Source organism: Streptomyces sp. NRRL B-1347 (genome assembly GCF_000720325.1).
Lineage (GTDB): Bacteria > Actinomycetota > Actinomycetes > Streptomycetales > Streptomycetaceae > Streptomyces.
This window is the reverse complement of the sequence record NZ_JOJM01000003.1, coordinates 230,687-622,790: the sequence shown is the minus strand read 5'-3', so window position 1 is coordinate 622,790 and position 392,104 is coordinate 230,687. Positions and strand designations below refer to the sequence as shown.

329 protein-coding genes, 1 tRNA gene, 17 pseudogenes and 2 riboswitches (1 of these 349 only partly in view) are annotated in these 392,104 nt (G+C 72.4%); of the genes and pseudogenes, 170 read left to right on the top strand and 177 right to left on the bottom strand.

Annotated features, from left to right (window positions below; genetic code table 11):
* Nucleotides 1-336 (bottom strand): SPFH domain-containing protein (locus IG74_RS0105365; protein WP_030670364.1); only part of this gene is annotated, 336 nt, incomplete at its 3' end.
* Nucleotides 337-435: 99 nt separating this feature from the next.
* Nucleotides 436-1,296 carry a hypothetical protein gene (locus tag IG74_RS0105360; RefSeq protein WP_051854560.1) on the bottom strand — a complete coding sequence of 287 codons (861 nt, stop codon included), beginning with the start codon at nt 1,294-1,296 and terminating at the stop codon, nt 436-438.
* Between the two features lie 120 nt (nt 1,297-1,416).
* Here IG74_RS0105360 and IG74_RS0105355 point away from each other — a divergent pair, with 120 nt between their 5' ends.
* Nucleotides 1,417-2,145 carry a class I SAM-dependent methyltransferase gene (locus IG74_RS0105355; protein ID WP_030670360.1) on the top strand — a complete coding sequence of 243 codons (729 nt, stop codon included), beginning with the start codon at nt 1,417-1,419 and terminating at the stop codon, nt 2,143-2,145.
* 16 nt (nt 2,146-2,161) lie between these two features.
* Here IG74_RS0105355 and IG74_RS0105350 read toward each other — a convergent pair whose 3' ends face one another.
* Nucleotides 2,162-3,112 (bottom strand): GlxA family transcriptional regulator, encoded by a 951-nt coding sequence (locus tag IG74_RS0105350; RefSeq protein WP_030670358.1) that lies wholly within the window; start codon nt 3,110-3,112, stop codon nt 2,162-2,164.
* Between the two features lie 233 nt (nt 3,113-3,345).
* Here IG74_RS0105350 and IG74_RS0105345 point away from each other — a divergent pair, with 233 nt between their 5' ends.
* Together IG74_RS0105345 and IG74_RS0105340 are read left to right on the top strand one after the other, a co-directional pair.
* Nucleotides 3,346-3,999: a DJ-1/PfpI family protein gene (locus IG74_RS0105345; RefSeq protein ID WP_030670356.1), complete on the top strand. Its 654-nt coding sequence runs from the start codon at nt 3,346-3,348 to the stop codon at nt 3,997-3,999.
* A gap of 51 nt (nt 4,000-4,050) precedes the next feature.
* On the top strand, nt 4,051-4,581 hold the full coding sequence (locus tag IG74_RS0105340; RefSeq protein WP_030670354.1) for a hypothetical protein: 531 nt from the start codon (nt 4,051-4,053) through the stop codon (nt 4,579-4,581).
* 9 nt (nt 4,582-4,590) lie between these two features.
* Here IG74_RS0105340 and IG74_RS0105335 read toward each other — a convergent pair whose 3' ends face one another.
* From IG74_RS0105335 to IG74_RS0105325, 3 genes are all read right to left on the bottom strand, one after another.
* Nucleotides 4,591-5,622 (bottom strand): hydroxyacid dehydrogenase, encoded by a 1,032-nt coding sequence (locus IG74_RS0105335; RefSeq protein WP_030670351.1) that lies wholly within the window; start codon nt 5,620-5,622, stop codon nt 4,591-4,593.
* Between the two features lie 71 nt (nt 5,623-5,693).
* Complete coding sequence (locus IG74_RS0105330; RefSeq protein ID WP_420709856.1) at nt 5,694-6,737, bottom strand: sensor histidine kinase; 1,044 nt, start codon at nt 6,735-6,737, stop codon at nt 5,694-5,696.
* Nucleotides 6,738-6,826: 89 nt separating this feature from the next.
* Complete coding sequence (locus IG74_RS0105325; RefSeq protein WP_030670345.1) at nt 6,827-7,504, bottom strand: response regulator; 678 nt, start codon at nt 7,502-7,504, stop codon at nt 6,827-6,829.
* Nucleotides 7,505-7,751: 247 nt separating this feature from the next.
* Here IG74_RS0105325 and IG74_RS0105320 point away from each other — a divergent pair, with 247 nt between their 5' ends.
* The 3 genes from IG74_RS0105320 to IG74_RS0105310 all read left to right on the top strand — a co-directional run bounded on the left by IG74_RS0105320 (nt 7,752) and on the right by IG74_RS0105310 (nt 12,330).
* Nucleotides 7,752-8,966 carry a DUF418 domain-containing protein gene (locus tag IG74_RS0105320; protein WP_030670344.1) on the top strand — a complete coding sequence of 405 codons (1,215 nt, stop codon included), beginning with the start codon at nt 7,752-7,754 and terminating at the stop codon, nt 8,964-8,966.
* A gap of 231 nt (nt 8,967-9,197) precedes the next feature.
* Entirely contained in the window at nt 9,198-11,339 is a 2,142-nt protein-coding gene (locus IG74_RS0105315) for a glycosyltransferase family 4 protein (protein WP_051854559.1), read from the top strand.
* 76 nt (nt 11,340-11,415) lie between these two features.
* Entirely contained in the window at nt 11,416-12,330 is a 915-nt protein-coding gene (locus tag IG74_RS0105310; protein WP_030670340.1) for a hypothetical protein, read from the top strand.
* Between the two features lie 44 nt (nt 12,331-12,374).
* On the opposite strand, the gene IG74_RS0105305 is transcribed toward IG74_RS0105310, so the two are convergent.
* The 4 genes from IG74_RS0105305 to IG74_RS0105285 all read right to left on the bottom strand — a co-directional run bounded on the left by IG74_RS0105305 (nt 12,375) and on the right by IG74_RS0105285 (nt 15,503).
* Nucleotides 12,375-13,058 carry a DUF6766 family protein gene (locus tag IG74_RS0105305; protein ID WP_030670338.1) on the bottom strand — a complete coding sequence of 228 codons (684 nt, stop codon included), beginning with the start codon at nt 13,056-13,058 and terminating at the stop codon, nt 12,375-12,377.
* Nucleotides 13,059-13,141: 83 nt separating this feature from the next.
* Nucleotides 13,142-13,546 (bottom strand): hypothetical protein, encoded by a 405-nt coding sequence (locus IG74_RS0105295; protein ID WP_030670335.1) that lies wholly within the window; start codon nt 13,544-13,546, stop codon nt 13,142-13,144.
* Nucleotides 13,547-13,766: 220 nt separating this feature from the next.
* Nucleotides 13,767-14,099, bottom strand: a complete 333-nt coding sequence (locus IG74_RS0105290) for an STAS domain-containing protein (RefSeq protein ID WP_030670332.1) — start codon at nt 14,097-14,099, stop codon at nt 13,767-13,769.
* Between the two features lie 621 nt (nt 14,100-14,720).
* On the bottom strand, nt 14,721-15,503 hold the full coding sequence (locus IG74_RS0105285; RefSeq protein ID WP_030670329.1) for a dioxygenase: 783 nt from the start codon (nt 15,501-15,503) through the stop codon (nt 14,721-14,723).
* A gap of 146 nt (nt 15,504-15,649) precedes the next feature.
* Here IG74_RS0105285 and IG74_RS0105280 point away from each other — a divergent pair, with 146 nt between their 5' ends.
* Complete coding sequence (locus IG74_RS0105280; protein ID WP_030670326.1) at nt 15,650-16,108, top strand: MarR family winged helix-turn-helix transcriptional regulator; 459 nt, start codon at nt 15,650-15,652, stop codon at nt 16,106-16,108.
* Between the two features lie 51 nt (nt 16,109-16,159).
* Here the strand turns inward: IG74_RS0105280 and IG74_RS0105275 are convergent, their stop codons facing one another.
* The gene (locus tag IG74_RS0105275; RefSeq protein WP_030670323.1) at nt 16,160-16,891 is read right to left on the bottom strand and encodes an MgtC/SapB family protein; all 732 of its coding nucleotides are present in this window, start codon (nt 16,889-16,891) and stop codon (nt 16,160-16,162) included.
* Nucleotides 16,892-17,249: 358 nt separating this feature from the next.
* On the opposite strand from IG74_RS0105275, the gene IG74_RS0105270 reads away from it, so the two are divergent.
* Together IG74_RS0105270 and IG74_RS0105265 are read left to right on the top strand one after the other, a co-directional pair.
* Nucleotides 17,250-19,004, top strand: a complete 1,755-nt coding sequence (locus IG74_RS0105270) for an ABC transporter permease (RefSeq protein WP_030670321.1) — start codon at nt 17,250-17,252, stop codon at nt 19,002-19,004.
* 56 nt (nt 19,005-19,060) lie between these two features.
* Nucleotides 19,061-20,446: a nitrate/sulfonate/bicarbonate ABC transporter ATP-binding protein gene (locus IG74_RS0105265; protein ID WP_037824386.1), complete on the top strand. Its 1,386-nt coding sequence runs from the start codon at nt 19,061-19,063 to the stop codon at nt 20,444-20,446.
* A 68-nt stretch (nt 20,447-20,514) separates the two neighbouring features.
* Here IG74_RS0105265 and IG74_RS0105260 read toward each other — a convergent pair whose 3' ends face one another.
* On the bottom strand, nt 20,515-21,153 hold the full coding sequence (locus IG74_RS0105260; protein WP_030670316.1) for an NAD(P)-dependent oxidoreductase: 639 nt from the start codon (nt 21,151-21,153) through the stop codon (nt 20,515-20,517).
* 68 nt (nt 21,154-21,221) lie between these two features.
* Nucleotides 21,222-22,214 carry an EamA family transporter gene (locus tag IG74_RS0105255; RefSeq protein ID WP_030670314.1) on the bottom strand — a complete coding sequence of 331 codons (993 nt, stop codon included), beginning with the start codon at nt 22,212-22,214 and terminating at the stop codon, nt 21,222-21,224.
* Between the two features lie 78 nt (nt 22,215-22,292).
* Here IG74_RS0105255 and IG74_RS0105250 point away from each other — a divergent pair, with 78 nt between their 5' ends.
* The gene (locus IG74_RS0105250; protein ID WP_030670311.1) at nt 22,293-23,192 is read left to right on the top strand and encodes a LysR family transcriptional regulator; all 900 of its coding nucleotides are present in this window, start codon (nt 22,293-22,295) and stop codon (nt 23,190-23,192) included.
* Nucleotides 23,193-23,199: 7 nt separating this feature from the next.
* Here IG74_RS0105250 and IG74_RS0105245 read toward each other — a convergent pair whose 3' ends face one another.
* On the bottom strand, nt 23,200-23,631 hold the full coding sequence (locus tag IG74_RS0105245; protein WP_030670307.1) for an ArsR/SmtB family transcription factor: 432 nt from the start codon (nt 23,629-23,631) through the stop codon (nt 23,200-23,202).
* A 152-nt stretch (nt 23,632-23,783) separates the two neighbouring features.
* Between IG74_RS0105245 and IG74_RS45575 the strand changes: the two are divergent.
* Both IG74_RS45575 and IG74_RS0105235 read left to right on the top strand, forming a co-directional pair.
* Nucleotides 23,784-24,793 (top strand): annotated as a pseudogene (locus IG74_RS45575) (ABC transporter permease); the annotation flags it as partial.
* A 102-nt stretch (nt 24,794-24,895) separates the two neighbouring features.
* Nucleotides 24,896-25,387, top strand: a complete 492-nt coding sequence (locus tag IG74_RS0105235; RefSeq protein WP_051854558.1) for a PPOX class F420-dependent oxidoreductase — start codon at nt 24,896-24,898, stop codon at nt 25,385-25,387.
* Here IG74_RS0105235 and IG74_RS0105230 read toward each other — a convergent pair.
* Nucleotides 25,371-26,072, bottom strand: coding sequence for an NAD(P)-dependent oxidoreductase (locus tag IG74_RS0105230; protein ID WP_030670301.1), 702 nt, complete (start codon nt 26,070-26,072; stop codon nt 25,371-25,373). The genes IG74_RS0105235 and IG74_RS0105230 overlap by 17 nt on opposite strands.
* Before the next feature lie 116 nt (nt 26,073-26,188).
* Here IG74_RS0105230 and IG74_RS0105225 point away from each other — a divergent pair, with 116 nt between their 5' ends.
* A complete protein-coding gene (locus IG74_RS0105225) occupies nt 26,189-26,935 on the top strand; it encodes a TetR/AcrR family transcriptional regulator (RefSeq protein WP_051854557.1) in 747 nt (248 codons plus the stop codon).
* A gap of 10 nt (nt 26,936-26,945) precedes the next feature.
* On the opposite strand, the gene IG74_RS0105220 is transcribed toward IG74_RS0105225, so the two are convergent.
* Nucleotides 26,946-27,971, bottom strand: coding sequence for a LacI family DNA-binding transcriptional regulator (locus IG74_RS0105220; RefSeq protein ID WP_030670293.1), 1,026 nt, complete (start codon nt 27,969-27,971; stop codon nt 26,946-26,948).
* Nucleotides 27,972-28,259: 288 nt separating this feature from the next.
* Here IG74_RS0105220 and IG74_RS0105215 point away from each other — a divergent pair, with 288 nt between their 5' ends.
* The 7 genes and pseudogenes from IG74_RS0105215 (at nt 28,260) to pulA (ending at nt 38,410) form a co-directional block, all read left to right on the top strand.
* Nucleotides 28,260-29,531 (top strand): extracellular solute-binding protein, encoded by a 1,272-nt coding sequence (locus IG74_RS0105215; RefSeq protein WP_030670290.1) that lies wholly within the window; start codon nt 28,260-28,262, stop codon nt 29,529-29,531.
* A 2-nt stretch (nt 29,532-29,533) separates the two neighbouring features.
* Complete coding sequence (locus tag IG74_RS0105210) at nt 29,534-30,544, top strand: carbohydrate ABC transporter permease (protein WP_030670287.1); 1,011 nt, start codon at nt 29,534-29,536, stop codon at nt 30,542-30,544.
* A 2-nt stretch (nt 30,545-30,546) separates the two neighbouring features.
* Nucleotides 30,547-31,395 carry a sugar ABC transporter permease gene (locus IG74_RS0105205; protein WP_030670284.1) on the top strand — a complete coding sequence of 283 codons (849 nt, stop codon included), beginning with the start codon at nt 30,547-30,549 and terminating at the stop codon, nt 31,393-31,395.
* Nucleotides 31,396-31,432: 37 nt separating this feature from the next.
* Nucleotides 31,433-33,088 carry an alpha-amylase family glycosyl hydrolase gene (locus IG74_RS0105200; protein ID WP_030670281.1) on the top strand — a complete coding sequence of 552 codons (1,656 nt, stop codon included), beginning with the start codon at nt 31,433-31,435 and terminating at the stop codon, nt 33,086-33,088.
* Nucleotides 33,076-34,158 carry a LacI family DNA-binding transcriptional regulator gene (locus tag IG74_RS0105195; RefSeq protein ID WP_030670276.1) on the top strand — a complete coding sequence of 361 codons (1,083 nt, stop codon included), beginning with the start codon at nt 33,076-33,078 and terminating at the stop codon, nt 34,156-34,158. The genes IG74_RS0105200 and IG74_RS0105195 overlap by 13 nt, the downstream gene beginning before the upstream one ends.
* Nucleotides 34,159-34,283: 125 nt before the next feature.
* Nucleotides 34,284-35,687: pseudogene (locus tag IG74_RS0105190) on the top strand (alpha-amylase); the annotation flags it as partial.
* A complete protein-coding gene (gene pulA / locus IG74_RS0105185; protein ID WP_324607486.1) occupies nt 35,684-38,410 on the top strand; it encodes a pullulanase-type alpha-1,6-glucosidase in 2,727 nt (908 codons plus the stop codon). The pseudogene IG74_RS0105190 and the gene pulA, both read left to right, overlap by 4 nt.
* Here the strand turns inward: pulA and IG74_RS0105180 are convergent.
* On the bottom strand, nt 38,354-39,301 hold the full coding sequence (locus tag IG74_RS0105180) for a dihydrodipicolinate synthase family protein (protein ID WP_051854555.1): 948 nt from the start codon (nt 39,299-39,301) through the stop codon (nt 38,354-38,356). The genes pulA and IG74_RS0105180 overlap by 57 nt on opposite strands.
* A gap of 25 nt (nt 39,302-39,326) precedes the next feature.
* On the bottom strand, nt 39,327-40,646 hold the full coding sequence (locus tag IG74_RS0105175) for an aminotransferase class I/II-fold pyridoxal phosphate-dependent enzyme (protein ID WP_030670266.1): 1,320 nt from the start codon (nt 40,644-40,646) through the stop codon (nt 39,327-39,329).
* A 302-nt stretch (nt 40,647-40,948) separates the two neighbouring features.
* On the opposite strand from IG74_RS0105175, the gene IG74_RS0105170 reads away from it, so the two are divergent.
* Nucleotides 40,949-41,206, top strand: a complete 258-nt coding sequence (locus tag IG74_RS0105170; protein WP_030670263.1) for a LuxR C-terminal-related transcriptional regulator — start codon at nt 40,949-40,951, stop codon at nt 41,204-41,206.
* Here IG74_RS0105170 and IG74_RS0105165 read toward each other — a convergent pair.
* Both IG74_RS0105165 and IG74_RS0105160 read right to left on the bottom strand, forming a co-directional pair.
* Complete coding sequence (locus tag IG74_RS0105165) at nt 41,134-42,603, bottom strand: flavin-containing monooxygenase (RefSeq protein ID WP_030670260.1); 1,470 nt, start codon at nt 42,601-42,603, stop codon at nt 41,134-41,136. The genes IG74_RS0105170 and IG74_RS0105165 overlap by 73 nt on opposite strands.
* A gap of 36 nt (nt 42,604-42,639) precedes the next feature.
* Entirely contained in the window at nt 42,640-43,239 is a 600-nt protein-coding gene (locus tag IG74_RS0105160; RefSeq protein ID WP_030670256.1) for a TetR/AcrR family transcriptional regulator, read from the bottom strand.
* A gap of 108 nt (nt 43,240-43,347) precedes the next feature.
* Here IG74_RS0105160 and IG74_RS0105155 point away from each other — a divergent pair, with 108 nt between their 5' ends.
* The 3 genes from IG74_RS0105155 (at nt 43,348) to IG74_RS0105145 (ending at nt 46,036) form a co-directional block, all read left to right on the top strand.
* Nucleotides 43,348-43,773, top strand: a complete 426-nt coding sequence (locus IG74_RS0105155; RefSeq protein ID WP_030670253.1) for a nuclear transport factor 2 family protein — start codon at nt 43,348-43,350, stop codon at nt 43,771-43,773.
* A 112-nt stretch (nt 43,774-43,885) separates the two neighbouring features.
* Nucleotides 43,886-45,259 (top strand): MBL fold metallo-hydrolase, encoded by a 1,374-nt coding sequence (locus IG74_RS0105150; RefSeq protein ID WP_030670251.1) that lies wholly within the window; start codon nt 43,886-43,888, stop codon nt 45,257-45,259.
* A 21-nt stretch (nt 45,260-45,280) separates the two neighbouring features.
* Nucleotides 45,281-46,036 (top strand): sulfite exporter TauE/SafE family protein, encoded by a 756-nt coding sequence (locus IG74_RS0105145; RefSeq protein WP_030670249.1) that lies wholly within the window; start codon nt 45,281-45,283, stop codon nt 46,034-46,036.
* A gap of 119 nt (nt 46,037-46,155) precedes the next feature.
* Here the strand turns inward: IG74_RS0105145 and IG74_RS0105140 are convergent, their stop codons facing one another.
* From IG74_RS0105140 to IG74_RS0105110, 8 genes and pseudogenes are all read right to left on the bottom strand, one after another.
* Complete coding sequence (locus tag IG74_RS0105140; RefSeq protein ID WP_051854554.1) at nt 46,156-46,611, bottom strand: protein-tyrosine phosphatase family protein; 456 nt, start codon at nt 46,609-46,611, stop codon at nt 46,156-46,158.
* Nucleotides 46,612-47,041: 430 nt separating this feature from the next.
* Nucleotides 47,042-48,271 (bottom strand): multiple monosaccharide ABC transporter permease, encoded by a 1,230-nt coding sequence (gene mmsB, locus IG74_RS0105135; protein WP_030670243.1) that lies wholly within the window; start codon nt 48,269-48,271, stop codon nt 47,042-47,044.
* The gene (locus tag IG74_RS0105130; RefSeq protein WP_420709855.1) at nt 48,268-49,389 is read right to left on the bottom strand and encodes an ATP-binding cassette domain-containing protein; all 1,122 of its coding nucleotides are present in this window, start codon (nt 49,387-49,389) and stop codon (nt 48,268-48,270) included. Before IG74_RS0105130 ends, mmsB begins: the two co-directional genes overlap by 4 nt.
* A gap of 27 nt (nt 49,390-49,416) precedes the next feature.
* Nucleotides 49,417-49,815, bottom strand: a pseudogene (locus IG74_RS54640) (ATP-binding cassette domain-containing protein); the annotation flags it as partial.
* Nucleotides 49,816-49,871: 56 nt separating this feature from the next.
* Nucleotides 49,872-50,981, bottom strand: coding sequence for a multiple monosaccharide ABC transporter substrate-binding protein (chvE, locus tag IG74_RS0105125; RefSeq protein WP_030670238.1), 1,110 nt, complete (start codon nt 50,979-50,981; stop codon nt 49,872-49,874).
* Nucleotides 50,982-50,984: 3 nt separating this feature from the next.
* Nucleotides 50,985-51,962, bottom strand: a complete 978-nt coding sequence (locus IG74_RS0105120) for a hypothetical protein (RefSeq protein ID WP_030670235.1) — start codon at nt 51,960-51,962, stop codon at nt 50,985-50,987.
* A 130-nt stretch (nt 51,963-52,092) separates the two neighbouring features.
* Nucleotides 52,093-53,127, bottom strand: coding sequence for a zinc-dependent alcohol dehydrogenase (locus tag IG74_RS0105115; protein WP_030670233.1), 1,035 nt, complete (start codon nt 53,125-53,127; stop codon nt 52,093-52,095).
* Complete coding sequence (locus tag IG74_RS0105110) at nt 53,124-54,278, bottom strand: mandelate racemase/muconate lactonizing enzyme family protein (protein ID WP_030670231.1); 1,155 nt, start codon at nt 54,276-54,278, stop codon at nt 53,124-53,126. Before IG74_RS0105110 ends, IG74_RS0105115 begins: the two co-directional genes overlap by 4 nt.
* Before the next feature lie 226 nt (nt 54,279-54,504).
* On the opposite strand from IG74_RS0105110, the gene IG74_RS0105105 reads away from it, so the two are divergent.
* Together IG74_RS0105105 and IG74_RS0105100 are read left to right on the top strand one after the other, a co-directional pair.
* On the top strand, nt 54,505-55,275 hold the full coding sequence (locus IG74_RS0105105) for an IclR family transcriptional regulator (protein WP_030670229.1): 771 nt from the start codon (nt 54,505-54,507) through the stop codon (nt 55,273-55,275).
* Nucleotides 55,272-56,132, top strand: a complete 861-nt coding sequence (locus IG74_RS0105100) for an SMP-30/gluconolactonase/LRE family protein (protein ID WP_030670226.1) — start codon at nt 55,272-55,274, stop codon at nt 56,130-56,132. Before IG74_RS0105105 ends, IG74_RS0105100 begins: the two co-directional genes overlap by 4 nt.
* Here the strand turns inward: IG74_RS0105100 and IG74_RS0105095 are convergent.
* Nucleotides 56,129-56,569, bottom strand: coding sequence for a MarR family winged helix-turn-helix transcriptional regulator (locus IG74_RS0105095; protein ID WP_030670224.1), 441 nt, complete (start codon nt 56,567-56,569; stop codon nt 56,129-56,131). The two genes, IG74_RS0105100 and IG74_RS0105095, sit on opposite strands and share 4 nt — an antisense overlap.
* A gap of 112 nt (nt 56,570-56,681) precedes the next feature.
* Between IG74_RS0105095 and IG74_RS0105090 the strand changes: the two genes are divergently transcribed.
* On the top strand, nt 56,682-58,181 hold the full coding sequence (locus tag IG74_RS0105090) for an MFS transporter (protein ID WP_030670222.1): 1,500 nt from the start codon (nt 56,682-56,684) through the stop codon (nt 58,179-58,181).
* Nucleotides 58,182-58,188: 7 nt separating this feature from the next.
* Here IG74_RS0105090 and IG74_RS0105085 read toward each other — a convergent pair whose 3' ends face one another.
* The 9 genes from IG74_RS0105085 to IG74_RS0105045 all read right to left on the bottom strand — a co-directional run bounded on the left by IG74_RS0105085 (nt 58,189) and on the right by IG74_RS0105045 (nt 69,548).
* The gene (locus IG74_RS0105085; RefSeq protein WP_107058871.1) at nt 58,189-59,007 is read right to left on the bottom strand and encodes a thioesterase II family protein; all 819 of its coding nucleotides are present in this window, start codon (nt 59,005-59,007) and stop codon (nt 58,189-58,191) included.
* Between the two features lie 212 nt (nt 59,008-59,219).
* The gene (locus IG74_RS0105080) at nt 59,220-59,765 is read right to left on the bottom strand and encodes a PadR family transcriptional regulator (RefSeq protein WP_051854552.1); all 546 of its coding nucleotides are present in this window, start codon (nt 59,763-59,765) and stop codon (nt 59,220-59,222) included.
* A gap of 77 nt (nt 59,766-59,842) precedes the next feature.
* On the bottom strand, nt 59,843-60,859 hold the full coding sequence (locus tag IG74_RS0105075; protein ID WP_030670216.1) for a DUF5954 family protein: 1,017 nt from the start codon (nt 60,857-60,859) through the stop codon (nt 59,843-59,845).
* 164 nt (nt 60,860-61,023) lie between these two features.
* A complete protein-coding gene (locus IG74_RS0105070; RefSeq protein ID WP_030670213.1) occupies nt 61,024-62,886 on the bottom strand; it encodes a protein-arginine deiminase family protein in 1,863 nt (620 codons plus the stop codon).
* Between the two features lie 215 nt (nt 62,887-63,101).
* Nucleotides 63,102-63,854, bottom strand: coding sequence for a class I SAM-dependent methyltransferase (locus IG74_RS0105065; RefSeq protein WP_030670211.1), 753 nt, complete (start codon nt 63,852-63,854; stop codon nt 63,102-63,104).
* A gap of 170 nt (nt 63,855-64,024) precedes the next feature.
* A complete protein-coding gene (locus tag IG74_RS0105060; RefSeq protein WP_051854551.1) occupies nt 64,025-65,320 on the bottom strand; it encodes a cation:proton antiporter in 1,296 nt (431 codons plus the stop codon).
* A gap of 60 nt (nt 65,321-65,380) precedes the next feature.
* Nucleotides 65,381-66,808: a cytochrome P450 gene (locus IG74_RS0105055; protein ID WP_030670205.1), complete on the bottom strand. Its 1,428-nt coding sequence runs from the start codon at nt 66,806-66,808 to the stop codon at nt 65,381-65,383.
* The gene (locus IG74_RS0105050) at nt 66,805-67,941 is read right to left on the bottom strand and encodes an alpha-hydroxy acid oxidase (RefSeq protein ID WP_051854550.1); all 1,137 of its coding nucleotides are present in this window, start codon (nt 67,939-67,941) and stop codon (nt 66,805-66,807) included. Before IG74_RS0105050 ends, IG74_RS0105055 begins: the two co-directional genes overlap by 4 nt.
* The gene (locus tag IG74_RS0105045) at nt 67,941-69,548 is read right to left on the bottom strand and encodes an NAD(P)-binding domain-containing protein (RefSeq protein WP_234334215.1); all 1,608 of its coding nucleotides are present in this window, start codon (nt 69,546-69,548) and stop codon (nt 67,941-67,943) included. Before IG74_RS0105045 ends, IG74_RS0105050 begins: the two co-directional genes overlap by 1 nt.
* A gap of 277 nt (nt 69,549-69,825) precedes the next feature.
* Here IG74_RS0105045 and IG74_RS0105040 point away from each other — a divergent pair, with 277 nt between their 5' ends.
* Nucleotides 69,826-71,418, top strand: a complete 1,593-nt coding sequence (locus IG74_RS0105040; protein WP_107058870.1) for a class I adenylate-forming enzyme family protein — start codon at nt 69,826-69,828, stop codon at nt 71,416-71,418.
* A 22-nt stretch (nt 71,419-71,440) separates the two neighbouring features.
* Here IG74_RS0105040 and IG74_RS0105035 read toward each other — a convergent pair whose 3' ends face one another.
* Complete coding sequence (locus IG74_RS0105035; RefSeq protein ID WP_420709854.1) at nt 71,441-72,442, bottom strand: GlxA family transcriptional regulator; 1,002 nt, start codon at nt 72,440-72,442, stop codon at nt 71,441-71,443.
* 203 nt (nt 72,443-72,645) lie between these two features.
* Here IG74_RS0105035 and IG74_RS0105030 point away from each other — a divergent pair, with 203 nt between their 5' ends.
* The 3 genes from IG74_RS0105030 (at nt 72,646) to IG74_RS0105020 (ending at nt 76,834) form a co-directional block, all read left to right on the top strand.
* Nucleotides 72,646-73,524 carry an NAD(P)-dependent oxidoreductase gene (locus tag IG74_RS0105030; RefSeq protein WP_030670191.1) on the top strand — a complete coding sequence of 293 codons (879 nt, stop codon included), beginning with the start codon at nt 72,646-72,648 and terminating at the stop codon, nt 73,522-73,524.
* Nucleotides 73,525-74,052: 528 nt separating this feature from the next.
* Nucleotides 74,053-76,275 (top strand): MMPL family transporter, encoded by a 2,223-nt coding sequence (locus IG74_RS0105025; RefSeq protein ID WP_030670189.1) that lies wholly within the window; start codon nt 74,053-74,055, stop codon nt 76,273-76,275.
* Nucleotides 76,276-76,462: 187 nt separating this feature from the next.
* Nucleotides 76,463-76,834, top strand: a complete 372-nt coding sequence (locus IG74_RS0105020) for a hypothetical protein (protein ID WP_030670187.1) — start codon at nt 76,463-76,465, stop codon at nt 76,832-76,834.
* Nucleotides 76,835-76,845: 11 nt separating this feature from the next.
* Here IG74_RS0105020 and IG74_RS0105015 read toward each other — a convergent pair whose 3' ends face one another.
* Nucleotides 76,846-77,580: a class I SAM-dependent methyltransferase gene (locus IG74_RS0105015; RefSeq protein ID WP_030670185.1), complete on the bottom strand. Its 735-nt coding sequence runs from the start codon at nt 77,578-77,580 to the stop codon at nt 76,846-76,848.
* A 76-nt stretch (nt 77,581-77,656) separates the two neighbouring features.
* On the bottom strand, nt 77,657-78,109 hold the full coding sequence (locus IG74_RS51930; RefSeq protein WP_051854548.1) for a DUF6082 family protein: 453 nt from the start codon (nt 78,107-78,109) through the stop codon (nt 77,657-77,659).
* Nucleotides 78,110-78,601: 492 nt separating this feature from the next.
* On the opposite strand from IG74_RS51930, the gene IG74_RS0105005 reads away from it, so the two are divergent.
* From IG74_RS0105005 to IG74_RS0104995, 3 genes are all read left to right on the top strand, one after another.
* Nucleotides 78,602-80,878, top strand: a complete 2,277-nt coding sequence (locus IG74_RS0105005; protein ID WP_051854547.1) for a PEP/pyruvate-binding domain-containing protein — start codon at nt 78,602-78,604, stop codon at nt 80,876-80,878.
* On the top strand, nt 80,875-81,792 hold the full coding sequence (locus IG74_RS0105000) for a hypothetical protein (protein ID WP_030670177.1): 918 nt from the start codon (nt 80,875-80,877) through the stop codon (nt 81,790-81,792). The genes IG74_RS0105005 and IG74_RS0105000 overlap by 4 nt, the downstream gene beginning before the upstream one ends.
* A 199-nt stretch (nt 81,793-81,991) precedes the next feature.
* On the top strand, nt 81,992-82,756 hold the full coding sequence (locus tag IG74_RS0104995) for a fused DSP-PTPase phosphatase/NAD kinase-like protein (RefSeq protein WP_078868579.1): 765 nt from the start codon (nt 81,992-81,994) through the stop codon (nt 82,754-82,756).
* On the opposite strand, the gene IG74_RS0104990 is transcribed toward IG74_RS0104995, so the two are convergent.
* On the bottom strand, nt 82,740-84,023 hold the full coding sequence (locus tag IG74_RS0104990; protein ID WP_051854546.1) for a tyrosine-protein phosphatase: 1,284 nt from the start codon (nt 84,021-84,023) through the stop codon (nt 82,740-82,742). The two genes, IG74_RS0104995 and IG74_RS0104990, sit on opposite strands and share 17 nt — an antisense overlap.
* 164 nt (nt 84,024-84,187) lie before the next feature.
* Complete coding sequence (locus IG74_RS0104985; protein ID WP_037824380.1) at nt 84,188-84,985, bottom strand: arylamine N-acetyltransferase family protein; 798 nt, start codon at nt 84,983-84,985, stop codon at nt 84,188-84,190.
* A 369-nt stretch (nt 84,986-85,354) separates the two neighbouring features.
* On the opposite strand from IG74_RS0104985, the gene IG74_RS0104980 reads away from it, so the two are divergent.
* Nucleotides 85,355-86,593 carry an epoxide hydrolase family protein gene (locus tag IG74_RS0104980; RefSeq protein WP_078868578.1) on the top strand — a complete coding sequence of 413 codons (1,239 nt, stop codon included), beginning with the start codon at nt 85,355-85,357 and terminating at the stop codon, nt 86,591-86,593.
* Nucleotides 86,590-87,672 carry a hypothetical protein gene (locus IG74_RS0104975; RefSeq protein WP_063761210.1) on the top strand — a complete coding sequence of 361 codons (1,083 nt, stop codon included), beginning with the start codon at nt 86,590-86,592 and terminating at the stop codon, nt 87,670-87,672. Before IG74_RS0104980 ends, IG74_RS0104975 begins: the two co-directional genes overlap by 4 nt.
* 40 nt (nt 87,673-87,712) lie before the next feature.
* Here the strand turns inward: IG74_RS0104975 and IG74_RS0104970 are convergent, their stop codons facing one another.
* Entirely contained in the window at nt 87,713-88,267 is a 555-nt protein-coding gene (locus tag IG74_RS0104970; RefSeq protein WP_030670159.1) for a TetR/AcrR family transcriptional regulator, read from the bottom strand.
* A gap of 101 nt (nt 88,268-88,368) precedes the next feature.
* Between IG74_RS0104970 and IG74_RS0104965 the strand changes: the two genes are divergently transcribed.
* A complete protein-coding gene (locus tag IG74_RS0104965; protein WP_030670156.1) occupies nt 88,369-88,827 on the top strand; it encodes a nuclear transport factor 2 family protein in 459 nt (152 codons plus the stop codon).
* A 21-nt stretch (nt 88,828-88,848) separates the two neighbouring features.
* Here IG74_RS0104965 and IG74_RS0104960 read toward each other — a convergent pair whose 3' ends face one another.
* Entirely contained in the window at nt 88,849-89,871 is a 1,023-nt protein-coding gene (locus IG74_RS0104960; protein WP_234334214.1) for an NAD(P)-dependent oxidoreductase, read from the bottom strand.
* A gap of 166 nt (nt 89,872-90,037) precedes the next feature.
* Here IG74_RS0104960 and IG74_RS0104955 point away from each other — a divergent pair, with 166 nt between their 5' ends.
* Both IG74_RS0104955 and IG74_RS0104950 read left to right on the top strand, forming a co-directional pair.
* A complete protein-coding gene (locus IG74_RS0104955) occupies nt 90,038-90,958 on the top strand; it encodes an ABC transporter substrate-binding protein (protein WP_030670152.1) in 921 nt (306 codons plus the stop codon).
* Nucleotides 90,952-91,986, top strand: coding sequence for a LacI family DNA-binding transcriptional regulator (locus tag IG74_RS0104950; RefSeq protein WP_030670138.1), 1,035 nt, complete (start codon nt 90,952-90,954; stop codon nt 91,984-91,986). Before IG74_RS0104955 ends, IG74_RS0104950 begins: the two co-directional genes overlap by 7 nt.
* 28 nt (nt 91,987-92,014) lie before the next feature.
* Here IG74_RS0104950 and IG74_RS0104945 read toward each other — a convergent pair whose 3' ends face one another.
* From IG74_RS0104945 to IG74_RS0104930, 4 genes are all read right to left on the bottom strand, one after another.
* Entirely contained in the window at nt 92,015-93,004 is a 990-nt protein-coding gene (locus IG74_RS0104945; protein ID WP_030670135.1) for an ABC transporter substrate-binding protein, read from the bottom strand.
* Between the two features lie 115 nt (nt 93,005-93,119).
* Nucleotides 93,120-93,890, bottom strand: a complete 771-nt coding sequence (locus IG74_RS0104940; RefSeq protein ID WP_030670133.1) for an amino acid ABC transporter ATP-binding protein — start codon at nt 93,888-93,890, stop codon at nt 93,120-93,122.
* The gene (locus tag IG74_RS0104935) at nt 93,887-94,867 is read right to left on the bottom strand and encodes an amino acid ABC transporter permease (protein WP_051854545.1); all 981 of its coding nucleotides are present in this window, start codon (nt 94,865-94,867) and stop codon (nt 93,887-93,889) included. Before IG74_RS0104935 ends, IG74_RS0104940 begins: the two co-directional genes overlap by 4 nt.
* Nucleotides 94,864-96,015: an LLM class flavin-dependent oxidoreductase gene (locus tag IG74_RS0104930; RefSeq protein WP_030670129.1), complete on the bottom strand. Its 1,152-nt coding sequence runs from the start codon at nt 96,013-96,015 to the stop codon at nt 94,864-94,866. The genes IG74_RS0104935 and IG74_RS0104930 overlap by 4 nt, the downstream gene beginning before the upstream one ends.
* Nucleotides 96,016-96,445: 430 nt before the next feature.
* Here IG74_RS0104930 and IG74_RS0104925 point away from each other — a divergent pair, with 430 nt between their 5' ends.
* The 3 genes from IG74_RS0104925 to IG74_RS0104915 all read left to right on the top strand — a co-directional run bounded on the left by IG74_RS0104925 (nt 96,446) and on the right by IG74_RS0104915 (nt 99,083).
* Nucleotides 96,446-97,438 carry a GlxA family transcriptional regulator gene (locus IG74_RS0104925; RefSeq protein WP_030670127.1) on the top strand — a complete coding sequence of 331 codons (993 nt, stop codon included), beginning with the start codon at nt 96,446-96,448 and terminating at the stop codon, nt 97,436-97,438.
* A gap of 114 nt (nt 97,439-97,552) precedes the next feature.
* Nucleotides 97,553-98,176, top strand: a complete 624-nt coding sequence (locus IG74_RS0104920) for a cysteine hydrolase family protein (protein WP_030670125.1) — start codon at nt 97,553-97,555, stop codon at nt 98,174-98,176.
* A gap of 88 nt (nt 98,177-98,264) precedes the next feature.
* A complete protein-coding gene (locus IG74_RS0104915) occupies nt 98,265-99,083 on the top strand; it encodes an alpha/beta fold hydrolase (protein ID WP_051854544.1) in 819 nt (272 codons plus the stop codon).
* On the opposite strand, the gene IG74_RS0104910 is transcribed toward IG74_RS0104915, so the two are convergent.
* The 3 genes from IG74_RS0104910 to IG74_RS0104900 form a co-directional block, all read right to left on the bottom strand.
* On the bottom strand, nt 99,084-99,569 hold the full coding sequence (locus IG74_RS0104910; protein WP_030670121.1) for an NUDIX domain-containing protein: 486 nt from the start codon (nt 99,567-99,569) through the stop codon (nt 99,084-99,086).
* Nucleotides 99,570-99,793: 224 nt separating this feature from the next.
* Nucleotides 99,794-101,167 (bottom strand): SLC13 family permease, encoded by a 1,374-nt coding sequence (locus IG74_RS0104905; RefSeq protein WP_030670119.1) that lies wholly within the window; start codon nt 101,165-101,167, stop codon nt 99,794-99,796.
* A 330-nt stretch (nt 101,168-101,497) separates the two neighbouring features.
* The gene (locus IG74_RS0104900) at nt 101,498-102,256 is read right to left on the bottom strand and encodes an IclR family transcriptional regulator (protein ID WP_030670116.1); all 759 of its coding nucleotides are present in this window, start codon (nt 102,254-102,256) and stop codon (nt 101,498-101,500) included.
* A gap of 201 nt (nt 102,257-102,457) precedes the next feature.
* Between IG74_RS0104900 and IG74_RS0104895 the strand changes: the two genes are divergently transcribed.
* Both IG74_RS0104895 and IG74_RS0104890 read left to right on the top strand, forming a co-directional pair.
* Nucleotides 102,458-103,624, top strand: coding sequence for a pyridoxal-phosphate-dependent aminotransferase family protein (locus IG74_RS0104895; protein ID WP_030670113.1), 1,167 nt, complete (start codon nt 102,458-102,460; stop codon nt 103,622-103,624).
* 118 nt (nt 103,625-103,742) lie between these two features.
* The gene (locus IG74_RS0104890) at nt 103,743-106,664 is read left to right on the top strand and encodes an FAD-binding and (Fe-S)-binding domain-containing protein (RefSeq protein ID WP_030670110.1); all 2,922 of its coding nucleotides are present in this window, start codon (nt 103,743-103,745) and stop codon (nt 106,662-106,664) included.
* Between the two features lie 18 nt (nt 106,665-106,682).
* Here the strand turns inward: IG74_RS0104890 and IG74_RS0104885 are convergent, their stop codons facing one another.
* The 4 genes from IG74_RS0104885 to IG74_RS0104870 all read right to left on the bottom strand — a co-directional run bounded on the left by IG74_RS0104885 (nt 106,683) and on the right by IG74_RS0104870 (nt 111,675).
* The gene (locus IG74_RS0104885; RefSeq protein ID WP_030670107.1) at nt 106,683-107,864 is read right to left on the bottom strand and encodes a trypsin-like serine protease; all 1,182 of its coding nucleotides are present in this window, start codon (nt 107,862-107,864) and stop codon (nt 106,683-106,685) included.
* Nucleotides 107,865-108,005: 141 nt separating this feature from the next.
* The gene (locus IG74_RS0104880; RefSeq protein WP_030670104.1) at nt 108,006-108,884 is read right to left on the bottom strand and encodes a bifunctional 5,10-methylenetetrahydrofolate dehydrogenase/5,10-methenyltetrahydrofolate cyclohydrolase; all 879 of its coding nucleotides are present in this window, start codon (nt 108,882-108,884) and stop codon (nt 108,006-108,008) included.
* A 21-nt stretch (nt 108,885-108,905) separates the two neighbouring features.
* Nucleotides 108,906-108,992, bottom strand: a riboswitch (ZMP/ZTP riboswitch).
* A gap of 72 nt (nt 108,993-109,064) precedes the next feature.
* Nucleotides 109,065-109,649: a TetR/AcrR family transcriptional regulator gene (locus tag IG74_RS0104875; RefSeq protein ID WP_078868577.1), complete on the bottom strand. Its 585-nt coding sequence runs from the start codon at nt 109,647-109,649 to the stop codon at nt 109,065-109,067.
* Nucleotides 109,650-109,818: 169 nt separating this feature from the next.
* Nucleotides 109,819-111,675, bottom strand: coding sequence for a trypsin-like serine peptidase (locus IG74_RS0104870; RefSeq protein WP_234334213.1), 1,857 nt, complete (start codon nt 111,673-111,675; stop codon nt 109,819-109,821).
* Between the two features lie 208 nt (nt 111,676-111,883).
* On the opposite strand from IG74_RS0104870, the gene IG74_RS0104865 reads away from it, so the two are divergent.
* Nucleotides 111,884-112,372: a hypothetical protein gene (locus tag IG74_RS0104865; RefSeq protein ID WP_158857458.1), complete on the top strand. Its 489-nt coding sequence runs from the start codon at nt 111,884-111,886 to the stop codon at nt 112,370-112,372.
* A 132-nt stretch (nt 112,373-112,504) separates the two neighbouring features.
* On the opposite strand, the gene IG74_RS0104860 is transcribed toward IG74_RS0104865, so the two are convergent.
* Nucleotides 112,505-112,933, bottom strand: coding sequence for a nuclear transport factor 2 family protein (locus tag IG74_RS0104860; protein WP_030670093.1), 429 nt, complete (start codon nt 112,931-112,933; stop codon nt 112,505-112,507).
* 269 nt (nt 112,934-113,202) lie between these two features.
* On the opposite strand from IG74_RS0104860, the gene IG74_RS0104855 reads away from it, so the two are divergent.
* The 3 genes from IG74_RS0104855 to IG74_RS0104845 all read left to right on the top strand — a co-directional run bounded on the left by IG74_RS0104855 (nt 113,203) and on the right by IG74_RS0104845 (nt 115,917).
* A complete protein-coding gene (locus tag IG74_RS0104855; protein WP_030670090.1) occupies nt 113,203-114,099 on the top strand; it encodes an alpha/beta hydrolase in 897 nt (298 codons plus the stop codon).
* Nucleotides 114,100-114,141: 42 nt separating this feature from the next.
* Nucleotides 114,142-114,540, top strand: coding sequence for a cupin domain-containing protein (locus IG74_RS0104850; protein ID WP_030670086.1), 399 nt, complete (start codon nt 114,142-114,144; stop codon nt 114,538-114,540).
* Between the two features lie 129 nt (nt 114,541-114,669).
* The gene (locus IG74_RS0104845) at nt 114,670-115,917 is read left to right on the top strand and encodes an MFS transporter (protein ID WP_051854541.1); all 1,248 of its coding nucleotides are present in this window, start codon (nt 114,670-114,672) and stop codon (nt 115,915-115,917) included.
* A 43-nt stretch (nt 115,918-115,960) separates the two neighbouring features.
* Here IG74_RS0104845 and IG74_RS0104840 read toward each other — a convergent pair.
* Nucleotides 115,961-116,497, bottom strand: a pseudogene (locus tag IG74_RS0104840) (AIM24 family protein); the annotation flags it as partial.
* A gap of 230 nt (nt 116,498-116,727) precedes the next feature.
* Between IG74_RS0104840 and IG74_RS0104835 the strand changes: the two are divergent.
* Together IG74_RS0104835 and IG74_RS49135 are read left to right on the top strand one after the other, a co-directional pair.
* Nucleotides 116,728-117,438 carry a DUF2637 domain-containing protein gene (locus tag IG74_RS0104835; protein ID WP_051854540.1) on the top strand — a complete coding sequence of 237 codons (711 nt, stop codon included), beginning with the start codon at nt 116,728-116,730 and terminating at the stop codon, nt 117,436-117,438.
* Between the two features lie 75 nt (nt 117,439-117,513).
* Nucleotides 117,514-117,678: pseudogene (locus IG74_RS49135) on the top strand (pirin family protein); the annotation flags it as partial.
* Between the two features lie 837 nt (nt 117,679-118,515).
* On the opposite strand, the gene IG74_RS51925 reads toward IG74_RS49135, so the two are convergent.
* The 3 genes from IG74_RS51925 to IG74_RS0104805 all read right to left on the bottom strand — a co-directional run bounded on the left by IG74_RS51925 (nt 118,516) and on the right by IG74_RS0104805 (nt 121,486).
* Complete coding sequence (locus IG74_RS51925) at nt 118,516-118,941, bottom strand: hypothetical protein (protein WP_158857456.1); 426 nt, start codon at nt 118,939-118,941, stop codon at nt 118,516-118,518.
* Between the two features lie 662 nt (nt 118,942-119,603).
* Entirely contained in the window at nt 119,604-120,773 is a 1,170-nt protein-coding gene (locus IG74_RS0104810; RefSeq protein ID WP_051854539.1) for a sensor histidine kinase, read from the bottom strand.
* Complete coding sequence (locus IG74_RS0104805; protein ID WP_324607485.1) at nt 120,770-121,486, bottom strand: response regulator transcription factor; 717 nt, start codon at nt 121,484-121,486, stop codon at nt 120,770-120,772. Before IG74_RS0104805 ends, IG74_RS0104810 begins: the two co-directional genes overlap by 4 nt.
* A 263-nt stretch (nt 121,487-121,749) precedes the next feature.
* Between IG74_RS0104805 and IG74_RS51920 the strand changes: the two genes are divergently transcribed.
* Nucleotides 121,750-122,073 (top strand): hypothetical protein, encoded by a 324-nt coding sequence (locus IG74_RS51920; protein WP_030670065.1) that lies wholly within the window; start codon nt 121,750-121,752, stop codon nt 122,071-122,073.
* A 62-nt stretch (nt 122,074-122,135) separates the two neighbouring features.
* Here IG74_RS51920 and IG74_RS53200 read toward each other — a convergent pair.
* The 3 genes and pseudogenes from IG74_RS53200 to IG74_RS0104775 form a co-directional block, all read right to left on the bottom strand.
* Nucleotides 122,136-122,249: pseudogene (locus tag IG74_RS53200) on the bottom strand (IS5/IS1182 family transposase); the annotation flags it as partial.
* 148 nt (nt 122,250-122,397) lie between these two features.
* Nucleotides 122,398-123,876, bottom strand: a pseudogene (locus IG74_RS49125) (non-canonical purine NTP pyrophosphatase); the annotation flags it as partial.
* Nucleotides 123,877-124,398: 522 nt separating this feature from the next.
* Nucleotides 124,399-125,769 carry a hypothetical protein gene (locus IG74_RS0104775; RefSeq protein ID WP_051854538.1) on the bottom strand — a complete coding sequence of 457 codons (1,371 nt, stop codon included), beginning with the start codon at nt 125,767-125,769 and terminating at the stop codon, nt 124,399-124,401.
* 117 nt (nt 125,770-125,886) lie between these two features.
* Here IG74_RS0104775 and IG74_RS0104770 point away from each other — a divergent pair, with 117 nt between their 5' ends.
* Nucleotides 125,887-127,278 carry a cytochrome P450 gene (locus tag IG74_RS0104770; protein ID WP_030670052.1) on the top strand — a complete coding sequence of 464 codons (1,392 nt, stop codon included), beginning with the start codon at nt 125,887-125,889 and terminating at the stop codon, nt 127,276-127,278.
* A gap of 40 nt (nt 127,279-127,318) precedes the next feature.
* Here the strand turns inward: IG74_RS0104770 and IG74_RS0104765 are convergent, their stop codons facing one another.
* The 5 genes from IG74_RS0104765 to IG74_RS0104740 form a co-directional block, all read right to left on the bottom strand.
* Nucleotides 127,319-128,284 (bottom strand): GlxA family transcriptional regulator, encoded by a 966-nt coding sequence (locus tag IG74_RS0104765; protein ID WP_030670049.1) that lies wholly within the window; start codon nt 128,282-128,284, stop codon nt 127,319-127,321.
* A gap of 116 nt (nt 128,285-128,400) precedes the next feature.
* Nucleotides 128,401-129,324: a DUF6415 family natural product biosynthesis protein gene (locus IG74_RS50820; protein ID WP_158857452.1), complete on the bottom strand. Its 924-nt coding sequence runs from the start codon at nt 129,322-129,324 to the stop codon at nt 128,401-128,403.
* A gap of 761 nt (nt 129,325-130,085) precedes the next feature.
* Complete coding sequence (locus IG74_RS0104755; protein WP_030670043.1) at nt 130,086-130,379, bottom strand: hypothetical protein; 294 nt, start codon at nt 130,377-130,379, stop codon at nt 130,086-130,088.
* 432 nt (nt 130,380-130,811) lie between these two features.
* Nucleotides 130,812-131,024, bottom strand: coding sequence for a hypothetical protein (locus IG74_RS51915; protein WP_158857450.1), 213 nt, complete (start codon nt 131,022-131,024; stop codon nt 130,812-130,814).
* Nucleotides 131,025-131,283: 259 nt separating this feature from the next.
* Entirely contained in the window at nt 131,284-132,564 is a 1,281-nt protein-coding gene (locus tag IG74_RS0104740; protein ID WP_051854536.1) for a hypothetical protein, read from the bottom strand.
* An 873-nt stretch (nt 132,565-133,437) separates the two neighbouring features.
* Between IG74_RS0104740 and IG74_RS0104735 the strand changes: the two genes are divergently transcribed.
* Complete coding sequence (locus IG74_RS0104735) at nt 133,438-133,851, top strand: hypothetical protein (protein WP_030670031.1); 414 nt, start codon at nt 133,438-133,440, stop codon at nt 133,849-133,851.
* Nucleotides 133,852-133,964: 113 nt separating this feature from the next.
* Here the strand turns inward: IG74_RS0104735 and IG74_RS51910 are convergent, their stop codons facing one another.
* Nucleotides 133,965-134,102: a hypothetical protein gene (locus tag IG74_RS51910; RefSeq protein ID WP_158857448.1), complete on the bottom strand. Its 138-nt coding sequence runs from the start codon at nt 134,100-134,102 to the stop codon at nt 133,965-133,967.
* Nucleotides 134,103-134,874: 772 nt separating this feature from the next.
* On the opposite strand from IG74_RS51910, the pseudogene IG74_RS54145 reads away from it, so the two are divergent.
* Nucleotides 134,875-135,018, top strand: a pseudogene (locus tag IG74_RS54145) (LuxR C-terminal-related transcriptional regulator); the annotation flags it as partial.
* Nucleotides 135,019-135,102: 84 nt separating this feature from the next.
* Complete coding sequence (locus tag IG74_RS54635) at nt 135,103-135,393, top strand: transposase (protein ID WP_420709853.1); 291 nt, start codon at nt 135,103-135,105, stop codon at nt 135,391-135,393.
* An 898-nt stretch (nt 135,394-136,291) separates the two neighbouring features.
* On the opposite strand, the gene IG74_RS0104725 is transcribed toward IG74_RS54635, so the two are convergent.
* Nucleotides 136,292-136,699 carry a peptidase inhibitor family I36 protein gene (locus tag IG74_RS0104725; RefSeq protein WP_030670028.1) on the bottom strand — a complete coding sequence of 136 codons (408 nt, stop codon included), beginning with the start codon at nt 136,697-136,699 and terminating at the stop codon, nt 136,292-136,294.
* Between the two features lie 33 nt (nt 136,700-136,732).
* Nucleotides 136,733-137,221, bottom strand: coding sequence for a hypothetical protein (locus tag IG74_RS0104720; RefSeq protein ID WP_037824374.1), 489 nt, complete (start codon nt 137,219-137,221; stop codon nt 136,733-136,735).
* Nucleotides 137,222-138,128: 907 nt separating this feature from the next.
* Here IG74_RS0104720 and IG74_RS0104715 point away from each other — a divergent pair.
* The 3 genes from IG74_RS0104715 to IG74_RS0104705 all read left to right on the top strand — a co-directional run bounded on the left by IG74_RS0104715 (nt 138,129) and on the right by IG74_RS0104705 (nt 140,790).
* Nucleotides 138,129-139,148 (top strand): DUF5655 domain-containing protein, encoded by a 1,020-nt coding sequence (locus IG74_RS0104715; protein WP_234334212.1) that lies wholly within the window; start codon nt 138,129-138,131, stop codon nt 139,146-139,148.
* Nucleotides 139,149-139,787: 639 nt separating this feature from the next.
* Nucleotides 139,788-140,462 (top strand): response regulator transcription factor, encoded by a 675-nt coding sequence (locus IG74_RS0104710; RefSeq protein WP_051854535.1) that lies wholly within the window; start codon nt 139,788-139,790, stop codon nt 140,460-140,462.
* Nucleotides 140,463-140,580: 118 nt separating this feature from the next.
* Nucleotides 140,581-140,790 carry a hypothetical protein gene (locus tag IG74_RS0104705; RefSeq protein ID WP_030670014.1) on the top strand — a complete coding sequence of 70 codons (210 nt, stop codon included), beginning with the start codon at nt 140,581-140,583 and terminating at the stop codon, nt 140,788-140,790.
* 22 nt (nt 140,791-140,812) lie between these two features.
* On the opposite strand, the gene IG74_RS0104700 is transcribed toward IG74_RS0104705, so the two are convergent.
* The 4 genes from IG74_RS0104700 to IG74_RS0104680 all read right to left on the bottom strand — a co-directional run bounded on the left by IG74_RS0104700 (nt 140,813) and on the right by IG74_RS0104680 (nt 145,668).
* A complete protein-coding gene (locus tag IG74_RS0104700; protein WP_030670011.1) occupies nt 140,813-142,111 on the bottom strand; it encodes a glycosyltransferase in 1,299 nt (432 codons plus the stop codon).
* Between the two features lies 1 nt (nt 142,112).
* Entirely contained in the window at nt 142,113-144,239 is a 2,127-nt protein-coding gene (locus tag IG74_RS0104695; RefSeq protein WP_030670008.1) for an ABC transporter transmembrane domain-containing protein, read from the bottom strand.
* Between the two features lie 112 nt (nt 144,240-144,351).
* Nucleotides 144,352-145,421 (bottom strand): IS630 family transposase gene (locus IG74_RS54630; RefSeq protein ID WP_420709852.1). Its coding sequence is split into 2 segments (ribosomal slippage): nt 144,352-144,935 and nt 144,935-145,421, totalling 1,071 coding nucleotides; the frame shifts between segments, so codons are not numbered across the junction.
* A gap of 52 nt (nt 145,422-145,473) precedes the next feature.
* Nucleotides 145,474-145,668, bottom strand: a complete 195-nt coding sequence (locus IG74_RS0104680; RefSeq protein ID WP_030669999.1) for a sublancin family glycopeptide — start codon at nt 145,666-145,668, stop codon at nt 145,474-145,476.
* Between the two features lie 226 nt (nt 145,669-145,894).
* On the opposite strand from IG74_RS0104680, the gene IG74_RS0104675 reads away from it, so the two are divergent.
* A complete protein-coding gene (locus IG74_RS0104675) occupies nt 145,895-146,869 on the top strand; it encodes a GlxA family transcriptional regulator (RefSeq protein ID WP_030669996.1) in 975 nt (324 codons plus the stop codon).
* A 576-nt stretch (nt 146,870-147,445) separates the two neighbouring features.
* Here IG74_RS0104675 and IG74_RS47695 read toward each other — a convergent pair.
* Entirely contained in the window at nt 147,446-148,663 is a 1,218-nt protein-coding gene (locus IG74_RS47695) for an MFS transporter (protein WP_234334211.1), read from the bottom strand.
* A gap of 187 nt (nt 148,664-148,850) precedes the next feature.
* Between IG74_RS47695 and IG74_RS0104665 the strand changes: the two genes are divergently transcribed.
* The 3 genes from IG74_RS0104665 to IG74_RS0104655 are packed head-to-tail and all read left to right on the top strand — an operon-like array spanning nt 148,851 to nt 151,940.
* Nucleotides 148,851-150,167 carry a cytochrome P450 gene (locus IG74_RS0104665; RefSeq protein ID WP_051854534.1) on the top strand — a complete coding sequence of 439 codons (1,317 nt, stop codon included), beginning with the start codon at nt 148,851-148,853 and terminating at the stop codon, nt 150,165-150,167.
* Nucleotides 150,164-150,880 carry an HAD family hydrolase gene (locus IG74_RS0104660; protein ID WP_051854533.1) on the top strand — a complete coding sequence of 239 codons (717 nt, stop codon included), beginning with the start codon at nt 150,164-150,166 and terminating at the stop codon, nt 150,878-150,880. The genes IG74_RS0104665 and IG74_RS0104660 overlap by 4 nt, the downstream gene beginning before the upstream one ends.
* Nucleotide 150,881: 1 nt before the next feature.
* On the top strand, nt 150,882-151,940 hold the full coding sequence (locus tag IG74_RS0104655; RefSeq protein WP_078868570.1) for a LacI family DNA-binding transcriptional regulator: 1,059 nt from the start codon (nt 150,882-150,884) through the stop codon (nt 151,938-151,940).
* Between the two features lie 12 nt (nt 151,941-151,952).
* On the opposite strand, the gene IG74_RS47690 is transcribed toward IG74_RS0104655, so the two are convergent.
* A complete protein-coding gene (locus IG74_RS47690; protein WP_051854531.1) occupies nt 151,953-152,978 on the bottom strand; it encodes a LuxR C-terminal-related transcriptional regulator in 1,026 nt (341 codons plus the stop codon).
* Nucleotides 152,979-153,152: 174 nt separating this feature from the next.
* Here IG74_RS47690 and IG74_RS0104645 point away from each other — a divergent pair, with 174 nt between their 5' ends.
* The 3 genes from IG74_RS0104645 to IG74_RS0104635 all read left to right on the top strand — a co-directional run bounded on the left by IG74_RS0104645 (nt 153,153) and on the right by IG74_RS0104635 (nt 155,452).
* The gene (locus IG74_RS0104645; RefSeq protein WP_234334209.1) at nt 153,153-154,127 is read left to right on the top strand and encodes a nucleoside hydrolase; all 975 of its coding nucleotides are present in this window, start codon (nt 153,153-153,155) and stop codon (nt 154,125-154,127) included.
* 342 nt (nt 154,128-154,469) lie between these two features.
* Complete coding sequence (locus tag IG74_RS0104640) at nt 154,470-155,054, top strand: hypothetical protein (RefSeq protein ID WP_030669970.1); 585 nt, start codon at nt 154,470-154,472, stop codon at nt 155,052-155,054.
* 26 nt (nt 155,055-155,080) lie between these two features.
* Complete coding sequence (locus tag IG74_RS0104635) at nt 155,081-155,452, top strand: hypothetical protein (RefSeq protein WP_030669967.1); 372 nt, start codon at nt 155,081-155,083, stop codon at nt 155,450-155,452.
* 694 nt (nt 155,453-156,146) lie between these two features.
* Here IG74_RS0104635 and IG74_RS45560 read toward each other — a convergent pair.
* The 4 genes and pseudogenes from IG74_RS45560 to IG74_RS53185 form a co-directional block, all read right to left on the bottom strand.
* Nucleotides 156,147-156,644: pseudogene (locus IG74_RS45560) on the bottom strand (transposase); the annotation flags it as partial.
* A 22-nt stretch (nt 156,645-156,666) separates the two neighbouring features.
* A pseudogene (locus tag IG74_RS49105) lies at nt 156,667-157,156 on the bottom strand (IS110 family transposase); the annotation flags it as partial.
* A gap of 734 nt (nt 157,157-157,890) precedes the next feature.
* On the bottom strand, nt 157,891-158,517 hold the full coding sequence (locus IG74_RS52695; RefSeq protein WP_199818779.1) for a hypothetical protein: 627 nt from the start codon (nt 158,515-158,517) through the stop codon (nt 157,891-157,893).
* A gap of 20 nt (nt 158,518-158,537) precedes the next feature.
* Nucleotides 158,538-158,996 carry a hypothetical protein gene (locus tag IG74_RS53185; RefSeq protein WP_234334208.1) on the bottom strand — a complete coding sequence of 153 codons (459 nt, stop codon included), beginning with the start codon at nt 158,994-158,996 and terminating at the stop codon, nt 158,538-158,540.
* A gap of 345 nt (nt 158,997-159,341) precedes the next feature.
* On the opposite strand from IG74_RS53185, the gene IG74_RS45550 reads away from it, so the two are divergent.
* Entirely contained in the window at nt 159,342-159,908 is a 567-nt protein-coding gene (locus tag IG74_RS45550) for a phosphotransferase (RefSeq protein WP_051854529.1), read from the top strand.
* Nucleotides 159,909-160,096: 188 nt separating this feature from the next.
* On the opposite strand, the gene IG74_RS0104595 is transcribed toward IG74_RS45550, so the two are convergent.
* The 4 genes and pseudogenes from IG74_RS0104595 to IG74_RS54625 all read right to left on the bottom strand — a co-directional run bounded on the left by IG74_RS0104595 (nt 160,097) and on the right by IG74_RS54625 (nt 163,564).
* The gene (locus IG74_RS0104595) at nt 160,097-160,336 is read right to left on the bottom strand and encodes a hypothetical protein (RefSeq protein WP_030669958.1); all 240 of its coding nucleotides are present in this window, start codon (nt 160,334-160,336) and stop codon (nt 160,097-160,099) included.
* 227 nt (nt 160,337-160,563) lie between these two features.
* Nucleotides 160,564-161,900, bottom strand: a pseudogene (locus tag IG74_RS45545) (amino acid permease).
* 134 nt (nt 161,901-162,034) lie between these two features.
* Nucleotides 162,035-162,859, bottom strand: coding sequence for a hypothetical protein (locus IG74_RS0104585; RefSeq protein ID WP_234334207.1), 825 nt, complete (start codon nt 162,857-162,859; stop codon nt 162,035-162,037).
* A gap of 435 nt (nt 162,860-163,294) precedes the next feature.
* A complete protein-coding gene (locus IG74_RS54625) occupies nt 163,295-163,564 on the bottom strand; it encodes a winged helix-turn-helix transcriptional regulator (protein ID WP_158857442.1) in 270 nt (89 codons plus the stop codon).
* A 1,014-nt stretch (nt 163,565-164,578) separates the two neighbouring features.
* Here IG74_RS54625 and IG74_RS47680 point away from each other — a divergent pair.
* From IG74_RS47680 to IG74_RS49085, 12 genes are all read left to right on the top strand, one after another.
* Nucleotides 164,579-165,475 carry a winged helix-turn-helix transcriptional regulator gene (locus tag IG74_RS47680; protein ID WP_051854528.1) on the top strand — a complete coding sequence of 299 codons (897 nt, stop codon included), beginning with the start codon at nt 164,579-164,581 and terminating at the stop codon, nt 165,473-165,475.
* A gap of 28 nt (nt 165,476-165,503) precedes the next feature.
* A complete protein-coding gene (locus tag IG74_RS0104575; RefSeq protein ID WP_030669948.1) occupies nt 165,504-166,718 on the top strand; it encodes a cytochrome P450 in 1,215 nt (404 codons plus the stop codon).
* Between the two features lie 544 nt (nt 166,719-167,262).
* Nucleotides 167,263-167,625, top strand: coding sequence for a hypothetical protein (locus tag IG74_RS49095; protein ID WP_199818778.1), 363 nt, complete (start codon nt 167,263-167,265; stop codon nt 167,623-167,625).
* 1,223 nt (nt 167,626-168,848) lie between these two features.
* Complete coding sequence (locus tag IG74_RS0104560; RefSeq protein WP_158857440.1) at nt 168,849-169,409, top strand: SAF domain-containing protein; 561 nt, start codon at nt 168,849-168,851, stop codon at nt 169,407-169,409.
* Nucleotides 169,406-170,251 carry a hypothetical protein gene (locus tag IG74_RS0104555; RefSeq protein ID WP_051854526.1) on the top strand — a complete coding sequence of 282 codons (846 nt, stop codon included), beginning with the start codon at nt 169,406-169,408 and terminating at the stop codon, nt 170,249-170,251. Before IG74_RS0104560 ends, IG74_RS0104555 begins: the two co-directional genes overlap by 4 nt.
* A 155-nt stretch (nt 170,252-170,406) precedes the next feature.
* The gene (locus tag IG74_RS0104550; protein WP_234334206.1) at nt 170,407-171,717 is read left to right on the top strand and encodes a CpaF family protein; all 1,311 of its coding nucleotides are present in this window, start codon (nt 170,407-170,409) and stop codon (nt 171,715-171,717) included.
* Entirely contained in the window at nt 171,714-172,607 is an 894-nt protein-coding gene (locus tag IG74_RS0104545; protein WP_030669933.1) for a type II secretion system F family protein, read from the top strand. Before IG74_RS0104550 ends, IG74_RS0104545 begins: the two co-directional genes overlap by 4 nt.
* The gene (locus IG74_RS0104540) at nt 172,604-173,500 is read left to right on the top strand and encodes a type II secretion system F family protein (protein WP_199818777.1); all 897 of its coding nucleotides are present in this window, start codon (nt 172,604-172,606) and stop codon (nt 173,498-173,500) included. Before IG74_RS0104545 ends, IG74_RS0104540 begins: the two co-directional genes overlap by 4 nt.
* Nucleotides 173,501-173,672: 172 nt before the next feature.
* Complete coding sequence (locus IG74_RS0104535; protein ID WP_267885540.1) at nt 173,673-174,122, top strand: TadE family protein; 450 nt, start codon at nt 173,673-173,675, stop codon at nt 174,120-174,122.
* Nucleotides 174,119-174,565: a TadE/TadG family type IV pilus assembly protein gene (locus IG74_RS0104530; RefSeq protein ID WP_030669925.1), complete on the top strand. Its 447-nt coding sequence runs from the start codon at nt 174,119-174,121 to the stop codon at nt 174,563-174,565. Before IG74_RS0104535 ends, IG74_RS0104530 begins: the two co-directional genes overlap by 4 nt.
* Nucleotides 174,562-175,002, top strand: coding sequence for a pilus assembly protein TadG-related protein (locus IG74_RS0104525; RefSeq protein WP_037824371.1), 441 nt, complete (start codon nt 174,562-174,564; stop codon nt 175,000-175,002). The genes IG74_RS0104530 and IG74_RS0104525 overlap by 4 nt, the downstream gene beginning before the upstream one ends.
* A gap of 12 nt (nt 175,003-175,014) precedes the next feature.
* A complete protein-coding gene (locus IG74_RS49085; protein ID WP_078868567.1) occupies nt 175,015-177,729 on the top strand; it encodes a BTAD domain-containing putative transcriptional regulator in 2,715 nt (904 codons plus the stop codon).
* A gap of 89 nt (nt 177,730-177,818) precedes the next feature.
* Here the strand turns inward: IG74_RS49085 and IG74_RS50810 are convergent, their stop codons facing one another.
* The 4 genes and pseudogenes from IG74_RS50810 to IG74_RS0104505 all read right to left on the bottom strand — a co-directional run bounded on the left by IG74_RS50810 (nt 177,819) and on the right by IG74_RS0104505 (nt 180,414).
* A complete protein-coding gene (locus IG74_RS50810; protein ID WP_078868566.1) occupies nt 177,819-178,073 on the bottom strand; it encodes a WD40 repeat domain-containing protein in 255 nt (84 codons plus the stop codon).
* A 119-nt stretch (nt 178,074-178,192) separates the two neighbouring features.
* Nucleotides 178,193-178,441: pseudogene (locus tag IG74_RS50805) on the bottom strand (transposase); the annotation flags it as partial.
* Between the two features lie 60 nt (nt 178,442-178,501).
* The gene (locus IG74_RS0104510; RefSeq protein WP_030669916.1) at nt 178,502-178,834 is read right to left on the bottom strand and encodes an ASCH domain-containing protein; all 333 of its coding nucleotides are present in this window, start codon (nt 178,832-178,834) and stop codon (nt 178,502-178,504) included.
* 11 nt (nt 178,835-178,845) lie between these two features.
* Nucleotides 178,846-180,414: an XRE family transcriptional regulator gene (locus IG74_RS0104505; RefSeq protein WP_234334205.1), complete on the bottom strand. Its 1,569-nt coding sequence runs from the start codon at nt 180,412-180,414 to the stop codon at nt 178,846-178,848.
* A gap of 399 nt (nt 180,415-180,813) precedes the next feature.
* On the opposite strand from IG74_RS0104505, the gene IG74_RS0104495 reads away from it, so the two are divergent.
* The 15 genes from IG74_RS0104495 to IG74_RS0104420 all read left to right on the top strand — a co-directional run bounded on the left by IG74_RS0104495 (nt 180,814) and on the right by IG74_RS0104420 (nt 193,609).
* Nucleotides 180,814-181,608: an aspartyl/asparaginyl beta-hydroxylase domain-containing protein gene (locus IG74_RS0104495; protein WP_234334204.1), complete on the top strand. Its 795-nt coding sequence runs from the start codon at nt 180,814-180,816 to the stop codon at nt 181,606-181,608.
* A 47-nt stretch (nt 181,609-181,655) separates the two neighbouring features.
* On the top strand, nt 181,656-182,558 hold the full coding sequence (locus IG74_RS0104490; protein ID WP_030669905.1) for a nucleotidyltransferase domain-containing protein: 903 nt from the start codon (nt 181,656-181,658) through the stop codon (nt 182,556-182,558).
* Nucleotides 182,555-183,127 carry an LOG family protein gene (locus tag IG74_RS47660; protein ID WP_063761209.1) on the top strand — a complete coding sequence of 191 codons (573 nt, stop codon included), beginning with the start codon at nt 182,555-182,557 and terminating at the stop codon, nt 183,125-183,127. The genes IG74_RS0104490 and IG74_RS47660 overlap by 4 nt, the downstream gene beginning before the upstream one ends.
* The gene (locus IG74_RS0104480) at nt 183,124-183,672 is read left to right on the top strand and encodes an orotate phosphoribosyltransferase (RefSeq protein ID WP_030669900.1); all 549 of its coding nucleotides are present in this window, start codon (nt 183,124-183,126) and stop codon (nt 183,670-183,672) included. The genes IG74_RS47660 and IG74_RS0104480 overlap by 4 nt, the downstream gene beginning before the upstream one ends.
* A complete protein-coding gene (locus IG74_RS0104475) occupies nt 183,669-184,355 on the top strand; it encodes an HAD family hydrolase (protein WP_234334203.1) in 687 nt (228 codons plus the stop codon). Before IG74_RS0104480 ends, IG74_RS0104475 begins: the two co-directional genes overlap by 4 nt.
* Before the next feature lie 225 nt (nt 184,356-184,580).
* Nucleotides 184,581-187,238 (top strand): alanine--tRNA ligase, encoded by a 2,658-nt coding sequence (alaS, locus tag IG74_RS0104470; protein ID WP_030669894.1) that lies wholly within the window; start codon nt 184,581-184,583, stop codon nt 187,236-187,238.
* A 609-nt stretch (nt 187,239-187,847) separates the two neighbouring features.
* Complete coding sequence (locus IG74_RS0104465; RefSeq protein WP_051854521.1) at nt 187,848-188,588, top strand: hypothetical protein; 741 nt, start codon at nt 187,848-187,850, stop codon at nt 188,586-188,588.
* A 425-nt stretch (nt 188,589-189,013) separates the two neighbouring features.
* Nucleotides 189,014-189,418 (top strand): hypothetical protein, encoded by a 405-nt coding sequence (locus IG74_RS51900; protein WP_158857438.1) that lies wholly within the window; start codon nt 189,014-189,016, stop codon nt 189,416-189,418.
* Between the two features lie 513 nt (nt 189,419-189,931).
* The gene (locus IG74_RS0104450; protein WP_030669882.1) at nt 189,932-190,312 is read left to right on the top strand and encodes a hypothetical protein; all 381 of its coding nucleotides are present in this window, start codon (nt 189,932-189,934) and stop codon (nt 190,310-190,312) included.
* 120 nt (nt 190,313-190,432) lie between these two features.
* Complete coding sequence (locus IG74_RS0104445) at nt 190,433-190,708, top strand: hypothetical protein (protein ID WP_158857436.1); 276 nt, start codon at nt 190,433-190,435, stop codon at nt 190,706-190,708.
* Between the two features lie 161 nt (nt 190,709-190,869).
* On the top strand, nt 190,870-191,544 hold the full coding sequence (locus IG74_RS52690) for a DUF7178 family protein (RefSeq protein ID WP_199818775.1): 675 nt from the start codon (nt 190,870-190,872) through the stop codon (nt 191,542-191,544).
* Nucleotides 191,545-191,738: 194 nt separating this feature from the next.
* Nucleotides 191,739-192,281, top strand: coding sequence for a hypothetical protein (locus IG74_RS0104435; RefSeq protein ID WP_158857434.1), 543 nt, complete (start codon nt 191,739-191,741; stop codon nt 192,279-192,281).
* Between the two features lie 181 nt (nt 192,282-192,462).
* Nucleotides 192,463-192,537, top strand: a tRNA-Ile gene (locus IG74_RS0104430).
* A gap of 305 nt (nt 192,538-192,842) precedes the next feature.
* The gene (locus tag IG74_RS0104425; protein ID WP_030669870.1) at nt 192,843-193,091 is read left to right on the top strand and encodes a hypothetical protein; all 249 of its coding nucleotides are present in this window, start codon (nt 192,843-192,845) and stop codon (nt 193,089-193,091) included.
* A complete protein-coding gene (locus IG74_RS0104420) occupies nt 193,088-193,609 on the top strand; it encodes a hypothetical protein (protein WP_158857432.1) in 522 nt (173 codons plus the stop codon). Before IG74_RS0104425 ends, IG74_RS0104420 begins: the two co-directional genes overlap by 4 nt.
* 7 nt (nt 193,610-193,616) lie before the next feature.
* Here IG74_RS0104420 and IG74_RS0104415 read toward each other — a convergent pair whose 3' ends face one another.
* The 8 genes from IG74_RS0104415 to IG74_RS45525 form a co-directional block, all read right to left on the bottom strand.
* The gene (locus IG74_RS0104415) at nt 193,617-194,537 is read right to left on the bottom strand and encodes an NlpC/P60 family protein (protein ID WP_030669865.1); all 921 of its coding nucleotides are present in this window, start codon (nt 194,535-194,537) and stop codon (nt 193,617-193,619) included.
* Between the two features lie 7 nt (nt 194,538-194,544).
* Complete coding sequence (locus IG74_RS0104410) at nt 194,545-195,594, bottom strand: replication-relaxation family protein (RefSeq protein WP_030669862.1); 1,050 nt, start codon at nt 195,592-195,594, stop codon at nt 194,545-194,547.
* A 40-nt stretch (nt 195,595-195,634) separates the two neighbouring features.
* Nucleotides 195,635-198,076, bottom strand: a complete 2,442-nt coding sequence (locus IG74_RS0104405) for a type IV secretory system conjugative DNA transfer family protein (RefSeq protein ID WP_199818774.1) — start codon at nt 198,074-198,076, stop codon at nt 195,635-195,637.
* A gap of 44 nt (nt 198,077-198,120) precedes the next feature.
* Complete coding sequence (locus tag IG74_RS0104400) at nt 198,121-199,944, bottom strand: VirB4 family type IV secretion system protein (protein ID WP_199818773.1); 1,824 nt, start codon at nt 199,942-199,944, stop codon at nt 198,121-198,123.
* Between the two features lie 88 nt (nt 199,945-200,032).
* Entirely contained in the window at nt 200,033-201,163 is a 1,131-nt protein-coding gene (locus IG74_RS0104395; RefSeq protein ID WP_063761208.1) for a PrgI family protein, read from the bottom strand.
* Between the two features lie 6 nt (nt 201,164-201,169).
* Nucleotides 201,170-202,942 carry a hypothetical protein gene (locus IG74_RS45530; protein ID WP_158857430.1) on the bottom strand — a complete coding sequence of 591 codons (1,773 nt, stop codon included), beginning with the start codon at nt 202,940-202,942 and terminating at the stop codon, nt 201,170-201,172.
* Nucleotides 202,939-203,232 carry a pilin gene (locus IG74_RS0104385; protein ID WP_107058863.1) on the bottom strand — a complete coding sequence of 98 codons (294 nt, stop codon included), beginning with the start codon at nt 203,230-203,232 and terminating at the stop codon, nt 202,939-202,941. The genes IG74_RS45530 and IG74_RS0104385 overlap by 4 nt, the downstream gene beginning before the upstream one ends.
* A 142-nt stretch (nt 203,233-203,374) precedes the next feature.
* Nucleotides 203,375-204,277 (bottom strand): hypothetical protein, encoded by a 903-nt coding sequence (locus tag IG74_RS45525; RefSeq protein WP_051854518.1) that lies wholly within the window; start codon nt 204,275-204,277, stop codon nt 203,375-203,377.
* Nucleotides 204,278-204,710: 433 nt separating this feature from the next.
* On the opposite strand from IG74_RS45525, the gene IG74_RS51895 reads away from it, so the two are divergent.
* The 3 genes from IG74_RS51895 to IG74_RS47655 are packed head-to-tail and all read left to right on the top strand — an operon-like array spanning nt 204,711 to nt 206,918.
* A complete protein-coding gene (locus IG74_RS51895; protein ID WP_158857428.1) occupies nt 204,711-205,367 on the top strand; it encodes a hypothetical protein in 657 nt (218 codons plus the stop codon).
* Nucleotides 205,367-205,576 (top strand): helix-turn-helix transcriptional regulator, encoded by a 210-nt coding sequence (locus IG74_RS0104365; RefSeq protein ID WP_030669836.1) that lies wholly within the window; start codon nt 205,367-205,369, stop codon nt 205,574-205,576. Before IG74_RS51895 ends, IG74_RS0104365 begins: the two co-directional genes overlap by 1 nt.
* 37 nt (nt 205,577-205,613) lie before the next feature.
* Nucleotides 205,614-206,918, top strand: coding sequence for a tyrosine-type recombinase/integrase (locus IG74_RS47655; protein ID WP_078868564.1), 1,305 nt, complete (start codon nt 205,614-205,616; stop codon nt 206,916-206,918).
* A 182-nt stretch (nt 206,919-207,100) separates the two neighbouring features.
* Here the strand turns inward: IG74_RS47655 and IG74_RS51890 are convergent.
* The 3 genes and pseudogenes from IG74_RS51890 to IG74_RS0104345 all read right to left on the bottom strand — a co-directional run.
* Nucleotides 207,101-207,256: pseudogene (locus IG74_RS51890) on the bottom strand (AIM24 family protein); the annotation flags it as partial.
* A 155-nt stretch (nt 207,257-207,411) separates the two neighbouring features.
* Nucleotides 207,412-208,320: a glycoside hydrolase family 16 protein gene (locus IG74_RS0104350; protein WP_030669831.1), complete on the bottom strand. Its 909-nt coding sequence runs from the start codon at nt 208,318-208,320 to the stop codon at nt 207,412-207,414.
* Between the two features lie 202 nt (nt 208,321-208,522).
* Nucleotides 208,523-210,022: an FG-GAP repeat protein gene (locus IG74_RS0104345; RefSeq protein WP_030669829.1), complete on the bottom strand. Its 1,500-nt coding sequence runs from the start codon at nt 210,020-210,022 to the stop codon at nt 208,523-208,525.
* A 250-nt stretch (nt 210,023-210,272) separates the two neighbouring features.
* Here IG74_RS0104345 and prcB point away from each other — a divergent pair, with 250 nt between their 5' ends.
* The gene (gene prcB, locus IG74_RS0104340; protein WP_030669826.1) at nt 210,273-211,118 is read left to right on the top strand and encodes a proteasome subunit beta; all 846 of its coding nucleotides are present in this window, start codon (nt 210,273-210,275) and stop codon (nt 211,116-211,118) included.
* 131 nt (nt 211,119-211,249) lie between these two features.
* A complete protein-coding gene (locus IG74_RS0104335; protein ID WP_030669823.1) occupies nt 211,250-211,894 on the top strand; it encodes a dihydrofolate reductase family protein in 645 nt (214 codons plus the stop codon).
* Nucleotides 211,895-211,912: 18 nt separating this feature from the next.
* Here IG74_RS0104335 and IG74_RS0104330 read toward each other — a convergent pair whose 3' ends face one another.
* Nucleotides 211,913-212,269: a MerR family transcriptional regulator gene (locus tag IG74_RS0104330; RefSeq protein WP_030669820.1), complete on the bottom strand. Its 357-nt coding sequence runs from the start codon at nt 212,267-212,269 to the stop codon at nt 211,913-211,915.
* Nucleotides 212,270-212,437: 168 nt separating this feature from the next.
* On the opposite strand from IG74_RS0104330, the gene IG74_RS0104325 reads away from it, so the two are divergent.
* On the top strand, nt 212,438-213,214 hold the full coding sequence (locus tag IG74_RS0104325) for a thioesterase II family protein (protein WP_037824368.1): 777 nt from the start codon (nt 212,438-212,440) through the stop codon (nt 213,212-213,214).
* Here the strand turns inward: IG74_RS0104325 and IG74_RS0104320 are convergent.
* Complete coding sequence (locus IG74_RS0104320; RefSeq protein ID WP_030669813.1) at nt 213,204-213,620, bottom strand: VOC family protein; 417 nt, start codon at nt 213,618-213,620, stop codon at nt 213,204-213,206. The two genes, IG74_RS0104325 and IG74_RS0104320, sit on opposite strands and share 11 nt — an antisense overlap.
* A gap of 82 nt (nt 213,621-213,702) precedes the next feature.
* Here IG74_RS0104320 and IG74_RS0104315 point away from each other — a divergent pair, with 82 nt between their 5' ends.
* On the top strand, nt 213,703-214,311 hold the full coding sequence (locus IG74_RS0104315) for a TetR/AcrR family transcriptional regulator (protein ID WP_030669812.1): 609 nt from the start codon (nt 213,703-213,705) through the stop codon (nt 214,309-214,311).
* Here IG74_RS0104315 and IG74_RS0104310 read toward each other — a convergent pair.
* Entirely contained in the window at nt 214,308-215,330 is a 1,023-nt protein-coding gene (locus tag IG74_RS0104310) for a proline racemase family protein (RefSeq protein WP_030669809.1), read from the bottom strand. The genes IG74_RS0104315 and IG74_RS0104310 overlap by 4 nt on opposite strands.
* Nucleotides 215,331-215,557: 227 nt before the next feature.
* Here IG74_RS0104310 and IG74_RS0104305 point away from each other — a divergent pair, with 227 nt between their 5' ends.
* Nucleotides 215,558-218,290, top strand: coding sequence for a glycosyl hydrolase family 65 protein (locus tag IG74_RS0104305; protein WP_030669804.1), 2,733 nt, complete (start codon nt 215,558-215,560; stop codon nt 218,288-218,290).
* A 359-nt stretch (nt 218,291-218,649) separates the two neighbouring features.
* Here IG74_RS0104305 and IG74_RS51885 read toward each other — a convergent pair whose 3' ends face one another.
* Complete coding sequence (locus tag IG74_RS51885; RefSeq protein WP_158857426.1) at nt 218,650-218,811, bottom strand: hypothetical protein; 162 nt, start codon at nt 218,809-218,811, stop codon at nt 218,650-218,652.
* A 128-nt stretch (nt 218,812-218,939) separates the two neighbouring features.
* Here IG74_RS51885 and IG74_RS45520 point away from each other — a divergent pair, with 128 nt between their 5' ends.
* From IG74_RS45520 to IG74_RS0104285, 3 genes are all read left to right on the top strand, one after another.
* A complete protein-coding gene (locus IG74_RS45520) occupies nt 218,940-220,211 on the top strand; it encodes a DUF11 domain-containing protein (RefSeq protein WP_078868561.1) in 1,272 nt (423 codons plus the stop codon).
* On the top strand, nt 220,211-222,292 hold the full coding sequence (locus tag IG74_RS0104290) for a DUF11 domain-containing protein (protein ID WP_051854516.1): 2,082 nt from the start codon (nt 220,211-220,213) through the stop codon (nt 222,290-222,292). Before IG74_RS45520 ends, IG74_RS0104290 begins: the two co-directional genes overlap by 1 nt.
* An 84-nt stretch (nt 222,293-222,376) precedes the next feature.
* Nucleotides 222,377-224,494 carry a DUF11 domain-containing protein gene (locus IG74_RS0104285; RefSeq protein WP_030669797.1) on the top strand — a complete coding sequence of 706 codons (2,118 nt, stop codon included), beginning with the start codon at nt 222,377-222,379 and terminating at the stop codon, nt 224,492-224,494.
* A 91-nt stretch (nt 224,495-224,585) separates the two neighbouring features.
* Here the strand turns inward: IG74_RS0104285 and IG74_RS0104280 are convergent, their stop codons facing one another.
* From IG74_RS0104280 to IG74_RS0104270, 3 genes are all read right to left on the bottom strand, one after another.
* Nucleotides 224,586-225,866, bottom strand: a complete 1,281-nt coding sequence (locus IG74_RS0104280) for a CynX/NimT family MFS transporter (protein WP_063761207.1) — start codon at nt 225,864-225,866, stop codon at nt 224,586-224,588.
* A 26-nt stretch (nt 225,867-225,892) separates the two neighbouring features.
* A complete protein-coding gene (locus IG74_RS0104275) occupies nt 225,893-226,654 on the bottom strand; it encodes a FadR/GntR family transcriptional regulator (protein WP_030669791.1) in 762 nt (253 codons plus the stop codon).
* Between the two features lie 85 nt (nt 226,655-226,739).
* Nucleotides 226,740-226,961, bottom strand: a complete 222-nt coding sequence (locus tag IG74_RS0104270) for a hypothetical protein (protein WP_030669789.1) — start codon at nt 226,959-226,961, stop codon at nt 226,740-226,742.
* A gap of 132 nt (nt 226,962-227,093) precedes the next feature.
* On the opposite strand from IG74_RS0104270, the gene IG74_RS0104265 reads away from it, so the two are divergent.
* The gene (locus IG74_RS0104265) at nt 227,094-230,057 is read left to right on the top strand and encodes an NACHT domain-containing protein (RefSeq protein ID WP_051854515.1); all 2,964 of its coding nucleotides are present in this window, start codon (nt 227,094-227,096) and stop codon (nt 230,055-230,057) included.
* 271 nt (nt 230,058-230,328) lie between these two features.
* Here the strand turns inward: IG74_RS0104265 and IG74_RS0104255 are convergent, their stop codons facing one another.
* On the bottom strand, nt 230,329-231,726 hold the full coding sequence (locus IG74_RS0104255) for an amino acid permease (protein WP_030669783.1): 1,398 nt from the start codon (nt 231,724-231,726) through the stop codon (nt 230,329-230,331).
* 122 nt (nt 231,727-231,848) lie between these two features.
* Nucleotides 231,849-232,502: a cysteine hydrolase family protein gene (locus tag IG74_RS0104250; protein ID WP_234334202.1), complete on the bottom strand. Its 654-nt coding sequence runs from the start codon at nt 232,500-232,502 to the stop codon at nt 231,849-231,851.
* A 135-nt stretch (nt 232,503-232,637) separates the two neighbouring features.
* Between IG74_RS0104250 and IG74_RS0104245 the strand changes: the two genes are divergently transcribed.
* From IG74_RS0104245 to IG74_RS0104225, 5 genes are all read left to right on the top strand, one after another.
* On the top strand, nt 232,638-232,970 hold the full coding sequence (locus tag IG74_RS0104245) for a hypothetical protein (RefSeq protein ID WP_030669778.1): 333 nt from the start codon (nt 232,638-232,640) through the stop codon (nt 232,968-232,970).
* Between the two features lie 214 nt (nt 232,971-233,184).
* A complete protein-coding gene (locus tag IG74_RS54375; protein ID WP_158857424.1) occupies nt 233,185-233,892 on the top strand; it encodes a hypothetical protein in 708 nt (235 codons plus the stop codon).
* A 209-nt stretch (nt 233,893-234,101) separates the two neighbouring features.
* Entirely contained in the window at nt 234,102-234,764 is a 663-nt protein-coding gene (locus IG74_RS0104235; protein ID WP_030669772.1) for a CatB-related O-acetyltransferase, read from the top strand.
* A 104-nt stretch (nt 234,765-234,868) separates the two neighbouring features.
* A complete protein-coding gene (locus IG74_RS0104230) occupies nt 234,869-235,579 on the top strand; it encodes a helix-turn-helix transcriptional regulator (protein WP_030669769.1) in 711 nt (236 codons plus the stop codon).
* The gene (locus IG74_RS0104225; RefSeq protein WP_030669764.1) at nt 235,576-236,541 is read left to right on the top strand and encodes a pyridoxal-phosphate dependent enzyme; all 966 of its coding nucleotides are present in this window, start codon (nt 235,576-235,578) and stop codon (nt 236,539-236,541) included. Before IG74_RS0104230 ends, IG74_RS0104225 begins: the two co-directional genes overlap by 4 nt.
* A gap of 43 nt (nt 236,542-236,584) precedes the next feature.
* Here the strand turns inward: IG74_RS0104225 and IG74_RS0104220 are convergent, their stop codons facing one another.
* Both IG74_RS0104220 and IG74_RS0104215 read right to left on the bottom strand, forming a co-directional pair.
* Nucleotides 236,585-237,481, bottom strand: a complete 897-nt coding sequence (locus IG74_RS0104220) for a LysR family transcriptional regulator (protein ID WP_030669761.1) — start codon at nt 237,479-237,481, stop codon at nt 236,585-236,587.
* A gap of 113 nt (nt 237,482-237,594) precedes the next feature.
* Nucleotides 237,595-238,956: an FAD-dependent oxidoreductase gene (locus tag IG74_RS0104215; RefSeq protein WP_030669758.1), complete on the bottom strand. Its 1,362-nt coding sequence runs from the start codon at nt 238,954-238,956 to the stop codon at nt 237,595-237,597.
* A 180-nt stretch (nt 238,957-239,136) separates the two neighbouring features.
* Here IG74_RS0104215 and IG74_RS0104210 point away from each other — a divergent pair, with 180 nt between their 5' ends.
* Together IG74_RS0104210 and pstS are read left to right on the top strand one after the other, a co-directional pair.
* Entirely contained in the window at nt 239,137-239,502 is a 366-nt protein-coding gene (locus IG74_RS0104210) for an ArsR/SmtB family transcription factor (RefSeq protein WP_030669754.1), read from the top strand.
* A 181-nt stretch (nt 239,503-239,683) separates the two neighbouring features.
* Nucleotides 239,684-240,826 (top strand): phosphate ABC transporter substrate-binding protein PstS, encoded by a 1,143-nt coding sequence (gene pstS, locus IG74_RS0104205; protein ID WP_030669751.1) that lies wholly within the window; start codon nt 239,684-239,686, stop codon nt 240,824-240,826.
* A gap of 3 nt (nt 240,827-240,829) precedes the next feature.
* Here the strand turns inward: pstS and IG74_RS0104200 are convergent, their stop codons facing one another.
* The 4 genes from IG74_RS0104200 to IG74_RS0104185 form a co-directional block, all read right to left on the bottom strand.
* On the bottom strand, nt 240,830-241,279 hold the full coding sequence (locus tag IG74_RS0104200) for a sulfite exporter TauE/SafE family protein (RefSeq protein ID WP_234334201.1): 450 nt from the start codon (nt 241,277-241,279) through the stop codon (nt 240,830-240,832).
* 132 nt (nt 241,280-241,411) lie between these two features.
* The gene (locus IG74_RS0104195) at nt 241,412-242,473 is read right to left on the bottom strand and encodes an ArsO family NAD(P)H-dependent flavin-containing monooxygenase (protein WP_030669745.1); all 1,062 of its coding nucleotides are present in this window, start codon (nt 242,471-242,473) and stop codon (nt 241,412-241,414) included.
* The gene (gene arsB / locus IG74_RS0104190) at nt 242,470-243,561 is read right to left on the bottom strand and encodes an ACR3 family arsenite efflux transporter (protein ID WP_030669742.1); all 1,092 of its coding nucleotides are present in this window, start codon (nt 243,559-243,561) and stop codon (nt 242,470-242,472) included. Before arsB ends, IG74_RS0104195 begins: the two co-directional genes overlap by 4 nt.
* On the bottom strand, nt 243,558-243,866 hold the full coding sequence (locus IG74_RS0104185; protein WP_030669738.1) for an ArsR/SmtB family transcription factor: 309 nt from the start codon (nt 243,864-243,866) through the stop codon (nt 243,558-243,560). Before IG74_RS0104185 ends, arsB begins: the two co-directional genes overlap by 4 nt.
* Before the next feature lie 90 nt (nt 243,867-243,956).
* Here IG74_RS0104185 and IG74_RS0104180 point away from each other — a divergent pair, with 90 nt between their 5' ends.
* Both IG74_RS0104180 and IG74_RS54620 read left to right on the top strand, forming a co-directional pair.
* On the top strand, nt 243,957-244,370 hold the full coding sequence (locus tag IG74_RS0104180) for an arsenate reductase ArsC (protein ID WP_030669735.1): 414 nt from the start codon (nt 243,957-243,959) through the stop codon (nt 244,368-244,370).
* 217 nt (nt 244,371-244,587) lie between these two features.
* Nucleotides 244,588-245,163, top strand: a pseudogene (locus IG74_RS54620) (alpha/beta fold hydrolase); the annotation flags it as partial.
* A 152-nt stretch (nt 245,164-245,315) separates the two neighbouring features.
* On the opposite strand, the gene IG74_RS49075 reads toward IG74_RS54620, so the two are convergent.
* Entirely contained in the window at nt 245,316-245,705 is a 390-nt protein-coding gene (locus tag IG74_RS49075; protein ID WP_078868560.1) for an ArsR/SmtB family transcription factor, read from the bottom strand.
* 363 nt (nt 245,706-246,068) lie between these two features.
* On the opposite strand from IG74_RS49075, the gene IG74_RS0104170 reads away from it, so the two are divergent.
* Genes IG74_RS0104170 through IG74_RS0104160 form a run of 3 tightly spaced genes read left to right on the top strand, consistent with a single transcriptional unit; the run spans nt 246,069 to nt 248,465 of the window.
* Complete coding sequence (locus IG74_RS0104170; protein WP_030669728.1) at nt 246,069-247,145, top strand: alkene reductase; 1,077 nt, start codon at nt 246,069-246,071, stop codon at nt 247,143-247,145.
* A 54-nt stretch (nt 247,146-247,199) separates the two neighbouring features.
* Nucleotides 247,200-248,123 (top strand): zinc-binding dehydrogenase, encoded by a 924-nt coding sequence (locus tag IG74_RS0104165; protein WP_030669725.1) that lies wholly within the window; start codon nt 247,200-247,202, stop codon nt 248,121-248,123.
* Nucleotides 248,124-248,174: 51 nt separating this feature from the next.
* A complete protein-coding gene (locus IG74_RS0104160; protein WP_030669722.1) occupies nt 248,175-248,465 on the top strand; it encodes a hypothetical protein in 291 nt (96 codons plus the stop codon).
* 211 nt (nt 248,466-248,676) lie between these two features.
* On the opposite strand, the gene IG74_RS0104155 is transcribed toward IG74_RS0104160, so the two are convergent.
* The 3 genes from IG74_RS0104155 to IG74_RS0104145 form a co-directional block, all read right to left on the bottom strand.
* Entirely contained in the window at nt 248,677-248,946 is a 270-nt protein-coding gene (locus IG74_RS0104155; protein WP_030669719.1) for a hypothetical protein, read from the bottom strand.
* Nucleotides 248,947-248,955: 9 nt separating this feature from the next.
* A riboswitch (cyclic di-AMP (ydaO/yuaA leader) is annotated at nt 248,956-249,141 on the bottom strand.
* A 416-nt stretch (nt 249,142-249,557) separates the two neighbouring features.
* A complete protein-coding gene (locus IG74_RS0104150; protein WP_030669716.1) occupies nt 249,558-250,106 on the bottom strand; it encodes a DUF1062 domain-containing protein in 549 nt (182 codons plus the stop codon).
* Nucleotides 250,107-250,400: 294 nt separating this feature from the next.
* Nucleotides 250,401-251,387 (bottom strand): ArsR/SmtB family transcription factor, encoded by a 987-nt coding sequence (locus IG74_RS0104145; protein ID WP_030669712.1) that lies wholly within the window; start codon nt 251,385-251,387, stop codon nt 250,401-250,403.
* Nucleotides 251,388-251,442: 55 nt separating this feature from the next.
* Between IG74_RS0104145 and IG74_RS0104140 the strand changes: the two genes are divergently transcribed.
* Entirely contained in the window at nt 251,443-252,735 is a 1,293-nt protein-coding gene (locus IG74_RS0104140; RefSeq protein WP_051854574.1) for an MFS transporter, read from the top strand.
* A gap of 112 nt (nt 252,736-252,847) precedes the next feature.
* Here IG74_RS0104140 and IG74_RS0104135 read toward each other — a convergent pair whose 3' ends face one another.
* Nucleotides 252,848-253,198 carry a hypothetical protein gene (locus IG74_RS0104135; RefSeq protein ID WP_030669706.1) on the bottom strand — a complete coding sequence of 117 codons (351 nt, stop codon included), beginning with the start codon at nt 253,196-253,198 and terminating at the stop codon, nt 252,848-252,850.
* 355 nt (nt 253,199-253,553) lie between these two features.
* On the opposite strand from IG74_RS0104135, the pseudogene IG74_RS0104130 reads away from it, so the two are divergent.
* From IG74_RS0104130 to IG74_RS0104120, 3 genes and pseudogenes are all read left to right on the top strand, one after another.
* Nucleotides 253,554-255,827 (top strand): annotated as a pseudogene (locus tag IG74_RS0104130) (MMPL family transporter); the annotation flags it as partial.
* A gap of 202 nt (nt 255,828-256,029) precedes the next feature.
* Nucleotides 256,030-257,301 carry a sensor histidine kinase gene (locus IG74_RS0104125; protein WP_030669702.1) on the top strand — a complete coding sequence of 424 codons (1,272 nt, stop codon included), beginning with the start codon at nt 256,030-256,032 and terminating at the stop codon, nt 257,299-257,301.
* Entirely contained in the window at nt 257,298-257,993 is a 696-nt protein-coding gene (locus IG74_RS0104120) for a response regulator transcription factor (RefSeq protein ID WP_030669700.1), read from the top strand. Before IG74_RS0104125 ends, IG74_RS0104120 begins: the two co-directional genes overlap by 4 nt.
* A gap of 40 nt (nt 257,994-258,033) precedes the next feature.
* On the opposite strand, the gene IG74_RS0104115 is transcribed toward IG74_RS0104120, so the two are convergent.
* From IG74_RS0104115 to IG74_RS0104095, 5 genes are all read right to left on the bottom strand, one after another.
* A complete protein-coding gene (locus tag IG74_RS0104115) occupies nt 258,034-259,257 on the bottom strand; it encodes an FAD-dependent monooxygenase (RefSeq protein ID WP_030669699.1) in 1,224 nt (407 codons plus the stop codon).
* On the bottom strand, nt 259,254-260,648 hold the full coding sequence (locus IG74_RS0104110; protein WP_030669697.1) for an MFS transporter: 1,395 nt from the start codon (nt 260,646-260,648) through the stop codon (nt 259,254-259,256). Before IG74_RS0104110 ends, IG74_RS0104115 begins: the two co-directional genes overlap by 4 nt.
* 181 nt (nt 260,649-260,829) lie before the next feature.
* Complete coding sequence (locus IG74_RS0104105) at nt 260,830-261,495, bottom strand: DsbA family protein (RefSeq protein WP_030669695.1); 666 nt, start codon at nt 261,493-261,495, stop codon at nt 260,830-260,832.
* A gap of 60 nt (nt 261,496-261,555) precedes the next feature.
* On the bottom strand, nt 261,556-262,203 hold the full coding sequence (locus IG74_RS0104100) for a DUF3105 domain-containing protein (protein WP_030669693.1): 648 nt from the start codon (nt 262,201-262,203) through the stop codon (nt 261,556-261,558).
* 146 nt (nt 262,204-262,349) lie between these two features.
* Nucleotides 262,350-262,787 carry a hypothetical protein gene (locus IG74_RS0104095; protein WP_158857422.1) on the bottom strand — a complete coding sequence of 146 codons (438 nt, stop codon included), beginning with the start codon at nt 262,785-262,787 and terminating at the stop codon, nt 262,350-262,352.
* A gap of 129 nt (nt 262,788-262,916) precedes the next feature.
* Between IG74_RS0104095 and IG74_RS0104090 the strand changes: the two genes are divergently transcribed.
* The 5 genes from IG74_RS0104090 (at nt 262,917) to IG74_RS0104070 (ending at nt 268,408) form a co-directional block, all read left to right on the top strand.
* A complete protein-coding gene (locus tag IG74_RS0104090; protein WP_234334221.1) occupies nt 262,917-263,402 on the top strand; it encodes a flavodoxin family protein in 486 nt (161 codons plus the stop codon).
* Between the two features lie 192 nt (nt 263,403-263,594).
* Entirely contained in the window at nt 263,595-264,923 is a 1,329-nt protein-coding gene (locus IG74_RS0104085; RefSeq protein ID WP_030669687.1) for a hemolysin family protein, read from the top strand.
* Nucleotides 264,920-265,951 (top strand): hemolysin family protein, encoded by a 1,032-nt coding sequence (locus IG74_RS0104080; protein ID WP_030669685.1) that lies wholly within the window; start codon nt 264,920-264,922, stop codon nt 265,949-265,951. The genes IG74_RS0104085 and IG74_RS0104080 overlap by 4 nt, the downstream gene beginning before the upstream one ends.
* A 199-nt stretch (nt 265,952-266,150) precedes the next feature.
* Nucleotides 266,151-267,254, top strand: a complete 1,104-nt coding sequence (locus tag IG74_RS0104075) for an acyltransferase family protein (protein ID WP_051854573.1) — start codon at nt 266,151-266,153, stop codon at nt 267,252-267,254.
* A gap of 32 nt (nt 267,255-267,286) precedes the next feature.
* Nucleotides 267,287-268,408: an ABC transporter substrate-binding protein gene (locus IG74_RS0104070; RefSeq protein WP_030669679.1), complete on the top strand. Its 1,122-nt coding sequence runs from the start codon at nt 267,287-267,289 to the stop codon at nt 268,406-268,408.
* Between the two features lie 18 nt (nt 268,409-268,426).
* On the opposite strand, the gene IG74_RS0104065 is transcribed toward IG74_RS0104070, so the two are convergent.
* Nucleotides 268,427-268,837, bottom strand: a complete 411-nt coding sequence (locus tag IG74_RS0104065) for a MarR family winged helix-turn-helix transcriptional regulator (protein ID WP_030669677.1) — start codon at nt 268,835-268,837, stop codon at nt 268,427-268,429.
* On the opposite strand from IG74_RS0104065, the gene IG74_RS0104060 reads away from it, so the two are divergent.
* Complete coding sequence (locus tag IG74_RS0104060; RefSeq protein WP_234334199.1) at nt 268,818-269,210, top strand: nuclear transport factor 2 family protein; 393 nt, start codon at nt 268,818-268,820, stop codon at nt 269,208-269,210. The genes IG74_RS0104065 and IG74_RS0104060 overlap by 20 nt on opposite strands.
* Before the next feature lie 31 nt (nt 269,211-269,241).
* On the opposite strand, the gene IG74_RS0104055 is transcribed toward IG74_RS0104060, so the two are convergent.
* Nucleotides 269,242-270,285 (bottom strand): hemopexin repeat-containing protein, encoded by a 1,044-nt coding sequence (locus tag IG74_RS0104055; RefSeq protein ID WP_030669674.1) that lies wholly within the window; start codon nt 270,283-270,285, stop codon nt 269,242-269,244.
* Between the two features lie 319 nt (nt 270,286-270,604).
* Between IG74_RS0104055 and IG74_RS0104050 the strand changes: the two genes are divergently transcribed.
* Nucleotides 270,605-271,000, top strand: coding sequence for a VOC family protein (locus IG74_RS0104050; protein WP_030669671.1), 396 nt, complete (start codon nt 270,605-270,607; stop codon nt 270,998-271,000).
* Nucleotides 271,001-271,157: 157 nt separating this feature from the next.
* Here IG74_RS0104050 and IG74_RS0104045 read toward each other — a convergent pair whose 3' ends face one another.
* A complete protein-coding gene (locus tag IG74_RS0104045; protein WP_030669668.1) occupies nt 271,158-271,661 on the bottom strand; it encodes a dihydrofolate reductase in 504 nt (167 codons plus the stop codon).
* Nucleotides 271,658-272,455, bottom strand: coding sequence for a thymidylate synthase (locus IG74_RS0104040; RefSeq protein WP_030669665.1), 798 nt, complete (start codon nt 272,453-272,455; stop codon nt 271,658-271,660). Before IG74_RS0104040 ends, IG74_RS0104045 begins: the two co-directional genes overlap by 4 nt.
* A 149-nt stretch (nt 272,456-272,604) precedes the next feature.
* Between IG74_RS0104040 and IG74_RS0104035 the strand changes: the two genes are divergently transcribed.
* Nucleotides 272,605-273,009, top strand: coding sequence for a DUF2255 family protein (locus IG74_RS0104035; protein WP_051854514.1), 405 nt, complete (start codon nt 272,605-272,607; stop codon nt 273,007-273,009).
* Here IG74_RS0104035 and IG74_RS0104030 read toward each other — a convergent pair.
* Nucleotides 272,947-275,769 carry a helix-turn-helix transcriptional regulator gene (locus tag IG74_RS0104030; protein WP_030669657.1) on the bottom strand — a complete coding sequence of 941 codons (2,823 nt, stop codon included), beginning with the start codon at nt 275,767-275,769 and terminating at the stop codon, nt 272,947-272,949. The two genes, IG74_RS0104035 and IG74_RS0104030, sit on opposite strands and share 63 nt — an antisense overlap.
* Nucleotides 275,770-276,040: 271 nt before the next feature.
* Between IG74_RS0104030 and IG74_RS0104025 the strand changes: the two genes are divergently transcribed.
* The 3 genes from IG74_RS0104025 to IG74_RS0104015 are packed head-to-tail and all read left to right on the top strand — an operon-like array spanning nt 276,041 to nt 279,154.
* A complete protein-coding gene (locus tag IG74_RS0104025; RefSeq protein ID WP_037824365.1) occupies nt 276,041-277,330 on the top strand; it encodes an MFS transporter in 1,290 nt (429 codons plus the stop codon).
* Between the two features lie 3 nt (nt 277,331-277,333).
* Entirely contained in the window at nt 277,334-278,671 is a 1,338-nt protein-coding gene (locus IG74_RS0104020) for a carotenoid oxygenase family protein (protein ID WP_030669651.1), read from the top strand.
* 39 nt (nt 278,672-278,710) lie between these two features.
* Nucleotides 278,711-279,154: an SRPBCC family protein gene (locus IG74_RS0104015; protein WP_030669648.1), complete on the top strand. Its 444-nt coding sequence runs from the start codon at nt 278,711-278,713 to the stop codon at nt 279,152-279,154.
* Nucleotides 279,155-279,290: 136 nt separating this feature from the next.
* On the opposite strand, the gene IG74_RS0104010 is transcribed toward IG74_RS0104015, so the two are convergent.
* Together IG74_RS0104010 and IG74_RS0104005 are read right to left on the bottom strand one after the other, a co-directional pair.
* Nucleotides 279,291-280,748 carry a glycoside hydrolase family 16 protein gene (locus tag IG74_RS0104010; protein ID WP_030669644.1) on the bottom strand — a complete coding sequence of 486 codons (1,458 nt, stop codon included), beginning with the start codon at nt 280,746-280,748 and terminating at the stop codon, nt 279,291-279,293.
* 220 nt (nt 280,749-280,968) lie between these two features.
* Nucleotides 280,969-281,556 (bottom strand): TetR/AcrR family transcriptional regulator, encoded by a 588-nt coding sequence (locus tag IG74_RS0104005; RefSeq protein WP_030669642.1) that lies wholly within the window; start codon nt 281,554-281,556, stop codon nt 280,969-280,971.
* 169 nt (nt 281,557-281,725) lie between these two features.
* On the opposite strand from IG74_RS0104005, the gene IG74_RS0104000 reads away from it, so the two are divergent.
* The gene (locus IG74_RS0104000) at nt 281,726-282,007 is read left to right on the top strand and encodes a peptidylprolyl isomerase (RefSeq protein ID WP_030669639.1); all 282 of its coding nucleotides are present in this window, start codon (nt 281,726-281,728) and stop codon (nt 282,005-282,007) included.
* Between the two features lie 249 nt (nt 282,008-282,256).
* Here IG74_RS0104000 and IG74_RS0103995 read toward each other — a convergent pair whose 3' ends face one another.
* Together IG74_RS0103995 and IG74_RS0103990 are read right to left on the bottom strand one after the other, a co-directional pair.
* Nucleotides 282,257-283,363, bottom strand: coding sequence for a sensor histidine kinase (locus tag IG74_RS0103995; RefSeq protein WP_030669638.1), 1,107 nt, complete (start codon nt 283,361-283,363; stop codon nt 282,257-282,259).
* Nucleotides 283,356-284,051 (bottom strand): response regulator transcription factor, encoded by a 696-nt coding sequence (locus tag IG74_RS0103990; protein WP_030669637.1) that lies wholly within the window; start codon nt 284,049-284,051, stop codon nt 283,356-283,358. The genes IG74_RS0103995 and IG74_RS0103990 overlap by 8 nt, the downstream gene beginning before the upstream one ends.
* An 86-nt stretch (nt 284,052-284,137) precedes the next feature.
* Here IG74_RS0103990 and IG74_RS0103985 point away from each other — a divergent pair, with 86 nt between their 5' ends.
* Together IG74_RS0103985 and IG74_RS0103980 are read left to right on the top strand one after the other, a co-directional pair.
* On the top strand, nt 284,138-284,848 hold the full coding sequence (locus IG74_RS0103985; RefSeq protein WP_078868557.1) for a M15 family metallopeptidase: 711 nt from the start codon (nt 284,138-284,140) through the stop codon (nt 284,846-284,848).
* Nucleotides 284,849-285,024: 176 nt separating this feature from the next.
* Nucleotides 285,025-286,020, top strand: a complete 996-nt coding sequence (locus IG74_RS0103980; RefSeq protein WP_030669633.1) for an endonuclease/exonuclease/phosphatase family protein — start codon at nt 285,025-285,027, stop codon at nt 286,018-286,020.
* 46 nt (nt 286,021-286,066) lie between these two features.
* Here IG74_RS0103980 and IG74_RS0103975 read toward each other — a convergent pair whose 3' ends face one another.
* Nucleotides 286,067-286,603, bottom strand: a complete 537-nt coding sequence (locus IG74_RS0103975) for a diguanylate cyclase (protein ID WP_234334220.1) — start codon at nt 286,601-286,603, stop codon at nt 286,067-286,069.
* 266 nt (nt 286,604-286,869) lie between these two features.
* Between IG74_RS0103975 and IG74_RS0103970 the strand changes: the two genes are divergently transcribed.
* Nucleotides 286,870-287,538, top strand: coding sequence for a GNAT family N-acetyltransferase (locus tag IG74_RS0103970; protein ID WP_158857420.1), 669 nt, complete (start codon nt 286,870-286,872; stop codon nt 287,536-287,538).
* A 59-nt stretch (nt 287,539-287,597) separates the two neighbouring features.
* Here IG74_RS0103970 and IG74_RS0103965 read toward each other — a convergent pair whose 3' ends face one another.
* The 7 genes from IG74_RS0103965 to IG74_RS0103935 all read right to left on the bottom strand — a co-directional run bounded on the left by IG74_RS0103965 (nt 287,598) and on the right by IG74_RS0103935 (nt 294,910).
* Nucleotides 287,598-288,320, bottom strand: coding sequence for a GntR family transcriptional regulator (locus tag IG74_RS0103965; RefSeq protein WP_051854512.1), 723 nt, complete (start codon nt 288,318-288,320; stop codon nt 287,598-287,600).
* 137 nt (nt 288,321-288,457) lie between these two features.
* A complete protein-coding gene (locus IG74_RS0103960) occupies nt 288,458-289,840 on the bottom strand; it encodes an aldehyde dehydrogenase family protein (RefSeq protein ID WP_030669621.1) in 1,383 nt (460 codons plus the stop codon).
* Nucleotides 289,837-290,841 (bottom strand): proline racemase family protein, encoded by a 1,005-nt coding sequence (locus tag IG74_RS0103955; RefSeq protein ID WP_030669618.1) that lies wholly within the window; start codon nt 290,839-290,841, stop codon nt 289,837-289,839. Before IG74_RS0103955 ends, IG74_RS0103960 begins: the two co-directional genes overlap by 4 nt.
* 18 nt (nt 290,842-290,859) lie before the next feature.
* A complete protein-coding gene (locus tag IG74_RS0103950) occupies nt 290,860-291,783 on the bottom strand; it encodes a dihydrodipicolinate synthase family protein (protein ID WP_030669615.1) in 924 nt (307 codons plus the stop codon).
* A 119-nt stretch (nt 291,784-291,902) separates the two neighbouring features.
* Nucleotides 291,903-293,423, bottom strand: a complete 1,521-nt coding sequence (locus IG74_RS0103945) for an NAD(P)/FAD-dependent oxidoreductase (RefSeq protein WP_030669611.1) — start codon at nt 293,421-293,423, stop codon at nt 291,903-291,905.
* Nucleotides 293,404-293,724, bottom strand: a complete 321-nt coding sequence (locus IG74_RS0103940) for a (2Fe-2S)-binding protein (RefSeq protein WP_030669609.1) — start codon at nt 293,722-293,724, stop codon at nt 293,404-293,406. The genes IG74_RS0103945 and IG74_RS0103940 overlap by 20 nt, the downstream gene beginning before the upstream one ends.
* On the bottom strand, nt 293,714-294,910 hold the full coding sequence (locus IG74_RS0103935) for an NAD(P)/FAD-dependent oxidoreductase (RefSeq protein ID WP_030669607.1): 1,197 nt from the start codon (nt 294,908-294,910) through the stop codon (nt 293,714-293,716). The genes IG74_RS0103940 and IG74_RS0103935 overlap by 11 nt, the downstream gene beginning before the upstream one ends.
* Nucleotides 294,911-295,067: 157 nt before the next feature.
* On the opposite strand from IG74_RS0103935, the gene IG74_RS0103930 reads away from it, so the two are divergent.
* Both IG74_RS0103930 and IG74_RS0103925 read left to right on the top strand, forming a co-directional pair.
* Complete coding sequence (locus tag IG74_RS0103930; RefSeq protein WP_030669605.1) at nt 295,068-295,727, top strand: class I SAM-dependent methyltransferase; 660 nt, start codon at nt 295,068-295,070, stop codon at nt 295,725-295,727.
* 73 nt (nt 295,728-295,800) lie between these two features.
* Entirely contained in the window at nt 295,801-296,268 is a 468-nt protein-coding gene (locus tag IG74_RS0103925; RefSeq protein WP_234334197.1) for a hypothetical protein, read from the top strand.
* A 52-nt stretch (nt 296,269-296,320) separates the two neighbouring features.
* Here IG74_RS0103925 and IG74_RS0103920 read toward each other — a convergent pair whose 3' ends face one another.
* Nucleotides 296,321-297,667, bottom strand: coding sequence for an aminopeptidase P family protein (locus IG74_RS0103920; protein ID WP_030669602.1), 1,347 nt, complete (start codon nt 297,665-297,667; stop codon nt 296,321-296,323).
* Nucleotides 297,668-297,995: 328 nt separating this feature from the next.
* Here IG74_RS0103920 and IG74_RS0103915 point away from each other — a divergent pair, with 328 nt between their 5' ends.
* Nucleotides 297,996-300,320, top strand: a complete 2,325-nt coding sequence (locus tag IG74_RS0103915; RefSeq protein ID WP_030669600.1) for a collagenase — start codon at nt 297,996-297,998, stop codon at nt 300,318-300,320.
* Between the two features lie 8 nt (nt 300,321-300,328).
* On the opposite strand, the gene IG74_RS0103910 is transcribed toward IG74_RS0103915, so the two are convergent.
* On the bottom strand, nt 300,329-300,907 hold the full coding sequence (locus IG74_RS0103910; protein ID WP_051854571.1) for a hypothetical protein: 579 nt from the start codon (nt 300,905-300,907) through the stop codon (nt 300,329-300,331).
* A gap of 233 nt (nt 300,908-301,140) precedes the next feature.
* On the opposite strand from IG74_RS0103910, the gene IG74_RS0103905 reads away from it, so the two are divergent.
* Nucleotides 301,141-301,689: a hypothetical protein gene (locus IG74_RS0103905; protein ID WP_030669594.1), complete on the top strand. Its 549-nt coding sequence runs from the start codon at nt 301,141-301,143 to the stop codon at nt 301,687-301,689.
* Here IG74_RS0103905 and IG74_RS0103900 read toward each other — a convergent pair whose 3' ends face one another.
* Complete coding sequence (locus IG74_RS0103900) at nt 301,690-304,209, bottom strand: hypothetical protein (protein WP_030669591.1); 2,520 nt, start codon at nt 304,207-304,209, stop codon at nt 301,690-301,692. It abuts the gene before it with no gap.
* Nucleotides 304,210-304,452: 243 nt separating this feature from the next.
* Here IG74_RS0103900 and IG74_RS49070 point away from each other — a divergent pair, with 243 nt between their 5' ends.
* From IG74_RS49070 to IG74_RS0103880, 3 genes and pseudogenes are all read left to right on the top strand, one after another.
* A complete protein-coding gene (locus IG74_RS49070; RefSeq protein WP_107058859.1) occupies nt 304,453-306,294 on the top strand; it encodes a sensor histidine kinase in 1,842 nt (613 codons plus the stop codon).
* A 282-nt stretch (nt 306,295-306,576) separates the two neighbouring features.
* Nucleotides 306,577-306,813: pseudogene (locus IG74_RS54615) on the top strand (SDR family NAD(P)-dependent oxidoreductase); the annotation flags it as partial.
* A gap of 244 nt (nt 306,814-307,057) precedes the next feature.
* Nucleotides 307,058-307,582, top strand: coding sequence for a VOC family protein (locus IG74_RS0103880; protein WP_030669582.1), 525 nt, complete (start codon nt 307,058-307,060; stop codon nt 307,580-307,582).
* Between the two features lie 25 nt (nt 307,583-307,607).
* Here the strand turns inward: IG74_RS0103880 and IG74_RS0103875 are convergent, their stop codons facing one another.
* Nucleotides 307,608-308,192, bottom strand: a complete 585-nt coding sequence (locus IG74_RS0103875) for a TetR/AcrR family transcriptional regulator (RefSeq protein WP_030669579.1) — start codon at nt 308,190-308,192, stop codon at nt 307,608-307,610.
* A gap of 107 nt (nt 308,193-308,299) precedes the next feature.
* On the opposite strand from IG74_RS0103875, the gene IG74_RS0103870 reads away from it, so the two are divergent.
* Complete coding sequence (locus IG74_RS0103870) at nt 308,300-309,145, top strand: class I SAM-dependent methyltransferase (protein WP_030669576.1); 846 nt, start codon at nt 308,300-308,302, stop codon at nt 309,143-309,145.
* Between the two features lie 313 nt (nt 309,146-309,458).
* Here IG74_RS0103870 and IG74_RS0103865 read toward each other — a convergent pair whose 3' ends face one another.
* The 4 genes from IG74_RS0103865 to IG74_RS0103845 form a co-directional block, all read right to left on the bottom strand.
* The gene (locus tag IG74_RS0103865) at nt 309,459-310,496 is read right to left on the bottom strand and encodes an aldo/keto reductase (protein ID WP_030669573.1); all 1,038 of its coding nucleotides are present in this window, start codon (nt 310,494-310,496) and stop codon (nt 309,459-309,461) included.
* A 181-nt stretch (nt 310,497-310,677) separates the two neighbouring features.
* Complete coding sequence (locus IG74_RS0103855; RefSeq protein ID WP_030669569.1) at nt 310,678-311,349, bottom strand: response regulator; 672 nt, start codon at nt 311,347-311,349, stop codon at nt 310,678-310,680.
* Entirely contained in the window at nt 311,346-312,635 is a 1,290-nt protein-coding gene (locus IG74_RS0103850; protein WP_063761206.1) for a sensor histidine kinase, read from the bottom strand. The genes IG74_RS0103855 and IG74_RS0103850 overlap by 4 nt, the downstream gene beginning before the upstream one ends.
* Nucleotides 312,636-312,801: 166 nt before the next feature.
* Nucleotides 312,802-313,401 carry a TetR/AcrR family transcriptional regulator gene (locus IG74_RS0103845; RefSeq protein ID WP_199818771.1) on the bottom strand — a complete coding sequence of 200 codons (600 nt, stop codon included), beginning with the start codon at nt 313,399-313,401 and terminating at the stop codon, nt 312,802-312,804.
* A gap of 50 nt (nt 313,402-313,451) precedes the next feature.
* Here IG74_RS0103845 and IG74_RS0103840 point away from each other — a divergent pair, with 50 nt between their 5' ends.
* From IG74_RS0103840 to IG74_RS0103820, 4 genes are all read left to right on the top strand, one after another.
* Nucleotides 313,452-314,003 (top strand): GNAT family N-acetyltransferase, encoded by a 552-nt coding sequence (locus IG74_RS0103840; RefSeq protein WP_030669560.1) that lies wholly within the window; start codon nt 313,452-313,454, stop codon nt 314,001-314,003.
* A gap of 233 nt (nt 314,004-314,236) precedes the next feature.
* Nucleotides 314,237-315,031 (top strand): STAS domain-containing protein, encoded by a 795-nt coding sequence (locus IG74_RS47645; RefSeq protein WP_051854511.1) that lies wholly within the window; start codon nt 314,237-314,239, stop codon nt 315,029-315,031.
* 164 nt (nt 315,032-315,195) lie between these two features.
* Nucleotides 315,196-316,251: a methyltransferase gene (locus IG74_RS0103825; protein ID WP_078868587.1), complete on the top strand. Its 1,056-nt coding sequence runs from the start codon at nt 315,196-315,198 to the stop codon at nt 316,249-316,251.
* A 99-nt stretch (nt 316,252-316,350) separates the two neighbouring features.
* Nucleotides 316,351-317,034 (top strand): response regulator, encoded by a 684-nt coding sequence (locus tag IG74_RS0103820; protein ID WP_030669554.1) that lies wholly within the window; start codon nt 316,351-316,353, stop codon nt 317,032-317,034.
* Nucleotide 317,035: 1 nt separating this feature from the next.
* Here the strand turns inward: IG74_RS0103820 and IG74_RS0103815 are convergent, their stop codons facing one another.
* Nucleotides 317,036-318,184, bottom strand: coding sequence for an alkaline phosphatase PhoX (locus tag IG74_RS0103815; protein ID WP_030669552.1), 1,149 nt, complete (start codon nt 318,182-318,184; stop codon nt 317,036-317,038).
* 221 nt (nt 318,185-318,405) lie between these two features.
* On the opposite strand from IG74_RS0103815, the gene IG74_RS0103810 reads away from it, so the two are divergent.
* Both IG74_RS0103810 and IG74_RS0103805 read left to right on the top strand, forming a co-directional pair.
* Nucleotides 318,406-318,756: an MmcQ/YjbR family DNA-binding protein gene (locus IG74_RS0103810; RefSeq protein WP_030669550.1), complete on the top strand. Its 351-nt coding sequence runs from the start codon at nt 318,406-318,408 to the stop codon at nt 318,754-318,756.
* A gap of 111 nt (nt 318,757-318,867) precedes the next feature.
* A complete protein-coding gene (locus tag IG74_RS0103805) occupies nt 318,868-319,572 on the top strand; it encodes a DUF1326 domain-containing protein (RefSeq protein WP_078868553.1) in 705 nt (234 codons plus the stop codon).
* 19 nt (nt 319,573-319,591) lie between these two features.
* On the opposite strand, the gene IG74_RS54140 is transcribed toward IG74_RS0103805, so the two are convergent.
* A complete protein-coding gene (locus IG74_RS54140) occupies nt 319,592-320,518 on the bottom strand; it encodes a HAMP domain-containing sensor histidine kinase (RefSeq protein WP_267885539.1) in 927 nt (308 codons plus the stop codon).
* On the opposite strand from IG74_RS54140, the gene IG74_RS50775 reads away from it, so the two are divergent.
* Nucleotides 320,511-321,047 carry an FtsX-like permease family protein gene (locus IG74_RS50775; protein ID WP_199818782.1) on the top strand — a complete coding sequence of 179 codons (537 nt, stop codon included), beginning with the start codon at nt 320,511-320,513 and terminating at the stop codon, nt 321,045-321,047. The genes IG74_RS54140 and IG74_RS50775 overlap by 8 nt on opposite strands.
* A gap of 1 nt (nt 321,048) precedes the next feature.
* A complete protein-coding gene (locus IG74_RS0103790) occupies nt 321,049-321,693 on the top strand; it encodes an ABC transporter ATP-binding protein (protein WP_030669539.1) in 645 nt (214 codons plus the stop codon).
* A 94-nt stretch (nt 321,694-321,787) separates the two neighbouring features.
* On the opposite strand, the gene IG74_RS0103785 is transcribed toward IG74_RS0103790, so the two are convergent.
* The 5 genes from IG74_RS0103785 to IG74_RS0103765 all read right to left on the bottom strand — a co-directional run bounded on the left by IG74_RS0103785 (nt 321,788) and on the right by IG74_RS0103765 (nt 327,218).
* A complete protein-coding gene (locus tag IG74_RS0103785; RefSeq protein WP_030669537.1) occupies nt 321,788-323,377 on the bottom strand; it encodes an alkaline phosphatase D family protein in 1,590 nt (529 codons plus the stop codon).
* On the bottom strand, nt 323,377-323,958 hold the full coding sequence (locus tag IG74_RS0103780; protein ID WP_030669535.1) for a hypothetical protein: 582 nt from the start codon (nt 323,956-323,958) through the stop codon (nt 323,377-323,379). Before IG74_RS0103780 ends, IG74_RS0103785 begins: the two co-directional genes overlap by 1 nt.
* Before the next feature lie 130 nt (nt 323,959-324,088).
* Complete coding sequence (locus IG74_RS0103775) at nt 324,089-325,567, bottom strand: helix-turn-helix domain-containing protein (protein WP_051854508.1); 1,479 nt, start codon at nt 325,565-325,567, stop codon at nt 324,089-324,091.
* On the bottom strand, nt 325,564-326,370 hold the full coding sequence (locus IG74_RS0103770) for an SAM-dependent methyltransferase (RefSeq protein WP_030669531.1): 807 nt from the start codon (nt 326,368-326,370) through the stop codon (nt 325,564-325,566). The genes IG74_RS0103775 and IG74_RS0103770 overlap by 4 nt, the downstream gene beginning before the upstream one ends.
* A complete protein-coding gene (locus IG74_RS0103765; RefSeq protein ID WP_030669529.1) occupies nt 326,367-327,218 on the bottom strand; it encodes a helix-turn-helix domain-containing protein in 852 nt (283 codons plus the stop codon). The genes IG74_RS0103770 and IG74_RS0103765 overlap by 4 nt, the downstream gene beginning before the upstream one ends.
* A gap of 161 nt (nt 327,219-327,379) precedes the next feature.
* On the opposite strand from IG74_RS0103765, the gene IG74_RS0103760 reads away from it, so the two are divergent.
* Entirely contained in the window at nt 327,380-329,362 is a 1,983-nt protein-coding gene (locus tag IG74_RS0103760) for a helix-turn-helix domain-containing protein (RefSeq protein ID WP_030669525.1), read from the top strand.
* Between the two features lie 52 nt (nt 329,363-329,414).
* Here IG74_RS0103760 and IG74_RS0103755 read toward each other — a convergent pair whose 3' ends face one another.
* Nucleotides 329,415-329,915, bottom strand: a complete 501-nt coding sequence (locus tag IG74_RS0103755) for a cupin domain-containing protein (RefSeq protein ID WP_030669522.1) — start codon at nt 329,913-329,915, stop codon at nt 329,415-329,417.
* 80 nt (nt 329,916-329,995) lie between these two features.
* On the opposite strand from IG74_RS0103755, the gene IG74_RS0103750 reads away from it, so the two are divergent.
* Both IG74_RS0103750 and IG74_RS0103745 read left to right on the top strand, forming a co-directional pair.
* Complete coding sequence (locus IG74_RS0103750; protein WP_030669519.1) at nt 329,996-330,847, top strand: LysR family transcriptional regulator; 852 nt, start codon at nt 329,996-329,998, stop codon at nt 330,845-330,847.
* Between the two features lie 126 nt (nt 330,848-330,973).
* Nucleotides 330,974-334,312: a S8 family peptidase gene (locus IG74_RS0103745; protein WP_158857414.1), complete on the top strand. Its 3,339-nt coding sequence runs from the start codon at nt 330,974-330,976 to the stop codon at nt 334,310-334,312.
* Nucleotides 334,313-334,351: 39 nt separating this feature from the next.
* On the opposite strand, the gene IG74_RS0103740 is transcribed toward IG74_RS0103745, so the two are convergent.
* The 8 genes and pseudogenes from IG74_RS0103740 to IG74_RS53155 form a co-directional block, all read right to left on the bottom strand.
* On the bottom strand, nt 334,352-335,236 hold the full coding sequence (locus tag IG74_RS0103740) for a 3-hydroxyacyl-CoA dehydrogenase family protein (RefSeq protein ID WP_030669514.1): 885 nt from the start codon (nt 335,234-335,236) through the stop codon (nt 334,352-334,354).
* Between the two features lie 29 nt (nt 335,237-335,265).
* Nucleotides 335,266-336,363, bottom strand: a complete 1,098-nt coding sequence (locus tag IG74_RS0103735) for an HAD-IIIC family phosphatase (protein WP_078868550.1) — start codon at nt 336,361-336,363, stop codon at nt 335,266-335,268.
* Entirely contained in the window at nt 336,360-337,529 is a 1,170-nt protein-coding gene (locus IG74_RS0103730) for an acyl-CoA dehydrogenase family protein (protein WP_234334196.1), read from the bottom strand. Before IG74_RS0103730 ends, IG74_RS0103735 begins: the two co-directional genes overlap by 4 nt.
* Complete coding sequence (locus tag IG74_RS0103725) at nt 337,526-337,810, bottom strand: acyl carrier protein (RefSeq protein WP_030669506.1); 285 nt, start codon at nt 337,808-337,810, stop codon at nt 337,526-337,528. The genes IG74_RS0103730 and IG74_RS0103725 overlap by 4 nt, the downstream gene beginning before the upstream one ends.
* Nucleotides 337,811-337,825: 15 nt before the next feature.
* Nucleotides 337,826-338,821, bottom strand: coding sequence for a 3-oxoacyl-ACP synthase III family protein (locus tag IG74_RS0103720; RefSeq protein WP_030669503.1), 996 nt, complete (start codon nt 338,819-338,821; stop codon nt 337,826-337,828).
* Nucleotides 338,822-338,830: 9 nt separating this feature from the next.
* On the bottom strand, nt 338,831-345,934 hold the full coding sequence (locus IG74_RS47640) for a non-ribosomal peptide synthetase (protein ID WP_051854506.1): 7,104 nt from the start codon (nt 345,932-345,934) through the stop codon (nt 338,831-338,833).
* 10 nt (nt 345,935-345,944) lie between these two features.
* Nucleotides 345,945-356,333, bottom strand: a complete 10,389-nt coding sequence (locus IG74_RS45495; RefSeq protein ID WP_051854505.1) for a non-ribosomal peptide synthetase — start codon at nt 356,331-356,333, stop codon at nt 345,945-345,947.
* Between the two features lie 111 nt (nt 356,334-356,444).
* Nucleotides 356,445-360,759 (bottom strand): annotated as a pseudogene (locus IG74_RS53155) (amino acid adenylation domain-containing protein); the annotation flags it as partial.
* A gap of 864 nt (nt 360,760-361,623) precedes the next feature.
* On the opposite strand from IG74_RS53155, the gene IG74_RS0103705 reads away from it, so the two are divergent.
* From IG74_RS0103705 to IG74_RS0103685, 5 genes are all read left to right on the top strand, one after another.
* The gene (locus IG74_RS0103705; protein ID WP_030669495.1) at nt 361,624-362,133 is read left to right on the top strand and encodes a cupin domain-containing protein; all 510 of its coding nucleotides are present in this window, start codon (nt 361,624-361,626) and stop codon (nt 362,131-362,133) included.
* A gap of 130 nt (nt 362,134-362,263) precedes the next feature.
* A complete protein-coding gene (locus IG74_RS0103700) occupies nt 362,264-362,692 on the top strand; it encodes a pyridoxamine 5'-phosphate oxidase family protein (RefSeq protein WP_030669493.1) in 429 nt (142 codons plus the stop codon).
* A gap of 290 nt (nt 362,693-362,982) precedes the next feature.
* On the top strand, nt 362,983-364,839 hold the full coding sequence (locus tag IG74_RS0103695; RefSeq protein WP_107058876.1) for a protein-arginine deiminase domain-containing protein: 1,857 nt from the start codon (nt 362,983-362,985) through the stop codon (nt 364,837-364,839).
* 187 nt (nt 364,840-365,026) lie between these two features.
* Nucleotides 365,027-365,692 (top strand): ClpP family protease, encoded by a 666-nt coding sequence (locus tag IG74_RS0103690; RefSeq protein ID WP_037824359.1) that lies wholly within the window; start codon nt 365,027-365,029, stop codon nt 365,690-365,692.
* 2 nt (nt 365,693-365,694) lie between these two features.
* Nucleotides 365,695-366,303 (top strand): ClpP family protease, encoded by a 609-nt coding sequence (locus IG74_RS0103685; protein WP_030669485.1) that lies wholly within the window; start codon nt 365,695-365,697, stop codon nt 366,301-366,303.
* A 33-nt stretch (nt 366,304-366,336) separates the two neighbouring features.
* Here IG74_RS0103685 and IG74_RS49035 read toward each other — a convergent pair whose 3' ends face one another.
* Nucleotides 366,337-366,897, bottom strand: coding sequence for a helix-turn-helix domain-containing protein (locus IG74_RS49035; RefSeq protein ID WP_078868549.1), 561 nt, complete (start codon nt 366,895-366,897; stop codon nt 366,337-366,339).
* Nucleotides 366,898-367,362: 465 nt separating this feature from the next.
* On the opposite strand from IG74_RS49035, the gene IG74_RS0103675 reads away from it, so the two are divergent.
* Both IG74_RS0103675 and secD read left to right on the top strand, forming a co-directional pair.
* Complete coding sequence (locus tag IG74_RS0103675) at nt 367,363-367,791, top strand: hypothetical protein (protein ID WP_030669479.1); 429 nt, start codon at nt 367,363-367,365, stop codon at nt 367,789-367,791.
* A 73-nt stretch (nt 367,792-367,864) separates the two neighbouring features.
* A complete protein-coding gene (gene secD, locus IG74_RS0103670) occupies nt 367,865-370,228 on the top strand; it encodes a protein translocase subunit SecD (RefSeq protein ID WP_030669475.1) in 2,364 nt (787 codons plus the stop codon).
* A 45-nt stretch (nt 370,229-370,273) separates the two neighbouring features.
* Here secD and IG74_RS0103665 read toward each other — a convergent pair whose 3' ends face one another.
* Together IG74_RS0103665 and IG74_RS0103660 are read right to left on the bottom strand one after the other, a co-directional pair.
* The gene (locus IG74_RS0103665) at nt 370,274-371,482 is read right to left on the bottom strand and encodes a M20 metallopeptidase family protein (RefSeq protein ID WP_030669471.1); all 1,209 of its coding nucleotides are present in this window, start codon (nt 371,480-371,482) and stop codon (nt 370,274-370,276) included.
* A gap of 116 nt (nt 371,483-371,598) precedes the next feature.
* Nucleotides 371,599-372,924 carry a M64 family metallopeptidase gene (locus tag IG74_RS0103660; RefSeq protein ID WP_030669468.1) on the bottom strand — a complete coding sequence of 442 codons (1,326 nt, stop codon included), beginning with the start codon at nt 372,922-372,924 and terminating at the stop codon, nt 371,599-371,601.
* 236 nt (nt 372,925-373,160) lie between these two features.
* Between IG74_RS0103660 and IG74_RS0103655 the strand changes: the two genes are divergently transcribed.
* The 3 genes from IG74_RS0103655 to IG74_RS0103645 all read left to right on the top strand — a co-directional run bounded on the left by IG74_RS0103655 (nt 373,161) and on the right by IG74_RS0103645 (nt 375,707).
* Nucleotides 373,161-374,552, top strand: coding sequence for a helix-turn-helix domain-containing protein (locus IG74_RS0103655; RefSeq protein WP_030669466.1), 1,392 nt, complete (start codon nt 373,161-373,163; stop codon nt 374,550-374,552).
* 31 nt (nt 374,553-374,583) lie between these two features.
* Nucleotides 374,584-375,162, top strand: a complete 579-nt coding sequence (locus tag IG74_RS0103650; RefSeq protein WP_078868548.1) for a GNAT family N-acetyltransferase — start codon at nt 374,584-374,586, stop codon at nt 375,160-375,162.
* Nucleotides 375,163-375,299: 137 nt separating this feature from the next.
* Nucleotides 375,300-375,707, top strand: a complete 408-nt coding sequence (locus tag IG74_RS0103645) for a hypothetical protein (RefSeq protein WP_234334195.1) — start codon at nt 375,300-375,302, stop codon at nt 375,705-375,707.
* Here IG74_RS0103645 and IG74_RS0103640 read toward each other — a convergent pair.
* The 4 genes from IG74_RS0103640 to IG74_RS0103625 all read right to left on the bottom strand — a co-directional run bounded on the left by IG74_RS0103640 (nt 375,702) and on the right by IG74_RS0103625 (nt 382,866).
* Entirely contained in the window at nt 375,702-377,684 is a 1,983-nt protein-coding gene (locus IG74_RS0103640) for an aminotransferase class I/II-fold pyridoxal phosphate-dependent enzyme (RefSeq protein ID WP_030669458.1), read from the bottom strand. The two genes, IG74_RS0103645 and IG74_RS0103640, sit on opposite strands and share 6 nt — an antisense overlap.
* 1 nt (nt 377,685) lies before the next feature.
* Nucleotides 377,686-378,642 (bottom strand): NAD-dependent epimerase/dehydratase family protein, encoded by a 957-nt coding sequence (locus tag IG74_RS0103635; protein ID WP_037824353.1) that lies wholly within the window; start codon nt 378,640-378,642, stop codon nt 377,686-377,688.
* Nucleotides 378,643-378,691: 49 nt separating this feature from the next.
* A complete protein-coding gene (locus IG74_RS0103630; protein WP_234334194.1) occupies nt 378,692-381,448 on the bottom strand; it encodes a non-ribosomal peptide synthetase in 2,757 nt (918 codons plus the stop codon).
* Nucleotides 381,449-381,705: 257 nt separating this feature from the next.
* Complete coding sequence (locus tag IG74_RS0103625; RefSeq protein ID WP_030669450.1) at nt 381,706-382,866, bottom strand: ATP-grasp domain-containing protein; 1,161 nt, start codon at nt 382,864-382,866, stop codon at nt 381,706-381,708.
* 539 nt (nt 382,867-383,405) lie between these two features.
* Between IG74_RS0103625 and IG74_RS0103620 the strand changes: the two genes are divergently transcribed.
* On the top strand, nt 383,406-384,401 hold the full coding sequence (locus tag IG74_RS0103620) for a cation diffusion facilitator family transporter (protein ID WP_030669447.1): 996 nt from the start codon (nt 383,406-383,408) through the stop codon (nt 384,399-384,401).
* A gap of 51 nt (nt 384,402-384,452) precedes the next feature.
* Here the strand turns inward: IG74_RS0103620 and IG74_RS0103615 are convergent, their stop codons facing one another.
* From IG74_RS0103615 to IG74_RS0103605, 3 genes are all read right to left on the bottom strand, one after another.
* Nucleotides 384,453-385,076, bottom strand: a complete 624-nt coding sequence (locus IG74_RS0103615; protein WP_030669443.1) for a histidine phosphatase family protein — start codon at nt 385,074-385,076, stop codon at nt 384,453-384,455.
* Nucleotides 385,073-385,489: a tautomerase family protein gene (locus tag IG74_RS0103610; RefSeq protein ID WP_030669440.1), complete on the bottom strand. Its 417-nt coding sequence runs from the start codon at nt 385,487-385,489 to the stop codon at nt 385,073-385,075. The genes IG74_RS0103615 and IG74_RS0103610 overlap by 4 nt, the downstream gene beginning before the upstream one ends.
* 137 nt (nt 385,490-385,626) lie before the next feature.
* Complete coding sequence (locus tag IG74_RS0103605) at nt 385,627-386,256, bottom strand: LysE family transporter (RefSeq protein WP_030669437.1); 630 nt, start codon at nt 386,254-386,256, stop codon at nt 385,627-385,629.
* A 613-nt stretch (nt 386,257-386,869) separates the two neighbouring features.
* Between IG74_RS0103605 and IG74_RS0103600 the strand changes: the two genes are divergently transcribed.
* The 4 genes in view from IG74_RS0103600 to IG74_RS0103585 are tightly spaced (at most 25 nt apart) and all read left to right on the top strand, a layout consistent with a single transcriptional unit that may run on beyond the window.
* Nucleotides 386,870-388,174 (top strand): ABC transporter substrate-binding protein, encoded by a 1,305-nt coding sequence (locus IG74_RS0103600; RefSeq protein ID WP_051854501.1) that lies wholly within the window; start codon nt 386,870-386,872, stop codon nt 388,172-388,174.
* On the top strand, nt 388,171-389,154 hold the full coding sequence (locus IG74_RS0103595; protein ID WP_030669431.1) for a carbohydrate ABC transporter permease: 984 nt from the start codon (nt 388,171-388,173) through the stop codon (nt 389,152-389,154). The genes IG74_RS0103600 and IG74_RS0103595 overlap by 4 nt, the downstream gene beginning before the upstream one ends.
* 9 nt (nt 389,155-389,163) lie before the next feature.
* Entirely contained in the window at nt 389,164-389,976 is an 813-nt protein-coding gene (locus IG74_RS0103590; RefSeq protein WP_030669428.1) for a carbohydrate ABC transporter permease, read from the top strand.
* Nucleotides 389,977-390,001: 25 nt separating this feature from the next.
* Nucleotides 390,002-392,104, top strand: partial view of a glycoside hydrolase family 38 C-terminal domain-containing protein gene (locus IG74_RS0103585; protein WP_030669426.1) — the 5' portion only. It continues 1,062 nt past the right edge of the window; only the first 2,103 of its 3,165 coding nucleotides appear in the window; it begins with the start codon at nt 390,002-390,004; its stop codon lies beyond the right edge, outside the window.

The window sequence follows — 392,104 nt, the reverse complement described above, 5'->3', positions numbered from 1 at the left end:
GCGGTTGGAGAGCAGGTCGTCCAGGTCGCTCTTGCCGATGATGGAGCGCAGCACCTTGAAGTAGACGACCGCGTCGACGCGGACCGTGACGTTGTCCCGGGTGATGCCCTCCTGGGCGGGCACCGGCATCGTCACGATCTGCATGTTGACCTTGCGCATCCGGTCGACGCCCGGCACGACCATCGTGAACCCCGGCGGCCGCGCCTCGCCGTGCAGCCGCCCGAGGCGGAACACGACACCGCGCTCGTACTGCTTGACGACACGGGCCGCCGACGCCGCGTACAGCAGACAGGCGGACACCGTGGCCACGCCCGCCGCGAGCAGTTCCTCCAGCATGACGACCCCCTGTCGCTCCGAGCCGCCCGAGCCGTCCGTGAACGCTGAATTGTCCGTGATTTAACGATACGCCCCGATGTGGGCCTGGGGCGAGGGCCCTCACGCCGCCCGGGGCCGGGACTCGTACAGGCAGGTGTAGTAGCGGCCCGCCGCTTCGAAGCCCGTGGGATCGGCGCCCGCGGCGGTGACGCGGTCCACGGCGTCGCGCTGCTCGGCGGGGTCGGTGAACAGGCGCTGCGGATACAGGCGGTCCGGGTCCGTCGTGGTGGCCAGGCCGTGCGCGGCGAGGCTCTCGGCGATGCGGTCGTAGGGGACCGTGCGCAGCACGAACGCGCTGACCCACAGGGGGAGCCGGACGTGTTCCAGGAGCGCGTCGAAGGTGCGGTACGACACGTACCCGATGCCTCCGGTGACGGTGATCAGGCCGACGCGGCCCATCGCGCGGGCGAGGCCGTGACTGGGCGGTACCCGCTCCAGGTTCTCCGCGAACGCCTCGTCGAGCAGGCCGACGGCCAGGGCGTAGGCCGTGGCCCGGGCCGCCGTGTCGACGCCGATGATCCGCACCGCGTCCGGGCGGCGCCGCTCGGCGTAGAACTCCTTGTCGCGGTCGAGGAGTTCGCCGGGCGTGAGCCGGTCCGCCGCCTCGTCGGTGTAGTGCGCGTACAGCTCGTCGAGCGTGACGTCGTGGTTGAGCAGCGCCGCGTTGATGCCGTACGAGCAGCACAGGTCGAGGACCGTGACGCGCTCGCCGTCCGCGCCGGGCGGGCCGCTGAGTTCCCGCTCGGCGAGCGTGCGGCGGAAGACGCCCTGGGCGTGCTGCGGGATCTCGTAGGCGAAGGGGGCGAGGCGGCGGAAATACGCCCGCGGGTCGGGGCGGTCGTAGATGTCGTCGAACCGGGTCTTGCCCGCCATCTCGGTCATCGCCGGGCCGTTGCCGTCGGGCGTCCTGCGTGCGCACATGGGGATACCTCCGGGGCGTGAGTTGGGGTGTGCGGCAGTTGAAGCTCTACCCGACGCGTTTCCCGGCCCGGTAGACCGCGCGGCGGTTCCCGGCCAGGACCGACTCATTAGGCTGTGCCGGTGTTCACCTCCCAGGGCCCCTCACTTCGCGAACTGGCCGTGCAGGCGCTGTCCTCCACCGAGCACGGCTACGACCTGCTGGCTCCCAAGTTCGACCGCACGCCGTTCCGCACGCCCGACCGCATCCTGGACGCGACCGCTGCGGCCTTGCGTCCACTTGGCCCGTTCCCAGCGGGTCTCGACGTGTGCTGCGGCACCGGGGCGGGCGTGGAGACCCTGCTGCCGCTGTGCCGGGAGCGGGTCACCGGCGTCGACTTCAGTGCCGGGATGCTGACCGAGGCGCGGGCGGCGGTCGCCGCGCCCGGGCCGGGTCCGGTGGTGGACTGGGTGCGGGCCGACGCCCGCGCGCTGCCGTTCGCCGGCGCCTTCGACGTGGCCGTCAGTTTCGGGGCGTTCGGCCACTTCGTGCCGTCCGAGCGGCCCGGGCTCTTCGCCCAGGTGCACCGGGCGCTGCGCCCCGGCGGCCTGTTCGCCTTTCCCCTCGGCGCACCACAGCCACTCACATCACCATGGTACTGGGCCATGCTCGGCTTCGACTCGGCGATGCGGGTGCGCAACGCACTGCTGCGGCCCCCCTTCGTCATGTACTACCGCACGTTTCCGCTGGCCGGGGTGCGGGCCGACCTGGAGCGTGCCGGGTTCGCGGTACGCCTTCTCCCGCTGGCGGAGTTCGGGCGCAGGGACGACGGCAGCCCGCACTGGCGCCTGGTGGTCGCGCGCAAGGAGTGAGCCCCCGCCCCGGGGCCTAGACCCGGGCCCCGAACGCCCGTCGGTACGCCTGCGGGCTGACCCCCGCGACCCGCTTGAAGCGGTCGCGGAACGCCGTCGGCGAGCCGAAGCCGACCTGCGCGGCGATGCGCTCCACCGGGTGGGCGGTGGTCTCCAGGAGGTGCTGGGCCCGGCGCACCCGCGCCCGGTGCAGCCACTGGAGCGGCGTCGTGCCGGTCTGCTCGCGGAAACGGCGCAGCAGGGTGCGGCTGCTCAGGCCCGCGTGCGCGGCGATGTCGTCGAGGGTCAGCTCGCGGGCCGCGTTCTCGTCGAGCCAGCCGAGCAGCGGTTCGAGGGCCTGGCCGCAGGGGTTCGCCGGGGGCTGGTTGACGATGAACTGGGCCTGGCCGCCCTCGCGTTCCAGCGGCATCACGGACGCGCGCGCGGCGTCGGCGGCGACCGCCGAGCCGTAGTCGCGGCGGATCATGTGCAGACACAGGTCCATCCCGGCGGCCGCGCCCGCGGAGGTGAGGATCTGGCCGTTGTCCACGTACAGGACGTCCGGGTCGACGTCGACGTCCGGGTAGGCCGCCGCGAGCTGGGCCGCCGCGTACCAGTGCGTCGTGGCCCGAAGGCCCTTGAGCAGCCCGGCCTGCGCGAGCACGAACGTGCCGACGCAGACCGAGGCGATCCGCGTGCCCGCGGCGGCCGCCGCGCGCAGCGCGTCGAGGACGTCGTCGCGCACCGGCGCCACCGGGTCGTGCACGCCCGGCACGATCACGGTGTCGGCGTCGGCGAGCGCGCCCAGGTCGTAGGGGGCCCGCAGCGCGAAGGCGCCGCCCGCGTCGACCTCCTCCTCGGCCGCGCACACCCGCACCCGGTAGGCCGACCGCTCGCCGGGCAGCCGGGTGCGGGCGAAGGCGTCGATGGGCATCGCCAGGTCGGAGGGGATGACGTCGTCCAGGGCGAGGACCGCGACCGTGTGCATGGCGGCAACGTACGACACCACCGGCTTCCCGCCAACCCCGGCCGCCGCACGCCGACGGCCGCGCTGCGGGCCCGCCCCCGCCCCGCGCACCGCCCCGGACCTCGGCACTCCACCGCCGAGGGGCCGATGGCGATATCCCGTTGACAGCTGTCATTCCAGCCACTGTTGAGATCGAACCCGCCCTGGCTAGCCTCGGCGGTGCCCGAGCCCCTCAGCACGGAACGGAACCCCGCATGCGCGTGCAGGCAGTACTCTTCGACGGCTTCGACCCGCTGGACGTCCTCGGCCCGCTGGAGGTCCTGTACGCGGGCGGCCACGCCACCGACGGCGCGCTCACCGTGGAGCTGGTCTCGGCGGAAGGGCCCCGTGACGTCCCCAGCGGTCTGGAGCCGATCAGCCTCAAGGCCACGGCGAGGCTCGATCCGGCCCGCGCGGACCTGGTGCTGCTCCCGGGCGCGGCCGGGGCGACCGAGCAGCGCGACCCCGACGACGACAGCATCCCCGCCCGTCTCGGGCGCACGCTGCGCACCGAGCTGCCCGGGCTCCTCGGCGAGGCGCTCGCCCGCCCCGGCGTGACCGTGGCCAGTGTCTGCGGCGGCTCGCTGCTCCTGGCCCTGGCCGGGCTCATCGAGGGCCGCCCCGCCACCGGGCACCACGCCGCCCTTGACGGCATGGCCGGGCTCGGCGTGCGGACCGTCCGGGCCCGCGTCGTCGACGACGGCGACCTGGTCACGGGCGGAGGCGTCACCTCGGGCCTCGACCTCGGCCTGTACCTGCTGGAGCGCGGCTTCGGGCCGCGCGTCGCCCACGCTGTCGAAGAGCTCTTCGCGTACGAGCGCCGCGGCGTCGTCTGGAGCGAGAGCGGCACCGAGCCCGTCGCGATCTGAGCAGCCAGACACCCTTCCCGCCGCCCTACCGAAGGCCTCCGAGAGCCCCTGATGTCGAAACTCTTCCTCACCCTGCACGTGCTCGCCGCGATCGTCGCCGTGGGCCCCGTCACCGTCGCCGCCAGCATGTTCCCCAAGGTCCTGCGCGAGGCCCTGGCCGCGCCCGACGACGCGCGGCCCGTCACCACGCTGCGCACGCTGCACCGCATCAGCCGCGTCTACGGCGGCCTCGGCATCGCCGTGGTGGCCTTCGGCTTCGCGACCGCGAGCAGCATGGACGTCCTGGCGAGCCCGTGGCTGATCACATCGATCGGCCTCACCTTCCTGGCCGCCCTGATCCTGCTGCTGCTCGTCCTGCCCCGGCAGGAGACGGCCCTCGCGGCGGTGGCCGGGCCGGAGTCACCCGACGGGGACGCGCGGGCCGCGGACGGCACGGCCACCGGGCCCGAGGGGGCGGTCGCGGTGCGGCCGGACGCGCGGACGAGCGCTCAACTCGCCATGTACACCGGCGTCTTCAACGTCCTCTGGGCGACCGTCACCATCTTGATGATCGTCCGGCCGGGCTCCACGACGGGCGCCTGAGCGGGCGCCTCAGGCAAGGAGCCGGGCCCGCCGGGCGGACACGGCGTGGGCGAAGCCGTCGCCCGCCGCCCAGCGGGCCACCTCGCTCACGGCGAGGTCGGTCAGGCGCCGCCACTCGTTGCCCTGCGACCCGGCGAGATGCGGGGTGAGCAGCACGTTCTCGCAGTCCCACAAGGGGTGCCCGGGCGGCAGCACGTCGGGGTCCGTGACGTCGAGCACGGCCCGGATCCGCCCCGCCGTCACGGCCTCGGTGAGCGCCTCCTGGTCGAGGACGGCACCGCGCGCGGTGTTGATGAGCACCGCGTCCTGACGCATGGCGGCGATCAGGTCCCGGCCGACGAGCCCGCGCGTCTCGGGCAGCAGGGGCGTGTGCACGCTCACGACGTCGCTCTGGGCGAAGAGCTCCCGCAGCCCGACGCCCCGCGCGCCGAGGGCGGCCGCCTGCGCCGCGTCGACGTACGGATCGTGCAGCAGGACCCGCAGGTCGTACGGCCGCAGCAGGTCAATGACGCGGCGGCCGACGTGCGAGGCGGACAGGACGCCCACGGTGCGGCCGTGGTTGCCGATCGTGCGGGGCGTGCGCATCGGGTCGTCGGGGCGGCGCGCGGCGGTGAACGCGCGGGCGCGCTCCAGGACCCGCTTGCCCGCGAGCAGAATCATCGCGACCGTGTACTCCGCCACCGGAAGGGCGTTGGCGGCGGCCGCCGACGACACCTCCACGCCGCGCTGCCAGCACGCGTCCGTGACGTGGCCCCGGACGGAGCCCGCCGTGTGCACGACGGCCCGCAGGCCCGGGGCGGCGGCGAGCGCGGCCGCGTCGAGCGGCGGGCAGCCCCAGCCGGTGACGAGCACCTCGACCCGGCCGAGCACGGCCCGGGCCGCCGCCGTGCCGAAGTCGTCGAGCAGCGGCGGATGCACGAGGTCGCACACCGCGTCGAGCGCGGCGAGCGCCTGGTCGTCGAGGACGGCAGCGGCGGCGTCGCGCGCCATGGCGAGCGCGACGACGGGCCGGGCGGCGGGGCGGGGCTGCGACGTGGTCATGGTGCTTCAGGTATACGGGGTGCGGCGCGCGCGGCACAGGAGGCACCCGGACAGCTTCCGGCGCGGCGGGTTCAGGCGCCCGGGTTCGGGACGCCGAGCCTGACCCGGTAGCCGCCGTCGGCCGTGGGGCCCGCCTGGAAGGTGCCGTGCAGCAGCTCCGCGCGCTCGCGCAGGCCGACGAGGCCCTGCTGGGAGCCGGGCAGGGGCAGCGAAGGACGCGTGGGCGGGCTGTTGGTGACCGTGACGCCGAACTCCTCGCCGTCGTCCCACAGGTGGACGCCGGCGCGGGCGCCCGGCGCGTGCTTGCGCACGTTGGTGAGCGCCTCCTGCACGGTGCGGTACAGGGCGCGCTGCGCGGGCGTCGCGATGTCCGGCGGCAGCGCCCCGGTCAGCTCCGCCTCGATGCCGCTGGAGGCGACCAGGGTCCGCAGGTCGGCGAGGGTGGGCTGCGGCGTCAGCTCGGTGGCGCGGCCGCCGGACGCGCGCAGCAGCGTGACCATGTGCCGCAGCTCGTCGAGGGTGTTGACGCTCAGGGAGCGGATCGTGCGGGCCGCGTCCCGCGAGTCGGCGTCCTTGGCGGCGACCTGCCAGGCGCCCGCCCGTACCGCGATCAGCGACACCTGGTGCGAGACGACGTCGTGCATCTCGCGGGCCAGCTGCGCCCGCTCCCGGGCGAGCACGGCCTGCGCGTGCAGCGCCCGTTCGTGCTCGCGCGCCTCCTCGATCTCGGCCAGGCGCCGCGAGAGGTCCCGGCGGGCCTGGGTGAGCTGGCCGAGCAGCACGGGGGCGGCCGCGGTCGTCAGCGTGTAGACGAAGTAGATCAGGGTCCAGGTCTGGTCGTCGGAGGTGAGCGAACCCGGTGGCCACGGGAAGGCGGAGGCGGCCGCCGACAGGATCGCGCACGCCGCGAGGAGCCTGCGGTCCCGGGTCCGGTCGGCCAGCGTGAACAGGGCGGCGAACGGCGGCACCGTCAGCTCGACCACCACGCTGGCCGGCAGCGTGAGCAGGACGACGGCGAGCGGGAACCGCCGTCGCAGCAGCAGCGCGGCGCAGGCCACCGACGCCGCGGTCAGGGCCCCCGGGGTCTCGTCGTAGAAGTCGGTGGTGAAGGCCAGGTCGATCACCGCGCAGACGAGGATGACCAGGTCGACGACGTACGGGGGGAGACGGCGCGGCCACGGGGCGGCACCGGCCGCCCGCTCGCTCACCGCGGCTCCTCCGTCCGGCCCGCCGTGTCCAGGAGCCCGGCGCGCTCGGCGAGCAGCGCCGCCTGGACGCGGCTGGTGACGCGGAGCTTGGTGAGGATGGCGCTCACGTGGTCCTTGACGGTGCCCGCGCTGAGGTGCAGGCGGGTGCCGATGTCGGCGTTGGTCAGGCCCTCGGCGATGAGGACGAGGACGTCGCGCTCGCGGCCCGTGAGGCGCTCCACACGGGTCCGGTCCGCGCCGGACGCGGCGCCGCCGCCGGGACCCGGGTGGGCGCGCAGCATGGACCGCGACGCCTTGGGTGACATCACCACGCCGCCCGCGGCGAGGGTGCGCACCAGCTGCGCGAGCTGGTCGGGCTCGGTGTCCTTGAGCAGGAACCCGGCCGCCCCGGAGCGCAGCGCGGTGACGATGTACTCGTCGGTGTCGAAGGTGGTCAGCATCGCCACCACCGGGGCGTCGGGAAGGGACCGCAGCTCCCGCAGGACGGTGAGGCCGTCGACGTCCGGCATGCGGATGTCGAGCAGCACGACGTCGGGGCGCTCGCGCCGCACGGTGTCCACGGCGTCGCCCCCGGCGGCCGTCGCGACGACGTGCAGGTCGTCGGCCGCGTTGAGGATGAGTTCGAAACCGGACCGCACCAGGGCCTCGTCGTCGACCACCACTACCCGGATCACGCTGTCCCGCCTCGCCGTCGTCGTCGTCCCGCGCCGGCCTCCCGGCCGTCCGCGAGGGGGACCGCCCTCGTGATCGTCCCCGTACGACTCTAGGCGGCGGTGCCGACGGCGCACGGGGGCGGTCCCGTACGGCAGCCACCCGGCGTGGGGGTTCCAGCCGTTCGGGGGGAGGGGCGGGCCGGGCGGCGGAGCGGCGCCGGACGACTGCCGGATACTGCGCGCGGAGCCCGCCGCCAAGGCTGGCGGCATGACTCAGAACGCAGTGGCCACGGCGCAGGCACCGGCCGCGGCGCCGGTGGCCGACGCGCGGTCGACCGGCCGCCTCATAGGCGTCGACCTCGCCCGCGGTCTCGCCGTCTTCGGCATGTACGCGGCCCACGTGGGGCCCGACCCCGCGACGGCGGGCGGCGTGCGGGGGTTCGTGATGGAGCTGGCGCACGGCCGGTCGTCCGCCCTCTTCGCGTTCCTCGCGGGCTTCTCCGTCGTCCTGATGACGGGGCGCAGGGTGCCGAAGACCGGCCGCGCGGGCCGCCAGGCCGTGGCGAAGGTCGCGCTCCGCGCCGTCGTGCTGCTCGCCCTCGGCACCGCGCTCACCATGAGCGGCACACCGGTCGAGGTGATCCTCGCCTTCTACGGCCTGTACTTCCTGCTGGTCCTGCCGCTGTACCGGCTCTCGGCGCGGACGCTCGCCGAGATCGCCGTGGTGGCGGCGCTCGTGCTGCCCCAGCTGCTGTACTTCGTCGCGCGCGCGGTGTACTACGACGGCGCCCTCGGCGGCGGCTCCACGGGCGCCCTGGCCTGGCCCCGCACCGCGGACGGCCTGGTCTCGCTGCTCTTCACCGGCTCCTACCCGGCCCTGTCCTGGCTGCCGTTCGTCATCGCGGGCATGGCGGTGGCGCGCCTCGACCTGGCGGACACCGCCGTGCGGATCCGCCTCGCCGTCACCGGCGCGGGCCTGGCCGTGCTCGGCTACGGCGGGTCCTGGCTCGCGCTGCACCACCTGCCCGGCGTCGCGCAGGCCCTGAGCCGGGCGGGCTTCCCCTCCGGCGGGACGGGCACGGCCTGGTGGTCCGACGTCGCGGGCTGGCCCGAGGAGGACACCTGGGGCTGGCTGTTCGTCGCGGCACCGCACAGCGAGACGACCCTGTCGGTCGTGGCGAACACCGGCGTGGCCGTCGCCGTGCTCGCCTGCTGCCTGCTCGCCGTCGACGCGCTGCCGCGCTTCCGGCGCCTGGCCGGGCCCGTGATCGCGGTCGGCAGCATGTCGCTGACCGCGTACGTCCTGCACATCGTCGCCATCCGCTTCCTCGGCGGGGACGGGCTGCCGCAGTCGACACTGGTGCTCCTCGCCTTCGTCGCGGGCGTCACCGCGTTCGCCGCGCTGTGGACGCGGTTCTTCCGGCGCGGCCCGCTGGAGGCACTGCTCCAGCGTGCGACCAGAGTCGCGGACCGCGTGCGCTGATGGTCCCAGCGACCCCCGCCGAACGGCGGGGGGCGCTCCCGCCGTTCGGCGCCCCGGTTTCAGCCCCCGGCGGGACGCCTCCCGACCCGTACGACGGGGAGGGTGTATGAGCCACGGACATCTCGGACGACACCGCACCTAAAGGCCACACGTGATCTAGACGTCAGAGCGCACCCAAGCGCCCGCCGCACCGCTGCCCCCCTCCTCTCGAAGCCCACGGGACACCCCCTCATGAAGATCACCTTCCTGCTCTACAACGCGTACGGCATCGGCGGCACCATCCGCGCGACGGCGAACCTCGCCACCGCGCTCGCCGAGCGCCACGAGGTCGAGGTCGTCTCGTACTACCGCACCGCCGAACGGCCGAGCCTGCCGTTCGGCCCCGGCGTCACCCTGCGCCCCCTGGTCGACCTGCGTCCGGGCTCCCGGCACTACGACGGGCGCGACCCGGCCCAGCGCGCGTCCGGCACCGTGTGCCCGCACGACCTGATGTACAAGGGCAAGACGCCGCCCAGCGCGCTCGGCGAGACGCGGCTCGCCGACCACCTGCGCCGCAGCGACGCGGACGTCGTCATCGCGACCCGCCCCTACCTGGTGTGCTTCCTCGCCGAGCACGGCCGCGCCGACCAGCTGCGCATCGGCCAGGAGCACGTCACCCACGACTTCCACAGCACGGGCCTGCGCCGCGCCCAGGACGCCGCGATCCCGCGGCTCGACGCGTTCGTGACCGTCTCGCACGGCGACGAGCGCGCCTACCGCGCGGCCCTGCCCGACGTCGCCACGCGCCTCACCCACATCCCGAACTGCTGCCCCGCCCCCGAGGCCGAGGCCTCGTCCGGCGACACCAGGACGGTCGTCGCGGCGGGCCGCCTGGTGCCCGTCAAGCGCTACGACCGCCTGGTCGGCGCGTTTGCCAAGGTCGCCGCCCAGCACCCGGACTGGACCCTGCGGATCTACGGGCAGGGCCGGGAGAAGGAGAAGCTGCGCCGCCGGATCGACGAACTCGGCCTGCACGACCACGTGTTCCTGATGGACGCGCGCACGTCCATCGACACGGAGTGGGCCAAGGGCGCCATCGCCGCCGTCTCCAGCGCCACCGAGTCCTTCGGCATGACGATCGTGGAGGCCATGCGCCTGGGCGTGCCGGTGGTCAGCACGGACTGCGACTTCGGGCCGCGCGAGATCATCACGCACGGCGAGGACGGGCTGCTCGTCCCGGCGGACGGCCCGGACAGCGCCGTCGAGGAGGGCATCGCCGACGCGCTCTGCCGCCTCATCGAGAACGACGCCGAGCGCTTCCGCCTGGCCCAGGCCGCGATCCGCTCGGCGCGCCGCTTCCTGCCGGACCACACGGCCGCCCAGTACGAGGCGCTGATCGACGACCTGAGGCCCGGCGCGGCGGCCGCCCGCCGCTCGCGCACCCGCCCCGCGCGCACGGCACCCGGCCGCACGCCCCGCCAGCGCTTGGGCGCCCTCGCGGAGCGCCTCGGCGTCGCCGCCTGGCTCGGCAAGGCGCTGCCGCCCGTCTCCGTCGGCTGCCGCGTGGCCGCCGACGGCTCGCTCTACTTCCTCGTACCGGTGTCCGAACTCACCCACGGGGACTGGCAGTTGGTGCTCAGGCCACGCGCGGGCACGGAGGACGACACGGTGCGGCTCCCGTTCAAGGTCACCGCCGCCGACACCGACCCGTACGTCAAGCTCCTGCTCCACCGCAGCGGCCGCCCCATGGCCGAGGGCTACTGGAACGTCCACCTCCAGCAGGGCCGCAAGGGCCGCGTCCGGCGGGCGCGGGCGGGGCTCGTGGAGACCGGCAGGCTGCTCGCGCCCACGGTGCCCCCGCACCCCTCAGGCGCGGGCTTCGCCACCGCCGTGCCGTACCGCACCCAGGACGGCAACCTCTCCCTGCGCACCTGGAGCAGGGCGGCCCACGCCGAGCTGGAGTCGCTCGCCGTCGGCGAGGAGGCGATCACCGTGACCGGCACGGTGCACGGCGCGGCGGCGCGCGGCCACCACTACCGCCTCATGGCACGGCTGCGCGGCGGCGACGCCACCTTCGAGGCCCGCTGCCACGTCGACGAGGCGGGCTGCTTCACCGCCGAGATCCCGCTGTCGGGCCCGGCCGGGCAGCACCCGGGCGGCGAGGCGATCTGGGACCTGGGCCTCGAACCGTACGACGAGCAGGGTGACGCCGTCCGGCTCGCGCGGCTGCGCGGCGACGTCATCGAGCGGCGCCGCACCGACGTCTTCCCGAGCGCCCGCCCCGCCACCGCCGACGGCGTCATCGAGCTGCGCCCGTATCTGACCGCCCACAACGACCTGGCCCTGAAGGCGGCGCCGAACCCCGTGGCGCCCGCGCAGGAGGCCGTCGTATGATCGTCGGCGTACCGCATCGCATGGCGGCCTCCTTGACGCATCGGCCCTGACGGGCCTTGAAGAGTGAGGTTGGCGCATGTCCGCGCTCCAGGTACGCCCCTTCCACCGCGACGACCGCGATCAGCTCACGGAGCTGGTGAACGCCCATGTGGCCGCCGTCGTGCCCGGTGTCTCCGTCTCCGTGAACACCGTCGTCGGCCAGCTGACGCGCAGGCCCGACGAGTTCATCACCGACCCGTGGGTCGCCGAGCGCGTGACGCTCGTCGCCGAGCAGCGGTCGTTCGTCGTGGCCGCCGCGCACCTGCTGCGCTACCGCGCCGACGCCGAGGTCGGCCCGGACTTCCGGGACGCGGGCGTCGTCGACTGGTTCGTGTCGCACCCGCCCGCGTCCTTCTGGCCGGACGCGGACGCCGCCGCCGACCTGCTGATGAGCGCCTGCCTCGCCCGCCTTGCCCGCTGGGGCGTGCGCGTGCGGGAGGCCGACGGCGCCCTGCCCGCCCCTGCCGTGTACGGCCTGCCCCGGGCCTGGCCGCACGTCCGCGCCGTCTACGAGCGCGCCGGGTTCCGGCACACCGGCGACACCGAGGTCGTCCTCATCGCCGCGGTGCCCGACCTGCCGACGCCCCCGGCCCCGGTGGCGGGCCTGGCCGTCCGCCGCTCCCTCGGCGAGTGCGGCACCCGGCTCACCGCCCACCTGGACGGCCGCGACCTCGGCTTCATCGAGGTCGACACCGCGCTCGGCCGCCCCGAACGCCAGGCTCGCAACGGCTCCCTCGCGGACGTCGGCAACCTCCACGCCGAGCCCGGTCACGGCGTGGACGGCCTGCCCGCCTGGCTCCTCGGCGAGGCCGCCCGCTGGCTGCGCCTGGCCGGCGCCGACCGCCTCCTTGCCTACGAGTCGGCCGACGACACCCGGGCCCTCGCGCTCCTGAAGGACCTGGGCTTCACGGAACTGGTCCGCACGGACCGCGGCTGGCGGCACCAGGGCTAGGGGCTGTCCGGGAGATCGGCCGCACCCGGCCCGGCGGACGGGGCTCAGCCCTCGACGCCGGTCGACGTGTGGGCCGATCCCACCGGCTTGGACTCCGGTGAGCCGCGCTGGCGCAGATAGACGGAGAAGATCGCCATCGACCCCACGGCGAGCAGCTCGGACTGCCAGTTCTGCAGGGTGCGGTCCCAGAAGTCGGCGGCCGTCAGATACGCCGACCAGCTGATCGGGGCCTGGAGCTCCCGCAGGTGCTCCTCGTTGTACGCGGCCATGCCCGTGACGGACTGCGCCAGCCAGGAGAGCAGGAACAGCGTGCACATCACCATGCCGAGGGACCGGGAGTACCACGCCTGGCGGACGCCGCCGACGGACGCCCAGCGGGGCGAGTCCGCCTTCGCGTACCGGCCCGCCTTCTGCTCCCGGTCCGTCTCCGGGCCCGCCTTGTCCAGCTCCTTGGACTCGGGCGAGCCGTGCTGGAGCAGCCACACCGTGCCGAAGATGTAGAGGAAGAACTGGAGGTACTCGGACTGCCAGTTCTCCGTCACGTCCACCGCGAAGTCGGAGGTGAGCAGATAGCCGCCGAAGCCCACCGGGTGCAGCTCCTCGGCGACGAGCCGGTTGTTGAGCTCGGCGCGCCCGGCGACGGCCTGCCCCGCCAGGGCGAGCAGGAACCCGGCCCCGAACGCCAGCGACAGGCCGTTGTTGCGCAGGAACCGCAGCAGCCGCTTCACCGCTGCGTCAGCCCCAGCACCGTGCAGTAGGCGAGCCCGCCGAGCACCACCACCAGATACAGCGTGAACAAGGTCCGCACCCGTCAACCGCCCTTGACCAGACACCGATACGGCCTCTCCGCGCGCGGCACGCAGCCGGCGGCCGTGACCTTCCAGCCGCCCGGGAACGAGGAGAGGAACAGCGTGTCGCGCTCGGCCACGACCCGCGCCTGACCGCCGTACACGTCGACGGTCCGCACCGGGCCCGCCGCCGGAAGGCCCGCCTCCGGCAGGGCCCGCGCACACGGCTGCTCGGCCGACTGCTCCAGTTCGTCGCGGGTCCCGGGGGCGAGGGCCGCGCAGCCGCGCTCCGGGTCCGAGGTGCGCAGGCTCGCCGTGAACCGGGCCGCCGCCGCGGCCGCCGCGTCCTCGCGCGCGGCGAGCGAGCCACAGCCCGCGAGCGTGCTGAGCAGCACCCCCGTGAGCACCACCGCGCCGCTGCCACGCACCAGATCTGCTCCCCTTCGCGCCACTCCGCGAGCCGCCTCGTGGGCCGTCGATTCCCGAGCCGCCTCCCGGGACGCGGGTGCGAGCACTCCGACGATGCCGTACGCGGTCACGGCGTGTGGGTGCCGGACCTCCGACACGCACGGGTGCGCCCGATCGGCCGCGGCTGCGCCGGTCGGGCCTCACCGCCTCCCGCGACGGCGAGGACCTCCGGCGGCGCCGTCACGCGTCGGTCAGGCGCAGGGTCTCGATGTCGTCCCAGCCGCGTGCGGTGAGCCGTTCCCGCAGCCTCAGTTCGGGGGTCGCGCACACGACCAGGCACTGGGGCGGGCTCAGCTGGCGGCTGAGGGCGACGAGGATTTCGAGGGCGCTGTTGGCGAAGTAGCGGACCCCGGTGAGGTCGAGCGTGATCTCCTGCGAGTCCTTGCTCTGCTCGGTGAGGGCCACGGCCAGGGGAGCTCGATGGGCGCTGACGACCTCGCCGAAGAGGCGGACGCCCGCGAGAGTGCCCGAAGGCATCATGAGGAGAAGGTCGTCGGCGAAGTAGCCACGCATGATGAGTCCTGGATGTCGAGCACCCCGCGGGGGAGGCGGCAAGGAGGGGAGGCCTTGGCGGGCGATCCCTCGCGCGGTGCCAAAGGTGCGGGTGCAGAGTCCCGCTGGACACAGCCGTTGGCGGAGGGGGCCTTGCTCCAGGCCCGAGAGATCGCCGGAGGGCTGTCGCCGCGCTGACGGCGACAGACATTCCACGGACTGCTCGCAGCGTACTCCCGCACGTCCCCGCGGGGCAGGGAGACAATGAAGCAGAGCGGCCGCACGCGCCTGCCTCGCGCGTGCGGCCCGCCCTCCTCGACCACCGCCCCGCGTGCGGGAGAACGCGCGGCGACGGGAGCGATCCGCCGGACGGCACGGGCGCTGCGCTGCGGCGTCACCGGCGTAGTGAGCGAGTGTCCCCTGCGCCGATCGCTACACCCTGGTGTGCGATACGCCTCTTGACGCAGTCACCCGCACGGGTCGGACGAGCCCGCGCACGGTGTGCGTCGAGGCCCGCCGGTCGCGGGGCACACGCGGGACGGCCCCTCGTGCGGCAGGGTGCGGGCGCGAAGGGGGTGGGTAGGGCCCGGACGTTCCGGCGCCACCGCGCTACCGCACCGTACGGAGGCGTGGCTTCCGTCCTCAGCCGAACTGGACCGAGCGCTTGGAGAGGCCGAGCCAGGTGCCCTCGATGACGCTGCGCTGCGTGCGCAGTTCGTCCGCCGCCGTGCCGAGCGTGACCGCCAGCGGTACGAAGTGCTCCTCGCGGGGGTGGGCGTAGCGGGCGCCGGGCGCCTTGTGCGCGAAGTCGAGGAGGGCGTCCACGTCCCCGGCCGCCAGGGTGCGCCTACCCCAGTCGTCGAACTCGGCCAGGACGGCGGGCACCTGGTTGTCGGGGTTGATGGCCCGGAGGTTGTGCGTGAAGTGCCCGCTGCCGACGATCAGTACGCCCTCGTCGCGCAGCGGCGCGAGCTTGCGCCCGATCTCCATCAGCCGCTGCGGGTCCAGGGTCGGCAGGCTCACCTGGAGCACCGGCACGTCGGCGTCCGGGTACATCTCCCGCAGCGGTACGTACGCGCCGTGGTCGAGGCCCCGGTCGGGCAGGTCGGCGACCGGGGTGCCGGGGCCGCGCAGCAGCTTGCGGACCTTCTCGGCGAGCTCGGGGGCGCCCGGGGCGGCGTACTGAACGCCGTAGTAGTGCTCGGGGAAGCCCCAGAAGTCGTAGACGAGCGGCACGGTGGTGGTCGCGCCGAGGGCGAGCGGGGCCTCCTCCCAGTGCGCGGAGACCATCAGGATCGCCGTCGGCCGGGGCAGCTCGGCGCCCCAGCGGGCCAGCTCGCCCGGCCAGACGGGGTCCTCGGCGAGGGTGGGGGCGCCGTGGCTCAGGAAGAGGGACGGCATGCGCTCCGGGGCTGCGGTGGTCATGGTCGGCTCCTTGCGGTGCGGCGATGTGGTGGTGCGCGGGTGCGGCGGTGCGCCGGTGCGGTGGGGCGCCCGGCGGGTTCAAATTTGAACCACCTTTCGACCGTACTCGATGGTTCGAATTTGAACAACAGGCGTAGGGTGGTGCCATGCCCAAGACCCACTGGCTCGACGACGACGAGATGGCCGCCTGGCAGGCCTTCCTGACCGCGGGCGCGCTGCTCAACCGGCGCATCGAGGAGCAGCTCAAGGACGAGTCCGGCCTGTCCCACCTCCAGTACGAGGTGCTGGTGCGGCTCTCCGCCGCTGACGGCGGTGAGCTACGCATGACCGAGCTCGCCGCGGTGGTCCTCACGAGCAAGAGCGGGCTCACCTACCAGGTCACCCAGCTGGAGAAGGCGGGCCTGGTGCGCCGCCGCTCCTGCGCCGACGACGTGCGCGGCGTCTACGCCGTCCTCACCGACGAGGGCCGCCGCCGGCTTGAGGCGGCCGCCCCCGGCCATGTCGGCGTGGTGCGCGGCCACCTCATCGACGTCCTCACGCCCGGCCAGCTCGCCGCCCTGAAGGAGGGCCTCGGCGAGGTCGCGCGGCGCCTCGGCGCGGCGTGAGGTCGGAGCCGGTGAGCGGCTGAACCCGGAGGCGCGGCCCCGGGGGTGCGGTCAGGCCGCCGACCGCTCGGCGCGCGCCTGGTCGTCCTGGTCGGTCAGGTGCCAGTGGAGGTCGCGGACGCCGGGCTCCAGGGAGAGCCGGGTCACGAGCTGCTCCATGTCCGCGCCGGGTGCGCCGTCGAGGGTGACGGCGGCTTCGAGCGCGGTGGTCCCGCCGTCCTCGCCGCGCCGGATGCGCAGCCCGGCCAGGCGCGGGTCGGCGCTGCTCAGGAGCTGGATGAGCAGTGCGCGGACGTGTGCCTCCGCGCGGCGGTCGCAGGTGACGTGGAAGGTGACCTGCGTGGTGGTGTCGGCGCTCGCCTGCGGGGCCCGGTCGATGAGGCGGCTGGTGGGCCGCAGGACCAGGTGGACGCCGATGACCGCGAACGCGCCGAGCAGTGCGAGCGCGAGCCGCCCGGAGGCGGCGAGGACGCCCACCGCGGCCGAACACCACAGCGTGGCCGCCGTGTTGAGGCCGCTGATCGAGGCGCCCTCGCGCATGATGACGCCGCCGCCGAGGAAGCCGACGCCCGAGACGACGTACGAGGCGACGCGGGTGGGGCTGGTGGGGTCGGCCATCGCCTCGCTGTAGAGCACGAAGAGGGTGGCGCCCGCGGCGACGAGCGCGTTGGTGCGCAGGCCCGCCATGCGGGCGCGCCACTGGCGCTCCACCCCGATGAGGGCGCCGCAGCCGACGCCTGTGCCCAGGCGGAGGGCGAAGTCGAACGTGGTCAGGGCCTGCATGGCGGCACCTCCCGGTGGCGCGGTCGGACGGGGACGCCCCATGGTTGCATAGTTGCGCAACTATGCACAGAGGATTCCGGTCGCGCCTGCCGCTCGACCCGCTTATTTGCGTATCGACGCAAAGAAGCGCACACTTCCCCTGGCCCCCCACGGCCCCTGTCCGGCACATCACCGAAGGAGGCAGCCATGGGCGCAGACCCTCCCAGTAGCGGCCGCTGCCTCGACGGCGGCTTCTGATCCCCGCCAGTCAATTCGCTTACGCACGCCGGGCATCGCCCCGCACCCCGCACGGCCCGCCGCACTCCGCGGTCGCGGCCCGGGGTCCGCTGTGCCCACAGTGTGGTCGGAGGTTCTTGTGATGTCGTTCCGGACCAGCGGCAGCGCGTCCCGCGCCCCGCTCGCATCCCGGTTCGCGGGGCGCGTGTCCCGCATGACGTGGGTGGACGCGGTGGTAGCCGCGGCCGTCCTGGTGCTGCTCTACCTCGTCCTCAAGGTCGGTCAGGGCACCACCGTCCGCTTCTCGACCGAGCAGTCGGTCACGGTGGACACCGATCCCGCGCGGCTGCCGTACGACGCGGCGCGCTCGCTCCTGCGCATGTTCGCCGCGCTCGCCGCCTCGACCGTCTTCACCTTCGCGTACGCCTACGCGGCGGCCAAGAGCCGCCGTCTCGAACGGATCCTGATCCCGGCCCTCGACATCCTCCAGTCCGTGCCCGTGCTCGGCTTCCTGACGGTCGCGGTGACCGGGTTCCTCGCCCTGTTCCCGGGCTCGATGCTCGGCCTGGAGTGCGCGTCGATCTTCGCGATCTTCACCTCGCAGGCCTGGAACATGACGTTCGGCTTCTATCAGTCCCTCACCTCGCTGCCGCGTGAACTCGACGAGCTGTCCCGGTCGTTCCGCTTCACCAAGTGGATGCGGTTCTGGAAGGTCGAGGTGCCGGCCGGGATGATCGGCCTGGTCTGGAACGGCATGATGAGCTTCGGCGGCGGCTGGTTCTTCCTCGTCGCGTCGGAGGCCATCAGCGTCAACAACAAGGAGTACGCGCTGCCGGGCGTCGGCTCCTACGCCGGAGCGGCCGTCACCGACGGCGACCTCGGCAAGGTCGGCTGGGCCATCCTCACCATGGCCGTCATGGTCATCGGCGTGAACTTCCTGTTCTGGCGGCCGCTGACCGCCTGGGCGGAGAAGTTCAGGAACGAGCAGTCCGAGGCGAGCGAGGTGCAGCGCTCGGCCGTGCTCGACTTCCTGCGCCGCTCCCACTGGCCGCGGCTGCTCGGGTCGCTGCTGCGCCCGGCGGGCCGCGCCCTGGGCCGGGCCGCCCGTGTCCTCGGCACCGACGACAGGCCGCTGTCCTTCGACCCGGCGCGGCGGCGCACCGGCGACATCGCCTTCGCCGTCGTCGCGGGCGGCCTCGTCGTCTGGGGCCTCGTCGATCTCGGCGGCTATCTGCACGACCGCACCGGACTCGGCGTGTTCGGCGAGCCGCTGCTGCTGGGCCTCGTCACGTTCGTCCGCGTCGTGGTGCTGGTCGCCGTCGCGACCGTGATCTGGGTGCCCATCGGCGTGTGGATCGGCTTCTCGCCGCGCCTGACCCGGATCGCCCAGCCCGTCGTACAGGTCCTCGCGTCCTTCCCCGCCAACTTCCTGTTCCCGCTCGCCGTCTGGTTCTTCCTGCGGACGGGCCTGTCCATCGACGTCGGCGGCATCCTCCTGATGGCGCTCGGCGCCCAGTGGTACATCCTCTTCAACACCATCGCCGGAGCCATGTCGATCCCGAGCGACCTGCGCGAGGCCATGGACGACCTCGGCGTACGGGGCTGGCAGCGCTGGCGGCGGCTGATCCTGCCGGGCGTCTTCCCGGCGTACGTCACCGGCGGCATCACCGCGTCCGGCGGCGCCTGGAACGCCTCGATCGTCTCCGAGGTCGTCACCTTCGGCGGCACCACACTGACCGCCACAGGGCTCGGCGCGTACATCGCCCGCGCCACCGCCGACGGCGACTTCCCGCGGCTGCTCGCGGGCGTCGCCGTGATGAGCCTGTACGTCGTGGGGCTCAACCGGCTGCTGTGGCGCCGCCTCTACCGCGTCGCCGAAAGCCGCTACTCCCTCTGACCGCCCACCGGTCCCCGCAGACTTCCCCGCCCGCCTGGAGAACTGGAGCCTCCCTCATGGCACTCAAGGCCCTTCGCGCCCTGCGCACCCCGACCGCCCGCCCCGCGGCCACGCCCCCGCGCGCCGCCGACGGCGACGTCCTGCTCGAAGCCACCGGCCTGACCAAGTCCTACGCGGGCGCCGACGGGGAGCTGCCCGTGCTCGCGGGCATCGACCTGAAGATCCGCGCGGGGGAGATCGTCGCGCTGCTCGGCAGGTCGGGCTCGGGCAAGTCCACCCTGCTGCGCTGCCTCGCCGGACTCGTCCCGGCGAGCTCGGGCTCCATCGCCTACCGCGGCGAGCCGCTGACCGGCGCCAACCCGGGCACGGCCATGGTCTTCCAGACCTTCGCGCTGCTGCCGTGGCTGACGGTGCAGCAGAACGTGGAACTCGGCCTGGAGGCGCGCGGCGTGCCCGCCGACGAACGGGCCCGCGCCGCCGTGCAGGCCATCGACCTGATCGGCCTGGACGGTTTCGAGTCGGCGTACCCCAAGGAGCTGTCCGGCGGCATGCGGCAGCGCGTCGGCTTCGCCCGCGCCCTCGTCGTCGAGCCGGACGTGCTGATGATGGACGAGCCGTTCTCCGCGCTCGACGTGCTGACCGCGGAGAACCTGCGCGGCGAGCTGATGGAGCTGTGGGAGTCCGGCCAGTTCCCGACCCGGGCCGTGGTCCTGGTGACCCACAACATCGAGGAGGCCGTCCTGATGGCCGACCGCGTGGTCGTCCTCGGCTCGCGCCCCTACGGCACGATCCGCGAGACCATCGAGGTCGGCCTGGAGCGCCCGCGCGACCGCAACGCGCCCGCCTTCGACGAGCTGATCGACCGCGTCTACCGGGTCATGACCGGACGCCCCCGCGAAACCCGCCTGCCCGGCCGCGCGGGGGCGGCGGAGCCGGACCGGCGCACCGTCGCCAACACCCCGCTGCCCACGGCCACCGTCGACGGCCTGTCCGGCCTCGCGGAGACGGTCGCCCACCGGGGCGGCGGCTGCGACCTCGCCGACCTCGCCGACGACCTCGGCCTGGACGTCGACGACCTGCTCCCGCAGGTCGACGCGCTCGACCTGCTCGGCTTCGCCCACATCGACGGCGACGACCTCGTGCTCACCGAGGAGGGCGCCGCGTTCGCCGGGGCCGACGTGCAGACGTCCAAGCGGCTGTTCGCCCGTGCCGCCCTGGAGGTCCCGCTGGTGAAGCTGGTCGCCAACAGCCTGCGCCAGCGCCCCGACGGCACCGTCCGCGCCGGGTACTTCCGCGACCTGCTCGCCCACCACTTCACGAGCGAGCAGGTCGAACGGCAGCTGGAGACGGCCACCGACTGGGGCCGGTACGCGGAGCTGTACGCCTATGCCGCGGGCTCCGAGGAGTACCAACTCGACGAGGCGTACGAGAGCGCCCCCTAGGGGCGCGGGGAACCGCGTGACCAGCCACGACGGACCCGCAGGCGAGAGCGGCGCAGCCGGTGCAGCACTCAGACGGCGGCGACCGTGATGTGGCGCTCCGGGCCTGGTGACTCCAGCTCGTCGACCACCGCCACCGCCAGGTCCTCCGCGCTGATCCACGAGCGGCCGTCGGCGCCGGTGAGCAGGGTGTCGGTGCCGCGCCGGTAGCGGCCCGTGCGGTCGCCGGGTTCGAGCAGGGCCGGCGGGCTCAGATAGACCCAGTCGCCGCCGCCGTGCGCCTCGCAGGTCCGCAGCTGGGCCACCCCCGCGGCAGCGACGGCCGTCACCGCCGCAGGCACGTACGCGGGGTCGTCGGCGACCAGCAGGCCCGCTCGGCCCGGGCTGCGCAGCGCGCCCGCGCCCCCGACCACCAGGACCCGGATCCCGAGGCGCGCGGCGCTGTCGAGGACCGTACGCGTGGCCCCGACCAGGAACTCCTGGTCGACCGGCACGGTCCGCAGGGCCACCACGACCGCGTCCGCCGCGGAGCCCGCGAGGGCCGCGCGCAGGGCGTCCGGATCGCCGGCGTCGACGCCGACCGGCGTCACGTCCGGGGCGTCGCCCGCGGGCCTGCGGGACAGGGCGAGCAGGTGGTGGCCGCGGGCACCGGCCTCGGCGATCACCCGGCTCCCGACCATCCCGCCGGCGCCGAGCACGGCGATCCTCATGCCTGTCTTCGTCGAACCGGCCCTCTGCGTCGTCTCCGTCGTGCCCGGGGCCGTCCGTACCGAGGTGTTCATCGCGTCCGCTCTCCTTGCGTCAGTTCTTCTCGTACGTGGTCTTGAGGTGTCGGGCCACCGCGGCGCGGCCCTGCCGCGCGGCGGCGCCGTGGCCGTGGGGGACTGAGCTGTGCGGCGAGCAGGGCCGCCAGGGCGAGGACGAAGCCGAGGCTCTGCGGCAGGTTCAGGGACTCGCCGAGCGCGATGCCGGCGACGGTGGCGACCAGCGGCGAGAGGAGCACCAGCGGCGCGGACGCGCCGACCGGCAGCTTGCCGATGCCGCGGAACCAGAGCGCGAAGGAGATCAGCCCGCCCATGCTGCCGAGCCACAGGTAGCCCGCGACGGCCCCGCCGTCGATGCCGTGCGGCGCCCCCTCGGCCAGGAGCGTGAGCGGGAGCAACAGCAGCCCGCCCGCCGTCAGTTGCCAGCCCGCCAGGGTCAGCGGGCCCGCCCCCGCCGGGCGGCCCCAGCGCTTGGTGAGGACGATCCCGCCCGCCATGCCCGCCGTACCGCCGAGGACGGCGAGGACGCCGACGGCGTCCAGACGGGCCTGCGGACCGAGCACGACGAGTCCGACACCGAGCACGCCGATGACGCCCCAGGCCCACTGCCAGGCCGTCGGCCGGTCGCGGAGCACCACGATGGAGAGACCGGCGACCAGCAGCGGCTGGGTGGCGCCGAGCGTGGCGGCGACGCCGCCGGGGAGCCGCTCGGCCGCCAGGAACAACAGGGGGAACAGGGCGCCGATGTTGAGCGCGCCGAGGACGGCGGACTTCCACCACCAGTCCCCGCGCGGCAGGACGCGGGTGATCGCCAGGGCGAGCAGCCCGGCGGGCAGGGCGCGCATCAGTCCGGCGAACAGCGGCTGCCCGGGCGGCAGCAGTTCTGTGGTCACCGCGTACGTGGTGCCCCAGGAAGCGGGGGCGAGCGCGGTCAGCGCGACGGTCGCCACTCGTGGCGCGGAAGGGGCCCGCGAGGGACCCGGTGACCGCTCGGTCGATAGGGGCATGCGAGGAGTCTCTGCCGTACCGGACCATGGCTCCAAAGCATGGTTGTCATCGCAGCTATGAACAATCACCATGATCGGATGGATCTCCAGCAGCTGCGGTACGTCGTCGCCGTCGCCGAAACCCGCAACTTCACGCGCGCGGCGGAGCGCTGCTCCGTGGTGCAGTCGTCCCTCAGCCATCGGATCGCCGCCCTGGAGCGGGAGCTCGGCGTCAAGCTGTTCGCACGGTCCAGCCGCCGCACCGAGCTGACCAGCGCGGGCGAGGCGTTCCTCGGCGGCGCGCGCGAGTGCCTGGCCGCCGCGGACCGGGCGGCCGCCGACGCCGCCGCGGCGTCGGGCGTGGTGCGCGGCAGGCTCGCCGTCGGCGTGATCGTGACCACGGCGGCCGTCGACGTGGCGGAGCTGCTCCAGCGCTACCGCGCCCGGCACCCGGACGTCCGGGTCTTCCTGCGGGGCGGCCGCAGCGACGACCTGACGGCCGCGGTCCGCGACGGCGGCCTGGACATCGCCTTCCTGGGCCTGCCGGAGGGCGACCTGCCCTCCGGCGTGGAGTCCGTCGTCCTCGACCGCGACGAGCACGTGCTCGTGGTGCCCGCCGGGCACCGGCTCGCGGGCGCCGGCCGGGTCACGCTCGCCGAGATCGCGGGGGAGACGTTCGTGGACTTCGCGGCCGGGTCGCCCGCCCGGGCCCAGTCCGATCAGGCCTTCGCCGCGGCGGGCCTGGTCCGCGACGTGGCGTACGAGGCCCAGGTCGCCCTGATGACCGGCCTGATCGCGCGCGGCCTGGGAGTGGCGCTGCTGCCGTCGGCGTTCATCGGGCCGCCGGCCGCCGCCGATCCCGCCCTGGCCCTCGTCCCGGTGGCCGACGGGCCGCGGCGCGTGGAGTACCTGGTGTGGAGCCGGTTCAACCCGAGCCCGGCCACCCGGGCCCTGCTCGACGTCCTCGGCGTCAGGGGGCAGCGGGCGGCGGCCTCCTGACCCGACGTCAGTGCTCGGTCGCCGGGTGGCGGCGCGCGGCCCGGCCCGCCCGGGCCCGCGGCGCGCGAGCGGGCACGTGCTCGACGGCCGCCTCCGCGACCGCCTCTGCGCTGTCTGCGGGGGCCGCCCCGGTCCGCCCCGCGGCAGGCTGTGCCACCAGGGCCGCCTCTTCGAGGAGGCCGCGCACGTCCGTGGCCCGGTAGTAGATCCGGGTGCCCTCGCGGCGCGGCACCACGAGCCCGGCCGCCCGCAGCTTCGCCAGGTGCTGGGAGGTGGCGGCCACGTGCGCGCCGAGCAGCTCAGCGAGGGCGCTGACCGGCAGCTCCTGCTGGCTGAGCGCCCACAGCAGGCGGTAGCGGGAGGGGTCGGCCACGGCCTTGAGCACCGCCACGGCCCGGTCCGCGGCCGCCGCGTCCCACGACTGTCCTTGCGCATCCATGCAAGTAGAGTACTTCGACTTCTGGAGTGGTGGGCGGCCACGGGTGAGGACTCCCGGCCATGGGCGGGGCGCCGGCGCCGCCTGCCGCAAGCACACCGAAAGCCCTTTCACACAGAAGGTCCAGGCCGAGCGGGGGGAGTGCGGGGTCGCCCGCGCTCGGCACCAATCTGCTCACGGTCTCGCCGGGCCAGTCCTTCGCGGGCGGCACCGCCCATCTGCCGGACGAGGCCGTGGGAATGATCGGCAACATCGACGGCGTCGCGTCGGTGTCCGCCGTCGGCAAGACCGACGCGAAGGTGTACCGCAACGACCGCGTCCCCAAGGAGGAGACCGGCGGCCTCAACGTGTACGCGGCCCGCACCGACCTGCCCCGGGCCGCGGGCGCCGAACTCGTCGACGGCCGCTGGCTGAACGCCGCCAGCGCCCGCTACCCGGCCGTCGTCCTCGGCCTCAAGGCCGCCGAGCAGCTCGGCGTCTTCACGGCGGGGGCCGACACCCGGGTGTGGCTCGGCGGCCGGTGGTTCACCGTGGTGGGCCTCCTCGCGCCCAACGAGCTGGTGCCGGACCTGGACTCGGCCGCCCTGGTCGGCTGGTCGGCAGCCGAGGCGGAGCTCGGCTTCGACGGCCACCCCACGACCGTGTACACCCGGGCCGAGGACTCCGCCGTCACCGACGTGCAGTCCGTCCTCGGCGCCACCGCCAACCCGGAGAACCCCAGCGAGACCAACGTCTCCCGGCCCTCCGACGCCCTGGCGGCCAAGGAGGCCACCGACGACGCGCTCAGCGGGCTGCTGCTCGGCCTCGGCGCGGTCGCGCTGCTCGTCGGCGGCGTCGGCGTCGCGAACACCATGGTCATCTCGGTCCTGGAGCGCCGCTCCGAGATCGGACTGCGCCGCTCCCTCGGCGCGACCCGCGGCCAGGTCCGCACCCAGTTCCTGTGCGAGCCCTGCTGTTGTCCGCGCTCGGCGGGCTCGGCGGCGTCCTCCTCGGCATCGCCGTCACCTCGGGGTACGCCGCCTACCAGGGCTGGCCGTCGGTGGTGCCGGTGTGGGCGATGGCGGGCGGCGTCGGCGCGACCCTCGTCATCGGCGGCCTCGCCGGGTTCTACCCGGCGGTGCGCGCCGCCCGGCTGCCGCCCACGGAGGCCCTCGCCACCGCCTGACCCCGGGCCGCGGTGTCCCCGCCCCGTCCACCTCCCCCGCGGGCGGCGGGGACACCGCTCCGGCGTCCCCTGGACAGCGGCCCGCCGGCCTACGCTCGCCGTATGGCAGAGCACTTGGCGACCACCGGCGACGACGCCCTGTACGAACTCCTCGCGCGCCAGCGCATCGGCACGCTCGTGACGCTCAAGCGCGACGGCCGCCCCCAGCTGTCGAACGTCGGCTACGCCTACGACGCCGAGGCGCGGCTGATTCGCCTCATGGTCACCTACGACCGCGCCAAGACGCGCAATCTGCGCCGCGACCCGCGCGCGAGCTTCTTCGTGACCAGCCCCAACGGCTACGCGTACATGGTCGCCGAGGGCACGGCCGAGCTGACGCCCCTCACCACGGACCCGCACGACGCGGTGGCCGACGAACTCACCGTGGTCTTCCGGGGGTTCCAGGGCGAGCACCCCGACTGGGAGCGGTTCCGCGCGGTGATGGTCGCCGAACGCCGCCTGGTGGTCCGGCTTCCGGTCACGCGCGTGTACGGGGCGGCGGGCCGCCGTCTCGCGGGGCCGCCGCCGGACCAGCGGGTCAGTACCCGACCGTGAACCGGCGCTGCACGAAGCGCGGCAGCTCGGCCTCGTCGACGAGCGCGACGGCGGCGTCCTCCACCGAGATGCGGCTGCGCCCCTCGGCGTCGAGCACCGGCTGGTCGCCGCCGACCCGGAACCTGCCCGTGCGCTCGCCGGGGGCGATCTCCTCCGCCGGGCTGAAGTAGGTCCACAGGCGGTTCGAGAGGCGCAGCACGTCCAGCGCGTCGCGGTGGCCGCGCACCGCCGCCGCGTACGCGCGCGGCAGGCCGAGACCGTCGAGGGTCTCGTGCAGCAGCGCGTCGGAGTCGGCCCGTACGACCCCGGGGGCGATCTCTAGACTGCCCGCGCCGCCGATGACGATGAGGCGGGTGCGCGGATGGCTCTCCAGGGCCTTGAGCAGGGCCCGCGCGGCCGTGGCGTACAGCGTCGGCTCCGCGATCGAGCGGCGCACGGTCTCCTCGAAGTCCGCGGCCGCGTTGCCGGGCTGGAACCCGCTGACGAGGACGTCGAGGCCGGGCAGGACGCCCGCGACGCTGTCCGCGTCGAGGACGTCGACGCTGCGCCACTCGACGCCCTCCCGCCGCTCCGTGACCCGGGCGGCGTCGCGGCTGAACGCGGTGACCCGGTGCCCCCGCTCGACGGCCTCGGTCACGACCCGGCCGCCGATGGTGCCCGTGGCCCCGATGACTCCGATGTGCATGGCTCTCCCCTTCGCCTCGCTGCCGTGCCCCGAACCGGATCTGCACGGCGTGCGGTGACTATACGGCGTGAAGTTTCCGCACGGCAATCAGAATCAGCGCGCTGTACAGTGACGCCGTGGGAGTCAGGGAGAACACGGGAAGCGCAGGCGGCGCGGGCGGCACCAGGGGGCGCCGGGAGCGGCTGCGCGCCGAGACGACGGCGGAGATCAAGCAGGTCGCGCTCGGCCTGATGGCCTCGGGCGGCCCCGACGCCATCACGCTGCGGGCCATCGCCCGCGAGATGGGCATGACGGCCAACGCCATCTACGGCTATTTCGCCACCCGGGACGACCTGGTCACCACGCTCGTCAGCGATGTGTACACCGCGCTCGCCGACGCCGTGGACGCCGCCTGGGAGGGCGCGGCGGGACAGGGCGCGGCCGCGCGGATCCAGGCGTGGGCGGCCGCCTTCCGCGCCTGGGCCCTCGGCAACCCCGAGGGCTTCCGGCTCGTCTACGGCGACCCGGTGCCCGGCTACCGCGCCCCCGCCGGGGGCGCCGCGCCCGAGGCCGCGCACCGCGTCTGCACCGGCCTCGCCGCCCTCGCCGCGGAGGCCTGGCCGCAGGCCGAACCCCTGTACGCGGACGGGGACTTCGCCTGGTCCGACTTCGACCCGGGGCTCCTGGACAAGGTCCGCCCGGCCTTCCCCGACCTGCCGCCCGCCGGAGTGGCGCTCGCGCTGCGCGTCTGGGGCCATCTGCACGGCCTGGTGTCACTGGAGGTCTACGGCCACCTGCGCGGCCAGACGACGAGCCCCGACAAGCTCTTCCGCGCGGAACTGGCCCAGCTCGTACGGGCGTTGGGCGTCGCGGAAGCGGGCTGAGACCCGGGCCTCAGGCCCGGCCGCGCCCCGACGCCGTCGAGCCGCGCACCACGAGCTCCGGCATGAACACGAACTCGCTGTGCGGGGCGGGCGTGCCGCCGACCTCCTCCAGGAGGGTGCGCACCGCCGCCTGGCCCATGGCCTGCACGGGCTGGCGGACCGTGGTCAGCGGCGGGTCGGTGAAGGCGATGAGCGGGGAGTCGTCGAAGCCGACCACGGAGATGTCGCGGGGCACGTCCAGGCCCTGCTGCCGGGCGGCGCGGATCGCGCCGAGTGCCATCATGTCGCTGGCGCAGACGATGCCCGTGCAGCCGCGCGCGATCAGCGCGGTCGCCGCGGCCTGGCCGCCCTCCAGGGTGTAGAGGGAGTGCTCGACCAGCGCGTCGGCCTCCTCTGCGGTGAGGCCGAACCGCTCGCCCATGCCGAGCCGGAAGCCCTCGATCTTGCGGACGACGGGCACGAACCGCCGGGGCCCGACCGCGAGGCCGACACGGGTGTGGCCGAGCGAGGCCAGGTGCCGCACGGCGAGCTGCGTCGCCGCCCGGTCGTCCGTGGACACGAAGGGCGCGTCGACCTGGGGGGAGAAGCCGTTGACCAGGACGTGCGGGACGCCCTTGGCGCGCAGCGCCGCGTACCGCTCCGTGTCCGCGGTGGTGTCGGCGTGCAGCCCGGAGACGTAGATGATCCCCGCGACGCCGCGGTCCACCAGCATCTCGGTCAGCTCGTCCTCCGTGGAGCCGCCGGGGGTCTGGGTGGCGAGCACCGGTGTGTAGCCCTGGCGGGTCAGGGCCTGCCCGATGACCTGGGCGAGCGCGGGGAAGATCGGGTTGTCCAGCTCGGGCGTGATCAGGCCGACCAGGCCCGCGCTGCCGCGGCGGCGCAGCCGGACGGGCCGTTCGTAGCCGAGCACGTCGAGCGCGGCGAGGACGGCTTCGCGGGTGGCCGCGGCCACACCGGGCTTGCCGTTGAGTACCCGGCTGACGGTGGCTTCGCTGACCCCTGCTTGAGCTGCGATGTCGACGAGCCGCGCGGTCATGCACGGGACTGTACCCGGCGGAGCATGTCTTGCCCACCGCTTGCGCAAGCTTGCGGCAAGGCCTGACGTGCCCGGATCGCAACCCCCAGGACACGCGGCGGTAACGATCGTCATCTCTTGCAGAAAATCGCCGCAAGGTCTTTCGAGACGTTTTCAAGCCTGTTACGTTCCTGCCAACCCGGCGCCGCGTCGAGTGCGGCCGGCAGGAGGCGCCCCTTTCGTCTCCCCTCGTTCCGGGTCATCCCGGGATCATCCCGGGTCATTCCTGGTCCAGTTGAAGGAGTTCACATGCGGCGTGGCATAGCGGCCACCGCAGTGGTCGCCGCCCTGACGATGACAGCGGCGGCGTGCGGCGGAGACGACGGCGACAGCGGGAAGAAGAGCGGCGGCAAGCTGTCCGGCACCGTCACGTTCTGGGACACCTCGAACGACGCCGAGAAGGCCACGTACGAGAAGCTCGCCAAGGGCTTCGAGGACCTGCACCCCGGGGTGAAGGTCAACTACGTGAACGTGCCGTTCGGCGAGGCCAACGCCAAGTTCAAGAACGCCGCGGGCGGCAACTCCGGCGCCCCGGACGTGATGCGCACCGAGGTCGCCTGGGTCGCCGACTTCGCCAACCTCGGCTACCTGGCCCCGCTGGAGGGCACCGCCGCGCTCGACAAGCCGGACGACTACCTGCCGCAGGCCGCCGCCAGCACCAAGTTCAAGGGCAAGACCTACGCGGCCCCGCAGACCATCGACACCCTCGCGCTCTTCTACAACAAGAAGATGCTCAAGGACGCGGGCGTGGAGGTCCCCAAGACCTTCGACGACGTGGAGTCCGCCGCCAAGAAGATCAAGTCGAAGTCCGGCAGGACAGGCCTCTACCTGCGCGGCGACGACCCGTACTTCTACCTGCCGTACCTCTACGGCGAGGGCGGTGACCTCCTGGACACCAAGAAGAAGGAGATCACCGTCGACGACGCCGAGGGCGCCAAGGCCTTCGAGGTGATGAAGGGCCTCGTCGACTCCAAGGCAGCCGTGACCGACGCGAGCGACGGCTACAACAACCAGCTCAACGCCTTCAAGGACGGCGACGTCGCCATGGCCCTCGACGGCCCCTGGTCCATCGAGGGCGCCCTCCAGGGCAAGCAGTTCAAGGGCGACAAGGCCAACCTCGGCGTCGCCCCGGTGCCCGGCGGCAGCGCGCGCCAGGCCTCGCCGCAGGGCGGCTGGAACCTCGCCGCGTACGCGGGCTCCAAGAACCTCGACGCCTCCTACGAGTTCATCAAGTACATGAGCTCGGCGAAGGTGCAGCAGCAGACCACCGAGAAGCTCAGCCTGCTGCCGACCCGCACCTCCGTGTACGACGTCAAGTCCGTCAAGGACAACCAGATGGTGCAGTTCTTCAAGCCCGCCGTCGACAAGTCGGTCCAGCGCCCCTGGATCCCCGAGGCCAACTCGCTGTTCGAGCCCATCCGTCTGGAGATGCAGAAGGTGCTCAGCGGCAAGTCCTCGCCCGAGGACGGCGCCAAGGGCATCGGCGACGCCTACCGCAAGCTCCTCAAGGACTACAAGTAACGATGGCTGTCGAGAGCGGCCCCCGGGTCGCCCCGGCCGCGGACGCCCGGCGCGTCCGCGGCCGCGGGCCCCGCGCGGGGCAGAAGCCCGGACGCCTGCGCAGGGCGCTGAGCACGTACTGGTACGCCTGGGCCATGGTCGCCCCCGTGGTGGTCGTGATCGGCGTCATCGTCGGCTACCCCCTGGTGCGCGGCATGTACCTGTCGACGACCAACGCCAACGAGGCGAACGTCGAGCGCACCATCGGCGTCAACCACATCCCGGCGACCTACGAATCCGTCGGCCTGGACAACTACAAGGCGATCCTCGACGACGGCGTCTTCTGGGACCGGCTGACCTGGACCGTGGTGTGGACGGTGTCCTGCGTCGCGCTGTCGTTCGTCCTCGGCCTGGTCCTCGCGAACATGCTCAACCGCAAGCTCAAGGGCCGCTCCTTCTACCGGATGGCGCTGATCCTGCCCTGGGCGGTGCCCGCCTTCGTCTCCGTCTTCACCTGGCGGCTGCTCTTCAACGAGAAGAAGGGCCTGCTCAACGCGATCCTCGAAGGCGGCGGCTTCGACGCGATCCCCTGGCTGAACGACCCCACCTGGGCGAAGCTCTCGGTGATCGCCGTGAACGTCTGGCTCGGCGTGCCGTTCATGCTCGTCGCCATGCTCGGCGGGCTCCAGTCCATCCCCGGCGAGCTGTACGAGGCCGCCGAGATGGACGGCGCGAGCCCCTGGCAGCGCTTCCGTTACGTCACCCTGCCCGGCCTCAGGTCCGTGGCCACCACCGTGGTCCTGATCAGCGCCATCTGGACCTTCAACATGTTCCCGGTGATCTTCCTGCTCACCCGGGGCGGTCCGGGGGACGCCACCGAGATCCTGGTGACGTACGCCTACCGCCTGTCGTTCGTCGTCAGCCCCCGCGACTTCGCCGGGTCGGCGGCCTGGGGCGTGCTCATCCTGCTGCTCCTTTCGCTCTTCGCGGTGGTCTACCGCCGCGCGCTCCGCAAGCAAGGAGAGGTGTGGTGACCATGAGCAACAGCAAGCCGCGGCCGCGCGGCGAGCGCGGCCCGCTCGCCTCCGTCGCGCTGCACGCCACCCTGCTGATCGCCAGCGCCATCGCGGTGCTCCCGCCGCTGTGGCTGCTCGTCACCTCGTTCAAACCGCAGAGCGAGGCGTTCTCGACGGACCTGGTGAAGAACTTCACCTTCAGCAACTACGACCACGTCCTGAACGACACCAAGTTCCTCGACTGGGTCGGCAACTCCCTGTTCGTCGTCGGCCTGACCACGGTCATCGGCGTGTTCATCGCCGCGACCACCGGGTACGCGGTCAGCCGGTTCAAGTTCCCCGGCATGCGGCCCCTGATGTGGCTGCTGCTCATCACCCAGATGTTCCCGGTCGCGGTGCTCATCGTGCCGCTGTACAACCTGCTCGCGAGCCTGGAGCTGCTCAACCAGCCCATGGGCCTGGTCCTCACGTACCTGACCATCGCGGTGCCGTTCAGCGCCTGGATGATGAAGGGGTACTTCGACACCATCCCGGTGGAGATCGACGAGGCGGGGCGCGTCGACGGGCTCAACCCGTTCGGCACCTTCTGGCGGCTCATCCTGCCGCTCGCCAAGCCCGGCCTCGCCGTCACCGGCTTCTACAGCTTCATCACGGGGTGGGCCGAGGTCGCCTACGCCTCCGCGTTCATGACCGGCGAGGAGAACCTCACCCTCGCGGGCGGCCTGCAGACCTTCGTCAACCAGTACACCAGCGACTGGGGTTCGCTGACGGCCGCCGCCGTGATCGTGGCCGTGCCCGCCGCGGTCATCTTCGGCCTCGTCCAGCGCCACCTCGTCTCCGGTCTCACCGCCGGCGCGACGAAGTCCTGACACCCCCCAGCACCCGCCACCACTCCTCAGGGAAGACATGACCCAGCATCTCGCTGCCCCCGCCGCCGACCACGCCTCCGGTACGCGTACGGACTGGTGGCGCGAAGCGGTGATCTACCAGGTCTATCCGCGCAGCTTCGCCGACGGCGACGGCGACGGCATGGGCGACCTCGCGGGCGTCCGCGCCCGGCTGCCGTACCTGCGGGACCTCGGGGTCGACGCCGTCTGGCTCAGCCCGTTCTACGCCTCGCCGCAGGCCGACGCGGGCTACGACGTCGCCGACTACCGGGCCATCGACCCCATGTTCGGCACCCTGCACGACGCCGACGCCGTGATCCGCGAGGCGCACGGGCTCGGCCTGCGCATCATCGTCGACCTGGTGCCGAACCACTCCTCCGACCGGCACGACTGGTTCCGGCGCGCCCTCGCGGAGGGCCCGGGCTCCCCGCTCAGGGAGCGCTACCACTTCAGGCCCGGCAAGGGCGCCGACGGCGAACTGCCGCCCAACGACTGGGAGTCCATCTTCGGCGGGCCCGCCTGGACCCGCACCGACGACGGCGAGTGGTACCTCCACCTGTTCGCGCCCGAGCAGCCCGACTTCAACTGGGACCACGCGGCCGTCCGCGACGAGTTCCGCTCCATCCTGCGCTTCTGGCTCGACATGGGCGTCGACGGCTTCCGCGTCGACGTCGCCCACGGCCTGGTCAAGGCCGCGGGCCTGCCCGACATCGGCCGCCGCGACCAGCTGAAGCTGCTCGGCAACGACAGCATGCCGTTCTTCGACCAGGACGGCGTGCACGAGATCTACCGCAGCTGGCGGCAGGTCCTCGCCGAGTACGCGGGCGAGAAGGTCCTGGTCGCCGAGGCCTGGACGCCGACCGTGGAGCGCACCGCCCTGTACGTGCGCCCCGACGAGATGCACCAGGCCTTCAACTTCCAGTACCTGGGCACCCACTGGGACGCCGCCGAGCTGCGGGCCGTCATCGACTCCTCGCTGGCCGCGATGCGGCCCGTCGGCGCCCCGGCCACCTGGGTCCTGTCCAACCACGACGTCACCCGGCACGCCACCCGGTTCGCCAACCCGCCGGGCCTCGGCACCCAGCTGCGCACCCCCGGCGACCGCGCGCTCGGCCTGCGCCGCGCCCGCGCCGCCACCCTCCTGATGCTGGCCCTGCCGGGCTCCGCCTACCTCTACCAGGGCGAGGAGCTCGGCCTCCCCGACGTCACCGACCTGCCCGACGAGGCGCGCCAGGACCCGTCGTTCCACCGCGCGCAGGGCCAGGACGGCTTCCGCGACGGCTGCCGGGTGCCCCTGCCGTGGACCAAGGACGGCTCGTCGTACGGCTTCGGCGCGGGCGGCAGCTGGCTGCCGCAGCCCGAGGGCTGGGGCGAGCTGAGCGTCCAGGCGCAGACCGGGGACCCGGCGTCGACCCTGGAGCTGTACCGCGAGGCCCTGCGGGTGCGCCGCGGCCGTCCCGAGCTCGGCGCGGGCGACGCCCTGACCTGGCTGGAGGCCCCCGAGGGCGTGCTCGCGTTCCGGCGCGAGGGGTTCGTGTGCACCGCCAACACCACGGGCGCCGCCGTACGCCTGCCCGCGCCCGGCCGGGCCCTGCTCGCCAGCGCGGACGTGGAGACGGCGGGCGACGACGTGGTCGAGCTGCCCGCCGACACCACCGTCTGGTGGGCGGTGTGACGACCTCCCCGCCGCGGGGCGCCGAGCGGAGTCCGCGCGACTTCGACCGCGGCGCCCCGCGGCTCGCGGACATCGCCGCGCAGGCCGAGGTCAGCGAGGCCACCGCGAGCCGCGTGCTCAACGGCAAGGCGGGCGTGGCCGCGGCGACCCGGCGGCGCGTGCTCGCCGCCCTCGACGTCCTCGGCTACGAGCGGCCCGTGCGCCTCAAACGCCGCAGCGCGGGCCTGGTGGGCCTGGTCATCCCCGAGCTGACCAACCCGATCTTCCCGGCGTTCGCGCAGGTCGTCGAGCAGGTGCTCGCCGGGCACGGCTACACGCCCATGCTCTGCACCCAGCTGCCGGGCGGCGCCACCGAGGACGAGCTGGTCGAACAGCTGGAGGCGCGCGGCGTCAGCGGCATCGTCTTCCTCTCGGGGCTGCACGCCGACACCACGGCCGACCCCGGGCGCTACCTCGAACTGGCGGGCCGCGGGGTGCCGTTCGTGCTCATCAACGGCTACAACCCGCACGTCCCCGTCTCCTTCGTCTCGCCCGACGACCGGGCCGCCATGCGGATGGCGGTGCGCCATCTGGCAGAGCTCGGGCACGAGCGGATCGGCCTCGCCGTCGGACCGAGCCGTTACGTGCCCTCGCGCCGCAAGGCGGAGGGCTTCACGGCGGCGCTGCACGAACACTTCGGCCTGGCGCAGGGGGAGGCCGAACTGCTCGTGCGGAACACGCTGTTCACCGTCGAGGGCGGCCACGCGGCGGCCAGCGCGCTCCTGGACGCGGGCTGCACCGCGGTGGTCTGCGGCAGCGACATGATGGCGCTCGGCGCGGTGCGCGCCGCCCGCCAGCGGGGGCTCACGGTGCCCGGTGACGTGTCGGTGGTGGGCTTCGACGACTCGCCGCTCATCGCCTTCACGGACCCGCCGCTGACCACGGTGCGGCAGCCGGTGCAGGCGATGGCGTCGGCGGCCGTCGGCGCCCTCCTGGAGGAGATCGACGGAAACCCGGTGCAGCGCACGGAGTTCGTCTTCCAGCCCGAGCTGGTCGTGCGCGGCTCCACGGCGGCCGTGCGCCGCGGCTGAGGGATTTCCGCCCGGTGACGGGAGTGTGTCCGAAGGGTTGACCGGGGTTGTTGAGCGCCGTACGGTCACGGCGCAAACGGTGTTGCAAGTTTTCTGCAACAACCTTCAACCCCCCAGGAGGACCCGTGACATCCCCGAGCAGCGGCGCGCGCCGCGGACGGCCACGCACCGCGACCCTGGCCCTCCTCGCGGCCGTCGGCGGCAGCGTGGTGGGCGCCGCCCCGCAGGCGCAGGCGGCCCCGCCCGGCGGCAAGGACGTCACCGCGGTGCTCTTCGAGTGGAAGTTCGACGCGGTGGCCAAGGAGTGCACGACCCGGCTCGGCCCCGACGGCTACGGCTACGTCCAGGTGTCGCCGCCGCAGGAGCACATCCAGGGCGCGCAGTGGTGGACCTCGTACCAGCCCGTCAGCTACCGGATCGCCGGGCGCCTCGGGGACCGCGCCGCCTTCAAGAAGATGGTCGACACCTGCCACGGTGCGGGCGTCAAGGTGGTCGTGGACACCGTCATCAACCACATGGCGGCCGGGAACGGCACGGGCACCGGCGGCTCGCCGTACACGAAGTACGACTACCCGGGCGTCTACTCGCGCCCCGACTTCGACAACTGCACCGCGCAGATCACCAACTACCAGGACCGCTTCAACGTCCAGGAGTGCGAGCTCGTCGGCCTCGCCGACCTGGACACCGGCGAGGACCATGTACGCGGCCGTGTCGCCGCGTACATGAACGACCTGCTCTCCCTCGGCGTGGACGGCTTCCGCGTGGACGCGGCCAAGCACATGGCCGCCGCCGACCTGAAGGACATCAAGTCGCGGCTCAGCGACCCGAACGCGTACTGGAAGCAGGAGGCCATCCACGGCGCGGGCGAGGCCGTCTCGCCGGACGAGTACCTGGGCAACGGCGACGTCCAGGAGTTCCGCTACGCCCGTGACCTCAAGCGCGTGTTCCAGAACGAGAAGCTCGCCTATCTGAAGAACTACGGCGAGGGCTGGGCCTACCTGCCCTCCGGCAAGGCAGCCGTGTTCGTCGCCAACCACGACACCGAGCGCGGCGGCGACACCCTCAGCTACAAGGACGGCGCCGACCACACCCTGGCGCACGTGTTCATGCTCGCCTGGCCCTACGGATCGCCGGACGTCCACTCCGGCTACGAGTTCACCGACCGCGACGCGGGCCCGCCGAACGGCGGCCGGGTGGACGCCTGTTACCGCGACGGCTGGAAGTGCCAGCACGCCTGGCCCGAGGTCCGGAGCATGGTCAAGCTGCGCAACACCGCCCGGGGCACGGGCGTGACCCACTGGTGGGACAACGGCGACGACGCCATCGCCTTCGGCCGCGGCGACAAGGCCTACGTCGTCGTCAACCACGAGGGGGCGGAGGTGAACCGCACCTTCCAGACCTCGCTGCCCGCGGGCGGCTACTGCGACGTGCAGAGCGGCCGGAGCGTCACCGTCGACGGCTCGGGCCGGTTCACGGCCGCCGTCGCGCCGAACACCGCCCTCGCCCTGCACACGGGGGCGCGGAAGTGCTGACCTCCCGCTCCCTGCCTTCCCGCTCCCTGGCCTCCTGCTCCCTGGCCTCCCGTGCCTCGCTGACCGCCGCCGTGGCGCTCGCTCTGCTCGCGACCGCCGTGCCCCTGGCCCCCGGCGCGGCGGCGGCACCCGGCGGCACGGACCTCGACCTCACGACGTCGAAGGCGCAGTGGATAGACCGTTCTACCGTCGCGTGGGACATACCCGGCCAGGACGCCGAAGTCCGGTACGCCCGCGACGGCGGCCTCACCACGGACGGCGACGACGTGCGCGGCCAGGCCCACCGGATCCGCCTCGCCCGCGTCCCCGGGGGCCTGACCGACGCCCAACGGGCCGCGTACCCGCACCTGAAGGGCTACGCCGCCTTCCGCGTCGACCCGCGCGACCGGGACCGCGTGCGCACGGCCCTCACCGGACAGCTCGCCGCCGTCCAGCGCGCCGCCGACGGCACCGCGCGCGCCGCGACCGGCGTGCAGACCCAGGGCGTCCTCGACGACCTCTACAGCCGTACGGCCACCAAGGCCGACCTCGGCCCGGTCTTCCGGCACGGCCGCCCCCGGCTCGCCGTGTGGGCGCCCACCGCCCAGGACGTGCGCCTCGACATCGGCGGCCGCAGCGTCCCGATGCGCCGCGACGCGGCCTCCGGCGTGTGGTCGGCCGCCGGGCCCAAGAGCTGGACGGGCAAGCCGTACCGGTACGCCGTGAAGGTCTGGGCGCCCAGCGTCCGCAAGGTGGTCACCAACAAGGTCACCGACCCGTACGCGACCGCCCTCACCGCCGACTCCCGGCGCTCCCTGGCCGTCGATCTGAACGACCCGGAACTCGCGCCCCGGGGCTGGCAGGACCTGCGCAAGCCGGCCGCGGTCCCGCTGCGCTCCGCGCGCATCCAGGAGCTGCACGTCCGGGACTTCTCCCTCGCGGACCGCACGGCCAAGTACCCGGGCCAGTACCGGGCGTTCACCGACACCCGCTCCGCCGGGATGCGGCACCTGCGCGAGCTTGCCCGGGCCGGGACGTCGTACGTCCACCTGCTGCCCGCCTTCGACTTCGGCACGGTCCCCGAGCGCCGCGCCGACCAGGCGCGTCCCGACTGCGACCTGCCCGCCGCCGCCCCCGACTCCGAGGAACAGCAGCGGTGCGTGGCGCGGACGGCCGCGCGGGACGGCTACAACTGGGGCTACGACCCGGTGCACTACACGGTGCCCGAGGGGAGCTACGCCAGCGACCCCGAAGGCACCCGGCGCACGGTCGAGTTCCGCGAGATGGTGCAGGGCCTCAACCGCGCGGGCCTGCGCACGGTGATGGACGTCGTCTACAACCACACCGTGGCCAGTGGCCAGGCCGACAAGTCCGTGCTCGACAAGATCGTGCCCGGCTACTATCAGCGGCTGCTCGCCGACGGCATCGTCGCCACGTCCACCTGCTGCGCCAACACCGCGCCCGAGAACGCCATGATGGGCAAGCTCGTCGTCGACTCCGTCGTCACCTGGGCCCGCGCGTACAAGGTCGACGGCTTCCGCTTCGACCTCATGGGCCACCACCCCAAGGCCAACGTCCTCGCCGTGCGCAAGGCCCTGGACGCGCTGACACCGGCGAAGGACGGCGTCGACGGCAAGAAGGTCATCCTCTACGGCGAGGGCTGGAACTTCGGCGAGGTCGCCGACGACGCCCGCTTCGTCCAGGCCACGCAGAAGAACATGGCGGGCACGGGCATCGCCACGTTCTCCGACCGGGCCCGCGACGCGGTGCGCGGCGGCGGCCCCTTCGACGCGGACCCGCGCGTGCAGGGCTTCGCGAGCGGGCTGTACACCGACCCCAACTCCTCGCCCGCCAACGGCGACCGCGCCGCGCAGAAGGCCCGTCTGCTGCACTACCAGGACCTCATCAAGGTCGGCCTCACCGGCAATCTGGCGGCGTACTCCTTCACCGACTCCTCGGGCCGCGCCGTCAAGGGCGCGGACGTCGACTACAACGGCGCCCCCGCGGGCTACGCGGCCGCCCCCGGCGACGCGCTGGCCTACGCCGACGCCCACGACAACGAGACGCTGTACGACGCCCTCGCCTTCAAGCTCCCGCCGTCCACGAAGGCCGCCGACCGGGCCCGCGCGCAGGTCCTCGCGATGGCCACGGCCACGCTCGCGCAGGGCCCCGAACTCTCCCAGGCGGGCAGCGACCTGTTGCGGTCCAAGTCCCTCGACCGTAACTCCTACGACAGCGGCGACTGGTTCAACGCCCTCCACTGGGACTGCCGCGACGGCAACGGCTTCGGCCGCGGCCTGCCCCCGGCCGCCGACAACAAGGACAAGTGGCCCTACGCGAAGCCGCTCCTGGCCGACCGGGCCCTGGCGCCCGGCTGCGCGGAGATCAGCGGTGCCTCGGCCGCCTACCGCGACCTGCTGCGGCTGCGCACCGCGGAGCCCGTGTTCTCCCTCGCCACGAGCGAGCGGGTCCAGGCGGAGCTGGCCTTCCCGCTGTCCGGCACGGCGGACGAGACACCCGGCGTGATCACCATGCGCCTCGGTGACCTGGTGGTGGTCTTCAACGCGACGCCGCAGGAGCAGACGCAGCGCGTCACCGGGCTCAAGGGCGCCGCGTACGCCCTGCACCCCGTGCAGGCGCGCGGAGCGGACGCGGTGGTCAAGTCGGCCACGTACGCGCGGAGTTCAGGCACCTTCCGGGTTCCGGCCCGCACGGTCGCGGTCTTCCGGCGCGGCGTCTGACGGCAGCAGGTCCAGGCCGTCGAGGACGGCGACCAGCCGGTCGCGGTCCTCGGCGGCGAGACCGCGCAGCGGCCTCGGCAGGTTCGGCTCGGACACCAGGCCCAGATGGGCGGCCGCGGCCGACATGACGCGCAGGCCGCCGTGGCGCCGGAACAGCTCCCACAGCGGTTCGAGGCGCTCGGAGCGGGCCGTGGCCCCGGCCGCGTCCCCCTGCCGGGCCGCCCGGGTGAGGGCCAGGGCGGTTTCGGGGAACAGGCCGCCGAGCACCGAGTACCACACGTCGCAGCCCGCGGTCAGGCCGGTGGCCGCCGACCAGTCGCCGCTGACGCCGACCGAGACCGTGTCCGGGACGAGCGAGCGCAGCGCGGCCACGCGCTGCCGGGCGGCGGCCGGATCGCCGGGCACCGGCGGGATCTTGATGGCGGCGACGTTCGGCAACCGCGCGATGCGGCCGTGGAGCTCGTCGCTGAAGTCCACATGGGTGGTGCGCGGGTTGTCGTACACCACCAGCGGCACGGACAGCTCCCGCGTCACGTCCTCGTAGAGCCCGAACACCTCGTCGTCGGTGAGCGGCTGGTACGTCATCGGGGCGAGCAGCACCGCGGCCGCGCCCGCCTTCTGGGCGTCCTCGGCGAGCGCCAGGACCTGCGCGGTGCGCAGGGCGCCGATCCCGACGAGGACCGGGGTGCCCTCGGCCGCCCCGACGGCGGCGCGCGCGGCACGGGCGCGCTCCTCGCGGGACAGGTAGGCGTAGCCGCCGGTGGAGCCGAGCGCGCCGATCGAGTCCACTCCGGCGGCGGCGAGGCGCCCGACGAGCCGGACGTAGGCCCGCTCGTCGATGCCCGACTCGTCGGTGGGGGTCAGGGGGAAGGCGCTGAGGCCGGTGAACATGGCGGGACGTCCCTTCGGTGGCGGGTCAGACGGCGTGCGGGTGGTCGAGGACGGCGGCGAGATCGGCGGCGAAGCGGCGGGCGCGGGGCTCGGTGAGCGTGGCGGTGGTGACCCGCAGCGCCTGCCGGTCGGTCGGACCGGCGGCGAACAGGTCACCGGGGCGCACCGCCCAGCCGCGGCGGGCGAGCGCGTCGACGACGGGCCGGGCCCGCTGGTCCAGGTCCACCCAGACGTTCAGGCCGTCGGGCCGGTGGGCGGCGGGGACGCGGACGCCGTGCGCGGCCAGCTCCCGGACCAGGAGCGCACCGCGCTCGGCGTAGGCGCGGCGCGCCCGGTCGTGCAGGGCCCGTACGTCCGGGTCGCGGAGGAGTTCGCGGGTGGTGTGCTGGAGCAGCAGGCTCACCCACATCGTGCCCCCGCTCAGCCGGGTCTCCAGGCGCCGGGCGGTCTCCCCGTCGGCGGCGACCAGGGCCAGGCGCAGGTCGGGGCCGAGGAACTTCGACACCGAGCGCACCAGCGCCCACGTGCCCGTGCCCGTCGGGGTGACGCGGTGGTACGGCATGGCGGAGACGGCCGAGAAGTGGTCGTCCTCGACGACCAGGACCCCGGGGTGTCCGGCCAGGACGGCGCGCAGTTCGGCGGCCCGCCCGACGGTGAGGCTCGCGCCGGTCGGGTTGTGGGCGCGCGGCGTGCACACCACCGCGCGGGCCCCGGACTCCAGGGCGGCGCGCAGCGCCTCCGGGCGCATCCCGGCGTGGTCGACGGCGACCGGTGCGGTGCGGTAGCCGTTCAGGCGCAGCGTGCCGATGCTCGCGAGGAAGCACGGGTCCTCGACGGCCACGGCGTCGCCGCGCGTGAGGTAGGCGTTGAGGAGGCGCTCCGTGGCGTCCGCCGCGCCGTTCGTCACCAGGACCCGGAACGGGCGGTCGGGCAGGTCGTCGGCGTACCGCGCGGTCGCCCACTCCACGAGGCCCGGGTCGACGGCAGGCGTGCCGTACAGCGGCTGCCGGTAGCCGCCGCGCAGGGCCGCCGCGAGCACGTCGGGCAGCAGCTCGGGATCGGGGTTGCCGCTGGCCAGGTCGGTGAGGCCGGTGCCGAGGCCGGAGCCCTCGCGGGCCAGTTGCGGCGGCCGGGCCACCATGGTCCCGCCGCGGCCGTGGGTCTCGGCCACCCCGGCGACCACCAGCTGCCGGTACGCCGCCGCCACCGTGTTCCGGTTCACGCCGAGGTCGGCCGCGAGGCCCCGCACCGGCGGCAGCGGGTCCGCCGCCCTCAGCTCCCCGGCCGCGATCAGGTCCCGCACGCTGTCCGCGATCTCCATGGCCGTCGCCCCATGGATCGGCACAGCCACCACCTCCACAGCTCGGCCAGGCTTTGTCCTGTGCCAAACATAGGATTGTCCTATGTCAAACGCAATGGGGTAGTGGCCGAGTGGAGGGCCTGCGCGGCGCGGAGCGCGGCGAGACCACCGAGGACGAGGGACTCGACCAGGTCCCCGGCCGCGGCCGGGGACCGCTTGCGGGGGCGGGTTCACGGCGTTGACCACGCTGTCCGCGGTGAGTTCACCGCGGGAGCTCCACGCCCGGGGCGGCGCAGCAGGGCGCGGTCCGAAGCGGGCAGCAGCCGCCACGCGTACGGGCCGACGGTGTGCGCCGTCTGCTGGAGCACGCGGCGTCCGAGCCGGGGGTCGTCGCCCGCGGGACGCCCACCGCCGAGATCGCCTCAGGACTCTGCGTCTCCGCGCACACGGTCCGCGACCACCTCAAGTCCCTCTTCGCCAAGACTCGCGTCTCCAGCCGGGGCGAACTGGTCGCGCGCCTGTTCACCGAGCACTACTGGCCCGCCCTGCCGGAGCCCGTCGAGGACCAGCGGGCCGCGGCGGGGCGGCGGGTCAGGGTGCGGTAACGGGCGGCCCGGTACGGCCAGTTGTTGGTGATCTTCCCGGCGTCGGTCTTGTACCAGCTGTCACAGCCCGCCTGCCACACGGTCTCGCCCAGGGCCTCCTGGACGCGGCGCTGGAAGGCGTCGTAGGCCCGCGCCGACACCTCCAGCTCGGTTCGGCCGTCGCGGTCGAGCGCGGCCAGCGAGTCGAGGACGTAGCGGACCTGGGCCTCGATCATGAGGACCACGGAGTTGTTGCCGAGGTTGGTGTTCGGGCCGTACAGGAGGAAGAGGTTGGGGAAGCCGGGCACGGTCATGCCGAGGAAGGCGGCCGCCCCGTCCGCCCACGCCTCCTCGCGCAGCAGCCGTCCGTCACGGCCGGTGACGGTGACGGGGGCCAGGAACTCGGTGGCGGTGAAGCCCGTGCCGTGGATGAGCGTGTCGAGCGCGTGCTCGGTGCCGTCGGCGGTGACGACGCCGCGCGGGGTGATCCGGGTGATCTTCTCGGTGATCAGCTCGACGTTGTCGCGCGCGAGCGCCGGAAGGTAGTCGTCCGAGATGAGCACGCGCTTGCAGCCGAGCGGGAAGTCCGGCGTGAGCTTGGCCCGCAGCACCGGATCCGGCACCTGCGTGCGCAGTTGACGGCGGCAGAGGTACTCGACGGCCTTGCCGAGCCGCCCGCCCCGCACGGCCGAGTACAGCACGGTGTCGCAGAAGGCGAACCAGCCGCCGCGGAAGGCGAGGCGGCCCGGCGCCGTGCGGAACAGGGCCTGGTGGACGGGCCCGTAGCGGTAGTCCCACTTGGGCATGACCCAGTTCGCCGAGCGCTGGAACACGCGCAGGGTCCGCACCCGAGGGGCGATGCGCGGGATGAACTGCACCGCGCTCGGGCCGGTCCCGATCACCCCGACGGTCTCGCCCGTCAGGTCGTGCCCGTGGTCCCAGCGGGCCGAGTGGAACGCGGTGCCCGCGAAGTCCTCGCGGCCGGGAACGTCGGGGAACCGGGGCCGGTTCAGCTGGCCCACGGCCGTCACCAGGACCCGGGCGTGGTGCACCCGGCCCGCGGCGGTGCGCAGCTCCCAGCGCCGGCCGGACTCGTCGTACGAGGCCGCGACGATCTCCGTGCCGAAGCGGAGCCGCGGCCGCACCCCGTGGGCGTCGGCGCACTCGTGCAGATAGCGCAGCAACTCCGGTTGCAGGGGGTAGGCGCGGCTCCAGTCCTCGCGGGGCGCGAAGGAGTACGAGTACAGGTGCGAGGGCACGTCGCAGCCCGCGCCCGGATAGGTGTTGTCCCGCCAGACCCCGCCGAGGTCATCGGCCTTCTCGTACACGGTGAACGAGGTGACACCGGCCTGGTTCAGCCGGATGGCCATGCAGAGCCCGGCGAACCCGGCCCCGATGACGGCGACTTGATCAGTCATCCCACTTCCTTCCGCTTCCCCCCGGCCGCTGCCCTCCTAGGGTGACGGATCCGCGGCGCCGAGGACACGGAGGACCGTCGTGCGCAGCGCGGCCCCGGCCTCGGCGCTCGGCACGCGCCCCGCGGCGACCTCGTCGCCCGCGGCGTGGCCGAGGGCGACCGTCATGGCCACGAGCCAGCGCGGCGCGAGGCCGGGGGTGAACTCGCCCGCCGCCTGGCCCCGTTCGACGAGCCGGACGAGCCGCTCGGTGACGGGCTCGTGCCGGGCGCCGTCGCGCTCCGCCGGGCCCGCGGCCGAAGGCGCGTGGAGCAGCCACGCGTTGTCCTCGAACGACGACCAGGAGGCGTCGAGGAACCTCAACAGCGCCTGAGCGGCGGGCCCTTCGTCGAGCGCGGCGGCGTCCATGGCGGCGACCGCGTCCTCGGTGATCCGGTCGACGGCGGCCGTGAGGAGGTCGTCGCGGGAGGAGAAGTGGGCGTAGACGGTCTGCCGGGTCACTCCCGCCGCCTCGGCGACGGCCGCCATGCCCGCGTCCGGCCGCTGCCGCAGCAGGCGCACCGCCGCGTCCAGGACGGCGGCCCTGCTGCGCTCGGCGTCGGCCCGGCGGCGCCGGGGCGGTTCCGTGGAAGGCGTCATCTCTTACAGCCTTGTCCAAGTTGTCGATCGCTCATATCTTACAGAGGTGTCAGAGATCGTAGCTCGACGGAGCTGCCGCCCGTCACCCGTGCGCCGGATCGGAGCGTCATGAAGCCACTGGCCGACACCACCCCCGAGCGGTTCATCGCGGACTTCTTCACCTCCCTCACCGAGTCCACGGTCCGGGGCGACGCGCCGGAGTCCGTCATGGACCGCCACTACACGCCGGACGTCGTGCAGATCAGCGACGGCGTGCGCATCGACCGCGACCGCCTCCTCGCCCATCTGCGCCCCGTGCGCAAGAACGTGGTCGGCTGGCGGTTCGACGTGCACGAGGCCGTCGCGGACGGCGGCCGCGTCGCCGCCCGGCTCACCATCCACGCCCGGACCCGCAAGGGCGGCGCCTCCGTCACCGAGGTGCACCTCTTCGGCGAGTTCACCGAGGACGGCCGCATGCGCAGATCGCACCAGCTCACCCGGTCCCTGTCCACGGAGGGGCCCGTCGGGGACCCGGCCGGAGCGGGACGGCCCTGACCGCCGATCGCGCACGAGGGGGGCGAAAGAACCGCGCCAACCTGCGGGACGGGTGGAATTGAAAATACCCCCCAGGGTATACGGCCGATACCGTCCGTCGGGAGGAGCCGCCGTGTTCGCCGTCGACACCCTGGAGTTCCCGGTCCTGGGCAACCACAGCTATCTGGCGTCGGGCCCCCGCGCGGCCGTCGCGATCGACCCGCCGCGTGACATCGACCAGGTCATCGCGGCGGCGGCACGCCGCGGCGTGCGGATCGCGTACGTCGCGGAGACCCACGTCCACAACGACTATGTGAGCGGCGGCCTGGAGCTGGCCCGCGTCACCGGCGCCCGCTATCTGATTCCGGCCGGGGCCGCCGTGTCGTTCCCGCACACGCCCGTCGCCGACGGCGACACCGTCACCGTCGACGAGGACCTCGTGCTGCGGGCCCTCGCCACCCCCGGCCACACCCCGCACCACACGGCGTACGTCCTGGCAGAGGGCGGCCGCGCGGTGGCGGCGTTCACCGGCGGCTCGCTCCTGATCGGCGCGGTGGGGCGGCCCGACCTCGTCGAGCCGCGGCTCACCGAGCCCTTGGCCCGCGCCCAGCACGCGTCCGCGCACCGGCTCGCGGACGCGCTCGACGACGCGGTGCGGCTGCTGCCCACCCACGGCTTCGGCAGCTTCTGCGCCTCGGGCCCCGGCGCGGACGAGGAGACCACCGTCGGCGCCGAACGGGCGGGCAACGCCGCGCTGACCAAGGGCGTGGACGCGTTCGTCGCCGAACTGCTCGCCGGGCTCGACGACGTGCCCGCGTACTACGCGCACATGGGCCCGGTCAACGCCGCAGGACCCGCGCCCGTCGACCTGACCCCGCCCGCACCCGCGACCGCCGCCCGCATCGCCGCGCGCCTCGCCGCGGGGGAGTGGGTGGTGGACCTGCGCCACCGCGCGGCCTTCGCCGCCGGGCACGTGCCCGGGTCCGTCAACGTCGAGGCCGACGGCAAGCTCGCCACGTATCTGGCGTGGCTGCTGCCGTGGCGGCGGCCCGTCACCCTGCTCGCCGCATCGGCGGGGCAACTCGCCCACGCCCAGCGCGAGCTGGTGCGCGTCGGCATCGACCGCCCGGCCGCCGCCGCGACCGGCGACCCGCGCGCCTGGGTGGGGCCCGGCGAGCGGCTCGCGACCAGCGCGTGCGCCACCTTCGCGGAGCTCGCCGCGGTCCGCGCCGGGCGCGGCGACGTGGTCGTGCTCGATGTGCGCCGCGCCGTCGAGCGCCGCGAAGGACAGGTGGCGGGCTCCGTGCACATCCCCGTCCACGAACTGCGCGACCGCGTCCGCGAGGTGCCGGAAGGCCTGGTGTGGGTGCACTGCGCCGGCGGGACGCGCGCGGCGATCGGGGCCTCGCTCCTGGACGCCGCCGGGCGGGACGTGGTCGTCGTCGACGACAGCTTCGCCGCCGCGGGGGAGGCGGGCCTCGGCCTCCGTCGGCCCGCCTCCCCCTGACCCGGCCGCCGGGACCCGCCGATGAGCGCGCTCGTCCTCGCCCTGACCGCGGGAGCCGTGGTCGGCCTTGCGCTCGGCGCCCTGGGCGGCGGCGGAAGCGTCCTCGCGGTCCCCGCCCTGATCTATCTGCTCGGCTTCACCCCGGCCGCCGCGACGACCGCGAGCCTGCTGATCGTCGCCGTCACCTCGGCGAGCGCCCTGTACGCCCACGCCCGCGCGGGCCACGTCCGCTGGCGCGCGGGGGCCCTGTTCGCCGGTGCGGGCATCCCGCCCGCCGCCGCCGCGGGCGTGGCGGCGGGGCGCCTTCCGCAGCCGGTGCTGACCGCCGCGTTCGCCGCCGTCGCCGCCCTGGCCGCGCTGCGGATGCTGCGCCCCGGGCGGGCCGAGGCCCGGGGTACGGGTGCGGTGCGACCGGGCCGGGCGGCCGGCGCCGGGGCCGCCCTGGGGGCGCTGACCGGGCTGCTCGGGGTGGGCGGCGGGTTCCTCGTGGTGCCCGCCCTGGTCACCGTCCTCGCCTTCGGGATGCGGGCCGCGACCGGGACCAGCCTGCTCGTCATCGCCGCCAACTCCCTTGCCTCGCTGGCCACGCGGGGCAGCACCACGGCGGGGCTCGACTGGTCGGTGATCGCGCCGTTCACCGGCGCCGCCGTCCTCGGCGCCTGGGACGGCAAACGCCTCGCGGCCCGGCTCTCGGGCCCCCGCCTGCGGCACGCCTTCGCCTGCGTGCTGCTCGCGGTGGCGGCCGGGATGCTCGTCGACGTCGCGGTACGACGATGAGCGCGGCACGAGGCACACGGCCGCGCCGGGAACGCCCGCACCCGCGGGAACTTGCCCGGCATCCCCGTGGAAACGGCCCGCAGGCGCGGCGAGTTCACCACGGGCAGATCGCAGCCCGGTCAGGCGGTGCCGCCGGACCCGCTTCCGAAGGCGCGGACGAAGCGGCGCTGCCACGGGGTCTCCACCGCGCGGCGGTGGTAGTGCGCGCGGACGTACCCGACGGCCTCGGCGGCGGGCACGCCGTCGAGCACGGCCAGACACGCGAGCGCCGTGCCGGTCCTGCCGACACCGCCGCCACAGGCGACCTCGACGCGCTCGGTCGCGGCCCGCGCCCACACCTCGCCGAGCAGCCGCCGCGCCTCCTCGCGGTCCGCGGGCAGCCGGAAGTCGGGCCAGCGCAGCCAGCGCGCGTCCCACGCGACCGGGGGCGCGGGCTTGCCCAGGAGATAGACGCCGAACACCGGTTGGGGACCTTCGGGCAGGGGTCGGCGAAGGCCGCGCCCGCGCACCAACCGCCCGGAGGGCAACCGGAGCACCCCGGTATGCGTCTCGTTCCACGTCTCAGCCACGCGCATCACGGTACCCGTACCACGTGGAGCAGGTACCGCCTGTGAGCTAGCCGATAATCATCAGGTTCTAACGGAATCTTGACTTCAGGAGGGCATAGTGCAAGGCATGACAACCATGGTTCCTGTCTGCCCGTATTGCGGGCGGGTCGAGTGCATCTGCCCGGCGGTGGGCGGCGGTCCCGTCGCGGTGGCCGCGGTGGGCGTGACCGCGTTTCTTTCGGTTCCCTCGGTGGCCGGGACGTCCGCCGCCGTGCGCAGGAGGTCGACGGCCGCGCCGCCGCCGTCGTAAGGAGAGGCCTGAGGTGAGCCCGTTTCCGGCGGCGCGCTCGCCTCAGTCCACGGGAAGCGGTGCCAGGGCACCGAGTTGAGCACCTCACCGGAGTGCGGGAGCCCGGAGGGGACCACGGTTGGCACGGAGCGCGGGCGACGGTGTGCGCTAGCGACCGGCCCTGCGCTTGTTCCAGACGTCGAAGCCGACGGCGGCCAGCAGCACCAGACCCTTGATGACCTGCTGGTAGTCGGTGCCGATGTTGACCAGCGACATGCCGTTGTTGAGCACGCCGAGCACCAGGCCGCCGATCACGGCGCCCATGACCGTGCCGACGCCGCCGCTCATCGACGCGCCGCCGATGAACGCGGCGGCGATCGCCTCCAGTTCGAAGTTCAGCCCCGCCTGCGGCGTGCCCGCGTTGAGGCGCGCGGCGTACACACAGCCCGCGAGCGCCGCGAGCACCCCCATGTTCACGAAGATGAGGAAGGTGACGCGCTGGTCCCGCACGCCGGACAGCTTCGCCGCCGCCTTGTTGCCGCCGAGCGCGTACACGTGCCGTCCGACGACCGCGTGGCGCATCACATAGCCCAGGGCGATCAGCAGCCCGCACATGACGAGCAGCACCACGGGCACGCCGTGGAAGCTGGCGAGCGTCAGCGTGAACGCGGCCACCGCCGCCGCCGTCGCCACGCACTTGGCCACCCACAGACCGGTCGGCATCACGTCGAGCCCGTACGCCAACTGCCGCTTGCGGCCCCGCCCTTCGCGAAGCAGCAGGAAAGCGATCGTCGCGGCCCCGATCACCAGGGTCGGGTTGTGGTACTGCGTGTACGGGCCCATCTCCGGGATGAACCCCTTGGCGAGGTTCTGGAATCCGTCGGGGAACGGCGAAAGCGACTGGCCCTCCAGGACGATCTGGGTGAGCCCGCGGAACAGCAGCATCCCGGCCAGCGTCACGATGAACGACGGGATGCCGACGTACGCGACGAAGAAGCCCTGCCACGCGCCCGCGACCGCGCCGATGACCAGCGAGAGCACGAGCGCGAGGACCCACGGCAGCTCGTGCTCGACCATCATCACCGCCGACACGGCGCCGACGAAGGCCGCCAGGGAACCGACGGACAGGTCGATGTGGCCCGCGATGATGACGATCATCATGCCGATGGCCAGGATGAGGATGTAGCCGTTCTGCTGGATCAGGTTCGAGACGTTGCTCGGCAGCAACAGCGTGCCGTCGGACCAGATCTGGAACAGGACGACGAGGACCGCCAGGGCGACGAGCATGCCGTACTGGCGCACGTTGGCCCGCATCAGCTCGACGAGCAGCGCGCCCGTCGACCGCCGGACGCCCGGCGCGTCGGATGCGTCCTGCGGCGGTGTGGTCGTGGTGGTCATGACGGGCCCTCGGCTTCCGTTCCGGGTCGGGTGGCACCGCGGCTGCGGTGCGCGGTCATGTGGCGCATCAGGACCTCCTGCGTCGCCTGCGCCCGGGGGATCTCGCCGGTCACCCGGCCCTCGGCCATCGTGTAGATCCGGTCGCACATCCCGAGCAGCTCCGGCAGTTCGGAGGAGATGAGGAGAACGGCCTTGCCCCGGGCGGCGAGCCGGTCGACGACGGAGTGGATCTCGTACTTGGCGCCGACGTCGACGCCCCGCGTCGGCTCGTCGAGGATCAGCACCTCGGGGTCGGCGTGGATCCACCTGCTCAGGACGACCTTCTGCTGGTTGCCGCCGGAGAGCCGCCCCACCTGCTCGAAGACGGTGGGGGCCTTGATGTGCAGCGACGCCCGGTAGCCCTCGGCGACGGACCGCTCGTGGTGGGCGTCCACGAAACCGCCGAGGACGCCGCGGCGGCGCATGCCCGCGAGGGAGGCCAGGGAGATGTTGCGGTGGATGGTGTCGATGAGGTTCAGGCCGTAGCGCTTGCGGTCCTCGGTGACGTACGCGAGGCCCGCCTCGATGGCCGCGGACACCGTCCGCGCGGCCACCTCGCGGCCGCCGACCGCCACGGTCCCGGTGACGTACCGGCCGTAGGAGCGTCCGAAGACGGACATGGCGAGTTCGGTGCGGCCCGCGCCCATCAGGCCCGCGAGGCCGACGACCTCACCGCGCCGCACGGTCAGGGACACGTCGTCGACGACGGTGCGCCGGTGGTCGACGGGGTGCCGCACCGTCCAGCCGCGCACCTCCAGGGCCAGGTCCCGCGGGCCGTCGTAGGGCGTGCGGTCGGGGAAGCGCCGGTCGAGGTCGCGGCCGACCATGCCGCGGATGACGCGGTCCTCGGACAGGCACGGCTCGGCGCCCGGGGCCGGGCGCACCGCGAGCGTCGCGACGGAGCGCCCGTCGCGCAGGATCGTCACGGTGTCGGCGACGCGCCGGATCTCGTTCAGCTTGTGGGAGATGACGATGACGGCGACCCCCTGCGTGCGCAGGCCGAGGACGAGGTCGAGCAGCTTGGCGCTGTCCTCGTCGTTGAGCGCGGCCGTGGGCTCGTCGAGGATGAGCAGCTTCACGTCCTTCGCCAGGGCCTTGGCGATCTCCACGAGCTGCTGCTTGCCGACGCCGAGCTCGGCGACCGGCGTCTGCGGCCGCTCGTCGAGGCCGACCCGTGCCAGCAGCCGGTGCGCGGCGCGCAGGGTGTCGTCCCAGTCGACGAATCCGCCGCGCCGGGTGCGCTCGTTGCCGAGGAAGACGTTCTCGGCGATCGACAAGTGCGGGACGAGCGCCAGTTCCTGATGGATGATCACGACGCCGTGCCGCTCGCCGTCGCGGATGTCTTTGAAGGCCACGCGCTCGCCGTCGAGGCGGATCTCGCCGCCGTGGTCGCCGTGTCCGTGCACGCCGCTGAGGATCTTCATCAGGGTCGACTTGCCCGCGCCGTTCTCGCCGCAGACCGCGTGGATCTCCCCGGCGCGCACGGTCAGGTTCACCCCCGCGAGCGCCCTGACCCCGGCGAAGTCCTTGGTGATCCCGCGCATCTCCAGGACGGGGCGGGTCACCTGAGCTGTCCCGCCGTGAAGTACCCCTCGTCCACGAGGAGCCGGGTGTTGGACCGGTCGACGCTGACCGGGTCGAGGAGGTACGCGGGCACGGTCTTGACGCCGTTGTCGTAGTCGGTGGTGTTGTTGACCGCGACCTTCTTGTCGTTGAGGAGCGCGTCGCCCATCGCCACCGTCCGCGCGGCCAGCGCGCGGGTGTCCTTGAACACGGTCTGCGTCTGCTCGCCGCGGATGATGGACTTCACCGACGCCAGCTCCGCGTCCTGCCCGGTGACGACCGGCAGCGGGTGGCCCTCGGTGCCGTAGCCCGCGCTCTTCAGGGCGGAGATGACGCCGATGGAGATCCCGTCGTACGGCGAGAGCACCGCGTCGAGGCGGGCCGAGCCGTAGTTCTTGCTGAGGAGGTCGTCCATGCGCTTCTGCGCGGTGCCGCCGTCCCAGCGCAGCGTGGTGGCCTGGGCAAGGCGCGTCTGCTCGCTGCGCACGACGAGCTCGCCGCTGTCGAAGTACGGCCGGAGCACCTTCATGGCGCCGTTCCAGAAGTACTTGGTGTTGTTGTCGTCGGGCGAGCCCGCGAACAGCTCGATGCTGTGCGTGTCACCGCCCTTGCCGGGCCTGCCGAGCCGCAGCTTCCCGACGATGTACCGGGCCTGGAGGCGGCCGACGCGCTCGTTGTCGAAGGACGCGTAGTAGTCGACGTTCCCCGTGCCGAGGATGAGGCGGTCGTACGAGATCACGGGGATGCCCGCGTCGTGGGCGCGCCGCAGGACCTCGGTGAGGGCCGAGCCGTCGACGGCGGCGACCACCAGGAGCGCGCGCCCCTTGGTGATCATGTTCTCGAGCTGGGCGATCTGGTTCTCGACCTTGTTGTCGCCGTACTGGAGGTCGGTCTTGTACCCGGCCTTCTCGAACTGCTCGGCCATGTTCGCGCCGTCGGCTATCCAGCGCTCGGAGGCCTTGGTGGGCATGGCGAGGCCGACGGTGGCGCCCTTGCCGGTGTCCGGCTCGTAGCGGCTGCCGCCCCTGGCCTCCTGGCCGCAGGCGGCGAGGGAGGCGCCGAGCAGTCCGGCGGCGAGGAGGGCCGCGGCCGGGGTGCGGATGCGCATGGGTCAGTTCCCTTCCGGGGCGGGGAAGCGCTCCAGGTCGCCCGGGAGTCGCGCGCCGAGCGGCGAGCGGCCGCCGTCCGCGCCGTGCCGGGCCAGGAGGTCGAGGACGAGCCGCCCGCGCCGGACGCGCTCGCGGGCGGTGGCGAGGGCGTGCTCGCGCAGCTGGGCGCCGTACGGGTAGATGCCGGGCGACCTGCTCAGACCGAACTTCACGTACAGCGGGGCGCCGCGCCGGATCAGCTCGGCGACCTCGTACATGCGGACGTAGCCGCCGAGGTCGTCGGGCGCCTCCACGTACATGTCGAGGGGGGCCCGGCTCACCCGGCGGATCTCGGTGAGGTGATCGAGCGTCAGGTCCGAGGGCACGTTGAGGGAGTCGGCGCCGAGCCGCTCGTACACCCCGAACGAGGCCGGGTTCACCGGGCCCGTCAGGGCCGACACCTTGAACGTGGTGCCCGCGGGCAGCAGCCCCGTCGCGCGGAGCCGGTGCAGCGTCCACAGCACGCCCTCGTCGGCGACGAGCAGACAGCGCACGCCGAGGCCGGTGGCGCGCAGGGCGTCCTCGACGCACCCGGCGAGCGCGTCGTGGCCCCGGGCGCGCGGGCCCGCGCCGCCGGACTCGGTGCGCGTGGAGGCGCCGGTGTCCCAGGTGCCGCGCGGCCCGGTGAACAGGCACAGCTCGACGGCGCGCGCGGCGCAGGCCGCCACCATCTCGGTAATCTCGGCGTCGGTGAGCATCCACACGCCGCTGCCCTGGCTGACCCGGTGCACGGGCACGTCGAGCCGCGCGCTCTCGTCGAGGACGACCGCCAGGGCCTCGGGGCCCTCCACCGACGGGATCTCGGTGCGCCAGGTGCCGCCGTCGGGGAACGCGTACGGCGACGCGTCGGCAGGGTCGGCCGCGGGGACGGCGTGCCCGATGCGCGCCAGGGCGTCCACGCCGGGGCGGCGCGACGCCCACGGGCTCGCCGGGGCGGCCACGGAGGACGGCAGGGGCGGGACGCGCAGGGGTGAGGAAGAGGTCAAGGGGGCTCCCTCGCTCGGAGTTGTTCGAGATTTCGGACGTTGTACGAGTCGGTGGACAGGAGAGGGGCCGGGCCTGGAGCCTCCGCTACGGGCGGAGCAGCACCTTCCCCGTCCGGGGATCGCCGCCGCCGACCAGCGCGACGGCGGCGCCGAACTCCGCGAGCGGGAACTCGTGCGTGACGAGCGCCGCCGGGTCGAGCAGCCCGGCGCCGAACGCGCGGACCGCGTCCGACCAGGCGGCGGAGGAGGCGCCGAAGACGCTGTGCAGTTCCAGCTGGCTCAGGGACAGGTGCACGGGGTCGATGCCGACGGCGCCGGGCGCGAACATCCCCGTCAGGACGACGCGCCCGCCGCGCCGGGCGAGCAGGCAGGACGAGGCCGCGGTGGACGGCGCGCCCGCCGTCTCCACCACGAGGTCGAAGCGGCCGTGCGCCGCCTTCGCCTCCTGCGGGCTCAGCGCGGCCGTGGCGCCGAAGGCCGTCGCCTGCTCGCCGCGGGCCGCCCGGGGGTCGACGACCGTGAGGTCGGCGGGCGTCGACGCGGCGAGCAGTTGCACGGCGAGCATCCCCAGGGTGCCCGCGCCGACGACGGCGATCCGCTCACCGGAGCGGGGGCGCGCCCTGCGTACGGCGGCCGCGACGACGGCGGCGGGCTCCAGGAGGGCCGCCGCCCGCAGGTCCGCGTCGTCCGCCAGCGGGTGCAGCAGCCGGGCGGGGACGGTGAGGTAGTCGGCGAAGGCACCCGGCTCGGTGAACCCGGTCTCGGCGTACCCGCCGGAGCACAGGCTGGTCTCCCCGCCCCGGCAGCGCTCGCACATCCCGCAGGAGCGGAAGCCCTCGGCGACGGTCCGCCGCCCCACGAGCTCGGTGTCGACGCCGTCGCCGACGGCCACGACGGTGCCGGCCCACTCGTGGCCCGGCGTCACCGGATACCGCACGTACGCGGCGTCGCGGCGGCCTTCGTACAGCTCGCGGTCGCTGGCGCAGATCCCGGCCGCGGCGACGCGCACCAGGACCTCGCCGACGCCGGGCTCCGGTACGGGGCGGCGGACCAGGCGGTGCACGCCCGGCCGCTCCACGACCAGGGAGCGGCTGCCGGCCCTCGGGGCCGTGCCGCTCACCGCGGGTTCCTCCGCTCCCAGCCCTCGGCCCACAGGTCGAACCGGGCCCGCCGCTGCGGGAACTCGGCCGCCGCGTCGGCGTCGAGCTCGACGCCGAGGCCGGGAGCGTGCGAGATCTCGAAGCAGCCCGTCTCCGGATCGACGCGCGGGGCGCCCCGGACCACCTTCGTGATCTCCGCGTCCGCGAAGTCGTTGAAGTGCTCCAGGATCTTGAAGTTGGGGGTGCAGGCGGCGAGTTGCAGGGAGGCCGCGGTGAGCACGGAGCCGCCGACGTTGTGCGGCGCGACCAGCGTGTAGTGCGTCTCGGCGGTGGCGGCCAGCTTGCGGGCCTCCAGGATGCCGCCGATGTGGCCGACGTCCGGCTGGACGATGTCGGCGGCCTGCGACTCGAAGAGCTCGCGGAACTCGATCCGGTCGTGGACGCGCTCGCCCGTCGCGAGCGGCACCTCCACCTTCTGGGCCACCTTCGCCAGCGCCTTGAGGTTCTCCGGCGGCACCGGCTCCTCCAGCCACGCGGGCTCGAAGGGCGCGAGCTCCCGGGCGAGCCGGACCGCCGTCGACGGGCTGAAGCGGCCGTGCATCTCCACCATCAGCTCGGCGTCGGGCCCGATGGCGTCGCGCACCGCCTCGATCAGGGACACGGCGTACCGGCTCCGCTCGGCGTCGAGTTCCAGGTGCCCGGTCCCGAACGGGTCGATCTTCAGGGCGCGGTAACCACGCGCCACGACCTCCTTGGCGGCCCGGTGGTAGGCCTCCGGGGTGCGCTCGGTGGTGTACCAGCCGTTGGCGTACGCCTTGACGCGGTCGGTCACCTTCCCGCCGAGCAGCTGCCACACCGGCACGCCCAGGGCCTTGCCCTTGATGTCCCAGCAGGCCATCTCCACGACTGCGATGCCGGACATCACGATCTCCCCGGCCCGGCCGTAGTCGCCGTACTTCATGCGGCGGACGAGGTCTTCGACCGCGAACGGGTCGGACCCGGCGATGTGGTTGGCCTCCGCCTCGCGCAGATAGCCGAGCAGGGCGTCGGTGCGGCCCAGCATGCGGGTCTCGCCGACCCCCGTCAGGCCCTCGTCGGTGCGGACGAGCACATAGGTGAGATTGCGCCAGGGGGTCCCGACGACGTGAGTGCTGATTCCCGTGATGCGCACGGCAGTTGCCCCTCAGATGCGTGGACGACGGGTCGAAGTCGTTCGATATTTCGGCACGCGTTCGAAATGGTGGCGTGACCGTAAAGGGCCGCTCTCGGGGGTGTCAATGGGTCGCGCACCGGCCCGTGCGGCGCGACCATTGCCTCACCAACACCGCCGCGCATAGCCTTCGTTCGTCATACCGACCGACAGCCGAAGTATCGAACGTAGAGGGTGGGTGGACGGCATGGGACGCCTCGTCCCCGCGGTGACCAGGGCTTTCGACATACTGGAACTGTTCCTGGACGGTGACGGCACCCTGTCCGCGCCGGAGGTCACCCGCAAGCTCCGACTGCCGCGCACCACCGTGCACGAGCTGCTCACGACGCTCGCCGCACGCTCCTATCTGGCACCGGTCCCCGAGCAGCCCGGCCGCTACCGCCTCGGCGTGCGCACGTACCAACTCGGCAGCAGGTACGCGGAGCAGCTCGACCTGGCCGCCGAGGGCCAGCGCGTCGCGCGGGAGGTCGCCGAGACCTGCGACGAGACGGTGCACGTCGCGATCCTGGAGGACACGGACGTCATCTACATCGCGAAGGTCGACTCCACGCACGCCGTCCGCATGGTCTCCGCCGCGGGCCGCCGCCTGCCCGCGCACTGCACGGCGGTCGGCAAGATGCTGCTCGCCTCGCTGCCCCCGGCCGAGCTCGACGCCCGGGTCGCGGGCCGCGCGCTGACGGCGATGACGCCCGCCAGCCTGACCGACGCGACCGCGCTGCGCGCCGAGCTGACCGCGATCCGCGAGCGCGGCACGGCCTTCGAGCACCGCGAGTCCAACCCGGACGTCAGCTGTGTGGCCGCGCCCGTGCGCGACAGCGCGGGCCGCGTGGTCGCCGCGCTCTCCGTCTCCGTACCGATGATCCGCTGGAGCGAGGACCGCGAGGCGGAGCTGGCCGAGCTCGCCGCGAAGGGCGCGGGCGATCTGTCCGCGCGCCTGGGCCACCGGGGCGCGCGATGAGGCGCCCGGCCGCGGAGGTCGCCGTCCCCGCGTCGGCGGAGCTGGGTGAGGGCCCCACCTGGGACGCGGCCGCGGGACGGCTGCTCTGGGTGGACATCCTCGGCTCGCGCGTGCACACGTACGACCCCTCGTCCGGCCGTCGTACGGTGCTCGCCACCGAGCAGCACGTCGGCGCGGCCAAGCCGTGCGCGGGCGGCGGCCTCGTGGTGAACCTGCGCGACGGCGTCGGCCGCTACGCGCCGGACGGCGCCTTCTCCTGGCTGGTCCACGACCCCGTGCCCGGCCGCAGGGGCAACGACGCGGCGGTCGCGCCGGACGGCACCCTGTGGGCGGGCACCATGCGCTACGACGAGGCGCCCGGCGGCGGCAACCTCACCCGCGTCGCGCCCGACGGCACCACGACCGAGCTGTTCCCCGCGGTGGCCGTCAGCAACGGCATCGGCTGGAGCCCGGACGGCACCCTCGTGTACTACGTGGACAGCCCGACGCGGCGGATCGACGTCTGCCGCATGCAGGATCAACGGCCGGTCGGGCGAAGGGAGTTCGTGTCCGTCGAGGCGGGCGCGGGCTTCCCGGACGGCCTGACCGTCGACGCCGCGGGCTGCGTCTGGGTGGCGCTCTGGGACGGCGCGCAGATCCGCCGCTACACCCCCGGCGGCACCCTCGACCGCGTCGTCGAACTTCCCGTGCCCCGCCCCACGGCGTGCGCCTTCGGCGGCCAGGACCTGCGCGACCTGTACGTCACCACGGCCCGCGTCGGCCGCCGCCGCCCGCACCCGATGGCGGGCGCGGTCCTCGTGCTGCCGGGGGCGGGGGACGGCCTGGCGGGGGTGCCGTTCGCGGGGCAGCCGACTTAGGAAGCGTCCTCTGGGGAGGGGGCGAAGACGCGGCTCAGGAGGTCGTGCAGGGCCGTGCGCTCCTCGTCGTCGAGGGTGTCCAGGCCCGCGAGGGTGGTGCGCATGTTCGCGCGGATCGCGTCGATGACGCGCTCGCCCTCGGCGGTGAGGACCACGTTCTTGACGCGCCGGTCGCCGGGGCTGGGCTCGCGCCGCACCAGGTCGCGCTTCTCCAGGCGGTCGACGATGCCCGTCATGTTCGACGCGTCACAGGCCAGTGTCCCGGCGAGCACGCGCATCGCGGCGGGGCCGCGCCGCAGCACGCTCAGGGTCTTGCCCTGGCTGGCCGTGAGGTTCTCACGGGCGGCCGCGGCCGTGAAGTCGCCGTAGTAGGAACCGAGCGACACCGAGAGCAGCTCCATCAGCTGGCCGGTGCCGACGCGTGGAGTTTCTGGCATGGCTCCACCTTACGCCCTAAAACTTGACCATCTCAATCAATGGCCCCTACAGTGATGCAGTTGCTTGAGGTTCTCAAGTTTCTAGGTTCTTAAGCAGTTGGGAAGAGATTCCGTGTCTCACGCACAGCACACGGCAGGCTCAAGGCCCTCGGGACAGACCTCGGTCGTCCTGGTCCTCGGTCTCGCCGCCATGGTCGTATCGATGATGCAGACCCTGGTCGTCCCGATCCTGTCGATCATCCAGAGCGACCTGGACGCCACCACGGCCAACGTCAGCTGGGTGACCACGGCCACACTCCTGTCGGCCGCCGTCTTCACCCCGCTCCTCGGCCGCTTCGGCGACCAGCACGGCAAGAAGCCCACGCTCATCGGCGTACTCCTGGTGATGATCGCGGGCTCGGTGCTCGCCGCCACCACGACCTCGCTGACCTGGCTGATCGTCGGCCGCGTGATGCAGGGAGCGGCGACCGCGATCTTCCCGCTCGCCCTGTCCGTGCTGCGCGAGGAGATCAAGCCGGAGAAGCTGCACGGGGCGATGGCCCTGGCCAGCGGCACGCTCGCGTTCGGCAGCGGTCTCGCCCTGGTCGGCGCGGGCCTCCTCACCCAGGGCGACGACCCCGACTACCACCGGGTCTTCTGGCTCGCGGTCGTCCTCGCCGTGGTGGCGCTCGTCGGCGTGATCTTCGTGGTGCCCGCCTCCCGCTCCAAGACGGGCGGCAGGACCGACTGGCTGGGCGCGCTCACCCTGGCGCTGCTCCTCGTCCTGCTGCTCCTGCCGATCTCGCAGGGCCACGAGTGGGGCTGGACGTCGGGCCGCACGCTCGGCTCCTTCGCCGGTGCCGTCGTGATGGCGGGCGTGTGGGTCCTCACCGAGAGCCGGGTCAAGGAGCCCATGGTGGACATGAAGATGTTCACGCACCGGCCCGTGCTCTTCACCAACCTGGCCGGGCTGCTGCTCGGCTTCGCGATGTTCGCCCAGTTCATCGGCGTCTCGTACCTCGTGCAGATGCCCGAGGACGTGGCCGGCTACGGCTTCGGCGCCTCCGTGCTCGGCGCCTCCGTCGTCTACCTGCTGCCGACCACGCTCGTCTCGCTGGTCGGTGCCCAGTTCGGCGGCGTCCTGGTGCGCCGGATCGGGGCGCGGGTCACGCTCGCCGTCGGCGCGGCCTTCGGCGTCCTCGGCTTCGCCTGGCTGACCCTGGCCCACGACACCAGCGCCTCCGTGATCGGCGCGGGCATGGTCGTCGGCCTGGCGATCAGCTTCGGCTACGCCTCCATGCCCGCGCTCATCGTCGCCAGCGTCCCGGCTCACCAGACCGGCATCGCCAACGGCATCAACTCCATCTCCCGCTCGGTGGGCAGTGCCATCGCCAGCGCGATGATCACCACCCTCCTCGCGTCGAAGACGATCGAGCTTCCCGCCGGGATGCCCGCGCTGCCCGAGGAGAGCCAGTTCACCCTGAGCTTCGCCATCGCGGGCGCGGCGTTCCTCCTGGTCGTGGCGGTCGCCCTCGTCGGGCTGCGAGCGGGGCACGCGCCGCGTGCGAGCGCCCCGACGAAGGCGGCGGAGCCGGAGTCGGACCCGCGGACCCCGGAGCGCGCCGCGGTCTGAACCTCGCTCAGGCCTCGCCGACATGTCCGGCGCCCGAACGGGCGCCGAACATGTCGGCGATGATGTGCTCGGCCTGGTCCGCGAGGTAGAAGTGGTCGCCGGGCAGCACCCGCGTGAAGAAGTCGCCGCCCAGGCTCGTCTCGCGCCACGCGTCCGCGTCCTCGGGGGTCACCTCATCGTCCTGGTCGCCGGTGAACACCCCGATCGGGCAGCGGAGCCGGGCGTCGGGGTCCGGGCGGTAGGTCTCGATGAGGCGGTAGTCGGCGCGGACCGCGGGCAGCACCATCTCGCGCAGCTCGGGCTCGTCCAGGAGCCGGGGGTCGGTGCCGCCCAGTTCCTTCATCTTGCCCACGAACTGCTCCTCGGGCAGCAGGTGCACGGTGCCGCGGCGCTTGCGGCGCGGGCCCTCGTGCCCGGAGACGAAGAGCCGCCGCGGCGCGGGGCCCGTCCCTGCCTCCAGGCGCAGCGCCGTCTCCCAGGCGAGCGCGGCGCCCATGCTGTGCCCGAAGAGGACGAGGTCGCGGTCGGCGCGTATGCCCGTGCGCAACACCTCCGCGACGGCGTTGGCCAGGTCGGTCATCGTGGCGATCGGCCGCTCCCCGAGCCGGTCCTGACGGCCCGGGTACTGCAGCGCGACCAGCTCGACGTGGGCGGGCAGCAGCTGGGCCCAGGGCGTGAAGAAGGACGCGGTGCCGCCCGCGTGCGGGAAGCACACCAGGGTGGTCCGCGCGGCGGGGCGCGGCTGCGGGCGCCGCAGCCAGCGGGCCGCGGCGGTGGTCGCGGTGCCTCCCGCGCGGGTGGTCGTCGTCCTCGGTTCGATGGTCATCAGCACTCCGTCAGGGCGGGAAGGCGGTCGGGCCGCGGTTCTCGTGGTCGCCCGCGTGACGCAACCAGAACCCGGGCGGACGCCGCAACCTCGATGTGCGCCGCACGCCGACCCGGTTCCCTACCCGGCCCGGCCACCGGGTATCCGCAGATCGCCGCGGTGCTTTCGCCGCGGGGAGGCTGTCCGGTCGGCCGGACGCGGGGCGGGCGCCTTCAGGGCCCGCTGCCCCCGGTGCCGTCCGCGCCGCCGTCCAGGACCTCCCGCAGCCAGGCGACCTCCGCGCGGTTGACGGCCCGCGCGGTCAGGAGCATGCCGCGGCGGTAGGGGTCCTCGACCTCCTCGGCCCGCAGCGGCCGGTCGCCCTCGTAGAAGAAGCTCGCGGGGGTCTCAAGGAACTCCAGGCGCCGCCGCAGGACCGCGTGCTGCCCCGCCGTGTCGGGCAGCAGCGAGAGGAACGCCAGGACGGTGAAGAACCGCGAGGAGTCCGTGATCTCGTGCGGCGCGGGGTCGCGCAGCCGCTGAAGCAGCTCATCGCGCCCGGCGTCGTTGAGGGTCAGGACGTGCCGCCGGGCGGCCGCAGCGCCCGGCTCGCTGTGCCGGCTCAGCAGCCCGCGCTTCACCAGCCGGTTGATCGCCGGATACAGACTGCCGTCACTGACCGGCCGGGTGTGCCCGGACAGCTGCTCGACCCGTCGCCGCAGCTCATAGCCGTGCAGCGGACCTTCGGCGAGACTTCCCAGGATCGCTAGCTCCAACACGGGGCCATGGTCGCACAGCGACGACACATGCCTCGGTCCGAGGTACTCGCGAGCGTCGGCAGGCCGCGGGCGGCGGCTCACTCGTCGTAACGGATCACCCCGTTCTCGTCCATCGTCGGATGCAGCTTCATCGGTTCCGTCGTCTCCACGTCCGAAGGGCGGGCGGGCTCGGGGCCGTCCGGGCCCACGCGGACCATGCGTTCCACGCGGCAGATGCGGAAGCACTGGTCGCCTACGACGACCTCGTTGGCGCGGCCCGCCGACTTGAAGAGGTCGGCGGCGCGGGTGAACTCGGCGCGGTCGGCGTCGTCGAGGTCGTACAGGAGGGGCCAGAACTCGGTCAGGCCGTGGACGAGGAGGCGGCGGGCGTCGTGGGGCGTGGGCATCAGGGCGCCGCGCGGACGCCAGCGCTCGCCGCGCCGTTCGGCGACGCCGAAGCTGACCGGCAGGAGCACCACGTCCGGATAGTCCCGCACCGCCCGCCGCGCGTCCTCGCGGAACGCCGGGGGATAGTCGTCGCCCACGTACGTGAAGCCGCGCAGCGCGAGCCGCAGCGCGCCCGCCATGACGCCGCTGTCGCGGCCGGGGGCGAGCGCGAAGCCCGCGTCGTGGGAGGGCGGCGACGGCCGTTCGTCCCACGAGGGGACAGCGGGCTCCGGATCGGTGGGGCGCGGCGGTTCGAGGCCGTCGTCACCGGCGCGCGCGAACTCCTCGCCGCGCACGACGCGGTAGCGGGTGCCGAGCACGGTGACCTCGTTCACCCGCTCCTGTTCGAGGCGGGCCACGGCGGCGAGCAGGGCCCGGCGCTCGGCGCGGCCGTCCGCGCTGTCCTTCGCCTTGAACCACAGCAGGGAGTTGAGGCCGTCGCGCGCCTGCTGCGGGGTGCCGTCCATGACGTCGTTGAGCAGGCGCCAGTCCATCTCGTCCCCCGGCTCGCGGGCGGCGAGCCCGAACACCGGGCCGCGCACGGCGAGATGGGGGTAGAGGTACGAGGCGTCCAGGGCGTCGGCCTCGCTGACCCACGCGGCCGGGTCGTCGCGGCGTACGAGTTCGGAGTGGAGCGCGTCGATCTGCCGCTTCCAGTCGTCAGACATGGACGCCATTGTCCCGAGACACGGCCCGCCCGGTCAGCCGTGTCACGCGGGAGCATGATGAATCGGTCGATCGCTTGGCAGCCGGGCGGCTGTGCCCTATAGGAGGCCGCGCAGGAGTCCGCGCCCCGCGGGAAGGGCGTCCCGCCCGGCTGCCGGTACGCGCGTCAGCGCGCGGGCGGCGGGCCGATCTCGCGCAGCGCGTTCGTCGCGCAGTGCACCTCGCCCAGGCTCAGGTGTGCCCAGGAGAAGTTCTCCACCCAGCGCACGCGCACGCCGCTCGCCGTCAGGGCGCGTGCGGCGGCGTCCCGGAACAGGTCGCGCCCGCCCACCCGCGGCCCGTGCGGGGCCGGCGCCGCGTACTCGCGGGCGGTCAGGGACAGGCCGTTGGCGAGGGCGGGGGAGAAGGCGATGTGGCGGCGCGGCCCGCCGGGCCGGGCCTCGACGCGGGCGTACAGCACGGGGAGGCGGACGAGTTCGTCCGCGCGCAGGCCCGTCTCGCGCAGCAGCACCTTCAGCTGTCCGTCGACGTGCCGGGCCGCGTCCGCGTTGTCGCCCTCGGCGGCCTCGTACCGCAGGAGCTCGTCGACGGTCGGCTTGTCCGGCGCGACGGTGTCCGCGAACAGGCGCTGCCCGCCCGCACCGGCGCGCCGCGCCTCGCGCAGCAGGTCGAGCGCGAGGCGCGGGTCGGACACCGCGAGGGTCCAGCCGCGCGCGTTGTCGGCCCGGACGACGTGCACGGTCTCGTCGGCGTGCCCGGCGAACAGCCAGGAGGTGTCGAGGACGACCGGCTCCTGCTGCCGCTGGGCGCGGAGCATGCGCGTGAACGACGGGTCGGGGTGGCGCTGCGCCGTCGCGCCGTAGACGATCCGGCCCCGCGGGTGTCCCGGGTAGGGCGGCAGGGACTCGATGTTGCCGGTGAAGTTGAGGAGTTCGTCGACGCCGGGGCCGCGCCGGGTCGTGTACTGCTGGACGACGCCGACGTCCGGGCCGCGCAGATCGCGGAAGAGCAGCCGGCCCGCCCTGCGCAGGCTCTCCTTGCGGCCGTCGGCGGACTTCCAGTGGTTGGGGGAGCGCAGCAGGACGCGCATGGTGTGCGGGGTGCCGCCGGGCGTCGGCTTGCTGACGTAGCCGGGTTCGGCGATGTCCTGGCGCCAGATGTCGCGCCACCACCGCGACGAGCCCGCCTGGAAGCGCAGTTCGCGATCGGGGAGGCCCGCCGCGCGGGTCGCCGCGCGCAGCGAGTCGGCGAACTCCCGCCACTGCCCCGGCGGCCGCGTGTGGACGGGCACCTCGGCGGGCTGCCCGCTGCCCGGGGCGCCGGGCCCCGGCGCGGCGGCGATGACGTGCTGGGCGCGCTGGAGGTCGTGCTGGAGCAGCACCGGCGCCATGCGCAGGGTCAGGGTGGTGCGCCGCGGCTCCGCGCCCGCCACGGTGAGGGTCAGGTCGACCCGGCCGTCCCACTTCCGGGTGTCGCGCACGATGTCGCGCCCTTCCACGGCGAGTCGCGCCCCCTGCCGCACCTCCCGTGCGGTGAGGCGCCCTTCGCCACCGAGCGGGACGTACCGGCCGTCGCGCTCGATGAAGATCCGTACGTACGGACGCTGCGCCGCGGGCACGGACACGCGGCCGCCCGCGGCGCCCGCCACCCGGCTCTGGCGCACCCGCACCGGCGTCAAGTCTTTGAGGTCTTCGGGGCCGTTGACGACCTCGTCCGCCGCGTCGTGGCACGCGGCGAGCCGCCGGTCCACGGCCACGTCGAGGCGGTCGAGGTCGCCGGGGCGCAGCCGGCAGCGGCGCGTGTCGTCGTCGAGGTTGGGCAGCAGGACCGTGCCCTCGGGCGCGTCGAGAGCCGGGGCGGGAGGCGTCGTCGCCCCCGCGTACCCGGGGCTGAGGAGCGCCGCCACCAGCACGGCGCAGCCCGCCGTGCCGAACGCGGCGCGGCGGCGTGTGCCGTGCCGGTCGAACCCCGCCCCGGGCGGCCGGGTACCGCCGCCCTGGGCACCCCCTGTCGCGCAGCCGTCCATCATGGGCCCCTTCCGTCGCCCGCCGCCGAGCGGAGGCGGGATCGCGTCACCGGTCGCCTTCCACTCTTCCGGCGCGGTCGGGGCGGCGCGTCGTGCGCCCGGGCGAGGCGGGTGTGCATCCTTCGACGCACCTTTGGGTGGAGCCTCTCCACCCACGGGGCGGGGCCCCGCCCCGAAGGGTGCAGGGCCCCGCTCGGCCGTGTCGTGCGGCGGTCCGCCTAGGAGTCCCTGCGGAACAGGCCCGCCCACAGGAAGGACCTGCCGAAGTGCGGCGACCCGGGCGGCTCGTCGCGCATCGGGCGCAGCTCGACCTCCGTGAGATCGGCGAAGATCCAGCGCAGCGCGTCGGCCGAGTACGCGAGGCCGCCGTGCAGCGGCTCCTGCCGGTAGAAGTCGGCGTCGGACAGCTCCGAGCCCATGCGGCCCGACGCGAAGCAGGTCAGGGCCAGATGGCCGCCGGGCGCGAGGACCCGGTCGAGCAGCGCGAGATAGCTGACGCGGCGGTGCGGCGGCAGGTGGTGGAAGCAGCCCGAGTCGACGACCAGGTCGTAGGGGCCGGGCAGGGCGTCCGGGCCGAGCGCGAAGGCGTCGCCGTGGTGGAAGCGGATGTCGGCCCCGGCCTCGCGGGCCCGCTCCCCGGCCCAGGCGAGCGCGGCCGGCGACAGGTCGACGGCGTCGACCGCGAAGCCGCGCGCGGCCAGGTGCAGCGCGTTGCGCCCCGGTCCACAGCCGAGGTCGAGGGCCCGCCCCGCCGTGACGACCCCCGCGTCGAGGCAGGCGGCCAGGTGCGCGTCGGGCTTGTCCACGAAGAACGGCACGGGCTTGGACCGGTCGGTGTAGAACCCGTCCCACCAGTCGGCCGCGCCCGCCGTCCAGCGGTCGGCCTCCGGCGCGAACAGGCCGTCCATGAGCTCCAGTACGTCCTCGACACTGCGTATGTTCCGCCCGGCCCCGCGCGTGTTCCGGTCCATCCGATCCCCTTTCGCGATGTCCCTGGACAGTACCGGCGTGACGTACGAAATCCCAGGTCAGACGGTATGCGACGAACGCGCGCACGGGCGTGTGCGGGCCGTGTGCGAACGCGGCGACCGGGGCCGTGCGGACCGCCCCGCACGGCGCCGCACAGCCCCGCGCAGGGCCGTCACGGGCCTGTTCCGGCCGCCTTCGGAGCCGGTTCTTGAAGAGGTTCGCGGTCCTCGCCCGCGGGCGGCCGCGCCCTGCGGTCGCGGCGGTCCCACAGGCTCAGGACGGGCGTCGCCATCAGCGTCGTGACGAGCGCGACGACCACGAGCATCGAGAACATGCGCTGCGACACGATGCCCGCGGCGAGCCCGACGTTGATGGCGATGAGCTGCATCAGGCCGCGCGCGTTCATCAGGGTGCCCACCCGCAGCGCGACGCCCTGCTCCTCGCCGACGGCCCGCGCGGCCAGCCAGCACGCGACGAACTTGCCCACGACGGCCGCCGCCACGCACGCGGCCGTGAGCAGGAGCAGCGCGGGCCCGGTGAGCAGGCCGAAGTCGGTGTTGAGGCCCGAGTACGTGAAGAACAGCGGCAGGAAGACGATCTGGCCCGCGGGCGTGACGGCGCCGACCGCGCGGTCCACGGCGGCGGAGCGCGGGAAGACCACGCCGAGGCTGAACGCCCCGAAGACGGCGTACAGGCCGATCGTGTCCGTGTACCAGGCGGCGAGGAACAGCGTGATGACGACGAACAGCAGGACCTGTTCGGGGGCGAGCCGCTCCAGGCGGCGCGCGAGCGGCTCCCGGGCGCGCAGGAGCAGCGCGAGCACCAGGACCAGGCCGGCCGCGCCCGCCACCGCCTTCGCGAACGGGCCCGCGCTGTCCCGCGACAGGCTCAGGACGCCCGCGAGCAGCACCCACGCGACGACGTCGTCCAGGGCGCCCGCGGCGAGCGAGAGGGAGCCGAACCGGCTACCGGTCAGGCCGCGTTCGGAGATGATCCGGGCCATCATGGGGAACGCCGTGACCGCGAGCGCGACCCCGACGAACAGACACGTCACCGGCAGCGGCTCGGCCGCGGGCAGGATGTCGACCCAGCCGTGCGCGGCCCACGCGAGCCCGGTGCCGAGCGCGAGCGGCACGAGCACGCCCGCGGCCGAGACCGCCCCCGCGGCCTTGGCGAGCGGTTTCAGCCGGTCGGTGCGCAGCTCGTACCCGGCCTGGAACATGAAGATGACCAGGCCGATCTGCCCGGCCACGAACAGCACGGGGCGCAGCGCGTCGGGGAACAGCTCCTCCTCGACGCCGGGCGCGACCAGGCCGAGGAGGGACGGGCCGAGCAGTACCCCGGCGACCATCTCGCCGACGACGGGCGGCTGCCCCAGAGCGCGCAGCGCGAGCGCGGTGACCCGGCAGGTCACGAGGATCACCACGACGGCGAGGAAGAAGGTGGGGCCGAGCTCGGTGGTGGACATGGTCCGCGCCCTTCGACTCGGGGTGGCGCACGGCGGTGGGGGCGGCTCGCGGGAGCCGTCTCAAGCGGGCGGGCGGGGGCACCCCGGGGAGTCCGCGCCGGGCCGGCCTGCGAGCGGCCGCCCCTCGGTGTCACGGGCCGCGAAGTACGTCGTGGCGAGGCGGTGGCGGCGCGCGTCGAGGACCATCCAGGTGCCGAGGACGAGCTGCGCCGGTGCCCGCCCCACGTCCTCGAAGCGGTCCCTGACCCGCAGGAACGCGCGGGCGCCGAGCGCCCACGGCCGGGGCAGCGGCCGCCCGCGCCGCACCAGCAGGCAGGGGGCGCGGTGCGGGATGGACCGGGTGTGCGAGACCGCGGAGTCGAGCGCGTAGCGGCGCAGGACCTCGCGCGTGGCCGCGCGCATCGCGAGGGGCGCGAGCCGCCAGGCCGGGCACGGCCGGTTGGCGGCGACGCCGAAGGGGATGTGGTGGGCGTCCTTGGCCGTACGCGCCTCCCAGCGGTGCGGCGCGAAGGAGTCCGGGTCCTCGTACCCGGTGGCGTGGTAGGCGGGGTAGCTGAAGCAGAGCACCGAGCCCGCGGGCAGCGTCGGGCCCGCGCCGAGCGTGATGTCGGCGGTGGTGACGCGGTGGGCGACCCCGAAGAGGGGGTAGAGCCGGAACGTCTCGTCGATGACGTGGTCCAGATAGCGGTCGTCGTCCGGGGCGCGCGCCACGCGGTCCTGTACGTCGTGGTGTTCGGCGAGGGCGAGCAGCAGATGGGCCATGGCTTCGGACAGCTGCACCACGGCCGTGTTGAAGAACGTGCCCTGGAGGTAGTACGCCCGCTCGCGCGCGGTCAGGGAGCGGGGCAGCGCGTGCGGCACGGCTCCGGCGGCGACGCGGCGCGCCAGATACCGGGTCAGCCGGAGACGGCGCCGCATGCGGCGCGGTCGGGTGCACTTGAGCGAGCTCACCACGTCGTCGGCGTGGTCGGTGATCAGGCGCCGCACCCCGGGCGGGCACGGTTCGTGGAAGACGCGCTCGTGGAAGAACTCCGCCCACACGGGCATCATCAGGTCGCGCAGGCGCACCAGCGCCGCCCGGCCCGTGCCCAGTTCGTCGAGGACGGCGGCGGTGCAGCGGGCCGCGGCGCCGGAGACGTCCGCGGCCGGTCCTGCGAGGATCGCCAGGGTGGTGCGGGCCACCTCGTCGTAGCGCGGACCGGCCTCCAGGTGCTCCTGGTGGACGTCGGCCCCGGGCGCGAGCCAGTACCAGAACAGGTCGGAGAGGGCGGCGCCCCTGCTGCGGCCGCCCGCCGCCGGATGCCCGTAAAGATCCTCGAACCGGTCGGGCCCCACCTGCGCGTTCGGGACGGTGACGCCCTCGCCGCCGCCGAGCCGCGCGAAGACGCGCATCCGCAGGGCGACCACCGCGGACGGCAGCCAGTACGGCGTGGACAGCGCGGCGAGCCCGGCCGCGGCGGCCCAGCGGGCTCGCGTACGGGACCTCATCGCGGCTGCCCCGACGGCCCTGCCCGGCCGTCCTGTCCGACCGGCGCTTCGGCTGCGGGCACGGGCGGCCACTCCCTCCTGACGACCATGTCGGCCGTGAGGTCGCCGGGCCTTCGGCCGCCGCACAGGGTGAGGACGTGGTCGAACTCCGACCGCAGCAGCTCCAGGACCTCCCGCACGCCCGCCTCGCCGTCCGCCGCGAGCCCCCACAGCACGGGCCTGCCCACGCCGACCGCCGTGGCGCCGAGCGCGAGGGCGGCCGCGACGTCGGCCCCGGAGCGGACCCCGCCGTCAAGGAGCACGGGCACGCGCCCGACGACGGCCGCGGCGACGCGCGGCAGCGCCCGCAGGGCACCCGGCGCCGCGTCGAGCTGGCGGCCGCCGTGGTTGGACACCCAGATGGCGTCCACGCCCTCGTCGACGGCGGTGCGCGCGTCCAGCGGGTGCAGCACTCCCTTGAGGACCACGGGCAGGCTCGTCAGGTCGCGCAGGCGGCGCAGGTGCCGCCAGGTGAACTCCGGTGACATGGCGATGCGCAGGGTGCCGCCCGGGGGCGCGCCGGGCAGGTCGCGCAGGTTCTCGGGCGCGAGGTCCGGCGGCAGGTCGTGGAAGCCGTTGCGCTCGTCGCGCGTGCGGCGGCCGAACACCGCGGTGTCCACGGTGACCACCAGGGCCGTGCAGCCCGCCTTCTCGGCGCGGCGGACGAGGGCGGTCGTGACGTCGTCGTCCGGATGGAAGGAGACCTGGAACCACACGGCGGCGTCGGCGCGCACGGTCCGCGCCGCGGCCGTGACCTCGGCGACGGCCACGGTGGCCGCCATGCTGGTCACCAGGACGGTCCCGGCGTGCGCGGCGGCGCGGGCGGTGGCGCGCTCGCCCTCGGGGTGGGCGAGGCGGTGGAAGGCGGTGGGGGAGACGACCACCGGCAGCGAGGCCCGGTCGCCGAGCAGGGCGACAGCGGTGTCCCGCCGGTCGTTGCCGCGCAGCACCCGCGGCAGCAGGGCCAGTTCGGCGAAAGCGCGTGCGTTGTCGGCGAGGGCGGTCTCGGCTCCGCTGCCCCCGGCGTAGTAGTCGTAGTGGACGGGGTCGAGTGCGGCGCGGGCGCGGTCGTGCAGCTCCTCGATGCGGGACATCAGGCGCGGCCCGCGCTGTCCGGGGCGAGGTGCTCGCGCAGGAAGGCCAGGAGCGGGGCGCGGTGGACCTCCTCGCTGTCCCACTCGTTCTCCAGGTTCTCGGTGAGGTGGTGCTCGGCCAGGAGCTCCCCCGCGCGGTAGGCGCGGACGACCGGGTGCAGATAGCGCCCGTCGAGTCCGCTGGTGTCGCGCTGCCCCACCCGGCCGACCCCGATGTCGAACGGGTCGACGCGGTCGTGGTCGGCGCCGTACTCGAGGGTGACGCCGAAGTACCGCGTCACGTCGCCGAAGTGCCCCTGCGCGACCGCGCGGTGGAGGTGGTCGACCGGCACCTCCTCGCAGTGGCGCAGACCGCCGTCGGTGCCGAGCAGCAGCGCGTCGGCCATGACGCCGAACTGCTGCCAGAGCGCGGAGCTGCGGTTGACGCGCGCGATCACGGCGTCCGCGGCCGCCGCCGCGGTGGCCGGAAGGTCCCTGCCGGGCCAGGGCACGCCGTGGTAGCGGCGTTCGAGGATGCGGTGCAACGCCCGTACGCCGTAGCGGAATCCATGGATGAATCCGCTGGTCGATTTCTTGAAGTCCCGCACCTGGGTGAGCGTGCCCGCGAAGAACAGATCGGGGACGTCGACGGATTCCCAGGCGTCGGTCTGCGCCGGAAACCGATCGTTGATGGTGAGCCGCGGGCGGCATTCCGGGGCGAAAAGGGACGCGTCGAAGCGGAATCCGGTGGCGAGAATGACGCGGTCGTACGGTATCTCCTTGACCACTTCGTCGACCCGGGCGAAGCTCACCGCGGCCACATACGTGCCGTCGGGCTGCTTGCGCACGGCGAGCACCCGGCCGTCGAGGAGCGCGTTCTGCGATTTCAGCTGGTAGGTGTCCAGGAAATTGTTGTTCACCGCCCGCAGATGCCCCACGAAGTGCGTCTGCCACGCCATGCGCAGCGAACCGGGTCCGGCCAGATGGATGACGGCCGCCGTCTCGATCAGGTTGTCCGCCGTCTCGAAGCCGGAATTGCCGCGCCCGATGATCAGCACCCGCTCGCCGGTGAAGTCGTCCGGGTCGACCGACACGTCGTCGTACCGCTCGGCGGTCTCGACGCCCTCGATGTCCGGGGGTACGTAGGGCAGGCTGACGCCGGTGGCCATGATCAGGCGCCGGGCGCGCAGGACGGTGCCGTCCGCGGTGCGGACGGTGAAGTCGCCGGTCCCCGCGGGCGGCCCCGGCCTGCTGATCCCGGTGACGCGGGTGCCGTACCGGACGTTGAGCCGGTGCGTCGCGGCGAAGTCCGCCAGGTAGCGGACCATGTCGTCGGCGGCCGGGAAGTAGCGCGGGGTGCGCTCGGTGAACAGCGGGGCGCCCTCGTACGAGAGGAGCGAGTTCCAGTCGGTGCGCAGCCTCAGCTCGGGGTCGTCCCAGCCGGTGTGCACCTTGTTGATCGATATGAGTTTCCGGTGTCGCGGGAAACGCGTGAAGAACGTTCCCGGAGCTGTTCCGGACTCGACGATGAGATAGCTGTGGCCGGAGCGGTCAAGGAAATATCCGGCCTGGAGTCCAGCGGGTCCCGCGCCGACTATCAAGTAGTCAATCAAGCCACCGTTAGGCACGCCTTGCTCCCGTCTCCGGTGAGCGTCGCCGACGTCCCCGGTGAGAGGCTTCAACGAGCGGATACATCACGCTAGTTGACACTTCAAGCGGCCCGCCAGGGCGCCTTGATGTGGCGTGCGTCACACGGAATGAGGGCTTGTGGGAAGGGGGTCGAGCGATACCGTGAGCCTGGCCGGTCGGCCCCCGGGTGAAATCCGGCCAGAGATCGTTCGTCGCTTTCCTGTTCTGCACCCTCATTCCCTGTGACGCTGTTTCATCCTCCGAAACGGATGCCCCGTGGAAAACGGACGCAAAGCGAGCAATTCGACGGAACGGCCCTTCCCGCAGGCCCTGATCGACGCGTTCCGCCGTCATCCCGCCTCGGTGGCCTTCGAGCACCGCTCGCGTGCCGTCACGCGCGGCGAGGTGCTCTCGCTCATCACCCGGTGTGCGGCCGGGCTGCGCGCGGCGGGACTCGGCCCCGGCCGCTCCCTCGCCCTCGCCACGGACGTCACGCCCGAAGGCTTCGCGGTGCAGATCGCGGCCCATCTGCTCGGCTGCCGGGTGACGGGCCTTCGCCCCGGCCTGACGCCGGCTCAGCTCGCCCACGTCCTCGCCGCCGACGACGCCGATGTCGACGTGGTCGTCACCGACGCCGCCCCGGCCCGCCCCGAACTGCTGCGCGCCGCGGGGGACATCCCCGTCCTGCGGCTCGAAAGGGATCTGCTCGCGGCCCACCCGCACGCCGGACCGCTGCCCGGCGACGGCCTCGTGGCGCGCGGCCGCCCGGGCGACGCGGCCCTGGTCCACCTCACCAGCGGCAGCACCGGTCACCCCAAGGGCTGTGTCCTCGACTACCGCGCGCTCACCGCGTACTGGTCCTGGCAGCCCGCCCGCTGGGACGACCGGATCACGCGCCTCGCGGCCGGTTACCGGCGCTTCCTGCTGTTCGGCACCCTCACCAGCGCCGTCATGTTCGAGCACCTGGGCCTGTGCCTCCTCGGCGGCGGCACCGCCGTCATCCCCGCGCCCCCGCTGGAGTTCCCCCGGCTCATCGAGCGCCTGCGGATCACCGCCCTGCTGATGACCGTGCCCCGGCTGCACCACGTGCTCGACGCGCTGCGCGCCGGGCCCGGCCGCGCCGCCGACCTCAGCGGCCTGCGGGTGCTGATCGTGGCCGGTTCCCCGCTCGCCCCGCACGCGCTCGCCGAGGCGGTGGAGCGCCTCGGCACCGCCGTGCACCAGGCGTACGGCCAGACCGAGGCGGGCATGCTCACCCTCCTGACGCCCGACGACCTCGCGCACGGGCCCGAGGAGGCCGCCACCTCCGTGGGCCGCCCCTGGGCGCGCACCGAGCTGAGCGTGCGCGACGCCGAGGGCGTCCCCGTCCCGACGGGCGGCACCGGCGAGATCTGGGCGCGCACGCCCTGCGCCATGAGCGGCTACTGGCGGGACGAGGCGGAGACCGCCCAGGTGCTGCGCGACGGCTGGGTGCGCACCCGCGACGTGGGGTACCTGGACGCGCACGGCTTCCTCCACCTCACGGGCCGCAGCCGCGACATCGTCATCGTCAACGCGGTCGTGCACTACTGCGGCGCCGTCGAGCAGGCCCTGGCCACCCACCCCGACGTCGACCGGGCGTACGTCGTGGCCGCTCCGGACCGGCGCACGGGCGAGGCCGCGCACGCCTTCGTCGTCGCGGCGCCGGGCCGCACGCCCGCCCTGGACTCCGTACGGGCGTACGTCGAGGCGGAATTGGGCGTTCCGGGGCTGCCGTCCACGCTGACCGTCGTCACGGACGTACCGGTGGCGCCGAGCGGCAAGCCCGACAAGCGGGCGCTGCTCGCCCGGGTGCCCGCGGAGGCTCCGCCCGCGGCCGGGGCGCGCTGAGCCGGACGCGCCCGGCTCCGGGTCACGCCGTCAGGGGCTCCGCCGCCCGGCCCGACCGCGAGAACGCCCGGCGGTAGTCGCTCGGCGGGACCCCCACGTGCTTGAGGAAGTGGTGGCGGAGGTTGTTCGCCGTGCCGAGGCCGCTGAGTTCACCGACCTTCTCGACCGGCAGGTCCGTCGCCTCCAGGAGGCTCTGCGCCCGGGCCAGGCGCTGGTTCAGGAGCCACTGGAGGGGCGTGGTGCCGGTGGCCGCCTGGAGCCGCCGGTAGAAGGTGCGCGGGCTCATCGCGGCCCGGCGCGCCAGGTCCTCGACCGTCAGCGGTTCGTCGAGGTGCCGGCGCGCCCACTCCAGGACGGGGCTCAGGCCGGCGTCGTCGGCCTCGGGCACCGACAGGTCGATGAACTGGGCCTGCCCGCCGGGCCGGTGCGCGGGCACCACCATGCGGCGCGCGAGCTGGTTGGCGACGTGCGCGCCGAGGTCGCGGCGCACCAGGTGCAGACACAGGTCCAGGCCCGCCGTCAGGCCCGCGCTGGTCAGCACGTCCCCCTCGTCGACGTACAGGACCGAGTCGTCGACCTCGACCTTCGGGTAGCGCGCCGCCAGTTGGCCGGTGTGCTGCCAGTGCGCCGTGGCGCGGCGGCCGTCGAGCAGGCCCGCCTCGGCGAGCGCGAACGCGCCGGTGCACAGCGACACCATCCGCGCGCCCGCCGCGTGGGCGCGGCGCAGCGCGTCGACGAGGTCCTCCGGCAGGGGCTCGCCGTCCTCCACGCAGGGGTCCGGCACCGACGGCACGATCACGGTGTCCGCGTCGGCCAGGTCGTCGAGGCCGTACGGCGTGCGCAGCGAGACGCCGAACGGATGGGCGGCGGCGTCCCGCGCGCCGGACCCACCCCCGGTGCCGCACAGCCTCAGGTCGTACCAGTGCTCGGCGAGGTCCGGCTGGGGCTTGCCGAACACCGTGCACGGGATGCTCAGTTCGTACAGGTCCCAGGAGGGGACCCCGATCTCCTCGGTCACGACCACCGCGACGGAACCAGCGCTCATGCGGCGACGATACGGCCGCTCCGGGGCGTGGCAGGAATTTGGTGATCAACGTCACCGCTGTCACTGTCCCGCCCTTGGGCCCGCTGCGAGGGTTCTCGTACCGGATCACCACGGACGGCACCGCAGCAGGCGGACGTACGGATACGACCGCGTCCTGCGGACGCACAAGGAGCAAGCACGCAATGAACGCTGAACGTCGTACCCCCGTCACCGTCATCGGCCTGGGCAACATGGGCGCGGCCCTCGCCGCCGCCCTCCTGGAGCGTGGCCACGAGACCACGGTGTGGAACCGCACCCCGGCGAAGGCGGAGGCCCTCGCCGCCCGCGGCGCCCGGGTGGCGGCGACCCCGGGAGAGGCCGTGGCGGCGAGCGAGTTGGTGATCGCCTGCGTCCTCGACTACGACGCGCTGCACGCGGTCGTCGACCCGGCCGTCGCGACGCTCGCGGGGCGCACGCTCGTCAACCTCACCACCGGCTCGCCCGAGCAGGCCCGGGAGTTCGCCGCGTGGGCCGCCGCGCACGGCGTCGACTACCTGGACGGGGCGGTCATGACCACCCCGCCGGGCGTCGGTAGCCCCGAGATGATGCTCCTCTACAGCGGTCTGCGGACCGCCTTCGACACCTACGAGCCCGCTCTGGAGGCGCTCGGCGACCCGCTGTTCCTCGGCGAGGACGCGGGCTTCGCCTCGCTGTACGACGTGGCCCTCCTCGGCCTGATGTGGGCGGCCTTCGGCGGCTGGCTGCACGGCACCGCGCTCGTCGGCGCCGACGGGGCGAAGGCGACGGAGTTCGCGCCGCTCGCCCTTCGCTGGCTCGGCGGTGCCGTGAGCGGCTTCATCAGCCGGTACGCGGCCCAGGTGGAGGAGGGCGGCTACCCGGGCGACGACGCGACCGTCGACGTGCAGATCGTCGCGATCGGCCACCTCATCCACGCGGCGGCCGACCGCGGCGTCGACAACGCCCTGCCGGAGCTGTTGAAGGCCTTCATGGAGCGGACACACGCCGCGGGCCACGGCGGGGACAGCTTCGCCAGTGTCATCGAGGTCATGCGGAAGCCCTGACTCCGCCGCGGGGCGCCGAAGGGGACCGTCCCCTAGGGGGCCTTGAGTGAGCGGGCGGTCCTGCCGCGGGCCGCCCGCCGCCCCTCTGGAACACGCCACCGGGCCGCATCGTTGGAGACGGTGCGGCAGCGCCGCCGCGGCGCACGTCATGGGGTGGCGGCCGGGCGGCGCCGGCGATGCCGCGCGGGACCCGTGTGGCGCTTGCGGTGTCTCAAACGACATCTGTCGAAAAGGTTCGGGATTCGAGTGAAATGCCCGAATTGAAAAGAGGGTTGTTGACCAAGAGACGCAGGTCACACCCCTGGTACATGAGATCTACATGTACTCATCGCGTCTCCTACCCGAGGATGAGTCGGCCGACTTCCGACTACGACGGACGTGGGCGCGGACTCCGGCCCGCAGTCTGACTTCCGCGCGGTTTGCTGCCGTCACCATGGAGTGGATCCTGCCGACCCAACCCTGTCGCGCGGCGCGCTGCCGCCGGACGGTCGGTCCTGCCTGCCAATCCCGACGGGAGTCTCGTTCGCCGTGGCTACGTTCCTCTACAAACTGGGCCGTCTCGCCTTCAGACGGCGCTGGTGGATGGCGCTCATATGGGTGCTGCTGTTCATCGGCGCGGGCGTCGCAGCGTCCTCGGCTCCCAAGGCTCCGGCCGACGTCTTCTCCATGCCCGGCACGGAGTCGCAGAAGGCCTTCGACCTGCTCGACGAGAAGTTCCCCGAGACGAGCGCCGACGGCGCCACGGCCCGTGTGGTGCTCCGCGCCCCCGACGGCCAGAAGATCACCGACGCCGGGAACAAGGCGAAGGTCGAGAAGCTCATCGACCGCCTCGGCAAGGGCGGCCAGGTCTCCAAGGTCGACGACCCGTTCAAGACGGGCGCGGTCAGCAAGGACTCGACCACCGTCTACGCGACCGTGTCCTACAAGGTCCCCGGACCCGAGGTGACCGACAAGGTCAAGGACAAGCTCGTCGACACCCTCAAGGACGCCCGCAAGGACGGTCTGAAGGTCGAGGCGGGCGGTGACGCGGTCCCGACCGAGCAGGAGCTGGGCGGCAGCGCCGAGCTGATCGGCATCGGCATCTCCGCCGTGGTGCTGCTCATCACCTTCGGCTCGCTGATCGCCGCGGGCATGCCGATCCTGACCGCGCTCATCGGCGTCGGCATCGGCATCTCCGGCATCACCGCGCTCGCCAGCACGCTCGAGCTGTCCAGCACCACCTCGACGCTCGCCACGATGATCGGTCTCGCGGTCGGCATCGACTACGCCCTGTTCATCGTCTCGCGCTACCGCGCCGAGCGGGAGGAGGGCCGCACCCCCGAGGACGCCGCGGGACGCGCCGTCGGCACCGCGGGCTCCGCGGTGGTGTTCGCGGGCCTCACCGTCATCGTGGCCCTCTCCGGCCTCGCCGTCGTGAACATCCCGCTGCTCACCAAGATGGGCCTCGCCGCGGCCGGCACGGTCGTGATCGCCGTCCTGATCGCGCTGACCCTCATCCCGGCGCTGCTCGGCATCGCGCCCCGCAGGACGCTGCGCCGCAAGGACCGCAAGAAGCCCGTCGGCGTTCCGTTCGCCGACCCCAACGCCAAGCCGAAGCTCGGCACCCGCTGGGCCCGGTTCGTGCTGCGCCGCCCGCTGATCGTGCTGCTCGTCGCGATCGCCGGTCTCGGCGCCGTGGCCGCCCCGGCCGCCAACCTGCAGCTCGGCCTGCCCGACGAGGGCACCTTCGCGCCGGACACCACACAGCGCAAGGCGTACGACATGCTGTCGGACTCCTTCGGCAAGGGCTTCAACGGCCCGCTGACGATCGTCGTCGACAAGGACAAGGGCGCCGGTGCCGCCGCGGAGGACGTCGGCAAGGAGCTCAAGAAGGTCGACGGCATCGTGTCCGTCAGCCCGGCGACGCCGAACAAGGCCGACGACCTGGCGATCCTGTCCGCGACGCCGAAGACGGGACCGAGTGACCACGACACCGAGACGCTGGTCAAGAAGATCCGCTCCGACATCGGCACCATCGAGTCCAAGACCGGCGCCGAGGTCCTGATCACCGGCCAGACGGCCTCGATCATCGACTTCTCGCAGACCCTCGACGACGCGCTGATCCCGTACCTGGCCCTGGTCGTCGGCCTCGCCTTCCTGCTCCTGATGCTGGTGTTCCGCTCGATCCTGGTACCGCTGAAGGCGGCGCTCGGCTTCCTGCTCTCGGTGCTCGCGGCGCTCGGCGCGGTCGTGGCGGTCTTCCAGGAGGGCCACCTCGCGAACGTGTTCGGCGTCGACCAGCCCGGCCCGATCATGAGCATGATGCCGATCTTCATGATCGGTGTGGTGTTCGGTCTGGCGATGGACTACGAGGTGTTCCTCGTGACGCGCATGCGTGAGGCGTACGTCCACGGGGCGCGTCCGGGCGAGGCCATCGTGACCGGCTTCACCCACGGCGGGCGCGTCGTCGCCGCGGCCGCGGTCATCATGATCAGCGTCTTCTCCGGCTTCATCCTGGAGGACGACGACATCATCAAGACCATGGGCTTCGGCCTCGCCGCCGCCGTCCTGTTCGACGCCTTCGTCGTCCGCATGGCGATCGTCCCGGCCGTCCTCGCGCTGCTCGGCAAGTCCGCCTGGTACCTGCCGGGCTGGCTGAACAAGATCCTGCCGAACGTCGACGTGGAGGGCGAGAAGCTCCACAAGCAGCTCGGCGACAACGGCGGCGCCCCCTACTCCGACCCGGAGCGGGAACTCCAGCCCACGCGCTGACGCGCTGACGCGCTGACTGTGCGGAACGTACGCACACAGCGCACGGCCCGGTGGCCCGGTGACCTCGACGGTCACCGGGCCACCGGCTTTTTCCCGGGCGCGCCGCCCGACCGGCGCGTTCGAGTTGCCGGGCCGCGCGGCGCGCTGTGGGCTGGGACGCCCGGGGGAGCGACGACGAGGAGTGCCCATGCCGCCCGAGCCAGAGCCGGTCACCGAGACCTTCGCCTTCACCTGCGGGGACTGCGGGGAGACCTGGGAGTCCAGCTTCCGGGTCATGTTCTTCTCCGACCCCGCGGGCCTCGCGACCCCCGCCGGGACCGCCGGGGCCGCCGGGTCGGTCACCCAGGAGTACGTCGACGAGGACGGCAACGCCCTGCGCTCCCCGCTCGCGGCGGCGGTGTGCCCCAAGTGCGGCGGGCGCCGCGTGCACGTGATGGCGCCCGGGTTCGCCGACCGGGCCCACGCCGCGGAACACCCGCCGCGCCCGCACCACGTGCACTCCCTGCACCTGCCGCACCGGCACCGGGAGCCCGGCCCGCCGCCCGGCGGCGAGGGCTGAGCGGCGGTCCCTCAGGCCTTGCGCGCGTCCAGGACCGCCGCGTGCGGGGTCGTGAGGTAGCGGGCCCAGAAGGCGTCCGAAGGGCCCGGCTCGGCGGTCTCGGACACCTGGTGCGTGCGCCACTCGGGCGTGCTGAAGCCCGCCTCGCGCAGCGCGCCGTCCAGGGACGCGGCGGTCCAGTAGCGGGCGGTGAACCGGGCGCTGTGCTCGCCGACGGTGAACCCGAAGTCCACCGGGGCGCCGTCCTCGCGGGCGCTGACGTCCAGGCGGAAGCCGTAGCGGGCGTAGTGGTCCGGGTCCGGGTGGACGTCCGGGTGGATGGGCAGGGTCAGGAACCGCCCGCCGGGCCGCAGCGCCGCCGCGACGGCCCGGCACATCGCGACGAGCGCGTCGTACGTCTCGGCGTGCGGCAGCACATACACGCCGAGCACGGTGTCGAAGGCGCCGTGCAGCCGCTCCGGGAGCGCCCCCGCGACGTACTCGACACCGAGGGGCTCGTCCTCCTCGCGGCGGCGGCAGTGGTCGACCATGCCCTCGGACGCGTCCAGACCGACGATCCGCCGCGCGCCGCGACGCGCCAGCAGCCGGGAGTAGACCCCGCTGCCGCAGCCGAAGTCGAGTATGTCCTGGCTCCCGACGTCACCGAGGTGACCGAGCACGGTGGGAAACTCCAGCCCCTGCCTGAAGGCCATCCCCGATGACTCCTCGTAGACCTGCCCGAGCTCGTCGAACTGACTGCCTGTCACGTCTTCGCCTCTCTGCGTCTGCCGACAGCGTGCGGCGGGTGCGGGGCGGCGCACCGGCGCATGCGGCACCGGACGGCTAGGCGCGCGCGGCGAGCACGGACGCGTACTCCTCGTCCGCGATGGCCACGAACCGCTTGGTCTGTGCGGATGCCCCGGCCGCCGCCAGATCACTCCATCCGGCACGGGCCCGGGCCCAGTACTCCCGCCCCACATCCCCCTGGAAGAACCCATAGCACAGGATGCGCAGTTGTCGGTCCTTCGTCTCCTTGATCAAGTATGCCGAGTGCCACCAGGACACGATGAGGTTGGCGAAGAGCATCTGCCGCGCCTTCTCCTCCGGCAGCTCCGCCAGCGGACTTCCCCAGCAGGGGCGCAGGACGTTGTCGTTGATGGACATCACGAGGAGCTCCCGGTGGGACGCCCGCATGCTCTCCTCGCGGGAGAGCCGTGTCTGCCGGGACTGGTAGATGAGCGAGAGCGCGATCCCCGCCAGTGCGGCAGCCGAAATGAACAGCGAGACAACGGCCATCGGGCACCCTCCTGCGTTGCCGTCCGCGCGGCGGTGCCGGACATCCCCGGCGGCGCGTACGCGGGTCGATGACTCCTCCACGCGAGGGGTTCGCCGACCGGTTCCCGGACGGGATGCCAAGAGGGGCGAGGCGTTGTCGCGTCGCTGTGCCATCGCCGTGCCGCCGGCACGGCCCGGTGGGGCTTGGCCGAATTCGGGTGGGCTTGTACTCAACTTCATGGGGCGGTCACGCGTCCGTGCTAAGGGCTGGATGATTTCTGGCCCGGCTTCATGGCCTGGCGTTTCGTCCGGTGGGCGAACCGGCCGGGAGGAAAGGGGAGGTGGCGTTCCGGTCCGCGCGCGAGAAGCCGCTCCGGCTTCGGGGAGGGACGCGGCAGCAGCCGGACGCCTCCCGGACGCGGCGGGCGCGCAGGGCCTCACCTCGTAGGAAAGGCGCCGAGAACTGGATGCGCGGGCGGTACGGGGCGCGCGGTCGGGCGAAGGAGGCAGGCCATGATCGGGGTGGAGACGGACCGGCTGGTGGTGGTGGGGCTTGAGGCGCGGCGCGCCCGCGAGCCGCGGCTCGCGGGCGCGAAGGCGGCCCATCTGGCCCGGGCCGCGGGCGCGGGGCTGCCCGTGCTGCCGGGGTTCGTACTGATACCCGCGGAGTTGGCGGACGCCGCGGGTTCCGAGGAGGCCGTGGGATCCGTGGACGTCGGGGGCTCCGCGGGCGTCGTAGGCTCCGCTTCCCGTGGTGAGGCCCCTCGCGAGGTGCCCCCTCGTGGTGAGTCCTTACGCGAGGATCCCTTGCGCGGGGAGTCCATGCGTGATGAGTCCTTGCACGGGGAGTCCATACGCGGTGAGCAGGAACTGCGTCGCGCCTGGCGGGAGTTGAGCGACGACGGGATGCGGCCCCTCGTCGTGCGGTCCTCGTCCGCGTGGGAGGACGCCGCCGACTCGTCCCTCGCGGGGCTCTTCGAGACCGTGCTCGACGTGCGCGGGTGGGGCGACTTCACCGACGCCGTGCGGCGGGTGCTGCGCTCGGCCCGGCGCACGCCCGCGGGCGCAGGCCGCGGCCCGCACCCCGACATGGCGGTGCTCGTGCAGCCCATGGTGCACGCGACCGTGGGCGGCGTGATGTTCGGGGCCGACCCGATGGCGGGGCGCCGCGACCGGGTCGTCATCAGCGCCGTCGACGGCGGCCCCGACCGCCTGGTGAACGGCAGCGTCCAGGGCGTGCGCTACCACCTGACCCGGCACGGCCGCCAGGTCCACACCGAGCCCGGCGAACCCCGCGACGCGCGGCTCCTCGCGCGCGGCCGCCAACTGCGGCTGCTGCGCCTGGCCCGGGACGCGCAGCGGGAGTTCGGGGGCCCGCAGGACATCGAGTTCGCCTTCGACGCCGACGACCGGCTCTGGCTGTTCCAGACCCGCCCCATCACCGCGCTGCCCCCGCGCCCCGCGCGCCGCGCACGGCTGCTCGGCCCCGGGCCGGTCGCCGAGACCTTCCCCGGGGTGCTGCAACCCCTGGAGGAGGACCTGTGGCTGGTCCCCATGGCGCACGGGCTCTCGGTCGCCCTGGACATCGCGGGCGCGGCGCCGCGCCGCCGCCTGCGCAGGCTGCCGCCCGTGACCACCGTCGACGGCCGCGCGGCCGCCGACCTGCGGCTGCTCGGCGCCGCCCCGCCCACCCACCGACTGCTCGGCTTCCTCAATCCGGCGCCCGCGGCCCGGCGCGCCACCGCCGCCTGGCGCATGGGCCGGGTGCGGACGACGCTGCCGACGCTCGCGCTCGACCTCACGGCCGACGTCGACCGCTACCTGAGCGAACTGCCCGCCCCCGCCCAGATGCTGAGCGGGCGTCTGCTGGCCGCCGTCTCCTGGGGGCGTACGGTCCTCTCCGCGCTGCACGCCCAGGAGTCCCTGGCCGGGGCGGTCCTCGGGCAGGGCTCGGGCGCCACCGCCGTCGGCGAGGCGCTCGCCGTGCTCGCCGAGGCCCGCGCGGACGAGCCCGACGACGCCCGCCTCGTCGCCCGCCACCCGGTGCTCCTCTCGCTCCTGCCGCCCGCGCTCGGCCCGCGCCCGCCGCTGCCCGGGCGCCCCGCCCTGACCGGCGTGCCGCGCGGCACGGCCGTGCTGCCCACCCGCGAGGGCCTGCGCCTGCGCGTGCGCTGGGTACAGGAGATGCAGGCCGCCATGGTGCGCGAGATGGCCCGCAGACTGACCGCCGTCGAGCTCCTCGACGACCCGGACCGCATCGCCCTGCTGCGCTGGGCCGAGCTGACCGCCGCGGGCGACGGCAAGGGGCTCCCCGCCGACCTGCACGAGCGCCTGCCGCGGCCGCAGCGCTCGGAGCTGCCCGCCGCGTTCCGGCTCGCGGACGGCCGCCCCGTGGCCGAGCCGGGCAGGCGCCGGGCGGCCGCCGACGGGCAGGGCGCGGGCGGCGGCTTCGGCTCCGGCACGGCCTGGCACGGCAGCGGCGAGCGCCCCCGGTTCGCGGTCCTGGTCGTCCGCGCCCTCGACCCGGCGCTCGCCCCGCTCCTGCCCGGGCTCACCGGGCTCGTCGCGGAGACCGGCAGCGTGCTCTCCCACCTCGCCGTGCTGGCCCGCGAGTACCAGGTGCCGACGGCCGTCGGTGTCCCCGACGCCCTGGACCGCTTCCCCGCCGGGACCCGGCTGACGGTGGACGGCGGCACGGGCGCCGTCGAAGTGGTGCGGATGGCGGCCGTCGGCGAGCCGCCCGCCGCACCCCGGGGCGGCGCCGACCACACGGAGGGCATGGCGTCATGAAGTACGTGAGCTATCTCCTCGGCGGCCTCAGCGCCGCCGCGGCCGCCACCTACAGCGTCGTCTACCTCACCCGCTGGGAGTGGCAGCGCGCCCTCATCTGCGGTGTGCTCCTGCTGGTCATCGAGGGCCTCCTCGTGGGCACGGTGCTGCTCAGCCGGCTCGGCCGCCTGGAGCGGCAGCTGGCCGACTCCAGCCGGCGCACCGAGGAGGTGTGGCGGCGCCTGCAGGAGTCCCGGGCCGAGGAGGGCGTACGGTTCCGCTGGCTGGAGCCCGGCACCCCGGACGGCGCCCACCGCACCTACGTCTTCGTGCCGGTCCTGATGGCGGCCGGGGCCCTGCTCTCGGGCGTCGCCTGGGTCGTGCAGAAGATCTCGGCGGCCACCGTCCGGCCCGGCGCCGAGCGCAGGCTCGCCGGGCGCCTCGCGGCCCTCGCCGCGCCCGGCGACGAACGGCACGGCCGCATACCGGAGTTGGAGGACCGCGAGGCCGTGCCCCGGCCGCGCGCCCTGCGCACCGCCGTGGTGAGCGGGGCCGCCGTGGCCGCCGTCCTGCTGCTCGCGCTGCTCGTGGACACCCTCTCCGACGCCACCCAGACCCGCCCGGCCAAGGCCACGGGCGCGGCCGCGACCACCGTGGTGTACGAGGTGCGGGTGCGCGGCAACGACGGCGCGGAGGCCCGCGCGCTCGCCGCGCGGGCCCTGTGGGAGAGCTGCCGCAGGTCCACCGCCGCCCTGAACGTCCACGCGCCGCTGACCCGCCTGGACGGCGACGTGTGGGCCGGAGTGATCCGCCCCGCCCTCTCCGCGCACGACGTGATGCGGCTGCGCGGCTGCCTCACCGACGCGACGGCACACCGTACGAGCGCGAGGGTCCTGGGCGAGAGCCAGGTGAAGCAGGCCGACCGCGACCACTGAGGCCGCGCGTGCGCACGGGCGGATTCCGGAGGTCCAGCCAACTCGGCTGCTGCCCAAGAGAGTTGGGGGTACGGGTGAGGCGCGTGGGGCGGGCGGACCGGGTCGCCGGGCCCCGCGGACGCCGGTAGCCTGGACGAGGCCTGCGCCTCCCTCCCCGAAGTCCGGTGTGCCGACGCGCACGCCCTCTGGTGGTGACCGCTTGTTATCCCGTACCTCCTCCGCCCGGGACACCTGCGCCCGTGCCGCCGCGCGGCTCGGCGCGGCCACCGCGACCGCGAGCGCCGCGTGCGCGAACGCGGGCCGGAAACTGAGAGCCAGACGGCCGACGCCCCGGCGCGCACTGAAGCTGGTCGGCCTGTGCGTGCTCGGCTACACCGTCTTCTGGGCGTCCACGGCACTCGGCGTGCTCGCCGTCTCGGCCTGGGCGGGCGAACGCGTGAGCGCCGAGCGGGAGATGACCGGCGTCCGCCACTTCCAGCGGGTCGACGACCGGCTGTGGCGCGGCTCCGCACCCACCGAGGCCGGCTACCGCGCGCTCGCCGCACACGGCATCCACACGGTGGTGGACCTGCGGGCCGAGCACCTGAGCCCGACGGAACTCGCGCGCCCCGGACGCGCCGGGCTCGACGTCGTACGGCTGCCCGTCCGCGACGGACAGACGCCCGACGGCGCGCAGGTCGACCGGTTCCTGCGCGTCGTCGCCGAGGCGAAGGGGCCGGTCTACGTGCACTGCGGCGCGGGCGTCGGCCGCACCGGCTCGATGGCGGCCGCCTACCTCGTCCGCACCGGGCAGGCCACGCCCGGCCAGGCGGCCCTGCGCACCGTCGCGGTCGGCCCGCCGTCCCTGGAGCAGATCTACTACGTGCTCAGCGCCGACCGGGACGCCAGCCGCCAGCCCCCGGACGTGGTCTCGCTGATCAGCCGCCTGGCCGACGCGCCGCGCCGCATCAAGGCCTCGCTGTGAGGTCCCGGTCGGCCGCCTCCAGCGGCTTCTCCATGAGCGTGACGGCGTACCGGCCCGCGACCCCGCCGTCCTTCGACGCGAGCTCGCCGACCTCCCGGTAGCCCGCGGCCGCGTAGTACGCCCGCAGCCGCGGGTTGTTGGAGCGGCAGTCGAGGCGGCTCAGCCCGCGCCCGGCGGCGCGGATGCGGCGCTCGGCGTGCGCGAGCAGGAGGAGCCCGGTGCGCGGCGGCGCGGTGTCCCGGTCCGTCATCAGACGGTGCACGTAACCGGCGGTCGGCGGCTGCGGGCCCCACGGGGCGGGGTCGTCCCACCACAGCTCGAAGGCGCCGGCGACGGGTCCGTCGGGTCCCAGCGTCGCGAGCCACACCTCGCTGTCCGCGAGCCGCGCCGCGAAGTGGTCCTCGCCCAGCTCGCCGGGCTGCCACTGGGCGATGCCCCGGGAGATCTGCCAGCGCGCGGCCGCGTCGCGCAGCCGCACGAGCTCGGCGAGGTCGGACGCGCCGGCCCGCCGGAAGGTCAGCTCGGGCCCCTCCAGGAGGGCGGCCCGCAGCGCGGCCACCAACTCCTCGTCGGCGTCCAGGAGACGGGCGGCGTAGGCGCGCAGGGAGCCGTACCGCTCGGTGATCCCGGCGAGGAAGAGGCGCATCGCGTCCGCGGGCGCCTGGCCGAAGGTGGGCCAGGGCAGTTCGCGGCCCGGGTGGGTGGCGCGCCAGTCGGCGACGAGCCGGTCGGTGGCGAGGCCGGTGAGGGCGAAGTCCTCGACCACGTCGGCCTCGGCCACACCCAGGAGGCTGAGCACGAGCGCGGCGAGCAGCCCCGTGCGGTCCTTGCCGGACACGCAGTGGAACACCACGGGACCCGAGCCGTCCTCGGCGATCAGTTCGAGCGCCCGGCGCAGCTCCTTGACGCCGTCCTCGGCCATCTCCAGGTAGCGGTCGGCCAGATGGCGCCCGGCGTCCGTGTCGGGCTCCGACGCGGCCCGGTCGTCGGCCCGGTCGTCGGCCCGGTGCTCGACGCTCAGGTGGTGATAGGCGAAGGACGCGTGGTCCGGGACCCGGCCCTTCGCCTCGATCTCCCGGGGGTGGCGCAGATCGATGACCGTGCGGACACCGAGGCCGAGGAAGCGTTCCCAGTCGGCGCCCCGCAGCTTGCTCAGCGAGTCCGACCGGTACACCTTCCCCCACCGCACCGTACGGCCGTCCTCAGTGACGTAGCCCCCTAGGTCACGGCAGTTGTGCAGCCGGTCGAAAGGTATGTGTCTCTTCACAGTGCCGCAGCCTACGTCCGGGCGCGCCGCACCCGCCGCGACGAACGTCACCGGGCCCGGCGGGCGCCGAAACGGGCCGGGAAGCCTGGACAAAGGAGCGGACGTGCTGCATGGTGCCCGCTCCCCGGTGTCATGTCGCAAGGACACCCCCGCCCGCCGTTCGGCTACCGGCCCCCGACCCGGACCGGCGACGCGAGCCGCGGCACCTCGTCGAGGACGATGCCGAAGAGGGTGGCGTAGGCCTCCAGGACCTCCGCGTCCGTGGCGAGTTCGGTGATCCGCGCCTCGCCGCCGTGCGGGGTGACGGTGAGCCTGCTGCCGCTGAGCGTGGCCCGGCCGGTGTCGGTGAGGATCGAGCACACCAGGGACCGGGTGAAGTGTGACTTCGGAGAGGTGCGGTGGTACCAGGCGCCGCCGGTGAAGTCGGTGAGCGCGCGGGGCCGCCGGTCGAGCAGGTACTGCGGCTCGCCGCCCATGAGGACGCGCAGATCGCCGTCGGGCGTCTCGGCGACGCGGAAGGTGCCGCCGGGGTCGGTCTGGTCGCCGCGCTCGGTGAAGGCGAGCGGGTGGTGGCTGTGCTTGCCGAAGCCCACGTCGGCCAGCCAGTCGCCGCCGTCGGCGGTGCGCACGCGCAGCGCCATGTGGTCGTACGGGATCCCGAGCCGGTCGCCCTGGTACACGCTGGCCTGGAGCAGGTCGACGTCGAAGCCGAGCGAGGTGAGGAGGGCCGCGAAGGCCCCGTTGAGTTCGTAGCAGAACCCGCCGCGGCGGCCTTCGACGACCTTCGTGACGAGGTCCTCCTCGACGAGGTCGACCTCTTCGCCCGCGTGGATGGCGAGGTTCTCGAAGGGGACGGTGCGCAGATGGGCGAGGTGCAGGTCGCGCAGGGCCGCCGAGGTGGGGGCGGCGGGGCGCTCCGCGCCGATGCGGAGCAGATAGGCGTCGGTCCGTGAGGTGTCCATGGGGCAAGTCTCACGGCGAGCGACCGCCCGGGTCACCGGCCCCGGGACAGACCCGGGACGTCCCTCCGTCCTAGGCCTCGGGCTCCGGGAGTCCTAGGTCCGCGGCCCCTGTGACGAAGATCGGCGGATGTGTATAGTCGGCCCGGCCACGCGGTACCCCACACCGTCCGCGTGCGGACCGACGAAGGAGGTGAGCCCGTTGCGCGACCTGATGACCGACCGCACCGTCCGGGCCCTCCCGACCGCCGTCCGCGCCTGACCGTCAGACCGTCGCTTCCGTCGAATCCGTCTGACCGGTTCCCTCGCACGGCCGCCGCGCCGGAGCGCCCGCTCGATCCGAGCACCGCAGCACTCCTCAGCGAAGGAACCATGACCACCACACCGGGCACCACCCCCACCCCCTTCCGCGTCGCCGTCCCCGACGACGTCCTCGTCGACCTGCGCGCACGCCTGACCCGCACCCGCTTCGTCGCGGCGTCCGACGCGACGCCGTGGGCGGCCGGAGCCGACCCGGCGTACCTGCGCGACCTCGTCGCGTACTGGGCCGACGGCTTCGACTGGCGCGCCGCCGAGGCCGCACTCAACGCGTTCCCGCACTACACCGCCGATGTCGCGGGCTCGCGGCTGCACTTCCTGCACCTGCGCGGACAGCGCCCCGACGGCGCGCCCGCGCCGCTGCCGCTGGTCCTGAGCCACGGCTGGCCGAGCAGCTTCGTGGAGATGCTCCGCGTCGCCCGGCGCCTCGCCGACCCGGCCGCGTACGGCGGCGACCCCGCCGACGCCTTCGACGTGGTCGTCCCCTCCCTGCCGGGCTTCCTGTACTCCGAGCCGCCGCGCGGACCGTTCACGCGCCGGGGCGTCGCCGAGACGTGGCACTCCCTGCTGACCCAGGCGCTGGGCTACGAGCGGTACGGGGCCTTCGGCGGCGACATCGGCGGCGGAGTCACCCAGTGGCTGGGCGCGCTGTACCCGGACCACGTCGCCGGGGTGCACATCACCTCCGCCGTGGTGAACGCCGACTTCGAGGCGCAGCCGCCGACCCCCGACGAGCAGCGGTACCTCGACGCGCTCGCCGCGTACGACAGCGCCGACGGCGGCTACAGCGAGATCATGTGCACCCGGCCGGACACGGTCGCCGCCGCCCTGGTCGACTCGCCCGCCGGACTGCTCGCCTGGATCGTCGACAAGTACCGCGACTGGAGCGACTGCGACGGCGACGTCTCCCGGCGCTGGGACCGGGACACGCTCCTGACGGTGGCCACGCTCTACTGGGCCACGGCCAGCATCGGCACCTCGTTCCAGCAGTACTACGACTACCCCCTGAACAAGCTCCTGCCGCCGATCACCGTGCCCGCGGCCGTCACGCTCAGCCACGAGCCGGCGTACGCGAACTATCCGAGGAGCATTGCCGAGCGCGTCTTCACCGATCTGCGGCACTGGCGCGAGCCGCGGCGCGGCGGCCACTTCATGGCCCATGAGGAACCGGACCAGGTCGCCGCCGCGCCGGAGGGGCGTCACGGGCGGAAGCGGAAAGCCGGAGCAACGGGTCGATATAGGCTGTACGTTCTGTTTCTTTCGCTCACGACGTACTCGGAGAGTTATCTGTGACCGCAGTGATCGCCCCGTCCGCCCCGGCTGCCCCGTCGACCGAGGCCGCCCCGGCCACTGAGGAGACCGGACAGGACGGCGCGTACGAGGCCGCGCGCGAGCTCGTCGCGCGCGACGCCCACGAGTTCGGGGTGTACGCGCGCACCGGCGGCTGGGCGTTCGGCCTGAAGGTGGCGCGCAGCGTGCGGCCCGGCGGGCAGTCGGCGGCGGACACGCCGAAGGTGTCCGCGAAGGAGTTCGGCGAGCTCGCCGGGTGCTCCGCCGAGCGCGTCATGCGCTTCTACAAGGCCTGGGACCGGGCCGCCGACGACGGACTCGTGCCGCACTTCGAGGAGCTGGCGCCGGGCCAGGAGATCGAGCTGCCGGACGCCGACGTCTGGCTCACCTACTACGTGCCGCGCTCCAGCGCGTCCTCCGCGCGCGGCACCGCGATCATGGCGGCCGCCGAGGCCGAGGGCATCCGTCCGACCAAGGCCCTGGAGGTCGCGGAGAACCCCACCGCGCTGCGCGCCGCGATCCTCGCCGACCCCTCCACCGCCCAGGCCGCCCGGCACGCGCTGCTCGACCGGGTCAAGGAGGACCCGGTCCTGCAGATCGACCTGGCCCGTGACATCGCCCGCACCGACGACCTGAAGAAGGCCGTCGCGGGCGAGGCCAGGGCCGCGGACCGCATCGAGTACGTCCGCAAGATCGCCGAGGAGGGCCAGGTCAGGACTCCGGCCGGGCAGACCATCGACGCGCCGGCCGGGCTGCGCGAGGAGGCCGAGCGGCATCTGTCCCTGATCGACGAGCTGGAGCCCGAGGAGGCCGGGGAGTGGGCCACGGAGGCCTACGACACGGTGAAGACGCTCGTTGCCGAGACCGTCGAGGCGGACCCCGAACTGCGCGTCCAGGAGCGGCGGACGAAGTTCTACAGCAGCCTTCAGAAGGCGACGAAGGTCTTCGAGGAGCTCACCCTCGACGACGCCGCCGACTTCGGCGACATCTACGAGGACGACATGGTCCAGCGCCTCGAAGAGCTCCAGCAGGCCATCGGCACCTGCCTGACGGCGCTGCGCAAGGCCTCCCAGACGGGCTGACACGCCATCCGACGGGGCCCGGCGGGGCCGGGCCCCGTGCTCACCGCGCGGCCGCGATCAGCGCCTTCGCCGCGCGGGCCGCGTGGGCGGCGGGGGCGGGGGCGTGGTCGATCCCGGCGGTCACCATCGCGCCCTCGGCCAGCAGGAAGAGCTGCTCGGCGAGCTCGCCGGGCAGCTCCGCGGCCGCCACGAGCGAGGCCACGTACTCCTTGAACGCGCCCTTGTGCAGGCGCACTTGGCGCGCCACCGGCTCGGACGTGGCGCCGAGCTCCCCGTACGAGTTGATCCAGGCGCAGCCGCGGAAGCCGGGCTCAGCGAACCACTCGCCCAGCCAGTCGAACACCGCCAGCAGGCGCCGCTCGGGGTCCCCGTGCCGCTCGACGTGCTCGGCGAGCAGCCGGCGCCAGCGCGCGTCCCGCCGCTCCAGACAGGCCTCGACGAGCCGCTCCTTGGAGGGGAAGAGCTGGTAGAGGCGCTTCAGCGAGACGCCCGAAGCGGTGCGGATGTCGTCCATGCCGACGGTCTGGACGCCGCGCTGGTAGAAGAGCCCCTCGGCCGCGTCCAGCGCTTGTTCCCTGGCGACGGTGTTGTCCATTGGCCAAAGACTACCGCTGAGAACCATCGTTCTCTATGCTGGTGCGCGTCGCCGGAGAACGAGCGTTCTCCCTTGGGTGGCGACGACGAAAGGAGCACGCCATGACGGCACGCCCGCCCCTCCCGCCGTTCGACGAGGAGACGGCCCGGCAGAAGGTCCAGGCCGCCGAGGACGCGTGGAACACCCGCGACCCCGAGCGCGTCGCGCTCGCCTACACCGAGGACTCGGTCTGGCGCAACCGCGACCGGTTCGTCACCGGCCGCGCCGAGATCGTGGAGTTCCTGCGCGCCAAGTGGTCCCGGGAGCGGGAGTACGCCCTGCGCAAGGAGCTGTGGGACTTCCACGGCAACCGCATCGCGGTGCGCTTCCAGTACGAGTCGCAGGACGCGAGCGGCCAGTGGTGGCGCGCCTACGGCAACGAGCTGTGGGAGTTCACCGACGAGGGCCTGATGGCCCGCCGCGAGGCCAGCATCAACGACGTGCCGATCACCGCGGCGGAGCGCCGCATCTTCGGCCCCCGCGGCGAGGCGGAGCGCGGCGCCCCGCTCCCCGTGGGGTAGCGGGCGCGGCGCCGGGGGCGGTCACGTCCCGGATTCCTCCTCGGGCCCGGCGGACAGGCCGTCGTCCACGGCGCCGTCGTCCGGGGCGAGGGCCAGCCCGGACGCGGCGGCCTGGAGGTCGAGCAGCACGGCGAAGTCCTCGTCGACGCGGCCCGCGCTCACGCAGGCCTGGACGAGCTGGGCGGTCGCCGCCGCGAGCGGCAGCGGCACGTCGAGGGCGCGCCCGGCGGCGAGCCCGAGGTCGAAGTCCTTGCGCAGCAGCGCCGGCGTGAACGTCGGCGTGTAGTCGAGCCGCACGAACGCCGGGGTCTTGTAGCGCGTGAACGCCGAGCCGAGCACGCTGTCGTTGAGGAACTCCAGATACGCCCGGCGCGGCACCCCGCCCTTCTCGGCGAGCACCGCCGTCTCGGCCAGCGCCTGGGTGACGACGCCGAGCACGAGATTGTGCGCGATCTTCACCAGGCGCGCGCCCTCGCCCCGGCCCGCGTACGTCACCGAGCGGCCGATGAGGCGCAGCAGCGGCGCGGCCCGCTCGTACGCCGCCCGCTCGCCGGACACCACGATGCTCAGGCCGCCCGCCTCGACCACCTTGGCGTTGCCGCTGACGGGCGCGGCGAGGAACGCCGTGCCGCGCTCGGCGCAGGCCGCCCGCAGCGCGGCCGAGGCGTCCGGCGAGACGGTGGAGCAGTCCACGACGGTGCCGGGCGTCCGGCCGGGGTCCGCGAGCAGCCCGGCGGGGCCCAGGAGCAGCGCGTCCAGGGCGCGCTCGTCGGCCACCATCGTGAACACCACGTCGCGGGAGCGGAGTTCGGCCAACTCGCCGACGACGGTCACGCCGTGCGCGGCCAGCGGAGCGGCCCGCTCCGCGGTGCGGTTCCACGCCGCCACCCCCACGCCCGCCCCGGCGAGGCGCCGGGCCATGGCGAAGCCCATGCGGCCCGTCCCGGCCCAGCCGACGGCCGGGTGCGGGGCGCCGCCGCCCCGCGCGCCGCCCTCCCGCGCTCCGGCGTCCTCCGGCACCACGATGTCCTCGTACGACGACAACGGTTCCTCCTTCGACAGCAAACGATTGCGGCCCGCTTCAGCCTTCTCCGGCGGCCGCCCCTTGTCACGGGTGAGGCGAGCTCTCCACAATCGATTGCACGCAGATGGCTCCACGGCATTTCCGTGAACTCTCCCGAGGAACTCTCCCGAGCCCAGGAGCGCGCCCATGCGCCATCGCTCACTGACCGTCGGTGTGTTCAGCCCGTCCGTCCTGCTGCGCGTGGCGCGCGCGGCCGGGCTCTTCGACCAGCACGGACTCACCGTCACCGAGGTCCCCGTCGCCTCCTCGCCCGCCCAGTTCCGCGACCTGTTCGACGGCGCCGTCGACGCCGCCTTCACCAGCCCCGACAACGTCATCGCGTACCGCTTCGCGCCCGACAACCCGCTCGGGCGCACCGGCGACGTCCGCATCCTCGCCGCCCTCGACCGGGGCCTCGGCCTCGGCGTGTACGCCGCGCCCGGCGTGAAGGGGGCCGACGAACTCCGCGGCGCCGCGGCCGGGGTCGACGTGCCGGACTCCGGCTTCGCCTTCGGCCTGTACGCCGTCCTTGAGTCCCTCGGCCTCAAGGCGCCCTGCGCGGGCCCCGGCGACTACCAGGTCGTCGCGCTCGGCTCGACGCCCCGCCGCCTCGCCGCGCTCCTCGACGGCCGGTGCGCGGCGACCGTGCTCGGCGCGGGCAGCGAACTGCGCGCGGAGGCCGCGGGGGCCGTGCGCCTCGCCGGGCTCACCGAGGTGTGCGGGCCGTATCTGGGCACCGTGCTCACCGCCGTGGGGCCGCGCCGCGCGCGGGCCGCGCACGCGCTGACGTCGGCGCTCGCCCAGACGTCCCGACTCATCGTCTCTGGCGTCCTCGACGGCCTCGTCCTGGAGCAGACCCGCGCCGCGTTCCGGCTGCCCGACGACCTGGCCGCCCGGTACGCGGCGCGGCTGCGGGACCCCGCCGAGGGACTCGTGCCCGACGGCGCCGCCGACCGCGCCGCCCTGGACACCGTGCTCGGCCTGCGCCTGCGCTACCGCCCCGGCGACGCGGCCCTCGCCACCGCCCTCGACCCCGCCCGCGGCCTGCTCGACCCGCAGGCATGCTGAGGCCGCGCCCGGTCCGGCTGCGCGAGGTGGCCGACACCGCGGGCGTGCACCCCGCCACGGCGTCCCGCGCCCTCAACCCCGCCACCCGCGCCCGGGTCAGCGAGGACACCGCCCGCCGCGTGCTGCGCGCCGCCGAGGACCTCGGCTACCGGCCCAACCCGATCGCGCGCAGCCTGAAGACCGCGCGCTCCCACACCGTGGGCCTGGTCGTCCCCGACCTCACCAACCCCTACTTCCCGCCGATCGTGCGCGGCATCGAGAGCGCCCTGGAACCGGCGGGCTACCACGCCTGGATCGTCGACACCCACAACGACCCGCGGCGCGAGCGCGCCCAGGTCGAATCGCTGCGCTCCCGGCACATCGACGGGCTCATCGTCGCCACCGCGCTGCGCGACCACCCGCACCTGCGCGCCCTGCACGCCGACGGCGTCCCCATGGTCCTCGTCAACCGCCGCGTCGACGGCCTCGACGTGCCGTGCGTGACCCCCGACGACGTCTCCGGCATCACCCTGGCCGTCGCCCACCTCGCCGGCCTCGGCCACACCCGCGTCGCCTTCGTGGGCGGCCCCGCCACCACCTCCACCGGGGCCGCGAGGGCCCGCGCCTTCCGGCACGCCGTACGCGACCTCGGACTCGCCGATGACCCCGCGCTGCTCACCGAGGCGCCCCGGTGGAGCGAGGCGGCGGGCACGCACGCCCTGCGCGCGCTGCTCGACGCGGCCGCCGCCTGCACGGCCGTCGTCGCGGCCAGCGACCTGCTCGCGCTCGGCTGTTACGACGCCCTCGCCGAGCGCGGCCTGCGCTGCCCCGCCGACGTCAGTGTCGTCGGCTTCAACGACATGCCCTTCCTGGCCCGGCTGCGCCCCGCGCTCACCACGGTGCGGGTGCCGCACCACGAGGTGGGCGCCGAGGCCGCCCGCATGCTCTTCGACTGCATGGCGGACCCGGCGCGCCCCGCCCGCTCCCTGCTGCTCCCGGTCTCCCTCGTGGTCCGCGGGTCCACCGCCCCGCCGCGCCCCGGCAGGTGACCCGTGCGCGCCGCCCGCGGGCCCGGGCTCACGCGGTCCTGGGCAGCCCCTTCGGGTTGCGTTCCGAGGTCCGTACGGCCTCGTCGGACAGGCCCCAGTGAGCGAGCACCTTGCCGTAGGAGCCGTCGCCGATGAGGTGCTGGAGCGCCTTGTGGAGGGCCTCGACCAGGCCGTTGTCCTTCTTCGTGGTGGCGGCGATCTTGCCCTGGAGGCGGTCGCCCGCGCCCGAGAAGGTGCCGATGACCTCGGACTTGCCGGTGCTCGCCGCGTGGTAGGCGGCGACGGGGTTGGGGCCGAGGTAGGCGTCGATGCGCCCGGAGCCGAGCGCCAGGTAGTAGTCGCTGGTGTTCTGGAAGTACTTGATGTCGGTGGCCTTCCGGCCCGCCTTCACGTTCTGCCTGCTCCAGTCGACGAGCAGCTTCTCCTGGTTGGTGCCGGACGAGACCCCGATGACGCGGCCCGCCACGTCCTCGGGTCCCTTCACCTTCCACCCGCGGTCCTTCCTCGCCTCGAAGGCGATGGTGTCCAGGCGGTAGGTGGCGAAGTCGTACTTCTCCTTGCGCTCCTCGGTGACGGTGATGTTGCTGAAGCCGACGTCGTACTTGCCGCTGTCCAGGCCGACGAAGATGTTCGCCCAGTCGACCGCGTGCGAGCGCACCTTCAGACCGAGCACGTCGGCGACCAGCTGGGCGATGTCGGTCTCCACGCCGATGACCGTCTTGTCGTCGGTGGCGTAGAACGTCAGCGGCGGCACGGAGCCCGCGGACGCGACCACTTCGAGGGTGCCGCGCGAGCGGACGCGCCCCGGCACGAGGCGGGCGATCGCGTCGACCTTCCCGGCTCTGACGCGGTTCTGGTCGGGACTCAGATCGATCTTCGCGCCCTTGGCGCCGGGCCTCGCGCGGGCGGCCGGGCCCGTCTCCTCGTCCGCGGAGGCGCCGCAGGCGGTGGCGGTGAGGGCGAGGGCGGAGGCGAGCGCGAAGGTGAGCGTGGCGCGGCGGGTGACGGGCGCGGGCATGACGGAGCTCCTCGGGTCGGCGCAAGGGGGGGACGGGGGTGTGCGTGGGGTGTCGGTCCGGCGTGCGGGGCTACAGGACCAGGGCCTGCGGGACCAGGACCTGCCGGACCAGGGCCTACAGGACCTTCGAGAGGAACGCCTGCGTGCGCTCGTGCCGCGGGTGGTCGAGGACGTCCCCGGGCGGGCCCTGCTCGACCACCACGCCGTCGTCCATGAAGACCACGGTGTCGGCGACCTCGCGGGCGAAGCCGATTTCGTGCGTGACGACGATCATCGTCGTACCGGCCCGGGCCACGTCCTTGATGACGTCGAGGACCTCCCCGACCAGCTCCGGGTCGAGCGCGGACGTCGGTTCGTCGAAGAGCAGCACCTGCGGGTCGAGGGCGAGCGCGCGGGCGATGGCCACGCGCTGCTGCTGGCCGCCGGACAGCTGCCGGGGGTAGGCGTCGGCCTTGTCGGAGAGCCCCACCCGGTCGAGCAGGGCCCGCGCCCGGTCCTTGGCCTCCGCGGCCGGGCGGCGCAGCGCCGAGACGGGCGCCTCGGTGACGTTCTCCAGGACCGTCAGATGAGGGAAGAGGTTGAAGTTCTGGAAGACGAAGCCGATCCGGGTGCGCTGGCGCAGGATCTCGCGCTCCTTGAGCTCGTACAGCTTGTCGCCGCGCCGCCGGTAGCCGATCAGCTCGCCGTCGATGCTGACCGAGCCCCGGCTGAGCTTCTCCAGGTGGTTGATGGCGCGCAGGAGCGTGGACTTGCCGGAGCCGGAGGGGCCGATGACCACGGTGACCTCACCGGCGCGCACCTGGAGGTCGATGCCGCGCAGCACCTCGTGCGCGCCGAAGCTCTTGTGGACGCCGCGGACGTCGACCATCACGGGGGCGGTGCTCATCGCTTCTCCCAGAGGGGTGTCAGTTGGTGAGAGGAGGTCTTCAGGGTGCGGACGAAGGCGCGGGCGCGCTGGAGCGGCGTCGGCGGGGGAGTGCGGTCGGCGCCGCGCGCGAAGTGCCGCTCCACGTAGTACTGGACGACGGAGAGCAGCGTGGTCAGGACGATGTACCAGACCGTGGCGACCATGAGCAGCGGCACCACCCGGCCGTTGCGGCCGTAGATCACCTGCACTTGGTAGAAGAGCTCCCCGATCGCCATCACCGAGACGATGGAGGTGCCCTTGAACAAGGAGACGATCTCGTTGGCGGCGTTCGGCAGGACCGAGCGCATCGCCTGCGGAAGGACGATCCGGCGCAGCTGCCGGAGCCGGGGGATGCCGAGCGCGGCGGCCGCCTCCAGCTGCCCCGGCTCGACGGCGAGGAAGCCGCCGCGCAGGATCTCGGCGGCGTACGCGGCCTGGTGCAGCGCGAGCCCGATGACGGCCGCCGACATCGCCCCGACCAGGTGCATCGTGCCGAAGCTCCACACGACGGGCCCGAACGGGACGCCGATGCCCAACTCCTCGTACAAGTACGCCAGGTTGAACCAGAACAGCAGCTGCACGATCAGCGGGATGGAGCGGAACGCCCAGACGTACAGCCAGGCCGCGCCGGAGAGCAGCGGGCTGCGCGAGAGGCGCATCAGGGCGACGACCAGACCGAGGGCGAAGCCGAGCGCCGTGCCGTACACCGTCAGCTGGAGGGTCACCCAGACCGCCCGCAGCACGCTGTCGGCGGTCAGGTAGCGGAAGAAGACCTCCCACTCCCAGGCCGGATTGGTGACGAGCCCGTGCGCGAACTGGGCGGCCAGGACGAGGACGGCGACGCCCGCGGCCCAGCGCCAGTAGTGCCGTGCCGGGACCACCTTCAGCTCGGCGCCGGCCTCGGGCCCGGCGTCCTCGGCCTGGAGCGCGGAGGCCGCCGGGGCGGCGGACGTCATCCCGCCACCGCCAGTCCGCTCAGCGTGCGCTCCAGCGTCTGCGGTCCGCGCTCGGCCCGCTCGCGGTCGCGCTTGGCGACCTCCTCGCGGACGATCGGGATGACGTACCGGCCGAAGTCGACGGCGTCGTCGAGCAGTTCGTAGCCGCGCGCGGACAGGATGTCCACGCCGAGGTCGTAGTAGTCGAGCAGCGCCTGGGCGACCGTCTCCGGGGTGCCGACCAGGGCGTTGGAGTTGCCCGCGCCACCGGTCGCGGCCGCGGTGGGCGTCCACAGCGCGCGGTCGAAGCGCTCGCCCTGCTCGGCGATGGCGATGAGCCGCTGCGAGCCGGTGTTCTCCGGGGCGCCGGGGGAGCGGCGCCGCGTCAGGGTCTGCCCGCCCGCCCGGCGCTCGCGGATCGCGCCCACCGTGCGGTGCGCCTTCTCCCAGGCCAGGTCCTCGGTCGGCGCGATGATCGGCCGGAACGCCACCTGGATGCGCGGCACGTCGGCACGCCCCGCGGCCCGTGCCGCCCGCGTGACCTCCTCGATCTGCTGCGCGGTCTCGGCGAGCGGCTCGCCCCACAGGCAGTAGACGTCCGCCTCGGCGCCCCCGGCCGCGTAGGCGGCGGGCGACGAACCGCCGAACGAGACGCCCGGGTGCGGCTGTTGGACCGGGAAGACGTCGCTGACGAAGTCCTGGAAGCGGTAGTGCGCGCCCTCGTGGTCGAAGGCCTCGTGCCGCGTCCACACCTTCTTGACGATCTCGATGTACTCGCGGGTGCGGGCGTAGCGCTCGTCCTTGCTCAGCGTGTCGCCCTCGCGGCGCTGCTCGTGGTCGCTGCCGCCGGTGATGAAGTGGACGGTCAGCCGCCCGTCGCTGACCTGGTCGAGCGTCGCGAACGTCCGTGCCGCGTACGTCGGGTACGACACGTTCGGCCGGTGCGCGAGCAGGATCTGCAGCGACTCGACCTTCGCCGCGAGGTACCCGGCGGCGGCCGCGGGGATCGGGGAGCCGGAGCCGTAGGCGAAGAGCACCCGGTCCCAGCCGTGGTCCTCGTGGGCCCGGGCGAGCCGCAGCGTGTACTGCTTGTCGAAGGCGGCACCGGAGCGCGGACGGATCTCCGAGCCGTCGTTGGTCGCGGCGATACCGAGGAACTCCACGGGCATGGCGAGCCTTTCGTGCGTGGATGAACAGGGGGAGCCCGTCCGGCGCTTGAGGACAAGGACCGACGGGCCGGGAAACACCCGACGAGGATCAGGGGGGAACGGCCATGGGCGACCGACGGAGCCCGTCCGGCGCTTGAGGACGAGGCCCGAAGGGCCGATCAGCCGCGCAGGGCGCCCACGCCAGAACACGCCGCGGAACACACCCGACAGAGGTCGATGTGCTCGCGTGAGACCAGCGGCTGCGAGGACGGCATGCGAACAGTTGAGCACCGGACTTTCGGCGCCGTCAACGGGCCCCGGGACGCTGTCGGAGCGCCGCCACACGCCGTTCACACGGGCGTAGCGCCGGAACGGACCCCCTCGGTCGCGTGTCCGGATGTGACAGGGAATCGTCATTGCGGCCATCCGTTGCGCGGGTGAGCATAAGGACATGCCCCTTCCCCACCGGGTCGTCATCGCGGTCTTCCCCGATGTCGACCTCCTCGACGTCACCGGCCCGGCCGAGGTGTTCGCCCTCACCAACCGGGAGACGGCGGGCCGCGCCGGATACCGGGTCAGCCTCGCGGGGCCGACCGCCGGAGCGGTCCGGACGTCGGCCGGGGTGCGGCTGCTCACCGACGTGGCCTTCGACGACGTCGGCGACCAGGTGGACACCCTGCTGGTGCCGGGCGCGGTCGACATGACCGACGACGGGCCCGTGGCCCGTATCGACACCACCGTCGTGGAGTGGGTGAAGGCCACCGCTCCGCACGCGCGGCGGGTGGCGTCCGTGTGCGTGGGCGCCCACCTCCTCGCCGCGGCGGGGCTCCTGGACGGGCTGACGGCGACCACCCACTGGTCGACCGCGGCCCAGCTGGCCGCCGACCACCCGGAGGTCACGGTCGACCCGGACCCCATCTTCGTCCGGGCCGACCGCGGGCGGCTGTGGACCGGGGCGGGCATCAGCGCCTGCCTGGACCTCGCCCTCGCCCTGGTCGCCGAGGACCAGGGCGAGCAGACCGCGCTCGCGGTGGCCCGGCAGCTGGTGGTCTACCTCAAACGGCAGGGCGGCCAGAGCCAGTTCTCCGTGCCGCTGCGCCGCTCCGGCACCAGCCGCAGGGACATCGACGAGCTGCGCCTGTGGATCGCCGACCACCTCGACGAGGACCTGTCGGCGGGGGCCCTGGCCGCCCGGATGTGTCTGAGCGAGCGGCACTTCGCCCGCGTCTTCACCCAGGAGACGGGCACCAGCCCCGCCGCCTACGTCGAGGGCGTCCGCATCGAGGTCGCCCGGCGGCTCCTCGAAACCACGGACTGCCCGCTCGACCAGGTCGCGGCCGCCGCCGGGCTCGGCTCGGTGGAGACCCTGCACCGGGCCTTCCGGCGACAGCTGGCCACCACCCCGGCGGCCTACCGCCGCCGTTTCCGCACCAGGACCGCCTGACGGCGTCCCTTTCCTTCCTTTCTCTGTAGACCCCGTTCTTTGTAGACCCCGTCCACCGGCGCGGGCGCCAGGCCGAGGCCTCGCCCTGCCCGAAAACCCGAGAAGGGCTCCCCGATGAGCACCAGTCACCCCGCCACGACCCTGCGCGACGTGATCGGCCTGGACAACCAGCCGCCCCGGCTGAGCGAGTCCGCCCTGATAATGATCGACTTCCAGAACACCTACCGCACCGGCGTCATGACCCTGGACGGCGCCGAGCAGGCCGTCGCCGCGGGCGCCCGGCTCCTGGAGCGCGCCCGCGCCGCTGGCATCCCGGTCGTCCACGTCGTCAACGACGGCGGCGAGAACACTCCGTACGACATCCGCGCCCACATCGGCTCGATCAGCGACGAGGTGGCTCCCGCTGCCGGTGAGCCGGTCGTGGTCAAGCAGGTCCCCAACGCCTTCCACGCCACCGACCTGGAGAAGGCGCTGCGCGACGCGGGTGTCGCGCCGGGCGAGGGCCGTGACCTCGTGCTCGCCGGGTTCATGACCCACATGTGCGTCGCCTTCACCGCCCAGGGCGCCTTCAACCTCAGCTACCGGCCCACCGTCGTCGCCGAGGCGACCGCCACCCGGGCGCTCGCCGCACCGGACGGCACGGTCGTGCCCGCGGCCGCCCTGCAGGCGGCCGCGCTGACCACCGTCACCGATCTGTTCGGCGTCGTGGTGCCCGCCGTGGAGGACCTCCGCGACTGAGCCCGCCGCCCCGCACCGGGCGGTGCCCGTGCCCCGGTCCGCCGGAAATTCCTTCGGCGGGCCGGGGCCGTTCTGCCAGGATGCGGAGGTGATCCTTTCTCATGACGTCGACGGCCCGGCCGACGGCCCCGCCCTTGTCCTGCTGCACTCCTCGGTCTGCGACCGCCGGATGTGGGAGCCGCAGTGGCGCCCGCTGGCCGAAGCCGGGTTCCGCGTCGTCCGCGCCGACTTCCGCAGCTGCGGCGGGTCTCCCGCGGCCACCGCGCCGTACTCCGACGAGGACGACGTCCTCGCGCTGCTCGACGCCCTGGGCGTGGCCGAAGCCGCCTTCGTGGGTTCCTCGTACGGCGGCCGGGTCGCGCTGCGGATCGCCGCGCTGCGCCCGGAGCGGGTGACCGCCCTCGCGCTGCTCTGCGCGGGCCGCCCCGGACACGAGCCGAGCCCGGCGCTCCAGGCCTTCGCCGAGGCTGAGGAAGGCCTCATCGACGAAGGGGAGCTGGACGCCGCGGCCTCCTTCAACGCCCGTACGTGGCTGGGCCCGGAGGCCGACGGGAAGACCCGGAGGCTGGTGACCCGGATGCAGCGCGAGAACTTCGCCAACTGGTTCGCCGCGCACCCGTCGGACCAGGACGGGGAAGCCGACCACGAACTCCCGGAGCCCGCGCTCGACCTCCGGGCCGTCACCGCCCCCACCCTCGCCGTCGGCGGTGCCCACGACCTGTCCGACTTCCGGCAGATCGCGGCCGGACTCCCCGGCCTCCTGCCCCGGGCCCGGCACCGGGAACTGCCGTGGGCGGGCCATCTGCCCTCCCTGGAACGCCCGGCGGAGATCACCGCGCTGCTCCTGGACTTCCTGCGCGAGGAGCACGACCACGACGCTTCCGGCGAGCGTACGGCCGTCGGCTGATCACGGCCCGATCGACAGCGGCCGCTCGGGCACTCCGCCGGTGAGCAGGTCGGCCAGCAGCGCGGCCATGCCGGAGGGGCCGAAGAAGTCGGGGCCCTGGTAGGCGGCGATCTCATCGAGGCGCCACCAGCGGAACCCCGCGAGGTTCTCGGCGGCCAACTCCTCGTCCGACAACGCCCCCTCGGGCCGGAAGGAGCGGGTGCGGACGAGGTAGTAGTCGTTGATCACCCCGTCATAGCCTGCCGCGTGGCCGGGGGCGACGATCTCCTGGTGCCAGACGTGGGGCGGCGTCCCCTCGACCGCCAGCCCGACCTCCTCCCGCACCTCGCGGCGCAGCGCGGCGCGTGGAGTCTCGCCCGCTTCGATGCCGCCGCCAGGAGTGATCCAGACGACCTCGTCGGGGAGCACGCACCTGCACAGCAGGACGCGCTCCCGCTCGTCGAGGACGATCGCGCGGACGGAGTGGCGCAGCTGTACGGCGGGCATCGCGGAGCGGTTCCTTTCGGCGTGCGGGTCGTGCCTCATGGTGCCAGGCCGTCGAGGATCAGTCCCAGGGTGAAGCCGAAGCGGTCGTGCCCGGCGCCCGAGGCCAGCTCGGTCGCGTGCTGCCTGGTCCGGGGGAACCTGGAAGCTGGCTCCTTAAGGGGGTGCCGTGGCCGACGCGGGCGAAACCCGGGAGCGCGCTCGGCGTGCTCTCCGCGTTCAGGCCTTCAGACCTGTCCGGGGATCACGAACAGTGCCCACGTCGCGAGCGGGGCGACGAGGGTCATCGACATGCCCCAGCGCATCAGGGCGTTGAAGATCTGGGGGCGCTGTTCCTCGGGCGCGTTGGCGGTGACCAGGGCGCCGCTGGTGGACAGCGGGGAGGAGTCGACCACCGAGGACGAGATGGCCAGGGCGATGATCAGGCCGACGGAGCTGACCTGACCGTCCATCAGGAAGGGGACGGCGAGGGGGATGAGCGCGCCGAGGATGCCCGTGGTGGAGGCGAAGGCGGAGACCACGGCGCCGACCACGCAGATCAGCAGGGCGCCGAGGAGCGGCGAGTCGATCTTGGCGACGCTGTCGCCGAGCCACTCGATGGTGCCCATGCGCTCCATGACGCCGACGAAGGTGACGACACCGCAGACGAGCAGCACGGTGGACCAGGCGCACCGGTCGACGGCGCCCTTGGCGGCGTCGGGGTCGACCAGGGTGAGGACGACCACGACGGTCAGGGCCATGAGCCCGACGTTCCACTCGAAGAAGAGCGCGCCCGCGACCATGCCGAGCAGGCCGAGCAGCGTCAGGGAGCGGGAGAGGTCGAGACCGGGCGCCGGGGCCGGTTTCGCGAGGGCGACGGTCGCGGTGGCGGTGCCGCCCGCCGGTGCCGCACCCGAGGGCGTGCCACCGGCTGAGCCCGGCGAGGCGCCACCGGGCTCAGCCACTGCTGGCGGTCCGGAGGGCCCGGCCGCCGCATCGGTGGCCTGCGCGCGCCGCCCGAGCAGCTGCCGCCCGCCGAACATGAAGTACGCGACGACGCTGAGCGCCACGCTGAACAGGAACGTCATGGCGAACAGCAGCGCGGGACTGCTCGGCAGGTCGTTGCGCTCGACCACGCCGTTGGTGATGGAGCCGTAGACGCTGGCGGGCGAGAAGCCGCCCGCGCAGCCCCCGTTGGCCACGAGCAGGCCCATCAGGAGGGGACGGATCTGGTAGCGGGCGCACAGGCTCATGCCGATGGGGGCGATGACGCCGACCGCCGCGGGCACCACCGCGCCGACCGCGGTGAGCGCGGCGGTGATGAGGAACATGACCCAGGGGATGAGGGCGATGCGGCCGCCCACGGCCCGGGTCGCGGCGTGCACGAGCCATTCGATGGTGCCGTTGTTCTTGGCGACGGCGAACAGGAAGGTGACGCCCACGAGGACGACGAAGAGGTCCCCGGGGAAGCCCCCGAAGACGTCGTCCGAGTTCTCGCCGGCGACGGTGGAGCCGACGGCGAACGCCGCGACGAGCGCGAGCGCTCCCATGTGGACGGAGGTGAACGTGGCGACGGCGAAGACGAGCACCAGTGCGCCGATCGCGATGAGATGGTCTGTCATGACACGTCCTCGCCTTTCGGACTGCGGCCGAGTAGCGGGTGGAGGGTCACGTGCGTGGGCAGGCGGATACGGCCCCGGAGCGGCAGGGAGCTGGAGCAGGGCGTGCTGGAGCGTCGTGGGTCGGTCGTGGGTCGTAGGGGGCGTGACGAGCGTCGTAGGGTGTGGTGGAGTGCCGGGCGCACCGGGCTCGAATATCCGCAGCACGGACTCTGAGTTCCGCTATGCGGAACTCGCAGGGCGACGTTGGCGAGTATGTGACGGGTGTCACGGCCCGTCAAGGGGGTGCGGCCACATCGCTTTTCGGGCCTCGGCGCGTCGCTCCTGGGGCGTTCAGGCGGTGCGGGGTGCCTCGTATCCGAGTGCCGTACTGATCTCGCGGGCCGCCGCTCGTACGTGCACGCCCAGCTCTTCGAGGCGCTTCCGGTCGCAGCGGCTGGCGGGCAGGTTGATGCTCATGCTGGCCACGGGTGTGCCGTCCGGGCCGAGGATCGCCGCGGCCACCGCGGCGACGTCGGCGCGCCATTCGCCCTCGTTGAGCGCGTAGCCGCGGGCGTGGACCGCGCGCAGTTCGGCGCGCAGCGCCTCCGGGTCGCCGATGGTCGCCTCGGTGAACCGGGTCAGGCCCTCCGCGACGTACCGCTCGACGGCATCGGGGGTGCGGGCCGCGAGGATGGCCTTGCCGTTGGCGGACGCGTGGCCCGACAGGTGCTGGCCGAGCGGGAGCACGATCCGCACCGGCTGCGTGGTCTCCAGGCGCTCGACCAGGACCACCCGGTCGCCCTCCGGCACCGCGAGGTGCACGGTCTCGTCGACGGCGCGGCGCAGCTCCTCCATCACCGGCACCGCCACGTCCCGCAGGCCCAGTTCGCCCGTGGCCTGCCGGCCGACGAGCAGCGCCTTCGTGGTGAGGGTCCAGCGCGTGGGCGGGGTGCCGGTCTGTCTGATCCAGCCCGCGGTGCGCAGCGTGCCGAGCGCGCGCTGCACGGTGCTCTTCGGCAGCTCCATGGCCCGCGCGAGCTCGGCGACCCCGACGGGCTGGCGCGTCGCCAACTCCTCCAGGACGCGCAGGGTGTTGACGACGTTCTGCATGGGTTCCCCCCGGAGGTCTGGTGTCGGTCCGCTCGGTGAGCGCCGCGTCGGCCCGCTCTCAGGGTGGCGCATCGGCGGCTCCAACGGCTGCGTACGACAACACCGTTGACCGTCGTCGACACCCGCACCTATGCTCCACCGTGCCGCATCACGATACGCTGTGCCGTGTCACGGCACAAGCGTGGAGGGGAGATTCGCGCGATGACCGTCAGGACCGGCCGTCACTTCCTGCAGATTCCCGGACCCACCAACGTTCCCGACCGCGTTCTGCGCGCCATGGCCGCGCCCACCCTCGACCACCGGGGCCCCGAGTTCGCCGAGCTCACCCGCCGCGTGCTCGACGGACTCAAGCCGGTGTTCGACACGACGTCCCCGGTGGTCGTCTACCCCTCGTCGGGCACCGGCGCCTGGGAGGCCGCCCTGGTCAACACGCTCAGCCCGGGCGACCGCGTGCTGTGCTTCGAGACCGGCCACTTCGCCACCCTGTGGCGGGACATGGCCGAATCCCTCGGCCTGGAGGTCGAGTTCGTGCCCGGCGACTGGCGCCACGGCGCCTCACCCGAGGCCGCCGCCGACCTCCTCACCGCCGACGTCGCCCACCGCGTCAAGGCCGTCTGCGTGGTGCACAACGAGACCTCGACCGGCGTCGTCAGCCGCGTGCCGGAGATCCGCGCTGCCCTGGACGCCGCGGGGCACCCCGCGCTGCTCCTGGTCGACACCGTCTCCTCGCTCGCCTCGATCGAGTACCACCACGAGGCGTGGGGCGTCGACGTGACGGTGACCGGCTCGCAGAAGGGGCTCATGCTGCCGCCGGGCCTCGGCTTCAACGCGGTCAGCCCCAAGGCGATCGAGGCGTCCCACACCGCCCGCCTTCCCAGGTCGTTCTGGGACTGGGCGCCGATCCTGGACGCGAACGCCGCCGGGTTCTTCCCGTACACGCCCGCCACCAACCTCCTCTACGGCCTGGCGGAAGCCCTGGCCATGCTCGCGGAGGAAGGCGTCGAGCAGGTCTGGGCCCGGCACGCCCGGCACGCCGCCGCCACCCGGGCGGCCGTGCGCGGCTGGGGACTCGACGTGCTGTGCGCCGACGCCAGGGAGCACTCCGGCTCGCTCACCGCCGTGCTCCTGCCGGACGGCCAGGACGCGGACGCCGTACGGAAGATCGTCCTGGAGCGCTTCGACATGTCGCTGGGCACCGGACTCGGGCGGCTCGCGGGCAAGGTCTTCCGCATCGGCCACCTCGGCCACTTCAACGACCTCACCCTCGCCGGGACCCTCGCCGGGGTGCAGATGGGCCTGGAGCTCGCCGGGATCGCGGTCGGGCCCGACGGCCTCGCCGCCGCGCTCGACCACCTCCGCACCACCTGAGGCGCCGCCGCGCCCCGGGGGCGCGGGTCCGCCACGCCCGCGGACCCGCGCCGCCCCCGGGCCTCCGTACCCCCAAGTCCCGTACGCCCATCGCCCCTTCGCCCCCGGAGCGTGTCGTATGACATCCAGCAGCGAGAGCACGGAGGCCGAGCGTGACGAGCTCGGCGGCGAGCTCGCCCGGCGGTTGCGCGCCGACCTCGACGGCGAGGTCCGCTTCGACTCCGTGAGCCGCCATCTGTTCGCCCGCGACGCCAGCATGTACGCCATCACACCGCTCGGCGTCGTCTTCCCCCGCCACGCCGACGACGTCCGGGCCGCCGTCGCCGCCGCCGTCGAGCACGGCGTGTCCGTCGTCCCGCGCGGCGCGGGGACGAGCCTCGCCGGGCAGACCACGGGCCCCGGCATCGTCCTCGACCTCTCCCGCCACATGCGCCGCATCGTCGCCCTCGAACCGGACGGCCGCACCGCCCTCGTCGAACCCGGCGTCGTCCAGGACCAGTTGAACCGCGCCGCCGCACCGCACGGCCTGATGTTCGGCCCCGACACCTCCACCAGCAACCGCGCCACCGTCGGCGGCATGATCGGCAACAACTCGGCGGGCAGCGGCTCCCTGCGCTACGGCATGACCATCGACCACGTGCGCGCCCTGGACGTGGTGCTCTCCGACGCGACGACCGCGCACCTGGCACCCCTCACCGCCCAGGAACACGCGGGCCGCGCCGGGCTCGACACCCTGGACGGCCGCATCCACCGCGAACTGCCCGAACTCGTCGCCGCCCACGCCGCCGCCATCGCCGACGGCTTCCCGCAGCACTGGCGGCGCGCGGGCGGCTACCGGCTCGACCGCCTCGCCCGCGAGGATGCCCCCTTCGACCTGGCGAAGTTCGTCGTCGGCTCCGAAGGCACCCTGGCCGTCACCACCAGGGCACTGGTGGACCTCGTACCGAAACCGGTGCACACGGTCTTCGCCGTCGGCCACTTCACCTCGGTCGCCGGGGCCATCGAGGCCACCCAGGACGCGCTCGCCTGCGATCCGGCGGCCGTGGAGCTGATGGACCGGACGATCCTCGACCTGTCCCGGCAGAAGATCGAGTACGCCTCCCTCTCCACGGTCCTCGAAGGCGACCCGGACGCACTCCTCTTCGTCTCCTTCACCGGTGACGACGAGCGCGAACTCCTGGGCAGCCTGGACCGGTTGACGTCCCTGTGGAAGCGGCACGGTCACGGATACCACACCCTCAGGGCCGTCACCGCCGCCGACCAGGCCGCCCTGATGAAGGTGCGCAAGTCGAGCCTCGGACTGCTCATGGCCGCGAGCGAGGGCACCAAGCGGCCCCTGGCCTTCATCGAGGACACCGCCGTCGACCCCGTCCACCTGCCCGCCTACACCGCACGCCTGAAGAAGGTCCTCGACCGCCACGGCCTCACCGCGGGCTTCTACGGCCACTGCTCGGTGGGCTGTCTGCACATCCGGCCGTTCCTCGACGTCACCGACCCCGAGCAGCGCAGGACGATGCGCGAGGTCGCCGAGGAGATCAAGGACCTGGTCACCGAGTACGGCGGCGTCAACTCCAGCGAGCACGGCGACGGCCTGGCCCGCAGCGAGTTCAACCGCGAGCTGTTCGGCGACGCGCTGTACGAGGCGATGCGCCAGGTCAAGGGCCTCTTCGACCCCGACAACCGGCTCAACCCCGGCAAGATCGTGGACGCCCCCGCCATGACCGAACACCTGCGCGACGCGGCGCTGCCGCCCGCGCCGGGCCTGCGCACCCGGCTCGACTTCGACGTGGCGGGCGGGATGCGCGCGGCCGCCGACCGCTGCATGAACATCGGTCTGTGCCGCAAGTCCGGCACCGGCGCCATGTGCCCCTCCTACATGGCCACGCGCAACGAGGAGGACTCCACCCGGGGCCGCGCGGGCGCCCTCGTCCAGGCCCTGTCCGCGCCCGACCCGCACGCCGCGCTCGGCGACGAGCGGCTGCACGAGGTCCTCGACCTGTGCCTGATGTGCAAGGCGTGCAAGAGCGAGTGCCCCCTCGGCGTGGACATGGCCTCACTGAAGGCGGAGGCCCTCGCGCACCACCACGACGAGCACGGGATCCCGCTGCGCTCCCGGATCTTCGGGGCGATCCGGACGCTCAACCGCCTCGGCTCGGCCACCGCCCCGCTGTCCAACCTGCCCGGCCGCCTGCCGCTCCTGCGCCGCCTCCTGGAGCGCACCCTCGGCATCACCCGCCACCGCCCGCTGCCGCGCTACGCCCGCCGCAACCTGGTCCGCTGGTTCGGCCGTCACACCCCCGCCGCGACGGCCACCCAGGGCACCGTCGTGCTGCTCGCCGACTCCTTCACCACGTACACCGAGCCGGAGATCGGCCGGGCCGCCGTGGAACTCCTCGAACACGCAGGGTGGCACGTGCACTTGGAGAGCGGCGGCTGCTGCGGCCGGGCCAGCCTGTCCAAGGGCCTCCTGGACGACGCGAGCGACAAGGCCTTCCAGCTCGTCCACCGCCTCACCGAGACCACCCCGGCCGACGCCCCCATCACCGGCTGCGAACCGTCCTGCCTGATGACCCTGCGCGACGAGCACCGCGCACTGCTGCCCCTCGACTCCGCCCGCGAGGCGGTCACGGCACGGGTGAAGCAGATCGAGGAGCTGCTCGGCGACGCCGTCGACGACGGCCGCCTCGCGCTGCGCCCCGACTCCTGGCTGAACGGGCGCACCCTCCTCTACCACGGGCACTGCCACCAGAAGGCGGAGGTCGGCACGGCGGCGACCGTGGCCCTGCTGCGCCGCATCCCCGGAGTGGAGGTCACCGAACTGGACGCGGGCTGCTGCGGCATGGCCGGCTCCTTCGGCTTCGAGTCCGAGCACTACGACCTCTCGATGACCGTCGGAGCCGACCGTCTCTTCCCCGCCGTGCGGGCCGCCTCCGCCGACACCGTCGTGGTCGCCACGGGCGCCTCGTGCCGTCAGCAGATCTTCCACGGCACGGAGCGCACCGCGTGGCACCCGGTGCAGCTGCTGCGCGAGGCGCTGTGAACGCCCCGCGCCACGGGCCTACTTGTCGATCCACACCCCGAAGTCGCGCGAGGCCGTCTCGAAGTCCTGGAAGGCCATCTTCGACCCCAGCGAGCGGGTCGACGTGCCCTTGGCGATCGCGCCCCCGTTGGCGGCACCCGAGTAGACGGGACCGCCGCTGTCACCGCCGCGCAGGGGCGTCCGGCCGTCCATCTGCTCGGCCTCCACCAGGTCCTCGGAGTCGTTGTAGAAGTACAGCACCTTCAGATTGCAGACGGGGCCGCCGGTCTCCGCGGCGCTGGTGGCGCCGGACTGGCACAGGTACTCGCCGGTGTACACCTGGCCCCAGCCCTCGACCCGTACGCCCCGCTCGTCGTCGGGGCCGCCCGTGTACATGAAGTTGTCCACGTCGGACGTCGGGATCAGCATGATGTCGTGCGGGTCGTTGGCCGGGCCCGGAGTGCCGATGTACTGGTCGGCGCCGTTGGTGTACCGGTCACCGGCCTTGCCGCAGTGCTCGGCGGTGAGGATGAACTGCGCGCCGGTGTTGTTGCGGACGCCGAAGCCCGATGTGCAGTTCCCGACGCCGTTCTTCTTGAGGAGCGCGCCGCCCGACCACGGGTAGGAGTCGTTGTTGCGGCTGCGCTCCTTCATCTTCCCCTCGCGGACGGTGCGCACCGGCACGCCCAGGTCCTCCTCGAGGGCGGCGGCCGCGCGCGGTGCGGCGGCGGCCGCCCTGCGGCCCGGGTCGGCGGCGATGACGAGCCCGCTGCCGTCCGTCGGGATCTTCACGGTGTGGCCGAGCGAGGGGTTGGCCCGCAGCCGCTCCTGGAGCCGCGCCGACGCGGACTTCAGCTCCTTGAGCGAGTGCGGGGCCGCCACGATCCGCACGCGCGCCTTGCCGCGTGCCTCGGCGACGGCCTCGCGCATTTTCGCGGGCAGCGCGCCCTTCCAGTACAGGGCGACGCGGTCCCGCTCCAGGGCGATGCCGGTGAACCCCTCGTACCGGCCGCGGTCCCGAGCCGCGCTGATGACGTCGGCCGCCGCGACGAGCGGCCGCTGCTCGGCCATCTTGCGCGCGGCGTCCTTGCCCACGACCTCCGCCACGGCGACCGTCTTCCGGTCGGCCTCGTCGGCGTTCGCGCCCTGCCCGGCCGTGCCGAGTAACGCCATGCTGAACACTGCCGCGCCCGTGGCGAGGAGAGCCTTCTTGCGACGCATCGAACCCCCTGGTGACCCTGCGGCGACGGGCTGTCACCGCAACGTCTGGGAAATTAGGGGCAGTTGGTCAACAGCGGGTCAACACCCGTTGAAAGCACCAGATGGAGGGACGGGCACGGGGCGGGGGCACGGGCACGGGCGTCACCGTGCCGGGCGCGCCTCCAGCTGCCGCTCCGCCGCGGCCACCGTCTGCTCCAGGAGCACCGCGATCGTCATCGGGCCGACGCCGCCGGGCACCGGCGTGATGAGGCGGGCCCGGCCGCGGGCGCCGTCGAAGTCGACGTCGCCGACGTTGCCCGGGTTGTACCCGGCGTCGATGACGACCGCGCCCGGCTTGATGTCCTCGCCGCGGATCAGCTCGGGCCTGCCCACGGCCGCCACGACGACGTCCGCCTCGCGCAGGTGCGCGGAGAGGTCGGCGGTGCGCGAGTGGCAGTAGGTGACGGTCGCGTCCCGGGCGAGCAGGAGCATCCCCACCGGCTTGCCGAGTATCGCGCTGCGGCCCACCACGACGGCCCGCTTCCCGGCGAGGTCGACGTCGTACGCGTCGAGCAGCCGCATGATCCCGCCCGGGGTGCAGGACACGAAGCCGGGCCGCCCGAAGCTCATCGCGGCGAAGGAGCTCAGCGTGACGCCGTCGACATCCTTGTGCGGCGCGATCGCCTCGAACGCGGCGCGCTCGTCGATGTGCTCCCCGACCGGGTGCTGCAGCAGGATGCCGTGCACGGTCGGGTCATCGGAGAGGGCGCCGAGGGTGGCGACGAGCTCCTCGGTCGTGGTCTCGGCGGGCAGGGCGACGTGGCGCGAGACGATGCCCGCCTTGGCGCAGCGGTTCCGCTTCATGCGGACGTAGGTGACCGACGCGGGGTCCTCGCCCACGAGCACGGTCGCGAGACAGGGCGCGGCGCCCGTGCGCCGGGTGAGCTCCGCTGCGCGGGCCGCGGTCTCCTCGCCCACGCGGCGGGCGAGCGCGGTGCCGTCCATGAGCTGGGCAGGGACCGTCGAAGTGGTCGGGGACATGGCCGCCTCCAGGCGTGCTTGACCAGTCGCCCAGGCGCACGGCATCGACATCTGCGTCAGGCCGCTCCCCGGTGGTGCTCCACCTCAGCGCCAGTCACGGCCCGCGGCCCACTGTAGTCGAGGGCGTGTCGGACCTTGACAGCGCGGTGGGCCGAGACCGCGCGCGGCCCGGTGGAGCGGCTACCGCGCGTCCGCGGAGCCTGCCCCGCCGCGGTCGCCCGCGGGGTCCGGCAGGAGCTCTTGCAGCAGTTCCTCGAACTCGTCGGCCGTCGGGGGCTTGTCCGCGAGCAGGCCCTGGAGCAGCAGCCCGTCGTAGGCCTGGGCGAAGAGCTTCACGCGCAGCGGCTCGTGCGTGAACTGGCGGGCGAACGAGGCGAGCGCCTCCTGCCAGCGCCGGGTCGCCGCCCGCTGCTCCGGCCGGCGCACCGCGAGCAGACACAGCTCGAACTCCGCGAGCAGATGCCCCGGCGGGCTGAGGATCTCCGCCATGAGCTCGGCGAGCGCCCGCCGCGTGGCGCCGCCGGGCGCCGCCACGAGGGCCTCGATGCGCGCGGAGTCCTCCTCCATGCACTGGGTGAGCGTCGCCGTGAGGAGCGCGTCGATGCTGCTGAAGTAGTACGTCGTGGCGGTCGTGGGCAGCTCCGCCTCGCGGGCCACCGTGCGGTGGGTGACCCCCGCGGCGCCGTCGCGCGCGATGACGCGCACGGTGGCCTCGATGAGTGCCCGGCGCCGCCGCTCGCCCTTGGCGCGGCGGCCGTCGGTCACGGGCTCCGTGACGGGTCCGGTGGTCGGCTCCGTGGTCGGCTCGTTCAGGGTGGTTCTCCCGCGTTCGTGCGCGCGTACCTCGCCTGCCGCGTCCGCGCGCCGTTGCCGCCGACGTTACCCGGTCGGCGCACGACGGGCGCCGCCACCGGTCCCGGTGGCGGCACGCGCGTCAGGTCGTCCTGGGCGGTACCAGGTTCCGCTCGGTGCCGAGCCGGGTCGTGGTGTCGGCGTAGAGGCTGACCTCGCCGTCGCTCCAGCGGACGACGAGGTCGTCGGGGCGGCCGCCCGCGGTGTACCCGCCCGCCGTCGCGACCTTGGCGTGCTTCCACAGCGCGCTCGCCCCGCGCAGCTGGGTCTTGCGGCCCAGACCGCCCGTGCCCACGTCCTGGTGCAGGGTGAGCTTGCCGTCGGACCAGCGCACGAGGACGTCCCAGCGGTCGCGGCCGGTGAAGTCGCCGCCGACGAGGAGCGCGGCGCGCTTCCAGGTGGCGTTGGGCTTCTGGAGCCTGGTCTCCTTCTTGAAGCCGTCGCCGGCCTCGCGGTAGAGGGTGAGCTCGCCGTCGCTCCAGCGGACGACCAGGTCGTCGGCGCGCTTGTTGCCGCTGAAGCGGCCCCCGGTGATCCGGGTGGCGTGCTTCCAGGTGGACTTGGCCTTGGCGAGCCGGATCTCCCGGCCGAAGCCCGCCGCGGACACGTCGGGGTACAGCGTGACCTCGCCGTCGGACCAGCGCACGATCAGGTCGGAGCGGCTGCCGCCGGTGAAGTCGCCGCCGGTGATCGCCGCCGCGTGCTTCCAGGTGCCGTTGGGCGCCAGCAGGCGGCGCTGGGCGCTGAAGCCGCCCTTGCCGTCGCCGGTGTGCAGGGTGACCTCGCCGCCGGCCCACACGGCGAGCAGGTCGGCCGTTCCGTCACCGGTGTAGTCGCCGGAAGCCAGCTGCTTGGCGTGCTGCCAGGTCTCGCCGGTGCCGAGCGCGTAGGGCAGCGGCGGGCGCTCGACCTTGGCGGCGTCGGCGACGGCGTCGTCGTAGAGCTTGAAGACCTCGTCGTCGTAGAACGGCGCGTACGAGACGGAGCTGCTCGACCCGCCGCCGCCCGCGCCGCCGAGGTTCCCGACGACCTGGCCGCTCTGGGTCCGCTCGTCGAAGTTCATCAGCCACGGGCTGCCGGAGGTGCCGCCGTGGAAGCCCGCGCACTTCATGCGCAGCTGCTTGTAGCCGGGCAGGCGGTCCGTCGTCGCGCGGCACTTGACCGCCCGGTCCTTGGGGTCGTACTTCGCCTTCGGATAGCCGATGACGGTGACCGGGACGCGGTAACCCGGCGTCCGCGTCAGGGTGTTGGCGCCGGTGCGCCGCTCGATGTGACGGCCGTTCCGGTCGGGCTTGAGGGTCGCGAAGCCGAAGTCGAGGTTGGAGCCGGGGCCGGTGTCGGTGTGCCGGGGGTCCTTGAAGAACCGGTCGACGGCCCAGATGCCGTACGGCTGCTGGGCCGCGGGCTTGCCCGTGCGGTACTGGGGCACGAAGGCGTGCTTCTTGCCGGGGCCGCAGTGCCCGGCGGTGAGGATCAGATTGCCCTTGGGGCTGTGCACGACGCTCGCCGTGCAGCTGTGCGCGGTCATGCCGCTGTCGACGTAGTACAGGACGCCGACGGTCTTGGCGCCCTTGTAGTACGCGGCGGAGGGCGCGGCGGCCGCGGCGCGCGTCCGCGGAGCCTTGACGGCGCTCGCCGTGGCCTTCGCGGTGGTGCCCGGCCGCGCGCTGCCGGGCGCGGGGTCCTTGGCGGCCGGTGCCGGGGTCGCCGACTCCATGCGCCCTGTGGTCCAGAAGTCCGCGGCGTCCTCAGCCGTCCAGTCGGCACCGCTCTTGGGGGGAGCGGACGCGCTGACGCCACCCGGCGTCCCGTCCGATTCCGGCCGGGGGCCTCCCGGCCCGGCTATGGATTCCTGCGCCGACGCGGTGGTCGCGAGGGCGGCGAGGACGACGCCGCCCGTTCCCACGGCGACGGACCGGGACCAACGGGAAATGCGCACAGCTCCCCTTCTGTTGCGTGGTGGTGGGAGAACTCGGTGTTCGCCCGCGATCGCGTGCCGAACGGCGAGCGGCGGCAGTCCGTGCACTGCTCGCAAATCCCCCCGGTAAGATCGCTCATTACGGATCCCGTCACCAGAATCGACCCTGGTAATCCGAACCCGAGGACTGCATCTTATGTCACGTGTACGCGCCACTTTTGTGGGGGCTTTGCTGCTCGCGGCCGCATCAGTGGCCGTTCCGAGCGCGTCCGCGGACCCAGGCGGCAGCGGCGAGTTGACGGTTGCTCCGGGTGCCGCGCGACCTGGGGAGCGCGTCGCGCTGTCCTTGGTGAATCCGGAACTCGACGAGGGCGCGACCCTGCGTTCCGAGGTGTTCGGGAAGCCGGTGGAGCTGAAGTCCACGGGCAAGGTTTCGTTCGCGGCGCACGCCCGGATCCGCTGTGATGCCAAGCCCGGTACGTATGCCGTGCATTTCGCCGAGCCGGTGCATCCGGGGGAGAGCACGCGGGCGGGCGAAGTGACCGTCGAAAAGGGCGGACCAATTGACGGTCCGCAGTGCGCCGCCAAAGCCGACGACGACGGCGACGGCGGCAGTGGTGGCGGGAATGGCGCCACGACCGTCGCCGTCGCCGGGGGAGCGGTCGCCGTGGCGGCCGTGGGCGCCCTTCTCGTCGTGCGGCGCAGGCGCCGGTCCTAGAGGCCCGTCCGGCACCGTCCGGTACGACGGGGCCTGCCCGGCACGACGAGGCGCGTCCGCTACGACGAGGCGCGTCCGCTACGACAGGGCGCGTCCGGCGCAGCGAGGTACGTCCGCGCGGCGGTCGCGGTGTTACAGGTTGTCCCCCCAGCCGCCCTGGATCATGGTCTGGAACGCCCAGGTCCCGTCCCGCCTGAGCAGGATGTCGGCGTACCGGAGCTGCTGGGTGCGGCCGTCCGCCGTCATCGTCGAGTCGGTGAAGACCACGGCCATCGAGGCGGAGAGGAACACCGGAGTCCGGACGGACTCGAAGGTGATGTCCTGGCTGCCGTCGCCCATCACCTGGGTCATGGTGGCGACGAACTGCTGCCGGTCCCACTGCGCCGACCGGCCGGTCCCCGCGGAGTCGTCGCTCACCAGGTTGAGCGGGAACACCGCCATGTCGGCCATGCGCTCCACATCACGCTTGCCGCTCGCCTCGTCGTACGCGGCGAACCAGGCGTCCAGGCTCGCGCGGTCCTCGGCGGTCGGGGTGTATCCGGTGTCGGGCAGATGAATCATTCGGGCTCCCTTGCTGATGAGGCTCTCGCGCATCCACGTAGTCAAACTTGACCACGCGGAGAAGGGTATACCGTGAAGGCGCACTAATCAAACTTGATTAATGAATCTCGTGGGTGTCAAGTCCGGCTCGGCGCGCGCTGTGGGGTGCCCCAGGGGCCGGTCGAGCGGGGGTGCGGACCGGGGTTGGCGCCGATCGGCGCGTGAAACGGGGAAGTTGCCCGACGGATGGCGGCTGCTCATGGCCGGTCGCGGCCGTGAGGATGGCCGACATGGACTCCGAACTCGAAGCATTCATCCCGCTGATCCCCCGGGCCGACTTCACCGACCCCGTCGTCGCCCGCAAGAACCTCGCCGAGCTGGCCGCCGCCGTACCGGCGCCGGACACCTCGGGCATGGAGATCGAGGACCGCACGGTGCCCGGCGACCCCGGAGTGCCCGTGCGGATCTACCGCCCGCACGGCGCGCGGGGCGCCGTCGTCTGGATGCACGGCGGCGGCTGGGTCATGGGCGACGTGGACACCGAGCACCCGTGGGCCTCCCGCATCGCGGAGAGCTCCGGCGAGACCGTCGTCTCGGTGGGCTACCGCCTGGCGCCCGAACACCCGCACCCGGCCGCCCTCGACGACACGTACGCGGTGCTGAACTGGGTGGTCGAGCACGCGGCCGACCTCGGCGTCGACCCGGAGCGGATCGCGGTCGGAGGCCACAGCGCCGGTGCCGGGCTCGCGGCCGCCGTGGCGCTGCGGGCGCGCGACCGGCAGGGCCCGGCGATCCGCTTCCAGCTGCTCAACCAGCCGGGGCTCGACGACCGCCAAGCGACGTGGTCGGCACGGCAGTTCACGGACACGCCCTGGATGACGCGCGGCAAGGTCACCGAGGCGTGGCGGCACTACCTGGGCGGTGCCGAGGCCACGCCGTACGCCGCGCCCTCGCGCGCCGACGACGTGACCGGGCTTCCACCCGCCTACATCGCCACCGCCGAGTTCTGCCCGAACCGCGACGAGGGCATCGAGTACGCGCTGCGCCTGCTCCGGGCGGGCGTACCGGTCGAACTGCACCAGTGGGCCGGTACGTTCCACGGCTCGCAGGCGCTCCTCAGTGCCGATGTGTCCCAGCGGCAGAACGCCGAACTCGGCGCGGCCCTGCGCCGCGGCCTGGCCGGCTGAAGCACGTCCCATGAAGCAGCCCCGCAGAAAAGGAACTCCGGCATGACCGTCACCCCGATCGACCTCTTCGCCTCCTTCATCCGCCTCGACCAGGGCGGCCAAGTGCGCGCCGAGCGCCCGGTGTTCGACTCCGCCTGGGACGGCTGGCAGGTGATGACCTTCCACGTCGAGACCGACGCCGACGTGCACGGCGATCACTGGGAGATGCACCCCGACGCCGAAGAGGTCGTGGCCTGTCTGGCGGGCGGGATACGCCTGTACTTCCGCCCGGAGGAGTCCGGGGATCCCGGGCAGGGTGAGGCGGAGGTGAAGGTGGCGGCCGGGGCCGCCGTCATCGTGCCGCGCGGACGCTGGCACCGCATCGCCCTGGACGGCCCCAGCGACATCATGTCCGTCACCATGCCCCGCGGCAGCCGCCTGGAGCCGCGTGCCGAGGCGTAGCCGCCGCGCCCGGGGCGGGGCGTGATAGAAAGTGGAACGATAGTCCCGGTTGTTGCTCGTGGGGGTGTGCGCACCGGGTGCCGCGCATGCCCCGACGGGCCGAGGGCCGATTCCACGACAGGACAGGCAATGGCACACGCATACCGCGAGATCTTCTCCGCTCCGGGGGCGAAGGCGTTCAGTTCCGCAGGGCTCGTCGCCCGCCTCCCACTGCCCCTCACCCACATGGGCATCCTCACGATGCTGTCCGAAACGACGGGTGAGTACGCGCTGGCAGGCCTGGTCGCGGGCGCCTTCACCTTCTCCATGGCCTTCCTCGGGCCGCAGGTGTCCAAGGCGGTGGACCGGCGCGGCCAGAGCCGGGTGCTCCCCGTCGCCACCGGCGTCAGCGTGCTCGGGCTCGCGGGCCTGCTGCTGTGCGCCGCCTCCGGGGCGCCCCGGTGGACGCTGTTCCTCTGCGCGCTGCTCGCCGGCCTGATGCCGAGCATGAGCGCGATGGTCAGGGCCCGCTGGACCGAGATCTACCGGGGCAGGCCGCAGCTGACCACCGCGTACTCCATGGAGTCCGTCGTCGACGAGCTGACGTACGTGATCGGTCCGGCGCTCGCGGTGGTGCTCTCCACGGCGCTGTTCCCGCAGGCCGCGCCGATGGTGGCGGGGCTGCTCCTGCTGGTCGGGGTAGCGCTGTTCGTCCCGCAGAAGAGCACCGAACCGCCGGTCAAGCCGCGCACCGCCGAGGGCGGCGCGTCGGCCGTCTCCTCGCCGCCGGTGCTCGTCCTCGCGCTCATCCTGCTGTGCGGGGGCGCGATCCCCGGCATGGTCGACACGATGGGCCTCGCGTTCGCCGAGGACGCGGGCAACAAGTCGCTCGCCGGGCTCGTGTTCGCCGTGTACGCGATCGGATCCGGCATCTCCGGGCTGCTCTTCGGCGCCCGCCGCGTCGACGTGCCGCTGCCGCGCCTGCTCCTGATCGGCGTGACCGGCACGGCCCTGACGACCCTTCCCTTCCTCCTGGTGGACGGCGTCGGCGGGATGGTCGTGGTGGTGTTCGCCGCCGGGGTCTTCTTCGCGCCGACCATGGTCGTGATCATGGGCATGGTGGAGCGCACGACCCCGGAGCACAAGCTCACGGAGGCCATGACCTGGATGATCGCGGGCCTTCAGAGCGGCGTGGCACTCGGCGCGGCCGTCACCGGCGTCGTCTACGACCACCTCGGCGCCACGGCGGGCGTCTCGGTGGCGGTGGTCGCGGGTGCCCTTGCCCTGCTCCTCACGCTGTGCGGCCTGCCGATGCTGCGCACGCGGCTCGCTCGCGCGAAGAGCGGGACCGCGGTGGCGGGCACGGCCGACCGGGGCGAGCCCGCGGTCTGCCGCTGAACGAGGTGCGGCCGGTCGCCCCCGAGGTGGCCGGCCGCCCGGCTCAGTGCTGCTGCGGCTTGGACGGGGTGGCCTCGCTGGGACGCACGATCACGTAGCCGTCGCCCTGGAGCATCAGCTGCACGGCTTCGCCGGAGCCGCCGCGCAGCATCGAGCCGATGGACTGCGAACGGTGCAGCGACGTCTCCAGGTTGGCGGTCCAGCCGACCACCGCGTCGGTGTCCACGTACACCGGCTCCTTCGGCGAGACCGGGATGACCAGCGGCTCGCCCTCGCACATGAGCCCGAGCCTGCCGTGGCCGGAGAAGACGGTGTTGAACAGGCCGCCGCCGGAGATGCCCGAGCCCTTCACGGTCTTGATCTCGTACGACAGGCTCGCGTCGAAGCACAGGACGTTGCGGCCGTTGATGGTGAGCACGTCCCCCGGTTCGAGGTCGACGAGGAAGCAGTTGTGCGCCTCGTGGGCGAACCACGCCTCGCCCTGGCCGCGCACCGTCATCAGCGGAACGCCCTCGCCCGTGACGGCGCGCTTGAACGTGCCGCCCACGCCCTGGCCCTTGCGCTCGAACTGGAGGTTCCCACTCACCCGGCTTCTGCCGAGGCTCTGACCTGCCGCGTCGAGGGCTCTGGAGTACCTGCCGGTGAAGGAGAACTTCCCGCCTCTACCTGGGACTTCTCGGGAGCTCCCGTGGGGGTGTGCACGCGATGTGCACGCGTCCTGCTCTCGATCCTGTGGTACAGATGCAAGCGAGGTGGCTGTTCGGCCGCCGAGCGGTACAACTGGGGGCTCGAGACCAGTAGACGGCTGCGATGAATGAGACCCCTGAAGCTGGCGTGGAGACCGCCTGCAAGCAGAGCTTGTCCATCGACACCTGGATCCGGCCGGCGTGTGCTCTTGTCGTGGCGGGGGTGGCCGCATACGCCTCGTACGTGCATCAGAGGGTCTTCGCTCTACGGGGAGGAGCGGACGCGGTCAGTGCCTCCTTGTGGCCTCTGTCGGTTGACGGCCTGCTGCTTCTGTCCACGGTAGGCCTGCTGCGGTCCCCTGCGACCGTCACGCGCCGTGCGCGCAGCGCGGTGTGGTCGTCCTTCCTGCTGGGGATCGCGGTCTCGCTGGCCGCGAACATCGCGGCCGCCCCGGCTCTGGAGTGGCAGCCGGTGCTCGTCGCCGGATGGCCTCCGGTCGCGCTGCTGCTGGCGGTGGAGCTGCTGGTCCACCGTCCCAGTGTCCCGACAGACGGTACGGCGGCGTCCGTGAAGGAGAAGAGCGCCCCCGCAGACGGCGAGCGGACGGACGAGGACGAGGATCCGCTGCTGGTAAGGGCGCAAGTGCTGGATGCCCGACACCGGGAGGCACATCAGCGACCCGTGTCCGCCGAGACCCTGCGCAAGGAACTACGCGTCGGCGCGGCCCGTTCCAGGCGGTTGGCCGCTCTGGTGCGGTGGCGTCAGAGCGACGGAAAGAACGCTGACGTACCTCGTGATGCGGCAAGGGGAGAAGGAAGGAAGTCCGCGGAGTGAGGGGTGTCGCACAGTTTCGATAGTGCCGCCGTCACGTCATGACGCCAGGCATGAGGCTGTTGGCCAGCTATGTGGTTGTGGTGGAACTTCATCGGCCGTACGCAGTCCGATATCGAACAGGCCCGGGCGGACTGGATGACGGGGTCGCGGTTCGGCGAGGTGAAGGGCTACGACGGGGCACCGCTGCCTGCGCCGGAGCTGCCGCCGGTGGCGTTGAAGCCTCGGGGGAGGGTGCGCTGACCTGCGGAAACGCGGGCGGACGGCGGCTCGGGGCGGCAGGCGGGCGCGATCGGCGATGTGGCCGTCGGGTATCGAGGGCGCCAGCCTCCGGCCGTCCGCTCGTCACCCTGGCGGTGTTGAGCTTGGTTCCAGTCTGTGGGTGGGTGCGATCGGCTTTGGTCGGACTCTTGCTGACCTGATGCTGACTTTGCTGATGGTGCGTCAGCTCTTGTTTTGGTCTCGTTCCGGCTGGTCGCAGGCGCGCGGGGTGTGCGGGGGTGGGGTCCGGGCCATGACTCGTGCTGACTCGATGGCGCGAGGAGACCGTGCTGCGACTGATCGCGGGGCACTTCGAACACGTCGCTCCCGACAGCGGCACAGGTCCCGCGCGGCTCTGGCAGGAATTGGCGCGACACTGCGAAGGCAAGCGGCGTGCCAGGGAGTCGTGTGACCTCTCTGGCACGAGTCAGTAGTGCAGGAGTCCGAGCATGACTCCAAGGGCTGCCGCACATCCAGCGTGAGCGGCTACGAATAGGCCCCACTCGCCCATGGGCATACGCCAATGGCTCCGGATCGTCAGCCGCCATTCATGCACCATCATCCCCACAGCTATGGCGAAGACGGGCGCCCAGAGGAGGGCCCACCAGGACCAGACGCTGTTGAAGCGGAAGACGATGGAAACCAGGCCGAAGAGGAACGCGGCAGGCAGCCAGCCGGGAGCTCCTCCCGCGACCTTGCCAACGACCGCGGGCCCACTGCCGCTACTCACAGTTGTGACCTTTCAGATTGCTATGCCGGGGGGGCAGAGAGGGAGTGCCCCGAACCAAGAAGGTCCGGCGCACTCTCTTAGACACTCAATCAGTGGAAGAACTGCCAGATGCCGTACAGGTCACTGCCGACACCGGCAACGGCCAGCGGACCCCGGACCCAGGGAGACAGGCCGTTGTACCACTTCTTGAAGTCGTCATACTTGCCCGCCACCGCCTTGGCGAAGCCAGGGACCTTCTTGAGGAGCTTGACGAGACCGTCGAACTTGCCGAGGGTGACAGCGTCATCCCCATTCGCCATGGCCTGCAGCTCAGCGCGGTCGGCAGCGCTGTACTGGATGTCGGATGCCAGGAGGGCACGAGCCGCTGCCTGGATCCCCGACAGCTCTTGCGGCGCGGCAGCTGCAGCGCGCGGAGCAGGAGCTTCAGCATGGGCCTGTGCCACACCACCGCCCACGCCGAGAGCGAGGGCAGTGACTGCGGTGACGCCCGCGATGCGTATCGACTTGCGATTCACGTATTGTTTCCTTGTGTAAATGTACCAGGGGGCGCTGGAGGATCCCGGCGTATATCCGTGAGGCCCTCGGCCCCTGCCGCTCCGGCATCCCCCGGTACGAACTGACTGTGCATACCCGCCGTTTGACCTGGCGTAGCTATGGGGCGGGTGGGTTGAAAGTCCCTCCGGTTCAAGGACCTCCTTCAACCCTTGCGGCGCGCTCGGCTTGCGAACCGCGCGCTTGACTCATCGATCTTCTTTAGTTCCGGGGTCTCCGGCACCCTCCCTCTGGCGGGGGCTTTCCCCTCCAGGGAGAGGGTGTTCCGGAAGCACCGGTCCCGGTTGACGGCCGTCAGTGAGCGGGTGGCGACGAGATCAACATGGCGCTGCGCAACCTGCTCCAGCGATGGAAGGTTCAGGTGCGGGCGGGCTGGTGGGGGAGGAGGGCCGTCTGATCAGGGACTGGGCGAACAAGCTTCAGGACGCCTGGCGGCAGCTGCGCGCGTGGGGTGAGGCGCACGGGGATGAGTGACAGCGGCAGGCGGCGCGGGCCGTGCTGTTGGACAGGCCCACCGTGGTGAAGGGCTCGGCGATGGTGATGCTGGTGGAAGGCGCACCTTCTACGCCGCGGGCGCCGAGCCGGTCGTCTGGGGCGGCACCTCCCCACCGTGGTCGACACGGTGCTACGGCAGTGTCTGAGCCTGACCGGTCGGTGACTTCTGGGTCGGGAAGCTTGCGTGCAGAAGGAAACCCCCGTCACCGTCCGGGCCGGCGCGCAGGGTGCCGTTCAGGAGCTGCGCGCGTTCGCGCAGGCCGATCAGGCCGTACCCGCCGGAGGCCAGGCCCGGTGGGGGCACGGACGGATCGGGCGGCCCGCTGCGGACCACGACGTGGAGGTGGTGGTCCGTCTCGTGGAGGCGGATCTCGACGCGGGCGCCGGGGGCGTGCTTGCGGACATTGGTCAGCCCCTCCTGCACCGTACGGTAGGCGGCCCGCTGCACCGCCTCATGCCAGGGACCCTCAAGCGGAACGCACAGGTGGTCGTCGGTGTCCAGCTGACTGTCGGCGATGAGCGCGGGCAGGTCCCGCAGGAGCGGCTGCGGGCCGAGGGCGTCCACGGTGGCGCCCGAGGCACGCAGGACCCCCACCATCTGCCGCAGCTCATCCAGCGCCTTCGCGGACAACAGACGCACCGACCCTGCCAGCTCACGGGCCTGCGGATCGGCGGTGGTGACTTGCAGCGCCCCGACCTGCACGTTGATGAGGCTCACCTGGTGCGCGACCACATCGTGCATCTCCCGCGCCAGCCGAGCACGCTCCGCCGACAGTGCCTGATCGACGAGGAAGGCCTGCTCACGCTCCCGTGCCCGGGTCAGGTACGCGAGACGCGCGGCGATGTCGGCACGGGAGCGCACCAGGACGCCCGTCGCCACCGGCACGCCGACCATCATTCCCATGCCCACGAAGCTCGTGCAGCGCTGTTCCCAGCTGGGAGTGGAGACGCCTTCGCCCCAGTACTGCGAGAACAGAAAGTACGGCTGGGCTGAGAGGAAGACCAGCACGCTTGCGGTACCGAGGCGCCGGCCCCCTTCGTAGTGCAGTGCCACGGCATGCAGGGCGATCAGTGAGCCCAGGGAGAGGCCTTGCAGGCACCCCAGCGGGAGCGTTACCAGCAAAACGGTGTACGGGGCCCGATGGCGGAAGAACAGGGCACCGAGCAGAACGTACGCAAGAGGTTCGGCATACGGCAGGGTGCGGACGACCCCAAGGAGCCAGACGTGGGCATAGGCAGCGGTGACGGAAAGCAGAAGCAGCAGCCAGGAGCGGATGGAGGCGGCCTCATACGGCCTCATCCGGAGTCCCGCGGCTGGCCTTGCGCGGGTGCGGGCGTCGGGGGGACGAGGCCGGCGCGCTCGGCCAGGACGGCGGCCTGGACCCGGCTGGTGCATCCGAGCTTGGCGAGCAGCGCGCTGATGTGGTCCTTGGCCGTGTACGGAGAGATGAACATGCGGCGGGCGATCTGCTGGTTGGTCAGCCCCTGCCCCACCAGACTCAACACGTCACGCTCACGCGCCGTAAGCGCCCGCACGGCGTCGACAGCGCCCATACGGTCGGAACGATGGGCGAGGTAACCGTCGATCAGCCGCGCGGTGACCGCGGGAGCAAGTGGGCGCCCCCCGCGGGCCAGCTCCCGTACCTGATCTGCGAGCAGCTCAGGTGCGGTGTCCTTGAGGAGATATCCCGCTGCCCCGTCCCTGAGGGCGCAGTGGATGTACCGGTCCGGGCCGAAAGCGGTCAGCATCACCACGGCTGGCGGACCTTCAAGAGCCCTGAGCTGCCGCAGCACAGTCAGCCCGTCCACATCTGGCATCTGGATGTCCAGCAGCACCACGTCGGGCCGGTGCGCGGTGGCGGTAGCGGCGGCGTCCCCGCCGCCGCAAGACGCGACCACCGTCATGTCCCCTGCCGCGTTGAGGATCTGTTCCAGTCCCCAGCGCATCAGCGGCTCGTCGTCGACGATGACCAGCCGGAGCATCCCGGTCCCAACCTGCTCTGTCGTGCTCAAGCCGTGGCTTCCTCTGGTCAGCGCGCCGGTATGCGAGCAGCACTCTAATCGAAACGTTGCCCACTGCCGCAACGTCCGAGTCCCTCGCAGACCCGCACGCCGTAAGGGGCCGATTCGTCCATCCGGACCCCCGCCGAATGGCGGGGCATGCCAGGACTTCGGCGGATCGTCTGAGGCCTGCACTTGCTCGATGATCAGGCCCATCAGGGCGAGGCCAGCACGCAGGTCGGTCGCCCCGTCATTGGCATGACGAGAAGGACAAAGTGAAGGCAAAGATCATTTCAGTGGTGCTGGCGGCTTCCGCGGTGCTCACCGCCACCCCGGCAGCCAGTGCGGCACTCGAAATCAACACGAAGACGGCGGCGGTCAGCGCAGTCCACGACATGAGAGCCGCGGTGAGGGCTGCCAGCAAGGCGCTCGAGCAGACGGCCTTGGGAAGGGCTGCGAAAGGCTGCCTTCTCAAGCCCGGGTTGGGCAGTGCGTTGGCACTGAGCATCGGGCCCCATGGCATGAAGACGGCCCGCGACATTATCGACAACACGGTGCTCGCCGGTGCGGCGGCCTGCCGCTCCCAGATCGGCCGTTGAACCAGTTCAGGAGGTCCCGACACAGCACCGAGGAAGTCGCGCGGCTGAGCGGCCGCGTGGTCGGCGGCCAGATCATGAGTCTGTCCCGGAAGAGCAGGGGAGAACCAGAGCGGTCTCCCGTCCGGTGCAGCCCGGATCTGCACACGCATCCCATGACGGCGGTGCCTCATCGAGTAGTACGAGGTGCTCTGCCTCCGCCGCTCCGCTGGGGGCGGTCGCGGGCGGGAGCACCACCGGCGAGGCGTAGCTCCGCCGCAGTGGGGTGTGGGGCCACCAGGATGCGAACCGGCGGAAGACTGATCGCTTGCCCCACCTCGCGGTCAACGCGTCCTGCTCCTCAGCGGTGAGTGCCGACAGTGGGCTGTGGAATCCTTCCGGGATCAGGATGGGCCACAGGTCGGACCACCCGTCATGTGTGCTCGGCTCGGCGATGGAGCCGGCGATGGTGCATGGTGTCCCGCGGTCGGTGAAGGCGGTGAGGATGCCGTGTTCATCGAGGTGGACGAGGCAGCTCTCGAAGTGGGCGGCGCGATCGTGTACTTCGTCCATCAGGCGCAGGAGACCCTCCAGGCCCCCCGCCTGGAGGGTGTACTTCACGTACGGTCCGGGGAACCCGCCGAGGGCGGGAACGCGTAGCCCGCTGTTTTCCACGATGAGCGGAGCATGCCTGTGTAGGGCGGCTTGGCGGGCCTTGTCCTCCGCGACCGCGGTGACCGTATCGGCCTGGATCTCGGCTGACTCCTGCGGGGCCATGGAGAGATCGATTCCGGTGCCGCGCAGGGCTTGCCGCGCTGCGGAGAACTTGGCCGTGTTTCCCGTGACGAAGTTGATCCGCTGCTTCATCTGGATTGCTCCCGTCCTCGCCGTACGTCCTGACCCGTGGGGCGAGTTCCGCGGCGGGCCACTAGGGAGACACCAGTCATGGTGACAGCGAGGGCTGCCAACAGGATCCAGGTGATCGTCTCGTCCAGGAAGACGGCCCCGAGAACCACTCCGGAAGCGGTGGTCACATGGCTGGCCGCGCTCGCGTTGAGAGCGCCACGGGACGAGGCCAGGTGGAAGAACACCAGGGAGGCCCCGGCGTTGAATGCCACCGCGACTCCGGCGACGGCGAAGCCTGTCGCCGAGATGCTCGTCGCCTGCTCCGCCGGGGCGACCGCGTACCGGAGGATGGCGAAGAGCGACAGCGCGCCTGCCGCGAAGATGTTGCTGCCCCGGGGCCTTCGCGGTGACATCCAGCCCGGCCGGGTTGACCTTGTACGCGAAGGTGTTGGAGATCGCATAGCTCAGCGGTGCGATCAGCCCCACGAACAGCCACGGCGTACCGGAGGAGGACTGATTCCCCGCGCCACCGCCGGACAGGGCGAGCGTGGTGACGCCGCACAGGCTCAGCAGGATGCCGGTGGCGCGCTGGAGGCCGACGGGCTCAAGGTGCAGCGACATCGCGATGAGCGCGGTGAAGACGAACGTCAGGGACTGCAGGACCGATGCGCGTGAGGCGCCGATGCGATCCAGTGCGATGTACGTGAAGAGGTACGCGATCACCACCATCGTGGTGCCCGTGACACACCAATAGATCACGTACGAGCGCGTGACGGTGAACGGAGTACGGGCGACAGCCGCGACGGCTGTGCTCACGCAGGCGATTCCGATGACTTCCACGGTGGCGAACAGCAGCGGCGGAAAGCCGTGGTTCATGCTGATCTTCGCGCAGAGGATACCGGCGGCCCACGGAAGCCCCAGGCCGGAGATGAGACTTGTGGTCCGTAGTGAGGGGCCGTTCAGACGGCCGGGAAAACGCATCGGGATCCTTCTTGTGCGGTCACGTGCTCTGCGCGCCTCACGCGGGGTAATAGCTCGCCGAGTACGCCAGGGATTCTTCGATTTCGACACAGACGCGGAAGGTGTCCCTGCCTGCCATGACCACCATTCCCTCCTGCTCCATGGAATCGACCGTCCGCAGCAAAGGGGACCAGCAGTTCTGGACGTTGACGAGTGACCGACCTTGATCTCCTGGCGGCCATATCTGTCCCGGATCCTTCGGGCCGCCGCCGTCAAGTCCGCAAGGGCGAAGTCGGGGTCCCGGTATCGGAGGCGAGAAAGCTCTCGATAGTAAGGGATCGGGGTCGGCGAGTTGTCGATGTCCTCGAAGTTCTCTTGCTCGAACTCCGGCGTGCGGACGTGACTTTGCTTCACTTGCCGCTCACTCCGCTTCTGAGAGGTGCCGCGCTCATACCCCTTGCGGCAATCCATTCCTATCAGTAGATGAAGAGCGATACGAGTCGGAATTTCACCTGGGGCGTAGAAAGTGGGAATCGTGTCCGGTCATGAGGGTCGAGGCTCGGTGTGGCGCTCATGGCTGGGGGCGGAATTCCGGAGGAACTCGTCCCACGTACGGGTCTCAGGGGCGTTGGGAGCGGCTTTCCGCAGGTGCGTGGTGAATGCCGAGATGAGTCGGTCCGTCCGGCCGTGCCAGGCTTCGCGCGGGATGGCGCCGATGGAGAGGAGTGCCGGTTCGAGGGCGTCCTGGGAGAGCTGCGCACGCGCCTGGAACACCAGTATGCGGTGGCGGTTCCGTACCAGGCCGGGGCGCAGCAGAGCGAGGGAGCGGCGGGCGTGGGCCTCGGCGTCCGCCCACTGGCCCAGGGCCGACTGCGCGAGGAGCGCGAGGAGTTCCAGCTGGGCCTGGTCGTAGAACAGCATCCATGGTGGCCGCGGCAGGGCGAGGTCGGCTCGGCACAGGGCGTCCTGGGCGTGGCCGAGGCTGCGCTGGACAGCGGTGCGGTCGCCGAAGAGGCCTTGGTGGACGGCGGTGTGGGCGAGTCCGAGCGAGGCGTAGACCGGGTCATTGCGGACGATGCCGACCGAGCGGCCCGCGTCGGCCGCGGCAAGTGCGTCGGTGAGCCGGCCGAGCCTGCGGTACAGCACCGACGCGTGTCCCCAGACGCGGAACTGCACCGCCGTATCGGTGGACAGCCCGGCGAGGACCACGGACTGCTGCAGATGCCGCTGAGCGGCGTCGAGCCGGTGGCCCTCGGTGGCGGCCCACAGGGCCGAGCAAGTGGCCGCGGCGGCAAGCGAGTAGAGCATGTTGCGTACGCGGGTGCTCGCGCTGCCGCACTGTTGGAGGTCGAGCGCCTCCTGCGCCAGGCACAAGGCGCGTGTCTCCACCTCGGTGGTGCCGCCGTGCCGGTCGTCGGCGGATACGAGGTCGGCCAGTGCCGCGGTGAGGCGCTCGACGTCGCTTACGCCGACTCGTGAGTTCGGCCCTCGGGACGTGGGGGGCGCCGCGGTTCCCGTGGTGGTCAGCGCGGTTCCCGTAGCGGTCGTGAGGGACTTGAGGTGCCGCTCGGGCGCCTGCCGCGATGCCTCGTTCGACCCCGACCCCGACCCCGACCCCGAGCCCGAGTCCGAGTCGAGGTCCAGGCCCGGGGCCGAGGCCGGGGAGGCGCTTCGCGGCGCGAACCCGAGGGCTTCCGCGGTGCGCCCGGTCAGTCGTGCCAGAGCTGCTCGCTGCTTCGCCTGAGGCCACGTCACCTCGCCGGAGAGCCACCGCCGGACCGTACGGCAGGTGGCGTTGCCGGAGCGTCCGGTGAGCTCGGCCACCTGGCCGTTGAACCGTTCGGCGAACTCCTCCTCCGTCATTCCCTGTTCGGCCATCCAGTCGGCGAGCGCCTGATTGCGCGTGCGTGCCATGGGACGACGGTAGGCGGACTTCAGCCCCACGCACGGGGACGGCACCCCTCAACCGAGGCATTACCAAGGGTTACGGAAGGTCTGCCGGCGGATCCGTGCTCTGCTGCTGCCAGCGCCTTGGCCAGTAGGAAGGGACCTTCGTTGACTTCCGCCGCTCTGCCCTTCCGCCCTGTTCCCGGCCCGCGCGGCCTGCCGCTGCTGGGCAACCTGCGGGCGTTCGGCAGGGATCCGCTCGCCTTCTTCGTCCGGCTGCGCGAGGACTTCGGAGACTGGGTGACGTGGTCGCTCGGACCGAAGCGCTGCATGCTCGTGTCCCACCCCGAACTCATCGCGGAGGTGATCAGCGGTGTCGAGCAGTGCTACGACGTCCGCCCCATCAGCTGGTCGTTCAAGCAAATCGCTGGCGACAGCGTCCTGATGAGCCGGGGAGAGGACTGGCGGCGCAAGCGCGGCCTGGTCCAGCCGGTCGTCCGTCCCCGCCAGGTGCGTGCGTACGCGGCGAACATGGTCGAGTGCAGCACGGCGCTCACCGACCGATGGCAGGACGGTGAACGCGTCGACGTGCACAGAGAGATGACCGAACTGACCCAGCGCATCATCCTCCGTACGCTGTTCGGCAACGACCTCGGTGCCAACGTCCGTGCGCTGGGCGACGCGATGACGGTGGCCCAGCGGGAGATCAGTGTCGAAGCCAGGGGCATCGGCCTGCACCTGCCGTCCTGGGCCCGCACCCCTGGCCGTCGTCGTCTGCTGCGCGCCGGGGCGATCCTCGACGCCGAGATCCACCGGCTGATCAGCGCGCGGCGTGCCGACGCGCACAGCGCGCACACGGGCGAGGACCTGCTGGACAGGCTGCTCGCGGCCCGGGACGACCAGGGGCGGCACCTGACGGCCAAGGAGGTGCGGGACGAGGCCATGACACTGTGGATCGCCGGGCACGAGACCACGTCCATCGCACTGACCTGGGTCTGGTATCTCCTGTCGACATCCCCGAGCAGCAGGGCCGAGCTCATTGAGGAGCTGAGTAGGGTTCTCGGAGGCCGTCTCCCGACCGCCGACGACTACGACCGGCTGACGTGGACTCAGTGCGTCGTCAAGGAGGCGCTGCGCCTGTACCCGCCTGCCTGGGCGCTGATCGCGACCGCACGGCCGGGAGCGACGCTGGGTGGGAGAGCGATCAGGGCGGGGACCTTGGTCTGGTGCAGTCAGTGGTCCACCCACCGGGACCCGCGCTGGTTCCCCGCCCCGACGGTCTTCCGCCCGCAGCGCTGGGCCGCTGACGCCCCGGACGTGGTGCCCGACCACACGTGGTTCCCCTTCGGGGGAGGTCGACGTACCTGCCTCGGGGCGCGGTTCGCCCTGGTCGAGGCGGTACTCGTGGTCGCCACCCTGACGCAGCGCTTCGTGCTGGATTGCGCGCCCGGCGCCCCAGCCTTGATGACAGGACTGCTCATGCAGCCGGCCGAGCCGGTGCATGCCACCGTGCGAGGGGTCGACGGAAGCCGCTGACGCCGACGAAGACGCCGTCGCAGTCGTTGCGAGGGGCCGGTCAGAAGCGGTCTCGGTACTCGGTGGGGGAGAGGCCCAGGTTGCGGTGGAAGACGCGGCGCAGGGCCTCGGGGGTGAACCCACTGCTCTCGGCGACCTGATTGATGCTGTCGCGGTGGTCCTCGAGGAGGCGGCGTGCGGTCTCAAGACGGGCCTGTTCCACGTAGCGTCCTGGCGGCATTCCGGTTTCAGCGGTGAAGGCCCGGTTGAACTGTCGGGGCGAGAGACTGGCCCGCTGGGCGAGTGCCTTCACGGAGAGATCGGCGTCAGGGTGGTCGGTGATCCGCTGCTGCACGTCGCGCAGGGGTGACCGGTGAGCGACCTGGGCGCGCAGTTGCGTGCTGAACTGCCGCTGATTGCCGGGACGGCGGAGAAAGACCACGAGGTGACGGGCGACCGTCAAGGACGCGTCGCGCCCGAGGTCCTCCTCGACGAGGGCCAGGGCCAGGTCGATGCCGCTGGTGACGCCTCCGGACGTGGACACCTTGCCGTCCCTGATGAAGATGGGGTCGGGGTCCACCTCCACTCGGGGGTATGCCCGGGTCAGCTTCTCCGCCGCGCTCCAATGCGTCGTCACCCGGTGACCGCTCAGCAGCCCGGCTTCCGCCAGTTGGAAGGCCCCGGTGCAGACGGAGACGATCCGTTCTGATCGTGGTGCGTGTCGCTTGAGCCAGGTCACGACGTCCGGCCGCACGAAGTCGCCCTGGGGACCGGTCTCAAGGCCGGGCACGAGGAGCGTGTGCGGTGCGCCGACGGCATTGAGGTCCGCGTCCGGTACGACGGTCATGCCGCTGGACGCGCGCACCGGCGCGCCACCGCAGGCCGCCGTGGTCAGCGCATAGGGCGCCGCCCCCGGTGACCTGCGGGCCGCGTAAGCATTGGCCCCGGTGAACACGTCCATGGGGCCGGCCACGTCCAGCGAGTCCATACCGTCGTAGAGCACGAAGAGCACACTCCGGGTTCTCACACACCCCAGTGTGCGCACCCGCGCGCATGACCGCAATGACAGGATTCCCGCCTTTTATGCCGTTTTCCCATGTCTGGGCGCGGCTGGCCGCGGTGTGACGCCGCCACTGGGACGGGTCACTGCCACCCCATGGCCTCGTCGACGGTATGCCGGACGAGCAGCAGAGCGCGGACGGAACGAGCCAGGCGCTGGGCATGACCCACGGTGGCCAGCAGATCCGTACCGGGTGACCAACTCATGCGGCGCCGGGCCTCGTTGACGGTCTGCTCGGCGACGTCACGGGCCGACGACACCCTGGGGAGCCGGTTCGCGCGGCGTCTAGTGTCCATGATCAGGAGCTGAAGGTGGCTGCCGAGGAGGGCCGCTACGCGCTGGGCGTCGGCGACGCGAGGCAAGGACCCTGGGCGCCGCGGGTTCCACACGTCCAGCACGCAGTCGATGGTGGCGGCCAGGCCGCGGTCGGCGGGCAGCGCGTCGGCCACGGTCTGGTGGGCGGGGCGCCGGGCCGTATCCATGTGGCTCCCGGCGTGTTCGGTGCCGTGGACGGCCAGGAGGGCCCAGACGCGTTTGCCGTGACGATGCAGCGTCCAGCCCCAGTCCTGGGACAGGGTTCCCACGAGGGCCAGTCCGCGCCCCCCGGACCCGCTCGGCACGCGTACCTGGACGGGCGCGACGGCAGAGGTGTCGGCGACCTCGACGAGCAGGAGGCCGTGGCCGTGGCTGAGCACCGCCCCGTCGCAGGCAGTCCCGTGGATGAGGGCGTTGGTCACGAGTTCCGTGACGACCAGGCCTACGTCGTCGACCATCTGGGCCACTCCCCATGTGCGCAGGGCATCGGTGAAGGCGTGCCGCAGGCCTGAGACGGCCGCGAGGTGGGGGACGCCGTCCATGGCGAGCTGATGCGCTGAGTCGAGGCGCAGGACGAGCCGCGCGTCGCGACAGCCGGGCGAAGCCGACGACGACGGACTGTCCTCCCGGCCGTGGCCCTGTTCACTGCGCAGCGCCAGTGCCGGTCCGCACTGGTGTGATGGATCGGTCATGGTCATGTGCAACCCTCACTGGTCGGTCGATGGCCTCGTCGGCATGATGAGCGCGTGTGCGCAGGCCCGATCTCGGCGCGCCGAGATCTACGGGGCCGTCCGATCGGCGGGTGAGGTCCTTCGCGATGCGCTGGTTCACCGGCAGTCCCGTGAGTGAGGGGCTGGTGTCGTTCATCGTTGTTCCGCTCTCGCAGTGGGGGTGGCCCCGGGAGTCCACTGAGTGTCCGTCAGGTGTTCCCGTGGCCTGCTTGCGGTGGGTGAGCAGTGGCTAGAAGAGCACGTTGGAGATGGTGATCGGTAGGACGAAGTCAGGGCTGTCCGGCTGCGAGCAACCGGACATCTTGTCGGCTCTCTACGCGGCCGTCGCCGACCGCACTCAGCTGCCGCCCTTGGCGCGCATGAACGTTTCGCGTCCGCTTCGGAAACCGGCGTATCCAGGGGCTCTCCCCGGGGAGAACCGCAGTGCGGATTATCGTTTTCCCTATCGAGCATCAGGCGGAGGGCCTATCCGCCCCGTCACCGACCGGGTGGCGCAGTCACGCGCGCAGGCTCTGTCCGGAGATCCGGACAGAGCCTGCGGCATCGTCACACACCATGTCGCCAGTGGGAGCTTCGGACGACTGCGGAGCACGCCTTCACCGACCCGGTCGGCTGGACCGTCCCGTTCCGGCAGCGGATCACCTGCCAGGAGCGGAGCAGATCACCTGCGAGGAACGAGGCGGATCACCTTGGGCAAGGGCATGTCCCGGGTGCCGACGGGGTTACAGGTCCGTGGCCCCGTAGCACGCGAGCTCGGCCGTGTAGGACGGCACCTGGGAGATGTGCTGCAGGAGCGTCTCGCACGTGAGGGGGCTCACCGCTGGGACCTTGAGCCCGCCGACCCCGCAAGCAATGTTGCCGTCGATGGTGGTGCGGTTGTTGGGCTCGTTGGCGAGGTACTGCGCGCAGGCGTCCCCGTCGGCCTGTGCGGCCGGGGCCGTGATGACCGCGCCGCCCGCGACGAGGGCGGCAGCGCCCACAACGGTGGCCAGGCGCTTGGTCAGGTTGGAGTTCATGAATTCCCTTACGAGAGCGATGTGATGGAGGACGAAGCCAGAAAGTGGAATATGTTCTTCCGTATGTTCAGTCAGGTAACCGCACGATGCGACCATCGGTTACGCCCTCCGCCGATCCTTCTTCGGAACTTCCCGCTCAGGCCCATGCGCATCCTGACCACCCCGATCACCCCGCACCGGCCTGCTGGGCGGAGTGCAGGGCTGTGTTCCTGTGGTGGAAGGCGAGTTCGGTGTCGTGGGCGGACAGGAGTGCCCAGACCTGTTTGCCGTGACGATGCGGCGCCCAGCCCCGGTGACGGGACAGGGCGTGTACGAGGATCAGGCCCCGCCCTCCGGATTCGCGCGGTACGCGCACCCGGACCGGTGCGACGCGGAGGCGTCGGCGACCTCGATGAGCAGTAGTCCGTGACCGTGACGCAGGGCCGTCTCACCTCAAGGAGCCGCGTGGACAAGGGTGTTGGTCACGAGTTCCGTGGCCACGAGGACCACGTCGTCCGTCCAGTGGGCAAGGCCCCAGGCGCGCAGGGCGCCGGCGAGTGTGCGCCGCATCCGTGCGACGGCCGTGGTGTTGGGGGACACCCGCCACGGTGTGCTGGTCCTCGGGGGCGAGACGCAGTACGAGCCGTGCATGGCGGCAGGAGGCATCGCCCAGCGGTAGAGGGGTGCTCTCCTGGCAGAAGCACAGCAGGCTGCCCAGCGTCAACGCTGGTTCGCACCGCGGTGACGGATCGTTCATCCGCCGCTCGCAGGCTCGGTGACGCTGTCTCGGCGTGCCGCGGAGTGTGTGCACGTGGCATGGCTAAAGGACTACTGGCCGTCGACCTCGTGGCGCTAGGCCGAACTCGGGGTTTCGGCGTGCGCGCACCCGGACGAAACGGGTCCGCCCGCTCTCATCGCTCCCCGGTCATCCGTCCTTCCGCTTCACGGTGATGCCGTGGTGTCGCGCGTAGGCGGTCCATGTCCCGGTTTCGGGGGCGTCGGGCGCGAGGGTGCGCATGCGTGCGGTGAAGGCGGTGACGAGTCGGCCGGTGCGTCCGTGCCAGGCGTCGCTCGGGATGGTTGCGATGGTGATGGCGGCCGGTTCCAGGGCGCCTTGTTCGAGTTGTGCGCGCGCGAGGTGGACCACACCGCGATGGCGGTTGCGCGCCAGGGCGGGACGATGGCGCAGGAGGGCGAGGGCATGGTGCGCCCGCGCCTCGGCATCCGGCCAGCGTTCAAGGGTTACCAGGGTGGTGACGGCGAAGAGGTCGAGCCCGGCCTGGTCGTAGAAGCGGATCCAGGGGGGCCGGGGCAGCGCGAGGTCGGCGCGGCCGAGCGCGTCCTGGGCCCGGCCGATGCTGCGCAAGGCAGCTGCTTCGTCCCTCATGCCACCACGGTGGACGGCGGTTTGCATGAACGCGAGTGAGGCGAAGAGCGCATCGCGGCGGTTGATCGAGAGCGAGCGGCTGACGTCCGCGGCGGCGAGGGCGTCGGTGTGCCGGCCGAGTTGGCGGTAGAGCCCGCCGGCCAGTCCCCAAGCGAGGTACTGCGCGGCCGAGTCGGTGGACAGGCCGGCGAGGGTCACCGCCTGGTGCAGGTGTTCCTGTGCGGCGGGGAAGCGGTGTCCGTCGGTGGCCGCGTGCAGGGCGCTGGCCGCGAACGCGGCGGCCAGGGCGTAGAGGTCGTTCCGCACGCGGGTGCTCATGGTGCCGCGCTGCTGGAGGTCGAGGGCTTGCCGGACGAGTGCGGCGGCACCGTTCTCCACGGCCTCGGTTCCGCCGTACCGGTGGTCGCTGTCCACGACCTCGGTCAGCTTCGTGGCCAGACGGGCGACATCGCTGTGGCCCACCCGGGCCGATGGCCCCCGGAACACGGGGGCGGCGACGTCCTGTGCCGGGGAGAGAGGCATGCCTCTTCGCGGGGCTCCCGTGCGCTCCGCGCCCGGGATGTCCGGACGGGGGTGCCGGGGGGCGAAGCCCAGGGTGTGCAGGGGCAGGCCCGTGAGCCGCGCCAGAGCCATGCGCTGGTTGGCCTGCGGCCAGGTCACCTCGCCGGAGAGCCATCGGCGGATGGTGCGATCGGTGGCGGTGCCGGGTCGCCCGGTGAGGGCGGAGAGTTGGGCGTTGACCAGGGCGGCGACCGCGCCCGCGGTCAGTATGTGTTCGGTCATCCAGTCGGCGAGCGCCTGATTGCGCGTGCTGGCCATACGGCCGACGGTAAAGGAGACGCTCTGTACGCGAATGAGCGCGAACGGGCTTGCTTCGCTCGAAGGTGTACACCCGGAGCGATCGGGTTTCAACGGCCCCGGCCGCCGCGGCCACGGTGGTGACGCGCGCTTCCCCGGCTCGGCGAGCATGGACGAGGGCGGGCCCGCGTCCGCCAGGGGGCTGGGCGCGGGTGGGCCGTGGCTCCGTGCGGCGTCTGACGCGAAGCGAACAGCGCCGGGAGGTCGGCTTCCGCCACGAACCGGTTGAGCGGGACGGCGAACCACTTGTCATGGAGCGTCCTCATCGAGGCCGCGCCGGGATGTGCGCCTGGCATGGCTCAGATGAGAGCGGTCGCTGCCTGCGCGGCAGTAGGACGAACAGCAAGTTTCCGAGTGCAGGTACTCGGACGAATTGACCGTCTCTTTACTCGGGATGGGGGGCTTCTCCCGTGCGTTGCGGATGGCGAACTGCCGTGTGAGCTGCGGGTTTCAATCGCGATGCAGCGATGGGCGGCTCGGTGGCCGCCTCGCCGGGGCGCGCCAGTACCTGTTGCCACGTGCAATGGATCGACTACAGAATGTCCTCAGATGGAATGGATCCGGCCTGCGGGTTGATCCTCACACCTGTCGCCCCCCTCCCCCCACCTCAGCCGGTGCCACCACCGGCGCTGGGCGCCAGCCCCCCACCCCCACTCCACTGGCCATCGGGCCGGTTACCGCTGGTCGGCTCCTGAGCTGACACCAGAGTGCTGCCCGCGCTGTGCAGCACACCCCCTTGAACAGGCCTCGTGCGGGGGCCTTGAACCGGTGCGCCCAGCGGTGCCCCGGACCGCCCGTCAGAGAGATCCGCCCACCCCGTAAGGGAGAACACCCGTGACCAAACGCTTCAGTACCAGGAGCCGCGCCGCGCTGTCGGCGTTCGCAATGCTGCTCGCCGCCACCGGCGTGATGGCCGTCGAGGCCCCGGCCGCCCAGGCCTCCACGGGCAGCGTCACCATCGTCTGGCACGACGGCCACGGTAACGTCGTCGGCACGAGCACGTTGGAGCCCCCCTTCACCACGGGCTCGTGGTGCGTGGATGCTCCTCTCATCCCGGCTGGGGCCGACCATGGCACCGTGACCAACAACGTCATCAACGCAACCCGTAACGTCACCGCCTACGACACTCTAGGCTGCGACGACACCCAAACTCCTGAGACCATCAGGTACCAGAAGACCGGCACCCAAGAAGTCGGCATCCACCCGATTCTCAGCACGCCCGTGTTCTCGGTCTATATCCCGGAGTAGGCAGCCGGTGAACTCCCCACCGGGCCGCCCGTAAGCGCCCTGGCCGGCCGCAGCCCCATACCCGGTGAAGGCTGGGGCTGCGGCTCCAAGGAAGGGCGGGTGGGTGGGGGAAATCAGGGGCCCACACGAGCCGTCTCGTCGTCCGGCGTGGGCGCCGGGGTGTCGGTCTCCGGCCGAGGCCGCATCAGGGAGACGGAGAGGACCGCGGCTACGAGGACACCGGTCCTGCCCACCACGAAGCTCGCGGACATCGCGTCGGTGAAGGCGTCCCGAGCCGCGTTGAGCAGCGCGCCGCGTCCCAGTGCGGACGGCCTCCACGAAGGCCTCGACGATGGACTCGTCGGCCTTGCCGGGCGCGTCCTCCGGCATCGCGTTTGCCGTACGTGCGGGAGAGGATGGACCGAGGGCCGCGAGCCCGAGGGCGGCGCCCGCCTGCTGGACGGTGTCGTTGAGGGCGGAGCCGATCCCCGCGTGCTCGGCGGGGGCCGCGCCCATCAGCGCGGTCGGCATCGCGAGGCCGCCGCTTTGCCCGTGAGGACCATCGCGAGGGTGACGATGCCGAAACCGTCACCGCGCTCCAGAGTCGGGTGAAGAAGCCCGCCGCGATGATCGCCAGACCCGTCGCCAGCATGACGCGGTTGCCGAGCTTCTGGCCGAGCGTGGCGCCCAGGGTTGGAGACGAGTGAGGCGATGGCGAGCGGGGCGGAGGCCCAGCCGGGTCTCCCAGAGGCCGAAGTCGGCCAGGCAGGCGGCGGTAGCGCTGCGTCTGGGAAGCGGAGGGGCTGTCCACCGGAACCTTGGCGATGGCTGGGCCGCCGCTCGTCCGCGTGCTCCTCGCCTCCCACCGGGAAGAGAACGCGGCCCTCGCCCTCGCCGCCGGGCGGCCGGATACGTCCTCAAGGGCACTCCGCCTGGCGGAAGGCTGGACCATGATGTCGGCCGGCACCAGCCGGAAGGTCGCCTCGCGGGTGCTCACGCACGTCGCCCGGCGTTCCTCGCGACCCACTCGCTCAACTCTCGCCCCGCGAACGCTACGTCCTGGTAGTCGTAGCCTGCGGCCTCTCGAACGCGGAGATCTTCCTGAGGCTGCACCTGAGCCTCGGCACAGTGAAGGAACGCGCCCGGGCAAATTTCCGCAAGCTGCACGTCGAGCGCCGCCGCCAGGCCGCACTCGTCGCGGAGCGGGCCGGGCTGATCCAGGGCCTGCCCGATGGGCCGGGGACGTGCTGGTGGGCGGATCGTTCGAGGCATGTGAGGCGGGGCGATCTGGGCGATGCGGAGTGGTCTCGGCTGGAGCCGCACCTGCTAGAGCACGTTGGCCGCGGAGGCAGTGGGAAGCGCCACCGCACGGTGGTCGATGCGATTCTCTTCCGGCTGCGGAACGGCGCCGCGTGGCGGGATCCGCCGCGCGCTTCGGGACGTGGCAGATGGTGTGCGACCGTCATCGCCGCTGCTGATCCGCGGGCGGCACGTGGGAGCAGGTCCTGCGTGCGATCCAGGCGGACGCCGACACGGAAGGGCGTATCGACTGGTCGACGGTGAGCGCGAATTCCACCGTGTGCCGCGCTCACCAGCACGCGGCTGGTGCCCGCGCACTGGCGCCGTGCAAGCCCGGCACACGTGCCCCGGCTTGCCCAGCACCGGCCGGACGAAGCCCTCGGCCGTTCACGCGGCGGGCTGACAACGAAGATCCACCTGGCCGGGGCGGGCAGGCTACGGCCCCTGGCCGTGCTGCTCGCCCCGGCCAGTAGGGTGATCCCCGCAGATGGTCGCGGTCCTGGAACGCGTTCGCGTCCCCCGCCCGGCCGGTGGCCGCCCCGCCCCCGGCCAGACCACCTCAGCGACGGCAAAGCGTACTCATCGCACCGCAACCGCCGGTACCTGCGGCGTCGGCAGATCAAACACACCATTCCCGAACGTCGCGACCAGCGGGCCCACCGCCAACGCCGGGACGGCAACGGGGGCAGGCCCACCAGGTGCTACGCGGCAGGCTATGCCCGCGGGAACGAAGTCGATTGGTTGACCGACCAGTTGAAGATCTACCGGGCCGTGGCCATGCGCTTCGACGAGCGGGGGTACGTCCTTCACGGCAGGTGACCGTCGGCGCCTGGCCTGCGGCGAGGACGGTGGGGTCGGCGGGTATGACGCGTTCTCCTGGATCGACGCGGTCGAATCGACCGACAGGGTGCGACCCGTTCGACCGGACCGGCGCCTGATCGTCCGCACGATCGCCGGGGGGTTGGGTGTGGGGGTGTCGATTCGGGTGAGGGTGCTCGTGGCGGTTACGCAAGTGGAGCCCCGTCCGGTGCGTGGACGGCGCCCCTCCTTGTGTGTACGAGCGCCTGCGAGGTGTGCGGATGACGCCATGCATGTGGCCCTCACCTGCGCACCTTTCGCACCGGCATGGTGGGCTGTGGCTATTTGGGCGACTACTGAGCCCTCAGCCGCAGCCCATGAACCCCACGTGGGCGTCGCCCCGGTCGTTGGCGGTGGCGTTGTAGCGGACTTCGTCGCCCGGGCGGAGACAGATCGTCATGTCACCGCCGGTGGACGGGAACTGGATGGCGCTCTCGTACACCCTGACGTGGTCCTTGACGCCCGGCCCTGGGACCCTGTGGTTCGCCCAGGAGGAGTCCTCGTCGGCGATCGACGTATCCCACCAATCGTCGTCACCGGACCAGCTGACGCGCTGGCCGCCGAAGTCGGCGTCGGTCCAGGCGCAGAAGTTGCCGCTCGGGCAGTCCGCCGCCGACGCGGGCGCTGCGGTGGTCAGGCCCATGCCGGTGGCGAGCAGGGCGGCGGCGAGCAGGGCCACGGGCTGTTTCAGCAGGACTACTGGATGCTTCATGAAGGGGTCCCTTTCTGGTTGTGAGGGTGTGCTTCAGCTCTTGTTCGAGCTTGTTTCGGCTTTCGCCTCGGCGGACAGCAGAGCCCTCGCCTTGGTGAGCGCGTGGGCACGCAGCTCCCGGTAGGCGGCGCGGTCGCGCGACGGGGCCTTGGACTTGAGGTTGTTGACGTTCGTGACTGCTCGGAACCAGCGGTCCTGGTCTCCGTAGAGGCGCCGCTCGGCGGCGGCCAGGCAGCCGTCGGTGTGGTGGCCGATGACGTGCCCGCTGGGCAGCTTGAGGGTGAGCTCGGCCCGCCCGGTGCCGAACAGCGCGCGGTCGACCCGGCGGGCCTCGGTCACGCGTGTGGGCCGTTCGCCGGGACGCGGCGGGGTGAGCCCCTGGCGGGTCAGACAGCGTTCGGTGAGCAGGAGTTGGGCGGCCTTGAGTGTGTCGGCCGGGCTGAGCGAGACGGTCGGCTCACGGGGCCTGCCGCAGCCGGTGAGTCCCGTCAGGCCGGTGAGCAGACAGGCGACCGCGAACAAGGAGGCGGCACGCGGGAGCTGTTGCCGGGTTCGGCGACGTTGCGGCAGCGGGCCCGGCCTCACCTGGCGGTGGTCGCTGTGAGTGGTCCGGTGGACGAAGCGGCCTCGGGGGCGCCGCCGAGTGCGGTCGGGGCGACCGTTGTGGGGGCGGTGACGTGCGCCGCGGCCGGGTGCCGCACGAGGCCTCCAGGGGTGACGGGGGGAGATACAAGGAGTTCTTCCCCGGGCGTCCTCGCAGGTAGGCACAGGTTCACTCGCACCAGTGAGTAGTCGTACCGCAGCTGTCACTGGCACCTCCCAGGGCTCGTACGCTTCCCGGGCCGCTACCGGAGGTGTGGCGTCACACGCTCGTGCCCGGTGCGTGGGGACGGCCGTCGAGGACCCTCAGGAGCACCAGCCGGGCCGACAGGTTGATGGCGGCGGCGAGCGGGGCGTCGGTGAGGACGGTGAGGAGGCTGACGGCAATGCGGCCCGGCTGTCCCGCAGTACAGCAACCTGACCAACCCGGCTCCCCAGGACGAGCCCTTGCCCCCCCACGTGGTCTGGGATGTGGTGTGGGGCGGCGTGACTGTGGGCGTCATCGGGGGCGCGTTCGGCAACCCGGAGAAGTCCACAGCGTGACCCGCCACCCCGGCTGTGCTGCGGCTTTAAGAGGAGGTGTCTAGAAGGCACGCGCGCTATCCACTGAGCTACGAGGGCTGACCTGTGAAAACGCAGCTTCCTGGCGCTATTCCCCGGGGCGCGGGGGACACATGTGGGAATCGTAGATCCCTGTGACTGGGGGCGCGAGCAGCCTGTGGCCGAGCCGTACGTAGGGCCTCACACTATCTTCACGCCTCCGAAGCCCCGCGTGGAAACAATCCTGCACCTCATGGGCGTTGGTGATCTCCGAGCCAAGGAAGGGTAGGTGTCAGGCCTGAAGCTGTTCCACACGACGCATAGCGGCGTGACCGAGGTCATGCCGCGTCTTGCTGAGGTCGAGGCTGACGTACAGGACCTCGTCGAGGCGCACATGGAGACCATGCTGGGCGTCACGTTCCTCGCGAGCGAGTACGTCATCGACTGCGTCGACGGGGGACGGATCGACTCGCTGGGCCTCGACGAGAACGGCGCACCCGTGATCGTGGAGTACAAGCGCGGCACCGACGCAGGCGTGATCAACCAGGGCTTCTATTGCATGGCCTGGCTGACGAACCACAAGGACGCCTTCCGGAACCTGGTCCGCGACCGGCTCGGGGCCACGGCCGCGTCCCAGATCCTGTGGAGCGCACCGAGGCTGATCTGCGTGGCCGGCGACTTCACCCGCTACGACGCGCACGCCGTTCGCGAGCACCGGCGCTCCATCGACCTGGTCCGCTACCGGTACTTCGGCAGCGACCACTTCGGCCTGGAGACAGTGGCCTCCGTCATGGGGCACTCGGCCGAGGCCAAGCGGATGCGGCGCCGTGTCGACGGGGGACCCCCGGCTCGAGGTCGGGGCGGTGCGATGGCCGAGCTGACCGAGGCGGTGGACGAGGCCCTGGTGGGACTCGGGGACGGCATCACCCGGGTGCAGCGCAAGCAGTACCGGGCCTACCGACGGCTGCGGAACTTCGCCAGCGTCTGCCCGCCGCAGCAGACCAAGCTCCTCGTCTACCTCAAGGCCGACCCGAAGGAGGTCGACCTCGTCCCTGGCTTCACCCGGGACGTGACAGGGCTCGGCCACCACGGCACGGGCGACCTGGAGCTGCAGCTGCGTACGGAGCGGGACCTGGAGCGCGCCTCGGGCGGGAAAGCATCCGCGAGCCGGCCCTCGAAGGGCTCGGCGCGGCGGCGAGTCGATCGAGCGGAACCAGCCCGACCGATCATCCTCACCGGCAAGCGCAAAGGGCAGCCCCCCCCGCGTCGCGAGCATCTACCGCTAGACGACGAGGGCCCAGGTCTCTGACCTGGGCCCTCGTTCAAGAGCGAGTGCCTGAAATAGAACCGGCGTTCCGAGCTTGGGAATCGCGTGGGGCTTGACGGCTTGTGGGGCCTCTGATCTGCGGAAACGCGTGGAATGGCAGTTCTGGAGGCTGTCGGGGGTGGTTTCCGGTGACCCTTGTCCACCGTCCGGGACGGCACCCGGTGGCACGGGAGGAGTCGTGGCCGACGCGCATGTCCTCGGCGGTGAGGCGGGCGCGTGGCCCAGCTGCCGACAGTGATAGCGATGGCTTAAATGTATCTCTTTACGTCCTTTCGGATATTCCGGGAATTGGGGACCCTGGTCTTGATCAGCAATCGCGTTTCCGGTTGCTCACGGTCTAACTGGCGGCCGGAACCTGAGGTCAGGAGGCTCTTCATGCCGTTGTGGGATGTCACCTTCCGTACGCGTCGCTCTCTCGGGGAGCAGGGTGTGTGCGGGTTCCAGATCTGGGTCGTCGATGCCTGTTCGCGTGCCGATGCGATGGAGCGGGCGGTGGGGGAGGCTCGTACCAGCCGTGCGAGGCGTCACCGGCGGGGCGCTGTAGTTGACTTTTCCGCCGTCACGGTGAGGAAGCGTCCTCGTGTCTCTGTCTGGGCCATCGGCTGATCGACGATGCCTCGTGTGCTGGTTGCCGTGGCCGACCGGTTCCTGCTCGGTGCGCTTGAGCCGGTTTTTCGTCCTCGGGAGGGGATTGTGCGGGCGGGGGTCGTCCGGGACGGCGCCGCTGTCGCTTCTGGCGTGCGCGGCCTCGGTGCGGACCTCGTGCTGCTCGATGCGTGTCTGCCGGGCGCCCCCACCCTGGCCGTGCTCAGGGCGGTTGCCTCTCTGTCGGTAGTGCCGAGGGTGATCGTGCTGGCGCCGTCCGAGCCGGGCATGGAGGTGTCCGTCTGGCTGCGGGCCGGGGCGTCGGCGGTTCTGCTCAGACAGGCCCCTGCGGAGGTGATCGAGGCCGTGACGTGCGGTGCGGCGGTCCATTCGGCCGGTGCCGCCCGGCAACTGTTCGGGCAATCCCAGAGACGGTCGTCGGCCCACGAGGCGCTCGGGCGTCTCACGCACCGGGAACGTCAGGTCCTCGTACTCGTGACACAGGGGCGGAGCAACCGGCAGATCGCGGACAGGCTCCGGATGAGTGAGGGCACGGTGAAGGGCCACGTCAGCCGGATGATGGCCAAGATCGGTGCGGACAATCGGGTCCAGGCGGCGCTGGTGGGCTACGAAGCCGGCCTGGTGGGCCGGGAGAGCGATGGCCGTTCCGCCGGGGAGCCGGGTGGGGCGCCGCCGAGCCGGGGGCCTTGAGGAGCTCCGGCGTGAGCGGTGCGAGCCGGAAGCGGACGAGGGCACCGCCCTGGTTCCCACGGGGCGCGTGAGGTGCTGTGCCACAGAGCTGGGGGGTAACAGAGACAAGGAGATCACCATGTTGATCGGTCCCGGACTGGCGGGCATGCCCATGGACGAGTGGAAGGTCCGCACGGCCAAGGGCAAGGAGTACGTGTTCGACACCCGCGAGGAGGCGGTGGAGGCGCTCCCCGAGTACGGCGAGGGCGCCACCGTGTGGAAGCGGCGCGTCTATCGCGGCATCGCCAACATGACGATGTCTCCGGAGGGTTGGCGGCAGGTCATCTGAACCGCCGCCCCAGCGGAAGCTGTCATGGGCGCTGGTCCGCTGCCAGGCGGGCCAGCGCCGAGAGCTGGGCGGCGACGCCATCGCCTGTCCCGTGGGCCCGTGCGTCCGCGAGAGCCCGCCGGGCGTCGTCGTAGCGGCCGCACGCCAGGGCCAGCATGCTCCGCAACTCGTGCAGCCGTCCGGTGGCAGGCCAGGGCTCATGCCCGTGCCCGTGCTCGGTGACGGCGCCGATGTCATCCACCATTCGGGAGAGCGCGGTCACCGCGTGACTGGACTCGACGAGGGTGCGGTAGTACGTGGCCTCCAGCGCCCGGTGCGCATCGTCCAGCCGCGCGGCGTACGTATGGACGTCCTGCTCCGAGCCGTAGCGCAGGGCGAGTTCACACAGCAGGGCCCACGAGTCGGGCACCCGCTCGCGTGCGTAGTCCGGGGCATCGGTCGGGCACCGGGACAGGGCGCTCTGAAGGCGGGTGAACAGCTCCCGCGACCGGGCCGGTGAGGTGGGAGCCCGCAGCGCGGCCCGGACCTGGTAGAACGCCCACTTGGGGTTGTCCGGCTCCTGGCTGCGACATAGCTCCACCAGCCGCTCGCGGGCGGCGAGCTTGTCCTTCCGCTCGATGACGGCGGGTTCGTAGCCGGTGTGCTCGAAGCGCACGTCGACGTGGACGGCCGGGGCCGCGTTCCCCCGTATGTCGTAGGGGTGTTCGTGCACCCGGCCGCGGAAGCGGAGCGCGGTACCTGCACGGACGGCGCGGGGCAGGTCGGGGTAGCTGCGGCCGTCGGTGTCGGTGACGCGGGGGCAGACGGCGAGATCGGTGTCTGGCAGGAGGTAGTCCAGTACGGCCAGGGCCCGGCGGATGCGGCCGCTGGTGGCGGCGTTGAGGGATTCGTCGGCGTCCACGTGGATCAGCCATCCGGCGGACACGTGCGCGAAGGCGAGGTTGCGGTGGTGGGCGAAGTCGTCGGCCCACGGGGCGGCGAGCACCGTCAGCGCGTCCGTCGCGTCCGCCGCGATGTCCAAAGTGCGGTCGGTGGAACCCGAGTCGATCAGCAGGACGCGGTCCACCTCGTCCTCAAGGGCGTGCAGGCAGGACCCGATGGACGCCTCCTCGTCCCGGGTCAGGACCACCGCGGTGACCGGCGGCGGCCGGCCCTCCCTTGCGTACCGCGCCGTGAGCGAGGGCCAGTCCCCGGGCGGGGCGACGGGCGCTTCGTGCAAGGCGCGGCTGACTGCGGTGATCAGGCGCAGGTCGGCGGCGAGCGGGCCGCCGCCGTCCGGTCCGGACCGTCCGGCCTGCTCCATCAGTTCCGCGAAGCGCATGTCAGGAGGTCCTTTCGGATGTGTCCGCTGCGGCCGGTCCGATCCGTATGACGTGGTCGAAGGAGATGTGCGGCAGCGCACCGTGGGAGACGAGGAGTTTGGTGGCGTCGAGGCGCATCAGCCGGCGCCAGATCGTGGCCATGGTGTCGCGGTCGATGCCGCTGAACGACTCGTCGAAGAGGTAGATGCGAGGGTTGTGCAGTAGGGCGCGGGCGAGCCCGAGGCGCTGCACCTGCCCCCGGGACAGGCCCGCACCGTCTTCCCGCACGGGCTCGGCCAGTCCCGTCGGGAGCGTGTCCACCACGCTCTGGAAGCATGCGATGTGGCAGGCGCGGGCGATGTCGGCGGCCTCGTGGGTGGCTCCCAGCGTCAGGTTCTCGTGCACGTCCCCGGCCACGAGGAGGGGGTCTTCGGGTACGTAGAGCACGTGGCGGCGCAGGGTGTCCTCGTCGAGATTCCGCAGGTCCGCGCCGCCGACCGTGATCGTGCCCGCGTACTCGGTGTGGAGCCCGGCCGCCGTCCTGAGCACGGTGCTCTTCCCGGAGCCGTTGGCGCCCTGCAGGAGGGCGGTCGAGCCCTGCGGAAGGGCGGCGCTGAAGCCGGAGACCGCCGACCGACGCCCGGCGGGATAGAAGATGTCCAGGTCGCGCATGTCGAGGTCCGCGAGGCCCGGCTCCCCGTGCTGGGCGGAGTCGGACGGCCCCGCGCGAAGGGTTCGGGTGTTTTCGCGTTGGGCCATGATGTCGCGGTAGCGGGAGCCCGCGACCGAGAGACGTTGCAGGGCGACCTGGACGGCCGCGATCGCGTCGGCGGAGCTCAGGAAGTAGCCGGAGACGGCGAACAGGGAGAAGACCTGGCCGATGGTGATGCGGCCCGCGAGCGCCTGGCTCAGCAGCACCCAGGCGATCAGGATGGTGAAGGCGCCCATGTTCGCCGCCTTGAGGGCCGTGTTCAGATTCTCCAGACGTCCCAGGCGCGTCTCGGCTGCGATCCTGCGCCCCAGGCTCCGGGAGATGCGGGCGGCGGCGAACTCGCGCCTGGCGAACGCCGCCACGCTCTCGTACTTGTGCAGGGTGTTGAACGTCTCCGCCTTGAGCGTCGCGTCCCGCTGCAGCGCCTCCTCGGAGGCCCGTCTGATCGGCCCGTACAGAAGCCACGAGCCGAGAAGGTTGATGGCAGCCGAGAGCGTCAGGACCAGCAGCAGGAGGGGCTGCGTCCACAGCAGGTAGAGGCCGACCGTCAGCACGACGAAGACGCCGACGGCGGCCCGGACGGTGACGGTGGCCACCAGCGTCTGGATTTCCGCTATGTCGTTCAGCCTGTTCACCAGATCGCCCGCACGGCGTCCGTGATGGAAGGACAGGGGCAGCCGCAGCAGCTTGCCCACATAGCGTTCGGACAGTTCACGCTGCAATGACTGCCCGAGGGCGACCGTCATCCGCCCGCGCAGGTACTGCACTCCCGCGGCGGCCAGCACCGCGAGCAGGACCGCGCCTGTCAGCCCCGTGATCGCGCCCATGGACCCTCGCCTGGCCACGCGGTCCACCGCCATCTGGAGGTAGAGGCTGGTGAGCAGGGCCACCAGGGACAGGGCGCAGGTGAGGGCCAGGATCCCGGTCAGCGCCCCGCGCCGCGCGCTGACGATCTCCCAGGCCAGGTTCGCGGAGCGCGTCCCGGACAGCCGTTCGCGCAGCGGCAGCCGACGGCTTGCCGGGCGTTCGGTGACGAGGGCCTGACCTTCGAACATGAGGGCCATGTCCTGCTCACTGACCAGGTGGGGGCGGGAGAACAGCGGGTCGCTGACGAGGAAACCGCCCGACTGGTGCGCCGAGTGCACCACGATGAAGTGCGCGGACGCTTCCACACGCACCCGGATGACGGCGGGTCCGGCCAGCTCCACAGCTGTACGCAGCTGCCCCACGTCCAGGAGCAGCACCTCGCAGTCGATCCCGTACGACGTCAGCACCTCGCGCAGCCGCAGCATGCTGGAACCGCCGGCACCGAGGCCGACGGATTCACGGAGCACGGCGGCGTCGACGGCGATCCCGTGCCCGCGCAGCACGGTCCGCACGCACGCGGGGCCGCAGTCGCTCTCCCCGATCTGCTGGGTGTGGTGGGTGCGGGGCATGGGCGGTTTCCCTTTCGGAGCCGGTCGCGAGTCAGGAGCGGGTGACCCGGCCCCACGCGGCTCGCGGGGCCGGGACCGTTGCGGCTACTGATCTTTGCGGTTCGGGGTGACGTCATGGTGGCGCCGAGATCAGTCCGGTCTCGGCGATGAATCCGTCGAGCAGGCCGGGCTGGTACTGCATCCGTTTGAGGCGGGTGCGGGCCAGCGCGGCCAGTTCGTCGATGCTGCACGGCGCCAGGTTCCCCAGGCTGCGCTTCAGGTGGGACCACACCCCCTCGGCCGGGTTCAAGTCGGGTGCGTAGGACGGGAAGCGGAAGACCGTCAGCCACCGCCGGGCCTCGATCAGCTCGCGCATCGCGGCATCGATGTGGTGGGTGTAGTTGTCCCACAACAGCACGATGCTGCCGCCGAGCTGCTGGTGGACCGCGTCCAGCAGACGGGCAAAGTCCTTCTCCCGAAAGCCTTTCTTCTCGCCCTTGCGGCCGTGGTGCACCAGCATCCGGAAGATGAGCCGGGTGCGGCGACCGGGTCTGCGGCACACGAGTCCGGCGAGCGAGATACGGCCCGAGCCCGCCGCGCGGACCGTGACCAGGGGGGTGTGTCCGCGTCGGGACCAGGTGCGCGCCCTGGGCGGTCGCAGGAGCTGCCCCGACTCATCCGCGAAGCACAGCCAGGCGTCCTGGTCCCTCACCGTCTTTCCACCAAGGGCCAGGTCTCCTTGACCCAGGTGGTCACCGCGTCCTCGTCGCGCTCGGCGGCCCGACGCGCCGGGACCTGCACCGTCCAGCCCATCTGGTGCAGGATGCGGCAGGTCTGCGCCGCGCTGAAACGCACGTGGAACCGGCGGGCGATCACGGTGGCCACCCGGGCCAGCGTCCACCGCTGGTCTTCCACCCACCCGTGCGCGGCCAGCCCCTTCCCCAGCTCCGCGGCCAGCCAGGCCCGCCACTGCGGCTTCATCCGCGACGGACGCCCGGACGGCCCCCTCGACCGCAAGGCATCCATGCCGCGGTCCCGCCAGTTGGCATGCCAGGCATAGGCGGACTTGCGGGAGACCCGCAACCGCCGTGCGACCTGCGGCGGCCTCACCCCTTGCGCGAACAACTCGGCTGCCTCGAAGCGTACTTGCTCCCGCCGGGCCCGCTGCTTCGCGGTCAGGCCACCCCCATCGGGATACCTCATGCCACCGGGATACACCCCCGAGCAACATCACCATCACCCCGAACCGCAAAGATCAGTAGCGGCATTCGCGGTTGTAGATGGCCATGTAGTCGCTCGGCGTCCCGCCACAGGAGATGACGGCGCTCGTCGAGGCCAGCGTCCAGATGTACGCGCACTGGGCCGGGCTGAGACCTTCTCCGGTCGTGGACTCCGACGCGTCCGCGTCCAGTGCGGGGAACTGGAGGGAACGCAGGGTGGACAGACTCATGCGGTTTCTCCTTCTGCCAGGACCGCCGGGCCGGCTTTTCCCGTCCCGTACGGCGGATACGGGAGCGATCCTGCGCGCCCGGCCGGGCCGCGGCCACTGCCGTCGGATGTCAACGTCCGTTGAGTACGGGCGTGTTCGCCAGCGCTTGTCGGAGCATCGCATGATGGGTCAAAAGCCAAGAAAAGTGGCGTTGCGGACAGCTCCTGGATGGGTCAGGCTGAACGGGGTGAGAACCCTCGGTGTGCTGGTCGTGCTGTTCGACGGGGTGGAGGCACTGGACGTGACCGGCCCGGTGTCGGTGTTCGTCCGGGCCAACGCGGTGATGGACCACCGCTCGCCCGGCGACGCGGCCTACCGTGTCCGGACGGCCAGCGCGGACGGTGCGCCGGTGAGCGCCGGCGGCGGTATCACTCTCGTGCCGGACTGCGCCCTCGACGAGGCGGACGCCTGGCACACTCTGGTGGTCCCGGGAGGAGAGATCGACGCGCGGCGCGTCCGTGCCGCCGGGTCGCAGGTGGTCGTACCGTGGCTGGCCCGGCACGCGGGGCGCTACCAGCGGATCGTGTCCATCTGCACGGGTGCGTTCCTGCTCGCCGAGGCGGGGCTGCTGACGGGGCGGCGCGTCACCACGCACTGGCGCAAGGCCGCGGATCTGGCCCGGGCCCATCCCGACATCACCGTCGACGCCGACCCCATCTTCATCAGGGAGGGCAGGATCTCCACCTCGGCCGGGGTGACCAGTGGTATCGATCTCGCCCTGGCGCTGGTCGAGGAGGACCTCGGACGGTCCGCTTCCCTGGCCATCGCCCGTGACCTGGTCGTCTTCCTGCGCCGCTCAGGCAACCAGCGGCAGTTCAGCACCCAGCTGATGGCCCAGACGGCCCAGCGCGACAGCCTGCGTGACGTGCAGCAATGGATCGCGGACCACCCCGAGTCCGACCTCAGGATCGAGAGCCTCGCCCGGCGCGCCCGCCTCTCGCCACGCCACTTCACCCGCGCCTTCACCGCCGAGACCGGGGTGCCGCCCGGCCGCTATGTCAGCCGGGCCCGGCTGGAGACCGCCTGCCGTCTCCTGGAGGAAACCCACGACAGCATCGAGCAGGTCGCCCGCGCCAGCGGCTATCCGACGCCCACGGCCATGCGCCGCGCCTTCCAGAACGAGTTCTCCCTCTCCCCGGCTCAGTTCCGCGAGCGCTTCTGACTCGCCGCGGAACGGCCGGGACGGCCTCTTCTCCGTGGGCATTGCGGCGGAGCCAGTAACCCGCCGGGGTGCGCCGCTCCTGGCCGCCGTGCTGGTCCAGAGCCTTGGACGACGGGGGGAGGCGTCCGTGCGGCGGTTCTGTCGAGGGGGACTGGGGGCGGGGGGTGTCCGCGTCGGGGAACTTCTTCAGCCACAGCGACTCGGCCCGCGCGGGCAGCCACAGTGTGGACCACGGCATGCGCAGGAGGTCCGCGTTGAGAATCGGGTCAGGTCGGCCGCGCTCATGGCTTCCCGGATGACGGTCTCGTACAGACGGCGCCGGGCAGAGGTCGTAGCGTCGCTGCTGGGACCAGTCCAGGTCGATGGGCAACTCTACGAAGCCGTCCACCGGCCCGGTCGGCTCGGTGAGCGACGCCGGGACGGCGTACGGGCGAATGTCCGCATAGCGTGCCCGATCAGGCATAGCACCAGTACGCCCGCCCAGTGGCCGTGTGTAAGCGGTCCGGCGATGCGAGCACGTGCTGCGGCGCAGTTCGTGGACAGCGGCAGCATGGTGTCGGCGACCGCGCCCTCTGGTCAGCTCCCCCTTCGCCCACCCGGCGGAAAGCCGTGCGCCCGTGCGGTGAGGACCACCGCACCTCCCGCCACGGAAAGGGTCAGCAGCACCCACGGGAGGGCGGTCGCACCGGCCGCGTCGAGCAGGAGAGCGCCCACCGCACCCCCGCCCGCCACGGCGAGGTTGAAGACCGTCACCAGCATGGACTGGGCGATGTCCGCGTCCTCGCCCGCGGCGTCGGCGAGCGCCGTCTGCATCAGCGTCGGGGCGCCGCCGAAGGTGATCCCCCAGCAGGCGACACCGATCACGGCGGCCGGGGCGGAGTGCGAGCCGATTCCGAGCAGAAGGGCTGCCACCGCGAAGCCCCCCAGGCTCGCCAGCGTCACGGCGCGCGGTGCCCGGTCCACCAGGGCACCGATCCACCAGATCCCCACGATCGCACCGGAGCCGAAGACGAACAGCACCGCGTCGACGCGTCCGCCGAGCCCGGCGGCGTCCAGGTAGGGGGAGATGTAGGTGTAGAGGACGTTGTGGGCCAGGATCCACAGGAGCACCACCAGGAGGACGGGCCGGACACCCGGCAGCGTGGCCACGGACGTGATCGGCCGCCGCGCGGATGCTTTCTGGCCGGGGAGGTCGGGCACCAGCGTGCGGATCCAGGCGAGGAGTGCCAGGGAGACCCCGGAGATGATCCAGAACACGCCCCGCCAGCCGACCAGGCCGCCGAGAAGGGTGCCGAGCGGGATTCCCAGTGTCAGCGCGACGGGCTGGCCCACGCCGACGACGGCAAGTGCGCGCCCCTGGAGCCGTTCCGGGACCAGCCGCCGCGCGTACCCGACCAGTACGCCCCATACGACGCCTGCGGCCATGCCCGCCAGAAAGCGTGTCGCCAGCGTCAGGTGGTAGCTGGTGGAGAGCGCCGTCACCGCGTTGAACACCAGCAGCCCGGCGATGGCCGATATGAGTACGGGACGGCGTCGCATCCCACGGGTCGCCGCGATCACCGGTACGGCCGCGACCACGGCCCCCAGGGCGTAACTCGTGACGAACTGGCCCACGAGGCTCTCCGAGACGCCGAGCCCCTGCCCGATCCGGGGCAGTAGTCCGGCCGGTATGGTCTCCGTCGTGATCGCCAGGAATCCGGCCGCGGTGAAGGCGAGGAGCCGGAGAGTGGGGAGGCTCTGAGGGTTCGAGGGCAGCGTGGATATGTCGGCCGGGCCGGCTTCGGCGTCGGTCAAGGAGTTCTCCGTGCGGGCGAGGTTGGTGAGGTGCACCGGCCGGGCGACGCCAGGGGCCGGTCCGCAACACCGTCGCATCTCCGATGGTTCCGCCCGCCCGACGACGCATGTCGTGTCAACGCATGGCGGCAATGCGACATGCGACCGGGGCTGTGGCGAGCGGTATGCGCACCTAGCGTCCTGTCCTATGAGTACCGAGTACAACAGCGGCGTCGCCCAATTCAGCGTCAACGCACCCGAGTTCGAAGAGGACCGCTACCGGATTTATCGGGAACTCCGTGAGAACGAACCACTGTTCTGGCATGAGGAGACCCAATCCTGGTTCATCACCCGATACGAAGACGTCTCCAAGCTCCTGGTCGGTGAACGCTTCATCACCAGTCGGCTCGTGCCCGCCAAGATGGACCTCGTCCCCGAAGCCGAGCGTGCGGAGTTCTCGGACATCATCGACATCATCTCGACGTGGATGGTCTACAACGACCGTCCCCGTCACGCCCAGCTGCGCGGCCACATGAACCGTGCGTTCCTGAGTGCGGAGATCGCCCTGATCCAGCCCGAGATCGCGAAGATCGTGTCCGAGCAGCTGGATGACGTACTGCTGCGCAACGGCACCGAATTCGAATTCGTCGCCGAGGTCGCTCATCCCATTCCGGCGCTGGTGCTGTGCAAGATGCTCGGCATACCCGGTGACGAGGTCAAGCGCTTCATCCGGTGGTCGGACGACATCGCGGACTTCATGCAGGATTTCGTCGTCTCGCCGGTGCCTGACCGGGAGATCAGCGACCGGACCAGGCAGAGCATGCGTGAGATCGTGTCGTATCTGACGGATGCCATCGCGGAGCGCCGGGCGACCCCCAGGAACGACCTGCTGTCGCGGCTGATCTCCGAGCAGCCCGGTGAGGGCGGCCAGCTGCTTGACAGCGAGGTCATGACCCAGGTGATCCATCTGATCTTCGGCGGGCACAAGATTCCGCAGTTCCTGCTGAGCAACTGCCTGCACTTGCTGTTCCGCACACCGGATGCCCTCGACGCGGTGAGGCGGGTCCCGGAGAAGCTCCTCACGCCCGCCGTGGAGGAGGCCATCCGGCTGGAGGGACCGACGCAGTTCATCACCCGGCACGCCGCCGAGGACGTGGAGCTGCACGGCAAGACCATCAAGAAGGGCGACTCCGTCTACTTCTACCTGGGTGCGGCGGGGCGCGACCCGGATGCCTTCGACGCACCGGAGGCCTTCCGCCTCGACCGTTCGGGCCGCAGGCACCTGGGATTCGGCGGTGGCTACCACGCGTGCATCGCCGCCGCGTTCTCGCGCGTGGAGGTCGAGGAAGTGCTCAGGGGTGTCCTGGCCCGGGTGCCTGACATCCGGCCGCGCTATGACCTCGACGGCCCCCGCTGGACCAGCAATCCCACCTTCCACGGGATTCTGGACATGCCGGTCAGCGTGGCCGCGTCGGACGTCCTGCCGGAGACGGGCGCGGCACTGGCCACCGGGGCGAGCGAGTGAGCCGGGCAGGGGTCGCGCCCACCGCCCACCTCGTCTTCGACTTCAACGGAACCCTCCTCGACGACAACGCGCCGCGGTTGCGGGCGCTCAACGACTCGCTGATCGCTCTGGGCGTCCCGGCGATCGACATGGAGACCTTCCGCAGGACGTTCTGCGTTCCCGTGCCCCGCTTCTACGCCGCGCTGATAGGACGGGAGCTGACGCAGGAGGAGTGGCTCACGGCCGACGGCGTCTTCCAACGCAACTACCTGGAGTACGCGCCGGCCCAGGCAGAGCTGGCCCCCGGTGCCCTGGACGCGCTGGCCGCCTGGACCACCGCCGGGCACACCGCCTCGCTGCTGTCGCTCCACACGCACCAGGAGCTGGCGGGTGAAGTGGGCCGACTCGGCCTGTCTCCCTGGCTGGTCCGGGTCGACGGGCGCCGCGGCCCCACCGGCGGGACCAAGGCGGAAGCCATGCGGCGCCATGTCGAGCGGCTTGAGCTGCCCCCGGCCCGGATCGTGGCCATCGGCGACACCCGCGACGACGCCAGGTCCGCCGCTGCCGCCGGAGTGCGGGCGGCCCTGTACTCCGGCGGTGCCGAGCACGCCGACTGCCTCGTCGATATCGGCGTGCCGGTCAGTGAGAGCTTGTACGGCGCTGTTGAGCAAGCCGCCCGGCTGCTGGACGTTCCCTTGTCGACGCGCTCCGCAGCCGTGAACACGACCGCCTGACATGGCCCATGGCGCACCGTCGAGACGGGCGACCCGGAATGATGTGGCGCGCCTCGCCGGTGTGTCGACAGCGGTGGTGAGTTACGTCATCAACGACGGGCCACGAGCTGTTGCCCCGGAAACACGCCGTCGCGTGGAGGAGGCGATACTCCAACTTCGTTACCGCCCGGACCGCTTGGCCCAGGCCCTCGGCCGCCACCATCGCACCGGTCTCGTCGGTGTGATCGCCCCGGACATGCGGCGGACCTTCCTCGCGGAGGCGGTCTACGCGCTCGAACAGGCGGCGAGTCGGCGCGGGCTGACGCTGATCGCCGGCAACTCGGGACTCCGGTCCGAACGGGAGCCGTACTACCGGAATGTCTTCCTCGGTATGCGGGTCGCCGGACTCGTCGTGGTGGGGGCCGCTCCGCTGCCCGCGACCGTCGAACTGGCCGAAAGCGAAGATACCCCCGTTGTGCAGTTGTACGGCCCGGCACCCGCCGAGCCCATCGCCACGCAGGTCACCTGCGACGAGAACGAGAGTGGCCGCCTCGCCACCGCGCATCTGCTGGACCACGGGCACCGGGAGGTCTGTCTGTTCGCGGAGCCAGACAATCCGGTGGCCGCACAGCGAGCGGAGGGCTGGCGGGCGGCGGTCACCGACGCGGGGGCGCACGGGCGGCTGTTCGCCGTACCCGGCGACCGGCACGGCGCCTTCGAGGTGGCACGGGCGCTGCTCGGCGGGCGAACAGGGCAAAGGCGCCCCGTAGCCGTCGTGTGCGGCACCGACGAGCAGGCGCTCGGCGTCATCGGGGCGGCGCGTTCCCTGGGAGTTCCGGTCCCGGCCGGACTCGCCGTCGTGGGTCAGGACGGCATCAGGGAGGCGGCTTTCCACATGCCTGCCCTGACCACCGTGACCACTGATCTGCACCGTTCGGTACGAGCGGCTCTGGACGCGCTGCGCGGCGCAACGACGAACGTGGACCGGTCCGCCACCTCGCACGAAGCACCGTCATCGCCGCACGAGCCGCCGGGGCGTCCACGCCTGCAACCCGGCGGCTCGTGCGGCTGCGAGCCGTAGCGGACAGCGCCGTCAACGGCGGCAAGGCTCCTCCGCCATCTCCTGCTCGTGCAGGAGTCCGCGCTCGCTGACGAGGAAGCCGGCGTGCATACGGTTCTTGGCCCCCAGGCGTCGCATGATGACCTCAATGTGACGCTGGCAGGAGCGCAGCGACATGTGCACCCGCCGTGCGATCAACCGGTCCTCGACGCCCTGCACCATGAGATGCAGGATGGTGCGCTTGGTGCTCTCGGAGAGCTCGTCCACCACATGAGGCTCGTACGAGGTGTGGAACTCGATCCCGCGGTTCCACGCCCGTTCAAAAGCGGCGACGGTGAAGGCGACCACGGAAGGATCCCGAACCAGCACGATTCCGCCGGAACGCGTTTGATGAGAAAAGACGGCGACCTCTTGGTCGAAGACGGTCAGCGGCATGAAGCCGTCGCTGCGGGTGCGGTACGAGGCATTTCTCTGTGTCTGGGTCTGCATATGCTCGACAAGTTCCCGCCGGAAGCGGGCCGTGTGCGCGAAAAGTGTGCGGACCCGGACCTCCGGGCTCAGCAGGCGCTTGCCGTCCGACTGGAAATACAGGGATTCGACGGCGGCATTCGCGTCGGGCTGGGAAAGCAGGATCTCCGAACGGCAGGAGGCGGCCAGCTCCAGGGTCAGCTCCGCCGCCTGGGACGGTGAGGCGACGATCTCCACCGGCGCCGGCCCCATGAAGCCCGCCACTCCTTCTTGGTACACGTCGGCGAGTTCGAGCAGCGCGGCCCGGGTGCGGTCGACCACTTGCTGCCGCTGGTCGATTTCACGCTGCAGCGGCCCCAGCACCTCGACCCGGGCCATGTCGGGTGCCACCGCGAAGTATTCGGAGGGCGACCCAGGCTCCACGCGCACGAGACGCAGCCGGATCAGGCGGCCGATCGACTCCTCCACGTCCTGCTGTCGAAAACCGGTGCCCGCGGCGACTTCCTCGACACCGCAGTGCGCGGTCCCGGAAATCCAGCCATAGACCCACCGGTCCGCGTCCTGAAGGAAGACGTGCGACCCGTCCGACATCGTGGTGTGCCCCTCATTTCACTGCCAGGCGGTAATGCGACCCGCTGGCAGTCACCCGTTATTTCGCTGGCAGTCTAACGTATAGATGTCACTGGAAATTACCTCACCGGATAGGCGCATCGACGAAAAGGTTATCCAGGTGAACTCCCTCAGAGAGAAATGAAGAGGTGTGGTGTGGCTCTTTCGCCGATAGTCCTCGACAGCGATCCCGGTCTGGATGACGCCGTCGCCCTGCAGTACCTGCTGGGCAGCGGGTTGTGGGACCTCAAGGCGTACACCGCCGTGGGCGGCAACGCCCCGATGGCACAGGTCTTCCGTAACGCCCGCGGCCTCGCCCGCGCCTTCGGCATCGACGGCGACGTCCCGGTGCATCCCGGTGCGGGGCGCACCATCAGCCGGGTCGACAGCGCCTCGGATTTCCACGGCCCGACCGGCCTCGGTGACGAGGTGCTCGCGGACTCCACCGCGCCCGAGCAGAGCGAACCGGCGGCCGCCGCGCTCCTGCGGCTGTCGCGGCGGTACGAGGGCGAGCTCACCGTCGTCGCCACCGGACCGCTCACCAACGTCGCCATGGCCCTCCTCCAGGACCCGGGCTTCGCCCACCGGGTGCGCAGGCTGGTGTTCATGGGCGGAGCCGCCCAGGCGCCGGGCAACGTCACGGCGCTGGCCGAGTTCAACGTCTGGGCGGATCCGGACGCCGCCGACATCGTGGTCTCCAGCGGCATCCCCTACACGATGGTTGGCCTCGACGCCACGCACGGCTGGCGCTTCACGTACGAGGACCTGGCCCGCCTCGACGCCGCCGGCCCCGGGCAGGAGCTGACGGTCCGGATCATGCGCACGTATCTGAAGGCGTACGAGTCGAACCGCGGGCAGGGAGACTGCCCCCTGCACGACCCGCTGGCGGTGGGCGTCGCGGCCGACGAGTCGTTCGTCACCACCGGATCCGGCACGGTCGCCGTCGAGTGCGCCAGCCAACTCGGGCGCGGTCAGACGGCGTTCCTGCCCGAGGAGAGGGCCGGAAGCTACGCCTACCCGCCGCACATCCTCGACCGGGAGAAGCACACGGGCCGTGTGGCGCTGGGCACCGGGCCGCGCGACTTCAGCGCCCACTTCGTCGAGACCCTGCTGCGCTGCCCCACGGTCTGACATCGCAGACATCAGATTCCTTTCGCTCCTCAGCACCCCTCCGTGTCGGCGGAATCAAGTGCATCCACCAAGACGTAGCACCTGGCTCGCGCTCAACGACCTGTGGTCCGACGGACTTCGGCTGACAGCCCCCCACCCAGCGGGTATCGGGACCCCCCAAGGGTGGGGTTGGCAAGTGATCACAGGGGCGCGATGCTCCACGTAGCAACAAGCAACCGCGTCGTGCCGGGGAAGCCCCATGGGGCCTCTTCCCTCGCATACGGCGGTGGGCAGACGCGTGCTGCATCGGATTTGGAAAGCTCGATGAAGGCGTGCGTTGTCTCCAATTGAAGAAGAGGGAACGTGAACAGCAAGTCCATACGCGTTACCACGATCGGCGTCTGCGCTGCCGTCGTCATGGCAGTTTCGGGGCCTGTGGCCTTCGCAGATCAGGCGGAGCACCGGGCTGGGATACACCCTTCCCAGGAAGCCGCCCAGGCCGCCCAGGCTCAGGGTGAAGCCGACCCGCTGGCCGCACTTGAGGAAGAGGGCTTCGAGGAGCGACTTCTGGACCTGCCCAAGGACCCTTCGCCTGAGCAGGTAGCGAAGGCCATGTACCCGGAGGACCAGAAGGCCCAGGAGGCTGCCCTGCCGGCCCTGAAGGGGTCCGCGACGGAGAGTGCCGCAGGCAAGGGTGGTCCACAAGGGGTCGCCCCGTCCGGCATCTCGTGGTCGAAGGCGTGGAAGGTCACTGCGTGCGTGGGCACAATCGGCGGTTTCGTCGCCGGCAATGCCCTGCTGATCACCAAGGCAAAGAAGTACGGTGGCGTGCTCAAGGGTGCCAAGCTGATCGTCCAGGCCGGTAACAAGCAGGAGCGGCTGAAGATTTTGGTCGCCATGTTCGGAGAGGTCACGGGCATCAGCGCGGTCGCCAAGAGCTGCGGCTGAAGAGTGCGCAAGGCGGAGGAGAGACTATGCAGACTGCTTTCGTCGCCGTGTTCATCATCGCTGTGGTGGTTCAGACGGTGCTCGTCGTAGCCTTCGTTCGCGAAATGTGGAGCCACAGCCGACACGGAGGCCCCGAGCCCACAGTGTTCACAGGGTCGGATGTCATCGTCTCAGGACTGCTGGTCGGAGGGGCCATGACAGTCCTGGCGCTGGCAACGCACCACTGGAACACCTTCGGCTGGCACGAACTCATTGTGTTTTCAGCTGTCTTCGGCTTCTCAACCGCTGGACTGCTCACTCTGATGCGCCGAAAGCGATGGAACATGGCGCGACAGGTCGCTCTGTTGATTCCCATCGGGCTAGGAGCTCTAGCAGGCATGTCAGGCGTCACGCTCTAGTATTCATAGGCGCGATGGGCGGGGCAGGCTTCGGACTGCCATGAATGCAAGCGATCGAAGGCTGTTCGCTCCGCGATTCTGGCCAGTCGTTGCCAGGAGCGCGCCATGGTCGCCTCCGCTCAAAAGCGGAGGCGACCATTTTGGTGTTCGCCAGATGCTCCGTGGCTCGCTCCAGAGAAGGCTGGGGCGAGGTGTTCCTCGACTCCGGCGCTCCATGTGTGGCTGCTGATCAAGGTGAGACAGCGACCATGATGAAGGGGCGCCCCGGCGGCGAGGCGCCCCTTCTGAACAGCGCATCCGCTGACCTGCTGCGGTGAGTGCGGGATGTGAGTCCACGGTGACTCTCGGCCAAGACGGGTTACTGTCCAGCGATGAGAGACCACTTGACGGTGGAAGGGGCGGCCACCTTGATGGCGCCCTCCGGCCAGACCTCCTTTAGGCCCAGCTCGTTGTAGGTGCTGCTGACCTCGCCGTTCACGTCAAGCAGCGGAGAACGTGACCGGATTGCTTCCCCGGCGTGCGGTAGCCCAAGACTCGCTGCCGCACCGCAGCCGGCGCGCCATGGCCTGCGTAGACGGTTCAGCGCCGGGGCGGAGCCTCTGGCCGCTCGAAACTACCAAACGGGCCTCACTGAGCTTTTGGTCCGGTGGTTGGTGTTTGGTCCCGGGTCAGGTTCCGCGCCAGTTCAGGGTGGCTTCGCCGGTGAGACGGCGAAGCCATTGACTCCCAGGTCGCGTTGGACGGGGTGGACGTCGATGCCCAGGCGGGCGCCGTGGTCGATGGCGGTGGTGCGGTAGCCGGCGTCGACCCACGCCTTGGTGATGCGCGGGTGGGCGGCGGCGATGCGGGTCAGCAGGGTCACCCCGGCCGCGGTGTCGGACACGCTCGCGGCCGTGACCAGGACAGTCAGCAGCAGGCCGAGGGTGTCGCAGCCCAGGTGTCGCTTGCGCCCGATGATCCGCTTTCCGGCGTCGGTGCCTTGGTTGGCCAGGTGCACGTTGGCCGACGTCTTGATGGTCTGGGAGTCCAGCACGCAGGCCTACGGCTCGCCGTTGCGGCCCTCGGCCTCCCGGACCAGGCGCCGCAGCAGGCTGCCGAGCTGTTCGAGGACGCCGCCCTCTTGCCAGGCCGCGAAGAAGTAGCCGTAGGTAGTAGTGCGCCAGTGAGGGAAATCGTGGGGCACGCAGCGCCAGACACCTCACGATGCCAACGGGTCAAGCGGCGGTGGCAAGTTGGGTCGGGAAGGCGGTGTGCTCGTCGAACGGCTTGTGGTGCTGGAGGCAGTGGTAGAGCTGGCCGAGCTTGGTTGAAGAGGTTGCGCTGGGTGGCGGCGTGCCAGTCGCCGATCTCGCGTCGTCGCCGGTAGTGGGCGTTGGCTCCGGCGGAGGCCCAGAGGTAGCCCGCGTGGTTGAGCCGGTCGTTCTTCACCCACCGCCGGGTGATGGAGGACTTCTTGCCGGAGGCCCTGGTGACGGGCGAGGAACCAACGTAGGCCTTGAGGCCGCGGGCGTCGGCGAAGCGAGTGTGGTCGTCCCCGATCTCAGCCAGGATCCGGGCGGCGAGCTGGATGCCGAGCCCGGGGAAACTCAGCAGGATCTCGGCGTCCGGGTGCTGAGGGAACACCTCTGACACCGACTCGGCGAGCTGATCGGCGGTGGTGCAGGCGGCCTCCAGCTGGACGAGGAGGGCGAGCATATGCTGGCCCAGCCCCCCCCCGAGGCGGAGCGGCGGAGGCACACGGGCGCCAGGGGCGCCCGAGGAGGACCAGCCCACCGACGCCGACACCGCCGGGCTGTGTCGCTGCTGCGTGCCGCCGCAAGCCCCGCCGCCAGGCCCAGCAGGGCCAGCCCATGTTCATGATCAGTGAACGTCCGCCGAGGTCGCCGACCCGGCCGCCCCCGGTTGCCGGGAAGGCGACCTGATCATCGGCAAGGACAGTGGCTCTGCCATCGGCACACTGGTCGAACGCTTCACGCGCTACGTGATGCTCCTGTGCCTGTCAGCCGACGCGGCACCGAGCTCGACCGCGACGCGCGGGTGGAGGCTGTGACGACCCTGCCGGTCCATTTCGGACGGTCGCCCACTCGGATCAAGGCAGCGCGATGGGACGGCACCACGAGTTCACCGTCGCCACCGACGCTCCGGTCTTCTTACGATCCGGCTAGTCCCTGGCAGTGCGGTTCGAACGAGAACACCAACAGCCCGCTGCGGCAGTACGTTCCCAAGGGCGCCGGCCTCCGTGCACGCGCGAGGACCTCGATGCCGTCGCGGACGAACTCAATGGCCGACCACGCAAGCCGCTCGGCTGGTAAACCCCGGCCGAGCGCCTGCATGCACTGCTTGCGACCGCCCAGCACTGATCACGTGTTGCGACGATCACTGGAATCCGCCGGGACGAGGAGGGGTGCTCCTTTGCGTTCAGCCGTCGACGGCGGTGGTCACCAGTCGGTGAGGTCGACCACGCGTGAACAGTGCGGGTCGTCGGTATCGGTCGTTGTGAGCCACTGTTCGTCGAGCAGCGACGGCAGGGCCGCCAGCAGCGCTGTGAGGACGCCACCGGGACGTACGTCGGCAGCTGTTATCCCGGGGAGAGCCTCCTCGGTGTCGAGGTAGAGACGGAGCCGGTCCGGGGCCAGGAACAGGAAGCCACACAAGCGCGCCTGTGGGCGTTCCTCGGTGGAGGGGGAGGCCAGGCAGCGCAGGAGCGTGTGGGTCCAGTCGTCGTTGGTGAAAGGGGCTGGAGTCACGGTCGCGGGGTCCACGGTGAACAGGGTCATTCCCATGACGGTGCTGACCTTGTCGCGAGGGTAGATGTGGGTTCCCGTGTGGACGGTGCGCAGGAGCGCGGCAATGTCGTGCGGTGTGCGCAGTTCGTCGCCCGTGCGTAGGGGGATCTCGTATGCGGCGAGTCGCTCGGGGGCGTACTCGCCCTTGTCACCGAGGACGACGCGTACGGCGTCCGTCGTGGGGGGTGCAGGGAGGACGCCACGTACGTGTTGGTCCTCAACGAGGGGCGCGTAGACGTGGTGGAGCATCAGGCCCGTGATGTGGGCCTGCTGCTCCACAATCTCTTCATGCTCGCATGTCATTGATTTACCCAGTTCGGGCACTTCTGCATGCCCTTGCAGTATGCGGTGATCACGCCGATCTTATTGCCCTTTCCCGCGTCGTAACGCCCGTCGTCCGTCTTCCGTGCGTAGCGGGCCTTGACGACGATTGTCACCCGTCCGTACTGGCGATTCGAGGCGACGCCCCGGTACTCCAGGTTGGCCCCGCTCTTCTTGTCGACCTTACCGCCGAGAGGGATGTTCAGCAGATCGCACTTACGGATGTTGTGCCGACCGGCGAAGTGGTTCCAGCCCAGTTCGGCATTGCCGATGCGCGTCAGTATCTGCCGGCCGTCGGGGTCGACCGCGCCGCGCCTTTCCTTCTTGTTCCACCGCGGTGCCGCGCTCGTGGGCGCGGCGGCTCCAGTGAGGAGGATCGTTGCTGCTGCCACTGGCGACATGAGCGCCGTGATCTTCTTCAGCGAGGAACGTCTCATGAAGTCCACTCCTGATCTCCGGTCGAGTGCATCCCCCCCAGAACTTCACACTGTCGCAAAGGTAAGCGAATACCCTTATGGGGCAACGGAATTGGGGGGATGTAGGAAATGAAGCCTTTCAGTGTTGCCGCTCCAGAGTGAAGCTGGCTGCGGCAATTGACGACATTCGATTCGAGTTTTACTGGGCCTGGTGGAAGATCTGCCAGGACTTCAGATCTGCGTGCCTGCCGATGCCGACGACCGAGAACCCTGCTCCTTGGGGCAGGTTCATACTCGCCATCAGGTGCAGAGGGACACAAGACAGAAAGTCGTACAGGTCACAGAAGGTGGGAATCGCGTCTGGCCATGAGAGTGCCGAGGGCCGGAGGCGCAGTCGCCGCGCCGACGGACGGCTTTGCTCCCCGGCTGCTCTGGCGCCTGGAGGCGACCGATTGGGATCTCCTTGGCTTCGAATTCGTCAGCGCGCGCCCTGCGGACTCCTCCGAAGGATCACCGGACCTGCTCCTGCTCGCTGACACGCTTGCTGCCCTTGGCCGCCTCCAGGCGCCGGGTCTCGATCTCAAGCGGGCCGAGGACCGGTGGCGGCCGTATGTTGATGAGGCGGAGATACTCCGGTTCTTCGCAGGGAACTCGCTGTGCCATACCGATTTCAACCCGGTGAACGTGCTGGTGGCTGGCGGACGGGTACGGCTGGCCGACTGGGCATGGGCCACGGTAGGAGCACCTTGGATCGACTCCGCTGTCTGCGCGGTTTGGCTGATTGCGACCGGCAAGCGATCTCCGCGGGAGGATGAGGCGTGGACCGCGCGGATTCCGGCTTGGCGCACCGCGCCGACCGAAGCCGTCGCAGCCTTTGCGGCGGCCAACGCCTGGATATGGCAGGAGATCGCTGAGGACGCACCGGGCTACTGATCATCGAGCTTGGCTGCAGCGGCGATGTAATGGGCGCGCTATCAGGGCGCGGCATGAGCCGGGGAGTTGACGAGAGCCCGACCTGGTCCGGATAGTGCTGCTTCGCCTGCTCGGCCAGCTCGGGGGCGGTTACGGGGTGAAGCTCAGCACGACGAACAGCATGCCCAGCATGGTGAAGATGCCGGAGATCAGGATACCGAAGAGGCTTCCAAAGAGGGGCGACCAGGTCCCGCCGGGCCCATGATGGTCGCGGTTCGGGGGGCGGGGCGGTAGCGAACGGTCATGGTGTCGCCCTGGGCGAGGAGCACGGCGTCTTCCTTGAACTCGATGTTCTGGCCGTCGAGGGTCGTGAAGCTGTGGACGTGGTGCCAGTAGGTGTTGCCCTCGCTGCTTTCGGTCGAGTACCTGCGTATGCAGCGGCCTTTCACGGCGATGCCGCTCGCGATCGAGCGAAGGCGGCCGAGCAGCTGTTGCGACAGGAAGAAGCACAGTGTCCCGAAGCCAGCCAGGATGCAAGGGCCGACACACCCGCGGCCCTCGGCCGCTGTCTCCGAGCGCTATCGGCCGCGCCAGCGCGCTCTCCGCCGCTGGCTGGCGTTGGCCAGGACCAGGAGCGCTGCGGTAGCGGACAGGATGACCAGCATGCGTCTCGTGTTTATGAATGGTGCGCTTGCTGCCCGACGATCTGCACATGGTGCAGTGTGACGTTGCGGGGGTGAGAGGGGTTGAGGAACCACTTCCGAGCTGATGCCAGCCACCAGGTGCCGCAGAAGGCGATGACGGTGCCGACGGCGATGGGGGCATAGTTGAAGGTGCTCGCTGTGATCGGTGACCTCTGCGGCAGCATGAACAGCGCCGTGATCACGAGAACCCACACGACGGCGATGGTGCCGACGATGGTGGACCACGAGCCGAGGTGCCACGGGCCGCGCTCGAACCGGTCACCTTGCCGCAGCCGGAGGAACGTGGGGATCACGTAGGCGATGTACAGGCCGATGGTCGCGATCGAGGTGACAGCGGCGTACGCCGTGGTGTTCCACAGGTAGGGCAGGCCCAGACAGAAGGCGCCGCCGGTGGCGAGCCAGACGGCGTGCGTGGGAGTCCGGGTGCCCGGGTGGAGTTTGTGCCACGTCTTGGAGAAGGGCAGCGCGCCGTCGCGGGAGAAGGCGTAGATCATGCGGGAGTTGGCGGTCACCGAGGCCATGCCGCAGAACAGCTGCGCGACGATGATCACAACGAGAAGGCACTTGCCGGTGGCCGCGCCAAGGGCATCCATGAGGATCTGCGCCGGAGGTACGCCTATGTCGGAGTCCAGGGCCCCGCGGTAGGACTGTATGGCGTAGGTGAAGCCGAAGAGCAGGACGAACCCGGCTACCAGGGAGACCGCGATCGAACGGACGATGCCCTTGGGCCCGGCGACGGCCGCATCGATGGTCTCCTCGGTCATGTGGGCGGAGGCGTCGTACCCGGTGAACGTGTACTGCGCCATCAGCAGGCCGACCAGTACCACGTAGGCGCTGGAGGCGAAACCGGTGTGGTTGGTGAACTCCCCGAAGACGAAGTGGGTTGACTGGTGGTGGTCGGGGACGAACACCAGAGCGCCGCTGATCACGAGGACGCCCAGGATGTGCCACCAGATGGATACCTGTCGAGCAGGGCGTTGAGGAAGGTGGCGGCGCCGAAGTCGATGCCCGCGGTGACCGCGATCTGCCCGAGGGTGTTGAACCAGCCGGTGAACCACGCCCACGCCGCCGCCGACCGTGCGGGAGCCATGCGATGCGCCCAGAAGTACAGGCCCGCGCTGGTCGGATAGGACGAACAGACCTCGGCCATGGACAGACCCACGAACAAAGTCATCAGCCCGACGAACAACCACCCCCACATGATGACGGAGGGGCCGCCGGTGTCCATGCCGTAGCCGTAGAGCGTCATGCAGCCCGACAAGATGGAGATGATGGTGAAGCTGACACCGAAGTTGGCACGGCCGGACATCGACCGGGACAGCGTCTGTCGGTAGCCGAGCTGCTGGAGGCGCTCCTCGTCGGAGACGCGGGAGACATCGAGAGGCACGTGCTTTCCGTCCTTCCCTCGTAGGCGGTTGGGGTGCTTGATGCGGTGCGTCCCTCTCAACGGCGGCGTCGCCGGGGCGGGCTGTAGGCCCACGCGCGATGGCGTAGGAACAGCTCGCGGGCACGGCCGCAGTATGCCCACGGGACGCGTGTGGCGTACGGGCCGATCGCGTCGAAGACCTCTGAAGCCTCGTGGTGACGGTTGGCGAAGGACAGAGCGTGCGCGAGGTAGTTGGCGTCGTCAGCGAAGCAGGCGTGCGGGCGTGGTGCCCGGTAGCGCCACCAGCGTTCCAGCGCGAGATCGATCTGCGGGCAGTCCACCCAGGGGTGAATCATCAGCCCGTACGAGTCCTGGTCCTGCTCCTGCCGGCAACGGTGGACCTCGGCGAGTACCACCAGAGGCAGGACCGCGATGGGCAGGCCTTTCGGAGCGATGGAGACCTGCTCCTCGGCCCACCACATCGCCTCGCCCGGCTTGCCGTGGTGACGGACGAAGAGGTACGTGACGAACTCATGGTGGGCTTCGCGGTTCCAGGGATCACGTTGCTTGATCTCCGACCACACATGGTTCAACGTGCTGCGGTCGGGGACGTGGGTGCGCAGCAGCGCGAGCATGACGACCAAAGGGGCTACGTCCTGGGGCCACGTGTCCAGCGCGGCACAGCACGTCGCCCACGCCTCTTCCATCAAGGTCTGGCCCCTGACGCGGCCGGCGATCATCGCGCGCAGGGCCTGCACGTTCCCGAGTAGGGCGAGGGCGTGAGGGGAGTGCGGCTCGGCCTCGGCCCAGGTGTCGGCGAACCTGAGACGGGCCCCGGCCTCCGCCAGGACTTGGAGGCGGAAGATCCGCCGGTCCCAGTCCGGCCCGGTGGCGACGAGCATGTCTCGTGGCCCTTCCCAGCGGCCCATCGAGGCATCCTCGAGCACGTGCCGGAGTGCTTCGTCGTCTCTGGCTGGGTGTGTGTCAAGAGTGATCAACATGGGTTGGCCTCTTGGGTGGCAAGAGGGCCCCTGCTCCGGAGTACGCAGCCTCAGCGCGCGGGGGAGTAGAACGCGACTTCGGATGGGCCCCCGGAGCAGGGAGCTCGGAAATGCGGGAAGAGTCAGTACTCCTTCTGGGGCACCCGGCCGCAAGGTGCGTGTGCGGACCGACTTCAGAGTGAGTACGGGCGTGCTGCTGGACCGTCGAGGCTGACCTGGAGGGATGGCTCACCAGGCAGCTGGCGGGCACGCGAGCAGCAATCGCTGCCACGGAGGCGATGACGGCACTGCGGGGGCCCGGGGCAATGGGAGCCAGCACCAAGTGGGCTGCGGCCGCTATGCGTCTGATGCTTCGTGCCCCCGCTGGGCACGAACCAGGAGTGCGGCATGTGCCTCCGCCCATGTAGCAGCAGGCGCCATCGCGGTCAGGAGTTCCTGGGACGGAGGCGTCAGTCGATAGGTAGTGGGGAAGGGGAAACGTGCTGTTCTTTCGCGTTCGATCAGTTCGGTTTGCGTCAGACGCTGCAGGGTTCGGCAGAGCGTGCCTTCCTGAAGGTGACGATGGGTGCGCCCTGGCCAGTTGTTGGTGGGAATCTGCGCGCGCATCGTTGCCAGGAGGTCCGTGTACTGCAGTGGCCCACCGTTGAGGGCAACGAAGACATCCCAGTACCATTCGCCGTTGAGCAGGCGAAGAAAGTCGTGAACCCTCTGCAGGTATCGCTCATCCCTCGGCGAAATTCCGACAGGGGTGGAGTACCGGACGTACGGTAGGCGGGAAGCGAGGCGTCGATGCCATTTCTCGGTATGCGAGGTTCTTCCTGAGACATCAGAGTTTTGAGGCATGAATTTCCCTAACCGGCTGTGTCTGTGCGGCTCGGCAAGCCCGCGGGTGCAGCTGCACCGGCCTGACGCGGTGAGGGCGGGCGCGTGAGCTTAACGGGCGTGGCTTCTACTTGGCTTCCCTCTGGTCAAGTTCCTTGGCAACCGTCAGCCAGTGATGAGCGCATGCCTCAGCAGCGTCAGCCACTGTCGGAGCACGGTGTGCAGGCACGCAGTCGATGAGCCTGCGCCACCGCCTTTCGGTGAGCGACGCCTGGCTGATCAAGAGCTGCAGCAGTTCTCGCCCGGCGTCAGTGCGCATGGAGGGATCACTGGCCATGCTGCATAGTGCGCGCTTGAACCGGGAAGCCGGTGCTGCTGCGAGGTAGCCAGTTCTCCTCGCGCGGCGCTTGGCCTTCTTCGGAGAGGAAGCCTGCTGCGCTTCCTCTTTCAACTTGCGTACTCCTGAAGGCAAGGGGCCCTCCCTTCTCTTGATCCTTCCTGACTTCCTCTCGATATCAAGACGGTGATGTTCCCCATCCGCTGTCACGCATGGCGCTACTTTCGCTGGATCTTTGGGTGGTGCTGGGGGCGGACGCCATCTCCGCACCGTCCTAAGTGCTACACCGTCGGAGCACTCTAACTTCAAAGCCAGTGCCAAGGGGTCGGCGAATTCCAGCCAGCAGCGTTGGCGCAACCCGTGGGCGTGGGCGGCATCGAGATTTCCCTCCGCGCTCCTATGCTTCCCCTCGCCGGGCGGAGCAGGATGCGCGGGCACGGCTCGCTCAAGGGGGTAGGTCATTGCTGAACGAAGAGCTCCGCCACCTGCGCGGAATCGGGATGGCTATCGAGCTCATACGAAACAAGTGGACGTACGCCGTGCTCGTCGCTCTGCTGGATGGGTCGATGAGCCCGACGGAGCTTCTGGTGCACATAAACAAGGGTAATGTGCGCAATGCGGACTTGCTGAACGAATGGGTACTTCACGAGAAGACCTTGCTCGAAACGCTGCGGCGACTGGAGGGCGAAGGGCTGATCGTGCGGCAGCAGTTGGTTGAGCCGCAGGTGAAGAGCGCGGCTCGAAGGTTGACGTCCATGTCTGAGGAGCTGCTGGAGGCGCTTCACGAGCCCGCGGTATGGGCGACACGTCATGCAGACCTTCTGCTGGCCAATCTGCGGGTTCGCCGGGGTGTGGGCAGCGCGGGTCCAGCACCCGCACGCCGACTGAAGTTCGAGGGCGGCAAGCGCACGCCGAGTCAGGAGCGTTGGCGCAATCTCGGCGTAGCCCTCACGATGCTCCGCCTGCGCTGGAGCTTCTCGGTCATCGCGAGCCTGCGCAACGGACCCATGCGTCCTACGGAGCTGGCTCTGGTGATCAACGAAGACGTTGATCGCGATCGCCACATCACCGGCCGCCGTCATCTGTCGGACAAGGTGCTGTGGGGCACCCTGCGTCGACTGTCCACCGACGGTGTGATCGAGCATGAGGGGAGAGGGCCGGGGTTCGCTTCTGCCGCTCACTGTTCGCTGACCGACTCGGGGCACGACCTGTTGGTGGCTCTCGCTCCCCTGGGCGTCTGGGCGGTGCGCCATGAGGAGTGGCTAGTCGACATCATGCGAGCCCGTCTTCGTCGCTCCGGGAATCCCTCGGCTGATCGGCAGTCACCTGACGGGTCATCAGGTACAGTGGCGTGGTGAACTCGACCGTTGCAGTCAGGAGTTGACAATGGGCAAGGAGGCTGAGCCTCACGCAGAGTTTCCGTTCGCGCCCCGGGCGTACGGCGGCCCCCCAGATGAGTACGCCCAAAGGCGCAGCAGCTGCCCGCTCGAGCCGATCGTGTTGCCGAGCGGTGACGAGGTGCTCCTGGCCACGACGTACGAAGACATCCGGGACGTGCACGCCGACACGCGCTTCACGCGCAACCTTCGCTACCCGGGCGCCCCTCGCCTGCTCGCAGGCCGTGACATCCCTGATGATCCGCACGCCCTTGTCAACATGGACCCACCGGAGCACACTCGGCTCCGGCGCATCGTGCAGTCGGCCTTCACGCCGCGACGAGCCGAGGGGTGGCGACCGCGCATTCAGGAGCTGGCCGACGGTCTCCTCGACGCCGTCATCGCGGGCTCCCCGCCGGTCGACTTGCTCGACTCCTACGCCCTCCCTCTCCCGATCCACATCATCTGCCGGCTGCTGGGCGTCCCTGAAGAGGACAGCCCGCGGTTCCGGGCGTGGTCGGACGTGTTCCTTTCCACCAGTACGGCTACTGCTGACGAGCGTGCGCGGGCCGGTGCGGAATTTGCCGCCTATACGGACGCGCTGATAGCAGACCGCCGCAGGAACCCGGGCGCGGATCTCCTCGACGAACTCATCAACGCCCACGATGCGGAAGACCGGCTGAGCGAGGGCGAGCTGGCCCGCATGGTCCGAGGGCTGATCATCGCGGGACACGAAACCACAGGGCACGTCGTCGGCCGCGGCGTCCTCACCCTGCTGCGCCATCCTGATCAACTGGCCGAGCTCCGGCAGAATCCGCAACTCCTTCATGGGGCCGTCGAGGAGATCCTCCGCACGGAGGTACCCGGGCACGGAGGTCTGCTGCGCGTGGCCACCGAGGACCTGTCGCTGCCGTCCGGTGGCACGGTGCCCAAGGGGCAGGCTGTTCTGGCGCCAGTGGTGGCCGCCAACTACGACCCGCAGCAGTTCGCCGCCCCGGACGAGTTCGACATCCACCGGAGTGCCGAGAGCAGGCATCTCGCGTTCGGGCACGGCCCCCACTTCTGCCTGGGGGCCAACCTCGCGCGCGTGGAACTGGAAGTGGCGATCGGCTCGCTCGTCGAGCGTCTTCCTGGGCTCGCTCTAGCAGTTGCGCCCGAGGGCCTGAAATGGACGACTGGCAGTCGCATCTGCAGCCTCGTTGAACTTCCCGTCACCTGGGAGTGAGGGCGGCCCCAGATGGTCGCGACGTCGCCAGGCCGTTCCTGCAGTGCGGCCGCAGCATGACTGGATTCTCGTTCGCCAGGCTGGTGTAGGGGGCGGCCGATCCTTGGGGTCTCGGCCGTCCCCTGCATGGCATTTATCGCATTCCATGCGCATTTCCTCGATCGAGGGCCTCGTACTCACTTCGAAGTCGGTCCGCAGGCCCACCTTGCGCTGAGGGGGCGCAGCCGGAGTAAAGGTGGATGCGTCGGTGTACGCATGTGCGTCCGGCATGAGCCTGTGTTGTTCATGGGGTGATGTGACCATGGTGACCGGAGAGAGTTGCCGACGAGGCGAACGTCGCCTCAGATGCACTGGGTTGAGCGCTGCGGCCCTTCTCTTCCTTGGAGGATGCAGCAGTTCGTCCGCCACGAAAGCGCCTGAAAGCGTCGACTCGGGTGGCGCCCAGACTCCGAGCAGGAAGTTGTCGACAGCCTCACGATCGGCGTCGACCGCAGACACGGCACGAGAGCAGGCGGCCGAAGCCTATCTGGGCATGTGGCGCGACATGGCGGACGCGGCAAGGACCTCCGACTGGAAGTCTCCTCGGCTCGCCCGATACGCGACAGGCGAAGCACTCAAGGCGATCACGCGTGGAATGTACGCCGACCACCGGAACGGCCTGATCACTAAAGGAAGGCCGGAGAACTCCCCGAGGGCCACCAAACTCGCCCCAGCGTCCGATCCCACCACGGTGGTGATCACGGACTGCGGTGATTCCACCCACTGGCTGAAGTACCGCATGCAGAACGGAAAGTTGGCGGACGACGAACCCGGTGGCCGCCAGTCCATAACGGCTGAGGTGAAGAAGCAGAAGGGCGGCGGGTGGAAGGTCACGCGGTTCGCAGTCTGGGAGGTCGGATCGTGCTGAGGCGGACCAGGGCCGTGGTCGTCATGACCGCCACCCTGATCGTGGCGAGTGGTGTTCCTGCACTGGCCGACCCAGGGTGGGGGAGCGTCGACTGCTCGCAGAACCCGCACCCGGGGTGCGACCTGGAAGCCGGAAAGGGCGGAAGGAGCGGGCGGGAAGTTCCTGAGTCGGAGGGGCACGGCCTCGGGCCCCACCTGCGTGGCGGCAGGAGTGGCGGCGGCCGAGAGGGAACCGGTGAGCGTGACCCAAATCTGGCTCGTTGTGCCTACGAGCGCAGCGACTACGAGGCGCCCGGGCCGGTGGCCAACGCATCGTTTCAGGAGTCTGCCGACACTGGCGCACCGAGCGCCGCACGCGCCGTGTGGGAATCGGAAGCCCGGCTCAGCCCGGCAGGGCAATCAGCCGACCACACTCCAGGGAGGAAGGGTGCTTGGTACGTCTACAAGTGCTCGTCGAACGGCTTCCGGGATGCCTTCTACCGGCCGCCGGTGTGGATTCCGGACGCTGCTCAGGAGGGCCGCGTCGGACCCGTCACGCCCTCGCCCGCCCAGGTGGCGCGGCGTGCCCGCAGCCAGCTCCGGCTTCCCAACGTAAGAATCCGCACCAATCCGTCCGATGAGCAGCTGGTCAATCTTCCGACATGGCTCTGGGTGGCCCGTAGGGCCTGGCGGCCGGTGTCGGCGACGGCCTCCGTGCCCGGGGTCTCGGTGACGGCGGTGGCACGGCCGAGCAAGGTCGTCTGGAAGCTGGGCGACGGCCGGTCGGTGACGTGCCGCGGACCGGGGACCCCGTACGCCGCCGACGCGCGCGGAAAGAGGCGCGCCTGGGGGCCTGGTGGTTCGTCGCCGGATTGTGGGCATACCTACCGCTCGTCATCGGCCGGCCAGCCCGGAAACGCGTACGCGGTGTCGGTGACAGTCCACTGGACGGTCAGCTGGTCCGGCGCAGGGGAGAGCGGGGTCTTTCCCGGCATGACCACCACGGCGAACGCCCGATTCCGTGTTGCGGAGAGCCAAGCGCTGAACAGCGAGGGCTGAGGGCACCGCGAGTGTTCGATCGACGATGTAGAAGGAGGGCGGCTGATGAGCACCCGGCTACGCGCGCTCGGGAGTTCCGGCTCCATGAGTCAGAAGTCCCAGAGGAGGGGAGGGTCCGATGCCGAGCGGGCCTCGTCGCGGGTAGCCGGGACCTCCCGGCGGCGCGTTCCGTATCTCCTGATCGGCGTGCTGCTGGTCCTTGGTTGCGCAACCGGTGGAGTGCTGCTCACGCTGAGCCTGGGGGACCGTGAGCCCGTGCTGGTGCTCCGGCGGTCCGTGTCCGTCGGCCAGGAGCTGGAGGGCGCGGACCTGAGGGAGGCGAGCATTGCGCGCGGCGGTGGGCTCGACGCTGTGGCCGCCGACCAGCGTGGGGCTGTTGTGGGTCGCCGGGTGGCCTACAGCTTGCCTGCCGGGATGCTGTTGACGAAGGGCTCTCTTGGTAGCCCCGAGGTGCCGCCCGCCGGGCGAGCTGTCGCGGCGGTGGGGCTGAAGACGGGGCAGTTTCCTACCGGTCTGCAGGCCGGTCATCGCGTCGAGGTCGTCACCACTGCCGACGAGGACGCGACTGGTGGTCCGTCCTCTTCCGCTGAGTCCTGGGCGGCAGTGGTCACTGCGGTTCGGATTGACAACGACGATCAGTTGACCGTGGTGACTTTGGAGCTGGGTGAGGACCAGGCTCGTGAACTGGCCGCCGCGCAGGAGGGAACACTCCGCGTGGTCATGGTGCGGGGAGGTGGAGGGCGGTGACTCTGGTGGCGCTGTGCAGCCTGAAGGGCTCGCCCGGGGTGACGACCACCGCGCTCGGGCTCGCCAGTCACTGGCCGACGGGGCAGACTCCGGTGGTCGTCGAGTGTGATCCAGCAGGCGGTGATGTACTGGCGCGTTTCCGGCTCGGCCTCTTTCCCGGTCTCGTCAGCCTGGCCGCCGCGGCACGCCGAGCAGACGACCCTGACTTGCTGTGGCAGCACATCCAACGACTTCGGGGTGGATTGAGAGTGGTCGTCGGGCCGCCCGGAGCGGAACAGGCCCGTGCGGCGCTGGAGCAGCTCATCCGCGATGGAGAGACCCTGCTGCGAGGCCCGGCGGAGCGGGCAGGGACGGTTGTCATCGCGGATTGCGGTCGGGCCGAGGCGCACTCATTGGCGATGCCGGTCCTGCGGCAAGCCGACGTCACGCTTGTGCTCGCGCGAGCCCGTGACGATGCATTGGCGCACGTGGCCGTGGAGGTGGACGCACTTCGGGGCTGGTCGAGTGAGCCTGTCTTGGTGCTGGTGGGAGACGGCTACGGAGCGGACGAAGTGACCAGCGAACTGGGCATTACGGTGCTGGCCAGGCTCCCTGAAGACCCCCGCGGTGCGGCACTCCTGCGAGGTACTGCGGGGCGCCGAGCAGCCACCACCCGCTCGGCGCTCGGAAAGGTCCTGACGTCCGTGGCCAGGCAGTTGGCCGAGCGGGGGCTGAGGGCCTCGGAGCAAGTAGAGGTGGACGTTACGGTGGAGGAACTCGCCGCTCCCTCGCTCCGCTTCACCCTGCCTGCTGATGGGCGGCCCGTGCGTCCTGCGCCCTCCACCGACGGAGCGACGCCATGAACGGCTTCGAGCGAGGAACGCCGCTGCGAAGAGGCGGCACCGCAGGCTCGACTCCCGTGTCCGTCGAGTCGAGTGGTGGAGGGGCCGGGCCCCAGCAAGGTGGAGGCGTGCCCGACCCGGCCGGGCTCCCCGGCGGGCGCATGTACAAGGATCAGATGACTGAGCAGCTGCGGCAGCGGCTCCGTCAGCGGGTCTCCGCGCAGCTCGCCGAGCACGTCCAGGCCCGTGAGGCAGCCGGGCAATCTCAGTGGCCGGAGGTCGAACGGCGTGCCGCGGCCGAAGTGATCCTCGCCGACGCAGCGGAGGAGCACGCCCGGGAGCAGCTGACCAAGGGCCGCCAGGTCACGCCGCGCGAAGTCGAGCAGCAGGTGGTTCAGGCGGTGCTGAACGAGGTCTTCGGCCAGGCCGGACTGGAGCCGCTGCTCCGCAACCAGGACATCGAGAACATCAACATCAACGGCGACCGGGTCTTCGTGCGCTACGCGGACGGCCGCCGTGAGCAGCTGCCGCCCGTGGTGGGCTCGGACGAGGAACTGGTGCAGCTCATCCGGGGCCTGGCTGCCCGCTCGGGGGTGCAGGAGCGTCGCTTCGACCGCGGTAGTCCAGGAGTGAGTTTCCAGCTTCCCGGTGGCGAGCGGGTCTTCGCGGTGATGGCGGTGACCACGCGGCCATCGGTGTCCATCCGCCGGCATCGCTACCAGACCGTCTCGCTCGGCAAACTGCGCCGCCTCGGCACCGTCGACCGCGATCTGGAGGCATTCCTGGGCGCGGTGGTCAGGGCCCGCAAGAACCTCCTGGTCACCGGCGGCACCACCATCGGCAAGACCACGCTGTTGCGCGCCCTGGCCGCGGAGATCCCGCCCTGGGAACGTCTGATCACCGTCGAGGACGTCTTCGAGCTCGGCCTGGACGCCGACGTCGTGACCCACCCGGACGTGATCGCGATGCAGGCCCGCGAGGCCAACATCGAGGGCCAAGGTGCCATTACTCAGGCCGAGTTGGTCCGGTGGGCCCTGCGAATGTCCCCGGACCGCGTCATCGTCGGCGAAGTCCGAGGCCCCGAGGTGATCCCGATGTGCAACGCCATGAGCCAGGGCAACGACGGCTCCATGGCCACCCTGCACGCCTCCACCAGTCGTGGCGCGTTCACCCGGCTCGCCGCGTACGCCGTCCAAGGGCCCGAACACCTGCCCCTGGAAGCCACCAACGCGCTCGTCGCCTCCGCCTTGGACTTCGTCATCCACCTGGAACGGCCGCGCGGTGAGCCTGGCAAGCGCGTGGTGTCCTCCGTACGGGAGGTGATCGACGCCGACGGCCAGCAGGTCGTCTCCAACGAAATCTTCCGGCCCGGACCTGATCTCCGTGCCAAGCCGGGTGTGCCCGTACGCGCGGAGACCCTGGACGCCCTGCTGGCCGTGGGCCTGGACTTCGACGGGCTGAGCTTGGGCCACTGGTGGTCGCCATGAGTGTGTACGTGCCCCTGGCGGCCCTGCTCGGAGTTGGCATCGGTGTCGGAGTATTGCTGGTCGTACGCGGAGGGCACGAGCCGCCGCCAGCGACAGTCGTGCGCGCGGCACGGCACCGCCAGCGGGAACACCATGGGAGCTGGCTCGCGGGATCCCTGGCCGCGGGCCTCCTCACCGGAGCGTTCACCGGCTGGGTAGCCGGCGGGCTGCTGGCTGCAATGGCGACCTGGTCCCTGCCACGGATGCTCGCCGTAGGAGCGGTCGACAAGGAAGAGCTGGCCAGGATCGAGGGAGTGGCTGGCTGGACCGAGATGGTGCGCGACACCTTGGCCGCGGCCGCGGGCCTGGAACAGGCCATCACAGCCACCGCGGACGCGGCGCCGAAGGCCGTGCGTCCCCAGATCCTGGAGCTGTCCGCTCGCCTGGAGCGGGGCGAGCGCCTTGCGCCAGCCCTGAGCCGTCTCGCCGGAGACTTGGACGACCCGACGGCCGATCTCGTGCTCGCCGCCCTTACGCTCGCATCGCAACATCAGGCCCGTCAGCTTGCCTCGCTGCTCGGAGAGCTCGCGGCTACGGCCCGGGCGCAGGTCGCCATGCGTCAGCGGATCGACGCCGCGCGAGCACGGATGCGCACGACCCTGCGCGTCGTCGTGACGACCACGCTCTCCTTCGCCGGCGGCCTGGTCGTGTTCAACCCCACGTTCCTCACCCCCTACGACGCGGCCGCCGGGCAACTGGTGCTGCTGCTCATCGGCGCTCTGTTCACCGTCGCGTTCTCCTGGCTGCGCCGACTGGCCCGGATGGACGGCCCTGAGCGTTTTCTGGTCTCTCGGGACGGCTCCGCCACCGCTGAGAGCGACCCGGCCGGACGACGGGAGGCGTCCTCGTGACCGCCACCTTCGCTGTGCTGGGTATGGGGGCCGGTCTGGGCCTCTGGTCGCTGCTGGTGTGGCTGCGCCCGCCCAGCCCGAGACTGTCCGACCTCATGGCCCGGCTGCACCCCGAGCCGCAGCAGCAGCCTCTGCTCCTTCCGCCGACCGGTGGCTGGGCGGTCCGTGTGAGTGCTCCGTTCACCGCTGCTTTGCGGGCGCTTGGGCTACCGCACCAGGAGAGCGAGAAGGACCTGGCCATCACCGGGCGCTCGGCGGACGCACACCTCGCGGAGAAGGCCGCACTCGCCCTGGTCGGCCTCCTTCTGCCCCTGGCCGTCGATCTTGTACTTGTCACCGGAGGCAGGGCACTGCCGTGGCCCGTGCCTGCATCCCTCGCCCTCGCCCTGGCGGTGGGCGGCTTCCTGCTTCCCGACCTGACCGTACGAGCCCAGGCCCTGCGCCGCAGAGAGGCCTTCCGTCATGCCCTCAGCGCCTACCTGAACCTCATCCACATCCTGCTCGCCGGAGGCTCAGGCATAGATGCCGCTCTGCATGACGCCGCGCAGACGGGTCACGGGTGGGCATTCCAGCAGCTGCGCCGCGCACTCAACACCGCGCGCCTCTCCCGCAGCTCGCCCTGGACCACCCTGAGGCAGCTCGGGGAGGAGCTGGACGTCACCGAGCTGACGGAACTCGCCGCGGCGCTCTCCCTCGCCAGCACCGAAGGCTCGAAGATCCGTGCATCGCTCGCAGCGAAGGCTGCCGCGCTGCGCAGCCGGGACGGGGCCGCTGCCGAAGGCCAGGCCAACGCTGCCACCGAACGCATGGCCTTGCCCGGCATGCTCATGGCCTTCGGCTTCGTCCTGTTCGTCTTCTATCCGGCCCTCACCCAGATCACCGCTTCACTATGACGCCCCCACGACGCTGAAGGAGACTGACCGTGTCCCTGCACCCTTTCTCTTGGACCTGGCGAGGCCGACTCGGGAAAGCCCTTCGCGCTTTGGCCCAGGACGATCGAGGTATGACCACCGAGCACGTCATCTGGATCGCCTTCGGCGCCGCCCTCGCCCTGGCCGTGACAGGATTGTTCGGCCCGGACATCATGGCCGCGGCGCGCAGCGTCCGCTTCCGCTGAGACGCCTGGCGCGACGCTACGACGAAGGCGGCACTGTCACCACGGAGATGGTGATAGTCATGCCGCTGATCCTCACCTTCGTACTCCTCCTCGCCCAGACCGCCTTGTACATTCACGCCGTTCACGTCGCCCAGACCACCGCATCGCACGCCCTGGCGGCCACCCGCGTCCACACCGGTGACGAAGCAGCCGGCCGACGTGCAGCGGGCCGCGTCCTCGACCAGCTCGGCCGCGGCCCGCTGCGCGGCACCCGGGTTGCGATCGACCGTCGTGCCGAGCGTGCCGAAGTACACGTACGCGGGACCGCCACCAGCGTCCTGCCCCTTCTGCGACTGCCTATCCGGGCCCGTGCCGTCGGGCCGATCGAGAACTTCGAACCTGGGGTGAGCTCGCCATGAGGCGCCCACGGTACGACGGCGGTTCCGCGACGGTCGAACTCGTCCTCACCATCCCCGTGTTGGTCCTGATGCTGTGGTTCCTGGTCTTCTGCGGGCGCATGACCGACTCCCGGCTGCGCATCGAGGACACTGCCCATCAAGCCGCCCGTGCGGCCAGCCTGGAGAGAACGGCATCCGCAGCCACCTCTCGTGCTCGCACCACTGCTGCCTCGTCACTGAGCGAGGCCGGCATCATCTGCCGGTCCCTCGCCGTCACCACCAGTGGCAGCGTGCAGCCCGGTGCGTCGCTCACGGCCAAGGTCACCTGCCGCGTCGACGTGCATGACCTGGCGCTCCTGCACGTCCGGGGCACACAGACCCTCCAGGCGGACTTCACCGCACCAGTCGACACCTACCGCGGCATCGCAGGCACGACGGCCGCCCGGGGAGGCGAGAACTCGTGACGCACCGCGGTCTCCAGCGCGCTCGTTCACGCCGCGACGAGGGGCAAGTCGCCGTCTTCGTCGTTCTGGTCACTGTGGCCGTGGTCATGTTCGCCGGTCTCGTGGTCGACGGCGGACTCGCCCTGGCTGCCAAGGTCCGCGCCATCGGCGAGGCCCAGGAAGCGGCTCGCTCGGGAGCACAAGCCATCGACTTGGCCGCCTACCGGAACAACGGATCCGTGCGCCTGCTCCCGGCTGAGGCTCGTCGCCGGGCCCACGAGTACGTGGCCGCCACCGGCGACACCGGGAGGGTGAAGACCACGACGAGCACGGTCACCGTGACGATCACCGCGCATCAGCGCACGCAGTTCCTCGGTCTGCTTGGCTTGGACACCCTCACTGTCACCGCGACCGGGACCGCTCACCCCGTTCAGGGAGTCGAAGCACCAGAACGGTAAGCAGGTGCAGTCATGGCCGCACGTCACGTCACCTCGGTCGGACACCACCGGAACGGGCACCCCGCAATGCTGCTGGTGCGCGGTGTGCTGGCCGGAGCTCTCTTGATTCTGCTGATCGCCGGAATCCCTTGGGGCCTGTTGCGGTACGTCGGCTGGCCACTGCCTGATCGCGTGCCCGTCGGCGAGGAGATCACAGCCGCACTCGCCTCACCGATGAGCACGTCACTTCTGCTGAACACGTTGGCGTGCCTCCTTTGGGCGGCGTGGGCGTCCTTCGTCGTGGACGTCCTGCGCACGGCGGGTGAAGCCGCGCAAGGGATCACGCGGTCACCTCGCCGACCCGAGAACGGGTCTGTCCACACGATGGCCACGGCGCTGGTGGGAGCCGTCGTTCTGGCGCTGTTGCCCTATCGGGATCCACACCTCGCAGCCGCCTCGCACCGGCGCCCAGCGGCCGTCTGCATGCCCGTCGGTGAGGTACGTACAGCGTCGTCGACGGAGGACTTGGGTGAGGAGGGCCTGTACTCAGCGGGTGGACGGCCGAGGACCGTCGTCGTCCGCGCACCACACGATGGCGTGCATGAGAGCCTCTGGCGCATTGCTGAGCGACATCTGGGCGATGGCAGCCGCTGGCCCGAGGTCTACGCACTGAATCGTGGACGTCCCCAGCCGGATGGCCGCACCCTCGTTCAGCCTCACCTCATCCGGCCCGGCTGGATCCTCCGTCTGCCCAATACCCCAGCCGACCCCGACGGGGACCGCACCCCCGAGCGGGACCGGGAACCTCCAACGCCCTCGTCTCCGCCCACTTCAGGCGGCGGACCTCAGTCTCCGGCACCGCCGCACGAGCCATCCACCCACGGGCGCGACGGATCAGGAGCCGAGCCCGGCCTCGACCTGCCCAGTGGTGCGTTCATCGGGGCCGGGCTGACTGTGGCCGTGGCTGCCGCTGCGGCTGTCGTTCTGCGGCGACGCCGAATCCGCTATCAGCCGGGCAGTGGCGAGCGAAGCGATGTACGCCTTGCGCCGGTCGTGCGCGCCCTTCGTGCGGCGAGCGAAGAGCTGCGGCCCGAGGCGGACGACTCCACCAGCGCCACAGCACCGCCTGGCAGCCAGGGCGGCGACGGCAGCCGGGCGGAGGGCTTGAAGCAGCGCTCCGCTGAACCGACAGGCCAACGTGTCATCGGAACGAAGGAAGGCCAGGCCCTTGCATGGGACTTGGCCCGCAGCCGCGGGCTGGGGCTGGCTGGGCCGGGCGCCCTCGATGCCGCCCGAGCACTGCTGATCCACCTCCTGGCCGAGCACCACGCGACAGCGCAGCGCGGAGCGGAGCTCGTGATTCCCCTGAAGGATGCCCGCCGACTCCTAGGGACCAACACTGCGCACGGCACACAACCCGCCGGACTCCACATCGTCGCGACCCTGGACGAAGCACTGCACATGATCGAGGCGGAACTCCTCACACGCACCCGCCTGGCCGAAGACCCGGACCGACTCGTCGGTGAGAAGCCCGGCGAGGTGGTGCTCCTCGCCACGCCCTCGCCAGCGGAGGAGGGGCGGCTTCAATCCGTCCTCGACAGTGGGTCGGTGGTCGGCGTGTGCGGCATTCTCCTCGGCCAGTGGCGGCCCGGAGAGACACTTCGCATCGACACCGACGGCAGTGTCGCGGCGGCCAGCGGGCCGCACGCGGTGCCCTTCAACGGGGCACGCCTGTTCACACTCCCCGCCACTGACACGCAAGACCTGTACGACCTCCTCCTCGGAGCAGCAACTGCTCCTCTGACAAAGGACCATGAGTCACATCGGGACGTCGAAGCACCCCCAGCGGCACCTCCTGCACGCCCTGAAGTGCAGTCCCAAACATCCCAGGGGCCTGTTGCAACCCCGCAGCCCCAAGGGCATGGTGGCCGACCCTGGCAGTCCAGACATCCGGAGCAGAGAGCTCTGCGACTCGTCGTACTTGGACACGTGCGACTCACCTATCAACCGCAGGGGCCAGCCGGCCTAGTAGAACTCACCCAGGCGCTGGCACCGAAGCAGCGTGAAGTCCTTGCCTACCTCGCCCTGCACGAAGACGGAGCCCGACGCGAGGCCCTGACAGCGACGATCTGGCCCGACGCACCCCGCGAGCGCCCCTACAACAGCCTCCACGCGACACTGAGCCAACTACGCCGAGCGCTGCGTCTGGCCACACACGACGAGATCGCCGACATCCCTACGCACACCGGTACGCAGTACGTGCTCAACAGCGAGCACCTGACCGTTGACCTTTGGGAGTTCGAGCAGGCGGTACGTGCCGCACGTGAGCCCGGCATCGACGAAGCGGCGCACGAGGAGAGCCTGCGCCAGGCAACGCGACTCTACGTCGGCGACTTCGCGGCGGAGCTCACGGCTGAATGGCTCCTGGCGCCCCGTGAGGCCCTGCGTCGGGACTACTTGGACGCCGTGAGCGCCCTCGTGCACATGCGATGCGGCACCGACCCTCGAGAGGCACTGGACCTGCTCGAACAGGCCCGTGTGCTGGACCCGTACAACGAGGCCATCTACCGCGACATCGCGCGGATGCAAGCACGAATGGGGCTGTCCGACGCTGTCTCGCGCACGTTCGACCTTCTCCGGCGAGCGTTGGCGGAGCTGGGGGAGTCGCCGAGCCGTAGCGCGGTCGACTGGTACGAAGACCTGCAGTTCGGGCAGTTCCAGGAGCACCCAGGCGGGCAGGCAGAGTAAGGGGCCATAGCCCCCCCCGGGGGGCTGGGGTTCCCATCGACGGGGTGATCGAGCGGAGCGTCGCCTGGCTGCATGGCTTCCGGCAAGTCTCAAGGGCTGACCGGGCGGGTGATCTCCCAGAGCCGGATGGTCCGGTCGTTGCAGCCTGCGGCGAGAAGCTCGCCGGCTGTGGCGAAGGCGATGGAGTTCAGGGTGTGCGGGGTGGTCAGCACGGTGCCGAGTGGTATCGGCTTCGCCGGGGTGGCCGTGTTCCAGAGATGGACCTTCCCGTGTTTGCATCCCCCGGCGAGGAGTTTTCCACCCCTGGCGAAGGCTACGGAGTAGACCTCCTCCGTGGTGGTCATCGGCCGGCCCGCCGGCTTCGGCGCCGCAGGGTCGCTCACGTCCCAGAGGCGGACCGTCTTGTCACCCCCGCCGCTGGCCAGGAAACCTCCGTCCGGACTGAACGCCACGCTGTAGACGCAGCGTTGTTCCAGTCCCGCAGCCGTCGCCAGCAGGTCATCCCCGAGCCGAACCCGAGCTCCTGAGGCAGCCACTCCCACTGGATGCCGGTGTAGAGGACGAACAGGATGCCGCACAGCACCGAACGGTCATCCAACACCTTCTTCCGGCCCGGCCACCGTCCCCCAGGCGATGGTGCCAGCAGCAGAGGCCCGATTCTCGCCCACAACTCGTCATCGACCAGCCAGGGTTGAGGGTTCCGCTTGCTCACACTCAAACAACCGCCGAGCACATCAGGAGGACACGGCTACCTACGTTGCGTTAGGAGTTCTTAGGCGAGGATGAGATGGAGGGCGAAGACGCCGAGGGCTTCCTTCTCGGGAGGATAGATGTCGCGGATCGCGGTGACGAGCTGGTCGTGGGGCATGTCCGGGTCGCCGATCGCTGCCGCCTCCTCCGACTCCAGCATTGTCTCGAAGGACTCGTACTCCTTCACCTCGGTGACGCGGGTGGTTAGCGTGTCGTCGCCGCAGCTGATCCGCAGGAAGTCGCCGGCTTCGATCTTGCGGATTTTGGGGTAGCCGACGCGGACCTCGATGGTCTTGGCGCCGCTGGCGATCAGATCGAAGTAGGGCTTGCGGATGTTGAGGGTGTACTCAGCCATCGGGGCCTCCTTCACGCTCCAGTCGCTGCTGCGGGCAGGGCAGGGCGGGCGGCCGCGTCCAGGGCGGCGAGCCGTTCACGCAGTCCTTGGACTGCGGACTGGCGGGGATAGCGGCGGGTCAGGCAGGCGGTGAGGTCTGCGGCCCGGTTGCGGACGGAGTCGACCACCCGCGCGGAGCCGAGGGCCTGGTGGCCGAGGGCCACGGCGTCGTCAGGGGAGCCGAGTTGGGCGTGGGCGAGGGCCAGGTCGATGCGAGCGATTGCCTCGCGGCTGGGCGATCGGGAGGCTTCGGGCGCCGATTCGTAGATGTGCAGGGCGTGTTCGGCGGCGTCGCGGGCCTGTTCGGCCTCGCCGAGCCAGATGAACGCGGTCGCCGGATAGGAGGTGAGGGCATAGTCGGCGAGTGGAGCGGTGTCCAAGCCGAAGCAGCTGGGCGGGCGGGACGGCAGGGCCCGGTAGGCGTCCTCGGCAGCGTGGAAAGCGGCGGTGAATCCTTCCGAGTCGCCATCGGCGGCGGCAGCCCTGGCGGCCTGGGCATGCAGCCGCACGGTGAGCGGATGCCCGGCTGGCGCTTCGCTGAGGCCGGCGAGGGCGGCTTCGCGGGCCTTGACGGGCCGTTGTTCGTACAGGTTGATCGAGGAGGCGGCGTCCATGGCCCACGCGCACAGCTGGCCGTGTCCGGCTTGCTGGCCCTGGACGAACGCGTCGGTGGCGAACGCGAGCCCGGTGCCCGCGTTCCCGAGGTCGTGGGCGAGCCACGCCAGGAGTTCGGACAGCCACCCGGCGTACGCCCGCAGGTCGCGCTCCTGGCGGTGTGTGTGGTCGTCCTTGAGGAACCGGTCGACCTTGCGGCGGTAGTCCAGGGCGGCCTCGAAGACCTTGTCCGGGGGCTTTAGGGAGTACGCGCGGTGGAACTCGGTGACCGCCAGGTCGAGATGGTCGAGGGTGCCGGAGCCGAGCGAGGTCGCCTCGGCCTGCCGGGTGAATTCCATCGCTTCGGCTGCGGCGGCTTCCAGAATCTGTGCCGCGGTGGCCGGGGCCGTGAGGGCCAGTCCCGCTAGCTTCACCGCGTCGCGACGCTTCGTCTCCGCCACCTCCGTCCCGTCGTCCGGGCTGGTTCCGCCAGCGTCTGCCTGCCCTATGGGGAGTGTCGCACCCGTACTGGTTCCGCTCCAAAGCCGATCAGACTCTGGCGGCGAGTAGTCGCGGGCGAAGCCCAACGAGACAGGATGGGTGCTGAACAGACGGCACAGCAGGTCCTGATAGTCGGGGCTGGGCGGGTGGCCGGCTTCCCAGTCCTTCCACGAGCGGTCGGACAGACCGACCTTGCGTAGGCCTGCGTCGCGGACGAGCTCGTGGGTAGCGGCCACTGCCTGGGCGACGGTCCAGCCCATCGCGAGGCGACGGCACTTGAGCAGATGATGACCGCAGTGGTCGTGGATCGCGGCGGCGATCCGCGCGACCACGAGCGGCGAGGCGGGGTCGGTGGCGCCGGTCTGGCCCAGCGCGCGTTCACGCAGGGCCCGTCCGCAGGAGACGTCGTGGACCGGCTGTGAACGTCTGGCTGCTGCGGCTCTCATGGGACCCTCCCCAACGGCGCGCGGACGGCGCCAGGTTGCGCCGCTGATGCTGACTGAACACTGCTTGCCTGCTCCACCGGAAGGTGAAACCCCCGCTGCCGGGCGACCTGCTCGCCCGCTCTGGGCGGTGTCACCGCCCAGAGCGGGCGAGGACCTCTCACTACCTGTGGCAACGGCGTCGGCTCACTCTAGTGACGGCGACGCGTCCGGTCGACGAACCCTCGTCAACATCGGATGGCTCCTCCGACGGTGAACCGGGCATCCGGCCGGACGTGTCGCGCCTGGATCCCCATCCGCCGCCGCCCCTCCTCATCGGTTCCGGGGCGCGAGCTCGAGAGGGACGTCATGAATGACGACGAAGTACGGACTCCGCATGCCCTGTCCGGTCAGGTCGCTCAGTTGGACCAGCTCGACGGCTCGTTGGTCGAGCGGCTGCGCCACGAGGCCCTGACCGCCCAGGCCCCTTGGAAGGCCGCCTATGACGAATACCAGTCCGGCGGCTGGTGGACCACGTCGCTGATGAACGAAACCGGCGAAGCCGCCGATGTGCGAATCGGCGACTGCACCGCTCGCCCCACTGACCTGCTGGCCCAGATGCCCACGACAGCTGGACTGCTGTCCGATCTCGGCCTTTCGTACATGTGGGTACGGCTCGCACGGCTGGAGGCGAACGCGTTCCTCTGGGAACACCGGGACTACGACGAGCTCGAGCAGGTTGAACGGCACCGCCTGCACATCCCGCTGCACACCAACTCTTCCGCGTTCCTGGTCACCGGTGGAGCCAAGGTCCACCTGGCCGGTGGACGGATCTGGCGGCTGACCCCGACGTTTCCCCACGGGGTCTGCAATCTGCTCGGCCCGGACCGGATCCACCTGATCGCGGACGTCTACGCCGACGACGCCTACGGCCACCTCGCCAAGCGGGCACAGGTGCTTCCGGCAGCGGCCGAGCCGCTGCCGCGAGCTTCCCGGGCCGAGCTGGCGGACAAGCTGGCCGCCGCGCGCTGCCTGGCGGACCTCGGCTACGTGGACGCAGCCGAACAGTTGCTGCTTCGGCTGTTCTACTCCGTCGCTCTGCCGGAGGGCACCAGCTACGACCTGATCGCCGACCTGCACACCGCGCTCGGCGACGCCGAGGCCGCCGACCGGTGGAGGGCCGTGAAGGACAAGCTCCTGGCCCGCGCCGCCCGCTGACCTCGTTTCCTCTGTCCGCGCGTCCCTCAGCCCGGAAGGAACCGTTCATGCCCACTGCTCTGCCCGTGCCTCCGGCACCCGATGAACTGAAGCTGGCCGCTCTCACCGAGGCGAACCGGCCCCGGCAGCTGCCGCTGCTGACCCGCATCGCCGAACTCCTCGCCCTGTCCCCGAAGGTGAAGCACTTGATCGTCCGCGGGTCGCTGGCCTCAGGCACCGCCGACCGGCTCTCCGACGTGGACTTCCTCGTCGGCGTCCATGACGGGGCGCTGCCCGCGTTCGCCGCGGCCTTGGACGACCTGATGACGGTCGCGGCCGGTGCTCTGCTGCCTGGTTGGCGCGACACCATCGTCGCGGACCTAGGCGGCATCGGGTACGTCTTCCTCGTGCAGCACGAAGGCGTGATGCAGCAGGTCGATCTCTATCTCGCTCCCGCGTCCCGAATCCCTATGATCCGCCGGGAAGTCGCCGGGAAGGTGCTGCTGGAGAGGCCGCTGGGAACCGTCACCGCCTCCCAGGCCGACGCGGCACGTTCCTGCGTCGCCGAGCGCACCCGACGTCCCAGGTCATGCACCGAGTTGCTGATCGAGCACCTGGTGCTGTCGGTGCTACTGCACAAGCGGATTCAGCGTGGTCAGCGGTTCGTCGCCTACGCCGAATGGCACCTGCTGCACACCGCGACGAAGGACCTGATCAAGACCGCGCTCGTCCCGGGCTCGCTCTTCTGGGGTTGGTACCACCTGCGCGAGGAGCTGGCGCTCACCCCGATCGGCCGGGCCTGCCTGGGCGACCTGGACGCTGCGATCACTTCACCGGCCGTGCCTAGCACGGCCGACGTCGAAGCGGCCCTGGACCGGGTGCTGGCGCTGACCCGGCGAGCCTGCCCGAGCGCCCTGGACGGCCTGGCGCCCGCCGTCACCGCCTATCGCACCTACCTGGAGTTGCCATGACCACGAGAGGCGAGAGCGGGATCGCGGTGTTCCTCGGCGGTGTCGTCCCGCCGTCCGATCCCGAAGAACGCATGGCCGAGCAGATCGGCGGGCTGCTGGCGGCGGCCGGGTTCTCACTGCTGCACGGCGGCTACAACGGCATGATGGAGGCCGCCGCCCGCGGTGCCGCCGCCAAGGGCGGCACCGTCGCAGCCTTGACCTTGGCGGGCAAGCGCACGGAGTGGGGCGAGTTCAACAAGTACGTCACCGAGGCGACCCATCTCAAGACGCTCGGTGCTCGGCTCGATCACTACTTCGAGCACGCGGACGTGGTCGTAGCGATGGGCGGCGGGGTCGGCACTCTGCACGAACTGGCCGCCGCCCTCTACTACGCGGGCAACATCCGGCGCCTCCCCGTCTGGATCACGGGATCGGCCGCGCTGAACCTGCTGTCGTTCCTCAGACAGGAGAAGTGGCTGTTCGAGTCGCCGACCAGGCCGCTGGACTTCATCACCGAGATCCCGACGACACCGGACTTCACCGAGGCCCTGTCCGGGTTGTCGATCAGCGGGGACGGGGACGCCGCATGACCGTCGCCACAGCTGGACACCTCGCGGTCCGAATCGCCACCGTGGCCTGCGTCAGCGGATCCTTCGAGCTGCCGGACGGGCGGGTGCTGGATTCGTACTTCGACGAGTACCAGCTGGCCGCTGACCCACATCTGCTGCACGACGTCGTCGACGCCATGGCTGGCCTTATCCCTAAGGGCGCCGAGGTGCTGGCAGGGGTGGAGCTTGGAGGGATCCCCCTCGTCGTCGCTCTGTCCGCAGTGACCGGACTCCCGGCGGCGTTCCTACGACGGCTGCCGAAACGCCACGGCGCCAGGCGGCAAGTCGAAGGACCGACGGTTGAGGGGCGGCGGGTCGTCCTGGTCGATGACGTGGTCCGCTCCGGGGGCCAGCTGCTGGCCATGGTCCAGATGCTGCGCGTCGCGGGAGCCCCGGTGGCCGACGCGCTCTGCGTCCTCGAGCGGCCGCTGGGCGGCAGGCTGCTGTTGAGCCAGCATGGCGTCACCCTGCGCCCGCTGCTGACCGAGGACGACCTGCCCGGGGGGACCTCGAGGGCAGTCTCGTGACGCGGGCGGTGCTGTTCGACCTGGACGGGGTGCTGCTGGACAGCAAGCAGGCGGTGCTGACCACCCTCGCAGGAGTCGCTACCGCCGCACTCGGACGCCGGATCACCGTCGCGGACCTGCCGTCCGACGCGGTGACGACGCCGAGGGTCGAGGTGCTGTCCGCGCTCGGCGTCACCGAGCCGGACGAGCTCTGCGAGACCTGGTGGGATGTCGCGCTGGCCACTGCCATGGGCACCCGGCTCTTCCCGGGCGTCATGGAAGGGCTCGTGGCCCTCAAGGAGGCAGGGGCGGCCACCGGACTTGTCACGCTGCAGAGGCGCAGTCGGCTGGCCTGGCTGCTGCCCCCAGCTGCCCTGGACCTGCTGGACACGACGGTCTGCAGGGAGGACGCGGCGCCCAAGCCCGCCCCGGACGGGATCTTCCTGGCCCTGGCCCGGCTCGCGGTCGCTCCGCATGACGCGGTGTTCATCGGCGACACCCTCACCGATCGGGCGGCCGCTGACCAGGCCGGGATCTGCTTCGCCGGAGCCGGCTGGGGGTATGCCGGGCCGGACGCGCTTGCGGCGGTGGGCTGCCAGGTGGTGCTGAGCGAGCCGTCCGAGATCGGTCCTGGCCTGCTCTGTCTGAGCCCGGGCGCGCAGGTGTGGCATCGAAGGCCGGCCTCGTACGCTAAGCGATCTTGACTCTGGATTCGCTACAGTCGGTGCTGCGGCAGACCGCCCCAGGCTGGGCACGGTCTGTCGCAGCACTGGTGTGATCAACGGATCTGGAGTCAAGGTGCGGCCCATGGGGGCGCGAGCTACCTGCGTCGAGCTGGAGAACTGAGAACCCTCTCAGTCCTAGTTCTCGGCCCGGCTCGGCGTGTTCTTCCCCCATCTCCCACGACTCTTCCGTGAGGCCATGCCGTCATGCGCTCGACGCAGATCCGTCAGACGTTCACCGACTTCTTCACCTCCCGCGGCCACCACCAGGTCCCGTCCAGCCCGCTGATTCCGGACGACCCGACCCTGCTGCTGGCCAACGCCGGGATGAACCAGTTCAAGCCCTACTTCCTGGGCGAGACCGAGCCCGCCTTTCCTCGCGCGACCAGCATCCAGAAGTGCGCCCGTACGTCCGACATCGACAACGTCGGCCGCACGAACCGGCACGCGACGTTCTTCGAGATGATGGGCAACTTCTCCTTCGGCGACTACTTCAAGGAAGACGCCATCGCGTTCGCCTGGGAACTCCTCACCGAGGGCTACCAGCTGGAGAAGGACAAGCTCTGGATCACCGTCTTCGAGGACGACGACGAGGCCGAGCACATCTGGCGCCGCATCGGCGTCCCCGCGAGCCGCATCCAACGGCTCGGAATGGAGGACAACTACTGGTCCATGGGGGTCCCCGGCCCCTGCGGCCCCTGCTCGGAGATCAACTACGACCGCGGCTCCGCCTTCGGTAAGGAGGGTGGCCCCGCCATCGACGGCGAACGCTACGTCGAGATCTGGAACCTGGTCTTCATGCAGTCCCAGCGCGGCGAGGGGGACAAGAAGGGCAACTTCCCGGTCCTCGGTGAGCTGGGCCGCAAGGGCGTCGACACCGGGCTCGGCCTGGACCGCCTCGCCGCGATCCTTCAGGACGCGCAGAACGTCTGTACCACCGACCTGCTGCTGCCCACCTTCCACACCGTCCAGGACCTCGCCGGACGGGCCTGCCCCGCCGAGGGCGAGGAGAAGGTCTCCTTCCAGGTCGTCACCGAACACGCCCGCTCGATCGCGTTTCTCATCGCCGACGGTGTTCTGCCCGCGAAGGACGGACGCGGCTACGTCCTGCGGCGCCTGATGCGCCGCGCGATCCGCCACGCTCGTCTGCTCGGCATCAACGGGCCGGTGCTCCCTGCCACGACCGCCTCCGTGGTCGGCAACCTGGGGACGGTCTGGCCGGAGCTGTCCGCGCAGGCCGCACTGATCGAGCAGGTCGTCACCGCCGAGGAGGAGTCCTTCACCCGCACCCTCGCCCAGGGCACCCGCCTGCTGGACGCCGCGATCGCCCGCACACGCGAGGTCCGGTCGGCCGCGCTGCCGGGGGAGACCGCGTTCGAGCTCGCCGATACCTACGGCTTCCCCCTGGAGCTGACTGTCGAAGCGGCCCGCGAGGCTGGGCTGACGGTCGACGAGGACCGGTTCGCAACACTGCTCGACGAGCAGAAGAAGCGCGCGAAGACCGGTGGCAAGGCCAAGACCGCCGAAGCCCTGCGCAAGATGGACATGTACCGCGAGCTCGCGGCGGCTCTCCCCAGGACCGAGTTCCTCGGCTACGAGCACCTGGCGGCGGAGGCCACCGTCACCGGTCTCATGACCGATGGTGCGGTGGTCCCCAGGGCTGCCGCGGGCGCCGAGGTGGAGCTGGTGCTGGACCGGTCACCGTTCTACGCCGAGGCCGGCGGGCAGATCGGTGACACCGGCACCCTGCGCTTCTCTGACGGAACCCGGCTGGAGATCACCGACACCCGCTATGGCCTGGAAGGCTTCCGCGTCCACTCCGCGCGCGTCATCGACGGTGAAGTGACCACTGGTAGGTCCGGCGAAGCCGTGGTCGACGCCGTGCGGCGGGCCGGGCTGATGCGGTCGCACTCGGCCACCCACATCCTGCACGCCGTCGTCATGGCCACCCTCGGCGACCACGCCCGCCAGCAGGGCTCCCTCGTCGAACCCGACCGGCTCCGCTTCGACTTCGCGCACTTCACCGCCCTCACTCCCGACCAGCTCCAGCAGATCGAGACGGTCGTCAACGGACATGTCCTCGCCGACCCGGAAGTGCGGGCTTGGCACGCGGACCGGGCCGAGGCCGAGGCCGCGGGCGCCATCGCGCTGTTCGGAGAGAAGTACGGCGAGAAGGTTCGGATCGTCGACATCGCTGACTTCTCCCGCGAGCTCTGCGGCGGTACCCATGTCGCCCGCGGGTCCCAGATCGGTGCCTTCCGTCTGTTGACGGAGTCGTCGATCGGCTCGAACCTCCGCCGCGTCGAAGCCCTCACCGGCCACGGCACGCTCGCCCACCTCGACACCGAGCGACGGTTGCTGAACGAGCTCGCCCATCTGCTGGGCACGCGCCCCTCCGACGCGCCAGGCACCCTGCGCAAGCGCTTGGACGCCCTTGCCGCCGCCCAGCAGGAGCTGACCCAGCTGCGAGTCGGCGAACTGCGGCAGCAGGCCGGACAGCTGGCCACCCAGGCCCGGTCGGCCGGTCGCGGGCAGCTGGTCGTCCACCGCGTCGCCGGTGTCACTCCAGACGAGCTCCGGGCTCTCGCAGCCGACATCCTCGCCCAGCTCGGGCACGCCCCGACGGTCGTGGTCCTGGGCGGCGAACACGACGGCAAGGCACTCCTCGCTGCCGCGATCTCGTCCGATCTTCACCGACACGGTCACCAGGCCAGCCAGATCCTTTCCCGGGCGGCCCGCACGGTCGGCGGCGGCTCAGGAGGCCGCGGCCCCATCGCCAGCGCCGGGGGACGCCGTTCGCAGGGCCTCGACGAGGCCCTGGAACTTGCGGCCGGAGAGGCTGCCCGTCTGCTCGGCGGGTACTGACCCTTGCTTGGGCCCGCTCGGCGGGCCCAAGCAAAGGCTGAGAGCTCCGGCGGCACGGTCGCCCGCGGCGAAGTCGAACTCACTTCTCGCGCCCTCGTCGATTCGGCATTCCTCTCTCCCTACCGTCACGGGAGCCCACCTGGCTTCCCATTAGAGAGGCAGCCCCACCTAAGGGCCAAGTCGCGAGCCACGGGCCGTGGCGCCCCTGCCGGAGCAGCCTGCAACTGGCCCACCGGTGGTCGCTGTTGCAGTCATGGTGTGGAGGCGGGCTGTTTGCTGGGTATCGGACGAGGGAGAGTTCGGGGGGCGCGGTCAGAGGCTTCGTCCGTCTGCCTTACCTGCACCTTCCTCTCTTATTGCATACTTTGAATTCTCGCATTTCGAGGGATTCGGCGGCGCGTAAATTGCGTAGTGCATTCGAGATGCCAAGCGGGCATGATTACTTCTCTGGAATGAACTGGAAAATCTTCCGGATTCTCTTGCTTTAATGACGGATTGCGGGAGAATGGAATTACGAGGCGTAGCGCACAAGGCGCGCGTCACGGACGATCGGAGACGATCGTGCCCAATTCAATTGACCGCCGCGCGGGAGGAGTCACGGCGGAAGCCGTGAAGCGCGTAACGGAGGAGGATTTCGCTGATCTCCGGAGGATTGCGCGTGGGTACTGCCGCACCGTCGACTCCACGCGTTCGCGCAAGCGGATGGATGGGAGCGCGAGTGTCCTGAGGGGTGGCATCGCGCCGTATGGCACGGACGATGTGAGTGACGACGTCACGCAAGATGCGGTCCTGATATTCGCCAAACGTCTGGAGAAAATCACCGCCACGTGCGAGATATCAGCCGTCTGGGTGGAAAACCGTGAGCCTTCGGCCTGGCAGTACGTTCGTCGGGATGGCGAGACGATCGTCGTCACTCGCTCAACAATTCACTACTGGGCGGTGCGGGACGCTGCCGCGCGGAATGGGTACCGGCTCGACGTCGCGCCCGATGAGCTTGACGCTGTACCGGGCAAACAGGTCACACGCGGCATACCTCATGCCGACAACCTGTCCACTCTCGCGGTGGCGCCCTATTTGTCGAGCAACAGTGAAGTGCTCTTCCGCTCTGCGTGGGGTGACGGAAGCGACTACCCGACGCTGCGCAGCATTCTCCGTCACGCGAGTGGAGCCGCTGACCTGGGGCGAGCTGGTGTCATGGGCAAAACGGCGCAAGAGATGTACGGGGGCCCGCGTAACTCGTCATCCAAGGTGCAGCGCACCCGGGATGTGGCAGTCAAGGAGTGGCACGCGCTATCTGCCGCCCTTGATGCCGCGCGCGATGAATTGATCTACCGCAGCGCTCAATCGTAGAAGGGTGACAGGTGGATTTGCCTGGGGCGTGGGCCGACTGGTCCATGCCCCTTTCTCGCGTTCGCGGGAAAGGGCTCGTTCGGTCTATGCGTGCGCTGTTTCCTTGAGTTTCTTCAAGGTCGGTAAGCGAGCGAATTCGGTGGCCGTATCTCAGAGAGGCTACAGAAAGTGTGCGGTCTCGCAGTGGAATCTCTGGTGCCTCTTCTGGTGTGCGCCAAGATCTTCAAGAAACTTCCCGGTGATCGGTAAATGGCTGCTCTGGGCTGACGTATTTGTATGAGAGCGGCTTTCGGGTTCACGAAGGAAACGCGTTTGGTGAACTACGGAACAGTGCTTTGACTGAGTCCCACTTCAGCGCGCGTCCAGTACACGCGCTGACTGGGGTGCTCACGCCGGAGTGCCCGTGATCCCTTGAAGGGGGATTCATGGAAACCGCAAGCGCCATTAAGTTAATCGATGATGTGCTCTACAAGCCGGGCTGGGAGTTCGTTGCTCGCGATCACTCGCACCGGTACGAAGGCACCATCGTCGTGCGCGTGTATTACCCGGCGCGTAACAGTAACCGGGACCAGGCAGGAAAGGGATATCCGAACAGGATCACTGCCTGCCCAGATTTCCCTCTGGTGGTCAAGGACTACACCGATGAGGACCTGTACGCCGCTCTGCTGCGGATGATCGTTCAGATCGAGGAGCACGAGGCCAGGGAATTCCTCCGGGTGCGGCCGACCGGCTGGGCGCCGTTCCACCCGCACCGGGTGACCGGCATGCGGCGGTGGGCCGCCCGTACGGGGAAGGGCCCGCTGGCCGACATCCAGTTCGGTGTGGCCTGACACACAACTGGTCATGACGCGCTCTCAGCGAGTCGAGAGCGACCACGTACGAGGGCCCCAAGCGTCGCTTCCGGGGGTGCTGCCCCGTGGCCCTTTCGTCTGAACGACGACCGACGCTTGGCGGCCCTCCTGGGTTCCCGTCTTTGAGAGGAAGGGACCTGTGAGGAAACTTGCCACCCACTCTTGGGCAGCGCGAGAGGCGCTTGCCCGTCACGAACCGTTCGAGACCTACGGTGCGTTCCGTGCAGTCGATGGATACCGCCTTCCGTTCGGCACACGGCTTCCGCCGAAGTGGCGTGCGCGGTACCGCGCCGACGGAGACGGGGTTACCTACACCGTCCTGAGTTACCGCACGCCGATCGCGTGGGTGTTGCGGTCCGGGGAGGTCATCATTCCGGACGTCAAGTACTCGCGGACCACCACAGGGCATCAGACGCTGTTGTACGCGCTCACCTCGCCCACGCACGTGTTGTTCCGGGACGGTCACCAGGACTGGGTGGAGGTCGCTTGACCATGAGCTACACGATCCAAATCTCCCGCGTTGTCGTGAGCTACCGCACCCCGGTGGAAAGCGACGGCGGGGAGTGGATGGACGGAGATTTCCGCACCATCGGAGGGCCGTTCACCACCTGCGAGACGTACGACGAAGACGATGCCGAGCTATGGGGGAGCGACGTGATCGCCTGGGCCGTCGACAAGGTCGACGCGACCGGCGTGATCGAGCCGTCCGCGTACCCCCTTGGGGATGCCGTTCCCGAGAGCAGCTGGCTCAACGGCCGATACGAGGACCCGTATGAAGGCGACAGCAAGGTCACCGAGACGTCGGTCCGACTGCTCGGTGACTGGTCACCGGAACAGCGGGCGGAGGTGTTCCACGCCGTGACCCGTCGGTGACGACTGAGACTCCCGCACTCCCTCACTTCCCCCCCGGGAGGGAGTGCGGGGCCATGTCGGAGGCGCCCGGACCGAGGCGCCTCTGCGGATTTGCATGATCCGAGAGGAGAGGACGAGACCATGAACAGACAAAACGCAGGAACCACCGAGGAATCGGCGAAGGCCGTGATCGTGCTGTCGGTGACCGAGGTGACGACTTCCCGCTTCCCGGTCGCGGCCGAGGTCCCTGCCGCTGTAGCGGCGGGTGGTCCGGAAGCCGTTGCGGAGTACATCGCTACGGCCAAGGACGTGCAGCTCGACGAGTTGCCCGCCGAGGAAGAGAAGCGCGTCTTCATGAGCGTGAGCACGCGTGACGCCAACGCAGCGACGCCTCAGCTTCAGGCAGAGGAAGCCTGATTCGTGAAGCCCAGTCGGCCTTGCTACGGGCTGGGGCTGTCACCGGCGGACCCGAGTCAACTGCGGCCGGTACCCATGTTTCGGTACCGGCCGTGCCGTTACTCCATCCGAGCGCATCAGATCCCCCATGCCTCGGCCCATGACCTGGAGGGAGTTGCACCGTGATTGCCGTCGATGCGCCAGAGGCGGAGCGCGAGCGGTACGTCAGCAACATCGTCGCCGTATGGGAATCTGCCACGGAGGCGCAACTGCTGCGCGGCCGCGGCTGGTATCACGCTGCCCACGAGGTGGCTTCGCTGATCGCCGGCGGCGACGCATGTGTCGGCGCTGGCGTGATCGCCGCACTGTCCGCGAACACATCCTGGCCCGAGACCCTCCGACTTGCCCGCCGGGCATTCGATACCGGTGTACCGGCCGGGCACCTCCCAGACGCCTTGGCCAAAGCCGCAAAGATCATGTCGGGCGCGGACCCCCGCGGCGTGCTCGGCGAGCGGAAGACAGGTCACTTCTTCCGCTGCATCCTCGACCCGAATGACCCCGAGGCAGTGGTGATCGACCGCCACGCCCACGACATCGCGGTGGGCGAGGTCTACGGGCAGCGTGACCGGGGCCTGGGAAGCTTACGTCGCTACGGGTTGCTGGCGCGCTGCTACCAGGAGGCAGCCGTGAGGCTGGGTGAGTTGCCCAGCACAGTGCAGGCCGTCACGTGGGTGGTTCACACCGACCGTGCCCGTCAGGCGGTGAGGCGTGATCCGGGTGGAAGGTTCTCCCGGCCCCGTCGACCTGCTCCTGGCACGGCGGCAGGCCGTGCCTCGGCCCTGCGGGCTGCCGCTTGATGAGGACCTGACCTATACGTCAACTCGCGCCGAGCACACGGAGATCGGTAATCGAGTAGCTTTCCGTGCCGCATTTCTGTGCCCTCTTCGAGGTGCGTACTCGGCGCGTGCCGAACATCCCAATCTCCCGGGCACCTTCGGGTCTCTCTCAGTCTCTCCCCTGAAGGTGTCCGGGGCTCATTCTGGAGGTTTCCGTGAGCACTCGAGGTTTCCTCGGTTTTGTGGTCGACGGGAAGGAAAAGGTCGCGTACAACCAGCACGACAGCCAGCCCTCTGGCCTCGGGACCGCCGTCATGGCGTGGGTGCACCATACCGACAAGGAGGCGGCCCGGGCAGCGGCACGGTCCTTGCGTGTTGTCACCGATGACGACGCACCGACTGCGGAGGAGATCGAGTTTCTGAAGCCCTATGCGGATGACTTGCCACACGCTCCAGGAGACAGGCCGACGTGGGAGGAGATGTTGTGGAAGACGCAAGGCGATCCATCAGCGATCCTAGCTTCCGGATACGTCGCGGATGCTTCAGGATTTGCTACGCATTTCGCCGAATGGGGCTATCTGTTGAACTTCGATACGGGCGAGCTGGAGATCTACCAGGGGCATCAGATTGTGCCCCATCGCAATGGCCGGTTCGCTGACCGCGCCTCCGCTCATGGGGGCCACTTTCCCGTGAGGCTGGTCGCGACGTTCTCCTTCGAGAAGCCGGAATACGAAGCGCTTCGGGCACTGGATTCCTGAGACGAGTGCCAGCGAGTGGGCGCTCCGCCCGAGGCTCCAGCATGCGCTGGGTCAGAGCAAGTGCCCCTACCTGAGGCCCACTTCGTCGTCCCCGAACCAGCAGCCGGGCCCTTGACCCCACCGTCCGGCTGCTTCCAGGGCCGCGCTCTGCTGGGTGTGCGGAGCGCGGCCCGCCTGTTTTGGTTGCGTAGCTCAGCTGGTAGAGCGCCGGTCTTATAAGCCGTTGAGGTCGCGGGTTCGAGCCCCGCCGCAGCCACGTGCCGCCCCAGAAAGCCCGCTGGAGTTCGGGTCGCGCTCGCCGAGCGGACCGTTCGCGACGCGTACATGATCGGCCGCCGTCCTGGCTGAGGGAAACGGAGGCCTTGATGGGCTCCCGCGCCGCCGGGAGGGCAAGAGGTCACGGAGATCCTGCGCACCGCGGTCGGGGCGGCTAGCCTCCTCTTCGAACAGCTGCTGGACCACGTCGCGACAAGAGCAACCTCAAGCCAAGGCAGCTGTCCCCGGTAGCAACGGCCCGAGCTCCCCGGTTCGGGAGATGGCCCCGGCCTGGAGGTGCAAGCTGTGGAGCTCGACCTGAGCAAGGCGCGGGAGACCGTGCGGGAACTCCAGGAGCGCCTGGAGGCGCTCGACGGAGCGGAGCCGGACGCCGCGCCCACGCGTGCTGGCCAGCGCGAGCGCAGTGAGGTGAGCCGCAGCTTGCAGTACATGGCCCACCTCGGCAACCGTGCCGCTGTGGAGATCATGGACGTCTTCTGCACGTACCGGGAGTGGGACAAGCCAGATCAGCGGGACGAGTCGCCAGGGACATGAGCCGTCCGATGTGCCCCGACACCGAGACCGCGTTGCGCCGTGTCACGGACTGCTTGGAGCGTGCCGTCCGTGAGCGGGACTGCCCGGCGATCGTGGCGCTCCACGGCGAGCGAGCCCTGGTGATGTCCGACTACGACTACCTGCGCGACGAGGTGACGGCCGCGGCGTTCGAACGCCGCGTGTCCGAGAAGGCACGGGAGATCCACGCACGTCGCTTCGCCTTTGCCGTCCCGCAGGTCTGGCTCGTCGGCCACGACGGTGTGGCCGGCCGGGCGGTCGCCAACCTGCCGCTCAGGGAGGGCGAGCAAGAGGTCATCGCCTGGATGGCCTATGACGCGGACGACGGGGTGGACTACGGCTGTGTTCCGTACACCCGTCGACCGAGCGGTGAGCCTGTCTTCGGCGACTCCATCGTGATCACCGACCCTGTTCAGCCGTACGACGCTTACCCGGGCCGGATCCTGCTGCGCGCCCTGACGCAGGATCCTGGTGTACCGCCTCCTGGCCAGCGGCTTTAGTGATCATTTAGTCGGGTCTCGTGGCTCCGACGTAGCGGTCGTCCTGATAGCGGTAGGGCGATATCTGGATAGCCGCGCCCCTGCGTGGAGCGTGGATCATCCGGCCGTCGCCGATGTAGAGGCCGACATGCTCGACGCTGTCTCCACGGCCGTAGAACACCAGATCTCCGGGCTCGAGCCGCTGGCCTTCGAGCACGCGGGGTCCCGCCGCGAACTGGCGCTCGGCGGTGCGCGGAAGAGGGACATCCGCCGCCGCGTACGCGGCTTTGGTGAGCCCCGAGCAGTCGAAGCCGGGGTCCCCAGCGGCCGGACCGTCGCCGCCCCAGAGGTAGGGGAGACCGAGCTGTTCCCGGGCGTAGGCGACTGCTCGTGTGCCTGCGGTGCCGGGGGCGGCCCGGGCTGTGCGGTAGGCCCGTGCCTGGGCCAGGACTTCTGACACGTACCAATCCGCGTGGTTGTACGCGAACACCGCCTCACGCAGGTCCTGTCCGTCCCGCGCGCCGGAGTCGCACAGGTAGGCCGCGGCTGAGTAGACCGCGTCGTGCGGGTTGTACGGCGAAGGCGGCCTCGCACCGCCCGGCGGCGGCGGGTGCCGGGCGGTGACCTGGCTGAAGGTGGTGGTGAGGAATTGCATCGGCCCGCGAGCGCCCGCGTAGTTGGCGCCGCTGTGGACGCCGGGCAGAGAACTGCGGCCGTGATCGGTCTCGATCTTGCCGATGGCAGCGAGCACGGACCAGTCCAGGCCGGGACACGTCGCCGCGGCTCGGTGATAGAGGTCGAAGTAGCCAGGGGGTATGTCGGAGAGTGCGGTGTCGCTGGGCCGACTTGCGCCTCCCGTGAACGAGGAGAACAGGCTGCCAGCTGCGGCGGCGGCCATCACGAGAAGCAGAAGGAGAGCCGTGGCGGCCGCGCAGGCGGCCTTGAACATGATGGAGTCACCCTCCCCGTGAGGTGGCGTGGGGGTGCGGAGCTCGAGGTATCGGTGCCGTCGGCATCGGGCAGGCCGTCCTGCTCACGGAGATGGTGCTCGTCGCCGCCGTCTGCGTCAGCGGGGGCAGGTCCGGCCAGGCGGTGGTCAGCTCGATGAGGCGGAGGCGTCGTTGGGAATGACGGGTGGCTTCCAGGGGCAGCCATCGTGTCTGTGATGGATCGTCGTCTTGCCCGGCGTCAGCCATGAAGTTCGCCGTGGTCGTGGCGACGGGTACGCACAGTGGATCGTTGAGTGCGGCGCGCGCCTCGGTGAGGGCTCGTCGCAGCCGGGCCTCCCGTCGGACGGTCGGGGCCCACACGAGGACCGGTGTGGTGATGCCGGTGCTGGAGGCGAGCCTGGCGTAGTCGACCAGCTTGTGGGCGACGCGGTCCGGTGAGCGTTCGGTGCCGCAGTCGTACTCCAGGAACCACTCGAACTCTCCGCGGGGCTCGCGCCATCGACCGTACCCGTCGGGGCGTACGAGGTCGCCGAAGTGCCTCTGACAGCGCCCCTCGGACCACCAGGCGGTGAGTCTTCCGTGGGCGTCGACCTGCTGTGAGCGGGCGGCGAGCGCGGTGAAGAAGCCGTTGGTGCCGACGGTGTGGGCCAGTTGCAGGGAGTAGGCGATGCCCATCGCCCGCTCGTGCCGGTAGTCCAGGTCGCGTGCCTCCAGGCCGTCTTCGTGCGCGACGACGAGAGCGCCGGCGACGTCGAGGACGTAGTGCATGGGGGCGGAGCCGTAGGTGATGAAGGGCTGGAAGCGGTCCAGTACGCGCCACCTGTAGAGCTGGAGCAGGCGCATGTTCGCGGCGCGCGTCGAAGGCCAGGCGAGTTCGGCGATTTGGCCGGTGGTGAGGACCTTGTGCTCGTACACCATCCGTGCCAGCCAGCGGTCGCGGGGAGTGAGGCGGGATACGAGGCGGGCGAGGTAGTCGCCGGTGGTGGCCGTACGGCCACTCAGACGCTTGGGGCGATGGCCACGCAAGGCGCGCTGCTGAGTGGGGTTTGTAATCACGGTGTTCGCCTCCGTTGCGGTCGAGTACGTGAGCGTGGAGTCAGGACGTTCGGCGTGGATCGGTGCCGGACGGGTGTGGCTTGTGGAGGAGGGGCTCAGCGGCTGCCGCGCCCGCGTTGCGTCGCGCGGCAGCACGGATCCGGCGGGCGCGGCCGGGAACGGCGGGTGGGAGTTTCTCGGTGGACACGGTGAAGGCCGGGGCCTCGGCGCCGTGGACGACCGGGCGGACGGCGGCCTGAAACGCGCCCAGGTGGGACAGGTCGTGCTCGGTCAGCCGGGGCCCGGTGTGGCGCGCGAGGTGGCGGGCGTCCTCAGGGGAAGCGTTGAAGAAGATCTTGGTGCGGGCGTTGGTGCTGATGCCCTCTTCGAGTTCCTTCGGGAGCTGGCGCAGGTACTGATGGGCCAGCGTCATCGACAGCCGGTAGCCGCGGGCCTCGGCGAGCATGTCTTCAAAGGCGTAGGGGAGGTTGAGGAAGTGGTGCGCCTCGTCCACGTAGAGCGAGGCGTCACGGCGACGGTCTTGGGGGACCCGGGCCCGCTGTGTCGTGGCCTGCCAGGTGCGGGCGACGACGACCGAACCGACCAGGTGAGCGGTCTCGGCGCCCAGCCGGTCCCGGGCGATGCGCACCAGGCAGATCCCGCCCTCGTCGAGGATCTGGTTCATGTCGACGCTCGTTGCCCCGCCGGCCAGCGCATCTCGCACGAAGGGGCGCAACAGTAGGCCGCGGAGCTTGTTCATCAACGGGGCCGTGACCTGGGCGCGGGCGGCCACGGACAGGTCGTCGTACCAGGACCAGAAGCCGCGCAGGACGGGGTCGTGGACCTGACGCACGGCGCGCTCCCGGAAGGCGGGAGTCGACAGCAGCGCGGGGAGATCGGTCAGAGCGGGCGTATCGGACAGGGCCCGAAGGGTGAGCAGCCCGGCGCGGAGGATGTCGTCGGTGCGCGGCCCCCAGGAGGAGGCGTAGACACGGGAGAAGATCGAGACCAGGTTGTCCACGGTGCGGATGGCGTCCTCGCCCTCCAACGGGTTGAGGACCGGCGGGCGGCGCCTGCTGTTCACGTCGAGGAGCACGACTCGCTCGCCGAGATGCTCCGGTAGCCGCATCAGGACGTCCGTGACCAGGTCACCTTTCGGGTCGACCACCACCTGCCCGCGCCCGGCCTCGGCGTCGGCGAGCACCATCCGGGCCATCAACTCGGACTTGCCCGAGCCGGTCGCTCCAAGGATGTGGAGGTGCTGGCGGGCGTCGGCGACCCGGAGACCGACGGGGCGAATTCCTCCGGCCGTGGTCAGGCCGATGGGCTTGGCAGACGGCCCGCGAGCGGCGACTCCGGGCGGGGGAGGCACCGCGCGGGCACCGGCACGCTGGAGTCCTGGGACGGTGGCGTCCCAGGGGAGATGGGCGAGGGCCGCCAGCTCGGGCACGGAGAGGAGATCGCCCTTGTCGAGGCGGCGTTCACCGAGATGGGCCAGGGCGCGGCGGGGCCGGGTCCGGCGGAAGTAATTGTGCTCGGTGTATGGGGCGTACGCGCTCGCGACCGCATGGGCGTGGCCGCGCAGCCGGTCGCGGACGCGGTGGCGAGCCTCGGGGCGGGCGGAGTCGGACACGGGAGCCACGACGGCGTAGCGCAGACGGCACTCGTACGAGGCGCCGCGTTGCTTGGTCACGATGGCCCGGCTTTCGGCTGACGCTCTGAGGGCAGCCTGTTGGTGCACCGACGTCGTCGGGCCGCGAGGGCGAAAGCGCGGCGTCACAACGTCCAGCAGGCGGCTGACCGAGCGAGCCGATCCTCCTTCCTTCAGGCGCCGGGCTGCTCGGCGGGACTTCTGTACCCGGCGCCCGGTGACCGGGCGGGCCAGGATCTGGACCACGGCCTGCTCGTCGTGTTCCAGGCCGATCGGAGCACCGAGCAAAGCGCGCTGGGGGTCAGCCGGAAATTCAGTGCGCAAGGGCAGCGCCTCGTGGCGCGCGAGCCGCAGTTCGCCCCAAGCCGCCTCGCTGCTCGGGGCAAGGTGGACGGGAGCGCTGGCGGGGCGGGCACGGGCAAGGGCTCCGGGCCACGCGGCCTCGATCGCGCGTTCCACCATCCCGGGCGGTACCGCGCCCGGGACCCAGAGCTGCATGCGGACAGCTTCCCGCTGCAGGACGTACTCCCAGGACAGGTGGGGTTGCCCGGCCAGCAGCCTGCGCCAGGTCGGGCGGAGCAACCCGACGAGGTGGGACCACACGGCGATCGCCCCCGCCGGATCGACCGATGGCGGCGGCAGCAGCTCGATGACGCGTGCCCCGTCGGCCAGCTTCCGTCGGCACCAGCGGTGCCACCGCCAGCGGGTCACGATGAGCGCGGCCAGTACCGCGCACGCTGACGGCGCTGCGATCGGCCCCCACGCGATGAACTTCTCCGAGAAGTACACGAGGACGGCGTGCAGGGCTACACCAGGATCGCGCAGGTACTGCTGCAGCGGGGCGCTGTACACGAGTGATACGGGCCAGGACGTGGCTGGATACATGACCTCCGCCGTCACATCGGGTCGAGGGTGATCTGGCCGTCGGCTTCTTCGAAACCAGGCGACGAAGCTGCGGCTTCCACCGCTGGAGCGAAGCCCAGAGAGGAGGCCTCGGGGGCACCCGCTGCCCAGGACTCGGCGTACGCGGCGAGCTCAGCCGGGTCCGAGGTGACCAGGTGGTGCTCCGTGGGTGAGGCGACGCTGTGGAACGCCACGCGCTGCGGGCCCGCGCAGAGCAGCCCCTGGCCCTGGTCGGCCGTCAGGAGGAACTGCCGTTCGCCGTCGGAGAGATCAAAGGCGCGAGTGATGTCGTCGATGGCCTGGGGCGCCTGACGCAGCAGGATCTGGGTCGCCGCGTTGGCCACCACGGCCTTGCCCAGGTCCGTGGAGAGGACGTCGGCGGTGTCCTGGGTGGCCACGGTCAGTCCGGCCCAGTGCTTGCGGCTGGCCTTGGCCATCCGGAAGAGGAAGTCGGCGCCGGCCTGTTCCCGCATCAGCAGCCACGCCTCATCGACGGCTACAAGGCATGGTCTCCGCAGCGCCGGGTTGGACACCCGCCGCCATACCGCGTCCAGGGTGAGCAGGGTGCCGACGGGTTTGAGTTCGTCGGCCAGGTCTCGGAGCGAGAAGACCACGAGGTGGCCTTCGGGGCGGCTGGTCGTCGGCCCGGTGAACAGGCTGGAGAAGGCGCCGTGGACGAAGGGGTGCAGTCGCACGGCCAGTTGAGCCGCGCCGGCGTCCGCCGAGTGGTCGAGCACGCTGGCCAAGTCGGGAAGCAGCGGGGCCGCGCGCATCCAGGTCCGTGGGTCTCCTGTGATCCCGGCCTGCTGGTACGTAGCGACGATCGCGCGGTCCAGGATCGCCCGCTCCGAGGGCCCGAGCTGCCCGCCGAGCAGGACGCCGATGACGGTGTGCAGGAACAGCGACCGTCTGACGAGTGCGTCCTTGGGAGCGGTGCGGCGACCGTCGGGGCGGGTGTGGACAGGAAGGTCGAAGGGGTTGAGGCGTTCGTTCTCGGCGCCGAGGTGGACGTAGGCGCCGCCGACGGCACCGGCCAGGCGAGCGTACTCGTCCTCTGGGTCGATCACGTGGGCCTCGATGCCGCGGTACAGCGAGCGCAGCAACTCCAGCTTGACCAGGTAGGACTTGCCCGCGCCTGAGCGGCCGAGGACGACCGAGTTGTGATTGTCCAGGGCGAAGCGGTCCCAGTGCACCAGTCCTTGACTGCCAACGTTGTACCCGTAGAGCACTCCGCTCGGCGCGGCGACCGAAGTGGGTTCGGCCGGTGGCAGATCAGGGCTGGTGAAGGGGAACGCGGCGGCGAGCGCGCTGGTGTCGAACGTGCGGCGCAGCCGAAGCAGGTCCAGGCCCATCGGCAGGCACGTGATCCAGCCCTGGAGACTGCGGTAGCTCGCGGGCTTGGCGTCCAGCAGGAGACTGGCGGCCAGCGAGCGGACAGCCGCCACCTCGTCCACCAACTCGTCATGGCCGCAGGCGTGGACGGTGAGGTAGAGGCCGAGTCGGTAGAGCTTGCCTTCGCCGCGGGCGACGCGGGCAGAGAGGTCGTACGCGTCCTCGGTGGCGGCCTCGACGTGCGGGTCGAGCAGTCGCCCTTTGTCCTGGGTGTAGCGGCGGCCGGACTCCAGGCGGGCCAGCTGTCGCTTGAGCCGGTGGGCGGCGGTCACCGGGTCGATCGGCTCGATGTGCAGGGAGACGTCCAGGCGTCCCGGGTACGTCAGCAGGGGCTGGAGCCAGCCGGGGTGGACCTCGCGGGGGTAGCCGGATATGGCGAAGGACGCGACCCATTCGGCGCCGACTTCGAGGTGATCAGGTGCCACTACCAGTGTGTCGGGAGCGAAGGCGGCCCCATATGTCCGTGCGACATCGAGCTGGTTGTTGGCGGCAGGGGGCACGGTACGACGGTTGTCATGGTGTTTCATAGCGCTCGACTCCCTGTGCACCGGAGGGTGGGGTGGCCATGTCGTCCCCAGCCCAGGGGGCGTCCGTGCTGGAAGCGCCGGTGATGACGTCGTCGGCCCCGGCCAGAGCCGACGACGGTGGGACGAGGCAGTCCGGGTTGCAGGCCGAGGTGAGGACGGCGGTGCACTGTGCGGCGTCCAGTGCGGTCACGGTGATCCCGATGGGACCGAGGAGTTCGGCGGCCTCGCTGAGGCGACGGAGCAGCCGAGCCTCAGCTGCACGACGAGCGCCTGGCTCCACGGCGGAGGCGCCGCGGTTGGACTTCCACAGGGAGAACGCGCCGAGCGGTGAGGATCCTCCCAGCCCTTCGGAACGAGACGGGGCGCGCACGGGCTCTCTCAGGACCAGCAGCACCTGGCGGCGCAGGAGGTCGGCGTCGCGCCCTAACCGCTCTACATAGTCGGCATGTTCCCGGGCAGCCTGCTCCAAGGCGGGATGTGGCAGGGCGGCAGCGTACTCGCGTAACTCACGTATCTGCGCGGACAGATCGAGGCGTTCGGCCTTGACGAGGACCTGCACGGGCGCGGTGAGCGAGTGTAAGTAGCGGCCGAAGGCGCCGACGAGGGACTCCTGCTCGGCAGGTGTACGCAGCGCGAAGTTGATCGTTCTGCATACGGCCACCGCCGCGACACCGTCCGAGCCGAGATCGACCACGCCCGTCTCAGACACGGACTGGGCCGGGAGACGAAGCTGCGTGGCGGAGGTATCGGTACCGGGCCGTGCGGGCTTCCCGGACTCGTCGGTGGCTCGATTGAGGAGCCAGCGCGGCGGTGTGTGAACGCCTTCCGGTGCGGAGATGAGACGGCGTGGCGCGAGGCGCTGGCGAAGCGCGGCCAGCGCGAGCCGGTCCAGGGACAGGCCGTCACGAGTGCCGAGAGCGAGCATCAGCGCCGTGCCGCTGACGGGGAGGGCAAGCAGGAGGAAGGCTGGCAGCGGCAGCAGGCTCCTGGTGAGTGACCAGAAGCCGTACAGCACGGTGCCAGTGGTTACGAGGACGAGCAGCTGGTGGGCGGTCAGGTTCGCGAGGACGGTGTCCTCGCGTTCGACATCTGTGGGGATGCGCACCGGTTGGGTCATCGGCGATCACCTCGTGGTCGGGCCGGGGCCGGTGGGTGACGGGACGGCCCGCGACGGTGTGCTGCCGCCGGTTGAGGGCGGGCGGAAGGTGGCGGGTGCGGGCGGGCGAGTGGCCCGTAGGGGACCGGCTGAAGGCTGAGCCCGCGGCTCCTGGAACAGCGGCGCAACCGGGGCCTGCGTCGGGCGGGGCAGTGGCCGCGCGACCGCCGGGGAGGGCGAAGCCGGGGAGTGAAAGGCTGGAACAGTAGGTGCGGGCGCTGCTTGCACGCGCGTGGCGCCGGACGATGACGTGCCCGACCGCCCACCCGGAGGCAGGAAGACAGGCAGGGGCGGCGGGCCGGGGGCGTGCCCCACAGCAGGCTGCGTCACGGCCTGACCGGGAGCCTGAGCGGGTTGGTTGGGCGGGAGGAACAACGGCGGCCCGGGCGGGCGCAGCGGTCCCGCACCCGCTCGCCCACCGCGCAGTGGAGCCCCCGCTGCGGCATGCTGCCGACGCGCCGTCTGGCCGGGAGCCACTGGTACGGCGACCGGCCGGTTCGGAACGGCGCCGCCAGGCCCTCCCTGGCCGCCCCAGCCAGCATGGCCTGCGGCCGCCCGTACGGGCTTGCCGCGCAGCAGTCCGAAGGTCTTGTACGCCACCACGGCGCGGACGATGCGGCCGGTGAACGACCTGCCGTGCCCGACCCGCGCCGAACTCAGGATCCAGAAAGGGATCTTGAACAGTATGTACATCAGCGCCAGCGAGACGAGCACACTGACCAGGTCGTTCTGCTCACGACCGAACGGGCTGAAGTTCCCCGGCGTCAGGAACACGCGTATCCCGACCACCAGCGCCATCGACTGGGCGACCTGGATCGCGAGGAGCCCGGCGAAGACCCGCCACCACCAGCGGGCGATGCCGTCCGCCTGCGGCAACGCATGACACATCAACGCCAGCGGAGCACCGGCGATCAGCAGGATCGTCAGCGCGACCCGCACGATGTACGACACCAGCAGCGCCACCAGGAGGACGGCCACCACGGCCAGCATCAGGATGATGAAGATGCTGCTGTCGGACGTGAAGCTGCTGAGAACGAAGTCCCGGAGCGCCGTTCCCGCGGCGTCTTCGTCGAGGCCGGGGCCCAGTACGGCCATGGACAAGGCGTTGGCCAGCTGCACGGCCTTGTTGGCGAGGAGGAGCGACAGCCCAGCGGCGAGGAATCCCAGCGGGATCCGAGGCCCGAGCTCGCGCAGCGAATAGCGGGTCTGCACGGTTTGGTGCCCCATCAGCAGGACTCCGGCCACCATGACCAGGAGACCGTACGAGGCAAGCGTGATCTTCCAGGAATCCGCCCACAGTTCCTCGACCCGGGGAAGCGTTTCGGGCTCAGGGGTGGTGAGCAGGGTGTCGCCGAGGAGTTTGAGCAGAGGGTTGAGAGCAGCGCTCACGATCCCCTTGAAGAAGGCATTGATGGCCGCGGTGACGCCCTTCGCAACCCAGTCGACGATGCCCGTGGGCGCTTGATCCGCCACCGCCGCTGTGACGTCCTCCGCGGCGGAAGCAGGCACGAGCGGGGCGGTCTGAAGTCGCGGCGGACAATCCTTGGGCGCGCATGGTGACGGCTCGGCCACCGTCGCCACGAGGGCTGATGAGCTGACAGTGCTGGGACGTACCGCAGTGGGATCATGCTCACGCGCATGCAGCGGGAGTAGCACGAACAACAGCACGCAGCCAACCACGAACTTCCCTCGCCAGCGGCGTGGAAGGTGGACTGTGACGCCGGAGATCATCGCTCTCACGCCCCGACGATCCCTTTGAGGATCTCCACGACGAGGGGTGCGAGCGCGGCGATCCCGTACCCCCATCCCGCGCTCTTGAAGGCTGATTTCGCCCTTTGCACTTCGCCCGGGTCACCGCCGGCCATGAGGTAGATAACGCCTCCGATGGTCAGGAAGACGGTCGCAAGACCGGCGAGGACTCCCATAATCCAGTTCCGGATGTTGTCGAGCACCTCGTTCACGGACTTGGCCAGCGCCAGGAGGGCCCCACCGTCCGTCGCGTACGCCGATGAGGCGCCGAGCACGGACACCGCGGCGCACCACACGAGGAGCAGCGCCCACTGGACCGCTCGGAGCCTGGCCTTACGGGTGCTCAGCCGAGCACTCGCAAGGCCAGGCCATGGAGCGCGGCAGTACCGCTTCCGTGCGGCGCTGTGAGGTTTGTTGTGCATCTCAAGCACCTCCAAGGGCGCGGGGAGGCATGGAGGGCTGTGTGGGAGCCCCTGCACCTGAAGAGACCGCTTCAGGCGGCTCTTTTAGACAACCGGGCAAGGGTGGTACGGAGCGTGACGATCGCGGCGCCTGACGGCGAGGCCGACGCGGAGTCGCCGATCGAGGCAGATGCGCCGTCGCCGTGTGCGCCACGGGGTCTTCCGAGTCGACGGGCCGGACACCGTACCGCAGAAACGCGACGAGTCGTTGTTCCGCTCGGCGTCGGGTCTTGTAGACGGAGGCGAGGGACAGCCCCCGTACCGCGGCCCAGTCGTTGACGGACTGTTCATCCAGTCGCGTACTGCCGATCAGATCCGCCTCGGTCCGGGTCAGGACTTCCGCGCGGACCGCGCTCGCCAGGACGAGGTCCGGATGTCCCCAGGGCGCTCTCGGCGGAGCGGAGTCGAACCCATCCGGCCCCACCGGAGTGGGCGCGTCGCGAGCTTCCGTCAGCGCGGCGAACCCTCGCCGGTACGCGGCCCACTTGAGCCTGACGACCACGTGCGGCCGGTTCAGGTCGATCGTGCTCAGAGCGTGCAGGAATCCGGCGAGCACTTCGGCGTGCAGGTCGTACGGATCTCCCGCGTACTGCGCTGCCAGCCGCTTGGCGACGCCCGCGAGGGCGGGCAGGGCCATGCCCGCGCAGGCCAAGGTCCACGTGGCTCCGAGAGAGCGCGAGCGTTCCACCAGCATGGACCAGACGATGTCCTTCGTGTGCTGTGGGCACGGGCCATGGAGCAGGCAGTGGAGCAGTTCGTCCAGCGGGACGAAGCAGTTGGGCAGGCCGTCGAGCCCTCGGCAGTCGAGGGACAGCGGATCGGCCCCGTCCACCAACAGCTCGAAACTGCTCCGGGCGATGTCCAACGGCAGCAGCGTTCCGCCGGTGCACGCAGGAACACGGCGGTCATGGCGCCTGACACACGGCATGATGGCGCCTCCTTCTACAACTGGGGCTCGTCACGTGGCCCCAGGAGGGGTGACCGGCGCCAAGAAGCCAGCAGCTGAGGCTTAAGGGCTCGCGTCGACGGACTGCCATGTCGGCCAGCGGCGTGATTGCCGCGCCCAGGTCCCGGACACCGGGGTACCGAGCGGCGAGCCATAGGTGTGATCTAGGGATGACGTAACTGCGTCTGACCAGCGCTTTAGTAGCGTCGTAAGAGGGGACACGTCGGCCGTGAGCGCAGTGACACCTCATGTCACGCGGCTCGGTCTCATCGATTGATGTCGAAAATGTGCGCGGATTCCGGCCTCTTGAAGCAATAGAGCACCTCACACCAGAGGACAAGAGGAACCGGAAATGACACGTCCCCGCCACGACAGAGGCGACCATGACGGCGACAACTGGCTGGCCCACGCCGTCCTCAACGTCATCGCGTACTACTGCCAGCCGCACGACCACGTGCTCGTCCTTGCCGCTGACCAAGGCGAAGCCTGCCCCGCTGCGCCCAGGATCTCGGCAGTAGCCCAGTCCTCCTCAGGACTGGTTCGGACGATCGCCGTACGTGTGCTCCGCCCCGTCGAGCAAGTCGGCCTGCCTGATGTGGATGCAGCTACCACTGCGGAGTCCGGATCCCGACCGAAGCCGCCCCCTCCTGATGCGCATGCGGTCCTTCGCCGGACTCCGCAGGACCGGGCAGGACTCGCCGAGAGCCTCCATCCCTTCGACACAGTGATCGCGTGCGTGGACGCCCGGTGGGCCGACTGGGTCGGTGACATCCCCTGGGCCGCGCTCCTCGCACCTGCCGGGAGGGTTGCCTTCATCACTCACGGTCACACCGCGGACGCTTGCGCCGCGGCGATCCGCGACCGCTTGGCTCCCGCCGCCCGGAGTGCGCATCTGATCAGCCTCGACCAGATCACCGTGCACGCCGTACCCGTGCGGACGCACGCGATCGCGTCGGTTTTCATCCGCCCGCTTCCTGCCGTGGGTTCGCCGACACGGGAGTGGTCCTGATGCCGAAGTCCTTCCGGACCGAGCACTGGTTGACCGCCCAGGAGGCGGCCGACCGCCTCCGCGTCGCGCGCAAGACGCTCTACAACTGGGCGAGCACCTGGGAGGTGGAGCACCGCGGCCCGAAGCCCTTCCGCATGGGTGGCCGCGCTCTCCGTTATCGGGAGTCGGATGTCGACCGCTGCATGACGGGCTGGGGAGGTGAGGACTGAATTCTCCAAGTGATCAACAGGAGGTGACAACGTGACAATGGAGGAACCCTACGACCGCTGGCACAAGGCTCGCCCGAAGCCGGAAGACCCAGAGTGCCCAGAGCACCCGGGCTTGGTTGCGAGCACCATGCACGGGTGCGCGAAGCGGTGGCAGGCGCGCTGGCGGGACGCGTCCGGCCAGCAGCGAGCCAAGAACTTCGCTACGAACAGGAAGCGAGCAGCCGCCGCCTTCCAGCGCAGCCAGCGCGCCGCAGTGGAGGAAGGGCGACTTCCCTTCCCGCACAGGGGCCGACGGAACACGGAGAATGAAGCCCCGACGATCAGCGAGTACGTGAACACGTTCCTGGCTCGGCACGAACGCCGACCAGGAACCATGCACGCGTACGGACATCGGCTGCGACGCCACGTGGTCCCGGTGCTGGGATCGCGCTCCCTCTCCGAAGTCAAACGAGGGGAGTACCGGGACTTCTTGATCGCTCTGAAGAACAAGGGCATGTCGGATACCCACCGGTCCAATGTCAAGAAGGCGCTGTCCGTGATGCTGTCCATGGCCGTCGAGGACGGCTTCCTGGACGGCAATCCGGTCGTGGGCATCCGTGTACCGAGGGGGCCGGGACGCGGGGTGCGGTTGACCTGGGCCCATGTGGTCGCTCTGGCAGAGGAGATCGATCCTCGATACGAGCTGACGATCTGGTACGGAGCCCTCCAGGCACTGCGCTCGATGGAGGCTGCCGGAGTTCGCCGTCCGGACATGGAGAGCGTTCCCGATACGCAGTTGGTGGAGGAACAGCGACAAAAGGGCAAGGCGGTGCCCTTGAAGACAAAGGCCAGCAAGGCCCCACTCGCCGTCGGCTCGTTCCTGTGGGAGAAGTACCGAGCGCACATGGCGCGCTGGCGGGCACCGTTGCCTGCCTCCGCGCTGCGCAGGCGCGAACGACGCGGCCTGCCAGCCATTCCGCGTGAGTACATGGACCTGGTCACGGTCAGCCGTCGCTGGACGCCGCTCACCAAGCACACCCTGCGACACGCCTTCGAGATGGCGAAGAAGCGTGCCCGGGCCCGGGGCGTGGACATTCCGAAGGAAGCGAGCTTCCGCGACCTGCGGCACTTCGCGGACGCGGTACTCATCGCCTCGGGCCTCGAACCTCGCAAGGTCCAGGCCCGGATGAGACATGGCCGCATCGCTGAGACGCTGGACACCTACGGCTACTTGATGTGGAAGGTGGACTGGGAGAACGCCCCGGCGTCCTTCGAAGAGCTGTATGGCATCCCGGCGCCCGCCGGCTTGCCGGAAGCCGCGTTGGTGCCGAGCAGTGAACGACGGCGGAGGAGTCCGTCATGATCGGTGAGGACTCCACTGTGTGTGGAGGTCGACCGACCGGCGAGTACGGAGGCGCTCCGGCCGGAGAATGCCGCCTCGCTGGCGGGGAGCCAACAACGAGCGCCGTGCACCGGATGTGCACGGCGCTGGGATCCACTCTTCGTTTGTGCTGCTCAGACGGCATTTCACCGCGCGGGTGGCGTGAACTGGAGGTTCCCCCGGTAGGCGATCATCGAGCCCTGCCGGGCCAGCATCTCGCCGTTCACCGCGTACTTCAGGGACTTGGAGTTCTGCACGCTCAGGCCGGGGACGGTGGCGGGCTGCGCCAGGTGCCGCTCGGAGAAAAGGTCGCTCTTCATGCGGGCATCTTGCCCCGGAGCTGGTGTTTCGCCAAGTGGCTGGGGGTTTGGGCCCTTGTGGACCAAGGTCGCGCGCCGAGGCCTCCGGCGCACGACCTTGGTTCCGTACGGGGACGACTTCGGTCGGCCCGCCCGGTCGTGCCGCGGGGTGGCCGTCAGCCGCCCGTCACGCGCACGTAGTCGACGGTCAGCTTCTGCGGGAAGACGGTGCTGCCGTTCGGGTCGCCGGGCCAGTAGCCGCCGACGGCGAGGTTGAGGATGAGGAAGAACGGCTTGTTGAACGCCCACTGCCTGCCGCCGAGGTCGGCCGGGGTGCGCGTCTGGTAGACCCGCCCGTCGACGGACCAGGTGACCTTGTTCGGCGACCAGTCCACGGCGAAGGTGTGGAACTTGTCCGCGAACGCCTCGCCGCCGGGCAGCGTGTACGCCGCCCCGATGCCGCCGGAGCCGGAGTAGCCGGGGCCGTGCAGCGTGCCGTGGACCGTGCCGGGCTCGAAGCCGACGTTCTCCATGATGTCGATCTCACCGCAGTTGGGCCAGCCCACGCTGCCGATGTCGGTGCCGAGCATCCAGAACGCGGGCCACATGCCCTGCCCCCGGGGCACCTTCATCCGGGCCTCGACGTGCCCGTACGCCTGCGTGAACCTGCCCGCCGTGTTCAGTCGCGCGGAGGTGTACTCGCACCGGCCGTACCAGCACTGGTAGTTGGCCGGGTTCTCCTTGCGCGCGGTGATGACCAGGTTGCCCTGGCCGTCGAGGGCGGCGTTCTTGTTGCCGGACGTGTAGTACTGCCGCTCGTGGTTGTTGACGTTGTCGCCGGTCTCGATCTGCCACTTGCCGCCGTCGACCGCGGCGCCCGCGGGCCCGTTGAAGTCGTCGGCGAACGCGAGGGCGGCCGCGGGGCGCGGCGCGGGCGGGGCCGACGCGGCGGCGGGCGTCACGGCGAGGGCGCAACAGGCCGCGGCGAACGCGGCGAGCGCCGCGCGGCGGCGCCGGCGGTGGGGGAGCCGGTGGGCGGGACGGCGGGAGGGGCGGTGGGGGAACGTGGGGGGAAGCACTGTCATCACATCGCTTCACGTGTGGGAGTGTGCATGACAATCAAGCGTCGGGAAGTGAACGCTGAGAGCGCTCACAACCCTGCGGTGCCTCTACTTGGTTTAAGGCAAGCGGAACAGGGCCGTCAAGCAGTCGGCGCGGCCCAACTGCCCCGCGACCGCCGCCCCCTGGCGGCGGACCCGGCCATCGGTCCGCCGCCAGGGACGTGCGCTACTCGTCGATCGCCGTGCCGAACGCGGCCCCGCTGACGGGCACGCCCAGCGTCTTCACGCCGAACGTCCAGGACCCGGACGCGGTGACGCCGCTCCTGGTGCCCGGGAGGAACCACGCGACCCCGTCGCCGGAGTTCTCGCCCGGCGCCGACGCGATCAGGTCGAAGCGGCGGTCGCGGTTCGGGTCCGCGAGCCGCACCTGGGCGCCCCACTTGTCGCCCTTCTCGGCGAAGCCGGGAACGCCTGCGGAGTTCTGCGTCCACGAGGCGGCGCCCCGCGCGGTCAGGCCGCGCGGCGTGCCGCGGAGCACCCACACCGCGCCCGCGTCCGCGACCCGTCCGACGTCCTCGCCGGGCGCGCCGATCGCGAGTTCCGCGTAGCCGTCCTTGTCGGTGTCGTCCACGGACAGGTCGGCGCCCCAGCGGTCGCCCCTCTCCACGGCTCCGGGCACGCCCGCGGAGCCCTGGCTCCACCACTCCACCCTCGGCGAGGGGCCGTGCGCGCTGCCGTAGCGGACGCCGACGAGCCCGCCGGTCAGCGTCTCGCCGCCGTCGTCGGGGGAGTCGGGCTCGCCGGTCACGAGGTCGTCGTAGCCGTCGCCGTTGATGTCCCCGGTGGCGGCGACGGGCCCGCCGCGCAGCTCGCGCTCCTTCGTGAGGCCCTCGGTGTGGCCGGAGTAGTACGCCGACCAGCCGTGCCCGGGTTCGTCGCCCGTCGTCACGCCGGAGACCACGAGGTCGGCGAAGCCGTTGTCGTCGTAGTCCCCGGTGGTCAGCGACTTGGGCAGCACGACGCGGCGCGCGGCGGCCCGCGCCCCGTCGGCGACCGGTCCGTCGAGGCGCTGGGACGACTGCCGTTGGAAGATCCGGCCGGCGGGTATGTGCGGCTGGTCGCCGTAGGTGTAGGTGTCCAGCTCGTCGCGGTCGGTGATCGCGAGGACGTCGCCCTCGGTCGCCCCGCTGAACCGGGCGGCGGCGACGCCGGTGCCGAACCGCTCGCCCGCGCGCGGCTCCTCGGCCTCGATCCAGTCGCTGAGGCCGGGCTTGAGGCCCTTCTTGGTGCCCCAGAAGATCGTCACGCGGCCCGCGTCGCGCTGTCCGTCGACGTCCTCGCCGGGGGCGGCGATCACGGCGTCGTCGTAGCCGTCGGAGTTCAGGTCGCCGCTGGCCACGGTGGCGCCGAAGGCGTCGCCCGCCTCGGGGGTGCCGTCGCCGCCGGTGGAGGCCTCGCTGAGCCGGGCCACGCGGGTGGTGCCGATGCCCCGCGACGAGCCGTACTGCACGGTGACGAGCCCGGCGCCCTCGTGCCCTTCGACGGTCGCGCCGGGCGCGCCGACCAGCAGGTCCTCGTGGCCGTCGCCGTTGTAGTCGCTGTTGCGGTCGTTGGCGTGCGTGCTTCCCGGCGTGCCCGCGGACGCGGCGGGGGCGGCGGCCACACCCGCGCCGGTGAGCAGCAGGAAAGAGGCCGCGGTGAGCGCGGCCGGACGGTTCTTGCGCAAGAAAGGCTCCCGTTGAGGAAAGGTGAGTACGTGCGGCCCCGGCGGCGCGGGGAGGGTCCGGAAAGGCCCGTTCCGTGCCTCCGGCGCCCTGTTCGACCAAGGATGGGGCACCGGGGTTGTACGGGGCACGCGTTTCGCCCGCGCGTCGTGGGCCGGGCCGGGGCCGGTCAACTCGGCTCCGGGGTTACCCGATTGGGGCCGCGGGTAGGGTGCGCCCGGAGATCCGTCGACAGGTACGGGAGGCGCGCGCATGCATACCGGTCCGCACGGCACGGGTGGTCTGCCGCCCGCCTTCCTGGCGCCCGAGACCTCGTCCTTCGTGGACTTCCTCGCGGCGCACGCCCCCGACACGCTGCCCGCCGGCCGCGCCCTGCCCACCCCGCACGACGGCTTCGAGGCGCCGCACGGCACCACCATCGTCGCGGCCGCGTACGCGGACGGCGTCCTGGTCGCGGGCGACCGCCGGGTCACGATGGGCAACGTCATCGCGCACCGCGAGTACGACAAGGTCTTCCCAGCCGACGAGCACTCCGCGATCGCCATCGCGGGCACCGCGGGCCTCGCCGTGGAACTCGTCAAGCTCTTCCAGCTCGAACTGGAGCACCACGAGAAGATCGAGGGCACCGCCCTGTCCCTGCTCGGCAAGGCGAACCGCCTCACCACCCTGGTCCGCGGCAACCTCGGCATGGCGCTGCGAGGCCTCGCCGTCGTCCCGCTGTTCGCCGGGTACGACCTGGGCAAGGGCGTGGGCCGGGTCTTCTCGTACGACGTCACGGGCGGGCGCAGCGAGGAGCGGGAGATCGCCGCCACCGGCTCGGGCTCGGTCTACGCCCGCGGCTCCCTGAAGAAGCTCTACCGCCCGGGCATGTCCGAGGCCGACATCGTCCTGGCCGCCGTGCAGGCGCTGTACGACGCCGCGGACGACGACTCGGCCACGGGCGGGCCCGACCTCACCCGCCGGCTGTTCCCGCGCGTGTGCCTGGTCACCGAGGACGGCTACCGGCAGCTGGCGCAGGACGAGGTCGCCGAGGTCGCCAGGTCCGTGGTGGACCGGCGCCTGGAGGAGCCGAACGGTCCGCGCGCGCCCGTGCTCTGAGCGGCAGCCGGCACGAGGGTCACTGCCCCCCCGGCCAGGTGGGCGAGGACCCGGTCGACTTGCCCGGCCGCGGCCGATGAATTCTTCGGATCCGGGGAGTCTCACCAGTGTCGACAACACTGGAGGGACCCATGGGTCAGCTGTTGAGAGTGCAGAACTTCAACGTCTCGCGGGACGGATTCGGGGCGGGGGAGAACCAGAGCCTGGAGCGGCCCTTCGGTGACGCCGACCCCGGGGAGATGTTCTCCTGGGCCGGTGCCACCGCGAGCTGGCCGATGCGCACCGACCCCGGCGGGAGCCGCGGCCTCGACGACTACTTGACGCGGGACTACGCGCGCAACATCGGCGCCGAGATCATGGGCCGCAACAAGTTCGGGCCCCAGCGCGGCCCCTGGGAGAACCTCGACTGGCGCGGCTGGTGGGGCGACGAACCCCCCTTCCGTACACCGGTATTCGTCATGACGCACCACTTGCGCCCGTCCTTCACGCTCGGCGACACCACGTTCCACTTCGTCGACGACGATCCGGCCGCCGTCCTGGAGCGGGCGAAGGAGGCGGCGGACGGCAAGGACGTCCGGCTCGGCGGCGGGGCCGCCACCATCCGGGAGTTCCTCGACGCGGGCCTCGTCGACACCCTGCACGTGGCGGTCTCGCGGACGGAGCTGGGATCCGGGTCACGCCTCTGGAAGTCGCCCGACGAGCTGCTCGACCGGTACCACCTCGACGTCGTGCCGAGCCCGAGCGGCGTGACGCACCACTTGTTCTGGCGCAGGTGACACGCCCGCCGGGGCCGCTCAGCCGGACGCCGCCTCGATCACCTCGTCCAGGACGTCGCGGGACCGCACCAGGTCGCCGATCATGCGGTTGATGCGGTCCCGCTCCTCGCTGAGCTGGGCCACCAGGAACGGCGTCGCCGTCTCGGAAGGCCCGCCGTCGGTGTCCCGGATGCACGGCAGCAGATGCACGATCTTCGAGCTGCACAGGCCCGCGGCGAACAGCTCCTGGATGCGGATGACCCGGTCGACCGCGCTGTCGGCGTAGTCGCGGTGGCCGCCGGGCGTGCGCTCGGCGGCCAGCAGCCCCTGCTTCTCGTAGTAGCGCAGGGAGCGTTCGCTCACCCCGGTGCGCCGGGACAGTTCGCCGATCCGCATCGTCCACCTCGCTCGCCGTCGCAGGCTCCGCGGCCGCGCGCGAACCTGACATGGATGACAGTTTCCACCCTACCGGTGGCGCGGGCACCGCTAGCGTGGGCGGCGACCGCGCCGCGACGCCGTCGAACGTCGCGGCCTCCCTCCCACGGAGGCGGTGAGCAGGACGACATGGACGAACCCACCGGCACGAACGGGCGCTGGGTCACCGGCCGCCTGGCCGCGGGCGAGCCCCAGGTACGGCTGCTGTGCTTCCCGCAGGCGGGCGGCGCGGCCGGGGCCTTCTCGGTCTGGCGCCCGCACCTGCCCGCGGGCCTGGAGCTGGCGCCGGTCGAACTGCCGGGGCGCGGCACCCGCAGCGCCGAGCCGCTCCCCGATGACCTGGGCGCGCTCGTCGGCGCGCTCCTGGAGGCGCTCGACGAGGAGTTCAAGCGGCCGTACGCGCTCTTCGGGCACAGCTTCGGCGGCCTCGTCGCCTACGAACTCGCCCTGCGGATCGGCCGGTACGGGATCGCGCCGCCGCGTGCCGTCCTGGTCTCCGGCGCACGGGCGCCGCACGCGAGGGCACGGGCCGAGCCCGTCCACGAGCGCGACGACGCGGGCCTCCTGGAGTGGCTGCGCGGCACCGGCGGCATGCCCGCGAGCCTGCTGCGACAGACCGGCTACGTCCGCTCCGTCCTCGCCGCCGTGCGCGCGGACCTCACCCTGGGCGTGGCCCACCGGCGGGCCGAGCCGGTGCCGTTGACCTGCCCGCTGTACGTCTACGGAGGCTCCGCCGGCCCCGTCGTACCGCCCGGCGAGCTCCAGGACTGGCAGGCGTACGCGACCTCGGCGGTGCCCGTCACGCTCTACCCCGGCGACCACTTCTACCTCTACGCCGACCCCGCCCGGCTCCTCGCCGACATCGCCGCGGTCACCGGGGCCGGGCGGGCCGGGTTCAGTCGCTGACGTACTGCTCGGCGAACTCGCCCACCGGGGCGATGGGGGTGATGACGTCGATCAGGACGCCGTTCGGGTCGGCCACGATGAAGTGGCGCTGCCCGAAGTCCTCGCTGCGCAGGGCGAGTTCGGGGTGCAGACCGCCCTGGACGACGAGCCGCTCCCACTCCGCGTCCACGTCCTCCACCTCGAAGTTGAGGAGCAGGCCCCGCGCGGGGGTGCGGTAGCCCTCCGGGATCGTCGGGTGGGTGTGGTCGAGCAGGGCCAGCTCGTAGGGCGATTCGCCGGGCCGCCTCAGGCTGACGTACCAGTCGGCCTCGAAGGTCGTCTCGAATCCGAGGAGCTGGGTGTAGAACGCGTGGGACTCGCGCAGTCGGTCGGTGGCGATCACGGGATAGAAGCCGGTCAGTTTCATGGGGACCCCCTGGTTCGCATACCATCGGTATGCGAAAGAACGTATTCGCGTACCATCGGTATGTCAATGTGGTGGAGGGCTGATGGCGGAGCAGGGCATCCGCGCCCGGCAGCGGGAGCACACGCGCGGGCGGCTCGTGGCGGAAGGGCGGCGTCTCTTCGCCGCCCACGGGTACGCGGCGGTGGGCCTCGCGGAGATCGTCCGCTCCGCGGAGGTCACCAAGGGCGCGCTGTACCACCACTTCACGGACAAGGCCGCTCTCTTCCGCGCGGTCCTGGAGGAGGTGCAGCGGGAAGTGGGCCGCCGCGTCGCCGACGCCGCCGACGCGCACGACGACCCCTGGACGCGGCTCACGGTCGGCTGCCGGGCCTTCCTCGCCGCGACCGCCGACCCCGACGTGCAGCGCGTCATGCTCGTCGACGGACCCGCGGTGCTCGGCTGGAGCGCGTGGCGGGCCATGGACGAGGCGGCTTCCGGCCGGCACCTCGACGACGTCCTCGCCGAGCTCGTCGACGGCGGAGTGCTGAGCCCCCAGCCCGTCGCCCCGCTGTCCCACCTGCTGTCGGGCGCGATGAACGAGGCGGCCCTGTGGCTGGCGTCGTCGCGGGACCCGGAGGACCTGCCCCGCACCCAGGCCGCGCTGGAGCGGCTGCTCGACGGGCTGCGCGCCGAGCAGCCGGGCACGAACTAGGGCAGGAACCCCTCCGGCAGTTCGTCGTACGGGTCGAGCACGAAGCGGTGCTCCCCGGTGCGGAAGGCCCGGCCGGTGGTCTCGGTGACGGTGCCCCTGTCCGTGGGGGACAGCGCGCGGCCGGTGAAGACGGTGCCCGCGATCGACTCGTGCCGCAGCACCTCGTGCGGGGCGAGCAGCCCTTCGTCGGCGAGCAGGGCGAGCCGGGCCGACGTGCCCGAGCCGCACGGGGAGCGGTCGAACTGGCCGTCGGCGAAGACCGTGACGTTGCGCTGGGCGGGCCCCTCGGGGCGGCGCGGCAAGTCCTCGTGGAGGATGACGCCGTAGACGCCGGACAAATGAGGGCGCGCGGGGTCGAGGCTGCCGGGGTGGCCGGCGAGGGCGGCCCTGATCTCCTGCCCCGCGGCGACGAGGCGGGGCAGCGCCGCGCGGTCCACGGCGAGTCCGAGCGCGGCCGCGGAGACGGAGGCGTAGCAGGCCCCGGCGTGGACGAGGGAGACGTCGACGGGGCCCGCGCCGGTGGCGACGCGCACGCCGCGCGCGGTGACGCGGGCGGGCACGTTCCGGAATGTGACGCCCGTCGTGCGGCCGCCCTCCCGGTGCACGGTGGCGGTGACGCGCCCGGACGGCACGTCGACGCGCACCTGCACGGAGCCGTCGGCGGGCGCGGCCACGATCCCCTCGTCGACGGCCCAGGCGCCGAGCGCCATCGTGCCGTGGCCGCAGGCCGTGGAGTACCCGTCCTTGTGCCAGAACAGGACGCCGAAGTGGGCGCCTTCGTCGTCGGCGGGGACCACGAAACAGCCGTACATGCCGGAGTGGCCGCGGGGCTCGCGGACCAGCATCCTGCGGACGTCGTCGAGCGGCCCGCGGCGCGGCGCGGTAGGAGCGCCGCCCGCGCCGACGGCGGTGGCGAAGCGCTCGGCCACGGTGTCGCCGGGGATCGGGGGCAGCCCTGCGCGCACGATGCGGAAGGGCTCGCCTGCGGTGTGGTAGTCGATGGTGCGCACGTCGGTCACGGGTGAACTCCGGGCGGCAGCAAGGGCGTCGGACGGTCCGGGCCCGGAGGAGGCTACCCGGCGCGGACGGGGCGCCGAACGCCTGGCGGGCAGACCGCAGGGGGGCCGGATGGCGCAATCTCCCCCTCTTGCCTTAAGGACTTGATTGATGGTGCGCGGTTATTGACGTGACTCGTTCACAAAATTTATGGTCCGTGGACCCTCACAGATCACCATGACGGAGAACAATGACGTACTCCCTGGTCACGCGGCCCCGCGCCGCCCGTCTGTCCGCGGCGGCGCTCGCCGGAGTGCTCCTCGCCGCCGTCCCGCCCACCGCCAGCTCGCAGCCGGAGCGGCGCACGGCGTCCGCCACTCCGCCCGCCAACTGCCGTACGGGCGAAGGCTGGTCCCTCGACAGCACCCGCGTCGACCCCAAGGACTCCCACCACGCCTTCGTCGGCAACGGCTACCTGGGACAGCGCGTCCCGCCCAACGGCGCCGGGTACGCCGACAGCGCGGCCAAGACCGGCTGGCCGCTGTACACCCCGCGCTACGACGGCTCCTTCGTGTCGGGCCTGTACGCCCACAACCCGCGCACCGCGGCGGACCGGCAGGCCGTCGCCGCGCTTCCCACCTGGACCCCGCTGACCGTCACCACCGGCGGGGAGCGCGGCGACACCTTCAACTCTTCGACGCCGCCCGGCCGCGTCTCCGCCTACCGGCAGAGCCTCCTCATGCACTGCGGCCTCGTGCGGACCGCCCTCACCTGGACCGCGGCCGACGGCCGCAGGACCGATCTGATCTACGAGGTGGTCGCCGACCGCGCGAACCCGCACGTCGGCGCCGTACGGCTGCTGATGCGGCCGCACTGGAGCGGCGACGCGACCGTCACCGACCTCGTCGACGGCCGGGGCGCCCGGCGCGTGCGGCAGACCGGCGGCGGGGACCGCACCGGCGGCGACCGGCACGGCCGCCCCGGACCGGCCATGGACGTCACCTTCCGCACGGACGGCACGAAGGTCGACGGCGCCGTCGCCTCCGCCCTGCGCGCCGGGCGCGGCGTGCACGACGCCCGGGAGCGCAGGGCGGCCGGCGCCCGCGGGCTGACCGTACGGCAGAGCCTCACCCTGCCGGTGCGCGCCGGCAGGACCTACGAACTCACCAAGTACGTGGGCGTCGACACCGGCCTGACCTCGCGCGCCCCGCGCAAGGACGCCACCGCCGCCGCCCGCCGCGCCGCCGACCGCGGCTGGGACGCCCTGCTGCGCGCCCACACCGCCGCCTGGGCCCGCCTGTGGCGCAGCGACATCGAGGTGCCGGGGCGGCGCGACTGGCAGACGTGGGTGCGCTCCGCCCAGTACGGGCTGCTCTCCAGCACCCGGCAGGGCGCCGCGAACAGCATCGCCCCCGCGGGTCTGACCAGCGACAACTACGCGGGCCTGATCTTCTGGGACGCCGAGACCTGGATGTACCCGGGGCTGCTCGCCACCCGGCCCGAGCTCGCGAAGTCCGTCGTCGACTACCGCTACCGCACCCGCGCGGCCGCCCACGACAACGCCCGCTCCCTCGGCTACAAGGGGCTCTTCTACCCCTGGAACAGCGGCAGTTCGGGCAACCTCGCCAAGGAGTGCCACAGCGTCGACCCGCCGCACTGCCGCACGCAGATCCACCTCCAGTCCGACGTCTCCCTGGCGACCTGGCAGTACTACCTGGCCACCAAGGACACCGGCTGGCTGCGCGAGCGCGGCTGGCCGGTCCTGAAGGGCATCGCCGAGTTCTGGGCGGGCCGCGTCAGCCGCAACGCCGACGGCAGCTACTCGATCAAGGACACCGCGGGCCCCGACGAGTACAGCAACGGCGTCGACGACGCGGTGTTCACCAACGCGGGCGCCGTCACCGCCCTGCGCCACGCCACGCGCGCCGCAGCCCTCCTCGGCGAGCGCGCCCCCGCCGCCTGGACGCGGATCGCCGACAGGATCCGCATCCCGTACGACGCCGGGCGCAAGGTCTTCGAGCAGTACGACGGCTACCGGGGCAGCAAGATCAAGCAGGCCGACACGGTCCTGCTGATGTATCCGCTGGAGTGGCCGATGCCCGAGGGCGCCGCGGCCGCCACGCTCGACTACTACGCGCAGCGCACCGACCCCGACGGCCCCGCCATGACGGACTCGGTGCACGCCGTCGACGCCGCCGGGATCGGCGAGCCGGGCTGCTCCACGTACACGTACATGGAGCGCTCCATCAAGCCCTTCGTGCGCGGTCCGTTCGCGCAGTTCTCCGAGGCCCGCGGGGACAAGGCGGGCGCCGAGGACCCGCTGTCGGGCTCGCCCGCGCACGACTTCCTCACCGGCAAGGGCGGCTTCCTGCAGACCTTCACGCAGGGCCTGACCGGCATGCGGATGCGCGAGGACCGGCTCCGCCTCGACCCGATGCTGCCCCCGCAGTTCGCCGAGGGCGTCACGCTGCGCGGCCTGACCTGGCAGGGCCGCACGTACGACGTCGAGCTCGGCGCCCACCGCACGACGGTGCGCCTCACCGACGGCAAGCCGATGACGCTCGACACGCCGCAGGGCGAGCAGGTCGTCAGCGAGGGCGCGCCCGCCGTGCTCAAGACCCGGCGCCCCGACCTCGCGCCCACCGACAACGCGGCCCGGTGCGTCAGCGCGAAGGCGTCGTCGGAGGAGCCCGGCATGTACGCGGGTGCCGCCGTCGACGGCAACACGGCCACGGCCTGGGTGCCGCAGGAGGCGACCGGCGCCGTCACGGCGGACCTGGGTGAGCCCGTCCGGGTCCGCGAGGTCACGCCGACGTGGACCGGAATCAAGCCCGTGTCGTACGCCGTCGAGGTCTCCCTCGACGGGCGGCACTGGTACCGGACGGCCGACTCCCCGCGGCTCGCCCGGTACGTGCGGGTGACCGTGCACGGCGAGCCCGGGGCCAAGGAGCGGCCGGGCATCACGGAGCTGACCGTGCGTTAGCCGCCGCCGTCCGCCGTTCCCGCCGCGACGAGACCCCGGGCCCCACGGCCCGGGGTCTCGTCGTGTCGCGCCCCGCCGCGGAGCTTCACGGAGCGTCATGGTGGCGCTCCCGCTGGGCTGTTCGATGCCCCCTTCTCACTCGTTCGCATCCCTTGATCATCTCAAAGCGGAAAAAGTCGGATAAAAAGATCTTGCGTTTCGGCCGGACCGGAACGGTGCCGCCTTGCCGTGCCCGATGTGAAGGGGTCTCTCGATGCGACACAATCTCAGACGGCGGGCGGCCGCGCGCCGTTGGCCGCGCGGCGCGGTGGCCCTCGCGGCCGGTGCGGCGGCCCTGGTCGCGCCGCCCGCGGCAGCGGTCACGGCGGCCGCCCTCGCGGCCTCGCCGGCTCCGTCGCCGTCGAGCGCGCCACCTGGCACGGCATCAGGTCCGGCATCGGGCCCCGCATCGGGCCCTGCATCAGGTCCTGCATCAGGTCCTGCATCAGGTCCTGCATCAGGTCCTGCATCAGGTCCCGCATCGGGTCCGGAGTCCGGCCCGGCGGCCGCGGAGGTGCCGCCGTCGGCGTCCGCGCCCCCGCCCTCCGGTGACGCCGCGTCACCCGACGCGGGCGCGTCGCCGTCGCCCTCGGGGTCGCCCCCGGGATCCGTGCCCGCCTCAGCCTCCGCCTCACCGACTCCGACACCGGCGGCGTCGGCCTCCCCCTCCGCCGCGCCGGCGCCCGGCAAGAGCACGCCGCGGCAGGGCCCGCAGGCGCAGCCCCGCGAGGCCGCGTCGGATCGCCCGTCCACGGCCCCGAAGGCCACCCCGTCCGCCGCCCCCGCGCGGACGAGCCCGCCCCCGAGCGCCCCGCGTGCCCCGCGCGTTCCGGGCGAGGATGCGGAGCCCAGGCGCACCGCCCCACGGTCGTCCGCCCCGCCGTCGTCGCCGACACCGGAGGCCCGCAAGCACCGCGGCCGTCCGGCGTCGGCAGCCAGGGCCGACCTGGAGGTCCGCTCGCACCACGGGCCGAGCTCGGAGCGGCGCGCCGCGGGCTCGGCCCCGGCGCCGGACGGGGTGTACGAGTACCGCATCACCGCCGTCAACCACGGCCCCTCGCAGGCCGTCGGCGTCACGGTCCAGGACCGGCTCCCGGGCGCCCTCGTCTTCGTCTCGTCGGCGGACGGCTGCACCGCGAGCGGACGGACCGTCACCTGCGGCCCGCTGCCGGAGCTCGCCGTCGGCGCGTCCCACACCTGGGTCGTGACCGTACGCCTCGCCGACGACTACGAGGGCGACGGCCGGGACATCGTGAACCTGGCCTCGGTGTCCTCGCAGACCCGCGACCCCGACGCGAGCAACAACACGGCGTCCGTGACCGGTCTGCCCGTCCCGCCGGACTGGGGCCGCGCCGACCTCACGCTGACCAAGACGGCCGTCCTGCCCGGCGGCCGGGAGTGGGTCAGGCCCGGCGAGACCTTCACGTACCGGATCACCGTGCACAACAACGGTCCCGGCACCGCGCGCGGCCTGCGGGTGACCGACCCGCTGCCCAAGGGCCTGCACTTCGTCGGCTCCCCGGACGGCTGCGCCCCGGACGACGGCGGGCGGCTCGTCGTCTGCCCGGGACCCGACCGCCTCGCGTCCGGCACCTCGGTCTCGTACGCGCTCACCGTCCGCGTGGCGACGGCGCAGACCCGTCACCTCGGCAGGATCGAGAACGTCGCCACGGTGACCTCCACGACGAAGGACCCGGACCCGAGCGACAACCAGAACCCGCCGCACACGGTGTACGTCAGGACCGGCGACCACGGCGAGCTGCCGGACACCGGCGGTGACGTGCCCGCCTGGCTCGGCTGGGCCGCGGGCGCCGCGGTGACCTGCGGCGGCCTCCTGGTGGCGGCCGTGCGGCGGCGCGGAGCGGGGGAGGGGCCGAAGTGATGACGACCTCCCGGCATCCGGCGGGCCCGCGGCGGCTCGCCGCCCTGCTGCTCGCGCTCGGCGCCCTGCTCTGCGGGCTGATCGCCCCGGCCGCCTCGGCCGCGCGGGTCGACCTGACCTTCCCGGTCCACGAGGGCTTCGACAACGGCAACGACCTGGGCACCGCAACGGGCAGTGCCTCCTACTCGGACGGCTGGCTGCGCCTCACGCCCGCCCAGGCGTCCAGGGCCGGGTCGTGGCAGATGAAGGACTCGTTCCCGACCAGCCTCGGCATCGTCGCGGAGTTCACGTACGCCACCTACGGCGGCAGCACCTTCGACGGCAAGCGGGGCGACGGTCTGGCGTTCTTCCTCGCCGACGGCTCCGCGGCGACCGGGACCGGCGCCACCGGCGGTGCCCTCGGCTACGCGTGCGCCGGTAGCGCGTCCCGGTGCACCAGCAACGGCGTACCCGGTGCGTTCCTCGGCATCGGCATCGACGAGTTCGGCAACTTCTCGTCCAACTCGACGGGCGCGAGCGGCCCGGGCGCGCAGGCCAACAAGGTCGTGCTGCGCGGCGGCGGCAACGGCACCACCGGCTACCGGTTCGGCACCTCCGCGAGCGGTCCCGGCGGCACCGTCGAGACGGGCAGCCGCGCCAAGTTCCGCACCGTGCGCGTCACCGTGCAGCCCAGCGGCGGCAACCTCCTCGTGTCGGTCTGGTCCGACTCGGGGCCCGGCACCGACTTCACCAAGCTCATCAGCGACTTCGACGTGTCGACCGTGAGCGGCCAGCCGGCGCTGCCGTCCAGCCTGCGCGTCGGCTTCTCCGCGGGCACCGGCGGCGCCACGAACAACCACGAGATCGGCGACCTCAAGATCAACGTCCCGGCGGACCTGTCGGTCACCAAGACGGGCAAGCCCGCCACCGTGGCGGCCGGGACCAGACCGGTCACGTACACGGTCACCGTGAAGAACAGCAACGCCAACGCGGTGACCGGCGCGACCGTGAAGGACGCGGCCCCCGGGCTCACCGGCGTCACCTGGACCTGCTCGGCGAGCTCGGGCAGTGCCTGCGGCACGGCGTCCGGGTCCGGGCCCCTCGACACCACCGCCGACCTGGCGCGCGACGGCACCGTGACCTACACCGTCACCGGCACGGCCCCGGCCCAGCCGACGACCCTGACCAACACGGCGACGGTCATCGCCCCCGGCGACCGCTCCGACACCGACTCGGCCGACAACACGGCGACCGCGTCCACGACCGTGACCGCGCGGGCCGACGCCTCCGTGACCAAGGCGGGGGTCGGGCAGGGCCCGGTGCGCCCCGGCGAGGAGTTCGAGTACCGGATCACGGTCCGCGACAACGGGCCGTCCGACACCGCCAATGTGCGGGTCACCGACACCCTGCCGACCGGCCTGACGTTCGTGTCCTCCACCGACGGCTGTACGGCGTCCGGGCAGGTCCTCACCTGTCCCACCGCGGCCAGGCTCGCCGCGGGCGCCTCGGTGTCGTGGACGTTCCGGGTCAAGCTCGACGCCGCGTACCAGGGCGACGGCTCCGACCTCGGCAACATCGCCAAGGTCACGCACGACGTCAGCGACCCCGACCTCGCCAACAACACCAGCACGGCCGCCCAGCCCCCGGGCGGGGTGCGGGCGCCATCGGCCGACCTCGCGACCGTCAAGAAGACGACGACCACCGCGCAGGTCGCCCCGGGCGAGGAGTACGCGTACACGGTGACGGTCACCAACAAGGGTCCGTCCGTCGCGCGCGCCGTGCGGGTCACCGACCCCCTGCCGACCTCGCTCACCTTCGTGTCGTCCGCCGACGCCTGCGCGCTCGCGGGCCGCACGGTCACCTGTGGACCGGTCGCGACCCTGGCGCCGGGGGCCACCACGTCGTGGACGTTCCGGGTGCGGCTCAACGCGGACTACAGCGGCGACGGCACGGACGTCCTCAACGTCGCGACGGCCGAAGCCGACACCGCCGACCCCGACACCGGCAACAACAGCGGCAGCGCCACCGTGCCCGGCGGCCGGGTCAAGCCGCCGACCGCCGACCTCGAATTCGACAAGACGGCCGAGAACACCCCCAGCTGACGGGTCCCGCCGCGGTGGCGGGATACCCCTCGCACGTCCGTACAGCGGTGTACGTGACCGGAGCACGAACGGAACCGATGTGAGATGAGTACGACACGACATCGCCGACGCGCCTTCGTGGGCGCCGCGGTGGCCGCGCTGGTCTGCGTGCTGCCGCAGTGGTCCGGCCAGGATCCGGCGCGGGCGGCGGCGCAGTCCGGCGCGGGGCCGCGGGTGACCACGCAGCTGAGCCGCGCCCTGCCCGCGGCGGGCCGGGCGGACACACCGCCCGGCGGACTGATCACGTACACGCTGACGGCGAAGAACAACGGGCCTTCGGTGGCCCGCAACGTGACGGCGTCGGACACGCTGCCCGAGGGCATGTCGTTCGTGTCGTCGGCCGACGGCTGTTCGGCCAGCGGGCGCACGGTGACCTGCGGTCCGGAGCCGCAGCTCGGCGTGGGCCAGACCAAGAAGTGGACGTTCCTCGCCCGGCTGAGCTCCTCCTACCAGGGCGACGGCTCGGACCTCGGCAACAGCGCGTCGGGCACGTCGGAGGCCACCGACCCCGACCCGGACAACAACAAGCCGGACCCCGTCACGCCGCCGGGACCCTTCACGCCCGAGTCGGACGTCTCGACCGTGAAGACGGCCCTCGGCACCGGGCCGATCGTGCCCGGTCAGGAGTACGAGTACGAGATCGAGGCCTCCAACGCGGGGCTCTCGGACGCCCGCAACGTGCGGGCCACCGACACGCTGCCCGACGGCGTCTCGTTCGTGTCGTCGGCCGACCCGTGCACGGCGTCCGGACAGACGGTGACGTGCGGTCCGCACGCCAGGCTCACCCCCGGTGCCTCCGTGAAGTGGACGTTCAAGGTCAAGCTGAGCGCCGCCTACCAGGGTGACGGCTCCGACCTGCGCAACACCGCGACGTCGACGTCCGACTCCAAGGACCCCGACCTCACCAACAACACCAGCAAGGCGGTGCTCCCGCCGGGCGGCGTCAGCGAGCCCCAGGCCGACCTCTGGGCGGGCAAGGAGCCCACGACCAGCACGCCCATCGCGCCGGGTGAGACCTTCGAGTACGCCGTGACCGTCACCAACGACGGACCCTCCAGGGCGCTGAACGCAAAGGCGACCGACACCCTGCCCGCGCGGCTCGCCTTCGTGGGCTCGGCGGACGGCTGCACCGCTTCCGGCCAGGACGTCACCTGCGGGCCGCAGGCCGTCCTCGAACCGGGCGCGTCGAAGACGTGGAAGTTCACCGTCCGGCTCGACACCGAGTACACCGGCGACGGCAGCGACATCAAGAACACCGCGACCGTCTCCTCCGACACGACGGACCCCGTCCCGGGCAACAACAGCGCGGAGGCCGGGGTGCCGGGCAGCAAGGTCAACAAGCCCACGGCAGACCTGGCCGTGACCAAGACCGCCGTCGGCGACACCGCGCCGCGCCCCGGCGAGACCTTCGACTACAAGATCACCGTCACCAACAAGGGCCCGTCGGCCGACGCGTACAACGTCAAGCTCACCGACGCCCTGCCCACGGGCCTGTCGTACGTCTCCTCCTCGCCCGCAGGCTGCACGGTCTCCGGGCAGGTCGTGAACTGTCGGCGGACGACCCCGCTCAAGGTCGGCGAGACCGTGGAGTACACGCTGACGGTGAAGGTGGACCCCGCCTATCAGGGCGACGGCAGTGACATCAAGAACACCGCCCACGTCACCGCCGACAACATCGACCCGAGCAGCGACAACGACACCGACACCGCGGGACCGCCGGACGGCGTGATCGCGGCGCCCGCCGCCGACCTCGCGATCGTGAAGAAGCCCGCCACGGACGAGCCCGTCGCCCCCGGCGAGACCTTCGACTACACGGTGACGGTCACCAACAAGGGCCCGTCCCAGGCCGAACAGGTCCAGGTGTCCGACGTCCTGCCCACGGCGCTGAGCTTCGTCTCGTCCGACGACCCGTGCACCGCGGGCCGCACGGTCACCTGCGGACCGCTCGCGACCCTGGCGCCCGGCGCCTCGGTCAGCTGGGTGTTCAAGGTGAAGCTCGCCGCCACCTACACCGGTGACGGCGGCGACCTCGACAACACGGCCACGGTGTCGTCGGCGACCAAGGACCCGGTCACCGACAACAACTCCAGCACCACCGGCCCGCCCGGAGGCAAGGTCACCAAGCCGACGGCCGACCTGGAGGTGACCAAGCAGATTCCCTGACGCCCCCGGGACGTCGAGGCGAAACCCTGAAACCCCTGTGGGGGCGGGCCGGACGGCCCGCCCCCACAGGGGTGTTCGTACATGTGACGCGTTACGCGCTGCCGCGCACGTGCCCGTCGCGGGCCGCGCCGAGGCCCACCACGACCTGCGGGACGAGCAGCACCAGGAGGACGACCACCGGGATCGTCCAGTCGTGGGACACGTCGTGCACGGCGCCCAGGATGGCGGGCCCCGTGGCCGCCAGGACGTAGCCGAAGCACTGCGCCATGCTGGACAGCTGCGCGACGTGCCGGGCGTCCGGCGCCCGCTGTACGAGGAACAGCAGCGCGAGGCTGATCGCCGCGCCCTGGCCGAGCCCGAGCAGGCTCATCCAGACGTACGCGCCGCCGACCGGGGCGGCGAGGAGCCCGGCGTACCCGGCCGCGCACAGGACCGCGCCCAGCGTCGCGAGCCGCGCCGCGCTCAGCCGCTCGCCCACGATCACCGGGGTCACGAACGAGCCCGTGATGCCGAGCAGCGCCGAGAACGACAGCATCCACCCGGCGTCGCCCGCGCTCATCCCCGAGTCCTGGAGCAGGGTCGGCAGCCAGGCAGCGGCGGCGTAGTAGTTCAGCGACTGCAACCCCATGTACGCGGTGACCTGCCAGGCCAGGGGCGAGCGCCACAGGCCGCGCACCGGGTGCGCCGCCTGCCGGGCCGCCGCCGCGCCGACGCGGGTGCGCGAGCGCACCTGCGGCAGCCACACCACGAGGGCGAGCGCGGCGAGCGCGCCCCAACACGCGAGCGTGGTCCGCCAGTCCATGCCCGAGGCGTCCCGCACCGGCAGCGTGACGCCGGCCGCGAGCGCGGCGCCGCCGAACAGGGACATCGAGTACAGGCCCGTCATCAGCCCCGCGCGCCCCGGGAAGTCCCGCTTGATCAGGCCGGGCAGCAGCACGTTGGCGACGGCTATGCCCGCGCCGATGACGACCGTGCCCGCGAACAGGGCGACCACCGAGTCCACCATCCGCAGCGCGGTGCCCGCACAGATCAGCGCCATGGTGCCGAGCAGCGAACGCTCCATGCCGAAGCGGCGGCCGAGGCCCGGCGCGACCGGCGCGAGCAGACCGAAGCAGAGCAGGGGCAGCGCGGTGAGGAGGCTGGTGGCCGTGGCCGACATGCCGCTGTCGTCCCGGATGACGTCCGCCAGTGGGGAGACGGCCACCAGCGCGGGGCGCAGGTTCAGGGCGAGCAGGACGACGCCGAGACCGAGGTACAGCGCACGGCGCCCGGTGACGCCGGGCGGACTGTGCGGGGCCTGACCGGGTGCCGGGGCGGTGGTGTCGTCGTCCCGCGCCACGGTGGCCGTGGCGGCGGGCGCTTCCCTGCGCATGCCGTGTCTCCTGAGGGGGTGAGGTGTCAGTGGGTGGGGGCGGGGGCGTCCGCGCCCGTGCCGTCGGACTCGGCCGCGTCGGCGTCCGTGTCCTCGAAGGGGTGCTCGCGCAGCGCGGCCATGCCCTCGGCCAGGTGGGCGAGCACGGCGGACTCGGCCGCGGCGGGGTCCCGCGCCTCGATGGCGTCGAGGATCGCCCGGTGGGCGCCGATCTGGTGCCGTACGGACTCGGGGACCGGGGCACCGATCACCGACTGGAGGGTCGAGCGCATCCCGTCGCTGAGGTGCCCGTACAGATCGGCGAGGACGCTGTTGTGGGCGGCGGCCGCCACCGCGCGGTGGAAGGCCATGTCCGCCTCGATGAACGCTTCGATGTCACCGGCCTCCCAGGCCCGGCCGCGCTCGTCGAGGGCCGTCCGCAGCACGTCGAGGTCCTCCGGGGTGCGGCGCTCGGCCGCGTACCGCGCGGCGTCCCGCTCCAGGGACGCCCGCACCTCGTACGCCTCCAGGACGCCCGCCTCGCGCAGTCGCCGCTGCACCGCCGCGCCGAGGCCGCTGCTGGCGCGCACATAGGTGCCGTCGCCCTGGCGGGGTTCGAGCATCCCGGTGTGCACCAGGGCGCGCACGGCCTCCCGCACGGTGTTGCGGCCGACGGAGAGCTGCTCCACGAGCTGCGGTTCGGCCGGGATCTTCGCCCCGACCGGCCACTCGCCGTCGGCGATGAGGCTCTCCATCTGGGCGATGACGAGATCGACGAGGTTGGTCCGTGCGGTGGTGCGCAGCGGCATCGGTCGGGGCCTCTCTGCCGAACGGTTCTGGGACGTGCGTCGCTCCTGAATGCTCAAACATGGGAACATCCCATGTTTGACAGTGTCAAGCGACCGCGGCCGCCCAGGGGAGGTACAGCGCGAGGAGTGCGGTGAGCAGGGCGAGCGTCGCGCCGAAGGCGGCACCCGCCCGCAGCAGGGCGGCGGGCACGGACGCGCCGTCCCGGCGGGCGAGCAGCGCGGTGGCGACGGCGGCGAGCAGCGCGACGAGCGCCGTCGCGACCAGGGAGAGGGCGAGCAGGGCCCAGGCTGCGGCGGTGGCGGTCATGGGGGAGGTTCCTTCCCGGGAGGACGCGGATGTCCACTGGGAAGGAAGATGTCCGAAGTCCCGTACGGCGACGTTCGGTTGGACCAAGATGAACGGATCCGAACGACGAGCGCGCTGTCCGTGGAGGGGCCGGTGGAGGCGAGCGAGGACGGGACGGAACCGCTGGCGGACCTGAAGGCACGGCTGCGGAACCTGCGGGCGCGGCGGCGCCTCTCGATGATCACGCTGTCCCGGCGGGCCGGGCTCGGACGGACGACCGTGAGCCAGGCCCTGAACGGGACGGGGGTGCCGACCGACGCGACGGTCGCGGCCCTGGCCGCCGCGCTCGGCGCCGACGCGGAGGAGCTGCTGCGGCTCCGGGACCGGGCCGTTCCACCGGTCGTGGAGGCCGGGCCCGTGGTCGTCGCGGACGGCCCTTCGGACGCGCGGGAGCAGTTCGAGACGTGGTACCGGCAGTACGTCGCCCATCGGTACGGGCAGCTCTCGGTGATCGGCCTCGACCTGTCGCGGCCCGAGCGGAACTGCTGGCCGCTGGACGCCGCGTACCTCAGCCTGGAGTTCGCCACGCCCGCCCACGGCCTGCCCCGTGGCGCGCTCGCCGGTGGCCGCGTCGACGGCGCCGCGATGAGCGTCGAGCGGGCCGAGCAGGCCCTCGCGGGACGGCTGCGGACCCTGGTGCGGGGGCTCGCGGGCAGCGGCAAGACCACCTTGCTGCAGTGGCTCGCGGTCGCCGCGGCACGCCGTGAACTACCCGTCGAACTGGCCCACTTGAAGGACTGCCTGCCGTTCGTGCTGCCCCTGCGGACCCTGGTCCGCCGCGGCGAACTGCCCGCCCCGCACGAGTACCTGGCCGCCACCGGCTGCCCCCGCGAGGGCGCCCAGCCGCCCGGCTGGGCCGACCAGGTCCTCCTGGACGGCCGGGGGCTGCTGCTCGTCGACGGCCTCGACGAGGTCCCGCAGGCGCAGCGCGCCCGGACCCGGCAGTGGCTCCACGAGCTGCTCGCGGCCTACCCGCGGGCCGCGTACGTGGTGACGACCCGGCCCTCCGCCGTGCCCGAGGGCTGGCTCGCCGACGGCGGCTTCGCCGAGCTGACCGTACGGCCGATGGGCAGCCGGGACGTCGCCGTGTTCCTGACCCGCTGGCACGACGCGGCCGCCGCCGACGCCGCGGGCCCGCAGGAGCGCGCCCGTCTGACCGCGCTCGGGGAGACCCTCAAGGACACGGTGCGCTCGCAGCGCGAGCTGTCCCTGCTGACCACCACGCCGCTGCTGTGCGCCCTGGTCTGCGCGCTCCACCGCGACCGGCGCGGCCATCTCCCGCACGGCCGCATGGAGTTGTACGACGCCGCCCTGTCCATGCTGCTGCACCGGCGCGACCGCGAGCGCGACATCGACGCCCCCGAGGGCCTCTGCCTCAGCGAGCACCAGAGCGTCCAGATCCTGCAACGCCTCGCCTACTGGCTCATCCGCAACGGCCAGGACGAACTCGACCAGGGCACCGCCGTCGACCTCGTCGCCGACGCGCTGCCCGCGATGCCGCACGTGGCCCGGCAGGCGGACGCGGAGGGCGTCCTCACCCACCTCCTCGCCCGCTCGGGCCTGCTGCGGCAGCCCAGCGCGGACACGGTCGACTTCGTTCACCGCACCTTCCAGGACTACCTCGGCGCCAAGGCCGCCGTCGAAGCGCGTGACCTCCCGCTCCTCGTCCGCAACGCCCACGACGACCGCTGGGAGGACGTCCTCCGCATGGCCGTCGCCCACGCCCGCCCCGCCGAACGCGCGAGCCTCCTCCGCCGCCTGATCGCCCGGGGCGACCGCACGGCCAGACACCGGGTGCGGCTGCACCTGCTGGCCACGGCGTGCCTCGAATACGCGACGGAGCTGGACCCGGCGGTGCGGGAGGAGGTGCGGGGGCGTACGGAGGACTTGCTGCCGCCGCGCAGCGGCACGGAGGCGGGGGCGCTGGCTGATGTCGGGCCCGTCATCCTGGATCTGCTGCCCGGGCCGGAAGGCTTGGAGGACGACGAGGCGGAGGCGGTCGCCCGCACGGCGGGTTTCATCGGTGGCGATGCGGCCCTCACGGTGATGAAGAAGTTCCGCACGAGTGCGATCCCCAGCGTGCGGAATGCGTTGCAGTCGAGCTGGTACAACTTCGACACCGCTGACTACGCCCAGGAGGTCCTGAGCCACCTGCCCAGTCTCGGCCTCTTGGACATTCACTCGGCGGAGCAGCTGCCTTTGCTGCGCACCCTTGCTGCGCCCCAGGGCGTCTACTTCCACGGCGACTTCACCACACGCGACATCGCGGCGGCGGGCATCCCGGAGACGCTTCGGGTGCTGTACCTCGCGAGCAATTCCACACTGCGAGACATGGAATTCCTTCGGTCATTCCCCTCGCTGGACAATGTGAGTCTGACGGACTGCGACAACCTCACGGACTTTTCCGCGCTGGCTCGTACGGACATCACGCGCTTCTACTTCACCGGAGAACGTGTGCAGGGAGAGGAGGCGCTGCGGCAGCTGCCGAACGTGGATTTCCTGGGGCTCAACGTGGACCTTGAGCCCGGAGCCCTGCGGACGCTTCCGGTCCATGAGGGACTGGAGAGCCTCATGCTGGGAGACAGGACCTGTACGGGCCTCGGCACGTTGGACGGGATCGGCCGGTGGACGAACCTGTCCGTTGTGAACCTGTGCGGATCGGTTGACGGACTGCCTCTCGTGGCGGCTCTGCCCCGCCTGAATCGCATCATGTTGCAACTGGGCGCCAGCGTGGACATGCTCGAAGGGCTGCCCCCGTCACCGCACATCCGGAGCCTGATGCTGAACTGCCGGGACGGCTTCCAGGATCTCGCTCGTGTGCGCAGGGCCCTGCCCAACCTCACGACGCTGGAAATCCACTCCTGGAACGAGCACCGGCAGGTCGACCTCACCCCCCTGCACGGCATGCCGGACCTGACCGTCACCATCCACGACGCGGACGAAGTGCTCGGCACCGAACCCTTCCCACCCGGCGCCATCACCCGCTACCCCCGCCCCCGTACGAACCCGCGAAGCACATCTCGCACCGCCTCCGGCCGCTCCAGCCAAGGCTCGTGACCTAGTTGACGGGCCGCCGCTGCCGGGCACCTTGCGCGGCCCAGGGCCAACCGCGTTCGGGGTCGGCGTGGTCGGTGAACCAGGACAGGGTGAGCAACTCGACCTCCTGGTCCTCCGTGCGGCGGTCGCGCTCGGCCCGGTCGCCCGCGCGCCGTCCGCGCCGACGCCTCGTGGCGGCCGTCGCCGAGGGCGCGGGCGTCGCTGAACCTTCCGCCCCCCACCGGACGGTGTCGGCCGGGCCGCAGACAAGGGGCCTACAGCCCAGAGGGACCTATGCGTCGCCCCCGCGTCGCCGTCTCACCTCGTACGCCCCGAGCACGATCGCCACCGTCAGCAGGCTCAGCCAGAACTGCGTCCGGCTGTCCGGCAGGAAGGCCATGGCGAGGATGACCGCCGCCATCGCGGCGATGGTGGCGCGGCTCAGCCACGGGAAGCCCCACATGCGCAGGGTGAGCCGGTCGGGGGACTCGCGCTCCAGGGTGCGGCGCATGCGCAGCTGGGCCACGGCGATCGCCAGGTAGACGAACAGCGCGATGGCTCCGTAGGAGTCGATGAGGAACTGGAAGACGACGTCGGGGGAGATCCACGCCGCGATGACCGACGCGTAGCCGACGGACGTGCCCGCGAGGATCGCGCGGCGGGGCACGCCGCCCCGGCTGAGCCTGGTGAAGCCGCGCGGCGCGTCACCGCGGCGGGTGAGCGCGAAGAGCATCCGGGACGAGGTGTAGAGCGCGGAGTTGAGGCAGGACAGGACCGCCACGAGCACGACCGCGTTCATGACGGTTGCCGCCGCGGGCACGTCGAGGCGCTCCAGGACCGCCGCGTACGGGCTGACCTCCACGGCCTCGTCGGTCCACGGGACCACCGCGACGACGACGAGGATGGACAGGACGTAGAACGCGACGACCCGCAGCACGATCGACCGGATCGCCGCGGCGACGGCGCGCTCGGGCTCGGTGGACTCCGCCGCCGCGATGGTCACGATCTCCGCGCCGGTGAAGAACCCGACGCACGGCACGACGGCGGCGAGCACCGCCCCCACGCCCTCGGGCGCGAAGCCGCCGTGCGCGGTGAGGTGGCCGAGGCCACCGGACGCCTCGGGCCAGAGCCCGAGGACGTACAGCGCGCCCAGGAACAGGAACACCACGATGGCGAGCACCTTCACGGACGAGAACCAGTACTCGAACTCGCCGAAGGAGCGCGCGGAGACCATGTTCGTCGCGGTGAGCAGGGCCATCAGGACCAGGCTGACGGCCCAGAGCGGGGCGTCGGGCAGCCACAGCTGGATGATCCGCCCGCCCGCCACCGCCTCCACGGCGACCACGATCACGAAGAAGTACCAGTACAGCCAGCCGACGGCGAACCCGGCCCGGGCGCCGAGGGTCTCGCGCACGTGCGCGTAGAACGAACCGAGCGCGGGCCGGGCCACCGTCATCTCGGCGAGCATCCGCATGATGAGCACGGTCAGGACACCGGCGGCCAGGAAGGACAGGACGGCCGCGGGCCCGGTCTTGCGCACGACCACGCCGCTGCCCACGAAGAGCCCGGCGCCGATCACCCCGCCCAGCGCGATCAGGTTCATGTGCCGCCGCTGGAGCCCCTTGCCCAGACCGCCGTCGCCGGGCGCGGGGTCGGGTGGGGCCGAGGTGTTCCGCGTGTCCGTACTCACGACAGGCGACGCTAGGCGGCCAACCCTGCGGGGGTGTTGCCGCGGTGTTGCGGGTGCGTGGAGGCGGCCGGGCGGCGGTGCGGCGGGGTGCCGGTGAGGTGGAGTGCCGGTGCGGCGGGGTGTCAGGCCGCGGCGCCGGTCAGTCGCGCGCCGATCTCCGCCGCGTCGAGGACGCGTGCGAACCCCTTGCGCAGCACCGCGAGTTCCGGCTCCTGGCGGGTCTCGTCGTCGGTCGCGGTGACGTCCGCGCCGAACACCACGCGGTAGCCCCGCTCGTACGCCTGCCGCGCCGTGGTGCCGCAGCAGTAGTTGGTGAGCGTCCCGGTCACGATGACCGTGTCCCGGCCGAGGTTGCGCAGGATCGTGTCCAGCGGGGTGTCGTAGAACGCGCCGTACGACGGCTTGCGGAGGACGACCTCGTCCTCGCGGGGGTCCATCTCGTGCCACACCCGCGCGGGCCCCGGCCTGGTCCAGTCGCTGTCCCCGTGCGGCAGGTGGCGCAGCGCGTGCGGGCGGTCCAGGCCGAGGTGCGTGTCGTCGAAGACGGTCCAGACGACCGGGACGTCCGCCGCGCGGCAGCGCTCCACCAGGCCGCGCAGCCGGGGCGCCATGCGCGTGGCCGCGGGCACCCAGTACGGGCTGAAGCCGGGGCGCACGAACTCGTCCTGCATGTCGATGACAAGGAGCGCCGAGCGCTCGGGGCGGATCGGGAAGGACGCCTGCCCGTGCTCGTAACCGTCCCTGGCCCGCGCCGTCACCCACTCCTCGGTGAACACGATCGCACCTCCATAGCTCGTCGTGCCCCGAACCGTGGTGTATCGATTCGAGGTACCTCGTTTCGAGGTGGACGATAGCAGCATCCGGCGGTCCGCGGTGGCTCGCGGTGCCTCGCGGTGCGAGACCCTGGGCGGATGCTGACTCCTGAGGAAGTGCGGGACCTGCTGGCCCCGCGGGTCGTGGGGAAGTGGGACGAGGGCGGGGGTGTCGTCCTGGAGGTGACCGATCTCGAAGTGGTCGTGCGCGGGCGGAAGTTCGACGTGTATCTGGACGTCACCGCGCCCGACGGCCGCTGGTCGGTCCGCTCCGAGCGTGGCGGCAGCGAGATCAACGTCTTCAACGGAAGCCCGCCCGACGACCTGCTGGCGTGGATAGCGCAGTCGCTGCGGATCGAGCTCTTCGAGTGGTGGCACACCAAGGGGCGGGAGGCCTACGCGAGGAAGCAGGGCGTACGGATCGACGGCTGAGGGCGGGGCGCGGGGGCCGGTGGAAGTGGCCTCGGTGCCGCCGGAATCGGGCTGATGCCATGCCGTGAAGTGATCTATGGGGCACCGTTACATGATCTTCGGATAGCCGTAATGGCGGGTGAACTAGGTTTATTCCGTACCCGCCGGACAGCACGGACGACGGGGACAAAACGGGACCGCACCGCGCGGCACCGCCCCACGGCGGAGCCGTGCCGTGCACGCGAACAGATCCATGACCGTGAAGGGGAACACCGTCGTTATGCGCATCACCACCCACCGCCGCAGCGCCCTCCGTACCGCCACCGTCTCGGTCCTCGCCGGTACGGCCCTTCTGGCCCCGGCCGCGGCTGCGCTGGCGAGCGCGCCCGCCCCCGAGCGTCCCGCCGCGGTCCAGAGCGTCGCCGCCAAGCCCGTGAAGATCGACATCGGTGCCGGCGTCACCATCGCCGTCAAGGGCGGCAAGCCGTACTACAACGGCAAGGCCCTCAAGCCGGGCCAGACCGTCGACAACGGCATCTACCTGCACCTGAGCGCCGACGGCAAGCGCCTGTACAGCAAGACGCAGGGCGGCGGCACGCCGTACGCCATCTGGGACGTCAAGACCGGCAAGAGCCTCGGCACCCAGAAGACCAGCCCCACCGCCAAGGTGAAGGCCGCGCTGACCGCCAAGCCGTCCGCGACCTCCGTGAAGGCCTGGCAGGAGCTGCGCGTCAGCGGCAAGGCCACCGGCATCAAGGCGGGCACCAAGGTCGGCCTGGAGCAGAAGCAGCGCGGCACCTGGAAGGCGCTGCCCGCCTCCACCACCGTCAACAAGTCCGGCACGTACACCCTGCGCGTCAAGCTCGGCCTCAAGGGCAAGAACGAGCTGCGCATGAAGAGCGGCGCCACCCTGTCGCCCGTCTTCACGGTGACGGTGCGATAACCCTTCGCGCACCTGACCCGGGCCCCCGGCACGTCCCGCAGCGGACGGGCCGGGGGCCCGGTCGCGTTCCCGGGCCCCGCGGACGCCTCCTCGCCGACCACTCCCTCCGGCGCTGGAAAACCGTGTGCTGTCGGCCGGTTGACCAGGGGATCCTGGGGCGGGCGCCCGCCGCGCCCGCAGTCCGTGCCGCACACCGGAAAGGTGCCACCATGCCACTCGACCCCGCTGTCCCCGCCGTCCCGGCCGACCCCACCGTCCTGCACCCGATGCCCGGACAGTCCCGCGTGGTGCTCCTCAAGCCCCTGGTCACCTCGCCGCTGATCGAGGTGGGCGAGTTCTCGTACTACGACGACCCCGACGACGCGACGGCCTTCGAAACCCGCAACGTGCTCTACCACTACGGGCCGGAGAAGCTCGTCATCGGCAAGTTCTGCGCCCTGGGCGAAGGCACGCGCTTCATCATGAACGGCGCCAACCACCGCATGGACGGCCCGTCCACGTTCCCGTTCCCCATCATGGGGGGATCCTGGGCCGACCACTTCGACCTCATCAGCGGCCTTCCCGGCCGCGGCGACACCGTCGTCGGGAACGACGTGTGGTTCGGCTACCGGACCCTGGTGATGCCGGGCGTCCGCATCGGCCACGGCGCGGTCATCGCCTCCGGCTCCGTCGTCGTCGACGACGTCCCCGACTACGGGATCGTCGGCGGCAACCCGGCCCGGCTGCTGCGCCGCCGCTTCAGCGACGAAGACATCGCCCGGCTGCTCGAACTGGCCTGGTGGGACTGGCCGTTGGAGCACCTCACGCGGCACGTCCCCGCGGTGATGTCCGGCAGCGTCGCCGACCTGGAGGCGGCGGCACCCCAGGCGTAGCCCTCCCGGCGGCTCTGGACTTTCCGTCCAAGGCGTGTACGTTTAGTCCAGAGCTGTTGCGGCGGTCGTCACGGCAGCCGGTGCGGCACGGGAGGGGACACCACATGAGCGCCGAGAGCGCCGACGACGTACGGAACGCCGAGCGCGACGCGATCATCGCCGCCCTCGCCCCGGTGACCGACGGCCTGGTAGCCACCTTCGGCTCGCTGTGCGAAGCGGTCGTCCACGACTACCGGCGGCCGGAGAGGTCCGTCGTGGCGATCGCGGGGGCCGTCACGGGCCGCAGCGTCGGCGGCTCGATGAGCGAGATCGGCATGGGCATGCTGGCGCGCGGCGACGAGGCGGCCGACGAGCTGAACTACCTCACCCGCACGCAGGACGGAAAGCTGGTCAAGTCGTCCACGATGCTGCTGCGCGACAGCGGTGGCGCGGTGTTCGGCGCGCTGTGCGTCAACCTCGACATCACCGCGGTCCAGCAGGCGAGCGCGCTCATCGGCGAACTCGCGGGCGTGGCCGTGCGGCCGGAGGTGCCGACCACGACCTTCGGCGACGACGTGGAGTCCGTCGTCGGCTCGATCGTCGACAGCCACCAGCTCCGGCAGAGCCGCCCGTGGAGCGAGCTCGACCGCGACGCGCGCGTCGCGCTCTTCCGCGGCCTCGACGAGCACGGCGTCTTCGCCGTGCGGGGCTCGGTCCCGCAGGTCGCCGCCCGCCTCGGCATCTCCCGCGCCTCCGCCTACAGCTACCTCGCCAAGTCCCGCGCCCAGGACGCACCGCCGCCCGGGCCCGACACCTCACCAGGAGCACCCGCATGACGAGCACCCCCCTGGTCACCCTCGACGACGTGCGCGCCGCCGCCGCCCGGATCAAGGGCGTCGCCCACCGCACGCCCGTCCTGCGCTCGCGCACCCTGGACGCCCGCGTGGGCGCCGAGGTCTTCCTCAAGTGCGAGAACTTCCAGCGGATCGGCGCCTTCAAGTTCCGCGGCGCCTACAACGCAGTGGCCCGGCTCACGCCCGGGCAACTGGCCAAGGGCATCGCCTCGTTCTCCTCCGGCAACCACGCCCAGGCCATCGCGCTCGCGGCCCGCGAGCGGGGCAGCAGCGCGGTGATCCTCATGCCGGAGGACACCCCGCTCTCCAAGCGCGAGGCCGCCGAGGGGTACGGCGCCGAGATCGTCACGTACGACCGCTACTCCGGCGACCGCACCGCCATTGGCAGGCAGCTGGCCGCCGAGCGCGACCTCACCCTGATCCCGCCGTACGACCACCCGGACGTCATCGCGGGCCAGGGCACCGCGGCGCTCGAACTCATCGAAGAGGTCGGCACCTTGGACGGCCTGGTCAGCCCGGTGGGCGGCGGCGGCCTCATCGCGGGCAGCGCCACGGCCGCCAAGGGCCTGAACGCGGCGATCCGCGTGATCGGCGTGGAGCCGGAGGCGGGCGACGACACCAAGCGCTCCCTGGAGGCCGGCCACCGCGTCTCCGTCCCGGTCCCGCGCACCATCGCCGACGGCCAGGCCATCGAGACGCCCGGCGAGCTGACGTTCCCCATCAACCAGCGCCTCGTGGACGAGGTCGTGCTCGTCTCCGACGACGAGATCCGCGCCGCGATGCGGTTCGCCTTCGAACGTCTGAAGATCGTCATCGAGCCCAGCGGGGCGACCGCCCTCGCGGCTCTCCTGGCCGGCCGCCTCCCGCAGGTCCCGCCGCGCGTCGGCGTACTCATCTCCGGCGGCAACATCAACACGGGCCGCTTCGCGGAGCTCTGCGGCTAGGCGGCAGGGGTCCGGGCGGCGGTTCCGGCGGTGGCGCGTCCGCTCACACCGCCGGGTCCGCCGTGTCGGTGACGGCCTTCACGAACGCGCGGACCCGGCCGTCCTCCTGGCTGGTGCGCCACACCAGGGCGCGCTCCATCGGCGGCATGTCGGTGAACGGCAGGTAGGTGATGTCGGGGCGCAGGCGGTAGGTCGTCATGTCGGCGCCGCCCACCGAGACCGCGCGCCCGGCCGCGACCACGGCGAGGACCTCGGTGAAGGTGTCGCACCGCTCGGAACTGCGGGCGATGGGGCGGCCGCTGGGCGTCTGACGGGCGTAGAAGTGGTCGATCCAGTACTCCGGTACGGACGCGGCGAGCGACGCCCAGGTCTCCGCTGCGAGGTCCTCCACGCACACCGAGGACTGCCGGGCGAGGGGGTTCGCCGACGACACCGCGAGGTGCAGCGGGTGCCGGACGACGACCGGACCCACGGTGAGGTCCGGCTCGTCCACCGGCAAGGGAATGATGACGATGTCCGCCTCGCCGCTGCGCAGTTGGGCGCAGTGGTGGCGCATCTGGGTCTCGACCACGCGGACCGCGCAGCCGGGGTGGCGCTCCCGGAAGACGTTCGCCGCCGCCTGGCAGATGTTCCCGGCGAGGACGCCCATGAACCCCACCGTGACCACGCCCTGGAGGCCGCGGGCGGAGGTCTTGAGCCGGTCGACGGCCTCCTGGATCCCCTGGAAGTGCGGGGCGATGTCGGTCCGCAACTGCTCGCCGGGACCGGTCAACGCGACCTTGCGGCTGGTGCGTTCGAACAGCGGGACGCCGAAGCGGCGCTCCAGCTTCTTCACGGTCTGGCTGACCATCGCGGGCGAGAGCCGCAGCCGCTCCGCCGTGCGGCCGAAATGCAACTCCTCGGACAGCGCCAAGAAGATCTCCATCTCGTACCGTTCCATCCCCCGTACCTCCCCCTCCGTGCGCCGCCCGGACGGACGGCGCACCTCCCCCGCAGGCCGAACCAGGCCCACGTGACCCAACTTTACGCAGGTCAAAGGCTTGGACGCGAGGGTCAGCAGCCTCCGCCCGCGTCGGCCGGGGCGCCGATCGGGAGGGTGGTGGGGGCGGCGCAGCAGCCCCCGGACTGCTGTTCCGTCTGCTCGGGTTCGTCGAAGAGGCCGGCGCCGCCGCAGACGCCGGTCTCGGGGAGGGTGAGCTCGACGCGCTCGGCGGCCTCCTGGTCACCGGCGAGGGCGGCGGCGATCGAGCGGACCTGCTCGTAACCGGTCAGGGCCAGGAAGGTGGGAGCGCGGCCGTAGGACTTCATGCCGACCAGGTGGACGTCCCGCTCCGGGTGCGAGAGCTCCCGCACGCCGTGGGGGTAGACGGTGCCGCAGGAGTGCACGTTGGGATCGATCAGCGGGGCCAGCGCGGTCGGTGCCTGGAGGCGCTCGTCCAGGCCGAGGCGGAGCTCGGAGAGGAAGGTGAGGTCCGGGCGGAAGCCGGTGAGGACGATGACCTCGTCGACCGGGTCCGAGCGGTCTCCGTCCTCGGTGACGAGCGTCAGCCGGCCGTCTTCGGCGCGCTCGACCGCTTCGGTGCGGAAGCCGGTGACCGCGGAGGCGTGCCCGTCCGCCACGGCGGCCTTGGCCCGCAGGCCGAGCGCGCCGCGCGCGGGCAGCTGGTCGGCCTCGCCGCCGCCGAAGGTGTCGGCGCCGATGCCGCGGCGCAGGATCCACACGGCGTGCGTGCCCGGCTCCTCCTTCGCCAGGTCGGCGAGGTGGGCCAGGGCCGTGAAGGCGGAGGCTCCGGAGCCGACGACCGCGGTGCGCTTGCCCGCGTACCGCGCCCGTACGGTCGGGTCCGTGAGGTCGGGAACCCGGTAGGAGACGTTATCGGCGGCGGCCTTCTCGCCGAGGGCGGGCAGGCCGTTCGCGCCCAGGGGAGAGGGCGTGGCCCAGGTGCCGGAGGCGTCGATGACGGCCCGGGCGCTGATCCGCTCCTCGCCGCCTTCCGCGGTGCGGAGGTGGACGGTGAAGGGCTGCTCGTCGCGGCCGGAGTCGACGATCCGGTCACGTCCCGCGCGCGCCACGCCGGTCACGGTCGCTCCGTAGCGGACCCGATCGCCGAGGACGTCGGCCAGTGGCCGGAGGTAGTGCTCGGCCCAGTCGCCACCGGTCGGATACGTCGCACCGTCAGGGCGGACCCAGCCGGTCGGGGCCAGGAGCTTCTCCGCCACCGGGTCGACGACCTCGCTCCACGGGGAGAACAGGCGCACGTGCGACCACTCCCGTACGGCGCTGCCCGCCGCCGGTCCGGCCTCCAGGACCAGCGGTTCGAGGCCGCGCTCGGCGAGGTGGGCGGCGGCGGCAAGACCGACCGGTCCGGCACCGATGACCACGACGGGCAGCTGATCGTTGGTGGACGCGCTCACGAGGTTCCCCTTTGTTTCGACTTCTGTCGATGTCTTGTGCGGCCAGCATGGCACCTGTTTCGATGAACGTCAACATAGACGTTTATCGAATCTGAGAGGTGGGGCGGGCTCCCTCCGCAGGGTGGGCCGGGATGCGGGTGGCCCTGGCCGCATTGGTTCGACGTATGTCAACATAGATACATGTCGAACACCAAGGTGCTGCCGCTGCTGGAACCCGACGCCGCCGAGGGTGTGGCGCCGTGCTGCCCGCCCCTGACGGAGCGCCCGTTCACCGCGGAGGAGGCCGACCGCGCGGCGCCGATGTTCAAGGCGCTCGGGGACCCGGTCCGGCTGCGGCTCTTCTCGGCGGTGGCCTCGCACGAGGGCGGCGAGGCCTGCGTGTGCGACATCTCCGACGTCGGAGTCTCCCAGCCGACCGTCTCGCACCACCTGAAGAAGCTCAAGGAGGCAGGCCTGCTCACCTCCGAGCGGCGGGGGACCTGGGTGTACTACCGGGTGGAGCCGTCGGTCCTCGCGGCGATGGGGAAGCTTCTCACCGTCCGCTGAGCCCGCACCGCCTGCCGCCCGCTGCTCGACGGGAAGGTGTCAACAGGCGTTCGCTTGCCCGTCGCCAACGCCCGCACCGCATAGGCAACCATCTATCTCCTGGTAGTGGCGGCGCGGGCCGACGGTCAGAGCATGACGTCGGCCCGACCCGCCACCCGCAAGCCTTCGAAAGGGGCCAGGGGTGCAGCATCGGCGCCGCAGGAAGCGAACTCTTCTTCTGCCGGTCGGCGTGGCCGTGGCCGTGGTCGCGGCGACCGGCGGGGCCTTGACGTGGCGGTGGAAGGCGGATGGCCCCGGCCCTGACTCCGGCGAGCCCGGCGGCCCACCGGCCGTGGCGCGGGCCGACTGCGCCGAGCAGGGGAAGGTGCCGGCCTCGGGTTCGACGGCCCAGCAGAACGCGATGAAGTACTGGATCAAGCAGTACCAACGTGCCTGCCCGCCCGTGCAGATCGCGTACAACCCGCTGGGCTCCGGCGCCGGAGTCGCGCAGTTCATGCGCGGCGCCACCGCGTTCGGCGGCTCCGACACCCCGGTCAAGCCGGAGAACGCCAAGCCCGCGCAGGGCGTGTGTACGGGCGGTCGTGCCATCAACCTGCCCATGCTGGGCGGGCCCATCGCCCTCGGCTACAACGTGCCCGGCGTCGAGGACCTGGTCCTGGACGCCCCCACGCTGGCCCGGATCTTCGACTCGAAGATAACCACCTGGGACCACCCGGCCATACGCAGGCTCAACCCCGATGCCGTGCTGCCGTCGATGCCCATCCGCGCGGTGCACCGATCCGACGACTCGGGCACGACCCAGAACTTCCAGGCGTATCTCGCGGGCGCGGCCCCGGACGTCTGGCCGCACCCCGCGGAGAAGACGTGGCACGGGCGCGGGGGAAGCTCCGCCAGCGGCTCGGGCCACGTGGCCGCGACGGTGAACTCCGCTGTCGGTTCGATCGGTTACTTCGAGCTGTCCTTCGCGAGCAAACTGCGGATGCCGACCGTGCGTGTGGACACCGGGGCCGCCGAGCCCGTGCCCGCGACCACGAAGACCGCGTCCGCGGGCATCGCCGCCGCCGAAGTCGTCGGCAGGGGCAAGGACATGACCCTGAAGTTCGACTACCGGACCTCGGTCAGCGGTACGTACCCGATCGTTCTCGTGTCGTACGAGATCGTCTGCGACAAGGGCAACGCGCCCGAAACCCTGGCTGCCTTGAAGTCGTTCCTGGCGTACACCACGAGTGCCGACGGGCAGCGGCCCCTGTCCCGGATCCACTACGCGCCGCTGCCGGAGTCCGTCGCCCACGAGGTGCGCAAGGTCGTCAGGGCGCTTCAGTGAAGGTCAGTCATGACCGCCACGCCCATGACCGCCGAGCGCGGAGGTGTGCGTCACCAGCAGAGCCGCGGCCATGAGCACCATCAGCGCGGCCAGCACCTTGTAGAGGGGGTAACCGCGCATCCGCACCGCCCACGATGCTCCGGCCCAGGCGCCCAGCAGGCTCCCGGCGAGCAAGTTGACCGCGACGGGCCAGCGCCCGGCCACCTCGGACGCGGACACCGCCACCAGCCGGGTGGGCAGCGCGGTCAGGACCACGACCAGGCTCATCGCCTTGTTGAGGATGACCGCGGAGAGCGCGGTGAACCCGAACAGGCCGATCAGCAGGGGCAGCCGGAACTCCGCGCCACCCAGCCCGATCATCCCGCCGAGCACGCCGACGGCCGCCCCCGCTCCGAACACCACGGGCAGGGAGCGCGTGGAACGCAACGGAACAAGGCTCTGGTCGGCGGTCATGACGGGCATCCTCGTGGTCGCCGCCCCTGCCCGCTACGGCACGCTCCTGCCTTCGGGGAAAGGCACCGGGCCGCGGACCACGGTTCGTCCGGACCTCCGAGGATCGCGCCCGGACCGAGGGCTTCAGCGGCCTCACGGGGCGGGCTCCAGTCCGGCGATGGCCCGGGCCACGTCCCGGGCCGGGCGGCCCACGCCGATGAGCGTGGCGGAAGCGGGGCCCGTCCAGTCCCCGTAGCCGAGCAGATGCAGACGGGGCTCGGCAACGGACCGCGTGCCCGCGGTGGCGATGTGGCCGCGCGGGCCGCGTAGCTCCAAAGGGGCCAAGTGCCCGAGCGCCGGGCGGAATCCGGTGCACCAGATGACCGCGTCCGCCTCCGCCCGAGTGCCGTCGGCCCACACGACGCCGTCACGGTCGAGACGTACGAACATCGGCGAGGCCTTGAGCAGTCCGGCGTCGCGCGCCTCCCGCACGGGCGGCACGGCGACGATGTCGCCGAGCGAGGCGACACCGCCGGTGTCGGTGCGGCCCTCGTCGAGGGCGCGGCGCCGCGCGGTGGCGGCGTCGAACAGGGCACGGCCGTCGACGTCGTCGGCGAGGAAGCGCGGTGGGCGCCGGGTGACCCAGGTCAGCTCGGTGTCGTACGCCAGGTCGGCGGCGATCTGGGCGCCGGAGTTGCCGCCGCCGACCACGACGACGCGCTGTCCGGCGAAGTCGCGCGGACCGCGGTAGTCGACGGTGTGCGACTGCTGCCCGCGGAAGGCGCATCGGCCCGGTACGGCGGGCTGAAAGGGGCGCCACCAGGTGCCGGTGGCGCTGATGACGGCCCGGGCGTGCCAGGTGCCGGAGTCGGTCTCGACGCGGAGGTGCCCGTCCTCGCGGTGGACTCCGGAGACTCGGACGGGCCGCAGTACGGGGAGCTCGTAGCGTCGTTCGTACGCGGTGAGGTAGTCGACCACATGGGCCGCGTCCGGGTACCTCTCGCCCGTCTGGACGGGCATCGGGCGTCCGGGCAGGGACGAGTACACGGCGGGGGAGAAGAGGTGCAGCGAGTCCCAGGCCCGCTGCCAGGCGCCGCCCGGTGCGGCCTGGGCGTCGAGGACGACGAAGTCGAGGCCGAGGCGGCGCAGGTGGTAACCGGCGGCGAGCCCGGACTGGCCGCCGCCGATCACCACCACGTCGACGTGCCGCGTCATGAACCGAGCCGGTCGGCGGCGAACTTCCTCCGCCAGGCCAGGGACACGTACACCAGCGCCACCAGGACCGGCACCTCGATCAGCGGGCCGACGACGCCGGAGAGGGCCTGCCCGGAGGTCACGCCGAAGGTGCCGATGGCGACGGCGATGGCCAGCTCGAAGTTGTTGCCCGCGGCGGTGAAGGCGAGGGTGGCCGTCCGGTCGTACGCGAGACCGATGGCCTTGCCCAGGGCGAAGGTGCCGAACCACATCACCGCGAAGTACACCAGGAGCGGCAGCGCGATGCGGGCCACGTCCAGGGGCTGCGAGGTGATCGTCTTCCCTTGCAGGGCGAAGAGGATCACGATCGTGAACAGCAGGCCGTACAGGGCCCACGGGCCGATCCGCGGAAGGAAGTCGGCCTCGTACCTCTCGCGGCCCAGCTTCCGCTCGCCGATCCGGCGGGTCAGGAAGCCGGCGAGGAGCGGCGCGCCCAGGAAGATGACGACGTTCAGGGCGATCTTCCACAGGGAGATGTCCAGGTGCTCGCCGTCGCCGAGGCCCAGCCAGCCGGGCAGCAGGTCGAGGTAGAACCAGCCGAGCAGGCCGAACGCCAGGACCTGGAAGACCGAGTTCAGCGCGACCAGGACGGCGGCGGCCTCGCGGTCGCCGCAGGCCAGGTCGTTCCAGATGATGACCATGGCGATGCAGCGGGCCAGGCCGACGACGATCAGGCCGGTGCGGTACTCGGGCAGGTCCGCCAGGAAGATCCAGGCGAGGGCGAACATCACGGCCGGACCGAGCACCCAGTTGATGACCAGCGAGGAGACCATCAGCTTGCGGTCGCCCGTGACGGCGTCGAGCTTGTCGTAGCGGACCTTGGCCAGGACCGGGTACATCATGATCAGCAGGCCGAGCGCGATCGGCAGGGAGATTCCGCCGATCTCGACCTCGGCCAGGGCGTCGTCCATGCCGGGGACGAGTCTGCCGAGGCCCAGCCCGACGGCCATGGCGAGCAGGATCCACACGGCGAGGAACCGGTCGAGCGTCGACAGCTTCCGGACGACCGACGACTCCTCGGCTGCCGCGGGCGTCTCGGTGCGGGTCACGGGCAGGCCCTCTTGTTGTCGGCGGCGTTGCGGGCGGTCTCGGCCAGGTCGGCGAACTGCCCGGCGAGCGTGGCGACGACCTCCGGCCGCAGCCTGTAGTACGTGAAGCGGCCGCACGGCTCCGTCTCCACGACCCCGGCCTCGCGCAGCACTCTCAGGTGGTTGGACAGGTTCGTCTGGCGAGCGCCGGTCTCCTCCACCAGGTGCGTGGTGCACAGCGTCTCGTGGGCCAGCAGATTCACGATCTTGAGCCTGAGCGGATCGGCCAGCACCCGGATCAAGTCAGCGTCGACTGATGTCATCATGGACTGATACTCTCACATCAGCGGTGACTGACACCATCAGGTGCTGATGTCACTGGCGCCTGATGCCACCATGAGACAAGAGAGACCTTGATGTCCGAGAAGCCCTCTGTGCTGTTCGTCTGTGTCCACAACGCGGGCCGCTCCCAGATGGCCGCCGCGTGGCTGAACCACCTGGCGGGGGACCGCATCGAGGTCCGCTCCGCCGGATCCGCCCCCGCCGACCAGGTCAATCCGGCCGCCGTCGAGGCCATGCGCGAGGTCGGCATCGACATCTCGGCCGAGACCCCGAAGATCCTGACCGTGGACGCGGTCAAGGAGTCGGACGTCTGCATCACCATGGGCTGCGGCGACACCTGCCCCGTCTTCCCCGGCAAGCGCTACCTGGACTGGACGCTGGAGGACCCGGCGGGCCAGGGCGTCGCGGCGGTGCGCGCGATCCGTGACGAGATCAAGGTGCTCGTGGAGGGGCTCATCGAGGAGATCGCCCCGGAGCCCGAGGCGTGAGCGGGGCCGCGGACGCCGCCGGGGCCGTCCGCAGGGCGAAGGCCGCGGCTGTCGCGCACCGGCGCGCCACCCCGCGTGCCTCCCGGGTCCGGAGCCACGCCTGACCAAGGGGGAGGTCGGCAGGCCGTGACGAACGCACGAGCGGCCATGGGCCAAGCGGTACGCGGACGTCGGTGAGGCGCGCATCGCGTACGTCGACGAGGGCGCGGGGCCGCCCGTGGTACTGCTGCACGGCTGCCCGTTCTCGTCGTTCGTGTGGCGCCGGATCGTTCCGACGCTGAGCTCCCGCTTCCGGTGCGTGGCGCCGGACCTGCTGGGCCTGGGTGACACCGAGGCGCCGGCCGGCGCGGAGCGGGGCCTGCCCGCCCAGCAGGCTGCGGTGCTCGGCCTGCTGGACCAACTCGCCCTGGAGCAGGTGGCACTGGTCGGCCATGACCACGGGGGCGCGGTCGCCCAGCTGATCGCCGCCGACCGCCCCGAGCGGCTCTCCGCGCTGGCGCTGGCCGACACGCAGGCGTACGACAACTGGCCTTCGGGCGCTCAGCTGTCATCGGCTCGCGCTGCCCAACGCGCCCTGCTCGGACGGCTGATGCTGTGGTGCTGGTCGCACCGCCGCCCCTTGCGCCGGGCGCTCACCCGCGACAACCTCGTCCACGACCCGAGCCTCCTCGCCGAGGAGTTCGTCGGCAGCTACGCCGCACATCTCGCTGACCATCGCGGCCGGGCCGACACCTGTTGCCCGACCGTGTGGGGCGAGCGCCTGCGCAGTGACATCCTCGGCTGCGCGCGTCTTGAAGTCCCGCACCACACCGGCCACCTGCTGATGGAGGAGCGGCCGACCGAAATCGCGGCGTTGATAGGGGACTTCCTCAACGACCACAAGAAACGACCACAAGAGGTGAGGGCCCTTGCGCGGCCGCTCGGCCGGCACGGTCAGCGGCAGGGTCAAGCGGTGGCGGACACCGCCACGGCGGACGGATCGAGGATCGCGCGCACCCGGTTCACGCCGTCGTGGTCGAGGGAGTACCAGGCCCAGGTCCCACGGCGTTCGCGGTTGAGCAGCCCGGCCTCGGTCATGATCTTCAGATGGTGACTCACGGTCGGCTGCCGGAAGCCCAAGCAGTCGGCCAGATCGCAGACGCAGGCCTCACCGGACGGTGCGCGCTCGATGATGCGGAAGATCTGCAGCCGTGTGGGGTCGGCGATGGCCTTGAGCATCGCGGCCAGGCGCTCGGCCTCGTCGCGCTCGATGAGCAGGCACGCGAGGCCGGGAGTGCAGGTCTCGCCCTGCGCCTCGTCCGCCCCGGAGGGGGTGCCCAATTCGGAGATAGCCATCTATTCACCATAGGTGTGAGGCGCGTACCAACCATGTGTTCGAGGGCACGCCAGTCGGCTTGTTCGCCCAGCGTTCACTTAGGTTGCCGGCCTCGGCGTCGAGACCGGGCGGGCGGTTCGGGACGCACTGGCAGATGTATGTGACATGGGGGTGCGTCGGGGCGAGGGCGGAATCCGGACAGCGGAGAGGCATGGCGACGATGACTTCGCGAGGCTTCGCGCCGCTCGGGCGGCGCTTCGTCGTGTACCCGCGGTGAACGTTGGGTTCAGTGCTTCGCCATTGATCCACTCCGGGCTCCGGAAGGAAGGTTGTCACGTCGGGGCGATCACCCCGCCGACCGCTTCGCAGCCCCAGGAGACCTCATGGACAAGCTCTTCACCGGCTTGACCCTCGGCAAGCTCGACCTGCCCAACCGCCTCGTGATGGGCCCGATGACGCGCTCGCGCGCCAACGAGGCCGGGGAGATCCCCGCGCTCGCCGCCGAGTACTACGGCCAGCGCGCCTCGGCGGGGCTGATCATCAGCGAGGCGACCCAGGTCAGCGCGCTCGGCAAGGGCTACATCAGCACGCCGGGCCTGCACACCGGCGAGCAGGTCGCCGCGTGGCGCAGGGTGACCGACGCGGTGCACGCCGCGGGCGGCCGGATGTTCGCGCAGCTGGTGCACTGCGGCCGGATCGGGCACCCGAGCCTGTACGAGACCGGTGAGGCGCCCATTGGCCCGTCCGCGATCGCCTCCGGCGAGAAGCTGTTCACGGGGGCGGGCATGGTGGACCACCCGGTGCCGCGCGAGATGACGCGCGCCGACATGGAGCGCACCCTGGGCGAGTTCGTTGAGGCCGCCCGCAACGCGATCGACGCCGGGTTCGACGGCGTCGAGGTGCACGCCGCCAACGGCTTCCTGCTGCACCAGTTCCTCTCGGACAACACCAACCGGCGCACCGACGAGTACGGCGGCCCGGTGGAGAACCGGATCCGCTTCGTCGTCGAGGTGATCGAGGCCGTCGCCGCGGCCGTCGGCCCCGAGAAGGTCGGCGTCCGCCTGTCCCCGGGAATCACCTTCAACGGCATGGCCGAGAGCGACAGCGCGGCCCTCTACCCGGCGCTCGCGCGGGCCCTGCGCCCCACGCCGCTGGCGTACCTGCACGTCCTGGAGATGGTCACGCGCGACATCACCAAGGCGATCCGCGGCGAGTGGCGCGGCACGCTGCTGCTGTGCGCCCACCCCACGCCCGAGTCGTTCCCCTCGACCCCCGAGACCGGCGCGGCCGCCGTGGCCGAGGGCGTCGCCGACGCCGTCGTGCTGGCCACCGCGTGGCTCGCGAACCCGGACCTGCCGGCGCGGATCCGGCAGGGCGGCCCGTACAACGAGGCCGACTCCACGACGTTCTACGGCGGCGACCACCGCGGCTACACCGACTACCCGACGCTCGGCGCCTGACCCGTTCCCGGTCCTCCCCGCCCGGCCCCACCACCGCACAGAAGGAGCGCCGCGATGCGCGCACTGTTCCACGGACCGCAAGGCCTCCGCCTGGCGCCCGCCCCTGACCCCGAGCCTCGGGACACGCAGGCGCTCATCGAGGTCGCCGCCATCTCCCTCAACTTCGGTGAGCTGGCCTTCCGTTCGCCCGACACATCCGCGGACCACATCCCCGGCTGGGACGCGGCGGGCGTCGTCCGTACGCCCGCCCGCGACGGCTCGGGCCCCGCCGCGGGCACCCGCGTCGTCGGGTTCGGCTGGTCCGGCGCCTGGGCCGAACTGCGCGCCGTCGACACCGCGGACCTCGCGGTCGTCCCTGACGCGGTCGACCTCGGAGCGGCCGGCGCGCTGCCGGTCGCCGGGGTGTCCGCCCTCCAGGCGGTGCGGCGGCTCGGCGAGATCGAGGGCCGGCGGGTCCTGGTCACCGGCGCGTCCGGGGGCGTCGGCCGCTTCGCGGTGCAGCTCGCCGCGCTCGCGGGGGCGCACGTCATCGCCTCGACCGGCAGTCCGGAGCGCGCCGCGGGGCTGCGCGAACTCGGCGCGGCGGAGACCGTGCGGGGGCCGAAGGGCCTGACCCTGCCGGTGTACGGCGTCCTGGACACCGTGGGTGGGGCGCAGCTGGCCGAGGCGTTCTACCGGATCGAGGACGACGGCGTGGTCCAGGCCGTCGGCCGGGCGTCCCGTGAGCCCACCACCATCGACTTCGAGCTGGCGGGCACGAGGTCGGCCCGCGGACGCCTGGAGAACTTCAACGTCACGGGCCCCTTCGGCGAGGACCTCGGCCACCTCCTGGGCCTCCTCGAGGCGGGCCGCCTCGACCCCCAGATCGGCTGGCGCGGCCCGTGGGACGCCGCCGCGGAAGCCGCCGACGCCCTCCTGGGCCGCCGCGTCCGCGGCAAGGCGGTCCTCGACGTGAAGGAGTCCCCGGCGGACCGATGAGCCGTCCACCCCTTCGACAGCACGCGACCGCTCGACGCGACGGAGAACGACATGGCCACCACGGTGAACGCGCAGGCAGGCACGCGGATTTCGGGGCGCGCGGCGGTGACCCGGCCGGCGTGGAAGGCCGTCGGGACCGCGCCCCTGGCCGGTCTCGTGGTCGCGGGCGCCTACGAGGCGGTCGTACGCGCGGCGGGTGTCTCCCTCGTGATGGGTCCTTCCGAGGCGGCGGCCGAGCCCGTCCCGACGGGCGGCTTCGTCGGCTTCACGGCGATGTTCGTGGTGGCGGGCGCCGCGGTCATTCCCGCCGTGACGCGGGGCCTGGCACACCACCGCCGTTGACCGAGGCGTCGCGGCACCTGACCGGGGCATCGTGGTGCCGTTCGCACACGAATCGTCGTGCGCACACGAAGAGAGAGGCCTTGGGTTCGTACCAAGACCTCTCTCGACCCGTCTGTGCCTTCCACGGGATCACCATGAAGGCAAGACCCCTGATGCCGGTGTCCCCGGATGAGTGGCGGAGACTACGCGGAGCCGGCCGTGTACACCCTGGTCACGACTGGTTGCGGACGTACCTGATGATCATGATGATGAAGCCGGGAAGCCCGACCCCCACCACAACCCCCGTGGTGATGGCCTGGAAGTACGAGGCGTGATCCATCGTCCGGCTGACGATCCCGGCGAGGATGCCGACGATCACTCCCACCAGCAGGATGATCGCGGCTTCGAACTTCCGGATCTTCTTGGATCCGTCGTCCTCGTTCCCACCACTGGAACCAGAACCGGCCCCCGAGACCTGGGGGTTGTTGTGCGTCGCACTCATGTGCAACCTTCACCTTCGCTTATCCGCCTACGAGGTGAGCTGTCGGGTTCGGACTGGCGAAGTGGTCCGGCCACGTGTGTGGCTTCACCCCAAGCCGTCTCCGCTGACTGACCGAACGTCAAGTCGGTTGCGCGAGGACGGGCACTTACCTTGGGTCCCCCGCTCCTGCCGATGTTCATTGTGCGTCGCTTGACGTCCGGAACGGCGGCAGGACTCGGCGCCCGCCCGGACCGCCTCACCAAGGGTGTGAGGGCTTGGAATGGACGTTCACGTACCGGGAGCGAAAAGCCAACTCCGGGTATGGGTTCTGTGTGATTCCTCACGACTGGTTCGTTCGGGGGAAGTCCGTGAAGTCGCAGGTCAGGGCGGCGAGTTGGAGAAGGCCTGCGCGTCGCCGTTCAGTCGACCCGGGGACGCGCGCGGCATCGGTGTGACCCACGCCATTGACGGCCTCGCGGCCGGGGTTTGCCGTCCACGGTCAAGTCCGGCCGATGGCTCTCGTGCCTTGCTCGGGTCCGTGTGGGGGTCTCTGCTCGCCCTGTACGGGCGCCATCCCCCAGGGCCTGTCCTGCGGATCCCGCCGGACAGGCCCCGGGCCCAAGGGGGAAGGCTCAGCGCTTGAGCGTGAAGGTGAAGTCGCCGGTGAGCTTGCCGCTCAGGCGGACCGCCGACACGAGCTTCCCGTCGGCGATCAGTCTCCCGACCTCGGCCCGGGAAAGACCGAAGCCCTCGGCGACCAGCCGCACCGGACGGACGGGAACGCGGGCCGCGAAGCGGACCGATATGTCGACCACCTCGCGGTCCAGGTGATCCGATCCGCCGGTGTCCAGGCGCCAGGCGCCGTCCCAGTCGAGGGCGACGCGGTTGCGGCGCAGCACGACCGGGTCCTGGAGCAACTCGGCGGCCAGGCCGACGTCGTTGGCGTGCAGCCGGTCGAGCAGCTCGGGGCGCACGGAGCGCACCTGCGCCCGCTCGAAGACCGTGAGCTTCGCCGTGTCCCCGCACGAGGTGCAGAGCACGAGGAGCCAGGCGTCGATGAGCTTGTGGTGGGCGTTGACGCGGAACTTGCCGTTCGCCCGGAAGTGATCGGACGCGCACGCGTGGCAACGGCGGAGGACGAGCGGAAGGCGAGTGGGCATGACAACCCAGGTGTTGAGCACAGAAGTACACCGGTTCCAGTGAGAAGACCGCAGCAAAAAGGAGCGCGGCGCACAGGTGCGACGCGCGACGCATCAGCGCTCGGGGGGTCTCACACGGTGTACAACGGCACGTCCTTGCCTCGGCGACTCGGTCCGGCAGCACGGTAGGGGAGGGCGGCGGCGCCGTTCCACCGAATATCGGGCGCCTGGCCGCCTGGCCGCCTGACCGCCTGACCGCCTGACCGCCTGACCGCCTGGCCTGATTCGGCTGCCGCCACCCGGGCCTGGCCCGACTCGGCCGCCACCCCCCAGGGCCTAGCTCGACTCGGCCGCCGCCACCAGGGCCTCGCCCGCCCGGGTGCGCGCGTACAGCACCTGGCGGCCCGCCCGGTGCGCGCTCACCAGGCCCGCCGTGCGCAGGAGCGTGAGGTGCTGGGAGACGCCGCCGGGGGTGAGGCCGGTGCGCCGGGCGAGGGCGGTGGTCGACGCGGGCGCGGTCAGCTCGGCCAGGAGGGTCGCGCGGGAGCGGCCCACCACGCCCGCGAGGGCTTCGGAGACCGGGACGGGGCGGGACTCCCAGAGCGTGCCGACCCCTCGCGGCGGATAGCGCAGCGAGGGCTGCCACGGCTCGTTGAGGATCGTGAAGACCCGCGGCCACACGAAGGCGGACGGCACGAGCAGCAGGCCCCGGCCGTCCAGCGGGCGCGACCCGCGGGCGGTGCGGTGCTCCAGTTGCAACGTGCCGCCCGCCCAGGTGACCTGCGGATCGAGGTCGGCGAACAGGTGCTGCGCGCCGCCCTCCACCAACCGGCCCGCCCGGTAGCGGATGTCGCCCTCCAGGAGGGTGAGGATCCGCGACCAGTACGGGGCCAGGGCCAGCTCCCAGTACGCCTCGATCACCTCCGCGAGGCGGCCGAGCTCCGCGGCCGGATCCGCGCGCAGCGCCGCCATGCGTGCGGGCGGCACGTCGGCCTTCGTCCGCAGCAGCGACGGGGGAGTGGCCCGCACCGTCGCCAGCTCCACCGCGAGCGACGGCAGCGGCGTCGTGGGCGGCGGGCAGAGGAAACCGGGCACGAAGCCCGCCCACGGCGAGCGCCTCGGCACGGGTACGAGGTCGAGGAGCGGGGACAGATCGACGTCCGCGGCGGCGATGCGCGGCCGTACCTGCTCCACCCACGCCCGGTGCAGGCCCTGTTCGTCCGCGCCCTTCAGCACCCGCACGCTCGCCATCACCTCCCACAGCGGGGACAGCGCGAAGCGCGTGCGGGCCACGTCCTCCGTGCCGAACTCGATCGCGATCATTCAGCTGAGGCTAAATCAATGGGCGGGCTCCCAGTGATCGCGCACCGTGTCGCGCATGAACCCAGCCTCCGGCTCCCCGTGGCGCGTACGGGACTTCCGTACGCTCTTCGCGGCGAGCGCGCTCAGCCACCTCGGCACCAACATCGGCTATGTGGCGATCCCGCTGCTCGCCGTCACCGTCCTGGACGCGGGGCCCGGCCAGGCGGGCGCGCTCGCCGCCCTCGCCACCGCCGCGTTCCTGCTGATCGGGCTGCCCGCGGGGGCGTGGGTGGACCGGCTCCCCGCGCGCCGCGTCCTGGTGGCCGCCGACGCCGCCCGCGCGCTGCTGTTCGCCTCCGTGCCCGTCGCCTGGTGGCTCGACGCGCTGTCCCTGCCGCAGCTGTACGCGGTCGTGCTCCTGAACGGCTGCGCCACCGTGTTCTTCGACGTCGGCTCGCAGAGCGTGCTGCCCGACCTCGTCGGCCGCGAACGCCTCGTCCCGGCGAACACCGCCGTCGTGAGCCTGATGGCGGGCGCCAACATCGCGGGCCGGGGCGCGGGCGGCTTCCTGGTGCAGCTCGTCACGGCCCCGCTGGCGGTCGCGGGCGGCGCGGTCGCCTACCTCGCCGCCGCGGCGGGCCTCACCGGCGTCGGCCGACGGCGGGTGCCGCCGGAGCCGAAGGCCGCCCGGGGACGCCTGCGGGCCGAGGTGGCGGAGGGCCTGCGCCACGTCTTCGGCAGCCCCGAACTGCGCGCCCTCGCCCTCACCGCCGCGCTCGCCAACCTCGGCGCGCAGATGGTCAACGCCATGCTGCCCGTCCTCTTCACCCGCGAACTGGGCCTGTCGGCCGGGGCGCTCGGCCTCTACTGGGCGGTCGGAGGCCTGGGGCTGCTGCTCGGCGCCGCCTCCGCCCGCCGCCTCGCGGCCCGGCTCGGGCACGGGCGGGCCCTGGCGCGCGCCGGACTGTGGTGCGCCCCCGCGACCCTCGCCGTGGCGCTCGTCGGCGAGGGGCCGTGGCTGTGGGTGGCGGGCGCCGGGTGGCTGACCGCCATGGTGAAGACGGGCATCGACAACGTCCTGGGAGTCACCCTGCGCCAGCATCTGACCCCCGACCCGCTCCTCGGCCGCATGAACGCCACCTTCCGCTTCCTGCTGACCGGGGCGCTCGCCGTCGCCTCGGTGCTCGCCGGGGTGATCGGTGAACTCGCGGACGTCCGCGTGGCGGTGTGGGCGGGCGCGGTGTGCATGGCGTGCGCGTTCGTGCCAGTCTTCCGCTCACCCCTGCGCACGCTGCGACAGCTCCCGGAGGCACCGTCCCGAGCCGTGGTGCCCAAGGCGGCCTCGCCCGCCGCCGAGAGTCAGCCGTGAGGAACTCGCCCGGAGCGTGGCCGCCGGACGGTACTCGCAGCCGACACCACAGTCGTACGGCGGCACTCACCGCTGACGTACGGCGGCACCCAGCGTCGACGTACAGCGGCACTCACAGCCAGCGCCGCGCCGCCTCGACCGTGTCGCCGCCGTTGCTGTTGAACGCGACGGCGGCCTGCGGCGCATGACGACGGATCAGGTTCACGATCTGCTCGAAGAGGGGCAGCAGTTGCTCGGTCTTGCGGATCCCGCCGCCGACGACCACGACGTCCCACGGGCGCTTGGTCAGGGACTTGACGAGAACGGGCTCGGCCGACTCGTCGAACACGACCACCGTCATGGCCGCCTCGACACCGAGCTCGGCGAACCGGGCCAATTGCCCGTCGAGCACCGCCTGTACGGCTGCCGCGTCGCCGCCGGGAATGGCTTGGGGGTCGTAACCGACCACGAGTACGGAGGACATGTGATCAATCTACCGATCCGGTCAGGGCACGTTCGTCCGGGTATCCGGACGAACCCCCGCCGCGCCTCTAAGCGGGTGCGGCGAAGTCCGCTGCGGTACGGGAGCGCCCCGAAGGGGCGCGGGGAACTGCGCGACCAGCCACGACGGCGCCGCAGCAGAATGACGGCACAGCGCGTTACTTCCAGCGAAGCGCTTAGTGCGTAGGCACCAGGACGCGTGCGTGCCTGGTCCCGGTGCACCAGCGCAGGACGGCGGCAGGGAACGATGCCCGGCGAGGCGCCCGGAGGAAGGGTGGGAGGCGCGTGAATTCCACGCGTTTCCCCATCCACCCAGTGGTGTCTGGAGTGATCAGCAGGTGGCGACATTTCTTTACCGGATCGGACGGTGGGCCTTCCGGCGGCGCCGGCTCGTGGGCGGTCTGTGGCTGGGCGCCCTGGTGCTCGCCGTCGCGGCCGCCGCGATCGCGCCGGCCGCGGAGGAAGAGGACCTCTCCATGCCGGGCACCGAGTCGCAGAAGGCGTTCGACCTGCTGGACGAGCGCTTCCCGCAGAGCAACTCCCAGGGCGCCGAGGCCCGTTTGGTGTTCCGGGCCCCGGACGGGCAGCGGGTGACGGCCAGGGAGAACAGGACGGCCGTCGAGGAGGCGCTCGGCCTGCTGGACGACGGCGATCAGGTCGCGTCGACCACCGACCCCTACGAGACCGGAGCGGTCAGCGAGGACGGCACCATCGCCTACTCGACCATCACGTACACCGCGGACGCCGCCGACCTGACCGAGGCGGCGAAGAGCGCCCTCGAAGGTGCCGCGAGCCAGGCCCGGGACGCGGGCCTGACCGTGGAGATCGGCGGCTCGGCCCTGGAGGCGGGCGAGGCGCCGGGCGGTACGACGGAGATCGTCGGCGTGGTGGTGGCCGCGGTGGTCCTCGTCCTCACCCTCGGCTCCCTCGTCGCGGCCGGACTGTCGCTGCTCACCGCCTTCGTGGGCGTGGCCATCGCCTTCGGCCTGGTCTCCGCGCTCGCCGTGCCGCTGGGCCTGACGGACACCGTCGCCATCCTGGCGCTGATGCTGGGCCTCGCGGTCGGCATCGACTACGCGCTCTTCATCACCTCCCGCTTCCGCGACGAGCGCGCCCGGGGCAGCGATCCGGAGGAGGCCGCGGGCCGTGCGGTGGGCACGGCCGGATCCGCCGTCGTCTTCGCCGGCGCGACCGTGTTCATCGCCCTGGTGGGCCTCGGGGTCGTCGGAATCCCCGAACTCACCAAGATGGGCCTGGGCGGGGCGGGCGCCGTGGCCCTCGCCGTGCTCGTCGCACTGACCCTGACCCCCGCGCTGTTCGGCTTCTTCGGCCGACGGGTGCTGGCGCGTGCCGTGCGCGAGGCCGCGGGAGCGCCCCGAAAGGGCGCGGGGCTGTCCTCGACAGCGGCTCCGCCGCGCGGCGCGACCAGCCACGACGCATCCGCAGGCGACCGAAGGACCGTCGCGGCGAATCCAGCGGAGCGCATGGGCATGGGCACCCGCTGGGCGCGGTTCGTGCTCGGCCGCCCGGTGGCCGTGCTGCTGATCGCCGGACTCGGTCTCGGCGCGGTCGCCCTGCCGGCCCTGAGCCTCGAACTCGGTTTGCCCGGCGACGAGTCCAAGTCGGTGGAGACCACCCAGCGCCGCGCCTACGACCTGCTGTCGGAAGGCTTCGGCCCCGGCTTCAACGGCCCGTTGACCGTGGTCGTGGACACGTCGGAGGCCGCGGACAGCGGGGCCGCCACGGACCTGGTCGTCAAGACCGTACGAGGAGTGGACGGGGTCGCCTCGGTAGGTGATCCGGTGCTCAACCGGGCCGAGGACACGGCCGTCCTCACCGCCGTCCCGCGGTCCGCGCCGAACAGCGGCGAGACCAAGGACTTGGTGCACGAGATCCGCGGCGCGGCCTCCGGCGTCGAGGCCTCCACGGGCGCCGACGTCCTGGTGACCGGCAAGACCGCGATGAACATCGACATCTCCGCAGCCATGTCCGACGCCCTCGTCCCCTATCTGACCGTGGTCATCGGCCTCGCCGTGCTCCTGCTGACGGTGGTCTTCCGCTCGATCCTGGTCCCGGTCAAGGCCGCGCTCGGCTTCCTCCTGTCGGTGGGTGCCGCCTTCGGCGTCCTCGTCGCCGTCTTCCAGTGGGGCTGGGCGGCCGACCTGATCGGCATCGAGCAGACAGGACCGGTCATGTCGCTGATGCCGATCCTCGTCATCGGCATGGTCTTCGGCCTCGCCATGGACTACGAGGTCTTCCTCCTCAGCCGGATGCGAGAGGCCTACGTCCACGGCGCGTCCCCCGGCGAGGCGATCGTCAACGGCTTCCGGCACAGCGGACGCGTGGTGGCCGCCGCGGCCATCATCATGATCAGCGTGTTCGCCGGGTTCATCGGGATGACCAACCCGACCATCCAGACGATGGGCGTCGGCCTGTCCGCCGCCGTCGCCTTCGACGCCTTCGTGGTCCGGATGGCGATCGTGCCCGCGGTCCTGGCCCTGCTCGGCCACCGGGCCTGGTGGCTGCCCCGTATCCTGAACCGTGTGCTGCCGAACGTGGACATCGAGGGCGAGAAGCTGAGCGCGCGCGTCCCGGCAGCCGCGACCGCACCGGACGCGACCGCGCACGACGCGACCGCGCACTACGCGACCGCGCACTACGCGACCGCGCACGACGCGACCGCGCACGACGCGACCGCGCACGACGCGACCGCGCACGACGCGACCGCGCACGACGCGGCGGTGCACGACGCGGCGGTGCAGGACGCGGCGGTGCCGCGGCTCCCCGTCGGCCGGCACCGGCACTGAACCCGCCATGACGCACACGGACGGCGGCGGCCCGCGACCACGCGGCACGTGGTGGCGGGAGGGAGCGGTCACGGCGACGGCCTTCGCGCTCTGTCTGCTCGGCGGTGTGCTGCGGGACGACGACGGCCCGCTGTCACCGCCGTCCGCCGCCGCCTACTTCATCGCCGTGGTGTCCAGCGCCGTGCTGCCGCTGCGGCGCCGGGCACCGCTGGTCGTCATGGTGGTCACGACCGCGAGCGCCATGCTCGTGCCGCCCTTCGGGCTCCTGCTGAGCCCGCTCATCGTGGCCCCCGCCGTGATCACCGCGTACTCGTACGCGCTCACCGTACGCAACGAACGGCGCGCGGCGAGCGGGGTGTTACTCATCTCCGCGGCCCTCCTGCTCGCCGCCACCCCCTTGTTCGGCGCCCTCTCCTGGAAGGACGCGAGCAGGGTGGGGGCCGTGGCGGCGTTCCCGCTGGTGGCAGGAGTCCTCGGCCGCTCGGTGCGGAACCGGCGGGCCTATCTGGCGGCCGTGGAGGAGCGGGCCCTGCGGGCGGAGGAGAGCCGGGACAGCGAGGCGCGCAGGAGAGTGGCCGAGGAACGGGTGCGCATCGCCCGCGAACTGCACGACCTCGTGGCCCACCAGATCACCCTGGCCAACGCGCAGGCCACGGTCGCCGCCCACCTCTTCGACACCCGCCCGGAGCAGACCCGCAAGAGCCTGAGGGAGCTCGTCGAGACCACCGGCGACGCGCTCGACGACCTGCGGGCCACGGTCGGTCTGCTGCGCCAGTCCGGGGACGCGGCCGCGCCCGCCGAACCGGCGCCCGGCCTCTCCCGGCTTCCCACGCTCCTCGAATCCTTCCGCCGCGCGGGCCTTGAGGTGTCGGTGCGCCAGGAGGGCACGCCCAGGCCGCTGCCGCCCGGAGTGGACCTCACCGCCTACCGCATCGTCCAGGAGGCCCTGACCAACGTGACCAAACACGCAGGCACCGGTAGCGCCCGGGTGCGCCTCGACTGGAACCGCGATCGCGTGACCATCACCGTCGCCGACGACGGAGGAGGCAGCGGTACGGCAGCGAGCGCGCCCATGGCGGTGGACCGTCCGCCCGGTTACGGGCTGATCGGGATGCGCGAACGCGCCACCGCGGTCGGGGGCCACCTCGCCGCGGGCAGGCGCCCGGAGGGCGGCTTCCTCGTCTCCACCCAACTGCCCCTGCCACCCGCCAAACGCGACGGACGGACGGCCGACGCAGAAGGCGGACGGACGGACGACGGACAGGGAGGCGCGACGTGAAAACGCTCCGCGTGCTGCTCGCCGACGACCAGGCCCTGCTGCGCGGTGCCTTCCGGCTGCTCCTCGACTCCGCCGACGACATCACCGTGGTCGGCGAGGCCGCCGACGGCAGGGAAGCGGTGCGACTCACCCGGGAGCTGCGCCCGGACGTGGTCATCATGGACATCCGCATGCCCGACGTGGACGGTCTCACCGCGACATCGGAGATCTGCGCGGACCCCGAACTGCGCGGCAGCCGCATCCTGATCCTCACCACGTACGAGACCGACGAACACGTCGCCCAGGCGCTGCGCGCGGGGGCCGGCGGCTTCATCGGCAAGGGCATCGGGGCCGAGGAACTGCTGGACGCCGTGCGGACGATCGCCGCGGGCGACACCCTTCTGTCGCCCGCCGCGACCCGCTCCCTGGTCGCCCGCTTCCTGGCCACGCCGGACACCGCCGCCCCGCCGCGCCACTCCGACCGGCTCGCCGCGCTCACCCCGCGCGAACGCGAGATGGTGGCCCTCGTCGCGACCGGCCTGTCCAACCAGGAGATCGCCGAGCGGATGTTCCTCAGCCCCTTCACCGTCCGCGCCCACGTGCAGCGCGCCATGACGAAGCTGGAGGCCCGTGACCGGGCGCAACTCGTGGTCATCGCCTACCGCACGGGCCTGGCCCACGCGGGCCCCGACGACGGCGCCGCCTCCCACTAGCGCGGCGCCGACGCCCTTCCCTTCCTGGACGCGTCTCAGGTCACGGCAGCGGGGCGAACGCGGGCAGTGCCAGGGCCGAGTGAGCCGGTCGTACGGTCGCGGAGGGCATGGTGGCGCGGGCGCGCAGCATGGTGTTGCGCTGCTCCAGGGCCGGTGCCGTGGTGGGGAAGAGGGTGGCCCCACCGTTGTCGACCAGGGCCTGGTTCATGGCTACGAACTCGCGCGCGTCGCGTTCGTAGGCGGCGAAGGCGGCGGTGTGGTCCCGGTGCGTGGCCAGGGAGTTGGCGAGCACGTACGCACCGACGAGAGCGAGGCTCGTGCCTTGTCCGGTGAGGAACGAGGGGGCGTACGCGGCGTCGCCGACGAGCGCGACGCGCCCCTTCGACCAGTGCGGCATGCGGATCTGACCGGTCGTGTCGAAGAACAGGTCGTCCGCTTCGCGCAGGGCGCCGATCAAGCCGGGGACCTCCCATCCCGCGCCCGCGAACGCCGCTGCCATCAGCTCGCGTTGGGCGTCGGAGTTCCGGAGGGCGGCCAGCGGCGGTTCCGGTCGGTGGCAGGTCAGGAAGGCGTGCAGCTCGTCGTCGTCCCCGACGGCGTAGAGGGCCGCGGCCCTCCCCGGGGTGTTCCACATCACGAGCTCGTGGGAGAGCCCGAAGGTGTTCGGCACGGTGAAGAGGGCGAAGAAGTAGCCGAGGTAGCGGTGGAACTGCTCCTCGGGGCCGAACAGGGACTCCCGGGTGCGCGAATGCATGCCGTCGGCGCCGACCACCACGTCGAACGTGCGCTGTCGCCCGCTGTGGAACGTGACGTCGACCCCCTGTGCGGACTGGTCGAGCGTGTCGATGGAGTCGCCGAAAAGGAACTCCACGTCGTCGCGGACCATCGCGTGCAGGAGCCCGGCCAGATCCCCGCGACGCACCTCGACGTCCTGCCCCTCGACGCTGCCGACCACGGTGCTCGGCTTGAGCGAGGCCACCGTGCCGCCCTCGGCGTCGAGGAAGGTGCAGCGACGCGCGTCGATGTGCGCGTCCCGCAGCCGCGGCAGGATCCCCATCCGCCGGACCACCTCCGTCGCGGTGCCGCGGATGTCGATCGGGTACCCGCCGTCGCGCAGCGCGCCCGCCTTCTCCACCACGGTGACCGTGAATCCGGCCCGGTGCAGCCAGTACGCGAGGGCGGGCCCGGCGATGCTGGCCCCGGAGATCAGTACGGTGCGTTGCGCGGCGGTACGCACGTCCGTGGAATGGCCGGTGGATGTCATGCGTGGGTTCCCTTCTTCGTGAAGCGGATGACGAGCAGGGCCGACGCGGCGACGAGCCCGGCGACGACGAAGCCCGTGACGAAGGCCGATTCGGCCGGCAGACCCGTCGCCGGGTCGACGTCGGCGTCGAGGAGCGCGCCGCCGACCTGGACGCCCACGGCGATGCCGATCACCCGTGTCACCATGAGCAGGCCGGTGGCGATGCCGGTGTCCTCGGTCTCGACGGCGGTGGCGGCGCGGGTGAGCAGGGCCGTGTTGCCGACGCCCGCGGCGATCGCGGTCAGCACCTTCGCGAGGACGAGCTGCCACGCCGCGGTGTGCAGCGCCGCCAGGGCGATCGCCGTGGCCATCGTGACGAGGGCGCCCACGACGAGCACGGCCCGCAGGCCGAAGCGCCGCGCCGCGATCCCGCCGACCGAGTCGCTCACCGCCCCGGCTACGGCGCCGGGCAGCAGGAGCAGTCCGATGTCGGTGGTGCCGAACCCGAAGCCGTACCCGTCGGCCGGCAGCGCGAACAGCTGCGGGAGCAGGAAGGTCACCATCCCGAAGCCGGCGGTGACGACCAGGGTGAGCACGCACGCGTGCCACATCGCGGGCCGTGCCAGCATGCGCAGATCGACCATCGGCGCGGCCGCCCGGCGTTCGACGACGACCCATCCGGTCGCGAGGGCGGCCACGGCCGCCGCGACGGCACCGGCCGCGAGCGGCGACAGTCCTGCGCCCGTCACCCGCACGAGCCCGAGCATGAACACGAGCAGCGTGCCGCTCAGAAGCACCACCCCGGGCCAGTCGATCCCGCTCTCCGGCCGGACCGGCGGATCGTGCGGCAGCAGCCGGGCCACGACCACCGTCGTCACGATGATCGCGAACGTCGGCAGTACGAACATCCAGTGCCAGGACAGCCCTTCCGCGAGCGGCCCGGCGATCAGCGTCCCCACCATGCCGCCGCCCGTGAACAGCGCCATGACGAGGCCGATCGCAAGGCGTGACTCCGCCGCCGTGAGGTGCTTGCGCACCAGGATGAAGGAGAGGGGCAGCGCACCCACCATGACGCCCTGGAGCACCTGGCCGAGCAGCAGCACCGGCAGGTTCGGCGCCAGACCGGCCAGCAGACCACCGGCCGAGACCACGGCCATCAGCCGGACGAGGACGCGCTTCCCGCCGGAGCGGTCGCCGAGTTTGCCCGCGACGGGCGCGACGACCGCTCCGGTGATGAGCAGCGTATTGCCGATCAACGCCCCTTCGGCGGGACTGACCCCCAACTCGCGCTGCAACTGCGGGAGCGCGGGCTCAAGGACCGACTGCAAGGTGCCCAGGGCGAGCGCCAGGACGCCGAGGGCACCGATCGACCACCTGCCTGCACGGACCGGGGCAGCCGCGGCTTCGGACACGGACGGGCTCTTCACCTGCTGATCACTCCAGACGCCGCTGGGCAAGGGAGACGCGTGGGTTGCACGCGCCTCCAAGACTTGCCTTCGGCGTCCGGCCCGGCATCGTCCTCCGCCGCCGTCTTCGCCTGGTGCGCGGGGACCAGGCGCTCCCGCGCCTTGGTGCCCGCGCACTACGGGGCCGTCAGTCGGACAGCCGCTCCTCGATGAGGGCCTTGAAGTCCTCGTAGGAAGCGGGCGTCGGGACCAGCTCGCCGTCGACGACGAACGTCGGGGTGCCGCGCGCGCCGAGCCCGAGGCCGTCGCGCTGGTCGGCCTGGACGCGTCCTGCCGTGCCGGGGTCGGCGAGCGCCGCGTCGAACTTGCCGAGGTTCAGGCCGATGTCCTTGGCGTAGCCGCGGAAGACGTCCTCCTTCCAGTCCTGCGACTCGCCCCACTCCTTCTGGGTGGTGAAGATCTTGGTGTACATCTCCTCGAACTTGCCCTGCCGGGCGGCGGCCTCGGCGGTGCGGGCGGCGAGCTCGCCGTTGCGGTGGCCGGGCATGGGGAAGTAGCGGGCGACGAAGGTGACCCGGTCGCCGTACTCCTCGCGGAGCTTCTCCACGACCGGATACATCGCGCCGCACCCCTCGCACTCGAAGTCGAGGAACTCGACGACGGTCAGCTCGCTCTTCTTCGGGTCGCTGAGGCGATGGCTGTCCGCGCGCACGGCCTGCGCCTTCGCTGCGGGGCGCACGTCCATGCCACCGCTGCTGTCGTCGGGGGAGACGAGCAGGGCGGTGCCGAGGACGGCGGCGAGGACCGCGGCGATCACGGCGGTGACGATCAGGTTTCGCTTGAGCTTGTTCATGGTTCCTTGGTGCGGGGTGCCGGGAGTGAGTCAGTCACGAAGGCGGGGCGGGGGCCGTCCTCACACCGCCTTGCCTCCGGTGCAGGCGGCGCCCGGCTCCGGGGTCTGCGCGCCCTGCACGTACTTGGTGAAGAACTTGCCCACTCGCGGATCGGAGGCCGACGTCACGCTCAGCTGCTTGCCCCAGGCGGACAGGGTGATGGGCGCGGACTGGTCGGCGTACGGGCTCATCAGCGAGTACGGGGTCTTCTGCACCCGCGCCTTGAGGGCGCGCACCTCGGCGTCGGCGGCCTTGTCGCTGTACGTGACCCAGACCGCGCCGTGCTCCAGCGAGTGCACCGCGTTGGTCTCGTCGATCTCCTTGTCGTACGGGACGCCGTCGCAGTTCATCCAGACGGGGTTGTGGTCGCCGCCCGCCGCCGGGGACGTCTTGTAGTCGACGGGTGTGCTGACGTGGTTGCGGCCCAGGTCCTTGAAGGACCTCTCGCCCTCGATCGGGGCGGCGGCCGCGCGTTCCTGCTGCTCGTCCCGTGTCGCGGAGCGGTCCACCAGGTACCAACTGCCCGCTACCGCGGCGATCACGACCACACCGCTGCACGTCCAGGTGACGATGCGGTTGCGGCGCTGGCGCGCCGCCTCGGCGCGGCGCAGCTCCTCGATCTTCGCGCGGCGGTCGGCGCGCTTCTGCTTGGCTCCGGCAGAACCCATGGCATGTCCTTGTCCCCGCCGCACGAAGGCGTGCGGCGGTGCGTTGCGACTGGTCGGCGGCCTGCGCGCCGACGATCGCGGCGGCAGGGGGAAGCGGCGGGCACGGCCGTACGACGACGGGCGCCGGGCCGTGCGGAGGGCCGCTCCTAGGTCCGCTGGACCTGCAACTGGTGGATGCCGGGGGTGGGGGCGGGATCGGCCGGTGCCCCGCGCGCGGCCGCGGACCGCGCCACCCAGGGGGCGGCGGTCACGTCCGTCGACAGCGGGAGCGGCACCGGCGCGGGGTGGGTGGTGGCGACCGCGGCCCCGGTCACCGGGCGGCAGTGCGCGTCGCCGGGCCCGTGCTCCCTGTCGGGGCAGATGTGGTCGCGGCTAGGTAGAACGTTCGTACTAGTCGCGGAAGAGGTCGCGCTGCTCGCCAGGGAATCGGCAGAGGCGACCGGCAGAGGCGCCGCCGCGTTCGAGGCGTGGCCGCACACCGGCAGCATCCACACCAGCACGGCGAACAGAGCGGCGCAGCGCACCACGAGCAACGGAGCGGCGCGCCTGGCCGCGCTCCCGGTGCCCCGCTGTCGATTGCCCATCGCGGAGATCGTAGCCAAGGCGCTCGCGGGGCGGGAGGTGACGCAGGTCACGGCGGACCGGTGTCACGGTCGCGGCTCGGGCCGTGTCCTATGGGCGCCCGCAACGAGAGGAGCATCGCCGTGAAGGCCATGATTGTCTGTGTGTCCGTGTCGCACGGCAACACGAAGAAGGTCGCCGACGTCATGGGGCAGGCCCTGGACGCCCCCGTCGTCGCCCCTGAAGACGTCGATGTCGCGGAGCTCTCCACGTGCGACCTCGTCGGCTTCGGCTCGGGGGTCTACTCGATGGCCCTCCACCCGCGACTCCTTGAGCTCGCCGCGTCCCTGCCGAAGGGGGAGCACCGAAGGGCGTTCGTGTTCGCCACCAGCGGGTTCCCCGAAGCGCCGTTCCGGCCCTTCACCCGCCCCCTCGTGCGGCTCCTGGAGCGGCGGAACTTCGAGGTGGTCGACACCTTCTCCTGCCGGGGGTGGGACACCATGGCTCTCTTCAAGCCCGTCGGCGGCGTCAGGAAGGGGCGGCCCCACGCCGCCGACCTGGAAGCGGCGCGCGCGTTCGCCGCGGGGCTGCCGACCCGGATCGGCGCGATGCCGGTGCGGGGCCCGGCCGGCGGGTGACCTCGCCCCTGTCGCGGGGTTTGCCGTTCCTTTACAGTGACTGTAGAAGCAAGCGCCGCGTCGGCGCTCGCCGACACCGATCCACGCACACGTCACGAGAAGGAGCCACGGACCCGCGATGGGTGAGCCTCCCAGTACCAGCCGTGCCATTCCCCGCCCGCAGCCAGAGGTTGAGGGAACGGGGGTGGCACGGTGACCGAGGTCCTGCTGCTGCTCCTGGCCCTGCTCCTCACGCTCGCCTGCGCCGTGTTCGTGGCCGCCGAGTTCTCCCTGACCACCGTCGAGCGCGGTGATCTGGAACAGGCCGTCACGGCGGGGGAGCGCGGCGCGCAGAGCGCCCTGAAGGCGGTGCGGAGCCTGACCTTCCAGCTCTCCGGCGCGCAACTCGGCATCACCGTCACCTCCCTGGTGATCGGCATGCTCGCCGAGCCGTCCCTCGCGGCGCTGCTGCGCGGGCCGCTGGAGAGCGCGGGCCTCGGCGGGGCCGCCCCGTCCGTGGCCACGGTCCTCGGGGTCGTGCTGTCCACCGTGGTCCTGATGGTCGTCGGCGAGCTGGTGCCGAAGAACTGGGCGATCTCGCGCCCGCTGGCCGTCGCCAAGGTGGTGGCCGACCCGCAGCGCGGCTTCACCGCGGCGTTCGGGCCCTTCATCCGGCATCTGAACAACACCGCGAACCGGGTCGTACGCCGCTTCGGCCTGGAGCCCGCCGAGGAGCTGGCCTCCGCCCGCACCCCGGACGAACTGGTCGCCCTGGCCCGGCACTCGGCCGCGGAGGGCGCCATCGAGCAGGACTCCGCCGAACTGTTCGTCCGCACCCTGCACCTGAGCGAGCTGACCGCGGAGAACGTGATGACCCCGCGCGTGGACGTCCGCGCCCTCGAAGTCCACGCCACCGCGCAGGACGCGGCGAACCTCACCCACGCCACCGGCCTGTCCCGCTTCCCCGTCTACCGCGACAGCCTCGACGAGGTCGTCGGCAGCGTCCACATCCGCGACGTCCTCGCCCTCGACCCGGACAAGCGGCGGCTCACGCCGGTCACCGACCTGGCGACCGAGCCGCTCCTGGTGCCGGACAGCCTGCCCGCCGACCGCCTCCTGGAGCGCCTGCGGGCCACCCGGACCATGGCCGTCGTCATCGACGAGTACGGCGGCACCGCCGGGGTCGCCACGGTCGAGGACATCGTCGAGGAGGTCGTGGGCGAGGTCCGCGACGAGCACGACCCCGTGGAGGCCCCCGACCTGGTGCCCGCGGCGCCGGACCGGGACGGCCGGGCGGTGTGGGAGGCCGACGGCGGCGTCCGCATCGACCAGCTCGACGCCATCGGTCTGAGCGCGCCCGACGGCCCGTACGAGACCCTGGCGGGACTGATCGCGACCCGTCTTGCCCGCATCCCCGCGCAGGCGGACGGCGTCGACATCGACGGGTGGCGGCTGACCGTCCTGGCGGTCGAGCACCACCGTGCCGACCGCGTCCGGATCCTCGCGCCCGCCGCGCTGCCGGTCATGGAGGACGCCCGATGACCACCGTCCAGCTCCTCGTCGGCGCCCTGACCCTGGTGACCAACGCCTTCTTCGTCGGCGCGGAGTTCGCCCTGATCTCCGTGCGCCGCAGCCAGATCGAACCCCGGGCCGTCGCGGGCAACCGCCGGGCCCGCGTCACGCTGTGGGGCATCGAGCACATCTCCGCGATGATGGCCACCGCCCAACTCGGCATCACCGTCTCCTCGCTGGTGCTCGGCGCCGTCGCGGAACCGGCCATCGCCCACCTCTTGGAGCCCGCCTTCGAGGCGGCCCGGATCCCCGGCGCGCTCATCCACCCCATCGCGTTCGTCATCGCCCTGGCGGTGGCGACGTACCTGCACATGCTGATCGGCGAGATGGTCCCCAAGAACCTCGCCCTCGCCGCCCCCGTGCCGACCGCACTGATCCTCGGCCCGCCCCTGGTCGCCCTCACGCGCGCCCTGCGGCCCCTGGTCTTCGGCATCAACGCGTTCGCCAACGGCCTGCTGCGACTGCTGAAGGTGGAGCCGAAGGACGAGGTCGAGGCCGTCTTCACCGACGACCAGCTCGCCCGCATGGTCGTGGACTCCAGCCAGGCGGGCCTGCTGTCGGCCGCGGACGGCGAACGGCTGCGGGACGCCCTGGAGCTGGGCACGCGCCCGGTCGGCGAGATCCTCGTCCCCGTCGCGCGGATGCGCACCGTCGACGAGGACGTCACCCCGGCCCGCCTCCAGCAGGTGGCCGCGGGGGCCGGCTTCTCCCGCTTCCCGGTCACCGGCGCGGGCGGGGCCCTGCTCGGCTATCTGCACATCAAGGACACCCTCGGCGTCGCCGACCGCGAACAGCCCTTCGCCCGCGCCGTGCTGCACCCGCTCACCCGGGTCAGCATCGACACCCCGCTCGACGACACCCTCACCGCGCTGCGTGCCACGGACAGTCACCTGGCCGCCGTCACCGGCGACAGGGGCACTGTCATCGGGTTCGTCACGATGGAGGACGTCCTGTCCGAACTCGTCGGCCCCGACCCCGCCGTCCCGGCCGACGTGTGAGCGGTGGGTCACACGCGCGAGGGTTGAACGGGCCACGAGGGGAGTGGGAGGGTGCTGGGGATGTCCAGCGCCTTCCCCACCCCCACAGTTGAAGTAAGACGCGAGTGCAGGCTCCAGGGTTCCCTCGGGAGGGCCCGTGACTGACACGCTGCGTCTGCCCCGCGTCCCGGCCCGTGCGCCGGACCGGCACACGCCGGACCTGGACACCCTCGAGCCGCAACCGGTCAGGCCGCAACCGGTCAGACCGGCGCCGCCCAAGCGGGACTCCTTCTTCGACAACGCCAAGTACCTGGCGATCGTGCTGGTGGCGATGGGGCACGCCTGGGAGCCGCTGCGCGACGACAGCCGCGCCGCGGCGGCGCTCTACATCACGGTCTACGCCTTCCACATGCCCGCGTTCATCGTCATCTCCGGCTACTTCTCGCGGAGCTTCGACGCGAGCCCGGGGCGCCTGAAGCGCCTGGTGACGGGCATCGCCGTGCCGTACGTCCTCTTCGAGGCGGCGTACACGCTGTTCAAGCGCGGGGCGGACGACGACCCGACGTACCCCGTGAGCCTGCTCGACCCCTGGTACCTGACGTGGTTCCTGGCCGCGTTGTTCATCTGGCGCCTGACCACGCCGGTGTGGAAGATCGTGCGCTGGCCCGTGCCGCTCGCGCTCGCCATCGCGGTCCTCGCCTCCGCCTCCCCCGAGATCGGCGACGACCTGGACCTCCAACGGGTCCTGCAGTTCCTGCCGTTCTTCGTCCTCGGCGTGTGCCTGAAGCCGGAGCACTTCCGCATCGTGCGCCGCCGCGAGGCCCGCATCCTGGCCGTCCCCGTCTTCGCCGGGGCGCTGCTGTTCGCCTACTGGGCGGCGCCGCGCATGAACGCGGCCTGGTTCTACCGCCGCGACAGCGCCCAGGAACTGGCCGCGCCCGCCTTGGCCGGGGGCATCATGACGCTGGCGATGTTCGGCTGCTCGCTGCTCCTGGTGGCCTGCTTCTTCGCCTGGGTGCCGGGCCGCAGGCTGTGGTTCACCGCCCTCGGCGCGGGCACCCTGTACGGCTACCTCCTGCACGGCTTCCTCGCCAAGGGCTCCCGGTTCTGGGACTGGTACGACCACGACTGGATCCACCGGCCGCTCGGCGCCGTCGCCGTCACCCTGATCGCCGCCACCGTCGTCACCTTGCTGTGCACCCCGCCCGTGCAGCGCCTGTTCCGCTTCGCGATGGAACCGAAGATGGCGTGGGCCTTCAAGGAGACCCGACGCGGCAAGGGCCGGCACGCGAGCCCCGGCAGAAGGGCGCGGAGCGCGCCCTGAGCACCCCATCGTCGTACAGGAGAGACCTGCACATGAGCACGTCACCATCGTCATCAACGGCACCCGGAGCGGGGCGGACTGACGGAGCGTCCGTCCGGATCGGCGTGCTCGTGCCGCTCACCCGGCCCGGCTGGGCGGAGGCGGGCCGGCACCTGCTCGCCGGACTGGAGTTGGCCGTCCGCGAGGTCAACGACGCCGACGGGATAGGCGGACGGCCACTGGAGCTGGTGGTACGGGACACCGCGGCCGATCCCCAGCGGGCCGCGGCGGCCGTGGACGAGCTGGCCGGCCTGGGCGTGGCCGCCCTGGCGGGGGAGTACCACAGCGTCGTCGCCCGTGCCGCCGCCGCCAGGGCCGACGCCCTGGGCCTGCCGTTCCTCTGCTCGTCAGCGGTCCTCGACGCGCTCACCGACGAGCCGACGGACCAGGTCGCGCGCCTCGCCCCCGCGCAGTCCCACGGCTGGCGGATCTACGCGGACTTCCTCCTCGCGGCGGGCCACCGCCGCGTCGCCGTGGCCACCCAGCCGAGCGTCTACTGGGCATCGGGGATCCGCATCCTGCGCGACCACCTCGCCCCGCGCGGCGGCACCGTCACCGAGCTCGACATGAGCGCGCTCGCCCCGGAGGCGGTGTGCGACGCACTCGTCGACCAACGCGCCACGGCCCTCCTGCTGCTGGTCGGCCACCCGGAACCGGCGGTGCCGGTCGTCAGGTCCGTACGCCGTGACGAGCGCCTCGGCGAGATCCTGATCGGTGCTCCGGCGGGGCAGCCGGAGCTGCCCGAGTGGGCGACGCTCCTGGGCGCCGACGGCGCCGGGATCCCGTTCCTGCGCTATCTGCCCGAGCACTTCGGCCCGCTCGGCGCGCGCGTCGCGAAGGTCCTGCGCGAGCAGCTGGACCAAGAGCCTTCCTTCGTCGCCTTCGAGGGCTACGACACGGTCACCGTCCTGGCCGACGTCTTGCGTACGCACGGCACGGACCGGGCGGGCACCGCCGCGGCCTGGCCGCGCGTCGCGGTCGACGGCACCCGCGGTCCGATCCGGTTCTCCCGTACGCCGGGGATCAGCGTGTGGCAGTGGGCCTGGCCGCCGGTCCAGGTCGCGGACCGGGACCCGGCGGCGGTCGACCGCTTCCGGATCCGCCACGTCGGCTGAGGGCGGCGACCGGGCGGGTCACCGCGGTTCGTGGTGGGCGAGGACGCGGCCGAGCAGCCGCGTCAGGGTCTGCCGGTCCTCCTTCGACAGCGGGGCGAGCAGTTCGTTCTGCACCTGGTCGAGCACCCGGTCCATGGCGCGCAGCTGCCGGGTTCCGTCCGGGGTGAGGGTCACCTTGTTGCGGCGCCCGTGGTCCGGGTCCGGGGCGCGGACGACGAAGCCCTGCTCGGTGAGCGCGTTGACGGCCGTCACGACGTCGCTGCGGTCGACGCGGCACCGGCGGCCGAGCTCCGCCTGGCTCATGGGGCCGAACTCGTGGAGTGCGGCCAGGATCCGGTAGTGGTAGCCGCGCGCGCCCGCGGCGGCGAAGCCGTCGGACACCAGCCGACGGGTGTGCACGGCCAGCTGTGTGATCAGCCAGCTCGACATCGCCGAACTCTTCGCCCGCCTGGCCGGGCTGCTGGACGAACAGCGCTACGACGAGGTCCACACCGTCTACGCCGAGGACGTCGTGGCCCACTCGCCCCGCGGCGAGACGCGCGGCCTGGCGGAAGTCATCGCCCTGCTGAAGCGGAGCCACGTCGAGGGGGAGCGCACTCAGCACGTCCACAGCGACGTCCTGGTGCCCCTGGACGGCGACCGCGCGAAGGCCTCGGCGAACGGCATCACGTACTTCTACCGCGCGGGCGAACCGCCGTACCGGACGAGCGGTCTGCACGTCGACTGGACGCTGCTGCGGACCCCGGCGGGCTGGCGCGTCAGCACGTCGCGGATCGCCCTCGCGTGGATGCGGGAGGAGTGAGGAGCGGGCCGGGGCGACGGGCCACGGCCGGTCAGCTCACGGTGAGTTCGACGGTGACGCTGCCCTCCGTGGAGGCGAGGGTGTAGGTGCCGTTGCCGGTGAACGGCACGGAGCCGCGGGCGAGACGGCCGTCGCCCTCGTCGACGTCGGCGTGGACGGCGGCGATGTCGTCGGCACTGAACGGGAGGTCGACGGCGTTGGCGAACAGGGTCCGGGCCGGGGCCTCGTTCCTGACCTTGCGCTGGGTCCACAGCCGGAACTGCGCGCCGTCCTTGGTCCGGAGCCAGACCTTCCCTTCCGGTTCCGGATCGGCGCGCTCGCCCGGGTGGGCGAACGCGAGGGTGTACCAGGCCCGCGCGACCCTCTCGGTGGCCGCCGGGGCGTCGGCGCCGGCGAAGTCGGTGTCGCTCAGCCGGCCCCACCCGTCCGCGATGGGCCGGGGCTTGGTGACGACCTCGTCGTTCCTCATGTCGTACGTCAGGTACTCGTCGCCCTTGAAGAAGTACGTGTAGCTCTCCGAAGGGGCGCCCGGCGTCCTGGGGAAGACCTCGCGCCGGGTCGTCGCGTCGATGCCGCTGTCGAACCCGGCCTCCTCCAGGCCGGGCCAGGCCGCGGCGATGCGCTTCGGTCCTTCGGCTATCTCGTCGGTCCTGGCGTCGTACCTGACGTACTGGTCGCCCTTGAAGAAGTAGATGAAGTAGTCGTAAGGGAGCTCGCCCTCCGGCTTCCCGGTGAACCACAAGGCGGCGTCGAGCCCGTCGCCGAAGCCCACCTTGTCGAGCTCCGGCCAGACTTCGGCGATGGATACGGGACCCGCGATCAGCTGGTCGCCGCCCACGTCGTACTGGGCGCACTGGTCACCCTTGAACAGATAGACCTCTCCGCTGCCCATCAGCCACTCGACCGCGGCGTCCAGGTTGTCGGCGAAGACCGTGCCCGCCAGATCGGACATGCCGTCCGTGATGGCCCGCACGCCTTGCGGGGCGGTGTCCTTGGTCATGTTGTACGCGATGAACTGCCCACCGCGGAAGAAATGGGCGTATTCGTCGTGCAAGGTCAGAGCAGCCTGGATCACAGGTTCTCCTGAAGGGGATATCGGATGATGATCCTCCGCTAGCTCCCCCCGGCACTCGCGACCAAACGGCTGAAGGAGACGAATGGCCGAATACCCCACCAGGGCGGCGACCCGTGAACACCGGGCCGGGACCGGCCGGTGGCCGACCGCCGCACACCGCTCCGCGCCGCCCGCGCCGGGCCCGGGAGGTGAATCCCCTCTCTCCTCCGGCCGCTCCGTGCCGCGGACGGACGGCATCACCCGTCGCGCGGCCCATGGCCGGATTCGTGGCGGGCGGGCGACGTACTCTGAGCCCCGACCGGCACTACCTGGGAGAGACATGACAAGTAGGTTCACCGAGTTGGTCGTTGACTGCCACGATCCGGAACGGCTCGCGGCCTTCTGGTGCGAGGTCCTGGACTTCAAGGTGATCGACCGGGGCGAGGGCAGGGTCGAGATCGGGTCCTGGGTGCCGACCGCCGAGGACGTGCGGGCCCGCCAGATGCCGCCCACCCTCCAGTTCATCCGGGTGCCCGAGGGCAAGACCGTCAAGAACCGGCTGCACCTCGACGTCAGCCCGATCGACCGCAGCACCGAGGACGAGGTGGCCAGACTGCTCGGCCTCGGCGCCATCAGGGCGGACGTGGGCCAGGGCACGGACCGGAACTGGGTGGTGATGGCCGATCCCGAGGGCAACGAGTTCGACGTCCTGCGCACCCTGGCGCCGGGAAGCTAGGCCGCCGGACGGGCCGCGCGGCGTGCCGTGGCACCGCGGCCGGACGCCATGCCGTGCGGCCCCGACTCATCGCTCTCCCTGGGGCGTTGGGGGACCATGAGGGGGGCAGCCGGTGTGACGGTCGCGTGGGAGGCCGGTCAGAGGGGCGGGCGGACCGTCACCGGGTGTAGGTGCGGATGCGGTAGCGCAGCCCGGACGTGGAGGACTGCCAGCCCTTGTCCTCGGCGACCTGCCACGTCGGATCCGGCGTCGGGGCGTAGGTGTCGCCCTCCACCGTCGTGTCGACTTCCGTCACCGACAGCGTCGTGGCGTGTTCCAGGGCCGCCCGGTAGATCTCGCCGCCGCCGATGACCCAGGCCGCGGCGGGGGTGTGCGACTCCAACGGCTCGGCCGCGCGCTCCAGGGCCTCGGCGATGGACCCGGCGCGTTCGGCGCCTTCGGCCGTCCAGTGCGGGTCGCGCGTCACCACGACGTTGCGCCTGCCGGGCAGCGGGCGGAATCGCGGAGGCAGCGAATCCCACGTCTTGCGGCCCATCACCACGGGGTGACCGAGCGTGGTGGCCTTGAAGTGCGCCATGTCCTCGGGCAGCCGCCACGGAATCCCGTTGTCCGCGCCGATCACGCCGTCGAGGGTCTGCGCCCAGATCAGCCCGACCCTCATACCGCGACCGGAGCCTTGATGGCCGGGTGGTGCTGGTAGTCGAGCACCTTCACATCGGCGAAGGCGTACTCGAACAGCGAATCGGCCCGGCGCAGGTCGAGGCTCGGGAATTCGAGCGGGGTGCGCGAGAGCTGCTCGGTCACCTGCTCCACGTGGTTGTCGTAGATGTGGCAGTCGCCGCCGGTCCAGATGAAGTCACCCGGTTCGAGGCCGACCTGCTGCGCCACCATGTGCGTGAGCAGGGCGTAGCTGGCGATGTTGAACGGGACACCGAGGAACAGGTCCGCGCTGCGCTGGTACAGCTGACAGGAGAGCTTGCCGTCGGCGACGTAGAACTGGAAGAAGGCGTGGCACGGGGCGAGGGCCATCTTGTCGAGCTCGGCGACGTTCCACGCGGAGACGATCATCCGGCGGGAGTCGGGGTCCCGGCGCAGCGTGTCCAGGACCTCGCTGATCTGGTCGATGTGCCGGCCGTCCGGGGCGGGCCAGGAACGCCACTGCGCGCCGTACACCGGGCCGAGGTCGCCGTTCTCGTCGGCCCACTCGTCCCAGATGGTGACGCCGTGCTCCTGCAGCCAGTGGACGTTCGCGTCGCCGCGCAGGAACCACAGGAGCTCGTACACGATGGACCGGAGGTGCACCTTCTTGGTGGTGACCAGCGGGAACCCCTGAGAGAGGTCGTAGCGCAGTTGGTGTCCGAAGACACTTCGGGTACCGGTGCCCGTCCGGTCGGCCTTCGCCGTCCCGGAGGTGAGCACTAGCCGCAACAGGTCTTCGTACTGGGTGTCCGCCACAACCGAGAAGTCTACTGGCCTGCGGGGCGAGCTCGACGACCATGCTCCGGGATGCTCGACGACCATGCTCCGGGATCTACGGGATCCATCCGGGATCTAGGTGATGACCACCGACGCGGACGCGGCGACCGTGCGGTGACGGTGGGGCCATGGACACTGTCGTGGGGCGCGCGGAGATCGTCTTGTGGGTTCGGCATGCGGACGGCCGGTGGTCGGGCAGGGCGGTCTGGGTGGTGGGGGTGGACGGGAAGGCGTACGTCCGGTCCGCGTTCGGGCGGCGCAGCGCGTGGTACCGGCGGGTGCTGCGGGGCGCGGAGACGGAGGTGGGGGCGGAGGCCGGCGGGGCCCGGGTGTCCGTCGCGCTGGAGGCGGTGGACGATCCCGAGCTCGTCCGGCGTGTCTCCGGTGCCTACCGGGCCAAGTACGGACTGAGCTGGCCCGGCCCCGTGGAGTCGATGAACGGGCCCGGGGCCGCGGCCACCACCATGCGGTTAGGCCTGTCCACCGGACAGGCCCTGGCGGATCCCGGGCAGGTCCCGGAGCTGTCTGCGTGAGGTGAGGCCGAGCTTGCGGAAGATGTTGCGCAGATGGGCGTCGACCGTGCGCGGGCTGAGGAACAGCTTCGCGGCCACCTCCTTGGAGGTGGCGCCGTCGGCGACCAGGCGCGCGATGTGCACCTCCTGCATCGTCAGCTGGTCCGTCGCCTGCGCCGTACGGCTGCGGGCCTGCTCGCCCGTGGCGCGCAGCTCACCGGCGGCGCGCTCGGCGAACGCCTCCATGCCGAGGTCGGACAGCGTCCCGTGGGCGAGGCGCAGCGCGGACCGGGCGTCGCGCCGTCGGCCCTGGCGGCGCAGCCACTCGCCGTACAGCAGCTGGGCCCGGGCGCGGTAGACCACCAGGGAGCTGTCGTCGAGCAGGTCGATCGCCTCTTGGTACGCGGACTCGTCGCCGGTGACCAGGGCGCGCGCGTAGGCCTCGACGCCCAGGCCCCAGGCCTGCCGGCCCGCCTGCGTGCGCTGCCGGAGGGCGGCGTGGGCCGCGGCGGCGGTCTCCGGCTCGCCGCACCGCACGGCCGCCTCGACCAGCTCGGGCAGGGCGAGGCCCGCCGTGCCGATCGCGCCGTACTCGAACGCCTGCCGTGCCGCCTTCAGCGCGGCCGGGTAGTCCGCCAGGCCGTTGCTGAGCACGGCCGTCGCCCACTGCACGCTGAGGCTCATCCGGTGATCCACCGAGGCGAACAGCGCGACGGCCTCCTCGCGCCGCCCGCGCAGCGCGGCCAGGTGCAGGCGCGGGTAGACCAGCGGCGCGGCGCCGGTCGCGTCGGCGATCGCCTCCTCCTCGGAGATCAGCTCCGCCGCGGCACCGAAGGCGCCCCGGTGCACGGCCGCGGTGGCCCGCATGGCCAGGGCGATGGGCAGCGCGTGGAAGGAGCCCGACTCGCGGCCCGCCGTGACGGCACGGGCGGCGATGCCGTGCAGCGACTCGAAGTGCCACAGCTCGGTGGCCAGCATGAAGCCCAGCGACGGCCGCCTGGCCCACACCTCGTGACCGGGGTCGCCGACCACCGGCCGGAGGATGTCGCCCGCCGTGAGGTGGCCGTCGCTGACCAGGCTGATGAGGCCGGTCAGGACCGCGGGCGTGCCGGAGGGGGGTGAGCCGGGTGCCACTTTCCCGAGTGCTGCCGTCTCGGGTGCGGCTGTCTCGGGGGCCGTCGTCCCGGGTGCGGCCGTCCCGGAATCCGTCGTCCCGGGTGCTGCCGTCCCGGATTCCGCCGCTCCGGACACCGGGTCGCCCCGCGTCTCCGTCTCCCTGACCGCCTCCACCACCTCCTCGAAGCCGCCGAGCAGCAGGCCCATCTCGACCGCGTCCAGAGAGCACTCGCGCGACCAGGCGGGATCGGTGGCCGCGAGGCGGGCGGCGGCCCGCAGCAGGTGCGCCGTCGGGCCTTCGTCACCCCGGCGGCGGGCGAACGAAAGCCTGCCGCGGAGCAGGTCGGCCCGCGCGGCCCGGCCCGGATCGTCGGTCCGCACGGTGGCGAGCAGGTCGGCCGCCGCGTCGAAGTCGCCCACCGAGAGCTTGGCCCGGACCGCGGCGAGGGTCCGCTCCGCGCGCCGGACCGGGCTGATCGTGAGCGCGGCCGACCGTTCGAGGAAGGCGGCCGCCGCCGCGACGCCGCCCCGCTCCTGGGCGCGGGTGGCGGAGGCCTCGAGCTCGGCGGCGACCTGCTCGTCGGGGCCCGCGCCGGCCTGGGCGCGATGCCAGGCCCGTCGGTCGGGGTCGGTGACCGGGTCGGTCGCGGCTGCCAGCGCCCCGTGCGCCCTGCGCCGCTCCTCGGGCGCCGCCGCCCGGTACGCGGCCGAGCGCGCGAGGGGGTGGCTGAACCGGATCCGGGCACCGAACTCGACCAGGGGCACGGACTCCGCGGCCGCCGCCGCGTCGATGCCCAGGTGCTCGGCCGCACGCCAGAGCAGCTCGGGGTCACCGATCGGGTCGGCGGCGGCGACGGTCACCAGGAGCCGGGCCGCCGACGGAAGGAGCGCGAGCCGGGCCCGGAAGCTCTGCTCGATCACGCCGGGTATCGAGTCGGGCTCGGCGAATCCGCCCGCCATCCCGGCGAGCCCCGCGGTCCTTGGCAGCTCCACGAGCGCCAGGGGGTTGCCCCGCGCCTCGGCCAGGATGCGGGCGCGCACGTGCTCGTCCAACGGCGCGCGGACCGCCGCGGCCAGCAGCGCGCGGGCATCCGCCGCGCCGAGTCCCCGCAGCGCGTGGCCGGGCAGCCCGCCGAACTCGGGCAGCGGGCTCGGCTCGCGCACCGCGAACACCAGGGCGATCGACTCGGCCGAGACCCGGCGGGCCAGGAAGGCGAGCGCCTTGGCCGACGCCCGGTCCAGCCACTGTGCGTCGTCGACGACGCACAGCAGCGGGCGCTCCCGGACCGTCTCCACGAGGAGGCCGAGCGACGCGACGCCGACCAGGAACGGATCGGGCGTGCCCGTGTCGAGCCCGAAGGCGACCTCCAGCGCCTTGCGGTGCGGCGCGGGCAGCGCCTCAAGGTGGCCGGTGACGGGGCCGAGCAACTGGTGCAGCGCGGCGAACGGCAGCTCCATCTCGAACTCCGCGCCGGAAGCCCGCAGGACGAGGAACCCGGTCGCGGACTCCGCCGACTGCCGCAGCAGCGCGCTCTTTCCGATGCCCGGCTCACCGCGCAGGACGAGGGCGCCGCCCCGGCTCTCCCGGGCCGCTCGGAGCAGGGCGTCGAGCCGCCGCAGGTCGTCCTGACGGCCGATCAGCACATCCTCGTATGTCTCGGGCATGTCCGAAAACCTATGCGGTCGGGCGCCCCAGGGGAATCCGGGAAGACCCCCAACCGCCTGCGGGAAAAACCTCATCCGCCCTCCGGGGGACCGCCATCGACCCTCTGTGGAGACCGTCAGCCACCCACGGGGAAGACCCCAAGTCACCTATGGGGAGACCCCCAGTCGCCCATAGGGAGACCCCAAGTCACCTATAGGGCCTCCTCGCAGAGAGCCGTATAGGCAATGACTACCGACGCGAGCGCCGGACGCCCGCTGCGAGGGTCGAGCCATGACCCGCACCGCACCGCAACGGACCACCACCGGCTGGATGCCGCTGGCGGTTCTGGCCACGGCCCAGTTCCTGGTCGTCCTGAGCACGTCGATCGTGAACGTCGCGCTGCCGCAGATCCGAGCCGGTCTCGACCTGTCGGACACGGGCCAGGCGTGGACGGTCAACGCCTACGTCCTGCTCTTCGGGGCGCTGCTGCTCCCCGGCGGGCGCGCGGGTGACGTCCACGGCCTGCGCCGCGTCTTCCTGTGCGGCACGGGCCTGTTCGCGCTCTCCTCCCTGGGCGCGGCCCTCGCGCCCACGACGGCGGTGCTGATCGCTTCCAGGGCGGTGCAGGGCATGGGTGCCGCTCTCCTCGCGCCGACGGCCCTCGCCCTCGTCCTGACGCTCTACCCCGGCAGGGAGCGGCGCGGCACCGCGCTCGGCGTGTGGGGCGCGGTCTCCGGGGCCGGCGGGGCGGCGGGCGTGCTGCTGAGCGGGCTGCTCACCAGCCTGTACGGCTGGCGCGCGGTGTTCGTCGTGATGGTGCCCCTCGCCCTGGCCGTCCTGGTGGCCACCCGGCTGCTGGTCGCCGCCGACCGGCCGCGCGGCGGCAGCCTGGACGTGCCGGGCGCGGTGACGGTCACGGCGGGCCTCGTCGCGCTCACCTACGGCCTGTCGGGCCCGTGGCCGCTCGCGGTGGCCGGTGCGGTGCTGCTCGGCCTGTTCACGGTGCGCCAGCGCCGCGCCGCGGAGCCGCTGCTGCCGCCGCGCATGAGTGTGGTGGCGGTGCCCAACGTACTGATGGCCCTGTTGGGCGCGGTCTGGCTCGGCCTGTTCTACTTCCTGCCCCTCTACCAGCAACGCACCCTGGACTACTCGCCGTTGGCGGCCGGGCTCACCCAGCTTCCCCTCGCCCTCATGGTCACCCTCTCGTCCTGGGCGACCGGCAAGGTGTCCGGCCGCGCCGTGCTCCCCACCGGCCTGCTGGTCCTCGCGGCCGGTCTGGCCTGGCTGTCCCGGACCCCGGCCGACGGCACCTTCCCCGGGGACCTGCTCGGCCCGACGCTCCTCATCGGCTGCGGTCTCGGCGTGGCCTTCGTCCGGCTCACCGCGCTGGCCTCCACGGGCGTCGCCGCCGCCGACAACGGCCTGGCCGGCGGCCTCGTCAACGCCACCCGGCAGCTCGGCGGAGCCATCGGCCTGTCCTTCCTGACCCTGCTGCCCTCCTTCGGCACGGCCTTCCTGGCCTGCGCCGCCCTGACGCTGCTCCTCTGCGCGCTCTCGACCCTCCCGACGCGAAAGGCATGACCCATGACCCTCGACAAGCCGTACGTCAGCGGCCACTTCACCCCCGTCACCGACGAGATCACCGGCCACGACCTGACGGTGCGCGGCACCCTCCCGCCGGAGCTGAACGGCCGCTACTTCCGCAACGGCCACAACCCCAAGCCGGGCGTCACCCCCACCCACTGGTTCCGCGGCGAGGGCATGATCCACGGCGTGCGCCTCACGGACGGCCGGGCCGAGTGGTACCGCAACCGCTGGGTGCGCACCCCCTTCCTGGACGGCGTGCCGTTCACCGGGACCGAGCTCGACGTCAGCGCAGCCGCCACCAACATCGTCTTCCACGGGGGCCGTTACCTGGCCCTCCAGGAGGCCAATCTGCCCTGGGAGGTCAGCGCCGACCTCGACACGATCGGCGTGTACGACTTCGGCGGCAAGCTCACCAGCGCCATGACCGCCCACCCCAAGGAGGACCCGAGCACCGGCGAGCTGCACTTCTTCAGCTACAGCCCCTTCCCGCCGTACCTGACGTACTACGTGGCCGACGCCTCCGGGGACATCGTCAGGTCGGAGGCCGTCGACGGCTCGGGGCCCTCGCTCATGCACGACTTCGCGATCACCCGCGAGCACGTCGTCTTCATCAACTCGCCGGTGGTCTTCGACCACGCCGAGCACTCCGGCATCCCCTACCGCTGGCACGACGACGTCCCGCTGCGCATTGGCGTGATGCCGCGCGCCGGGGGCAGGATCAGCTGGTTCGAGGTCGCCGATCAGGCGGCGCTGCTGCACGTCGCCAACGCCCACACCGACCCGCGGGGCCGCGTCGTCCTCGAAGCGCCGCGCTTCGACCGCTCCGCCTGGGAGAGCTCGTGGAAGTGGTGGGTCGGCGCCCCCGGCCACGGCACAAGCCCCGACGCCGGGTCGACCCTCCACCGGTGGATCATCGACCCGGTCACGGGCAAGGTCACCACCGAGTCCCTCAACGACCTGGCCACCGAGTTCCCGTCGATCAACGACGCCCACACCGGTTCGGCCCACCGCTACAGCTACGCCATCGTCTTCCCCGGCGCGGGCCTCTCGGGCTACCACACCGTCAAGTTCGACTCGCTGACCGGCAAGGAGAAGCTCCTCGCGCACGGCGAGGGCCGGATGCCGGGGGAGGCCGTCTTCGCGCCCGCCGCGGGCGGCACCGCCGAGGACGACGGCTACCTGCTCACCGTCGTCAGCGACCTCAAGGCCGACGCTTCGGAGCTGCTCGTCCTGGACGCGGGCGACCTGAGCACGGTGGCCGCCGTCGAGCTTCCCCGCCGGGTGCCCGCCGGGATCCACGGCCACTGGATCCCCGACTCCGAACTGCCCGCCTGACCCGCCCCCCCCCACACACACCTACACGGAGGAACCGCCATGACGTACCCCACGACCATCGACGAGAACGCCCCCGTCGTCGCCGACCACACCCTCCGGATCGCCGCCCCGCTGGAGCGGGTCTGGCGGCTGCACACCGACATCGGCTGCTGGCCGGACTGGCAGCACGCCATCAGCGAGGCCCGGCTCGACAGCCCCGTGGCACCCGGCGCCACCTTCCACTGGGAGACCGCGGGCCTGTCCATCGACTCCACCGTCTACGCGGTCGACGCCCCGCACCGCATCCTGTGGGGCGGCCCCGCGCACGGCATCACCGGCGTCCACGAGTGGACCTTCACAGAGGACGGCGACGACGTCGTGGTCCGCACCCGCGAGTCCTGGGCGGGCGCGCCGGTCGAAGCCGACCGGGACGGCCTCGCCGCCGCCCTCGACGACTCGCTCACCACGTGGCTCGCGGCCCTGAAGAAGACGGCGGAGGGGTGACCCCTCGGGTCAGGGGCCGTAGATCAGCGTCCACTGCTGGTTCGGCTGCCCGTCGGGGGGAGCGGATCACGACCGGTCCCCCCGAGGCCGTGAGCCGCTCGCCGTGGTCCCGCGCGCGGGGCGGGCGGCGCGGGCCTCAGCCGAAGGGAATCCGTACGACCGACTGGTTGCCGGTGCCCAGGGTGCTGGGCCCGTTGCCGATCGCGTTCCACACCTCGACGCGGACCGTGCCGCCGCGCATCGTGCCGTGCTCGCCGGTGGCCGACTTCAGGCCCTGGCCCTGGGTGTAGTGCTCGTACCCCGGCACCGGGTCCGTCGCGAAGTAGCGGTAGGTCTCGGTGCGGTCCCAGGAGCCGTCGCCCGTGCGGTCGTAACTCACCCGCACCTGCTGGCCGTTGGCCACGGTGGAGCCCGCGTCGACGAGCAGGTCGAACTGGGTGGTGCCGCCGTTGTGGGTGCCGTTCACGCCGGTCGCGGTGAACGTCCGCGGGGCGTTCGGGGTGCCGTCGTGGTTGGTGCCGCCCGCCGACGCGAGGGTGGTGGCGGACGCGGTGCCCGTGGCCTCGCCGAGCGTGCCGCCGGGGCGCAGGTGCAGCGTGGACGGCGTGCCGGGGCCGGGGTCGCCGCCCCCGCCGCCGCGCGTCCACACCGCCACGTAGTCCACGAGCATGGACCGGCCCGGCACCGTCGCCGCGACCGGTGTGGCGCGGCCCGCGACGCCGTCGGGGAAGCCGCCGCCCATCGCGACGTTGAGCAGGAGGAAGTACCCGGCGTGGCCGGTCATGGAGGCCCACGCCGCGGCGCCCACGCGGTTCTCGTCGACGCTGTGGAACAGCTGTCCGTCGACGTACCAGCGCAGTACGTTCGGGCTCGCCGACCGGTCCCACTCGAAGCGGTACGTGTGGAACGCGGACTGGCACGAGGCGCCCGGGCAGGCGCGGCTCGCGCCGATGCCGTTGGTCTCGTCGCACGGGCCGCCCGGGTTCACGCCGCAGTGCAGCACGCCCCACACGGAGTTGATCCTGTTCACGTTCTCCATCACGTCGAACTCGCCGATCGACGGCCAGTTCCAGTAGTTGCCCCGGTAGGGCGCGCCGAGCGCCCAGAAGGCGGGCCAGTAGCCGAGGGCCTGCTCGCCGGTGACGTTCGGCATCTGGATGCGGCTCTCGATGGCGAGGGTGCCGCCCGCAGGGGCCTTGAAGTCGGCGCGCCGCGTCTCGACGCGGCCGGACGTCCAGTTCCCCGCGCCGTCCCTGAGCGGTGTGATGCGGAGGTTGCCGCCGCCGTCGAGGGCCAGGTTGTCGGGGGACGAGGTGTAGTTCTGGACCTCGCCCGTGCCCCAGTTCGCGGGGCCGCCGGGGTAGCCGTGGCCGGTGTCGATCTGCCAGTCCGCGGCGGAGGGCAGCGAGCCGGCGGGCCCGTTGAAGTCGTCGCTCCACTGGAGGGTCCAGCCGGGGGCCGGGGGGACGTCGGCGTTCGCCGCGACCGGGGCGAGCAGCGGGGCGGTCAGACCGAGGGCGGCGAGGCCGGTGAGCAGGGCGGTGCGGAGCGGGGTGCGCGGGAGGCAGCGGAAGGGGGCGCGTCTTGCTCGCATGGGGCACCTCGGAGGGTGGGGAGGGCGGCCGGTTCTGAGAGCGCTCTCAGAGTTGTTTAGTTGTGGGCATGCCATGCGTCAATGGGGTGCGTGCGTCAACTTCTCGAAGGCGTACGGGAGTCGGCGCGCGGTTCGGCGCTGTCGGAGGTATCGGTGGCGTAGGCCGTGGCCGCGTCGGCGGCTTCGCGCTGAGGGTGCCTCTTCGTTCCGGGGGAGTCCCTCACGCGCTTCGAGGCGGGGAGGCGGCCTCCCAGGCGGCCTCGATCATCTGGAAGATCTCGTCCAGCGCGGCGTCCCGGTCGGCCGCCTCGCGGGCCAGCGCGTAGGCGTCGATCACGAACCTGGCGATCGTCCGGCAGGCCGTCGCGCTCTGCGGCAGACCGGGATCGGCGATGAGGGCCGTGGCCAGTGACTCGGCGTGGCGCAGCCGCATCGACTCCTCGTACTCCCGCAGCGCGGAGGACGCGTCGATCATGCGGTAGATCGGGGCGGCGTCGTCCCCCGTGCAGTGCCGGACGAGGGCTTCGATCTCGCGGCGCAGGGCGGGGATCAGCGGCTGGTCCGGCGCCCGGTCGGCGACCGCCCGGGTGAGGCGCTGCTCGAAGTGGTCGTCCTGCTCGAAGACCAGGGCTTCCTTGGAGGCGAAGTGGGAGAAGAGCGTGGTGACGGCCACGTCGGCCTCGGCGGCCACGTCGCGGATGCCCACCGCGTCGTAGCCGCGGTCCAGGAAGAGCCGCAGGGCGGTGTCGGCGATCTTCTGGCGGGTCGCGGCCTTCTTGCGCTCGCGGCGGCCGGGCGTGACGGTCATACCTGGACGCTATCAAGTGCGAAGGCGTAACCGTTTCGAAAGAAGGCCCGCAGTCGTGGCGGCCAGGCCGGTCGCGCGGCCCGGCAGGCCGGACCCCGCACGAAGTGCCGCTGGAGTACCGGGCACGTACCCTTGGCGGCGTTGACGTGTACTCGAGAGGATGTAACACATGGCTAGGGCTACCGCGCGGCACATCTTGGTCAAGACCGAGACCGAGGCCTTGCAGCTGAAGGAGCAGATCGAGGGCGGAGCGGACTTCGCCGAGCTGGCGAAGAAGCACTCCTCGTGCCCCTCGTCGCGCGACGGCGGCAACCTCGGCTCGTTCGGCCCGGGGCAGATGGTGCCCGAGTTCGACCAGGTCGTCTTCTCGGCCCCGGTCGGCGAGGTCCAGGGTCCGGTGAAGACCCAGTTCGGCATGCACCTCGTCGAGGTCACGAGCCGCCAGGACTGACGCGGCGGATCGGGCCGCGCCGTCGCGGCGCGGCCCGGTCGCTCGGCGGCCGGTGTCGAACCGCCTCCCGGCCCATGTATGATCTTGTCGTAACTCCGGTGCAGGGCACGGGAGTCACGCGTCTGTGGTCCAAGGAAAGACGCCCGTCATCCGATGGGAAATGTAGGTGCAAGGCCTGCCGGGCGCTCCACGTGAAAGGCCCCCTCGATGAGGGGGCCTTCGCCGTTCCGGGTGAAGGCCAGGGATTCCTCAGCCGTCGGTCCGCGCTGCCGTCGCGGGCAGTTCCACGGTGACGCGGATCCCGCCGGTGGCGCGCGGGGCGAGCGTGAGCGTTCCGTCGTGCACGTGGGTGATGGTCTTGACGATGGCCAGGCCGAGGCCGACGCCCGCGTGGTCGGTGTGGACGCGCTCGGTGCCACGCTGGAACGGTTCGGTGAGCGTCGAGGCCAGCTCCGGGGTGACCTGCTCGCCGGTGTTCTCGACAGTGAGCACCACCGTCTTGGCGCGGACGCTGGTGCGGACCCACACGGTGCCCTGTCCGGGCAGGTTGTGGACGATCGCGTTGTGCACGAGGTTCGTGGCCAGCTGCAGCAGGAGCACGGGTGAGCCGACCGCGTGGGTGACGTCACCTTCGGACTCGATCTCGGTCTCGATGGTGACTCCGTGCTTCTCCGCGAGGGGGAGCAGCGTTTCGGTGGCGTCTTCCACCAGGAGGGACAGATCGACGCGCTCCCGGGTGAAGGACCGCTGCTCGGCCCGGCTGACCAGGAGCAGCGCCTCCGTGAGGTCGATCGCCCGGGTGTTCACGGCGTGCAGGCGGTCGATGAGTTCACCGGTGTCGTGGTCCGGATCGGTGCGCGCCACGTCGAGCAGCGCTTTCGAGATCGCCAGCGGGGTGCGCAACTCGTGCGAGGCGTTCGCCGCGAATCTCCGCTGCTCGGCGACGTGCGCTTCGAGCCGTACGAGCATCGCGTCGAAGGCGTCGGCGAGCTCGCGGAACTCGTCCTCGCGGCCCGGCAGCCGGATGCGGTGCGAGAGCGATCCGTTCGTGGCCATGCGGGCGGCGTCCGTGATCCGGGTCAGGGGCGCGAGCATGCGGCCGGCGAGGAACCACCCTCCGACGAGGCCGAAGACCAGCAGGAGCACCATCACGGTGGCCGCCGCCGGGGCGAAGGCGTGCACGAGCAGCTGGCGGTTGGGATTCTCGTGGAGAAGCCGCTGGTCCCAGTCGTCCGGTACGTACTGCAGGAGGAACACCCACACGGCGGCGAGCAGCAAGGTGCCCGCGACCATGACGAACCCGGCGTAGCTGAGGGTGAGTTTGGCGCGCGCGCTCAGACCTGGTGCCCTATGCACGGCCGCCTCCCTCGGGCCCGGCTCCCGGCTGGGTGTCGATGCGGTAGCCGACGCCGGGCACGGTGGCGATGATCCAGGGTTCGCCGAGCCGTTTGCGCAGGGCCGAGACGGTGATGCGCACGGCGTTGGTGAACGGGTCGGCGTTCGCGTCCCACGCGCGCTCCAGGAGTTCTTCGGCGCTGACGACACCGCCTTCGGCGGCGACGAGGACTTCGAGCACGGCGAACTGCTTCCTGGTCAGTGCGACGAAGCGGCCGTCGCGGTAGACCTCCCTGCGGAACGGGTCGAGGCGCAGCCCCGCGATCTCCCGCACGGGCGGCCTGTTGTGAGCACGCCTGCGGTCGAGCGCTCTGAGCCTGAGGGCCAGCTCGCGGAGTTCAAAGGGCTTCGTGAGGTAGTCGTCGGCGCCGAGCTCGAACCCGGACGCCTTGTCGTCGAGACGGTCGGCCGCGGTGAGCATGAGGATCGGCATGCCGCTGCCGGAGGCGACGATGCGCTCGGCGACCTCGTCACCGGAAGGCCCGGGGATGTCGCGGTCGAGGACGGCGATGTCGTAGGCGTTGACGCTCAGCAGTTCCAGCGCGGTGTCGCCGTCGCCCGCGATGTCGGCCGCGATCGCCTCCAGGCGCAGTCCGTCGCGGATGGCTTCGGCCATGTAGGGCTCGTCTTCGACGATCAGCACACGCATGCCTCAACGCTACGAGGCGACGCGTATCGTCGGCATATCGAAATCCGCATACGTGCCGGCAACGCCGCACTTTCTTGACTGACGGCATGAATCGGACTTCGAAGCGAACGTCAGCACCCGCACAGGCACCGGCACCCGCACTCGCACAGGCACCGGCACCGAACTCGACACCGTCATCGGCGCGGGCAGCGAGCCGCCGGTGGCGCCGACTCCTCGTCGTCGGCCTGATCGCCGCCATCGCGGCGATCACCGTGGTCCTCGGCCGGCAGTCGTCCGGGTCCGCACCCTTCTCGGCGTCCTTGCCTCCCTCACCCGCTGATCGCGGTGAACGCCGTGGTGCGCTCGGCGAGGCCGACGGTGTCGTCCACGACGGTGCGACGGTCTTCGACGACGCGGTTCCGGCCGTGGCCAAGCTCGATCCGGGGCTGCTCAAGGCCTTACGCCGGGCCGCGACGGCCGCCGCGGACGACGGAGTCCGGTTCTCCGTCAACAGCGGCTGGCGCTCACCGGCGTACCAGAACCAGCTTCTTCGCGAGGCGATCTCCAAGTACGGGTCCGAGGACGAGGCCGCCCGATGGGTGGCCACGGCGGAGACGTCCCCGCACGTGTCGGGCGACGCGGTCGACATCGGGCGCTCCGCCGCGACGCAGTGGCTGTCCGAGCACGGCACCGCGTACGGGCTGTGCCAGATCTACGAGAACGAACCCTGGCACTACGAACTGCGCCCCGAAGCGACCGATCGCGGCTGTCCGCGCAGGTACGCCGACCCCACCCAGGACCCGAGGACGCAGCGGTGACCGGCAGTGAACGAGGACGGACGATGACGCGGGTGAACACGACGGGTACGGCGGGTACGGCGGGTACGGCGGACGCGACGGGTACGACGGACCCGGCGGCCCCGACGGCATGGGCGGCGACCGGACAGACAGGGGCCGACCACCGCGACACCCGCTCGGACACCGGGCAGGCACGCATCCGCCGGGCCCTCCGCATCGCCCTCCGGCCGGGGCCCTGGAAGCGCGGCCTCGTCCTCGCGGCGCTTGCGCTGCTGCTCGGCCTGATCATGCTGCTGCACGCGCGGATCACGGACCGCAGGGGCCTCGGCAGCCTGGTGGAGACCTTCCTGCCGTGGTTCGGCCTGCTCGTCCCGGTGCTGCTCGCCGGGGCGCTGTGGCGCCGCTCCGCCTCGGCGCTGACCGCGCTGCTGCTGCCCGTCGTGGTGTGGCTGAACCTGTTCGGCGGGCTGCTCGTCGACAAGTCCCACTCCGGCGGTGACCTCACCGTGGCCACCCACAACGTCGGCGCCGACAACCCCGACCCGGTCGGCACCGCGCGTGACCTGGTGGCTTCCGGCGCGGACGTGCTGGCGCTTGAGGAGATCACCCCGCAGGCGAAGCCGGTGTACGAGAGGGAGTTGGCGAAGGCGTATCCGCACCACGCGGTGCGGGGCACGGTCGGCCTGTGGAGCAAGCTGCCGCTGTCGGACACCCGGCCGGTCGACATCGCGACGGACTACGGGCCGCTGGCGGACACCAAACCGGTCGACGCCGACAGGGGTGACAACCGGGCACTGCGCACCACGGTGGCCACGGACCAAGGGCCCCTCGCCGTGTACGTGGCCCACCTCGGGTCCGTACGCGTGCTGCCGGGTGACGGCTTCTCGACGGGCGGCCGGGACAGGAACGCGCAGGCGCTCGGCGAGGCCGTCGCCGCCGAGCGGAACGAGCGGGTGGTGCTGCTCGGCGACCTGAACGGCACCGTGGACGACCGCGCGCTCGACGGCCTCACCTCGCGGCTGCGCTCGGCCCAGAACGCGGCCGGGGACGGCTTCGGCTTCAGCTGGCCGGCGAAGTTCCCGGTGGCGCGGATCGACCACGTCCTCGTCCGCGGCGTCACACCGGCGAGCGCGTGGGTGCTGCCCACCACGGGCAGCGACCACCGCCCGGTGGCAGCCGCCATCACCTGGTGAACCGCTCGTCCGGGGCGTCGCCGGGCCGGGCCCGAACGGTCATGGCTCAAGGTGTGCGCGCCGCCTGCGCGGCGCGGTGGCAGCGGCGCAACTCCTCGCCGTACGGCAGCAGGACGCCGCCGCCGACCACGGCGGCGATGGCCGCCAGGTACCGAGGGGCGAACGGCCGCCGACGCGGGATCAGCCGCCAGGCGTCCGCGGCGCCGCGTCCGCCGCGCAGCAGCGAACGGACTTGGTCGTGGTGGAGGCACCACAGGGCGGCCATCGCGGCGAACGGCAGGGATTCGAGGAAGCTGTGGATGTGCTGCTCGATGGGTTTGACCTCGCGGTGGCTGCGTACGGCGGTGCGCACGTCCCACAGCGCGGTCGCCTCGTGCGCGGCCGTGGCGGCCGACTGGACGGTCAGCAACAGCGGGTTGACCTCGTAGCGCAGGGTCAGCGCGATGGGGATGCCGACCTCGGTCATCATCAGCGCGTGGATGAGGGACTCGCGGGTGCCGGAGGTCTCCTGGATGCGGCTGCGGCGGTGCATGGCCCAGTCGGCCAGGCCCGGAACGCACCACAGCGGCAGCACGCCGTACATCAGGTAGCGCCGGGTGGCCTCTTCCACGCCGGTCACGAGACCATCAGCCTCAGTGCGCGCGTCGAAGGGCAGCGACAGGGGACGAGGGCATCGGGATCGGGAGCGTGCGAGTGGTCCATCGTGTGGTTCACCTCGGCTGCGGCGGAGAGCGGACAGCCAGCCGGGTAGCCCGAAGCTCAGGGGGCAAAACCCCGGCGCGTGCGCCTTGTCCGTAGGGGTGTGTCGCGATCCCGCTCCGCAGATGTGCCGAGATTATGATCGTCACTGTGAGTAAAGCCCTCCCCTCTGCTGTTGCCTGCCTCGCGCCCGCCGCCCGTGTCGTGCGCGAGGGCGCCGCGCTCGCGCTGCGAGAGTTCGTCGCGTCCGACGCCGACGCGCTGTCCGAGATACTCGGCGACCCCCACGTCATGCGCCACACCTCATCCGGCGCGATGTCGTACGACGCCGTCGTCGACCTGGTGCGTGAGGCGGAGGCGGAGCAGGCGGACCCCGCCAGGACCCGGCACCGCCTCGCCGTCGTCCAGCGTGCGGACGGCGCCCTCGCGGGCACGGTGACGGTGGAACGCGAGCGGTACTCGAGCGTCTACTGCCACTCGATCGTCCTGCGGCCCCACCTGGCGAACCTCTCGGCCGGTTACGAGGCGAGCCAGCTCGTCGCGGGCCTCGCCTTCGACGAACTGCGCGTGCACCGCCTGTGGTTCATGGCCGCGGTCGACAACCTCACCGCCCAGCGGCTCTTCCTCGCCTCCGGGAGCACCCACGACGGGAAGGTCCGGGAGCTCTACTTCCGTGACGGCCGGTGGTGGGACTGCAACATGTACACCATCCTCGAACACGAATGGCGGGCCCGGGCACACCTCACCCTGCGCGAGGCCATCGCCCTCCTCCGGCAGCGGGAACAAGAGCCACGGACCCTCGAACCCGCCGCGGTGTGACACTGCCCCCGCTCGGGTGATCAGGAGTCGGAGGCTCGGGACGCGGGGTTCAGTCCGGCTCAGCCCGATCCCAGGCGGGCCGTGACGCCGCCGCGGTGGGGCTTCCGCGGGGTGTCCGGGGCGCCTTCCGCCCACAGGGAGCGGACGTGGCTGAGGTGGCGGGTCATGCACTTCTCGGCGGCCTTGGCGTTGCCCGCGATCATCAGGTCGAGGAGTTCGATGTGCTCCTCGGCGGACGGGAGGAGCTGGTTGTTCTCGTCGAGGGCGGTGAGGCCGTAGAGGCGGGAGCGCTTGCGGAGGTCGCCGACGGTTTCGACGAGGCGGTCGTTGCCGCCGAGGGCGAGCAGGGAGAGGTGGAAGCGGCGGTCGGCTTCGAGGTAGCCGATGAGGTCGTGCTCGCGGGCGGCCCGGACGATCTCCTGCGCGACCGGGCGCAGCGCCTCCAGGTCCTCGCGGGCGGCGGAGCGGGTGATCCGGCCGACCATGGGGACCTCGATGAGGGTGCGGATCTCCGTGTACTGGTCCAGGTCGCGTTCGTTGACCTCGGTGACCCGGAAGCCCTTGTTGCGGACGGGCTCGACCAGGCCCTCGCGGGCCAGGTCGAGCATCGCCTCGCGCACGGGCGTCGCGGAGATGCCGAAGTCCTCCGCGAGGCCCGGCGCCGAGTACACCTCGCCGGGGCGGAGTTCACCGGAGATCAGTGCCGCGCGCAGGGCGTGGGCCACCTGGTCGCGCAGGCGCTCCCTGGTGGTGATGAGGTTGCGCTGCTTGAGGTGGCCCATGGTCGTGGTGTCCCTTCGTGACCGTCGCTCGCACCGTACCCGCGCCCGCCCGCACGGTGTCCGCGCGCCCTCGCGCTCGCACCGTGCCCACGCTCCGTCGGTCGAGTGGATCACCAGCGTACAATGTCACGTTGTTTTCACGGGGACAGTGCGGGAGCCAAGGTGTAGGTGCGGCTCGACGTGTAGAACTCGAGCGCCGCCTGACCCTGTTCGCGCGGGCCGTGGCTGGAGGCCTTGGAGCCGCCGAACGGCAGGTGGAAGTCGACGCCGGTGGACGGGGCGTTGACGCGGATCATGCCGGTGTCGAGGTGGTCGAGGCCGTGCAGGGCGGTGTCGAGCGACGCGGTGTGGACGGACGTGACCAGGCCGTAGGGCGTGGAGTTGGCGATGCGGACCGCGTGGTCCAGGTCGGCGGCGCCGAGCAGCACGGCCAGCGGCCCGAAGACCTCCTCGCGCAGCAGCCGGTGACCGGGCGGCACGTCCGTGACGAGGGCGGGGGCCGCGTACCAGCCGTCGTCGTGCGGGGCGTCGGCCCCGACGAGTTCGGGCAGCCCCTGTCTGCTGTCGGCCACCCGGTCGCGGGCCCGCTCGTCGATGAGGGGGCCGCAGGCGGTGGCCGGATCGGCGGGGTCGCCCACGGTCACGGACCGCAGCCGCTCGGCGAGGGCTTCGCGCAGCGGGGCGAGGGCCGCGCCGACCGCGATGACGCGGCTGGTCGCGGTGCACTTCTGGCCCGCGTACCCGGCGATCGCGGCGGCGAGGTGCGCGGCGGCGGTGGCGATGTCCGCGTCCGGCAGGACGATCGCCGCGTTGAGGCCGCCCATCTCCGCCTGGACGGGGATGCCCCGCGCGGCGGCGCGGGCCACGACGGCGTGCCCGACGACGGTGGAGCCCGTGAAGGAGACGGCGTCGGCCGCCGACACGACCGCGTTGCCCTCGCTGGCACCGCCGGGCAGAACCGTGAACACCCCGTCGGGGACGGCCTGTTGGACGATCTCGGCGAGGCGAAGCGCGCAGGCCGTGGCTTCCGGCGCGGGCTTGAGGACGACGGCGTTGCCGGTCGCGAGGGCCGGGGCCGCCTTCCAGCTGGGGATGGCGAAGGGGAAGTTCCAGGGCGTGACGAGACCGGCGACGCCGTGCGGGCGGCGGCGGGTGAGCAAAAGGCCGGCGCCGGCGGCGGGTTCGTGCACGGAGCCCTCGGCCGCGTACGGGGCCTCGGCGTAGTAGCGCCAGATCGCGGCGGTGCGCGCCACCTCCGCGCGGGCCTCCGTCAGTGGCTTGCCCACTTCGCGGACCGCGAGCGCGGCCAGTTCGTCGGCGGCCGCCTCGACGGCCGAGGCGACGGCGCCGAGCGCGCCCGCGCGGGCCGCCGCGCCGCCCAGGCGCCAGCCGGGCTGCGCGGTACGGGCCCGCTCCACGGTGTCGACGGCGGCGAACGCGCCGGGCGCGGCGGTGCGCACCACCACGTCGGAGGGGTCGGCCGGGTTGCGCGAGACAACCGGGTCCAGGGCGGTGATCACAGGAGGAACCCTCCGGGGAACGGGTCGTCGGGGTCGAGGAAGTACTGGGCGGTGCCGGTGACCCAGGCGCGCCCGGTGATGCGCGGCACGACGGCGGGCACCCCGCCGACCTCGGTCTCGGCGACGAGGCGGCCGGTGAACTCCGTACCGATGAACGACTCGTTGACGAAGTCGCTCTCCAGCGGCAGGGCGCCGCGGGCGTGCAACTGCGCCATCCGCGCGGAGGTTCCCGTGCCGCAGGGGGAGCGGTCGAACCAGCCCGGATGGATGGCCATGGCGTGCCGCGAGCGGCGCGCGTCGGAGCCGGGAGCGGCGAGGTAGACGTGCTTGACGCCCGCGATCTCCGCCTGGACCGGATGGACGGGCCGCTCGTCGGACGCGTTGATCGCGGCCATGACCGCCGTGCCCGCCGCGAGCAGGTCGTTCTTGCGGGCCCGGTCGAACGGCAGGCCCAGCGCGTCGAGTTCGACGAACGCGTAGAAGTTCCCGCCGAACGCGAGGTCGTACGTCACCGTGCCGTACCCCGGCACCTCCGCCTTGCGGTCCAGGCCGACGCTGAACGCGGGCACGTTGGTGAAGGTGACCGACCGCGCCGCTCCGTCCTCGACCTGTACGTCGACGCTGACCAGGCCCGCGGGAGTGTCGAGCCGCACCGTGGTGACGGGCTCGGTGACCGGGACCATGCCGGTCTCGACGAGGACGGTGGCCACGCCGATGGTGCCGTGGCCGCACATGGGCAGGAGTCCGGACACCTCGATGTAGAGCACGCCGTAGTCGGCGTCGGGGCGGGTGGGCGGCTGGAGGATCGCGCCGCTCATCGCGGCGTGCCCGCGCGGCTCGTACATCAGGAGCGTGCGCAGGTGGTCCAGGTGCTCGATGAAGTGGAGCCTGCGCTCGGCCATGGTGGCGCCGGGGATCACCCCGACACCACCGGTGATCACGCGCGTGGGCATGCCCTCGGTGTGCGAGTCCACGGCGTGGAAGACGTGACGCGTACGCATGGAAGAAGTCCCCCCGGGTCAGTGGTGGCCGTCGGCGACGGCCTTCTCCGTGGCGGCGCGCACCCGGTCCCCGGCCGGTGCGGGCAGCGGTGTGCGCGGCGGCCGGGTGGGCCCTCCGCGCCGTCCGACGATGTCCATGGACGCCTTGATGGCCTGCACGAACTCGGTCTTGGAGTCCCAGCGAAGGAGCGGGTGCAGGGACCGGTACAGCGGAAGGGCGGCTTCCACGTCACCGGCGGTCGCGGCACGGTAGAGCTCGGCGCAGGAGGCGGGGAAGGCGTTGGGGTAGCCCGCGATCCAGCCGACGGCACCCGCGACGGCGAGCTCCAGGAGGACGTCGTCGGCGCCGATCAACAGGTCGAGGTCCGGGGCGAGTTCGGCGATCTCATACGCCCTGCGCACGTCTCCGGTGAACTCCTTGACGGCCACGATGTCGCCCGCGCCGTGCAGCTGGGCGAGCAGGGCCGGGGTGAGGTCGACCTTGGTGTCGATGGGGTTGTTGTAGGCCACGACGGGCAGCTCCGCCCGGGCCACCTCTGCGTAGTGGGCGCGTACCGCGTCGTCGTCGGCGCGGTAGGTGTTGGGCGGCAGCAACAGGACGCTGCCGCAGCCCTGTTCGCCCGCCTGCTCGGCCCAGCGGCGCGCCTCGGCGCTGCCGTACGCGGCGACGCCGGGCATCACCCGGGCCCCGTCGCCCGCGGCCTCCACGGCGGTGCGCACGACGCGGGCGCGCTCGTCGTCGGTGAGGGTCTGGTACTCGCCGAGGGAGCCGTTCGGCACGACGCCGTCGCAGCCGTTGTCGATCAGCCAGCGGACGTGCTCGGCGTACGCGTCGTGGTCGACGGACAGGTCGTCGCGCAGCGGCAGCGCGGTGGCGACCATGATGCCGCGCCACGGGCGCTCGGGGGTCCAGGAGGCGGCGGGGGAGGAGGGTGTGGTCATGAAGAGAACCCTTCTGTGGTGTGTGACATTTTATTGAGAGGAGTGTGGGGTCGACAAGAGTCCGGGCGGAGGGCGGTTCGGCGCAGGGTTCCGGCGTCCGGCGGGGGGCTAGCGGTCGGTCACGCGCGCCCTCCTTCGGCTCGGGAGGGCTCCTCGTCCTGCGCGTCCACCGCCGCGAGCACCCCCAGCGGCACCGGCACCGACAGCGGTCTGCGCTCGGGGGACGGCTGCTGCCGCGCGCCCGCCGCGTTCGCCGCGAGGCAGGCCACGGCCGTGCCGCACACGCGGCCCTGGCACCAGCCCATGCCCGCGCGCGTGAGCAGTTTGACGGTGCGGGCGTCCCGGGCGCCGTAGTCGTCGACGGCCTCGCGGACGCTGCCCGCGGTGACCTCCTCGCAGCGGCAGACGTCCGTCGCGTCGTCGAGCCAGCGCGTCCAGCCCTCGCCCGGGGCGTGGGCGCGCGCCATCACGTCGGCGAAGGCGCGAAGGCGTCGCCGACGGCTGCGCAGCTCGCGCACGCGCGGGCCGCCGAGCAGCGCGGGCCGCCCCAGGAGGCGCGCGGCGATGGCGATGCCCGCCATCTCGCCTTCGGTGTAGGCGAGTTGGGCGCCGCCCACGCCGCCGGCCTCGCCCGCCGCGTGGATGCCGGGCACCGAGGTCCCTTGCAGGGCGTTGAGTACGAGCGCGTGCGTCCCGTCCGGGGTGCGCCGGGTCGCGCAGCCGAGGCCGGTGGCCAGTTCGAGCTGGGGGACCAGGCCGTGGCCGACCGCGAGCGCGTCGCACTCGATCCGGCGGTCGGTGCCGGGCAGGGGCCGCCACTCCCGGTCGAGTCGCGAGACGGTGACCGCTTCCACCCGGTCGGTGCCGTGCACGCGGGTCACCGCGCTGCGGACGAAGGGCCGCACCCGGTGCCGCAGCAGCGCCGCGCCGTGGGTCGCGCCCTCCAGGAGCTTGTGCGGGTTGGCCAGGAGGGTGCCCGGCCCGCGGGCGTACGCGAGGTAGCCCGACGCCTCCACCACGGCGGGCACCCGGGCCCCCGCCGAGGCGAGCGACGCGGCCACGGCGAGCAGCAGCGGCCCGCTGCCCGCCACCACGACCCGGCCGCCCGGAAGCACGAGACCGGACTTCAGCATCGCCTGGGCCCCTCCGGCGGCCACGACACCCGGCAGCGTCCAGCCGGGGAAGGGGAGATGGCGCTCGTACGTCCCGGTCGCGAGCAGCACGGTACGGGCCCGCACGCGCACGGGACGCTCCTCGTCGCCGTCTTCGTCCCCGCCGGTGACGGCGTGCACGGCCCACAGCTCCTCGCCCTCCGCGTCGTCCGCGCGTACGACGGTCCAGACGTGGTGGCGCGTCAAATGTGACACGGCACTGGCGTCGAGGCGGCGGCGGAGGTCCGCGAAGGCGGACCAGTCGTGGTGCAGGGCCTCGGGGCGCGTGGCGCCCAGGGCCGCTTCGGGGTGGCGGTAGTACTGGCCGCCGGGCTGCGCCGAGGAGTCCAACAGGGCCACCGAGAGACCGAGTTCGGCGGCGGTGACGGCGCCCGCGAGGCCCGCGGGGCCCGCGCCGATCACGGCGAGGTCGTACGGTTCCGCGCGGCCCGGGTGCACCCGGGCCGCCTCAGACGCCGAGTCCCGCATGCCCGTGTCCCTCCTGCGTGGTGACCGCGTCGCCGGGCCGGGCCGGGACCAGGCAGGCCCGTCTGTTCGGCCGTGAGTTGATGGTGGCCAGGCAGTCGTGGCACTGGCCGATGCCGCAGAACGCGCCGCGCGGCCGCCCGCCGACCCGGGTGGTGCGCCAGGCGAGGACGCCCGCCGCCCACAGCGCGGCGGCCACGGACTGGCCGGGCAGCGCGCGGACGGGGCGCCCGTCGAAGGTGATCTCGAACGCGGCGTCGGGGGCGGCGCCGACGAGGTCGGCGGGGGTGCGGTCACGCGCCATGCCCCGGCTCCTTTCTCGGGTCGGTGCTCCCGTCGAACCGCTCGGGTCCGAACGGCTTGAGGTCAAGGGGGAGTTCGCCGCGATGCCCGTCGCCGCCGAGCATCGCGGCGACGAGCAGCCCCGTCGCCGGAGCCAGGCCGATCCCGGCGCCCTCGTGTCCGCAGGCGTGCAGCAGGCCGGGCGCGCGCGGATCGGGGCCGATGGCGGGCAGGTGGTCGGGGAGGTAGGGCCGGAACCCGGCGTACGTCCGCATGGCCCGGACCGTGGTGAGCACCGGGAACAGCCGTACCGCCTGCGCGGCGAGGCGCCGGAGGACCGCCACCGAGAGGGAGCGGTCGAAGCCGACCCGCTCCCGGCTCGCGCCGATGAGGACGGGCCCGGCCGGGGTGCCCTCGACGACGGCGGAGGTCTGGAGCGCCGCCGAGTCGCTGGCGACGTCGGCCACGTAGTCCGCCGCGTACACCTTGCGCCGGACCACGCGGGGCAGCGGCTCGGTGACCAGGACGAAACCGCGCCGGGGCAGTACCGGCAGTGTCACCCCCGCGAGCCGGGCGACCTCGCCGCCCCAGGTCCCGGCCGCGTTGACGACGTGCGGCGCGTGGAGGTCACCCGAGGGCGTACACACCCCGCGCACCCGCCCGCCGGAGCCGGTGAGGACGCCGGTGACCTCCTCGCCGAGCCGCAGCCGCACCCGTTCGCCGCCCGCGCGCAGCAGCTGGGCGGCGGCGAGGGCGGGCTGCACCTGCGCGTCCTGCGGATAGTGGAAACCGCCCGCGAGGCCGGGGGCCAGATGCGGCTCCAGGTCGTGGAGCCGGTCGGGCGGCACCTCGTCGGCGACGACGCCGGACCGCGCCTGCCGCGCGGCGAACTCCCGTAGCGCGGCCATGCCGTGGGCGTCGGAGGCGACGACGAGCCCGCCCTTGGTCTCGTACTCGATGCGCGGCGGCAGGGTGTCGGCCAGCTCGCGCCACAGCCGCGTGGACAGCAGGGCCAGATCGAGCTCGGGTCCTGGCTCCTTGTCCGAGACCAGCAGGTTCCCCTCACCCGCACCCGTGGTCCCGCCCGCGACGGGGCCGCGGTCGATCACTGTGACGTCGAGTCCGGAGCGGGCCGCGTAGTAGGCGCAGGCGGCGCCGACCACACCCGCCCCGATGACGATGACGTCCGTGGAGTTCCTCGTGGGCACGCCAGTAATATTTCACATTGCACCAGCCTTGCCAAGGGATCCCGCACACGGCCCCAACTCTCGCTGGCCCGGGACCTGTTCAGCGGGCCGTGCGGCTCCAGAGCGCCGGTGATCCCTGCGAGGCCGCGATCCGGAGAGGCTCACTTACCGTGGCCCCATGGCGCTGCTCTCCCACCTCCACCGTTTCAACCAGCGGCATCCCTGGAGCCACAACGACCACTACGGCCGCTGGATCGCGGACCGGGTGGCCGCGTCCGGGGCCCGCCACGTCCTCGACGTCGGGTGCGGAACGGGGAACCTCGCCTCGCTGCTGCGCCGTCGGGCCGCCACCGTCACCGGGCTCGAACCCGATCCCGGGACGGCGCGCGCCGCGGCGGAGCGCTTCGCCGGCGATCCCGCGGTCACGGTCGTCGAGGCCGGCTTCGACGGGCGCGATCCGCAGCGGCGTTACGACGCCGTCACCCTGGTCGCCGTCCTGCACCACCTGCCGCTGACGGCCACCCTGCGGGAGCTGCGCGGCTGTCTCGCTCCGGGCGGGCGCCTCGTGATCGTCGGCTGCTACCGGGAGTCCGGGCCCGTCGACCTGCTCGCCACCCTGCCCGCCGCGCTCCTGAATCCGCTCATGGGGCTGATCAGGCATCCGGCCCGCGCCGACGCGCTGCCCCCGCACATGACGGCACCCACCGCCGACCCGCGGGAAACCCTGGGTGACATCCGCGCCGCGGCCGCGCGGGAACTGCCCGGCGCCCGGATCCGGCGCCGCCTGTTCTGGCGCTACAGCCTGGTCTACGACGCCCCCGCCGGAAGGACCCCGTAGACGGCCGCGCGGCCACCGGTGTGCCGCCCGGCTCACCTGGAACCGCTCTGCGCCGGATGACATCTGACCCACCATGAGTGCAGGGATGCTGTTCTTCGGGCTGTTCTTCATGGGGGGATGGGCAGCCGTCGTCGTCGCGCTGGTGTACGCCGCGGTCGTGCTGGTGCGCATCCGGTCGCAGGACTGGGTGCGCGACCAGGGGCACGCGGCCGTGCGGCTGCTGGTGCCGACGCCCGCGTACCTGCGCTTCGACAAGACGCTTGCCGTGCTGGCCCTCCTGGCCGACCTGTGGCTCGTGTCGGCCGCCGTCGTGTTCGGATCGGACGGCGTCTTCACCGAGGACTGGATGGGCCACCCCGGCATGATGGATCCCACCGGGCAGGGATATCAGGCCGGGGTGGTGGGCCTGCTGCGCACGACGGCATGGTGGACGTTCGGGATCGCCGCCCTGTGCCGGTGCTGGATCACGGCCGGCGTGCAGGTGTGCGTCCTGCCGCTGGCGGCCTGGTGGGTCGGATCGTTCGCCACCTACTACGCCTGAGTCCGCCGCTCGGCCTCGAATCCGCGGGAGGGGCCCTGGGGGGATGGCCCGCTCAGCCCTCCATGAGGTTCCCCATCCACGTCTCCACCTCGTCCGGCCCGCGCGGCAGGTCACCGGACATGAGCCGGGCGCCCTCCGCCGTGACGACCAGGTCGTCCTCGATGCGGACGCCGATGCCGCGCAGTTCGGGCGGCAGGGTCTCGTCGTCCGGCTGGAGGTAGAGGCCGGGTTCGACGGTCAGGACCTGGCCTTCCTCGAGGACGCCGTCCAGATAGACCTCGGTCCGCGCCTGGGCGCAGTCGTGCAGGTCGATCCCGAGCATGTGGCCGCTGCTGCACAGGGTGTAGCGGCGGTGGAAGTCGCCCTCGGGGCTCTTGAGGACGCCCCACTCGGCGAGGCCCTCGGAGATCACCCGCATCGCGGCCCGGTGGAAGTCCCGGAAGCGCGCCCCCGGCCGCAGCGCGGCGATGCCCGCGTCCTGGGCGGCGAGCACGAGTTCGTACACCTGCCGCTGGACGGGCGAGAAGCGCCCGGAGAGGGGCAGCGTGCGGGTGATGTCGGCGGTGTAGAGGGTGTCGGTCTCCACGCCCGCGTCCAGGAGGAGCAGCTCCCGTGCGTCCAGGGGGCCGTCGTTGCGGATCCAGTGCAGGACGCAGGCGTGGGCGCCGGAGGCGGCGATGGTCTCGTAGCCGGTGCCGTTGCCCTCCGCGCGGGCGCGCAGGCCGAAGACGCCCTCGATCCAGCGTTCGCCGCGCGGATGGCGCAGGGCGCGCGGCAGGGCGCGGACCACGTCCTCGAACCCGGCCGTCGTGTGGTCGACGGCCTGTTGCAGCTGGGCCACCTCCCAGGCGTCCTTGACGAGTCTCAGCTCGCTCAGGACGGTGGCGAGTTCGGCGTCCGTCGACGCGTCGCGCCCCGGCGGGAGCTTGCCGACGTCGTCCAGGTGGGCGCAGCGGACGCCGGTCATGCGCTCGGCCTCCGCCAGGTCGGGGCGGCGGCCGACCCAGAACTCGCCGTAGCGCCGGTCGCGGTAGAAGCCGCCGTCGGCGCGCGGCGAGCGGGGCCGCACGTACAGGACCGCCTCGTGCCCCTGCGGTCCGTCCGGCTCCAGAACGAGGACGTGCCCGGCCTGCTCCTCGCCGGTCAGGCCGGTGAGCCACGCGTACGCGCTGTGCGGCCGGAAGCGGTAGTCGCAGTCGTTGGAGCGGACCCGCAACTCCCCTGCGGGGACGACGAGTCGCTCCCCGGGGAAGCGGGCGGAAAGGCGTGCCCGGCGGGCCGGGGTGACGTCGGCGGCCGTGAGGCGGAGGTCGCCGGGGAGCGGGCTCGGCTCCCAGTCGCCCGCCATGAACCGCGCGAACTCAGGGGAGACGGGCAGGTCGTGGCTGACCGTCCCCAGGGCCCGCGGGGCGCCTGCCGCGGGCCGGGCGGGAGCGGCGGTGCCGGGCTGGTCAGGGGTGTCGGTCGTGGGTTCGGACACGGGTGATCCTCCTCGGTCGCGGGCCGGTCCCGCACGCTCCTGGCGGGCGGGCCGGCTGGGACACAGCTGGATAACGGAGCGCCTGACCCCTTGTCAGTGCAATTTCACATTACTACGTTACGCGTCACATGGCGTCAGGAGTTCGAATGGGACTCCGGCGTCAAGTACCGCTATTCAGCGGGCAGTTGGTGTCAATTCCACCGCTGCCCCACGTGCTTTCCCATGACCCCCACCCTGGGAGCTCTCTGTGTTTCCTTCGAGAACCCTGCGCAGATCCCTGCTCACCGCCGCGACAGCGGTGACCCTCTGCGTGACCGCCGCCCCGCTCGGGCAGGCGGACACCCCGTCCGCCCCGTCCGACGCGACACGGCAGGCCGCCGCGCGACCGGGGCCCGCAGCGCCCGACCCGCACGACCGGGCCGACCGCCTGGCCAAGGCGCCCAAGCCCGAGGCCCGGCGGCTCCCCGCCCCGGGCGGCCTCACCGACGGCCGCGTCCCCGGCCCCCGTACGCCCAAGCCCAAGCACCGGACCGCGGCCGCCGGGTGCACGCTCGACGACCTCACCCGCCTCTCCCCGGAGGGCCTGGCCGACTTCCTCGCCGACCGGGCCGTCACCGCCGACGGCTGTCTGCGCTCGCTGATCTGGACCTGGGACCGGCGCCTCGCCCCGGTGATGTCCGACGCGCACGTGCAGGCCGTATCCCGGCGCATCGGCGCGCTCGCCGCGAGCCACGACGGCAAGAACGGCAGCCACCTCCTGGAGATGTTCACCTATCTGCACGCGGTGGCGTACCACGACTTCTCCCGCGACGAGATCGACGTCACCGACGCGCCGACGGTCGCGGCCATGCGGGCGGCCATCGACGCCTTCGGCACGGCGGCCCGCACCTTCGACGTGACCGGCACGAACGCCGAGACGCTCCGCGAGGCCCTCTACGCGGCGAGCGCGCCGGGCCTGCGCCAGCACCAACTGCCGCTCGTCAAGCGGGTCCTGAAGACCATGGACGCCAACCGCCCGGACACCTACAAGGACCGCTCCTGGGCCGGCTCGGTGCTCGCCGCGCTCTCCCTGAACTACCTGGGCGTCTACCCCGGCAACCGGGACACCGCCTTCCACGCCGCCGTCGCCGCCGACCCCTCCTACCGCGCCGCCTTCAAGGCCTTCGCGGGCCACGCCCATCTGAAGGGCACGGACAACGCCTGGGTGGCGCGCGACGCCCTCCTGGAGTACGGCCGCATGGGCCAGGTCGAGGCGGTGCGCACCGAGATCGTCTCCGGGCTCGGCGGGCTCCTCGACGTCACCGCCCGCACGTTCGGCGACTTCAGCGCGCCGTGGGCGAAGGTCGCCACCTGGCTCGTCGAGTTCGAGGCCTGCGCGCCGTACAAGGTGTGCCGCGAGGACATCGAGAAGAAGCTGTTCCCGCAGACGTACAGCTACGGCAAGCAGGGGACGGACGGGATCGTGGTGCGGCACGCGCTCGACCGCGCCACCGTCGACCAGCTCTACTACGCGAGCCAGCAGGTCAAGGCGCAGTTCCACCGCGTGGTCGGCACCCAGGAGCCGCTCAAGGGCGACACCAACTCCAGCCTGCGGGTGGTCCTGTACTCCTCGCGCGCCGAGTACGAGAACTTCCAGCCGCTCCTGACCGGTCTGAGCACCGACAACGGCGGCATGTACATCGAGAAGGGCGCCACCTTCTACACCTACCAGCGCCGCGTCCCCCAGGACTCCTCGCTCACCCTCGAAGAGCTGTTCCGGCACGAGTACACGCACTACCTCAACGGCCGCTGGGCGGTGCCCGGATCCTTCGGCGAGGGCCCCTGGTACCAGGGCGACCGCACCACGGCGATGGACGAGGGCACCGCGGAGTTCTTCGACGGCGCCACCCGCGACGACGGCATCAAGGTCCGCAAGTCCCTGGTCAAGGGCATCATCGCCGACACGGCGAACGGCGGCCCGCGGATGAGCGTCAACCAGCTCCTGCACGCCACCTACGACGGCGACGGCTTCCGCTTCTACAACTACGCGGGCACGTTCTTCGAGTACCTGTGGACCGAGCACCCCGCCCTGCTCCAGGAGATGTACGGCCTGCTGCGCAAGGACGACCCGGCGGCCTTCGACGCCTGGCGCGACCGGCTCGGCAAGGACACGCACATCCAGTCCGAGTACGACGCCTTCCTCGACGAGCAGATCGCCAAGGTCAACGACCTGTTCGTGCCCGACACCAAGTACGTTCCGGTGAGCGAGTTGCGCGACACCTCGGCGACCCAGATCCGCGACTCCATCAAGGCGACGACGGGCTTCACCCCGGAGTGCGCGGCAGGCGGCTCGCAGGACCGCCCGCGCTTCGCCTGCACGGGCCGGATCACGGCCCGCCTCACCGACTCCCAGGACGAGGACGTGGTCTACAAGGACATGTCCGAGACGGTCGACTACTTCATCCTCGATCGGGCCAAGGGCGGTGACAACAACCTCACCGACATGAACTGCTCGTTCGGTGCCGTGGACATCTGGACCGACGGGCGCGGCGGTACGTCCGACTTCCGCTGCGAGGGCCCGCTGCGCGGCTGATCCACAGGTCAGCGCGCGAGCAGCCGCGCGACCCGCTCGGCCGTCCAGTGACCCAGGGCGCCCGGGCGGGCCGCGAGGTAGGCGGAGACGGCGGCCTCACCCCAGGCCGCCGTCTCCAGCAGGCCCGCACCCAGGTGCCGCAGATACGCGCCCGCGGGCGGGTTGAGGGCCACGTCCGCGAGCCGCCAGGGCGCCGTGAAGGTCAGCAGCGGCAGCCCGTCGAGCAGCCCAGGGCACACCAGCGTCTCGTAGCGACCGTCGCCGAGGCGGGCCCGCCCGTCCCGGACCGCCGCCGTCAGATCGAGGTCCGTGCCGGGGCTGCGGTACATCTCCTGCGCGGCGATGTCGGAGAACTGCCCGCGGGTCACCAGGTGGGCCCGGGCGTACAGGAGTCCTTCGGCGTCCGCGTCGTAGAAGGCCCGCCCGCCCGTCCACAGCGCCGACTCCGTCGCGAAGTACAGGGCGCCCGGCAGCTCCACGGCACGCGAGACCTCCGGCGGCCGCCGGTCGCGGCAGCCGGGGTGGTCCCGGGACGAGCCAGGGGGCCTGCCGCCCGCGATGTACGCCATGAGGCGGTCGAGGTGCATGTTCGAGCCGTAGGAGACGTACCAGACGCGCTCCAGGGCCGGGTCGGGGCTCAGCACATGAGGCTCCGTGTGCGGTGTGGTGCTTGTCACCCAGTATGAGCGGTCATCCGTCGAAAGTCTTCGAAAAGAAGATCGACGTCTCCCTATACTTCGCTTTGTTCGAAGGGTGGGGGGCTGCGCCTTCGTGACGTCCCTCAGCCCTGCCGTTTTCCGCGCAAGAATGAGGAATCCGCATGTCGCGCAAGAGCCTGGTCACCGCCGGTCTGCTCGCCACCGCTCTCACCGCCGCCCTGGCGCCGACCGCGCAGGCCGCGGGCACGGGCACCATCACGCGCGCCGAGTACGACAAGGTGAAGCTGGGCGCGAGCATCGCCAAGCTGCACGCCGTCGCCGGCAAGGGCGCTTGCAAGAAGACCGCGAGCGACAGCTTCCCGGGCTACTCCAGCAAGACGTACACGTGCAAGGGCAACAAGCGGTACAGCACGGCGGACTTCTTCTTCGGCAACGGCAAGCTGGAGATCAAGTCGCAGGCCGGTCTGGACGGCAAGGAGTCCAACGGCAAGATGACGAAGGCCAAGTACAAGAAGATCACCAAGGGCAAGACCATCGCCCAGATGCACTCCATCGCGGGCAAGGGCGTCTGCGTGCGCTACGTCGACTCCGAGGCCAAGGGCGCGAAGTCGGCGATCTACACGTGTGAGCAGAAGTCGACGTACGGCGTGGCCTCGTTCTCCTTCACCAACGGCAAGCTCGACGGCCGCAGCCAGACCGGCCTGCGCTAGTCACCCGCTTCGGGGCCGCCGTTGGACGAGTGACACCGACGGCGGCACCTGCTCGTCGCCGAGGCGGGCCTCGAAGGTCAGCGGGTGGTCCACTCCGGTGGTCACCCGCGCGCCCGCCGTCACCGTGAAGGGGACCCGTACGCGTCCGCGCGCGGGCACCCGGACCTCCGTCACGCGGCGGGGCGTCACCGACCAGCCGGCGGGCGGGCGCGCGGTGAGGGTGACCGTCCGCGCCGTGGGGTTGAAGTTGTAGACGGCCAGGTGCATACGGGTCGTCCCGCCCAGGCGGTAGCCGAGCGGCGGTTCGGCGTCGCCGTCGGCCTTGTTCGGTGCCGATTCGGCCGCCGCGAACCGCTGGTCGAGGACGATGTGTTCGGCAGGGGACAGCGGCCGCGTCCGTGTGCGGCCGTCTCCCGCGGGCGGCTTGGGACGCCGCTCGGGGGGTGCGTCGGTCACCAGGTAGAGCGGGTCGCGGGACGCCTTCACCCGGACCGTTCCCCGCCGCGACCGGGGCGGTGTGCCCCGGGGCGCGCCCATGATGTCGTACACGCGCGTCGGCCCGTCCGGCACCGGCACGTCCACGGACCTCGCCCGGGGCGCGCACACCACCGTCACGGTCCGGCCCGCGCCGTCCGCGAAGACGAAACCGGCCGCGCGCGGCAGCAACTCCGCCAGCAGGCCCGCGAAGTTCGCCTCGCCGAGCAGCGCGGTGAGCGCCGCGTACGCGCTGAACGCGGGCAGCGGCTGGAAGGCCCGGCTGAACAGCGCGAACGACACGCCGTCGTCCGTGCACGGCGGCCCGCAGAACCAGAACTGCCGGTCCGTGCCCGCGGCCAGGCTCTCCACCGTGGACATCACCAGATAGCGGGCCTGGGTGCGCTGCGTGGCGTACGCGGGGTCGCCGCCCGGCACGGCGGGCAGGAACGCCCCGCACTCCGTCATCCACATCGCCGCCTCGCGGCCCGGCACCCCGAACCGCCGCCGCAGCTCCTGCTGCTCCTCCGGCGCCGACGACGGCTCGGGGTCGGTGTCGTCGAGCGGCGGATAGCCGTGGAAGCTCCACACGTCGGCGTACCGCACCACGTCGTTGCGGAGCATCAGCTCCTGGAACACGCCCTCCTGGGCGATGCCCGGAAGCACCACCGGGGGCGCGTCCGGCTGGTCGGCGATGCCGAGCGCCGCCGCCTTGACGTACGCGGCGTGCTGGTCGCCGGTGCTCGCGGTGGCGTCCACGTCCGGCTCGTTCGACAGCTGGAGCGCGTCGGCCGCCGCGCGACCGCCGCGCCCCGCCAGATGGGCCGCGTAGCGGTAGGCGTCGCGCAGGTCGGCGGGCAGCGGCACGGAGGTCTGCGTCAACGCCCAGTCGGGCGGCGGCGAGACGACCTCGGTGACCTTCAGGCCGTGGTCCTGGAAGGCGGCGAGCGCGGTCTCGTACGGCTCCCCGGCGAACGGGGCGTGCCGGGCGCGCTGCACGGCGGGCCAGGAGCCGCCGTCGCGGACGTGGCCGACGCCCAGGGCCGCGAGGGCCGAGGCGAGCGCGGGCAGCCGCGCGGGCGGCACGAGGGCGTAGGTGGCGACGTTGACGCCGAAGCGGTTCGCCGGGCCCCGCACCGGCCGCTGCTCCGGAAGGCGCGCGAAGCGCCCGGTGACCGTGGCCTTCGGGGCCGAACCGAGGGCCGCGACGGCGCGGTAGGCGCCGGGCGGCAGCGCGGGCAGGGGGAGCGCGGCACCGGTGGCGCCCGCCGGGACGCGCACGGAGCCGGAGGCCACCTCCTTCGAGGAGTGGTCGAGCAGGCGGTAGGAGACGCTCAGCGGCTCCGGCGCCGCCGCGTTCAGCTCGAAGGCGAGGGTCGCGCGCTCGTCGTCGCGGTAGTGGCCGAGGTTGTCCACCGGATCCCCCGCGCGCTCCCGTACGCGCACGGCGCGCAGCGCGACCGGCACCGGGGTGAGGGTGAACTCGTCCAGGAGGAACCGGTATCCGGTGTACGCGTCCAGGACGGTCGGGCCCGCGACGGTGAACGTGAGGGTGTTGGCGCCGCGGCGCAGCTCGACGTCGCCCAGCACGGCCCGGGACAGCTCGCCCCACGCCTTCGGGGACTCGTACCAGTGGGGCTGGGAGTGGACGAGCGGGATCGGCGCGGCGTCGTTGACGGTCAGCCGGAGGCAGGAGCCCGGCTGCTCGGCGTGCGGCTGCTCCACGGGCACGGAGACCACCGCCGTCAGGCGGTACGGCCCGGCGGCCGGGACGTCCACGGTGTACGTGGCGTACCAGCCGCCGCGCGCGGGCGGTGAATCGGCGGTGCCCAGGGCCAGGTAGGCGCCGCCCGAAGCCCTGGGGTCGCGGGCGACGGGGATGGTCGTGCGGGCCGGGGACTCACCCGGGACGGTGATCACCCCCTTCTTCGGTGCGCCCTTCGGCGCAGGGGCCGCTGCGGTCGCGCGGGTCACGGCGGAGGCGGTCGCCAGGGCGAGCCCTGCGGCGATGCCTCCCGTGACGGCGGTGCGTCGGTCGATGCTCATGGCTCCAGCACACCGCGGCCGGTGCGGGGGCGCGTCCTGCGCGGGCAGGGGCTCGGCACCGACCTGTTGGCCGGTGCCTTCTCCACCCAGGGGTGGAGAGGCGCGCGGGTAGGGTCGCGGCGTGGGACGGGGATCGGGGGGCCGGGTGTCGCCGACGGGGTGGCTCGACGGGGATCAGCGAGGGGCGGGCCGGGTGTCGCCGACGCGGCGGTTCGACGGCGTCCAGTGAAGGGCGGGTCAGGCGTGGCCGACGCGGTGGTCCGGCAGGGGCCAGGGAGGGGCGGACCCGGCGTCGCCGACGCGGCGGTCCCCGCGCTGCTCCTCACCGGACACGTGATCGCGGCGGTTCTGGGCGCCGTCCTCGGCGCGGACCGTGCCGGGGCCTGGCCGTCGGCTCTCGGATTCCTCGCGGTGCTCGTGTCGGCGGCGGCCCTGCTGCGGCGGGCGGCGGCACCGCTGCCGGTGTTCTGCGCGGTGCTCACGGCCGACGCGACGACCCGGGCGCTGCTGCCGGAGGCCGCGCTGACGCCCGCGCTGCCCGGCGCGGTCTGGGTCGCGCTGTTCTCGCTGTCCGTGCGGCGCCCCGCGCGGGTCGCGCTGTCCGCGGCCGCGCTCGCCACCGCGTCAACTCCCTTGCAGGGGACGGGCGGTGACGCGACAGGGCCACTTCTCGACGAGCTGCTCGCGGGCGCCCTGCTGCACCTCGTGATCGTGCTGTGCGGGCGCCTGCGCGCCCACCGCGAGGACCGCCGCGCCCGCCTCGTCGCCCGCCTCGCCGACATGGACGGCGAACGCCGGGCCGCGGCCGACGCCGAACGCGAACGACTCGCCCGCGACCTGCACGACACCGCCGGACACCACCTCACCGCCATCGCCGTCCAGGGCGCGACCGCGCTGCGGCTCGCGGACACCCGCCCCGAACTGGCCGACGAGGCCCTCGCCCACGGCGCCGCGGTGGGCCGTGACGTCCTGGCCGCCCTCGGCGAACTCGTCACCGTGGTCGCCGACGAGCCGGGCGAAGGGGCCCTGCACGAGGTCCTGCCGCCGCTGTGCGCGGGCCTGGAACGCCTCGGCGTGCCCGTCACCCTCGACGTCCGCGGCCGCCCCCGCGCCCTGCCGCCCGCCGTCCGCGTGACCGCGTACCGCGTCGTCCAGGAGTCCCTGACCAACGCGATGCGGTACGCCGCCGGAGCGCCGGTCGTCGTCCACGTCCGGTACGGCTTCGGCCACGTGACGGTCACCGCGACGAACGGCCTCGCGCGCGAGCCCGGGGCACCGGGCAGCGGTCTCGGCACAGGGCGGGGGCTCGCGAACCTCACGGAACGGGCCGCGGCCGTGGGCGGGCGGCTGACCGCGGGCCCGGGGGAGCGCGGCGGCTGGACCGTCACCGCGACCCTGCCGACGCGGGCGCCGCGCACCTGGTGGCCGAGGGCGGCGGACGTGGCGCTGGCCACGGCGTGTACGGCGCTTCCGCTGCTCGCGGTCGTGCCGCCGCCGAAACTTGGCGAACTGTGCGTGCTCGGCGCACTGTTGGCGACCCACGCGGCCCCCTTGCTGCTGCGCCGCCGGGCTCCCGCGACGGCTCTCGCGGCGCCGCTCGCCGTGTCCCTGGTCTGGGCGGTGGCCACGGTCGCGGGCGCGCTGCCCTTCGCCTGGCTCGCGGCCCTCGCCTTCGCGTGGGCGGTGGAGCTGGCCGGGCTGCACGCGGTGGGCGCCTACGGTCCCGCGCGCGACCTGGCCCGCGCCGGTCGCGGTCGGCGTTGTCGGCGGCGCGGTACTGGGGCTCGCGGTGGCGAGCGACCCGGCCGAGTCGGCGGGCCCCGGCACCGTGGCGCTGCTCGCGGCCCTCGGTCTGATGGCGGTGCCGTGGCTGCTGCCCGTCTGGGCGCTCGGCCTGCTCACCCGCGCCCGCAGGGGCGACGGCGGACGCTGGGAGCGACGCGTGCTCGACGCGATGGCCGCGCGCGTCGGCGACGCGGTGACCGACGAGCGCCACCGCGTCGCCACGGGCCTGCACGGCACGGTCGTCGAACACACCGCGCGACTCGTCCGCCGCGCCGAAGCGGGCCTCGCCGCGCCCGATGACCGCCGCTCGGCACTGGCCGGGATGACGGACGCGGCCCGCGGGGCGCTCGCCGGACTGCGGGACCTGCTGGACGCGATGGACGCCGCCCGGCTGCCCTAGGCCTGCCCGGCGGGTCGGCGCGGGTGGAGTGTCGGCCGTCCGACAGGGCTTCCGGTGGCCAGTCGGCGATATGTCGGTGGCCGCTGCGACCGTGGGTGCCGTGCCGTGCCGTGCCGTGCCGCGCTGCGCCGTGCCGTCCGGCCAGCAGCCGCAGCCCTCCTCACCGGCAAGGGACTCCCGTCATGTCGTCCGGATTCTCCGCCCCGCCCTGGAGCGTCCGAAGGCTGCGGCGTGCCGACGGGCGCGTCTTCCTGGTCACCGGTGGCAACGCGGGCATCGGGTACTTCGTAGCGGAGCAGTTGTCGGCAACCGGAGCGACCGTCGGCACGCGGCAGCCGGAATCTCGCGAAGGCCGAGGCCGCCACTGCCTGATGCGCGGGCGTGTCGCCGGTGCGCGGGTGCGAGCCGCACGGTTGGACCGCACGGTGTCGAGCGTGGTGGTCCACCCCGGCGGCGCGCTGGACTCCCTCACGCCCGCCCGGCCACCGGTCCGGGCCGGCGTCGATCCCGGCGCCTTCCCCTGCTTGCTTCGCCGAGGTCCAGGCTCAATTAGGCCGTGAACTGACCTATACGGCCTCTACCGTCAGGACGTCGCAAGGAACGGAAAGCGCCGTGGCGCGGCAAGCCGCTTCGACGGCAAGTCGCTACGAAAGGACGAGACCGATGAACCGCACCGCACCCGAGGGGTACACCAACGTCGCGCCCTGGGTGGTCACCGACGACACCGGCGCACTGCTCGACTTCGTCGCCGCCGCGTTCGACGGGCAGGAACTCGCCCGGGTGCCGGTCGAGGACGGCACCATCGGCCACGGCGAGATCCGGGTCGGCGACACGGTCGTGCTGGCCTTCGACCGGCGGCCCGACTGGCCGGTGATGCCCTCGCTCCTGCGGGTGTACGTCCCTGACGCGGACGCCGCCGTGGCCGCCGCCGTCGCCCACGGCGGGCGGGTCGTCACCGAGGTCTCCGACGGCGCCTGGGGCGACCGCGGCGGCAGGGTGCGCGACCCCTTCGGCAACATCTGGTGGGTGGTCAGCCGCCAGGAGGAGGTCGCGCCGGACGAGGCCTGGCAGCGCATGTCCGAGCCGAAGTACGCCGAGGCGATGCGGGTCGCGCAGGAGACCCTGGACGCCGAACTCAGCGGCCGCGAGCAGGGCTTGGCGAGCCCGCCGCTGCGCCCGAACGACTGACCGGCCCGGCCTCGGGACTCGTATATCAGGCCCCGCCCACCAGGGTCCGGATGAGCCGCTCCACCTCGCCCTGCGGGTCCGGCGTGCCCATCCACCCCGTCATCAGCAGGTGGTGCAGGGTCCCGACCAGGGCGAGGGCGACGGACGCCGTGTCCAGGTGCTGAGGGGCGCGCTCGAGGCGCTGCTCCTCGCGGAGGTACGCGTCGATCGACTGCTGGACCGCGCCGAAGCCGGGGGCGCCCGCCCGCCAGGCCGCGCGGATGCGCTGGGCGGCGGCCGGGCGGGTCACGGCCAGTTCCACGACCGCGGGGTCCAGGGCGAGGACCGCCGCGGCCACGGCGGCGAGGTTGTCGGGCACGGTCGCCGTGCCCGCCCGGCCGGGCAGCCCCTCGGCCCGCGCCGCGGCGCGGGCGAAGCGGTCCAGGCAGAGCTCGGCGATGAACTGGTCGAGGCCCGCGAAGTGCGTGTGCAGGACGCCCTTGGCGCAGCCCGCCTCCTCCGTGACCGCCCGGCTGGTCAGGGCGGCCGCGCCGGACCGGGCGAGCACGCGTTCCGCGGCGTCGAACAGCCGCTCTCGCAGATCGGGGATCGCGACTCCGCGCGGTGACATCAAGTCCCTCCCAGGACAAGGCGATTGCCAGTATGGGCGTGCGCCCATACTATTTGGGCACTCGCCCATTCTAGGGTGCCCGGCTCCACCGCTGGAGGTCATCTCGCATGCACGGCATCGCCAACACCGCCCAGGCACAGGCATGGAACGGCTACGAGGGCGCCCACTGGGCCGCCAACCAGGACCGCTGGAACGCCGTCAACGGCGGCTTCGACCGGCCGCTGCTCGACACTGCCGCCCTGCGGCCCGGTGAACACGTCCTGGACGTCGGCTGCGGGGCCGGAGCCACCACCCGGCTCGCCGCCCGCGCCGTCGGGCCGGGACGCGCGCTCGGCCTCGACCTCTCCGGGCCCATGCTGGAGCGCGCCCGGGCGCGGGCGGCGGACGAGGGCATCGCCAACGTCTCCTTCGAACACGGCGACGCCCAGGTCCACCCCCTCGCCCCCGACGCCTTCGACGTGGCGATCAGCCGCTTCGGCATCATGTTCTTCACCGACCCGGTCGCCGCGTTCACCAACATCGCCCGCGCGCTGCGGCCCGGCGGCCGGATCGTCTTCCTCAGCGCCGCCGCACCCGAGAGCACCCAGTGGCTGGGGGCCTTCGGCGCACTCGACGACATCCTGCCGATGCGGGGGTTCGGCGCGCCCGGCGGGCCCGGCATGTTCTCCCTGGCCGACGCCGACACCGCGACGGGGCTGCTCACCGCGGCCGGGTTCCACGACGCACGGGCCGCACGCGTCCAGGCGTACGGGACCTGGGGCCGCGACGCCGAGGACGCGGCCCGCTTCATGCTCGACTCGGGCCCGGGCCGCCATCTGCTGGAGCAGGCCGACACCGCCACGCGGGCCCTCGCCCGCACCCGCCTCACCGAGCGACTCCGACGGCACGAGACCCCTGACGGGCTGCGACTGCACGGCACCGGCTGGCTTCTGACCGCCCGCCGACAGGCCTGACCGGGTCTGCCGCCACCGCTCTGCCACAGGTTCCTGCGGACCCTGCCCGGGCCCTCGGAGCCCTCGGTGAAGGCGGCCAGGTCGCCTTCGCGCTCCTGCCGGTACCAGGCGGGGCGGGAGAAGTCGTCGAACGCGGGTTCCTGGGGCGGGACAGGCCTCGGGCCCGGTCGTCTCCGCCGTCAGGTACAGGCCGGTGGCAGCGTGCCGTATCCGTGCGTGGGCGACCCGGAACCGTCGCCGGGGCGGCTCGCGCCGCCGACTGCGCGTCTCCGTGGAGGCGTAGCGAAAGACCCGCTGCCCGAGCCTCAGGCGGTCATGGGGTCTCCCGTGCCGCGGAGGTCAGGGACATGTCCGGGTAGCGGTCGCCCGCCACCTGGTCCGCGATCGGCTCCAAGAGGGCGAGTTCCTCGGCGGTCAGCGTGATCCTGGTGGCCGCCGCGTTCTCCAGGAGGCGGCCGCGCTTGCGGGTGCCGGGGATCGGCACCACCGCGAGGCCGTGCACGCGGGCCCGCTGCTGCACCCAGGCCAGGGCGATCTGCGCGGTGGTGGCGCCGCGGCCGGCCGCGATGTCGCGCAGCGGCGCCAGGAGCGCGGCGTTCGCCGTGGCGTTGGCGCCGGTCAGGCGCGGCATCGACTGACGGAAGTCGTCTCTTGACAGCTCGGTGCCGGCGTCGGTGAAGGCGCCCGTCAGGAAGCCGCGGCCGAGCGGCGAGTACGGCACGAAGGCGACCCCGAGCTCGGCGGCCGCGCCCACCACGCTGTACTCGACGTCCCGGCTGAAGACCGACCACTCCGACTGCACGGCGGTGATCGGGTGCACGGCGTGCGCCTCGCGCAGCTCGGCACCGGTGACCTCGCTCAGGCCGAGGTGCTTGACCTTGCCCTGCCGCACCAGGTCGGCCATGGCGCCGACGGACTCGGCGAGCGGCACCACGGGGTCCCTGCGGTGCATGTAGTACAGGTCGATGACGTCGACGCCCAGGCGGCGCAGACTGCCCTCGACGGCCTCCCGGATGTACGCGGGTTCGTTGCGGACGGTCCGGTGCGCGGGGTCGTCGGCGCGGGTCTGGATGCCGAACTTGGTGGCCAAGGTGATGTCGTCGCGATGCGCGGCGACGAACGGCGCGAGGAACTCCTCGTTGGCGCCGGTGCCGTACATGTCGGCGGTGTCGATGAGGGTGACGCCCGCCTCGACGGTCGCCGCCAGGGTGTCGCGGGCCGCCGCGTCGTCCGTCCGCCCGTAGGCGGAGCTGATGCCCATGGCGCCGAAGCCCTGGACGCCGACGAGGGGGCCGCCGGTGCCGAGGCGGACCGTGCCGATCGGTTCGACGGATTCGATGGAGGTGTTCATGGTGGCGCTCAGGCCCCTTCCGGCGCACGGCGGGCGCCCGCGGAGAAGTCGGTTTCGGCGACGGTGTCGGCCACCCTCGTGCCGGTCACGCCCGTGCCGGTCACGCCCGTGTCGATCACCGTCATGCCGATCACGCTAAAGCGTTCGAGTGCACTCGAAGCAAGCGCTTTGCGTCCGGGCGTCAGGTCGTGGTGCCCGGGGTGACGAGGCCCGACTCGTAGGCGAAGACGGCGGCCTGGGTGCGGTCGCGCAGGGCCAGTTTGTGCAGGATGCGGCCGACGTGTGTCTTGACGGTCTCCTCGGCGACGGTGAGGGCCGTGGCGATCTCCGCGTTGGACAGGCCCTGGGCGACCTGCACGAGGACTTCGGTCTCGCGTGCGGTGAGCCGGTCGACGGCCACGCCGGTGGGCCGCTTCGCGGCCGGGCCGATGCGGGCGAACTCCGTGATGAGCCGCTTGGTGAGCGCCGGGGAGAGGAGGGCCTCGCCGCGGGCCACCACCCTGATGCCGTCGGCGAGTTCGAGGCCGGAGGCGTCCTTGAGGAGGAAGCCGCTCGCCCCGGCGCGCAGCGCCTCGTACACGTACTCGTCGAGGTTGAAGGTCGTCAGGACCAGGACCTTCGTCCGTGAGGCGGGGTCGGCGGTGATGCGGCGGGTCGCCTCGATGCCGTCGAGGCCGGGCATGCGGATGTCCATCACGACGACGTCGGGCCGCAGTTCCGCGGCGCGGGCCACCGCCGCGGCGCCGTCCTCGACCGCGGCCACGACGTCGAGGTCCTGCTGGACGCCGAGCAGGACGGAGAAGGCCTCACGCACCATGGCCTGGTCGTCGGCGATCAGCACGCGGATCGTCATGCGGGGGAGTCCTTGTCCGTGGTGGGGGCCGGGCCGGGGAGGAGGTGCGGGGCGCGGCGCACCGGCAGGACGGCGGTGACCTCCCAGCCTCCGTCCGGCAGCGGCCCGGTGGCGACGTCGCCCTCCAGCATCGCAGCACGCTCGCGCATGCCGGTGAGGCCGTGGCCGCTGCCGGGCGCGGGGGCGGCGGCCCGGTCGGCGGGCCCGTTGGTGACGCGCAGCCGCAAGGCGGTCGGCGCGTAGACCAGTTCGACGTCCGCCCCGGCGCCGGGGGCGTGGCGCAGGGTGTTGCTGAGCGCCTCCTGGACGATGCGGTACGCCGAGAGCTCCACCCCCGGCGGCAGCGGCCTGCGGTCGCCGTCGACGCGCGCGGTGACGGTGAGCCCCGCCGCGCGCACGTTCGCGAGGAGGGTGTCGAGTTCGGCGAGGGAGGGCTGCGGGGCGGTGGCGGCCGTGCTCTCGCCGGGGGCGTCGGCGCGCAGCAGGCCCAGCAGGTGCCGCAGTTCGGCGAGGCCCTCCAGGGCGTTGGCGCGGATCGAGGCGAACTCGGCGGCGAGCTCCGGCGGCGGGTCGGGGACGCGGTAGGGCGCCGCGTCGGCCTGGATGGAGATGAGCGACATGTGGTGGGCGACGACGTCGTGCAGCTCGCGGGCGATCCGGGCGCGCTCCTCCAGGACGGTGCGTACGGCACGCTCCTGCGCGGTGGCGGCGATCTGCGCGGTGAGCCGGGCCCGGTCCTCCCTGCGCCCCCGGGCCACCCCGCCGACCAGCACCGCCACGGCGAACAGCGCGAGGCCGAAGAGCACGAGGTCCCACGAACCGACGGCGGCGCCGGTCAGCTTCAGCGCCGCCCCGGTCACGGCGCCGGTGCCCGCCGCCACCACCGCCGACGCCGGCCGGACCCGCAGCGCGAGCAGGAAGAGCACCCCGGCCTGCACGGTCCAGGTCCACACCTCGTTGGCGGGCGTGGGCGGATGCGCGACGGCGATGACCACGAAGAACGCCGTCGACAGCCACCACGCGGGCACGGGGCGGCGCAGCGCGAGCGGCCAGCAGGCCGCGTGCGCGACGGCCAGGAGCCGGGCGGGGAGGTCGGCGCCGGTCGCCGCCACCGCGACGGCCGCGAGGACGACCAGGGTGTGGGGCAGCCACCGCAGACCGCGCGGCCAGGACCAGGGCGGCAGCGGCATGGGGCGCGCGGAGAGCAGGTCGTCGCGCAGCCCGCGGACCGTGGGCCGGGGCGTCGTCGGGGCGGTCGGCTCGTGCGGGGGGTGATGACGGGTCATGGCGGGCGTCCTCGGTGGTCACCGTGCGAGGGGTGGGCGGGAGCACGGCTGTCGGCGCACCCGGAAGGGAGGCTACGGGGCCGCACCCCGGCCCGGCGTCCCGCCAGGGGGCCATGTCGTCCGTAGCTCCGCAGAGGGACGGGTCCACGGCTTCGGGAGCGCGCCCCTAGCCCGCGGAAGGCCCCGCGGCGAGCCCGGCGAGGTAGTCGTCCAGGAGCTCGACCTGGTGCTGCGGCGAGAACGCCGCCGGGGCGAACAGGGCCTGCACCACCAGGCCGAGCACGAAGGACTGCGCACCCGCGGCGACGCGCGCGGGGTCACCGGCGGGCAGCTCGCCGAGGTCCTGCGCCGCGGCGACCAGCCCGCGCAGCTTGTCCCGGCTGCGCGCGTACTTGCGGGCGTACTCGTCGCTCAGGCCGGGGTCGGCGAGCGCGGTGTCCCAGGAGGACACCCAGATGCGGTTGCTGTCGGTCGCCTCCGCGGTCAGCGGCAGCACGTCGAGGAGCGCGGCCCGCACGGCCGACAGGCCCGCGCCCCCGGCGCGCCGGGGGCGCGCTGCGCTGCGCCGGTCGAGCAGGTCGAGGGCGTGCGCGACCAGGTCGCGCTTGGCCGGGAAGTAGTGGGTGAGCAGGCCGGTGGTCGCGCCGAGCTCGGCGGCGACGGCGCGCAGGGTCAGGCCGTGGAAGCCGTGCGCGGCGAGCACCCGCCAGACCGCCTCGGACACGTCGCGGCGGCGGGCTTCGTGATCTCCCTTGGTGCGTGGCATGCTGCTACGGTACATAGTCATAACGAGTGTTGTGTGAATGCGAGGTCTTCATGTTCGCCCTCCAGCTGCGGGACGACGTCCGCCTGTGCCCGCTCGAGCCGTGGCACGCCGAGGAGTTCGCCGCCCATCTGGACCGGGCCCGCGAGCACATCCGGCCGTGGGTCGGGGCGGCCTTCGTCACCGACGACCTCGACGGCGCTCGGGCCACGCTGCGCCGGTACGCCGAGCGGCAGGCCGCGGACGGGGCCCGCCTCTACGGCATCTGGCGCGCGGGCACGCTGGTCGGCGGCGTGATGTTCGTGAGCTTCGACGCCGCGTCGGGCGCGTGCGAGGTCGGCTGCTGGCTGGAGCCCGCGGGCGAGGGGCACGGCCTGATCACCCAGGCCTGCGGGACGCTCCTCGACTGGGCGTTCGGCGTCCGGGGCCTGCACCGCGCGGAGTGGGTCTGCCGGGCGGACAACGAGCGCAGCGCCGCGGTGGCCAAGCGGCTCGGCATGACGCAGGAAGGCGTGCGCCGCGAGTCGTGGCCGTACGAGGGCACGCGCTACGACGCCCACCAGTGGGCGGTCCTCGCCTCGGAGTGGCGCACCCGGAGCGCGTGACCGGCCGCCGCCGCAGCCACCGCCCCCAGCCGCCACCCCGGCTGTCAGAACCGGTCCGCTCCGGTCACGGAACCGAGCCCCGCCGACCGGCCTTGTCCGTATCGATGACGGTTCGGGCAAGGGTTGGTGGAGGGGCGGGAACGCGCAGGCTTCCGGTCTAGCGTTGACGGCCCGCGGAGGTCGACGGCGGAGCGGTCGACGGCGGAGCGTCGGCAGGGGAGTGGGGTGGTGCCGTGGAGTGGTCCCAGCCGTCGGAGAGCCTGCGGCTCGCGGTCGTCCGTGTCGACGGCCGGGTCGTCATCCGCGTGGCCGGCGAGCTGGACGTCTCCTCGGCCTCGGTGCTCGCCCGGACCCTCGACCGCGCACGGGAGGCGTGCGACCTGGTCGCGCTCGACCTGAGCCGCGTGACCTTCTGCGGCGCCGCCGGAGTCGACCTCCTCCTGGACGCCCAGCACCAGGCCGCCGCCGCGGGCGGGGGCCTGACGGTGACGCGGGCCCACAGCGCGGTGCTGCGCCCGCTGGAGATGTGCGGGGGCGCGGAGGCGGCACGGCTCGTGCGTGGCGTGCGTACGGCATCGCTGGCACCCCACGAGCACCGGAGGCGCTGCTCGCTGCTGTCCGAGACGCTCTCGGTGGCCCTGCGGATCACCGGCGCCCCGATGGGCAACGCCCAGCTCCTCGACCCCGCGGTCGGAGCGCTGCGCATCATCGCGCAGCAGGGGTTCCACCAGCCGTTCCTGAGGTTCTTCGAGACGGTGGACGACCGGGACACCGCCTGCGGGGTGGCCGCCCAGGACCACAAGCCGGTCTTCGTCGACGAGGTGGCGCACTCGCCGGTCTTCCTCGGCACCCCGGCCCTCGACGCCCTCCAGGACGCCGACGTCGGCGCGGTCGCCTCGGTGCCGGTCCTGTCCCGCGCCGGCGCCCTGATCGGCGTCGTGTCCGTCCACTATCAGGGGCCCGTGGTGTGGCGGGACGACCGGCGCCAGGCCCTGGAGGGACTGGCCCGCGCGTCCTGTCTGATCTGACGGGGCGGCGCCCCGGCGGTCGCGGGGACGGCAACGGCGAGGCGGGCGCGCCCGGTTGGCCGGATCGGGACGGTCGTCACCGGCGATCCAAGTTAGGGTTACCTAAGTTGCATGGTCGTCCGTGCGACGAGGCACGCGCGACCCGAACGGAAAGGGGAGTGACGGTGGCGGACACGAACGACGAGACCCAGGTGGCGAGCGCCGAGGACCGCGGGCGCGTGGTCCAACTCGTCCTGGGGAGCCTGGCGGCCCAGACCCTGCGGGCGGCCGTCCGCCTGCGGGTGGTCGAGATCATCGGCGCCAAGGAGCGGAGCGCCGCCGAGGTGGCCGCCGAAGCCGGGACGCAGCCGCAGGCCACCACCCGGCTGCTGCGCGCCCTCGCGGGCCTCGGCATCCTTCAGGAACGCGCCCCCGACTCCTACACGGTGACCAGCGCGGGCGCCCTCCTGGACGCGGGCCGTCCCGACTCGCTCGCGGCCCTGGTCGGGATCTTCGGCGAGCCGGTGATGCTCCGCGCCTGGGAGCACCTGGACGAGGGCGTACGGACCGGAAGCACCACCTTCGCGTCGGTCTTCGGCACGGACTTCTTCCCCTACCTCAAGGAGCACCCGGAGCTGTCCGCGCAGTTCAACGAGGCCATGAGCCAGGCGACTTCCGCCACCGCGGCCCAACTGCCGCAACGCTACGACTTCAGCCGCTTCACCACGGTCGCCGACATCGGCGGCGGCGACGGCACCCTGCTCTCCGGAGTGCTGCGCGAGCACCCGGCGCTCACCGGCATCCTCTACGACACCGAGGAGGGCCTGGCGCAGGCGCCGCGGACGCTGGGGCGCCACGGGGTCGAGGACCGCTGCTCCCTGGTGGTGGGGGACTTCTTCCGGTCGGTGCCCGAGGGCGCCGACCTCTACCTGATCAAGAGCATCCTGCACGACTGGGACGACGACCAGGCGGTCACCATCCTCGGCCACTGCCGCGCGGCCCTGCCGCCCGGCGGACGCGTCCTGATCGTGGAACCCCTGCTGCCCGCCGCGGTCACCCCCGAGACCGCCGGGCTCTATCTGAGCGACCTCAACATGCTCCTGAACGTGGGCGGCAGGGAGCGCACCCGCGACGAGTTCGCGGAGGTGTGCGACCGGGCGGGCCTCGCCGTGACCTCGGTGACGCAGCTCGGCGAGGGCAACGCCTTCTGCCTGATCGAGGCGGCGGCCGTCACCGGCTGACCGGGCCAGGGAGCCAGGGCGCCCGCCCCCGGCGCGGCGCACGTAGTCTTCCCGGCGTACGGACGCGAGCCGGGCGGGATCACGCGAGGGGGGCGGGCCATGACGGTACGGGTGGTCGTCGTCGACGACCAGGCGGTGGTGCGCGCGGGCTTCGCCGCCGTCATCGACGCCGAGCCGGACCTCACGGTGACCGGCCAGGCCGCGGACGGCGCGGCAGCCGTCGAACTCGCCCGCGCCCACCGCCCCGACGTGGTCCTGATGGACATCCGGATGCCCGGCACGGACGGCCTCACGGCCACGCGCCTGCTGACCGCCCTCGACCCGCCGGTGCGGGTCCTGGTGCTGACCACGTTCCGCCGCGACGAGTACGTGTTCGCCGCCCTGCGCGGCGGCGCGTCCGGCTTCCTCCTGAAGGACTGCGAACCGCAGCACCTGGTCGACGCCATCCGCACCATCGCCGCGGGCGAGGCGCTGCTCGCCCCCGCCGTCACCCGCCGGCTCATCGACGCCTTCGCCAGCGGCGCGGTCGCCGCGCGCCCGCGCCCCGACGGCCGCCTCGACGCGCTCACGGCACGCGAGACGGACGTCCTGCGCGCGGTGGCGAAGGGCCTGAGCAACCCGGAGATCGCCCAGGCCCTCGGCATCGGCAGGTCCACGGTGAAGACCCACGTCAACGCGATCCTGGCCAAGCTGTCGCTGCGCGACCGGGCGCAGGCCATCATCCTCGCCTACGAGGTCGGCCTGGTGAGCCCGGACGCGGACGGCGCGGCGAACGGGGCCTAGCTCAGAGGCTGGTGCGGAAGGGCCCCGTCACCTCGTACGTGATGCCGCCGTTGCTGGAGCCGGAGGTGCCGCGCTGCGAGGAGAAGTACAGGCGGTTGCCCGCGGGGTTGAACGCGGGCCCGGTGATCTCCGACGAGGACTGGCCGGTGATCCGCAGGAAGGGGGCGACGACGTCGGAGGGCGTGATGATGCAGATCTCCATGTTGCCGCCGTCCTCGGCCACGTAGAGGTCGCCGACCGCGGCGGCGGTGACGTTGTCCACGCCGGTCAGCGGCGCGCCGCCGACGTTGTCGTCGTACACGACGGCGAGGGTGTTGTTCGCCGCGTGGTAGGCCCAGACGCGGTTGTCGCCCTTGGTGGTGAAGTAGCAGATGTCGGCGCGGTAGTGGCAGCCCTCGCCGCCGTTGAAGACCTTCGCGCCGGACACCTGGTAGCGGGTCGCGGTGGGGCTGCCGTCCGGGTCGGGCACGGTGGCCCACGACAGCGCGCCGCCGGTCTCCTTGAGCACCTGGAGGGTGCCGGACGACAGGTTGCCCCAGGTGGTGGGCACGAACCGGTAGAAGCGGCCGTCGGACTTGTCCTCGGTCAGGTAGATCACCCGGCGGACCGGGTCGGCGGCCGCGGCCTCGTGGTTGAACCGGCCCATCGCGGGCCGCTGCACCGCCGCGTTCACACCCCACGGGTCGGTCTCGTGGACGAAGCCGGTGTCGACCTCCTCGCACGACAGCCAGGTGTTCCAGGGGGTGGCGCCGCCCGCGCAGTTGCGCTGGGTGCCGGACAGGATGGCGTAGGCGCCGGTGATCTGGGCGGCGCTGTTGAACTTCACCGCGCTCGCGCCGCCCTGGCCGCTGCCGAGCTCGGCGTTGGAGACGTAGATCCAGCCCGAGCCGTCGGCGAAGCAGGCGCCGCCGTCGGGCGCCCCGTGCCAGGTGTGGTTGGTGCCGGACACCTTCTGGGTGGAGCGGGCGATGACCCGGCTGGTGAAGCCCGCGGGCAGCCGGATGCCGTTGGCGTCGGCCGCCTGGAGCGACCCGTAGGGGCTGGGGCCCGGCAGGGCCGGGTAGGCGGCGGCCTGCCGCCACAGGGAACCGGAGAAGGCTGCGGATCCGGCGCCCAAAACGGCGGCGCGCAGCACGGTACGGCGTTCCATGTCGACTCCTTCGTCGCACGGGGGACGTGAACGCCGTGGACAGTAGGGCCGCCGCAGCGGGGTCGTAAGTCTCCGGAGAATGAACTGTTTTCAGCCACCGGGCGAATGGCAGACACGTGCTGTCGGCGACAGGGGGCTCACCGTGCGTGAGTCCGGCGCGCGTGGTTCACCGGGCGCCGTCGCCGATGCGGAAGCGCCGGGCCGCCCCTAGAGTCGGCCTCATGGTCACCGCCGATGACGTACGCGCCCTCGCGCTCGCCCTGCCCGGCACGGAGGAGAAGGCGGCCTGGGGCCTGCCGACCTTCCGGGTGGGCGGCAAGATCTTCGCCGCGCTCGCGGACGACGACGCGTCGATGGGCGTCAGGTGCCCGCGCGAGGAGCGGGGCGAGCTGATCGCGGCCGAGCCGGAGAAGTTCTTCATCAGGCCCGGCCACGACGACCGTTACGACTGGCTGCGGGTGCGCCTGAGCGCCCTGGCGAACGAGTCGGAGCTGCGCGACATCCTCGCGGACGCCTGGCGGCAGCGGGCGCCGCAGCGGCTCGCCGCGGCGCATCCCGACCCTTGGACCTAGATACCCCCTGGGGGTACTTGACAGGCGTGGATCCCGACCCGTAGCGTCCTCCATGTCGACGGCGGATACCCCCTCCCGGTATCTGCTCCCGCCCCTTCAGGAGGCCCCACCATGTGCACCACGTCCGCGACTTCGCAGAGCGCGCCCGCCACGCCCACCGTCGTCCGCGCCGGTGGCGACGGTTCGCTGCCCGACTGGCACCTGCGGGGCGAGTGGTTCGACGTCTGCAGCTGCTCCCTGCCCTGCCCCTGCACCTTCGCCCAGGCCCCCACCCACGGGGACTGCCTGTTCACGCTCGTCTGGCAGATCCACGAGGGGCACTTCGGGGACGTCCGCCTGGACGGCCTCGGCGTGGTCGCGCTCGGCGAGTTCACCGGCAACATGTGGGTGGGTGACCCGAACGCCACCATGAAGGTGATGCTCTACATAGACGCCAAGGGCGACCAGGCCCAGCGGGACGCGCTCCAGCAGATCTTCGCCGGGCACGTCGGGGGCTGGCCGGGCGAGTTCGGCTCCCTCATCAGCGAACTGCGCGACGTCCAGTACGCCCCGGTCCGCTTCGACGCGGCCGAGGACCTGTCGTACTGGCGGGCCGACGTCGGCGACAAGGTCTCCGTCGGGGCCGTCGCCCTCACCGGCCCGACCGCCGACCCCAACCGCCGCGTCCAGCTCGTCAACGCGCCGGGCGCCGAGGTCGGTCCCGGCCAGATCGCCACCTGGGGCGTGGTCGAGAGCGACCACGCGGAAGGCTTCGACTTCTCCCACGCGTACCGGGGCGGGTCGAGCAAGCACTTCCCCTTCGACTGGCGCCCCTGACCGGCCCGGGGCTTCCCCGTCAGCCCCCGCGGGGAGCCCGAACGGCCTGCCCTTCGACGGCTTCGCACCGGGCCCCGTGACTCGGCGACTTCGGAATCCTGACCCTCAGGGTGAGCCCGCCGGTGGGGTTCGCGGTGGCGGTGACCGTACCGCGGTGGGAGGTGGCGATCGAACGGACGATGGCCAGGCCCAGACCGTGGCCGGAGCGGTCGCTGCCGACCCGGGGGCGTGCCCGGTAGAAGGGCTCGAAGAGGCGGTCCACCACGGCGTCGTCGACGCGCGGGCCGGTGTTGTCCACCTCCACCACCGCCCTCGCCCCGTCCTGGACGACGGCGAGGTGGACCAGGCCCGCCTCGGGGACGTTGTGCGTGAGGGCGTTGTCAAGGAGGTTGAGGTCCAGCTGCCGCAGGAGGGCGCCGCTGCCCATGACCTGGCAGTCGGGCTCGGTGTCCACGGTGAGGCGGACCCCGCGCGCGGCCGCTCGCCCGGCGCGAGCGGCGGCGGCCCGCTCCGCGAGGTCGGAGAGGTCCACCGGGTCGGGGTCGAAGGGGGCGTGGTCCGCGGCGGCGAGGTCGAGCAGGGCCCGTACGACGCTGATGTTGCGTTCGTTGGTCTCCTGGAGCAGCGGGACGAGTTCGGCGAGCTCCTCGCCGGTCGGGGCGTCGGCGGCGACCTGGAGGGCGGCCCTGGTGGTGGCGAGGGGAGTCAGCAGTTCGTGGGAGGCGTTGGCGGCGAACCGCTGGTGCGCGGTGAAGGAGCGCTGCAGGCGGGTCAGCATGGTGTCGAAGGTGTCGGCCAACCGTTTGAGCTCGTCCTCGGGGCCCCGGGCCCGGACGCGTTCCGTCAGGTCGTCGTCCGCCGCCTTGGCCGCGGCCTCGCTGATGGTGTGCAGAGGGGCGAGCAGCCGTTTGGACAGCAGCCAGCCGGTGCCGAGGCCTATGGCCATCACGGTCGGCCCGATCAACAAGACGGCGGACTTCGCCTCCCTCACGGTGTGGCTGGTCGCGGTCGCGGGCACCGCCATCCTCGCCCTGATCATCGCCTTCAACCTGCGGGAACGCCGCAAGGAGATGGGCATCCTGCTCTCTCTCGGCGAGAAGAAGCACAAGCTGCTCGGCCAGCACCTGGTGGAGGTGGTCGGCTGCGCGGTCCTGGCGATCGGCTTCGCCGCCGCCGGCAGTCAGTTCGTCGCCCAGGGCATCGGCGACCAACTGCTCTCAGGGCAGGTCTCCTCGGCCCGGAACTCCGCCGCCGACCAGGGCCCCGGGCAGGACCTCACCGACCCCACCGGCGGTGCCAACAAGGAGGACACACCCGAGGCGGAACCCATCGACACCATCGACATCGAGCTCGGCGCGGACGACATCGGCGCCGTCGGTGCCACCGGACTCGGCATCGCCGCCCTGGCCACGCTCGTCCCCGGCATCCGGGTCCTGCGCCTCAACCCGCGCGACATCCTCACGAAGGGCGACTGACGTGACCACCCCGATCCTGCAGCTCACCGGTCTGAGCCGCACCTACCAGTTCGGCACCACCCGCCGCACCGTCCTCAAGGACGTCACCTACTCCTTCGAGCAGGGCCGGATGTACTCCGTCATCGGCCCCTCCGGCAGCGGCAAAACCACGCTCCTCAGGGGCAGCGTCAGGTTCAAGGGCGAGGACGTCGCCGAGATCGGTCTCGGCCGCTACCGCAACCGCCATGTGGCCACGGTCTTCCAGTCACTGAACCTGCTCACCTACATGACGGCCGTCCAGAACATCACCTCCGCCATGGAGATCACCGGTGTGAAGGGCGTCAACAGGAAGAAGCGTGCCGCCGAACTCCTCGGCCTGCTCGGCGTGGAGGAGCCCGACCGGCACCGCCGCACCCTCGAGCTCTCCGACGGCCAGCAGCAGCGTGTCGCCATCGCCCGCGCCCTCGCCTGCGAAGTGGACATCCTGTTCGCCGACGAACCCACCGGCAGCCTCGATCAGGACACCGCCGAGGAGATCATCGAGGCGTTCCGGACGTTGGCGCACGACGACGGCAAGAGCGTGATCCTGGTGACGCACTCACGGGAGGTCGCCGACGCCTCCGACGAGGTGATCCGCCGCAAACGCGGCAAGCTCATGACCGTGTGAGCGGGCCGGGACGTACTGCGGCGCTCCGCCTCCCCCGGTCTTCCGGAGGCCGCGTCGGGCCTCGGGACGAGGGGAGGAGGCGGAGCCGGAGCGGTCAAGCGCGCGTCGGGGTCCCCCCGGGGTCCCTGCGGTACTGCGCGGGTGACGTCTTCGTGGCGTCGTCCTCGTACGAACCCGCCGTGCCCCGGTCCACGTGGAAGGTGGTCAGCGTGGTGACGGGGGAGCGCGGGTCGCGGCGGTCGCCGATCACCCGCATGTGCGCGCTGAAGCGCTCCGGAGTCACCTCGTACACGTCGTAGCCGTACCGGTTGCCCTCGAAGTACTTCAGGTGCGGGTTGGCCTTGCCCATCAAGGGGCCGTTGGCGGCGTTCCACTCCGGGGAGTACGCGCCCGACGTCACCGAGTGCGCGGTGAACTCCGTGCCGACCAAGGGGGAGTCGGGTACGTCGAAGTCGGTGCGGACGTCGTCGACGAACGCCGAGTGCCAGTCGCCGGTGATGACCACCAGGTCCTCCAGGCCGCTGCCGTGCACGTGCTGGAGGACCTCCTTGCGCTCGGCGAGGAAGCCGTCCCACTGGTCGGTGAACATGTACGAGCCGCCGGGCCTGCCGCGCAGCTGGCTCAGCATGATCGAGTTGGCCCACACGTGCCAGGCGTCCGGAGCCCTGTCGACGGTCTTCTTCAGCCACGCCTTCTGCTCGGCGCCGAGGATCGTGCCGTCGGGCAGGTTCTGCGCCGAGCGGTGCGAACGCAGGTCGAGGACGGTGAGTTCGAGCAGGTCGCCCCAGCGCCGCACCCGGTGGATCTCCGGGTCCGGCAGGGCGGAGCCGCCGAAGGAGTCGCGGTGCGGCATGTGCTCGAACCACGCCTGGTAGGCGGCCGCGCGGCGCCGCATGAACGGCGCGCCGCCGCCGGTGCCGCTGTAGTCGTTGACGACCTCGTGGTCGTCCCACGTCAGGAACCACGGGTGCGCGGCGTGCGCCTCGCGCAGCGACTTGTCGCCCTTGTACAGGGCGTGCCGCTTGCGGTAGTCGGCCAGCGTGAGGATCTCCGGCCCGTCGTGGTCGCGCACGTGCTTCTCCGGTACGCCGCCGACCTGGCCGTGCTCGTAGATGTAGTCGCCGAGGTGGACGACGAAGTCGACGTCCTCCCGGGCGATGCCGCGGTGGGCGGCGTAGAAGCCGTCGTGGAAGGCCTGGCAGTTGGCGGCGGCGAAGGTCACCTTCTTGACCCGGCCGCGCGGCGCGGTCCGGGTCCGGCCGATCCGGCTGGTCCTGCCGAGCGCCTTGAACGCGTACCAGTAGTGGCGGCCCGGGGCGAGCCCGCCCACCGGCACGTGCACGCTGTGCCCGAGCGTCGCCGACGCCGGGGCCGTCCCCCGCGCGACGACGTGCCGGAGCCGGGCGTCCTTGGCGACGACCCACTCGACCTCGACGACCTCGGGGAGCCGCTGCTCGGCGGCCAGCGGTTCGGGCGCGAGTCTGGTCCACAGGAGCACCGAGTGCTGCTGCGGATCACCGGAGGCCACGCCGAGCGTGAACGGCGCGCGGTCGTACTCCGCGCCGAGCCGCTCGGCGGCCTCGCGGGCCTGCGCGGGCGTGAGGCCCGCGGCCAGCGGCCAGGCGACGTTCAGCGCGCCCGCGGCCGCTGCGGCCTTCAACAGGTCACGGCGGTTCACGGACATCAGCGGCCTCCGGCGGGCTGGGGTGCGAGGGTGAGGGAGACGGCGTCGGCGTAGCCGTCGTTGGAGGTGCCGCCGCCGCTGCGCGTGAACACGAGCAGGACCCGCGCCGAACGCGCGCCGGGCGGCACCTGGGCCGCCGCCGTGCGTTCGAGCAGCGCCGTACGGCTGCCGCGCTCGGCGGCGCTCACGGGCCCGAGCACGCTGAGCGCCACCGGGGTGCCCTCGGCGTCGCGGAACTCCACGGAGAGGCGGGCGCCGTCCTCCTGCCCCGCGTAGCCGCCGAGCCAGGCGGTCACGGCGTAGCGCACCTTCCCGGCGTCGACGGCCCGGCGTCCGGTCGGGCCGCTCCTGGGCAGGGCGACGTCCTGCACCAGGGCGGTGCGCGGGCTGTTGCCGCCGGAGAAGAAGCGGCTGCCGCGCCGCGCGGGGCCGGGGTCCGACGCGGTCGGATAGCCGCCGCCCAAGCTGTACGGGACGAGCGCCGGGGCTCCTTGGGCTACCTTCCAGCCGCGCACGGCGGAGACGGGCTCCGCGCTGCCGCCCGCCCCGCTCTCCGCGTCGCCGTTGACGACGAGATTCACTCGCGCCTCCTGTCGGTGGGTGATGTGGGCGCGGTCAGCCCACCAGCCCCGTGTGAACCAGGAGAAGCGTCACGGCGAATTCTGTTACCACCGAGGGGCAGCGGAGGCGCGGCGTCCGGAGCCCCGGAGGCTACGGCTCCGGCTCGCGGTACGTCCGCCCGCCCCGGCGCGGCAGCGCCGCCGGTACGTCGTCGGCGGTCGCGACCGTCTCCACGGCCAGGCGCAGTTCCGCCCGTACGGTCGCGGACGACAGGTCCAGGTCCAGGAGGCGGCCGCACTCGCCGAGCCAGGTGGTGAGGGTGGTGCGGTGCAGGGTCAGCTCGGTGGCGGCGGGCGCGGTGCGGCCGCGGTGCGCGAGCCAGCAGCGGAGCGCGATGCGCAGCCGGGGGGCGAGGGGCCGGAGCAGACCGGACGCCCAGCGCCCCGCGTGCTCGGCGCTGAGCAGGGCGGTGGGCAACGGCGGGGACGGCAGCAGGGGTTCCGCCGCCGCGGCCGGTACGGGGGACGCGGGGGCGCGCAGCGCCAGGAGCGACTGCGCCTGCACGGTGGGGTGGTCGAGGTCGGCCGCGAGCAGCAGGCCGATGCCGCGGAGCCGCGAGCGGACGGTGCCCTCGGACACGTCGAGGGCCGGGGCGGCGGCCTGTGCGGAGCCCGAGCGCAGCCAGGCCTCGAGGGTCCGCCGCTCCCTGCCGTCCAGCGGCTTGAGCACGGCCGCGGACCAGGTGACGAGGCGGTCCGCCGGTATCACGTGGAGCAGCCCGTGCGCCCCCAGGCCCGTCACCGAGGTGAGGCGGCCGATGGACGTGCCGCCCCGCGTGCTGCCCGCCTCGGTCCAGGCGGTGACGAACATGTCCAGGGGCGCGGGGGCCGCCGCGCCCCCGGTCAGCTGGTGCCGGTCGGCGATGCGCGCGACGAGCGCGAGCGTCGGGTGGCCGCCGTCGGCCCGCGGCAGGTCGCGGGTGCCGTGCAGGGCGACGACGGTCAGCTCCGCCCCGTCCAGGCTGACCAGCGTGCGGGTGCCGTGCGCCAGGTCGGGCTGCGTCGCCCGCCACAGCGCCTGGTGGGCGCTGTGCAGGGCGCGCCCGGTGAGGCGGTACACGGTGGCGTGCGTGGCCGGCTCGCCGCCGAGCACCTCGGCGGCCAGGAGGTGCTGGCCGCGCAGCAGCAGCCGCAGCACGGCGGAGTGCACGCGCTGTTCGGCGGCGCGCGTCTCCTCCGCCTGCCGGGCTCGAAGGCGCAGCAGGTCCAGGGAGCACTGCGTGACGAGCGCGGTCAGCGGCGGGGACGTCGCCACGCCGGGGCAGAGGACGAGGACGGTGCCCTGTGCCCCCGGCACCTGATGGACGGTCACGTGCGGGTGTGCCTGGGGGTGCGCGGCGGCCCGCAGCGCGGCGGGCCCCGCGGACTCCGGGGTGGCGTGCACGAGGCCCGCCGCCGGGTCCACGAGCGCCGCCCAGCCGTCGGCCAGGGCGGCGACCTCGGCGACCAGCATCGCGCCGGAGCGGGCCGCCGCACGCGTGAGCCGCCGCACCACCTGCGCGTGCTCCACGGCGGTCGGGGCCGGGGGCCGCGCGGGGTGCGGCTCGCGGCCCCCGCCGCGCGTCGTCACGGTATCCGCGCGACACCACCCCACCCCGCGCGCGCGGTGAGGGTGCCGGTGGTCGCTTCGGGACGCCAGTGGGGCCAGGACACATAGCCGGGTTCGACCATCTCCAGGCCCTCGAAGAACGCGACGGTCACCTCCGGCTCACGGAAGATGTACGGAATCGCGCCCGAGCTGTTGTACTCCTCCTGCACCTCGCGGTGCTTGTCGTCGGAAGCGGTGGAGTGGCTCAGGGACACATAGCTCCCCGAGGGCAGCCTGGCCACCAGGCGCCGCACCAGGCCGAGCGCCTCCTCCCAGTCCACGATGTGGCCGAGGACGTCGTTGATCACCAGGGCGACGGGCCGGGTCATGTCCAGGGTCTTGGCCGTGCCCGTCAGGACCGCGTCCGTGTCGCGCATGTCCGCGAGCACATAGTCCATCGCCCCCTCGGGGGTGCTCTTGCCCATCGCCCGGACGTGCAGGAGCACGAGCGGGTCGTGGTCCACGTACACCACCCGGCACTCCGGCGCGACGCGCTGGGCCACCTCGTGGGTGTTGTTGGCCGTGGGCAGCCCGGCGCCCACGTCCAGGAACTGCCGGATCCCGGCCTCCTTGGCCAGCCAGGTGACGGTGCGCACCAGGAAGCCCCGTGACTCCTGGGCGAACGGCTCGATCAGGGGGTACTTGGCGCGGTAGGCGTCACCGGCGGCCTTGTCGGCGTCGTACCAGTCCTTGCCGCCCAGCCAGTAGTTCCACACGCGCGCGCTGTGGGCGACGGACCGGTCGATCTCGTCCCACCGCGGCGGGAGCTTCATCGGTTCGGTCATGACAGGTCCAGTACCTCTTTCGACTTGTCGGGATGGAGCGCGGTGGCGCAGGAGTAGTCGAGGAGCAGACGGTAGGCCGTCACCGTGTCGGGCGCGTCCCAGACGTCGGCGGTGCCGGCCAGGCCGCCCTCCCTGACCACGTGGTCGGAGATCTCCGGCACCTCGACGCGGAACAGGGTCAGCGGCGGCTTGCCGGTCAGCGCGTGCGGGGGCCCGTCAAGGGGGTGGATCTGCAACGTGACGTCGGACCGCTCGGCGCCGGCCCGCAACACCTCAAGCTGCTCGGCCATGACCCCCGGCGGCCCCACCCGGGTGTGCAGGGCCGCGGCCGACATCACGGCCCAGATGCGCGTCTGCTGGGTGCGCAACCGCTCCTGGCGCTGGACCAGCAGATCGGTCCTGCGGTCCTTGGCCGCGGGGGACAGGTCCGGGCGCAGGACGTCGTCGACGGCACGCGCGTAGGACGGCGTGCGCAGCAGAGCGGGAACGAGTGCGGGCTCCCAAGTGCGCACGATTCCGGCCGCGGACTCCACGCTCATCAGGTCGAGCTGCCACGGGTCCATGACGGCGCGCCAGGGGTGCCACCACCCCGGGGCGTTGGCACTCGCCAACTTGCCGAGGAAGTCGTCGGTCTCCGCCCGCGCCGCCCCGTACGCCGCGAGGAGCGCGGAGACCTGACCCACGTCCAGGGACGTCTGGGCCTGCTCGATCCGGCGGACGGTGGCGGGGTGCGCGCCGAGCGCCGACGCGGCTTGCTTGAGCGAAAGCCCCGCGGCCTCGCGGAGGACCTTGAGCCGGGTGGCGAGCACGAGGTGCGCGACGGTCCGGCCGGATCGTTCGCGAGCCACCCGCCCCTCCTTCCGACAGTCTCCGCAACTTGTGGATAGTGCACACCTTGTCGCTTGCAATCCCCGGACGCAACCCGTTGAGTAGGTGCTGCGGTGAAGCGGCCGGGGCAACCGGGGCGGACAACACGTCGTACGCACGGGGGAGTTACGGGGGAGATGACGTGCTGACGCTGGGCGCGCTGGTCGGCAGGATCGAACTCGAACTTGCCTTCGCCGGAGGCGTCGCCGCCACGCCGCACGAGGCGGTCAGGGTCGCCGGACTGGCGGCCCTGACCCTGCCTCAACTGCTTGAGGGCGAGCCGCAGCGCCGCCTCGAACCCGGCTCCCTCGTGCTGCTCACCGAGATGCCGTTCCGGCTCCGGGGCCGCGCGGAGGTCGCCCTGGAGACGTTGCTGGAACAAATGGCCCTCGACCGGTGCGCGGGCCTCGTGGTGAGCGTCCTGTCCGGTGCCCACCAGCCGTTCTCCCTGACGGTCCGGGAGGCGTCCGCCGCGCTCGGCATCCCGCTGCTCGTCACCACCGCGCCGCCGCGGAAGTGGGCCGACGTGGGCCGCGACCTCACCGAGCGCCGGCTCGCGGACGTGGAGTCGCACGCCGGTCAACTCACCACCCTGGTCCAGCAGTTGCCCACCCGGGCCGCCGACCCCGAGGCCATGCAGCGCATCGCGGACTGGCTCGCGCGGGCCCTGCGGGCGCAGGTCCTCGTCAGCGAGCCGGGGGGCGTCCTCGCGGCCTCGCCCGAGACCGCCGCGGAGGCCCTGGCTGAGGCGTTCCTGCGCGGCCACCGCGAAGGCCTCGCACACGACCGGTCACGGGGTCCGCACACGCGGCTCTTCCCCCTCTCGTCGGCGGGCGGCACTTCCTGGGCCGGTACCGGCGCCGCGGTCGGCGGTCTCTCCACGGTCGGTGCCGTGTCCGCGGCGGACGACGGGAACACCGTACTGGCCGTCGCCCGCCGCTCGCCCGCCTTCGACGAGGCCGATCTGCGGCTCATGCGGCACGCCGCGCGCCTCCTCGGCCTGCTCGACCAGGCGCGGCGCGAGCACCGCGCCGCCGCCGACGCCGCGCACGCGGCCCGTACGGCGGCCGTGGAGCTGCTCCTGGACGCCGAGGTGGACAAGGCGCGCCGCGTCATGGCGACCCAGGCGCCGGGGCTGCTCACGCCCGACGCCGTCCGCGTCTTCGTCGTCGACACCCCGCAGGCCGAGCGCGACGCCCTCCTGCGCCGGTGCGAGGCGGGTACGGCGGGCCGCGCCCTGGTCGTCGCCGATCCGCGCGAGGACCGCCGGATCCTGGTCGTCGAGCCGATCCGGCCGCGCCGCACCGGCGACGCGGTGGCCACCGAGCTGACCCGCCTGGTCGCCGAGCTCGGCGCCGACGCCTCCCTCGGCGGCAGCGGCACGCACCCGATGGTGATGGCCGCCGACGCCCTCCAGGAGGCCATCACCGCGCAGCGGTTCGCGCTGCGCCGCCCCCACGCGGTGGCCCTTTCCGCGCAGAGCACCGACCTGGTCAGCGTGTTGCCGCGGGACGCGGCGCGGCGCTGGGCCCGCGGCCTCCTCGATCCGCTGCTGCGGCCGGAGGCGCAGTGGGAGCAGATGCGGGACACCCTGCCCACCGCCCTCGCCTACCCCTACACCGTCGCCGCCCGCCGTCTGCACGTGCACCGCAACACCGTCAGGCGGCGCGTGGCCAAGGCGGCGGAGCTCCTCGGCAGGGACTTCACCACCGTCAGGGACCGGGCCACCGTCGGGCTCGCCCTCGACCTGCTCGCCGACCGGCACAGGCCCGAGCGGTCCCTCACCCTGGTCGGCGGCGCGACGCCCACCCTGGAGGCGCTCCTCGCCTCGCCCGAAGCCACGGCCTGGGCGGACAACCTGCTGTGCGGCGCGCGCGGCGACCGCCGCAACCTGCTCGCCACCGCCGCGGTCTGGCTCGCGCACGACGCGCACATCGAGCCCGCCGCCCGGGCCCTCGGGCTCTCCGAGTTCGCCGTCCGCTCCCACCTGCGCGCGCTGGAGAGCCACATGGCCCGGGACCTGGGCTCCCTCGGCGGCCTGCGCGACCTCCAGTTCTCCCTGCACATCCTGACCGGCCAGGTCGGCAGCACGGACCTGCGCGGCGATCTGTGCTCGACGCCGTGAGACGAGGCCTAGAAGAGGGCGAGCAGACCGGCGACGACTCCGTAGGTGACGTTCACGGGGCGACGTCGGTGGCCGGTTCGGTGGCGTAGCGACTCATCGTCCGCAGATGTTCCTCCGGGGTCAGGCCCCGGCCGTCGGCCGCCGCGTCCTGGAGGTCCCGGAAGTACTGCACGTACAGGGGCGGTGTGAACGTGCTGAGCAGGACGGCCGGTTCGTCGGTCACGTTGGCGAAGGTGTGCGGGGCGCCGGGCGGGACCGTCACGAACGCGCCCGCGGGCACGTCGTGGTGCTGCCTGCCGACCGTGAACCGCACCGAGCCGGAGACGACGTAGAAGCCCTCGTCGTGGCGGGCGTGGCGGTGCTGCGGCGGTCCGGGCGTGTGCGGCGCGAGGACGGACTCGGTGACCCCGAGGCGCTGCCCGGTGGCGGTGCCGTCCTCCAGGACGCGCATGCGCGTGGTGCCCAGGACGATGGTCTCGCCCTCGCCGGGGCCGGTCACGGTGACGGTGGGGCCGGTGTCCGGCGTGTCCTTGGTCTGCGGTGTGTCGGTCATGCGTCGATTCCACCGCCGGGGCGCCGCCCGCGTCCAAGACCCCTTCCGTCACCTCGATACCCCACGGGTATCGTGCCGCCATGGAGCTGCGCACGCTGCGTTATTTCGTGGCGGTCGCCGAGGAACTGCACTTCGGCCGGGCCGCCGTCCGGCTGCACATGAGCCAGCCGCCGCTGAGCCGGGCGATCAGACAGCTGGAGGCCGAGTTCGGCGCCGCGCTGTTCGAGCGGTCGTCCGCCGGTGTCCGGCTCACCGGCGCGGGGTCGGTGCTGCTCGACGAGGCGCGCGTGCTGCTCGACCGGGCCGACCGGGTGCGCGCCCGCGTGGCCGCGGCGGCCGGTGCCGCGACCCTCGCCGTCGGCATCCTGGGCGACGGCGCCGACCCGGCCGCGACGCGCCTGGCCGAGGCCTTCCGCCGACGGCATCCGCACGTCGAGGTCGTGGTCCGCGAGACCGACCTGACCGATCCCACCTGCGGGCTCCGCGCCGGACTCGTCGACGTCGCCCTGACCCGCGGGCCGTTCGACGAGACCGGTCTCGCGGTACGGGAGTTGCGCGCCGACCCGGTGGGCGCGCTGCTGCGCGCCGACGACCCGCTGGCCCGCCACGACCGTCTGAAGGCGGCCGACCTGGCCGACCGCCGCTGGTTCCTGTTCCCCGAGGGCACCGACAGCGTCTGGCAGTCGTACTGGAACGGCGGAGAGACGCGTGCGGGCCCGGTGGTGCGCGCCGTCCAGGAGTGCCGGCAGGCCGTGCTCTGGAACGGCACGGTCGGCATGACGCCCTTGGGGCACGAGCCGGGCCGGGGGCTCGCCGTGGTGCCGCTGGCCGACATGCCGCCCAGCCGTGTCCTGGTGGCCTGGCGCGCGGGCGACGCGAACCCGCTGATCCGCTCGTTCGTCCGGATCGCAAGGGACGCGTACGGCCGCTGAGTCCGCCCGTGGACACCCCGTGTTCGGGTGTTCCCTGACATCTCTTCCGTTTCCTGAGAACCGCCCGTGTCATGATCGCGTCTCACGGGGGGTCGGATCGACACGTTCAAGGGACAGGCAATTCGGGTGACAGGCATATCGAGGGTGGGGGCGGCGGCGATGGCCGCCGTGCTGTCCGGCGCGCTGCTCACGGGCGCGGCGGCAGCCGACACGGGGGCGCGGCCCGACGGCACCGCGAAGGCGGGCGCCGAGGCCGGCCGGGGGGACCGGGCCGGAAAGACGGCGACGGTCACGCTGATCACCGGCGACCGCGTGGTCGTCGCGGCGGACGGCGGCAAGGTCGTCCGGATCATCCGCGGCAAGGGCCGCGAAGAGGTCACGATCGCGGTACGGCGCGAGGCGGGGCACGTGTTCGTGGTGCCGCAGGACGCCCAGGCGCTGCTCACCGCGGGCAGGCTCGACCGGCGGCTCTTCGACGTCACGCGGCTCGTGCGGGACAAGTACGACGACGCGCACCGCGCGTCGCTGCCGCTGATCGTCGGGTACCGGCCGGGCAAGGCCAACAGCTTCCGCGCGGCCGACACGTTCAAGGGCCACGCCCGGGACCGCCGCGACCTGCCCGCCGTCGGCGGCGAGGCGTTCAGCACGCCCAAGTCCGACGCCGCGGACCTGTGGGACTCCCTCACCCGCGGCACCGGCGGCCGCGCGAACGTCCACGCCACCGCCGTTCCGGCCGTCGCGCACGTCTGGCTGGACGCCAAGGTCCGCCCCACGCTCGACAAGAGCGTGCCGCAGATCGGCGCCCCCACCATGTGGCAGGCCGGGTACACCGGCAAGGGCGTCAAGGTCGCGGTCCTGGACACCGGGGTCGACCAGACGCACCCGGACCTCAAGGGCGTCGAGGTCGTCGAGAAGAACTTCACCGGGGCCCCGGACGCCAAGGACCGCATGGGCCACGGCACGCACGTCGCCTCGATCCTCGCGGGCTCCGGCGCGAAGTCGGGCGGCAAGCGCAAGGGCGCGGCTCCCGGCGCCCGGATCCTCGACGGCAAGGTCATCTCCGAGGAGGTGGGCGCGGGCTACGACTCCGACATCGTCGCGGGCATGCAGTGGGCCGTCGACAGCGGCGCCAAGATCGTCAACATGAGCCTCGGCAGCCTCGACACACAGGGCACCGACGCGATGGAGGAGGCCGTCGCCCGGCTCTCCGGCAAGGCCCTGTTCGTCATCGCGGCGGGCAACGACGGCCCGGGCCCGCACACGCTGAACACCCCCGGCAGCGCCGCCGAGGCGCTCACCGTCGGCTCGGTCGACAAGCGGGACAAGATCGCGGAGACCTCCAGCAGGGGCCCGACGGCCGACGGCGTCGCCAAGCCGGACCTCACCGCGCCCGGCGAGGACATCACCGCCGCGCGCTCCACGCTGCTGTCCGACGACGAGGGCGACGGCTACACCTCCTTGTCGGGCACCTCGATGGCCACCCCGCACGTGGCCGGGGCCGCCGCCCTGCTCCTGCAGCAGCACCCCACCTGGTCCGGTCCGCAGCTCAAGGCCGTCCTCACCGGCTCAGCCAAGCCCCACCCCAAGCTCAACGCCTACGAGCAGGGGGCGGGCCGGGTGGACCTGACGCGCGCGGTCTCCGCGTCCGTCTCCTCCGAGCCCGGCACGCTCTCCTTCGGTACGCAGGCCTGGCCGCACACCGACGACAAGCCGGTCAAGAAGACGCTCACCTACCGCAACCACGGCACCCAGCCCGTCACGCTCACGCTGTCCACCACGACCGTGAACCCGTCCGGCGGCCCGGCCCCGGCGGGCATGTTCACCCTCAAGGACACCAAGCTCACCGTCCCGGCCAAGGGCACCGCGAAGACCACCGTCACCGCCGACACCAAGCTCGGCACCGCCGACGGGATCTACGGCGGCACCGTACTGGCCGCAGGTGACGGGCAGTCGGTCCGCACCGGCCTCGTCGTCGACCGCGAGGTCGAGTCGTACGACGTCACGCTGACGCACCTGGACGTCAACGGCAAGCGCACGGCGAGCTACACCACCACGCTCACCGAGCGCGCCACGCAGACGAAGACCACGGTCCCCTACGACAGCAGCGGCACGGCCACGGTGCGGCTGCCCAAGGGCACCTACGGCCTGGAGAGTTCCGTCCACGGGCCGACCAAGGCCTTCGCTGTCTTCGTCCAGCCGAAGCTGAAGGTCGGCGCCAAGTCGACGATCACGCTGGACTCCCGCAAGGCGAAGCCGGTCGCCGTCACCGCCCCGGACCGGACCGCACGCCTCACGGCGTCGGACATCAGCTACGACGACACGGCGGCCGGGATCGCGGGCAGCTGGAGCCTGAGTGCTGACGCCGACATCCGCACGGCCGGGCTCGGCGCCGCGTCCCCCACGCTGAACGCCCAGTACAACGGGGTGTGGAAGGTGCCGGGCAGCTCCGCCAAGAAGGTCGACTACCGCCTCGCCTTCAGCCGCACCGGCAACTGGTTCACCGGCCTGAAGCACGCCACCACCAAGGCCGAGCTGGCCGAGGTGAAGTACGGCGTCGGCTCCTCCGCCGCCCGGCGCAAGGGCACGCTGTCCCTCACGCCGATCGGTGCGAACGACTACGGCTCGCCGCTCCAGTCGGTGACCACCCTGAACCTCCCGGCCTCGGGCACGACCTATCTCAACACCAAGGGCCTGCACTGGATGTGGTCCGTGGCGCAGCTCGACGACGCGGGGGTGCCGATCATCAACTACGGCACGGAGCCGGTCGCGTACAAGGCGGGCAAGCGCTACACGCTGAACTTCAACACCGGCGTGATCGGCCCCGACCTCAAGGCCGAGGCCGGCCAGGGCGCGCGCCGCGCGGGCAACTCCATGGACGCCTACGTCCGGCTGTTCAACGACGGCGCGGGACACGCGGGGGACTCCCTCACGACCGGAGGCTTCACCCGCCTGGAATCCGGCGGCCGGACCATCGCCGAGGGCGAGCCGGGCGCGGTGTACGCCGATCTCCCCGCCGCCTCCGCGCCCTACCGGCTGACCATGGAGGCGACCCGTCCGGCGAAGGCCACCACCACGAGCACGAAGGTGTCCGTGGCCTGGACCTTCACCTCGGCGAAGACGCCCGACGAGCCGCCCACCGACCTGCCGCTCTCCACCGTCCGTCTCGCGCCGAAGCTGGCGCTGAACGGCACCGCCCCTGCGGGCGGCACCCTCACCGTCCCGCTGAAGGTGGCCGGGGCGGCCGCGGGCCAGGACAAGATCGCCGAGCTGACCGTCAAGGTCTCCTACGACGGCGGCAGGACCTGGAAGTCGGCCCCCGTCACGACCGGCGCCGAGGGCGCGCGCACCGCGAGCGTGCGGCACCCGGCGACGGCCAAGGCCGTGTCGTACCGGGTGTACCTGAAGGACACCTCGGGCAACACCATGACCGAGACGATCACCAACGCGTACCGGCTCGCTCCCTAGGGCGAACCCGCGTCCGCGCGAAGGCGCCGCGCGCCGGGGTCACCTCGGCGCGCGGGCCGGATAGCGGTGGAAGCCCCGGCCGCTCTTGCGGCCCAGACGACCGTCGGCGACCAGCCCACGCAGCCCATCGCAGGGCTGGAAGCGCTGGTCGCCGGTGCATTCGAGCAGCACGTACAGCGTGTCCACGATGGTGTCGAGGCCGATCAGGTCGCCGGTGGCCAGCGGGCCCATGGCGTGCCCGAAGCACTCCTCGAAGATCCGGTCGACGGTGGCGGGGTCCGCGGTGCCCTGCTGCACCACGGTGGCGGCCTCGTTGATCGTGAGCATGAGGACCCGGTTGGAGACGAAGCCGGGACCGTCGGCGACCACGATGCCCTTCTTGCCGATGCCCGCGAGCAGGGCGAGGGCCGCGTCCAGGGTTGCGTCCGAGGTGCGCGGGCCGCGGACGACCTCCACGGCCTCCTTCATCGGCGCCGGGTTCATGAAGTGCAGGCCGAGCACCCGCTCCGGCCTCGCCGTGCGCGCGGCCAGCCGCTCGACCGGGATGGCCGAGGTCCCCGTCGCGAACACGGCCCCTGGCGGGCACACCTCGTCCAGTTCGCGGAACAGCTTCTCCTTCAGCGGGATGCGCTCCGGCGCGCAGTCGATCACGAACCACGCCGCGGCCAGGTCCGCCAGGCGCGCGGTCCAGGTGACCGCGGCCAGGGCCCGGTCCATCGGGACGGCCGCGGGCGCCCTGCGGACCATCCTGGCCAGCCTGATGCCGTCGCGGAGCCGGGCCGGGGCGGCGGCGAGGGCACCGTCCTCGGGGTCGACGGCCACCACGCGGTGTCCGGCCTCGACGATGCACTGGGCGATGCCGACGCCCATCGTTCCGGCGCCGACCACGCCGATGACGCCGCTTCCGGCACTGTCCTGACGCATGGGAGTCTCCGTGTTCCGTTCGGCTGCGGTCACGTGGCGACCACCCGTACCGGGTGGTTGCGGGCGGGCGGCGGGCCGTCGGGGTCGACGGCCAGGGTCATCCGGTCACCGGCGTCCTCCACCACCGCGAAGCCGCCGAAGCGGAGCGTGACCAGCATCTGCCGGTTGGCGCCGGTGGGGACGTACTCCGCGACGGGGCGGCGGCCCGCGGCGAGGGACCGCGCGACGATGTGGTCGACGAGCACCGCGCCGACGCCGCGCGACATCACCCGGCAGGACATCAGCAGCAGTTCGAGTACGGTCGCGTCGTCCCGGAGCGAGGTGACCGCGAGCCCGATGGTGCCGTAGGAGCCGAAGCGGTCCGTGAGCCCCGCGACGAGCACCTCGTGCCCGGGGTCCGCGCACAGGCGGCGCAGCTCCTCCAGGTCGAAGGTGCGGCCCGTGGTGTTGAGCTGGTGCGTGCGCACGGTCAGTTCGTGCGCCCGCGCGAGGTCGGCCCCGGTGGCCCGCCGGACCGAGAGGACCAGGTCGAGCGAGGCCAGGAACTCCGCGGGCGGACCGGTGTGCTCGGCCTCCGCGGCCTTGCGCCGCCGCTCGGTGCGGTACAGCTGGCGCCGCCGCGCCGACTCGTCCGTCACGAACCGCGGCGTGAACTCCGCGTACGAGGTGAGGAGTTCCGCCTCGTGCGCCGGATAGCAGCGGACGTCCGGCAGCGCGGCGGCCACCTCGGCCCGCTCCACCGCGTCGTTGTCGATGAACGCGACCGTGTCGAGCCCGATGTTCAGCTCGGCGGCGATCCGCTCGACGGCCTTGGACTTGGCGCCCCAGCCCACCTCCAGGACCGTGAAGAGGGTGTCGAGCCCGTGCGCGGCCAGATGGGCCGCGGCCACGTCGTACTCGCCGCGGCTGGCCACCGCGTGCAGGATGCCCCGCCGGTCGAGAGCGCGTACGGCCCGCACGGCGGCCGCGAACGGCTCGGGGGCGTCGCCTTCGAGGACGACGCCGTCCCACAGGGTGTCGTCGAGGTCCCAGACCAGGCACTTCACCGTCGGCTCCGGGGCCCGCGCGGGGTCCGTGCCGGGCCCGGCCGTCGTTCCGTCGTGCGGTCCGCGGGTCGGTGCGCTCACCGGGATCCTCCCTCTCGCTGCGGCTCTTGCCGAGCCCGCCGGTGGCCGTGGGCGCGCAGCAGATGGTCGGCGATGTGCAGCTCGGACACCTGGGCCGAGCCTTCGATGATCTCCATGACCTTGGCGTCCCGGTAGCAGCGGCCCACCAGGCTGTCGGGGGCGCAGCCGGCCGCGCCCAGGACCTGTACCGCGCTCCCGGCCACCGAGGTGGCGGCGCGCGCCGCCGCGTACTTGGCGGCGACGGTCTCCACGACGGCGTCCGGGTCACCGGCCGCCCGCAGCCGGGCGGCCCGCAGACACAGCTCCCGGGCGGCGCGGCCGTCCACCACCGCGCGCCCCAACAGCGCGCGCACCTGCTGGTGCTCGGCCAGGACCACCCCGCCCTGCGTGCGCCGCGCGGCGTGCCCGGCGGCCGCGCGCAGACACGCCTCGGCCATCCCGACGCAGCCCCAGGCCACCGTGAACCGCCCGTGGTCGAGCGCGGTGCCCACCACGTGCGACAGGCCGAAGCCAGGCGGCGCGACCAGGTTCTCGGACGGTACGCGCACGGCGTCGAACCGCACGTGTGCCAGCTGGGCGGCGCGCAGGCCGAGCTGGCCGCGCACCGGGTCCCTGCGCACGCCGTGCCGGTCCGCCTCGACGAGCACCGCGACGGGGCGTCCCTCCGCGCGGCCCAGGACCAGGAACACGTCCGCGATCTCGCCGAAGGTGAGCCAGCGCTTCTCGCCGGTCACCGTGTACGCGTCGCCGTTCCGCTCGACCGCGGTGGCGACGGCGGTGAGGTCGCTGCCCGCCTGTGCCTCCGTCGCGGCGAAGGCGGCGATCAGCTCGCCCCGGGCGAGCGCGGGCAGCCACCGCTCGCGCTGCCCCGCGGTGCCCCAGCGCAGCAGCGCGGCGCCCACCATGCCCTGCACGGTGACGAGGCCGCGCAGTGAGCCGCACACGCCGCCGAGCCGGGCGCACGCCTCGCCGAGCTCGGCGGGCGTGACGCCGAGCCCGCCGTAGCGGGGCGGCAGATCCGCGCCGAGCAGCCCCGCGCGCGCGGCCGCGCGGCGGACGTCGGCGGGCAGTTGGCCGCGCGCGTCCCAGTCGGCGGCCGCGTCGCGGACCGCGTCGGCGAACTCCGCTCCCAGGGCCGCCGGGTCGGCCGTGGCCGTGCTGCTCACGCCGCGGCGCCCCGGCTCGCGGTCTTCGCCAGGACGAACTCCCGCAGCCTGCCGAGGGTGCGGAAGTGGTCCAGGTCGAGGTCGTCGACGGTGACCTCGATGCCGTACCGCTGCTCGACGAAGTTCACCAGCTCGATCGCGAACAGGGAGGTCACCAGGCCGAGCGCGAAATAGTCGTCGTCCTGGCCCGGTTCCCGGCCCAGCGCGCCGGACAGGTACGCGCGCAGCTCCTCGGTCACGGCCGCCCTGTCGACGGCGTCCGTTCCGTTCGATGTGTCCATGCGGGGCCCTCTTTCTCACAGGTAGTGGGTGGTGGCGCCGTCACCGATCTCCACGAGCAGCAGGCTCCACGCGGCGACCGGGCTCGCGCTGAGCAGCACCGCGCGCTGCCCCTCGGCCAGGCCGCCGCGGTCCAGCTCCGTGCGGAGGTTCAGCAGGACGTCGTTCGGGCCGAGGTGTCCGTACCGGCGGAGGTTGTCGGAGCACGTCGTGCTGATCTTGATGCCGAGGGCCTCCTCGGTGAACCGGAAGGTGCCTTCGGAGAGGTTGTGGCTGAGGTAGCGGGAGATGTCCCCGGGCGTCAGGTGGTTGCGGTCCAGGAGGCGCTGATGCAACTCGCGCAGGCGGATGCGGGACTCCACGGCGAGCCGGAAGGAGTACTGCGGGAGGTCACGGCACTCCTCGCGCCACCGCGCGGTCGGGCGGTCGCGGTAGTCGACGCGGAACAGGTCCCAGTGGTCGCCGTTGGTCTCCTGCACGACGTCGAGGAGGCGGACCGGGCCGCGGCGCGAGATCACCGCGGCGGCGCCGCCGTCGCCGCTGACCGTCACCGGATGGCGGTAGCGCAGCGGCGTGGGCGGCTTGCTGCCGTGGACGACCAGGACGTGGTCGAGGTCCCCGTCGGCGGCGAGCAGGCCCCGGGCCGTGAGCAGCGCCGGGGTGAGCGACACGCAGCCGAGGCCGCCCACCGAGAAGGTCAGCGCGCGCTCCGCCCCGAGGAGCGCCTGGAGCCGGGTGGCCGCCGAACTCATCAGGGTGTCCGGGACGCGCGCGTCGATGAGGACGAGCGCGCCGAGCTCGGCCGCGGTGAGCCCCGCCTCCGACAGGGCCTGCCGGGCCGCGCGCACCGCCAGGTCGAACGCGGTCAGCGACTCGTCCGCGCGGACCTCGTCGATGCCGAGGCGCGCGCAGGTCTCCCGCTCGCCGTCGCCGAGTTCCGCGAGCCCCGGCAGCTCGGCGACCGGCAAGACCTGGTCCGGCTGGTAGCAGGCGGCCGCCCTGATGGCCGTCACCGGGGGCACTCAGCGGCCCTCGTCGGCGGCGAGTTCGGTGAGCGCCTCGACCACGTGGTCGGCGAAGTCCTCCATGTCGGCGGCGGCGACGGAGCCGCGGTGGATCACGCCGAGTTCGAGCGTCCCGCCCAGGATGTGCGTCTCCACGACGATCGGCACCTGGGTGAGCAGCGAGTGGGGCACGGCGACCAGGGTCATCGGCCGGGGCCGCACATGGGGCCCGCCCAGCTTCGTCAGACCGTCGTTGCCGCTGGCCACGTGCTCGACCAGGACCGGCGGCTCGGGCAGGGCGCGCACGCTCGCCACCGCCGGGGTCGCGGGGCTGAGATGGCGCAGGACGCCGTAGCCGATGCCGTCGTTGGGCACGGAGCGCAGGACCGTGTCGACGCCCGGCAGGGCGTCGACGACCCGGGCGCCGGACGGGACGCGCAGATGGGCCGGGAACAGATGCGTGAACCAGCCGATCGCATCGCTCCGGTCGCCGTTCCACAGCGCGTTCGGCGAGCTGCCCATGCCGACGGTGCTCAGGAACGCGTCGGGCTCGCCGCGCCACCGGGACCAGGCCACGGCGACCGCGGCGAGCGCGGCGCTCTGGCCGGCGGGCCCGCTCTCGGTGAGCCGCGCCGCGACCCGGTCGGCGGCCACCCGGCGGCGCACCAGCCCGGCGGGCGCGCCGTCGGCGCCGTTCTCCGGCACGGGCCGCGACCCGGCCGCCGCGCTCAGGACGCCCTTCCAGTAAGGGAGTTCACCGGCGACCTCGTCGGACGCGGCCATGGCGCGCAGCAGGTGCGTCCACGCGCGCCAGGCGGCCCGGCGCGGGACCGCCGCCGGGGCGTCGCCCGCGAAGGCGGCGTTGAGGTCCTCGACGAGCGGCACGAACGACGTGGAGTCGAAGACGAAGTGGTGGATCGCGAGGACGATCACGCCGGGCCGGTCGGCGCCGCGGTCGTAGAACCTGGCCCGCAGCACCGGGCCGCGCCCCGGGTCGACGTCCGCGAGCAGCTCGTCGAGGTCGGCCTCCAGATACGCCTGCAACTGCTCCTCGTCCAGCGGCGGCAGCACCCGGTGGTCGACGACGCGGGCGCTCTCCCGCTCGGCGCACTCGATGCGCCAGCCCAGGCTGTTGTGCCGGAACCGGTAGCGCAGCGGCTCCTGGACCTCGATCAGGCGGTCGAAGGCCGCGCGCACCGCGTCCGCGCCGATGCCCGCGGCCGTCTCCAGGAGGAGGGGCGTGACGAAGTCCCGGGCCCCGTCGCGCGCCGTGGCGAGCAGGGCCTGCACCAGGGGAGCGGGCGGCACGGGCTCGCGCGGCGCGGATGCGGCGGCGTCGGGCCGGGGCGCGGCGTCGGGGACGGTGGCGGGCCCCGCGGTGGGCCCCGCGGCGGCCCCCGCAAGGGGCCCCGCGCCCTTCGCGGCGACGGCGGCCAGGTCGCGCAGGGTCGGATGGCTCAGGACGTCGTGCGGGGTGAGCGGAAGACCGGCCCGGGTGGCCCGCGAGGCGATGCCCACGCTCAGCAGCGAATCACCGCCGATGCGGAAGAAGTTGTCGTCGGGTGCCACCCGTGCGACGCCGAGCAGCTCGGTCCAGATCCCGGCGAGGACCCGCTCGGCCTCGCGCCCCGCGTCGTCGAGGACCGCACCCGGGGTCACCGTCGTGACCACCGCCGTCAGTTCGTGCGTCGTGTCGCGGTCGGCCATGTCCCTCTTCCTCGTCGTCCGGCGGTCGAGCTTTCCGTTGCTAGTCCTGGGCAGTGCGGCATGGCGCCGGACACGGCCGGGCACCATGTACTCCGGCAGCGCGCGGGCCACCCACTCCGTCAGCTCGGCCTCGTCCGGCGCGTCGTCGCCCGCGACGTGCGCCACCAGGAGCGGGGCGCCGGAGGGCTGTTCCGCCGCGTGGACGAGGGCTTCGCGCACGCGCGGGTGCGCCAGGAGCGCGCGCTCGACCTCGGCCGGTTCCACGCGGTGGCCGCGCAGTTCGAGCTGGTCGTCGGCGCGGCCGTGGAACGCGAGCGTCCCGTCGGCGCGCACCAGGGCCAGATCGCCGGTGCGGTACATCCGCGCCCCCGGCTCGTCCGCGAAGGGGTCGGCGACGAACCGGGCCGCGGTCGGGCCCGGCCTGCCGTGGTAGCCGCGGCCCACGTGGGCGCCTCCGGCGTAGACCTCGCCGCGCTCGCCCCGCGCCACGGGGCGGAGGCGGGCGTCCAGGACGTGGACGCGGACGTTGGGCAGGGGCCCGCCGATGTCCGGGACGGCGTCGGGGACGGTGCCGGCGGCGGCGACCGGGCCCCCGGTCACGCAGACGGCGCACTCGGTCGGCCCGTAGATGTTGTGCACGTCGAACGGCGTCCGCCGCGGCGGACGCACCCGCAGCAGGTCGCCGCCGGTGAGCACCAGGCGCAGGGCGGCGGGCCCGGGCACGTCGGGCAGGTCCGCGAGGACCGTCTCGGCGAGCGGCGTCGGCATGCACGCCACCGTGACGCGGTGCTCGGCAAGGTCCGCGAGGAGCTTGTCCGGGGTCTGCAGCGGGTCCGCGACGAAGTACAGGGCGGCGCCGTGGTACAGGGCCGTCATGACCTCGAACACCGCCAGGTCGAAGCCGGTGGCGGCCAGTTGCGCGAGCCGGTCCCCCGGCCCGATCCCGAACGTGTCGCCGCACCACGTCAGGACGTTGAGCAGCCCGCCGTGCTCGACCTCGCAGCCCTGCGGGTGCCCGGTGGAGCCCGAGGTGTGGACGACGTACGCCAGATCGCGCGGGCTCGCGCGCCGCGGTGGCGCGCCGCCCTCGTCCCGGTCCGGGTCCTCCGCGGCGTCGGGGACCCGGAGGACCGGGACGCTCTCGGGGCCCACGATGCTCATGCCCTCGCCCAGGACCAGCGCGGCGGCGTCGACCCCGGCGAGCACGGACCGCAGCCGCCGCTCGGGAACGGCCGGGTCGAGCGAGGCGAAGGCCGCCCCCGCCCTGTGGACGCCGAGCCAGCCCACCACCAGGTCGGCCCCGCGCGCGGCGAGCACCGGGACGACGCCGTCCGGGCCGACGCCGTGCGCGACGAGCCGCCGGGCGAGCCGGTTCGCGCGCCGGTCGATCTCCTGGAAGGTGTGCTCCCCTGCGGCGTCGATCACCGCGGCCTCGGCCGGGCGCCGCGCGGCGTGCTCCTGGAAGACCTCGCTGACCAGGCGCGTGTCCGTGAGTGCGCGGCGCTCGCCGACGAGCAGGGAGGGAGCCGCGCCGCCGTGCCCGCCTCGGTGGCCGCCGCCGGTCGCGTCGAGGAGCGGCGCGAGGTCGGCGAGCGGCCGGTCCGGGTCGCTCATCACGGCTTCGGCGATGTCCTGGAAGAGCGCGACCAGACGGTGCGCGGTGGCGGCGTCGAACAGGTCGACCGCGTACTCCAGGTACCCGTCCATGGGGCTGTCGTCCTGGTCGTACAGGCCGAAGGTGAGGTCGAACTTGGAGGTGCCCGGGGCGACTCCGGAGACCCCGGCGAGGTCGCCCCGGAGCGCCACGGGCCGCAGGCCCTCCAGGTCGAGCGACGCGGCGACGGTGTTCTGGTGCGTGTAGCAGACCGTGAACACCGGGTGCCGCGACGGGTCGCGGTGGTCGGCGTCGGCGACGATCCTCGCGAACGGGATCTCCTCGTGGTCCAGGACGCCGGTGGCGGTGGCCGCGCACCGCACGACAAGGTCGCGGAAGCCGATCCCCGGATCGACCCTCGTACGGAACGGCAGCAGGTTGTTGAAGTAGCCGATCAGGTCGTGCGTCGCGGGGTTGAACCGGCCCGTCGTCGCCGCGCCCACCACCACGTCCCGCCGGCCCGCCCACAGGTGCAGCAGGGCGTCGACCACGGCGAGCATGGTGACGAAGCTCGTGGTGCTCTCACCGGCGCTGAACGCGCGCAGGCGCCGGGCGAGTTCCTCGTCGAGCGTGAACTTCACATAGCCGCCGCGGTACGACTGCGCGGCCGGGCGCGGGCGGTCGAGCGGCAGCTCGGGGGCGTCCAGGTCGCGCAGCTGCCGACGCCAGTACGCGAGGCCGCGCTCCACGCGCTCCGCGTCCAGCCACCGCCGCTGCCAGGCCGCGAAGTCCGCGTACTGCACGGGCAGTTCGGGCAGGCCGGCCGCGCGCCCGGCGATCCGGGCGCTGTAGCAGGCGGACAGCTCGCGGAAGAACACGGCGGGGGCCCAGCCGTCGAAGGCGATGTGGTGCACGGTGTGCAGGACGACGTGGTCGTGCTCGGCGGCCTTGACCACCACGGTGCGCAGCAGCGGGCCGCGGCCGAGGTCGAAGGGCGCCGTCGCCTCCGCCGTGATCGCGCGGGACAGCGCTTCGGTTCGCTGCTCCTCAGGAAGCGCCGTGAGATCGACGAAGTCCACCTGTGGTTCGGCCGTGTCGGCCAGGGCGTACGGGCTGCCGTCCTCGTCCAGGATGCGGGTGCGCAGCACCTCGTGCCGGTCCACCACGTCGCGCAGGGCTCCGCGGAACGCGACGAGGTCGAAGTCGCCCACGTAGCGGGTGTTGGCGGGGATGTTGTACAGCGGGCTGCCCGGGTTGAGCCGGTCCAGGTACCACAGCTGTTCCTGGTTGAAGGAGAGCGGCAGACGGCCGGGGCGCGGCACCGGAGTGATCGTCCAGTCGTCCCGTCCGGTGCCCGTCGCGCGCACGGCGTCGATGCGCGCGGCGAGGGCGCGCAGGGTGGGGTTCCGGTGCAGGTCGGCGAAGGTCAGCCGGGCGCCGAAGTGCTCCTCGGCCGCCCGCAGCACGGTGATGCCCGCGATGGACGTGCCGCCGAGCTCGAAGTAGTTGGAGTCGGGGCCCACCGCGTCGGCCTTGAGGACGCGCTGCCACAGCGCGGCCAACTCGGCCTCGGTGGCGCCCGGTTCGGCCTGCCGCGCGGGTACGCGGCCGGGGACCTGATCGGGCTCCGGCGCGCGGTCGGGCGGTGGACCACCGGGCGGCAGACACCAGCAGGACACCGCGTCGGCGTCGAAGGGGTAGGTCGGCACCTCGACGCGGCGGGCCCCGGTCCCGGCGTAGTACGCGTTCCAGTCGATGTCCGCGCCGAGCGAGTAGAGCCTGCCGAGCGCGGAGAGCACGCCGTCCCGCGTGGGGTCGGCGAAGAGGCGTACGACGGGCAGCTCCGGGGCGACCCGGGCGAGCTCCCGGGCCAGGGTGCCGTCCGCGGCGAGCTCGACCGCCACGGCGCCCTCGTCGACGAGGCCGCGGGCCGCGCGCCGGAGCCCGGACTCGTCGACCTGGCTGGTGACCGGCGTGTCCGCGGCCCTCAGGCGGGACTCGTCCGCCGTCGCCGGGCTCTGCACGGACCGCACCGCGAGGTTCCCGACGCCGGAGCCGACCAGGCGGGCCGCGGCCAGGCCGAGGGCGCGCGCCAGGCGGTGGACCGCGAGGTGCCGGGCGAAGAGGCGGGCGCCGGGCGGCCCTTCGGCCCGTCCGCCGTCGGCGTCGGCGAGCGCGGGGAAGGCCGCGCACAGGGCCGCCCAGGTCCCGTCGCCGAGTTCGGCGTCGCCGGAGAAGAGCAGCACGAGGGGGGCCGCCGCGGCCGGCTCCCGCTCGGCGTGGGGTGCCCCGCGCAGCGCGGCGGCCAGCTCGTGGCGGTCGCGTACGGTGCCCGCCCAGCGGTACGGGTGGTCGTCCCGGCCCCGGTTCAGCGCGTGGGCGATGTCGGCGAGCCGGTGTCCGGTGGAGCCGAGGAAGTCGGCGACGCGCTCCGCGTAGGCGGCGAGCGCCCGGGGGGACTTCGCGGAGAGCGTGACCAGTTCGCTCTCCGGATCCGGCGGGGCGGGTGCCGGGGGAACGGCGGGCGGCTCCTCGATGACGGCGTGCACGTTGGTGCCGGTCAGGCCGAAGGAGCTGACGCCCGCCCGGCGGGTCGCGCCCGGCGCGGGCTCCCAGTCCTTCGCCTCCGCGTCGACGCGGACCGGGCCGCTGAAGTCGATCAGCGGGTTGGGCGTGCTGAAGTTCGGGTTCGGGTACCGCGTGCCGTGCCGGAGCCCGGCGAGGACCTTGAGGAGCCCCGCGACCCCGGCGGCGTGGTTGATGTGGCCGATGTTTCCCTTGATGCTGCTGATGCCGCACGAGACGCCGGTCCCGACCTCGGCGTCGGCGTCGGCGTCGGCCCCGGCTTCGGCGAAGGCCTGCCGCAGCCCCTCGGCCTCGATGACGTCCCCGAGTCGGGTCCCCGAGCCGTGGCACTCCACGTAGTCGGGCGGGGCCCCGCCCGACTGCCGCCAGGCCTCGACGATCGCGGCGGACTGGGCCCGGGCGCTGGGCGCGCTCATGCTCGTGGCGCGGAAGCCGTTCTGGTTGACGGCGACGCCGCGCACCACGGCGTGGATGTGGTCGCCGTCGGCGAGCGCCTCGGAGAGGCGCTTGAGCACGACGAGCCCGCCGCCCTCACCGGCGGTGGAGCCGTCCGCGGCGGCGTCGAAGGGGCGGCACACCCCGTCGGCGGACACGATGCCGAGCAGGGGCACGTAGTCGCGCTCGCGGATCAGCACCGGGTAGAGGCTGAGCCCGCCCGCGACCGCCAGGTCCGCCCGCCCGTCGCGCAGCTGGTCCACGGCGACCGCGAGCGCGGTCAGGCTGCTGCTGCACGCGGTGTCCACGACGAGCGCGGGCCCGGCGAAGTCGAAGAGGTAGGAGATCCGCGCGGCCGTGGCCGACGGGTGCGAGCCGAGGACCTGCTGCGGGTCGTCGTCCGGGTACAGGCCCGCGTAGTGCGGCTCGGGCGCGCTGAGGACGACCGCGGTCCGCGAGCCCTTCAGGTCCCGGGGCGCGTAGCAGGCGTTCTCCAGGGCGCGGTGGGCGAGTTGGGCGGTCATGCGCTGGTGCGGGTCCATCAGCTCGGCCTCGCGCCGCGACAGGTCGAAGAACCGGTGGTCGAAGAGGTCGATCCGGTCCAGATAGGCCAGGGGGAGATAGCCGGCGTCCGCGGGCGCCCCCGCGTAGTGCACCCGGTCCCGGCCCGGCGCGCGGACGCTGACCCGGCCCGCGCGCAGGTTGCGGTGCAGGGCGTCCAGGTCGTCGGCGTCGGGCAGGGCGAGGGCCACCCCGATGACCGCCACGGCCTCCCGGCCGGAAGGGCTCGGGTGCGTCATGGCTCGTACCTCATAGCTCGTACCTCGTTTCGTCGGAGGGTTCGCCGAGAGGGCGGCCGTCGACCAGGCGGGCCATCGCCTCGACCGTGGTGTGCTCGAACAGGGCGCTCAACGGCACCTCGCACGGGCCGAGTCCGGCCAGGCGGCGGCTGAGCGCGAGCAGGGAGAGGGAGGTCCCGCCGGCCTCGAAGAACTTCTCGTGCACGCCGACCTCGTCCCGGTCGAGCAGCTGCGCCCAGATCGCGGCGACCGCCCGCTCGGTGTCGGTGCGCGGCCGTACCGGGGCGGCGGGGCCGGTCCCGGGGTCCGGGGGAGCGGGCAGGGCGCGGCGGTCCACCTTGCCGTGCGGGGTGAGCGGGAGGGCGTCGTGCGTGACGAACGCGGCGGGCAGCAGGTACGGCGGGAGCCGCCGGGCCAGATGGGCACGCAGCTCCGCGGCGGCGATCACGTCCCGCCCGCCGGGCCCCGCGGCCGGAACCACGTGGGCGATCAGGCGCTTCCCCCCGCCGCCGGGGCTCTCCCGGGCGACCACGACCGCGCCGGCCACCCCCGGATGCGCCCTGAGGGCCGCCTCCACCTCGCCGGGCTCGACCCGGTAGCCGCGGATCTGCACCTGGTCGTCGACGCGCGCGCGGAAGAGGAGCTCGCCGTCCGCCGTCCACACCACCAGGTCCCCGGTGCGGTACATGCGCTCACCGGGCCCGCCGAACGGGCAGGCCACGAACCGCTCGGCGGTGAGCGCGGGACGGCGCACGTAGCCGCGCGCCAGACCCGTGCCCGCGAGGTACAGCTCGCCCTCCACCCCCCTCGGCACGGGCCGCAGCAGGTCGTCGAGCACGTACACGCGCATGTTGTCCAGCGGCCGCCCGATCGGGACGGCGGCGCCGATCCGGTCGGCGGCGGTGATCCGGCGGCAGGTGGCGAACACCGTTGCCTCCGTGGGCCCGTACCCGTTGACGACGACGGCCTCCGGCCGGTCGCGCAGCAGCCGGGCCACGGTTTCCGGCGGCACCGCCTCGCCGCCGGTCCACACCTCGCGCAGCCCGTCGAGGCCGTGCGGGTGGGCGTCGGCGAGCAGGGGCAGCAGACCGGGGGTGATGAGGAGTGCGGTCACCCGCCGCTCGGTGATCACCTTCGTGTACGCGTCGACGTCCAGCCTGCCGGGCGGGGCGAGGACGACGGCGCCGCCGCCCAGGAGCGGCACCCACAGTTCGTAGACGGCCATGTCGAACGTCGGCGTGTTGTGCAGCAGCACCCGCTCCTGGGCGCCGCCCGCCCAGACCCGGTCCGCCGCCATGTCCACCACGGCGCGGTGGCTGACCCCGGAGCCCTTGGGCAGGCCCGTGGACCCGGAGGTGTAGATGACGTAGGCGAGCCGGTCCGGCCGCCCCGCGTCCGGCAGGTCGTCGCCCGGCTCGTGGGACAGGGCCGCGACCGTGTCCGGAGCGTCCACGACGAGGCGCGGCCACGGGCCGTCGGGCAGGTCGGCCGCCACGTCGGACGCGGTCACGAGGAGCGCCGGGCGCGCGTCGCGCAGCAGCGACTCCAGGCGCTCCGGCGGATGGTCGTGCGCCAGCGGCACGTACGCGCCCCCGGCCTTCAGGACGGCGAGCACCGTCACCACGTACTCCGGGGACCTCGGCACGGCGACGGCCACGGCCGACTCCGGGCCGACGCCGCGCCGAGCCAGGACGCGGGCGAGCCGGTTGGCCCGCGCGTTCAGCTCCCGGTACGTCAGGGAGGTGTCGCCGTGCACTACCGCGACGGCGTCCGGAGCGGCGGCGGCCCGCCGTTCGAAGAGCGCGGGGACGGTCACCGGCGGGGTGGGCGCGGCGGTGTCGTTCACATGGCGCAGCAGGTCACGTTCGGCGGGCGACAGCGCGTCCAGGGCGGCGAGGCGCGCCCGGGGGTCCGCCACAAGGCGGCCGACGAGCCGGGTGAACCGGTCGGCGAGGGCCTCCGCGGTGCTCCGGTCGAACAGGTCGGCGGCGTACTCGACGAGCCCGGAGAGGCCCTGCCCCGACTGCCGTTCGCCCGGTGACGGCTCGTCGACCTGGAAGAGCAGGTCGAACTTCGCGGTCCCCGTCACGACCGGCTCCGGGGTGGTCTTCAGCTCGGCGAGTTCGAGGTCGCCCAGGCCCCGCTGCCAGGAGAACATCACCTGGAACAAGGGATGGTGGGCGGTGGAGCGCTCCGGGTTGAGTGCTTCGACGAGTCGCTCGAAGGGCACGTCCTGGTGGTCGTAGGCGGTCACGGCCTTGTCCCGCACCTGCCGGACGACGTCGTCGAACGACGGGTCGCCCGACAGATCGGCCCGCAGCACCCAGGTGTTGACGAAGAACCCCACGAGGTCCGCCAGGCCCTCGTCCGTGCGCCCCGCGATGGACGAGCCCACGGTCAGATCGTCGCCGCCGCCCATGAGCTGAAGGAGCACCGCGAGGGCGGACTGGAGCACCATCGGCACGGTCGCGCCGTGCGCGCGGGCCACGTCGTCGAGCGCCGACCGCACCTCGGGAGCGAGCCGGAACGCGACGGTGTCGCCGCGGTGGCTCGCCACCGGCGGGCGCGGCCGGTCGGTGGGCAGCCGCAGGGGCTGCGGGGCACCGGACAGGTCGCGCTGCCAGAGGGTGTAGTCGGCGTACTGGACGGGGAGTTCGGCCCATTGTGGCGTGTCGCCCTGGCGTCGGGCGGTGTAGGCGGCGGCCAGGTCGCGGGCGAGGGGGCGCATCGATTCGCGCATCGATTCGCCGTCGGCGGCGATGTGGTGCAGGAGCAGCACGAGGACGTGTTCGTCCGGGGCGCAGCGCAGCACGCACGCCCGGACCGGAAGCTCCACCGAGAGGTCGAAGCCGTGGCCCACCACCTCGGACACCGTCGCGGTCACCGCGTCCGGCGCGACGTCCCGTACGGGCACGTCGACGACGAGGTCGCCCACCGGCACCACGGCCTGCGCCGCCACGCCCTGGCCGTCCGCCACGAACCGGGTGCGCAGGCTCTCGTGCCGCGCCGCCACGTCCCGCACCGCCGCCGCCAGGGCGCGCACGTCCAGGTCCCCGCGGAGCCGGACCACGAGCGGCAGGTGGTACGTCGGCAGGGGTTCGAGCGCGTCGAGGAACCTCAGGCGGTGCTGGGCGAACGACAGGGGCACCCGGGCGGGCCGCGCCTCGGCCCGCCGCAGGACCGGACGTGCCGACCGCGCCCGCGCGCCCACGTGCTCCGCGAGGCGCGCCACGGTCGCCGCCTCGAACACCGCCCGGATCGGGACGTCCACGCCCAGGGCCGCGCGCATCCGGTTGACCAGGCGCGTGGCGAGGAGGGAGTGCCCGCCGACGTCGAAGAAGCTGTCGTCGATGCCCACGGGCGCGGCCCCGACGTTCTCCGCCCCGAGCACCTCGGCGAACAGCGCGCACAGCAGCCGCTCCCGAGGGGTGCGCGGCGCGCGGTAGGCCGCGGCGCGGACCGGCTCGGGCCGCGGCAGCGCCGCGCGGTCGAGCTTGCCGTGCGGGGACAGGGGCAGCCGGTCGAGCGCGACGAAGGCGGCGGGCACCATGTAGTCCGGAAGCAGCCCGGTGAGGAAGGCGCGCAGCTCGGCGGGCGGCGGCCCGTCCCCGCCGTCGGCGGGGACGGCGTACGCGACCAGCCGGCGGGCCGCGGCGGTGCCCTGGACCACCACGGCTGCCCGGCCGACCCGGGGGTGGGCGGCGAGGGCGGCCTCGATCTCGCCGGGTTCGACGCGGTAGCCGCGGATCTTGACCTGGGAGTCGGCGCGCCCCGCGTACTCCAGCTCGTCCCGGGCGTTCCAGCGGGCCAGGTCGCCCGTGCGGTACATGCGGGTGCCCGGGGGCCCGAACGGATCGGCGACGAACCGCTCGGCGGTGCGGGCGGCGCGGCGGTGGTAGCCCCGGCCCACGCCCGCGCCCGCCAGGTACAGCTCGCCGGTGGCGCCGTGGGCGACCGGGGCCAGGCCGGGGCCGAGGACGTAGGCGCTCACGTTGCCGAGGGGACGGCCGACCGGCACCCCGCGGGCGTAGCGGCGGCCGGGGTCCAGGACGTGGGAGGTGGCGTAGAACGCCTCGCTCGGGCCGTAGCCGTTGATGATCCGGACCCGGGGCCAGTGGGCGCGGACGCGGTCGACCAGGGCCGGGGGCAGCGCCTCACCGCCGAGCGCCAGTGCCCGGGGGCGGACGCGGTGGCCGATCCGGTCGACGAGTTCCGCGAAGGCCGACGGCACGGAGCTGATGACGTCGACGTCCCAGGCGTCGCGCTCGGCGAGGGCGAGCACGTCGCGGACGAGCTCGACGCAGCCGCCGGTGACGAGGGTGCAGAAAACCTCGAAGGCGGCCATGTCGAAGCCGATGGAGGTGCCGGTCAGCATCCGCCAGGCGGGCGCGTCGACCTGCCCGGCCAGGTCGGCGAACGGGTTGACGAGGTTGGCGTGGGTGAGGGCCACGCCCTTGGGCCGCCCGGTCGAACCGGACGTGGCGATGACGTACGCCAGGTGCTCCGGGCGCGGGCGGGGCGGCGGCTCCTGTGCGCGGCCCGCCGGTCGGGGGCCGGTGACGTCGTCGAGGAGGACGGCCCGGGTGCCCGTCTCCGGCAGCCGTTCGGCCGTCGCGGCGTCGGTGAGGATCAGCTCCGGGCGCACGTCGGTGAGGATGTGGCCGATGCGGGTGCCGGGGTGCCCCGGGTCCAGCGGCAGATACGCGCCGCCCGCCTTGAGGACGCCCAGGATGCAGACGACGAGGTCCGCGGTGCGCGGCAGGGCGAGCGCCACGACGGTCTCCGCGACCACGCCGTAGTCGGCGAGGGCACGCGCGAGCCGGTCGGCGCGGGCGTCGAGCTCGGCGTAGGTGTGGGACACCTCGCCGCAGACCACCGCGCGGGCGTCCGGGCACCGCCTCGCCTGCTCCTCGAAGAGGTCGACGACGGTCCGCTCCGGCGCCCCGACGGCGGTGTCGTTGAGCGTGTGCAGCAGCCGCTGCCGCTCCGCCGTCGCGAGGACCTCGAGCCTGCCGACCAACACATCGGGCCGCGCGGCCAGTTGGTCGAGCACGTGCCGGAAGCGGTCCGCGATGACCCGGGCCGCGTCCTGGCCGATCACGTTCCGCTGGTGCTGGAGCGTCAGCCGCAGATGAGGATCGGCGGCGGCCATCACCGTCAGCGGGTAGTGCGAGCCCGACAGTGGGCGGATGCCGGTGACCTCGATGCCCGCGGCGGCGTTCGCCTCGCCGAAGCCGACCCGGTCCACGGGGTAGGACTCGAAGGCGACGAGGGTGTCGAAGAGGACGTCCGTCCCCGTGGCGCGGTGGATCTCGGTGAGGCCGCAGTGGTGGTGGTCGAGCAGCGCCGCCTGCCGGTCCTGGAGGCCGGTGAGGACCTCGGCGACGGTGTCGGCGGGCGCGCACCGCACCCGCACGGGCAGCGTGTTGATGAACATCCCGGCCATCGCGTCGACGCCGGGCACCGCGCCGGGACGGCCGGACACCGTCGCGCCGAACACGACGTCGTCCCGGCCCGTGAGACCGCCGACGAGCAGCGCCCAGGCGCCCTGCACCACGGTGTTCAGGGTGACGCCGAGGGCGGCCGCGCGGGCGGCGATGCCGCGGGCCAGGTCCACGGGGACGGGCACCTCGACCTGGCCGAACCCTTCGGCCTCCGCCGCGGGGGAGGAGGGCTCCACCCTGGGGGAGGCGGGCTCCGCCGCTCCAGGGGCGGTTTCCGCGGCCGGGGCGAGCAGCGTCGGCTCCGTCACCCCCGCCAGCTCATCGGCCCACGCCCGGGCCGCGGCTTCCCGGTCCTGCCCGGCGAGCCACGTCAGGAAGTCCCGGTACCGCGGCGCCCGCGGCAGCGCGGAGCCGTCGCCACCGGCCCCGTAGAGCCGCAGCAGATCCTGCGTGAGCACGGGCAACGACCAGCCGTCGAACAGCAGATGATGGGCCGTCAGGACCAGCTCGTACCGCTGCGCCGCGCGGCGCACCCACGTCATCCGCAGGAGCGGGGGCGCCGCCACGTCGAAGGGCCGCCGCGCGTCGTCGGCCAGCAGCGCCTCCAAGGCCGCGTCCTGCCCTTCGGCCGTGCTGTCCCCCGTCAGATCCACTTCGCGCCACGGCAGCTCCACGCCGTCCACCACGACCTGCACGGAGTCCCCGTCGGCCGCCGCGACGAAGGCCGTCCGCAGGTTCGCGTACCGGTCGAGGAGCGCCTGCCCGGCCGCCCGCATCCGGGCGGCCTCCCCGTGCCCGCGCAGATGGAGGACGAACTGCACGTGGTACGCGTCCGGCTCGCCGTCGGCGTACAGCGTGTGGAACAGCAGGCCCGACTGGAGCGGGGTGAGCGGCCACACCTCCGCGAGCCCCGGATACCGGCGCTCCCAGGCCTCGATGTCACGCTGGCGCACCGGCACGAGGGGCACGTCCGACGGCGTGAGCCCACCCGCTCCGGGGCCGCGGGCGTGGCGGGCGAGCCCGCCGATGGCGGCGCTCCACAGCTCCGCGAGCTCCCGCACCAGGGCGCGCGGCACCGCGCCGGTGGCGAACGCGAACTCCGCGTCGAGGCAGGGGCCGTGCGCGGTGTCGACCACCATCGAGTTGATCTGCACCGCGGCGAGCGCGGGCAGGTCGGCGCCCGTCTCGGCGGTCGGCTCGCCGAGCCCGGCGACCTGGGTGAAGCCGAGGCCGCGCAGCCGCTCCGGCATGTCGGCGGGGGAGAACCGGCCCAGGTAGTTGAAGCCGATCTGCCCGGTGGGGTGCGGGCCGAGCACGGCCGCGGTGCGCGGGTTGAGCTCGCGCAGGAGTCCGTAGCCGATGCCGCCGTCGGGCACGGCGGCGAGTTGCTCCTTGACGGCCTTGACCGCGCCGCCGGCCGCCGCCCCGCCCGCGAAGGCCTCGTCGATGTCGCACCCGGACACGTCGAGACGTACGGGGAACATGCTGGTGAACCAGCCGACGGTACGCGACAGATCGGCGCCGGGGACCACCGCCTCCTCGCGCCCGTGGCCCTCCAGGGTCAGCAGGAGCGAGGGCTCGTCGACCCCGCGCGCCCGGCGCAGGCGGGCGACCGCGAGGGCGAGCGCCGCGAGCAGACCGTCGTTGACCCCGCAGCGGAAGGCCGCGGGCAGCGTGGTCAGGAGCGCCTCGGTGACCGGGGCGGGCAGCCGCAGGCGCACCGTGTCCACCGTGGCCGTGACGTCCACCGCCGGGTCGAACCCGCGGGTGCCGAGCACCGGGTCGGGGCCCTCCACGACGGCCAGCCACCGGGGCAGCTCGGCCGCCCTGCGGTCGCTGGCCGCCTCCGCGGCGAGGGCGTGCGCCCACCGCCGGAAGGAGGTGCCCACTTCGGGCAGCGCCGGAGTCCTGCCCGCGCGCACGTCGGCCCAGGCGGCGGCGAGGTCCGGCAGCAGGACGCGCCACGACACGCCGTCCACCACCAGGTGGTGCAGCACGACGAGGAGCCGTCCCGGGCCCGCCGCCGGGCCCGGGTCGAACCACGCGAACCGTGCCATCACCCCGGCCGCGGGATCGAGGAGGCCCGCGGCCGCGCCCCGCTCCGCCGCGACGGCGCGCCGCCACCGCTCGTCGTCCGCGGTGTCCCCGGGCCCGGGGGCGGCCACGCGGTGCAGCAGCGCGCCCGTGTCCACCGAGCCCGGCGCCCCGACCAGCAGGCCCTCGGCCGCGTCGCCGTCGGTCACCAGGCGCGAGCGCAGCACGTCGTGGCGGTCGACGACCGCGGCCAGGGTGGCGACGAGCCCGGCCCGGTCGATGCCGTCGGGCAGGTCGAGGAGGACCGACATGGCGAACCGGTCGATGCCGCCGCCGCGCTCGCGGACGTACCGCGCGACGGGCGGCAGCGGCAGGAACCCCGCACCGCCGCCGTCCGGTTCGGCGCGGGCCCGGGGCTCCCCGCCGCCGTCGGGCCCGGCGGGCGCGAGCCGGGCGAGCTCGGCCACCGTCCGGTGCTGGAAGACCTGGCGCGGCGTGACCTCCACGCCCCGCGCCCGGGCGCGGGAGACCACCTGGATCGAGCGGATGCTGTCCCCGCCCACGGCGAAGAAGTCGTCGTCGACGCCGACCCGGTCCAGGCCGAGCACATCGGCGTACACGTCCGCGATGACCTGCTCGCGCCGGGTCCGGGGCGCCCGGTACGCGCCGGTGGTGAACTCCGGCTCCGGCAGCGCCGACCGGTCCGGCTTGCCGTTCGGCGTCAGCGGCAGCCGGTCGAGCAGGACGTACGCCGCCGGGACCATGAACTCCGGGAGCCGGTCCGCCACGAACCGGCGCAGCTCGGCCGCGGTCACGCCGACGTGGAAGTCGATGTCGCCGACGCCCGCGATGCCGCCCTCGCCGACGCGGACGACGTACGCCGCGAGCCGTCCGCCGCCGTCCGCCCCCGCGCGGGCGACCACGACGGCCTGCGCCACGCCGGGGTGCGCGGCGAGCGCGGCCTCGACCTCGCCCGGCTCGATCCGGAAGCCGCGCACCTTCACCTGGGTGTCGGTGCGGCCCCGGTAGCCGAGGAGGCCTTCGCGGGTCCAGGCCACGAGGTCCCCGGTGCGGTACATGCGCTCCCCGGGCCCGCCGAACGGGCAGGCCACGAAGCGCTCCGCGGTCAGGGCGGCGCGGCCCAGATAGCCGCGCGCGAGCCGGTCGCCCGCGATGTACAGCTCGCCCGGCACGCCCACAGGGACCGGGCGGAGGGCCGCGTCCAGGACGTACAGGCGGGTGCCGTCGAGCGGCCGCCCGATCGGCACGGCGGCGCCGACGTCGGCGGCCGCGCGCATCTTGTGCGCCGACGCGGACATGGTGGCCTCCGTCGGGCCGTACGCGTCGACGACCGCGGTGCCCGGACAGGCGGCCAGGACGCGCCGGACCGCGGCCGGGGGCACCACGTCGCCACCGGCCCACACCTCGCGGACGCCCGCGAACGCCTCGGGCAGCTCGTCGGCCACCACCCGGAAGAGGCCCGCCGTCACCAGGAGCCCGGTCACCCGCTGCTCGGCGATCAACTCGGCGAGGGCCGCCGGGTCCAGGGTGTCACCGGGCGCCACCACGATCGTGCCGCCGCCCAGGAGCGGCACCCACAGCTCGTACGTGGCGGCGTCGAAGGCCTGCGTCGAGTGCATCAGGACGCGTTCGTGACCGGTGCCCGCGTACGCGCGGTCGAGGGCGAGCCGGACCACGCCGCGGTGCGTGACGCCGACGCCCTTCGGCGTGCCGGTGGAGCCGGAGGTGTGCATCACATAGGCGAGGTGCTGCGGCGAAAGCGCCGCCACGCGCTCCTGACCCGGGCCGGTACGGACGTCCAACTCGTCGAGGAGCAGCAGCTCTTGGGCGTCCTGGGGCAGGACGTGCCGCGTCGCCGCGTCGGTCAGGACGAGGAGCGGGGCCGCGTCCGCGAGCACCAGGCCGAGGCGGGCGCTCGGATACCGGGGGTCGACGGGTACGTAGCCCGCACCGGCCTTCACGACGCCCAGGAGCGCGACGACCAGCTCCGCCGAGCGCGGCAGCGCGACGGCCACCAGCGCGTCGGGGCCCGCCCCGCGCCGCACCAGCTCGCGGGCGAGCCGGTCGGCGCGCGCGTTCAGCTCCCGGTACGTCAGGGAGGTGTCGCCGTGCACTACCGCGACGGCGTCCGGAGCGGCGGCGGCCCGCCGTTCGAAGAGCGCGGGGATGGTCAGGTCGGGCGTGCTCACGTCCGTGTCGTTGAACGTCCGCAGCAGCCGCTCCCGCTCCTGGGGCACCAGCGGGTCCACCGTGCCGAGCCGCGCCCGCGGAGCGGCGGCCAAGTGCCGTACGAGGTGCGTGAAGCGTGCCGCGAGGGCCTCGGCGGTGCCGCGGTCGAACAGGTCGGTGGCGTACTCCAGGCCGCCCACGACTCCGCCCGGCGCGTCGGCGAGCGCGAACACGAGGTCGAACTTCGCCGTCCGGGTGGGGACGAGCGCGAAGGCCGACCGCAGCCCCGGCACGTCGAAGACCTCGTGATCCGTGGCGCGCCAGGAGAACATCACCTGGAACAAGGGGTGGTGGGCGGTGGAGCGCTCCGGGTTGAGGGCCTCGACGAGTCGCTCGAAGGGCACGTCCTGGTGGTCGTAGGCGGTCACGGCCTTGTCCCGCACCTGCCGGACCACGTCCACGAACGACGGGTCGCCCGACAGGTCCGTCCGCAGCACCCAGGTGTTGACCAGAAATCCGACCAGCTCCCCGAGCCCCTCGTCGGTCCGCCCCGCGATCGGCACCCCGAGGGTGAGATCGTCGCCACCGCCCATCAGGTGGAGCAGCACCGCGAGGGCGGACTGGAGGACCATCGGCACCGTGGCGCCCTGGGCCCGCGCCACCTCCTCGACGGCGGCCAGGACGTCGGCGTCGAGGGCGAACGCGACGGTGTCGCCGCGGTGGCTCGCCACCGGCGGGCGCGGCCGGTCGGTGGGCAGCCGCAGGGGCTGCGGGGCACCGGCGCATCGATTCGCCGTCGGCGGCGATGTGGTGCAGGAGCAGCACGAGGACGTGTTCGTCCGGGGCGCAGCGCAGCACGCACGCCCGGACCGGAAGCTCGGCCGACAGGTCGAACCGGTACGCGGCTTCCTCCGTGACTGCGGCTTCCACCGCCCCCGGCGCGACGTCCCGTACGGGCACGTCGACGACGAGGTCGCCCACCGGCACCACGACCTGCGCCGCCACGCCCTGGCCGTCCGCCACGAACCGGGTGCGCAGGCTCTCGTGCCGCGCCACCACGTCCCGCACCGCCGCCGCCAGGGCGCGCACGTCCAAGTCCCCGCTCAGCGGCAGCGCGTACGACAGGTTGTACGTCGCCGAAGGGCCCTCGTAGCGGTGCAGGAACCACAGGCGGTGCTGGGCGAACGACAGGGGCACCCGGGCGGGCCGCGCCTCGGCCCGCCGCAGCGCCGGGCGCGACGACCGCGCCGCCGTGCCGAGGTGCTCCGCGAGGCGCGCCACGGTCGCCGCCTCGAACACCGCACGGATCGGGAGTTCCACGCCCAGGACCGCCCGCGCCCGGTTGACCAGGCGCGTGGCGAGCAGGGAGTGCCCGCCGATGTCGAAGAAGCTGTCGTCGATCCCCACGTGCTCGACGCCGAGGACCTCGCGGAACAGCGCGCACAGGGCCCGCTCCCGCGCGGTGCGCGGCGCCCGGCCCGGCTCCGCCGTGCCGCCGGGTCCTGGCGCGGGCAGCGCGCGCCGGTCCAGCTTCCCGTTGGGGCTCAGCGGCACCGCTTCGAGGGGCACGACCGCCGACGGCACCATGTACGCGGGCAGCCGCTCGGCCACGAAGGCCCGCAGCTCCCCGGAGCCGGGGGCGGCCGGGCCCGCCACGGGCACCACATAGCCCACGAGGCGCCGGTCGCCGCCCCGCTCGTCGGCGACGACGACCGCCCGCGCCACGCCCGGATGCTCGCTCAACGCGGCCTGGACCTCACCGGGTTCGACGCGGAAGCCGCGGATCTGGACCTGGTCGTCGGCCCGCCCGTGGAAGACGAGCTGGCCGTCGTGGCGCCGGGTGACGACGTCCCCCGTGCGGTACATCCGGCGGCCGGGCGGCCCGTACGGGCAGGCGACGAAACGGCCCGAGGTCAGCCCAGGGCGGCCCGGATAGCCGCGGGCCAGGGACTCGCCCGCCACGTACAGCTCGCCCGCCACACCCGGGGGCACCGGGCGCAGCGCGTCGTCGAGGACGTGGAGCCGGGTGCCGTCGACGGGGCGGCCGATGGGCGGGGTGCGGCCGTCGGGGACGAGCGGGTCGCTGAAGGTCACGATGGCCGTGGTCTCGGTCGGCCCGTAGGCGTTGACCAGGTCCCGGCCTTCGGCCCACGCGGTCACGAGCTCGGGCGCGGCCGCGTCCCCGCCGACCGCAAGGGAGACGACGGTGGGCAGCGATCCGGCGGGCAGCGCGCCGAGCACGGCGGGCGGCAGGAAGACGTGCGTGACGCGCCGCGCGGCGATCGTGCCGGTCAGCGGCGGGCCAGGGGTCAGCTCGTCCTGCGGGGCGAGGACCAGCGTGGCGTCCGTGAGCAGCGCCATGCACACCTCGTACACCGAGACGTCGAAGCTCGGCGACGCGAATTGGAGTACGCGCGCGGCGGCCGAGAGGCCGAGCCGCCGCCGCTGCGACGCGACGAGCGCGGCCACGCCGGAGTGGGTGACGGCCACGCCCTTCGGCCGTCCGGTCGAGCCCGACGTGTAGATGACGTACGCGGTGTTCGCGACGGACAGCGGCCCGCCGCGCTCGTCGTCGGTGACGGGCCGGTCGTCGAGCCGTGCCACCGACGCGACGGCCCGCGGGTCGTCCCACCGCAGGACGGGCACGGCCGTTTCGGGAAGGCGCGCCGCCGTCGCGGTGTCCGTCACGAGGAGCCGCGCGCCGGAGTCCGCCAGCAGGTAGGCGATCCGGTCCGGGGGATAGGCGGCGTCCACCGGCAGCTGGGCCCCGCCCGCCGTCAGCACGGCGAGCAGCGTCACCACCAGCGCGGGCGAGCGCGGCAGCGACACCGCCACCACCGTCTCCGTCGTCACGCCGCGCCGGATCAGCTCGCGGGCCAGCCGGTTGGCGCGCGCCGCCACCTCGGCGTACGTCAGCGACTCGGCGCCGTACTCCAGCGTCACCGCGTCGGGACGAGCGGCGGCTCGCCGGGCGAAGAGCCCGGGCAGGGTGTCCGCCGTCACGGGGGGCGCGGTGTCGTCCTGCCCGGTCAGCAGGTCCACTCGCTCGGCGGGTGCGAGGAGGTCGAGGCGGGCGACGGTCGTGCCGGGGTCGGCGGCGATCTGCTGGAGGACGCGCGCGAGACGGTCGGCGACGGCCCGGGCGGCGTGGCCGTCGACGAGGGGACGCCGGTACTGAAGCGCCAGCCGGAGGCGCGGCCCGGTGGTGACGGCCACCGTCAGCGGATAGTGGGTGCCGGCGCTCGCGCGGACACCGGTGACCGCGCATCCCGCGCCGTCCTCGTCGCCGTGGACCACCGTGTACGACTCGGCCGTCACCAGGGTGTCGAACAGCAGACTCGTGCCGGTGGCCCGGTGGATGTCGGCGAGGCCGCAGGCGTGGCAGGGAAGCGCGTCCTGCCGCTCCCGCAGGCCGCGCAGCACGTCCGCCACTGTGTCCGCGGGCGCGAGGCGCACCCGCACCGGCAGCGTGTTGACGAAGAGCCCCGCCATCGCGGCCGCGCCGGGCACCGCGTCGGGACGCCCGGGCACGGTCGTGCCGAAGACCACGTCCCGCCGCCCGGTCAGGGCGCTCAGGAGCAGCGCCCAGGCGCCCCGCACCACGGTGTCCAGGCCGACGCCCAGCTCCTCCGCGCGCCGGGCCAGAGCCCGCACGGTCGGCTCGGCGAGGGGGACTTTGGCCTCTGCGGTGTCTGCGGGGGCCGTTCCGGTGGCGTAGGTGTCCGCGGCCTCCCCGGCGCCGTGGGTGTCCGTGGCCTCCCCGGTGCCTTCGGCTGTCGCGGTGGCCCCGGCTCCTTCGGCCGCGGGCTCGTCGGCTCCCGGGCCCGCCCCGGCGGCGGCCGCCCCGACGACCGGAGCAAGCAGCGTCGGCTCCGCCACCCCGGCCAGCTCCTCGGCCCACACCCGCGCGGCGGCCTCCCGGTCCTGCCCGGACAACCACGCGAGGAATTCCCGGTACTCGGGCCTCCGCGGCACGGCGGAGCCGTCCCCGCCCGCCCTGTACAACCGCTGGAGATCCCTGATCAGATGCGGCAGCGAAAGGCCGTCGAAAAGGACGTGGTGAGCCGTCACGACCAGCTCGTACCGCTCTTCTCCCGTCCGTACGAGAGCCATGCGCAGCAAGGGCGGAACACCCACGTCGAAAGGCGTACGCGATTCCTCGGCCAATAGCTCGGCAAAGGCTCTCTCAACAGGCGCGTCCGGGCCGCTTTCCCGCAAGTCGACGGCCCGCCAGGGCAGCGTCACCCCGTTCACCACGAGTTGTGCCGGGTCCCCGTCGGAACCGGCCACGAAAGCCACGCGCAGATTCGCGTGCCGGTCGAGCAGGGCCTGCCCGGCCGCCCGCATCCGCTCGCTTTCCAGCCGCCCGCGCAGCCGCACGACGAACTGCGTCCGATAGGCGTCCCGCGCGGAGTCGCCCAGCTGCGCGTGGAAGAGCAGCCCCGCCTGCAAGGGGGTCAGCGGCCAGACCTCCGCGAGGCCCGGATACCGCCGCTCCCACGCGCCGAGGTCGCGCGGATCCACCCGAGCCAAGGACACGCCCACCGCTCCCACCCGTCGCTCGGGCCCGTCCGTGACCTGGCGCACGACCCGCACGAACTGCCGCGCGAGCGACAGCGCCGCCCGCCGCCCGCCGACCGCTTCGGCGTCGTACTGGAGCACGCCGACCACCCCGCCCCCGCAGGGCCCGCCGGGCGGGCGGTGCAGCGCGAACGGAAGGCCGCCACCGCCGCCCGCATCCGCCTCCAGGTCCCGCAGCCGCCGCGCCAGGGCGGCGAACGGCGGGTCGTCCTCCCACAGGCCCGCCGGCAACGCCGGGGCATCGGCGACCAGCCACACCAGGTCTTCCTCGGGACACCCCGCGACCGGCAGGCCGAGGGCCGGGCCCGCGCCTTCGCCGAGCCGTCGCAGCAGCACCGCGTACGCCGCCCGCAGCAGCGCGGAAGCCGTGACACCCCATGCGCGGGCCGCCGCGCCGACCGCGCCCGACAGGGCGTGATCAAGGCTGAATTCCACCGTGCCGACGGCGTGTGGCGGGCCTTCAGGGCCGGCCGCGCGCGGCTGCTCCGGCGTGCTGCCGCCGTGCCGCCGCGCGGCGTACGCGGCCTCCAGATCCCGTACGAGCGGGGCGAGCCGCCCGTCGCCGAGCGGCGGCATGGCAAGGCTCACCACGTGCTCGTCCGCCTCGCGACGGATCGCCCCGGCGCCCTCGCAGGTGGCCGTGACGTCCCGCACCGCCGACGCCAGCGCCTCCGCGTCCAGTTCGCCGCGCAGGCACAGCTCAAGGGTCCGCCCGCGCCGTGCCCCGTCGTCCGCGCCTCGTTCCGTGAACCACGCCCCGGGGCGCACCGAAAAGAGAGGGATCACCTGCGTCTGCTCCTGTTCGTCGCATGCCGGACCGGCCCCGATGGATCCGATCCGCCCCGCTGCTGATGCGCGAATTTCTGCAACGTGCCGTGATTTCCGCCTGCTCCGGAGTGAAAGAGCGGCAACTCACCTGTACCGGCAATGGCTTTGCTTACCCCGACGGTTCTCGGTCGATTCCGGAGAGGTGCCCCACAAGGCCCCCGACACCCGCTCGGGAGGTGAAGAAGAGGCGGTGCAATCGCTGTACCTGCGGTGACGCATGGGGTATCGCAGCGAACCAGGTATTCCAGGCAACTTCTGTGACGTGGCGTCCAGAGTGGCGGAAGTCCCGTCGACATGACAACGGCACCTCAGCCCTATCATTGGCCGGATTTTCCCTTTGCGAAAGGGCGGTATGCCGTCGTCGGCCACGCGGTGCTCCCGCGCCCCGCGCCCGCCACGGCGCGGACCCGGCCGCTCCGGTACGCCCGCGCGAGGCCCCGTACGGGGCGACCGAGTTGCAATCGTTGACTGTAACGAAACCCGTAGGGCATCGTGGCCCGCGTCAGACAGCGTGCCGCGCGGCCCCCGGAGTCCCCGCCCAAAGGCCCCTCGCGAAAGGTAACTTGACGTTCCGTGGCACGCGCGCCCGTACCCGTCACGGAGGGAAGCCCCATGAGCACCAGCGTCCCGCGCCTCACGGTCGTGCAGCCGGGGGAGGGTCACCACGCGCACATCCCCAACTTCGGGGCCGACTTCAAGCTGAGCAGCGGCATCTCCGGCGGCCCGGTGTCCATCGTGGAGCACCCCTTCGGCGTCGGCGTGATCACCCCGGCGCACCAGCACAGCAGGGAGGACGAGTACTCCATCGTCCTCGAGGGCGAGATCGGCTTCCGCTCCGACGACGCCGAGACCGTGCTCGGCCCGGGCGGCTACATCATCAAGCCCCGCGGTGAGATGCACGCCATGTGGAACGCCGGTGACACCCCCGGCCGCATCATCGAGATCATCACCCCCGGCGGCTTCGAGCACTACTTCCAGGAACTCGCCGACCTCGTGGCCGCCAGCACCACCGACCGCGGCGCCTTCGACGAACTCGCCGAGAAGTACGGACTGACCTACGGCCACCCCGACTGGTTCGACGACGTCGTGCGGCGCTACGGCCTCACCCCGCCCCGGCGCTGAGCCCGCGCGAAGACCGGCCGGAGGGGAATCAAACGGACTCCGGGCGGGGTTGGCATGTCGCGGTGCCCCGCGGCTCCGCGGCCCGGGGCCCCGAGCGCACGGTCATGACGTACCTACGAAGGAGACGCAGATGGCCCTCACACCCGAGGAGCGCGAGGAGTTCCTGGCGGAAGCGCACATCGCGGCGCTGTCCGTGGACGCGGGAGAGGAGGGGCGGGCACCGGTCACCGTCCCGATCTGGTACCAGTACGAGCCCGGCGGCGACATCTGGATCATGACGGGCAAGGACTCGCGCAAGGCCCGGCTGATCGAGGCGGCCGGGCGGTTCACGCTCATGGTCGAGCGAGTGGAGCCGTCCATCCGGTACGTGTCGGTGGAGGGCCCGGTCGTCGCGACGGAGCCCGCGACCCGCGAGCAGCTGCACGAGATCTCCGCCCGCTACCTCCCGGCCGACAAGGTCGACGGCTATGTGGAGCAGGCCTGGAAGGGGCACGGCGAGCAGATCGTCCTCCGGCTGCGCCCGCAGCGGTGGGTGTCGTCGGACCTCGGGTCCGTCTGAGGGCCGCCGTCCGGGGTCTCCGACGGCCCTCCGGAGTGCCGGGTGTCTGATATCTGCCTGTTGGTCCGCCTGTAAGCGGAAGCAAGTGCGTGTTCGACGCCCGATGCCCTCCGGTTCCGGGCAACCCCCCGTCCCCGCGCGGCCTCTTCTCCAGCAGTGGCCCTCGCCGACCGACCAACCGACCAGAGGGCCCTGACAAGGAGAGGGGAACTGTGCACACGCACAGCTGGAGAAAGATCGCCCTGGCGGCAGGCGCGGCCGGGGTCCTCGTGGCGACGGGGGCCACGGCCATGGCCGACGCCGCGACCCCGGCCCCGGCGAACAAGCCCGACCTGCGCGCGGACGTCAACCGCGACGGGCGCGTGGACGTCGAGGGCGACAGCGACACGAGCGGCGAGAACACCTGGACGCGGGACCGCGGCGCGATCCTGCTGCCGAACATCGACGACGACGCCAAGCGCTGCCCCGTCAAGGACAGCAACGGCCGGCCGCTGTCGAACGCCAAGCTCGCCCAGTGCAACGACGCGTCGGACACCAAGGTCAACGGCGCCAAGGACGCCCTCGACCTGGCCCGCCTGAAGACCGTGCCGCTGCCCGACGCGGCCGCGGGCAGCCACGGCACCGTGAAGGCGGTGGGCGCGGGCGCCAAGAAGGCCCGCCTGTTCATCCACCGCGACGGCCGCTGGTCCCTGCTGAAGCCCACCGACAAGCTCACCGCGGCGGAGCTGCGCTCCGGCGTCGAGCTCGGCATCGAGGCCACCGACGTGGTGCGGGACGCCGCCAAGTGGAACGGCGACGTCACCGTACGGTTCACCGTGACGGGGGACGGCCCGACCCGCGCCGACGACGTCGTGCTGCACACCGCGCCCGTGCTCACCCAGCACCACCTGCAGAAGGCCCAGGAAGTCCTGGTGACCAAGGTGGCGGGCCGCGACCCGTACAGCAAGGCCCAGCAGAAGTTCGTCAAGAACCTGGCCAAGCAGGTCAAGGACGCCGGCATCAGCAAGCCGCTGACCACCTTCACCAAGTACGGCGACATCTGGGCGCAGGACTTCGTCGAGCCCGGCTACGCCAGCATGCCGGGCCCCGACGGCAAGCCGCGCACGATGCGCGTGCTGATCCGCTCCGCGCAGCTCGACCGCCCGGCGGGCCGCGAGCTGTTCGAGAAGCTCCGCGGCCCCGACGTCGGCGTGGTGCAGGTCGCCAAGGCCGGTGACAACGAGGAGTGGACGCTCAACTCCATGGGCAACCTGGAGACCATTCCGCCGTACAAGCTCGGCACCAAGGACTACCCCGCCGGGCGCATCATCCAGGGCTACCGCAAGGACAACGGCTCCAAGCCCGCCAAATCCATGCGCACGTTCCTGAAGTCGCAGGGCGCCCAGGACCCGCTGCTGCTCGACACCTCCTGGCTGTCGGTCGGGCACGTGGACGAGTTCGTCCAGTTCCTGCCCGCCGACACCGAGCGCGGCTGGCGCATCGGCGTGGCCGACCCGAAGGCCGGTGTGGAGCTCCTGCGCAAGGCCAAGCGCGAGGGCCACGGCGCGAAGAAGATGTTCTCGGTGCCGCGCGGCGCCGACGTCCCGGCGCCCAAGGAGACCATCGACAAGGTCCTCGGCTCCGCCAAGTTCAAGGCGGACAACAAGCTGGCCGCCGAGCGCATCGAGGCCAACCTGGCGGTCCTCAAGCGCGAGACCGGCGTCACCGACGCCGAGATCGTGCGCGTGCCGGGCCTGTACGTGCGCGACGGCCAGCAGGGCAGCGGCCTGAGCAACAGCCGCAAGCTGCGCCGCCTCGGCCCGGACTCGCTGCGCAAGTTCAACCAGCTGCGCGGCGACGACAACCGCGCCGACAGCGGCGGCAAGTCCCGCACCCGGGCCGCCGCGTGGCAGAACAGCGCCTACATCCCCGGCGCGGTCAACGGCGTCCTGCTCAGCCCGACCCGCTACCTCGCGCCCCAGCAGTGGGGCCCGGTCATCGGCGGCAAGGACATCTTCACCGAGGCCGTGAACTCCGTGTACGCCAAGGCCGGTTTCACCACGACCTACATCGATGACTGGTACACGTACCACATCGGCATGGGCGAGGTGCACTGCGGCACCAACACGCTGCGGGACGCCACCGCCCCGTGGTGGCCGAAGGCCTGACCCCCTTGGCCCGCGGGGCCCGCGTCCCGGTGGTGGACGCGGGCCCCGCGGGCCGACCCTCCTGGAGCCCTCTGCCCTCGGCGAATCTGCCAGCAGCCGAGAAAGCCGCCGCGGCGGCCGCGCCGGGCCGACAGTGGACGCACCGGCCGTGATCGTGCGGTCGGCGCGACGACCAGGAGGTTCCCCGATGGCACAGCTGACACCGCTCGGACACGGCAGGACGGCGACGCTCGCGCCCGCCCGCGCCGAGGACGGGGACACGCCCGCCACCCGCTTCGACGACCAGCTGGCGGCCCGGCTCCTCGACCAGCGCATCGTCTTCCTCGCCACCCAGGTCGACGAGACCTCCGCCAACCGCGTGTGCGCGCAGCTGCTCCTGCTGTCCGCCGAGGACCCGCGCACCGACATCGCCCTGTTCATCAACAGCCCCGGCGGCTCGGTGCACGCCGGGCTCGCCATCTACGACACGATGCGGCTCATCCCCAACGACGTGGCGACGCTCGCGATGGGATTCGCCGCCAGCATGGGCCAGTTCCTGCTGACCGTCGGCACGAAGGGCAAGCGGTACGCGCTGCCGAACGCGCGCGTCATGATGCACCAGCCGTCGGCCGGGATCGGCGGCACCACCGCCGACATCGCGATCCAGGCGGAGAACCTGGAGTTCACCAAGCGCGCCATCGAGCGGATCACCGCCGAGCACACCGGACGGAGCGCGGAGACCATCGCCCGCGACAGCGACCGCGACCGCTGGTTCACGGCCGAACAGGCCAAGGAGTACGGCATGGTCGACCACGTCGTCGACTCGCTCGACGACGTCCGACCGGCCGCCGCGAAGCGACGGATGGGGCTGTGACCATGGGCCAGTACACGATCCCCACGGTCGTCGAGCGCACCCCGCAGGGCGAGCGCGCCTACGACATCTACAGCAGGCTGCTCTCCGAGCGCATCATCTTCCTCGGCACCGAGATCGACGACGGCGTCGCCAACGTCGTCATCGCCCAGCTGCTCCACCTGGAGTCCTCGGCACCGGACCGCGAGATCGCCCTGTACATCAACTCGCCCGGCGGCTCGGTGACCTCGCTGATGGCGATCTACGACACGATGACCTTCATCAGCGCCCCCATCTCCACGTTCTGCGTCGGCCAGGCCGCGTCGACCGCGGCCGTCCTGCTCGCCGGGGGCGACCCGGGGCGGCGGTTCGTCCTGGAGCACGCGCGCGTGCTGCTCGGCCAGCCCGCGAGCGGCGGCCAGCAGGGCACCGTCTCCGACCTGAGCCTGCACGCCAAGGAAATGGTGCGCATCCGGGCCCAGGTCGAGGAGGTCCTCGCCCGGCACACCCACCACGACGTGGCGACGCTGCGCGCGGACACCGACCGCGACAAGGTGTTCACCGCCCGGGAGGCGGTGGCGTACGGCCTCGCCGACGAGGTGGTCTCGCGCCGCGGGCCCGCCGCGCGGGGCTGAGCGGCCGCCCGCCCCGGGGCGGGCGGCCCGAGGTCAGGCGGCCAGGCTCAGTCGGCCCTGGTGCGGGCCACCAGGGCCGAACGGGGCGCCGCTGCCGAGCCGCGCCACCGAGGCGGGCGACGAGACGTGCGCCACCGAGGCCCGCGGCGCCCGCGTGCCCGCAGCCCCGGGCCCGCGCAGGCCGCCGCGCGCCCGCCGCTCGGCGGCCGTCAGCTCGTGGTGCGCGAGGCCGAGGAGGTCGGCGAGGCCGAGGCCGAGCGCGTGCGCAGCCGCCGCGAGGACCTCCGACGACGCCTCCTTGCGGCCCCGCTCGACCTCGGAGAGATACGGCACCGAGATGCGGGCCGCGTCCGCGACGTCCTTCAACGTGCGGTCCTGCGCCAGGCGTTCCCGGCGGAGGACGGCTCCGACGAGGTCACGCCACAGGGGTTCCTTGGGGGCGGGGGCCGGGGGAGCAGTGGGCGCGGCCGGGCGCAGGGGGATGACGCGGGCGTCCCGCTCCGGCCGCGGCGGAGGGGGCGAGGCGTTCGTCGCGTGGCTGGTCACGGCCTCAGCGTAGGAGCGCGGCGGTCCGCGGTGGTGATGTTCTGCCATGGGCGAAGTACGTTCTGCCCTCGGCGAATCCGGGACCCGGGGCGCGGCGCGTGGCGGGAAGCCTGGGTCGGGTGTGCGGCGTGTGGCGGGAAGCCTGGGTCGGGTGTGCGGCGTGTGGCGGGAAGCCTGGGTCGGGTGTGCGGCGTGTGGCGGGAAGCCTGGGTCCGGTGTACGGCGCGTGGCCGGAATCCGGGCCCCGGGGCGCGGCCCGCAGCCGGAGGCCGGGGCCCGGCGTGCGGCCCGCAGCCGACGGCGAGGCCCGCCCGGCCCGCAGTCGACGGCGAGGCCTGCGCGGCCCGCAGTCGACGGCGAGGCCCGCGCGGTCCGGCCGGGAACCTGCCCGCTCCCCTCGGCGTTGAGCGATTGGCACCCCGAACGCGGCCGCCAGGCCGCCGGCTCCCGACGACGAACGCGGCCGCCAGGCCACTTGCCCGACGACCCCACCGACCCGGCCAGGAGGCCCGCGTGCAGCACCGCACCCGGTCCGCACGCCTGGCCGCCTCGCTCCTCTCGGCGGTCGTCGCGGTCCTGGCGTTCGCCGTGCCCTCGCGCGCCGCGGGAGCCGTCCCCGTGGGCAGGGCCCTCGCCGCGGCCGCGGCCCAGCACGCCGAGACCTCCGGCGCGCACACCGCCCGCGGCGACCGCGTCGGCCCCCGCGCCCCGGACCTCCCGCGCGTCGTCCACGCGACGGCCGCGCACCCGCACCACGCACACCTGCCGCAGCCGCCGTACCCGGGCACCACGGCCGCCGACCGCGCGCCGCACCGGTCCGCGGGCGGACCCGCCGCGCACCCGCCCGGGGCGGCCCCGGCCCGGCAGCACGCCGACACCGGGCCCCGGCCCCGCGGCCCACCGCCACCGATGAGCAACGACGCCGTTCAGGACGCCGCCTGACGGGCGCTTCGCGCGCCCGGCCGCCGCGCCGTCCCCCTTCGTCATGCCCTCATCGTGGATGTGGAGTACACCCATGCCCCGCGCACCTCTGTGGCGGGCGATCGTCGCGCTAGTCGCCGTCGCCGCCTCGCTGTTCCTCGCCCTCACCCAGTCACCCCGCCTCGGCCTCGACCTCAGGGGCGGCACCCAGATCGTCCTGGAGACCAAGGACTCACCCACCGTCAAGGCCGACGAGGCCGCCACCCGCAGGGCCGTCGAGGTGCTGCGCCAGCGCGTCGACGCGCTCGGCGTGTCCGAGCCGAACCTCGCCCAGGCGGGCGCCAAGCGGATCGTCGTCGAGCTGCCCGGCGTGCGCGACCCCCGCGAGGCCGCCGAAGTCATCGGCCGCACCGCGCAGCTGACCGTGCACCCGGTGAAGGGGGCGACCGACAAGGCAGGCCGCGCCGAGCCCGCCGCCGACGGCTCCCGCACCCTGCCCGACCCCGACAGGCCCGGCGGCCACCTCGAACTCGGCCCGACCGCGCTGACCGGCGACGGCGTGAAGGACGCCGACGCGGTCCTGGACCAGCAGACCCTCAACGGCTGGTACGTCACCCTCGACTTCCGCTCGAAGGCGGCCGCCGACTGGGCCCGCGTCACCGGCGCCGCGGCCTGCGCACCGCAGGACGCGCCGCAGCGCCGCGTCGCCATCGTCCTCGATGGCAAGGTCATCTCGGCGCCGGGCGTCAACGCCGACGTGCGCTGCGGGACCGGCATCACCGGCGGCAGCACCCAGATCACCGGCGGCTTCGACGAGGGCGAGGCCCGCGACCTGGCCGCCCTCGTCAAGGGCGGCGCCCTGCCGGTGCCCGTCGACGTGGTCGAGCAGCGCACCGTCGGCCCGACGCTCGGCGCCGCCGCCATCGACGCGAGCACCCAGGCCGCGCTCATCGGCCTCGCCCTGACCGGCCTGTTCATCATCGTCGTCTACCGGCTGCTCGGCGCCCTCGCCACCGTCGCGCTCGCCCTGTACGGACTCATGTCGTACGCCGCGCTCCTGGCGGTGGGGGCCACCCTCACGCTGCCCGGGCTCGCCGGGTTCGTCCTGGCCATCGGCATGGCGGTGGACGCCAACGTGCTGGTCTTCGAACGCGCGCGAGAGGAGTACCTGGGCCCGCGCGCGCAGGCTCCCGACCCCGGGTCCCGCGCCGACAGGGCCGCCCCGCGCAGCATGGCCAAGGCGCTGCACACCGGCTTCGCCAAGGCCTGGAGCGCGGTCGTCGACTCGAACGTCACGACGCTGCTCGCCGCCGGGCTGCTGTTCTTCTTCGCCACGGGCCCGGTCAAGGGCTTCGGCGTGACCCTGTCGATCGGCGTCCTGGTGTCGATGGTGGCGTCCTTCGTCGTGACGAGGGCGCTCGCCGACGCGGCCGTGCGGCGCCGCTTCGTCCGGGCCCGGCCGCAGCTCACGGGCCTGGCCACCACCGGCCGCGTCCGCACCCTGCTCGCGCGCCGCAACCCCCGCCTGGTGCGGCACCGGGGCCGTTGGCTCGGCGCCAGTGCGCTCCTGGTGGCCGTGGCGGTCGCGGGGATCGTGGTGCGCGGGCTCGACCTGGGCGTCGAGTTCACGGGCGGACGCCTCGTGGAGTACAGCACCAGCAAGCAGCTGGACGCCGACACGGCCCGCGAGGCCGTCGCGGACGCGGGCTTCCCGCGCGCGGTGGTGCAGGAGTCGGGCGAGGACGACATCACGGTGCGCACCGGGGACCTCAGCGACGCCGAGCAGCAGCGCATCAAGGAGGCCCTGTCCGGTCCCGGCGGCGAGGTGAGCGTCGAGCGCGACGAGCGCATCGGCCCGAGCATGGGCGCCGAGCTGCGGCAGAAGGCGCTGGTGGCGCTCGGCATCGCCGTGGCCGCCCAGCTGGTCTATCTGAGCGTGCGCTTCCGGTGGACGTTCGCGACGGCCGCCGTGGCCGCGATGGTCCACGACGTCCTCCTGGTGGTCGGCCTGTTCGCCTGGACGGGCAAGACCGTGGACAGTGTCTTCCTCGCGGCCGTCCTGACGGTCATCGGCTACTCCGTCAACGACACGGTGGTCGTCTTCGACCGCGTCCGCGAGGCGCGGCGCCGCGACCCCCGGGCCGATCTGGCGGACATCGCCAACAAGGCCGTGATCCGCACCCTGCCGCGCACCGTGAACACCGGCATGGGCGCGCTGTTCGTCCTGGCCGCCCTCGCCGTCCTCGGCGGCGACTCGCTCGCGGACTTCTCCCTCGCGCTGATCGCGGGCGTCGTCCTCGGCATGGCGTCGACGGTGTCCGTCGCGGTGCCCGCCGCGGTCCTCCTGGAGCAGCGGAAGCCGGCGCCGCGGCGCCCGGCAGGGCCGTCGGAAGGACCCCGTCCGCGCAGCCCCTTGGAGGCGAGGCGCCGCGGGAGCGGCACCGGCGCGGTGGTCTGACAGCCGCCCCGGAAAGACCCCCGCGGGGGCGGGACGTCCGCGCGGTCAGTCGCCCAGGAAGCGCAGGGCGACGGCCGCGTGGACGGCGCTGCCGGTGGCCATGGCCTCCTCGTCGAAGACGACCCGGTTGGAGTGGATGTCGGGGGCGTCGTCGGGCGAGGCCCCCGGCGGGCAGGCGCCGAGGAAGGCCATGGTGCCGGGGACCCGTTCGAGGACGTACGAGAAGTCCTCGGCGCCCATGACGGGCTCGGCCAGGTCGTGGACGCGGTCCGGCCCGAGCAGCGCGGTCGCGGCCTCCCGCGCGGCCGCGGTGCGGGCCTCGTCGTTGACGACGGGCGGATAGCCCTCGGGCAGGCTCACCTCGGCCGTGGCGCCGTGCGCGGCCGCGACGTGGTGCGCGACGCGGGCCACGTTCTCCAGCAGCAGCCGCCGCGTGGCGGGGGTCAACGTGCGCAGGGTGCCGTGCAGTTCGGCGGTCTCCGGGATGATGTTGGTGGTGGTGCCCGCCTCGACCCTGGCGATGGTGACCACGGCGGGGTCGAAGACGTGGACCGTGCGCGTCACCATCGTCTGCAGGGCCTGCACGATCTCGCAGGCGACCGGCACGGGGTCGAGGGCGCGGTGCGGCGCCGACGCGTGGCCGCCGCGGCCGTGGACCGTCACGTGCAGACCGTCGTTGGCGGCGAGCGTCGGCCCGGGGCGCAGGTGCAGGGTGCCGGAGCCGAGCCGGGTGGACACGTGCAGGGCGAAGGCCGCGTCGACGCCGCCGTCCCCGGGGGTGCCGAGGACCCCCTCGTCGATCATGTGCCGGGCGCCGCCTTCGCCCTCCTCGCCCGGCTGGAACATGAACACGACGCGGCCGCGCAGCTCGTCGCGGCGCGCGGCGAGCAGCCGGGCGGCGCCGATCAGCATCGCCGTGTGCAGGTCGTGCCCGCAGGCGTGCATGGCGTCCGGCAGTTCGGACGCGAACTCAAGGCCGGTGTCCTCGCGTTGGGGCAGGGCGTCCATGTCGCCGCGCAGCAGCACCGTCCGTCCCGGGCGGGCGCCGTCGAGGGTGGCCACGACGGAGCTGAGCCGTTTGCCCGTGGTGACCGTCAGGGGCAGTCCCTCCAGGGCGGCCAGGACCGTGGCCTGCGTCCGCGGCAGGTGCAGACCGAGCTCCGGGGCCCGGTGCAGCGCGCGCCGGGTCGAGACGAGTCCTGGCAACAGCTGACGGGCCGCCGTCAGCAGGGGCTGCGGGGCGTCGGCGGTCATGGCGTCGCACCTCCGAAGGACGGGGACGGGAGCGGGGCCGGGACGGCCGTCGGCAGCCCCGGGCGGGACGGCCAGAAGGCTGCCCCGCCCGGGGCCCCGTCATGCGGACCCGTGGCTCAGCGGGTGACCTTCCAGGTCAGCTCGCCCGTCAGGAGCTTGCGCAGCGCGGGGTCGCGGACCGCCTTCGTGGTGTCCTTGGCGCGCACGGAGATCGTGTGCGGGCGGCCGTCGGCGGGCACGCCGAGCGAGCGCGGCGTGACGGACCGGGCGTCCTTGACCTCCTTGGCCCGGCGCCCGTCGACGTACCAGCGCAGCCGGACGCCGTCGCCCGCCTCGACGGCGACGCGCTGCTTGCGGCGCACCTCGCTGCCGGTGGGCGTGGTGCTGGTCACGACCGAGCCGTGGCGGTGGAAGCCCGCGATCATCGCCTCGCGTCCGGGCAGGTTGAACTCCTGGCCGAGCGTGCGCATGATCGAGTTGTCGGTGGGCCGGTACAGGCCGCGCGGGTAGTAGTTGCCGCCCTCGTAGGCGCCGACGGTGCCGCCGTCGGGGGACGCCTGGCCGATCCAGCGGTACCACTTCTTCTTCTGCGCGGTCAGCTGGGCCGCCGTGAGCTTGCTGCTGTTCAGCCACGCCGGCTCGGCGCCCGTGTAGGTGCCGTACTCGTCGTACCAGTACTCGTCCGCGAGCTTGCCGAGCGAGTGGCCGAGCTCGTGCACGACGACCTGCGAGGACTTGGCGTTGTCGGAGGAGCCGGTGGCGATGCCGTCGTAGCCGGAGGGCGAGGTGATGTCGTTGTAGCCCGCGCCGCCGTACTTGGTGGAGTTCGCGAGCACGATCACCACGTCGGGGTCCGCGGCCTTGCGGGCGTACGACTCGACCTTGTTGGTGTCGATGCACAGCAGGCGCTCGATGCCGTCGCAGTAGAAGCCCGAGCCGAGCGCGGTGTCCTTGCGGACGTCGCTCGACGGGTCGCCCGAGACGCCCGACTGCCGCGAGTGGGCGTCCACCGCCCAGACGTTGAAGAGGTTCTTGTACGAGGCGTACGGCTCGACCTTGGAGACCTCCGCCCACTTGGTGCGGACGTCGGCGTGGAAGTCCTCCTGCTGGGCGGCGGTGTAGCCGTCGCCGATGAAGACGACGTCGGCCTTGGTGCCGACGGGGCCGTTCTGCACGATCGGCACGACGTCGCCGTCGCCCGCGATCTCCGAGCGCTCCGCGCCGCTGAGCGGCGCGGGCGCGGGCACCTCGGTGTGGCGGGGGTGCCCGTCCTTGCCGAAGTACTCGACCTGCTGCGGGGATCCGGTGGCGGCGGGCTCCGGGTGGGCGGCCGCGCCACCCGTCGCGGAGAGGGTCGCCGCGAGCGTGGCGCCCGCCGCGAGGGCGACCCGGAGACGCTTGCGTCTGTTGCTGACGGATATGCCGGGTATGTCGCTGGCCATGTGGGGGGGCCTCCTGAAAACCGCTGATTAAGCGGCGAGTTAAGTAGGATTAACGCGCCGCTCAACGTAGAGGCCCGTGAGGGAAGAGGCAATGGGTCGGTGAAGTTTCACTTGAGGCACATGAGTTGAGAGTGAGTTCACGCCACCGGGCAAACCCGTCCGGCCCCTATCCAACGCCCGTGTCCATCGACTTAGCTCAGGTCACGGACCTACGGAGGATCCACGGAGGGGGAGAGGTGGCGGAAAACAGCCCCGAGGGGGCGCGGCTCGACGACCCGGCCGAGATCGGCCGCCGCGTGCTGCGGCTGCGCACCGAACGGGGGCTCACCCAACGGCAGCTGGCCGAACCGGCCTATACACCCGCGTACGTGTCCACCCTGGAGTCCGGCAAGGTACGCCCGTCCGAAGCGGCCCTCAGACACCTCGCGGGACGCCTCGGCGTCGGCTACGAGGAGCTGGCCACGGGGCGGCCCGCCCGGCTGGCCACGGACCTGCGGCTGCGGCTCACCGACGCCCGGCGCGCCCTCGCCACCGGCGCGCCCGAAGACGCCGCCGCCGTCTTCCGCGCCCTGCACGAGGAGGCCGTCGGGCACGGCCTCCTGCCCGAGCAGGCGAGCGCCCTCCAGGGGCTCGGCGACTGCCTCCTGGAATCCGGTGAACTGACCGACGCCCGCGACTGCTTCGCCGCCGTGGAGCGCCTCCTCGCCGACGAGCCGCTGCCGCGCCGCGTCCCCGCCATCCGCGGCCGCGCCACCGCGCACCTGCTCACCGGCGAACTGCGGTACGCCTGCTACCTCCTGGAGACCACCCTCGACGAGCTCAACGCCGCGGGCCTGCACGACCCCGACGCGCTGCTGCTCCTGTACACGGCGTCCATCGCCCCGTACATGGACATGGGCGCGCACGCCCGCGCCGCCCACGCCGCCGAACTGGCCCTCGCCCTCGCCCCGAGCGTCAGCGATCCGGCCCTGGTCGCCCACATGCACCGGGGCGTCGCCCGCACCCTGATCGCCGAGGGCCGCACCGCGGAGGCCGACGCGTCCCTCGCCAAGGCGCAGGAGCTCTACCGCCAGCTGCACATCCGCACCGAACTCGCCCACTGCCACTGGATGCGCGGCTACGTCCACGCACAGGACGGCGATCTCGAAGGCGCCGAGGGCGAGTTGCGCACGGCCCGCGACATGCTCGCCTCCAAGCGTGCCGCGCTCTTCACCGAGCAGGTCGAGGTCGAGCTCGCGGACGTGCTCAGGCGGCGCGGCAAGACGGCCGAGGCGGAGGCGCTGCTTCGGCCGCTGCTCGCCTCCGGCGCGGACGGCGCCGACACCGGTCCGCTCGGGGCCGAGCGCGGCGCCGTGCACGCGGGCGGCGCACACCGCCTGCTCGGCCTGATCGCGGAGGAGCGCGGCGACACCGAGACCGCCGAGGAGCACTACTGCGCGGCCCTGTCCCTCCTGGAGCGCTCCAGCGCGGCCGGGGACCTGGCCGACCTGTGCCGGCTCCTGGGCGATCTGCTGCGGCGCACCGGGCGCGTCGAAGCCGCCCTCGACGCCTACCGCACCGGCCTCGGCCACCGGGCCGCCCCCGGTACGACGACCCTGGGCCCGGCCCCGGCGACACCGCCCCTGTGAGTCGCGATCACGGCTCTGCTTCGATTGGGTCATGACATCCGATGGGGGCACGACAGCGGAACGACCCACAGCGCCGGTCGAGGCTCCGGAGCGCCTGGTCCTCGACTGGCCGACGACGCTCGCCACCGAGCGCCTGACCCTGCGCCCGGTCGCGCGGCCGGACGTGCCGCACGCCGTCCGGCTGTGGACGGACCCCCAGGTCCGGCGGCACCTCGGCGGCCCCGTGCCCGCCGACGTCGTCCGCGCCCGCGAGCGGCACTGCGTGGGCGTGCCCGGGGCGTTCGCCGTCGTACGGCACGACGGCGAGGTCCTCGGCCTCGTGGTGGCCGAGCCCGACGGCCACGACGGCCGCACCGAGGTCTCCTACCAGCTCCTGCCCGAGCACTGGGGCCACGGCTACGCCCGCGAGGCGGTCCACGCCGTCGTCGCCTGGGCCGGGCAGGCGATACGTTCCGCCATCCCCGGCGTGGTCGCCGTCACCCAGCGCGCCAACACCCGTTCGCGCCACCTCCTCGACACCCTGGGCGCCACCGCCGCCGACCACTTCGTGGCCTGGGGCGAGCCGCAGGTCCTGTACGTGTTCCCGACGCCGGGTGCCGAATCGGAATAGCGAATCATTCTTGCCGCTGCATTTCCGCCGGATATAGCCTGGGCCGGACAGTTGGCCGTCCGTTCCCGGGGTGCCGATGCGCGCCCGAAAACGAGAGGATCCGGTTCGTGCGTCAGGAAATTCACACCGAACCCACATTGGTCAGCACCGTAGTCGCCGAGAATTTCGACCGCTGGAGCCCGCCGCTGCACGAGGACTTCGAGGTCAACGCCCACAACGGCCGCGTCGGCCGGACGCTGTTGTCGGAGACCGACTCCGTGCGGGTCTGGGAGACGTGCCTCGCGCCGGGCGAGCGGATCCCCGTCCACCGGCACGTCCTCGACTACGTCTGGATAGCCCTGACCAGCGGCCGGGCCCGTCAGCACCTGGGTGACGGGTCCAGCCGCGAGATCGCGTACGAACGCGGCCACACGCAGCGGTTCCGCGTCGCCGAAGGCGGATACCACCTCCATGACATGAGGAATATCGGCGATGAAGTCCTTTCGTTCCTTGTGATAGAGACGAAGGGCGGGGCGAACGACCCTATTGAGCTCGGCGAGTCATAGCGCGGCGGTAAGGGCGGCGAGCAGGGAATTGTTCGCACGGCGGTCCCCGATGGAGATGCGGCAGGTATCGGGAATGACGCGCCCGGTGTCCGCGACGAGAATTCCCGCCGCCTGCAAGCGGTCCAGGACGCGCTCGTGCTTGTGCAGCCGGACCAACAGGAAGTTGGTCTCCGAAGGGAAGACGCGCTCCACCGCGGGATGGTCGGCCAGGGTGGCCGCCATCCACTCCCGCTCGGCCCGGACGCGCCGGACGCTGTAGAGCACGCGCGGCGCGTCCGTCAGCCGGTCCCGCACCGCCCGCTGTGACGCGTTGGTGAACCCGAAGGGCACCTGCACCCGCCGCAGCGCGTCGACGACGCCCGGCTGCGCGAGGACGACGCCGCAGCGGGCGCTCGCGAGCCCCCACGCCTTCGAGAGCGTCCTGAGCACGATGAGGTTGTCGTGGCGCGCGACGAGCCCGGCGTACGAGGGCTTCTCACTGAACTCGACATAGGCCTCGTCGATCACCACGAGCCCCTGACCGCCCGCCACCAGGGCGTGCACCCGCGCCTCGTCGAGCCTGGTCCCGACGGGGTTGTTCGGGTCGCACAGGATGGTGACCTTCGGCTCGGCCGCCAGGATCCGCTCGACGTCCAGCTCGTTCACGTCCTCGCCGCGCAGCGGCACGTCCACGACCGGCAGCCGCAGCACCCGCGCGAAGTGGTCGTAGAGCGGGAACGTCGGCGACGTGACGCAGACGCGCTCGCCCGGCGAGGCGAGGGCCGCCAGGAGCAGCAGGGCGCCGTCGACCGCCCCGCTCGTGAACAGCACGTGGTCCGTGCTCAGCGCGCCGAGCCCCTCGTGTCCTGGCAGCCTCCCGACCGTGGACAGATACGTCCGGGCGAGCTCCGCGGTGTCGAGCTCGGGGTAGTGGCTCGCTGTCCCCAGGAACGGATTGGTGTTGCTGGACAGGTCGACCACGTCGAACCGCGGCTGACTGCGGAACCGGGCCGGGCCCGGCACCGGCACCGAAGCGACCGGCGGAGCCGCGAACGCCGAAAGGGCTGGTTCCCCGCCGCCGTCCGCGCGCGGGGGAGTGAGGCCGGGCGCCCGCAGCCAGTGGTCGACGGGCACGAACAGATCGGCGCCGAGGCCGCGCATGCGTGCCGCGTCGCCCCGGCCGAGGTGCACCCAGTCGAGACCCGACCGCTGGGCATCGACGTACACCTCGTACAGGGCCGCCTCCCGGAGGTCACGTGCCGCACCGGGACCGGCGTCGTGCGTGGCCAGGGTCAGGCAGTAGACGCCCCGGCCGTTGTGGGACCTCGTCAGGAGCCCGGCCTGGACGACGGCGTCTCCTCGGCGGGCCACGAGCATCACGGTGCGCTCCGCCAGCGGGCCGCGGGCCAGCGCGTCGAGGGCGTCGGCGTTGTACAAGGTGGTGCCCTCGCGCGAAGCGGCGCCCTCGCGGGGAGCGGCGCTCTCGTGCAGCGCCACGAAGGCGTCGCGCGCCCCGGCGTGCCCGTCGAGCTCACGCAGCGGGAACCGCTCCCAGCGGACCTCGCGCGCGGCCTCGCCGTGGCGGCGGCGCAGCTCGCCGAGCCGGTCGGCGCCGACGCGGGTCCGCAGCGCCTCGTCCACGTCCCCGGCGAGCCGGAACACGCACTCGGGGTCCGCGGCGACGGGTACGAAACCGGCCTCTCGCAGCACGCTCGTGTCGTCACTGCGGCGCACCTGGGGCACGAGGACCTGCGGGACGTCGAGTTCCGCCGCCCGTCGGAGCAACTCGTCGAGCGCGGGGCGCGCGGGAGCGGGGCCGGTCGGGGCGTACGGCGCCCCGCCGCCGATCAGGGTGGGGCGCTCCACGACCGCCGGATCCAGGGCGGCGAACGCGTCGGCGTCCTGGCCGAGTCGCCCCAGCGAGCACACGGGCACGCGGGAGCCGATGGCGGCGCACAGCACGCCCTCGAGCGCGTCGATGTCTGCGGTCCTGCGCACGCTAGACCCTCTCCTTGGTCACGTCGGTCGCGTCGCTCGCGTCGATGCGGTCGCGGTATTCCGGGAACAGCTCGGCCAAGGTGCGGGCGATGCCTGCCTTCCAGCCGACCGAACAGTCGCCGATGAGCTCGCGGCGGAGGGTGTGGTCGAACATCGCCGTGCCCCGGCTGCGGTCGCCGCGGTCCAGGGTGACCGGCACCCCGGTGAGCGCGGACATGTGCTCCAGCAGGTCGGTCATGCCGACCTCCTCGTCGCCGCCCCAGTTCACGACCCGCGCCTGCGTGCGCGCCGCCTCCCACAGGAGCGGCACCTGGCGCACGACGTCGTCGGTGTGTATCGGGTTGCAGTGGTTCTGCCCCTCGCGGGGCACCGCGCACGGCTGCCCCCGCAGCATCTCCCTGAACATGATCATGGGTACGCCGCCGTGACCGTACGGTCCGTAGGCGATGTTGAGCCGGGCGATGACCGTGGGCAGCGCGAGCGCCTCGGCGAGGCCGCGCACCACGCCTTCGGTGGCGAGCTTGGCGACGGGGTACGTCGGCAGCCACGGCGCCCCCACGCCGAGGGGGTCGCTCTCCCGGTAGCGGTGGGCGGGGTCGGCCCGGTCGTAGACCACGCCGGACGACACGTACAGGAACGCCTGCGCCGAGGCGCAGTGCGTCATCAGGCGTGCGGTGCCGACGGAGTTGACGCGCACCGTTCCGTCGAAGTCCCCGCTCTCGCCCCGGTACACCGCGGAGTGCAGTACGTGGGTGAAGTCGCGCGGAAGCCCGTCCAGGTCGCCGGAGTCCATGTCCCACGTGAACGTGCGGGCGCCCCGCTCCTCCAGTTCCCCGCGGGCGGTCCGGTCGCCGAAGCGGCCCAGGCACCACACCTCGTTGTCGGCGGCGAGCGCCTCGGCGACGGGCCGGGCGACCTGCCCGGTCCCGCCGGTGATGAGAATCTTCTTGCCTCGCATGGTCAGTGGCTCCTGGTCGTGTCGGCGGTGGCGGGGGCCGGCGCGCGGCTCATCGGCCGAGCGCGCGGGCCAGTTCCCGCCGCAGGGACGCCTGGAAGGTCTGCACGTGCTGCGGGCTCATCAGGGTGTAGTGCTCCCCGTCGACCTCGATGTACTGGTTGGGGCCGCGGGTGAACGCGTCCCAGTGGCGCAGCTGGTCGTCCAGCCACTCCTGCTTGGTGCCGCGCAGCGGCGTGCAGTAGAAGACCCGCACCTGCCCGACCGACCCGGACGGCTCGTACGTGCGGCCCAGGTGCACCATGCTCTGGGCCAGCCGCACCCACGCCGTGAACCGCTCGACGGTGAGGTCGAGTTCGGTGAGGCGGCGCCGCGGTGCCTGCTCGACGAGGTAGGCCAGCTGGTCGGCCTCGGGCAGGGCGCGGAGGGTCGCGGTCAGCCGCTCGACGTCGGCGGCGCCGATCAGTTCGAGGAACAGCGCCAGGTTGATCGCGCCGTCGGTGAAGGTGATCTCGTTCATGCGCCCCGAGATGCTCGGCGGCAGGTTGAAGACGCCCACGAAGTCGACCTCGTCGCCCTCGGCCTCCAGCTGCTTGGCGATCTCGAACGCGACGGCGCCGCCGTAGGAGTAGCCCGCGACGGCGTACGGCCCGCTCGGCTGGGTCCGCCGGATCGCCGCCACGTACGTGGACACCATCTCGGCGAACGACCCGAAGTGGGTCTCGCCCTGCCCGAACCCGCGGGCCCGCAGCGCGTAGAACGGCCGCTCGCCGGTGAAGTACTTGGCGAGGTTGACGAAGACGAGGACCTCGCCGAGGCCCGGGTGCACACAGAACAGCGGCGTGCCGTCCCCGGTCACCTGGAGGGGCACCAGCGGGTCGTAGCCGGAGTCGCCGCCGCGCCCCGTGGCCAGGCGCGCGGCGAGAGCCCGTACGGTCGGGGCCTGCAGGAGCGTCGCCATCGGCACGTCGTCGATGCCGAACGCGGTCTGGATCTCCAGCTTGAGCCGCAGCACGTCGAGCGAGGTGCCGCCCAGGTCGAAGAAGCTCGCGGTCGCGGACACCCTCGCGGTGTTCAGGACACGGGCGTAGACGGCGGCGAGCGCCGTCTCGGCGTCGCCTTCCGGGGCGACGTGGGCGCCGAGGAACCGGGTGCTGACCTCGTCCGCCCGGCGGGCCGCGCCGTCCAGGTCTCCGGCCTCGACGGCCGCGCGGAGGCGGGAGCGCTGGACCTTGCCGAGGTTGCCGCGTGGGATGTCGGCCGCCGCGACGGGGAGGATCAGCTGGGGGCGGAACCCCCAGTGCATCACCGTGGAGCTGCGGATCGCCACGATCGCCCGGTACACGGCCGACGCGTCGTCCGGGTCGCCGCTCGGCACGAACGCGAGCGCGAGCTGCTCGGAGTCCGCCCCGTCCGGCCGGATCGGGAACGCCGCGACCTGCCCGCGGCGCACCTCGCCCAGCTCGTCGAGGACCGCTTCCAGGTCGTGGCTGTAGTAGTTGACGCCGTTGACGATGATGGAGTCCTTGGTGCGGCCGACGAGCGTCAACCGGCCGTCGGCGTCCAGGTGTCCCAGGTCGCCGGTGCGGAACCAGCCGTCGGCGGTGAACGCCCGCGCGGTGGCCCGCTCGTCGCCGAAGTAGCCGGAGGTGACCATCGTGCCGCGCAGCTGCACCTCACCGGGCACGCCCGGCCGGCTCGCCACGGGCGGCCCGGCGTCGGGCCCCGCGCCGGTGGCCTCCGCGGCAGTGGCCGCGAGGACCGTGCCGTCGCCGTCCACGATCCGTATGCGCAGCCCTCGTACGGGACGGCCGAGCGGCGGGAACTCCGTCTCCCGGTCGCTGGCGGCGAAGTCGCGGTTGAACACGCTGCCCGCGCACGTCTCCGTCATGCCGAACGCGGGCACGATGACGTCCTCGCGCAGCCCGTGGCGGGCGAGCGCGTCGAGGAAGGCCCGCACGGTGGCGGTCACGGTGGCCTCGCCGCCGGAGATGATGTGCCGCACCCGCGACAGGTCGATGTCCCGCCGCTCGGCGGGCCCCTGCGCGAGCGCCTGGTTGAGCTGCCCGAACAGGAAGTTGGGGGTGAAGGCCACGCGCACCCGGTGCGCCGTGAGCAGCCTGAGGAACTCCACCGGGTCGGCGAGGACCGTCTCCGGCGTCGCGACGACCTGCTCCGCGCCCTGGGACATCGGCAGCAGGTGCGCCTCGATCGCGGCTATGTGGTCGGCCGAGATCCAGTTCATCATCGTGTCGTCGGGCCCGAGGTCCAGCGCACCGGCCTTGCCCGCCACCGCCGCGAGGAGGTTGGCGTGGGTGAGCCGGACCGCCTTGCTCGCGCCGGTGGACCCGGAGGTGAGCATCAGCAGGGCGAGGTCGTCGGGAGCGGGGGTGTGGGCCCGCTCGTCCGCGGGCGCGGCCTGGCTCAACTCCTCCACGGTGACCGTCCGCAGGCCGACCTCGGGCAGGTCTCCGTAGGCGGACTTGGGAACGACGAACAACGGGTCGCCCAGAAGCGTGCGCAGGTGCTCCAGCTGGGCGCGCCACCGGACGGGGTCGGCGGGCGGCGCGACCGGGCACGGCACGACACCGCTGAGGACGCACCCCCAGAAGGCGCGGACGAAACTCTCCGGATCCTGGGCGGCGATCAGTGCCCGGTCACCCGGAGCGGCGCCGCGGCCGCGCAGCCCCCGCGAGATCCGTCGGCCGGACTCCCACAGCTCGGAGTAGGAGAGGAAGGAGCCGCTGACAAAGGTGATACCCCGAGTCGTGTCATGAGCCGCACGCTCGAGCAGATGAGAAAGAGTCAAAGCACAACGTTGATCCGGCATAACAGCGAAGACCTCCAACTGAAAAAGCGGAGAACAGCCGCGAGTGAGCGCATTACTACGGAAGGTGGGTAATGGAGAAGGGGAGGGAGGGTGCCGAGGACGCGACTTCCCTGCGTGTGCGAAGCAGGGCGCGTGACGCATGAAGTCCTACGCCGACGGGGCGCGCGTGGGTTCACGCAGAGAGGGTTCTTGCGGAAAAGTTCCGGAACCCGGGGCTGCGGAAAGCGGCGGCAGCGTCAGCCGCCCTCGTTGAACTGGACGATTTCCTCGATCGTCTGCCGCAGTTTCAGCTCGTCGTGGTCGGACACGATCGCATGGCCCACTTTGCCGTACGGTCCGAGCGGCGTATCGGGAGCGGAGGAGTACTCGATCTCGTCGAAGAGGAAGCTGCGCTCGAAGTCCTCCTGGGTGAGCCTTCCCCGCTTCGGGCGGCGCAGCAGGAGATAGCCGTGGAAACGGTCCGGCGTACGGTCGCCGAGGGTGTGCGTGACTCCTTTCCCGAGCGCGAGGTCGATTTCGACGTCGAAGAGGTCGACGCCGAACGTCAACTGGTTGATCTGCGGGGACAGCGCCCCCGGGAGGCGGATGGCGCACTCGCCGAAGGCCAGCCCCGACTCCTGGACGAACGCCTCCAGATGGAACACGCAAGCAGGCGCGTCGAGATGGCCGAGCACCCGGCGGGTGAGCGTCTCCGCCTGGGAGAACAGCCCTTCGTGCCGCCGCTCGTCCAGGATGTGCGCGGCCAGGACGCCGCCGTGCGCGGCCCGCAGCGGTGAGTCGTGGTAGCGGGTCATGGACGACCATCGAAGGTCGCCGTTCTCCCAGATGCCGTCGACATAGACTTCAGGGCCCGCGTTGAACGACTCGGCGACGACCGCGACGTCCGAGTCGCCGGGGAACGGTTCCAGGGCGCGTCCGAACTCCTCGGGGGAACGGACGACGCTCGTCCGCAGGGACCCGGCCCCGGTCGCGGGTTTCACGACGAAGGTGTCACCCAGATCGTCGACGAGATCGCCGAACGCGGTGTCCCTGGAGACATATCGGCAGCGCGCCCGGGCGATGTCCGCCGGGAGCCTGCTCTTCTGCAGGTACTTGTCCCGGAAGTAGGGGACCGTCCTGGTGTCCGTGTTCCCCGGAAGGTTCAACTGCTGCCGCAGGAAGGCGGCCCCGAACACGCCCATTTCATGGACCGTGAGCACCCCCACGGCGTCATGGAGACGCGCGAAGAGCACCGCCCGCAGGATTTCCTGGGCGTTCTCGATATCGGCGACGCGTACGCAGTCGAGGCCGCTGAGGGAACTCGTCGGCTGCTGCACGATGTAGAAGGGATCGAGGCCTCGGCGCCGCAGCGCACGATCGAGGTCGTCCCGATACCCGATAACAATCATTGTCGGCATTCTCGTCCCCCGTATGACGGCCAGCCGAACGTTCAAGAAGTCATCAGTGAGTCAGTAGGTGATTTCAAGAGCGGTGGAGCAACACGGTGGCATCGTGGCACACGGGATACCGGCGTGTGGATACGCGGAAGCAAGATCCTTTAGCCGTCCGGCGTGGCGTGAGTCACAAGCTGAGGCGTGCGGTGGGTGAACGTGGGGGGCCTTGGGGTGCTTCCTTCTCTTCGGGTGGTTTGCTGTCTCTCATCCTGATTCCTCCCGTAGCGGAGGCGACGGGCCGGGGAAGGGGCGACGTGCAGATCTGGGCGTGCAACGGCTCCCTCGGCGGTCGGCGGTGGTGCCCCGAGGCGTGAACCGCGGCCACCGGGTTCAAACGGAGTGAATTCAGCCGACCTTTGTCGGCAATTCCAGATGTACGGGACCGGTGTCTCAGGCCCTAATCGGCATTGAAAACGGTCACCGGTGCAGCCTTTGCGGCCGTCGCCGAATTGCGATTGACTCCCGTTCGTCAGCCGCCGTCGGCATACGTGGGGGGAAACTCCGTGGGGCACGCTCACACGCATCAGCACGGGCACGACCACAAGGACGGCGGCCACGCCGGGCACGGTCACGGCGTCTCCGCCGACGCCGACAGGCGATGGCTTTCGCTCGCGCTCGTATTGATTGGCGTTTTCATTGCCGTCGAGACGGTCATCGCTTTCATGGCCGGTTCTCTCGCCCTGATTTCCGATGCCGTCCACATGCTCACGGACGCCTTCTCCATCGTGCTCGCGCTCGTCGCGATGCGGCTCGCCGCGCGGCCCGCCAAGGGCACGTACACCTTCGGTCTGAAGCGGGCCGAGATACTCTCCGCCCAGGCCAACGGGCTCACGCTGCTGCTCGCCGCCGCGTGGCTCGGCTTCGAGGCCGTGCAGCGGCTGCTGCACCCGCCGGAGGTCACCGGCTGGATGGTGCTCGTCACCGCGCTCTGCGGCGTGGCCGTCAACCTCGCCGCGACCTGGTGCCTTTCCAGGGCGAACCGCGCTTCGCTGAACGTCGAGGGCGCGTACCAGCACATCCTCAACGACCTGTACGCCTTCATCGGCACCGCCGTCGCGGGCGTCATCGTCATGACCACGGGCTTCGCCCGCGCCGACACCATCGCCACGCTCTTCGTCGTCGTCCTCATGGTCAAGGCGGGCTGCGGGCTGCTCCGCGACTCCGGCCGCATCCTCCTCGAAGCGGCGCCCGCGGGCCTCGACCCGGACGCGATCGGGGGCGAACTCGCCAGGACGCCCTCCGTGGCGGAGGTCCACGACCTGCACATCTGGACCATCACCTCCGGCGAACCGGCCCTGTCGGCCCACGTCCTCGTCCACCCCGGCGGCGACTGCCACGCCGTGCGGCGCGACCTGGACAAGCTCCTCGCCGACACGTACGGGCTCACGCACACCACCCTCCAGATCGACCACGAGGAGCCCGCCGCCGACGCGACGCCGCCCGCCTCCGCCGCCCCGCACTGCACGAGCGGCCACGGCCCCACCCACCGGGTCCACTGACCCGACTGCGGGAGGTCCCCGTACGGATGGCGCTGCGGGGGAGCCCGCGGCTCACACGCGCAGCTCGGCGGGCATCCCGGTCCAGCGGAGTTCCGCCGGCAGGTGCCCGGTGTCGTTGTACAGCAGCAGCGACGCCGGGCGGTCGGGGGCGTAGCGGATGACGGTCAGGGCGGCGTGCGCGTGGTTGAGGCCAAGCCAGCGCCAGCCGGGCGCGTCGAGCGCGGCGCGCACGAGCCAGCCGATGAGGAAGTTGTGGGTGACGACCAGTTCGTGCCGGGGTTCGTCCCCTCGGACCGGGCCGGTGAAGCGCGCCAGCGCGGCTCGCGCGAGGTCCGCTCCCCGCTCCGGCTCTGCCACCGACACCCGCGCCAGCCGGTCGAGGATGATGTCCGCGTGTTCGGCGGGCAGTTCGTCGCGGCGCGGCCGGTACGGGACGTAGTCCCCGGCGGCGGCGGACGACCGCAAGGCGGCGGAGCCGAGGTGCGCGTGCGCGAGCCGCGCCGTCTGCTCGGCGCGGGGGAGCGGGCCGTGGGTGACCCGGGTGAGGGGCAGGCCCCGCAGCCGCTCGCCGAGCAGGGCGGCCTGGCGGCGGCCGGCGTCGGTCAGCTCGCTCTCGTCCGGCGACGCCTCGCCGTGCCGGGCGAGGTAGAGGTGGCGGGCGGCGGATCCGGTCATGGGCGGGCTGACTCCTCCGGGGTGTCCCGGGCCGGGGCGTACTGGGCCTCGCCGTTGCCGAGGGACCAGTCGATGGACTCGTTCTCCAGCACGGTGACGAACACGTTCCGCGGTTCGGTTCCCGCGTACTCCTCGGCCAGTTCGGCGATCCGCCGGTACAGGGCGCGCTTCTGGTCGGGCGTGCGCCCGGCCCGCATGGTGATCACGACGTAGACGATCCCGTCGTCGCGGCGCACGCCCAGGTAGTTCCCGTACCGCAGCGTGCTGCCGTCGCCGTCGTGGCCGGTCAGGATTTGGAAGTGGTCGTCGGGCGGGATGCCGATCGTCTCCACGAGCGCGTCGTGAACGGCCCGCCCCAGCGCGTCGAGGCGCGCGGCGTCGGCGCGCAGGGCGTCTATGCGGACGAGGGGCATGGCGGGGCTCCTTCTGCGGGGGCGGGGCGTCCGTGGGCGGACTGAATGCTCGTACATACTAGTAGGTACAGGCTGAGGTGTCAGTGGGCACAGGCTCAGGCGCCAGTGGGTACAGGCATCCGGCCTGCGCGAACCAGTCAGCTCGCCGCCAGCAGATGCACCGCCAATCCCGTGATCACCGCGCTGGACGTCAACGTCGTGACCAGGCGGCCCCGGCGGCCCGTCAGGGCGCGGCCCAGGAGCGCGCCGCCCCCGGCGAGCAGCAGTTGCCAGCTCGCGGAGGCCGCGAAGGCGGCGAGGGTGAACACGGCCTGCCCGAGGTGGTCCGCGCCCGAGCCGGACCGCCCGCCCACCACGAGCGCCGCGAAGTACACGACGGTGGTGGGGTTGAGCAGCGTGATGCCGAGGAAGGTGGTGTACGCGCGGGCCGGGCTCGGCGGGCTGCCGACGCGCGGCGCGGCGGTGTCCGGGGCGCGGTGCCGCCGGACGGCCGCGACGGCCGCGCGTACGGCGATGGCGATCAGGACGGACGCGGAGACCCAGCGCAGCGGGCCCATCACCGGCTCGACGGCGTGGGCCGCGGCGGCCCCCGCCACGGTGGCGACCAGGGCGTACAGCCCGTCCGCTGTCGCCACCCCGAGCGCGGCGCACGCCCCCACCCGCAACGACGTCCGGGCGGTGAGCCCCACCAGATACGTCGCGACCGCCCCCACCGGCATGGCGATGCCGTACCCGGCGACGAGCCCCGCGACCAGGTGCCCGCTCATCGGCGCGGCGGCGTGGACCTCCACGGACGGCCGGACTGCTGCTGGCCACGCGCCGAACGGGCGGCGGGGGCGAGCGGCAGCGGGGCGGTGGCGGGTTCGGTGAACATGCCCCGAGCTTGTGGCTGGGGCGAGGTGCCGGGCAACTGGTTTTCGCGGGCGGGCCCGGGCCGCCCTGGTCCGCTTCGAGACAGGGCCGCCCTGGTCCGCTTCGGGACCGTCGTCATCCGGCTGGACTGCCGCCCGTTCGGTTCGCCGACGGCGCACGAGGGCCGGACCGCAGACATGACCCGCCTGGCCGCGGAGCGTGTCGAGCGTGCTCCCGGGGGAGAGCAGGGGCCGTCCAGTCGGTCGTGCCCGCGCCCGAACGCCTGTGAGAGGAGGGGGACTTGGTCACGCCCGGGGTGAGAGCGGCGTACTCCGAAGGCCCTCGCGTGGCGTGAACGCTGCGCCGGGCCTTGACATCCGTTCCCGCCCCCGCGACGCTCCATCTCGCTCGTGTTAACGCTAACACCGGGCCGGGCCACGCCCCGGACGCACCCGGTGCCGCTCGGTACACACCGGTACACACCCGGGGGACGACCCGGGACGCACGGGACCCACCTGGGGGCCGCCCATGTCAGGTACCACGCCCACCGCGCCACCCGCCTTGGCACGCCGCACCCTGTTCACCGGAGCCGCCGCGGCCGCCACCGGGGCCCTCGCCACGGCCTGCGGCACCGACGCGGGCCAACCCCGCGGCAAGGTAGCCGTGTTCGGGGACAGCGCCGCCTGGGCCGCGCCCATGACGGCCGCGGGCAAGGCCATGCAGGGCGTCGCGGGGCTGCGGCTCGTCCCGGAGGTCAACCCGCTCCTGGAGTCCTTCGAGCAGGTGGTCAAGTCCTCGCTGCGCACCCGCAAGACCCCGGACATGCTCAAGTACTGGTCCGGCTACCGCCTGAAGGACCTGGCCCGCACCGGCGGCATCGTCGACCTCTCCGCGACGTGGGACCGCGCCGAACGCAAGGGCTGGGCCGACCCCTCGCTGCGCTCCGCGTTCACCGAGCGGGGGCGCGTCTACGGCCTGCCGATGAATCTCGCGTACTGGGTGTTCTTCCACAACCCCGAGGTGTTCGCCGAGCACGGCCTGAAGCCGCCGCGCACCTGGGACGACTTCCTCGCCGCCTGCGCCCGGCTCAAGCGCAACAAGGTGACCCCGCTGCACGGCACCGCCGACGGCCGCTGGCCATCCTTCATCTGGTTCCAGGAGATCCTCAGCCGCCAGGACCCGCGCTTCTACGAGGACTTGATGAACGGCCGCGCGCGCTACACCGACCCGCGCGCCGAACGCGCCCTGCGCACCCTGGTCTCCTTCTTCGACCGGGACTGGTTCACGCCGATGGACATGAACCACGTCGACGCCGCCGCGGCCCTCGTGCACGGCAAGGTCGGCATGGTGCCCTGCGGCACCTGGCTCGGCTCGACGCTCGTGGCCGCGGGCGCCAAGCCGGGGGCGAACATGGGCGCCTTCGTGCTGCCCATGGCCGAGCCCGGCGCCCGCCCCAGCGTCATCTTCGAGTCCAGCGCCCTCGTCGCCACCGTCAAGGGGCCCGACCACGAAGAGGCCCTGAAGGCGACCCGCGCCTGGCTGCACCCCGCCGTGATGAAGGCGTTCTCGCACAGCCTCCAGGACGGCTGCCCCAACCCCGAGGTCGCCCCCGCCAACCCGGTGATCGCCGGACTCCAGAAGAAGGTCCGCGGCGACCGCCTGTGGCTGCTCAACCGCTTCTGGGAGCAGGGCCCGCCCGAACTCGTCGAGGCCACCGTCGACGACCTCGCCGGATTCCTGCTCAACCCGTCCTCGTACCGGAAGGTCCTGCGCACCATGCAGGACCGCGCCGACGACGCCTGGAAGGTGTGGCGGGAGGCGGCCGAGACATGACCGGAACGGTGTCCTCCACCGGTGCGCCCGCGCCGCCCGCCCGCGAGCGGCGCGCACGCCGCAGGCGCGTGCCCCTGCGCACCCCCCACCAGGCCGCGCGCCCCGGCGCCCGGCTCGGCGGGCCGCTGACCGCGCTGCCCTGGGCGCTGCCCGCCTTCGCGTTCGTGGGCGTCCTGCTCGTGTACCCGTTCCTGCGCAGCGTGTACGGCAGCTTCTTCGAGGACAACGGCTTCACGAGCAGCTACACCGGGCTCGACAACTACACCCGGCTCGCCGACGACCCCGTCTTCGGCCGCTCCCTGCTCAACACCCTGATGTGGGTGGCCGGGACGCTGCTCCTGCCCGTGCTCGCCGGGCTCGTCATCGCCCTCGCCACGCACCGGCTGCGCTGGGGCGGCCTCGCCCAGCTGGTGATCGTGCTGCCCTTCGCGATCTCCGGGACCGCCACCGCGGCCCTGTGGTACTTCATGCTGACCTCCGACGGCGCCGTCAACCAGGCCCTGCGCGCCGTCGGCCTCGACTCGTGGGCGCAGCTCTGGCTCCTGGAGTGGCCGCAGAACACCCTGGCCCTCATCGTCGCGAGCACCTGGCAGGCGACGGGCCTCAACGTGGTGCTCTTCGCCATCGGCCTGCGCGCCATCCCCCGGGACACCGTCGAGGCCGCCCAGCTGGACGGCGCGAGCGGCTGGCGCATGGTCCGGTACGTCACGCTGCCGCAGCTGCGCGCCGTGACCGTGGTCGTGGTCGGCATGGCCATCGTCAACAGCCTGAAGGCCTTCGACATGATCTGGATCCTCACCCAGGGCGGCCCGTCCCGCTCCTCCGAGACCCTCGCCCTGACCATGTACCGCGAGACGTTCCGCCTGTTCCACGTCGGCTACGGCTCGGCGATCGCCCTCGTCCTCTCCGTGGTCGTCGTCGCCTCGTCCTGGCTGTACCTGAGCCGTCAGATGCCCGACACGGGCTGGTCGAAGGCCTGAGGAGGCATCATGGGCCGGATCGGCAGGCACGCCTTCGTCGCCGGGTGCGTCGCGCTCTGGCTGCTCCCGCTGTACCTGCTCGTCGTCAACGCGCTGACCCCCGTGGCCGAGTACGCGGGCAAGCCCGACTGGACGTTCCAGGGCTTCGCGCTCGTCGACAACGTGCGCACCGCCTGGGACGAGGCGGGCATCGGCGACAGCTTCCAGGCCTCGCTCCTGTACGCCGTCGTGTGTGGTCTGGTCGCGGTGCTCGTCGCGGCCATGGCGGCGTTCGCGGTGGTCGTCCTGCCCGTCCCGCGGCCCGCGTTCTGGTTCTGGCTGATCTACTCCGGCACGCTGTTCCCGCTGCAGGTCTTCCTCGCGCCGCTGTTCGGCCTGTACGCGGACGCCAACCTGTACGACACCCGGCTCGGCCTGATGCTCGTCTACGTCGCCTGGGCCGTGCCGTTCGCGTTCTTCCTGATCCGCAACCAGATGACCACGATGCCGCCCGAGCTGACGGAGGCGGCCCTCATCGACGGCGCCTCCTTCACCCGCGTCTTCTGGCGCATCCACGTGCCGCTGATGCGGTCCGGGCTCGGCGCCGCCTTCCTCTTCCAGTTCACCGCCGTCTGGAACGACCTGCTGCTCGGGCTCACCCTCAGCCGCAGCGGCGACGTCCAGCCGGTCATGGCGTCGCTCGCCACCCTCCGCGCCACCTACGCCTCCAGCGGGCCGCCCGTGATCCTCGCGGGCGCCCTCGTCGTGTCCGTGCCCACGCTGCTGCTGTTCCTGGTCTTCCGCGGCCTGTTCCTGCGCGGCATGGCCGCGTCCGTCCGCTGACCGCCCGCCACCCGGGGAGATCCGCATGACCACACGGGCCCTGGTCCGCACCGCCGACTGGGACAACGACCGCATCCGCGCCAGCCTGCGCTCCGGCGTGGTCGCCGCCGATGGCACCCTCGACGGCGCCGCGCTCCGGCTCAGCGAGGAACCCCTGCTGCGGGAGGCGGCCGACGGCACCCTGCTCCAGTCGCTGCGGATCGACCCCGTCAACGGCTCCCGGGTCCCCGGAGAGCTGGCCGTGCGCACCGGGTCGGGCGCGGCGGTGCGGGCGGAGCGCGTGGCCGGGCCCGGCGGCGGAGCCCGGCTCCTGGTGCCCGCCGTGGACACGGCGACGCGCCTGACCGTGGGCCTGCCGCAGGGATCCGACGGCATCACCGTCCAGCTGACCCCGCAGCGCCGGTGGACGGTGCACCTGGTGCACCACTCCCACCTCGACATCGGCTACACCGACCCCCAGGGACAGGTCCTCAACGAACACCTGTCGTTCCTGGACTCCTGTCTGGAACTGACCCGGGCGACCGACGACTGGCCGTCCGAGTCCCGGTTCCGCTGGTGCGTCGAGTCCCTGTGGTCGTTCGAGCAGTGGGCCGCGGCCCGGCCCGCGGAGCAGGTCGAGGAGCTGATGCGCCGCGTGCGGGAGGGGCGCATCGAGCTCACGGCGATGCCGTTCAACCTGCACACCGAGACCTGCTCCACGGACGAGCTGCACGAACTGCTCCGCCTCGCCCACGGCGTCCGCGAGCGCCACGGCGTCACCCTCACCTCCGCGATGCAGACCGACGTGCCGGGCGCGGTCGTCGGGCTCGTCGACGCCCTCGCCCAGGCGGGCGTCCGCTATCTGTCCGTGGCGCACAACTGGGCGGGCCGCTCGGTGCCGCACCTCGTCGGCGGCGAGCGGCTGCCACGCCTGTTCCGCTGGCGCGCCCCGAGCGGCGCGAGCGTCCTGGTGTGGGTCACCGACACCCCGCACGGCCTCGCCTACATGGAAGGCCCGCTGCTCGGCTTCGACACCTCGTACGCGGACGTCGACGACCTGCTGCCCGCCTACCTCACCTCGCTCGCCACCCACCCCTACCCCTACCGCGGCGGCATCTTCGGCTGGGCCATGGACCACGTGGACGTCAAGCGCGAACCGTACCCGTGGGACGTGCTCCACCTGCGGGTGCAGGGCAAGTTCGGCGACAACGCGCCGCCGCGCCGCGTCATCGCCGACACCGTGCGCCGCTGGAACGAGACGTGGGCGTACCCGCGCCTCAGGCTCTCCCGCAACGAGGACTTCTTCCGCGACGCCGAGGCCAGGATCGGCGGCGAGATCCGCACCTTCGAAGGCGACTGGACCGACTGGTGGGTGGACGGCGTGGGCGCGGGCGCGCGCCCGCTGTCGCTCGCCCGCACCGCCCAGTCCGCGGTCGCCGACGCCCAGACCATCGGCACGTTCGCCGCCCTCCTCGACGCCACGGGGGCCGAGGACGACACGCGCGACGCCGCCGGGGTCTACGAGGCGGTGTCGCTCTTCGACGAGCACACCTGGGGCGCCGGCGACCCGTGGACGCACGGCGACGAGGGCGGCCACTCCGGCGAGCACCAGTGGCACTGGAAGTACGGGCAGGCGATGCGCGCCCACGACGACGGCAGGGCGCTGCTGCGCCGGGCCGGTGCCCGGCTAGGCCAGCGGCTCGCCGCCGCGCCCGGCGCCGTGGCCACGTACCACGTGGTGAACACCTGCTCCTGGCCGCGCACCGACGTCGTACGGATCTTCCTGCCCGAGAGCACGGTGCCGCTCGACCGGCCGGTCACCGTGCACGACGCCCGCGACGGCCGCGCGCTGACCCACGAGGAGCGTCCCCAGACCAACGACGACCACCGGGACGCGGGCCGCTTCCTGCTGGTCCGCGTGGACGAGGTGCCGTCCGCGGGCTCGGTGCGCCTGGACGTACGGGCCGCCGGCGGCAAGGCCGAGCGGCGCGGGACACCCGCCGCCGTCAAGGCCGCCACCGGCTGGAACCCCACCGGCGGCACCGAGCGCGACGACCCCGCCGAGAGCGCCGCCCGCGCGGCCGCCCACCCCGACCCGACGCTCCTGGAGAACGAGCACCTGGCGGTCCGCGTCGACCTCGCCCAGGCC

Coding starts and splice junctions, on each gene's coding strand:
- IG74_RS0105360 (WP_051854560.1), bottom strand. CDS start 1,296: ATGTGCGCACGCAGGACGCCCGACGGCAACGGCCCGGCGATGACCGAG.
- IG74_RS0105350 (WP_030670358.1), bottom strand. CDS start 3,112: ATGCACACGGTCGCGGTCCTCGCCCTGGACGACGTCATCCCCTCCGAC.
- IG74_RS0105345 (WP_030670356.1), top strand. CDS start 3,346: ATGCGCGTGCAGGCAGTACTCTTCGACGGCTTCGACCCGCTGGACGTC.
- IG74_RS0105340 (WP_030670354.1), top strand. CDS start 4,051: ATGTCGAAACTCTTCCTCACCCTGCACGTGCTCGCCGCGATCGTCGCC.
- IG74_RS0105335 (WP_030670351.1), bottom strand. CDS start 5,622: ATGACCACGTCGCAGCCCCGCCCCGCCGCCCGGCCCGTCGTCGCGCTC.
- IG74_RS0105320 (WP_030670344.1), top strand. CDS start 7,752: ATGACTCAGAACGCAGTGGCCACGGCGCAGGCACCGGCCGCGGCGCCG.
- IG74_RS0105315 (WP_051854559.1), top strand. CDS start 9,198: ATGAAGATCACCTTCCTGCTCTACAACGCGTACGGCATCGGCGGCACC.
- IG74_RS0105310 (WP_030670340.1), top strand. CDS start 11,416: ATGTCCGCGCTCCAGGTACGCCCCTTCCACCGCGACGACCGCGATCAG.
- IG74_RS0105290 (WP_030670332.1), bottom strand. CDS start 14,099: ATGCGTGGCTACTTCGCCGACGACCTTCTCCTCATGATGCCTTCGGGC.
- IG74_RS0105285 (WP_030670329.1), bottom strand. CDS start 15,503: ATGACCACCGCAGCCCCGGAGCGCATGCCGTCCCTCTTCCTGAGCCAC.
- IG74_RS0105280 (WP_030670326.1), top strand. CDS start 15,650: ATGCCCAAGACCCACTGGCTCGACGACGACGAGATGGCCGCCTGGCAG.
- IG74_RS0105275 (WP_030670323.1), bottom strand. CDS start 16,891: ATGCAGGCCCTGACCACGTTCGACTTCGCCCTCCGCCTGGGCACAGGC.
- IG74_RS0105270 (WP_030670321.1), top strand. CDS start 17,250: ATGTCGTTCCGGACCAGCGGCAGCGCGTCCCGCGCCCCGCTCGCATCC.
- IG74_RS0105265 (WP_037824386.1), top strand. CDS start 19,061: ATGGCACTCAAGGCCCTTCGCGCCCTGCGCACCCCGACCGCCCGCCCC.
- IG74_RS0105260 (WP_030670316.1), bottom strand. CDS start 21,153: ATGAGGATCGCCGTGCTCGGCGCCGGCGGGATGGTCGGGAGCCGGGTG.
- IG74_RS0105255 (WP_030670314.1), bottom strand. CDS start 22,214: ATGCCCCTATCGACCGAGCGGTCACCGGGTCCCTCGCGGGCCCCTTCC.
- IG74_RS0105250 (WP_030670311.1), top strand. CDS start 22,293: ATGGATCTCCAGCAGCTGCGGTACGTCGTCGCCGTCGCCGAAACCCGC.
- IG74_RS0105245 (WP_030670307.1), bottom strand. CDS start 23,631: ATGGATGCGCAAGGACAGTCGTGGGACGCGGCGGCCGCGGACCGGGCC.
- IG74_RS0105235 (WP_051854558.1), top strand. CDS start 24,896: ATGGCAGAGCACTTGGCGACCACCGGCGACGACGCCCTGTACGAACTC.
- IG74_RS0105230 (WP_030670301.1), bottom strand. CDS start 26,072: ATGCACATCGGAGTCATCGGGGCCACGGGCACCATCGGCGGCCGGGTC.
- IG74_RS0105220 (WP_030670293.1), bottom strand. CDS start 27,971: ATGACCGCGCGGCTCGTCGACATCGCAGCTCAAGCAGGGGTCAGCGAA.
- IG74_RS0105215 (WP_030670290.1), top strand. CDS start 28,260: ATGCGGCGTGGCATAGCGGCCACCGCAGTGGTCGCCGCCCTGACGATG.
- IG74_RS0105210 (WP_030670287.1), top strand. CDS start 29,534: ATGGCTGTCGAGAGCGGCCCCCGGGTCGCCCCGGCCGCGGACGCCCGG.
- IG74_RS0105205 (WP_030670284.1), top strand. CDS start 30,547: ATGAGCAACAGCAAGCCGCGGCCGCGCGGCGAGCGCGGCCCGCTCGCC.
- IG74_RS0105200 (WP_030670281.1), top strand. CDS start 31,433: ATGACCCAGCATCTCGCTGCCCCCGCCGCCGACCACGCCTCCGGTACG.
- IG74_RS0105180 (WP_051854555.1), bottom strand. CDS start 39,301: ATGTTCACCGGCCTCAGCGCCTTCCCCCTGACCCCCACCGACGAGTCG.
- IG74_RS0105165 (WP_030670260.1), bottom strand. CDS start 42,603: ATGACTGATCAAGTCGCCGTCATCGGGGCCGGGTTCGCCGGGCTCTGC.
- IG74_RS0105160 (WP_030670256.1), bottom strand. CDS start 43,239: ATGACGCCTTCCACGGAACCGCCCCGGCGCCGCCGGGCCGACGCCGAG.
- IG74_RS0105155 (WP_030670253.1), top strand. CDS start 43,348: ATGAAGCCACTGGCCGACACCACCCCCGAGCGGTTCATCGCGGACTTC.
- IG74_RS0105145 (WP_030670249.1), top strand. CDS start 45,281: ATGAGCGCGCTCGTCCTCGCCCTGACCGCGGGAGCCGTGGTCGGCCTT.
- IG74_RS0105140 (WP_051854554.1), bottom strand. CDS start 46,611: ATGCGCGTGGCTGAGACGTGGAACGAGACGCATACCGGGGTGCTCCGG.
- mmsB (WP_030670243.1), bottom strand. CDS start 48,271: ATGACCACCACGACCACACCGCCGCAGGACGCATCCGACGCGCCGGGC.
- chvE (WP_030670238.1), bottom strand. CDS start 50,981: ATGCGCATCCGCACCCCGGCCGCGGCCCTCCTCGCCGCCGGACTGCTC.
- IG74_RS0105105 (WP_030670229.1), top strand. CDS start 54,505: ATGGGACGCCTCGTCCCCGCGGTGACCAGGGCTTTCGACATACTGGAA.
- IG74_RS0105100 (WP_030670226.1), top strand. CDS start 55,272: ATGAGGCGCCCGGCCGCGGAGGTCGCCGTCCCCGCGTCGGCGGAGCTG.
- IG74_RS0105095 (WP_030670224.1), bottom strand. CDS start 56,569: ATGCCAGAAACTCCACGCGTCGGCACCGGCCAGCTGATGGAGCTGCTC.
- IG74_RS0105085 (WP_107058871.1), bottom strand. CDS start 59,007: ATGACCATCGAACCGAGGACGACGACCACCCGCGCGGGAGGCACCGCG.
- IG74_RS0105075 (WP_030670216.1), bottom strand. CDS start 60,859: ATGTCTGACGACTGGAAGCGGCAGATCGACGCGCTCCACTCCGAACTC.
- IG74_RS0105070 (WP_030670213.1), bottom strand. CDS start 62,886: ATGATGGACGGCTGCGCGACAGGGGGTGCCCAGGGCGGCGGTACCCGG.
- IG74_RS0105065 (WP_030670211.1), bottom strand. CDS start 63,854: ATGGACCGGAACACGCGCGGGGCCGGGCGGAACATACGCAGTGTCGAG.
- IG74_RS0105060 (WP_051854551.1), bottom strand. CDS start 65,320: ATGTCCACCACCGAGCTCGGCCCCACCTTCTTCCTCGCCGTCGTGGTG.
- IG74_RS0105055 (WP_030670205.1), bottom strand. CDS start 66,808: ATGAGGTCCCGTACGCGAGCCCGCTGGGCCGCCGCGGCCGGGCTCGCC.
- IG74_RS0105050 (WP_051854550.1), bottom strand. CDS start 67,941: ATGTCCCGCATCGAGGAGCTGCACGACCGCGCCCGCGCCGCACTCGAC.
- IG74_RS0105030 (WP_030670191.1), top strand. CDS start 72,646: ATGAACGCTGAACGTCGTACCCCCGTCACCGTCATCGGCCTGGGCAAC.
- IG74_RS0105020 (WP_030670187.1), top strand. CDS start 76,463: ATGCCGCCCGAGCCAGAGCCGGTCACCGAGACCTTCGCCTTCACCTGC.
- IG74_RS51930 (WP_051854548.1), bottom strand. CDS start 78,109: ATGGCCGTTGTCTCGCTGTTCATTTCGGCTGCCGCACTGGCGGGGATC.
- IG74_RS0105005 (WP_051854547.1), top strand. CDS start 78,602: ATGATCGGGGTGGAGACGGACCGGCTGGTGGTGGTGGGGCTTGAGGCG.
- IG74_RS0105000 (WP_030670177.1), top strand. CDS start 80,875: ATGAAGTACGTGAGCTATCTCCTCGGCGGCCTCAGCGCCGCCGCGGCC.
- IG74_RS0104985 (WP_037824380.1), bottom strand. CDS start 84,985: ATGGACACCTCACGGACCGACGCCTATCTGCTCCGCATCGGCGCGGAG.
- IG74_RS0104980 (WP_078868578.1), top strand. CDS start 85,355: ATGACCACCACACCGGGCACCACCCCCACCCCCTTCCGCGTCGCCGTC.
- IG74_RS0104970 (WP_030670159.1), bottom strand. CDS start 88,267: ATGGACAACACCGTCGCCAGGGAACAAGCGCTGGACGCGGCCGAGGGG.
- IG74_RS0104965 (WP_030670156.1), top strand. CDS start 88,369: ATGACGGCACGCCCGCCCCTCCCGCCGTTCGACGAGGAGACGGCCCGG.
- IG74_RS0104955 (WP_030670152.1), top strand. CDS start 90,038: ATGCGCCATCGCTCACTGACCGTCGGTGTGTTCAGCCCGTCCGTCCTG.
- IG74_RS0104950 (WP_030670138.1), top strand. CDS start 90,952: ATGCTGAGGCCGCGCCCGGTCCGGCTGCGCGAGGTGGCCGACACCGCG.
- IG74_RS0104945 (WP_030670135.1), bottom strand. CDS start 93,004: ATGCCCGCGCCCGTCACCCGCCGCGCCACGCTCACCTTCGCGCTCGCC.
- IG74_RS0104940 (WP_030670133.1), bottom strand. CDS start 93,890: ATGAGCACCGCCCCCGTGATGGTCGACGTCCGCGGCGTCCACAAGAGC.
- IG74_RS0104935 (WP_051854545.1), bottom strand. CDS start 94,867: ATGACGTCCGCCGCCCCGGCGGCCTCCGCGCTCCAGGCCGAGGACGCC.
- IG74_RS0104930 (WP_030670129.1), bottom strand. CDS start 96,015: ATGCCCGTGGAGTTCCTCGGTATCGCCGCGACCAACGACGGCTCGGAG.
- IG74_RS0104925 (WP_030670127.1), top strand. CDS start 96,446: ATGCCCCTTCCCCACCGGGTCGTCATCGCGGTCTTCCCCGATGTCGAC.
- IG74_RS0104920 (WP_030670125.1), top strand. CDS start 97,553: ATGAGCACCAGTCACCCCGCCACGACCCTGCGCGACGTGATCGGCCTG.
- IG74_RS0104910 (WP_030670121.1), bottom strand. CDS start 99,569: ATGCCCGCCGTACAGCTGCGCCACTCCGTCCGCGCGATCGTCCTCGAC.
- IG74_RS0104905 (WP_030670119.1), bottom strand. CDS start 101,167: ATGACAGACCATCTCATCGCGATCGGCGCACTGGTGCTCGTCTTCGCC.
- IG74_RS0104900 (WP_030670116.1), bottom strand. CDS start 102,256: ATGCAGAACGTCGTCAACACCCTGCGCGTCCTGGAGGAGTTGGCGACG.
- IG74_RS0104895 (WP_030670113.1), top strand. CDS start 102,458: ATGACCGTCAGGACCGGCCGTCACTTCCTGCAGATTCCCGGACCCACC.
- IG74_RS0104890 (WP_030670110.1), top strand. CDS start 103,743: ATGACATCCAGCAGCGAGAGCACGGAGGCCGAGCGTGACGAGCTCGGC.
- IG74_RS0104885 (WP_030670107.1), bottom strand. CDS start 107,864: ATGCGTCGCAAGAAGGCTCTCCTCGCCACGGGCGCGGCAGTGTTCAGC.
- IG74_RS0104880 (WP_030670104.1), bottom strand. CDS start 108,884: ATGTCCCCGACCACTTCGACGGTCCCTGCCCAGCTCATGGACGGCACC.
- IG74_RS0104860 (WP_030670093.1), bottom strand. CDS start 112,933: ATGATTCATCTGCCCGACACCGGATACACCCCGACCGCCGAGGACCGC.
- IG74_RS0104855 (WP_030670090.1), top strand. CDS start 113,203: ATGGACTCCGAACTCGAAGCATTCATCCCGCTGATCCCCCGGGCCGAC.
- IG74_RS0104850 (WP_030670086.1), top strand. CDS start 114,142: ATGACCGTCACCCCGATCGACCTCTTCGCCTCCTTCATCCGCCTCGAC.
- IG74_RS0104845 (WP_051854541.1), top strand. CDS start 114,670: ATGGCACACGCATACCGCGAGATCTTCTCCGCTCCGGGGGCGAAGGCG.
- IG74_RS0104835 (WP_051854540.1), top strand. CDS start 116,728: ATGAATGAGACCCCTGAAGCTGGCGTGGAGACCGCCTGCAAGCAGAGC.
- IG74_RS0104810 (WP_051854539.1), bottom strand. CDS start 120,773: ATGAGGCCGTATGAGGCCGCCTCCATCCGCTCCTGGCTGCTGCTTCTG.
- IG74_RS0104775 (WP_051854538.1), bottom strand. CDS start 125,769: ATGGCACGCACGCGCAATCAGGCGCTCGCCGACTGGATGGCCGAACAG.
- IG74_RS50820 (WP_158857452.1), bottom strand. CDS start 129,324: ATGACCGATCCATCACACCAGTGCGGACCGGCACTGGCGCTGCGCAGT.
- IG74_RS0104755 (WP_030670043.1), bottom strand. CDS start 130,379: ATGAACTCCAACCTGACCAAGCGCCTGGCCACCGTTGTGGGCGCTGCC.
- IG74_RS51915 (WP_158857450.1), bottom strand. CDS start 131,024: ATGCCTCCTGCCGCCATGCACGGCTCGTACTGCGTCTCGCCCCCGAGG.
- IG74_RS0104740 (WP_051854536.1), bottom strand. CDS start 132,564: ATGGCCAGCACGCGCAATCAGGCGCTCGCCGACTGGATGACCGAACAC.
- IG74_RS51910 (WP_158857448.1), bottom strand. CDS start 134,102: ATGTCCGCGAGCTTCGTGGTGGGCAGGACCGGTGTCCTCGTAGCCGCG.
- IG74_RS0104725 (WP_030670028.1), bottom strand. CDS start 136,699: ATGAAGCATCCAGTAGTCCTGCTGAAACAGCCCGTGGCCCTGCTCGCC.
- IG74_RS0104705 (WP_030670014.1), top strand. CDS start 140,581: ATGTTGATCGGTCCCGGACTGGCGGGCATGCCCATGGACGAGTGGAAG.
- IG74_RS0104700 (WP_030670011.1), bottom strand. CDS start 142,111: ATGCGCTTCGCGGAACTGATGGAGCAGGCCGGACGGTCCGGACCGGAC.
- IG74_RS0104695 (WP_030670008.1), bottom strand. CDS start 144,239: ATGCCCCGCACCCACCACACCCAGCAGATCGGGGAGAGCGACTGCGGC.
- IG74_RS0104680 (WP_030669999.1), bottom strand. CDS start 145,668: ATGAGTCTGTCCACCCTGCGTTCCCTCCAGTTCCCCGCACTGGACGCG.
- IG74_RS0104665 (WP_051854534.1), top strand. CDS start 148,851: ATGAGTACCGAGTACAACAGCGGCGTCGCCCAATTCAGCGTCAACGCA.
- IG74_RS0104655 (WP_078868570.1), top strand. CDS start 150,882: ATGGCCCATGGCGCACCGTCGAGACGGGCGACCCGGAATGATGTGGCG.
- IG74_RS47690 (WP_051854531.1), bottom strand. CDS start 152,978: ATGTCGGACGGGTCGCACGTCTTCCTTCAGGACGCGGACCGGTGGGTC.
- IG74_RS0104635 (WP_030669967.1), top strand. CDS start 155,081: ATGCAGACTGCTTTCGTCGCCGTGTTCATCATCGCTGTGGTGGTTCAG.
- IG74_RS53185 (WP_234334208.1), bottom strand. CDS start 158,996: ATGAGACGTTCCTCGCTGAAGAAGATCACGGCGCTCATGTCGCCAGTG.
- IG74_RS45550 (WP_051854529.1), top strand. CDS start 159,342: ATGAGAGTGCCGAGGGCCGGAGGCGCAGTCGCCGCGCCGACGGACGGC.
- IG74_RS0104585 (WP_234334207.1), bottom strand. CDS start 162,859: ATGCTCGTCGCCACCGGGCCGGACTGGGACCGGCGGATCTTCCGCCTC.
- IG74_RS54625 (WP_158857442.1), bottom strand. CDS start 163,564: ATGCGCGCGCAGATTCCCACCAACAACTGGCCAGGGCGCACCCATCGT.
- IG74_RS0104575 (WP_030669948.1), top strand. CDS start 165,504: ATGGGCAAGGAGGCTGAGCCTCACGCAGAGTTTCCGTTCGCGCCCCGG.
- IG74_RS49095 (WP_199818778.1), top strand. CDS start 167,263: ATGGCGGACGCGGCAAGGACCTCCGACTGGAAGTCTCCTCGGCTCGCC.
- IG74_RS0104550 (WP_234334206.1), top strand. CDS start 170,407: ATGACTGAGCAGCTGCGGCAGCGGCTCCGTCAGCGGGTCTCCGCGCAG.
- IG74_RS0104545 (WP_030669933.1), top strand. CDS start 171,714: ATGAGTGTGTACGTGCCCCTGGCGGCCCTGCTCGGAGTTGGCATCGGT.
- IG74_RS0104530 (WP_030669925.1), top strand. CDS start 174,119: ATGAGGCGCCCACGGTACGACGGCGGTTCCGCGACGGTCGAACTCGTC.
- IG74_RS49085 (WP_078868567.1), top strand. CDS start 175,015: ATGGCCGCACGTCACGTCACCTCGGTCGGACACCACCGGAACGGGCAC.
- IG74_RS50810 (WP_078868566.1), bottom strand. CDS start 178,073: ATGACCACCACGGAGGAGGTCTACTCCGTAGCCTTCGCCAGGGGTGGA.
- IG74_RS0104510 (WP_030669916.1), bottom strand. CDS start 178,834: ATGGCTGAGTACACCCTCAACATCCGCAAGCCCTACTTCGATCTGATC.
- IG74_RS0104505 (WP_234334205.1), bottom strand. CDS start 180,414: ATGAGAGCCGCAGCAGCCAGACGTTCACAGCCGGTCCACGACGTCTCC.
- IG74_RS0104490 (WP_030669905.1), top strand. CDS start 181,656: ATGCCCACTGCTCTGCCCGTGCCTCCGGCACCCGATGAACTGAAGCTG.
- IG74_RS47660 (WP_063761209.1), top strand. CDS start 182,555: ATGACCACGAGAGGCGAGAGCGGGATCGCGGTGTTCCTCGGCGGTGTC.
- IG74_RS0104480 (WP_030669900.1), top strand. CDS start 183,124: ATGACCGTCGCCACAGCTGGACACCTCGCGGTCCGAATCGCCACCGTG.
- alaS (WP_030669894.1), top strand. CDS start 184,581: ATGCGCTCGACGCAGATCCGTCAGACGTTCACCGACTTCTTCACCTCC.
- IG74_RS51900 (WP_158857438.1), top strand. CDS start 189,014: ATGGAAACCGCAAGCGCCATTAAGTTAATCGATGATGTGCTCTACAAG.
- IG74_RS0104450 (WP_030669882.1), top strand. CDS start 189,932: ATGAGCTACACGATCCAAATCTCCCGCGTTGTCGTGAGCTACCGCACC.
- IG74_RS0104445 (WP_158857436.1), top strand. CDS start 190,433: ATGAACAGACAAAACGCAGGAACCACCGAGGAATCGGCGAAGGCCGTG.
- IG74_RS0104420 (WP_158857432.1), top strand. CDS start 193,088: ATGAGCCGTCCGATGTGCCCCGACACCGAGACCGCGTTGCGCCGTGTC.
- IG74_RS0104415 (WP_030669865.1), bottom strand. CDS start 194,537: ATGTTCAAGGCCGCCTGCGCGGCCGCCACGGCTCTCCTTCTGCTTCTC.
- IG74_RS0104395 (WP_063761208.1), bottom strand. CDS start 201,163: ATGACCCAACCGGTGCGCATCCCCACAGATGTCGAACGCGAGGACACC.
- IG74_RS51895 (WP_158857428.1), top strand. CDS start 204,711: ATGACACGTCCCCGCCACGACAGAGGCGACCATGACGGCGACAACTGG.
- IG74_RS0104365 (WP_030669836.1), top strand. CDS start 205,367: ATGCCGAAGTCCTTCCGGACCGAGCACTGGTTGACCGCCCAGGAGGCG.
- IG74_RS47655 (WP_078868564.1), top strand. CDS start 205,614: ATGGAGGAACCCTACGACCGCTGGCACAAGGCTCGCCCGAAGCCGGAA.
- IG74_RS0104350 (WP_030669831.1), bottom strand. CDS start 208,320: ATGACAGTGCTTCCCCCCACGTTCCCCCACCGCCCCTCCCGCCGTCCC.
- prcB (WP_030669826.1), top strand. CDS start 210,273: ATGCATACCGGTCCGCACGGCACGGGTGGTCTGCCGCCCGCCTTCCTG.
- IG74_RS0104335 (WP_030669823.1), top strand. CDS start 211,250: ATGGGTCAGCTGTTGAGAGTGCAGAACTTCAACGTCTCGCGGGACGGA.
- IG74_RS0104330 (WP_030669820.1), bottom strand. CDS start 212,269: ATGCGGATCGGCGAACTGTCCCGGCGCACCGGGGTGAGCGAACGCTCC.
- IG74_RS0104325 (WP_037824368.1), top strand. CDS start 212,438: ATGGACGAACCCACCGGCACGAACGGGCGCTGGGTCACCGGCCGCCTG.
- IG74_RS0104320 (WP_030669813.1), bottom strand. CDS start 213,620: ATGAAACTGACCGGCTTCTATCCCGTGATCGCCACCGACCGACTGCGC.
- IG74_RS0104315 (WP_030669812.1), top strand. CDS start 213,703: ATGGCGGAGCAGGGCATCCGCGCCCGGCAGCGGGAGCACACGCGCGGG.
- IG74_RS0104305 (WP_030669804.1), top strand. CDS start 215,558: ATGACGTACTCCCTGGTCACGCGGCCCCGCGCCGCCCGTCTGTCCGCG.
- IG74_RS51885 (WP_158857426.1), bottom strand. CDS start 218,811: ATGCGGGACCTGATGCAGGACCTGATGCAGGACCTGATGCAGGACCTG.
- IG74_RS0104290 (WP_051854516.1), top strand. CDS start 220,211: ATGACGACCTCCCGGCATCCGGCGGGCCCGCGGCGGCTCGCCGCCCTG.
- IG74_RS0104285 (WP_030669797.1), top strand. CDS start 222,377: ATGAGTACGACACGACATCGCCGACGCGCCTTCGTGGGCGCCGCGGTG.
- IG74_RS0104280 (WP_063761207.1), bottom strand. CDS start 225,866: ATGCGCAGGGAAGCGCCCGCCGCCACGGCCACCGTGGCGCGGGACGAC.
- IG74_RS0104275 (WP_030669791.1), bottom strand. CDS start 226,654: ATGCCGCTGCGCACCACCGCACGGACCAACCTCGTCGATCTCGTCATC.
- IG74_RS0104270 (WP_030669789.1), bottom strand. CDS start 226,961: ATGACCGCCACCGCCGCAGCCTGGGCCCTGCTCGCCCTCTCCCTGGTC.
- IG74_RS0104245 (WP_030669778.1), top strand. CDS start 232,638: ATGCTGACTCCTGAGGAAGTGCGGGACCTGCTGGCCCCGCGGGTCGTG.
- IG74_RS0104235 (WP_030669772.1), top strand. CDS start 234,102: ATGCCACTCGACCCCGCTGTCCCCGCCGTCCCGGCCGACCCCACCGTC.
- IG74_RS0104230 (WP_030669769.1), top strand. CDS start 234,869: ATGAGCGCCGAGAGCGCCGACGACGTACGGAACGCCGAGCGCGACGCG.
- IG74_RS0104225 (WP_030669764.1), top strand. CDS start 235,576: ATGACGAGCACCCCCCTGGTCACCCTCGACGACGTGCGCGCCGCCGCC.
- IG74_RS0104220 (WP_030669761.1), bottom strand. CDS start 237,481: ATGGAACGGTACGAGATGGAGATCTTCTTGGCGCTGTCCGAGGAGTTG.
- IG74_RS0104210 (WP_030669754.1), top strand. CDS start 239,137: ATGTCGAACACCAAGGTGCTGCCGCTGCTGGAACCCGACGCCGCCGAG.
- IG74_RS0104200 (WP_234334201.1), bottom strand. CDS start 241,279: ATGACCGCCGACCAGAGCCTTGTTCCGTTGCGTTCCACGCGCTCCCTG.
- IG74_RS0104195 (WP_030669745.1), bottom strand. CDS start 242,473: ATGACGCGGCACGTCGACGTGGTGGTGATCGGCGGCGGCCAGTCCGGG.
- IG74_RS0104185 (WP_030669738.1), bottom strand. CDS start 243,866: ATGATGACATCAGTCGACGCTGACTTGATCCGGGTGCTGGCCGATCCG.
- IG74_RS0104180 (WP_030669735.1), top strand. CDS start 243,957: ATGTCCGAGAAGCCCTCTGTGCTGTTCGTCTGTGTCCACAACGCGGGC.
- IG74_RS49075 (WP_078868560.1), bottom strand. CDS start 245,705: ATGGCTATCTCCGAATTGGGCACCCCCTCCGGGGCGGACGAGGCGCAG.
- IG74_RS0104170 (WP_030669728.1), top strand. CDS start 246,069: ATGGACAAGCTCTTCACCGGCTTGACCCTCGGCAAGCTCGACCTGCCC.
- IG74_RS0104165 (WP_030669725.1), top strand. CDS start 247,200: ATGCGCGCACTGTTCCACGGACCGCAAGGCCTCCGCCTGGCGCCCGCC.
- IG74_RS0104160 (WP_030669722.1), top strand. CDS start 248,175: ATGGCCACCACGGTGAACGCGCAGGCAGGCACGCGGATTTCGGGGCGC.
- IG74_RS0104155 (WP_030669719.1), bottom strand. CDS start 248,946: ATGAGTGCGACGCACAACAACCCCCAGGTCTCGGGGGCCGGTTCTGGT.
- IG74_RS0104145 (WP_030669712.1), bottom strand. CDS start 251,387: ATGATCGCGATCGAGTTCGGCACGGAGGACGTGGCCCGCACGCGCTTC.
- IG74_RS0104140 (WP_051854574.1), top strand. CDS start 251,443: ATGAACCCAGCCTCCGGCTCCCCGTGGCGCGTACGGGACTTCCGTACG.
- IG74_RS0104135 (WP_030669706.1), bottom strand. CDS start 253,198: ATGTCCTCCGTACTCGTGGTCGGTTACGACCCCCAAGCCATTCCCGGC.
- IG74_RS0104125 (WP_030669702.1), top strand. CDS start 256,030: ATGACGCACACGGACGGCGGCGGCCCGCGACCACGCGGCACGTGGTGG.
- IG74_RS0104115 (WP_030669699.1), bottom strand. CDS start 259,257: ATGACATCCACCGGCCATTCCACGGACGTGCGTACCGCCGCGCAACGC.
- IG74_RS0104105 (WP_030669695.1), bottom strand. CDS start 261,495: ATGAACAAGCTCAAGCGAAACCTGATCGTCACCGCCGTGATCGCCGCG.
- IG74_RS0104100 (WP_030669693.1), bottom strand. CDS start 262,203: ATGGGTTCTGCCGGAGCCAAGCAGAAGCGCGCCGACCGCCGCGCGAAG.
- IG74_RS0104095 (WP_158857422.1), bottom strand. CDS start 262,787: ATGGGCAATCGACAGCGGGGCACCGGGAGCGCGGCCAGGCGCGCCGCT.
- IG74_RS0104090 (WP_234334221.1), top strand. CDS start 262,917: ATGATTGTCTGTGTGTCCGTGTCGCACGGCAACACGAAGAAGGTCGCC.
- IG74_RS0104080 (WP_030669685.1), top strand. CDS start 264,920: ATGACCACCGTCCAGCTCCTCGTCGGCGCCCTGACCCTGGTGACCAAC.
- IG74_RS0104070 (WP_030669679.1), top strand. CDS start 267,287: ATGAGCACGTCACCATCGTCATCAACGGCACCCGGAGCGGGGCGGACT.
- IG74_RS0104065 (WP_030669677.1), bottom strand. CDS start 268,837: ATGTCGAGCTGGCTGATCACACAGCTGGCCGTGCACACCCGTCGGCTG.
- IG74_RS0104050 (WP_030669671.1), top strand. CDS start 270,605: ATGACAAGTAGGTTCACCGAGTTGGTCGTTGACTGCCACGATCCGGAA.
- IG74_RS0104045 (WP_030669668.1), bottom strand. CDS start 271,661: ATGAGGGTCGGGCTGATCTGGGCGCAGACCCTCGACGGCGTGATCGGC.
- IG74_RS0104035 (WP_051854514.1), top strand. CDS start 272,605: ATGGACACTGTCGTGGGGCGCGCGGAGATCGTCTTGTGGGTTCGGCAT.
- IG74_RS0104030 (WP_030669657.1), bottom strand. CDS start 275,769: ATGCCCGAGACATACGAGGATGTGCTGATCGGCCGTCAGGACGACCTG.
- IG74_RS0104025 (WP_037824365.1), top strand. CDS start 276,041: ATGACCCGCACCGCACCGCAACGGACCACCACCGGCTGGATGCCGCTG.
- IG74_RS0104020 (WP_030669651.1), top strand. CDS start 277,334: ATGACCCTCGACAAGCCGTACGTCAGCGGCCACTTCACCCCCGTCACC.
- IG74_RS0104015 (WP_030669648.1), top strand. CDS start 278,711: ATGACGTACCCCACGACCATCGACGAGAACGCCCCCGTCGTCGCCGAC.
- IG74_RS0104010 (WP_030669644.1), bottom strand. CDS start 280,748: ATGCGAGCAAGACGCGCCCCCTTCCGCTGCCTCCCGCGCACCCCGCTC.
- IG74_RS0104005 (WP_030669642.1), bottom strand. CDS start 281,556: ATGACCGTCACGCCCGGCCGCCGCGAGCGCAAGAAGGCCGCGACCCGC.
- IG74_RS0104000 (WP_030669639.1), top strand. CDS start 281,726: ATGGCTAGGGCTACCGCGCGGCACATCTTGGTCAAGACCGAGACCGAG.
- IG74_RS0103990 (WP_030669637.1), bottom strand. CDS start 284,051: ATGCGTGTGCTGATCGTCGAAGACGAGCCCTACATGGCCGAAGCCATC.
- IG74_RS0103985 (WP_078868557.1), top strand. CDS start 284,138: ATGAATCGGACTTCGAAGCGAACGTCAGCACCCGCACAGGCACCGGCA.
- IG74_RS0103975 (WP_234334220.1), bottom strand. CDS start 286,603: ATGTACGGCGTGCTGCCGCTGTGGTGCGTTCCGGGCCTGGCCGACTGG.
- IG74_RS0103965 (WP_051854512.1), bottom strand. CDS start 288,320: ATGGGCCACCTCAAGCAGCGCAACCTCATCACCACCAGGGAGCGCCTG.
- IG74_RS0103955 (WP_030669618.1), bottom strand. CDS start 290,841: ATGCGTACGCGTCACGTCTTCCACGCCGTGGACTCGCACACCGAGGGC.
- IG74_RS0103950 (WP_030669615.1), bottom strand. CDS start 291,783: ATGACCACACCCTCCTCCCCCGCCGCCTCCTGGACCCCCGAGCGCCCG.
- IG74_RS0103945 (WP_030669611.1), bottom strand. CDS start 293,423: ATGCGGGACTCGGCGTCTGAGGCGGCCCGGGTGCACCCGGGCCGCGCG.
- IG74_RS0103940 (WP_030669609.1), bottom strand. CDS start 293,724: ATGGCGCGTGACCGCACCCCCGCCGACCTCGTCGGCGCCGCCCCCGAC.
- IG74_RS0103930 (WP_030669605.1), top strand. CDS start 295,068: ATGGCGCTGCTCTCCCACCTCCACCGTTTCAACCAGCGGCATCCCTGG.
- IG74_RS0103925 (WP_234334197.1), top strand. CDS start 295,801: ATGAGTGCAGGGATGCTGTTCTTCGGGCTGTTCTTCATGGGGGGATGG.
- IG74_RS0103910 (WP_051854571.1), bottom strand. CDS start 300,907: ATGCACCTCGACCGCCTCATGGCGTACATCGCGGGCGGCAGGCCCCCT.
- IG74_RS0103905 (WP_030669594.1), top strand. CDS start 301,141: ATGTCGCGCAAGAGCCTGGTCACCGCCGGTCTGCTCGCCACCGCTCTC.
- IG74_RS0103900 (WP_030669591.1), bottom strand. CDS start 304,209: ATGAGCATCGACCGACGCACCGCCGTCACGGGAGGCATCGCCGCAGGG.
- IG74_RS0103880 (WP_030669582.1), top strand. CDS start 307,058: ATGAACCGCACCGCACCCGAGGGGTACACCAACGTCGCGCCCTGGGTG.
- IG74_RS0103875 (WP_030669579.1), bottom strand. CDS start 308,192: ATGTCACCGCGCGGAGTCGCGATCCCCGATCTGCGAGAGCGGCTGTTC.
- IG74_RS0103870 (WP_030669576.1), top strand. CDS start 308,300: ATGCACGGCATCGCCAACACCGCCCAGGCACAGGCATGGAACGGCTAC.
- IG74_RS0103865 (WP_030669573.1), bottom strand. CDS start 310,496: ATGAACACCTCCATCGAATCCGTCGAACCGATCGGCACGGTCCGCCTC.
- IG74_RS0103855 (WP_030669569.1), bottom strand. CDS start 311,349: ATGACGATCCGCGTGCTGATCGCCGACGACCAGGCCATGGTGCGTGAG.
- IG74_RS0103850 (WP_063761206.1), bottom strand. CDS start 312,635: ATGACCCGTCATCACCCCCCGCACGAGCCGACCGCCCCGACGACGCCC.
- IG74_RS0103845 (WP_199818771.1), bottom strand. CDS start 313,401: ATGCCACGCACCAAGGGAGATCACGAAGCCCGCCGCCGCGACGTGTCC.
- IG74_RS0103840 (WP_030669560.1), top strand. CDS start 313,452: ATGTTCGCCCTCCAGCTGCGGGACGACGTCCGCCTGTGCCCGCTCGAG.
- IG74_RS0103820 (WP_030669554.1), top strand. CDS start 316,351: ATGACGGTACGGGTGGTCGTCGTCGACGACCAGGCGGTGGTGCGCGCG.
- IG74_RS0103815 (WP_030669552.1), bottom strand. CDS start 318,184: ATGGAACGCCGTACCGTGCTGCGCGCCGCCGTTTTGGGCGCCGGATCC.
- IG74_RS0103810 (WP_030669550.1), top strand. CDS start 318,406: ATGGTCACCGCCGATGACGTACGCGCCCTCGCGCTCGCCCTGCCCGGC.
- IG74_RS0103805 (WP_078868553.1), top strand. CDS start 318,868: ATGTGCACCACGTCCGCGACTTCGCAGAGCGCGCCCGCCACGCCCACC.
- IG74_RS50775 (WP_199818782.1), top strand. CDS start 320,511: ATGGCCATCACGGTCGGCCCGATCAACAAGACGGCGGACTTCGCCTCC.
- IG74_RS54140 (WP_267885539.1), bottom strand. CDS start 320,518: ATGGCCATAGGCCTCGGCACCGGCTGGCTGCTGTCCAAACGGCTGCTC.
- IG74_RS0103785 (WP_030669537.1), bottom strand. CDS start 323,377: ATGTCCGTGAACCGCCGTGACCTGTTGAAGGCCGCAGCGGCCGCGGGC.
- IG74_RS0103770 (WP_030669531.1), bottom strand. CDS start 326,370: ATGACCGAACCGATGAAGCTCCCGCCGCGGTGGGACGAGATCGACCGG.
- IG74_RS0103755 (WP_030669522.1), bottom strand. CDS start 329,915: ATGACCGACACACCGCAGACCAAGGACACGCCGGACACCGGCCCCACC.
- IG74_RS0103750 (WP_030669519.1), top strand. CDS start 329,996: ATGGAGCTGCGCACGCTGCGTTATTTCGTGGCGGTCGCCGAGGAACTG.
- IG74_RS0103740 (WP_030669514.1), bottom strand. CDS start 335,236: ATGCGTCAGGACAGTGCCGGAAGCGGCGTCATCGGCGTGGTCGGCGCC.
- IG74_RS0103725 (WP_030669506.1), bottom strand. CDS start 337,810: ATGGACACATCGAACGGAACGGACGCCGTCGACAGGGCGGCCGTGACC.
- IG74_RS47640 (WP_051854506.1), bottom strand. CDS start 345,934: ATGACGCACCCGAGCCCTTCCGGCCGGGAGGCCGTGGCGGTCATCGGG.
- IG74_RS0103705 (WP_030669495.1), top strand. CDS start 361,624: ATGAGCACCAGCGTCCCGCGCCTCACGGTCGTGCAGCCGGGGGAGGGT.
- IG74_RS0103700 (WP_030669493.1), top strand. CDS start 362,264: ATGGCCCTCACACCCGAGGAGCGCGAGGAGTTCCTGGCGGAAGCGCAC.
- IG74_RS0103695 (WP_107058876.1), top strand. CDS start 362,983: ATGGCCGACGCCGCGACCCCGGCCCCGGCGAACAAGCCCGACCTGCGC.
- IG74_RS0103690 (WP_037824359.1), top strand. CDS start 365,027: ATGGCACAGCTGACACCGCTCGGACACGGCAGGACGGCGACGCTCGCG.
- IG74_RS0103685 (WP_030669485.1), top strand. CDS start 365,695: ATGGGCCAGTACACGATCCCCACGGTCGTCGAGCGCACCCCGCAGGGC.
- IG74_RS49035 (WP_078868549.1), bottom strand. CDS start 366,897: ATGGCAGAACATCACCACCGCGGACCGCCGCGCTCCTACGCTGAGGCC.
- secD (WP_030669475.1), top strand. CDS start 367,865: ATGCCCCGCGCACCTCTGTGGCGGGCGATCGTCGCGCTAGTCGCCGTC.
- IG74_RS0103665 (WP_030669471.1), bottom strand. CDS start 371,482: ATGACCGCCGACGCCCCGCAGCCCCTGCTGACGGCGGCCCGTCAGCTG.
- IG74_RS0103660 (WP_030669468.1), bottom strand. CDS start 372,924: ATGGCCAGCGACATACCCGGCATATCCGTCAGCAACAGACGCAAGCGT.
- IG74_RS0103650 (WP_078868548.1), top strand. CDS start 374,584: ATGACATCCGATGGGGGCACGACAGCGGAACGACCCACAGCGCCGGTC.
- IG74_RS0103635 (WP_037824353.1), bottom strand. CDS start 378,642: ATGCGAGGCAAGAAGATTCTCATCACCGGCGGGACCGGGCAGGTCGCC.
- IG74_RS0103625 (WP_030669450.1), bottom strand. CDS start 382,866: ATGCCGACAATGATTGTTATCGGGTATCGGGACGACCTCGATCGTGCG.
- IG74_RS0103615 (WP_030669443.1), bottom strand. CDS start 385,076: ATGACCGGATCCGCCGCCCGCCACCTCTACCTCGCCCGGCACGGCGAG.
- IG74_RS0103610 (WP_030669440.1), bottom strand. CDS start 385,489: ATGCCCCTCGTCCGCATAGACGCCCTGCGCGCCGACGCCGCGCGCCTC.
- IG74_RS0103605 (WP_030669437.1), bottom strand. CDS start 386,256: ATGAGCGGGCACCTGGTCGCGGGGCTCGTCGCCGGGTACGGCATCGCC.
- IG74_RS0103600 (WP_051854501.1), top strand. CDS start 386,870: ATGTCAGGTACCACGCCCACCGCGCCACCCGCCTTGGCACGCCGCACC.
- IG74_RS0103595 (WP_030669431.1), top strand. CDS start 388,171: ATGACCGGAACGGTGTCCTCCACCGGTGCGCCCGCGCCGCCCGCCCGC.
- IG74_RS0103590 (WP_030669428.1), top strand. CDS start 389,164: ATGGGCCGGATCGGCAGGCACGCCTTCGTCGCCGGGTGCGTCGCGCTC.